Origin of the sequence: Bacillus sp. YBWC18, from assembly GCF_002998775.1 — a bacterium.
Lineage (GTDB): Bacteria > Bacillota > Bacilli > Bacillales > Bacillaceae > Bacillus.
The window spans coordinates 1-461,373 of record NZ_PVRI01000002.1 but is presented as its reverse complement, the minus strand read 5'-3'; the positions used below and the strand labels follow the sequence as shown (position 1 = coordinate 461,373).

The following is a 461,373-nucleotide window of genomic DNA, read 5'->3' as shown; positions in this document are numbered from 1 at the left end:
TTTTTTTGTAGACGTTCACAATTCACATATATCAACTGCTCAGCGCCCCAAACACATACTCATTTCTCATCAATTCCCCATTGAAAAAATTGAATGAAGGATGACAGCGTTTGACAAAAAAAGTACAATAGTTTCGGTACAGTTATGACATGTCCTATAATAGTGGATGTGCGTGTAAAGAAAAAACCCTTCAAAAAGGGAGGTAGTCATTTGTCAATCAAAAATATTTTCAGTAAAAAGAAAAAATATGCATCTGTACCCTCTGAACAGGCAAGCCAAGATGTGCCTGAAGGCATCATGACCAAATGTCCGCAATGTAAAAAAATAATGCTCACCAAAGAATTAGATAAAAATTTACGTGTTTGCATGAATTGCGGCAGACATTTGCAAATGAATGCAAAGCAGCGTATTGATAGCCTTGTAGACGAAGGCACATTTGAAGAATTTAACGGGCACCTGATCTCAGAAAACCCGCTCGGATTCCCAGGCTACGAAGAAAAGCTTGAGAAAGACAGAGAAAAAACGTCTTTGAATGAAGCCATTGTCACAGGTCAAGGTGAAATTGAAGGCCAGCGTGCTGTGATCGCTGTCATGGATGCCACATTCCGTATGGGCAGCATGGGCTCGGTTGTTGGTGAGAAGATCACACTGGCGATTGAGAAAGCAAAAGCGGACAAGGTGCCATTTATCATCTTTACTGCATCGGGCGGAGCGAGAATGCAAGAGGGGATCCTCAGTCTCATGCAGATGGCAAAAACAAGCTCAGCATTAAAACTGTTCAGCGAGGACCAAGGTTTGATTATCTCTGTGATGACCAACCCGACAACTGGCGGTGTATCAGCTAGTTTCGCGTCTCTTGGTGATTACAACTTTGCAGAACCTGGTGCTTTAATTGGGTTTGCAGGCCGTAGAATCATTGAACAAACAATCCGTGAAGACCTGCCAGAGGACTTCCAAACGGCTGAATTTTTAATGAAGCATGGTCAATTGGATGCTGTCATTCATCGTGCAGAGATGAAAGAAACACTAGGCCGAATCTTAGCATTACACAGCACAGGAGGTGAACGAGAGTGGCTGGAGAACTAGAATTTGAAAAACCTGTCATTGAACTTCGAGCGAAAATTGATGAACTGAAAAAGTTCACACAAAACTCAGAAATGGATTTAAGTGCAGAAATTGAGCGCCTTGAAACACGTCTGAGCAAGCTTGAAGCAGACATTTATACAAATTTAAAGCCGTGGGACAGAGTGCAAATTGCTCGTCATGCGATGCGTCCAACAACTCTCGATTACATTCAAGAGCTGTTTGACAACTTTTTCGAATGTCATGGTGACCGTTTCTATGGTGATGATGAAGCCATTGTTGGAGGAATCGCCACGTTTAAAGGGCTTCCTGTCACAGTCATTGGCCATCAGCGCGGAAAAGACACAAAAGAAAACTTGCGCCGTAATTTCGGAATGCCTCATCCAGAAGGCTACCGTAAAGCGCTGCGCTTGATGAAACAAGCAGATAAATTTAATCGCCCGATCATTTGCTTTATTGATACAAAAGGAGCTTATCCTGGGAAAGCAGCTGAAGAACGCGGACAAAGTGAAGCAATTGCGAAAAACCTATTCGAAATGGCAGGACTTCGTGTACCGGTTGTCTGTATTGTCATCGGAGAAGGCGGAAGTGGCGGCGCACTAGGCTTAGGCGTAGGAAACCACCTATACATGCTAGAGAATTCAACGTATTCAGTGATTTCACCTGAAGGTGCAGCAGCACTGCTCTGGAAGGACTCATCACTTGCGAAAAAAGCTGCAGAGACAATGAAAATTACCGCTCCAGACCTAAAAGAATTAGATATTATAGATGATGTTATTAAAGAAGTGCAAGGTGGAGCACATCGAGACGTGAAACAACAAGCAGCCTACATTAAAAAAACATTAAAACAGTCACTTACATCTTTGCTCAAACTAACACCTGAAGAACTAGTCGAACAAAGATATCAAAAATACAAAGCAATCGGGAAAGTATCGGTTGAAAATCAATATATTGGGGTAAACTAAATAAACGTACAGCCTTTTTGGCTGGCGTTTATTTTTTTCATCCTTTTTCATGAAAACCGTCCTCATGTAAGCGCTATTTGAAAATAATTTTCTTTTGTTTTCATAAAATTTGAAACGTCTGAAAACCTTGATATGATAAGCTTTAGAAGGATCGATCTTCCTCGTTTTTGAAAGAATTGCTTTCATGACTTTCTTAACTTTTGTTTAAAAACGGTTTATTTAATTGTATAATAAGTACGGTTTTAGAAATACGTATTGAAAACATCCGGTTTTGCTCATGATTGTTTTCAAGCAGTGGAAATGGTATGTTTAATTCATATATGGTCTCTGAGGTGAAAAAGATGAAGCGTATAGGAGTTTTAACGAGCGGTGGGGATTCCCCAGGAATGAATGCAGCTGTGCGCGCAGTTGTAAGGAAAGCGATTTACCATAATGTTGAAGTTTACGGTATTTATAATGGATATTCAGGTCTAATTAACGGTAAAATTGAGAAACTTGAAATAGGTTCAGTTGGCGATATCATTCATCGTGGAGGAACAAAACTTTACACGGCAAGATGCCCTGAATTCAAGACAGTTGAAGGTCGTGAAAAAGGCATTGAGAACTTAAAAAAATTCGGTATTGAAGGACTTGTTGTGATCGGCGGAGACGGTTCATTCATGGGAGCGAAGAAATTAACTGAGCTTGGTTTTCCATGTGTAGGTGTCCCGGGTACAATCGACAACGATATCCCAGGTACTGATTTCACTATTGGCTTTGATACAGCACTGAATACAGTCATTGACGCCATTGATAAAATTCGTGATACAGCCACATCTCATGAACGTACATACGTAGTGGAAGTAATGGGAAGACATGCTGGTGATATTGCTCTTTGGTCAGGTCTTGCAGGCGGAGCCGAATCTATTTTGATTCCTGAAGCAGACTATGACATGGATGAAATTATTGCGAGGTTAAGAAGAGGGCACGAGCGCGGCAAGAAGCACAGTATCATTATCGTCGCAGAAGGCGTAGGCAGCGGTGTTGAATTTGGTAAGCGGATTGAAGAGGAGACAAGCCTTGAAACCCGTGTATCTGTCTTAGGACATATTCAGCGCGGAGGTTCTCCAAGCGCATTTGACCGAGTACTGGCAAGCCGTTTAGGAGCATACGCAGTAGAACTTCTTCTTGAAGGAAAAGGCGGACGCTGTGTGGGCATTCAAAGCAACGAACTCGTTCACCACGATATTTTAGATATCTTAGATAAAAAACATACAGTCGATCAAAATATGTACCGACTTTCACAAGAGCTCTCTATATAAAACGAGAAGACCTTAGGAGGAACAGTAATGAGAAAGACAAAAATCGTTTGTACAATCGGTCCAGCAAGTGAAACCATTGAAAAGCTGACTGAATTGATTGAAGCAGGAATGAATGTAGCCAGACTAAACTTCTCTCATGGAGATTTTGAAGAGCATGGTGCACGCATTGAAAACATTCGTAAAGCAGGTAAAACATTAGGCAAGGACATTGCGATCCTTCTTGATACAAAAGGTCCAGAGATCCGTACACGTACAGTTGAAAACGGCTCAATTGAGCTAGTCGCTGGTGCAGATCTTATCGTGAGTATGGAAGATATTGTTGGAAATACGGAAAAAATTAGTGTGACGTATGAAGATTTAATTGATGATGTAGAAGTGGGCTCAACGATTCTATTAGATGATGGTCTTATTGGTTTAGAAGTGAAAGAAATTAACATGGACCGCAAAGAAATCGTCACAAAGGTCATGAATACAGGCACGCTCAAAAACAAAAAAGGTGTAAACGTACCAGGTGTAAGTGTGAACCTGCCAGGTATTACAGAAAAGGATGCCAATGATATTCTGTTCGGAATTGAACAAGGCGTCGATTTCATCGCTGCTTCTTTTGTTAGACGAGCTTCTGATGTGCTTGAAATTCGTGAGCTTCTTGAAAAGAATAATGCGGCTGACATTCAAATTATTCCTAAGATTGAAAACCAAGAGGGTGTTGATAACATCGATGAAATCCTTGAGGTATCAGATGGTTTGATGGTTGCGCGTGGAGATCTTGGTGTAGAGATCCCGGCAGAAGAAGTACCGCTTGTTCAAAAAATGCTGATCAAAAAATGCAATCGTTTAGGCAAACCTGTCATCACAGCTACCCAAATGCTTGATAGCATGCAGCGTAATCCTCGTCCAACTCGTGCGGAAGCAAGTGACGTGGCAAATGCCATTTTTGATGGCACAGATGCGATTATGCTTTCTGGTGAAACAGCAGCAGGAACATATCCAGTGGAAGCTGTACAAACGATGCATAACATTGCATCACGTTCAGAAGATGCACTCAACTATAAAGCAATTCTTTCTCGCAGAAGCGAAGAAGTAGAAGTCAGCATTACAGATGCCATCGGTCAATCTGTTGCACATACAGCGATGAAGCTTGACGTGGCAGCGATTGTGACACCTACGGAAAGCGGTCATACAGCGAGAATGATTTCAAAATATAGACCAAAAGCACCAATCGTAGCGGTCACAGCAAACGAATCAGTAGCAAGAAAGCTGTCTCTCGTATTCGGTGTATTTGCAAAGAGCGGATCAAAAACGACGTCTACTGATGAAATGCTTGAGAATGCAGTCGAGAAGTCGATCGAAACGGGCTATGTGAGACATGGCGATTTAATCGTCATTACAGCTGGTGTGCCAGTTGGTGAAACAGGTACAACGAACTTAATGAAAGTATATGTTGTTGGTGACATCATTGCGAAAGGTCAAGGAATTGGCCGTAAATCTGCATTTGGACCGGTTGTCATTGCACAAAGCGGAAAAGAAGCAGACGAAAAAATGTACGATGGGGCGATTCTTGTCGCAAACTGTACAGACCGTGATATGATGGGTGCTTTAGAAAAAGCATCTGCCTTGATCACTGAAGAAGGCGGCTTAACAAGCCATGCAGCAGTCGTTGGACTCAGCCTTGGTATTCCAGTGATTGTGGGTCTTGACAGCGCAACAACACTGCTAAAAGAAGGCGAAGAGATCACAGTAGATCCGGCACGCGGAGCGATCTACAAAGGCCGTGCAAGCGTCCTTTAAATCATACACACGAGGGGAGTTATCTGACTCCTCTCTTTTTTTATGTTACACTAAAAAAAGTAAAACAGCTTTCGATGAAAGATACCCCATGAGGTGATATGGTTGAAAAAATATTTGCTACTATTATTGATTCTGTTCCCTGCAGTGGAAATCAGTTTATTTTTAATATCAAGTAAAATCATTGGCATTTTGCCAACGATGCTGATGATCGTGCTCACAAGTGCATTAGGCGCTTATTTTGCAAGAAAACAAGGAATCGAAGCTTTTCAAAAAGTGCAGAGAGATTTACAATATGGCAAAATGCCAGGGGTAACGATTGTCGATGGTTTTTGCATTCTGATTGGCGGTCTGCTGCTGCTCATTCCCGGCTTCTTATCGGATATCATTGGTGCGCTGCTACTCATTCCGATGACGAGAAAGCAAATCAAGCCGCTCTTTGAACGCTGGCTTAGAAACATGTCTAATCGCAATCGCTATACGATTATTCGCTAAAGAGACCTTGAGCTCAAGGTCTCTTTTACTTTTGCATGCCGTACCGAATGTATTGATAGATATCTCTAAAAACACCTGCATTACGAAATGCCTGCCACACGACAAGGGAAGCAGGACCAATGACAAGTCCAAGAAAACCAAAGCATTTTAACCCGACAAATAATGCCACAAGCGTTGCTAAAGGATTAAGCCCAATGGACTTGCTTAAGACTTTTGGCTCTGAAATTTGTCTTTGAATGAGCACGACAATATACAAAATGCCGAGCCCGATAGCGAGTGAAAGGTTTCCTGTCATAGCGGAGTAAATGATCCAAGGCAGAAAAACAGTACCGCTCCCGATATAAGGAAGTAAATCGACAAACCCAATACATAAAGCAATGACAAAGGCATGCTCGACTTTTAAGATGATCAGACCAATGACGACGAGGCCGATGGTCATAGCAACAAGCAGAAGCTGCGCCTTCATAAAACCGGTAATGGCTTTTTTGATTTCAGATAAAATGGCGCGTGTATGCTGCATCCATTTTGCGGGAAAGATACGAGAGCCATATTTTTTTAACGTAAACCAATCTTTCGTGATAAAAAAAGTCGCCAGTGCAGAAAACAAAAGGGTTGCGGCTGCATCAGGCAAAAGACCTAAAAAAGCCGGGATAAGCTCGAGCGTTTTTGAAAGAAAAGTCCCTATTTTTGCGGCAGCTTCATCGCCTAGCGCTTGGATTTGTCCTAAAATCGATTCCTTTTGACCTGCTTGAAGCGTATTAAATTGGGCGGTGACATCATGGTACAAAGGCAGAATCTTATCTGTAAAAAACCGTTCGACAATACCAATCATTTGATCAAGGTGGCCAGGCAGAACCTTTGCCAAATAAGCACTTCCTGAAATAATTTCTGCTACTAAGAGTGTGATGAAACCGGCTGCTGCCACTAAAAAGAGCAGTAGTACAATGACTACTACAAATCCTCTCGGCATTCCGGTGATCTCTTCTATTTTGCATACGGCAGGATGAATCAGGCAGGATACAATAAGTGCAATCCAAAAAGGATATAAAAAAGGAAAAGACTGATATAAAAAGACAACCGCAAATACAGCAATGCTGATCATCATCAAACTTCGCAGAAAAATGGCCATATAGGTGTGATTCACACAATCCCCTCCAAAAAACAAGCATGTCCGATACTTCATTTTATTCAAAAAGATTAGTAATATGAAAAGGTCGCAATAAAAAGAAAGGAAGGGGCGGCGTATGTTTACTCAAGCAAATTTATTTTTGGTTCTTTTACTCGTTATTGCACTTATTGCAAAGAACAATTCATTAATTTTAGCGGTTTCTGTGCTGATTGCGATTAAGCTGATTGGTTTGGATCAAAAAATTTTCCCGGTTCTCCAATCAAAAGGCATCAATTGGGGTGTCACCGCCATTACAATTGCTGTGCTTGTTCCTATTGCAACAGGTGACATTGGATTTAAGCAGCTTGGAGAAGCCATGAAATCTTCTTATGCTTGGATTGCACTTGGGGCGGGTATATTAGTAGCATTAATCGCAAAAAACGGTATTGTGCTACTCGAAAATGATCCGCATATCACGGCAGCGCTTGTGTTCGGGACAATTTTGGCAGTCAGCTTATTTAAAGGTGTGGCTGTCGGTCCGCTGATCGGAGCAGGAATTGCTTATTTGGCGATGCAGGCTGTGAAATTTTTCAGCGGTTGAAAAGAGAGTGGTTCATGCCACTTTCTTTTTTATTTTTTTCTTGCGTGAGCTTTTGCAAAAAAACATAATTAAATATAATAAAAGAAGCAAAATCCCTTTATTCCATGCCTTATATGGAAGACTGGAAAAAAAAATATCAAAAAAAATTATAGTTAAACATTTAACAAATGTCTGATTATTGTTTATAATGGGAATAGGCTTAATTTTGAACTCATTGATCACACAAGAGATATGAGGCTAAAAGCGCTCTAACCGTATAGGTAAATGTAAGCATTTTCTTTTCTGAACCTGCCGTCTTATTCGGATTGGATAGCGCTTTCAAAAAGCGAGAATTCTGCAACGAAGGGGAATCTTTTTAAAAAGGGGAGATTGAACATGACAGCAACAAGAGGTCTTGAAGGTATTGTGGCAACAACTTCATCCGTAAGCTCAATTATTGATGATACTCTTACTTATGTAGGGTACAATATCGATGATTTAACTGAAAAAGCTACATTCGAAGAAATTGTCTACCTGTTATGGCACTTAAAGCTGCCGAATGAGCAAGAGCTGAGTGAGTTAAAACAGCAGCTCAATGAAAATGCTCACATTCCGCAAGAAATCATTGAGCATTTTAAATCGTATTCGCTGGACGGGGTTCATCCAATGTCTGCGATTCGTACAGCGGTATCCTTACTAGGTTTACTCGATGACGAATCAGAGATTATGGACAAAGAAGCGAATTACAGAAAAGCCATTCGTTTACAGGCGAAAATTTCTGGACTAGTCGCTACGTTTTCACGCATTCGAAAGGGACTTGAGCCTGTACAGCCAAAAGAAGAATACAGCTATGCTGCGAACTTCTTGTATATGCTAAATGGCGAAGAGCCGTCACCAGTAGAAATTGAGGCAATTGATAAGGCACTCATTCTACATGCGGATCATGAATTAAACGCATCGACATTTACAGCACGTGTATGTGTTGCTACACTATCAGATATCTACTCTGGTGTAACAGCGGCTATCGGTGCGCTGAAAGGGCCACTTCATGGCGGAGCCAACGAAGGCGTGATGAAGATGCTTTCAGAAATTGGCGAAGTTGAAAACGTAGATTCCTATCTTCATGGTAAGCTAGAGAAGAAAGAAAAAATTATGGGCTTTGGCCACCGCGTATACCGTCAAGGTGACCCGCGTGCAAAGCATCTAAAAGAAATGAGCCAGCGTTTAACAAACCTCACTGGCGAGCCGAAATGGTATGAAATGTCTGTTCGCGCAGAGGAAATCGTGACATCAGAGAAAAATCTTCCACCAAATGTTGATTTTTATTCTGCATCTGTATATCACAGTCTTGGGATTGATCATGACTTATTTACACCAATTTTCGTGATCAGCCGATTCTCTGGATGGATTGCTCACATTCTAGAGCAGTATGACAACAACCGTCTCATCCGTCCAAGAGCTGACTACATTGGACCTGATCTTCAAACCTTTGTTCCGATCAGTGAAAGAGACTAATGTTTATAGAATAAGCGGGGGCTGATCCTCAGGAAGGCCAATCAGCCTCTATATCAACAAAAAACGAATCACGTGAAAAACTTCTTCGCTTGCTGACATCAAGCCAAGAAGTTTCAAATATTCACTACATAACCTGGGAGGTAATATCATTGTCACAAGGCGAAAAAATTACAGTTACTGGCGGCGTATTGAATGTACCAAATAATCCAATTATCCCGTTTATCGAAGGGGACGGAATCGGTCCTGACATTTGGAAAGCAGCATCAAGAGTACTTGAAGCAGCTGTAGAAAAAGCATATAAAGGTGAAAAGCAAATCACTTGGAAAGAAGTATATGCAGGTGAGAAAGCTTACAATAAAACTGGAGAATGGCTTCCTGAGCAAACACTTGAAGACATTCGTGAATACTTAATCGCGATCAAAGGACCACTGACAACACCAATCGGCGGAGGAATCCGTTCATTAAACGTGGCACTTAGACAAGAGCTTGATCTATTCACATGCTTACGTCCAGTTCGCTGGTTCCAAGGCGTACCGTCTCCTGTGAAACGTCCAGAAGACACAGATATGGTCATCTTCCGTGAGAACACAGAAGATATCTATGCTGGCATCGAGTATGCAAAAGGATCAGACGAAGTGAAGAAGTTAATTGACTTCTTGAAAAACGAATTAGGTGTAAACAAAATCCGTTTCCCAGAAACGTCAGGTATCGGAATCAAGCCAGTTTCTGAAGAAGGAACTTCTCGCCTTGTCAGAGCGGCTATCCAATATGCAATCGACCAAGGCCGTAAGTCTGTGACGCTTGTTCACAAAGGAAACATCATGAAATTTACAGAAGGTGCCTTCAAAAACTGGGGCTACGAAGTGGCTGAAAAAGAGTTTGGCGACAAGGTCTTTACATGGGCACAATATGATCGTATTGTAGAACAAGATGGAAAAGATGCGGCAAACAAAGCGCAAAGTGAAGCAGAAGCTGCTGGCAAAATTATTGTCAAAGACAGCATTGCAGATATTTTCCTTCAACAAATCCTAACTCGTCCAGCTGAGTTCGATGTTGTGGCAACAATGAACTTAAACGGAGATTACATCTCTGATGCTCTTGCAGCACAAGTTGGTGGAATTGGTATCGCACCAGGTGCGAACATCAACTACGAAACAGGACACGCTATTTTTGAAGCGACTCACGGAACAGCACCTAAATATGCTGGTCTTGATAAAGTGAATCCATCTTCTGTTCTTCTATCAGGCGTGCTTTTACTTGAGCACCTTGGCTGGCAGGAAGCAGCTGATCTAGTGATTCAATCTGTTGAAAAAACAATTGCATCAAAAGTCGTCACTTACGATTTTGCTAGATTAATGGATGGCGCAACAGAAGTGAAATGTTCTGAGTTTGCTGACGAGCTCATCAAAAACTTGTCTTGATTCTTAAACTTTAAAGTTAAAGGGGAAAAAGGAAATGGCAAACAAGCGTAAAAAAGTATCTGTCATCGGAGCAGGCTTTACTGGAGCAACTACAGCATTTCTAACGGCTCAAAAAGAATTAGCGGACGTCGTATTAGTCGATATCCCGCAGCTTGAGAACCCAACTAAAGGGAAAGCACTTGATATGCTGGAAGCAAGTCCTGTTCAAGGCTTCGATGCAAACATTACAGGAACTTCTAACTACGAAGATACAGCCGGTTCTGATGTCGTGGTCATTACGGCGGGAATTGCAAGAAAGCCGGGAATGAGCCGTGACGATCTCGTGTCAACAAATGAAAAAATCATGCGCAGTGTGACACGCGAAATCGTTAAATATTCTCCAGAAGCCATCATTGTTGTGTTAACAAACCCTGTTGATGCAATGACGTATGCAGTTTATAAAGAATCAGGATTACCAAAAGAAAAAGTCATTGGACAATCGGGCATTCTTGATACAGCACGTTTCCGTACGTTTGTTGCTCAAGAATTAAACCTATCTGTTAAAGATGTGACGGGCTTTGTACTTGGTGGACATGGCGATGACATGGTTCCTCTTGTTCGTTACTCTTATGCAGGCGGTATCCCGCTTGAAACATTGATTCCAAAAGATCGAATTGATGCAATTGTTGAAAGAACAAGAAAAGGCGGCGGCGAAATCGTGAACCTATTAGGTAACGGTAGTGCATATTATGCTCCTGCTGCTTCACTAGTCGAAATGGTTGAGGCGATCCTTAAAGATCAGCGCCGCGTCATGCCGACGATTGCTTACCTTGAAGGTGAATATGGCTACGAAGGCATTTACCTAGGTGTACCAACAATCGTAGGTGGCAACGGTCTTGAGAAGATCATCGAGCTTGAGCTGACAGAAGAAGAAAGAAGTCAGCTTGACCGTTCTGTTGAATCTGTTAAGAATGTCATGAAAGTATTGTCTTAATATGAATAAAAAAGAAGGCTTCTCTCATGAGGAGTCTTCTTTTTGTTTACAAAACAAATCTTGTCGAAATTTTAAATTGTCCTCTTGTTAAGCTTTCGTTAAAATGAAAGAGAAAGCATGACTTCTCGCTTTTCACATAAGATACAAAAAACGGATGCAGGGGAAATCACTAATTGGAGGCACAACATGAATAAAAAAATATTAGTTGTGGATGATGAAGAATCGATTGTAACACTTCTAAGCTATAACCTTGAAAGAGCGGGCTATGATGTCGTCACAGCAAGAGACGGGGAAGAAGCGCTTGAAAAAGCAGCAAGTGAACAGCCTGATCTCATTGTATTAGATTTAATGCTTCCGAAGATGGACGGCATTGAAGTGTGCAAACAACTGAGAATTCAAAAAATGATGTTCCCTATTTTAATGCTGACAGCAAAGGACGATGAATTTGATAAGGTGCTAGGCCTTGAGCTTGGAGCCGATGATTACATGACAAAGCCATTCAGTCCTAGAGAAGTGGGTGCTCGGGTAAAAGCCATCTTGAGAAGAGCACAGCAATCTCAGCCTGCCCCCACGCAAGAGGAGAAGGAAGAGAACATTGCAGACCAAATCAAAATTGGTGAACTGCGCATTTTACCAGAACACTACGAAGTCTATTTCCAGGAAGAACGTCTAGAGCTCACGCCAAAAGAATTTGAACTGCTGCTTTATTTGGCGAAGCATAAAGGACGTGTCCTCACGCGTGATTTATTGTTAAGTGCCGTTTGGAATTATGACTTTGCAGGTGACACTCGTATTGTGGATGTCCATATTAGCCACTTGCGGGACAAAATTGAAAAGAACACGAAAAAACCAACATACATTAAAACGATTCGCGGCTTAGGCTACAAATTGGAGGAGCCAAAGTCAAATGAGTAAAATTAGAACCCGTCTGTTTTCGGGACTCATTTTTCTCCTTTTTATTGTGTTTGTGGCACTTGGTCTTTTCTTGGACCACATGTTCCATGTTTTCTATGAAACCAAATTAACGGAACGAATGGAAAAGGAATCGAGCTTCCTCCTGTCTTCCATGAATGGTGACGATCTGAAGGCGAAGCAAAACAAGGAGGTCCTCCATCAGGCAAAGCAGCATTTTGATATGAATGCGTCGATTGTGGACCTGAAGGGGAATATCATACATACAACGGGTCAAGCAGAACAAAGGGCCATCATTCGAAACACGCTGAACAATGAACGTTTCCAAACAAAAGGGGTCGTCATTGACGATGAGAAGGATGCGCTGTTTCATTATGCTGTCCCGATCCTGAAACAAAACGAACCAGCGGGTTATTTATTTCTCCATGCGTCATACGAGCCTTTAAATGAAATTGACGGCCAGCTCTGGCTTGCATTAGCCTTTTGTCTTGGCTCGGCGATTATCATCATCGTTTTCTTTGGGTACCGCATGTCGATGAAATATGTGAAACCAATTGATTATGCTACAAAGGTAGCCAAACAGCTGGAACGCGGGAACTATGATACGAATAACTATGAAGAGTTGATGATTGAAACAAGTGAACTGAATACTTCCATGAAGCGTTTGGCAGGAAGTCTTCAAGAAATGACAAGTGCCGGTGAAATGCAGAGAGACCGGCTGCAAACGGTCATTGAAAATATTGGAGCGGGGATTATTTTGATTGATAAGATGGGTTATATCCACCTAGTCAATCGAACCTTCCGCAAGCAGTTTAAAGTCCAAAAGCATATTTACATGCACAAGCTGTATCACGAAGCGTTTACACATGAAGAGATTATCGAATTAATTGACGAAATTTTCATGACAGAAACGAAGGTGCGGAAGTTTTTACGTCTAGCCGTTGACATTGAACGCCGCTACTTCCAAGTGGATGGTGTACCAATTTTAAGTACAGACGATGAATGGAAAGGAATTGTCCTTGTGTTTCATGACGTGACAGAAACAAAGCAGCTGGAGCAGATGCGAAAAGACTTTGTCGCCAATGTGTCTCACGAATTAAAAACACCGATTACGTCGATTAAAGGATTTTCTGAAACCCTTCTTGATGGTGCGATTGATGACAAAGAAGCACTGACAGAATTCCTTTCTATCATTTTAAAAGAGAGTGTCCGTCTAGAAACGCTGATTCAAGACTTACTTGATCTTTCTAAAATTGAGCAGCAGCAATTCAAGCTGAATATTCAAGAAGCCAATGCGACAGAAATCATTCAAGAGATTGAAGTGCTGTTAAAACAAAAGGCCGCAGAAAAAGGCATTCAATTACAAGTGCGTGTCCCGAAAGAACCGGTCTATGTTATGGCAGATCCGCTAAGGTTAAAGCAAATCTTCCTCAATCTCGTCAATAATGCCCTGACCTATACACCAGAGGGAGGAAGTGTTACCATCTCAGCAAGACCGCGGAAAGGTGCCTATGAATTTGATGTAGCAGATACAGGAATCGGCATGAAGAAAAGCGAGATTCCAAGAATATTTGAGAGATTTTATCGAATTGATAAAGATAGAAGCAGGAATTCAGGCGGTACAGGTCTTGGTCTTGCCATTGTCAAACACCTTGTGGAGGCGCATGAAGGAACGATTTCTGTCCACAGCAAACAAGGTAAAGGAACGACTTTTACAGTGAGTCTGAAATCGACATAGAGAAAAAAAGGAAAGTCACGTTAAAATTTACATGATCTTTACAATGAATTCATGTTTTGTTAAACATTCATTGATAGGATGTATAGGAACCCCTTCATCCAAGGAGCCAATTTTGGAAGGACGAAAACACTTGTTGTTTTCGTCCCTTTTTTGTGCAGGCTCGACTATTTTCTTTTCAAAATAAACTTTGATAAAATGAAGATACAATGTGTGAAAGAGACGGCTGAGATGGCTCAGCCGATGGAGGATTAAAACATGACAGACAAAAAGAAATTAGTGTTAGTGGATGGAAACAGCCTCGCATATCGAGCCTTCTTTGCTTTGCCGCTATTATCAAATGATAAAGGCGTACATACAAATGCTATTTATGGCTTTGCGATGATCTTAATGAAGATGCTGGAGGACGAGAAGCCAACCCATATGCTCGTCGCATTTGATGCGGGAAAAACAACATTCCGCCACGAGACATTTAAAGAATATAAAGGCGGAAGACAAAAAACTCCGCCAGAGCTATCAGAACAAATGCCGTTCATCCGTGAACTATTAGATGCCTATCAGGTGAAAAGGTACGAGCTTCCTCAATATGAAGCAGATGATATTATCGGTACATTGGCTGTCGAGGCAGAAAAAGACGGCTTTGAAGTCAAAATCTTCTCAGGAGATAAGGACTTAACACAGCTCTCAACAGATCATACGACAGTGGCTATTACGAAAAAAGGCATCACAGAAGTAGAATATTACACACCTGCTCATATTGAAGAAAAATATGGCCTGCGACCAGATCAAATCATTGATATGAAAGGGCTGATGGGAGATTCCTCAGATAATATCCCAGGCGTCCCAGGTGTAGGCGAAAAAACAGCGATTAAATTGTTAAAGCAGTTTGAAACAGTTGAGAACCTGCTTGAACATATTGATGAAGTGAGCGGGAAAAAGCTAAAAGAAAAACTTGAAGAATATAAAGAACAAGCAGTCATGAGTAAAGAGCTGGCGACGATTCTTGTAGAAGCACCTATTGATGTGTCAAGCAAAGATCTCGCATACGAAGGCCCTCACATGGATCAAGTGATCTCTCTTTATAAAGAACTGGGCTTTCAAACGCTGCTAGAGCGTCTAGGAGAAGCACCAGAAACAGATGAACAGGTCGAAGTAGATGCATTAGAAGTGAAAAAAATGACAGCTGCAGGGGACGACATGCTGACAGATCATGCAGCCCTTGTGGTAGAACAGCTTGGAGATAATTATCACGAAGCGGATTTGATCGGTTTTGCGATCCATAATGAAAATGGTGCGTTTTTTATCACGAAAGAAGATGCGCTTCAATCAGAAGCATTTAAAGAATGGGTACAGGATGAAACGAAGAAAAAATGGGTCTTTGATTCAAAAAGAGCAGTTGTCGCCCTCAGATGGCATGATGTCGATCTAAAAGGTGTCGATAATGATGTTCTGCTCGCTTCCTATGTCGTCAACCCGCAGAAATCATATGAGGACGTCGCGAGTGTAGCGAAGGAATATGGTCTGAATATCGCTCTTTCTGATGAAAAAGTATACGGAAAAGGAGCAAAGCAGGCGATTCCACCTGAAGATGAACTGAAAGAACATCTTGGACGAAAAGCAGCGGCGATCTCAGCCTTGCATGATTTAACACTTGAAGCATTAGAAAAAAATGATCAGCACGAACTGTATGAAGATTTAGAGCTGCCACTTGCTCTCATCTTAGGTGAAATGGAATCTCTTGGAGTAAAGGTAGATATAGAGCGCCTAGAGAAAATGGGTGAAGAATTAACGAAAAAACTCAAAGAATATGAAGAAACCATTCACCGCTTAGCAGGAGAAACGTTTAACATCAATTCTCCTAAACAGCTTGGCGTCATCCTATTTGAAAAATTAGGTCTGCCGATTATCAAGAAGACAAAAACAGGCTACTCGACGTCTGCAGATGTGCTTGAGAAGCTTGAAGATAAGCATGAAATCATTCGGTCTATTCTGCACTACAGGCAAATTGGAAAGCTGCAATCGACCTATGTGGAAGGCTTAATGAAAGTAACGCGCAAGGATACACATAAAGTGCATACAAGATTTAATCAAGCACTCACGCAAACAGGAAGATTAAGCTCAACAGATCCGAATCTTCAAAACATCCCGATTCGTTTAGAAGAAGGACGGAAAATTCGTCAAGCATTCGTTCCTTCAAAAGAAGGCTGGCTCATGTTTGCAGCAGACTATTCACAAATCGAGCTGCGTGTGCTCGCTCATATTTCACAAGATGAGAATTTGATCGAAGCGTTTACGCAAGACATGGACATTCACACGAAAACAGCGATGGACGTGTTCCATGTCTCAGAAGAAGAAGTGACTTCCGCTATGAGAAGACAAGCCAAGGCTGTAAACTTCGGTATTGTATATGGAATCAGCGATTATGGACTTTCTCAAAACCTTGGGATCACAAGAAAAGAAGCAGCCGCTTTTATCGAACGCTATTTAACAAGCTTTAAAGGCGTGAAAACCTATATGGAAGAAATCGTCCAAGAAGCGAAACAAAAAGGCTACGTCACGACGCTTCTCAAACGCAGACGGTATATCCCGGATATCACAAGCCGTAATTTTAATATCAAAAGCTTTGCAGAACGAACAGCCATGAACACACCGATCCAAGGCAGTGCAGCTGATATTATTAAAAAAGCGATGATTGATATGGCGCGAAGGCTCAAAGAAGAAAACCTGCAGGCAAATCTTTTATTACAGGTGCACGATGAATTGATCTTCGAAGCGCCGAAAGAAGAAATCGCCATCCTTGAAAAGATTGTTCCTGAAGTCATGGAAAACGCACTTCAGCTTGATGTGCCGCTAAAAGTTGATTTTGCTTCAGGACCATCTTGGTACGATGCGAAATAAATAATAGAGAGAAAAAGGAGCGAGGAGCATGCCGGAATTACCAGAAGTTGAAACCGTCCGGCGCACTCTCAAGCGGTTAGTCGAAGGAAAAACGATTGAAACGGTCGATATCAAATGGCCAAATATCATCAAACGCCCTGGGGAGCCGGAAGAGTTCGCAAGAAGAATGGTAGGAGAAACCATACAAACCATTGAAAGAAGAGGGAAGTTCCTCCTCTTTCATTTAGACCATTACGTGATGGTCTCCCATTTAAGGATGGAAGGGAAATACCGTGTACATGAAGCGCATGAGCCTTATGATAAACACGTACACGTCGTCTTTACGTTTACAGATGGTACTGAGCTTCGGTACCATGATGTGCGTAAATTTGGCACGATGCATTTATTTCAGCCGGGTGAAGAGGAAAAGGAACTCCCGCTTTCTCAGCTGGGATATGAACCATTTGATGAACAGTTCACTCCTGAGTATTTATGGGAGCAATTGAAAAAAACAACCCGCGTGGTTAAAACAGCACTGCTTGATCAAAAGATTGTCGTAGGACTTGGTAACATTTACGTAGATGAGGTCCTGTTTAAATCAGGTATTCATCCAGAAACGAAAGCGAATCAGCTCAGCCTGAAATCCTGCAAAGTGCTTCACAAACAGATCATCGATACGCTTCAAGTAGCGGTAGATGCGGGAGGAAGCACGATTCGTTCTTATATCAACTCACAAGGAGATATTGGAACATTTCAGCTGCAGCTTCTTGTATATGACCGGCGGGGAGAGCCTTGCCAAACATGCGGAAGCATCATCGAGAAAACAGTGGTCGGAGGGCGCGGCACGCACTTTTGTGTGACCTGCCAAAAACGTCCTCAATAAAGTTTAGCCATGAGCATGCTTCCTTTTTGCTATGCATACGATAAAAAACATTCATTTTTCAGCAAGGTGTAGACTGACACACAGCCCACCTGCTCTTCATATAGTGAAGAAGAGTCTAAGGACGCCTAGAGACTCTTGATCATCGTTGCATGAACAGAAAGGAAGAGTTCAGGTATGATTTCGATTTCGCTCCTGTTTTTAGCTATTGCAGTCAGCATCGACAGCTTTTCTGTAGGCTTTACGTATGGTCTCCGCAAAATGAGGATCCCATTTAAAGCCATCGTCATTATTGCATGCTGCTCAGGGATTGTGCTGCTCATTTCTATGCTGATTGGCAGCCTGCTGACGACATTTCTCCCTGTCTCAGTGACCGATAAACTGGGTGGAGGCATTTTAATTGCCATTGGCCTTTGGGTCCTGTATCAATTTTACAAACCAGCGAAAGAGCGTGATTTGCTTCTTCATGAAAAGACATTGCTCAATGTGGAAGTACAATCGCTTGGGCTTGTCATTCACATTTTAAGAAAGCCGACAAGTGCAGATATTGACCGATCTGGGACGATTAATGGAATGGAAGCGGTACTTCTTGGAATTGCTTTATCCATTGATGCATTTGGCGCAGGGATTGGCGCAGCGATTCTTGGCTTTTCTCCAATTGTTATGAGTATCACGGTGGCAGTGATGAGCTCACTTTTTGTGTGTATCGGGCTGCGTGCCGGTCATTACTTGGCAAATTGGCGCTGGATCAATAAACTCGCATGCTTACCAGGGCTTCTGCTCATATTAATTGGGGTTTGGAAGCTGTAAAAGGAGGAAATCACTTGACGCTTGTCATTGGATTAACAGGCGGGATTGCTAGCGGAAAAAGCACAGTCTCGCAGATGATAAAAGAGAAGGGCATTCGGGTTGTGGACGCAGATGTGATTGCAAAAGAAGCGGTCTCCAAAGGAACATCCGCCCTTCATCATATCGTTCAAACCTTTGGTGAGGGTGTCCTCCTGCCAAATGGAGAGCTGAACCGGCAGGAGCTGGGAGCCATTATTTTTTCTAATGAAGAGAAACGAAAGCAGCTGAATGCGATCGTTCATCCAGAAGTGCGAAAGGAAATGCTCAGGCAGCGAGATGAAGGGATCAACAGCCAAGAAACATTCGTTGTCCTTGATATCCCGCTTTTATTTGAAAGTCAGCTGGAAAGTCTTGTCGACCGGATCATTGTGGTGTATACAACACCTGAATTGCAGCTATCACGACTCATGAATCGAAACGACCTCAGTGAGGAAGAAGCGCTGAATCGGATTCACTCTCAGCAGCCCCTTGAAGAGAAATGTAAAAAAGCAGACCGCGTGATAGAAAACACACAAGATCTCGCTTTTATCAGAAAGCAATTGCAGAACATATTAAATGAATGGGAACATACAGATAAGTAAGAGTACATACACGTACTCTTCTTTTTTTATGCTTTATTCTGATTTCCTTTGAAAAGAACAGCCCTTTTTAGAAAATATACGTTTATATACTGGCAATTACATTCTAATGTGATATACTAATTTCATAAATAAATTTATTGAGTATAACACATAATAGAGGAGTGACCTGTTCATGAAGGTAAAAGCAGCGATCAATGGGTTTGGCAGAATTGGACGCATGGTCTTCAGAAAAGCAATGCTTGATGATCAAATTCAAATTGTAGCGGTGAACGCAAGCTATCCTGCCGAAACGCTAGCACATTTAATTAAATATGACACAAATCATGGACGTTACGAATGCGATGTGACAGCAGAAGATGACGCCCTGATTGTAAATGGGAAAAGAGTGCTTTTGCTCAATGACAGAGACCCAAAGCAGCTTCCATGGGGAGAGCTTGGGATTGATATCGTCATAGAAGCAACAGGGAAATTTAATTCAAAAGAACAAGCGATGGGCCATATAGATGCCGGAGCGAAAAAGGTCGTACTCACAGCTCCAGGTAAAAATGAAGACATTACAATTGTGATGGGTGTCAATGAAGATGATCTTGATCCTGAAAAGCACGTCATTATTTCAAACGCATCTTGTACAACAAACTGTTTAGCACCAGTTGTTAAATTGTTAGATGATGAATTCGGCATCGACAACGGCTTAATGACAACGGTTCATGCGTATACTAATGATCAAAAAAATATCGACAACCCGCATAAGGATTTGCGCCGGGCAAGAGCGTGTGCCCAGTCCATCATTCCAACTACGACGGGTGCCGCTAAAGCGCTTTCTTTAGTGCTGCCGCACATGAAAGGGAAATTGCATGGACTTGCACTGCGCGTGCCAGTTTCCAATGTATCGATGGTTGATCTTGTCGTCGACTTGAAAAAAGATGTCACAGCAGAAGAAGTAAATGCAGCCTTCTCAAATGCATCAAAAACTTCTCTATCCGGTATTTTAGATTACACGGATGAGCCGCTTGTTTCTACAGACTTTAACACGAACCCTTATTCAGCTGTCGTGGATGGACTGACAACGATGGTGATGGAGGATAGAAAAGTCAAAGTTCTTGCATGGTATGACAATGAATGGGGTTATTCATGCAGAGTGGTGGATCTTGTGAAGTTTGTCGGTTCGCAGATGAAAGAGCTTTCTGCTGTTTGAAATGAAGAAGACGAACGTCCCTTTTCAAGAAATGAGAGAAAATCCCATTGAAAACACAGCTTGCAAAATGGGTCTAAACAAAGTATACTATTTTTCGTGAACTTCTTGTTCGCAGACTCATTCGGGTATACTTAAAGGGTTAGGACCTCTTTGGACTAACTTTCCCCCGTGGTATATGTCCGGTCCGGCTGCTTAGAACTTCACTCTTTCATTCTTGTTTAAGGGGGGTCCATGATGGAAACAATCGGACGTCACGTTATCTCCGAGCTATGGGGATGCGACTGTGATAAACTGAACGACATGGATTTTATTGAAAAAACGTTTGTAAATGCAGCTTTGAAATCAGGAGCTGAAGTAAGAGAGGTTGCTTTTCACAAATTTGCACCTCAAGGAGTAAGTGGAGTTGTCATTATTTCTGAATCTCATCTGACAATTCACAGCTTTCCTGAACATGGTTATGCGAGCATAGATGTTTATACTTGCGGCGACCTAGATCCGAATATCGCAGCAGATCATATCGGAGATGAATTAGGTGCCGAAACAAGAGAAAACATCGAAATTCCTCGAGGCATGGGACCTGTACAAGTGAAACAGGCACAAGCCAAAGCACTGTAAACATAAAAAAGATTGCAATGGGAGCTGGCCAAAAGCATTGAAATGCCTTTGTGTTATGCTCCTTTTTATATTTGTTTGATATACAAAATCCAACATCCCCCAACTTGTCTATACTTTTGTTCTAGGAAAACAAAGGTTTTTTTTATAAAATAAAGAAGAGGCATTATGGCAAAGGGGATACGTATATGACTTTAGGACAAAAGTTCAAACGGTTCATGTCAAACCATACAGAAACATCTGACGAGCATCCAGTGTCAGAACTGAAAAGCCATTACTACAAAATGACGAATGCACAAGTTTTTCAAGCGGTGGAAGCCATGCTTTCCCGAAACGATTCCTATCAAGTGACATCTGTTTCAGCAGAACGAGGTGAAATCAGCGCAAACATCAGGATGCCGAAAAAAGCCTTTCTCGTAGCGACTGTCATTTCAATTCGTCCTTTTGAAACAGCTGTCGATTTTAATGTGACAACAGAAACGGTCCTGCCAACAGATTTTGGCTATAGTCAGAAGGCCGTTTTGTCCCTTTATGATGAACTAGACAAACAACTTCCAAGAATAGATCGGAGCTGATGAAATGAAATGTCCCACATGTCAGCACCTTGGCACAAGGGTGCTTGATTCAAGACCAGTAGATGAAGGGAAATCCATCCGTCGTAGAAGAGAGTGCGAAAGCTGCCAGTATCGCTTTACGACGTTTGAGAAATTAGAAGAATTACCACTGATTGTGGTGAAAAAAGAAGGGATTCGAGAAGAATTCAGCCGCGAAAAGATGCTGAGAGGACTCATTAAAGCGTGTGAAAAGCGTCCTGTTGCTTTAAAGCAGCTGGAGGATGTCTGCTTTAATATCGAAAAAGAACTGCGTAATCAAGGCATGTCAGAAGTGAAAAGCGAGCTTGTAGGTGAAATGGTGATGGACGAGCTGGCAAAAATTGATGAAGTGTCTTACGTCAGGTTTGCCTCAGTTTACCGGCAGTTTAAAGATATCAACGTCTTTATTGATGAATTAAAAGATTTATTAAAGAAAGAACGCTAAAAAAGAGCTGAAGATTCTTCACGCTCTTTTTCCTGCGTAAAGCGTAAAACGCAAAAAGGGTGTACAATAGAAACAATTGCAATTCATGGGGAGGATCAGCATATGACAGAGCATTGGAAGGAAGTGCTAGCCGTCGATCCGTATGTCGTCAAAAGCGCTTCATTGCTCGGTGACATCGATAGACAGCTCATTACTCTTTTATATCAGCCGCTTATAGGCATGTCCGCTTTCAGCTTATATATGACGCTGTGGGGAGAGCTGGAACAAAATCGTATGTGGGGGAAACCCGCACCTCATCGGCAGCTCATGGTCATGCTGCAAACGAATTTAAATGATATTTTTGAGGAACGTTTAAAGCTTGAAGCGATCGGTTTACTTCGCACATATGAACAGGAAACGGAAGAAGGCAGACTGTTTACATATGAGCTTGTGCCGCCGCTAAGACCAGATGAGTTTTTCCAGGATGGTATGCTGAATGTCCTGCTGTACCATCGTGTAGAGAAAGCAAAATATATGCAGCTTCGTGATTATTTTTCTTATCCAGGTGTTCCTGCAGAGGCAAAGAACATCTCGCGGTCGTTTGAAGAAGTCTTTCACGTATTGCAGCCAGGTGAACGCAGGATGACAGAAGAAATCAATCGGGCGTCATCACTTGATCAGGGCTATGAATATGTGACCGTTGGATCGAGTCAGCCGGCTCCGCTTTCAGACGAATCCTTTGATTTCGATCTATTGTTAGCGGGCATGTCTGATATGATGATTCCAAGAAAGGCTTTGACAAAGCAGGTGAAAGAAACCATTAAGAAGTTAGCCGTTGTATACGGCATCACTCCGCTTCAAATGCAAAATATTGTAGCAGGTGCCTGCGGTTCGGATCAAATGATCTCAACAGAAGAGCTGAGAAAAGCCGCAAGAGACTGGTACCAAATTGAATACAGAGGCGAGCAGCCAAAACTCATTGATCAAAAACAGCCGAGACACCTGCGTCAAGATGCTTCAAAAGCGCTAGCAGATACGCCAGATGCCAAATTGATTGAAAAACTCGATCATATTTCGCCTAGGGAGCTGCTAAAAGATATGGCAGACGGCATTGAGCCAACGTATGCCGACTTAAGAATTGTCGAAGATATTATGCTCGAGCAGCAGCTAGAGCCAGGTGTCATGAACGTTTTGATCTACTATACATTACTGAAAACAGATATGAAGCTGTCGAAAACATATATGCAAAAAATCGCCGCTCATTGGGTGAGAAAGAAAATTAAAACCGTAGCGGCAGCCATGAAAATTGCCAAAGAAGAGAACAAGCAAATGACAGAGTGGGCGCAGCAGAAAAAGCAGCGCAGCACATATGGATCAGGGAAAGTTGTCCGAGAAGAGAAGCTTCCTGACTGGATGAAAGAAACTGAAACGAAAGAACAGCCGGCAAAAGAACAATTAGACAGTCTGTCGACAGAAGACCTCGAACGAGAAAAAGAAAAACTGTTAAATCAGTTTAAAAATATGAAAAAGTACAATGCACATTAAGGTGAGGTGAGATGGGGATGAAACCGATCGGTCGTTCATTTGAACAGTTAAAAGGACGAGTAGATTTTCGTGTGAGATACAATCAGATTAAAGAGAGTGTGTTATCTGATGAAGATGTAAGGGCCTTTTTACAGGAGCATCAAGAAGAAATACACGAAGACATGATCAATCGTAGTTTGAACCGGCTTTTTGAATATGTGCAGCAGTCGAAGGGTTGTTCATATTGCTTAGATGAAGAGAACGTCAATGCGATTTTAGACGGGTATCACCCGAAGCTTGTGATCAAAGGTCAGAGTATTGATATTGAATATTCCCCCTGCCCAGTCAAGCTGCGGCTCGATAGACAGAAAAAACAGCAAGAGCTTATGAAAAGTATGTACATTCCGCAAAATGTTCTTCAAGCGACGTTCACTGATCTGAACGTTGTGGGAAGACAGGAAGTCATTCAAAAAGTAGGTCAATTCCTGCAAAGCTATGATGAGACGGGCAAAGGGAAGGGCTTATATTTACACGGAAAGTTTGGAGTAGGAAAAACGTATATTCTGGCAGCCATTGCGCAGCAGCTAGCGGAGAAGGAATACCCATCTCTCCTAGTGTACGTGCCTGAATTTGTGAGAGAGTTAAAAAATTCGTTAGCCGATCATACACTGGAAGCAAAGCTGAACATGGTCAAATCCACCCCTATTTTAATGCTTGATGATATTGGGGCAGAGTCGATGACAAGCTGGGTTCGAGATGAACTGCTCGGAACGATCTTACAATACCGTATGGCAGAGCAGCTGCCGACTTTCTTCTCTTCTAATTTCTCACCAAGTGAACTGAAACATCACTTTACGTACTCACAGCGCGGGGAAAAAGAAGAGGTAAAAGCCGCTCGTTTAATGGAACGGATTCTTTATTTAGCAGAGGCAGTCTTGCTCGAAGGAGAAAACCGCCGTCATTTATAAAAGCGTCTATCACCTGAAGGAGGAGCAAATGAAATGAACAAAAGAAAATGGCTGCTTTTTCTCGTGATTGCAGGTCTCGCTGCTTTACTTTGGTGGCTGAACAAACAGCACCTTCAGCTGGCGCCGAAAGATGTGAAGAATTGGGTGCTTCAATTTGGGCTGCTGGCTCCCTTTGTTTTTCTGTTCTTATCTCTTTTTCGCCCGTTTGTTCTCGTCCCACTTACGGTCTTTTCGCTGGCAGCAGGTTTAGCATTCGGCAGTGTTCTTGGGACGATTTATGCCCTCGTTGGTGCTACCGCCGGAGCAACAGGCTCCTTCCTGCTTGCCACAACCTTTCGTGCAAAAAAGGAAGGCAGAGAATCAAGCAGCCGGAAGCTGAGAGCGGTGACATCCCGCATTCAGGAGCATGGGTTTCTTTATATTTTGTTATTGCGTATTGCCCCGATCCATTTTGACTTTGTCAGCTATGCGGCAGCAGTTTCACGTGCGAATTATCGTGCATTCACGGCAGCTACTTTTTTAGGCTTAATACCGGGTACAGTTGCATTAAATGTCCTTGGCTCAAGCTTTGTCAGCGGCAATTATGCCGCTTTAGTGATCGTTTGTTTGATTTATCTGATCTTTATCTCCGTTCCGCTCATTTTAAAAAGAAAGATGCCTGATTTATTTTAGGCGTCTATTTTTTATGTTTCCCCCATATATATGTAACAGATGTCGTTAGGGGGGACAAACATGCTTGAAATAATCTTTGAAGATGAATATGATACCGCCGCTTTTTTACATCTTGCTGAACACTTGGACAGTCGGCATCACATGTCAATTCAACAAGGGAAAGACCGGCTTCTCATAGAGGCGAAGGAATCAGAAGAAGGACTTGAGCCCATTGTGCGGCCATTACTGGTTCACTTTTTTTTGGAATGCAAAGAAAATGAGCGCATGCGCAGCATCCTTGAAAACACCTATTTATTTAAAGATCCTGAAGAGCAGCACCAAATTCTTTCAATCGCCCACAGTATTATGAACGGGGATTTAGATGATATTCCCGGCATTCATCAAGAACCGTCAAGAGAAGCCCTGTTAACAAAGGAGCTTGAGACCATTTCTTTACAGCAAGGTATTTTTTCAATTGGTTCATTTATGACATTTAGACTGTCAGAGTATGACAGGAGGCTGAAGAACTATGTTGAAGTCTCCATTGAAGAATACAAAATGGAACAAGAATATCAAAACTTCATTCAATCCCTTCGAGACTATGTGATGGCAAGAGAACCTAAGCTCGAAAAAGTACATGTTGTGCATCAGGACCGCCTGATGATTTGGGAATTTCGGTACGCTTCTGAGCGTGATCAAAAACAATACATAGACAGACAGTTTGTAAGAGAGCATCCAATGTATATTGATTCGCAGCTGATTGCACCACTCGTATCCATAGCGCCCCAAAAGATTGACCTATTTACAAATGATACGGGTCACTCGATGGTGCAGACCATTCAAAATATTTTTCAAGAAAGGGTCGAGGTATTCCCGGCTCATTCATTTCAAGAACAGAATGTTCAATTTGTACATGACCATTTGGAACAGAAAAGTGAAAAGCTTTCTTGATTTTCACGAAAAAACGTTTTATAATACGGTGTAACTTCATACAGAGACCGTATTGATAAGGACATGAACAAATGAACACCCGCTTAAAGAGAGGGAAGCCGCGGCTGAAAGCTTCCTAGCAGAGGACCATTTGCTTTACCACCTTTGAACATCAGCTGTGAACTTTTTAGTAATGGCTGACGGGAATTCCCGTTATCGAACCACAAGCCGTGTTTGCTTATGAAAACGTAAGCTGCAAATACGGGAAAAAGGGTGGAACCACGATTCCGTTTATTCAACCTCGTCCCTTTCCAGGGGGCGGGGTTTTTATATTGCCAAAAAAAGGAGTGACCAGAGATGTCAGAACAAATTCAACTTACATTTCCAGATGGAGCAGTCAAGGAGTTTGACAAAACAGCTACAACAGAAGACATCGCGGCATCAATTAGCCCGGGCCTAAAGAAAAAAGCGCTTGCCGGTAAATTGAACGGCAAAGAAATAGATCTGCGTACGCCGCTATTAGAAAGTGGAACAATCGAGATCATTACAGATAAAAGTGATGAAGCACTCGACATTATGCGCCACAGCACAGCACATTTGCTAGCACAGGCGATCAAACGTCTTTATGGAAAAGAGCATCATGTCCAGTTTGGCGTAGGTCCTGTGATCGAAAATGGTTTCTACTATGATGTCGACATCGATGTTGCCATCACACCTGAAGACTTACCTAAGATTGAAAAAGAAATGAAAAAAATCATTAACAGCAATTTGCCAATTGAGCGAATTGAAGTAACAAGAGAAGAAGCGAAAAAACGCTTTGAAGCGATTGGTGATCAATTGAAGCTTGAGCTGTTAGAGGCGATTCCAGAAGGTGAAGCCGTGACGATTTATGAGCAGGGTGAATTCTTTGACCTCTGCCGCGGCATTCACTTGCCATCAACAGGGAAAATTAAAGAGTTTAAGCTGTTAAGCCTTGCAGGTGCATACTGGAGAGGTGACAGCAACAATCAAATGCTTCAGCGTATTTACGGTACAGCTTTCTTCAGCAAAGAAGATTTAAATGAGCACTTACGCCTGCTTGAAGAAGCGAAAGAACGCGATCACCGTAAACTAGGAAAAGAGCTGAAACTGTTTGCGAACTCTCAAAAGGTAGGTCAAGGTCTACCGCTTTGGCTGCCAAAAGGCGCAACGATCCGCCGTGTTATTGAGCGTTACATTGTCGATAAAGAAGTACGTCTTGGTTATGAGCATGTGTATACACCAGTTCTTGCGAATGTCGAATTGTATAAAACTTCAGGGCACTGGGCGCATTATCAAGAAGACATGTTCCCTGTGATGGAAATGGACAACGAAGATCTTGTTCTTCGTCCAATGAACTGTCCGCACCATATGATGATTTACAAAAACGAGCCGCATAGCTATCGCGAATTGCCAATTCGTATTGCAGAGCTTGGTACAATGCACCGCTATGAAATGTCAGGTGCTTTATCCGGCCTTCAGCGTGTTCGCGGGATGACATTAAACGATGCACATATCTTTGTTCGTCCAGATCAAATCAAAGAAGAGTTCATTCGTACAGTTCGCTTAATTGAAGAAGTGTATCAAGACTTTGGCTTGAATGACTACACATTCCGCTTATCTTACCGTGATCCAGAAGATACTGAGAAGTATTTCGACGATGATGCGATGTGGAATAAAGCGCAATCGATGCTAAAGGATGCAATGGACGAGCTTGGTCATGATTATTATGAAGCAGAAGGAGAAGCGGCATTTTATGGTCCGAAGCTTGATGTACAGGTCAAGACAGCTCTTGGAAAAGAAGAGACATTGTCTACTGTACAGCTTGACTTCTTACTTCCAGAGCGTTTCGATCTCACTTATATCGGAGAAGATGGCAAGCATCATCGTCCGGTCGTGATTCATAGAGGTGTTGTCTCTACAATGGAGCGTTTTGTTGCCTTTTTAATTGAAGAATACAAAGGAGCCCTTCCAACATGGCTGGCACCTGTACAATTCCAAGTCATCCCGGTTTCACCGTCTGTCCATTTAGACTATGCGAAAAAAGTGCAAGAACGTTTGCAGCTTGAAGGGCTTCGTGTAGAGCTTGACAGCCGTGATGAAAAGATTGGATACAAAATTAGAGAAGCGCAAATGCAAAAGATTCCATACATGCTAGTTGTCGGAGATCAAGAAGCAGAAAATGGCGCTGTCAATGTAAGAAAATACGGAGAGCAAGATTCAGAAACAGTGGATCTTGAAGCCTTTGTGAAACATGCAGTAGCAGAAGCGAAAAAATAATCCTTTCAATGAAGCAGTCAGTGATCTTTCTCTTGAGATCACTGGCTTTTTCTTATGGGAAAAAATTTTCCACTGGTGATCCAGTTTCTTGAATGATACGTTTGGAAAGTACGAAAGTATGGTCAGCAGCGGAACGAGCCGGGCCAAGACAACGGTGTTTACAAATCGCGATCTTGTAAAGCAGGCAAGCGAGGAATTTATGAATGTAGTTAGGAGAAGCAGCCCGCAGCTTAGACAAGCAAGCGCAAAGTCTAGCCGCCATTGTGTAGTTTGAAAACACAAAAACACCCAAACTCGTCAGGAGAAGGGTGTTTTCTCTTTTGTTCTATTTTAATATATCAAACAATTCATGTAAGTCTTTGATTTCGTAATTTGGCGTTACATCTGTTTCATTTTTCTTGCCATGTCGATTGATCCAAACGGTTTGAATACCAACGCGAGATGCCCCAAGAATATCTGTTTTTGGATTGTCTCCAACCATGATCACATCGTCTTTTGTTAGATTTAACAGCTGAAGGCAGTGCTCAAAGATGCCAGGGTCAGGTTTCCCTTTCCCATAATCTCCCGAAATCACAATTTCATTAAAATAAGGTGCAAGCTCAGGAACACCTGCCAGTTTCTCTTTTTGAAGACTAGGATCTCCGTTTGTTAAAAGGAGCAATTCATAGCTGCCTTTCAGGCGGTCTAAAACAGGGTACGTTTCTTCATAGACAAATGGGCGTTTTCTCCGCTCGGCTGCAAAGAAATCAGCCAAATATTGTCCAAATGCCTCATCGTCAATTCCTGCTTCTTTTAAGCCATTTGTCCAAGCGTTCTTGCGGTACTCTGGTGCAAGGGCATTCAGCTTTTGAAAGCCTTCGCTAATCGGTTCACTAAAATTTGACCACAGTCCTTCGAAAGGATTAATTCCGATCATGATAGTATAATCATATGTTTCATAGGAAGAGTACAGCTTTCTTGCTTCTTCACGTACAATCTGTTCAAATGTTGCTGGATTCAGTCCATATTTCTTTTCCGCTTCGCGGCATGTTTCCTGAAAAGTTGTGTGAATGCTTTTTTCATCCCAAAGCAAAGTATCATCTAAATCGAAAAATACGGCTTTCATGATCTTCTCCCTTGTTATGTATGTGTTACCTTCAATTGCAAGTGACGGCTCAAGTTCATTTTACAATAGAAGATGAGGGCAATAAAGAAAAGATTTGAGAGATAATTGAACATTGACCGCACATGATAGAATAGAAAGACAGTAAATAATACATACATCAATTGAGGTGGCAGGTTTGCTTCATTTAATTATTATGATGATCGAGCGTGTCGGGATCATCGTTATTTTAGGGTTTGTGCTTGCCCATGTGAAGGGCTTTCGCAATCTATTGCTTCATAATGAAGGGTTTCGAAAAAAGGCAGTCCTTGTCTTTATTTTTGCTTCTTTTAGTATTATCAGCAATTACACAGGAATTGAAATCCAGCAGCAGATGGTCATGAATCATGAGTTTTCCTATCATCTCGGCTCGTCAAGCTCGATTGCCAATACGAGAATCATGGGGATCGAAATGGGCGGATTGATAGGAGGGCCGTTTGTTGGCATTGGTGCAGGGCTTTTAGCTGGAATTCATCGCTATTCACTCGGAGGGAGCACGGCACTCAGCTGTGCGATTTCTTCGATTTTAGCCGGTGTGATTGCAGGCTATGTCGGCAGCAGGTTTAAACGGAAGAATCGAATGGTGACACCTCGCCAAGCCGCACTTTTTGGTGTGGCAATGGAATCCTTGCAGATGATCATTATCCTTCTATTTGCAAAGCCATTTGCTGATGCTTGGGGGCTTGTGAGTATTATTGCCCTGCCGATGATTTTTGTGAATGGAATTGGCAGCTTTATCTTTTTATCGATTTTACAGTCAGTCATTCGGCAAGAAGAGCAGGCAAAGGCGATGCAGACACACCGCGTATTTTCGATCGCCGATCAAACGCTGCCTTTTTTCCGCCAAGGGTTAAATGAACAGTCATGTAAAAGTGTGGCGGAGATCATTCATCGATTAACAGAAACAGATGCGGTCTCCTTAACCGATACAGAAAAGATTTTAGCGCATGTCGGTGATGGGACGGATCATCATATTCCATCGAAAAGCCTAATTACAGGGCTGTCGAAACAAGTATTGATGAGCGGCAAAATTATGAAGGCGCATTCGAAAGACGAAATCAATTGTTCAGTCACTCATTGCCCGCTTCAAGCAGCGATTGTGCTGCCCCTCACCTCCAATGGTCAAACGATCGGAACATTAAAAATGTATTTCAATTCTCCGGTCGGATTAAGCAGGGTGGAAGAGGAGCTTGCAGAAGGCTTGGCGATGCTGTTCTCCACACAGCTTGAACTTGGAGAGGCAGAAACCCAAAGCCGCCTGCTGAAAGATGCAGAGATCAAAGCGCTTCAAGCGCAAGTGAATCCGCACTTTTTATTTAACGCCATTAATACCATCTCTGTTTTGTGCAGAACGAATGTAGAGATGGCAAGGAAGCTGCTGCTGCAGCTGAGTATTTATTTCCGGTCTAATTTGCAAGGCGCCCGCCAGCTGCTGATTCCGCTGCATAAAGAAATTCAGCATGTAGAGGCATATTTGTCGCTTGAACAAGCGAGGTTTCCAAATAAATACCATGTGGCCTTTCAAATTGAAAAGGAGCTGGAGCAGGTGATGATTCCTCCATTTGTGCTTCAGGTGCTTGTTGAAAACGCAGTGAGACACGCTTTTCCTAAACATCAAACGAGTTGTGAAGTCGTCGTTTCTGCTTTGATGAAAGATGGGCATGTTTATATGAAAGTGACTGATAATGGACAGGGAATCGAGAATGACAAGATGGCTCAGTTATTAAAAGCGCCTGTTGAATCCAAAGAAGGAACAGGTACGGCTCTTTTTAATTTAGATCAGCGGTTAAGAGGGATTTTTGGCAGACAAGCCGCTTTATCCATTCATAGCGGCCAAGGCACTGACATCTCATTTCGCATTCCAATGGACTATGTAAAAAAGGATGATTTTCGTTGATAAACGTATTAATCGTAGATGATGAAGTGTTAGCAAGAGACGAATTAAAATACTTATTACGCAGAACGAAAGAGGATGTTCAAATAGAGGAAGCAGAAAATATAGAATCAGCTTTTGACCGGATGGTGGATCATAAGCCGGACCTGCTCTTTTTAGACATTGATTTATCTGGTGAGAATGGATTTGATATTGCCAAAAGGCTCAACCGGATGTCTGATCCGCCAGCGATTGTATTTGCGACAGCCTTTGATCAATACGCGCTGAAGGCGTTTGAGGTAAGTGCGCTTGATTACTTAACGAAACCATTTGATGAAGAGCGGCTTTTGCAAACGATCCAAAAGTTTAAAAAGTGGAAATCTGTTGAGACGCAAGAGCACCAGCTGTCAGATGAGAAAATACCCCATCAGCAAAAATTAGCCATCTCAGTCGATGACTCAATTGTCATCCTGCAAGTTGAAGAGATCATGTATGTAGGGCTCAGTGAGGGGAAAAAGGTCGTGAAAACAAAGGATCACATGTATGAGGTCACAGAACCGCTTGTGGTCATTGAAAAGAAACTGCCTGAGGCTTACTTTATGAGGGTTCATCGAAGCTATATCGTGAACACCTCTCATATGAAAGAAGTACAGCCGTGGTTTAATTCGACGTATAATCTGCATATGACAGACGGGTCGATCATTCCTGTCAGCCGTACTTACGCCAAAGAACTAAAGAAGTCGCTCCTGCTAGAGTAGGACGGCTTTTTTTGTTTGTATTTCAATACTCGTTTTCTGCATTTCATTCATTGAATCCGGCGAGTTTGATTGTAAACGCTTCATTCATTTATTTCATGCCGTATACTGAGGGCAGTCGAAGAAAGAGGTGAAGGGGCATGAGTGCCACTAAAGTATATGGATTTCTATCTCAAGCATTTATCTTTGCAACCGTAATGTTCGTTTCTAATCTCATTTCAATGTATTTACCAATTCCGATGCCTGCATCTGTGATTGGTCTGGTTCTATTATTTGTTTTGCTGACAACGAAAATCGTCAAACTGGAGCAGGTGGAGCAATTAGGTACATCATTGACAGGGCTCATTAGCTTTCTATTTGTTCCCTCTGGTATCTCGGTTATTCAATCACTAGGTGTCATGCAAGAAGTAGGTGTGCAAGTCGTCGGTGTCATTATCATTGCAACGATTATGTTACTAGCAGCGACAGGGCTATTCTCGCAGCTTCTCATGCAATTATCAGAAAAACCACAGAAACATAAAGAGACAAAGGAGAGCAAATCGACTCCTTCTCATTCTAATAAACCAGCTTCAAGTACGCATTAAAGGAGGAAAGCAAGATGGGTACAAGTACGATGAGTCCTTATTTTGGTATAGTCGTCTCATTAGTCGCCTTTGGAATCGGTACATTCTTATTTAAAAAATCAAAAGGCTTCTTCTTATTCACACCACTTTTTGTGGCCATGGTGTTAGGCATTTTATTTTTAAAAATTGGCGGTTTTTCCTATGCAGATTATAATGAGGGCGGCAAGATTATCAAGTTTTTCTTAGAGCCTGCGACCATTGCTTTCGCTATTCCGCTTTATAAACAGCGTGCATTACTTAAAAAATATTGGTGGCAGATTTTATCCGCTATTTTTGTAGGATCACTTTGTTCCATTACAATTGTGTATGTCGTAGCAAAAGGGATTCATCTTGATACGGCTGTAATGAAAAGTATGCTTCCACAAGCAGCGACGACAGCGATTGCTCTTCCAATTGCAAAGGATATTGGCGGAATCGCAGATATCACAGCCTTTGCGGTCATATTTAATGCAGTCATTGTGTATGCACTAGGTGCTTTCTTCTTAAAATGGTTTCGAATTAAAAATCCAGTGGCAAAAGGGCTTGCACTCGGTACATCAGGACATGCGCTTGGCGTCTCTGTTGGGATTGAGATGGGAGAAGTGGAAGCGGCCATGGCAAGTATCGCCGTTGTGGTCGTAGGAGTTGTGACCGTCATTGTCATCCCAATCTTTATGCAATTCATACTTTGATGGTGTCATTGTTTGAAAAAGCCTTGCCCAATTCGTTTTATCGTGCTAAAATGAAAAAGTTGTTTCAAGAGTTCGGTTACTTGACGGACAAATGAAAATTGTGTAGAATAATTAACGAATTGAATAGATATCACAAGCAGAAGCACCCGCTTCTCACCTGATTGACACGTGTTTGTAGTTGACAGGTTGACCGTACATTTATTTTTTCATGCAAATGTTCGCAGTGTGGGTGTTTTATATGCCCACACTTTTTGTTTGCCTGTAAAACATACAACGAAATGGTCAAAATGAATTGTGAACTCAATTCAAAATCTCATGGAGGTGGCTCACTATTAGCAAAGATCAATTAGTTAATGAAGGTATTCGTGCGCGTGAAGTTCGTTTGATCGGACAAAATGGCGATCAGCTGGGGATTAAAACCCGCCAGGAAGCTCTGGAAATTGCTACGAAAGCCAATCTTGACCTTGTGTTAGTTGCTGCAAATGCAAAACCACCTGTTTGCCGAATCATGGACTACGGTAAGTTCCGATTCGAACAGCAGAAGAAGGAAAAAGAGGCACGTAAGAATCAAAAAATCATTAGCTTAAAAGAAGTTCGGTTGAGCCCGACAATCGATGAACATGATTTTAACACGAAGCTCCGTAATGCAATCAAATTCCTTGAAAAGGGAGATAAAGTGAAAGCTTCTATCCGCTTTAAAGGCCGTGCGATTACGCATAAAGAAATCGGACAGCGCGTGTTAGACCGTTTCTCTGAAGCTTGCGCTGAAGTAGCAACAGTAGAAACAAAACCTAAGATGGACGGACGCAGCATGTTCCTCATGCTTGCACCAAAAGTCGAAAAGTAAAGTAACAGAGGGAGGAAACATCCAATGCCAAAAATGAAAACTCACCGCGGATCTGCTAAACGTTTCAAAAAAACAGGTTCTGGTAAACTTAAACGTTCTCATGCGTACACAAGTCACTTGTTCGCTAACAAATCTACAAAGCAAAAACGTAAATTGCGTAAGAGCGCAATCGTAAGTGCTGGAGATTTCAAACGTATCAAACAACAACTTGCAAACATCAAGTAATCTGGAATAGGAATCATAGGAGGGAATTACAATGCCAAGAGTAAAAGGCGGAACTGTGTCGCGTCAGCGTCGTAAAAAGGTTCTTAAATTAGCAAAAGGTTATTTCGGTTCAAAACATAGATTATACAAAGTAGCAAACCAACAGGTGATGAAATCTGGAAACTACGCTTTCCGTGACCGTCGTCAGAAAAAACGTGACTTCCGTAAACTATGGATCACTCGTATCAATGCTGCAGCTCGTATGAACGGTCTTTCTTACAGCCGTTTAATGCATGGCCTAAAGCTTTCTGGTATCGAAGTAAACCGCAAAATGCTTGCTGACCTTGCTGTGAATGACCTAAGTGCATTCAATCAGCTTGCTGATGCTGCAAAAGCACAACTAGACAAGTAAGTCATATAAAAGATCATTCCGTCGAGGGGTGATCTTTTTTGCTCATCATGTGAGGTGAAATGAATGAATATCGCGCTGATTCTACTGCTGATTTTGGTAAATGGCTATGGTTTTTTTCTCATGGGAGAGGACAAGCGCCGGGCAAAAGCGCATAAATGGAGAATTTCAGAGGCGCACTTATGGAGTGCTGCCGTGCTTTTTGGGGCTGCTGGATCGTATCTAGGGATGCAGTATTTCCGTCATAAAACAAAGCATCCTGCCTTTCAAATGGGCATGCCGGTGTTAATCATGGTGCAGTTGATCATATTAGGATATATAAAGTTCATCTGAAAAAGGAGCAGACGCCATCAAGACGGCGTGTCTGCTCCTTTTTTTTGTTTGATTTTTTTAATGGGCTGATCCCAATCAATTTTTGTTTGAGGATAACGTTCGATAATGTTTTCCTCCAATTTTTCAAAGTCTTCTAATGTAAATTCACTTAGCTTCTCGGGTGACTCCGTCCAAACGTAAATGGAGTGGACAAACAGAGGATGATCCTTAGAAGGAACATGCTTCTCCCCTTCAAACAAGACACCTTTATAGACGAAATTAAAATTTTTGCGCGCATTTTGCTGTTCGTCCATAAAATAAAAGCCTTCTTTTAATTGTGCTTGTTTCAGCTTTCTTCTCGGATTTGAGAAGAATTTTACCGCCATGTAGAAGATGTAGACAAGCAGTGCAACAAGAGCAAGTCTAATGAGGATTACAAACATGACAGGATGCACCTCCAATATACCGTTATCTGATGTACTACGAATGAAAAGCCCAAAAGGTTTCAACTTTTTTTAAAAAAATATTTCGTTAAACGAAAAAATATTCATAAAAAGATCGTATTGAACGAAAGAGGTTTTGTATAATAAGAATGCACCATGAAGATAAAGGAGGATAAATGGAATGACAAAGCTAGATCAAACATTAACTATGCTGAAAGACCTAACGGATGCAAAAGGGATTCCAGGAAATGAACGTGATGTCAAAAAAGTCATGCAGACATACATAGAATCATATGCAGATGAAGTCTCTAGTGACCGCCTTGGCAGCTTAATCGCTAAGAAGGAAGGAAACGCAAACGGACCTAAAATTATGCTCGCTGGTCACTTAGATGAAGTAGGATTCATGGTGACAAAAATTGATGACAAAGGCTACATTCGCTTCCAAACAGTCGGCGGCTGGTGGTCACAGGTCATGCTCGCGCAGCGTGTCACCATTGTAACGAAAAAGGGAGACATCACAGGTGTGATTGGCTCAAAGCCGCCGCACGTCTTGTCACCTGAAGCTCGAAAAAAATCGATTGAGATTACAGATATGTTTATTGATATTGGTGCATCAAGCAAAGAACAGGCAATGGAATGGGGCGTGCTGCCTGGAGATCAAATCGTTCCTTATTTTGAGTTTACAGTGATGAATGATGAAAAAATGCTCCTTGCAAAAGCATGGGACAACCGTATCGGCTGTGCAGTAGCGATTGATGTCATGAAGAACTTACACAATGCTCAGCATGAGAATATTGCTTACAGTGTTGCAACTGTACAAGAGGAGGTTGGCCTGCGTGGTGCCAAAACAGCAGCGGCTACGATCCAGCCTGATATTGGATTTGCCATTGATGTTGGTGTAGCAGGAGACACGCCAGGCATCACTGAAAAAGAAGCAACAAGCAAGCTTGGCAAAGGACCAACGATTGTTGTATTTGATGCTTCGATGGTATCCCATAAAGGGCTTCGGGATTTTGTTGTCCAAACAGCGGATGAATTGAACATTCCTTATCAATATGACTCAATGCCTGGCGGTGGGACAGATGCTGGCGGTATCCATTTAACAGGTCATGGCGTGCCATCACTATCTATCGGTATACCAAGCAGATATATTCATACCCATGCAGCGATGATTCACCGGGATGATTATGAAAATGCAGTGAAGCTTTTAACAGAAGTGATCAAAAGACTTGATCAAAAAACGGTTGAGCAGATCACGTACGGTTCTTAATAGGTAAGCCTTTCCTCAGTATAGGGGAAAGGCTTTTTTATTCCATTGAATTTCCCAGGAAATGAACGTTGTTTTTTGATTACGTCAAAAGAACTGTTTTTAACAGAAGAAGAAAAAATATTCTAGTGAATAAGGCACATGTGATCTGGCTTTTATTTTTGTAAGATGAAAGCAATAAAAAGGACAGAGCCTAAAGAACGCCCTGTCAAAAGAGAGTTTATGGAAGTAGGTGAAGCTAACTTAAGAATAAACATATTATTCTTATTTGTCAACTTGGTTTTAAAAGAAAGAAAAATCAATCAATTTATGTTATATTTGTAACAAATTGTTTGTGCGAAGGGGATGGTTAAATGAATGCGGTTACAATTGTCATAGGATCTATGTGTATTTTAGCGATTGCCTATCGTCTTTATGGCACATTTATGATGGTCAAGGTATTAAAGGTGACAGACGATCATCCTACACCGGCTCACACATTAGAGGACGGGAAAGATTATGTGCCAACCAATAAATGGGTCACATTTGGGCATCACTTTGCTGCGATTGCAGCGGCCGGTCCGTTAGTGGGTCCGATTTTAGCCGCACAATTTGGGTATTTACCGGGTCTCCTTTGGCTGTTAATTGGCGCAGTGATTGGCGGAGCTGTACATGATCTTGTCGTCTTATTTGCGTCGATGCGAAAAAAGGGGAAATCATTATCAGAGGTAGCAAAGGAAGAGCTAGGACCTGTAGCAGGATTTTGTACAGGGCTTGCGATGCTGTTTATCATTACGATCACAATGGCAGGGCTGTCTATGGTTGTGCTTCATGCATTAGAACGTAACCCTTGGGGAACATTTGCAGTCGGAATCACGATTCCAATTGCGATGGGGGTTGGTCTTTATTATAAAAAGACAGGCAATTTAAAACTTGCCACAACTGCGGGATTTATTTTGCTGATGGTTGGTGTATTCCTTGGGCCGAATATTCAAGGAACGGCACTTGGTGATCTTTTAACACTTGATACAAAAACACTTGCTCTTGCCCTGCCGATCTATGCTTTTTTTGCTGCGGCATTGCCGGTTTGGCTGCTGCTCGCACCGAGGGACTATTTAAGTAGCTTTATGAAAATAGGTGTTTTTATCGCACTGATTGCCGGAATCTTTGTCGTCAATCCAACGATTCAATTCCCAGCCTTTACGGAGTTTGTGAATGGAGGAGGCCCGGTTTTAGCTGGTCCTGTCTGGCCTTTTATTTCGATTACCATTGCTTGCGGGGCCATATCTGGTTTCCACGCATTTGTTGGGTCAGGGACTACACCTAAGATGCTTGACCGCTGGAGCGATATGAAGCCTGTCGCTTTTGGCGCAATGCTAGTAGAATGTCTAGTTGGCATTATGGCGTTAATTGCCGCTACGGCTCTTCATCCAGGAGATTATTTTGCGATTAACAGTACGCCAGAAGTGTTCCGAACGCTCGGGGTGAGTGTCGAGAACCTTCCGCAGCTGAGTAAGGAAATTGGCCTTGATTTAGAAGGAAGAACGGGTGGAGCTGTGACATTAGCTGTAGGGATGGCGTATATCTTTACGGGAATTCCGTTCTTTAGTCATTTAGCGTCTTATTTTTTCCAATTCGTCATTATGTTTGAAGCTGTCTTTATTTTAACCGCTATTGATGCTGGAACGCGTGTGGCGCGATATTTGATTCAAGACTTCTTTGGCGAAGCATATAAACCGCTTAAACGAAATGACTGGGTACCTGGGTCGGTGTTTGCAAGTGCGCTTGCTTGTTTTATGTGGGGATACTTGCTTTACTCTGGAGACATCGGGTCTATTTGGGCATTGTTTGGTGTATCGAACCAGTTAATGGCATCAGTCGGCTTAATCATCGGAGCAACCGTTGTATTAAAAATTGCAGATAAAAGGCGGTATATGCTGACTTGTTTAATTCCACTTGCTTACTTATATGTGACAGTGAATTATGCAGGCTATTGGATGGTAGCAAATGTATATCTTAATCCTGAGGCATCAGGTTACAGCGTGCTGAATGCGGTGCTGTCAATTATCATGCTGATCTTAGGATTTGTGATCATTGTGTTTGCGATTAAAAAATGGGTCGAAATTTGGCGTGATCCAGCGCTTCGGATGGAAACACCGATCACTGGCTAAATGAAAAAGCCGGTTTGCTATGATAAGCAAACCGGCTTCTTTTATTGCTGCTGATGAGGCTTTAAGCCTTGCTCTAGTGTCTCGAGGATCTCGTTCTTCTCGTTTTCTGATGCTTCTTGCCATAGCACCTCGAACAACACGCCAAGGCCTGGCAGCATTTTTTCCTCGCCGCTTTGAATGGCATCTAAAATCGTATGTTCAAGCTGCTCTTGATTATGGCCAGTGATGTTTTGAATGACTGCGCCTCTTAAATTAAAATCCATTGCCCACACTCCTTTTTTGATGGTAATAGCCCTATTCTGTCTCAAAGACAGGTTTATTATGTAGTGTGCATGAGATATAATAAATTCATGATATTTAAAGGAGTTAAAATCACTTGAAATATATAGAATCAGCTAAAAACACAAACATTAAACAGTGGAAAAAGCTCCATGCGAAAAAAGAACGTACGAAAACGGGGCTGTTTCTCGTTGAGGGAATACACTTAGTCGAAGAAGCATTGAAGAGCGGAGTTGTGAAAGAATTAATGGTCACATCGCCTGATAAGCTTCCTTCTCATATCGATCCTGACATTGAACTTTATGAACTGAGCGAAGAAGCCTTTTCTGCCATGACCGAAACGGAAACGCCTCAGCACATCGCGGCGGTTTGTACAGTTCCTGTATTTGAAGAAAAGAAGTATGAACGACTTCTTCTGTTAGATGCAGTACAGGATCCAGGAAATTTAGGCACACTCATTCGGACAGCAGATGCCGCTGGTCTTGATGCTGTAATCTTAGGTGATGGAACAGTCGATGCGTTTAACGGAAAAACGCTCCGTTCAGCACAAGGATCACATTTCCACCTGCCAATTTTAAAGCAAACCCTTCAGCAGGCAATACAAGCATGTAAGGAGCAAGGCATACCTGTATACGGAAGCGCCTTGAAAAATGCGAAAGCGTATAGAAGCGTAACGGCAGAAGGTCCTTTTGCATTAATTGTTGGCAATGAAGGAGCAGGTATTGACCAAGAGATTCTGCAAATGACAGACCAGAATTTATATGTGCCGATGTATGGTCAGGCAGAATCATTAAATGTGGCTGTTGCAGCGGCAGTTCTCGTCTATCATTTGCGTGGATAGTGTTGCAACATGCGCTTATTTTCACTATAATGAAAATAATATTTTAAAAACCATGATAGAGGAAGATTGTTTCAAGAAGCGGCCTTAAAGGGAGAATGCATCGTAGACTGAAAGTGCATTTAAGGAATGCTGAAACAGGAATTCACCTCTGGAGTTGTCACCGGGACCGCAAGCTTTGCGTAAAGGTGAACCGGATTCGTTTGATTCCGTTATGTCAATGAAGCTTATTCGCACATGCATTTGTGCTCAACAAGGGTGGTACCGCGACCACAACTCGTCCCTTCTTTTTTAGAGGGACGGGTTTTTTATTGTCTTCAAACGATCAAACAGCCGTTTATCCAGGCGGTTTTGTATATCAAAAGGAGGATTACACTCATGCAAGAAACGTTAAAACAGCTTGAAACAGAGGCGATAGCGAAGGTTGAAGCAGCTAGCTCGCTCAAAGAAGTTAATGATATTCGTGTTCAATATTTAGGGAAAAAAGGCCCGATCACAGAGGTGCTTCGTGGAATGGGCAAGCTCTCCGCAGAAGAAAGACCGAAAATGGGCGCACTCGCAAACGAAGTAAGAGAGCAGATTGCAAATGCTATTGCTGAAAAAAATGAGCAGCTGGAAAAAGAAGAAGTGAAGAAGAAACTTGCGTCTCAAACGATCGATGTTACATTGCCAGCAAGTCCAATCAAAATGGGGGCAAGACATCCATTAACGATTGTTGTCGAAGATATTGAAGATTTATTTATTGGTATGGGCTATACCGTTGAGGAAGGTCCTGAGGTGGAAACGGATTATTATAACTTTGAAGCGCTGAATCTTCCAAAGGAGCATCCAGCACGTGATATGCAGGACAGCTTCTATATTACCGAGGATACACTGATGAGAACACAAACGTCACCAGTTCAAGCACGTACACTCGAAAAATATAAAGGACAAGGTCCTGTGAAGATCATCTGCCCTGGGAAAGTATATAGACGAGACAGTGATGACGCAACTCATTCACATCAATTCATGCAGATTGAAGGGCTTGTTGTCGATCACAATATTAGCATGAGTGATCTAAAAGGAACGCTTGAGACAGTCGCAAGAAAAATGTTTGGTGAAGATCGTGAAATTAGACTCCGTCCAAGCTTTTTCCCATTCACAGAACCATCTGTCGAAGTCGATGTGTCTTGCTTTAAATGCGGCGGAAAGGGTTGTTCAGTATGTAAAGGAACAGGCTGGATTGAGATTTTAGGAGCAGGGATGGTTCATCCAAATGTCCTGAGAATGAGCGGATTTGATCCAGAAACTTACCAAGGCTTTGCTTTTGGAATGGGTGTTGAACGTATTGCGATGCTAAAATACGGCATTGATGATATTCGCCATTTCTACACAAATGATATTAGATTCACAAAGCAATTCAAGCAGGACTAAGAGGAGGAAATCAACATGTTTGTTTCATATAAATGGTTAGAAGACTATGTCGATTTAGAAGGCATTCAGCCGGATGAATTAGCAGAAAAGATCACAAGAAGCGGAATTGAAGTGGAAGCCGTTGAATATAAAGGAGAAGGCATTAAAGGGGTTGTCGTTGGACATGTCATTGAGCGTGAACAGCACCCAAATGCGGATAAATTAAACAAATGTCTTGTTGATATCGGCGAAGACGCTCCAGTGCAAATTATTTGCGGGGCTCCGAATGTGGATAAAGGACAATATGTGGCCGTCGCAACGGTTGGCGCAGTCCTTCCAGGGAACTTTAAAATTAAAAAAGCAAAGCTGCGTGGCGAAGAGTCTCATGGCATGATTTGTTCTCTGCAAGAATTAGGCGTAGAAAGCAAACTCGTACCAAAGGAATATGCAGAAGGCATTTTTGTTTTCCCAAATGACGTCAAACCCGGAGATGATGCTCTTCAGGCACTTCAATTAGACGATGCGGTACTTGAGCTTGGTTTAACACCAAACCGTGCGGATGCCCTGAATATGCTCGGTGTGGCCTATGAGGTTGCAGCCATTTTAGGGAGAGACATCAAACTTCCTGATACAGCACATGACACCTCTTCAGAAAAAGTAGCAGACTATATCTCTGTGAAAATTGAGGATCAAGAAGCAAATCCACTGTATGCAGCGAAGATCATTAAAAATGTAAAGGTTGGACCAGCACCGCTTTGGATTCAAACAAGATTGATGAATGCAGGCATTCGACCAATTAACAACGTCGTCGATATTACAAACTTTGTACTGCTTGAATACGGTCAGCCGCTTCATGCATTTGATTATGACCGCTTTGGTTCAAAGCAGGTGGTCGTACGTAAAGCGTCTGATAGCGAAATCATTCAAACACTGGATGAACAAGAACGTACATTGTCATCAAAGCATCTAGTGATCACTAATGGGACGAAAGCGCACGCTGTAGCAGGCGTCATGGGCGGTTTTGAATCTGAGGTGCGTGATGAGACGACAACGATTCTTTTAGAAGCGGCATATTTCAACGGTCAAACGGTCCGTCAAGCATCTAGAGACTTAGGGCTTCGCAGTGAATCAAGCACACGATTTGAAAAAGGACTTGACCCGCAGCGTACAAAACCTGCAGCCGAAAGAGCAGCGCAATTGATCAGTCTCTATGCAGGTGGTGAAGTGCTAAGCGGGACTGTGGAGGAAAACCACCTTGAAGCAAGTATGAATGTCATCCACGTATCAACTGAGCGTGTGAATAAGGTGCTTGGCATGAGCATTTCAAAAAAAGATATGATGCAAATTTTCAACAAACTTGGTTTTACAGTGGGCGAATCAAATGACGTTCTTGTCGTAACGGTTCCTTCTCGTAGAATGGATATCACGATTGAAGAAGACCTCATTGAAGAAGTTGCCAGATTATACGGCTATGATAATATTCCGTCTACACTGCCTGCGACAGCTGGTACAGTTGGCGGTCTCACGCCGTATCAAGTGAAGCGCAGGAAGGTTAGACGTTTCTTAGAAGGCGCAGGTCTTTCTCAAGCGATCACGTATTCATTGACAAATCAGCATAAGTCTACAGCTTTTGCACTGAATCCAGCTTATAAAACGAGGCTTTCCCTGCCAATGAGTGAAGAACGAAGTGTGCTCAGACAAAGTCTTCTGCCAAACTTACTTGATTCTGTTGCATATAACTTGGCAAGACAAGCTGATTCATTTGGCTTTTATGAAACGGGTTCTGTGTTCTTAGCAGAAGCTGAAGGAGAAAAACCAGTGGAAAAAGAGCATGTCGCTGGAGCGCTGACAGGCTTATGGCACAAAAATCTTTGGCAGGGCGAGAAAAAAGCCGTTGATTTTTATGTAGCGAAAGGAATTGCAGAAGGTCTATTTGAAAAGCTTGGTGTATCAGACCAAATCACATATGTTCAAGCAGAGCGTGAGGGTCTTCATCCAGGTCGTACAGCAGATGTTCATTTAAATGGAAAAGTCATTGGGTTTGTTGCTGCTCTCCATCCAGTCATTGAAAAGGAATTAGATTTAAAAGAAACATATGTCTTCGAGTTTGATTTAACAGATGTGATGACGTCTGAATCGAAGGATATGAAATATACAGCGATTCCGAGATTCCCTGCTGTGACAAGAGATATTGCACTCGTTGTAGATCAGCATATCTCAAGCGGACAGCTGGAGCGGGTCATCTATGAGGCAGGCGGGGATTTATTGACAGACCTATCCGTCTTTGATGTGTATGAGGGTGAACATATGGAAGAAGGCAAAAAATCCGTTGCATTCTCTCTCCAATATTTAAATCCGGAGCAAACATTGACAGAGGAAGAAGTGACGGCTGTTCATACAAAAGTATTGAAAGCATTAGAAGATACGTATCAAGCCGTCTTGCGCGGTTAAAGAAAAAAAGAGCTATGGCCTTATGGGCCTTAGCTCTTTTTTATAACCATTTTTTCGCTTTTTGTGTGTTGGCAAAATGCAGCTTTGTAAATTGACGTAAAGCATCTTCGCCGTGCAGCTTGATGAGCTTCGCTGCCGCCTTGTCCACATGAGGACCGGCTCCTTTTGGAATGTCAAAGCCTGCTGCTTTTGACAACTTATCCATTTCAATTAAAAAGGCGTACCTTGCAATAATGGAAGCCGCAGCAACTGACAAATGAATGCCTTCTGCTTTTGTGCTAAAGTACGTCCGCTCCCGAATGATTTTTTTCCCTGCAAGATGCTTGAAATAAATGCCCGGTTCTGCAAATTGGTCAATCAAAATAGCTTCGGGCTGCTTCCCGTCTAGTTTTTCTAGCACAGAGGTAATGACTTGGTTATGAAGCAGCGCCTTCATTTTTCCTTGACTCATGCCCTTTTCCTGCATCGCATTGTACTTTTCATTTCGGAGCACGAGAAGGCTGAACGGAATGGTTTTGATGAGATCTTTGGCAATATTGATAATCTGCGGGTCCTTTAGACCTTTTGAGTCTTTTACGCCAAGCTCTTTCATGAGAGCAAGCTGGCTGGCATCAACATAGGCGGCACAGACCGTCATTGGTCCAAAATAATCACCTGTTCCTACTTCATCTGAACCGATGACGGACATAGAAGCAATTCCTGACGGCGGACTGTATTTTGTGACAGCAGGTGCTTTTTGACTTTTCGTATCAGCTGCTTTTAAATGGCTGAATTGACTGGCTTCAGCTTCTGCCTTTTGTCCTTGAAACAGCACTTTTCCAGATCGATAGGCTGTAATCGTACAGCCAGGAACCTTTGCTTGAAAAAGGGCGCCTGGTGGTAAAGTATCAGTTAAGTGGTGCGCATACGCGCTCTTCATCTTTTTAAGGTCTTCTGATGTTGCTTTTAAGACGGATTGGGGCACAGTGGATAACTCCTTTTTACCTTGATATCATTGATTTCTAAAGTGTACCATAACAGGGAAGGGCTCGTCTTTCCATTCAATGTCTAAACATGTTATGATAGAGACTAGGATTCTCGTGGAATGGAGGAGAAACGTTGTCTGACGGCGGTAAAACGAAAACAACAGTTGAGATTTACGGACAGTCCTATACGATCATCGGTCAAGAAACGAAGATGCATATGCGACACGTTGCTTCAATTGTTGATGATAAAATGAGAGAAATAAATGAAAAAAATCCATACCTTGATATAAACAAATTAGCTGTACTGACAGCAGTCAATGTCGTCCACGACTACTTGAAATTAAAAGAGCAATACGAAAAACTAGAGATTCAGCTTAAAGAAAAGGAATGAAATTACCGTGATCGATATCATCATTTTGTTTTTGCTTCTTATGGGAACGCTTGTCGGTCTAAAACGTGGGTTTATTCTTCAATTGATTAAATTGATCAGCTTTGTTGTTTCTATCTTAGTGGCTTCCATGTTTTATCAGTCACTTGCACCACAGCTTACGTGGATTCCAGCGCCTAATTTTAGCGGCGGTCAAGCGCAGCTCGCTTTCTTTAGTGGGAATCTAGAAACAGCTTATTATAATACCATTGCGTTTATCATTCTGTTTATCTTGACCAAAATCCTGCTCGCCATCATTGGCGGATTGCTCACAACCATTGCAAGTATACCTGTGATTAAGCAGGTCAACAAACTGCTTGGCGGTGTTTTAGGATTTCTTGAAACCTATCTATTTGTGTTTATTCTCTTGTTTGTCGCTGCATTACTTCCAGTCGATGCACTGCAAACAATGATGAGCAAATCCATATTAGCAGATGTGATCGTAGGCAACACCCCTTATCTGTCCAGTCTTGTCAAAGACTTATGGACGACGTATGGAGTTTAAAAACTTCTCCTTTCTTGGAGAAGTTTTTTCTCATTCCATGACAGAAAGTTGTAGGATGAAGGAAAAGTTTGTATATTTATAAAGGAAGATGCCAAAGCGGCTGGAGGATGAGAGATGAATAAAAAAGATATTATCAAACTTCTTGAAACAATTGCAGTATATATGGAGCTGAAAGGAGATAATCCTTTTAAGATTTCTGCCTTTCGTAAAGCAGCGGCGGCACTGGAACAAGATGACCGCAGCCTTTCTCAAATAGATGATCTATTAGCATTACCCGGCATTGGAAAAGGAACCTTTGCTGTGATCACTGAGTATATTGAAAAAGGACAATCAGAAACACTCGAACAATTAAAAAAGGAAGTGCCTGAAGGACTTGTCCCGCTCTTAAAATTACCAGGACTTGGCGGGAAGAAGATCGCTAAGCTTTACCAAGAGCTTGGCGTCCACGATGCACAGTCGCTAAGAGAAGCATGCGAAGCGGAAAAGGTACAAGCACTTGCTGGCTTTGGCAAAAAAACAGAAGAAAAGATTCTCGCGGCTCTTGAGGAAGCGGGAAAGCAGCCGGAACGACTGCCAATTGGCTTTGCATTAGATGTGGCAGAGCGGATTGATCATGCGCTTGAAGAGACGAAAGGTATCATCCGTTTTTCAAGAGCTGGCAGTTTAAGACGTGCACGTGAAACCGTGAAAGATTTAGATTATATCATTGCGACAGATGATCCTGAGCAAGTCAGAGAGCAGCTCGTTGCACTTGATGATGTGAAAGATGTCATCGCAAGCGGTGATACGAAGGTATCTGTCATTCTTGCCCTTGATTTTGAGATCAGTGTGGACTTTCGGCTTGTGACATCAGACCAATTCGCGACTACGCTGCACCATTTCACTGGATCAAAAGATCACAATATTCGAATGCGTCAGCTTGCGAAGGAACGCGGAGAGCGCATTAGCGAATATGGTGTGGAAACGATTGAAACTGGAGAAGTGAAAACGTTTGAAGACGAGAGCGCTTTTTATGCGCATTTTCAACTTCCGCTCATTCCGCCAGAAATTCGTGAAACCGGAGCGGAGATTGATACGTATAAAGAAAGTATGCAGTTTGTAGAACTGAAAGATATCAAAGGCGACCTTCATATGCACTCGACATGGAGTGACGGAGCATTCTCTATTCGTGAAATGGCGGAAGCATGTATCGCAAAAGGCTATGAATACATGGCCATTACAGACCACTCGCAATATTTAAAAGTAGCCAACGGTTTAACAAAAGAACGTTTGCGTCTGCAAGCTAAAGAAATTGACAAGCTTAATAAGGAATTCGAGCATTTTCACATTTTCAAAGGGGTCGAAATGGATATCCTGCCGGATGGATCGTTAGATTATGATGATGACTTTTTAAAAGACATGGATTTTGTCATTGCGTCTATTCATTCTAGCTTCTCTCAGCCGGAGGAAGTCATTATGGAACGCCTTGAAAATGCCTTGCGAAATCAGCATGTCGATTTAATTGCACATCCAACAGGCCGTTTGATCGGCAGACGGGATGGCTATGCCCTAAATATAGATCAGCTCATAGAGCTTGCGAAGAAAACGGGCACTGCACTTGAGCTCAACAGTAATCCGTCAAGACTTGATTTGAAAACAGAGCATTTAATGAAAGCAAATGAAGCGGGTGTGCACATCATGATCAATACAGATGCGCACAACATCGCCATGCTGGAACATATGGAAGTCGGTGTAACAGCTGCAAGAAAAGGCTGGACACCAAAAGCAAATGTCGTGAATACTTTTACTCTAAACGAGATCAAAAAGTTTTTAACGCGTGACAGGTAGTCGTTAGGAGGCTGGACCATGCTGCAACAAAAAGTGTTAGCATCATTAGAATTTCATAAAGTAAAAGAAAAAGTGATGTCCTATACCGCATCCACATTAGGAAAAGAAAGAGCGCAGGATTTAACACCTCTGACGGATATAGAAACCATTCAGCATTTGCTGGAAGAGGTAGCAGAAGCACAAGATGTGATTCGCTTAAAGGGGTCTGCGCCATTTGGCGGGTTAACGGATATTAGACGCGCAGTTAAACGGGCAGAAATCGGCAGTACATTAAGCCCATCTGAGCTGATGGAAATCGCAGGACTATTATATGCGGTGAAAAATATGAAGCACTTTCTCACGTCCATGTATGAAGATGGAGTAGACATACCGCGCCTTCATACATATGCTGAGACGCTGATATTACTGCCTGAAATCAGAAAAGAAATCGAAAGCTGTATTGGTGATAATGGAGAAGTGCTTGATCATGCAACCCCTGCACTTCGTTCATTGCGCATTCAATTACGCTCACTAGAATCAAAGGTTCGTGATAAATTAGAATCGATGATTCGTTCACAATCGGCTTCGAAAATGCTGTCAGACACAATTGTCACCATTCGTAATGATCGGTTTGTTATTCCGGTGAAACAAGAGTACCGCTCGAATTACGGCGGAATTGTTCATGACCAATCATCATCTGGGGCAACACTTTTTATTGAGCCGCAAGTGGTCGTGGATGTAAATAACACCTTGCAGCAAACCCGTTTAAAAGAGAAGCAAGAGGTTGAAAAGATCCTCCAAATGCTGACAGAGAGCGTGTCAGAGCACATTGGGGAACTGCTTCACAATGTAAAGGAGCTGCAGACGCTAGATTTTATTTTTGCTAAAGCTAAATATGCAAAGGCAGAAAAAGCCACAAAGCCTGCTGTGAATGATCAAGGAGAGATCTATTTAAAACGAGCAAGACATCCTCTATTGCCTCGGGATCAAGTTGTCGCAAATGATATTGAGCTCGGCAAAGATTTTTCAACGATCGTGATTACTGGACCAAATACAGGGGGGAAGACAGTTACTTTAAAAACGCTGGGTCTTCTGACGCTGATGACACAGGCGGGCCTCCATATTCCAGTTGAAGAAGGCTCTGAAGTGGCTGTGTTCGACCAAGTCTTTGCTGATATTGGAGACGAACAGTCCATTGAACAAAGCTTGAGTACGTTCTCATCTCATATGGTCAATATTGTAGATATCTTAAAGCATTTGACATCTAACTCACTCGTGTTATTTGATGAATTAGGGGCAGGAACAGACCCAGCTGAAGGTGCGGCACTTGCGATGAGCATTTTAGATGAAGTGCATCAAACGAATGCACGCGTCATCGCAACGACTCATTATCCCGAGCTGAAGGCATATGGGTATAACCGGGAAGGCGTCACGAATGCAAGCGTGGAGTTTGACATTGAAACTTTATCACCAACGTACCGCCTGCTCATCGGTGTGCCTGGACGAAGTAACGCATTTGAAATTTCCAAACGTCTTGGTTTGCCTGACCACCTCATAGACCGGGCAAAAGCAGATATGCATGCAGAGCATAATGAAGTAGACCAAATGATTGCGTCATTAGAAGATAGCAAGAAACAAGCAGAAGAAGAACTGCATGAGACAGAAGTCTATAGAAAAGAAGCAGAAAAGCTTCATAAAGAATTGCAAAGACAAATTCTTGAATGGAATGAGCAAAAGGACAAACTGCTCGAAGAAGCTGAACATAAAGCGAAAGAGAAAATTGAACAAGCATCAAAAGAAGCAGAAGATATCATTCAAGAGCTGCGTTCGATAAAAAGTGAGCACCGCTCATTCAAAGAGCATGAACTCATCGATGCGAGAAAGCGTCTTGAAGAAGCGGTCCCTGAGTTTGACCGGAAGAAAAAGCCAGAGCCAGCGAAAAAAGCAGTAAGACAGCTGAAGTCAGGCGACGAAGTCAAAGTGCTCACCTTCGGGCAAAAAGGAACGCTGCTTGAACAAACAGGTGACAAAGAATGGAGTGTCCAAATGGGCATTCTGAAAATGAAGGTAAAAGAAAAAGACATGGAATTTATCAAATCAGCACCTGAATTTAAGCAAGAAAAAGCCATCACGGCAGTCAAAGGGAAAGACTATCATGTCTCGCTTGAGCTCGATTTAAGAGGAGAGCGTTATGAAAATGCCTTAAGCAGAGTCGAAAAATATTTAGATGATGCTGTATTAGCTGGTTATCCGCGCGTGTCGATTATTCACGGAAAAGGAACTGGCGCCCTCAGAAAAGGGGTTCAGGAATTACTGAAACAGCACCGAAGTGTGAAAAATGCTCGTTTTGGCGAACAAGGTGAGGGAGGATCAGGCGTCACCATCGTCGAATTAAAGTAAAAAGGAGAAAACGCATGAAAGCCTTTTGGGAAAATGAACTTGTGGAAATTGCCGCCTATTACAGCGTGGCCGTCCTATGTCTCGTCTTATTTCTAACCATTTTTGAACTCGTCACCTCCTATAAAAACTGGGAAGAGATCCAGCGGGGGAACTTAGCTGTTGCTATGGCAACAGGCGGGAAGATCTTTGGGATTGCGAATGTGTTTCAGCATTCCATCGCACAGCACAATTCCCTTCTTCAAATGGTTGGATGGGGCGTATACGGCTTTGTGATGCTGCTTGTCAGCTATTTCATTTTTGAATTTTTAACACCGCGATTTAAAGTAGACAAAGAGATTGAAAATGATAATAGAGCGGTCGGGTTTATTTCACTCATCATTTCAGTTGGGCTGTCTTACGTAGTAGCAGCCGGCATTTAAGGAGACGACATGGAAAAGCTAGCAAAAGTATTAATCGTAGTTGCCTGCACTTTTGCGGTCATTGGTGCCGTTTATCTGTTCCTGTGAAATGAAAAAAACAACGTTAGAAAGCTGTCAGGGAACCCCTTGGCAGCTTTTATCTCATCAAAGGCGGCGAATGACATGAAGCACATTCTGCAAAAAGACGAACTGATCAAGCGCATTGATACTTGTCTTCAAATGACATCCCTTCCAAGAGACATATACGAACCGTATATTGCACGTCCATTTCAAACGTCAGGATTTTTTGATGATTTGAGTCCCTATATTCAGATCGATTCGAGTGGTTATATCCTCATTCAATATGAACGAGGGATGAAAATGCTGCATAAAAGAACAAAAGTGGCGGATGAAGTTATTTACTGGATTTTAGAAGACACCATTTTTCTCACGGTTTACATTGACATGATGAGGAAGCATCAAGTCGACAACATCCAGACGCATTTACCGAATGACCCTAGTATCCATCAACAGATCGTGGAAAGAGTCAACGAGTCATTTCGTGCAATCGGCGGTTTATATGAACAGTGGCATCATGAAGGAAAAAGAGCCTCTATAGAAACACCGGCGAAAAAGTAAACGTGTGCAATTGAACCAAGCTCTATTAGAAAAAAGCAAACTGTCCTAAGGAAAAGTTTGCTATAATAAAATAGTACGAAAGTTCAGGAAGGAGGGTTTTTATGCAGTCAGATAAACGTTGGCTTCTGCATTACCCGAATCAAATTCCCCACGAACTCACCATCCCAAATGAAACATTACAATCTTACTTATTCAGCTCCGCAGAGGCTGCACCTGAGCATACAGCCATTCATTTTCTAGGAAAGAACATCACCTATGAACAGCTGCAAAAAGACGTATTGAAACTAGCCAGTCATCTGATGAAAATTGGCGTAAAAAAAGGCGACAGAGTAGCGATCATGCTGCCGAACTGCCCTCAATCGGTCATTTCTTATTATGCTGTTTTAATAGCAGGCGGCATCGTTGTTCAAACAAACCCGCTTTATACGGAGAAAGAACTGGAATATCAAATGGAGGACAGCGGCGCCAAAGTGCTGATCACGCTAGATCTGTTGTATCCAAAGGCTTATAAAATGAAAGCGCTGACAAGTATAGAACACTTAATCATTACCAAACTACAAGATTATTTACCATTCCCGAAAAACATACTGTTTCCTATTGTGCAAAGAAGAAAAAATAAAATGGTCATCCAAGTGGAGAAAAATGACACCATTCATCACTTCTCGCAGATCACGAAAGAATCGGCAGGTGAACAGCAAATTCCCGCACTTGCCTTTGAGCCGAAAGAGGATGTCGCTGTTTTGCAATATACAGGCGGAACGACCGGTTTACCAAAAGGGGTCATGCTCACACATGAAAATATTTTAGCGAATACTGAAATGTGCGCTTCCTGGATGTACAAAACGACCAGGGGGAAAGAACGCATCCTTGGCATCATTCCGTTTTTTCATGTATACGGAATGACGACCGTCTTAAACCTTGCTGTCAAAGAAGGGCATCAATTGATTCTTCTTCCACGCTTTGATGTCGCAGATACCCTCAAAACCATTGAAAAACAGAAACCGACACTATTTCCAGGCGCACCAACAATGTATATCGCCTTGCTGCATCATCCGAACATTGAAAAGTATGACCTGTCGTCCATCACTGCATGTCTAAGCGGCTCAGCGGCACTTCCTGTAGAAGTCAAACAAAGCTTTGAAAAATTAACAGGAGGACGCTTAGTGGAAGGGTATGGACTTTCAGAAACCTCACCCGTCACCCATGCTAACTTTTTATGGGGAGCGAACAAAACAGGCAGCATTGGCTGTCCGTGGCCTAATACAGATGCCGGTATTTATTGCGAGGAAACTGGAGGCCTAAAAGAACCATATGAGCATGGAGAAATCATTGTCAAAGGGCCGCAGATCATGAAGGGATACTGGAATCAGCCAGAGGAGACAGCGGCTGTATTACGAGATGGCTGGTTTTTCACCGGAGATATAGGGTATATGGATGAGGACGGTTTTTTCTATATCGTCGACCGGAAAAAAGATGTCATCATAGCGAGCGGCTATAATATTTACCCAAGAGAGGTCGAAGAAGCCCTTTATGAGCATGAGCTTGTACAAGAAGTCGTCGTCGCAGGTATTCCAGATCCGTACAGAGGAGAAACAGTGAAAGCATTTATTGTGCCGAAAAAGGATGCCTACTTAACAGAGGACGAACTTGATCGCTTTGTCAGGACGAGAATTGCCTCATTTAAAGTACCACGCGTGTATGAATTTAAAGAATCACTGCCTAAAACAGCCGTCGGGAAGATTTTGCGCAGAGTATTAATTGAAGAAGAAAAAAGAAAGCACGCTTCTTCATCTGAAACGCCTGCCGATCAACCGAAAACATAACGGTCTGCATCATCCGGTCCACCGGCCGGATGATTTGAATGTTGACCGCCTGCTCTGTTATGCTAAAGGTGGAAAAGAAACAAGAAGATCACTTGACAAATCGCCCGTTTCTTTTTAACATGAAGTTATGAATGAATACTCATTCAATTTAGAAAGGGACGAAGCACATTGAAGCAGAAAAGACCGAAGTACATGCAAATTATTGATGCAGCAGTTGTGGTGATTGCAGAGAACGGCTATCATCAATCACAAGTTTCAAAGATTGCGAAACAAGCAGGGGTAGCAGACGGAACCATTTATCTTTATTTCAAAAATAAAGAGGATATTTTGATCTCATTGTTCAAAGAAAAAATGGGACAATTCATCGAACGTATGGAAACAGATATTCAAAAGAAACCGTCGGCGAAAGAAAAGCTTTTACTGCTCATTGAGGAGCATTTTCGTATGCTTGCGCAAAATCATCATTTGGCTCTTGTGACACAGCTCGAACTCAGGCAGTCAAACCTTGAGCTGCGGCAAAAAATCAATGAGGTGCTGAAAGGGTATTTAAATATGCTCGAGTCGATTTTAGCAGAAGGAAAGAAAACAGGAGAATTTAGACAAAATCTAGATGTCCGCTTAGCGAGACAAATGGTATTTGGGACGATTGATGAGACCGCTACAACATGGGTCATGAATGATCAAAAATATGATCTTCCTGCACTCGCAGAAAACGTACGTGATCTACTCTTAAACGGAATACATCAATCTTAAAGACATTTTGAAAAAGGATGATTGACATGGAAAAGATACTCACCTTACATCATGAAGGACAGACAGCACTTATTACGATTCAGCATCCACCAGCAAACGCCTTATCTTCTCAGCTGCTCACCGAGCTAAATGACATGTTTGACCAGCTCGAACAAAATGAAGAAGTAAGAGCCATTGTGATCCACGGAGAAGGAAGATTTTTCTCAGCAGGTGCTGATATTAAGGAATTTACGACGTTACAGGAAGAGTCTGACTATTCAAGCCTTGCAGACAGAGGGCAGCAGGTCTTTGAACGGATAGAGCAATGTCCAAAACCAGTCATTGCCTCGATTCACGGAGCTGCATTAGGCGGGGGCCTTGAGCTTGCAATGTCTTGTGATATCCGAATCGCAACAAAAGATGCGAAGCTTGGACTGCCGGAACTAAACCTCGGCATCATTCCAGGATTCGGCGGCACGCAGCGCCTGCCGCGCTATGTTGGTTCGGCTAAAGCTCTGGAAATGATGGGTACAGCTGAACCGATTACAGGTGAAGAAGCATTCGCCTGCGGACTTGTTTCAAAGCTGGCAGAAACAGAGGAAGAGGCGCTTGAAGAAGCCAAAACACTTGCGGCAAAATTTGCAACGAAAAGCCCAAAATCACTCGAGTATGTGCTGGATTTATTGAACGCAACAAAATTGTATTCATATGATGGCGGAATGAAACTGGAAGCCAAAAAGTTCGGTGAGATTTTCCAATCGAATGATGCCAAAGAAGGTATCCAAGCCTTTATCGAAAAGCGCAAACCGAATTTTAAAGGGGAATAAGGGATTAGAACGACACAAGGGGGAGAAATGGATGAATATATTTGTTTTGATGAAGCGTACGTTTGACACGGAAGAGAAGATTTCCATTCAGTCTGGTGCAATTCAAGAAGATGGAGCAGAGTTCATTATTAATCCTTATGACGAGTACGCCATAGAAGAAGCCATCCAGCTTCGTGACGAGCACGGGGGAGAAGTGACCGTTGTGACAGTTGGCAGTGAGGATGCGGAGAAGCAGCTGAGAACAGCGCTCGCTATGGGCTGCGATCAAGCCGTTTTATTAAATGTGGAAGACGACTTAGAAGAGTGGGATCAATATTCAGCTTCTACGATTCTTTACCACTATTTAAAAGACAAAGAGGCTTCCTTAATTTTAGCAGGGAATGTGGCAATTGACGGGGGCTCTGGACAGGTTGCCCCGCGTCTTGCTGAATTACTTGGCTTTTCATATGTCACAACGATTACAAGTATTCAAATTGACGGAGGCTCTGCTTCGATTGAACGAGATGCGGAAGGTGACGTGGAAGTCATTTCTGCCGAGCTCCCGCTTGTCGTCACTGCCCAGCAAGGACTCAATGAGCCTCGCTATCCATCATTACCAGGCATTATGAAGGCAAAGAAAAAGCCTTTAGAAGAAGTGGAACTTGATGATTTAGATCTTGATGAAGACGATGTGCCATATAAAATCAAAACAATTGAACGTTTCTTACCGGAGAAAAAAGAGGGTGGCAAGGTGCTCAGCGGTGAGCTTCAGGATCAAGTCAAAGAACTGACAGATCTACTAAGAAACGAAGCAAAGGTCATCTAAACATCCGCTTTACGATATCACGAGAACAAGGGGGAACTTGAAAGATGAGTAAAAAAGTTGTTGTACTTGGAGAAAGTCGTGACGGTAAATTAAGAAATGTGACATTTGAAGCCATTGCTGCCGCTCATCAAGTGGCAGATGGCGGTGAAGTCATTGGCGTGTTAATAGGGGAAGACGTCAAAGACCTAGCGAATGAACTGCTTTACTATGGAGCGGATCATGTCATGATTGTGGAGCATCCGCACCTTTCATACTATACATCAGATGGTTTTGCGCAGGCGCTTCAAGCGATATTAGATCAGGTTGACCCAGATGCCGTACTCTTTGGCCATACGTCTATCGGAAAAGACTTGTCGCCGAAAATAGCTGCACGCTTGCAGACTGGCCTAATTTCAGATGCGATTGATGTAAGCGTTACCGGAGAACACCTCGTTTTCACTAGACCGATTTACTCTGGTAAAGCCTTCGAAAAAGTGATTTCAACAGATCGTCTGCTTTTGGCGACCATACGGCCAAACAACGTGGCACCTCTTGAGCGGGATGCCTCACGAAGCGGAGACATTACACCCGTTTCTGTCGATATTCAGAACCTGCGAACGATTGTGAAGGAAGTCATTAAAAAAACGTCAGAAGGTGTAGATTTATCTGAAGCAAAGGTCATCGTCGCCGGGGGACGCGGGGTCAAGAGCAAGGAAGGGTTTGAACCACTGAATGAACTCGCCGAAACGCTGGGCGCAGCAGTCGGTGCCTCGCGTGGCGCCTGTGATGCAGACTACTGTGATTATGCCCTGCAAATTGGGCAAACAGGTAAGGTCGTCACACCTGATCTCTATATTGCGTGCGGGATATCAGGGGCGATTCAGCATTTAGCCGGAATGTCTAACAGTAAAGTCATTGTGGCGATTAACAAAGACCCAGAAGCCGAGATCTTCAAAATTGCCGATTATGGAATCGTCGGTGATTTGTTTGAAGTGGTACCGCTTTTGAATGAAGAGTTAAAAAAGATGAATATCCACTCGTAACGCTCATACACTCAGAATGCCTAGGTATTCTGGGTTTTTTTGTATGTAATCAATAAACAAAGGAGCGGTTGACAAGTGAAGGGGACAGTAAAAGTCAATGACGTGATCGGACGTATTTCTAAACACATCTATGGACACTTTCAAGAGCATTTAGGAAGAGGGATTTATGACGGGATTTGGGTAGGAAAAGATTCAGCGATTGATCATATTGAGGGGATTCGTACGGATGTGCTAAAGGCTCTTCAAGCATTACATATTCCGGTGCTTAGGTGGCCAGGCGGTTGCTTCGCAGACGAGTATCATTGGGCAAATGGTGTAGGTGATCTCAGTGAACGAAAACCGATGGTGAACACTCATTGGGGCGGCACGGTTGAATCCAATGCATTTGGTACGCATGAATTTATGAAATTGTGTGAGCTGCTTGAATGTGAGCCTTATATTTGCGGGAATGTGGGAAGCGGGTCTGTTCAAGAATTAGCAGAATGGGTCGAGTATATTACATTTCCAAAGGGAACACCTATGTCTGATTGGCGTATTCAAAATGGAAAACAAGAACCTTGGAAGCTGACCTATGTTGGTGTAGGCAATGAAAGCTGGGGCTGCGGCGGGAATATGACGCCTGAATACTATGCTGATTTATATAAACGTTATCAAACGTATGTGAGAGAGTTTGCGGGTCAGACGATATACAAAATCGCGTGCGGCGCAAATTCAAATGACGTGAATTGGACAAAAGTATTAATGGAGCGGGCCGCACCTTGGATGGATGGACTCAGTTTGCATTACTACACTGTACCCGGTACATGGGAGAAAAAAGGGTCAGCGACTGAATTTGATGAGGATGAATGGTTTATCACGTTGAAAAAAGCCTATGAGATGGAACGGCTTGTCGTGGATCATGGAGAGATCATGGATCGTTATGATCCAGACAAGCGAATCGGGATGATTATTGATGAATGGGGAACATGGTATGACCCAGAGCCAGGGACAAATCCTGGGTTTTTGTATCAGCAAAACACACTAAGAGACGCCCTTGTTTGTGCTCTGCATTTTCATATATTTCATCGTCATTGCCAGCGGATTCATATGGCGAATATTGCCCAGACGGTCAATGTTCTGCAAGCAATGGTGTTAACGGAAGACGAAAAGATGCTCCTAACGTCTACGTATCATGTGTTTCACATGTTTCAAGTGCATCAAGAGGAAGAAGCACTTGAAGTGGAGTTTGTGTCAACGCCTTATGAACGCAGAGGAGAAAAAATACCTCAGGTTAGTGTGTCAGCTTCGCGTTCGTCAGATAAGATGCATATTAGCTTCTGTCACCTGAATCCGCATGAACAAAACGAAGTATCCCTTGCCATTGAAGGTTTGGATGCTCAAACGAAAGTCACGGGCCGCGTGCTGACAGCGGACCGCATGAATGCGCACAACACATTTGACGATCCTCATGCTGTCCAGCCAGCAGAGTTTCAGCAATTTGCTGTAAAACCCGGTGAATTGACCATAGATCTGCCGCCAATGTCGGTGGTGATGATCACGGTCGATCTGGCTTGATCGCATATTTAGATGTTTGATGAGCAGGATGTTGGGGCATCATACATTGTAAATGAAGCGGAAAGGGAGTTATTTATATGCTTAGAACGATTCTCATGATTATCGGTGCAATTGTTGTCATTGGTGCGATTGTACGGTTTGTTTTTTAATTCATTTCATAAAAAATGATTCGTAAGCATTTCATTCGCAAGTCACATTGGTAGATGCTATACTAAAAAGCATAATTTACATTGGAGGAATGAATAATGGCAATCGTAAAAGCGACTGACGCAACATTTTCACAAGAAACTGCAGAAGGTGTTGTTCTTGCGGACTTTTGGGCACCATGGTGCGGACCATGTAAAATGATTGCTCCAGTTCTTGAAGAACTTGATCAAGAAATGGGCGACAAAATGAAAATTGTAAAAATTGATGTAGACGATAACCAAGAAACTGCTGGTAAATACGGCGTGATGAGTATCCCAACACTTCTTGTTTTAAAAGACGGTGAAGTGGTAGAAACATCTGTTGGTTTCAAACCAAAAGAAGCACTTGCTGAACTTGTCAACAAACATCTATAAACCTGTCTATGCCCGAGCGGCATACTCACTGAAGCGGTTCTCGTAAAGACGAGAGCCGCTTTTCTTTCAACATGGTATAAAACAAATGTTCGTGATACACTAGAAGGAGTGAAAGAGGAAAACAAGGACGGATGAAAATATGAACAAACTGATCAAAGAAAAGCTATCGGTCTTGCCAGATCAACCAGGCTGCTACTTAATGAAAGATCGACAAAATACAGTCATTTATGTGGGAAAGGCAAAGGTCTTAAAAAATAGAGTGCGCTCTTATTTCACGGGATCTCATGACGCCAAAACGCAGCGGCTTGTCAGTGAAATTGAGGACTTTGAATACATTGTCACCTCTTCTAATATCGAGGCACTCATTTTAGAGCTGAATTTAATCAAAAAATACGACCCAAAATACAACGTCATGCTTAAGGATGACAAAACGTATCCTTTTATTAAAATTACGAATGAACGGCATCCTAAGCTGATCGTCACCCGCAATGTGAAAAAGGACAAAGGGAAATATTTCGGACCATACCCGAACGTACAAGCAGCCAGAGAAACGAAGAAGCTACTCGACCGTTTATATCCACTGAGAAAATGTGCAACCCTTCCTGATCGCGTCTGTCTATATTATCATCTTGGACAATGTCTCGCGCCGTGCGTATATGACATTTCTGAAGAAACGAATAAGCAGCTCGTGGACGAAATCACAAGGTTTCTAAACGGAGGGCATCAGCAAATCAAAAAAGAACTAAACGAAAAGATGCAGGAAGCCGCCGAACAATTAGAGTTTGAACGGGCAAAAGAACTGAGAGACCAAATCGCTTACATCGACTCAACGATGGAAAAGCAGAAAATGACGATGAGCGATTTATCAGATCGAGATGTCTTTGCATATGCCTATGACAAGGGCTGGATGTGTGTCCAGGTCTTCTTCATCAGGCAGGGGAAATTGATTGAACGCGATGTCAGCCTATTTCCTATGTATCAAGACCCTGAGGAAGAGTTCCTCACGTTTATGGGGCAATTTTATGCAAAGAACAATCACTTTCTGCCGAAGGAAATTTTGGTGCCAGACAGCGTAGATCAAGAGATGATTGAACAATTGCTCGAGACGAACGTTCATCAGCCGAAAAAAGGAAAGAAAAAGGATTTGCTTTTACTTGCCCATCAAAATGCCAAAATCGCCTTAAAAGAAAAATTTTCGCTCATTGAGCGTGATGAAGAGCGGTCCATTGGTGCGGTGAAGCAGCTTGGGGATGCACTAAATATTTATATGCCGTACCGGATTGAAGCATTTGATAACTCGAATATTCAAGGTGCAGACCCGGTTTCTGCCATGGTCGTCTTTCAGGACGGGAAGCCGTATAAAAAGGAATACCGAAAATACAAAATTAAAACCGTCACAGGGCCAGATGATTATGCATCTATGCGTGAAGTCATTAGAAGGCGATATACCCGCGTGTTAAAGGATGAGCTGCCGCTGCCAGATTTAATTTTAATTGACGGAGGAAAGGGACAGATCAATGCAGCGATAGATGTGCTTGAAAATGAATTGAATCTGTCTGTCCCAGTGGCAGGTCTAGTGAAAGATGAAAAGCACCGGACTTCGAATCTGATGATAGGAGATACACTAGAAATTGTTGCGCTGGAGCGGAATAGCCAGGCCTTCTATTTATTGCAGCGCATTCAAGATGAAGTGCACCGGTTCGCGATTAGCTTTCACAGGCAGCTGCGCGGAAAAAATGCATTTCAATCTATTTTAGACGATGTACCAGGTATCGGAGAAAAGCGTAAAAAACAACTTCTTAAACATTTTGGCTCTGTGAAAAAGATGAAAGAAGCCTCTATCCAAGACTTTCAGGAGGCTGGCATCCCGAAACAGACGGCCGAACTTTTAATGGAAGCATTAAAAAAATAGATTGTACTTTTTCCAAAAGTCTGTTAAGATTGTGACTAAATTTAATAAATGAACGTGTTGTTTGTTGAAGATAGAGGTGCGAACTTCAAGAGTAAGCCTTCAGAGATCGATGGGATCTAGGAAGAGGGCTGAAAGGGGAGCGTCGCCGAAGTGAATAAAATCCACTCATTTTATTCGCTGGCTGTACATTGAAGAAATGTAGGGCTGTCAAGAATGTATTTCTTGGAGGGCTATCTCATTGTTTGCATCGTTTAATGATGATTTTAAAGCAATGGGAGATCTGTTCTCTCATTGCTTTTTTATTTGCAGTGAGCAGGCAGTCTCCAAAGCCGCTTCTTGCCTCTTCTCTCACACGTGATCTTTTGAAAAAGGGTGGTAGACATGGGACTAATTGTACAAAAATTTGGCGGAACGTCCGTTGGATCAACAGAAAAAATTCGCAATGCCGCAGAGAGAGTCATCGCTGAACGCGAGGCCGGACATGATGTGGTTGTGGTTGTGTCGGCAATGGGCAAATCTACGGATGTTCTAGTAGACCTAGCGAAAGAACTCACAGATCATCCAAGCAAAAGAGAAATGGATATGCTGCTCGCAACTGGAGAGCAAGTGACCATTTCCTTATTAACGATGGCGCTGCAAGCAAAAGGCTATGATGCCATTTCCTTTACAGGCTGGCAGGCTGGTATGAAAACAGAGCAAGTACATGGTAACGCAAGAATCGTGGATATTGATGAATCAAGAATAAAAGAGGAATTAAGTGCGGGAAAAGTCGTTGTTGTAGCTGGCTTCCAAGGAATTGCAGATGACTTACATATCACAACACTTGGACGCGGTGGATCAGATACAACGGCTGTGGCACTTGCTGCCGCATTAAAGGCTGATAAATGTGATATTTACACAGATGTACCAGGAGTGTTTACGACAGATCCGCGTTATGTACCATCCGCGCGGAAACTTGCAGGTATTTCATACGATGAGATGCTCGAACTGGCTAATTTAGGAGCTGGCGTCTTGCATCCGAGAGCTGTTGAATTTGCAAAAAATTATCAAGTCCCACTAGAAGTCCGTTCTAGTATTGAAAATGAATCGGGTACGTTAATTGAGGAGGAATCATCCATGGAACAAAATTTAGTCGTCAGAGGCATTGCATTTGAGGATCAGATTACACGCGTGACGGTGTGCGGTCTTTCAAGCGGCCTCACCACATTGTCGACCATCTTTACGACGCTTGCGAAGCAAAATATCAATGTCGATATCATCATTCAGTCCGTCACAAGCACCAATCAGACGTCCATCTCTTTCTCTGTGAAAACGGATGATTTGTCCAAAACAGTTGAAGTATTAGAAGAGTATAAAGGAGCGCTTGGCTACGAGCAGATCGAGACAGAAAGTAAATTAGCCAAAGTATCTATCGTTGGATCTGGTATGGTTTCAAATCCAGGCGTAGCCGCTGAAATGTTCGCTGTGTTAGCGGAAAAAGACATACAAGTGAAAATGGTCAGTACGTCTGAAATCAAAGTCTCAACAGTGGTTGGCCGAGATGATATGGTCAAAGCAGTTGAAGCGCTGCATGATGCGTTTGATTTATCAAAGGTGAGTGCAGCTGCTCACTCTTAAAAAGGCAGGGAGGTGTATCTCATGAAAGAGTGCACCTCTTTTTTAATGGAAAGCGCCGCATACCAGAAAGGAAAACGTGCGTAAACCCATTCACTAAGTATGCTATGATAGAAGAAGACTACAAAAAGGCGTGACCTGAAGTCCGCGCCTTTCATAAAGAGTGTTAGCTAGGGTCTCTTAAATCCCATTTAACGGTTAAAATGACTTTATCAGCACGCTTTTTCACTTGTTCATAAGATTCAGCCACGTGCTCGTTGAGAAGCTGAATTTGTTCAGCAATAAAACCCGCTTCCGTCTGAAAGCATGGCTCCTTTTGATAGGTGAGTCGATTTGATACAAGTGGACCTTCGAGCTCAAACTCAATTTCCTGTTTTTTCGAATGGACCATCGTGAGCGTTCCCCATCCGGCATCATGGAAAAATTCGGGGATCTTCTCCCATGACTCTTGAGGAAATTTACGAGCAAGCAGTTTACCCGCAAAATACATCATAGTTGAATGATCCTGACCCAAAATATCAGGCAGCAGAACTTCGCGTATCAGCTCGTAGGCAAATCCATTGACTTCAATTTCTTTTAGCTGTTCTAAGTTAGATTCGAATTTATTCATTGTACGGCTCCCCTCTTTCAACAATTTATTATAGCTTATGTAAGCATATGATGACAGAGTTTTCCCTGAAGTCTAAGAAATTCTTATTGTAGTAAAACGAATTTTGATTTAAAACTTTTAAATTTCGGAAAATTTTAATTTATGTACGCGGTTTCTTGACGCTTTTTTGACATAGGAGTAAAATGAAATTGTCAATAAATTTGAATAAAGTGCTTACAATTGAAAGAAGCGGGGGTAAGACAATTTTCAGCAATTGCACTTTTTACTAGGGGGTAAAGTAATGTCGGGGAACAAAGAATTTTTTTATCGGAGATTGCATTCTTTGCTTGGCGTCATTCCGGTCGGTCTATTTTTAGTACAGCACTTAGTGATTAACCACTTTGCGACGAATGGACCAGAGGCGTTTAACAAAGCTGCACACTTTATGGAACAGCTTCCATTCAGATATGCACTTGAGCTGTTCGTGATTTTCTTACCACTGATCTATCATGCTGTTTATGGGGTGTACATAGCCTTTACGGCACAAAACAACACGTCTCGCTTCAGTTACTTAAGAAACTGGTTGTTCAGACTGCAAAGGATTTCAGGTATCATCACATTAATTTTTGTCACTTGGCACGTATGGGAAACACGAATTCAAGCTCAGCTTGGAGCTGAAGTGAACTATGACATGATGGCGAATATTTTAAGCTCTCCATTTATGCTAGGCTTCTATATTGTCGGCGTTTTATCTACTATTTTCCACTTTGCTAATGGCTTGTGGTCATTTGCTGTCAGCTGGGGAATTACTGTTTCACCACGCTCACAAAGAATCTCCACATATGTGACATTAGGTATATTTATAGCGCTTTCATATGTAGGGCTAAGAGCAATTTTCGCTTTTGTTTAAGAGGAAATAGATTAGTAGAAGAGGGAGAGGGGCTACAATGAGTAATTCTAGCATCATCGTTGTCGGAGGCGGCTTAGCTGGTCTCATGGCAACTATCAAAGCAGCAGAAGCGGGAACAGCTGTTAAACTATTTTCAATCGTACCTGTGAAACGTTCGCATTCTGTCTGTGCACAGGGCGGAATCAACGGAGCGGTCAATACAAAAGGTGAAGGGGATTCACCTTATGAGCATTTTGATGACACGGTGTATGGCGGAGATTTCTTAGCCAACCAGCCGCCAGTAAAGGCAATGTGTGAAGCAGCGCCGTCCATTATCCACTTACTTGATCGGATGGGTGTCATGTTTAACAGAACACCAGAGGGATTACTGGACTTCCGCCGCTTCGGGGGAACACAGCACCACCGTACAGCATTTGCTGGAGCTACAACAGGTCAGCAGCTATTATATGCACTAGATGAGCAGGTTCGCCGCTATGAAGTAGCAGGGCTTGTCACGAAATATGAAGGCTGGGAATTCCTTGGCGCTGTGTTAGATGACGAGGAAGTATGCCGAGGCATTGTCGCGCAGAACTTGACGACAATGGAAATTGAATCCTTCCGTTCAGATGCAGTGATCATGGCAACTGGTGGTCCTGGAATTGTGTTCGGTAAATCAACGAACTCGATGATCAACACTGGATCTGCTGCATCCATCGTCTATCAGCAAGGTGCTCATTACGCAAATGGAGAATTCATTCAAATTCACCCAACAGCGATCCCTGGAGATGACAAGCTTCGTCTCATGAGTGAATCGGCTCGTGGTGAAGGCGGACGTGTTTGGACATATAAAGACGGGAAGCCTTGGTACTTCCTTGAAGAAAAATACCCAGCATACGGGAACCTTGTACCGCGTGATATCGCAACGCGTGAAATCTTCGACGTATGTGTCGAGCAAAAGCTTGGCATCAACGGAGAGAACATGGTATACCTCGATCTTTCTCATAAAGATCCAAAAGAACTTGATATTAAACTTGGCGGCATCATTGAAATCTATGAAAAATTCATGGGTGATGACCCGCGTAAGCTCCCAATGAAAATTTTCCCTGCTGTTCATTATTCAATGGGCGGATTATGGGTTGATTATGATCAAATGACGAATATCAAAGGTCTATTCGCTGCCGGAGAATGTGATTACTCTATGCACGGCGGAAACAGACTTGGTGCAAACTCACTGCTTTCTGCGATTTACGGCGGGATGGTCGCTGGACCAAATGCGGTCAAGTACATTAGCGGCCTTGAAAAATCTGCGGAAGACCTATCTTCTGCAACATTTGACAGCGCTGTGAAGAAAGAGCAGGAGAAATGGGACAACATCCTCAACATGGACGGAACAGAAAATGCATACGTGCTTCATAAAGAGCTTGGAGAATGGATGACGGATAACGTCACAGTGGTTCGTTACAATGAAAAACTCTTAAAAACAGATCAGAAGATCGAAGAATTAATGGAGCGCTACAAGCAGATTAACATCAACGATACAGCTTCATGGAGCAACCAAGGCGCTGCCTTCACACGTCAGCTTGACAACATGCTTCAGCTGGCAAGAGTCATTACGATTGGGGCATACAACCGGAATGAAAGCCGAGGCGCACACTACAAACCGGATTTCCCAGAAAGAAACGATGAAGAATTCCTAAAAACAACGATGGCTACGTTCAAAGGGAAAAATCAAAAGCCTGCATTCCACTATGAGGACGTCGATGTATCGTTAATTGCACCTCGTAAACGAGATTACTCGAAGAAAAAGGTGGAGAAATAAGATGAGTGAAAAAAACACGATTCAATTCATTATCACACGTCAAGATACAGCAGATGGAAAGCCTTATGATGAAGAATTCGAAATCCCTTACCGCCCAAATATGAACGTCATTTCCGCCCTTATGGAAATAAGACGGAACCCGGTCAATAAACAAGGGGAAAAAACAACAGCGATTAACTGGGATATGAACTGTCTTGAAGAGGTGTGCGGAGCTTGTTCCATGGTCATTAATGGAACACCGCGCCAGTCATGTACAGCACTCATCGATCAGTTAGATCAGCCGATTCGTCTTCAGCCGATGAAGACATTCCCGGTTGTGAGAGACTTGCAGGTTGATAGAAGCCGGATGTTCAATTCCTTGAAAAAGGTGAAAGCATGGGTACCGATCGATGGCACATATGATCTCGGTCCTGGACCAAGAATGCCTGAGAAAAAACGTCAATGGGCGTATGAGCTTTCTAAATGTATGACATGTGGTGTCTGCCTTGAAGCTTGTCCAAACGTGAATGATAAGTCTTCCTTTATGGGCCCTGCACCGCTTTCACAAGTCCGTTTATTTAACGCACATCCGACAGGTGCGATGAATAAGTCTGACCGTCTAGAAGAAATTATGGGGGACGGCGGTCTTGCGAACTGCGGGAACTCCCAAAACTGTGTGCAGGCTTGTCCGAAAGGAATCCCGCTGACAACGTCAATTGCAGCACTTAACCGAGATACAACTTTACAAGCATTCCGTAACTTCTTCGGAAGCGATCACGCAGAATAACATCACATTCAGTCCTCTTTGCCAATCATGATGAGTGTTTAAGAGGCTGGATGCAACATATAAACAAACGCCTCTTCCAATACGGGAGAGGCGTTTTGTTTCCAAATAAGGAGATGATCAAGTGAGATTGCCGTCATATATTGAAGAACCATTTGAAGAGTGGAGGGCATCCTTTCGATTTTATGTCGAAACCACCGTTCGTTTTTCAGAAACGGATATGTTTGGCCATATGAACAATGTCACCCCTTTTGTGTATTTCGAAGAGGCACGAATTGCCTTTTTTCAAAAGACGGGAATTGTTGATAAACGGATGAAACGTGTGAGGGAGACCATTACAGTCGTCGCAAACCTGCAATGTGATTACATCAAGCAGGTAGAGATTGGGGAGAGGCTTCGTGTGTATGTCAAGCCGGAAAAGGTCGGATCAAGCTCACTCATCCTTCATTATTTAGGAGAAAATGAGCAGCAGGAACCTTGCTTTACAGGCTCAGTCACCATGGTGCAAATTAGTAAAGACACAGGCGCATCTGTCCCGTTTACAGAGGAAGAAAAAGAGACGTTTCAGGCGCAGCGAAATGAGTAACATGCTGGCTCATCAACATGCACGCTTCATTTTGTTATAATAAAAGCATCATATCAAGAAGAAACAAGAGGAGAACACATGAAGATTTTTCAATATGACACCATTGATAGTACAAATAATGAAGCGAAAAGGCTCATGCAGCAAGGAGAAAAGCCCTCATTTGCTGTCTATGCACGCCAGCAGACAGCAGGAAGAGGCAGACTCGGCAGGCCGTGGGAAACACCTTTAGGGAATGTGGCGGTCACCATGACAGTCTTACCGCCAGCAGAACTCTCCACCCAGTCAACGATCGCCCCGCTGACAGCACTAGCAATCTATGATGTTCTGAAACCACTCATGAGAGCGGAGGATCGGCTGGCGATCAAATGGCCTAATGATATTCTCATTAATGAAGCAAAGGTATCCGGCACATTAATTGAAGCAGACCGCAGTTCCATTTATATCGGTGTTGGCATCAATGTAGAGACGAAGCCGGAGCATGTCCCGTACAAAACCATTTGCTTATCAGAGCTGACAGAGGTGAAAGCCGATCAGCTAGTGAAAGAACTGGCAGCGGCTTTTGAAAAGTACCATTCACGCTGGCAGAATGAAGGGTTTCAAGCACTCACTGCCCTCTATAACAAACGGTTATATCGTCTCAACAAGCCCCTTCGCATTTCGTTAGATCGTGAAAAACAAACATGGGAAGAAGGCATTTGCTGCGGAGTCAACCGCTACGGTCATCTCCAGTTAAAAGATGAGAAAGGGCAGATAAAAGCTCATTCTGCTGGAGATATTGATGCCCCGCTTCAACATTAAAAAAAGCAGACGATGTTCTCGTCTGCTTTAGGCTTCTCTTTTGATCTGAGGCTGCACGATATAGTCTTGTTTTGTAAAGACAACCCCGTCTAGAATTTCTCTTGCGGTTCGAATGACTTTGACTCTGTTTTGAGAGATGTCAATTTCAGTTTGCATAATCCCAGCAGGATGCCCAATACGAAGTGTGTCGTCATGCCCTTTAAACAGCTGAGCCGGAAGCGTTTCATCCAAGAAACAGCTGGCTGTCACGCAGACAGAGCCGGTAATGGCAAGTGCTTGGTGCGGTCTTTGCATCGATAGCATACGAACGATGATGTCCATATCGGCTACTCTTCTCAAGATTCCATTAGTATCTACATAATCAGCAGGCTCGCTAATGAGCGCAAGCTTTGGAACAGCTGGAGACTGTAATGTCGCCATTTCTTTTGGTGCAAAGTGACACATTTCAGCAGCGATAGAACGAATTTCTTCTAAATCATCCAATAATTCGTCTGTAAACTCTTCAGGCAATTCAGTTCCTTTTAATTGAATATCTTTGGCACGAATAAAGGCAATTGGATTTGCAATGTCAACAATCGAGATGGGAATCTCTCCAAACTTTGTTTGAATCGTATCAATTTTGTTTCCAGTCGGAAAGGTTTTACCTGTGACAGCACCTTCAGGATTTTCAAAAGATAAATAAATGGGAGAACCTGTCCCTTTTACTCCTGGAATTTCTGCCTGTCCCTCAAATTTTACTTCTCCATTTTCGACTTCGACCTCTGCTGTAATGACTTTATTTGTGTTGGTATTGAGGATACGTACAGTCGTAATGGGCTCGACCGCTTGAACAAGTCCTTTAATGATGGCATATGGTCCAACAGCTGATGAGATGTTCCCACAGTTTCCTTTAAAGTCGACAAATCTCTCATTAATGCTGACTTGTGCAAATGTATAGTTCACATCCACATCTGGGCGGGTGGCTTTATCGATAATGGCCACTTTGCTTGTTAAAGAATTACCGCCGCCGATTCCATCGACCTGCAGCCGGTCAGGGCTGCCCATAATGTCTAGTAGAAATGCCTCGAGCTCATCGTGTTCAAATGGTGCATTGTTTGCTTGAATGAATACCCCTTTACTTGTACCGCCTCGCATGATTGTGATTGGAACTTTTCTCATTACTCTCACCCTCAATTTTTTAATGAACTGTTTATCTAATCAAAATGGTAAAGTATAATAAGAAATAAGTTAAATACATTATTTTGAGAATAATCGATAAAAATATTTTATAATTAGTAAAAAAGGAGGGCATAAAATGGATGAAAAAGATTGGCGGTTTCTAAAGGTGCTTTATGAAGAAAAGAACATCACAAAAGCGGCAGAAAAATTATTTGTCTCTCAGCCTGCCTTAAGCTATCGATTGAAACAGCTTGAAGAGGAGTTTGATATGAAGCTTTTCTTTAAAAGAAAACGAGGAATCGAATTTACGTCAGAGGGCGAGTACTTGGCTAAATACGCAAATGACATGCTCAAACAGCTCCAACAAACGAAAGATGGCATGCTGAATATGCAAAAAAAGGTCAAAGGGACAATTCGGTTAGGGGTCTCAAGTAACTTTGCTCAGTATAAGCTGCCAGAAATTTTAAAAGAATTTTCTAAGCAGTATCCACATGTTCAATTTATGGTAAACACAGGCTGGAGCACAAAAGTCATGGATTTATTAGGGACATCAAGTGTACATTTAGGCATTTTAAGAGGGGATTACGACTGGAATGGAGAACGGTTTTTGCTCGATAAAGAGCGGCTTTGTATCATTTCAAAATCAGAAATCCAGCTGAAAGACCTCCCAAATCTGCCGCTCATTGACTATCATACAGATAGTTCATTAAAACGATTGATTAACAGATGGTGGCAGGAAACGTTCACCATGCCTCCACTTGTGACGATGGAGACAGACCGCCAGGATACATCAAAAGAGATGGTCAAGCATGGTTTAGGTTATGCCATTGTCCCAGAAATTTGCCTCAGACCAAGTGATGAGTTATTTGTAAAAGGTCTTTCGTATAAAGATGGACAGCCTGTTTTAAGAGATACATGGCTTATGTACCAGCCAGACTCCCTTCATTTATCTGTTGTGAAAGCGTTCATTGAGTTTTTAAGAAATCAGCAAGGTTAATTATAAAAGAAATTTATTGAATATACGAAAAAATCGATATTTTCATTATAAAAAAAGCTATTATATCCTTGAAATAGAAAGCGCTAACATGTAGGTTGCAAGTGCAAAGGGGCGCTTGCAGATCATGTGAAGAAGAGGATGGAGGGATATGAAGTGCTAGCTATTTTAGGGATCTTGATGGTCTTGACATTTACATTTCTTATTATGACGAAACGTATGCATCCGGTGGTGGCTTTAACCGTTGTACCTATCGTATTTGCATTGATCGGTGGGTTTTACAGTGGATTAGGGGATATGATGCTTGATGGACTCAAAACGGTTGCGCCGTCTGCTGCTTTATTGTTATTTGCTATTTTATTTTTTGGTGTCATGCTGGATGCTGGATTATTTGACCCTCTGATTAAACTCATTTTACGTATTGTGAAAGGTGATCCTGTCAAAATTGCTTTTGGGGTAGCAATTTTGTCTATGCTTGTTGCATTAGATGGTGATGGAACAACAACTTACATGATTACCGTATCAGCTATGCTGCCACTTTTCTTAAGAATTGGGATGAACCCGTTAATTTTAGGAACGATTTCATTATTGTCTTTAGGAATTATGAGCGGAATGACGCCTTGGGGCGGTCCGGCAACCCGTGCCATCGCGGCGCTTGGATTAGATGCTGGTGAATTTTTTATTCCATTACTTCCAACAATGGTTGGAGGCGGTCTTTTTATTCTTTTTACTGCGTATGTGCTTGGAAAAAAAGAGCGGAAACGAATTGGGGTTGCAGAGATTCAGTACAAAGAAGAGGCCTCGATCTCCCCTGAATTGGCAGCGTCAATCGAAGATGGAGTAGAAGACATGAAAAGACCCAACCTCATTTGGGTTAACTTCTTCTTGACGATTGCGGTGATGGCGACACTTGTTTTAGATATCGTACCGATTCCAGTTCTCTTTTTAATTGGATTTGTCATCGCTCTCATGATCAACTATCCAAAGGTTGAAGATCAGCGCGAGCGAATTTTATCGCATGCAGGAAATGCCTTAACGGTCATTACCCTTGTGTTTGCAGCAGGAATTTTCACAGGCATTTTTTCGGGGACAAAAATGGTGGAGTCCATTGCTAATTTGGTCATTTACATGATTCCGGATTCCTACAGCTCATTTTTTCCACTCATTGTCGCTTTAACGAGTATGCCATTTACATTTGTTCTTTCAAATGATGCTTACTATTTCGGAGTGCTGCCAATCTTGGCTGAAGCCGGCGCAGCATACGGAATTGATCCGGTGGAGATTGCACGTGCCTCTATTATAGGACAGCCTGTTCACTTGCTGAGCCCTCTTGTGGCTTCAACGCTGCTTCTTGTCAGTATGCTGAACAAAGATATTGGCGATTTGCAAAAATACGCACTGCTGTGGACTGTGTTAACAGCCCTTTTTACAACATTGATCGCTTTGTTAACAGGAGCCATTTCTATCTTTTAAATACGTGTATGAAAAGGACGATGTCTCGGATAGGAGACTCGTCCTTTTTTGTGCTGATAAAAGCGCACAAATTGGACGCTCATATGCGGGAATTCTCGATTTTAACGTCACCTACCTCGGGCACCCGGCATATGATATCTCGACTATACAGAATCCCATTCTATAGAGACTAGAGCTCTCACCTTAGCAAGGAGGGTTACAATACTTGAAGGAGAAAGAGTTTCAATCCAAGCCGCTATTAACCAAAAGAGAAAGAGAAGTATTCGAATTGCTCGTCCAAGATAAAACAACTAAAGAAATTGCAAGCGAGCTTTTTATTAGCGAAAAGACTGTTCGAAATCATATTTCGAATGCCATGCAAAAGCTAGGAGTCAAAGGTCGTTCACAGGCCGTCGTCGAGCTTCTGCGTATGGGTGAGCTAGAGCTCTAAAGTCAGCCGGTTTTCCTTCCACACTAGGGAGGAACCGGTTATTTCTATATGGTTTCCATGAGTCTCTTCTTGCATTTTCTCTGAAAAACGAGGAAAATAGGAATGTACGTTTTAATCAAAGTGAGATGCTATAGTGAGGTATCAATGAAATGGAAACGAATGAGTTCGACCATGTAGCAGAGATTGAGAAATCATTGCGCCATATTGCTGCAATTATTAAGCAAAAAGGCAGAGAAATCCTGAATCAATATACGATTACACCTCCTCAATTTGTAGGGCTTCAGTGGCTTTATGAATTCGGAGATATGACAATAGGTGAGCTATCACAAAAGATGTATTTGGCTTGCAGTACAACCACCGACTTAATTGATCGAATGGAGAAAAGTGAACTTGTTGAACGAGTAAAAGATCCTTCTGACCGCCGCGTGGTTCGCATTCATTTATTACCTGAAGGCGAGCGGATCATTCAAGAAGTGATTATCAAACGCCAAGAATACGTCAGTGAACTTCTAGGGGCTTTCTCAGAAGAAGAAGCCATCGTTTTCAACCAATCCTTAACGAAACTACAGCAGCAAATGAAAAGAAAATGAGGCGATTTTGTTGGATCAACCAATCGGCGTGATTGATTCCGGCGTCGGCGGTTTAACCGTTGCAAAGGAAATCATGAGACAACTGCCAAAAGAAAAAATCATTTACGTAGGCGATACAAAACGGTGCCCGTATGGCCCTCGGAAAGAAGAAGAGGTTCTTCAATATACTTGGGAAATGGCACACTACTTATTAAGACATCACCATATTAAAATGCTCGTCATCGCATGCAACACAGCGACGGCGATCGCACTAGATGAAATCAAAGCAACGCTTGATATTCCGGTCATTGGCGTGATTCAGCCCGGCGCCCGTACAGCCATCAAGGTGACAAACAATCAGCAGATTGGTGTCATTGGTACAGCCAATACGATCAAAAGCGAGGCATACAAAGAAGCACTGCTATCCCTAAAAGCAGGACTAGCGGTTCAAAGTCTGGCATGTCCGCTGCTTGTCCCATTTGTGGAAAGCGGTACATTTTTAGATCAGACAGCAGATGAAGTCGTGAAAGATTCCCTTGAACCAATGAAAGAAACAGGAATTGATACGCTCATTCTTGGCTGCACGCACTATCCGATTTTAAAAGAGCCGATTCAGCGCTTTATGGGCAGTGATGTGAGCATTATTTCATCAGGGGATGAGACAGCTAGAGAAGCCAGTACGATTCTTTCCTATAAAGGGCTGTTAAACACTTCTCAAGAAGCACCTGTTCATACATTTTATACAACAGGGCAGCAGCAAAATTTTCAAAACATCGCTCGTGACTGGTTTGGCTACCTCCCAGGGAAGGTCGAAACCGTATCACTTGAACAGGTCTATCAGCAATAACCCGCTTCTTCTTGAGGTGGGTTATTTTTTTATGAAAAGGGTCTAATCCACATGAGGAGCTCGTATACATAGTAGTACAAACTACTAGAGGAGGGTAAAGTATGCTGAAAAAAGGATCTACAGCAGCTGTGACGTGTATCGCGTCAGCCATGCTTTTGTCAGGATGCGGATTGTTTCAAACAGACCAAGCGAAAACAGAGATTGACCCGCCACAAAACGTCACATATGTGAAAGAAAATAAAGAAGATAAACAAACAGCCAAAGAAGGAAAAGAAGAGAAGAAGGCAGATACAGTCATGAGAGAATTATATTTAATTGATAAAAACGGGTATGTCGTCTCTCAATCCATTCCGCTGCCGAAAAACGAAGGAAGTGCCAAACAAACCCTTGAATATCTCGTGGACGGAGGACCGATTTCTAACCTCATGCCAAATGGGTTCCGAGCTGTTTTGCCGGCCGACACGAGCGTATCTGTCGACATTAAAGACGGAACGGCCGTAGTGGATTTTTCAAATGAATTTAAAAACTATAAAAAAGAAGACGAACAGCGCATCCTGCAATCTGTCACTTGGACGTTAACGCAGTTTGATTCTGTCGCCAAAGTCAAATTGAAAATGAATGGACATGAACTAAAAGAAATGCCTGTGAACGGTACACCGATCTCCGATGATTTAAGCAGAGAAGACGGTATAAATATTCAGCACGAGGCTGCCGCTGATATGACATCGACAAAGCCGGTGACGGTTTACTACTTAGCTGAATCTGATGAACAGACGTACTATGTTCCTGTGACCAAAAGAGCGCCAAAAGACGAGGATGATCCGATTACAGCAGCCATTGATGAGCTCGTCTCTGGACCAAGCAAAAAAAGCCATTTGCTCACAGACTTTGATCAAGATGTAAAGCTGAATGATGTCCCGAAAGTAAAAGACGGACATGTGACACTTGATTTCAACGAATCCATTTTTGGCAGTGCAGATGAAAAGAAAAAGGTCATTTCACAAAAAGTTCTTGATAGCATTGTGCTCACATTAACAGAGCTGCCGGACGTCAAAAGCGTATCGGTTAAGGTAAACGGCAAGGCTGAGCTTGTGAACGAAAAAGGAGCAGAGCTGACAAAGCCGGTTTCAAGACCAGAACAAGTGAATACAGGTAGTTTTTAACGGCACACATTGATATAATGGAGAAAAAGAGGCATGCATATTCGCTGCCTCTTTTTTATTCCAAGCGATTAGAACGAGCCTAGGTTGTCAAAGTTAGTAGGAGAACCCCGCTGGCACCCGCGCGGAATGTATATCGTAATGGAGGTAAATCATGAGATTAGATGAAAGACAATATGACGAATTAAGAAAAGTTGAAATAGAGGCAGGCTACATTAAGCATCCAGAAGGCTCTGTCTTAATCTCATCGGGAAATACGAAGGTGATTTGTAACGCATCCATCGAAGACCGCGTACCTCCTTTTTTAAGAGGAGAAGGAAAAGGCTGGATTACAGCAGAATATAGCATGCTTCCAAGAGCAACCGCACAAAGAACGATGAGAGAATCTTCTAAAGGAAAAGTGACAGGACGTACAATGGAGATTCAGCGCTTAATTGGACGAGCACTCCGTGCAGTCGTTGACTTAGAAAAGCTTGGCGAACGCACGATTTGGATTGACTGTGATGTCATTCAAGCAGACGGCGGAACACGCACAGCATCCATTACCGGTGCTTTTGTCGCCATGACACTTGCGATTCAAAAGCTTCGAGCAGAAGGAGTTATCAAAGAAAACCCGATCACTGATTATTTAGCGGCGATATCCGTCGGAATTGATTCTCAGCAGGGTCTTCTGTTAGATTTAAATTATGAAGAAGATTCTTCAGCTGAAGTAGATATGAATGTCATCATGACAGGCGCTGGACGCTTTGTTGAACTTCAAGGGACAGGCGAAGAAGCGACATTCTCAAGAGAACAGCTAAACGGACTGCTTGATTTAGCCGAAAAGGGCATCAAAGAATTAATCGAAAAGCAAAAAGCAGTGACAGGAGAAGTCATCGAATAAAAAGAAGGGTTTGATCAGGATGAAAACAGCCATCATTGCAACGCACAATGCGGGCAAAGCGAAAGAATTCAAAGCCATTCTTGAGCCAAAAGGATTCACGGTCAAAACACTAGCAGACATCGGCTTTACTGAAGAGATTGAAGAAACAGGACAAACCTTCGAAGAAAATGCCATCATCAAAGCCGAGGCGATTCAAGCCAAAGCAGGTGAAATGGTCATTGCAGACGATTCCGGTTTGTCGATTGACTATCTTGGCGGAAAACCTGGCGTATATTCAGCGAGATACGCTGGTGAGCATAAAAACGATGCTGAGAATGTGGAAAAAGTGCTGAGCGAACTGCAAGGAATTGAAAAAGAAGACCGCACAGCCAGATTCAGATGTGCCCTGGCTGTCAGCATACCGGGCAAAGAAACAAAGACGGTAGAAGGATCAGTAGAAGGCTTCATCGCAGAGGAACCAATCGGCGAAAACGGCTTCGGATACGACCCCATTTTCATCGTCAAAGACAAAGACCAGACGATGGCCGAGTTATCACCAGAGGAGAAAAACAAGATCAGCCATCGAGCGGTCGCGCTTCAAAAGCTTTCATCACTGCTAGACGCAAATGAATAAGGGGGAATGAAGCCATGAAGATACTCATCATGAGTGACAGTCATGGACTCACAGACGAACTTCAAACCATTGCCAAACGGCACGCGGCTGAAGTCGACATGATGATTCACTGCGGAGATTCAGAACTCGAAACGAACCACCCAGCACTCGAAGGATACAAAGTCGTCAAAGGAAATTGTGACTTTATGGGCGATTTTGAAGAAGAGCTCCTGCTCCCACTTGATGGAGGCGGAAAACTATTTCTCACTCACGGACATCTGCATGGCATCAAACAATCCTTGCTTCAAGTCTACTACCGTGCAGAAGAGCTGGGCGCAGACATTATCTGCTTTGGCCACTCGCACATCCCAGGCAGTGAACTGCTAAGAGGAAAACTGCTCATTAACCCAGGCAGCGTGCACCTGCCAAGAATGCGTAAAGAGCGCAGCTATGCGATACTGACACTAGATGGAAGCGAAGCAAACGTACAGTTTTTCACAGACGAAGGTCTGGTCATACAAGACCTCGAAAACACTGTCACATTGGAAGGTATTTCATAAGGGTGCAGCATTTGCCCCTTATGAAAAAAACTTTCGAAAAACCGTTGACTTTAAAGAACAATAGTAATATAATAAATCTTGTCGGTGAGGTACTCACCAACAGAACACTACATAACAACATGTCCCAGTAGCTCAGCTGGATAGAGCAACGCCCTTCTAAGGCGTCGGTCGGGAGTTCGAATCTCTCCTGGGACGTACTAAATTAAAAGCTTGAAATCCTTGATATGAAAGGATTTCAAGCTTTTTTCGTTTGTTGAAACTTAAGTTCGGTTTTTTGCTTAAAATTAGTTTTTTGGGAGCGGGTTGAGGGCGGATTTTTAACGGCCATTTATCTTCCAACAGTAATGGATTGAGAGGTTACAATCAGTTAGGAACTATAGCTCCCTAAACGTGGAGTTAATTTTTCTTTTTCCTGTAGTCCTTTATTAAGCTTGAAACAACTAAACCCATAACACCGAAAGCCACAATATAAAATAAAACATTTGTTACAGGTGTATCAATTTTCCCTAAGATCATCACAAGGGCAATAATAGCGCTGGGTAAAGTAATTAATAACATTTTGGATGGCTTGATTTGCTGCGTCACTGAATGACCTCCTGGTTAATCCATTATATGTATATTTTGGTTAATTTTAGCATATAGAGATTGTACGAACAACATAAGGTCGGATAGCAATCTACTTTAAGAGCGGAACAAACGAAACTTGTTAATTTTGTGGAAATTATTTCAATTGAATCTTTTGTGTAATAAAATGTATATGATATATACAAAGGGGTGAGGAGGCGGTGAAGCATTTTTTAACGGCAATCGTAGTGGCTATCATTGTTTATGTTGCAGATGATCGGTTGAGCATGTTTCCGTTGATGCTGATTTTAGCGATTGCGATCTATATCGTAAGCAGTATTAGCGAAACATTGATTAAGAAATATTCAAAAGAAATAGTTAATAACATAGCATGACAAGGTGGACATTGCTATGTTTACAACAGGCTTCGGTGACGGGATGTATCCAAGCTTTTGGGGGCTGGATGATGAAAACGGAGAACCTGCTTGCCTTGTGACGGATTTTCTAATAATGGATTGATGAGAAACCCATGAAATCATGGGTTCTTTTTATTGTTCTTTGTATATAGACTCAGGCAATGTTTAATAGAATTTATCTTTTTAAGCGGATTTCTTTAGTAATTTTGATGCCTTTTTACTATTAATTTCTCTTAAAAAGATCAATTATTCTATAAAAATTAAAAAACACTCCGATAATGAAGAAGTAAGATAATGAAAAGGGAGTGTTATTTTTGAAAAAATGGATCGTCATGATATTACTAGTAATCCTTTCATTCACGCAGTCATTTCAAATGGTACATGCGGCGAAGGATGAATGGAATCAATTAGCTGATTTGCCCACAGCTAGAGTGGGAGCTGTAGCTAATGCTGTGGATGGGAAAATTTATGTGATTGGTGGGTTCAATGCGTTTAATGAAACGTTAGAATATGATCCTTCTATCGATAAGTGGACTAAAAAGAAAGATATACCTACTGGTAGAGGAGGAGCAGCATCAGTAGTAGTAGGTTCAAAAATTTATGTCCTTGCTGGAAAACATACGGGTTTTACTTATGATAAGTTCGAAGTGTATGATACAAAAAATGATGAATGGGAAACGCTACCTGATATTCCCTTTGTTAGCAAATCAAAAGGCTCATATAACGTTCAAGCGGGTGTTATTGGAAATAAAATTTATGTATTTGGTGGAAAAGAGTTTTTTAGCTATGACCTTTCTGAGCAAACATGGAAAGAAGAAGCCCCTCTAAATGTTAAAATCAAAGGAGCAATCGGTCTAGTATTAGATGAGAAGTTTTACATCTTTGGCCAAAACGATAACCATGAAGTTTTTGAATTTGACGCTAAAAAAGAAGTTTGGACTGCAAAGAAAAAAGGATTTGTCAATGGTTATTTGAATGGTGTATCTTATAAAAATAACATGGTGTTTCCCGCTAGTTCACCAAGAAATTTAATTGTATATGATACTGAACAAGAAGAATTAGTTAGAATAGATGTGCCTTACCACAATATGCGTATAGGAGCTTCATCAGTAGTTGTTGGGGATATGTTATACCTTTTAGGCGGTCGAGATTATAATTTGAATTATACAGAGACTGCAGACAAAAACTACAAATCTGTTATCTCTTTATCTTTAAAAGACCTAAAATTTCCAAACAACACAGAAACACCCGGTGACAAAGACCCGGATCCAGCAACCCCACCAAAAGATGATTCAACAAATCCAGGCGACAAACACCCAGAACCAACCACACCGCCTAAAGACGATGCAATCGATGAAGACGGAGATGCTCTTCTCATCATCACAATGGTCAATGGTTTGCAAAAAGAGTATGACCTCTCCATGAAAGAAGTCAACGCCTTCCTATCTTGGTACAAAAAGCGTGATGCCGGAGAAGGACCAGGGTTTTATGAAATTGATGAGCATGACAACAACAAAGGTCCCTTTGAAAGTAAAAAGGATTATGTGGTGTTCAAAAACATTCTCATGTTCGAAGTCAATAAATATAAGAAGTAATTGAAATCAAAGCCATCTAGGCAAACTAGGTGGTTTTTGTGTTTATTCGACAGCTTTCACCAATTTTAAGGCAAATTTAAGCTGGAATTTCATTTCAAATACATTAAATCTTTGTTACAATAAGACAGCTTTGCCTAGAGACACGTTTATCGATTAGACATCTTTCTTTCATGATTTCTTAAAATTTTTATGTTTTGATATGAAACTCTTTTAATGATTCATGCGTCTCTATAAGTGTCAAAAGAAAAGAGGTTATCAATATGCTATTCAAAAAACTATCAGAAAATAAGTCTGTAAAATGGATAGGATATACAAGTTTTTACTTACTTATTTTGCTATTATTGTTCTTTATTTACGGATTCCATACAGCAAATACGGGATCATTCATTTACAACGATTTTTAATTGGAGATTAGACTATGAAACTATTACACACGATTCATGAATACCAACAAACGAAACCAACACAGCCAGTATTTGTTTCTCAACATGCTTCGATCACATATGATGAGCTTTGGCATCTATCAGACCAAATGGCTGGTGCGATCGATGCGGTTGCAACAGACAGTGCACCTGTCATTGTATACGGTCATATGGAGCCAGAGATGCTGATTTCTTTCTTAGGCAGTGTGAAATCAGGCAGACCTTATATTCCGGTCGACATCTCAATCCCTGCCGAGCGTATCGTCTCAATTATTGAAAGCTCAAAAGCCAGTCTGTTGATTTGTGCAAATGAGCAGAATGTATTAGATGTAGAAGAACACATTGAAGTGAAAAGTGCGGCATCTCTTTTAGCTCTTGAAAAAGAAGCACCGCCATCCTCGCAGTGGGTTCAACAGGATGATGTCTTTTACATCATTTATACGTCTGGCAGTACCGGAAAACCGAAAGGCGTTCAGGTAACAGCCAATAATTTAGAAAGCTTTACAGAGTGGATGTGCCGAGACTTTCCAATTGGCGGGGGGCGCACGTTCTTAAATCAAGCACCATTTTCTTTTGACTTATCAGTGATGGATTTGTATCCAGCGCTTCAATCAGGCGGCACGCTTTACTGTTTAGTGAAAGATCTAGTGAATAAGCCGAAGGATATGTTTGCAGCACTCGGTCAATCTGACGTTGAAGTGTGGACATCAACACCTTCCTTTGTGCAAATGTGCTTAATGGACCCTTCCTTTACAGGAGAGCTTTTACCAGAGCTGAAAGTTTTCTTGTTCTGCGGAGAGGCACTTCCTGTATCTGTAGCAAGTGCACTCCTTGAGCGTTTTCCAAAAGCGCAGATCTTTAATACGTATGGTCCGACTGAAGCAACTGTTGCGATCACATCGATTGAAGTCACGCAGGCGATTCTTGATCAGCACGATTCTTTACCAGTCGGCTACGCCAAACCGGATACAGATATCGTCATTTTAGATGAAGAAGGCAAGACCCTTCCTGATGGTGAAAAAGGGGAAATTGTCATCGTAGGGCCAAGCGTCACGAGAGGCTACTTAGGTGAACAAGCCTTAACAGATAAAGTGTTCTTTGAATACGAAGGACGCCCTGCTTACCGTACAGGTGATGCAGGTGTGGCGCAGGATGGTTTGATTACGTGCCACGGCCGTCTGGACTATCAAATTAAGCTGCATGGATACCGGATGGAGCTTGAAGAAATTGAATATCATGTGAGCGAGACAACCTATGTCAATGCTTGTGTGATTGTGCCGTTCCAGCCAAACGGTCATGTGGAGTACTTAATTGCAGCCATTGTTCCAGCAGCGCATTCTTTTGAAAAAGAATATCAGCTGACAAGTGCAATTAAGAAAGAAATGGCGGATTCACTGCCTGCGTACATGATTCCAAGAAAGTTTGTCTATCTTGAGCAGCTGTACATGACGCCAAACGGGAAGGTTGATCGTAAAAGAATCGCGAAAGAGGTTCTTCTATGATTCCGTTTAGTTCATTCTTTTTCTTCATTCTAATTGGTGTTCTTCTTTTGCCGACGATCATTCTTGGTCTTCGCGGCAAAAGAATGCAGGGCTACAACATGTTTGCAACGGTTGTGGCGCTCGCGCTTATTTTCTCAAAGGATGCACATGGCGCATTGCTGCTCTTCTTGTTTACAGTGTGGCAAATCTTGATCATCCGCTTGTACCTTTCGTACCGGCTGAAGGCGAATCAAGCGTCTGTCTTCTATATGGCAGTGGTGGCATCTATTTTGCCGCTTGTACTCTCAAAGGTTTTACCGTTCTTTTTAACTCATCAGCCGCATCAACCGCCGCCAATGAACTGGCTGAGCTTTTTAGGAATCTCGTACCTAACATTTAAAGGTGTCCAGTTAATTATCGAGACAAGAGACGGCTTGATTAAGAAGAAAATTCCGATTCATCGTTTGGTCTATTTCATTGTCTTTTTCCCGACGATTTCATCAGGTCCGATTGATCGTTACCGCCGGTTTGAAAAGGATATGGATACGCCGCCTGAAAAGGAAGCGTACAGTGATCTTCTATACGCTGGTATTCATAAAATTTTTATCGGCTTCTTATATAAGTTCATTATTGGTTATCTGATTCACACGTATATTCTCATGAATATTCATCACATTAGCAGCAGTCACTTTGTTCAACAGTTAACGTATATGTATGCGTACAGTATGTATTTGTTCTTTGACTTCGCTGGGTATACAGCATTTGCTGTTGGTGTGAGTTATATGATGGGCATTAAATCACCAGAAAACTTTAACAAACCGTTTATCAGCCGGAACATTAAAGACTTCTGGAATCGCTGGCACATGTCCCTCTCCTTCTGGTTCAGAGACTACGTGTTTATGAGATTTGTGTTCTTTATGACAAAAAAGAAGTGGATCAAGAACCGTATGGCTGTATCAAATATTGGGTACTTTGTCCTCTTTCTATTGATGGGTGCTTGGCATGGTCTAGCACTTCAATATATTATTTACGGACTATATCACGCAGTTGTGATGTCCGGTTACAATTTATTTGAGAAATGGAATAAAAAGCACAAGTGGTGGCCGGATAATAAGGTCACAATGGTTGTGTCGATCATTATTACATTCCATGTGATTTGTTTCGGATTTTATATTTTTTCAGGAAAACCATTTCATCATTAATCATTAAGGGAGTAGAAAATTATGGAATTTAAAAATCAAGTATACGGTATTATTGCAGAGGTTTGTCAGGACGACGTTGTGAAAGAAAATCCAGAGATTGCAATTTTTGAAGAAGGTCTTCTAGATTCATTTGGTACAGTAGAACTGCTTATGGCAATTGAAAGTCAGCTCGGAATTACTGTTCCGATTACAGAGTTCGATCGTGATGTGTGGGATACACCGAATCACATTGCTGAGCAGCTGGCAGAGATGAAGTAATGAAAAAGCGTTTTTTTGGGCCGCTTATTTTAGCGGCTGTTCTATTCATTGGTGTTCTTCTTGTACCAAATGCATGGCTCTCACATCTGATCCCAAAAGACAAATTACAAAAGTCAGCCACAGAATTAGATCCGGGGATGTTCCAGGGGCTTTATTTACAAGATGAAATGCTAAAAGATCCAACTTATTTGCCGATCTATGGATCTTCTGAACTATCACGTTTTGATCCATATCACCCTTCGAATTTCTTTCATGAGAATCCTCAAGGGTTTACACCTTATCTTATTGGAAAAGGTGGATCGCAATCATTAATTCATGCGATGAACTTTGCAGCGCATATGGATGAATTAAAAGGGAAGAAGCTTGTGTTTATCGTGTCCCCGCAGTGGTTTGTGAAATGGGGTTCAGACGAGAATCACTTTGCACCGAACTATTCAGCGCTTCAAGCGCTTAATCTCGCTTATAATAAAGAAATTGATCCAGCTGTGAAAAAAGAGCTGATCAAGAGAATCATGACGTTTAAAGCTGTAAAGAACGACATGGTCATCACAGAACTTTTTAAAGCAGAGCTTTCTGGGAACAAATTCGCTTATGGCGCGATTTCTCCTATTGCAAAAATGTATTATGGCATGCTTCAAAAGAAAGACATGTACTATACAATTGGATCGGGGAAAGAGCGTAAGCTTCATCCGTCTCCTTCTGTCAAAGGAAAAACATGGACTGAGCTTGAAAAAGAATCAAGTGTCTTAGGTGCGGAAAAAGCAGGGAACAACCCGTTTTATATTAATCAAAAACTGTTTGACCGCAAGCTGAAACCGATCATGAAAAAGATGAAGGATTCTCGTGAAGGCCACTCCTATGCGGAATCACCAGAATACAAAGATTTTCAAATCATGCTGGATATTTTAAAGCAGGCAGGGGCGAAGCCTTTGTTTGTGACGATTCCTGTCAACGGGAAATGGTATGATTATACTGGTTTCCCGAAAGAGGGGCGTACAGAGTATTATGAGAAAATCAATCGTCAAATTCGAGATAACGGGTATGAAGTCGCAGATTTGACTAAACATGAATACGATCCTTACTTCTTTAAAGATACAATTCATGTGTCTTATAAAGGATGGGTCTACATCGATAAGGCGATCGAAAAGTTTTACAAAGAGCAGTAGAATGCAGCAGCTTTCTGCTGCTTTTTGTTTGTCGAATTGCCGGATATCTTGTATAACGAAGGGAAAAGGGCTATGCTGTAGAAGGAGGCGATATGATGAACCGTTCTGAGAAAAAAGAACTATTAAAGCGTTCGAAGAAGCATTTTAATGATCATGCCTTTTGGGAAAAGTTAAAAAAGACGGCACAAAAAGCTGGTGTCTCTCTTGTCTATGCTGTGCTATTACTTTACTATACATTGCAAAAACCCGAAGTGCCTGTCAAAGCAAAAACCCTTATTATTGGGGCACTCGGATACTTTATCCTTCCTATTGACCTCATCCCTGATACATTGATTGGTGTGGGCTACACAGATGATTTAGGAGCGATCACATTTGCTCTGCTCCAAGTAGCGATGTACATTGATGATGATGTGAAAGGAAAAGCGAAGGACAGGCTGTCAAAATGGTTCGGTGAAAAAACCGATACGTCTCTTATTGATCAAAAGCTTGAAGATGGCGGGATGCCGTCTGCACGCTGAAAAGAAGACAAAGGGCTAAAATAAAGTTCATTTTAGCCCTTTGTCCAAGCTGAAGCCCCCAAAACGGAGGCTTTTTTCTTTATCCTAAAAATTTCACGCAAACTGGATGAGGAACGGCGATGTCTGATTGTAAGACAGTGAGTCGTCCTGTTTCTTTGTCGCGTTTGTATAACACTAGGTTGCTAGATTCTTGGTTTGAACCGACGAGGAATTCTTCAGTTGGATCAAGCACAAAGTCTCTAGGCCAGTTTCCTTCAGAGGAAGCAATCTCGACAAGACTTAATTGGCCGTCAGCGTCTGCTTTAAAAATCGCAATGCTGTCATGACCGCGATTTCCTGCATAAACAAATTGCCCGTCTGAAGAGACGTGAATGGCACTGCCCTGATTGTTCTCTGTAAAGTCGCTTGGAATGGTTGCGATCGTTTGGATCTCTTCGAAATGACCATCTTCAAAGTAACGAAGCACAATCACCTCTGAGCTTAGCTCTGTCATCACATATGCCACAGGTTTCGTTGGATGGAATGTGATATGGCGAGGACCGGTGCCTGGTTTTGTTTCAAATGTATGAGCGAGCTCGAGTTTGTCGCCCTCTTTCTTATACGTATAAATGCCATCTGTCCCAAGGTCAACAGCCACTGCAAATTGTTCATCTGGTGTCAGACCCATAAAGTGAGTGTGCGGTTTTTCCTGACGGTCTTCGTTTGGTCCAGTTCCTTCATGCTGCGCCTGTGACAGCGTGCGGATGACTGAGCCATTTTCAGCATCGATTTCATACATCTCTGCTGTTCCTTTATGATAGTTTGCTGTAAAAGCTGTTTTTGTTTGATTGTCCACGCTGACGTGGCAAGGAGAAGCGCCATCGGCAAGCTCTTGGTTGATGAAACGAAGTGTGCCGGTTTCTGCATCAATTTGATACGCAGCCACGCCGCCCTGTGACCCTTCTTTCACAACAGAATACACAAATTTTTGAGAATCTGAGACGGTTAAATATGTAGGATTTTCAAGTTCAGCAGCTACTTTTACTTGTTCGATCTGCTGCTTGTCCGTATTTAATGTAAAAGTATAAATGCCTTTACTGTCTCCTTTTGTATACGTTCCGATATAACCTCTGATGTTAGCCATGTATTGCCCTCCTTCTATAAGATGCTCTCATTCTATCATAAATTCATAGGAAAACGCTTTAGAAAGGCATGCCGAAAGAAAATCAAAAGCGTTGAAATCTACCAGTATTCATTAAAAACGATGTGAAAAAATATGACAAACGTTTTCTCAAAAGAAAAGCGTTCAGGTAAAGTAAATAAATTGAAGAAAAAATACAAAAAATTTTAAGTTTTTTCATTCCTTGTCTAGCAAAGGTGTAAGCGTATACATTTAATTTTGATTAGTCTAAATTGTCTAATAATTTTAAAAATGCTGTTGACACTGTATGGAAAGCGGCGTAAGATGGGTTCAACAAAAGCTAAACAAACACGCAGAGCAAGCGTGAGAGGCTTCAATAAAAAGTGTCTGAAAATTCAACTACTTTTTGCTTGAAAGAGAGGGTGCTCACTGAAAATGGAAGACCAAAAGGAACAGTGGATCTTTTTAAACGATGAACTCGTGAAAAAAGAGGATGCAAAAATTTCAGTTTATGATCATGGCTTCTTATATGGTGACGGTGTGTTCGAAGGGATACGCGTGTATAACGGAAATATCTTTCGAATGAAAGAACATTTAGACCGCCTGTATGATTCCGCCAGATCCATTATGCTGAACATTCCATATTCACTTGAGGAACTCACGGAAAAAATGATTCATACAGTTGAAAGGAACGGCCTAAAGGATGCCTATATTCGTCTTGTTGTCTCAAGAGGAGCTGGTGATCTTGGTTTAGATCCAAACAACTGCGGGAGAGCCAACACAGTGATCATTGTAGAGCCGCTGGCCATCTTTCCAAAGCACCTATATGAAACGGGTATTGATATTGTAACGGTACCGACGAGACGAAATCGTCCCGATGTACTGAGCCCAAAAGTGAAATCATTAAATTATTTGAATAACATCCTTGTCCGAATCGAAGCCCATATGGCCGGTGTGAGTGAAGCGCTGATGCTGAATGATCAAGGGTACGTGGCAGAAGGTTCTGCAGACAATGTGTTTATTTATAAAAAAGGTAAGCTTTATACACCGCCAGGTTATATCGGCGCTCTTGAAGGCATCACAAGAAATGCCATCATGGAGATTGCAGAAGACTTAGGCTACGAAGTGAAAGAAGAACCATTCACAAGGCACGATGTGTATACAGCAGAAGAAGTTTTTCTGACAGGAACCGCAGCCGAAGTGATCGCTGTTGTAAAGGTTGACGGCCGTACAATCGGTGAAGGGAAACCTGGGGTCCACACAAACAAACTTCTTGAACAATTCCGCAAGCGAGTGGTTGAAGAAGGAGAAAAAGTCGTATTTACAGATGAAAACATTCACGCAAGCTAAATAGATATCGATAAACGTTGAAGAGGACTAGTAGCTTTAGAGTCAGTATCTACAGAGAGCCGGTGGTAGCTGGAAACCGGTGTTACTTTCTAAAGTGAACTCACCTCTGAGTGTCTGCTTGAAATGATAGTAGGGCAGACCGAGTGACATTGCTCACTCGTTACCAAAATGGATGAAAGATGTCCATGAGACGGCAGCAGATTTTGTCGTGAACAAGGGTGGTACCGCGAAAAACAAAGCTTTTTCGCCCCTTTGACCTAGTGAAAAGTAGTGTCATTGTGGGTGAGAAGGCTTTTTTATATGGTCTAAAATCTCGATCTTGAATAGAAAAGGGTGAAAAGACTTGACTGAAGCAAGACAAAGAGGAGGAAATCAAATGGGGACAAATGTACAAGTGGAGACGGAAACATCTAAAGCACCACAAACGATGAACGGTGCACTCATGTTAATTGAAGCACTCAAAAGAGAAAAAGTAGAAGTCATTTTCGGATATCCAGGCGGAGCGGTTTTACCGATCTACGATAAAATTTATGATTCTGGTTTATTTCATGTCCTGCCAAGGCATGAGCAGGGAGCGATTCACGCAGCAGAAGGATACGCAAGAGTATCTGGCAAACCGGGTGTTGTCATTGCAACATCAGGACCTGGAGCGACAAACCTTGTCACAGGAATTGCAGATGCAATGATTGATTCACTTCCTCTTGTTGTCTTCACAGGACAGGTGGCAACCTCAGTCATTGGATCGGATGCTTTCCAGGAAGCAGATGTGCTCGGCATCACAATGCCAATCACAAAGCACAGCTACCAAGTAAGAAATCTAGAGGAATTACCGGGTGTCATTAAAGAGGCGTTCCACATCGCAACAACAGGCAGACCTGGTCCAGTCTTGATTGATATTCCAAAAGATGTGGCAGGCATTGAAGGAACGTTTGAATACGATCAGCCAATTGATTTACCTGGTTATCAGCCAAAAGTCGAGCCGAACTATTTGCAAATTCGCAAATTAGTAGAAGCTGTAAGCAGAGCGAAGAAACCAGTCATTCTAGCAGGAGCTGGCGTTCTTCATGGCAAAGCATCTGAAGAATTAAGGCAGTATGTAGAGCAGCAGCAAATCCCAGTCGCTCATACACTGCTTGGACTTGGCGGATTCCCAGCAAAGCATCCTCTATTTCTAGGGATGGCTGGTATGCATGGCACATATGCGGCGAATATGGCCCTTCACCAATGTGATCTGCTCATTTCAATCGGTGCAAGATTTGATGACAGGGTAACTGGCAACCTCAATCACTTTGCGAAACATGCGAAGGTAGCACACATTGATATCGACCCGGCGGAAATTGGTAAGAACATTCATACCCATATCCCGGTTGTTGGAGACAGTAAGCTAGTCCTTGAAGAGCTGATCAAGCAAGACGGGAAGCAAGGGGAATCAGACAAATGGAAAAACCAATTAGATGAGTGGAAGGAAGAATATCCGCTCTGGTACGTTGAAAACGAAGCAGAGGGCTTTAAGCCTCAAAAGCTGATTGAATACATTCATCAATTCACAAAAGGTGAAGCCATTGTGGCAACTGATGTCGGACAGCATCAAATGTGGGCAGCTCAGTTCTATCCATTTGAAAATGCAGATAAGTGGGTCACATCTGGCGGCCTTGGTACGATGGGCTTCGGTTTACCGGCAGCCATCGGCGCTCAGCTGGCTGATCAAGAGGCAACGGTTGTGGCGATTTTAGGAGACGGAGGTTTCCAAATGACCTTGCAAGAACTTGCCGTTATCCGTGAGCTGAACCTTCCAGTGAAAGTGATTGTTCTGAATAATCACAGCCTTGGAATGGTAAGACAATGGCAAGAAATTTTCTACGAAGAACGCTACTCATATTCTAAATTTTCAGAGCAGCCAGACTTCGTTAAATTATCTGAAGCTTATGGCATTAAAGGAATCAGAATCTCATCAGACGAAGAGGCGAAAGAAAAGCTTGAAGAAGCGTTAACCTCTAGAGAGCCTGTTTTCATCGATGTCAATGTAGCGAGAGATGAAAAAGTATTCCCGATGGTCGCACCGGGGAAAGGACTTCATGAGATGGTGGGGGTGAAACCTTGAAAAGAATTATTGTGTTGACTGTATTAAATCGATCAGGCGTACTGAACCGAATCACTGGCCTTTTTACCAAAAGACACTACAACATTGAAAGCATTACGGTCGGCCATTCTGAGATTCAAGATGTATCACGCATCACGTTCGTCGTCCATGTAGACCAAGAGAAAGACATCGAACAGCTGACAAAACAGCTGAACAAGCAAATTGATGTTCTCAAAGTAACAGACATTACAAACCAATCAATCGTTCAGCGAGAGCTGGCTTTGATAAAAGTCGTTTCTGCACCGGCATCTAGAATGGAGATCACAGGGGTCATTGAACCGTTTAGAGCTTCTATTGTAGATGTAAGCAGAGAGAGTGTCGTCATTCAGGTGACAGGTGAGTCTTCAAAAATTGAAGCACTCATTGAATTACTTAAGCCATACGGCATTAAAGAAGTCGCCAGAACTGGCACCACGGCCTTTGCGAGAGATAATCAGCAAAAGCCGCAATCAAATAAAACAATTTCAATTGTCTAAACAAAAGGAGAGAGTCAAATGGTAAAAGTATATTATAACGGTGATATTCAAGAAAACGTATTAAATGGTCAAAAGGTTGCTATCATTGGGTATGGATCACAAGGTCATGCACATGCATTGAACTTAAAAGAAAGCGGCGTAGATGTGATCGTCGGCGTGAGAAAAGGCGGATCTTATACAAAAGCACAAGAAGACGGCCATCAAGTATTCACAGTAAAAGAAGCGGCAGCACAAGCAGATGTCGTCATGGTACTACTACCAGATGAGCAGCAAAAGAAAGTATATGACGAAGAAATCAAAGATCAATTAGAAGCAGGCAACTCACTTGTTTTCGCACACGGATTCAACGTTCACTTCCATCAAATTGTTCCTCCAAGTGACGTAGATGTGTATCTTGTGGCTCCAAAAGGTCCAGGACATCTTGTGAGAAGAACATATGAACAAGGCGCTGGTGTACCTGCCCTATTTGCTATCTATCAAGATGTATCTGGCCAAGCGAAAGACAAAGCACTTGCTTATGCAAAAGCAATCGGCGGAGCAAGAGCAGGCGTCCTTGAAACAACATTTAAAGAAGAAACGGAAACGGATCTATTCGGTGAGCAAGCGGTCCTTTGTGGAGGTCTTACTTCACTAGTGAAAGCAGGTTTCGAAACGTTAACAGAAGCTGGTTATCAGCCAGAGCTTGCATACTTCGAGTGTCTGCATGAACTGAAATTAATTGTTGACCTAATGTATGAAGAAGGATTAGAAGGCATGAGATATTCAATCTCTGATACAGCACAATGGGGTGACTTCGTATCAGGACCACGCGTTGTGGATGCAAACGTAAAAGAATCTATGAAAGCCGTCTTGACTGATATCCAAAACGGAACATTTGCAAAAGAATGGATTGTTGAAAACCAAGTGAATCGTCCACGTTTCAATGCGATCAATGCAAATGAAAATGAGCACCAAATTGAAATCGTCGGAAGAAAGCTTCGTGAAATGATGCCTTTCGTCAAACAAGGAAAGAAAAAGGAAGCGGTGAGCGTCGGTGCGGAAAATTAATTTTTTTGACACAACACTTCGAGATGGAGAGCAATCACCAGGAGTGAACTTAAATGCACAAGAAAAGCTAATCATTGCAAAGCAGCTTGAGCGCCTTGGGGTCAATATCATTGAAGCGGGTTTTCCCGCTTCATCCCGAGGGGATTTCTTAGGCGTACAAGAAATTGCTAGAACGATCAAAAACTGTTCAGTTGCTGGTCTTGCACGATGTGTGAAAGGTGACATCGATGCTGCATGGGAAGCGTTAAAAGATGGAGTGGAACCAAGAATTCATATCTTTATCGCTACTTCTGATATTCATCTGAAGCATAAACTAAAGAAAACACGTGAAGAAGTCGTAGAACAGGCTGTCTCAATGGTGAAATACGCGAAAGAACGTTTTCCGGTTGTCCAGTGGTCCGCAGAAGATGCGTGTCGTACAGATCTAGCTTTCTTAGCAGAAATTGTAGAGAAGGTCATTGACGCTGGGGCAAGTGTCATTAACTTGCCAGATACAGTTGGATACTTAGCGCCAAAAGAGTACGGCAATATCTTTAAATATATGAAGGAACACGTTCCAAATATCGACCGCGTCAATTTGTCTGCTCACTGTCATGATGATCTAGGAATGGCTGTAGCAAACTCACTTGCAGCCATTGAAAATGGAGCAAATCAAATTGAAACAGCTGTTAACGGAATTGGAGAACGTGCAGGGAATGCCGCTTTAGAAGAAATTGCAGTCGCTCTTCATATTCGAAAAGACTTCTACCAGGTCGAATCAACGATTCAATTGAATGAAATTAAGCGTACAAGTGATGTAGTGAGCAAATACTCAGGAATGATTGTACCGCGCAATAAAGCAGTCGTTGGCAACAACGCTTTTGCACATGAATCAGGTATTCACCAAGATGGTTTCCTCAAAGAAAAAACAACCTATGAAATCATATCTCCAGAGCTTGTCGGTGTGACAACAGATGTACTTGTCCTTGGGAAACACTCCGGAAGACATGCGTTTAAAGACCGTATGAAAACGCTAGGCTTTAAACTAACAGAAGAAGAAATCAATAAGTTCTTCGAAACCTTCAAGAACTTGACGGAGAAGAAAAAAGAAATCACTGATGATGATTTGATCTCTATTATATTAGAAGAAAAAGTAGCAGACCGAAAAATTGGCTACGAATTTGAAAGTCTTCAAGTGCACTATGGAACAGAACAAATGCCAACAGCAACGGTCTCTCTGAAAAATCAAGAAACGCAGGAAGTCATTCAAGAAGCAGCTACAGGCGCAGGCAGTGTAGAAGCTGTGTACAACACGCTGGAGCGCTGTATGGAGGAAAGAATTCATTTGCTAGACTACCGTATTCAATCGAATGGAAAAGGCAGAGATGCACTAGCGGAAGTATACGTCACTGTTTCAATAGAAGGAAAAGAAACAGCTGGACGCGGTGTGGCGCAAGATGTGCTGGAAGCATCGGCGAAAGCCTACGTCAATGCAGTAAACAGGCATTTAATCTTTAAATCAAATCTCATTGAAATTGAGAAACATCACGCGATTTCATAGGAAAGGAGGTAGGTTCTCATGAAAAAGAAAATTGCACTTTTGCCCGGCGATGGAATCGGACCGGAAGTTGTGACATCAGCGGTCGCTGTCCTCAAAGAGACAGCGGCTCAATTTCAACACGAATTCGAATTCGAAACGGCGCTCATTGGCGGTATCGCAATAGATGAAAAAAACAATCCGCTCCCAAAAGAAACGGTTGATGTATGCAAGAGCGCTGATGCGATTTTATTAGGAGCAGTCGGCGGACCAAAATGGGATCAAAACCCGCCAGAGCTTCGTCCGGAAAAAGGCTTGCTCGCTATTCGTAAACAACTGGACTTATTTGCAAACATTCGTCCTGTCAAAGTGTTCGATAGCTTAAGCGAGGCGTCACCGTTAAAACAGGATCACATTAGCGGAGTCGATTTTGTCATCGTTCGTGAATTAACAGGCGGTCTCTATTTTGGTGAACCAAGCGAGCGTTACACGGATGAAGAAGGAAAAGAAGCTGCGGTTGATACGCTTCTTTATACAAAGCAAGAGATTGTCCGTGTATTAAAAGAAGCATTCGACATGGCCTTAACGAGACGGAAAAAAGTAACGTCTGTGGATAAAGCGAATGTTCTTGCTTCTAGTAAACTATGGCGGGATGCGGTAGAAGAAGTGGCTTCTCAATATCCAGACGTCGAATATGAGCACATGCTCGTTGATAATGCCGCCATGCAGCTGATTTATAAGCCTGCTCAATTTGATGTCATTGTGACAGAGAATATGTTTGGTGACATTTTAAGTGACGAGGCTTCAATGATTACTGGGTCACTCGGTATGCTGCCATCTGCCAGTCTATCAAGCACCGGCCTCCATTTATATGAGCCGATTCATGGTTCAGCACCCGATATTGCGGGGCAAAACGTCGCAAATCCTCTAGCAACCATTTTGTCGGCAGCTAGCTTGCTTAGAACATCTTTTGCGTTAGAAGAAGAAGCGGCTGCAATAGAAGAAGCTGTGGAAGCTGTTCTTGCCTCTGGCAAACGAACAAAGGACTTATCGGCAAAAGAGGGAACGTATCAAACAACTGAAGACATCACTCATGCAGTTGTAGACGCACTCAAGCAGCGCGTGAAAACAATTGTATAAATAGAATCTTGTGGAATTAGGTAGAGGGAGGAAAAGGGTTATGCCTCGAACAATCATCGAAAAAATATGGGATCAGCACGTTGTCAAAAGCGGCGAGGGGAAACCAGACCTTTTATATATTGATCTGCACTTAGTGCATGAAGTGACATCACCTCAAGCATTTGAAGGATTAAGACAAAAAGGACGAAAGGTGAGAAGACCTCAAAACACGTTTGCGACCATGGATCACAATATCCCGACTGTGAATCGATTTGTGATCAAAGATGAGATTGCTAAAAAACAAGTGAGTGCTCTAGAGCGCAACTGTGCTGAATTTGGTGTCCGTCTAGCTGACCTTCACAGTGTAGATCAAGGGATCGTCCATGTTGTTGGACCGGAGCTTGGGTTGACACTGCCAGGGAAAACAATCGTTTGCGGAGATAGTCATACATCAACTCATGGCGCGTTTGGCGCACTTGCTTTTGGAATCGGTACAAGTGAGGTTGAACATGTACTTTCCACACAAACGCTTTGGCAGCAGCGTCCGAAAACATTAGAAATTAGAGTAGACGGAAAGCTGCAAAAAGGGGTAACGGCCAAAGATGTCATTTTAGCAGTCATTGGTGCGCATGGCGTGAAGTTCGGATCAGGTTATGTGATTGAATACACTGGGGAAGTATTCAGAAACATGACGATGGATGAACGCATGACGGTTTGTAATATGTCGATTGAAGCAGGCGCAAGAGCAGGATTGATTGCACCTGATGAAGTCACCTTTGAATATTGCCGCGGCCGCAAATATGCACCGCAGGGAGAAGACTTCGAAGCAGCGATTAAAGAATGGGAAGAACTTAAAACAGATCCAGGTGCAACCTATGATAAAACGATTGTTTTAGATGGGAATGAGATTTCACCAATGGTCACATGGGGAATTAACCCAGGAATGGTGCTGCCTGTAGATGCGTCGATCCCAGGACCTGAGGATTTTGCACAAGAGGATGATCAAAAAGAAGCGATTCGTGCGTACGAATACATGGGTGTTCATCCGCATCAGCGTATTGAAGATATTACGATTGAGCATGTGTTTATCGGCTCATGTACAAACTCAAGAATGACTGATTTACGCCAAGCAGCTTCTATGATAGAAGGACAAAAGGTAGCTGATCATGTCAGAGCGATTGTCGTGCCTGGCTCTCAAAGCGTCAAATTGCAAGCAGAAGAAGAAGGTCTTCATGAAATCTTCCTTGAAGCAGGATTTGAATGGAGAGAATCTGGCTGCAGTATGTGTCTTAGCATGAATAACGATGTGGTACCAGAAGGCGAACGCTGCGCATCCACATCAAACCGTAACTTTGAGGGACGTCAAGGAAAAGGTGCGAGAACGCATCTTGTCAGCCCGGCAATGGCTGCAATGGCTGCAATACATGGCCGATTTGTCGATGTCAGGAAGTTTAATCAAGAGAAAACAGTCGTGTAAGGAGTTGTCATAGATGGAGCCTTTAGTCACACACAAAGGGAAAGCCGCTGTGCTTAACCGTATCAACGTAGATACAGATCAAATTATTCCGAAGCAATTTTTGAAAAGAATTGAACGAACAGGATATGGCCGGTTTGCCTTTTTCGACTGGCGGTATTTAGCCGATGGCAGCCCAAATCCTGATTTCGAGCTGAATCAGCCGATTTATGAAGGAGCATCCATTTTGATCGCAGGAGAAAACTTTGGCTGCGGATCATCAAGGGAACATGCCCCTTGGGCACTTGATGATTATGGTTTCAAAATTGTCATCGCACCATCATTCGCAGATATTTTTCACCAAAACTGCTTTAAAAATGGGATGCTTCCGATTCGTCTTGATTATGATGTGTGGAAAACATTCGCTGCGTCATATGAGAACAAAGGGTATGAGATGACGGTTGATCTGGAAAAACAGCAAATAGAAGATCATGAAGGGAATATCACTCCTTTTGATGTGGATCCTCACTGGAGAGAAATGCTCCTGAATGGCTATGATGAGATCTCATTAACTTTACTACTAGAAGATGACATTCAAGCATTTGAAGATAAGCGCAGCAGCTGGCTGCGTGCGTAAACAACAAGAAGCCGTCCGCCCGAGGTGTGACGGCTTCTTTTTTGCATGAAAACCTCTCGTTACTTGTGTTTACTAACCTTCGTTGGTAAACTGATAAAAAATATGCGCCCGAAAGGAACGTAAGCATGAAACATGACAAGAAGAAAGATAATGTCATTTTGTTTCCTGGTCTGAAAGAAAGACTGATTGAAAAAGGAATGGCAGCATTAAAAGATAAACAGTATCAAGAGGCGCTTCACTTGTTTTCAGAAGCTAAATCTTATGATGACGATGAAGAATCCGATATTCACCTCGGCATGGCGATTTGTTTTCTGGAGCTGGGCGAGCTGCAGGATGCAAAGCGTGTTTGTGAAAAGATGCTGCATGAGGGATATGGTCATTACTTCACCGTGCTTCAAGTGTATATGACGATTTTAATTCAGCTGAAAGAATATGAAGAAGTGAAGCAGACAATTGAGGCAGTACTTGAGGAAAACCACCTTCCAGCAGAAAGCGCGGAGCATTTTTACAAGCTGCTCGAATTTAGTAGAAAAATGATTGAATCGCCTGAACAGATTTTAGATGATGATGAGGAGGACGGCGGCGAAATCAATATAGATGATATGCTTGAGCGGCCAGAAGAGCAGGTGCAGTTCATCCATTCGTTGAAAGACCGGAACATCACACCACACATGGGTCTATTAAATACGATCTTACAAAAGCCTGATGGAAACCCTTTGGTCAAATCATTAATCCTGCAGCTTCTGTCAGATCATGATGTGGCAAAGCCGGTTCATGTGACGAAATTCGGTGATTCTTTAACGCTTGTTCCTTCTGAGGCTGTTAAGCCAGAGCAGATGCCGCTACTTCAGCAAGTCCTTCGTAAGCTCGATGACACACTCGGCAATGAGAACCCAACCCTTTACCAAGGCGTGGAAGAGTTATGGCGCCGGCACTTATTTGTGCTTTATCCATTTCTTCCTAAATACACAGATCCGAATCTTTGGGCAGCAGCACTTCATAAAGTCGGCTATGAAATGCACGGGATTGAGATTGACCTCGAAGAATTGCATCTATTGTATGAATTTAATGAACGAGAGCTGAGAGAAGCTTGCACAATGCTGAAAGATATTGAAGAAATTTCTTATTTGTAATTTGTCGATTTAGTTGAAAGACGGACTTGTTATGTTATAATATAATGGTTGTATTTGTGCATATATCGTGCAGTTGTAGATTCCAACGGTTGAAAGACGATATGTATAATCAAGTCAAATGTTGTATACATAATACCGCTTCTTGAGCGGCGTGCGTGGTTTTTGATTGGACGAAGTCTTTATGATGCTTTAGAATGTAACAACGCACAATCTGAATAGATTTTTGGAGGGAAACACACATGTCAGTAAAATGGGAAAAACAAGAAGGTAACGAAGGCGTCCTAACTGTAGAAGTTGATGCTGAAACATTTAACAAAGCACTTGATGATGCGTTTAAGAAGGTTGTCAAGCAAGTATCGATCCCTGGATTCCGTAAAGGGAAAGTACCACGTGGTCTTTTCGAACAGCGTTTTGGTGTAGAATCTCTTTATCAAGATGCATTAGATATTCTTCTTCCAGTTGAATATCCAAAAGCAATCGACGAAGCTGGTATCGAGCCAGTTGACCGCCCTGAAATCGATGTTGAGAAAATCGAAAAAGGCGAAAGCTTAATCTTCACTGCAAAAGTAACAGTGAAGCCTGAAGTGAAACTTGGTGACTACAAAGGTCTTAACGTAGAAAAAGACGACGCTACTGTCACTGATGAAGATGTACAAGAAGAGTTAAAAGGCATGCAAAACCGTCAAGCTGAGCTTGTTGTCAAAGAAGAAGGCGCAATCGAAAACGGCGATACAGTTGTGCTTGATTTCGAAGGATTCGTTGATGGAGAAGCATTCGAAGGCGGAAAAGCTGAAAACTACTCTCTTGAAGTAGGTTCAGGTTCATTCATCCCTGGTTTCGAAGAGCAGTTAGTTGGTCTTGAAGCAGGCGCTGAAAAAGACGTAGAAGTCACTTTCCCAGAAGAATATCATGCTGAAGACCTTGCAGGTAAACCAGCTGTATTCAAAGTGAAAATTCACGAAATCAAAGCAAAAGAACTTCCAGCACTTGACGATGAGTTCGCGAAAGATGCTGATGAAGAAGTAGAAACTCTTGCTGAACTAACTGAAAAAACGAAGAAACGTCTTGAAGAAGCGAAAGAAAACGAAGCAGAAGGTAAACTTCGTGAAGAGCTAGTGGAGAAAGCTTCAGAAAATGCGGAAGTTGACATCCCTCAAGCGATGGTTGACACAGAGCTAGACCGTATGATGAAAGAATTCGAACAACGCCTTCAAATGCAAGGAATGAACCTTGAGCTTTACTTCCAATTCTCAGGACAAGATGAAAATGCGCTGAAAGAGCAAATGAAAGAAGATGCTGCTAAACGCGTGAAATCTAACCTAACACTTGAAGCAATTGCTGCTGCAGAAAACTTACAAGTGTCTGATGAAGAAGTAGAAGAAGAACTTTCAAAAATGGCTGAAGCATACAACATGCCAATTGAAAATATCAAACAAGCGATCGGATCTACTGACGCAATGAAAGAAGATCTAAAAGTTCGCAAAGCAATTGATTTTCTTGTAGAAAACCGTTAATATGGTGCATAATAATAAAACAGGGCGCGAGTGACTCGTGCCTTGTTTTGTACAATTTTTGACTTATCATCGCTTCTTTTGGAAACGATAGTGTAAGTCGCATCTTTCTGTTATACATATCTCAATGTGCAGTGTTAGAAACACATCATTACCGTCTTTTAGGAAAGTATGGTAAAATGCATACATACTGGACCCAGAAAGGTAGCTGACTGTTAGCTACAGGCAAGTGAAGAAGAATAAGGGGTGAAAGAATGTTTAAATTCAACGAGGAAAAAGGTCAATTAAAATGCTCGTTTTGCGGAAAAACGCAAGATCAAGTGCGTAAACTGGTCGCAGGACCTGGCGTATATATATGTGATGAATGTATCGAGCTTTGCACGGAAATAGTTGAAGAAGAGCTCGGCACTGAGGAAGAAGTTGAATTCAAGGATGTTCCGAAGCCTCATGAAATTCGGGAGATTCTTGATGAATATGTCATCGGACAAGAAAATGCGAAGAAATCCTTAGCTGTAGCGGTGTATAACCACTACAAACGGATCAATTCCAACAGCAAGATTGATGATGTTGAGCTTTCAAAAAGTAATATCTCTATGATTGGGCCAACAGGAAGCGGTAAAACTTTACTTGCTCAAACGCTTGCTCGTATTTTAAATGTGCCATTTGCGATTGCAGATGCAACATCATTAACTGAAGCAGGTTATGTTGGTGAAGACGTAGAGAATATTTTACTAAAGCTGATCCAAGCAGCCGATTATGATGTAGAAAAAGCGGAAAAAGGCATTATCTACATCGATGAAATCGATAAAGTAGCAAGAAAATCAGAAAACCCTTCTATCACTCGTGATGTATCTGGGGAAGGTGTTCAGCAAGCACTATTGAAAATTCTTGAAGGAACTGTCGCTAGTGTACCGCCTCAAGGTGGACGTAAGCATCCTCATCAAGAATTCATTCAAATCGATACAACAAATATCCTCTTTATTTGTGGTGGAGCCTTTGACGGCATTGAGCAAATCATCAAACGCCGCCTAGGTCAAAAAGTCATTGGATTCGGTGCGGAAAATAAAATCGAAGATCTTGAAAAAGAAGTCCTTCTATCAAAAGTACTCCCAGAAGACTTGCTTCGCTTCGGTTTAATCCCGGAATTCATCGGCCGTCTACCGGTTATTGCAAGCTTAGAGCCGTTAGATGAAAAAGCACTTGTAGAGATCTTGACGAAGCCTAAAAATGCGCTCGTTAAGCAGTATACAAAAATGCTTGAGCTTGATGATGTAGAGCTTGAGTTTGAAGAAGATGCTCTTAGCGAAATTGCGAAAAAAGCAATTGAGCGTAAAACAGGGGCTCGTGGTCTACGTTCAATCATTGAAGGCATCATGCTTGATGTGATGTTTGACCTTCCATCACGTGATGATATTGAAAAATGTGTGATCACTGGTGCAACGGTTGCTGATGGCGAGTCGCCGCGTCTTGTGTTAAAGGACGGCACAGTCGTCAATAAAGATACGAAAACATCTGCATAAGAGTAGTCTCACTCCTGAATCTTTTTGATTCAGGAGTTTTTTATTTATCGTGGAAGTTGTGTTTATTCCGTCCAGCTCTAGGAAATACTAGCAGACAGAAACCAATACATACGATAGATGAAGGAGGGAGCACCGATTGAGCTGGACAGGAATCGTATTATTCATACAGCTGTTCTTTGGTATCGTCATCGGGCTGTACTTTTGGAACTTACTGCGAAATCAGCGCACACAAAAGGTGACGATAGACAAAGAGTCAAAGAAAGAAATGGAAGCACTCAGAAAGATGCGGTCAATCAAGCTGAGTGAACCTTTATCAGAGAGAGTCCGGCCAAAGGGGTTTCAAGATATTGTAGGGCAGGAAGACGGCATTCGTGCACTAAAAGCGGCACTATGCGGGCCGAACCCTCAGCATGTCATCGTCTACGGACCACCGGGAGTCGGTAAAACAGCCGCTGCCCGTCTTGTGATGGAAGAAGCGAAGCTTCACGCTGATTCTCCGTTTAAAAAAGATGCGGTCTTTGTAGAGCTCGATGCGACAACCGCGAGATTCGATGAACGAGGCATCGCAGACCCGCTCATTGGTTCTGTGCATGACCCGATTTACCAAGGGGCTGGAGCAATGGGACAGGCAGGCATTCCGCAGCCAAAACAAGGAGCTGTCACACATGCTCATGGCGGTGTTCTGTTTATCGATGAAATTGGCGAGCTGCATCCGATCCAAATGAACAAAATGCTCAAAGTGCTTGAAGATCGGAAAGTCTTTTTAGACAGTGCCTACTACAGTGAAGAAAATACCCAAATCCCAAATCACATTCATGATATTTTCCAAAATGGGCTTCCGGCTGATTTTCGATTGATTGGTGCCACGACAAGAACGCCTGACGAAATTCCACCAGCGATCCGGTCAAGGTGTCTGGAAATTTTCTTTAAGGACCTTGACCAGCATGAACTGAAAATCGTCGCTGCCAAGGCTGTCCAAAAAATTCAAAAGGAATTAAGTGATGAAGGGCTGAACCTTTTAACATCCTATGTGAAAAATGGACGTGAAGCGGTCAACATGGTGCAGATTGCCGCTGGTATGGCTGTCACGGAAAACCGAAAAGACATCACGATCGAAGATGTAGAATGGGTCATTCATTCAAGCCAGCTGACACCAAGATATGAACAAAAAGTACCAGAAAAGCCAAAAGTGGGGGTAGTTAATGGACTGGCCGTTTATGGACCAAACAGCGGCGCCCTGCTTGAGATTGAAGTGAATATCTGTAAGGCGCTTGAAAAAGGCAGTATCAACATTACAGGCATTGCAGAAGAAGAAAGCATTGGCAATCAGTCGAAATCCATTAGACGAAAAAGTATGGCCAAAGGGTCAGTTGAAAATGTATTAACGGTGCTTCGAAATTTAGGCATTCGGACAAATGAATATGACATCCATATTAATTTTCCAGGCGGTGCCCCTATTGATGGACCGTCTGCTGGGATTGCCATGGCGACCGCGATCTTCTCAGCCATACATCAAATCCCGATCGATCATCTGACAGCCATGACGGGTGAAATCGGATTGCAGGGTCAGGTGAAGCCGATCGGCGGTGTGATACCGAAGATTAAGGCAGCGAAACAAGCTGGTGCCACAACCGTCATTATTCCTTATGACAACCAGCAGTCGATCTTAAAAGAGATTGAAGGGGTCACCATTGTGCCTGTGAAGCACTTCCAAGAAGTGCTGGATCATTGTTTGGTCAACCCGCCAGACGAGAAGAAAGATGGACTAGAAGACGAAATGAAAAGAAAATCTGTTTAATCCCCATCACATATGGGGATTTTTTAGTGAAATAGATCTTTTTTTCTTTTTCATGATAAAAAGAAAGGGTATACTACGGTAAGATCAACATTTCTCAAGTCTTTTACATTGTACAAGACTGAAACAGGTATATTATAATGATTCATACTAGTGACGGAGGTGTCAATCAACATGGCAGATGAAATCAAAAAGAATGTTCCGCTCCTTCCATTGCGAGGTTTACTTGTTTATCCAACAATGGTCTTGCATTTGGACGTTGGACGCGAGAAGTCTGTTCAAGCATTAGAACAGGCGATGATGAACGATCATATGATTTTTCTAGCAACACAGCGGGAAATTTCAATAGATGAACCAGGTGAAGAGGAAATTTTCAAAGTCGGCACCTACACAAAAATTAAACAAATGCTGAAGCTGCCAAATGGAACGATTCGTGTACTCGTTGAAGGCTTGAATCGAGCGCAGATCGAATCATACGTAGAGCTGGAGGACTATACGTCCGTCGACATAAAAGAATTGGCAGAAGAAGATTTAAAGGACGCAGAAGCAGAAGCACTCATGCGTACATTGTTAGATCACTTTGATCAATACATAAAAATTTCAAAAAAAATCTCAGCTGAAACATATGCAACAGTGACGGATATTGAGGAACCGGGGAGAATGGCAGATATCGTTGCTTCTCACCTGCCGCTCAAATTAAAGGACAAACAAGAAGTACTGGAAACAGTGGATGTCAAAAAACGGCTGAACCGGGTCATCAGCTTAATTCACAATGAAAAAGAAGTACTCGAGATTGAAAAGAAAATCGGGCAGCGCGTGAAACGTTCAATGGAACGAACGCAAAAAGAATATTATTTGCGTGAACAAATGAAAGCCATTCAAAAGGAGCTTGGAGACAAAGAAGGAAAAACTGGCGAAGTCAGTTCTTTAATGTCTAAAATCGAAGAGTCGAGCATGCCGGATTCTGTTCGTGAAACGGCGCTCAAAGAATTGAATCGTTATGAAAAAATTCCTTCAAGCTCTGCTGAGAGCTCTGTCATTCGAAATTATATTGATTGGCTGATCAATCTTCCATGGGGCATCTATACAGAAGATCGTCTAGATTTAAAGCTTGCAAGTGAAATTTTAGATGATGAGCATCACGGGCTGGAAAAGGTCAAAGAACGGGTGCTTGAATATCTTGCTGTACAGAAGCTGACCAATTCATTAAAAGGACCGATTCTTTGCTTAGCAGGGCCTCCTGGGGTAGGGAAAACGTCACTTGCCAAATCTATTGCCAAATCACTTGACCGAAAGTTTATCCGTATCTCCCTTGGCGGTGTGCGTGATGAGTCTGAGATTCGTGGACATAGAAGAACGTATGTAGGTGCGATGCCTGGCCGTATCATTCGCGGGATGAGCAAGGCAGGAACGATGAATCCGGTGTTCCTTTTAGATGAAATCGATAAGATGTCCTCTGATTTTAGAGGCGATCCATCTTCTGCGATGCTCGAAGTCTTAGACCCAGAGCAAAATCATAACTTTAGCGATCACTATATTGAAGAAACATTTGATTTGTCTCAGGTGCTATTTATTGCCACTGCCAACAATTTAGCAACCATTCCAGGTCCACTTCGTGATAGAATGGAGATTATCACGATTGCAGGGTATACAGAGGTTGAAAAAGCAGAAATTGTGAAAGATCACCTTCTGCCGAAGCAGCTAAAGGAGCACGGATTAAAGAAAGGGAACTTGCAGCTTCGTGAAGCAGCGATTTATGATACGATTCGCTATTACACAAGAGAAGCGGGTGTTCGTGGATTAGAGCGTCAGCTTGCGGCAATATGCCGTAAAGCGGCAAGAGCGATTGTGGCTGAAGACCGCAAACGCATCACGGTGACGGAAAAGAACTTATCTGAATTTCTCGGAAAAAGACTTTACCGTTATGGCCAGGCTGAAACGACAGACCAAGTGGGGGTTGTCACAGGACTTGCGTATACCACTGTTGGCGGAGACACCTTGTCGATTGAGGTATCACTTTCTCCCGGTAAAGGCAAGCTCTTGTTAACAGGTAAGCTTGGTGATGTCATGAGAGAATCTGCACAGGCGGCATTCAGTTATATTCGTTCGAAAGCAGATGAACTGAACATTGATCCTAATTTTAATGAAAAGCATGATATTCATATCCATGTTCCAGAGGGTGCGGTTCCAAAGGACGGGCCATCAGCTGGTATCACCATTGCGACGGCTCTTGTATCAGCCCTCACAGGACGACCTGTGTCAAAAGAGGTTGGTATGACAGGAGAGATTACGTTAAGAGGAAGAGTGCTTCCGATTGGCGGACTAAAAGAAAAAGCATTAGGCGCACATCGCGCAGGACTGAAAACCATTATTCTTCCAAAGGACAACGAGAAGGATATTGATGATATTCCTGAAAGTGTGAGAGAAGGACTAACCTTTATTCCGGTCTCACATTTAGATGAGGTGCTTGAGAAAGCGTTGGTAGGAGAGGGAAGATGAAAGTAACAAAATCAGATATCGTCATTAGTGCGGTAAAACCAGAGCAGTATCCGAGCGGGGGACTGCCTGAAATCGCTCTTGCTGGACGATCAAATGTTGGGAAGTCCTCGTTCATCAACTCATTGATTAATCGTAAAAATTTAGCGCGTACGTCTTCTAAACCAGGTAAGACTCAAACGCTTAATTTCTACATCATCAATGATATGCTCCATTTTGTGGACGTTCCAGGCTACGGCTTTGCTAAAGTATCAAAGACAGAGCGCGAAGCCTGGGGTAGAATGATCGAAACGTATATTACAATGCGTGAAGAATTAAAAGCAGTCGTCCAAATTGTGGACCTGCGTCATAAGCCATCAGTAGATGATGTGAACATGTATGAATTCCTGAAATATTACGGAGTTCCCGTAATCGTCATCGCAACAAAGGCGGACAAAATTCCAAAAGGCAAATGGGAAAAACATGCGAAAGTCGTCAAACAGACACTCGACATTGACCCATCAGATGAACTAGTCCTGTTCTCTTCTGAAACGAAAAAGGGAAAAGACGAAGCCTGGAATGCCATCCTTGCGAAGATTAACAGCTAAAAGAAAAGGCATCTGTCATGGACAGTTGCCTTTTTATTGTATAAGTTATTTCCTTTTTAAAAATAATAAGAGGAGACTGACAGCAATCAGTACATAAGGCCAGTACAATTCAAAACCGGAAGTAGGGATCGAAAGGGAACTTAGCTGTTTTGTAATTTGCTGAAAGAAATAAAGGAACAGACCGAGTGCAATGAGAACAACACTTTCAATACGATATTCTTTTTTCTGAGATGATTTCATAAAGAGTGCAAGTCCAACGATGAATACGATCATCGTAAATGTGTCTGGCCAGTGGTCTAATTTTGGTTGAAGAATAAAGTGTAGCGAAAGGCCCGTCATAAGCATACCGATAAACACATGAGCGCTTTCTTGCTCCTTCTTTCCTTGATATAAGAAAGCGAGGCCAAAAAGCAGTATGAGTGTATACCATTTCTCTTGATCCTTCCAAATGTCAAATTGACCTCCTGAGAGAATGGCATATAGCGCTACAGCCAGCAAAGTGAGCGGCAGCAAAATGGATTTTTTCTTCAAAGATGTCACCTTCTTTTAAGCAGATCATTTGTCCGCACGCGCCAAATCTGGTAAATTGCTTGAAGTGATGATATGGCATAATTAGTGTCGAACATTTTTCTACTATATCACAACATTTTTGAAATCTGTTCACAATTTTCATCCAGTTAAAAATGAATATATGTTATAATCATTATAAATAATAAATTCTATATTGTAATTATTATAAATTAGACAGGGCGTTGGGGGTGCAAGCTGAAGTTATGCATATTCTTGTTGTGGGTTTAGATTATAAAACAGCCCCTGTTGAGATACGGGAACAGCTGAGCTTTGAACCGAGCGAGCTCGGAACAGCGATGTCCAAGCTTAAAGAAGAAAAAAGCATTCTAGAGAATATCGTCATCTCAACATGTAATCGAACAGAGATCTACGCAGTGGTAGATCAGCTTCATACTGGACGGTTTTATATAAAAAGATTTTTAGCCGATTGGTTCGGTTTAGAAAAAGAAGATGTCTCTCCTTATTTGAAGTTCTATGAAAATGATGGAGCGGTTGAGCATTTATTCCGTGTGGCCTGTGGACTTGATTCCATGGTGATTGGCGAAACACAAATACTTGGTCAAGTGCGCTCTAGCTTTAAAGTAGCTCAAGAGGAGAAGACCATTGGTACCGTTTTCAATTATTTATTTAAACAGGCGGTCACCGTTGCAAAACGCTCTCATGCGGAAACAGACATTGCGTCTAATGCCGTGTCTGTCAGCTATGCAGCTGTCGAGCTTGCGAAAAAAATCTTTGGACGTCTTTCTGATAAACATGTCCTGATTCTTGGTGCGGGTAAAATGGGCGAACTAGCGGCTCAAAACCTTCAAGGTCAAGGGATTGGTCAAGTAACGGTCATCAATCGAACGTATGAGAAAGCAAAAGAATTGGCGGGTCGTTTTTCAGGAGAGCCTAAAAGCTTAAACCAATTGGAAAAAACATTATCCGAAGCGGACATTTTAATTAGCTCCACTGGTGCGAAACAATTTGTCATTACAAAGGAAATGGTCGAAAGTGCGAATAAAAAGCGGAAGGGCAGACCTCTATTTATGGTGGATATTGCTGTGCCCCGTGATTTAGATCCAGCCATTTCTGAAGTAGAAGGTGCTTTTTTGTATGACATTGATGACCTTGAGGGCATCGTGGCAGCCAACTTAAAAGAGCGCCGTGCGGTGGCTGAGCAGGTTGAGCTCCTCATTGAAGCAGAAATTGTGGAATTTAAGCAATGGCTGAATACGCTTGGTGTGGTTCCTGTCATTTCTGCACTTAGAGAAAAGGCGCTGACGATTCAAGCGGATACGATGCAGAGTATTGAACGAAAGCTTCCGAACCTCACACACCGTGAAATGAAGCTATTAAATAAACATACGAAAAGCATTATTAATCAAATGCTGAAAGATCCTATCTTAAAGGCAAAAGAAATTGCCGCGGAGCCGAATGCAGAGGAAAAACTTTTACTCTTCAAAGAAATCTTTGATTTACAGGTTGAAGATGAAGAGCAAAAGATGGAGCCTGTACAGGTGGAGCAAGGGTCATTTCAGCTGTTCAAACCAAATATGGCACAAGGCTTTGCTACAGTTGCCAGTGAGTGATTAAGCGATGATGGAATCCATTGTAGCGAGACTAGGCGAAGCGACGACCTTGATCTATGCACTAAGTGTCTTGTTCTATTTCATAGATTTTCTTCAACACAACCGGAAGGCTGGAAAAATGGCTTTCTGGTTGCTTTCTATTGTCTGGCTGCTGCAAACAGTCTACATGTTCTATATTATGATGGAAACAGACCGATTCCCTGTGTTGAATGTAGCAGAGGGTTTATATTTTTATACGTGGGTGCTTGTGACACTTTCACTTGTTCTCACAAAAGTATTGCGTGTTGAATTTATCGTCTTTTTTACAAATGTCATCGGTTTTTCCATGATGGCGATTCACACCTTTACACCATCTGATCTCCACTCAGCAGAACTAACGGGGAAGCTGACGAGTGAACTGCTTGTGATTCATATTACGATGGCGATTTTATCATACGGTGCTTTTTCACTTTCATTTGCTTTCTCCCTTCTCTATCTCTTTCAATATCGTTTGCTGAAAAAGAAAAAATGGGGAAAATGGCTTCTGAGAATTGAAGATTTATCGAAGCTTGATCATATGGCGTACGTATTAAACATTATTGGTGTGCCAATGCTCTTGCTTAGTTTGATTCTTGGCATCATTTGGGCATATATTTCGTATGATACGTTGTACTGGACAGATGCAAAGGTGCTTGGTTCGTTTATTATGCTGTTTTTATACGGCTTTTACTTATATATCAGATTGGTGAGAAATATGCAGGGCAAAATCGTGGCACTGTGGAATGTCGGTTCATTCATTGTGCTGATGATCAATTATTTTCTGCTTGGTAGTTTATCAACCTTTCATTGGTTTCAATAAATAATGATGAGTCTTAAGGGCATTGTCGGGAGGAAGACGTATTGCGTACAATTAAAGTAGGTTCTAGAAGAAGTAAGCTTGCAATTACACAAACAAAATGGGTTATTCAAAAGCTGTCTGAACTAAACCCTTCTTATTCTTTTGAAATAAAAGAGATTGTGACAAAGGGTGATCAAATTTTAGATGTGACCTTATCAAAGGTTGGCGGAAAAGGACTGTTTGTCAAAGAAATTGAACAGGCGATGCTGAATCATGACATCGATATGGCGGTTCACAGTATGAAGGATATGCCGGCTGCTCTTCCTGAAGGTTTAGTCATTGGCTGTATTCCTGAGCGTGAAGATGTAAGGGACGCTCTTATTTCGAAGGATCATCTGCGTCTTCATGAACTGCCGAAGGGTGCTGTTGTGGGAACAAGCAGCTTACGGCGCAGTGCCCAGCTTCTTCAGGAAAGACCAGATCTTGAAATTAAATGGATTCGAGGAAACATTGATACAAGATTGGAAAAGCTGAAAAATGAAGAATATGATGCCATTATTCTAGCGGCTGCTGGGCTGTCCAGAATGGGATGGAGCAAAGAGGTTGTGTCGGAATTTTTATCTCCTGAGACTTGCCTGCCCGCCGTTGGCCAAGGCGCTTTGTCGATTGAGTGCCGCGGGGATGATGAAGAGCTATTGCAGCTCCTCGCTCAATTTACGAATGAATATACGAAGAAAACGGTTCTCGCTGAAAGAGCCTTCCTCAAACAAATGGATGGCAGCTGTCAGGTGCCGATCGCTGGCTATGCAACGATGAATGAGCGTGGTGAAATTGAACTGACGGGTCTTGTGGCATCTGCTGACGGACACACGATTATTCGAGAAACCGTATCAGGCACTGACCCTGAGGCAATTGGGACAGCATGTGCGAAGCAGATGGCTGATAAGGGAGCAAAAGATTTAATCGACAAGGTGAAAAAGGATCTGTCCTCCCAATGACCATAGGCAAATCGCTTCACGGACAGACGGTGCTTGTCACTCGAAATGAACGTCAAGCGGGTGTGTTTCAGCAAAAGATTGAAGAGCTGAACGGCCATGCTGTTTTAACCTCTCTTATTCGGTTTGAGCCTACGCTCACAAAAGAAAAAGCGCAGGCCTTTTTAAAGGACTTAGAAAATAGCCAATGGCTTGTTTTCACGAGTGTGAATGGTGCGTCTTTTTTTCTGAGCTACATAAAGGACCATCATTTACATAAGAGTTTATCGCATTTGAAAGTGGCTGCTGTAGGTGAGAAAACCTCTGCCTATCTTGAGCAGCACGGCTTGAAGGTGGATGTGGTACCAGAACGATTCATAGCGGAAGAGCTCGCAGATGCGTTACTTGACCATGTGCGTCCGGGAGAGCGTGTGTTTGTAGCAAAAGGACACCTGTCTCGAGATGTCGTGAAGAAAACCCTCATTCCGCTTGGCATAGAAGTAAAGGAATGGATTTTATATGAAACCGTCAAGGATGAGGAAGGTATTGCCGCTCTCAAAACGGCGATGACGAAGCAATCATTTGATTTTATTACATTTACGAGCTCATCCACTGTCCATTCATTTATGCATGCCATGGAGGCAGATGCAGCGAAGCTGGCTGCTTCTGGCACCTGTTTTGTGACGATCGGTCCTCTGACAAAAGAGGCACTGCTTCAATACGGGATTTCTTCTGAAACCCCAGATACTTATACGATAGACGGAATGCTTGAATTGATGTGCCGTTTATCTGAAAGGAAGTTGAACCAATGATGAAATTTAACAGACACCGCAGACTGCGGACAAGCGCAGGAATGAGAGAATTAGTCAGAGAAACCTTTTTAAGACCATCTGATTTCATTTATCCGATCTTTTTTGTAGAGGGAGAAAATGTCCGAAAAGAAGTCCCTTCAATGCCGGGTGTTTATCACATTTCAGTGGACCTTATAAAAGAAGAAGTCCAAGAACTTGTCGACCTAGGCATCAAATCAATTATTGTATTTGGTGTTCCAGATCATAAAGACCATGTGGGCAGTGAGGCGTATCACGACCATGGCATTGTTCAAAGAGCGACGCTTGAGATCAAAAAGCATTTCCCAGAACTTGTGGTCATTGCAGACACTTGCTTATGCCAATATACAGATCATGGACATTGCGGCATCGTTGAAGATGGTGAAATTTTAAATGATGAATCTCTTCAGCTTTTAGCGAAAACAGCTGTTAGCCAAGCGCGCGCAGGTGCAGATATCATTGCTCCTTCCAATATGATGGATGGATTTGTTGTGGCCATTCGTGAGGCACTTGATGAAGCTGGCTTTATTCATGTACCTGTCATGTCATATGCTGTGAAATATGCAAGTGCTTTTTACGGCCCGTTTCGTGACGCGGCGCATAGCACACCGCAGTTTGGAGATCGTAAAACATACCAAATGGACCCTGCAAACCGTTTAGAGGCACTCAGAGAAGCGCAGTCTGATGTAGAAGAGGGGGCTGATTTCCTCATTGTCAAACCATCCCTTTCTTATTTAGATATTATGCGTGATGTCAAAAATGAATTTACACTCCCTGTTGTTGCTTACAATGTGAGCGGAGAATATGCAATGGTCAAAGCCGCTGCTCAAAATGGCTGGATTTCTGAAAAAGAGCTTGTTCTTGAAATGCTGACAAGCATGAAACGTGCAGGAGCAGAGCTCATCATTACGTATCATGCAAAAGATGCAGCCAAATGGCTCTCAGAATAAAGAACGGATAGACAGGAGGACGTTGAAATGGGACGTAGCTATGAAAAATCAAAGCAAGCATTTGAAGAAGCGCAGCATTTAATGCCTGGTGGTGTCAACAGCCCTGTGCGTGCATTTAAATCAGTTAACACAGACCCGATTTTTATGGAACGAGGCAAAGGCGCCAAGATATATGATATTGATGGAAATGAATACATCGATTATGTCTTATCATGGGGACCACTTATTTTAGGGCATACGAATGACCGTGTGGTTGAAAGCATTCAACGAGTTGCGGAACAGGGGACAAGCTTTGGAGCTTCCACGTTAGTTGAAAATGAATTAGCTAAGCTTGTATCAGAGCGAGTTCCTTCCATCGAAGTCATTCGTATGGTCAGCTCTGGTACAGAGGCGACCATGAGTGCACTTCGTCTAGCTCGCGGCTTTACAGGCAGAAATAAAATTGTGAAATTTGAAGGCTGCTATCATGGCCACGGCGATTCTTTGCTCATTAAAGCGGGTTCAGGTGTCGCAACGCTAGGGCTTCCAGATAGCCCAGGTGTACCTGAAGGGACTGCAAGCAACACGATCACAGTGCCGTACAATGATTTAGAGAGCATTCAAGTTGCTTTTCAGGAGTTTGGAGACGATATTGCAGGTGTCATTGTCGAGCCGGTTGCAGGAAATATGGGGGTTGTTCCTCCGCAAGAAGGTTTCTTACAAGGGCTGAGAGACATCACGGAGCAATACGGAGCTTTACTCATTTTTGATGAGGTCATGACTGGCTTCCGTGTGGATTATCACTGCGCGCAAGGCTATTTTGGCATCACACCTGATCTGACGTGCCTTGGTAAAGTGATCGGAGGCGGTCTCCCGGTCGGTGCTTATGGCGGAAGAGCGGATATCATGAGACAAATTGCACCAAGCGGTCCAATTTATCAAGCAGGAACGTTATCTGGTAACCCTCTTGCGATGACAGCAGGCTTAGAAACCTTAAAACAGCTGACACCTGAGTCTTATGAAGAGTTTAGACGAAAAGGAGACCGGCTGGAAGAAGGCATTTCAAAAGCGGCGAAAGTACACGGAATTCCATTAACGTTTAACCGTGCGGGTTCGATGATTGGATTCTTCTTTACAAATGAAGAAGTGGTCAATTATGACAAAGCAAAAACCGCTGATCTCGCTTTATTCGCTGAATTTTACAAGGAAATGGCGGATCGCGGCATCTTCCTTCCTCCTTCTCAATTCGAAGGACTGTTCCTGTCAACAGCTCATACAGATGAAGACATCGAATATACGATTGAGACAGTGGAAAAGGTATTTCAAAAACTGCGTCGATAAACGAAAGCCGGTATGGGGACATATCGGCTTTTTTGTGTTGCTGAAAACCAATCATATTTTCACTGCCTCTCACATACATCTGTATTGACATCTAATTTTATTTTGAAGGATTAGATGAAAGGAGGACACCGACTTGTCTCAAAACAATCGATTACAGTTTTCGGTAGAAGAATCCATTTATTTCAAAAGCGGACAGGAAGTCAGTGAGCTGCTGTCAATTTCTCTCGATCCTGACATTCTCGTTCAAGAAGTGAATGATTATGTTTCGATTAGAGGTTCACTCGAGCTAACAGGAGAATACAACATAAATCAAGAGGAGCTATTGGGTGAATTGAGTTCCTATGCATCATATAGGGAAGCTGATGAGGTGAAGGTAAGAGAAGACGGAACGGCGGAGCTTCTGCATCAATTCCCGGTTGATATCACCATCCCTAAGAATAAAATCAGTCATTTAAATGATGTGTTTGTGTTTATTGATGCGTTTGATTACCAGCTGACAGAAAATCGTTTGCTCACCATTCAAGCTGATCTGGCGATTGAGGGTCTATTAGACGAGAAAATGCCTCAAGCGCCTGTAGTGGAGCCGTATGAATTTGTCCATCGTCCTGAAGAAGAATATGGCGATGTGACCTACGATTATCAGCTGCAGCCAGAGCATGAGGAACAAGAAGAGCTGCAAGGCAATGAACGTGAGGTCTATGAGGAACAGGCTGTATTACAGCATGATACACGCGCCGAGCAAGAAGAACAGGAAGAAGAACGGGAAGAAGAAATTGAGATAGAGCTGGTGAGTAGGGAAGAAGAGGGAGAAACCGAAGAACTGGAAGAATCGGAAGAACTGGAGGAAACGGAGAGCCAAGAATATGAGGAACAGGCTGTATTACAGCATGACACACGCGCCGAGAAAGAAGAACAGCAAGAAGAACAGGAAGAAGAAATTGAGATAGAGCTGGTGAGTAGGGAAGAAGAGGGAGAAACCGAAGAACCGGAAGAATCGGAAGAACTGGAGGAAACGGAGAGCCAAGAAGAAGTGGCGCTTGGTTATCGCTCCTTACCTGAAGCTCAGGTGCAAGAACCACCATTTTTTGAACCGCCTAAGCTCTTAGAAGAAGAGAAGCGGGAAGATACGTTCTTTGAGGTGGAAGTGAGAAAAGATCCGGAAGCAGCCGAAGAGCTGGAAGAAACGGTTCAGCCGTATCCAATATTTGAATCACCCACTTACCACGTAGAAGAGGAGCAAGAGGAACAGGAACAGGATGATACGAACCAGCTCGGACGGTTATATGAACGAGAAGCACCAAAAGTATATGAGTCAGCTCAAGAAGAAGAGGAGCCTGAATATGACGAGAGAGAAACGTCTGGCAGTGAGAACTCTCTTTATTTAACAAAGCTATTTGCTAAGCAGGAGGAGGAAGATTTTTCTCGCATGAAAATATGTATAGTTCAGCAAGAAGATACGGTCGATCTTATTTGTGAGCGATATCAGTTGAATGTGCAGCAGCTCCTTCGCACAAACTCATTATCGGTTGATGCGGAGCTTGAAGAAGGGCAGATTCTTTATATTCCTGAATATCAAAAAAGCAATGCATAACAAGCGATGACCGACCGAGAAAATGTGGTGAGTGAACGTGGATGAAATCCAGTCTATCCTATACGAATACGGGCTTGAGGCGGAATACATTGAACCTGTCAGTCCTGCTGTCGTCAAAGTATATACAAAGCAGGGCGTATTTGCCCTAAAGCGAGTAAAAGCCAGTCGACATATGCAGTTTACAGAGCAAATGCTTGAACTAGAATCAAAGGGCTATCGCTCTTTTGTGCCGATTTATCGGACGAAGAGCGGTTCTTTTTTCTCAAGTCATCGAGAAAGCCAGTACGCATACTATCTCATGCCGTGGCTGACGAATGAAAAGAGAGAAGAGCAGGACGATAAACATGAATATTTATTTCAAGAGATTGCAAGACTTCATAAGCGGACTGAAGTGATGATGGATATCACAGAGCAAGAGATAGAAGCGCACTACACACAAATTAAGACCAAATGGGAAACAGAGAAAGACATGTATGAACGATTCATAGAGCGGGCAGAGCAGACTTGGTATATGTCACCATTTGAGCTGGCTGCTGCTATGTATTTTTCAGAGGCGATGTCTGCCAGCGAATTTGCGCTTGAACGATTAGAAGATTGGCATGAAGAAATGAAAGATCAAGAGACAACACGTGTTGTGTTAAATCATGGGCAGCTGTCGATTCATCACTTTTTGTATAATGATGTGGGCACAGGACATTTCACCAATTTTGAGCGGTCTAAAAAAGCCGCCCCCATTTATGACCTTCTGACCTTTTACTTTCGGACATTCAAAACCTATCCCACGTCTTGTCCTGAATGCACTTCCTTGTTTTATACGTACCAAAAAGGAAATCCTCTTCGGGAGGAAGAGCTGCATTTGTTTCTTAGTTACCTTGCTTATCCGCAAGGTCTGTTTGATACAGTAAAAGCCTATGAAGCAGGCGGACAGGATGAAATGGAAAGCTGTCAGCGGCTGTTAAGAGCGTATTGGCAGATGAAAAATTCAGAGCCGATCGTCATGAAGATTCATGAGATTGAGCAGGCTAGACGGCTTGAAGAAGAACAAAGTGCCTCGTCATCAGCGGAATGACGAGGTTATTTTGTGTTCATATTGGCGGGTACATAAGCGCGAGTTTAAAACCAATCAAGGTGAAAGGCGCAGGCGAGAAAAATCAAAATACCTAGGATGAGGACGTCAAATGTCGTGGGGAAAATGATCGTACGAAACCCTTGAAATATCGCAATCGGGAGAACGACTTGGGAGGCCACTGCCCGAATTTGTCTCAGCCAGGGGGGAAGTGTGTAAGGATTGATTTTCTTCAAAGCAAACGCCCTCCTTCTTCATTTTGTTATTATCATATGGGTAATAGGGCAAAGGGTGCCTGCCCAATTTGTATAAAGAAGAAGAAAAGCGGAAAAGATGATTGACGAAAACAAAAGGCATTTAGTAATATAAATAAAAGATGAGTATGTGCTGATGAACGTGATATATCGTAAGCGTGGATCAGGAAGAGTACGAGCAAGACCCTAAAGAGAGGGGGACCATGAGCTGAAAGGTTTCCTAGGATGTACTTGTTTGGAAGGTCGCCTGTGAGCTTAATTTCTTGAATGAACAAGTAGAGAAATTCGGGAGAACCCCGTTATCCTTTAGAGTGTATGGGACACGTCTATGTGTTCCATGAAAAAAGGTGGTACCGCGAAAAAGCTTTTTCGTCCTTTTATAAGGATGGAAAGGCTTTTTTTATGTTTCATCAGCCGAAAAAATGTGGAGGTTACACAAATGGGAACAAATAATCAAGAAATGCCAACAAAGTACGATCCAAATGCGATTGAAAAAGACCGCTATACGTACTGGCTTGAAGGGAAATTCTTCGAAGCACAAAATGACAAAACGAAAGATCCATATACAGTCGTCATTCCTCCACCAAACGTGACAGGAAAACTGCACCTTGGGCATGCATGGGATTCTACACTTCAAGATATTGTGACGCGTATGAAACGGATGCAGGGCTATGATGTTCTATGGCTTCCAGGAATGGACCATGCCGGTATTGCTACCCAAGCAAAGGTAGAGGCAAAGCTTCGCGAAGAAGGCGTGAGCCGTTATGACCTTGGCCGGGAGAAATTTGTGGAAGAAACGTGGAAATGGAAAGAAGAATATGCGGACTTTATTCGCAGCCAGTGGGCGAAAATGGGACTTGGTCTTGATTATTCACGTGAACGTTTTACATTAGATGAAGGTCTGAATAAAGCGGTACGCCAAGTGTTTGTCCAATTGTATGAAAAAGGACTTATCTATCGCGGAGAGTACATCATTAACTGGGATCCAGCGACGAAAACGGCACTTTCTGATATTGAAGTCATTTATAAAGATGTTCAAGGTGCGTTTTATCACTTGAGATACCCGCTTTCAGATGGCACGGGTTCAATTGAAATTGCGACGACAAGACCTGAAACCATGCTTGGGGATACAGCCGTTGCCGTGCACCCTGATGACGAACGCTATCAGCATTTGATTGGAAAAACAGTGGTCTTACCAATTACAGGCCGAGAGATTCCAATCGTTGGTGATGACTATGTCGATATGGAGTTTGGTTCAGGAGCTGTGAAAATTACACCTGCCCATGACCCGAATGACTTTGAGCTTGGAAACCGCCATGAGCTAGAGCGTATTCTTGTTATGAATGAAGATGGCACAATGAATGCAAATGCATTGCAATACAAAGGAATGGACCGCTTCGAATGCCGTCAACAGCTTGTGAAAGATTTACAAGAAGAGGGTATTTTGTTCAAAATTGAGGACCACATGCATTCAGTTGGTCATAGTGAGCGAAGCGGAGCTGTCGTTGAGCCTTATTTATCTACTCAATGGTTTGTAAAAATGCAGCCGCTGGCAGACGAAGCCATCAACCTTCAAAATGGGGACGACCAAGTTCAATTTGTTCCAGACCGCTTTGAAAAGACGTATTTACACTGGATGGAAAATATCCGTGACTGGTGTATTTCTCGTCAGCTATGGTGGGGACACCGCATTCCGGCTTGGTATCATAAAGAAACGAAAGAAGTATATGTTGGACTGGAAGCGCCAGAAGATCTGGAGAACTGGGAACAGGATAACGATGTGCTTGATACATGGTTTAGTTCAGCGCTTTGGCCTTTCTCTACAATGGGCTGGCCGGATGCAGACAGTGAAGACTTCAAGCGCTACTATCCAACAAACCTGCTGGTCACAGGCTATGACATCATTTTCTTCTGGGTCTCTCGCATGATCTTCCAAGGCCTTGAATTTACAGGGGAAAAACCGTTCAAAGACGTTCTGATTCATGGGCTGATCCGTGACGAACAAGGACGTAAAATGAGTAAGTCGCTCGGCAACGGAATTGATCCAATGGAGGTCATTGATCAATACGGTGCAGATTCATTAAGATATTTCTTAGCGACTGGAAGCTCACCAGGTCAGGATCTTCGCTTTAGCTTTGAAAAGGTTGAATCCACTTGGAACTTTGCGAACAAAATTTGGAACGCATCGCGTTTTGCTTTAATGAACATGGATGGCTTAACGTATGATGAACTTGATTTGACTGGAGAAAAATCAGTCGCTGACCAATGGATTTTAACCCGCTTAAATGAAACGATTGAAAGTGTCACACAGCTAGCTGACAAGTATGAATTCGGTGAAGTGGGCAGACATTTATACAACTTCATTTGGGATGATTTCTGTGATTGGTACATTGAGATGGCGAAGCTTCCACTTTATGGTGAAGATGAAGCAGCGAAAAAAACGACTCGTTCGATCCTTGCGTACGTATTAGATCAAACGATGAGACTTCTTCATCCGTTTATGCCGTTCTTAACAGAAGAAATCTGGCAGCATCTTCCGCATGAAGGTGAGTCCATTACTGTAGCAGCTTGGCCTGAGGTGAAGCCGGAGCTTTCAAATGATCAAGCTTCTGCTGACATGAAACTGCTTGTTGAACTCATTCGCTCTGTTCGTAACATTCGCAGTGAAGTAAACACACCAATGAGCAAACAAGTCGAACTTTACATCAAAGCATCCACATCTGATGTACAAGAACGTTTAGAGAAGAATCGTTCATATATTGAGCGCTTCACGAACCCAAGTTTTCTTGAAATTGGCACAGATGTCCCAGCTAGTGATAAAGCGATGACGGCTGTTATTTCTGGAGCAGAGCTCATTCTGCCGCTTGAAGGCTTAATTAACTTAGATGAGGAAATTGCTCGTCTGCAAAAAGAGCTTGATAAGCTGACAAAAGAAGTAGAACGCGTCCAGAAAAAGCTTGGCAACGAAGGCTTTATGAAAAAAGCGCCTGAAAGTGTCGTAGAAGAAGAGCGTGCGAAAGAACGTGATTATGTCGCAAAACGCGAAGCTGTTCAAAAGCGGATTGAAGAGCTGAAAGCATAAAGTTGAAAAGACGGCTCCTAACAAAATGGAGTCGTCTTTTTTGAAAATTTCGTATGAAATGAGAGATGACATTGTTTACAACCTATCATGAAGCCATTGAGTGGATTCACAGTAGATTGGCCTTTGGTGTAAAACCGGGTCTTGAAAGAATGAAGTGGCTGATGAACAGACTAGGCCATCCGGAACAACGCATAAAAGCGGTGCATGTTGCAGGGACAAATGGAAAAGGTTCAACCATTGCGTTTACTCGTTCCGTTTTACAGGCTGCAGGCTATTCGGTCGGAACCTTCACCTCCCCGTTTATTTTAACGTTCAATGAACGAATCAGCGTGAACGGAGCGCCTATACAGGATGAAGAATGGCTGAGTTTGGTGAATAAGGTCAAGCCTTTTGTTGATGAATTAGATCAAACAGAGCTTGGAGCAGCAACAGAATTTGAAATCATTACCGCATGTGCATTTGCTTATTTTGCCGATGTGCACCAAGTAGACTTTGTCCTATTAGAGACAGGGCTTGGCGGAAGACTTGATTCAACAAATGTTGCCGTACCGATCTTAACAGCGATTACGTCGATTGGTCATGATCATATGGCGATTTTAGGTGACACACTTGAACAAATTGCATCTGAAAAAGCGGGCATTATCAAAGAGAATATTCCGATGATCACCGCAGTTCATCAACCGGAAGCACTTGGGGTCATTCAAAACATCGCAAAAGAAAAGAATGCGGAATGCATCTCATTACAGCATACTTGTACCTTCGGTGAGCAGCAGCCAACAGAAACAGGCGAACGGTTTACGTTACACACATCAAAAAGGCAGTATCCGCAGCTTGAAACAGGATTAATTGGAACGCATCAACGGCAAAATGCTTCTCTTGCCGTTCTACTCATTGAATGGCTGGAGCAAGAAGGCTATATCAGCGTGACAGAAGAGCAGATGTATGAAGGCATTCGGCAGGCAGTGTGGGCTGGAAGATTTGAAAAGGTCAAAGATCATCCACCAGTTTATTTAGACGGCGCTCATAATGAAGAAGGAATCGACCGTTTAATTGAAACCGTACAAGCCCATTTTTCTAGTAAACAAGTGCATGTCTGTTTTAGTGCTTTAAAAGATAAGCCGTACAAGCAAATGATTCAAAAGCTTGAAGCTGTTAGTTCATCTATTCATTTTGTTTCGTTTGACTTTCCAAGAGCGGAATCAGCTGAAAAACTTTATGCGTGCAGTCAGTTAGAGGCAAAATCATATGATGATGACCCTCGTGCAGTGCTTGAATGGATTCAGAAAAAGAGTGATGATCCTTTAGCGGTGATCCTTGTGACAGGCTCTCTTTATTTTATTTCAGATATACGAAATCGTATGATCGGGTAACGAAAAGACGCAAATGGCTTTGATGCCTCCTGCGTCTTTTTCTTTTTATATGTAGTAAAGGGGGAAAATCATATTTTCACTAGATGCTTTAGTGGATAGGGTCATGGTAAAATCCGGTCTATCTTATTCCCGGAAGGAGCACCATATATGATTGAGATTTTTCTGTTTATTGCAGGCATCACGATGGGGTCGTTCTTTCATCTCGTTGGCGAAAGGCTGCCGGTGAAGCGGTCTATTCTCTTCCCTCGCTCTCACTGCATAGCCTGTAAACAGCCGCTTTCTCTATACGAAATGATCCCGATAGTTTCGTATGCTTTCTTGAGGGGGGCCTGTAAACATTGCGGCACTCGGTTGTCTAGGTTATATCCAATGGTTGAGCTGCTGTCAGGCGGTCTTTTTTTGTTCATTTATAGAATCGCTGGTTTTTCGTTTGAAGGTCTTTTCCTTGTGATTCTTTGTAGTTTATTCGTGATTGCTGTCGTGAGTGATCTTCTCTATATGAAGGTGCCGAACGAGCTGTTTCTCTTCTTTTTCCCTCTTTTCGTCATATACCGCACGCTGGAACCGCTCCTTATTTGGTGGGAAGGAGCGGCTTCTCTGATTTTTTGCATTCTTTTGTTTTCTAGTCTAGATTATTTTAAGCCAAATAGCATGGGCGGAGCTGATATGAAGCTGTTCAGTTTGCTTGCGTTTTGCTTTGGATTCAAGCCGTTCCTTCTCATGCTTTTTCTCTCATGTATCGCTGGAATGGTCTATGCGAAGGTCTTTTCCTTTCAATTAGACGAGCCATTCCCCTTTGTTCCTGCGATCGCTTTTTCTTTTTGGCTGTATCTCTTTGGTGCTTCTGTCTTGTTTCTATTTGGCTAGTCGAAGGGGTGAAAAAATTGGCGAACACTTTTTTGCCCTGCCGACAAAAGTCTTGTTCTTTTTTTTTACTGCTATGTTAAAGTGTGAAACAGAAAGAAGGACGGGTTAAATTCGCGCTGATTCATTGGACAGAAAGGTCTTTCTTACAAACATGTCAGAAAGCGGGGAATGACAGTGAAAAAGAGGCAGGCAAAAAAACAAGGGCTCAAGGTCAATATTAATGGCAAGGAAGAAATGCTGCATGAAGATGATCATCAGCCGCCAAAACAGCAGGAAGATCAAGTGACGTTTTCGAATTGGGAGGAAAAGAGGCAGTCGGAACAGGAGACAGCGGCTTCTCAGGAAGATTCGTCTAAACCGCAAGAAGAAGATTTCCAGTGGGATGATGCAGCTGATCATATTTATCATTCTGATCCAAAGGTCGTCACGCCTTATCAAAAGAAAAAAGGCTCCTTTGATCAGAAGTTTGGTAAAAACCGCGGCCCCTTCAAGAGAGTGATGACAACGATTGTGTTTGCGGTGGTGCTTGGGACAGGCCTTGGGGTGTTTGCGCTTAGTTTAAGTCAAGATGGTACACCAAGTCCATCAGGTGGAGATATCAGTGTCTCAGCATCTGGATCTGGAAATCAATCATCGATGAAAGCCGGCGGGGATGCGCCGAAAGCAGATACTACGGATGAATCAAAAGAGAACAACGATGAAAAAAGTGCCTCTGGCAGTTTGTCAACCTTTGTTGTACAGGCTGGGAAATTTTCTTCTGAAAAAGGAGCAGATGACTTAGTTGGAAGCTTAAAAGATGCAGGATATGCGGGGAAAAAGGTCTCAATGGATGATGGATATTATGTCATTGCTGGGCTTGCGACAGAGCAGGGAATGACAAGCGCTGTAGGGAAGAAGCTGATCGATCAGCACTTTGAGGCGTGGGGAGGAAAGGAGCTCTCATTTCAAGTACCGGATGAGCTGACTAGTTTAATAGAAAAGGCATCTGTATTATCCTCTAAAGTGATTGCCGGCGATGAAGTGGATCAAAAGGAAGTCACGCAGCTGGTTTCTGAGCTTGAAAGTGCCAAAACAGCGGACGCATCGGCTAAAAGCAGTTTGCTAAAAGCTGTGCAGCTATTAAATGACCCAACTGCTGAAAACGGCTGGAAATCTCAGCAGGCACTGCTTGATCAATTAAATACGTAAAATCATTTTTTTAGAAACGAAACTAGTCAAAAAATGACTAGTTTTTTTCTTTTACATCCAACATAATGATGAAGGTACATGAAAAATGAATTTTCGTAGATTGTCGGTAAGATGTACATTTGCTAGGATGAATGGGTATCTTACTTCTTAGGCTAAACCCTGAAAGGATGAACAAACATGAACCAATTGATTCTCGCATCTCAATCACCTAGAAGAAAAGAATTGCTTGATCTAGCAGGGTTTTCTTATGACATTCAAGCAAGTCATTTAAAAGAAGAAATAAATCGAAACCTTTCTCCTTCTGAGAACGTCCAATGGTTGGCAGAACAAAAAGCAAATGATATTCAAAGATTAAATCCTAAAGCTGTGATCATTGGTGCAGATACAATTGTTGCAATTGACGGCAAATGTCTTGGGAAACCAAAAGATAAGAAAGAAGCGGCTTTCATGCTTCAATTATTATCAGGAAAGACACATCAAGTCTTGACGGGTGTCACGGTTCAGTCAGAGAATAGAAAAGAAACATTTTATGAACAGACAGAAGTGACATTTTGGACGCTGACTCAAAATGAAATAGACCGCTATATCAATACGGGCGAGCCCCTTGATAAAGCGGGAAGTTATGGCATTCAAGGGAAAGGCGCACTGTTTGTTCAAAAAATAGATGGTGATTATTTTTCCGTTGTAGGTCTACCTATTGCGAAAACAGTCAGAGTGCTTGAAACCTTTGGAATCACCCCTTTTTGAAGACAGGAAGGAATTCTAAAAGGAGTGGTCATCCTGAACGATTTCCCTATGCTGCTAAAGCATTTCCCTCATGATGAAAAACCGAGAGAACGTTTTATCAAATATGGGCCCAGCAGTTTGTCAAATCATGAACTTGTTGCGATCCTTCTAAGGACAGGCACAAAAAAAGAATCAGTTCTCCAAATTTCCGCAAGACTTCTGCAAACATTTGGCGGTCTTCGCTCTGTTAAAGAAGCCTCAATTGAAGAAATGTCGAAGATCCGAGGAGTTGGAAAGGCGAAGGCGATTTCTCTTTTAGCTGCTTTAGAACTCGGCACTAGATTACACCATCAAACGACGGATAACCGCTATGTGATCCGCACACCAGAAGACGGAGCGAACTTTGTGATGGAAGATATGAGATTTTTGACACAGGAAAATTTCGTTTGTCTTTATCTCAATACCAAAAATCAAGTTCTTCATAAACATACCGTGTTTATTGGAAGCCTGAATTCATCGATCGTTCACCCGCGTGAAATTTTCAAAGAGGCCTTTAAACGTTCGGCGGCTTCATTTATATGTGTGCACAACCATCCATCTGGAGATCCGACGCCCAGCAGGGAAGATATTGAAGTTACACAGCGACTTTTTGAATGTGGAAAGCTGATTGGAATACAGCTGCTTGATCATCTTGTCATAGGTGATCAAAAATTTGTGAGTTTGAAGGAAAAAGGGTATTTGTAACACTTTTTTTTTCAATGTTTTACGATATAATAGAGTTTATGAGTTTTTCCCTAAAGGGAATTTTGGTTTAAGAAAGGAAGATACATACATATGTTTGGAATCGGTACAAAAGACCTTGGAATAGATCTTGGAACAGCGAATACGCTTGTTTTTATTAAAGGAAAAGGCATTGTTGTAAGAGAACCTTCGGTCGTAGCTTTGGAAACTGATACGAAGTCTATAGTGGCGGTCGGAAATGACGCTAGAAACATGATTGGCCGTACACCTGGTAATGTTGTGGCGCTACGCCCGATGAAAGACGGAGTCATTGCAGATTACGAGACGACAGCAACAATGATGAAATATTACATTAATCAAGCATTAAAAGGCAAAGGGCTTTTTGCTCGTAAACCTTACGTGATGGTATGTGTACCATCTGGTATTACAGCTGTAGAAGAGCGTGCAGTCATTGATGCAACAAGACAAGCTGGTGCACGTGACGCATACCCGATTGAAGAGCCATTTGCTGCGGCGATCGGTGCTAACCTGCCTGTATGGGAGCCAACAGGAAGTATGGTTGTAGACATTGGCGGCGGTACAACAGAGGTAGCCATTATTTCTCTTGGCGGCATTGTGACATCACAATCGATCCGCGTGGCAGGAGATGAAATGGATGATGCGATCAGCAGCTACATCCGTAAAACGTATAACCTGATGATCGGTGACCGTACGTCAGAAGCCATTAAAATGGAAATCGGTTCTGCGCAGCCTGATGTACATGATGAGATGGATATTCGCGGCCGTGACCTTTTAACAGGTCTGCCAAAAACGATCTCTATTACGGCAGATGAGATTGCAAAAGCGCTTCGCGATACGGTGGAAACAATTGTCGATGCGGTGAAAATGACACTTGAAAAAACCCCGCCTGAGCTGGCAGCAGATATTATGGACCGCGGAATCGTTTTAACAGGCGGCGGTGCATTGCTGCGTAATCTTGACAAAGTCATTAGTGATGAAACGAAGATGCCAGTCATTATTGCTGAAGACCCGCTTGACTGTGTGGCAATCGGTACAGGAAAAGCACTAGAGCACATTCATTTGTTCAAAGGAAAATCTAAAGATAATCGATAATCGGGCGTAAATAAAGAGGTGTAAGACATGCCGCAGTTTTTTATGAATAAAAGATTAATGTTGCTCCTTGTCTGTGTCATCGTACTGGTGGCCATGATTGGTTTTTCAGTGAAAAGCGGCAGAGGTGCTTCATGGCCGGAAAAATTAGTGGGGGATACGACAGGCTTTTTTCAAGGTGTCTTTCATAAACCATCACAATTTATTGCCGGTATTTATGGGAACGTACAAGATTTAAAGAACACATATGATGAAAACGAGCGTCTTCGAAAAAAACTTGATGGACAAACTCAATATGAGGCGAAACTTCAAGAGCTAGAAGATGAGAACAAAAAGCTTCGCAAGCAGCTCGGATATGTGAACTCTATTCGTGATTATACGCCAATTCTATCAACGGTTATCGCGAGAAACCCGTCCCTTTGGGATAGCTTTGTGATGATTGATAAAGGGAAAAAACAAGGCGTTGACAAAGATATGGCGGTCACAAATGAGAGTGGTGCGTTAATTGGGAAAATTGAAAGTGATAAGCTCAACAATTTTACTTCAACTGTAAGGTTGCTAAGCTCTACGGACCAAAATAATAGAATTTCAACGAAAATTTTTGCGAAAAAGGGCAAAGAAGAACTCAACGGAATTATTAACAGTTATGACAGTAAGAAAAAAATGCTGACAATGAATATTCTGAAATCTGATGCAGATGGAGATGTCAAAAAAGGAGATCTTGTTGAAACATCTGGAGCAGGGGGCGTATTCCCGCAAGGCTTGACGATTGGTAAGGTGAGTGAAATCGAACCAGATCATTACGGCCTGACAAAAATTATTTATGTAGAACCAGCGGCTGAACTCAACAATTTAGACCGCGTGATTGTGGTGAATCGCAGCTCAAGTACGGCAGATGCATCTGAATTGACGAAGGAGGAAGGCTCGTGAGACGTGTCCTTCTTGCTTTCGTCATGTTGTTTATCTTCGTATTTGACAGTATTTTTGTCGATCTAGTGAAGCTCCCATTTGTTTCAGACAATCAAATTTTAGCTCCTCATTTCATCTTACTCGCACTTGTATTTATGACTGCTTTTGTGAATCAAAAATATGGTGTGATTTTCGGTTTTATCTTTGGACTTTTATATGATATTTCGTATACAGGCATACTTGGTGTTCATATGTTTGGCTTTGGAGCGCTCTGCTATTTGCTAGCGAAAGCCTTTAAAGTTCTGCAAACGAATATGTTAGTGGTCGTCTTTCTGTCGATTATTGCTGTTTCCGTGATGGAGTTTTATGTATACGGCGTTCAAGCGACAATTCAATCAGGGATTATGCCGTTTAATACGTATGTCATCGAACGCTTTATTCCAACGATTCTTTTAAATACTGCTGCGTCTCTCATACTTGTTGTGCCGCTTAGGCTCTTTTTCATCAATATGAAACAAGGACTGATCGACGAATAAAAGCAGGAGTTTGTCCAATTACGGCGAAATGAGTATGTTGTTGAGGTGAGCATCTTGAAAACTCAAAAACAGCAATATGTGACGATAAAAGGTACAAAAAACGGATTAACATTACAGTTAAATGATGACTGTTCGTTTGATGACCTTCTTTCTGGCTTGCGAGAGGTTCTTTTACTTGAGCAATATACAGATGGTAGAGAAGGGCATAAGGTTAATGTGCATATTAAGCTTGGTTTTCGGTATTTAACAGAGGATCAGGAAATGCGTTTGACTGAAGCGGTCTCTGAAAATGAACATCTCGTCATTCACTCAATTGAAAGTGACGTCATGTCAACTGAAGAGGCGAGACGATTAAAAGCAGAGGCCGAAATTACCTCTGTAGCCAAAATTGTGCGCTCTGGACAGGTGCTGTATGTCGAAGGAGATCTCTTATTAATAGGAGATGTCAATCCTGGCGGAACGATTCGTGCAGGGGGAAATATTTTTGTGCTCGGCGCATTAAAAGGCGTAGCACATGCTGGATGTAATGGGAATAAACAAGCTGTCATTGCGGCATCTCGTATGATTCCAACTCAGCTTCGCATCGCACAAGTGTTTAATCGTGCACCAGATCAAAAAGAAGATGGAAACGAAATGGAATGTGCTTATTTAGATATAGATGGCAACATGATCATTGAACGCCTGCAGCAATTGGCTCATATAAGACCTAATCTGACAAGGCTTGAGGGAGGAATGTGAAATTGGGCGAGGCTATTGTGATTACCTCAGGAAAAGGCGGCGTTGGCAAAACAACAACATCAGCAAACTTAGGCACAGCACTAGCAATTCAAGGGAAAAAAGTGTGTCTAGTGGATACCGATATTGGCCTTCGTAATCTAGATGTCGTGATGGGGCTTGAGAACCGCATTATTTATGATCTAGTCGATGTAGTAGAAGGAAGATGTAAAATTCACCAAGCGCTTGTAAAAGATAAGCGTTTCGAGGATCTTTTGTATCTTTTACCCGCTGCTCAAACAAGCGATAAAACGGCTGTAGAGCCGGAGCAGATCAAAGAATTAATTCAATCATTGAAACAAGACTTTGATTATGTCGTCATTGATTGCCCTGCTGGAATCGAGCAAGGCTTTAAAAATGCTGTATCTGGTGCAGATAAGGCAATTGTCGTGACGACGCCTGAGATCTCAGCTGTGAGAGATGCTGACCGTATCATCGGCTTGTTAGAACAAGAAGATATCGAACCACCTCGTTTGATTGTCAACCGTATTCGTACACACATGGCGAAAAGTGGCGATTCAATGGATGTGGATGAAGTTGTACATCACTTATCGATTGATCTTCTTGGCATTGTGGCAGATGATGATGACGTGATTAAGGCTTCAAACAATGGTGAACCGATTGTCATGGATGCTAAAAATAAAGTATCGATTGCGTATCGTAATATCGCCCGCCGTGTACTAGGCGAATCTGTTCCGCTTCAATCATTTGAAGATGAAAACAAAGGAATGTTTGCGAAGCTGAAAGCATTTTTTGGTGTAAGAGCATAAGCATTCAAGTAAGATGAGACCGATTCGATGAGAATCGGTCTTTTTGTTGCATATCAGATGAGGTCGTCACATAAAATGTACAAACTGTTTGTATGTAAAGGGTGATCTCATGAAAAGAGTGGACGAGTACCGAAAGAAAATCGCGCAGCGCCGCAAAACGAAGCAGCCAGCTGCTCCACCTAAGAAGACGACTTTCAAGAAAAAAGAAGATATCCCTCCATGGGTCATGCTGACAGAGGAAGAAAAGCATTCAGGGTCGTCTTCCTTTGAGTCGTCGTCTCACCAGCCGAAGAAATATCGGCATCCGTTATTTAACCCCAATGCTTTTGTGCTTAAATGTTTATTATCTGCGTCCCTTGTGTTGATTGCAGCCATTTCATTTAAAGGTCATGCAGGGCCGTTTCAGCAGCTGAAGCCGATCATTACGCAGACCTTTGAGCAAGATTTTCAATTTGCTGCTGCCAATCACTGGTTTGAGAAAACAGTTGGAAACCCCCTTGCCTTTTTAACCGACAAAAAGGCAGACCAAAAAGATGTACAAGCGAACCAAGAACTGGCTGTACCTGCTTCTGGAAAAGTGCAGGAATCCTTTACGCAAAATGGAGCAGGTGTCAAAGTCGAAACATCGGCTGAAGCCATTGACAGTATGAAAGAAGGCTATGTGGTAGAGGTAAAAAAGAAAAGTGACACAGGGCTTACAGTGGTCGTGCAGCATGCGGATAACAGCTATAGCTGGTACGGTCAGTTAAAGGAAGCCGATGTGGCCTTATACGATTTTGTCGATAAGGGTGAGAAAATTGGCCAGATCTCACTTGATGATCAAGGAAAGGGCACGTATTACTTTGCCATTAAGCAAAATGAACAGTTTATCGATCCTATTCAGGTGATGACCTTTGAATAGATGGCTGGTCATGCTGACGAAAATTCACATTCATCCGCTGCTGTGGATTGTGATGGCGTTTGCGATTCTCTCTGGTCAAATCAAGCCGCTGCTTTGTCTGCTCATCATCGTCTTTGTCCATGAGCTTGGACATGCAGCGGCTGCTTGCTATTATCATTGGCGCATTCGGCGGATTTTTTTACTGCCATTTGGCGGAGCGGTAGAAGTAGAAGAGCATGGGAACCGTCCGCTAAAGGAAGAGCTGGCGGTCATTTTATGCGGGCCGCTCCAGCATGTACCGCTCCAGCTTATGGCATGGCTTTTCATGGAAACTTCTCTTATTTCGCACGACATTTTTACGATGTTCACTTTTTATAATATGGCGATTTTTCTTGTGAATCTTTTGCCTATTTGGCCGCTTGATGGCGGGAAATTATTCTTTTTGCTCTTATCAGCATATTACCCTTTCCAACGTGCACATGCCCTTGCCATAAAAGGCTCACTTGTCTTTTTCGTTCTATTGACTGCAGGGCTGCTTTTGTTTGCGCCGCTGCAATTCAACGGCTGGGTGCTGCTCACTTTTTTAGCCTATTCACTCGTAATGGAACACCGACAGCGGCATTACGTCAGGGTCCGCTTTTTACTAGAACGCTATTACGGTAAAAAAGAGCAAAAGGTAGAAAAGCTTATTCCGCTGAGAGCGAGCGCTGAGGAAAAAGTATATGAAGTCATGGCGCGATTCCAAAGAGGCTGTAAGCATCCGATTATTATTGAAAGAGATGGCGTGAAAATGAGCCAGCTTGACGAAAATGAACTGCTCCATGCGTATTTTTCAGATCGAAGAACCACCTCCTCAATGGAAGAGCTCCTTTTGCCGTACTAGTGATGAAAATACGTTGACATTCTGCGTCTAATTTGATATATTTTTTAATGTTATGGATATGTAGCACCCGTGCTACAACCGCGCGAAGCAGGTGTAAAGAGCCTAAGGCCCCCTGTATTCGGCGAGTCTGAGTTTATTAGGAGGTGCAGAGATGTACGCAATTATCGAAACTGGTGGTAAACAAGTAAAAGTTGAAGAAGGTCAAACTGTTTATGTTGAAAAACTAGCTGCTGAAGCAGGTGAAACAGTAACTTTTGAAAACGTATTGTTTGTCGGCGGAGACACTGTCAAAGTGGGTAACCCTTCAGTTGCTGGAGCAACAGTAACGGCTAAAGTTGAAAAACAAGGTCGCGGTAAGAAAATTACTGTGTTCAAGTACAAACCGAAGAAAAACAACCACAAGAAACAAGGTCATCGTCAACCTTACACTAAAGTTGTTATCGAAAAAATCAACGCTTAAGGCGTGTGAGTGATATGATCAAAGCAACCATTACTCGGTCGGCAGCAGATGAAAGCATTACGTCTTTTCAGATGACTGGACATGCCGAGTTTGCTGAAAAAGGTCAGGATCTCGTTTGTGCAGGTGTATCTGCTGTTGTTTTCGGCTCAGTCAATTCAATTATTGCACTGACAGGATTGGACCCTCTGCTTGATATTGGTGAAGAAGGCGGCTATTTCTCTTTTGAATTGCCGGCTGATACAGAGCCAGTATCCTTTGAAAAAGCCCAGCTGCTTTTAGAAGGCATGGTCGTTTCCTTAGAGACAATCGAACGAGATTATCACGATTATGTGAGAATATCTACAAAAAAATAGGAGGTGAACTTCATGCTTAGATTAGATCTTCAATTTTTCGCATCTAAAAAAGGGGTAGGTTCTACAAAGAACGGACGTGACTCTGAGTCTAAACGTTTAGGCGCTAAACGTGCTGATGGTCAATTCGTAACTGGTGGTTCTATCCTTTATCGTCAACGTGGAACGAAAATCTATCCAGGTGAAAACGTTGGACGCGGAGGCGACGACACTCTTTTCGCTAAAATCGACGGAACGGTTAAATTCGAACGTTTCGGTCGTGACCGTAAAAAAGTGAGCGTATATCCTGCGGCACAATAATTGCTAAAAACTCCGGTCATTGACTGGAGTTTTTTTCACTTTTTACACGTAGTATCGAAGATGATAAAAGAAGATGCACTCCATAAATATCAAAGAACGTTTGCTGACTTTGCCTCATTTTCTCCTATAGATCAGAAAAAACAACCTTTCCTCACATAACTAGTGTTTTTCTATGCTGTCTTCTCTGTTATAATTCAGGGAGACATAGTGATGATAAGACTCCTAAAAGAGAGACCAAACGATTGGGAGTGCGATAATGGAAGAGATACCAAGTAAACAAAACGAAAAATTAACTCACGTTGCATTAACAAATGAATTGATCTATCTGCTCAGTCGTTCAAGACACGATTGGATGAATAAATTGCAGCTGATCAAGGGCAACTTGACATTAGAAAAATATGACCGGGTGTTTGAAATTATAGAAGAAATGGTCATTGAAGCACAGCATGAATCCAAACTCTCAAATTTAAAAATTCCCCAATTGGCCTATTACTTTCTAACATTTAATTGGGAGTCGCATTTTATCACCCTAGAATATGAAGTGCTTGGTGAAACCCGAGACTTATCAGCATATGAATCGCAGCTGCTAACGGTATCACAGGAGTTGTTTTCGATATTCGATCAATCAGTTTGCCAAAAAACTGAAAATCATTTAACGGTCACGTTCCAAACAGATCAAGAAGAGGATGATGTGGTCTTATATTTTGATTTCAAAGGAAAATTAACAAGTTTGGATGCGTTAAATGCGTTTCATGACGCAAACTATCCATGTATGAGTGTAGCTCAATTTCATGTGACAAGTCATGAATCCATGATTGAGCTTTGTTTGAGGCAAGAACGAGATATGTGATGCAGAGAAACGGAGGAAGTTATGTTTGTAGATCAGGTTAAAGTGTATGTTAAAGGCGGTGACGGCGGAAACGGTATGGTGGCGTTCCGTCGTGAAAAATATGTGCCAAAAGGCGGACCAGCTGGCGGCGACGGCGGAAATGGTGCAGATGTTGTATTTGAAGTAGACGAAGGACTCAGAACGTTGATGGACTTTCGTTATAAGCGCCATTTTAAGGCGGATCGCGGCGAGCATGGAATGAGTAAAAACCAGCATGGCCGAAATGCGGAAGAAATGATTGTCAAAGTTCCGCCCGGTACGGTCGTGACAGATGCAGAGACGGAACAAGTACTCGCTGACTTAACAGAGCATGGACAGCGGGCAGTCATTGCAAAAGGCGGACGAGGCGGACGTGGAAATTCACGTTTCGCAACACCGGCAAACCCTGCACCGCAGCTTTCTGAAAACGGTGAGCCGGGAAAAGAACGTGACGTCATCTTAGAACTAAAAGTACTTGCAGATGTTGGACTTGTTGGTTTCCCAAGTGTCGGGAAGTCGACACTGCTTTCAATTGTCTCTTCTGCGAAACCGAAAATTGCGGATTATCATTTCACAACGCTTGTGCCGAACCTAGGAGTTGTCGAAACAGATGATAACCGAAGCTTCGTCATGGCGGATCTGCCAGGACTGATCGAAGGAGCGCACGAAGGTGTTGGCTTAGGTCATCAATTTTTACGCCACATTGAGCGGACACGGGTTATTGTCCATGTCATTGATATGTCAGCACTTGAAGGACGTGAACCGTACGAAGATTATGTGACGATTAATGAAGAGCTTGAGCAATACAATATGAGATTGACTGAGCGTCCACAAATCATTGTAGCGAATAAAATGGACATGCCAGATGCAGCTGACAATCTAGCGGCATTTAAAGAAAAATTAACGGATGACTATAAAGTGTTCCCAATTAGTGCGATCACAAGAGAAGGGCTTCGTGAGCTTTTATTTGAAATCGCCAATCAGCTTGAAACAACACCGGAATTCCCGCTCTATAATGAAGAGGAACTGTCTGATAACCGCGTGATGTACAGGTTTGATGAGGGAGATGCACCATTTGAAATCACAAGAGATCCTGACGGTACGTTTGTCATAACGGGTAAAGCACTTGAGCGACTGTTTAAGATGACAGATTTCTCAAGAGACGAGTCCGTGAAACGATTCTCTAGACAACTGCGCGGAATGGGTGTCGATGATGCCTTGCGTGAGCGTGGTGCAAAAGACGGCGACATCATTCGTCTGCTTGAATTTGAATTTGAATTTATTGATTGATCAAAAGGAGGGTCCAGTCCATGGGCTCTCCCGTTTTTAAAAGGGGAGAAAACAGGTGAAAGAAGAAACGTTCTATTTAGTAAGAGAGGATGTCCTTCCAGATGCGATGCGAAAAACGCTTGAAGTCAAAAAGCTTCTCGATCGCAAAAAAGCGGATTCAGTTGCCGATGCTGTTCAACAAGCGGATTTAAGCCGCAGTGCTTTTTATAAATACAGAGATGCTGTTTTTCCATTTTATACAATGGTGAAAGAGCAGATCATCACATTGTTTTTCCACCTTGAGGATCGGTCTGGGGCTCTGTCAAGGCTGCTTCAAATTGTGGCGGACTCTGGCTGTAATGTGTTATCCATTCACCAAACGATTCCGCTGCAGGGAAGAGCGAATGTCACCCTATCCATTAGCACGGCTGGTATGGCAGATGATATCAATACAGTCATGAATCAATTAAGAAAACTTGAATTTGTCGAAAAAGTTGAAATTCTAGGTTCTGGGGCGTAAAAGGAGAGATCATAGCAGATGAAGCAATTAACTGTAGGTTATTTTGGACCAGAGGCAACATTTACTCATTTGGCCGTATGCTCTTGCTTTCCAACAGATGCAGTGCAGCGTGCCTATGCAACGATTCCGCAATGTATGGATGCTGTGTCAAAAGGCGAAGTAGATTTGGCGGTCGTTCCACTTGAAAATGCACTCGAAGGATCTGTGAACTTAACGATTGATTATTTAATTCATGAGGAAGCGCTGTCCATTGTTGGTGAAATGACAGCACCGATTCGGCAGCATTTGCTTGTCCACCCATCAAGAGCGGAAAGCTGGGAGACATTAGATGTGATCCAATCACATCCGCACGCGATTGCCCAGTGTCATCAATTTCTGAAAAAGCAGTACCCAGATATTCCGCATCGTCCAGTAGAATCAACAGGTTATGCAGCAAAATATATCAGTGAGCATCCGGATGAGGCTGCTGGGGCCATTGCCAATGAAATTGCCGCACAAACGTATGGTTTAACGATTGCAAAAAAAGACATTCATGATTATCCGCACAATCATACACGCTTTGTTATTTTACATAAAGATCCTAAGGCGTCGTTCCCAATGAATGCTGGGTTCTCATCGAAGCCAAAAACGACCATTGTGGTCAGTCTGCCAAAGGATGATCAATCAGGTGCATTGCATCGCGTGTTATCTGCTTTTTCTTGGCGGAATCTCAACTTGTCAAAAATTGAATCTCGTCCGACAAAAACAGGTCTTGGACACTATTTATTTATTATAGATATAGAAAAAGAAATGGATGATGTCCTTGTCCCTGGCGCGATTCAGGAATTAGAAGCGATTGGCTGTGAGGTCAAACTGCTCGGCAGCTACCAAACATATGAACTAACGAATGAAAAATAGTGTCCCTTGCAGGACACTATTTTTTAGTCTTTAATTAAAAAACCAGCGTCATCGAGCGCTTGAATGGCTTGGTCAAGCTGCTTTTGACTGTAAGAAGTGAGTGTATGTAAATGCACGCCGTCTGTTAGTTCTGACAAGTAGGAGGCGCCCGTGTTAGAAATGTGATGAACGAAATCAGCTACTTGCTTGCGAGTACTGACGCGAATAGAGGCCGTTAGTTCACCGTAAACAGGGTGCTCTATGATCACATCTTTCACTGTCACACCAAAGTCTACAATCAAGGTCAGTTCCTCTTCTGTGCGAACAGGATCATGCTTGCAGGCGATGATTTGTTCAATTTCTCTTTCTGGCGCATGCTGCGGTGCCATATACACATAGCCTTGACTTGTAGCAATAATGGGCTCGTTTTTTGCTTTTAATAGTGACATATCTTGTACAATGACTTGTCGAGAGACAGCCGCCTTTTTAGCCAAAAAACTTCCGGTGAGCGGTGTATCTGTTTCTTTCAGCCACTCTAAAATGGCGTTTCTTCTCTCTTCGCCAATGAGTTTCCTCTCTTGCTCCACGTCTTATGCTCCTTTCTTCTCCTTTTGCAATTGTTCAAATGTATGCAAAAGCTGATCGATGTCCTCTTTTGATGACTTCGATCCAAATGATAGTCGAATGAATTGAAGGGCATCACGATCTGATACGTGTAATGCCTTCACAGCCGGGGAAGGATGATGATAACCTGAAGCACATGCGCTTCCAGTCGATATACAAATCCCATGCCGGTTACATGCTAACATTACATATTGTCCTTCAAACCCTTCAAAAAAACAACCAATAATATGAGGCAGCATGCGGCGATTGCCATTGTTTTGAAGTGTACGAACAGGAAGTTGTCTCATTTTCAGCTGCTGAAGAAAATAATCACGAAGCAGCTCATTCTGTTGATGCTGCTCATCTAGCTTAAGCATCAATTGTTCGCTCGCAGCAGCAAAAGCACCGATGCATGGAACGTTCACTGTTCCAAGGCGGAAGCCATTTTCCTGAACTGCACCTGAATATAAAGGCTTCCAAGCAACATGTGCGCCCATATAGACAGCACCAGCTCCTTTAGGTGCATACACTTTATGGCTAGAGATGGACACGGCATCAACCCCAAGCTCCTTGATGGACACACGAATCTTTCCGAATGTTTGCACGGCATCTGTATGAAAAAGAATGTGCCTTTCTTTTAAAAGGGGTGCTAATTCAGCGAGCGGCTGGATAATCCCTGTTTCTGAATTAGCATGCTGAATAGATACTAGTCCTGTTTCAGGCAATAATGCTTCTTTGAGAATGTCCTGAGTGATGATCCCATCTTGATTCGGTTCAATGATTGTGACCTTCACGCCAAGACGCTCTAAGCTACTAACCGCATGATGAACAGAAGGGTGCTCTACAGAAGTTGTGATGACATGCTGCCTGTGTGCTGGCAGACCATTTGCGATCGATTGAATCGCCAGAAGATTGGATTCTGTTCCGCCGCTTGTAAAGTAGATGCCGTCTGGTTCGCCCTCAAGAATGGCAGCGAATGATTGTCTGCTGTAAGTCAGTATGTCATTTGCTCTTCCACCTGCATCATGAAGACTGCTTGCATTCCCGTAGCAATCTTGACTTAGCTGCTGAAAAACATGCAGTGCTTCCTTCGAAACAGGTGTAGAAGCTGCGTAATCTAAATAAACCAATCCATCCATCTCCTATGAGAAAATTTTTTCTTGTATTTATTGTAGTGTTGTGTAATGATATGTGTCAAGACAGGTGTAAATGACAGGAGGGGCGAAGGTGTCATCAATCAAAAAAGTCATTGTGGTGGGATCAGGCATTGCAGCGCTTTCCTTTGCAAAAACCATTTCAGAAAGCTGCCAAGTTATCATGATGACAAAAAAACAATTTTCCTCTAGTAATTCCATGCTTGCGCAAGGAGGAATCGCTGCTGCCTTTTCAGCACAGGATTCAGTTCATCAGCATGTACAAGACACATTAGCTGCCGGCTGTAAACACAATGATGAGAGGGCGGTACAAGAGATCGTAAGTCTTGGAAAGCAATTGGTGGAGCAGCTCGTAGAAGAAGGCTGTCCATTTGATCAAACGGAGACGGGCGAGCCGCAATTAGGTAAAGAGGGGGCACATACGACTCATCGCATTTTGCATGCAGGAGGAGACCAAACAGGCAAAACACTCGTGCAGTATTTAAAAAGTCAGCTTGGCTCACATATTCATTTATACGAATATCACCATGTCATTGATCTATTGGTCCATGAAGGAACCTGCATGGGTGTGGTGTGGAAAGACGAGAAAGGACACGTCCATACCATGACCGCAGATGCAGTTGTTTTATCCACGGGCGGCTGCGGCTCCCTATATGAAACAAACACAAATGACCCTTCTGTAACAGGAGACGGACTGATGATGGCCTATCGAGCCGGGGCACAATTAGCAGATCTTGAATTTGTTCAATTCCACCCCACCCTCTTGACGATCGCTGGAAAAGCAGTCGGTCTCGTTTCAGAGGCAGTCCGGGGAGAGGGAGCCTATTTAGAAGATGAAACAGGCAGGAGGATGATGAAAGGCATTCACCCACAAGCTGATTTAGCGCCTAGAGATGTAGTCGCTAGAGCTATTTTTCATGAGCAGCAATTAGGTCATGATCTGTATCTCAATATCCGCGAGATTCCACATTTTTCAGCTCGTTTTCCAGCAATTAATGCGATGTGTCAGCGGGCAGGTGTCGATATGGCAAGCGGCAGGCTCCCAGTTTCCCCTGGTATGCATTTTTTAATGGGCGGAATCTGCGTGAATGAATATGGAGAAACCACTGTTCCATCTCTTTTTGCTATCGGAGAAGCGGCCTGTACAGGCTTACACGGAGCGAACCGATTAGCGAGTAATTCTCTCTTGGAAGGTCTCGTTTTAGGAAACAAAGCGGCACGGAGAATTGAACAGGTACCTAAACAGAAAAAAACAATCCCATCTTTTTCTATTCAAGAAGTATGGTCCGTCCCAGCGATTTCAGAGGATCAGTTGAGACAATGGATGATGACATATGCCGCAATTGTAAGAGACGAAAAAGGGCTAAAGACCTTGCTTCAAGTATTACAGCAAGTCCCTTATCAGCAAACGAATGTGAAGAATATCACAAGTGAACAGATCGAATTAAGCAATCAATGGGCATTAGCGATTTGCCTTGTGAAGTCTGCATTACTTCGTACAGAAAGCAGAGGCGGCCATTTTCGAATGGATTATCCAAATCGGAATGATGCTTTGTGGCGGGGCATGCAGATTGTCCATGAAAAAGGCCACATTCATATGATGAAAAATGAAAGGATCGGTGCCAAATGGAACGTTTACAGTTAAAACAAATGATGACTCATTTTTTCACAGAAGATATTGGCTTTGGAGATGTATCAGCTGATGCCATTTTTGGAGAAAAGAAAGGAACAGCATACATCATCGCAAAACAATCGGGTGTATTGGCAGGTTCTCAAGTCATTGACATAGGGTACCGCCTGCTGAATGAACAGATTCAAGCTGAGTTGTTTTTTGAGGAAGGTGATTGGATTCATTCAGGCGCTGTGCTGGCGAAAATAAAGGGGCCGGTCAGCGACTTATTAAAAGGAGAAAGGGTCATTTTAAATGTCTTGCAGCGCATGACAGGTATCGCCACATTAACACATGAAGCGGTGCAGCGATTAGCGGATCCGTCGATTACGATTTGTGATACGAGAAAAACGACTCCCGGCTTGCGCATGTTAGAGAAATACGCTGTGAAGACAGGAGGCGGAAAGAATCATCGCTTCGGCTTATCAGATGGAGTGATGATTAAAGATAATCATATTGCCGCATGCGGCTCTATTCGTGAAGCAGTAGAGAAAGCAAGAGCGTATGCCGGTCATATGGTGAAAATTGAAGTGGAAATTGAATCAGAAACGCAGCTAATGGAAGCCATTGATGCAAAAGCTGATGTCATCATGTTTGACAACTGCTCTCCAGACGAAGTAAAACGTTTTAAACAAATGACGCCGGAGATAATTCTGACGGAGGCTTCAGGAGGCATCACATTAGAAACATTGCCAAGTTACAGGGGGACAGGTGTCGACCTTATTTCACTTGGTTTTCTGACACATTCTGCTCCAGCATTTGATTTTAGTATGAATATGGAATTCAGTCATAAAGGGGGAACAACTCATGTCACTGCTTGATGTACTCGCAAATCAACATGCAGCCATGATGCCAAAAGAATATAAACACCGCTCTGTTGATGAGATGAAGCAGCGTGTGTTAGACATTAAACGGGCCTTTGGATCAAAGCTTTTTATACCGGGGCATCATTATCAAAAGGATGAAGTCATCCAATTTGCAGATGCAACAGGAGACTCACTGCAGCTCGCACAAATAGCCGCGGACAATCAGGAGGCTGAGTACATTGTGTTTTGCGGTGTTCACTTCATGGCTGAAACGGCAGATATGCTGTCAAATAAGAATCAAAAGGTCCTATTGCCAGATATGAGAGCAGGCTGTTCAATGGCTGATATGGCGAACATGAAACAAACGGATAGAGCATGGGAGCAGCTCACTGATCTGTTTGGGGATACGATCCTGCCGCTCACGTATGTCAACTCAACAGCGGATATTAAAGCATTTGTCGGCAAGCATGGCGGGGCGACTGTTACATCGTCAAACGCTAAAAAAGTGCTGGAGTGGGCACTCACACAAAAAGAGCGGATTCTGTTTCTCCCTGATCAGCACTTAGGGCGTAATACGGCATTCGATTTAGGCATTTCACTAGAAGAAATGGCTGTCTGGGATCAAATAGAAGAAAAGCTCATCACCGATCAGCCGCTTTCTCGCATCAAGATGATTTTATGGAAAGGCCATTGCTCTGTCCATGAGAAATTTACGGTGCGGAATATTGAAGAAACGAGAAAAAGAGATCGTGACATTCAAATCCTTGTCCATCCAGAATGCACGCATGAAGTCGTCAGGGCTTCTGATCTTGCCGGTTCAACGAAATTTATTATTGATACGATTAAGGAAGCGCCAGCAGGAAGCAAGTGGGCGATTGGAACAGAGATGAATTTAGTCAAGCGGATAATAGATCAGCATCCAGATAAACAAATTGAATCCCTCAATCCGGATATGTGTCCATGTTTGACCATGAATCGGATCGATCTTCCTCATTTGTTATGGTCACTAGAAAGCATTGAGAAAGGTGATCTGGTCGGTTTGATTCAGGTCAATGAAGACATTACCAAAGAGGCTTTACTTGCACTGAATAAAATGCTCGCCATTAAATAATAAATCAGCCCCTCCTATCAGAAAACAAGTTTTTATCATATCGGCTTGTAAATAGGCATAAATTTATGGTGAAACATATTGTACTTCTGACATAACCGTTACGTTCACGTTTTGCATAGGAGGGGAAAACGTTGAAAATTCATATTGTGCAAAAAGGAGACTCCCTTTGGAAAATTTCAAAGAAATACGGAGTCGACTTTCAAGAATTGAAAAAACTAAATTCACAACTCAGTAACCCAGATTTGATCATGCCGGGTATGAAGATCAAGATTCCATCTAGTGGTGTTCCTGTAAAAACAGATCATCACAAAGCAAAAGAAATGCCAAAGCCGAAAGAACATCCGTATGTGAAAGAAAAGCCAAAAGATGTCGTGCAAGTGCAAGATACGAAGCCGAAAGAAAAGCCAAATGAACCGGTACCTTATGTACCGCCAGTGCCAAAGATCGAGCATCCAGTTTTTCCACAAGTCGATGTGAACTATTATCAGACCAATCTCTACCAGCCATTCACGCCTCCTCCCAAAAAAGAACATCATGAGAAAAAAGATTACGTTCATGAAAAGAAAGATCATGTTCATGACAAAAAGGATCACAAAGATCATGTTCATCATGAAAATAAGGACTATAAAGATAACAAAGAACATTTTTATGATGAAAATAAGGACCATAAAGATAACAAGGAACATTTTCATCATGAAAATAAGGACCATAAAAATAACAAGGACCATTTTTATGATGAAAATAAAGGCCATCTAAAAGATGAAGTGGCAAAGGGGTATGATCCGTTTATTCATATTCCGCATCAAAAGGAGGAGGGAAAAGATATGGAGCAAAGCAATTACCCAAACCTTCCTAATTTCCCGCAAATGCCGAATGTTGGAGGCGCAGCGGTAGGAGGAATGGCTGAGAATAAAGAGCATCATCACCATCACCAGCATCATGACTCATATGATCCTTATTATGGTTTTGGTCATGGACATTACATGCCGGCAATGTATCCATATCCGCAACAAATGGTGCCAGCATCGCCAATTTTACCAGGTTCAGGTCTTTGTTATCCTGTCCAGCCATATTATCACCATCACATGATGCCATATCCATACCCAGCTCAGCCGTATTATCCTGCGTATCAAGCGCCAGCTTATTACGGGGAACATTATGAACATCATGCACATCATGCAAACGACGGGCATCACTGGCACCACCATATGCACCCAAATGCCAATGCGAACGTGAATCAAGGCTTTTATCCAAACGTTTCAAATGAAGCTTATGGCAAGGAAGACTGTGGATGTGATGATGGCATGAAGCAGCATCAGCCATGGTCAGGACATTATCCGAATCCTGTTCCTTATGGCCAAATGGGGGGTTATCCAGCTCAGCCTTATATGCAGCCATATCCAGGTCAATCTGTTTTTGCAAGGCCAGAAGAAGACGAAGAAGATTAATGACAGAAGGAACGATCTCAATCGTTCCTTTCAGCGTGTAGACAAACCCTCGCATTCGTTGTCAGGGCTGTGCTCCGGTGCTCACGAATGTCAAATTCGCTCCGCTCCGGTGCTCGCCCTTCCTAGACTGCAAAGGTTTTCTATCACGCTGAAAAAGAGACAAAGGGCTAAAATAAAGATCATTTTAACAATCTGGAAGGAACGATCTCAATCGTTCCTTTTTTTGTTTATAACTGACAGCTTGATTTTTTCCCAAACTGTACATGCTAAAACAGAGCCTGTTTCGCGCTCATGAGATTGAATTTGTACAGGGGGTTTTTCGTTTGAGACAAAAATGGCAAAAAACGATCGCATTAGTGCTTCTTCCTATTGGGTTAACGGCATGTGGTACAAATGATAATGCAGGTGTAGATACACGTCATAATCAATCAGGTCAGCCAGTCGGATATCATTCGAATAACCGTGCGGCTGACAATAATCAAGATCATCAAGGGCCAGTTTCTGAACTCATGGAGGGGATGAACGGTGGGAACACAACGAATGTTGATTATCGCACCCGTCCTCAAGCCGATGATCGAATGCCTCTCGCAGGTGGAGATGGACGCTACAGTCATGGAGATATGAACTATCATAACCAAATGTCGTTCTCTGGCTACGATAAACAAGAGAACGTCCAGCGTTCAAGAAAAATTGCCAACCGTGTCAATAAAATGAACCACGTTGCAGACTCACAGGTGATGGTGACAGATGAAAATGTGTATATTGCCATTAAATCAGATGGACGTCTGACGTCAGAGGGCGTATCACAAGTTGAAGAAGCAGCGACTCGTTATGCGGATGGAAGAGCTGTCCAAGTCATTAAAGACGAGGGTGCTTTCACACGCTTTAGAGATATGAGAAGAACACAATTTGAAACAGGCCAAACAGGCATGACTCGATAGGTTGGAGAATAAGAAAGGCTAAAGTTCCTCAAGAACTTTAGCCTTTTCTTAAAAATAACCCTTGATGCCTGTATAAAATTCGTTAAAGAAATACCAGCCAAATCCAAGTAATAAAATACCAGCAATAATGAAGGTCCCTTTGATCATCGTTCGATTCATCACTTTTCTTGTTAAGGATACATGGGGGAGAAGACCGATGTCATGAAGGAGAATCCCTGCCAAAATACCGCCTGAAGCCAGCATAAATTCAGATGAATCTGTTTTTGTATATGCATCTGCCAGTACAGCACCGAATACTGAAACCCAGAACACAAGGTTTCCAGGGGACACCGCGACAAGCAAGCCGTTTCTGTACGTTTTTGCGAATGATTTATTGACTTTTTCGCCAGCTAAATGGATGTCTTGATCCGAATTATTAAGAATACTGCTCCGATCAGCCAGAGCGGGATTTGGACAAATGGCAGTGATAAAAACTGAGCAAATTCAGCATCCATGAAAGAATCCGTTTTTTAATCCCTGTTTTGTCATTTCAACCGTGATCGCTCCAACTGGCAGAGCAATTGACAATCCTACGACAATAAATGCGAGAAATGTTTGCAATCGACTAGAACTTCATTTGGAAAAATTTGTATAAAAATTCTCAGTTTAGATTAACTATACATAATAGGAGAAAAGGATCAATGATTATTTCATATTTTATCGAAATGAGTGGGAGAGATGATGTATATAAAGGTGCATATCAAGCTTGCTGTATCTCTTTTGTAGTGGAAAGGAACTATTTTCCTAAAACTTCTTTTTTTCATGGCATCTCTATGCTACACTGTTGTGGAAATCAATAAATGTGACTAGGGGTGCCCGCAGTTGGGCTGAGAGAGAAGTGTATGCTTCTTAACCCTTTGGACCTGATCTGGCTCGTACCAGCGTGGGGAAGTTGAAGATGATACATGGGTCATATGAATGACATTCATGTTTATTTCTGTCGACGAAACCAGGTTCTGTTCATAGAGCCTGGTTTTTTTGCTGGTGCTGATTCCATCCTGTCCGGTGACAAGAAGAGAAGGAGAGAACAGCAAATGAAAGAAAAGAAAAATACCCCAACAACTCAATCCTTATTATCAAGCTTTGACGGCAGCCGAAAGGTGTATGAGAAAGGATCAAGACCTGACATTTTAGTGCCAAAAAGGGAGATTGCCCTCTCAAAAACTGTGACACAGGCGGGGAACATTCAAAATGAACCGATTCGTGTGTACGATACGAGTGGACCGTACACCGATGAGAGAGCCCATATTGATGTCACTAAGGGATTAAAACGCCTTAGGGCAGCATGGATCGAAGAAAGAGGGGATACAGAAAGCTATGAAGGGCGCCATGTGAAACCAGAAGATAACGGATATCGTTCTAAGGAAAAAGAGTCCTTTCATCATGTTCATACTGATTTTCATCATGAGCCGCTCCGCGCAAAACAAGGTGCCTGTGTGACGCAAATGCATTATGCAAAAAAAGGTATTGTGACGCCTGAAATGGAGTTTATCGCGTTAAGAGAAGAGCTAAGCCCTGAGTTTGTGAGAGAGGAAGTAGCCAGCGGAAGAGCAGTCATTCCAGCGAATATTAACCATCCTGAAAGTGAACCGATGATTATTGGAAGGCATTTTCACGTCAAAATCAATGCGAATATTGGCAATTCAGCTGTGACATCATCCATTGATGAAGAGGTAGAAAAGATGACATGGGCGATCAGATGGGGTGCAGACACCATGATGGACCTGTCTACAGGAAAGGACATTCATACAACGAGAGAATGGATCATACGGAATTGCCCAGTCCCAGTAGGAACCGTTCCCATTTATCAGGCGCTTGAAAAAGTAAATGGAGTGGCAGAAGATTTGACGTGGGACGTGTACAGAGACACATTAATTGAACAAGCAGAGCAAGGAGTAGACTACTTTACGATTCATGCGGGCGTGAGGTTAAGGTATATTCCGCTGACAGTCGATCGGGTGACCGGAATTGTTTCAAGAGGCGGTGCCATTATGGCAAGGTGGTGTCTTGCCCATCATCAAGAGAATTTCCTCTATACCCACTTCGAAGACATTTGTGAGATTATGAAAACGTATGATATTGCTTTTTCACTTGGAGACGGTCTGAGACCAGGCTCGATTGCTGATGCCAATGATGAGGCACAGTTTGCAGAGCTTGAAACGTTAGGTGAATTGACAGAGATCGCTTGGAAACATGATGTACAGGTGATGATTGAAGGGCCTGGACATGTTCCGATGGATAAAATCAAAGAGAATGTGGACAAGCAAATGGAGATTTGCAAAGAGGCACCATTTTATACGTTAGGGCCTCTTACAACAGATATTGCCCCGGGATATGATCACATTACATCCGCCATCGGTGCGGCCATGATCGGCTGGTATGGAACAGCGATGCTATGCTATGTGACGCCAAAAGAGCATTTAGGTCTGCCGAACAAAGAAGATGTAAGAGAAGGTGTGATTGCCTATAAAATTGCCGCACATGCCGCTGATCTAGCAAAAGGACATCCTGCTGCTCAAAAGCGCGATGATGCTTTATCGAAAGCGAGGTTTGAATTTAGGTGGCGTGACCAATTCCACCTGTCACTTGATCCAGAAAGAGCGATGGCGTTCCATGATGAAACATTGCCTGCGGAAGGCGCTAAGACTGCCCATTTTTGCTCGATGTGCGGACCGAAGTTTTGCAGTATGAAAATTTCACATGATATTCGCAATCAATCAGAAGAAGTGAAAAGAGAGATGGAGAAGAAGGCGAAGGAGTTTATCAGCCAAGGAAGTCAAATTTATTCATCCTAAAAAAAGAACCTCGCACATATGTTGTGCGGGGTTCTATCAGATCGCGGAAAAGGCTTTTCTTAAGATGTGGAAAAATGTCTTTAATGCAATCCCTATCATGTCCAGACTCGGAATGAGGGCATCTGTTAAATGAAAAAAGACGGTTTGTCTTTCGGGAGATGTTCGTTTCTTTTTCCGTTTCATGAAGACAGCCTCCTTTTTAAATAATATACTTCTTTGCAAAGCAGAGGGATAGAGATGTTGTTTGAATTTAAACAAAATTTAAACTTCTTGTGTTTGAAAGGAAAGAAGGAGGGGAAACGAGTTGAATAGAGAATGAATGAAAAGAGCCGATCTATTTGGCCAGCTAACAAGAAAGAGTGGAAGGTGATCTTATGATGAAAGTATTTAAGGTAACATTTCATATGAACAATGGGGAAGTGCTTGATTTCGAGCTAAAACGCCCAGCTACCTATGATGTGTATAAGAAAATTGAAGAAGCCAATCATTGGTTTAAGCTGAATAATGAAATCATTAACTTATTAAATGTGAATAGCATCCACGTAGAAACAGATTAAAACAGAAAGCCGCTCTCTCTGAGCGGCTTTCATTATGCAGAAAAATCATTTCGATTATTAAGCTGACCGCGGGACAGCCAGTTCTTTTTATACAAATAAGCAATCACTTCAAGCCATAGACGCGGTGCTTTTTTAGGGAAAAAAGGTTTTTGATAATAAGCGTAAGCGGCTTTTAAATCATTCCATTGGTGGCATGCTTTTGTTTGTGTGAAACGGGCTACGTCGATGACCCTGACCTGGCCTTCCTTTGTTAAGATCAGATTCCGCAGATGGATATCAGAAGGATTCAATCCTTTCTCGCGTGCTTCTTCTAGCGCATCATCGACTTGTTCAATCATTTGTTTTTTAATAGGAATCCCCTTTGTGAGGCATTCATAGAATGTGTAGCCTTTAATATATTCCATTAAAATATACTGATCCCCAGATTCATAAATCTCAGGGTAGTAAGACGAACCAGAAAGTTTTTCATAAATGGCGGCTTCTTTGCGGGCAATATGTTGATAAGAAGGGAAAAAGACTTTTAGTGCCATTTTCTTGCCGTCTTTTTTGTATGAAAAGACATAGGCACTTCTTCCTTTGCCGCACAGTTCAAGCTCTGCCGGTTTAAAGGCAAGCTTATGAAGACGTTTATCTTCATGATACTGAATCGATTCGGCTAATCTTTTAACATCTGACATTGACTTCACCTTCTTTGGTTTCAGTTTATGCGGCTGAAAAACGAATGATGAAAAAACCGAGTCATTCGATAAAGCAATGGATTGTATAAAACATACCATTTACGAATGAAGGATACAACGAAAGACTCTTCCCATACATTCATGTCATCGATTTGGTTAATGTTTAGAAAAATGGGTCAAACTACATATGTCATGCATCGATCTCATGTTCTAAAGAGGTGTAAATAGTGAAAGTGAAGATGAAATGTTTCGTTACAGGACTTATCATGACAAGTGTGCTTTTTTTCGCTGCGGATATGGAAGGAAAAGAACACTTGCAAAAGCAGTCAAACTCTATCACCGTGCAGCTTGAAAAAGTCTATCTAGACGGAGATGTGAGTATTGAAAGACACCGGGCATCATTAGAAGACAAAGACACATTCTGGGCACAGTATAAAGGCTGGACGCTAGTAGAACAGAGAGAGGATTTTGCGCTTTTTAGAAAGCAAATTGATGATATCTCTCCATTAAGTAAAGCAAATGGATATATCGGGTTATCAGAGGACGGTGTGATTTCTACGTTTCATGGAAGACCTGACGGCTGGGCGGAGCCTATTCATCTCTTTTTTCAAATTGATACGTCCCGTTTAGAAAGTCATGTGGAGGAGCAGCTTGAGCAAGGCATTCCTTTTCGAACAAAGGATGAATTTGAGCATGTGCTTGAAGTCATGAAGCCTTACCGAAATGAAATATCGTTTTAAAGCGTGTAACAGCTTGCTGGTGTGAAGGCCGCAAGCTGTTTTTCGTGGTTTCATCGTAAAAATGCATTGAGCGAACGTATGTTAACTTTTATTGCGGTTTTCTTCTCGATTTATGTTACAATGAAGAACAGTCAAAGAGGTGAAAACGGTGATAGAGTTTGTAAAAGGGACCATTGATTATGTGTGCCCGCAATATGTTGTCATTGAAAACGGCGGAGTGGGATATCAAGTCTATACCCCAAACCCGTTTATCTATCAAGTAAACAAACAAGAAACGATTTATACGTATCATTACATAAAGGAAGACGCTTTTTCGTTATATGGATTTCAAACGCGAGAAGAAAAAGCGCTGTTCACAAAACTGTTAAATGTCACGGGGATTGGGCCGAAGGGGGCTCTAGCGATTCTTGCTTCCGGTGATCCTGGCGCTGTCATTTCAGCGATAGAACGTGAAGATGAAGCGTTCCTGATTAAGTTCCCTGGTGTTGGCAAAAAGACAGCTCGCCAAATCATTCTCGATCTAAAAGGAAAGCTAGCCGATGTCGTACCGGAAATGATTGGCAACCTATTTAATCACGAGGACCATATTCAGGTCGAAACGCAGCAAACGGCATTAGACGAAGCGCTTGAAGCCTTACATGTTCTTGGATACGGTGATCGTGAAATTAAAAAGGTTCTTCCATTATTAAAAGAAGAAAAGAATCTCACAACCGATCAATATGTGAAAAAAGCTTTACAAAAAATGTTGAAATAGGGTGATGTCTCATGGATGAACGGCTCGTCTCAACTGAAGCAGACAACCATGAATCAGCCATTGAGCAAAGTCTGCGGCCACAGACACTTAGCCAATATATCGGTCAGCAAAAAGTAAAAGATAACCTCAGTGTGTTTATTGAAGCTGCCCGCATGAGGCAGGAAACACTCGATCACGTCCTTTTATATGGACCGCCTGGACTCGGGAAAACAACGCTTGCGTCGATTATCGCCAATGAAATGAATGTTCAGCTGCGTACAACATCTGGACCAGCGATTGAACGTCCTGGCGATTTGGCGGCAATCTTAACTTCTCTTGAGCCAGGTGATGTGTTGTTTATAGATGAAATTCATCGCTTGCAGCGCTCAATTGAGGAAGTGCTTTATCCGGCAATGGAGGATTTTTGTTTAGATATCGTCATTGGCAAGGGAGATACAGCGCGCTCTGTACGGCTTGATTTACCGCCATTTACACTTGTAGGTGCCACGACCCGTGTAGGGCTTTTAACAGCACCGCTTCGTGACAGGTTTGGGGTACATGCAAGATTGGAATACTATGAGCAAAGAGATTTGGCTCACATTGTGGCAAGAACAGCCGAGCTGTTTGAGATTGGGATCGATCTTCGCTCAGCCGAAGAGATCGCAAGACGTTCCCGGGGCACGCCAAGGGTTGCCAATCGTCTGCTCAGAAGAGTAAGAGATTTTGCGCAGGTGCTTGGGAATCATGCGATTACCGAGGACATTGCGGAAGATGCCCTTGAGCGCCTTCAAGTCGACAGGCTTGGTCTGGATCATATAGACCATAAGCTGCTTTTAAGTATGATCGAAAAATTTAGAGGCGGTCCTGTAGGGCTTGATACAATCTCAGCGACAATTGGAGAAGAATCACATACGATTGAAGATGTGTACGAACCGTATTTACTGCAAATTGGTTTCCTGCAAAGAACACCAAGAGGACGGGTCGTCACAAGAGAAGCGTATGAACATTTTCAAATGGAGGTTCCGATTCGTGACTGAATTCCCTAAAATATTGATGATTTTAGGTGGTGTCCTTTTTGCCGCAGGATTAGTATTTCAATTGGTTGGTAAGCTTCCAGGTGATATTTTTGTGAAAAAAGGAAATGTGACGTTCTTTTTTCCTGTGATCACATGCATTGCCATTAGCATTGTGCTAACCATATTACTTAATATCTTTGGACGGATGAAATAACGTTAACTAGTTAACTACAGAATAGGTGAAGTAAATGAAGCTAGAACTATTTGATTTTGATTTACCAGAAAGATTGATTGCACAAGTGCCGCTTGAAAAACGAGATGCATCAAGACTGATGGTCTTAAACAAACAAACGGGTGCGATGACACATGATACATTCTCACAAATCACCGATTATTTTCAAACGGGTGATTGTCTCGTTTTAAACAATACACGCGTTCTGCCGGCACGTTTGTTTGGAATGAAAGAGGATACAGGTGCAAAAGTTGAACTTCTTCTATTAAAACAAGAAGAGGGAGACAACTGGGAAACACTTGTAAAACCAGCCAAACGGGTGAAAAAAGGAACGGTTATCACATTTGGTGATGGACGGCTTCAAGCGGTATGTACAGAAGAGATGGAACATGGCGGAAGAAAAGTTAAGTTTCAGTATACCGGCATTTTTTATGAAGTACTTGAATCCCTCGGTGAGATGCCGCTGCCTCCTTATATTAAAGAGCAGCTTGACGATCGTGAACGCTATCAAACGGTGTATTCAAAAGAGGTTGGCTCCGCTGCTGCTCCAACTGCTGGTCTTCACTTTACAAACGAGCTGCTGGATGCGCTGAGAGCAAAAGGTGTGCATATAGCTTTCATTACACTGCACGTGGGGCTTGGTACTTTTCGTCCGGTCAGTGCAGAACGTATTGAAGAACACGAAATGCACGCAGAGTTTTACGAAATGAATGAAGAAACAGCTGAAGAGCTCAATCGCGTTCGCAAGGAAGGCGGACGGATTATTTCAGTTGGGACAACGTCAACGAGAACGCTCGAAACCATTGCAAGTGCGCATGACGGCGAATTCAAAGCGTCAAGCGGCTGGACGTCAATCTTTATTTACCCAGGCTATACATTCAAGGCCATTGATGGCATGATCACGAATTTCCATCTGCCAAAATCCTCGTTAATCATGCTTGTCAGCGCATTAGCTGGACGAGAGCATGTACTAAAAGCGTACAATGAGGCTGTAAAAGAGGAATACCGATTCTTCAGCTTTGGCGATGCCATGCTGATTCAATAACATCATACAACAAAGACAGGAGGGCTCATTTTTGTCGCAATTACCGATACGTTATGAGTTCATTAAAACATGCAAACAAACAGGTGCACGACTAGGACGCGTTCATACACCGCACGGCTCCTTTGAAACACCTGTATTTATGCCGGTAGGTACACTGGCTACAGTCAAAACGATGGCACCTGAAGAACTAAAGGCAATGGATGCAGGCATCATCTTAAGCAATACGTACCACCTATGGCTCCGTCCGGGTCATGACATTGTGAAAGAAGCAGGCGGGCTGCACAAATTTATGAACTGGGATCGAGCGATTCTGACCGATTCAGGCGGATTCCAAGTATTCTCTTTGAGTGAATTTAGAAAAATTGAAGAAGAAGGCGTCCACTTCCGTAATCACTTAAACGGAGACAAGCTGTTCCTTTCTCCTGAAAAGGCCATGGACATCCAAAATGCGCTTGGCTCTGATATTATGATGGCATTTGATGAATGTCCGCCATATCCAGCAGAGTACGACTACATGAAACGTTCTGTGGAGCGGACAAGCAGATGGGCAGAGCGCTGTCTAGAAGCGCACCAGCGTCCAGAGGACCAAGGGCTGTTTGGAATTGTCCAAGGCGGAGAATACGAAGAGCTTCGGAAACAAAGTGCAAAAGATCTGGTTTCACTTGATTTCCCAGGCTACGCCATCGGAGGCTTATCTGTTGGTGAACCAAAAGATGTGATGAACCGTGTACTGGAGTTCACAACGCCATTGTTACCGGCAGACAAGCCAAGGTACTTAATGGGTGTCGGCTCACCAGATTCCTTAATTGACGGTGCCATTCGCGGTGTAGATATGTTTGACTGCGTGCTGCCGACGCGAATTGCAAGAAACGGCACCTTGATGACAAGCGAAGGACGTCTTGTTGTGAAAAATGCAAAATATGAGCGTGATTTCAGACCAATCGATGAAAATTGTGACTGCTACACATGTAAAAACTACACACGCGCCTATATTAGACATTTAATCCGAACAAATGAAACGTTCGGAATTCGATTAACAACTTATCATAATCTTCATTTTCTGTTAAAATTAATGGAGCAAGTGAGAGAAGCTATCCGTGAGGATCGTTTAGGTGATTTTAAAGAAGAGTTTTTTGAGCGTTATGGCTTTAACAAACCGAATGCGAAAAACTTTTAACGCATAAACGAAAGGCTTTATAATGCTTTAGAAAGGGGTGAAATAGAATGGATGGTGGTATGGGTTCAATCATTATGATTGTTGTCATGTTTGCTGTGCTTTACTTCTTGTTAATCCGTCCACAGCAAAAGCAACAAAAAGCTGTGCGTCAGATGCAGCAATCTTTATCAAAAGGCGATAAAATCGTCACAATCGGTGGTTTACACGGTGAAATCGACTACATTGATGAATCAAAAGTGGTCATCAAAACTAGCGAGAACAACCGTTTAACTTTCGATCGACGTGCTATTAGAGAATTAGCTGACAAAGGTTAATCCTCCAATACATAGCCATAAAAAAAGAGCGATATGATCCGCTCTTTTTTTATTTGCCTCGAAGATTGACGCCAATCATTCCGCCCAGCATACAAATCCCTAGAAATGCCCCATGATAGATAAACTGCTCTGGTGAAAAGGTTTCTCCAAACCCTAAATATTGAAATAAGAATACAGTGAGAGAAAAGATCATAGAAGTGATCGCGCCAATGAGCCAGCCGCGCTCCTTTGCTTTTCCTCCAGAAATGATCCCCCCTAATAAAAGTGCCACAAAGGACAAAATCATAATCATCCATTTAAACGATGATTCCTGCATACTTGTGAAGGTAAGCATGAGCGATACAAGTAAGCTTGTGACAATCATCACGATAAAAATGGCCATTAAGCCGGATAAAATCCCTTTTCCGATTTGTTTCGTTTCCTGCATGTGATTCGTCTCCTCTCCAATTGACCGAAGCTTGTCTTTTACTAAAATGTATTCACCGTGAAGAAAAAATAGACATGTTTCTCACGATAAAAACAGAGGCTTTCTTTTCTACATAAATAAAGTGTTTTGACACAAGCTATGGTGGAGAAGGAGGGGTTACATCACATGCAGGACATCTTGATTATCTCCATGAGAACAATCATTTTATATTTTCTTGTTTGGTTTATTTTTCGGTTAATGGGCAAGAGAGAAATTGGCGAATTGAGTATTCTAGATCTTGTCATTTTTATGATGATCGCAGAAATTGCAGTTCTCGCCATAGAAGAAGTCGAAGATCACATGTTACATACGGTATGGCCGATCCTGCTGTTAACCTTCATTCAAATCACACTCGCCTACCTCTCATTGAAATTCCAAGGTGTCCGGCGCTTTCTAGACGGCAAACCGACCCTGCTCATCATCAATGGGAAAATCGATGAGGGTGCGATGAGAAAACAGCGATACAATTTTGATGACCTGCTTATTCAATTAAGAGAAAACAACATCGATAGCATTCAGGACGTCTCTTACGCCATTTTAGAGCCATCCGGAAAGCTTGCGGTCGTTGAAAAAGAAAACAAGCACACACACGGAGCGCTTGAGCTGCCACTTATTGCAGATGGTGTTGTACAGCACGATCATCTGAAGCAAATTAATCAAAATGAACAGTGGCTGAAAGAGGAGCTTGCCAAAAGGGGCTATCATGAAATTGATCAGATTTCCTACTGCAGCTTTAATCAAAAGACATTTTATATTGATTTGAAAGATGAAGTGATCAAGAAGAGATGAGCTAAAGCAGTTTCCCAATGAATGGGATGCGGCGAAGCTCTTCACGCTTCACTAGCCCTAGACAGATTAAAAGAATGACATATAGCATACACGTAACAAAGATCAGCATCACAAGCTCAATAGGGGCAGAAAAGAGCCCGTTTACTTGAGACTTCAGCCAAAGGCTGACAGCCCCGGTGCCGATGATCACAAGAACGCATATCCCATATTCCTTCATTGGTAAATGAATAGGCAGTACTTTACCGACAGTTGCCGCATGAAGCAGCGTGACAAGGACGATGCCGATTAATATCGCGAGTGCTGCCCCCATAATGCCAAAGCCCGGCTGTGAAGCAAGGACAAAAATCATCCCTGTTTTCACAACAGCACCTATCAGACTATTCGTCATCGCCGCACCAGCTAAATTGAGTGCTTGCAGGACAGCTTGAAGCGGCCCTTGAAAATAATATAATAGAAAAAATGGGGCCATGAATTTCACATAGATAGCCGCATGCGATGAACCATACATAAAGAGCGTTAAATCTTCTGCATAAACGAAAAGAATAATACAGGAAATGCCTCCGCTGAGTAGACAAAGACGCATCGCCTGCTTCAGCCGGTATTCGACCGTTTTGCGTTTGTTCTGCTCCATTCCTTCACTGATCGCCGGGACCAATGCAGTGGATAGAGAGTACGTAATAAAGCTAGGCAGTGTCAAAAGGGTCAGCGCAAGACCAGTCAACTCCCCATACTGCCGTGTCGCTTCTACAGCCGCATATCCAGCAATAGCAAGACTTTGCGCGACAACTATCGGCTCTAAAAACCACGAAATATTCCCGATGAAACGGCTGCCTGTTGTTGGCAGGGCAATACTCATCAGCTGCTTAAACGTATCCTTACCGTCATGAATCGCCTTAAAAAATCGTTTTCGAATACGAATGGTCTTTTTATAACGAAAGGCAATCAGTAAATATGCAAGTGAAATCATCTCTCCAATGACAGATGAAATCATCGCACCAGCTGCCGCGTATTCAATCCCATAAGGAAGGAAAGCTGTTGTACATACTGCCACTAGAGAAATTCTTGCGACCTGTTCCAGTACTTGAGATATGGCAAGCGGGCTCATTTGCTGTCTGCCTTGAAAATATCCTCTCAGCACACTGGAAATGGCGATGACTGGGACAACGGGCGTAATAGCAAGAAGTGGATAAACCGTTCTAGGATCTGTCAGCATATTTTCTGCCATGATGGGTGCAAACCATAAAAAGAGCGGCGTGAATATCAGGCTGAGTGTCCCTGTTATCGCAAGGGACATGACCAGAATACGTTTAGTTTTCTGTTTGTCACCCCGGGCTTCTGCTTCTGCGACAAGCTTGCTAATAGCGACAGGCAGTCCAAATTGTGTCAGCGTCACAGCGAGAAAAAAGGTAGGGGCAGCCATCATATAAAGCCCGACTCCTTCTTCGCCAATGAACCTTGCAATCACAATCCGATTGACAAAACCCAATATTCTCGTGATAAAACCTGCTAAAATTAAAATAATCGTGCCCTTTAAAAACGTTTGCTTCGTCAAATCAAAGATCACCTGCCTTCTCAAACGACATAGAATCATATACAATAAGATATGCGTGTATATCGTCCAAGCATGACAAGTCTCTCGATAAAAACTGAAAAGGGGGAGCATCCCATTGACACAACATCCGGCTGCAATTTACAAAGACCATTTAAAGCCTTTTCTGTTCAGTAAGCTTGAAGAATTCATCGTTTTGGGCTATAAAGATGTAGATTTAGAGGAATTATGGTCATACTTAGAGAATAAGAAGTGGAAGAAAAAACAAGAGTATCCGATTCATGAAATGGTTGCAGATATTTTATCTGTGAAAATTGGCGAATTTATGAACTATGCAACCGTTCAGTCGTTTAAAACGTCTGCTTTTTTGGACAGTGAAGATGGCAAGAATATGCTAGATGAACTGTTGAAATAAGCCATCTTAATGGATTCAGGTGTTTAAGGAGGAAATACATAATGAAAAAAGGGCGCATTCTTGCGTTTTTCTTAGTGGTTCTGTTAATCGGAACTGGCGTAGGCTTACTAACAAAGCCTGTTGCGAAAGATATGACGCTAGGGCTGGATTTGCAGGGTGGATTTGAAGTCCTGTATGATGTACATCCAGTGAAAAAAGAGGACAAGATTACAAATAGTGTCCTCGTCAGTACAGTGGAGGCTTTAAACCGAAGAGCCAATGTGCTAGGTGTAAGTGAGCCGAACATCTCGATTGAAGGCAACAATCGTATCCGCGTGCAACTTGCGGGGGTAAAAGATCAAAACAGAGCTAGGGAGATTCTTTCCACTGAAGCACAGCTATCCTTCAGAGATACGAATGATAAAGAACTCCTAAACGGGGCTGACTTGGTCGAAAACAGTGCAAAACAAACATTCAGTCAAACGAATGAGCCAATTGTGACAGTTAAACTAAAGGATGCGAAAAAATTTGGTGACGTCACAAGAAAAGTAGCGGCGATGGCGCCGAATAACCAGCTTGTCATTTGGCTTGATTACCACAAAGGAGATTCCTTCAAAAAAGAAGTCTCAAAATCAAACCACAAGTATGTCTCTGCGCCGAATGTGAATCAAGAAATTAACAGCAGTGACGTGCAAATTGAAGGGAAATTTACTGTCCAAGAGGCAAAAGACCTTGCAAGTATTTTAAATGCTGGGGCATTGCCAGTGAAATTAACCGAAAAGTACTCCACATCAGTGAGTGCGCAATTTGGTGAACAGGCATTAAATGAAACTGTCTTTGCAGGGATTGTGGGAATTGCCCTCATTTTCTTATTCATGCTTTTTTATTACCGAATACCTGGTCTTATTGCTGTCATCACGTTATCAACGTATATCTATATTACCTTACAGGTGTTTGACTGGATGGGTGCTGTTCTGACACTTCCTGGAATTGCGGCACTGATTCTTGGAGTAGGGATGGCGGTTGATGCCAACATCATCACATATGAACGAATCAAAGAGGAGCTTAAGCTCGGTAAATCTGTCCGTTCTGCTTTCAGGTCAGGGAACCGCCGGTCATTTGCGACCATATTTGATGCAAACTTAACGAGTATTATTGCAGGGGGCGTCCTTTTCTTCTTCGGGACAAGTTCTGTAAAAGGGTTTGCGACTATGCTGATCCTTTCCATCTTAACAAGCTTTATTACGGCTGTATTCCTATCAAGATTCCTTCTTGGACTGCTTGTGGAAAGCCGCGCGCTCGATCGCAAGAAAGGCTGGTTTGGTGTCCGTCAAAAAGACATCATCGATATTCATGAAACAACAGAAAATACTGAACCAAAAACACCGTTTGATAAATGGGATTTTGTCAGCAAGCGAAAAGGTTTCATGATTTTCTCAGTAGCCATTACCATTGCGGGGATTATCGTCCTTTCGATTTTCAAACTCAATGCGGGTATTGACTTTGCAAGTGGTACAAGAGTAGACATTCAAAGTGACCATAAGCTGTCAACTGCTCAAATTGAGCAAGACTTTCAAAAATTAGATCTTGATACAGATAGTGTTGTGTTATCTGGTCAAAAAGAAAATCAAGCAGCGGCACGATTTGTTGGTGTGCCAAATAAAGAAAAAATCGCAGAAGTGAAAGATTACTTTAAAGATAAGTATGGAACAGAACCGAATGTCAGCACGGTGTCTCCTACTGTCGGAAAAGAACTTGCACGCAATGCTTTATATGCCATCATCATTGCTTCGATTGGGATCATTATTTATGTTTCCATTCGTTTTGAATATAAAATGGCCATTGCAGCGATTGCTTCCCTTTTATATGATGCATTCTTCATTGTGGCATTCTTTAGTATCACGCGGTTAGAGGTAGATGTGACCTTCATTGCGGCGATCCTCACGGTGATCGGGTATTCGATCAATGACACGATCGTGACGTTCGATAGGGTTCGTGAGCAAATGAAGAAACGTAAACCAAAAACGGTAGAAGATCTATCTTACATCGTCAACTTGAGTTTACAGCAAACCTTTACACGATCTATCAATACGGTACTCACTGTCGTAATTGTTGTGATTGCACTGCTTATCTTCGGATCGGCGTCGATTACAAACTTCTCCATCGCCTTACTTGTCGGTCTGTTAACAGGGGTGTACTCATCTCTATATATCGCAGCACAAATTTGGCTCATGTGGAAAGGCCGTGAGCTGAAAAAGCCGGCGAAGATTGATACTGAGCAAGATATTTAATTGAGAAAGGCTGCCTTTTTGGCAGTCTTTTTTCTATAGATTTCCCGAGAATAAGTCGATTCGAAAAAAACATTTCGGGTATCATTGATCTTGAAATGGTCTTTTGCTATAATGACATACGTTTAGATCAGTATAGAAAGCAAGTGTCCGTTTGAGGCATTTGGCTTTATTCATTGGAGGGGCTGTTATGAAGGTTCGGGAAACTGAACTGCCAGGTATCGGTCACAAAGCCGAAATGATCACAAGAAATAATGAGAAGCTTGCCATCATTACACACGATGACGGCAGAAGAGAAATGTATCATTTTCAAGAGGACGACCATGAAGAATCTATTTCTGGTATTTTGCTAAACGATGAAGAAGCAAGACAAATTGCAGCTATTTTAGGCGGCATGGTATATAAGCCGAAAGCGCTTGAAACTGTAGAGGTAGCCATTGATGAACTGATGATTGAATGGTTTAAGATTGAAAAGAATGCACCAGCTGTTCAGCAGACAATCGGAGACCTCAATGTCCGCCAAAATGATCAAGTAACAGTCATCGCTATCGTGAGAAAATCACATGAGAAGATTTTAAATCCAGGACCTGATACGGTCATTGAAGAAGGGGATACCCTTGTTATTTCTGGAGAAAGACAAGAAATAAAGAACCTCATTAAAGAAAAACTCAGCAGCTAATCATGCCCATGCTGATAGATTTTCTTCCGCTCTTTTCTTTCTGTGTTTAAAAAGGACAAGGAAAAGGGAAGAATAAAAGAAAAAGCTTGGGGGATATGTAGATGAACAAACAACAATGGACCATCATACTCGCATTTATTTTCGTATTAATTGTCTCAGTATTTGCCGTGATCAATGTGCGGCCAGTGCAAGTTGACTACTTATTTGGAACGGCTGAATGGCCGCTGATTCTTGTTATTATTGGTTCTGTGCTAATGGGCGGACTCATTGTGGCTTTCGCAGGGATTTTCCAAATTGTGAAACTAAAACGTGAACTAAAGGCTTTAAAAGCTGAGCGTGCAGCCGCACCTACACCTGCTGTTTCGAATAAAAAGATCGACAAAGACGTTCAAAAGAAACCGAATGTGACGCCTTTAAAAGAACAGCCAGCATCATTTGACCGGAAGGAAAAATAATCTTCCAGCACAATTTCATAAAATAAAAATTGAAACCCCTCAGGCCACTCTAGTATAATAGTGTGGTTGAGGGGTGAATTTATGTTATTATCCAAAATGCGCTGGGAATATGAACATCCAAGCGAAGAAAAAGTGAAATCACTCTCTGAAAATCTGAATATTTCAGCGCTGACTGCATCGCTTCTTGTAAAAAGAGGACTCGAAGAAGTAGAAGAAGCGAGGTCTTTTTTATTTGATCAAAAAGCCGAATTTCATGATCCATTTCTATTAAAAGGAATGAAAGAAGCAGTAGAGCGCATCAACAAAGCGATCGAAGAGCAGGAATCGATTGTGATCTTCGGAGACTATGATGCGGATGGTGTGACAAGTACGTCTGTGCTTTTACATACATTAAAAGAGCGGTCTGCGAAAGTAGACTTTTATATTCCAGATCGATTTAAAGAAGGCTACGGGCCTAATGAACAGGCTTTCCGATATATCAAAGAGCAAGGCGCATCGCTTGTCATCACGGTCGATACAGGCATTGCAGCTGTAAATGAAGCACGTATTGCAAAAGAAATAGGGTTAGACCTGATCATTACAGATCACCATGAACCAAGTGAGGAGCTGCCTGAGGCACTTGCGATTGTCCATCCTAAGCAGCCGGGCTGTGAGTATCCCTTTAAAGAACTTGCCGGTGTAGGCGTAGCGTTTAAAGTGGCGCATGCACTCCTTGGAAAGCTGCCAGCTCAGCTGTTAGATCTTGCGGCAATTGGGACAATAGCGGATCTTGTGCCGCTTCATGATGAGAATAGATGGCTCGCCAAAAAAGGGCTTGTGCAGCTTAGGCAGTCGAATAGACCGGGGCTGAAAGCGTTATTGAAAGAAGCGGGAGCTACTCTTGAAGAAGCAAATGAAGAAACGGTCGGCTTTCAAATTGCGCCAAGGCTGAATGCTGTAGGGCGAATTGAGCAGGCAGATCCAGCTGTTCATCTTCTCATGACAGAGGATAAGGATGAAGCAGAAGAGCTCGCTCGTTTTGTACAAGAACTCAATAAAGAACGTCAAAAAATTGTGAGTACAATCACAGAAGAAGCCATTCAAATGGTTGAAGAGACAGGTGATGACCAGTCTGCGATCGTTGTAGCGAAAGCTGGCTGGAATCCGGGTGTTGTCGGAATTGTTGCCTCTAAATTGACGGATAGATTTTCTCGTCCGGCGATTGTGCTTGGAATAGATGAAGAGACGCAAATGGCAAAAGGATCAGCGCGGAGTATTCCTGGCTTCGATCTATTTTTCCATTTAAGCAAATGCCGTGACATTCTGCCGCATTTCGGCGGGCACCCGATGGCTGCGGGTATGACACTTCGAGCGGATGATGTTCCTTTACTAAGAGAAAGATTAAATCAATATGCGAATGAAACGTTGACAGAAGAAGATTTTATTCCGATTCAGCGGGTCGATGCCGTATGCAAGGTAGACGAATTGACGGTTGAAGCGATTGAAGAAGTGGGGATGCTGTCACCATTTGGCATGCAGAATCCAAAGCCGTTCATCATGATTGAAGATGCGAGGCTTGAAGAGATCCGAACGATTGGGGCAAATCAGAATCATATTAAAATGTCTCTGAAAGACGAAGACAAGCTGCTTGACTGTGTCGGTTTTCATCAAGGTCAATTAAAAGAAGAAATTGTCACAGGTAGCCGCATTTCCGTAATTGGTGAAATGTCCATCAATGAATGGAATAACCGGAAGAAACCTCAGCTTATGCTAAAAGATGCCCGAGTAGATGAATGGCAGCTGTTTGATTTGCGCGGCAAAAAGGATTGGGAAAAGACAATCTCCACGCTTGATCCAGAAAAATATGTGGTGGTCTGTTTTGACGAAGAAACAAAACAGGAAGTCAATATCCCAATTTATCATGTCCATGCAGAAAATGTTTCAACGTTCGATGTAGAGGGCAAGTATATCGTCTTTGCGGATGTTCCTGCAGATGAGCATTTGCTAAGGCAGCTTTTAGAAAACCAAAAGCCAGCTAGAGTTTATACGGTTTTTCAAAGAAAAGAAGATCATTTTATGTCTTCTTTCCCTAGCCGTGATCAATTCAAATGGTTTTATGGATTCTTGTTAAAACGAGGAAGTTTCCCCCTCAAAGAACAAGGAATGGAGCTTGCCAAACATAGAGGCTGGACAAAAGATACAATCATTTTTATGACAAAGGTGTTTTTTGAACTCGGTTTTGTTAAAATAGAGAATGGTGTGCTGTCAATAGTACGTGATGCCCCTAAAAAAGATTTAACGGCATCAGCATCCTATACAGCAAAACAACGATTGATGGAACTCGATCAAACACTAACATATTCCTCAGCCAAAGAGCTGAAGGAATGGCTGAATAGCATGATGAGCGAAGTCTCACCTGTGCTTTGACGTACGAGGAGGAAAAGGAAAAGATGGATTTAAAACAATATGTGACAGTTGTACCTGACTACCCAAAGGAAGGTGTACAATTTAAAGATATTACAACGTTAATGGATAAAGGCGAAGTGTACCGTTATGCAACGGATCAAATCGTTGAATACGCGAAGGAAAGAGACATTGATCTCATTGTTGGACCTGAAGCGCGTGGATTCATTATTGGCTGCCCTGTAGCATACGCACTAGGTGTAGGTTTTGCACCAGTTCGTAAAGAAGGAAAGCTTCCTCGTGAAGTCGTTAAAGTCGATTACGGCTTAGAATATGGTAAAGATGTATTAACGATTCATAAAGATGCGATTCGTCCTGGTCAGCGTGTCCTGATTACAGATGACTTACTTGCGACTGGTGGAACAATTGAAGCATCCATCAAGCTTGTAGAGGAATTAGGCGGTGTTGTGGCAGGAATTGCATTCTTGATTGAGTTGACGTATCTGGATGGCAGAAAGAAGCTTGACGGTTACGACATCTTGACGTTAATGCAATACTAATGGAGTTTTACGCAAAAAGCACTCGGTAAGAAGGGTGCTTTTTTCCTATCAAAAATCTTTTAGCGGACTTCTTCTCTTTACATCTATCGAATTTTTCTTGATAATAAACTACAATACAGTTTTCATTTAAAAAGGTGATTCCATGGCGAACGAACAAGTTTTAACGGCGCAGCAGGTCATTGACAAGGCAAGAGAATACCTGTCCGCTGAACATATTCAATTTATAGAGCAAGCATATGAATATGCTGAAAATGCACACAAGGAGCAATACCGGAAATCTGGTGAGCCTTATATTATCCATCCAATTCAAGTGGCGGGGATTCTTGTTGACCTTGAAATGGACCCATCGACCATTGCAGGCGGTTTCCTGCACGATGTTGTCGAGGATACGGATGTGACATTACAGGATTTAAAAGAGCATTTTAACGAAGAAGTTGCGATGCTTGTTGATGGTGTGACAAAGCTCGGGAAGATTAAATATAAATCACAAGAAGAACAGCAGGCCGAAAACCATCGAAAAATGTTTGTGGCAATGGCGCAGGATATACGCGTCATCTTAATTAAACTGGCAGACCGTCTGCACAATATGAGAACGCTCAAACACCTTCCTCAGGAGAAGCAGCGAAGAATTTCAAATGAAACACTTGAAATCTTTGCACCGCTTGCGCACAGATTAGGGATTTCAAAGATTAAGTGGGAGCTTGAAGATACAGCGCTCCGTTACTTAAATCCGCAGCAATATTACCGGATCGTGAATCTCATGAAGCGCAAACGAGCGGAACGTGAGGAATACTTGGACGAGGTTGTTAATGAAGTGAAAGACCGTGTGTCAGAGGTGAACATCAAGGCTGAATTTTCCGGCAGACCAAAGCATATTTATAGTATTTATCGCAAAATGGTCCTGCAAAATAAGCAGTTTAATGAAATTTATGATCTGCTGGCCGTTCGTATTTTGGTTGACAGCATTAAAGACTGCTATGCCGTGCTCGGGATTATCCATACATGCTGGAAGCCGATGCCAGGCAGGTTTAAGGATTATATTGCGATGCCAAAGCCGAACATGTACCAATCCCTTCATACAACAGTGATTGGGCCAAAAGGTGACCCGCTTGAAGTTCAGATCCGTACAGTGGAAATGCACGAAATTGCAGAGTACGGAATTGCAGCGCACTGGGCATACAAAGAAGGAAAAGAGTCAGCAGAATCAACGGAGGAAGCTGTCTTCCAGAAGAAGCTCTCTTGGTTTAGAGAAATCCTTGAATTCCAAAATGAATCGACAGATGCAGAAGAATTTATGGAATCATTAAAGATCGATCTCTTCTCTGATATGGTGTTTGTGTTTACACCAAAAGGAGATGTCATTGAACTGCCGTCAGGTTCAGTTCCGATTGACTTCTCTTACCGGATTCACTCGGAAATTGGGAATAAAACGATCGGTGCTAAAGTCAACGGTAAGATGGTCACGCTCGATCACAAACTGAAAACAGGTGACATTATTGAAATTCTGACATCTAAGCACAGCTATGGACCAAGTCAGGATTGGGTCAAACTTGCCCAAACCTCCCAAGCGAAGCACAAGATCAGACAGTTTTTCAAAAAACAGCGCCGTGAAGAAAATGTCGAAAAAGGCCGAGAACTCGTGGAGAAAGAAATCAAAAACCTTGAGTTTGATGTCAAAGACATTCTGACAGCTGAAAACCTGCAAAAAGTGGCTGACAAATTTAATTTTTCAAACGAAGAGGACATGTATGCAGCGGTTGGTTATAACGGAATTACTGCACTCCAAGTCGCCAATCGTTTAACAGAAAAAGAAAGAAAACAAAGAGATCAAGAAGAACAAGAGAAGACTGTTCAAGAAGTGACAGTAGAGTCAAAGACGTATCATGGGAAAAAACGAGAAGCAGGCGTAAGAGTCAAAGGGATAGATAACCTGCTTGTCCGCTTATCTAAGTGCTGTAATCCTGTTCCAGGTGATAGCATTGTTGGTTTTATTACGAAAGGCAGGGGCGTATCTGTTCACCGTGATGACTGTCCGAACGTGAAGACAGGAGAAGCGCAGGAACGGTTAATCCCGGTAGAGTGGGAGCATGAACAGCCTGCTCGAAACCGTAAAGAATACAATGTGGAAATTGAAATATTAGGATATGATAGACGCGGCTTACTCAATGAGGTGCTTCAAGCAGTCAATGAAACCAAAACGAACATCTCTTCAGTTTCTGGGAAGTCTGACCGTAACAAAGTGGCGACGATCCATATGGCGATCTTTATCCAAAACATTAACCATTTGCACAAAGTAGTAGAGCGCATTAAACAAATCAAAGACATTTACTCTGTTCGCCGATTCATGAATTAGAAAGGAAGTATATCGTCTATGAGGCTTGTAGTGCAGCGTGTGACAAGTGCATCTGTGAAGGTAGAAGAAGAGATCACAGGTGCCATCAATGAAGGGTATATGGTGCTCGTTGGTGTCACACATGAAGATACAGAAGAAGATGTGCTTTATTTAGCAGAAAAGCTTGCACATTTACGTATTTTTGAAGATGAAAACGGGAAAATGAATCATTCGTTATTGGATGTAAAAGGAAGCGTCCTGTCTGTGTCTCAATTTACCCTTTATGGTGATACGAGAAAGGGCAGACGACCGAATTTTATGAAAGCAGCCAAGCCAGATGCCGCGAACTCCCTTTACGAATGTTTCAATAAAGCCCTTAGAGAAAAAGGCATTCATGTAGAAACTGGCCGCTTTGGCGCGATGATGGATGTGTCATTGACCAATTCAGGGCCCGTCACCATCTGGATGGATAGCAAAGAATAGATTCGCTTTAGACTGTAGATAAACTCATGCAGGAGTTTGTTTAGAGTCTTTTTCTTTTGCGATCAAACAAAAAAGAGGCGCAGAGGCCTCTTTCTTTTTAACGGAAATATTGTTTTAATCCTTCCGTCATTCCTTCTGTGACTCGTTCTTGGTAAGAAGCGCTATAAATGATCGCTTCCTCCTGAGGATTGCTTAAATAGCCGAGTTCATATAAAAGAGAAGGGCGTTTGTTCTCTCTTAAAACAAAATAATCTCCGAATTTGACACCCTTATCAGGGATTTGAGAGCGTTTAGCGACTTCTGTATGGACATTTGTCGCTAATTGCTGGTCTTTTGCTGCTTGATAATAATACGCTGTACTTCCTCTGACACTTGGGTCCATAAAACTATCATAATGAAGACTAATAAATGCATCTGCATTTCTGTAATGAGATGTCGCGACCCTCGATTGAAGGCTGATAAAAGTATCATCACTTCTTGTTAAATAGACATTTGCACCAGAAGCCCTTAATTTGCCTGCAAGTAAATTGGCGGTTTTGATGGTAATGTTCTTTTCAAATGCACCATCTGCGCCAATCGTGCCGCTGTCTTTTCCGCCATGACCAGGATCAAGAACAATCGTTTTTCCTTTTAAAGACCCAGTTCCAGACGATGAATCCTGCTGTGGTCTTGGTGCTTCGCTGCTATTTTTATTCGTTTGAACGACCCAGCTTGCCACATAACCAGTTCCGCCGTTTGATAGTGTCACCTCGTACCAGTCACCTTGCGTGCGAACAATTTGATAGGCAGCGCCTTTTGTGGCTCTTTCTGCAATCCCAGCAGAGGTAGAAGCGCTTTTTCGGATGTTGGTGCCATCGTAGACAATGTACGCTTTCTTTTGGGAAGACGAAGAAGATGAATTCTGTTCACCCGCCGAACTCGCTCCATTGCTTGTGACGATGTAATAGCTTGCAGCCCATCCTTTTACGCCTTTGCCCTCAATTTCATACCAGCCGTTCTGCTCGCGCAAAATGGTGATCTGTGTGTTGCGGGCAAGTGAAGCGACGACTTGTGCATTCGGTGCCGCCGATTGCCTTACATTCAAGCTCGATACGCCAACTGTGCCTGTCTGTTTAGAGAGAGAGGACTCGCCAGAGCTTGATTGAGAAGCTTTTTTGCCGCCTGAAACATAATCAGAGTGAACCCAGCCTACTGCTTGTTTATACGAAATTTTTGTCCATTCGCCGCTTGTTTTCAGCTTTTTAGCGGAAGCGCCTTGCGGGAAAGTTCCGATGACTTGATAGGAAGTCCCAGGGCCTGTCCGTATGCGAAGATCCGAGGCTGTCGATGTAATGGAACTGCTGCCTGATGCGCTCTGATTTTGCGCCTTTGGCTTAGCAGACTTTTGGCTGCCAGATGATGTGGTAATCAGCCATGAGACGACCCAGCCTTTTTGACCGTTCGACAATTGGATCTGCACCCATTCTCCTTGTTTAGTGAGAATGGGATAGCTTTCTCCGCGCTTCACACTAGCTGCGATTCCATAGCTTAAACCAGGGCCCGTTCTCACATTGATTTCATCTGTTGCGACCACAGCTTGATCTGTTTGTGCTGTAGCATGTGTCATAGGCAAAGTACTTGCGATGAGAACAAAACAGGTAAGAAGCATCAACATTTGATTGTGTTTTTTTAGATTCAAAACGGTGTTTTCCCCTCCCTTGTAAAACCGATGAATGTAAATTCGTTATGTAATGGACTAATTCCTTGCAGTTTCCCTAATAAAAATGAATCAATCTGTTTATACTAAATAAAAACGTGATAAAAGGATGTACAAACATGAGATTAAGCAGAAAATTAGGACGAGTGCAATATAATGGACACCGTGATATCGATCGCTGGCAGCACGACGAAATGGATCAACCAGGCTTCCTTGAAGAAACCGCATCTGAATACGGATGTACGTCAAAAGAAGAGCTGGAAAAGAAAAAGAGGCACGGCAAGGGTTGACAGAGTGGCAGCACCGACCTTATTATAATATAAATCAACACACTTGAAAATTTAAAATGTGGAACTGATGATAGAGAATAGTAGGGTAAATTGCGTGAGCAGAGAGGAATCGCCTTAGGCTGAAAGCGAATCCGCATGGCATTTATCACGAAAGAACACTCTGTAGGTTTCCTGCTGAACGCTCTAAAAATGAGTCAATAGGCGGAGAACGTGAATCTGCGTTAAGGATTTGAGCGGGAACATGGCTGGATCATGTTCCAACTAGGGTGGCACCACGGGTATAACTCTCGTCCCTACTATACACATAGTAGAGGCGGGGGTTTTTTATATGTCCACATAAAAAATGAATGATGGTCGTAGGAGGACGAAAAATGAGTTTTAATATTCCAAGAGGTACACAGGATATTTTACCTGGAGAGTCAGAACGCTGGCAGTATGTTGAACAAATTGCAAGAGATACATGTGCAGCCTTTCAATACAAAGAAATCCGTACACCGATTTTTGAGCATACAGAGCTTTTTGCACGGGGAGTAGGCGAATCAACCGATATCGTTCAAAAAGAGATGTATACATTTGAAGATAAAAAGGGACGCAGCATCACCCTTCGTCCAGAGGGAACGGCTTCAACTGTACGTTCTTATGTTGAAAATAAATTATTTGCACAGCCCGCGCAGCCAACAAAGCTGTATTACATTGGACCGATGTTCCGCTATGAACGTCCGCAAACAGGGAGATATCGTCAATTTTATCAATTTGGGATTGAAGCGATCGGTTCAAAGGATCCTGCCATTGATGCAGAAGTCATTTCACTTGCGATGAGTGTTTATGAGAAAGCAGGCCTTTCTAACTTAAAGCTCGTCATTAACAGCCTTGGTGACAAAGAGAGCCGTGCAGACTACCGCAAAGCACTTGTCGAGCACTTTGAGCCAAGAATTGATGAATTCTGTCATGACTGTCAAACCCGTTTACATCAAAATCCGCTGCGAATTCTTGATTGTAAAAAGGATCGTGACCACGAATTGATGGCAACGGCTCCATCCATTCAAGATTACTTAAATGAAGAATCACGGACTTATTTTGAAAAGGTCAAACAATACTTAACAGATATAGGCATTGAATATGTCGTCGATCCGAACTTAGTGCGCGGTCTTGATTACTACAATCACACGGCATTTGAGATCATGAGTAACGCAGAAGGCTTTGGCGCGATTACCACATTAGCCGGCGGCGGCCGTTATGATGGACTTGTTGAAGGAATTGGCGGTCCTGAATCACCAGGAATCGGTTTTGCCATGAGTATTGAGCGTTTCCTATCAGCAATCGATGCTGAAGGGATTGATCTTCCTCTGCAAGATGGCATTGATCTATACATTGCTGCACTCGGTGATGAAGCGAAGGATTACTCTGTTTCATTATTAAATCGTCTGAGAAAAGAAGGCATTTCAAGTGAAATGGACTATACAGGGAAGAAATTAAAAGGGCAATTTAAAGCGGCTGATCGATTAAAAGCCAAGTTTATTGCAGTCCTTGGTGAAGATGAGCTGGCGCAGCGCATTGTGAATGTAAAAGATACGACAACGGGTGAACAAATTGAAGTGAAGCTTGATGAGCTGATTCAAATGATGAAGGCCCACAAGAAGGCGTAAAGAAGGAGTGGAATGTTTGTGTTTGGTAGAACTTTTTATTGTGGAGAAGTAACAGAAGACCAAATCGGTCAAACCGTTGTATTAAAAGGATGGGTTCAAAAAAGACGTGACCTTGGCGGATTAATCTTTATTGATCTGCGCGACCGTACAGGGATTGTACAAGCTGTCTTCAATCCAGACCTATCAAAAGAGGCGCTTGAGACAGCAGAGTCGATTCGTAATGAATATGTCCTTGATATTAAAGGAACGGTTGTCGCAAGAGAAGAAGCAACAATCAACCCAAATTTAAAAACAGGGAAAATTGAAATTCAAGTCGAAACGGTCAGCGTGTTAAATGAAGCGAAGACCCCTCCTTTTATGATTTCAGATCAAGCAGACGAGGTATCAGAAGATGTGCGCTTAAAATACCGTTACTTAGACCTTCGCCGTCCTGCTATGTTTGAAACGATGAAAATGCGACATGAAGTCACAAAAGCATTCCGCCATTTCTTAGATGACAACGGCTTTCTAGATATTGAAACACCGATTTTAACGAAGAGTACGCCAGAGGGTGCACGTGACTATCTTGTTCCAAGCCGTGTACATGAGGGAGAATTCTATGCCTTGCCTCAGTCTCCGCAATTATTTAAACAATTGCTGATGGTCTCAGGGATGGATCGTTACTATCAAATTGCCCGCTGCTTTAGAGATGAAGACTTGCGTGCTGACCGTCAGCCGGAATTCACACAAGTCGATATTGAAATGTCCTTTATGAGTCAAGAGGACATTATGACGCTTGCCGAAGAGATGATGGCAAAGGTGATGAAAGATGTCAAAGGCGTAGACCTGACATTGCCATTACCTCGTATGACATACGATGAAGCAATGAATTCTTATGGATCTGATAAGCCAGATACACGTTTTGAGATGAAGCTTGTCAACATATCAGATACGGTAAAAGATTCCGATTTCAAAGTCTTTAGCGGAGCTGTGAAAAATGGTGGAGCTGTGAAAGCCATCAATGTCAAAGGTGCAGCAGCCAACTACTCAAGAAAAGACATTGATGCCCTTGGTGCATTTGCAGCGAACTACGGTGCAAAAGGTCTAGCTTGGCTAAAAGCAGAAGGGACAGAATTAAAAGGACCGATTGCTAAATTCTTTGATGAAGCAAAGCAGGCAGAATTAAATGAGCAGCTGCAAGTCGAAGAAGGTGACCTGTTACTTTTTGTTGCAGATAAGACGTCTGTTGTCCATGATGCACTTGGTGCCCTTCGCCTAAAACTCGGCAAAGAGCTTGAACTCATTGATGAGTCTCTATTCAACTTCTTATGGGTTGTTGATTGGCCGCTGCTTGAAAAAGATGAAGAAGAAGGCCGCTTCTATGCTGCCCATCATCCTTTCACAATGCCAGTACGTGACGATCTTGAATTAATTGAGACAAGCCCAGAAGACATGAAGGCACAGGCTTACGATCTTGTGCTGAATGGCTATGAGCTTGGCGGAGGTTCGATTCGTATTTTCGAAAAGGATATTCAAGAAAAAATGTTTAGCTTACTTGGTTTTTCAAAAGAAGAGGCATATGAACAATTCGGCTTCCTTCTAGATGCTTTTGAGCACGGTGTTCCTCCGCATGGCGGAATCGCGCTTGGTCTTGACCGCTTAGTGATGCTGCTTGCCGGCCGCTCTAACCTAAGAGATACCATTGCGTTCCCGAAAACGGCAAGTGCGAGCTGTGTGCTAACAGATGCTCCTGGCACTGTAAGCGAAGCGCAGCTTGATGAGCTAAGTTTAGCCATTAAAACAAAGGTAAAACAGTAAAATAGACGCATGGATATGGGCATGTAAACGCTTGAAAAAGCGGCATGCCTATGATATGCTTTCTTCAATCAATAAATAAAGTCCTGATACGTACGGTGGTTACCTAGTTTTGACCGAACATTTTTTTTTACGGGAGCTTGCCTTTCCTTTCTGCATAAATGCCTCTTTAGAGGACTTATAAAGTCAGGAAGAAAGCACCCACCTGCATGGTGCGGGGTTCAAAACGAAGGAAAAGCTGGCGGCGTTGTCGGGACTTTTTTGTGTTTTTTTCTTTTTCAGAAGGATGACGAAGAAGTTTGAATATGATATGATTCTTTCGATTCATTTTAAATAAAGGTGGAGTGAGGCACTTGTTACATCAGTTTTCAAGAAACGAGCTTGCTATAGGCAAGGAAGGCTTAGATATATTAAAAAACAGTACAGTTGCAGTGCTTGGTGTGGGCGGCGTTGGCTCATTTGCAGTTGAGGCACTCACTCGTTCAGGCGTTGGCCGTATTGTTCTTGTTGATAAAGATGATATTGATATTACAAATGTGAACCGTCAGCTGCCAGCATTGCTTTCAACAGTTGGTCAGCCAAAGGTTGACTTAATGCAGGCGAGAATCGCTGATATTAATCCAGAATGTGAAGTTGTTGCGCTTAAGATGTTTTATACAGAGGAAACATATGAGCAATTTTTTGAGTATCCGCTTGATTATGTCATCGATGCGTCAGATACGATTCACTATAAAATTCATTTAATGAAAGAGTGCCTGAAACGCAATGTGAACATTATTTCGAGTATGGGTGCTGCAAACAAAACAGATCCGACCCGCTTCAAAATTGATGACATTTCAAAAACACATACCGATCCAATTGCAAAAGTCGTGAGAACGCGTCTGCGCAAAGAAGGGATTCGTAAAGGAATTGAAGTCATTTTCTCTGATGAAAGTCCGATTGTGATTCGCGAAGATGTCAGAAAAGAAGTTGGAAATGATGAAGCGAAGATTCGCAAGGCACAAATGCCGCCATCATCCAATGCGTTCGTCCCGTCTGTTGCAGGGCTGATCATGGGTGGTCATGTCATTATGAAGCTTTTAAAAGATATTCCGATTACACGTGTGAAGGATAAATAAACAGCCCGCCTGCTAACATGCAGGGGGCTTTTTTTATTTTTGGCGTTTTAAATTCTCATATACCTGTTTCAGTGCGCCTTCAAATTTGCCTGTTTGCTTCGGTTCATAGTATTGCTTGTTTTTCAGCGGATCAGGTAAGTATTGCTGCTTCACCCAGCCGTTTTCATAATCGTGTGGGTATAAGTAATCGACACCTCTGCCGAGTGCTGTAGCTCCTTTGTAGTGAGCATCCTTTAAATGAACAGGGATTTCACCAATTTTCCCTGAGCGAATGTCACCCAGCGCCGCATCAACCGCCTTATATGCTGAGTTGGACTTAGGAGAAAGACACAGTTCAATGACTGCGTTAGCCAGCGGAATTCGTGCTTCCGGGAAGCCGACTCTTTCTGCTGTTTGAACAGCGCTTAACACACGAGGACCTGCCTGCGGACTAGCTAAACCAATATCTTCGTAAGCCATCACGAGTAATCTCCTTGAAATGCTTTCAAGGTCTCCTGCTTCAATCAGTCTGGCAAGGTAATGCAGCGCCGCATCTGCGTCAGATCCTCTAATGGATTTTTGAAAAGCCGAGAGGACATCATAATGAGCATCACCATTCTTATCATGTGAGAAGCTCTTTTTTTGTAAACATTCTTCTGCTGCGGCAAGAGTGATCATAATATGCCCAGCCTCATCTGCTTTTGTCGATAAGACAGCTAGTTCTAGCGCATTTAAAGCAGAGCGTACGTCTCCGCCGCATCCATTGGCAAAATGATTCATCGCTTCATCGTTCACTGTCACCTCATAACCGCCAAGCCCGCGATGTTCATCCTGTAACGCTCTTGTTAACGCAGCCTTGATTTGCTCTGTTTCAAGCGGTTTCAGCTCAAATATTTGTGTCCGGCTTCGGATGGCAGGGTTGATCGCATGATAGGGGTTAGCCGTCGTTGCGCCAATTAAAATGATCATGCCATTTTCTAAATAAGGAAGAAGGAAATCCTGCTTTCCTTTATCAAGCCTGTGAACCTCGTCTAAAATAAGGATGACTTGGCCGCTCATTTTCGCTTCAGCGGCGACAGCTTCCATATCCTTTTTGTTATGAATGACTGCATTCAATGTCCGAAACGCAATGCTTGTACTGCCAGCGATCGCGGTCGCAATCGATGTTTTGCCGATGCCCGGCGGTCCGTATAAAATCATCGAGGATAAATGTTTTGCCTCGACCATTCGTCTAATAATTTGACCTTCTCCAACGAGATGCTCCTGCCCAATGATGTCTTCAATATGACTTGGGCGCATCCGGTACGCTAAAGGTTTCATGATTATCTCTCCTAAAGCAATGTCTTGTTTGTATAGAGTACCGAAATTTCTTCAAATAGAAAAGGGATGCGTCCTCCTAAAGCGCTCAGAACCGGCAAATGAAAGTTGGCTGAAAGTATGATATAATTGCTTTTGGTCTATATATCAGCGTATATGAAATCAGAAAAATAATTGATGACATAGAATAGAAAACGCAGAGGTGTTTAACTTGAAAATTTCAACTAAAGGCAGATATGGTCTGACGATCATGATCGAATTAGCCAAAAAACATGGCGAAGGCCCCACATCATTAAAATCAATCGCTCAAAACAATAATTTGTCTGAGCATTATTTAGAGCAGCTTGTCTCACCACTTCGGAATGCCCGTCTTGTGAAAAGTATTCGCGGTGCATATGGCGGCTATGTTCTTGCACATGAACCAAACGAAATCACAGCCGGTGATATTATTCGTGTATTAGAAGGACCGATTAGTCCTGTCGAAGTCATCGAAAACGAAGAACCAGCAAAGCGTGAACTTTGGATTCGGATTCGTGATGCAGTAAAAGACGTACTAGACAATACAACTCTTGAAGACTTGGCAAGCTACACAGATGACGGAAATCAAGACGCGTATATGTTCTATATTTAGATCAGAGGTGTACCGGAAATGGAACGAATCTATTTAGATCATGCGGCCACAACGCCAATGGATCAGCGTATTGTGGACAAGATGATGCCTTACTTTACAGAGATATTTGGCAATCCCTCTAGTATTCATTCATATGGGCGCGAGGCAAGAAAGTGGCTCGATGAAGCAAGAGAAGTGATTGCAGGAGAATTACACTGTAAACCGCAGGAGATCATCCTCACAAGCGGAGGGACAGAGGCGGACAACCTGGCGATTACAGGTGTGGCCATGGCAAGACAGCATGAAGGAAAACATATCATCACAGCAAAAACAGAGCATCATGCGGTGCTGCACACATGTGAACGCCTAGAGAAGCTAGGATTTGACGTGACATATTTAGATGTGGATGAAACTGGATTGATTCATCTTGAACAACTAAAACAAGCACTGAGAGATGATACGATTCTTGTGACCATCATGTACGGCAATAATGAAACAGGTGTGATTCAGCCAATCAAAGACATTGGCGAGCTTTTACACAATCACACTGCTCATTTTCATACAGACGCCGTGCAGGCGTTTGGAACAATGCCTATTGATGTAGCAGACCTTCATATTGATCTCTTATCTGCTTCTGGCCATAAGCTAAATGGTCCAATGGGAACAGGCTTTTTATATGTAAACGAAGGCGTGAAACTTTCTCCGCAAATATTCGGTGGAGAACAAGAGAGAAAACGCCGTGCTGGCACTGAAAATGTGGCAGGGATCGTTGGACTTGCAGAAGCTGTTCAATTAACGAAGCAAAATAGAAGAGAAAAAGCCATGCATTATGGTAAGCTCAAAGAAATCATGCTGCAAGTATTCGAAGAGGAATCACTTACTTTCTCTGTCAATGGGCACCCGAAAGAGACATTGCCTCACATTTTAAATGTTCATTTCCCGGGCGTTTCCATCGAATCGTTACTTGTGAATTTAGATATGGAAGGAATTGCTGTTTCAAGTGGATCTGCATGTACGGCTGGATCCGTCCTTCCTTCGCACGTGTTAAGCGCCATGTATGGCGAAGAAGCAGACAAGCTGACGTCCTCAGTCAGAATAAGCTTCGGTCTTGGGAATGAAGAGGATCATGTGAAACAGGCGGCACGCAAGATAGCAGCTGTTGTCAAACGCTTAGCCAAATAAACGTTCCTCTTTTGTTCGTGTGTGAAAAATGAAACAGCCAAGCACCTGAAGAACGAAACGCACATGCTGTTTCATTGAAAATGGAGTTGATGAAGATGACAAAAAGACCAGAAGACACAAGAGTTGTGGTCGGTATGTCCGGAGGAGTCGATTCATCAGTTGCTGCTCTTATGTTAAAGGAGCAAGGCTATGATGTAATCGGCATATTTATGAAAAACTGGGATGACACAGATAAAAATGGTGTATGTACAGCAACGGAGGACTATGAGGATGTCATCCGCGTGTGTAACCAAATTGGAATCCCTTATTATGCGGTGAATTTCGAGAAGCAATATTGGGACAAAGTGTTTCAATATTTCCTTGATGAATATAAAGCGGGCAGAACGCCAAACCCAGATGTCATGTGTAACAAAGAGATTAAGTTCAAAGCGTTCCTCGAGCATGCATTGTCACTCGGTGCGGATTATTTAGCAACAGGCCACTATGCGCGCGTCGACAGAACTGGCGATGAAGTCAAAATGCTAAGAGGTCTTGATGCCAACAAAGACCAAACGTATTTCTTGAATCAGCTGACTCAGGAACAGCTTGATAAAGTCATGTTCCCAATCGGAGATTTAGAGAAGAAAAGGGTTCGTGAATTGGCAAAAGAAGCAGAGCTCGCAACAGCAACGAAAAAAGATTCAACGGGTATTTGCTTTATTGGGGAAAGAAACTTTAAAACATTCCTCAGTCAATATTTGCCTGCGCAGCCTGGCGTGATGCAGACAATGGACGGAGAAGTCAAAGGTGAACATGATGGACTGATGTATTACACGATCGGTCAACGCCAAGGTCTTGGCATTGGCGGCAGCGGTGATCCTTGGTTTGTCGTTGGAAAAGACTTGAAACAAAATATCTTGTTTGTTGAACAAGGTTTCCACAATCCACTTTTATATTCTGAAAGCATTTCAGCCGTCAATATCAGCTGGACGCGTCCTCATATTGTCGGCGAAAATGGTGAATTAACATGCACAGCCAAATTCAGATACCGTCAAGAAGATCACCATGTGAAGGTCAAAATGACAGGTGAGCAAGAAGCGATGGTCATCTTTGATGAACCCGTTCGTGCTGTCACACCAGGACAAGCGGTTGTCTTTTATGATGGCGACGAATGTCTTGGCGGCGGAACAATTGACGATGTCTTTAAGGACGGCCAAAAGCTGTCGTATGTGTAACATGTTTTCAAAACCTCAACGTCGCTGTTGAGGTTTTTTAATGAAAGGATGAGAGAGCGAATGAATCATAACGAAATCGGCATAGAAGCCTTAAATCAGGGGAACATCGAAAAAGCAGCTGAAGCTTTTACGAAAGCCATTGAAGAAAGCCCAAAAGACCCGGTTCCATATATTAACTTTGCGAATTTGCTTTCAAGCATCAATGAATTTGAACGTGCGTTAAACTTCTTTCAAAAAGCCATTGAACTTGATCACGCCGCAGCTGCAGCCTATTACGGGGCAGGAAATGTATACACATTAAAAGAAGACTTTATGAAAGCAAAAGACTATTTTGAACAAGCACTACAAGCTGGCATGGAAAATAGTGATTTATTTTATATGCTGGGGCAGACGCTCATCAAATTAGAGCAGCCGAAGCTTGCGATGCCCTATCTTCAGCGTGCCATCGAACTGAATGAAGAAGATAATGAAGCAAGATTTCAATTTGGCATGTGCTTAGCCAATGAACAATTGCTGGAAGAAGCGGTGACAACCTTTACCGAGGTGGTCGCGCGTGATCCGCAGCATGCAGATGCCTTTTATAATTTAGGGGTTGCGTATGCATACTTAGAGAAAAAAGACGAAGCACTTGAGATGCTAGGAAAAGCCATTGACGTGCAGCCTGACCATATGCTGGCACTACATGCGCAAAAGCTGATTCAAGAGGCAGAATAGACGGAAGGAGGGAAGACCTGTGCAGGAACATCCAGATCAAATGAAGCTTGAGGACGAACCGTTTTTAAAGGGGACAGTTCAAGCCGTTATTTTCCATAATGAAAGTAATTTATACTCGGTGTTAAAGGTGAAAGTCATTGAAACATCGGAAAACTTAGAGGAAAAAACAGCATCTGTCACAGGCTACTTCCCAGCACTTCATGAGGAAGAAACTTACACCTTCTATGGCAAAGTCACAAGCCATCCGAAATTTGGTGAACAGTTTCAGGCCACTCATTTTCAAAAGGAAGTACCGACAACGAAGCAAGGAATCATTCATTATCTCTCAAGTGATTTATTTGAGGGGATAGGGAAAAAGACGGCGGAAGAAATTGTGGGGCAGCTTGGCAATCAGACGCTTCATAAAATTATGCGTGACCCAGCTGTTTTGTATGATGTTCCGCGCTTATCAAAAAAGAAGGCAGATAAGCTGGCCGCAGCGCTCCAGGAACATCAAGGATTGGAACAAATCATGATCAGCCTGAATCAATATGGCTTTGGTCCTCAGCTCAGCATGAAGATATACCAAGTGTACGAGAGTGAAACGCTGCAAAAGATTGAGGAAAACCCGTATCAGCTCGTCAAGGATGTCGAAGGGATCGGATTTATTAAGGCGGATGAGCTTGGCGCTAGAACCGGCATCTCAGGAAATGACCCAGAGCGAATCCGTGCAGCCCTGCTTTATACAGTCGAAACAGCAAGTCTTCAGGACGGTCATACGTACATACAAACGAAAGATTTGATCGTTGAAACCCGCAAGCTGCTCAATCAGACAGGCAATGAGTACAAAGTGACGGAAATGGATGTCGCCAATCAGATCATTGCACTTGGCGAAGGGAAAGAGATGATCATTGAAGATGAGCGCTGCTATCATCCGTCCTTATTTTATGCGGAGCAAAGTGTCGCCAAACGGATACAAAAGATCGTCTCCCAAACGGAATATGCAGATCAATTCCCTGAATCGGAATTCCTGCTCGCACTTGGCGAGCTCGAGGAACGGCTGGGAGTCCAGTATGCGCCGACACAAAAGGAAGCGATTCAAAAGGCACTCATGTCCCCGATGCTGCTTTTAACAGGCGGACCTGGGACTGGGAAGACAACGGTCATTAAAGGGATTGTTGAGCTTTACAGCGATCTTCACGGTGTCTCTCTTGATCCGAGTGATTACAAAAAAGATGAATCCTTTCCATTTGTGCTTGCGGCGCCAACTGGACGAGCAGCTAAACGGATGACAGAATCAACAGGGCTTCCAGCTGTGACGATTCACCGTTTGCTCGGCTGGAACGGATCAGAGGGCTTTTCGCATGATGAGGAACAGCCGATTGAAGGAAAGCTTGTCATCATTGATGAATCAAGTATGCTGGATATTTGGCTTGCGAATCACTTGTTTAAAGCGATTCCTGATCATATCCAAGTGATCATGGTAGGAGATGAACATCAGCTTCCATCTGTCGGACCAGGCCAAGTGTTAAGGGATTTACTTGCCTCACAAGCCGTACCAGCTGTTACACTGACAGATATTTACCGGCAGGCAGACGGCTCCAGCATTGTTGAACTTGCACATGATATGAAAAATGGCGTACTGCCAAAAGATATTACCGCACGTTCAAAGGACCGATCCTTCATAAAATGCTCAGCTGATCAAATGAAAGAAGTGATTGAGAAAGTCGTCAGCAATGCTGCTCAAAAAGGCTATTCAGCAAAAGACATTCAAGTGCTTGCGCCAATGTATAAAGGGAAAGCAGGCATTAATGAGCTCAATAAAATGCTGCAGCACATTTTGAATCCTAAAAAACCAAAGGGCAGAGAAATCCCGTTTGGTGATGTGGTGTACCGGACCGGTGATAAAGTGCTTCAGCTTGTGAATCAGCCGGAAAATAATATTTTTAACGGTGATATCGGCGAAATTGTCTCGATTTTTTATGCGAAAGAAAACACGGAAAAAGAAGACATGGCTGTGATCTCCTTTGATGGGAATGAAATCACCTTTACAAAAAAGGATTTTCATCAATTTACACATGCATATTGCTGCTCCATCCACAAATCACAAGGCAGTGAATTCCCAATCGTTGTGCTGCCAGTCGTGAAAAGCTACTACAGAATGCTGCGGCGAAATCTGCTGTACACAGCCATTACACGAAGTAAAAAGTTTTTAATCCTGTGCGGTGAGGAATCAGCGCTGGAGTGGGGCGTGAAAAACAATGAGGATTCGCTCAGACAAACGTCCTTAACGATGCGGCTGATGCAAACTGATGAAGTTATGGATGCGGAGCTTGCAGCGCTCCAAAAAGAGCTTCCGTTTAGCGTACATGACGCAAATATTGGCATGGAGGGAATCACTCCGTTTGATTTTATGCATGAATAAAAGGCTTCCATACGGGAGCCTTTTTAGCGTGAAAAGAAATCCTCATATCCCGTTCATGGAAGCCATTTCTTCGTATGAGTATCGAAGCAAACGCACACGATAAGACTGTTCCGCAAAAGGTGGTTGAGCACATTTTGAGAACATGTCGAGAGCTTGAAGGAATGTCAATCTATACAGGTGAGCTGTCTCATTCACTTGGTTCCATTAAAGATATTTGCTTATTAGCCGGAGGCAGCTGCGGAGGATATGTGTTAGATGGGAAAAAGAAAGACTGTGCACTCATTCCATTCTCTGCTGGTGATCAGCTGACAGACAAAGGCTTATATGTGAGCCGCCAGGAGGGAGTAGGCATGGATTCCTCTGCCCCATCCTTCTTATTTTCGAAATTGAAAAAGAAAATGATGCAGTCGCCTGACGGTGAAAATTTAGGCATTTTGGAAGATGTATACTTTTGCACAAATTCGGGCACAATCGTAGCATATGAACTCTCGGACGGCTTCTTTACAGAGCTATCAGGGATTCGAAAACAGCTGAAGGCTGCCGGAACCTTGATCAACGTTCAAAAGGAAGCACTTGTTCTAAACCGAACGTAAAGAGGTGCTGATTATGCTCATTTGCCCAAATTGCAAATGTAAAGACATCGGAAAAATTGGGGTCAATCAATATTATTGCTGGGGCTGTTTTATTGAATTGACGCTGTCAAAAGGCAAAATATCTACACACCAAGTGGAAGAAGACGGGACACTAAGCAGCTTAGATGATCTGTTTAGTGATGATGAACGTTCAATTCAACTATAAGTGTTAAGGGGGAATTTCGAATGGGCAAAATGACTTCTTCACTATTAACGCTTGGTGCAGGTGCACTCGCATATCACTTTGCAAGTCGATATGATATGCCATCAAAGCGGGATATGAAAAAGCTAAGAAAACGCGTTATGAGAATGATGTAAACAAAAAGGCATCCGCCAAGAGCGGATGTCCTTTTTTATGCCTGCCTGTATTCTAATCGGCGTGCAAGTAGTGATAAGCTGAAATTGACGACAAAATACATCATCGCCGCTAATAGGAAAATGGGCAGTAAGTAAGATTGGCTCTGACCGTTTAATATTTGAGCGTGATGCAATAGTTCTGGAAGTGCAATGACAACAGCAAGCGACGTATCTTTTAAAAGAGAGATGAATTGACTGACAATTGGCGGCACCATTCGGCGTAAAGCCTGCGGCATAATAATCATTTTTAACGTTTGAATATAGGTTAAACCAGAAGACCTGGCTGCTTCGATCTGCCCCTTATCAATTGATTTTAAACCGCTTCGAATAATTTCTGACAGCATCGCTGATTCAAATACGGTTAAAGCTGCAATAGCCGAGGCTGTAATGCTCAGCTTAATGCCGATTTCGGGCAGTGCAAAATACGTAAAAAAGATGATCAATAAGAGCGGCAGGTTTCGAATGGTTTCTACGACGACTGCAAGTATCTTTGATAAAACCGGAATTTGAGCGAACCGCAATGTGCCAATGACTAATCCAATGAGAAAGCTCAAAATGATGGAGATAAAAGCCACTTTTAAGGTGACAGCAAATCCTTCAAGTAAAAAGGCGAGATGATCAGGCTGGTAGGCACCTATAAAATCCATGGTGTTTCCTCCTTTCTAGTGGCTTCTTGCTAATCTTTTTTCTAAATAACCAACGCCTATACTGAGCGGAATCGTTAATAGCAGATAGAACATGGCAACAAAGATGTAGACATCAAATGTCACAAATGTTCTAGAAGCGATGAGGTCTCCTTGATACATGAGATCAAACCCTGCAATGACACCTAAAATAGAGGAGTTTTTGACAAGGTTAATAAATTGATTCCCAAGAGGGGGAATGACAATTTTAATCGCCTGCGGCAGAATGATATACCGCATCGTCCCGCCATAGGATAGACCTGAAGCGCGGGCGGCTTCCATTTGTCCAAGCGGTACAGCTTGTATCCCTGCGCGAATGGCTTCAGCAATAAAGGCAGAGGTATAAATGGCAAGGGCAATTGTGCCAGCGGTGAAGCCATCTGCTACAATACCTAGCACGGGTAAACCAAAGAAGAAAACGAATGTAATCAATAATAACGGAATATTCCGAATAAATTCCACATAAGCCGTTCCTATCCAGTTGAGCGGCCTGAGTGGCGCAATTCTCATAATGGCAATGAGTGTACCGATCAAAAAGCTTCCAATCAAAGCAATGACACTTGCACCAATGGTATATTTAAAGCCTTCTACATAAAGATTGAAGTTTTCAGTGAGAATGGAAAACCGCAGCAATCAGTTCACTTCCTTCCTGATCAACAGGGGAGCCAATGAGCGGCTCACCCTAAGATAATAGGTCTTAACAAGTCAAACGGTTATTCTTTGATCCATTTTTGATGAATCTTGTCATACTCTCCATTGTCTTTTAAGGTTTTTAGGGCTTTATTGATCGCAGTTGTTAATTCCTGATCCCCTTTCTTTACAGCAATGCCATAAGGCTCATCTGTAAAGGTGCCGCCGACGACTTCGTAATTTGAATCCTCATCTGCCATACCAAATAAGATCGCATTATCAGTTGTCAGCACTTGCCCTTGGTTTGATTTTAAAGCTGTAAAAGCTTCCTGATAGTTCTCAAATTCTAATACAGACGCTTCAGGTGCTTTTTCGCGGATATTTTGAGAAGAAGTAGATCCTTTCACTGCAAGCACTTTCGTCCCTTTTTTAAGATCATCAATCGATTGAATGTCGCTTCCTTTTTTCACAAGCAGTGATTGTCCTGCTTCAAAGTAAACATCTGAGAAATTGACTTCTTTTTTACGCTCTTCGGTAATCGTCATGGTTGCGACGATCGCATGAATATCTCCTTTTTGCAGTAAAGGAATTCTCGTTTTCGATGTCACTTCTTTGAATTCTGCTTTTCCTTCATCACCGAGCATTTCCTTTGCGATGGCTTTTGCTATATCGATATCAAATCCTTCGATATCTCCGCTGCTAGGATTTTTTAGACCGAAGAGACGTGTATCATTCTTGACCCCGAATATGATTTTTTTGTCTTTCTGAATGGCTTCTAAAGAGCTTCCTTGCTTTGCATTCGTCGAGCCTTTTTCAGCAGAGCCGCAAGCAGCTAAAGCGGCAATACAGCAAGTCATAAAGAGTAGTAGGCCAAAGCGTTTCATTTTTTTCATCAAATCTTTCCCCCTAGTGATTTAAAATACGGCTTAAAAAGAGCTGAGCGCGTTTCTCACGCGGTTTCTCATAAAATGCAGCCGGTGTTGACTCTTCAAGAACTCTGCCTTCATCAATAAAGACAATGCGGTCGGCCACTTCCCTGGCAAACCCCATCTCATGTGTGACGACTACCATGGTCATTCCTTCTCGGGCGAGCTGCTTCATCACATCTAGTACCTCTCCAATCATCTCTGGGTCGAGTGCCGATGTCGGTTCGTCGAACAGCATGATCTCTGGCTTCATCGCAAGCCCTCTTGCAATGGCAACACGCTGCTGCTGTCCGCCTGAGAGTCTTGAAGGGTAGGCGTCAGCCTTATCAGGAATGCCGACTTTATGTAAATAAAATTCGGCTGTTTCCCTCGCTTCTTCCTTGCTCACCTTTTTCACCTTCATTGGCGCAAGCATAATGTTTTCAAGCACCGTTTTATGAGGATAGAGATGAAAATGCTGAAACACCATCCCGATATTTTGCCTGACAAGATTAATGTTGGTCTTCGGATGCTGAACAGGCACTTGGTTGACGAGTACCTTTCCCTCATCAATGCTTTCAAGACGATTGATGCATCTGAGCATCGTGCTTTTACCTGATCCTGAAGGACCGATGATCACGACCACCTCACCTTTTTGAATATGTAGGTTAATGTCCTTAAGTACATGGAACTGGCCATAATGCTTGTTGACTTCTTCGAATGTGATCATGAAAAACCTCCTCTTGTACATGATGGAATATTCAGTGGAGATATTTTAGTGACTTTTGATGGAGCTGTATGTTTCATGTGTATTCATTTTTAACAAAGTTAGGACAAATTTTATTTACATGGATAATTGCAGAAGAAGGTTAAACAATAAGAAAAGAGGTGAAAAAGGTGAAGAAACGTCCGATCCAATTTCTGATATATGCTGCAGGGGTCCTGCTTGTCCTTGCATCCTTGCTCATTTTACTGCAGCTCGACGAGTTATGGATGCCTATTTTTTTGTTGTTAAAGGCGGTTCTGATTCCGCTTCTCATTGCTATTTTTATTTCTTATCTGCTTTATCCGATAGTGGAAAGATTGCACGCGGGGGGCTTACCAAGGACTGTTAGTCTCTTATTGATTTATGTACTGTTTTTTGGCGGGATTGGGCTTGCGGTTTATAAAGGGGCACCTGTCATGATTAAGCAGTTAAATGAGCTGTCAGAACAAATTCCTGTGCTTGCTGAAACGTATAATGGCGCCTTATCTCATATTCATCGTCATACTAGCCATTGGCCCGACGGACTTCACGACAGGCTGGACCGTTTGATTGTCCAATCGGAGACATATGCAGCTAACGGCGCTGAGCGGATGATTCTTAGCTGTAAAGTATTACTTGATTACGCTTTAGTTGCAGCGCTCATTCCTTTTCTTGTTTTTTATATGGTGAAGGACATGAATACGATGAAGCGGGCTGCATGGTATTTAACGCCGCCCTCATTTCGGAAGAGGGGACATGCGTTTGTGAAAGCAGTTGATGAATCGCTTGGTAATTATATTAGAGGGCAGCTGCTTGTCTGTTCCTTAATCGGCGGTGCAGCAGCCATTGTGCTCTGGCTGTTTCATATTCCGTACCCGCTTGTCCTTGGTATGCTGATTGGCGCAACGAATGTCATTCCGTATTTTGGACCGATTATTGGCGCGATTCCCGCTGTCTTTATTGCGTTTACCATCTCGGTCAAATCGGTTATTATTGTGCTGATCACAGTAGCAGTGCTGCAATTTTTAGAAAGCAACGTCCTCAGTCCGATCATCGTAGGGAGAAGTCTCCATATGCATCCTGTCGTCATTATGCTTGTCTTGCTCGCAGGAGGAGAGCTATTTGGCTTAATTGGGATGATTTTAGCGGTACCTACAGCTGCTATAATCAGGGTGATCATTGTGCAATATATCCTCATGAGACGAAGCGTTCATTGACAAGAGGAGCCGAGTTGTCTATAATAATTTCGATTCATACATACTGAATTCAATGACGGACCCGAGTACGTTAAAAAGCTGTTGCAGAGAGAGGCTTTATTTTGCTGAGAAAAGCCTTATCAGACCTTTAACGGAAGCTAGTCCCGAGTGCAGATAAACACTGCCGCTCTCTTCCGGCGTTATCGGATGTGAAGGTGATAGACGAATAGGTCTATAATCAGGGTGGTACCGCGAGAGCATCTCGTCCCTGTGTAAGTCGTTTTGTGCTTGCATAGGGCGGGATGTTTTTTCGTTTGTGTGGAGATTGATGAATGATAAGGGAGGATTTTTGAATGAAAACTTTAACTTCAGCTCAAGTACGCCAAATGTTTTTAGACTTTTTTAAAGAAAAAGGACATGCTGTAGAACCGAGTGCGTCACTCGTACCGCATGATGATCCGACACTTTTGTGGATCAACAGCGGCGTGGCAACATTAAAGAAATACTTTGATGGCCGCGTCGTACCTGAAAATCCGCGTATTTGCAACGCGCAAAAATCAATTCGTACAAATGATATTGAAAATGTAGGAAAAACGGCACGCCATCATACGTTCTTTGAAATGCTCGGCAACTTCTCTATTGGTGATTATTTTAAAGAAGAAGCGATTGAATGGGCGTGGGAATTCCTCACAAGTGACGAGTGGATTGGCTTTGACCCGAATTTGTTATCTGTAACTGTCCATCCAGAGGACGAAGAGGCGTATGTTCTATGGAGAGATAAAATCGGTGTTCCTGAAGAACGTATTATTCGTCTTGAAGGAAACTTCTGGGATATTGGCGAGGGCCCAAGTGGACCGAATACGGAAATTTTCTATGACCGCGGCGAATCATACGGTGACGACATGAACGATCCAGAATTATATCCTGGCGGAGAAAATGAGCGTTATCTAGAAGTGTGGAACCTTGTGTTCTCTGAATTTAACCATAATCCAGATGGGTCATACACGCCGCTGCCGAAGAAAAACATTGATACAGGGATGGGTCTTGAACGAATGGTATCTGTCATTCAAAACGTACCAACGAACTTTGATACAGATCTATTCATGCCAATTATTCGTGCAGTTGAAACCATCTCTGGAGAAAGCTATGGCGAGACAAAGGAAAAGGATACAGCATTTAAGGTAATTGCTGACCATATCCGGACGGTTGCCTTTGCTGTAAGTGATGGAGCGCTTCCTTCCAATGAAGGCCGCGGGTATGTGTTAAGACGTTTACTTCGCCGTGCAGTGCGTTATGCAAAAACCATTCACATTCACCGCCCGTTTATGTATGACCTAGTCCCAGTGGTTGCGGAAATCATGAAGGATTTCTACCCAGATGTACAAGCAAAAGAAGAATTTATTGCGAAAGTCATCAAAAATGAAGAAGAACGTTTCCATGAAACACTGAACGAAGGGTTAGCCATCTTGTCAGAAGTCATCAAAAAAGAAAGAGACAAAGGCAACACGCAGATTTCAGGTGAAGATGTCTTTAAACTGTATGACACGTATGGATTCCCTGTCGAGCTGACAGAAGAATACGCAGAAGATGAGAACATGACAGTGGATCGAGAAGGCTTCCAGGCTGAGATGGAGAAGCAGCGTGAACGTGCAAGAAATGCGAGACAAGATGTCGGCAGTATGCAGGTTCAAGGCGGCGCTCTAGGAGATATTAAAGTAGAAAGCACATTCGTTGGCTACGAAAATCTAACGGCAGATGCCCATATTGTCGAATTGCTTCAAAATGGTGAAATTGTCACAGAAGCACATGAAGGCGATACGGTACAAATCTTGTTAGATGAAACACCTTTCTATGCGGAAAGCGGCGGACAAGTGGCTGATAAAGGGACATTAAAAAGCGCTGAAGTCATCATCGACATTAAAGATGTGAAAAAGGCGCCAAACGGTCAGCATGTCCATGAGGGAGTTGTTGTAAGCGGTACAGCCAAAAAAGGACTTGAAGTCACTGCAGAAGTGGAATCAGCTCTTCGAAAAGGCATTGTGAAAAACCATACAGCGACACATCTTTTGCATCAGGCGTTAAAAGATGTATTGGGCAGCCACGTGAACCAAGCGGGATCATTGGTGAATGAAAACAGACTTCGCTTTGACTTCTCTCACTTTGGACAAGTGACAAAAGAAGAATTGTCTCAGATTGAAAAAATCGTGAACGAAAAAATCTGGGAAGGCATCTCTGTTGCGATTGACCTGAAGCCGATTGCTGAAGCAAAAGAAATGGGTGCAATGGCGCTCTTTGGCGAGAAGTATGGCGATATTGTCCGCGTGGTCCAGGTAGGCGATTACAGCATCGAGCTATGCGGCGGCTGTCACGTGCAAAACACGGCGGAAATCGGGTTGTTTAAAATTGCGTCTGAATCGGGTATTGGTGCTGGAACACGCCGGATTGAGGCTGTGACTGGTAAAGGTGCATACGAAGAATTAAATGACCAGCTGGCCATTTTAGAACAGGCAGCGAGTGAGCTGAAGTCAAATACGAAAGACGTACCAAAACGTATCGCCGCATTGCAGGCAGATTTAAAAGAGGCTCAAAGAGAAAACGAATCTCTTCTTGCAAAATTAAGCCAGGCTGAAGCAGGCTCTATTTTAGAGAAAGTGACAGAAATCGGCGGAGTGAAAGTGTTAACTGAAAAAGTAAACGCGAAAGACATGAACCATTTAAGAACAATGGTTGATGACTTAAAAGCCAAATTAGGATCAGCTGTCATTGTGCTCGGAGCCGTTCAAAACGGAAAAGTAAACATTTCAGCAGGAGTAACAAAAGACGTCATCGAAAAAGGTCTGCATGCAGGGAAACTTGTGAAGCAGGCAGCTGAAATCTGCGGCGGAGGCGGAGGCGGACGTCCAGACATGGCACAAGCAGGCGGTAAACAACCGGAAAAGCTAGAAGAAGCACTGGCAACTGTCGAAGAATCTGTCAAATCCGTTTTATAATCAGGCGATGTAGTGTAGAATAATGGTATTAGATGAGCGGTTAGAAAAAAGCTTGCTAGTAGAATGTTGGAAGAGAGGTGCAAGAAGCAGTGAGTTCATTTGATAAGACAATGAAGTTTAACTTCTCTGATGATTCAGCTGAAACCAATGTGAATGAAGTGCTCATTACAGTATATGACGCACTCCAAGAAAAAGGATACAACCCGATCAATCAAATTGTCGGATACTTGCTGTCAGGCGACCCTGCTTATATTCCAAGACATCAGGATGCACGCAACCTAATTCGTAAACTAGAACGAGACGAATTAATTGAGGAATTGGTTAAATCGTACTTAGAGACACATAAAGAGGCGTAAAACATGAGAATTTTAGGCTTGGATTTAGGCACGAAAACCCTTGGTGTTGCGATCAGTGATGAAATGGGATGGACAGCGCAAGGGATAGAAACAATTAAAATTGATGAAGCAGGCGGAGACTTCGGTCTCAGCCGCCTGTCTGAGATCGTCGCGCAATACGGAACGGATAAAATCGTACTTGGCTTTCCAAAAAATATGAACGGTACGGTCGGTCCTAGAGGCGAAGCCAGCCAATTATTTGCGAAAGTGTTAGAAAACACGTACAATGTTCCTGTTGTGCTTTGGGACGAGCGTCTGTCGACAATGGCAGCGGAAAAAATGCTCATCTCTGCAGATGTGAGCAGACAAAAGCGTAAAAAAGTCATTGATAAAATGGCGGCTGTTATGATCCTGCAAGGGTATTTAGACAGCTTAAATTAAAATGAGGTGAATCAAATGGAACATGGAGAAAAGCAAATTACAATCGTTGATGATAATGGAAATGAACAGCTTTGCGAAGTACTATTTACTTTTGAAAGCGACCATTTTAACAAATCATATGTTCTTTACTACCCAATTTCTGAGCAAGACAATGAAGAAATTGAAATTCATGCATCAAGCTTCACGCCGAACGAAGACGGTGAAGATGGCGAGCTAGAGCCTATTGAAACGGATGAAGAATGGGATATGATTGAAGAAACATTAAATACGTTCTTAGATCAAGAAGAAGACGAAGAATAGAACGAATAAAAGGCCTGTGAACGGATCTTGGTGATCTTTCTTCACAGGTCTTTTTTTACGATCAATATGTTAACTTTATTTTATTTTATGTTGACATAATAAACTGTACCTTTTACTCTAATTTTAATAACGAATTGAGTGAGGGGCATGAATGTTGAAAATTCAAGATATGATGCAAATGGCGTTAATGACAGCGGTTATCGGAATGTTAGGGTTGATCCCGCCGATTTTACTTACGTTTACACCTGTACCAATCACATTGCAAACGGCAGGTCTTTTGCTTGCTGGGGGGCTGTTAAAACCAAAACAGTCACTGATCAGTTTACTTCTGTTCCTCTTGGTTGTGGCAGCAGGCGCACCTCTTTTGTCTGGTGGGAGAGGCGGAATTGGAGTCTTTTTTGGGCCAAGCGGAGGTTTTTTATTAGCTTATCCAGTGGCTGCTCTTATGATCAGTTTTTGGCTGAACCGACTAAAAAAAGTGACCGCTCTGCGTCTTTTTATGATCTTTGCGGTATGCAGTATTGGGATTTTGTATCTATGCGGCATTCCTTTTCAAGCCATGATGATGGATATAAAGGTCACTCAGGCAGCTCTTCTTAGTCTGATTTATATTCCAGGTGATCTCATCAAAGCGGGCATGTGTGCCGTTCTCACGGTGAAAATCATTGAGGCCATGTCATATCGAAAAAGGGATGTGCATAAAGGGAGGCGTGCGGTTTGAACAGAATAACGGATAGCTATGCATTACATGCAGAAATGAACCCAGATCATATCGCTATCATTGATGGAAAAGAAAGGATCACTTATCAAGATTGGTATGAACGTGTCCAGACATCGGCACAATGGCTGCAACGAACGGCTCATGAGCAAAAAAGAGTCGCTTTTTTATTATCAAATGGTGCTTCTTTCTTGCAAATATTTGCTGGCGCTGCTTGTGCAGGGTGGACAGCTATCCCGCTTGATCCGAGATGGGGCCATGAGGAATGTGTAGAAAAGCTCTTGTTAAGTGAGGCAGCTCTCGTTATTATAGAGGATCGATATATGGAAAGATTTGAAAAACACAGCGTAGACATGCCGGTTTTTTCTTTATCTGAATGGAAGGAAAGAATGAGCCTGATCACACAAGGTCCATATAACAAAAGCGACAGCGAGAACGACCCTGTCTTTTATATGGGATTTACGTCAGGATCAACGGGTTCACCTAAAGCCTTTATCAGGCGTCAGCAGTCATGGATCGAAAGCTTTCGAACGACAGCGGATACATTTGGAATCACTCATCAAGATCATGTTCTTATAGCAGGCACACTCTTATCCTCTCACTTTTTATATGGTGCCATCAGTACCCTATACTTTGGCGGCACAGTGACGCTTTTAGAAAAATTCACGCCAATGAAAGCAAAGAAAGCTTTAGAGACAGGAGACATCACTGTTATGTATACTGTCCCGACAATGACAGAATCGTTACTGCAAATTAATGCTTTTGAGGGAGACAACCCGCTTCTTGTCATATCATCCGGAGCAGATTGGGGCATTTCATCAAAAAAACAACTTGTCACCAACTATCCGCATGTCACTTTTTTTGATTTTTACGGCACATCAGAGTTAAGCTTTGTTTCCTACTTATCTTCAAATGACTTTCTGCAAAAACCTTCTTCTGTCGGACGACCCTTTTCTTCCATTCAAGTCGAAGTGAGGCGGGCCGATCAATCTGTCTGCCAGCCAAATGAGACAGGAAGAATTTATGTGAAGAGCCCAATGTCTTTTTCAGGCTACTTACATGAGGTGAAACCGCCGGAGGAGTGGCTGACAGTTTATGATATGGGCTGGATGGATGAAGACGGCTATTTGTATATGAGCGGCCGTGAGAATGGCATGATCGTCTATGGGGGGCTGAATATTTTTCCGGAGGAAATTGAACGCGTGCTAAATGAACAGCCCGAGGTGAAGCGGTCGATTGTGGTTGGCGTTCCTGACCCATATTGGGGTGAAATTCCTGTTGCCATTATTGAAGAAGGACAGCAGACAAAGACGGTTCGGCAAGCTGTCAAAGAAAAATTGGCTGCCTACAAGATGCCTAAAAAATGGCTTGTCATTGATCAAATGATTGAAACATCTGGGGGGAAATTAGCACGTGCCAGCATGAAAAAGTGGGCGGAGGAGCAGTTGTCATGCAAGCAGTAATCGTACAAGCAAAACGGACACCCTTCGGTGATAAAAACGGGATGCTGAAGGATTATCGTCCAGAGCAATTAGCCGCGCCCCTTATTCAGCATTTGTCTCAAGGGATGACGCCGGACGACGTCATATTAGGCAATGTTGTAGGAGGCGGCGGAAATATGGCCCGTCTGTCCTCATTAGAAGCAGGGCTTTCTTTGCACGTTCCTGGTATGACGATTGATAGGCAGTGTGCCTCTGGTCTTGAAGCAATCCGAACAGCTTGCGTCATGGTTCAATCAGGGGAAGGCTCAATGTATATCGCTGGCGGGACTGAGAGCATTTCCGGATCACCAATGAAAGAAAGAGCCCGCTTTTCACCTGAATGGATAGGAGATCCGGCTATGGGCGAAGCAGCAGAGCTGACCGCCTCGAGATTTTCTGTTACAAGAAAAGAACAAGATGATTATGCGCAATTAAGCTGGGAAAGAAGTATAGACGCAATCAAACGTGGTACATATTCAGAGGAAATTGTTTCGATTAGCGGACTGAGCATTGATGAAGCGGCCGCTAAAATAAGACCGATGAAGAAGCTGATCCAGCGGGCAAAGCCTGTATTTTCACCGGGAAAAGGATCTGTGACTGCCGCCAATAGCTGCAAAGAAGCAGACGGGGCAGCAGCGGTCGTTGTGATGGAAAGAGCGCTAGCGGAGGCAAATGGGTTTCAGCCAATGCTGCGATATGCCGGAAGTGCTGTTGCGGCAATGCATCCCAATTTTCCAGCTGCTGCGCCGATTGATGCGATGAAGAAACTTCTAGATCAAGAGAAAATCAAGGCAGAGGATGTTGCACTGTTTGAAATCAATGAAGCTTTTGCTCTGAAAATAGCGCTGATTGCTCGTACGCTTGGTATTCCTTATGACCAGATCAATAAAAGAGGCGGTGCACTTTGTCTTGGTCATCCATACAGCGCATCGGGAGCTGCTATGATGGTGAGACTATTTTACGAAGCACGCGCTTTACCAAATGGAAGCTATGTCATGGCTGCTATTGGAAGCGGTGGCGGCGTTGGTTTAGCCGTATTATGTCAAGTTCTGTCATGAGATGCATGAGCAAGTAATTGCCGAACTCCGTCGAATCATGTACTATAAAAGCTAGATGTGAGGAGGGCCATGCATGTTTTCAGAACAAAAGAAACGACCATTTTTTAAAAGAAAAATGGGGATCGTCCTGTTATCTGTTCTTGCTGTCATCATCATTGCAGCATTATCAGGCTTTTTATATGTTAAATCAGCACTTGGACCGGTCGATCAAAAAAGCAAACAAACGATTAATATTCATATTCCAAATGGGACATCTGTCCGTGAGATTGCGGGCATTTTAAAAGAAAATGGGCTCATTTCGAATGACACGATTTTCACTTATTATGCAAAATACAAAAATGCGTCCGGATTTAAAGCAGGGTATTTTCATTTAAAACAAACGATGGACGCAGACAAGCTGATTCAAAAGCTGACATCTGGAGGGACAGACTACGCCTTTCAGCTTGTGATTCCAGAAGGAAAACAGCTGTCTGATATTGCGGCGATTATTGCAAACCAGACGCATTTTTCAGCCAAGGAAGTGGAAGCAAAGCTTGATGATCCTGCGTTTATTCAAACGTTAATGAAAAAATATCCGAAAACGGTGACATCACAGGTAAATGGCAAACAGGTGAAACATCCGTTAGAAGGTTATTTATTCCCTGCGACGTATCCATTTTATCGTGAGGATGAATCACTCGAAACGATCATTGAAACAATGATTAAACAAACAGATCAATACGTGAAAACGTATGAAAAAGACATGAAAAAGACAAACATGTCCATACATGATGTGTTAACGATGGCATCACTGATTGAAATGGAAGCGACGGAAAAGACGGATCGAGCAAAAATCTCTAGTGTATTTTATAACCGGTTGAAAAAGGACATGCCGCTTCAAACCGACCCAACCGTTCTTTATGCACTGGGAGAGCATAAATCCCGCGTTTATTACAAAGACCTTAAGGTGAAATCTCCTTATAATACGTATAATAACAAGGGGCTGCCGCCTGGACCTATTGCAAATGCTGGTGAATCTTCATGGAAGGCGGCACTGCATCCAGAGAAAACGGATTATGTGTACTTCCTTGCGAAGAAAAATGGAGAAGTCGTCTTTACGAAAACGTTAAATGAGCACAACAAAGCGAAAGCAAAATACATCACAGGCAGTAATTAATGTACATGTGAATCGAAAAAGACTGTAGACAATACAAGATTGCCTGCAGTTTTTTTCGTTGGAATATCCATTTTATAGGTTCGCAATTACCACTTCTTTGTGGTAAAATATATCGGGTTGTTTTTACTTAGATGAACGAAAGATTGACGAGAAAGAGAGCTGCAATAGGCAGGACTCTTCTTTTTCAGGTCATGAAGGAGCTAGACAAATAATGACTATCGAAGATGATCAAATCAATGATTATATTGAACATTTAATTCACCCAAGTCCTGATGCAATCGCTCAATTAGAGGTATACGCAAAAGAGCATCATGTGCCAATTATGGAAAAGGTGAGCATCGAACTTTTACTGCAGCTGCTGTCGATGAAAAAGCCGAAGAAAATCCTTGAGGTTGGGACAGCGATTGGCTACTCCGCCATTCGAATGGCGACAGCTCTGCCAGATGCTGAGATTTATACGATTGAGCGAAATGCGAAACGCTATGAAGAAGCGACACGGAACATTGAGGAATTAAAGTTAAAAGAAAGAATACACGTGTTCTTTGGTGATGCCATGGAATCGGCTAAAACGGTCCAAACGATGGCGCCCTATGACGTGATCTTTATTGATGCCGCAAAAGGGCAGTACAAACGTTTTTTTGAGCTGTTTGAACCGATGCTTGCTCATGACGGAATGATCATAACAGACAACGTATTATTCAAAGGCTTAGTGGCAACGAACTATGAAGAAGAAATTGAAGATAAACGAAAAAAACAATTAATTGGAAAAATTGATCGATACAATCAATGGCTCATGTCAAACCCTGATTTCCAAACGTGTATTATTCCAGTTGGAGACGGGATCGCCATTAGTACAAAAAGAGGTGACCAATCATGAAAAAACCAGAATTGCTTGTGACGCCAAGCAAGGTGTCAGACGTACTGCCATTAATCGAGGCGGGAGCTGATGCATTCTTCATAGGCGAACAAACATACGGTATTCGTCTTGCAGGCGAGTTTTCAAGAGAAGATGTGAAACAGACGGTTGAGCTGGCACATGCGCATCACAAAAAAGTGTATGTGGCGATGAACGCGATTTTTCATAATGACCGTGTGCAGCTGCTTGGAGATTATTTAACCTTTCTCGATGCATTAAACGTAGATGGCGTCGTCTTTGGAGACCCAGCCGTGATCATGGCCGCAAAGGAAACTGGGGTGAGCCTGAATCTCCACTGGAGTACAGAAACGACTGGGACAAACTATTACACTTGTAACTACTGGGGCAGAAAAGGCGCAACGCGTGCTGTTCTTGCCAAAGAGCTGAACATGGACAGTGTAATCGACATTAAAGAAAATGCTGAGGTGGAAATCGAAATTCAAGTTCATGGCATGACATGTATGTTTCAATCGAAACGTACGCTCATTGGCAACTACTTTGAATACCAAGGCAAACAAATGGACGTTGAAGGCAGAAATATGGAGGAAGGACTATTCCTTCATGACCAGGAACGTCAAAACAAATACCCTATTTTCGAGGATGCAAACGGCACACATATTATGAGTCCTAATGATGTGTGTATGATTGACGAATTAGAAGAATTTGTTGACGCAGGCATTGACTCATTTAAAATTGACGGAATTTTAAAGTCACTTTCTTATATGACAGAGGTGACATCACTATATCGAAAAGCCATTGATTTACTAGTGACTGATAAGGAAGGCTATGAAGATCAGAAAGATGAATGGGTGGAGCGGATTGAAGAGATTCAGCCTGTCAACCGTTCAATCGATACAGGGTTCTTCTTTAAAGAAACGGTTTATTAATATAAGAGGAGGCAGAGGAAATGGCACTATTGAAAGATGGTATTTCTGAAATGATTGATGGAAAACGTGTCATTACAAAAAAACCAGAACTGCTTGCACCAGCAGGAAACTTGGAAAAGCTGAAAATTGCAGTACATTATGGAGCAGATGCTGTCTTTATTGGCGGAAAAGAATTTGGACTTCGCTCAAATGCCGATAACTTTTCAATTGAAGAAATGGCTGAAGGCGTCGCATTTGCAAACAAATACGGTGCACGAATTTATGTGACAACGAATATCTTTGCCCACAACGAAAACATGGACGGACTTGAGGAATACCTTCAAGGGATTGAAGGCGCTGGAGTAGCGGGCATTATTGTGGCTGACCCGCTGATCATTGAAACGTGTAAACGTGTCGCACCGAAGCTTGAAGTCCATTTAAGCACACAGCAATCTCTTTCGAATTGGAAAGCTGTTCAGTTTTGGAAGGAAGAAGGTCTTGAGCGTGTGGTGCTTGCTCGCGAGACAAGTGCGCTGGAAATTAGAGAAATGAAAGAAAAGGTCGATATTGAAATTGAAACGTTCATTCACGGTGCAATGTGTATTGCTTACTCTGGCCGCTGCGTGCTCAGTAACCACATGACGGCAAGAGATTCTAACCGCGGAGGCTGCTGCCAGTCCTGCCGCTGGGATTATGATCTTTATAAACTAGAAGGTTCTGAGGAAGCGCCATTGTTTGGAGAGGAAGACGCACCATTTGCGATGAGTCCAAAAGACTTAAAGCTTGTCGAATCCATTCCTCAAATGATCGAAATGGGAATTGACAGCTTGAAAATCGAAGGGCGAATGAAATCAATTCATTATGTGGCAACTGTCGTGAGTGTATATCGCAAAGTCATTGACGCCTATTGTGCTGACCCAGACAATTTTGTCATTCAGCAGGAATGGTTAGATGAACTAGATAAATGCGCAAACCGTGACACAGCGCCAGCCTTTTTCGAAGGTGTACCAGGAACGGATGAACAAATGTTTGGCATTCATGGAAAGAAAACGACATTTGATTTCGCAGGTCTCGTTCTTCATTATGATGAAAAAGAACAAATCGTCACATTGCAGCAGCGCAACTTCTTTAAAGCTGGCGATGAAGTCGAATTTTTCGGACCAGAAATTGAGAATTTCACATGCAAAATTGAGACGATTTGGGATGAAAAAGGAAATGAACTAGATGCCGCTCGTCATCCGCTGCAAATCGTAAAATTCAAGCTCGATCAAAAAGTATACCCTAGCAACATGATGAGAAAGGGGAAATAACAGGCACATGAGGAGTAAACCAGTTGTCATTGGAATTGCTGGCGGCTCGGGTTCAGGTAAAACGAGCGTCACCAATTCGATCTATGAAAAATTTAAAGGACATTCCATCCTCATGCTTCAGCAAGATTTATATTACAAAAATCAAAGTCATATGCCATTTGAAGAGCGCTTGCTTACGAATTATGATCATCCGCTTGCATTCGACAATGACCTGATGTTTGAGCATTTGGAACAGCTCCTAAGGTACGAATCCATTGAAAAACCAATATATGATTTCAAGCTAAACACACGTTCAGAAGAGACGGTCCATGTTGAACCAAAGGATGTCATCATCGTTGAAGGCATCTTTGCACTAGAAGATGAACGTCTGAGAGACTTAATGGATATTAAACTGTATGTTGATACAGATGCAGACCTTCGCATCATTCGCCGCATTTTACGCGATACAAAAGAAAGAGGCCGTTCAATCGATTCTGTGATTGAACAGTATGTATCTGTTGTCAGACCAATGCATAATCAATTCATTGAACCGACAAAGCGATACGCCGATATCATCATCCCAGAAGGCGGCCAAAACCATGTGGCGATTGACCTAATGGTGACAAAAATTCAAACGATTCTTCAAAACCGAGCAGAGTAAATGGTGGAGAAGAAAAAGACCTTTACATTGTAAAGGTCTTTTCAACATCATGATAAAGAGAATAAATACCAATATTTCACTTGTTTCTATAAGTAGAAGCTGCTTAAATATTTTTAGAAGGAACACCTTGAATGAAAGATTTGGTATGATAGGAAAACAATGATGTGAAATAGATGTAGAAAAATGCCGTTTTCAAGCTGAATATTGAAGTTGTTTCGATTTTGTAATAGTATATTAAAAAAACGACAAACAAATCATCACAAATTTTCAAACAATTCTTGATCAAAAAGCAATTTTGTAATAATATAGCATAGACATATCGTACACTGACCATATTATGTATTGGAAGATGGAGAATGGATAAGCTATTCTTCTACATATGATCGAAATGGCGAACGAGGTACAGGAGCTTCCTGTGCCTTTCCACAGTTTGTGCGATGAAGATAGATCATCTTTAGACCACTGAGAGTGGTTCTGTCTGAAAAAAGGCATAATAGTTGCATCTAAAAGGGACGCCATGTAAGATGGACTTTTACAAATATGGGACAGAAGGAATGAGGGCCTGAAGAAGTCCTCATTCTTGTATATTTCAGTCGTCACTCACGTGCAGAAAGTTTGTATGATGAGGATTAATAGAAGGAGTGAATGATTCATGGCACAAGAGAAAGTATTTCCAATGACAGAAGAAGGAAAACGTAAATTAGAAGAAGAGCTTGAATATTTGAAAACGGTTAAACGTAAAGAGGTTGTAGAGCGTATTAAAATTGCTAGAAGCTTTGGAGACCTCTCTGAGAACTCGGAATATGATTCTGCTAAAGAAGAGCAAGCGTTTGTAGAAGGGCGTATCACAACGCTTGATAATATGATTCGCAATGCCAAAATTATCGAAGATGAAGGAAACTCAAATATTGTCTCACTTGGTAAAACAGTCACATTCGTTGAATTACCAGACGGAGAAGAAGAGTCTTACACTATCGTTGGAAGTGCAGAAGCTGATCCGTTCGAAGGAAAGATTTCAAACGATTCACCAATCGCAAAAAGTCTGTTAGGCAAACAAGTAGACGACAAAGTAACCGTTCAAACACCTGGCGGAGAAATGTTCGTCCAAATTGTAAAAATTTCATAATCACGTTTATACGATAAACACCTCGTCCACAATAGGGACGAGGTGTTTTTATGCGCAAAAAACGTAGAATTCAATGGACAGGTGCTATTATTTTTATGCTGCTTCTCGGTCTTCTCATGAGACTGGCAGAAATTCAACTGTTCTTCACAGAATCTTTTTCAAAGCTTGATATCAATTTAATACAAGAAAGTGTCAAACAGCGTACAGAAGAAGTGGTCATTTCAGATGGCCGCGGTGAATTTTTAGATCGAAACGGCGAAGCGCTTCTCACAAAAGAACAGCCCGCGGTTATCTTATTTCCTTTTCTGCAATATGATCTTCCTCATTTAAAACAAACCGCCTCTATTCTCGAGATGGAAGAAGATGAACTCAAAAAACAGCTGACAGAAACCAAAAAACCTCTGATTCTCAAAGATGACATCACGAAAAAAAAGCTGAAAGACATCAATGATATGAAATATTCAGGTGTTTACGGCGTATATATGAAAGAGAAGGACAAAAAAAGACTTGCCCTCCACACATTAGGCTTCACGAGTGAAAATCCAGAATTGCTCAGAAAGCGTTATCCTGACAAAAAAGAGCTTTCCATCCGTACAGAAATCGGTACTTTTGGGCTAGAAAGTACCTTTGACGAATTTCTATTACCCGAGCAAGACACAAAATTGTTATATCATGTGGACGGAAGGGGAAACCCTTTGTTTGGAATGGACGTCAAATATACAGCAGAGGCTCATTCATTTTATCCTCTTCAGGTTCAAACAACAATTGATGAAAACATGCAAGCTGAAATGGAGAAAGTTCTGAAAGAACAAGGCGTCGAAAAAGGCGGGGCCGTTCTGCTCGACATTGAAAGCAGCAGCGTGTTGGCGATGGCGAGTACGCCAAATGTCACAAGCAAAAACCGGCATGAGGCAAGAAATTATATGCTGACTGCCATGGCACCAGGCTCTGTCTTTAAAACCGCTGTACTTGCCGCAGCAATCGAAAAAAACCTCGACCAGCCACAAACGATGTATGACTGTCGAAAGAATTTATATGGAGAGCCAGAAGGAACGCAGGAAGTGCTGAATCTGTCTGAGAGCTTTTCGCAGAGCTGTAATTATACCTTTGCGACACTTGCTGGCAAGCTTATCCAAACAGATGATCAAATCATCGAAAAGACGGCTGCAAAGCTTGGACTCATTGATCGAGCTGGCTGGGAAGGGGATGTCTATCATAAGCAGCATTTCAAACAGTTTGATCGTGAAGAAACCGGCAGTGTGTGGGGAGATAAAAGAGACAAGCATGTCAAAAAAGCCATTGCCCAAACCGCAATAGGACAAAAAAATGTCAAAACGACTCCTTTGCAAATCGCCAATATGATGGCATCGATTGCGAGAGGCGGAGAACGAAAAGAAGTGAAAATCGCTGAAAAAGTGCTGTATCAAAACGGAACAACGATGCTAACCTTTCAAAACAAACGACCGGAAGGAGACAGTATTGACCGCTATACAGCTCAAAAGCTGCAAAAGTACTTAAGGCAGGTGGTGACGTCTGACAAAGGAACAGGAAGAAGGTTTCAAGATCTTCCATTTGATGTAGCGGGGAAATCAGGCACTGCCCAAACCGGCAGTAAAGATAAAAAGGGGAATCCGCTTTATCATAAGTGGTTTGCTGGGTACTTTCCGGTGGGAAAACCAAAATATGCTCTTGTCGTTGTTCACCTTGATGAGGCAAGTGGCCGGGCTAAGACAAATGATGCGTTTTATGATATTGTAAAAAAGGTCAATGAAATTGAAAAGAAACAGACATAGAACATCCCTTCATGTCATGTTAGAATAGTAACGACTTAGGGAACGAGGCAAAGGAGTGCAGAGATTTTGAGTAGAAATTCTCGATTTGAACATCGTGATAAGCGCAGAAAGGCGAATATGGTGCTTAACATATTAATTGGTATCGTTGTGGTGCTTATTTTGGTTGTCGCATCGAGTTTGTTAATTTTTAATAAACCGAAAGACACAGATGTAGCGGATGCACCATCTAAAACGGCGCCTGCAACAAGTGAAAATAAACAAAAATCAGAAGAAGATGTGAAAGATCAAAAGAAAGACACATCCGATGATGCAGATGCAAAAAAAGAGGACTCATCTGATCAAGACGACGATACGAAGAAGACAGATGATGAAGAAGAGCCTAATAAAGATGCGTTAAAAGACGCCAAAGAAACAGACGGCGGCAAAACGAGTGACGTAGACAAAACATATGAAAGCGATGACTGGGAGCCTGTAGGAACAGAGCAATCCGGTTCACATACAGCAACCTATGATTCTAACTCAAAAGACTGGAAAGAAATGATCAAAGCCATGTCCTATGCGACGGGGATTTCAGAAGATCAAATGACGGTTCTTTGGTTAGGAAATAACGGAGGTCCTCAAGATGCAAAGGGAACCATCCGTGACAAATCATCAGGTGAACGCTACCGCGTGGAAATCACATGGGTAGATGAAAAAGGCTGGAAACCTGTAAAGGTTGAAAAATTAAAATAAACATGAAAAAAAGATAGCAGATATGCTATCTTTTTTATTTAGATATTCGCCTTAAAATGAACAACCGCTGTATACAAAATCCGGTCATCAATCACAGTCGTTTGATGACTGACAGAATGAACAGTCAGCAAGATTGCCTGATTATGTTCAATTTGTTTTTGGATCTTTTGTTCAAGTTCTTTTAAAGACGATGCTTCAAAGAATTCAATTTTATCCTTTAGAAAATCCAACTGAAAATCCATTTGATTCACCCCTCCATGCTCTTCATTCATCTTAATCTCTCTCCTCTAAAAGGGCAAATATTTTTCTACCCCTCCCAGTATTTTTTAGTAGGAAAGAAACAGAAGATGTGGTAGGATAGGAACTGTTCGACGCATTAAAACATACTATACGCATAGGAATAAATAGATAAAGTGGAGGGAAAGAAAATGGGACGTGAGTTTCTTTCTTTATTTGATCATTGGGCTGACTCTTATGACGACACGGTAAGTGGTCATGATGAGCAGTATGAAGAAGTGTTTCGCCGGTATCCGGCCATTTTAAAAGAAATTACTCGCCGTGCAGGTCAATATGTTCTTGAGTTTGGAAGCGGCACGGGGAATCTAACAGTGGCACTGCTCGCAGCTGATAAGAACGTGTTTGGCGTTGAACCATCAGACGCCATGAAGAAAGCGGCTCTTCAAAAGGGAGTACCCGATGTGTTTCATGATGGGGATTTTTTATCATTTCCAGCGCCGCCATTTGAGCCGGATACGATTGTCAGTTCATATGCTTTCCACCATTTAACGGACGAAGAAAAAAAACAAGCCATTCACACCTATAGCAACATCCTTCACTCAGATGGTAAAATAGTCTTTGCTGATACAATGTTTCAAAATCAAGCAGCACATCAAGCTGAAATCGACAAAGCGAAAGCCGCAGGATTCGATCAGCTTGCTGAGGATTTAGAAACGGAATATTATCCATCCATTGATGTGCTAAAGCAAATCTTTGAAGAAGAAGGTTTTAGCACGTCCTTTCATCAAATGAATGATTTTGTTTGGATCGTAGAAGCGAAGAAAAGGGAATGAAAGGATGTTTTTGATTTGAAAATCGCAGTCATAGGTGCAATGGAAGAAGAAGTGACAATATTAAGAGATCAACTAAAGAATGCTACACAAGAAAACATCGCTGGGTGTGAATTCACAACAGGTGTTTATGAAGATAAAGAAGTGATTTTATTAAAATCAGGGATTGGAAAAGTAAATGCAGCGGTCAGCACAACACTTCTGCTTGACCGCTTTCAGCCGGATTATGTGATCAATACAGGATCTGCTGGCGGTTTCCATCACACATTAAATGTAGGGGATATTGTCATTTCTACTGATGTTCGACATCATGATGTGGATGTGACAATCTTTGATTACGAATACGGACAAGTACCAGGGTTGCCAGCTGCTTTCGCTGCAGACGAAAAGCTTGTGAAGCTGGCAGAGGAATCGGCTTTAGAGATCGATCATATTCAAGTGGCAAAAGGAACAATTGCAACAGGAGATTCGTTTATGAATGATCCGGATCGTGTAGCGTTTGTGAGAGAGAAGTTTCCAGAACTATATGCGGTGGAAATGGAAGCCGCAGCTGTTGCACAAGTTTGCCAGCTCTTTGGAACGCCATTTGTTGTCGTTCGAGCGCTATCTGATATTGCAGGGAAAGAATCCAATGTCTCCTTTGATCAATTTCTTGAGCAAGCAGCGATTCACTCAACTGACCTTGTCTTGCGTATGATAAAGCAAACTCAATAAAAGAAGGGGGTTCCCCCTTCTTTTCCATACAAAGGAAGGGAATCATATGGCTGTCATAAAGGATATTACAGAATTAATTGGCCGCACACCGCTTTTAAAGCTGTCAGGGATTGGCATCCCAGATGGTGTAGAGGTGTATGCAAAGCTTGAAATGATGAATCCGGGTGGAAGTATTAAAGATCGTTTAGGTGATATGCTCATAAGAGAAGCATTGGCATCAGGCAAATTGCGTTCAGGCGGAACCATCATTGAAGCAACTGCTGGAAACACAGGAATTGGTCTTGCCCTCAGTGCAAGAAAGCATCAATTGCGTACCATTTTTTGCGTACCAGAACATTTTAGTCAAGAAAAACAACAACTAATGAAGGCGCTCGGTGCAGAGATTATTCATACACCAAGAAAAGAGGGCATGAAGGGTGCGATTGATCGAGCTCTTGAATTAGAGGTAAGCCTTGACAATGCCTATTGCGTTTTACAATTTAAAAACCAAGTAAATCCATTGACTTACTATAAAACGCTTGGCCCAGAGTTATGGTCCGACCTACAAGGAAACATTGATGTATTCGTAGCAGGAGCGGGATCTGGAGGAACTTTTCAAGGGTGTGCTGCCTATTTAAAAGAGCAGCATCCGGCGTTAAAAACAATTGTTGTCGAACCTGAAGGATCGATTTTAAATGGAGGAGATCCGGGCCCGCATAGAACGGAAGGAATCGGCCTTGAATTTATCCCAGATTATATGGAATCTGCTTTATTCGATGAGATTTATACGGTCAGTGATGATGATGCTTTCCAAATGGTGAAAGAAGCTGCTGAAAAAGAAGGCGTTCTCATTGGAAGCTCTTCAGGTGCCGCATTATATGCCGCTTTAGAGGAAGCAAAGAAGGCAGCACCTGGGACAGTCATTGTCACCATTTTTCCTGACAGCAGTGAACGCTATTTAAGTAAAGGAATTTATGAGGGAGGAAAATAGAATGAAACCAAAAACAATGATGATACACAGCGGAACAACTGGTGATGAAAAAACGGGCGCTGTGTCTGTTCCGATATACCAAGTGAGCACTTATAAGCAGCCGAAAGCAGGCGAACATACAGGATATGAATATTCTAGAACAGCGAATCCAACAAGAACGGCACTTGAAACCGTCATTCGTGATCTTGAAGGGGGAGCAAACGGCTACGCATTCGGTTCAGGGATGGCTGCCATTACGGCAGTCATGATGCTGTTTAACAGCGGAGATCATATTGTCCTGACAGATGACGTGTACGGCGGAACTTACCGCGTCATTACAAAGGTACTAAACCGTATTGGCATTCATGCGACCTTTGTGGACACAAGTGATCCTGAAGCGGTGAAAAAAGCAATTTTACCCGAAACAAAAGCGGTTTACATTGAATCACCAACCAATCCTTTACTGAAAATGACTGATCTCAAAGCGATCGGCCAATTGACAAAAGAAGCCAACATCTTAATGATTGTTGATAATACATTTTTTACACCTTATTTCCAAAAACCGATTGAATATGGGGCGGACATTGTCCTCCATAGTGCCACTAAATATTTAGGCGGCCACAGTGATGTCGTAGGCGGGCTTGTTGTAACAGCGACGAAAGAGCTTGGAGAAGAACTTCATTTTGTTCAAAATTCTACAGGTGGAATTCTTGGACCGCAGGATTCATGGCTTCTCATGAGAGGGATCAAAACGCTTGGACTAAGAATGGAAGCACATCAACAAAATGCGCAGAAAATCGCTGAGTTTCTAGAACAACATCCAGCGGTCACACGTGTTTATTACCCAGGTCTTGGTGCTCACCCTGGACATGAACTTGCGAAAACGCAAGCATCAGGCTTCGGCGGAATGATCTCTTTTGATATTGGAAAAGAAGAACATGTCGATGTGTTTTTAAGCCAGCTTAAGCTGTTTACAATCGCAGAAAGCCTTGGAGCGGTTGAAAGCTTAATCTCTGTTCCTGCTCGAATGACTCATGCGTCCATTCCGAAAGACCGCCGGGAGGAGCTTGGCATCACTGATGGTTTAATTCGTATATCCGTTGGGATTGAAGATGTGGATGATTTACTGAATGATATGAAGCAAGGACTAAACGCACTAGTGAATGGATAGATTTACATGCCACTACCTTTCTTTTACTATGTTAAGCTATCAATAGACATGTTAAACAGGAAGGTGATTCAAGTGAAGAAAAAGTGGAGTGGTTTAGTGACAGATTACAAGCAGTACGCTTTTATTTTGCTTGCTGTCAGCACCTTTTTATATATTGGTACGATCATACCGAACCAGCACATCGAAGCATCTCCAAAAATGCTGATGATGGGAATTGATTGTGTTTTCTTATTAGCAGCTTTTCTTTGTGTCAGACGCGCGATCTTTTTTCAAAAGAAACTGCAAGAACTAGATGAAGATTAATTCGAAAAGTCTCCTCATATACGTGAGGGGGCTTTTTTGATTGTATTGGACAAACGGACAAGAATAACTGTAGAAATTTAGTCAAAAACACAAAAATCATCTATATTACTAAAAACAGGTTTACAAAATGGTGCTTGCTGGATATACTTACAAAGTAATTAAAAACGTAAAGGAGGCTGAAGAATATGTTATTCGTATCTACTTGTGATCAATTCAACCAACAATTTCATCATGTCATCAGCCTGTGGAAGAGCTCGTGTCCTTCCTTTACCTTATACGGTGCACGCTTCAAAACTGTTTAAGTAAACGAGGATTTCACGCATCATCCATTGCAGGTAGGAAGACATTGTCTTTTGATCTGCATTTTTGTGTGCCCGCAGGTCAACTGATAAAGAAGATCTGCGGGCTATTTCGCATGCTGCGAACTGAAGGGAGGTGAGCGTATATGACAATCCATTTATTCTTTATTACATTGACGATTCAGCGTAAATACAAAGACATTGAGACCGTTCTTTATGAACAACAAGTCGAAACATTTTATGAAGAAATGAAGCAAAAACAACTAAAGTATATGAACTAAAACAGGAAAAGAAAAAATTGGAAAAGGAGGAGATTGACATGTTTATGATGCTTGCAATGCTTGATTGTTATACTAGGGAGAAGGACCAGGTTTAGACACGCTCCACATTGATCACCTGCACATATGATACCCGTAAAAGGAGATTGTGAGGTGATCAATGAATGTCGATGTCACCATATATGAGGTTTCCGTCAGTGGGGCACGGGTATACGTCCATTCCGCATTCCTTAAAGCACGGGTACGGCAATCCATACCGGATGCAAAGAGAGCAACAAGAAATGCTTAGACGCTATATGTACAATTACAATTATCCAACTTATTGGTATTAAAGAAAAGGAGCAGGAAACAATACGTTTCCTGCTCCTTTTACATTAGTAAATCCAGCTTGCACCGATGATGATCAACAAAATGAACAGTACAACAAGCAATGCGAATCCGCCTGCAAAACCGCCACCGTAACCACCACAGTCTCCAGAATAACCGCCACCAAAGCCCATAATCTAGCACCACCTTTATCTAATCAAGATACATTCATAAAATATGCAGCTCATGCAGAAAACGAAATCAATCTGAGCACAATTAATGAAAACGCCTATTCAGATCAAAATTTTTTAAAGTTCTGCGAAACATTTTCTGAAAAGGTGCCGTCTAATCAATGACAACTAATTAGGACTAGGTCTTAAACTTTGTTAGGCGAGAGCCGATATGAAAAGTAAGAAAATTCGTAAATAGTTTTATTTACTGGTGCAAAGCAGGTGTTAACATTGATTCAAAGCTGGATTGGAAAACAAATGAGGGAACCAAAAGGCTTGTTCTCAAAATGGGTTGCCCGCTATATGGAAAAAAATCATCATAATATCAATGAATGGACGATTCAACTCTTAAATATACAAGAAAACGACCGGATTTTAGAAATCGGGACTGGAAGAGGCATAACATTATCGAAGGTAGCAGAAAAACTTGATCGCGGTAAAGTATATGGATTGGATGCCTCTCGTCATATGATCAAATATGCAAAAAGAAAACATAAGAAGCTTGTGGAACAGGATAAAGCCGTCGTGACTCTTGGTAAAGCTGAGCATTTACCTTTTGAAGACAGATCATTCAATAAATTATTTACGGTGCAGACCATCTATTACTTGAAGGATATTGAACAGGTCATGAAGGAAGTGTACCGCGTCCTTCAAGTGGATGGAGAAGTATTCTTATCTTTCCAACAGCAGGAACTGATGAAGGAACAAAAACGGTCACAGTCTTTTTCATCGTATAGTGAACAAGAAATCAGCCGCCTATTTTCAGCGTATCACTTTAGAGAAGTTTCGGTTTATCACTATGATACATACATCTGTATCAAAGCGTTAAAATGATGAAAATATTTCCCAGGTAATGAACAAGCATTCAAAAAGAGGCTCTTCGTCAGAGGAGCCTCTTTACTTACAATTGTACCCGTGATTGATGGGACGCAAAGTTAAAAAAGACTCTTCATCAGAAGAGTCTTTTCAATGTTATGTAGGCGCCAGCCAGGTGTGTAAGGAATGATAGTATATATAAGGAATTTGTTTGTCGATTAAGGATACCTGTCTGGCTTATTTCTTATATCGACACCGTTCTTCAAAAGTTTAGCTTTTTTTTCAATATTTTCTTTTTTATTTGACTGGAAGATACATTTTTCGCTTTTATTATCCATTGTGCCATTTGAAGCAGGGAATTGCTTCATAAATAGAGAAAATTGTAGAGACTTCATTTTTAAACAAAAAGGGAGGAATGAAAACATGTCGGGAAACAAAGGTGTCGTTTATAAAGGAGCAGGAAATGTAGCAGTTGAGGATATTGGATACCCTGATTTGATTTTAAGAGATGGTCCGGGTGTACCGAAAGCCAATGTGGGGCGCAAATGTGAGCATGGCGTCATTTTAAAAGTAGTGACGACGAATATTTGCGGAAGTGACCAGCACATGGTGAGAGGGCGTACCACTGCGCCTGCAGGACTAGTCCTTGGTCATGAAATTACAGGTGAAGTCGTTGAGGTTGGACGAGATGTGGAGTTTATTCAAAAAGGAGACCTTGTGTCCGTTCCATTTAATATTGCTTGTGGACGCTGCGTCATGTGCAAGGAACAAAAAACTCATGTGTGCTTAAATGTAAACCCGGACCGTCCAGGCTCTGCCTATGGATACGTCGATATGGGCGGATGGGTTGGCGGCCAATCCGAGTACGTCATGGTCCCATATGCAGATTTTCAGCTGCTCAAATTTCCAGACAAAGATCAAGCGATGGAGAAAATACTTGATCTGACGATGCTTTCCGATATTTTCCCGACAGGTTTTCACGGTGCTTATACGGCTGGAGTAAAGCCTGGTTCGACTGTATATATTGCTGGTGCCGGGCCAGTAGGTCTTGCCGCAGCACATTCCGCTCAGCTCCTTGGCGCCTCTGCGGTAATTGTCGGTGATTTGAATGAACAAAGGCTGGAGCAGGCCAGAAGCTTTGGCTGTGAGACGATCAATTTAAGAAAACATGATCGAATCGGCGAACAAATCACGAATATCTTAGGAGAGCCAGAAGTTGACTGTGCCGTCGATTGTGTCGGCTTTGAAGCGTCAGGTCATGGAGATCAAGGAGAAGCACCTGCAACCGTTTTAAATACAATTATGGATATTACCAAAGTTGGCGGTAAGCTCGGAATTCCAGGGCTTTACGTCACAGAAGACCCAGGTGCGGTGGATGCGGATGCAAAAGTTGGATCTCTGAAAGTGCGAATTGGACTTGGCTGGGCAAAAGCCCATACCTTTGTGACAGGTCAAACCCCTGTCATGCAATATCACCGCAGTCTAATGAAATCCATTTTAAGCGGAAGAGCACAAATCGCCAAAGCGGTAAATGCGACCGTCATTAACCTTGATCAAGCTCCTCAAGGATACAGCGACTTTGATTCGGGTGTGGCGAAGAAATTTGTGATTGACCCGCATGGGATGATTTCTAAATAATGATTCAATGAAATTAATCGAAAAAACTTACAGGAGGATTCCTGTAAGTTTTTTTATGTTCTATTTTAAAATGACCTGTACTATTCTCCTGTAATGCATCTCATGTTAAAATATATAAATTGGAAAAATTATTCTATAGTTGAAGACCATACCAGATAATTTATTTGATATTAAATGACTAGGAAGAAGAGGTAAAATACAGGCTTCAATAAGAAGAAAATAGGGGAGAGGTATTGATTGCTAAACGTACACGACATCAAGAAAAATTATGAAGATAAACAGGTATTAAAAGGGATAAACTTTCACTTAGAAAAAGGAGAATCATTTGGATTATTAGGTCCGAATGGTGCAGGGAAATCAACATTGATTGGCATCTTGTCAGGGCTGATCCATGCCACAAGCGGCACCATAATGATTGAAGGTATAGATTTAAAAAAAGAAACAAAAAAAGCGCAGCAAATGATAGGAATTGTTCCGCAAGAGATCGCTTTATATTTACATTTGACAGCAAAAGAAAATTTAATATTTTGGGGGAGAATGTACGGACTCAAAGGAAAAGAGTTAAAAAGCAGAGTACAAGAAACACTTGAGCTAATTGGTCTTGAAGATAGAGCGAATGATCAAGTGAAAGTATTCTCTGGAGGAATGAAAAGAAGAGTGAATATCGGTTGCGCGATATTGCATCAACCGAAACTATTAATCATGGATGAGCCTACTGTAGGCATAGATCCCCAATCTAGAAATCATATATTAGAAACAGTTAAGACATTAAATGGAGAAGGAATGACCATTATATATACTAGTCATTACATGGAAGAAGTCGAATTTTTATGTGAAAGAATGGCCATTATGGATCATGGGTCTATCATCGCTTTAGGGGATCAGCATGAATTAAGTGAGCTTGTCGGAAATCAAAGAGAAATTGTTTTGACCATAAAATGTGAACATGGACAAAATGATATAGACCGGGTGCGTCAATTCATACATGAAGTCGACCCTTTAAAGGAAATCGTGGTTCAAGGAAATCAAATGAAAATATTTGATCAACACCCTCAGCAGTTATTAAGTCATCTCATTCAAGGTGTGACCGCATTAAATATTCAAATTATCTCAGCAGAAATTGTAGAACCAAATTTAGAAAATGTCTTTTTGTATTTAACTAGTAAAAATTTGAGGGATTAGACTGTTTAGAGGTGAGCACATGAGCATTTGGGTTGTACTGAAAGATCTATTATTGTTTTTTAGGGATAAAAAAAGCTTTTTTACACTTTTTTTTATGCCTATCATATTAATTGCTATATTAGGTGCAGCATTTGGAGATAACATGAAGAAAGATAGTGAAATCAGGATCAATTCATTTCGAGTAGGAATAACAGATCAAGATAAGTCCGCTACAAGTAAAATGTTTCTTTCAACATTGTCTAAGAGTGAACTCAGTGACATATTTGATGTGAAGGTCACCTCGAAAAATCAGCTAGAGAGAGATTTAAATAGTAGAGACATTACAATGGGTATAATCATCATGCCGGATTTTGAAAAAAGCTTATTGAATCATGACCATGTGCAATTGAATATCTTGAAAGGACCTAATTCAAACTTACAAGAAATGGTTCTAGAAAATGTGATTTTGCAATTCTTTCAAAATTATCATATGAATCGTATTCTGGTACCGTTGAATCAAGGTAAAGAAGTGGAGATCGTGTCTGATCAACTGAAAAAAGAACTGGTGAACGAGAGGAATATTCATATGAACAGCCAGCCGATCACGTCTTTCCAATACTACGCAGGCGGGATGGGTGTTCTCTTTTTATTAATGACTGTTGTTTTCTTAGTTGGAAGTATGATAGAGGAAAAAGAGGAAGAGGTTTATAAAAGGTTAGTTGTATCGAAATTAAGTAATAATAGTTATATCGTGGGGAAGTTAATAGGTATTCTTTTGATAAGTGTGATTCAGCTTACGATCATTATTTTATTTACTAGTTTTGTCTTTAAAGTGCAATGGGGAGAGCCTTTTACTATTGTCATGATAGGGTGTAGTTTTATATTAAATGCTGCGGGTTTTGGGGTGCTGATCGGTTCTTTTATCAAAAGAGAAAAAACGTTTAACAGTGTTGGGATTTTAGGAACTCAAGTGTTAGCTGCTTTAGGTGGAAGTATGGTTCCCTTATACTTATTTCCACAATGGTTGATCAACATCAGTTATTTCTTGCCTAATTCCCTTGCGCTCCAAATGTTTTTGAAAAGTATGTCAGGTGCTGATTTTAGTGAAATTCAAAGCAGTTTGTTGCTTAGCTGCGGGATGGGACTAGCTTTCTTCATCATTGCTTTAATCAGAATGTCTTTTGAAAGGAAGCATCGTTATGCATAAAATATCAGCCATTATTACTTTAAAGCTAAAAGAAACATTAAAGTCCCCTTTGACCCTTATTTTTTTATTTGTTATGCCAATCGTATTTAGTTTTATTTTTGGAAGTACGGCATCTGATACAAAGAAACCTACAGTTGCTTTTATTCAAGAGCCTAGTGAAGGTAAACTGAATCAAGAAATTTTTCATATCCTTGAAAAGAACACTAAATTTCTTTGGATAAAGACGACTGAAAGCGAAGCAAAAGATTTAGTTTATGATGAAAAGGCAGTTGCGTCAGTTAAAGTCGCAAACCAATTAAAGAGCTATTTAAAAGAAAATAAAGAGATTTTTGATGTGACGATTTATAAAAAGACTGAGGAATATGCCGTTTTATCTCCCTTTTTAAAAGAAACAGCAGCCATCATTTATCAGTTAAATCAAGGTGTAAAGGAGCAGAAGAGCGTTTCTCTCATCAGTGCACTCAACAAATTAAATGAATCTGGCAGCATCTCTTTAATTGAAAAAAAACAAGATGGTCAAACAAGAGAGCAACCAAATTTAACCCCACTTGGATTTACCATCATGTTTATGATGTTTGCGATCTCGAGCTCTGTGTCCTCTATTCATCTGGAATATAAAGATTATACATGGCAAAGATTGCTTTCAAGTCCCATCCATAAAATATCTGTGTTATTGGGATATTTCATAGCTTATTTTCTACTTGGATGGATACAACTTGGTGTCCTTTTGACCGTCTTATCAATATTCTTCAATGTATACTTAGGTAACTTTATGATTTTAGTGTTTGGATCATTCGTTATTGGTCTTGTTGTGAGTTTAAGTTTTATGATTGCAACCTTATCTCATACAAAAAAGCAAGCTGAAGTATTTAGTGCAATTATCATTGTAGGATCATGCATGCTGGGTGGTATTTATTGGCCATTAGATATCGTTCCAGACATTATGAAGAAGATCTCTTTGGCTATACCGCAAACATGGATGATGTCTGGTTTTGGCGAGATCATGAGCGGTACTGTCAATCACTCAATCTTATTATTAGACATAACAGTTTTAGCTGCTTTTACGATTGTTTTTATGGTGATTGGTTTGAAAAATATCCGATCCTATTAATTACTTTTCTTCATTTCATTCTATTAGTTTAAAAAACCCCTCTATTGCTCTCAATTGCGATAGAGGGGTTTTTTATTCATGCGTACTTCTCAAAATGGTATGATAGACGACAACATCTCATGTAGAAAGGATTGAATAAACGATGAACTTTCACAATAAAACCGTCATCATCACAGGCGCAGCCAATGGAATTGGTGAATCGATCGCCTGGGGCTATGCAAAAGGAGGAGCGCGTGTGGTGCTTGCAGATATAGATGAAGAGAAGGGCAAGCGTTTGGAGGAAGAGCTGAAAAAAGAATCGTTAGAAGCTTATTTTAAAAAAACGGACGTGACACAAGAGAAGGATATTCAACACTTAATGTCGTTTGCAGCGGAGCGCTGCAAAACGATTGATATCCTCATCAATAATGCTGGTGTCATGTGCACAGTATCGCCTTATGAATTAACGGTCGATGAGTGGGATCGTGTGTTACATACGAACCTAAGAGGGACTTTTCTATGTGCAAGAGAAGCAGCACGTTATATAAAAGAGAATCCAAAAGGCGGTTCTATTGTGAACATTTCATCCACCCGCGCGACCATGTCAGAGCCTCATACGGAAGCATATGCTGCATCAAAAGGCGGAATATCAGCACTGACTCATGCCTTGGCTGCTTCTTTTAGCCCGGATCACATCACGGTGAATAGCATTTCCCCTGGATGGATTGAAACGAAGGATGAGGAGAATCTTCGAGAGGTCGACCACAAGCAGCATCTTTCCAATCGAGTCGGGACGCCAAAGGATATTGTGAAGGCTTGCTTTTATTTAACAGATGAAGACAATCAATTTGTGACGGGTACAGATTTAGTCGTTGATGGTGGCATGACCAGAAAGATGATCTATGCTGATTAACTTGAAAAAAACATTGACGCTTTGATCGAGGCGCAGTACAATATGTAACAATTCAGCTGAAGATCGTGATGAAATAAAGACACAGCGCAAATAGAGAAGAGTACATCATAGCTGTCCCGCACAGAGAACTCCGTTAAGCTGAGAAGGAGCTGGGAAGCATGATGGAACCAAGCCTCTTAGCTCTGCACCGGATTCCTTCGGATGGTGGTGCAGCGACATTCTCCCGTTACAGAGATGGGTTCATGATGACCTGCTAAGGTTCATCTGGCAACAGATGAATAAACTGAGGTGGCAACGCGGAGTAAATCCCGTCCTCAAGACAGAAATGTCTTGAGGGCGGGATTTTTTTATGACAAATAGGGGGAACAGCTATGAAAAAACATTGGCGGGATATGAGTTTGCTGCTTGGAGCCATCGGAATTGCGAACATAGGAGAATGGATTTATATGATTGCTCTCCATCTGCTCATTTTTCAAGAAACGGGCTCTGTGCTGGCTGTAACAGCCGTCTATATGCTGAGACCGGCTGCAGCTCTTTTGACAAACAGCTGGTCTGGCAGTTTGGTTGACAGGCTGAATCAGCGGAATGTGATGATCAGCTTAGATATCACCCGGGCTATCCTGATCGCATGTGTACCCTTTGCGTTATTTTCAGGACACCTGCTGATCCTGTATGTGATGGTGTTTCTCATTCAAATGGCACAAGCGATGTTTCATCCAGCTTCGATGGTATATATGACAGGATTGATCCCGGCGGATAATCGAAAACGGTTTAATGCCATTCGCTCATTATTACAATCGGGTGGATTTTTACTTGGACCCGCAGCAGCAGGTCTGCTTTTTTTAATCGGTACACCTGTTTTTTCAATTTATATAAATGCGATCTGCTTGTTGATATCTGCTCTGTTAACGATGTGTTTACCGAATTTGCTAAAACAAGATGCTGGCCAAAATGGCTTTTCCCTTTCAATGTTAAAAGAGGATGCGAAGCTTGTTCTTCGGTTTAGTTTGACATCACGCCAGATTATGGCGGTGTATTTATTGTTTAGTGCCGCCATCACGGTGCTTCCTACTGCCATTGACTCTCTTGAAACAGCCTTTGCAAAAGAAGTGCTGCTGCTGACTGATACAGAATATGGTCTTCTTGTCAGTATAGCTGGGGCAGGCATCATCACAGGCGCAGGTCTCAATTCGGTGATTGTGGAGAGGCTGCCTGTTTCGATCATGCTTGGGATTGGCAGTTTGTTTGTTGCATGTGGCTATCTCATTTATGCTTTTTCCAGCACATTGTTTGTAGCCGCTGTTGGTTTTTTTATACTAGCATTCTTTTTAGCATTTGCGAACACAGGTTTTATGACTTTCTATCAAACGAATATCCCGGTAGAGGTCATGGGGAGGGTAGCCAGTTTTTATGCTTTGGTTGAAGCCATTCTGACGATGATGATGACAGGGGTCTCTGGTGGACTTGCACATGTTTTATCAATCCGAACCTCCGTTGTCATCGGGTGTGTATGTATGCTTCTTGTCTGTTTATTGCTATGTTTTGTCATCTTTCGTCCATTGAATGTCAAAAAAATAGTGCATCCTACTTAGAAAATTAAAAAAATTATGTTATGATTATTTAAGTAAGTTAATCAAATTGATGAGAAAAGGAGTCTTACACATGAAAGCACTACGCTGGCACGATCAAAAGGACATTCGACTAGAGGAAATTGACGAACCAACAGTTGCTCCAGGAAAAGTGAAACTAAAAGTAAAATGGTGCGGCATTTGTGGTAGTGATTTACATGAATATTTAGGAGGACCGATTTTCATTCCAGTGAATGAACCTCATCCACTTACAAAAGAAAAAGCACCCGTTACGCTGGGACACGAGTTCTCTGGTGAGGTTGTTGAAGTAGGAGAAGGCGTGAGCAATTACAAAGTAGGCGACCGAGTGGTTGTTGAGCCTATTTTTGCGACTCACGGACACCAAGGTGCTTACAACTTAGATGAAAACATGGGCTTTTTAGGACTTGCCGGAGGCGGCGGTGGATTCTCTGAATATGTATCTGTCGATGAAGAATTACTTCATTTATTACCAGACGAAATCTCATATGAGCAAGGTGCGCTTGTAGAGCCTTCTGCAGTTGCTTTATATGCTGTTCGTTCTAGTAAAGTACAAGCTGGGGATACAGCGGCTGTGTTTGGCTGCGGACCAATTGGCTTACTTGTCATTGAAGCATTAAAAGCAGCTGGTGCTACTGATATTTACGCAGTAGAATTATCTAAAGAACGCCAAGAAAAAGCTAAAGAGCTTGGAGCGATCATTGTTGATCCTTCTCAATATGAAGATGTTGTTCAAGAAATCGCAAGCCGTACAAACGGTGGCGTCGATGTTTCTTTTGAAGTGACAGGTGTACCTGTTGTATTGAAGCAAGCCATCCAATCAACAAGAATTTCAGGTGAAACAGTCATTGTGAGCATTTGGGAAAAAGGCGCAGAAATTCTGCCAAATGACATTGTCATTAAAGAACGTACAGTCAAAGGAATTATCGGCTACAGAGACGTATTCCCATCTGTATTAAACTTAATGAGAAAAGGCTATTTCTCTGCAGATACGCTCGTCACGAAAAAAATCAAGCTGGACGATGTGATCGAGGATGGTTTCCATGCATTAATCAATGAAAAAGATCAAGTGAAAATTTTAGTTAGTGCTGAGTAGGATGACAAAGGGAATGGCAGAGGCCATTCTCTTTTTTTGTGCACATATTCTACTCATTTTCATAAAGAGGCATGTGGTTGAATAGTGATAAGTGAAAAGATGTTTTGATAAGGGAGATGACATCATGTTTTATCACATCAAAGAACTGCAATATGAAGCAAAGCCCTCCAAGCCTGATCCGCTTTACGCGAAAAAGCTGCAAGAAGTATTAGGCGGACAGTATGGAGAAATTAGTGTCATGATGCAATATTTATTTCAAGGCTTTAATTGCCGGGCAGATCAAAAATACAGAGATTTATTGTTTGACATAGGGACAGAGGAAATTGGTCATGTCGAAATGCTGGCGACGATGATCGCGCGTTTACTAGATAAAGCACCGGTTAAAGAACAAGAACAGGCGTATCAAAGTGATCCAGCACTTGCAGCTGTCATGGGTGGAATGAATCCTCAGCATGCAATTGTTGCCGGTTTAGGAGCTATGGCAGCAGATAGTCAAGGGTATCCGTGGAATGCCAAGTATATCATTGCAAGTGGAAATTTAATGGCTGATTTTAGGGCCAACTTAAATGCAGAATCACAAGGGAGGCTTCAGGTTACAAGGCTCTACGAAATGACCGATGATCGCGGCGTGAAGGATATGCTTTCTTTTCTTATTGCTCGTGATACATATCATCAAAATATGTGGCTTGCGGCCATTAAAGAATTAGAAGAACGAGAAGGGGACGTCGTCGTACCAACCACCTTCCCGCGCTCACTAGAAAAACAGCAAGTATCCTACGATTTGTTTAACTTCTCAAGAGGAGAAGCAAGCAAGGAAGGCAGATGGGCACATGGCCGAAGCATGGATGGAAAAGGGGAATTCAGATATATTTCTGCACCAGTCGTGTTCGGTTCCGCACCAAAACTAAAACCCGCACCAAAGGAACTGTTTAACACACCGAAAAAAGGCGAATAAAAAAAGCCGGTCAGGTATTTGAGCCTGATCGGCTTTTTTAACGTCCGAGAGATCTTCCGTACACGCTGACACGTTTCTCTAACAAGGCAAAAACGAGTTCAAAGAAAATGCTCAGCAGCCAATAGATCAAAGCAGAGACGAGGTACGTTTCTAAAAACTGATAGCCGTCATTCGCAATGATTCGGGAAATCCCCATGATTTCAAGTACTCCAATCGTAAACGAAAGAGAGGTGGCTTTTAATAGCTGAATGAGCTGATTGCCTAGGTTCGGTAAGGCGACCACAAAGGCCTGCGGCAAAATAATGCGCATCATCGCCTGGCGCGTCGTCATACCCACAATTTTTGCCGCTTCAAGCTGCCCTTTGTCTACCGCAAGGAGTGCACTCCGAACCACCTCTGTTAAATGGGCGGCTGAATGGAGGCTGAAGGTAATGAGGGCAACAGCTAATGGGGAGACCATATCTGGATGAAAGGTCAGCCCGAATGTACCGCTCACTTTGGTTAGAACAAAAGGGAGTCCATAAAAGAAAGCGAACAGCTGAACAATAAGAGGCGTTCCTCTAAAAAAGGAGACATAGAGTGTCACAAGCTGCCTGAGTACAGGAATGCGAAAGAGACGAATGAAAGCAAAAACAGATCCGAGCAAAAGGCTCACAGCCATGGAAACGAGTGCAATCAATAAAGTAAAAGGAACGCCTTTTAGAATATGAGGTACTTGGTCAATCGCAAATTGAATATCAATGGTTTGCATCAAATCGCCTCCTTAACGTGACAGGCTGGTGCGGCCTTTTACAAATTTCCTTTCAAGCAGCATGGTGATCAGTTCAATGCTCATGCAAATGAGCCAATACACAATCGCAATGATCGCGTACACTTCAAACATGCCGATCCCGTAGTTATTTCCTAAAATGATCTTCACCTGTCCCATGATATCAATGAGTCCGATTGTAAAGGCAATCGCTGTGTCTTTCACGAGATCAATGGTGTAATTTCCGAGGTTTGGCAGTGCAATGAGAAAGGCCTGCGGGATAATAATCCTGATCAAGGCCTGTGTATCTGTCATCCCAACAATGTAGGCGGCCTCCAGCTGGTCCTTCCCAACAGATGAATACGCACTGCGAAAGACTTCAGATAAATAAGCGCCAGTATGTAAAGAAAACGTCATCATCACAAATAACACACGATCCCAATGATTGATTTGCATCCCTGCGACAAGTAAAAGCTGAGGCAGTCCAAAATAAATCAAAAACAACTGAACAATTAAAGGCGTACTTCGTGTAAAAGATAAATAGATAACAGCCAATTGCTTCAGCACTGGGATTTGCTTGATACGAATGAAAGCAAATAGCAACCCGATGATGATAGCAAAAAACAATGACACCGTAATAATGAGAAAAGTGAGTGGCAGGCGTTCAAGCACCTGTAAAAAGATGCGCAGCCAATCTCCAGCTGTAAACGTCATGACGCTTCCTTTCCTTTCTTCATTTTGATCCCCTTGCTCTGAGATGTCATCAATATTTTGAAAGAAATCAACACCAAACCACTTTTTCGCAAGCTGAGGCAGTGTTCCATCATCAATCATTTCTTGTGTGATCCGGTCCAAATCTGCTGCAAGCTGCTTCTCGCTTGGCTGTAAGACAAGATAGATAGGCTCCTTTGACACAATGCCGCCAACTTTGACCTTTAGGTTCAAATGCTTTTGAATGGTATCAAAGGTTGAAATGTTCATAAATGCTGCATCGGACCGTCCGCTTTCAACACGTTTTAAGTTGAGTTCATTTGAAGGACTTTCAATGGTCGTCAGTGGAATATCCGGATCATGCTCTTTATTATATTGATTTAATATCGAACGCAAGCCTCCGCTAGGACTGACAGGAGCCAGTTTTTTAGATGTCATATCATCAAGCGATCGAATCTCCTTGTCTGATTCATTCACAATTAAACCTGTCATCGAATAGCCATACGGGACCTTAGGGTAAAGGAACCGCTTTTCACGTTCAGGGTTACTAAAAAACCAATTAGCCGCCATTTCAAACTTCCCTGCGCCTACGCCGATTAAATTCGATTCTTCCTCGCCAAAAATGTAATCAAAATGTACGTGGGGAAGCCTCTTTTCCACTTCATTTAAATAATCAATGTTATAGCCAATCGGTTCGTTTCGGTCATTTGTTGCTAAAAAGGGTGGATTGACCTCTGCACTCAGTGCGACTTTCACAATTTGTCTGCCGTCATCTGTCGTGGTTTTCACACTGCTGCAGCCAATCAGAGAAAGGAGAAACAGAAGGACACCGGACATCATGAATGCTGTCTTTTGCTTCATTTGTCTTTCTCCGATCCTTGCCACATTCCGCGATGAATCCTTGATAAAAATTGTTTCGTTCGTTCATGCTGTGGTTTCAACAGGACGTCTTCTGGTGAGCCTTTTTCAACAATTTCGCCATCTGCCATAAAGATCACCGTATCCGCCACGTCCTTTGCAAAAGAAATTTCATGTGTCACAATGACCATCGTCATTCCTTGGCTCGCAATATCTTTGATCATTTCAAGAATTTCTCCTACCATCTCTGGGTCCAGTGCCGACGTAGGTTCATCAAACAAAAGCACCGAAGGGTTCATCGCAAGAGCGCGGGCTATGCCAATTCGCTGCTGCTGACCGCCAGATAATTCACTCGGAAATGCATCTTTTTTATGAAGCAGTCCAATCCGCGTTAAAAATTGCTCTCCGACCTTTTCTGCTTCTTTCTTAGACATGTTTTGAGACACAATCAATCCTTCTGTAATATTTTCAAGTGCTCGTTTATTTTGAAACAAGTGATAATGCTGAAACACCATGGAAGATTGCTGCCTGAGTTTTAGAAGATCTTTTTTTTGATATCGTTCAAATTGAATCGTGGCTTCACCAACCGTCAGCTCTCCTTTATCTGGAATGTCGAGGCTGTTTAAACTGCGAAGAAGTGTTGTTTTTCCTGATCCGCTCGGTCCAATAATGGCGACCACTTCACCTTCTTGTACGGTGAAATCAATGCCTTTTAACACATGGGTCTGCCCATAAGATTTATGTAGATTAGTAGCTGAAATCATAAAAGCATCACGTTCCTTTGACATATGTACTTAATATTGATAAAATTTAACACATTAAATCCTATAAGTAAAGTATGTTTTATTTATTCCGATTGGAAAAATCAGATATGATAGATTGTGAGATACAGAGGAGTTGGATACGTTTTGTCTAAAGCATTATTTGTTGATACCGATTTTCAAAAAACATGGCTTCATCAACTAGAATCTCTTCGTGAAACGATCGAACAAACGGCAAAAGAACACGATGAAGGCGCTTATTTTCCTGAAAAAAATATTGAATCATTAATAGAGATGGGCTATACGACGTTGTCTCTTCCTGCTGAATACGGAGGCGGAGGTCAATCTGTGAAGGATATGGTTCTGTTTCAAGAGACGCTCGGCAGTATGGACGGAGCGACTGCCTTATCGATCGGCTGGCACCAAGGGGTTGTAGGCGAAATCTACGAAAAGAAACAATGGAATGAGAAGCAGCTGCAATTCTTCGCGAAAGAAGTGCAGAAGGGCGCCCTTGTCAACCGTGCCGTGAGCGAGGCGCAGACAGGCAGTCCAACAAGAGGGGGCAAGCCTGGGACAACAGCCACTAGATCAGGTAATGAGTGGATCATCAATGGACGTAAAATTTTCACAACGATGTCACCAGCGCTTACATACTTTTTAGTCGGCGTATGGATCGAAGAAAAAGAGGCGATGGGTTTCTTCTTAATTCATCGTGAGACAGAAGGTGTTTCAATAGAAGAAACGTGGAATGTTGTGGGCATGAGAGGAACAGAAAGCCATGATTTAATCTTAGAACAGGTTAAGGTCTCAGATGACATGCTTGTTGAGGTGCAAAAAGGGCCGCGGGGGGGTACGCTAAATCCTTGGATTGCACACATTCCTTCCTGCTATTTAGGGATTGCGCAAGCGGCAAGAGACTATGCTGTTCAGTATGCCATCACCCATTCACCGAACAGTATCAGCGGAACGATTAGTGATCTGCCAAATGTCCAAACACTTATTGGTGAAATTGACTTACTATTAAAGCAAGCACGCCACGTCATCTACTCAACGACCACATTGTATGAAAAGCCGGAGAAAAGAGAGCTGTTAATCAATGAATTCGGCGCTGTGAAACATACAGTCGTCAATCACAGTCTGCAAGTTGTTGATAAAGCCATGCGTTTAGTCGGTGCAAAAAGCTTAAGCCTTGACTGTCCACTGCAGCGTTACTATCGAGATATTCGTGCCGGGCTCCATAACCCGCCAATGGACGATATGACGATTTCAAAAATCGCGAAGCAAGCCATTGAAGAGAAAAAAGAAAGCTAATATACAGCAAAAAGCCGGATGAACCGGCTTTTTTTGTTTGAAAGAAAAGAGGACAAGCGTACCTTATATCTCATCGCTCAACATGCTACAATCAATGGAATCATGGGAAAAGGAGCGATTGTTTTGAAGAAAAAGTATATAAAATGGCTCATTACTGGCATGATGCTGATGTCACTTTGTATAAGCCAGCCTTCATCAACTGAAGGAGCATCACCAGCATGGTCAGTAGATGAATTCATGAAAGACCGGGAAGGCACGTTTGTAATTCAAGAAGTAAAAGAAAAGTCCCCTTGGGTGTATAACAAAAAAAGAGCGAAAGAGCGCTTTGCACCTCAATCGACATTTAAGGTAGCAAATGCCTTAATCGGACTCCAAACAGGCGCAGTGAGAGATGAATACGACATTAAATATTGGGACGGAGTGAAAAGAGAGATTGACCGCTGGAATAGGGATCATACACTAGGATCTGGCATGAGAGATTCAGTCGTCTGGTACTATCAAGCCATGGCCCGTGACATCGGTGAAGAACGCATGAGTCAGTGGGTGAAAGCCATTCATTATGGGAACGAAGACATATCTGGCGGAATCGATCAATTTTGGTTAAGCAGTACGTTACGTATTTCTCCAGTTGAACAAGTTCGTTTCCTCAAACAGCTATATGAAGAGACTCTCCCATTTGACCTAAACGCCATGAGAACGGTCAAACGAATGATGATTCAAGAAGAAGAGAAACACGCCACCCTTTACGGAAAAACAGGCTCCGGCTCAGGCATCGGCTGGTACGTAGGCTTCATCAAACATGAAAACAAAACCTACATCTTCGCCACAAATATCGAAGGCACCGGAATAGAAGCAAAAGAAATCACCTATCGCATTTTGAAAAAATATCATTTGATTGAAGCATCCGTTTAGGATGCTTTTTTATATGAACTTATTATGGTTATCTACAAAACTAATGTTTTATTAATCAAAAAATTTGACTAGTAAGAGAATAGATAATGACCGTTGAATAAAGAGTTGTCATATAAATTAGTGAATAGACAAACATAATTGATGCCCACTTCTCGGAATGCATTCGTTTGTAACCCAAAATACTTAAGCAAATCCATATAAGGCCTAAAAAAAAGGATACAAGCACAAGCCCTATGCTTAAAGAATGGATAAGAAAACTGCTTAAGGTAATTGCTAAGATATAAAGATTCGTTTGTAAGTATGTTCTTTTCATTCCTTTTACAACCGGTAACATGGGAATGTTTGCTGCCTTGTATTCATTTTGTTTTCTAATAGCTATCGAATAAAAATGCGGCATCTGCCAAATAATTGTAATGAAAAACAACCCCATAATAGCTGGGTGTGATATATCTGGTGAAATAGCTGCCCAACCAATGAGAGGAGGCATTGCTCCAGAAATACTACCAATTTCTGTGTTGTATACGGTTTTTCTTTTACTCCATATTGTATAAGGAAAAATATAAAAAAATAAACCAATCAATCCTATAATAGCTGCTAGATAGGTTGTAAATGCTAAAAAGCCTAGTCCTAAAACAGACATTAAAATACTAAGCCATAGAACTTTTTTAGGATTGACTTCTCCTGTTACAGTAGGTCTGTTTTTTGTTCTATTCATCACTGAATCTATGTCCCTATCATACAAATTGTTTAAAGCTCCAGCAGCACCAATTAATAAAATTGAACCTGCAAAAGCCAATAGTATCTCAATAGATTTATGAAGGATGTCAATTTGATATGTGTATAATGCCAAGGTTAAGCCAGCACACATTGGGATCAAATTTGATTTAATAATCCCTGATTTAACTGTTTGAGCGATTATTTCCATTTTCGTTTTGTGAATTTTTTTCCCCATCTGTCGCATTGTTTTTCTCCTTTTCACATTATATACCCTTTTGAATTTATATACTAATTGGTATATTAATTCTATATGGTATGATTGTAAAGAAAAGGAGGTAAAGGAATGATTAGACAAAGAAAGACGCAAAATGAAAGGAAAGAAGAAACAAGAAAATTACTCTTAAATTCTGCAGTTGAGAATTTCGCCAAGTATGGTTTTCATGGGGTCTCCATTGATAAATTGACAGAACATGCGGGATTTAGCAAAGGGGCCTTTTATGCGCATTTTCATTCAAAGGAAGAGATCTTTTTGGCACTATTGAAACAACAAATGCAATTACATGTAGAAAAAATCAATGCTTTAATAGCAGAACAACCTTCTCTTTTACACTTTTCAGAAAAAATGAATCAACAGTCTATTCAAAGTCGTGAAGAAAATCGGACGTGGAGTCTGCTAAACATGGAATTTCTTCTGTATTCAATGAGAAATGAAGAAGTAAGGTGTCAGTGGTCAAATATGATCCTACAATCGGTAAAACAAATATCGCAATCCCTTGAGAATTTGATGAAAAAAGAGAACCTTACATGTGCCCTTTCTTCTGAAGAAATGGCATGGGCAATTCTTTCACTGGAAAATGGTGTAGCAATATTCCACTATATTAGTCAAGACCATATACCAATTGATTTATTAGAAAAATCCCTAAAAAGAATAATTTCATATAAATAAAAATTATGGTCTATCAGTTGAATATGGAAGGTGTTTTAGTCAAGATATGAAAAGTAAAAAAATAGCTCAAACTCAACATGAAATACGATTTATGAATGTGGCGTGCCTTTACCCTAATGGGGAGATGGTGATTCTAGAAAGGAGGTATAAGGAGTGTACTTGAAATACATCCAATTAATGTCAGATGATGACCGTGGGAACTTAGCCAGCCAATCCCTTTGTGTGACAGAAATGTTTTTATGGGAATTAGGGAAAAAATTCAAACGAAAGATTGTGAGGCTATTATTTTTATATGTGGCTCTTTTAAAGATTACAAATTACTGAGTACTTCTAAAAAAGAACCTGACATCTTATTTTTAAAAAATACGTACGAGCTAGAATTACCCTTTAGTTACAGTGAATTTGAAAATGCAACAAATAAGAAAAAGATCTTAGCTGATACTTTGGAAAAAGCGATGCTCTATCTGTGTGAATTAAAAAACTGGGACAGTCAGCTAGTCAAAGCGACATTTCAAAAAATGAAAGAAAAGGAATATAAAGCGGAGATGAAAGGAAAACAAACAAAATTAAGTCCCGATAAAAAAAAGAAAGCATATCCTCTGATCGAATTGGATCTAAAGCAGTTTACTCTCTATCTTGTCATTGAAGACAATAAAAGAAAGATCTTATCAAAAAAATTAATTGCTGAAACCGATACCTATTTAGAAGAGGTTTCTTATCATATGCGAGAGATTAAATGGCTAACTGATCATGAAGTAGCATTATTCAAACATACAAATAAACCTGTTTATACAAGTGTACGGTTATCGTGATAAAGCAAAATGAGAATAGCATAACACTTGTGGAAATCAAGAACGCAACTTACAAAGGAGTGTATGTTTTTAATGGGTTTTTGGGAAGAAGAACAACGCTATGTATTCAATACCATGAAGAAACAAGAAAACGAATCATTGCACTTATACAATAACCTCTTGGACAAACGATGACATGGTTTTTAGATGAAAAAATCCAGAAACAAATCCCTGATTTCGATATCAACCATCTAAAGCAAATCAATGAATTTCACTACTTTAAAGAGTATAATGAACATTACGACTTGATCAACTGTATTGTCCTGCAAATCTCATACGAATCTGCGACCCAACAAGCAGAAATCCATCTAAAATTCACCAATGTATCTTCTGTTCAAATCAAAGATTTGGACTTAACAAACGATTCTAGTCTATATTTAAATATTGAGCCTTTGAATAGAGGCTGGGAAAACATCAATTATTTCGTAGAAGACTATGAAGAAGATTATTTTTCATTTTATTGTCAAACAGTTCAAGTCATACAAGTCGTATCAAATGAATCGTGCTAGTCTATCTACATATGTGCTAATCATGCTTCTTCATCCCAACATAGAAAGGTGCAATGACATTGAAACGAATCACGAAATGGCTCTTATTTGCGGCTGTCATCGCGGGCTTATTGGTATGCGCATTCTTTGTGTTCCGTTTAAACCAGCCTAAGCCGACGACGAACATCCATTATGCAGACACACAAAACAAACAGCAAACACTCGATATGTATATGCCAAAGGGCAAAAATGAAGATAAGAAGAAGCATCCAGTCATGATCTATCTCCATGGCGGCGGCTGGACAGGCGGCGATAAGAATAGAGTTGCTTCGAAGGCTGATTATTTTACCGGTCAAGGGTATGTGTTTGTTTCAATGAATTACAGGCTTCACCCTGATGCCCACTATGAGCAGATGGCAGATGATACGGCAAACGCCATTAAATGGGTCAAGGATCATGCAGGTGAGTATCAAATCGATTCATCAAAAATCAACGTGATGGGACATTCGGCAGGCGGTCATTTAACGGCATTGGTGGCCACAGATTCAACTTATTTAAAACGTGTTGGATTGTCGCCAAAAACGATCAATTCCATCGTGATTCTAGATGGTCCGTTAAACATCAATCAATTTATACAAGCCATACCATCGTACAAAAAGGTGTTTGGCAAACAGGAGAAGAACTGGACAAAGGCATCACCTGTCACTTATATGAATCAAGCGAATGTACCGCCTGTTTATTTGGTCACGGGCTGGGAAAATCCAGAGGTGTACCGATTTGCAGAAAAACTGAATCATGATAAAGGCTCGCGGTTTGTTTTTCTGGTTCATTCGCTGAGCCACAGTGACTTGAATAAATGGTTTGGATCAGACAGGGCGCCAAAAGAAGCGCAAGACATGACAAAAGCTGTTATGGCTTTTGTCAAAAAACAAAATCAATAACGAAGACCGTATGCTAGGCAATCCATTTTGCCGCAGTATATGATAAAGCGTAAATGGTTTGTACCAAAGGAGTGTATGTCGTTGTCATCACGTATGGAAAATAAAGTGTTTAATTGCGAAAAAGAGCTGACGCTGAATATTATCGGCGGTAAGTGGAAAATGCTGATTTTATGGCACCTTGGCAGAGAAGGGACAAAACGGTTTGGCGAGCTAAAATCGTTAATGCCTGGGATTACGCAAAGAATGCTTGTCAATCAGTTAAGAGAATTAGAGGAAGATCACATTGTGCATCGGGAGGTTTATCCTGTCGTTCCGCCAAAAGTTGAATATTCCCTGACAGAACTAGGAGAAAGCTTAATGCCGATTTTAGAGGCGATGTATGATTGGGGAAAACAATATCTCGACAGCAATTTTTTAAAGGATGATAAATAGTAATACTGCAAAAGATACTGGTCGAAAGACAGTATCTTTTTTGTGACCATATGCGAAAAAGTATAGTATGTAAAAAAAAAGTGCGTACTTGGATTGCGTCACTCCTGTTGTTATACTCATTTCATCGTTCAAGAAGCACCATCCGCGAAGCTCTTGAAGATGAGATGAAAAAACGGGAGTGAAAGTGAATGAAATTACAATTAGCATTAGATTTAGTGAATATACCAGAAGCGATTGAGCTGATCAAAGAAGTAGAAGCATTTATTGATGTGGTCGAAATTGGGACACCTGTTGTGATCAATGAAGGCTTGCGTGCTGTAAAAGAAGTCAAACAGGCATTTCCGAATTTACGTGTACTCGCTGATCTGAAAATTATGGATGCGGCCGGTTATGAAGTGCAGCAGGCATCTGAAGCTGGAGCGGATATCGTCACCATTCTTGCAGCGGCAGAAGATATGTCCATTCAAGGAGCGGTGAAAGAAGCGAAAGCAAGAGGGAAACAAATTTTAGTTGATATGATTGGTATCAAAGATATCGCTGGCCGGGCAAAAGAGCTGGATGAGCTTGGAGTCGATTATATTTGTGTGCACACAGGCTATGACCTGCAAGCGGTTGGTCAAAACTCATTTGCTGACCTTATGACCATTAAACAAGTCGTCAAACAAGCGAAAACAGCCATTGCAGGCGGAATTAAGCTTGATACGTTACCTGAAGTCGTGAAGTTAAATCCTGATTTGATCATTGTCGGCGGCGGTATCGCAAGCCAGGACAATAAAGCAGAAGTGGCTGCACAAATGAAGCAGCTGATCGCACAATCATGAAGACCAGTGACTATGTGAAAGCCATTTTGAATGAGCTTTCTGAGCATTCCCCCGCTATTCAAGACGAACAAGCGGAGCGGCTTGTCTCAAGTATTTTAGCTGCAAGAAAGGTCTTTGTGGCAGGGGCTGGCAGATCTGGTTTGATGGGGAAATCATTTGCCATGAGACTCACACATATTGGCGTCAAGGCTTATGTGATCGGTGAGACCAATACTCCTTCCTTTACAGAAGAAGATCTCTTGATTGTGGGGAGCGGCTCTGGTCGAACAGAGACCTTGCTAGTCCTTGCAAAAAAGGCAAAAGCAATTGGCGGAAAAGTGGCAGCATTCACGCTTTCAGTTGACTCACCTCTAGCTGATCTATCGGATGAAGTCATTTTACTGTCAGGTGCGCCGAAGGATCAAAAGGAAGGAAGCCATCATACCATTCAGCCAATGGGCTCGCTATTTGAGCAATCGCTTCTTCTGACATACGATGCGGTCATTTTGCGTTTAATGGAAATAAAAGAGCTCGACACACATACAATGTACGGTCACCATGCAAATTTAGAATAGATATTTTCAAAGCCTTTCCTTTCTTAGAAGGAGAGGCTTTTTTTATCTAAATCAAGAGCAGAATCTTGACATCATCGATTGGATGTAACTATAATTGTTACATCGTTAAAGAAAAAGCGTAAGCTCGGAAGGAAGATGAAGATGAAAGTACAAATCTGGTCAGATATCGCCTGTCCTTTTTGTTATATAGGAAAAAAACAACTAGAAACAGCGCTTGAACAATTCCCTCAAAAGGAACAGGTAGAAATCGAGTTTAAAAGCTTTGAGCTTGATCCACATGCACCTGCTCAGGTCGATTATGATGTCCATGATATGCTCGTCAAAAAATATGGGATGAGCCGCAGCCAGGCCATGGCGATGAATGAGCAGGTGAAGCAGGCCGGCAAAGAGAAGGGAATTGATTTTCAATTTGATCCACTCGTGTTGACAAACACCTTTGATGCCCATCGATTGGCGCAATATGCTGGTCAAATGGGCAAAGGCGATTTCGTCATGGGAGAGCTGTTTCAAGCATATTTTACAGATGGAAAGCATGTTGGTGATCGTCAAACCCTTTTAGATATTGCAGAAAAAGCAGGTCTTGATCTGAAGGAAGTACAGCAAGTTTTAAGCGGCGAAGATTTTGCAGATCATGTACGAAAAGACGAAAAAGAGGCGAGACAGCTTGGTATTTCTGCTGTTCCTTTTTTCTTATTGAATGGCAAATATTCAGTGGCAGGTGCACAGCCAGCCGATACCTTCCTTCGTGCACTTGAAACGGCTTGGACAGAAGAAGCAGCTCAAGCTGAGAAAGCGACTGCCAATTCATTTGAAGCAGCATGTGCAGACGGCGTATGCGCAGTTCCTACCCCTAAAGAAGAGATCTAATCATATAAAAAATGAGCCTCCTCCAAAAAGGGCTCATTTTTTTCTTGCATTCATATGTTTGATCGTTTCACCTGGAACCAATACAGGTTCGTAAAAGGTTTGATGAGGGAGATTCTTTTTTCCTTGAACTTTTTTAATCATCCAGTCTGCCGCATCCCGGCCCATTTGCTCCTGAGGGTGGGTCAATGTTGTCAGCTTCACATGGGCATTTTTCTGGGCAATATACGAATTATCCTGTCCAATAATGGAGAGATCCTCTGGAATGGACAGCCCGATGTCACTGCATACATTGGCAACTTCTAATCCAACCTCGTCGTTATAGCAAACAAGGGCAGTCAGCTCATGCTGATGCTCTAATAAGAAAGTTTTGATATCATCTCCCAAATGCTGCTTCGATTCTGTATCGAAAAAGAGGACGTGCTCAGGCAGAAAGTTAAGCTTGGCTTCACCGAGCGCTTGAATATATCCCTTCATTCGGTACTTTCCCTGTAAGTCATCTGTTTTTGAGATCAGGCCGATTTGCTGATGTCCAGAGGTGATCAGCTCTTTTGTGGCTAAATAGCTGGACTTCACATCATCTAAACAGAGAAATGGAACCTCTAACTGCTCATAATAGGCATTGATCATAATGAGCGGTACATCCTGTTCTTTAAAAGATAGGTAGTACGAGATGTTCGGATTATATAAATTGCTTTTCGTCGGCTCGACAATGAGTCCGTCCACACCAAAGGACAGCATCATTTCTAGCGCTTTTTTCTCCTGTTCCACATCATTATTCGTACTTGCCAGTAACAAAGAATAGTTCTCTTCGTTTAATCGGCTTTCAATGCCTCGAATGATGGAAGGGAAAATGTAATCGGATATGTATGTCGTCATGACGCCAATCGTTTTCATATGCGTATGTCCAGCAGGCTTTGTTTGATATTGATTGGTCACAAATGTGCCTGAACCTTTTTCACTTCGTAAAAACCCTTCGCTCGACAATTCTAAGATGGCCTTTCGAACCGTATGCCTGCTCACTTGATACATCTCCTGCAGGCTTGATTCGGTTGGAATACGTTCCCCGATCCGGTAATCCCCTGTGAGTATTTTGCTTTTTATATCATCGATAATGATCTGGTACTTCTTTTTCATCGTTTCACTTCTTTCTCAGTTGATCATCTACTCGGATTGAGAAGAAATTGTATGGACATATTTTAACATGGTTGTCGAATCAAAAACAGGCGCTTTCCCGTTCTGTCGTGTTAGCTTTAGAAAAGTGAAGGTTTTTGTCACATTGTGTATGTACAACTATATTTAATATTGACATATGTACGTACAAATATTATATTGTGAATGTGCACAGAGAATCAATGAATCTAGAAAATTAAAATTGAAACCGCTATCAATTATGGGGGTGAACGCAGAATGGATCATGAAGAGACGACCAAAGCCTTAAAAGAAGGACGGACATCTTTAGGGATTGAATTTGGTTCAACACGAATTAAAGCTATTTTAATAGATGAAGCGTTTCAGCCAATTGCTCAAGGTACATTTGAATGGGAAAGTTCTCTCCAGGAAGGAATTTGGACGTACAACTTAATTGATATCATTACAGGTCTTCAAGTAGCGTACCGGGAGATGAAAGAGCAAGTCGAGCAAAGGTATGGCGTGACCATTCAAACCATTGGCTCAATTGGAGTATCAGCTATGATGCATGGCTATGTGGCATGTGATCATACAGGAGAGGTCCTCGTTCCATTCCGAACATGGCGGAATGCAACAACCATTGAGGCGAGTCAAAAACTGACGAATGTCTTCCAATTTCATATTCCAGAAAGATGGAGCATTGCCCATCTGTATCAAGCGATATTAGAGGAGGAAAAACATCTTTCCCGTTTAGAATATATGACCACCCTATCAGGGTACATTCACTGGCTGTTAACCGGAAAGCAGGCCATTGGCATTGGTGATGCGTCAGGCATGTTTCCAATTGATGAACAAACGAAGGATTACAATGAAGTAATGCTCCATCAATTTGAAGACTTGATCGTAGAAAAAGGCTACCCGTGGAAGCTGCGTCACCTTCTGCCGCGTGTTTATTTAGCAGGCGAGGAGGCTGGCGTGTTAACGGCAGCAGGAGCAGCCATTTTAGATCAAGGCAAACACTTGAAGCCAGGCATTCCATTTTGCCCCCCGGAAGGTGACGCCGGAACGGGAATGGTGGCAACAAACAGTGTAGAAAAACGGACAGGGAACATTTCAGTTGGGACATCTGTTTTTGCCATGATTGTGCTAGAGCAGGAGCTAAAGGGTGTGTATCCAGAAGTGGATATGGTCACAACGCCAGACGGACTGCCAGTCGCAATGGTTCATGCGAACAACTGTACAAGTGACTTAAATGCTTGGATGAATATATTCAGAGAGGCATTTGAAGCATTGGGTATGCAAGTGGCGTCAGAAAAGGTATACGAAGCCTTATTGAAGCAGGCGTTAGAAGCAGATCGAGATGGCGGCGGACTCTTAAGCTATGGCTATTATTCTGGAGAAAATATTACAAGATTGCCAGAAGGAAGACCTCTTTTTGTCAGATCAGCTGAAAGCCGCTTTAATCTGGCTAATTTCATGCGTACCCATCTTTTTTCTGCTTTTGGTGCAATGAAAATAGGGATGGATCGTTTAAAAGAACATGAACAGGTTGTGATTGATCGGTTACTAGGGCATGGGGGATTATTTAAAACCCCGCTCGTTGGTCAAAAAATGGTGGCCGCAGCGCTTGATACACCTGTATCAGTCGTTTCCACTGCGGGAGAAGGCGGTGCGTTTGGGATGGCTGTCCTTGCTTCCTATATGGTCCATCATCAAAAGCAAACATTGGCTGAATTTCTCACGCATCAAGTGTTTGCCCATACATCAGAAGAACTCATAGAACCCGATCCGCTTGATGTCAAAGGCTTTGACGAATTTTTAAAGCGCTATCAAGAGGGCCTTGCGATTGAAGAAGCGGCAGTAGCACATCTGATGCCAAAGAAAGGAGTGACAACTGTATGCTAGAGCGCTTAAAAGAAGAAGTATTTGAATCGAATTTAGATTTGCCGAAATACGGACTTGTGAAATTTACATGGGGCAATGTCAGTGCGTGTGATCGTGACAGCGGTCTATTTGTTATTAAGCCGAGCGGTATAGCGTATGACCAATTATCAGCAAAAGACATGGTTGTGGTCGACTTTGACGGTGAAGTAGTGGAAGGGGAATTCAGTCCTTCATCAGATACAGCGACACATGCTGTTCTTTACAAACACTTTGAGGAAATTGGCGGTATATCACATAGCCATTCCATGTGGGCAACCGTTTGGGCGCAGGCGGGTCTTGATTTACAGGCAATGGGCACAACGCATGCCGATACATTTTACGGCGCTGTTCCGTGTGCTCGATTTCTGACAGAAGAAGAAGTCAACCGCGGTTATGAGGTAGAAACGGGCCGGCTGATCATCGAAACGTTTGAGGAAAGAAACCTAGATGTGATGGCGGTGCCGGGTGTATTACTTCAAGGTCACGGCCCATTCACGTGGGGAAAAGATGCAAAAAGTGCGGTCACAAACAGTGTGATTTTAGATGAAGTTGCCAAAATGAATCTGTTCGCAAAGCAATTAAACGAATACGCGGAGCCTCTCCCGCAGCGAATTTTAGATAAACATTACTTAAGAAAACACGGAGAACATGCGTATTACGGACAAAAACCTTCAAGATAAAGAAAAGAGGGATTTCTATGTTAACAAGTCAACATAAAGAATGCTGGTTTATTGTTGGATCGCAGCATTTATATGGAGATGAAGCACTGCAGAAAGTAAAAGCAGATGCTCAAAAGATGACGGATGCCTTAAATAAGAGTGGTTTACTTCCTTACCCAGTGATCTTGCAGGAGCTGGCTGTCAGCGCGGATCAAATCACAAAGCTCATGAAAGAAGTCAATTATCGCGATGAGGTTGTCGGCGTGATGACATGGATGCATACATTTTCACCGGCAAAAATGTGGATACGCGGAACCGATCTCTTGCAGAAGCCTCTTTTGCATCTTGTCACACAGTATTATGAGAAGATTCCGTGGGACACGATCGACATGGACTATATGAATCTTCATCAATCTGCCCATGGAGATAGAGAATATGGCTATATCAATGCACGCTTAAATAAACAAAATCAAATTGTCGCCGGTCATTGGTCTAAGCCAGACGTACAGCAGCAAATTGCTGATTGGATGGACGTGGCGGCTGCTTATCATGAAAGCTTTCAGATTAAAGTAGCTAGGTTTGGTGACAACATGCGCCATGTGGCTGTAACAGAAGGCGATAAAATCGAAGCCCAGATTCAACTAGGGTGGACCGTTGATTACTTTGGTATAGGCGATCTCGTCGAATATGTTAATGCAGTAGAAGAAGCAGAGGTAGATGCATTATTTGCGGAGTATTTAACGCAATATGATGTGGATTATGGAACGTATTCAGTTGAAGAGTGGGAAAAAAGTGTTAAGGTGCAAGCGCGTTATGAAATCGCCATCAAACGCTTCTTAGATGAAGGCGGCTACAATGCCTTTACGACAAACTTTGAAGATTTACATGGAATGAAACAGCTGCCAGGACTTGCGGTACAGCGGCTGATGGCAAAGGGATATGGCTTTGCTGGGGAAGGCGATTGGAAAACTGCTGCACTGGACCGATTATTAAAGGTGATGAGTCATCATCAATCCACTGGTTTTATGGAGGACTACACGTATGAAATGACCTCTGGACAGGAAGCGGTGCTGCAATCTCATATGTTAGAAGTAGATCCAGCGCTCGCCCATACGAAACCAGTGATTGTCGTATCTCCACTTGGTATCGGAAACAGGGAAGATCCAGCGCGTCTTGTGTTTGATGGAAAAGCAGGCGAAGGTGTTGTTGTTTCCATTGCTGACTTTGGAACCCATTTCAAATGGCTCATACAAGAAGTCGAAGCCTTTGAGCCGGAGGAAGCAGCACCTCATTTACCGGTTGCACGTGTGCTCTGGAAAATCAAGCCGAATTTTCAGGACGGAGTCAAAGCATGGATTAAGCAAGGCGGGGGTCATCATACAGTCGTATCCCTCAATTTAACGGTTGATCAAATTGTTCATTTTACAAAGCTTGTTCATGCAGAATATGTGGTTTTATAGAAGGGTGAAACGTCTTCTACTGTTTACAGTAGAAGCACCGGGAGAAATGAAAGCGGTTAATTAAGTGAGGGGGTCATCCACTTGGAGAAAAAAGTGTCAAGTAAATTTATCTTCTTTTTCGGGTCCTTTGCAGGCATCTTATTCGGATATGATATTGGAATTATTGCAGGGGCAGAAGGACATATTCAGGAAGAATTTCAGCTCAGCCCATTATGGCTTGGAATTGTCGTCTCTTCATTAATGGGCGGAGCAATCATTGGTTCGATTTTAAGCGGCCTCATGGGGGATAAGTTCGGCCGCAGAAAGCTCATTTTGGTCTCATCGATCATCTTTTTTGTCGGAGCTATAGGGTCAGCCATCGCACCAGAAGAGATTTCATTAACCATTGCTCGTATCTTTTTAGGGACAGCAGTAGGAACAGCCTCATCTTTGGTGCCGGCTTACATGTCTGAAATCGCTCCTGCTAAAATCCGCGGGAAATTGTCTGGGCTCAATCAGCTTATGATTGTGAGCGGACTATTGCTGAGCTATATTGTCGCGTTTGTGTTTGAACCTATTCCAGACAGCTGGCGCTGGATGCTGGGAAGTGCCGCTTTATTTGCTATCGTGCTTTATATTGGTATGCTGAGGCTGCCTGAATCTCCGAGATATTTAATTAAACACGGAATGGCTCATAAAGCACGGGAGGTATTAGGATCACTGCGTTCTTCCCGTGAAGAAATCGAAGCAGAAATGCAGGAAATTTTAGAAGTCGCGAAAGAAGAACGCTCTGGTATTCGTGAATTGTTCCAAAAGAAATTCAGAATGGCTCTTTTCATCGGGGTTGGGATGGCGACCCTTCAGCAAATTCAAGGCGCGAACTCCATTGTGTATTATGCAACGAGTATTGCTCGGAATGTAGGCCTTGCGCCGCAGGTCGCAGCAGGCTTTACAGTCATTGTCGGTGTCATTTTTGTCGTGACAACCGTTATCTTTTTACAATTTGTCGACCGGTTCGACCGCCGAACGATTCTCACCGTAGGAGGCACAGGTATGGCACTTTCCTTCTTTGCACCAGCGGCATTAGGTGCACTTGGCGTTAGTGAAGGGATTTTAAACTGGGTGACATTGATTTCCCTTTGCTGCTTTATCTTGTGCTATGCCTTCTCATGGGCACCGATCACGTGGATCATCATCGGCGAAATCTTCCCACTCTCTGTCAGGGGCATTGGAGCAGGCATTTCATCTGCCTTTAACTGGACGGGATCGTTAGCTGTTGGACTCGTTTTCCCTATCTTAGCTGATAAGTTCAGCTTTGGGGTCATTTTCTCCTCATTTGGGGTTATCTGCTTAATCGGACTATTGTTCACCCGCTTTGTTTTAGTCGAAACAAAAGGAAGAAGCTTAGAGCAAATCGAAACCGATATGGCAGCACGTGTATAAAGAAAACCCTCTATCCCATGTGGATAGAGGGTTTTTTTACTCAAGCGTCTGTTTTAGCTCAGCGGGCAATAAATCAATCAATTGATCATAAGAAGATAAATCCAGCACTTCAAGCAGCGCATAATATTTCGCATAAACCTCACTCAACTGATCAGGATGACTCGTTTCATATTGATTCAAATGCAATTGAGTCAGTTCAAGTGCAATGTCTAGCTTGTTTCGTTCGATTGGTTGTGTCGTATTGATCATATCGTTCACCTCGTATTTGATAAGTGGGAAGGTTATGGGCCACAATTTCTTCTACCACAATATATCATATTGTATAATATGTTAAAATTGCCCTTTTGTAAAGAAAGAGAAAACGAGATGAATAGTGGATTTTTTTAAAAATAGACAAGCATCTAGTCACGAAATGCGCTTCTTACATACGATAGAGTGTAAGTGAAAGACAACTTGAAGGGGTGTTGAGATGAGCCGAAATCGATTAGATGACTTTTTCTTTGGTCCTCGCAGAGGAAACCAAGGAGGAGATGAAACGGTTGTTTTCCCCACACGTCAAATTGTCAACACGACAACGAATGAACAAACCATCAGAAAAATTCAACCAACGCATATCACAAACGTCAATAAAAACATCAAAAGAATTGAAAACTACTACCCTGTCACTCAATCTACTCATAACGAGTACATTGTGGAAGAATACGATTGCGGCAGGGATATCAAAAACCCTTGCTGCCGTCCAGTGAAACGCTGTAAGTGGTAATGTGATCGAGAAAAAGAAGAGAGGCATCCTTTTATGGGATGCCTTTTGTATGTCTAACGTTCCACTTCGTTTAATTGTCCTTGATCCAGCTGGAAGAAACGATTTCCTAATTCTGAATAAAGGTAGCGCTGATGGCTGGTAAATAAAACACATCGATGTGAGAATTCTTTTTTTAATAAAGAAATCGATTGTATCTGTGAGGCCTCATCAAGAGAGGTAAAAGGCTCATCAAGAATGATCAGCTCTGGAGATCTTGCCACCATACAATTAAAGAAAAGTTTATATCTCATGCCCAATGAATACTGTTTGACTGGCATCTTTAGGGCATGCGTTAAATCAAATGCATCACAAAGCGATAGAAAGGTCTCTTTGTATAACTCTTTTTCTGACTTGTTCATTTTCCATAAAGACTGGACAAGCTCCATGTGCTCGAGACCAGTGAGTGCATCATAGACTAAAGGCTTATCTGGGATGTACGCCACCAGACTTTTATATTGAGTGGTCCCGGGGTGAAGCTGTTTGTTGAGTAAAATCGTTTCTGATACAGAAGGAAGCAGACCAGCGATGATCTTTAAAAGAGTCGATTTACCACTGCCGTTCTTTCCAATGATACAAGCTCGATCACTTCCTTTCAGATCAAACGAAACTTGATCGAGAAGGAGAGAGCTTTCTTCTGTTGTTTCATAGCGAAAAGATAGCTGAGACACTTGAAGACTAGCCATTGATGAATCCTCCAATAACAAACACAGTGGTCACCAGCATATACAAGATCACTGTCGCAAGGGCAGCCTTTTTCGACCCTTCTGCATAGTAAATGATGCCATCATAAAGGATGCGCAAAAGATATAAGTTGATGAAGAAGGAAATTGCTTGTATCAAGATAAAATAGTGATCTAATTGTAACACCATCACACAATAGATCGCTGCACTATTCACTAATAAAAGAAATGCATTATAAACCAAAATGACAAGATACATTTTGCGTAAAATAAAAGCTTTATGAAAAAAATACATATAAATAGAAGTGAGAACGGTACTGAGAAAATTTAAAATGAAATACAGCGGGATCGTCAGCAAAAAAATAAAAACAATGCTGGCTACTTGTTTTCCAGCAGATAACGGTTCATCTACTAACAAATCAATAATAAAAAATGTTAAAAAGACAGTCGAAACAAATAATGATAGTAAGACAAGGCCTACAATGGTTTTAATCGATTGATTCTGATTGAAAAATTCCTTAGGTCGTAGAAGTAGCTCCATGGAACCACATTCCCCTTTCTTCTATGGTAGATGTACATGGCTAACGTATTCCTCTAAAAGAGATGCTGCGAATAAGAGAACAATTGCTGCAAAAATCAATTGAAACACAGTCACAGTCAGCTTTTTTAAATCAATTGTTTCTCCTTTTATAAATCGATAAAGATAAATAAAAGGAAAAGAGCTGACAATTGAAAACAGGATGAAACCAAGAATCTCTACGAAAGCATGAGGCAGTAATCCTGTGAATATCTGCTGCACTTCTTGATTGACAATCAAATACTGAACTAGTTTGCCAATAATGTATCCGTTGTAAAAAAGAATGCCAGCAGCCATGATGCCGCCTGTAAAAGCTCCGATCCCTAATATCGCCATCCCAACTTGCAAATTATTTAAGAAAATAGATAGAAAAAACATCTCTTCATCCTTTTTTAAATAAGGAATCTGATCATAAGGAAGAAGGCTACCAATCAGCACTGCTGCAATAAAGATAGCAGCATAAATGTAGCCGAGTCGTAAAATCAGTCTATTCTCCGATAGAAAATATCTTATTTTTTTCAACATACTCAATCCCTTTATAGATGGTCTTGCGGCATAACACCCAGCAGATCAATGAAACGATCACAAAATATAAAGCAAACAGAAAGTTTATGAGACCTGAGGATTGCTGCAAAATAGGTAGAAAAGAGGTCAAGATCATGTAGTACATAAAAGGTAATACAAGAAAGTTTCTTGCAAAAGCCTGCCCTTTATCGATAACTTCTATTTCCTCATTGGTTGTCCCTATTTCATGCTCATGAATAAAATTGAATTTCGTTGTAAATGGAAACAAGTAAAGCTGAATCAAAGGGAAAATGAAAAAACCAATCCCTAATGCCACAAATTGAATGAGCATCTGAATATCAAAAAGCTGATATACACCCATGATTGATAGATTAATGAATAGCAGAAAGAGAGCTGGTATGGAAAATAAACAATAAAATAACTGGATTTTTGATAAGAAAAACTGAATAAGAGATGTTTGAGAAAGCTCAAAAAGCCAAATATTCTTTTTTTCAGCACTTAAAGAAAAAATAGAAGGGGTCAGCATTCTCATCTCATACGTTTGATTTGCTAAAATCATCACATTTAATGTAAAAAGCAGCTGAATCTGCAAAGCCGGATGATCAATAATGGAGATCAAACTAGTCATAACCCCGATATAAAAGAAGGCTTCATATGACATAAACATATAATTAAAAAACTCTTTAGACAGCAGCCATCTTTTTTCTTTTAACACCTTGAGGTCTTTTTGGATCAACATATTCTTTTGAAACAGCGAGCCTTGAATTTTATTAAGTACTTGAAAGTACCAATAAAATAAATCTCGAAAATGTGTTGAGTTTTGATCATGATCTTTCCCAGTTGGAATCCAGCGTACAGGACTCTTCATGACGAGTATAGCTGCTAATATCACCACGAAAAATGTGACAGGTGAAGTGAAAAGCGCTTGAAATTGTAGAAATACAGAATCCTTTGAGAATAAAGCATGATGGATATGCTGAAGATCATTTTGATATAAAGCCACCAAATTGTTGGAAAGTGTAATCCAAAACGAATCCTCTGCAAGCGATGAAATCGACTGAAAAAGTTGTTGGAAGGTGTGATAAAAAGGGAAAATAATGTTCAATATCAGGACTCTTCCAAATAAGAAAAAAAGTAAAGAGATGCTTGCGAAAAAAAGAACACGAATGATCCCGATTTTTTTCACGACAATATTATAGATGTAAGCACCAAATATCTTATTGCTGACGATAAAAAGGAAGAAACCTGTCAACATGACATTGAGATGCTTTAACCAGAATATCCAGTCATGTGTTTGTGCAATGGAATATTGAAACAGAAAATAGATTAAATAAGTACTCAAACTGGTCAACATCAACCAGATCAGTTCTGAAAACAAAAGCGTTTGGAAAAGGTGTCTTGAGGAAACAGGTGCAAGCTGTATCAATTCTTCAAAAGGAAGAATATGAGTTCTTCTATAAGATTCAATCCCTTTGACGATAGAGAAAAGAAACAAAAATATCACAAAAGCACTTTCCCATTCTATTTGATAGATCGGAGAGTAAAGAAATGAAGAAATAACGAATACAATCACACATCCGAATAAAGTATCAAGGATACAAGAAAATAATATGTACTGTTTAGAAGAAAACGATGTGAAAAATGGAACCTTACGTATTATAAACTGAGCTAGATTTGAATATTGTTGTTGAATTCTAATTGATAGAAGTAGTGATAATAATGGATATAACATCTTCTCACCTGCATCAAAATTTAAATAGAAGGAGAACAAAGTCTCCTTCTATTGAGTCATAAAAATGAATTACCAAGCAATAACGGCTTTACGGCCTTTTTTCTTAATTTGGGCTTTAAGGTACTGACGAATGGTCTCTTTACCAGCCGCTGCAATAAGAGAAAGACCACCTGATCCTACAGCAGTTAAAATGGAGACGATTGTTGTAACAGCTCCGCCCGCTTCAACAACGTTCAAAACAACAGCTGCAACACTGCCTGGAATACCAAATTCTTTTGCTAGATCAGCAACTGGCAGCATCTGTAGCGAGAAGGAAAAAAGAGCTAGCATAAGGAAACCTACTGCTAAAGCACCAAAAAGAACATGTAGTTTGATTTCGTTTCTTGTTTCTGTCATATCAAATTCCTCCCTTTTTTGTATTTTTATTACTATTCTATCTTATGATATCTTTTCATTCATAGCAATCCTTTTTTTTCTTTTTTTTCATGAATTAGTTATAGATTAATATAAAAAAGGTGAAAAGATAAGTGAGAAAAGAATCGTTTTTGCTAGGATAAAACGAGTAAACATGATCGGAAATACCTTGTTTTCACAGATGGATAAGCATATCATGTCTAATTGCATGTAGGAAAAGAGATTGGTGCTAAGGGATCAATATCCTTTGATCAAAACCTCCTTTCAAGATAAAATTGGAAGGATCAATCATTCTGTTGGAGGTGGTTGTCTGAATATTCAATTGTTAACGCAGGTGATGCTGAAGAATATACAGCATTAAGACTAGAAGCACTGCGATTACATCCAGAGGGCTTTGCCATGAGCTATGAAGAAGAACAAATAGATACAAAAGACAAATATGCGGCTCGTTTTGCTTCGGCACAATCTATGTGGACCTTTGGCACCTTTTATCAAGGGCAGCTTGTGGGGACGGTCACACTCACCCAAGAAACCTTACAGAAATTAAAGCACCGAGCGAATGTAGCAGCGATGTATGTAACGGCTGGTGCCCGCGGAAAGGGAGTAGGCAAGGCTTGATGACGGAAGCTCTTTCCTTCGCACGAGAACGACAGGACATCGAGCAAATGTATTGATCAGTGCACTAAAATGGACGGATACATATGCAGATGAAGAAAAAATGGGTTTATTTTTATCATCGTTTGGAGGAGATACAAGTGGAACAACAGACCATGCGCATCACATTAGCAACAGGACCAAATAGTGAGCTAGAATCTTTTGCCCTGCGTGCAGCATTTGAGAACTTTGGTGCAAAAGTCGATATGCATTGGATAGGCAGACCCAATGATCTGATTGATGTGTTATCTGGGAGAAATAGAAGGGAGACGGACTACTTTCTTTTATCTTTTCATGGGGAAGAAGGAGCGTTTCTCATGCCGGAGTTAGGGGAAGATGTATACGAAGATGGGGAGCCTAGAGGTGTAACTTTTGGAGCAGATGAAATCAAGCGGTATGCTTCGTTAAAAGGGGTTCACGTCATATCAACCGGCTGCACACTAGGTGAGAAAAAACTTGCAGAAGCCTTTTTAGAAGCAGGTGCTTTGTCCTATACAGCGCCTGATGATTACATTGATGGAGATGCGGCATTTATCTTTGTCCTGACAATGCTGTATGAGCTCATGAACAATACGAAGACGGTTAGAGCGGCTTTTGATCGAGCGAGTTCTATTGATGAAGAAACGAAATTATTTCAACTATATATGCAAAAATAATCAAAGGGCTGAGAGATCAAGCCCTTTTTTTCAACCTCTCTTAATTGTGACGAAAATGTGACAAAAGTGTTTTTTGAAAACTAAATCGGGTTCGCGCAAAGTCTATCCTACAAACACACGTCATCAAGACATGACGCCATCACGAGAGGGGAATCATTGTGTCAATGAAATGGAAAATTAGTCTCGTCCTATGCGGACTTGCAATCATCATCGGAATCGCTGCGTTTTATCATAATCAGCAGGCAAGCGGGACAGAGAAGAAGAAGGTAGAACCAGATTCGAGCTATAAAGAAGTTGAAATTGTCACTCTCGTGAATGACGGGAGATACTTGAGATATGCTGTGAACTATCCAGTGTTTCATCAAAAAAAGCTAGATCAAGAGATGAAAAGATTTGCAGAAACAGCGCTCGACAAATTCAAAACATCATTTAGTGAAGCAAGCGATGTCGATGAAGATCATCGATACGAATTAAACATAGATTACGAGATTACTCATTATGCCAAACAAACTGCTGCGATCAAATTCAATACATATGAATTGAAAGGCGGAGTAAAAGGCGCACATGAAACGAAGATATTCAATTTTGATTTCAAGAAACAGCATTTTTTATCTATAAATGATCTATTTTTATCAAAGAAAGAAAGTCTGCAAAAACTGTCTCAAATGACATTTGAGGAATTAAAAAAAGATCGCACTCTTGCTGAAAATGAGCATTTGCTCAAACAAGGAACGTCTCCTGCGGCAGAGCATTATCAGTATTTTGCCATCAAGGATCGTTTTATAGAATTCTACTTTCCAGCAGGGCAAATCGCATCAGACAAACAAGGACCTCAAGTGCTGGCGATTAAAAAAACACTACTTAAAGGAATGTTAAAGCCTGAATATATTCATAAAGAAAAGAACAAAAATGAGAAAAAAGAACCGATCCCAAAAAGAAAGCTCGTAAAACTGCCAAAACAGGCAACATTCAACCCAAATCAAAAAGCCATTGCCCTGACATTTGACGATGGACCAAATCCATCCACGACCTCAAAAATCTTAAAAGCCTTAAAAGAAAACAAAGGACATGCGACATTTTTTGTATTAGGCAGCAGGGTTCAATATTACCCCGATATGCTGGGTGAGATCAGAAAGGGTGGGAATGAAATCGGAAATCATTCCTATAGCCATCCTTTACTCACAAGACTGCCGTTAAAACAAGCTATCAAACAAGTAGAAGATACGCAGCAAATTATTGAAAAAGCAGGCGGATTCACACCGACTCACTTTAGACCGCCATATGGTGGAACAAATGGGCAGATCAACGAAGCTGTCAACATGAAAGTCACGCTTTGGGACGTAGATCCTGAAGACTGGAAATATCGCAACAGCCAATACGTCGCCAACTACATTCTCACACATGCGTCTAGCGGAGAAACTGTCTTAATGCACGACATCTATGACACCTCGGCAAACGCAGCTGTCACGATTATCAAGGAATTGACCAAACAAGGATATCAATTATTAACAGTTTCAGAGCTTGAGCAGTGGAAGGAAGCGCGCGCGAAGAAAGGTGAATTGAATACGTAATGATCATGCGAATCTTAGTGGATTCGCATCTTTTTTTAAAAGCCAATCATGAAAATAAAGGGAAAATATGTTAAAGTGAATGTAGAAAGGGAGGGCTTCGGATGGTATTGATGAGGTTGATCAGCCTATATATGCTGACAGCGTTTTGTTTGGGTTTTATCGTCAACTATGTACCTGGTTTGATGCTGCCCATCTATATTCTTGCGATGATCGGGCTCATTTTATGTCTCGTTCATATTGCGCTGCATTATATTCGTCGAATCAGATATATGTTGCTTCATGAGAAACGATAAGAATAATTGCTTACTCTAAAAACCTCTCTCTAAAAGGGTGAGGTTTTTATTTTTTCGGTTTTTGATGTTCTAACAGTTGTATGATTTTCTCGTTTGACTCTTTCATTTGTCTTAATAAAGAAACGATATTCCCTGTAAATCCAATGAGGACAATAAGTAAAATGATGATGATCCACATGCTGTGGCCTCCAATCTGCCCACGAATGCTGTTTTGCCCCTTATCCATTATCTTATATCAAGGATACATTATAATGAATGTATTGAAATGAACAGTTCGTGCTATTTATTCGACAATTGATGTAAACAGAGAATGATTGGGGAGATTTCTTTGAAACGAGTAGACGTAGTATCAGCTATTATTTATGATGAGGAAGAAAATATGTTAATGGTCAAAAATGTAAAGGGATATTGGGAACTTCCAGGCGGTACTGTGGAAAAAGGTGAACACCTGCAGCAGGCCGTGGTCCGTGAGGTGAAAGAAGAGACAGGGTATGTTTGCAAAGTAAATGAACTTCATTCGGTTCGAGAAGTATTCTTTCACGATAAAATGCATCATGCACTCATCGTGACCTTCTTTGCGGAAATCATCGGCGGGCAGATGAACATTCTAGATCCGGATCATGATATTGAAGAAGTAAAATGGGTAAGCACTGAAGCTGCTCAAAAGCTAAACCCAAAGCTATTCAGCATGCTAAAATTAAAACAACAGACACATGCATTTTATAAATTTGAAGGAAATAGAACAATTGATTAAGTTGTTGGTGAATAGGTCCGAAGGAGAGACTTTATGTTTTTGTATTATGGCCCCACAGGAGCTCCAGTGGAAAATCCGGGAGAAGTATAATGAAAGATATTATCTTTCAAAAGCGCGAAGATTATTGGAAACAAAGGAATGGCGAATTTTCTATTGAGATTGAAGGAGGCTGTATACAACCGCTGATTGAATGGTAGGATTTCCCCCCTGCCGCAAGAAAAGCTCTAAATACACATATGACTTTGCTTCTGCCATTGTTCCTTTTGAGTGTTGGCAAAAGCAGACCGACCCATAGCGGCATTAGCGATGTCACACAATATTCCACCGTGTAACGTACCCATCGGATTATGAAGTTCTTTTAGAAGCTTTCAACTCAATAACTATTCTACCTTCTACAGCTTCATACTTTAAAACCAGGGATTTGCCTAACTGGAGAGTCAGGTATTTCATCAGTCATCATTTTCTTTAAACCGTCTAAGTGGTGGTTCAATATATTCACCATTCATTCATTAGATTTCAAATCGTTAGTAGTATTAGTCGTTTAATATACTTTCTGTATCACTCAAAATTGTCCTCTCTTCATAGAGCTTTTTATTTGTACGCTCTCAGAGCCGGATAGATTTCAAGTCTAAAATTGAAACCAAGGGTGATCAACCCTTGGTAGATGCATTTATTTCACCTCTGAATTATAAAGGTGGATCTTCAATCATAATTCTTTAACACGATTGCTGAATTATGTCCGCCAAAGCCAAAAGAATTTGATAGTCCATATTTCATTGGAAGATTTCGCGTTTTTGAGACAACATCTAAGTCGCAATCTGGATCTAAATTCTCTACATTAATAGTTGGAGGAATAATTCCTTGTCTCAAACTTTCCACTAAAGCAATTGCTTCTACTCCACCAGCAGCACCAAGCATGTGACCAGTCATTGATTTGTTTGCAGTTGTTGGAATTTTGCGGGAATGTTCACCAAACAATTTCTTAATAGCTAGAATTTCTGAACGATCACCTATTTGTGTACTTGTTGCATGAGCACTAATAACATCAATTTCACCTGTTGATATATTTGCACTTCTCAATGCTTTTTTCATTGCTAAGTAGGCACCCTTACCTTCTGGGTGTGATGCTACCATATGATGAGCATCTGAACTAGCTCCGTATCCCACTACTTCACATAATATCGGCGCATCTCTAAGAATAGCGTTTTCTAATGATTCTAATACTAAAATACCTGCGCCTTCACTCATAACAAAGCCATCTCTATCTGTATCGAACGGACGGCTGGCTCGACTTGGATCTTGGTTTTTTGTAGATAGTGCATGGGCGTTTCCAAAACTAGCCAAAGATAACTGTGTGATTGCAGCTTCTGCTCCACCGGCAAATATAATATCTGCCTCATCATTTCGGATAGCATTGAAAGCTTCACCAATAGAGGTGTTCCCGATTGAACAGGCCGTTACTGGTGATAATGACGGGCCTTGTGCCCCTAATCTAATACTTATTTGAGCCGCAGCTGCATTTGAAATCATCATTGGTACAAGGCTAGGGCTTACTCTTGCGGGACCTCGTTTATTTAATACATTCACATTATCAACAAGTGATTGTATACCTCCGATCCCTGAACCAACGTATACCCCTAAACGTTCAAGATCAACCTTATCTAACTGTAATTGTGATTTTTCTAATGCTTGTTCGGCTGCTGCTAAAGCAAACTGACTAAATCGATCTAATCGTTTGGCTTCTTTCCTCCCAAATATTCCATCTACATCGAAATCACGAACCATTCCAGCTATCTTTGTTTTATAATCAATAGTATCAAAAGAATCAATTAGAGATATTCCCGATTGACCTTTAACTAGTTGATTCCAAAAGCTATTTACATCATTTCCTAGAGGCGAAATAATTCCCATTCCAGTAATGACAACTCTTTTCATAATAATTCCCTCCCTATTTTTTATTAACTTTAACTTTTGTGTTATCCTATTACAAGTTGTTGTTTATCCTAGTATAATTAGCACTATTTAAAAAGGAGATTTTAATGAAACCTGAAACAAGACTTCAAGCTTTATCAGAATTTCTAAAGAATCAACGTTCGAAAATTACTCCTCAAATGGTTGGTTTACCTGTAGGAACCCGCAGAAGAACACCAGGACTAAGAAGAGAGGAAGTGGCTCAACTAGCCGGTGTAAGTCTTACATGGTATACATGGTTAGAACAAGGTAGAGATATAAAAGTGTCTACTTCGGTATTAGATGCTATTTCTCGAGCATTACAATTAAATAACGATGAAAGGAGATATTTGTATGCTCTAGCGTTAGAGGAAGGAGTGAAACAACCCTTTATAAATGAGAAGGAGAAGGAAATCAGTCCGGCTTTAGTGAAAATTTTGCAGGAACTTCGTTATTGTCCAACAATTATATCAGATAGAAGAAGTCAGATTGTTGGGTGGAATCAAGCAGCAGCTAATGTATTTTTGGATTTTGAACAAATCACCCCAGCAGAAAGGAATATCATACGCTTACTATTCGCAAGAAAGGAATTTAAAAGTTTAGCAGTGAATTGGGAGCATTTTGTTAGAGGATATATCGCAATATTTAGAACGTATTATGGACAGTATGTGGCTGATGACTGGTATGAGCAATTTATACAAGAAATGGAACAGGTATATCCTGAGTTTCATAAAATTTGGAATGAAAATGAGATAAGCTCTGCTCCTGAAGTATTAATTGAGTTTCGTCATGCTAAGGTAGGTAAAATGTTGTTTAATCTTACTTCGTTACAAGTGCATGGAGATACTGATTTAAGATGCAGCGTCTATACTCCAGTTGAGAATACTGAAACTGAGCTTAAGTTAAAACGTTTAATTGAAAGCTAACCATATAAAACATATGATGAATTCTAAATTCTTTGCCGATCGTTCTTGAATTTGCTATGCTTGAAACACGTTAGATCTAACTGTTTTGCTACTCAAACGAGAGTGATCATTCTTTATTATTTTAGAATGAGGGAGGGATGAATGCATCAATGATTCTTAGTCCTTTCTCAGAATTAAGAGGTAATACGTTCTAAGGTGGGATTATGTCTAGAAATAAATTTGATAAAAAAGAGCATTAAGAAAACAATGGGGTTTTTCTGGGAACAGGGTTATGAAAAAACATTCATGCAAGACTTGGTGACATATGGGTGTTCATCGCAGAAGTATAATTCTTTACTTATCGTTCTAAAAAGGGTATTATGTAATCATGGTTTGTAATTCATGTGTTTATTTTAGAATGTTCATTCTATAATGGATGATGACTTTTGTTTTTGTTAGTATTGGTTCATGGATTTTTTTAAGGAGAATTAAAATGGCTAGAAGTAAAGAGTTTGACGAAAAAGAAGTATTAAGAAAAGCAATGGAGTTATTTTGGGAACAGGGCTATGAAAAAACATCCATGCAAGATTTGGTGGATCATATGGGGATACACCGTAGGAGTATATATGACACATTTGGCGACAAGCGTTCATTGTTTTTAGCTTCCCTTCATCATTATGAAGAGCTCATCGTTAATGAGATGGAAAGCATAATCAGCAGCACTTCATCCATTAAACAGACGATACGTGATGTTTTTATTTTCGTACTGAATTCCATTAAACAATACCCAAAAGGATGTCTATCAGTAAATGCAGCCATTGAATTATCTTTGTTGGACAAAGAAATTGGGCGCATCGTTACAAAAATGTTTAATCGTACTGAAGATATGTTTAATTCCCTTATAAAACAGGGTCAAACTAATGGAGAGCTATCAAAAGAAATCGATTCTGATAACATATCTCGTTTCTTACACAACAATTTGGTAGGTATAAGAGTACTAATAAAAACTGATTACAGTAAAAAAGAATTAGAAGGCATCATTTCTCTAGCACTTTCAGTGTTGGACTAGCTTTCTTTTTTTACCCTTTTTAGAATGTTCATTCTAAAATAAGCGTGAAACAAACCATCATAATGCATAGTTATAATCCGTTTTTTAATTTCTAAGGAGGAACACAAAAATGAGAAATTTTAAAATACCAACAGAATCAGAATTTATTGAAGCAGAAGGAACTCGTTACGCATATAGGAGATTTGGTACAAAAGATGGTATACCAGTAGTATTTCTTGTTCACTTTAGAGGAACGATGGAAAACTGGGATCCAGACATGCTTGAACCTATTGCAAATAAACGCCCAGTAATCTTATTTGACAATAAAGGGGTTGGAGAGACCGATGGACTAACACCTACTACAATTACTGATATGGCAAAAGATACAGCAACATTTATAAGAGCTCTTGGATTAGAACAAGTTGACATTCTTGGTTTTTCCATTGGTGGCATGGTTGCGCAAGAGTTAGCTTTACAAGAAGGAGATTTAGTAAGAAAAATGATTATGGCAGGTACTTCACCTGAATCTGGTATTAATCCAAATCCAGAGATTCTTGAAAGAATGAATCGTCACGGCGGAACGGAAGAAGATGGAATAAATGATTTTATGTTCTTTTTCTACGAACAAACCGAAACAAGTAAATCAGCAGGAATAGCTTCACTACAAAGAATTTTTAATCAGAAAAAAGTAAATAGTTCGGAACAAGTAAAAGAGGCACAATTACAAGCTATTGCAAAATGGGCTAAACAAAAATCTAATCATGATTATGAATGGTTACAAAACATCAAACACCCTGTACTTGTCACTAATGGTGTTAATGATGTGATGGTACCGACTAAAAACAGTTATATCTTAACAGAGAAATTACCCAAAGCACAGTTGATTATATATCCTGATTCTGGTCACGGGCATCTGTTTCAATTTCCAGAACTATTTGCAGAACACGTAAATTTATTTCTTGATTCTAATTCTTATTAAAAAGGAGTATTCATATGAGCAGATTATTTGAAAAAGTTCGTATCGGAAACATTGACTTAAAAAACCGCATAGGCATGGCTCCGATGACTAGAAATAGAGCTTTACCAGATGGTACGCCGAGCGAATTAGTAGCAGAGTACTATGGTCAGCGTGCTTCAGTCGGTTTAATTATAAGTGAAGGAACCCAACCTTCGGATGATGGGCAAGGTTATACTAATACACCTGGTATTTATACAGAAAATCATATTAGAGGATGGGAAAAAGTCACTTCTAAAGTTCATAGTGAAGGCGGTCATATTTTTATTCAGCTTATGCATGTAGGACGTGTATCACACCCTGATAACACACCTCACCACCGCCAAGCAGTTGCACCGTCAGCTATTGCACCTGGTATAGAAATTTTCACGGCAGAAGGAATGAAAGAAATTCCAACACCAAGAGAACTGAGTGAGCTTGAGATAAAAGATGTTATCAATGAGTTTCGTTTAGCAGCACGTTCAGCAATTGAAGCTGGTGCAGACGGAGTTGAAATTCACGGAGCGAATGGTTATCTGATCCAACAATTCCTTAGTGAAAACTCCAATCATCGTCAAGATGCATACGGTCGTACGATTGAGGGGCGTTCTCGATTCGCTATTGAAGTAGCTAAAGCAGTTGTTGATGAAATAGGAGCAGAAAGAACAGGCATCCGTTTTTCTCCTCAAGGAACACTGCAAGGCATTGATGAGGGGGAGAATAGCCTTGAGATGTATCGCTATTTAATAAGTGAATTAAATAAGCTTAACCTTGCTTATCTGCATTTAATGCACTTTGGAAACGAGCAATTCCTAAAAGATGTTCGTCAACTTTGGGACCAAGCACTTCTTGTTAACCGTCCAGGTCGTCCTCTAGATCAACTTTCGTCTGATGTAGATAATAATCTTGCAGATGTTGTCACAGTAGGCACTTGGGTACTAGCTAATCCAGACTTTGTAGAACGGATTCATTCAGGTGCTCCTCTAAACGAACCTGATAAAAACACGCTCTATGCAGGAGGAAAAGAAGGCTATACAGATTATCCTTTCTTAAAATAATTTAATTAATTATGAATATCCCATCTAGGGATATTCATATCTTTTTTTCTTAGATTCTTTATAAATAGATACATGTGCGTTAATTAAAAATGTGAAGGATTGTCATGAAAGTTTTAGCGATTGAAAACTACGGTGAAAAACCAAATTTTTTTAGACTTCCCTAAGCCCAAAATAAATAATGGCGAGGTCTCAGTTGAGATATATGCGGCAAGTATAAATCCTCTTATACAAAAATTACAATTATCGATAACCTACATCCATAGTAACAACTCGCAGTAAGAAACGCTGTAAAACGTTTTAAAGGTTTAATTAAACTAAAAATGGAGGTGTGCTGTAAAATGAAAAAAACTGTTCTTATCACCGGGGTATCGGGTGGAATTGGCAAAGAGTTGGCGGATCGTTTCGCCAAGGGAGGATATAATTTGATGCTGGTGGCGCGTAGCGAGGGTAAGCTTTTGGAGCTCGCGAAGGAATATAGGAAAAGATATGGCAGTCAAGCGACGGTCATCGCAAAGGATGTGGCTTCACCCGGTGTGCCGAAAGAGATTTTTGCGGAGCTCAAGGAGAAGGGGATCGTCGTCGACTATCTTGTCAATAATGCCGGCTTCGGTTTGTACGGGACGTTCTTGGAGACGCAGTTAGAACAAGAGACGAATATGATTGACGTCAATATCAAGGCTCTGACTGTTATGACGAAACTGTTCTTACCGGATATGGTCAAACGGGGCCAAGGAGGCGTGATGAATGTGGCTTCGTTGGTGGCTTTCTTCCCAGGACCTATGATGTCGGTTTACTACGCAACGAAGGCGTACGTGCTGTCGTTCACTGAGGCTTTGGAGAACGAACTGAGCGGTACAGGGGTGACTGTGACGGCACTATGTCCGGGACTGACGTCAACCGGCTTTGTTGAACGTTCGGGTATTGGGGAATCGAAGTTGTTCCAGAGTGGTGCTATCATGGAGGCCGGGCAGGTGGCTGAGGAAGGGTACCGAGGCTTCTTACGCGGCAAGACGTTCATAATGCCAGGGGCTCGAAACCGGTTCATGGCATTCCTTCCACGACTGATGCCGCGCAAAATGGTGACCCGTATGGTCAGATCCACACAGCAAAGAACAGGGCATTGACCTAATTGAGGGTGACCAGGGGGGAGTGGCAGTTGATTATGATCTGCCATCTAGCCAAGATCTCGTATTGGAATAAATCGTTCACTAAAAAAGTTACAGAGATTTTTATAAAGACGGAAACCTTCTTATTTGATCTACTGAAACATGGTCAAGAACAAGGAGAAATATTTTTAAGGAGAGAATAATATGAAGTACACAGTTATTACAGGAGCAAGCTCAGGTATCGGATATGAGACAGCATTAGCATTTGCTGCTCGTGGCAAAAACTTAATTATTGCAGCTAGAAGATTAGATAAATTAGAAGAACTTAAATCAACCATTCAGAATCTAAATCCTAGTTTAGATGTTATTATTCGGACAAGTGACCTATCTGTCAAAGATCAGGCATATACACTGTATAACAGTTTAAAGGAGTATCAAATTGAGACTTGGATTAATAATGCTGGTCTTGGTGAAACCTCTTCTGTCATAGATCAGAATTTAGATAAAGTAGAAACCATGTTACGCGTGAACATAGAATCCTTGACAATCCTTTCTACACTATTTGTAAGAGAATATGCTGATGTAGAGGGAACTCAATTAATTAACGTATCCTCAGCACTTGGATATGTAATTGCTGTTGGCAGTGTTGCTTACTCTGCTTCTAAATATTATGTTAGTGCCTTCACCGAAGGGCTTGCAAAAGAACTTGAACTGAAAGGTGCGAAAATGAAGGCAAAAGTTTTAGCACCAGCAATGACGGAAACAGAATTCGCAAAACATGCAAATGATATAAAAGAGTTTGATTACAAAGCAAATCTCCCTATGTACCACACAGCTAAGCAAATGGCAGGTTTTATGATGGAGGTTTATGACAAAGATGAAGTGGTTGGGGTTGTAGATGAAAACTATGAATTTAAGTTGAGAAAGCCGATCTTTCCAATACTAGAAAGCCTTTAAATCTAATTTTTATATATATATGGTAACATAATCGTTTAGCGATGGCACAAATGACACGTAGCAGAGCGCAAGAGATAAGTATAACTTATGGCAAATATCAAGGTTCCACAAACAGTTTGGGACTGGGAAGTGACTCTCTATTTTTGTAACAAAAAAAAGGGAATGAAAAGTAGTTTTTAAATTGAACCTGCAAAATGGACAGTAATGCTTAAAAAAGGCATACAACTGAAAAATGCTTGACGCATGAATTGCGCTACACTGGCTGACGTGTACTGCATTCGAACGCTATGGGCTGATGAACTCTAACATCTGTTCTACTGATTGAGTGTGGGAACACCAGCTGTAATAATCTCAAGGAAGGATGCTAATGAAAAAATGAAAACACTCATGAAAGCAGCTCAGATCACCAAGTATTCAAAAAATATCCATGCCAAAGTCAATGACATTCCAATTCCAGAAATCGATGAAAACGAAGTCTTGGTAAAGGTCAAAGCTGCGGCAGTCAATCCACTCGAAATGTTAATTATTACAGGCAGCGTGAAACTGATTCAAGATTATGAATTCCCATTAACGCTTGGTAATGAATTGACAGGAGTTATCGAAAAAATCGGAAAAAATGTGACAGAATTTCACGTAGGAGATGCCATCTATACACGTCTTCCCCTTAAAAAAATTGGTGCTTTTGCGGAATATGCCGCAATTGATGCTGCCGCAATTGCACCCATGCCAAAAAATTTGTCTTACGTGGAAGCCGCTGCTGTACCACTGGCTGGACTCACAGCGTATCAAGGTCTACATGAAGAACTTGAGGCACAGTCAGGTAAATCTGTCTTCATTCCAGGTGGATCAGGCAGCTTTGGTCAAATGGCTGTACCAATAGCAAAGGAAATGGGCCTAAATGTCATTGTTAGTGGCAACTCAGAAGCGCGCGAACGCACTTTGGAAATGGGTGCAGACCAATATTTGGATTATGCAATAGAAAACTATGTTGACTTGTTGTCGAATGTGGATTACGTGATTGATACACTGGGACCTAAAGAATTTGACAGTGAATTGAGTATCATCAAACCGGGCGGAAGATTGCTCTCTCTCCGTACAGGACCAAATAAACGTTTCGGGAAATACCTAAATTCCCCATTGTGGAAACGAATATTATTTTCCCTTGCTGGCGCAAATTATGACCGCAAAGCTAAGAAACAAAACGTGGAATATCATTTTATTTTCGTTCGTTCTGACGGCGCACAACTTAAAGAGATTACCAAAATCATTGAAGAAAACAACATTGTTCCAGCAATTCATCCAATACTATTTACTATAGACAACGTAAATGAAGCGCTAGAACTAGTCGCAAATGGACGACCAAAAGGGAAAGTGATTATTAATTTTTAAGGGGAATATGAAGAAAGCAGTCAAAAAGTTGAGATCATTTATGTAAAGGATTTTGAAAGGATAGAAAAACTTCAGCAAGCCGGAGTTCTGTATCAGTAATTATAAAACATGGAGAACTAGCCATCCAATTTTCCCTATAAAAAAGTTGGATTTAAGACAGGTGGTTACTTTAACAGACATGCCACGACATGGTAATTACTGTCTGTTTATAAAAAACACTATATATAGACTAGAGATTAAAATTCTTAATCAATAAGATGAAAAAGTAAAGAACAATCCTTGTTTTGACTTATCATTTTTAACCATAATTCACATAAACGTATAGAAACGATGGCAAATGAATATAAGGAGTGTAATGGAAATAAGCTCCATAACCAATGATATGGTTTTATTATGTTGAGTGCTTAGTGGAATGAAAAGAAGCCGGAATTTAGACCGGCTTCTTTGATATTATTTCCCCTTCTCCCGCTTCCGTTTCTCCTTCTCCGCCCGGTAAAACTCATGAAACATCTTCATCAGCGCCCGCTTCTCAATACGGGATACATAGCTCCGCGAAATCCCGAGCTCCTTTGCTATTTCCCGCTGCGTTTTTTCTTTCTTTAAATCAAGACCGAACCGGCCGACGATGACTTCTTTTTCTCGGCCGTCGAGAATGTCGATATACTCCTTTACTTTTTCAAGCTCCATGTTGAGCTGAATGGTATCGATCACATCTTCACTTTCTGATTTTAAGACATCAATTAAAGAAATTTCGTTGCCTTCTTTATCCTGACCGATGGGGTCATGTAAGGAGACATCCTTTTTAGTTTTTTTGAGTGCGCGTAAATGCATCAGAATTTCGTTTTCAATACACCTTGCCGCATACGTTGCCAGCTTTGTTCCTTTTCCAGAGGAATAGCTTTCGATGGCTTTAATGAGTCCGATCGTCCCGATGGAGATGAGGTCTTCAGCGTCTTCCCCGGTATTTTCAAATTTCTTGACAATATGGGCGACGAGCCGAAGGTTATGTTCAATCAGCATATTTCTCGCGTGTTCATCGCCCTGTGCCATAAGGGCTAAGTATTTTTTTTCATCATCTCCTGAAAGGGGCTGTGGAAAGGCATTGTTTTTGACATAGGACACTAAGAACACCAATTCTTTGACCATCAATCCCATCGCTGTAAATACTCCTGCCACGATTTTCACCTCCACCATGTTTAGGCCACTGCCTATATCCTCAAATGTATGTGAAGGGGGGATTGTCTGTGTCTGTACGATGAAAAAATCATCTTTTTCGAAAAAAACGGGCTTCTGTTCGTCTGTTTTTGCTGCCCTTCTCATATGTTTGCGGTTTCTTTGCGGTGCTTGGCGGTCAAGAAGCGTGCTAAAATATGTAATATTAGACCGAAAAGGAAGGGGTTTTTTCGGAACATGGGGAAGGTTCTTTCTTCACATGTAGGTATGAAAATTAATGAATGGTATCGAATGATACGGCAGTTCAGTGTTCCAGATGCGGAAATCCTGAAAGCAGAAGTAGAAGCGGAAATTGAACAAATGGAAGAGGACCAGCATTTACTGATTTATTATCAGCTCATGTGTTTTCGGCACCAAATCATGCTTGACTATATACACCCTTCAAAATATCAACCTTTCTCAGTATCTAATCTTGTCGATAAAATCGAAAATTCCAATCATGAGTTATCTGATATGCTGCATTATTACCATGCATTTTTTCGTGGCATGCATGAGTTTAGTCAAAAAGAATATTTAGAAGCCGTCAAATATTATCGAGTGGCAGAAAAACAGCTGTCCATGGTATTTGATGATATTGAGCAGGCTGAGTTTCATTTTAAAGTAGCAGAAGCCTACTATATAATGAAGCAAACGCATGTCTCGATGCATCATATTTTAAAGGCGCTGGAAATATACGATCAGCATGATGCCTACTCTATTCGCATCATTCAGTGCCTTTTTGTTATCTCAGGAAACTATCAAGATCTAAAACGAAAAGACCGGGCACTGCCTCATTTAAAAAAAGCAAAACAGCTCGCATCACAGATTGATCACCCGCGGATATACAGTTCAGCGCTTTATAATTTAGGAAAATGTTATGGGGAGCTGGGCTATAGAGAGGAAGCAGAACGCTATTTAACGGAATCGGCTGATATTGCCTGTAAAGAGCAGCTTCCCACGCTTCCCCATACGCTCTATACGCTGGCAAAACTGCTTTTTAGACAAAATGAACAAGTGGAAGCACGCCGCATATTAGAAGATGGAAAATTAGCTGCAAAGAAGCATGAAGACCAGCTATTTTGTCATATGTTTGAGTATCTGGATGCTTTATATGTTCAAGGAATGAATGAAGAACAACTGCAAAAAACCATTGATTATTTGGAAAAACTTAGCCTATACTCTTATATAGAGGATATCTCACTAGAAATTGCGACAGCCTTAGAAGCCTCTCAACAATACCAGAAGTCCAACCAGTATTATCAGAAATTATTATGGGCTCAAAATCAAATCCAAGAAGGAGAGTGTCTGTATGAATTCTAAGCAACGTTCGACAGTTGAAGAGAGAAACCAAACGTGAAACAAAAAGCGGGCCTGATGGGCCGGCTTTTTTTTATGTCAAAAAAGAAGTCAGAGATGCGGACCGTGACTATGAATGCTGAATGATTCATCAAAAAGCGGGCAATTTAATCTGTAAGAATGTTCTGTGGAGGCGGTCAAATGAGAGGGTTGCATGTCTTGATGTGTATATTGCTGCTATGTGCTTTTGTTCCTAATGAAGTAGAGGCATATACATTAAAACGAGTCGATCTTGAAAAAACGGGACATGCCTTTTGGGACATGAGAGCGGAACGGAAAAAGATTGCGATCACCTTTGATGATGGACCTCATCCAGTTTACACGAATCAAATATTGGATGTGCTGAAGCAGCATCAAGTAAATGCCAGCTTTTTTGTCGTAGGAAGCCGGATTCACGCATATCCAAAGATCGCAGAACGGATTGTGGACGAAGGAAATGAGCTTGGCAATCACACGATGAATCATACGTATTTTGACCTGTTATCCTCAAAAGAGATCAAGCAGGAATTAAAAGAATCAGCGGCTCATATCGCTTCACTTCAGCCTGGCGGACCCTTATTATTTCGCCCCCCTGGCGGCCGCTTGACGATGACATCATTCCGCATTTTGTCAAAGCAAGGATATGATGTGGTTATGTGGTCCTTTACGCAAGATCCGAAGGACTGGTCAAGACCAGGCTCACGCAAAATTGCGAGCCGGATTATTGATCATATTCAAGGCGGCGATATCATTCTTTTGCATGATGGCGGGGGCAATCGGAAGCAGACGGTAGAAGCACTGAAACAAGTGATTCCTGAATTAAAGGATCGAGGCTATGAATTTGTCAAAGTGAGCGAACTGCTGCATCATGACAAAGCGTATGTACCTGTTCACCTGCAATAGGAAGCATTCGTCAAAAACAGTCATTCATTGAAACCAAAAGTCTTGTCGTTTACTATATGAAGAGGGCTTTTGGAGGTGAATGTTGTGAAGAAATGTGTTGTCCTTTTTATCCTGCTTTGTGTCGCTGCTGGGTGCTCAAAGCCAGAACAAGAAAGTGTCATTGCATTTGGCGACAGCAATACAAGGGGATCAAACTGGGACTTTCGAGATTATCCAACATCTGAAAAATGGGTGAATCTCATGAAAAACGTCGAGCGCGGCCAAATTCAAGTGAAGAATGCAGGCATTGGCGGGCAGACAACTGAAGACGCGAAGCTTCGCTTTGAGCAGGATATTTTAAAGCAGAAACCAACTTACGTCCTCATCATGTTCGGTACGAATGATGCGGCGATTTTAGATGGGAAACATCCCCGCGTGACGAAAAAACGATTTAAAGAAAATGTATCCTACTTCATTTCTGAAAGTAGAAAAGAAGGCATTACCCCGATTCTCATGACCTGTGTACCTGTTGTAGAAGGCGGAAAAAAGGGCTTGTATTACTACTCTAGGTATAAGTCATCTTATTTTGCGGAGAGAGGCGGGGCAAGAGCTTGGCAAAATTCCTATAATGACATTACGAGAGAAATAGCCAAGGATCAGCAAGTACCGCTTGTCGATAATTGGAAAGCGTTCATCCGAGAAGCTGGTGAAGATAGTGACAATGCGCTGATTCAATCAGGTTTGATCGACCCTTCTGGCAATCATATGACGCCAAAAGGGGCAAGAATTATTTATAACGAAATCAAAGAGCGTGATGTTATCAAACATTTTTAAATGATGGCCATCTGCCTAAACAAGACCATCCATCCAGCATAGTCTAACAGTATATCTTCCTAGAAGGAGGTAACTGATATGTGGGGATGCCCTTATCCTTACCCTGCGTGTTCACCTTATCCAGCTCAAGGAGCAGGAATCGGTTACGCTTTTCTTGTTGTGTTCCTTGTGGTCATTTTGGTCGTAGGCGGAGGGTTATGGTTTTGGAATGAACAGCCTTGCAAATAAGACACCTCTTCTTTGATGAGAAGGGGTGTTTTTTACGGAAAATAGTAGTAAGCCTATAGCGCAAGTGATATAATATCAGTCACCTGAGTTTAAAAAAGGAGAGTGCTCGGGAGGCATGGTTCCTGCGAAATGGAATTAAGAGGAAACAGAGAGCATATGCCCGAGCGAACGTCTTTTCATTTCTGTCTCAATTAATTCAATGAAGTCGCGATTTAAGTTCATTTCATTTGCTTTATAATACGATTCTATAAGTAAATCATCTGACAGCTTTTTCATACTAGAAACCCATATGATGGGAAAAACACCTCCCCTGAAAAAGTTGGCATAAAACTTAAGGAAAAGACATATCATCATAGGTTGATCGAATGTCTCTGAAGTACCTTTAATCTACCATGAATGGGAAACAAGAACAATCGTTCTGTTATCCACATGGTGAAGTGGATAACTTGTGGGTAGAGTGTTTATAATTGAATGAAAGCGTGATGAAATATAGGTGGATAATGTGTGTAAAATTATCCACACCTGTTGAAGGTCCTCATCATATGTCGAAAACTTTTTCATTGTATTCGATAGACAGACAAATTGTGATTTGATTCGACACAATCGCTGAAAAACCAATGGAAGAAAGGGTGCAAATTGTGCTAAAGAAGTATTTCTTACCGGATGAATTTGTGAAAAGCATTTTCCATATTTCACCGCAAAAACTAAAAGAACGAAATGTAAAAGGAATTATTACCGATTTAGATAACACACTAGTAGAATGGGACCGTCCAAGTGCGACGCCCCGCTTAATTGAATGGTTTCAAGAAATGAAGGATCACGGGATACAAGTGACGATTGTATCGAACAATAATGAAAAAAGGGTCAAGCTTTTTTCTGAACCAGTTCATATCCCGTTTATTTATAAAGCGAAAAAGCCTATGGGAAGAGCCTTTAATAAGGCAGTCTCTGATATGCAATTGAAAAAAGAAGATGTGGTGGTCATTGGGGATCAGCTCATGACCGATGTACTAGGCGGGAATCGTCATGGCTTCCATACGATTTTGGTCGTCCCTGTCGCTGCCTCGGACGGATTTTTCACCAAGTTTAACAGGCAGATTGAACGCAGAATTTTAGGAGCCTTAAAGCGTAAGGGCCACATTCAGTGGGAGGAAGAGTAATAATGGAAAAGGTTGTTTGTATTGGCTGCGGTGTAGCCATTCAGACGGAAGATAAAGATCAATTAGGATATGCGCCGGCAGCATCTCTATTGAAAGAAGATGTGATCTGTCAGCGCTGTTTTAGGTTAAAGAACTACAATGAAATACAAGATGTTTCTTTAACAGAAGACGACTTTTTAAATATATTGCACAGCATTGGAGAGACAGATTCTCTGATTGTAAAGGTCGTTGATATTTTTGACTTTAACGGAAGCTGGATCAATGGGCTGAGTCGTATTGTCGGTGGTAATCCGATTTTACTCGTCGGCAACAAAGTAGATATTTTACCGAAATCCGTGAAAAAAGATCGTCTGATTCATTGGATGAAACGGGAAGCGAAAGAAAACGGATTGAACCCGATCGATGTTTTCTTAATCAGTGCAAGCAGAGGTCAGGGCGTACCTGAGGTGATGGAAGCGATCGATCATTACCGCGAAGGAAGAAATGTCTATGTCGTCGGCTGTACGAATGTTGGAAAATCAACATTTATCAACCGAATCATCAAAGAAGTATCTGGCGAAGAGAACGTGATCACCACATCCCAATATCCAGGTACAACACTTGATGCCATTGAGATCCCGCTTGATGACGGATCTGCTCTATTTGATACGCCGGGCATTATCAACCGTCATCAGATGGCGCACTATGTCAGCAAAAATGACTTGAAGATCTTAGCGCCGAAAAAAGAATTGAAACCGAGAACGTTCCAATTAAATGAAGCACAAACGCTTTATTTTGGCGGCCTTGCTCGATTTGATTATGTAAAAGGCGGCAGAACGTCATTTGTCTGCTATATGCCAAATGAGCTGAACATACACAGAACAAAGTTAGAGAACGCAGATGATTTATATGAAAAACATGCCGGGGAACTGCTATCACCGCCATCAAAAGAGGGGATGGAAGATTTCCCTCCGCTCGTTCCGCATACCTTTACGATTGATCAGCCGAAAATGGACATCGTCTTTTCAGGCTTAGGATGGGTAACGGCAAATGATGCAGGGAAGCAAATCAAAGTCTATGCGCCAAAAGGCGTTCATGTGTTTATGAGACGTTCGTTAATTTAAATGTTCAAAGGGGGAGAGACCTTGAAACCTTTATACGGATTAATCGGTAACCCTGTTGGTCATTCAATGTCTCCGGATATTCATAATGCAGCATTGAAGGATGCTGGGATTGATGGACATTATCATGGCTTTCAAGTAGAAGACGAAGACCTTAAAGATGCCATTCGCGGTATGAAAGCCTTAGGAATAAGCGGCTTTAACGTCACTGTTCCGCACAAGGTAGACATTATGCAGTACCTTGATAAAATTGATGTGACAGCTGAACGCCTGCGTGCAGTCAATACGGTGCGGCTTGAAGGAGGTCAGCTCGTCGGGTACAACACAGATGGAGAGGGCTTTCTTCATTCATTGCTTGAAGCCTTGGATCAGCCTTTAACAGAGCTGTCATTTCTAATGATTGGTGCTGGCGGAGCAGCAAGAGCGATTTATACGACAATCGCTGACTATGCACCGAAAAGCTTTGATATCACCAACCGCACCATTGAAAAAGCTGAGGCTTTAATTGAAAGTGCAGATGGGAACATCACATCTAGTGCCATTACTTTAAAGACAGCAGAAGAACGACTTGGGGAATATGATGTCATCATCCATACGACCTCAATCGGTATGTACCCGAATGTTGAAGAAACCCCGATTTCTTTAGCAAACGCAAAAAAAACAGCGGTCGTTTGTGATATTGTGTATAATCCAATAGAAACAAAGCTGCTCAAAGAAGCAGCCGGGTTAGGTTTGAAAACAGTAGATGGTGTCGGCATGTTTGTTGGACAAGCAGCAAGAGCCTTTGAACTGTGGACAGGCATCACGCCTGACGCCAGAAAAATGAAGTCAATTGTAATAGAGAAATTAGGAGGAACACCATGTTAAAAGGGAAACAAAAACGTTTTTTACGTGCAAAAGCACATCATTTATCACCTATTTTTCAAGTAGGAAAAGGCGGGGTAAATGACAATATGATCAAGCAAATTTCCGAGGCGCTTGAAGTAAGAGAACTGTTAAAGGTCAGCGTATTACAAAACTGCGATGAGGACAAAACGGAAGTTGCGAAAGCACTTGTAAAAGGTGCAAAAGCTGAACTTGTTCAAACGATCGGAAATGTGATTGTCCTTTATAAAGAATCGAAGGAAAATAAACAAATTAAGCTGCCGTAAAGGTGGATGTGATATGAAAAAAATAGGGTTGTTCGGCGGTACGTTTGATCCTCCTCATAATGGTCATTTGCTGATGGCGAATGAAGTGCGTTTTCAAGTGGGGCTTGATGAAATGTGGTTTATCCCAAATCACAAGCCCCCTCATAAAACAGACCGGAAACGAGCAGATAGTCGTCACCGGGTGAAAATGGTGGAAGCGGCGATCCAGTCAAATCCATATTTTCGGCTGGAGCTCATTGAAATGGAGCGAGAGGGTCCATCTTATACAGTGGATACGGTGGAGCTTTTAAAGAAGCGTCATCCTGAAGATGAGTTCTTTTTTATGATTGGAGCGGACATGGTCGAGTATTTGCCAAAATGGCATCGGATTGATGATTTGCTTCAGATGATCACCTTTATTGGGATGAAAAGACCGGGTTATGCCGGAAGTACGGCATATCCTCTTTTATTTGCAGATGTTCCAGCTTTTGATGTATCATCGACATTGATTAGGCAGCGAATAAAGCAGGAAAAACCTGTCGATTATTTGATACCGAAAGCTGTTGAGCGTTATATAAAGGAGCATCATTTATATGAATCGTGAAGAAGCATTGAACTGTGTCAAAGAGCAGTTAACAGAGCATAGATATACACATACACTCGGGGTCATGAGTGCAGCCATTTCATTAGCGGAACGGTTCGGTGCAGATGTGAAAAAAGCAGAGATCGCCGCTATTTTTCATGATTATGCGAAATTTAGACCAAAGGAAGAAATGAAGGGAATTATCCAGAAGGAACAGATGAACCCTCTATTGCTTGAATATTCGCCTGAGCTTTGGCATGCCCCGGTTGGTGCTTATCTGGTTAAAAAGGAAGCAGGCATTGACGATCAAGACATTTTAACTGCCATTGAATTTCATACATCAGGCAGGCCAAACATGACATTACTTGAAAAGGTCATTTATGTCTCTGATTATATCGAACCAGGACGTCATTTCCCTGGTGTTGAAGAAGTAAGAGAGTTAGCAGAGCATGATTTGGATAGCGCGCTGGTTCAGTCACTAAAAAACACCATCAGCTTCTTATTGAAAAAGAATCAGCCAGTCTTTCCAGATACATTGGCTACTTACAACTCGCTTGTGCATAAGAACAATTAAGGAGGAATTTGGATGGATTCATCATCAATTTTAAACGTCGCGGCAGGAGCATGCGATGATAAACGGGCTGAGGATATTATTGCCCTTAATATGCAAGGAATCTCACTTGTTGCCGATTATTTTCTCATTTGTCACGGGAACTCTGATAAACAAGTGCAGGCCATTGCAAGAGAAGTAAAACATCTTGCAGAGGAAAGTGGAATCGAAGTGAAGAAGATGGAAGGCTTTGATGAAGCAAGATGGGTATTGATTGATCTTGGTGATGTCATTGCTCATGTGTTCCACAAAGAAGAAAGAGGATACTACAACCTAGAGAAGCTATGGGGAGATGCGCCGAGAGAAACGCTTTCACTTGGCATTAACTCATGATTTATCAAGGGTTTGCAGGTGTGTATGACGAGCTCATGACACATGCACCTTATGATGAATGGGTTCAGTGGATCCAGCAGAATATCAAACCGAATGCTGCCATTATTGATGTTGGCTGTGGGACTGGAGAAATTTCTCTTCGGTTAGCTGAAAAGGGCCACACAGTCACAGGAATTGACCTCAGTGAAGAAATGCTGGCCTTCGCGCAGCAAAAAGCACAGGCGAAAAAGCAGTCAATTCAATTTTTACACCAAGATATGAGAGAGCTTACGGGTTTTGAGCAAGTCTTTCAAGCAGCGGTTATTTGCTGTGATTCCTTGAATTACTTAAAAAACGAAAATGACGTCAAAAAAACCTTTAAAAACATGTTTCAGCTTTTAGAGGCAGATGGGGTTTTACTCTTTGATGTTCATACACCTTATAAAATGGAAGAGGTATTCCCAGGTTCGACTTATGCCGATCAAGATGAAGAGATCAGCTATATTTGGCAGAGTGATAAAGGGGATGACGTGTATTCGGTCATTCACGATTTAAGCTTTTTTGTAAAGGACGGAGACGTGTATCAGCGTTATGATGAGACACATGAACAGCGTACATTTCCATTTGAGACATATGCGGCGTTCCTTGAGTCCGCTGGCTTTGAACAGATCGAAGTGACCGCTGATTTTACAAATGAAGTCCCTGGGGAATTCGCCGAAAGATATTTCATTTCAGCTAAGAAACCAAAAACCATCGTTTAATGGAACGATGGTTTTTTAAAACCCTTTTTTCGCTTGTTGCAGAGATGATTAATTTCTGCGATCATCAGTAAACACACTTGGCGGGTATTGATGCGCAACCGCTTCAAGGTCTTCATCGAATTTTTCATGGGTGTTTTGAAAGAGGCGGTGAAACATATCTTGAACACCTGCTTCAAGTGCTTTAATCCCTTCACCAGTGACGCCGCCTTTAACACACACTTTGTCTTGCAGTGTCGGAAGGGTATAGACTCTTTTTTCAATCAAACGGCCAAGTCCTACAAGCATATCTTCTGATAAGGTGGTGGCTTCTTCTTTAGAAATATCTGTTTCTTCGACAGCTGCTTCAATCATTTTCTGAACGAGAAAGCTGATAAAGGCAGGACCGCAGCTGACGATATCTGACGCCGCTCTTGTAATCGAATGATGAATCTCAATGGGTGTTGAAATGCAGGAAGCTAACTGTCTTAACGCTGTTTTCGTCGCGACATTGCATGACGATCCAAATGTTAAAAGTGACGCCCCTGATAAAGCGCGGTTCGTAATGCTTGGAATCAGCCGGGCTGTTTGACAAGGAACGATATCCTGAAGCTGTTCAGGATGTACCGGGCTTGTGATGATGACAATGGTTTGGTGCTCTGTTAAAAGAGGGCTCAGCTCTTTTAAAAGTGGATAAATATCAAGCGGTTTGACACAAACAAAGATAAAATCTTTATTCGTGACAGCTCCTGTAAGCTGTTTCGTAACTTCAAGCTCTGGGTGGTTCTTTTTTATATTGAACGCTTTTTCAATGGTCCGGTTTGTGATGGTGATGGATGAGGGATTGACTGCCTTTGATTCAATAAATGCCTCAGTAAGTATGGTACCCATGTTTCCTGTACCGATTATCCCTATATTCAAACGTTCTCCCTCCTTAGACGCATAGGATCTGTTATCTTCTAAACAGTATGTTGAGCAATAGAAAAATATGATTGAAAGAAGCGTGAGCACGTGAAGCGACTCATTCCATTGAAAAAATACAGTCTTTATATCGGAGCTGGGCTCATGGTCGTGATCATCATCACTTTCTTCCTTTTCGCAGGAAATAGGGAGAGCAGCAGAGAGCCAAGTGTATTGAAGGAAGATAAAGACATACAAGTCACATTAGAAGACAAACAAGAAAAGACCGATCATGAATCATCTCCCATTTTTGTAGAGGTCAAAGGAGCTGTGAAAAAACCAGGTGTTTATACGTTTCAATCTGATGCACGGGTAGAAGAAGCGATTCGAAGAGCAGGGGGCTTTACTAGTAAAGCAGACACGATTGAAATCAATCAAGCAGCAAAATTAGAGGACAGTATGATGATTTATGTCCGGAAGCAGGGAGAAGCGGAGAGGCAGACACAAATATCAGCTGCTGACGCTCCATCGGGTAAAGAAAAGAGTCAAGGTGTCAATGTCAATCAGGCTGATGCGGCGGAATTGCAAACCATTAACGGAATAGGGCCAGCTAAAGCAGAAGCCATCATTACGTACAGAGAGGAACACGGGGAATTTCAACAAATTGAAGATTTGCGGAACATTTCAGGTTTTGGGGAGAAGACCATTGAACGGCTGAAAAGTGAATTGACCGTTAAGTAGAATTGACGGTATAGAAGGAAGGCATGTACACTTAATACCAACCATCATTCTGGAGGGATCAGCTCGTGGAAAGAATTTCATGGAATCAATATTTTATGGCACAAAGCCATTTGCTTGCTTTACGAAGCACCTGTGAGCGATTAGCTGTTGGGGCGACCATCGTCAGAGACAAGCGTATCATTGCAGGGGGATATAATGGCTCAATTGCTGGTGATGTCCATTGTGCAGATGTGGGATGCTATGTCATTGATCATCACTGCGTTCGCACCATCCATGCGGAAATGAACGCTATTTTACAATGTGCCAAATTTGGTGCACCTACAGCGGATGCTGAAATATATGTCACGCATTTTCCTTGTTTGCAGTGCTGTAAAGCCATTATTCAAGCGGGTATTCGAACCGTGTACTATGCAAAGGATTATAAAAATCACCCATATGCCGTTGATTTATTTGAGCAGGCAGGTGTGCAAACGGAACAAGTTGAACTGGATGAAATGATCATCGACTTAAAAAATCAAGAAAAATTGGCCTTTGTTGCAGATTTAATTGGCAAGCTAAGTGAATCAGGACTTAGTGAAACAGAAATTCGCGTTATGCATGAGAAGGCGAATCAATTATTTACTTCCTATGTTTAATTATTTGCCGTTTGGGGCAATTTCAGCAGCTGTTGGAATTGCTCTGGCTGCATATCATCTTCATATGTATTTCCTTCTCTTTCTTCTCATCATATTACTTCTCAGCCTACTGAAAAAAATTCCCCGGCTCTTTCTGATGGTCAGCCTATGTGGAGCTGTTTATACTCTTATTTTTATGGTTCATGAGTTTTTTGAAACGGATCAACCTGTACAAGAAAAATTTCTTTCCGGCTCCGTTGTGATTGAAAGTATTCCGAAAACAGATGGCAATCGTTTTTCAGCAACTGTGTCAACAGAACATGAACGGCTAGCCGCTTTCTATACCATTCAAACAGAGCGTGAAAAAGAGGCGCTAAAAGATGTAGAGCCAGGTATGAGCTGTCATATGACAGGTGAAGTTCGGCCGCCTAAACACGCAACCATTCCTAACGGGTTTCAATACGATCAATTTCTAAAATCAAAAGGCATTAGCGCCATTTTCTTACCGCAGTCAATCAAAGGCTGTACAAAAAAAGACAGACCTTCCTATTATCTTCAAGCGATGAGACAAAAGGGCTTAAAATTCTTAGAAGATCATGTGCCAAAAAACTCTGTAGGCATTGTACAGGCCCTTATTTTTGGTGACCGTGAGTTGATTGATCCTGACACATTAAGAGACTATCAAATGCTTGGCATTATTCATCTGTTAGCGATCTCAGGACTGCATGTGCAAACGCTTCTTGCCTGTTTATTTTGGTGTCTGCTTCGTGCCGGTGTGTCAAGAGAGACAGCACGTATTCTTCTATTATGCTTTCTTCCTGTTTATGCTTGTTTGACAGGTGCTGCACCATCGGTTTTAAGAGCTTGTCTCATGGCAGGAATCTATTTAGTGATGACGAGCCTGCCGAAAGAAATGAAACAGCCTTCTGCTGTCGTATTAAGCGCAACGTTTTTACTCTTATTAGCGATTCATCCTCTATATCTATTTGATATCGGATTTCAGCTTTCATTCGTGGTAACGTTCTTTATTTTGTTATCGACCAAAATCTTATCACAAGCGAAAAGTGCAGTGATGCAGTTATTCCTTATATCCTTTGTTGCGCAGCTTGCCTCGCTTCCTGTTCTTTTATATCATTTTCAGCAATTTTCTTTGCTGGGCATCCCATTGAATATGATGTTTGTCCCTTTTTATACGACGGTTGTCCTGCCTCTGTCCTTACTCTTTTTTCTTTTGTCCATCATTTATCTCCCTCTTGGACAAGCATTGTTCCAGCTGCTTGATTCGGTCATCCAGCTAAGTCATCAGTTGTCAGCACATATGGCAGTTTTTGATGGGTTTAACTTGATTTTTATGAAATCTACTTGGTGGCATATTCTTCTGGAAGTGAGTGCCATTGTTTTTCTGCTGTTTGTGATGGAGTGCAAAGCTTCTGTGAAATCCTATTCTGTGCCAATTCTTTTTTTCATTGGTGTTTTGAGTGTACACTTTTTTACTCCGAACTTTCTCCAAAAAGGGGAGGTCACGATGCTGGATGTAGGGCAGGGGGATAGTTTGTTTATTCAACTGCCCTATCGAAAGGGGCATCTGCTTGTGGATACAGGGGGCAGACTTTCTTTTGAAGAGGAACCGTGGAAAAAAAGACGTAAAGTATCTACGATCGGTGATCAAACGCTGATCCCGTTTCTGCATTCTAAAGGTATAGCAAAACTTGATGTGCTGATTCTCACGCATGCGGATCAAGATCACATGGGAGAAGCGGTTCGTTTAATCAACCGAAATAAAGTAAAGCGGCTGGCCATACCAAAAGGCTTTGCCCGAAGTCCAGAGGACGCAAAGCTGCTAAAAGAAGCAGCTAAAAAAGGGATATTTATTGATGAATTAGAAAGAGGAGATCAGCTCCGAGTTGGAGAGCACATATTTGAGGTTCTGCACCCTTTGCAAGACCGAGTGACAAGTAAGAACAATGATTCACTCGTTCTGGCTTTTACTCTTGGCGGAAAACGTTTTCTGTTCACTGGAGACCTTGAACAAGAAGGGGAACGAGACATCATAGAAGCCTATCCCCACCTGCGAGCGGATGTCTTAAAGGTTGGGCATCATGGGAGTAAAGGGTCAACAAGTGAGGAGTGGCTTCGACATCTGGAGCCGTCGCATGCACTCATTTCGGCTGGTGAACGCAATCGTTATCAGCATCCTCATCAGGAAGTTTTGAAAAAACTAAAGGATCATCAAATGGAGGTGTACCGCACAGATCGAGACGGTAGTGTGACCTATGAATTTCTTGAGAAGAAAGGAACGTTTTACACGCAACCTCCATATGATATCTTACAAAATCAATAAAAAAACTGCCTAAACGGCAGTCATTTAGCAATCATGAAGTTAAGATCCAACGAGGTGTATAATTGTTGCCAAAATAAACATTGAGGCGAAAAATCCGAATGTGACGATAAAACCAACGGCTGAGTCGGTCACATCATTCCGCTTGCTTTGAACATTTTTTTCAAATTCATTCATTTTCATCCCTCCTGGCTAATTTTAGTATACTTGAACTCATTTGGAATTGCTAGAAGGTAAAGTAACCGTTTTCCATTTTCATGATCATTTTATGAATATCGTCTGACAGCGAGCTGACCCGGGAGCTTGCACCAGACGTTTACTATAAATGAGGAGGCGGCACTTTCAGCTTCCTCTTTACTAATGTCTTCACACACTTTAGGATAGAGGAGGAAGTGAAAGAGAGGGATTCAATTTATGGTCTTTGAAGTTTGGAACAATTTAAAAAGAGGGGATATCCATCCCGTTTATTGCTTATATGGAAAAGAAACGTATTTACTGCAAGAAACAGCAGCTAAATTAAGACAAGCTGTAGTAGACGAGGAGACGAAGGATTTTAATTACTCCGTCTTTGATATGGAAGAGGTGCCGCTTGAACAGGCTGTGACGGATGCAGAAACCTTTCCGTTTATGGGAGAAAGGCGGCTCGTTGTGATCAAGAATCCTTATTTTCTTACAGCGGAAAAGAAAAAGGAGAAGATTGAGCATGAGCTTTCTGTGTTAGAAGCTTATTTAGAAAAGCCGGCGCCTTATACCATTCTCGTGTTATTAGCACCATATGAAAAGCTGGATGAACGGAAGAAAATCACCAAATTGCTAAAAAAGAAAGCGGCTATGGTTGAGGCAAAAGAGTTAAACCCAAAAGAAACAACGGATTTCACCATTACACTGGTGAAAACAGAAGGAAAGGCGATGACATCTGAAGCGGCTGAGCAGCTTGTGATGCTATGCGGTGGGAGTCTATCCTCATTGTTTCAAGAGGTCAGGAAGCTGAGTACATATATTGGAGAACGAGAAGAAATTGAATTAGCGGATGTCAATCAGCTCGTTGCAAGAAGCTTAGAGCAGAATATTTTCGAATTAATTAACCAAATTGTCAACAGACGCCGCTCTGAGGCCATGCAGATGTTTTATGATTTGCTGAAACAAAATGAGGAACCCATTAAAATATTAGCACTCATATCAACTCAATTTCGATTGATTTTGCAGACGAAGTATTTCGCTCAGCAAGGATATGGGCAAAAACAAATTGCTTCAAATCTAAAAGTCCACCCATTCCGCGTCAAACTTGCTATGGATCAGGCAAGGCTGTTTTCAGAAGAAGAGCTCAAGCAGATTGTCAAAGAGCTATCAACGATCGATTATGAAATGAAAACCGGTAAAAAGGACAAGCAGCTATTGTTAGAATTGTTCCTGCTTCGACTATTGGGCGCTTGAACATAAAAAAACGACCTTCTAAAAAGAGGGTCGTTTTTGTTTAGATGTATAATTGCCAGTCTGTCCTAATGGCTGAGCCGGTCAGGACGGACGTACAGTTAAACAGTTGCCTCATCACTGAGGCGTTGCAAGCATTATGCAGAAAGTCCGTTTACTTGTTTAGCAAGTCTTGACTTGTAACGCGCAGCTGCGTTTTTGTGTACAAGACCAGTTTTAACGGCTTTGTCAATGCGTTTTGCAGCAGAAGAAAGAGCAGCTTTTGCTTGCTCAGCATCGTTGTTAGCTACAGAAACTTCAACTTGTTTAATCGCAGTACGCATCGCAGACTTGATTGTTGCGTTGTGTGCACGGCGTTCGTTATTCGTTTTTGTACGTTTGATCGCTGATTTAATATTTGGCATGTGTTTCACCTCCTAAGATACAACCTAAACACAATTGTCTTAAGGTTAAATCTTCACAATAGAACAAGTTGTATTCTATCAAACACACCTTTAGAATGCAATATAAATGTAAAGTATTTTTCATTGATGAAGCGCTCGAATGTTTCTTTAAAGAGATGGAAAGACTACTGTTAATTACTTGGTGGAAGGAGTCTTTTTATGGAGAAACAGAAACTTGATTTAAGTGCTTATCAAATCCGGACAGACTTGGCTGTTGAAACAAAAGAGATACTAGAACAAGAGAACGATCCGAATGTCGTCAAAAAGGACGGAATTCAAGGGATTGTCGAAAAGGAAAAAGAGGAGCACGGCATCCGTATACGCACAGTGGAGATCACGAAAGAAGGGGAGGAGCTGACCAGCAAAAAGGCAGGAACATACTTGACGCTTGAGGCGCAGGGCATTCGGGAGAAAGATTCTGAGATGCAGGAAAAAGTCGTCGAAGTATTTGCGCGTCATTTTGCTCAGTTTTTAAAAGACCGAGGCATTCAGGCTGATGCGAGCTGTCTTGTAGTAGGACTAGGAAACTGGAATGTCACGCCAGATGCGCTAGGCCCGCTCACGGTTGAAAGCCTGCTTGTGACCCGGCATCTCTTTGAATTGCAGCCGGAAAATGTACAGGAAGGGTATCGCCCAGTGTCCTCTTTATCACCGGGAGTGATGGGACTGACCGGTATTGAAACAAGCGACATTATACAAGGTGTAATCGAGCGGTCCAAACCTGATTTTGTCATTGCAATCGATGCTCTTGCTGCTCGTGCAGTGGAACGGGTGAATACCACGATTCAAATCTCTGATACAGGCATCCATCCCGGTTCAGGTGTAGGGAATAAGCGGAAAGAATTAAGCAAAGAAACGTTGGGGATTCCAGTGATTGCGATTGGCGTTCCAACAGTGGTAGATGCAGTAACCATTGCAAGTGACACAATTGATTATGTCTTAAAGCATTTTGGTAGAGAACTGAAAGATGACCGGCCATCCCGCTCTCTTGTGCCGGCTGGTTTGACTTTTGGGAAGAAAAAAGTGCTAAACGAAGAAGACTTACCAGATGAGGAAACACGTCAATCATTTTTAGGTATCGTAGGAACTCTTCCTGAAGAAGAGAAACGGCAGCTGATCCATGAAGTACTTGCGCCGCTAGGGCAAAATTTAATGGTCACGCCTAAGGAAGTGGATACATTCATTGATGATATGGCAAACGTACTCGCCAATGGATTAAATACAGCACTCCATCAAAAAATCTCTCAAGATAACATGGGTTCTTATAATCATTAATCGGTTCTACTTTCTCTAGCTCGCTCATAGTGTAATTACTAGAAAGCGTGCTGGAGGGAGTAAATCATGAAAAAAAGACCCCGCCGTCCTCGACAGTTGGTCGTTGCGATTAATGGAACAAAAGTAGTGAAAAGCATTTTCTTATTTATAGCCTCGCTTGTTGTGGTGTTTGTGATGTCAGGGGCGTTGACATCTTTAAAGCCAGAGCTGAGGCCGCAAGCCTCGCTATATGGTGTAGCAGATGAGCTTTCCGGAGCGTTCTTCGCTACATTAATGGGTATGGAAAATCAATATTTCGCCTCAGCAGTCCCGAAAGATCAAAAAGGGTTTCATTTCTCTGGACTGTCACTCAAGCTTGCGACTAGTATCAATTTAGAAGACCCGCGTAGTTTTCTAGGGAGAGAACTCCCAGGTTTTGAACATTTTGATACAAAAATCATCTTAGCGGGTGAAGGAACAGACTATACCAACATGCCAATGGAATCGCCGCCGCCAAGTGAAGTCATCCAAGATGAAAAAGAAGCAAATTTGGCAGAGCTGGACAAGCTCGACAAAGATGTGCCGAAAAAGCCTGCGAAAGAGCCGGACCGGTCGACAGGAAAACGAAAAGCCGTGTACATTTACCACACGCATAATACGGAATCATATTTACCATTTTTAAAAGGAGAAACGAATCCAAACAATGCACGGCACTCAAAAGTGAATGTCACCCTTGTCGGCGATATGTTCGGAAAGGCGCTTGATCAGCAAGGCATCGGGAATACGGTCGACAAAACGGAAGTTGAAAAAAGGCTTCTGCAAAAAGGATTAAAGTATCCCCAGTCTTATAATGAATCAAGATTGGTCGTAAAAGAAGCCTTAGCGAAAAATGATGACCTCGAATACTTAATTGATATCCACCGTGACTCAAGAAGAAAGAAAGACACCACTGTCGAGATCAAAGGGAAAAAATATGCGAGAATTGCGTTTGTTGTAGGGAAGAAGAATCAAAGCTATGAGAAAAACCTCAAGCTTGCGACGGAGTTCCACCATTTGATGGAGAAAAAATATAAAGGTCTTAGTGTCGGTGTGTTTGCCAAAGGAGAAATTGGCGATAATGGAATTTATAATCAAGATTTATCCGACAAAGCCCTTCTTTTAGAATTTGGCGGAGTGGATAATAATATGGAAGAATTGAAAAATGCATCCAATGCAGCAGCTGATGTCTTCAGCGACATTTTCTGGGACGCGGAAAAGGTAAACGGCAAAGCAAAGGATGAGAAAAAACGCTCTTAAGGTGGTGACGGTGCATGGGATCATTTATTGGAAAAACCATTATTTTAGGACTAGTCTTGCTATTTGGCGTCTTTTTAGGAATGCAGCAGGCGAATAATGGCATGCTGCAAATGAAGGGTTACCATGACCCGCAATTAAAAGGCGCGTTCTCCATCCAAATGAACGAAGATGAAGAACGAGAAGCCTCTATCTTAGGAACGGCTGTTACAGAAAAGGATCTTGCCGAAAAACAAAAGCAGCTTGAGGAAATAGAGAGCTTTAATGCCTTCTCCAAGGCAGGAAAAGCGCTGTCTGATGGCATGACACATGCAGCCCGTTCTCTTTATGATTGGATGAATGGGAAATAAACAAATCAACACCATATGACTAAAGCCGCTGACCGATGAGCGGCTTTTCTTGATTTCGATTGAATCTTTACAGCCCTATTGATATAATCTAAGCTAGCGCAACCCGCGTTTTATAGTAGGAGTGATAGATTGTGACAGATAAAGAAAAACGATTAGAACGGCAATCAAGAATTCGAAATTTCTCCATTATCGCCCATATTGACCATGGGAAATCCACATTGGCGGACCGTATTTTGGAAAAAACAGCGGCGATTACTCAGCGAGAAATGAAAGAACAATTACTTGATTCCATGGACTTAGAGCGTGAACGCGGCATAACGATTAAATTAAACTCTGTCCAGCTGAAATATAAGGCGAAGGATGGAGAAGAATATATTATGCACCTGATTGATACACCAGGGCATGTCGACTTCACCTATGAGGTATCTCGAAGCCTTGCTGCCTGTGAAGGTGCGATTCTTGTAGTAGATGCAGCACAAGGAATTGAAGCACAGACACTTGCGAACGTTTATTTAGCTCTTGATAACAACTTAGAGATTCTTCCGATTATCAATAAAATCGATCTGCCAAGTGCAGAGCCTGAGCGTGTAAGAGAAGAAATTGAAGATGTCATCGGGTTGGATGCGTCTGAAGCTGTTCTCACCTCTGCTAAGGCGGGTATTGGGATCGAAGATATTTTAGAACAAATCGTCGAAAAGGTGCCGGCACCTGCTGGAGACCCAGAAGCACCGCTTCAAGCTCTTATTTTTGATTCTCTCTACGATGCGTATCGCGGCGTTATTGCGTACATACGAATTGTTGAAGGAACCGTCAGACCAGGTGAGAAAATCAAAATGATGGCGACGGGCAAAGAATTTGAAGTGCTTGAAGTCGGCGTATTCACACCAAAAGCCATGCCGACAGATGAACTCACTGTTGGAGATGTTGGCTACTTAACAGCAGCGATTAAAAATGTCGGTGATACACGTGTGGGGGATACGATCACAAGTGCGGAGAACCCAGCGAAAGAAGCGCTGCCAGGATACAGAAAGCTGAACCCAATGGTGTACTGCGGACTTTATCCGATTGACACAGCGAAATATAATGACTTACGTGAAGCCCTAGAAAAGCTTGAATTAAATGATTCTTCCCTTCAATATGAGGCAGAGACATCCCAAGCACTTGGCTTCGGTTTCCGCTGCGGCTTTCTTGGAATGCTTCATATGGAAATCATCCAAGAACGGATTGAACGTGAATTCAAAATCGATCTTATTACGACAGCACCAAGTGTTATTTACGATGTGTATATGACAGACGGAGAAAAAATCGTCGTAGATAACCCGTCCAATCTGCCTGATCCGCAAAAGATTGAGCGAATTGAAGAACCATACGTGAAAGCAACAATGATGGTGCCGAATGACTATGTAGGCTCTGTCATGGAGCTTTGCCAAGGAAAGCGCGGCAATTTCATTGATATGCAATACCTTGATGCAAACCGAGTGAGCATTGTGTACGAAATTCCTTTGGCGGAGATCGTGTACGAATTCTTTGATCAGCTCAAGTCCAACACAAAAGGCTATGCGTCCTTTGACTATGAGCTGATTGGCTATCGCCCATCTACTCTAGTGAAAATGGATATCATGCTGAATGGCGAAAAAATCGATGCCCTTTCCTTTATTGTTCACCGTGATTACGCATATGAACGAGGCAAGATCATCGTAGAAAAGCTGAAAGAACTCATTCCACGCCAGCATTTTGAAGTACCAGTTCAAGCAGCGATTGGACAAAAAATCGTGGCTCGTTCTACCATTAAAGCGATGCGTAAAAACGTACTTGCTAAATGTTATGGTGGAGACATTTCCCGGAAAAGGAAGCTTCTTGAGAAGCAAAAAGAAGGGAAAAAGCGCATGAAACAAGTGGGCTCTGTTGAAGTCCCGCAAGAAGCATTTATGGCTGTGCTGAAGATGGACGACAGCACACCGAAAAAATAACATCCTCCTCAAGGCAACCTGCTTTACAATGTCAGCCTTGGCGTTTATAGTCGAAAACAAACAAAGGTGCCGCAGCGATAAACTGCGGCTCTTTACCTGTAAAGAAGGTGTCATCAAATGAAAGCAGCATACATTCACATTCCATTTTGTGAGCACATTTGCCACTATTGTGATTTTAATAAATTTTTCATTAAAACGCAGCCAGTCGATGAATACTTAGCGGCTCTTGAAAAAGAGATGCAGCACACGATCGAGCAAAAGGGCGAGCAAGAACTAAAGACGATCTTTATTGGCGGGGGAACGCCGACATCACTGACCGTCAGCCAGCTAGACCAGCTCATGAACAGCATTCACCGAGTGTTAAAACCGGCAAAACATCTGGTTGAATTTGCAGTGGAAGCGAACCCAGATGAATTATCACTCGAGAAATTGCATGTGTTAAAAGAAGCCGGTGTCAATCGGCTAAGCTTTGGCGTCCAAACCTTTGAAGATGATTTACTCAAAAAAATCGGACGAGTTCATCAAAAGAAAGATGTCCTCACGTCTTTTCAGCGAGCAAGAGCCGTTGGATTTGACAACATTAGCCTCGACCTCATGTTTGGATTGCCGCATCAAGAAAAGCATCATGTGATGAATTCACTTGAGACAGCTTTCTCATTAGGGGCAGAGCATTATTCTGTCTACTCACTGATTGTGGAGCCCAAAACAGTTTTTTACAACTTAATGCAAAAAGGCAAACTGCATTTACCGCCGCAAGAACGTGAGGCTGAAATGTATGAGCTTGTGATGGATGAAATGGAGCGACATGGATTAAAGCAATACGAAATTAGCAATTACGCCAAGCCTGGCTTTGAAAGCCAGCATAACCTGACCTATTGGAGCAATGAAGACTACTTCGGTTTCGGTGCAGGAGCACACGGGTATGTAGATGGCATCCGAAATGTGAACGCAGGGCCTGTGAAGCATTACTTGGAACTGATTGAGCAAACTGGGTTCCCGTATAAGGAAACTCATCAGGTCACAAAAGCAGAGCAGATAGAAGAAGAAATGTTCTTAGGCCTTCGAAAGATCGAAGGGGTGAAAAGTGCCGACTTCCAAGCCAAATATGGTGCTGCACCAGAAGCTCTTTTTTCCACTGTTCTTGAAGAATTAGAAGAAAAAGGTCTCATTGTAAAAGGTGACATCGGCATTCGTTTAACAAGAAAAGGGAAATTGTTAGGAAATGAAGTATTTCAAGCGTTTCTCGGTGAGTTATAATTGACATTTTAATTTGAGTTTGGTAATTTTGTTTATACAATTAGCACTCGTTGAAAGAGAGTGCTAACAGGGGTGATGATGATGTTAACAAATCGTCAGCTTTTGATTCTGCAAGTCATCATTAATGACTTTATTCGTTCGGCGCAGCCAGTTGGGTCAAGGACTCTTTCTAAAAAAGAGGACATCACATTCAGCTCTGCGACGATTAGAAACGAAATGGCTGATTTGGAGGAACTTGGTTTTATTGAAAAGACCCATTCTTCATCTGGAAGAATTCCTTCAGAAAAAGGATATCGTTATTATGTAGATCATTTGCTCTCTCCGCGAAAACTGTCGTCTAAAGAGCTTGTGCTCATCCAGTCGGCTTTTCAGGAGAAAATTTTTGAGCTGGAAAAAACAGTTCAAAAATCGGCGGAAATTTTATCAGATCTCACAAACTATACATCGATTGTGCTTGGTCCAAAGCTGAGTGAAAATCGATTAAAGCAAATTCAGCTTGTCCCCGTTCAGCCAAACAAAGCAGTAGCGATCATGATTACAGACAGCGGGCATGTTGAAAACAAAACCATTACCTTCTCTGAGCATCTCGATGTCTCCGATATTGAGAAGCTGATGAATATTTTGAACAGCCGATTAGCTGGCGTTCCAATGGACCAGCTGAAGGACAGGATGTATAAAGAAGTGGTCATGCTTCTGCGCACACATTTAAAAGATTATGATCACATTTTAGATGCGCTGGGCAACACATTTACATCGACACAAAATGAATCAAAACTTTTCTTTGGCGGGAAGATTAATATGTTGAATCAGCCAGAGTTTCATGACATCGACCGTATTCGCTCACTCATGATGCTGATTGAGCAAAAGAATGATGTTATGCAGCTGTTTCATCCAAATCAGCAAGGAATCACCATTAAAATCGGTTCAGAAAACAATTTGGAAGCAATGGAGAACTGCAGTTTGATCACAGCCACTTATTCGATTGATCAAAAATCACTTGGCTCCATTGCCATCATCGGTCCAACCCGCATGGATTACGGGCGAGTCGTTAGTCTTTTGCATCATGTATCAAAAGACTTGTCAAACGCACTTTCCAATTTGTATGATGAGTAGGGTGATAAAAGATAGGGGCATTGCCCCTTCGTATTCTTGAATCTTTTGAGGGAGGTGAACACAATGTCAGAAGAAAAACAGACACCTGAGCAAGAAGCAGAGGTTGAAGCACAAGAAGAAGCAGTTCAAGCAGATACTGAGGAAGTAACACATGATGAACAGTCTGCCTTCCAAGAGAAAATCGATGAATTGCAGCAGCTTCTAGATGAAAAAGAAAACAAAATTCTGCGTGTTCAAGCAGATTTTGAAAACTATAAACGCCGTGCTCGAACTGAAGTGGAGACCGTGCAAAAATATCGTTCTCAACATGTTGTCAGCGATCTTCTCCCAGCTCTTGACAACTTTGAAAGAGCGCTTGGAATTGATCCAGACAATGAGCAGACGAAAAGTTTGTTAGAAGGAATGCAAATGGTTTACCGCCAGCTGGTAGAAGCGTTGAAAAATGAAGGCGTTGAACCGATTGAAGCTGTCGGCAAAGAGTTCGATCCAAACCTTCATCAAGCCGTCATGCAAGTTGAAGATGAAAACGTCGATTCAAATATCGTAGTAGAAGAATTGCAAAAGGGCTATAAACTCAAAGACCGAGTTATTCGTCCATCAATGGTAAAAGTAAATCAATAACTACATAATGGGAGGTCATCGATTATGAGTAAAATCATTGGGATTGACTTAGGAACAACAAACTCATGTGTTGCAGTACTTGAAGGCGGAGAGCCAAAAGTTATTGCAAACGCTGAAGGAGCACGTACAACACCATCTGTTGTCGCTTTTAAAAACGGAGAGCGCCAAGTTGGTGAAGTAGCGAAACGTCAATCAATTACAAACCCGAACACGATCATGTCTGTTAAAAGACATATGGGTACAGATTATAAAGTAGAAGTTGAAGGCAAGAACTATACACCGCAGGAAATCTCTGCAATCATTCTTCAACACCTTAAATCTTATGCTGAAGGCTATCTTGGCGAAGAAGTAACAAAAGCTGTTATCACAGTTCCTGCTTACTTCAACGATGCAGAACGCCAAGCGACAAAAGATGCTGGTAAAATTGCTGGTCTTGAAGTAGAACGTATCATCAACGAACCAACAGCAGCTGCACTTGCGTATGGTTTAGATAAAACAGAAGAAGATCAAACGATTCTTGTATACGACCTTGGCGGCGGTACATTTGACGTATCAATCCTTGAGCTTGGAGACGGGGTCTTTGAAGTACGCTCAACTGCTGGTGACAACCGTCTTGGTGGAGACGATTTTGACCAAGTTATCATTGATCACCTAGTAGCTGAATTCAAAAAAGAAAATGGTATTGACCTTTCTAAAGATAAAATGGCGCTTCAGCGTTTAAAAGATGCTGCTGAAAAAGCGAAAAAAGATCTTTCTGGTGTATCTTCTACACAAATCTCATTGCCATTTATCACAGCTGGAGAAGCAGGTCCTCTTCACCTTGAATTAACGCTGACGCGTGCTAAATTCGAAGAGCTTTCTGCAGATCTTGTAGAGCGTACAATGACACCTGTACGTCAATCATTGAAAGATGCTGGTTTATCTGCTAGCGAGATTGATAAAGTCATCCTTGTTGGTGGATCAACTCGTATTCCTGCAGTACAAGAAGCAATCAAAAAAGAAACAGGCAAAGAGCCTCATAAAGGTGTAAACCCTGATGAAGTGGTTGCTCTTGGTGCGGCGATCCAAGGTGGAGTCATCACAGGAGATGTCAAAGACGTTGTTCTTCTTGACGTAACACCACTTTCTTTAGGAATTGAAACAATGGGCGGCGTATTCACGAAGCTGATTGAACGTAATACAACCATTCCAACAAGTAAATCTCAAGTATTCTCAACGGCTGCTGACAACCAAACAGCGGTAGACATCCATGTCCTGCAAGGTGAGCGCCCAATGGCAGCAGACAACAAAACATTAGGCCGTTTCCAATTGACTGACATCCCGCCAGCACCACGCGGCGTACCACAAATCGAAGTATCTTTTGATATCGATAAAAACGGTATTGTCAACGTACGTGCGAAAGATATGGGTACAGGCAAAGAGCAAAACATCACAATCAAATCTTCTTCAGGTCTTTCTGATGATGAGATCGAAAAAATGGTAAAAGAAGCAGAAGAAAATGCTGAAGCAGATGCGAAGAAAAAAGAAGAAATCGAAGTGCGCAATGAAGCAGATCAATTAGTGTTTACAACTGAAAAAACATTAAAAGATCTAGAAGGCAAAATCGATGAAGAGCAAGTGAAAAAAGCAAACGACGCGAAAGATGCACTAAAAGCTGCGATCGAAAAAGGCGAGCTTGAAGACATCAAAGCGAAAAAAGATGAGCTGCAAACAATCGTTCAAGAACTAACGACAAAGCTCTATGAAGAAGCTGCAAAACAAGCACAAGCTCAGCAAGAAGGCGGCGCTGAAGGTGCTCAAAAAGCAGATGACAATGTAGTGGATGCAGAATACGAAGAAGTAAACGACGATCAAGAGAAAAAATAATCACCTTTACTTTTGAAAAAGACTGCTGAAACGTACTCGTCAGAAAGTCAAAGTCAGGATCTCTTGGCTTTGACTTTTTTTCTTTCCAACGATGAAAGGAATTGAAAAAGGTCAAATCAAAATGATACAATCGTATTTATGTGAGAAAATCGGGAGTGTGAAGAGATGAGTAAGCGTGATTACTATGAAGTGCTTGGCGTGAGTAAGAGCGCCTCAAAAGACGAGATCAAAAAGGCATACCGCAAGCTTTCAAAAAAGTATCACCCTGATATTAATAAAGAAGCTGGCTCAGATGAGAAATTCAAAGAAGTAAAAGAAGCCTATGAAACCCTTTCTGACGATCAAAAACGTTCGCAATATGACCAGTTCGGTCATACCGATCCAAACCAAGGCTTTGGCGGCGGCGGTTTTGGCGGAGGAGGAGACTTTGGCGGCTTCGGCGGCTTTGATGACATTTTCTCTAGTATTTTTGGCGGCGGAGCCAGAAGAAGAGATCCAAATGCACCGCGTCAAGGAGCAGACTTGCAATATACAATGACGCTTTCATTTGAAGAAGCAGCATTTGGGAAAGAAGCAACGATTGAAATCCCTCGCGAGGAATCATGTGAAACATGTCATGGATCAGGGGCAAAGCCTGGGACAGAAGCAAAGACTTGTTCACATTGCGGCGGCTCTGGTCAATTAAATGTTGAGCAGTCAACTCCGTTTGGTAAAGTGGTCAACCGCAGAGTATGTAACTACTGCAGCGGAACAGGAAAACAAATCGATCACAAATGTTCTACATGTGGCGGCTCTGGTAAAGTGCGTAAGCGTAAGAAAATCAATGTAACGATCCCAGCAGGTGTTGACGATGGTCAGCAGCTCAGAGTGTCTGGTCAAGGGGAACCAGGTGTAAATGGAGGGCCTCCAGGCGATCTATTTGTTGTGTTCCATGTGCGTTCGCATGAATTCTTCGAACGTGACGGAGATGACATTTACTGCGAAATGCCGCTAACCTTTGCACAGGCTGCATTAGGTGACGAAATTGAAGTGCCGACATTACACGGTAAAGTAAAATTGAAAGTCCCTGCTGGCACGCAAACTGGCACGAAGTTTAGACTCAAAGGAAAAGGTGTGAAAAATGTACGCGGCTATGGCCAAGGCGATCAGCATATCGTTGTACGAGTCGTCACACCGACAAATTTAACGGACAATCAAAAAGATATCATTAGAAAATTTGCTGAAGTGAGCGGAAATAAACCGGACGAACAAGAAATGAGCTTCTTCGATAAGGTGAAACGCGCATTTAAAGGCGAGTAAGACGGATAAGGAGTTGGTAGTATTGAAGTGGTCAGAAATTAGCGTCCATACAACAAATGAAGCGGTGGAACCGATCACCAATATTTTGCATGAAGCAGGTGCAAGTGGTGTCGTGATTGAGGACCCGCTTGATTTAGTCAAGGAACGTGAAAATGTATACGGTGAGATCTACCAGCTCGATCCGAATGACTATCCTGATGAAGGGGTCATCGTCAAAGCCTATCTTCCAATGAACAGCTTTTTGATGGAAACGGTAGATGAGATCAAAGAAGCCATCAATAATCTTCTTCTATACGATATTGATCTTGGACGAAATACGCTGTCCATTTGTGAAGTAAATGAAGAAGAATGGGCCACCGCATGGAAAAAATACTATCATCCTGTGAAAATCTCTGAAAAATTCACCATCGTTCCAACATGGGAAGAATATACTCCGGTTCATTCTGATGAACTGATTATTGAAATGGACCCAGGAATGGCCTTTGGAACAGGGACGCATCCAACAACCGTTCTTTGTATTCAGGCACTTGAGCGCTATGTGAAGGAAAACGATACGGTGATTGATGTTGGAACAGGCTCCGGGATTTTAAGTGTGGCAGCAGCGATGGTTGGTGCAAAGGACATTCAAGCCTTTGATCTCGACACCGTTGCGGTTGAAAGTGCGAAGCAAAACATCGAGCTAAATGGTGTAAGCGAACAAGTGACGGTCAAGCAAAACAACTTACTTGATGGGATTTCAGGTGAACGTGATGTGATCGTCGCCAACATTCTCGCAGAAGTGATTTTGCGCTTTACAGATCAAGCCTATGACTTATTGAAGAAAGATGGCTATTTCATTACATCAGGCATCATTGGACAAAAGAAATTACAAGTCAAAACAGCACTAGAAGAAGCAGGTTTTGACATTGTTGAAGTGCTGTCAATGGAAGATTGGGTCAGCATTATAGCGAAAAAATAAAGCGAGTAGGTGTCAGGACACGTATGCAACGATATTTTATCGACCTCACGAAAGAAGAAGTGATCGCAAAGGGATCTATCGTCATAAAAGGTGAAGATGTACATCACCTTTCCAACGTCATGCGCATGAAAGCAGGGCAGGAAATCCTTTGCTTAACGACAGACGGCTTTGAAGCGCTCAGTAAAATTGATACAATAACAAAGGAAGAAGTCATTTGTCACGTTGAAGGCTGGACAAATCAGGACAGAGAGCTTCCGGTAAAAGTAACAATTGCGAGCGGTCTCCCAAAAGGAGATAAGCTTGAGCTGATTATCCAAAAAGGCACAGAGCTTGGCGCAAGTGCATTTATCCCGTTTCAAGCGGCTCGTTCCATTACAAAGCTTGACCAAAAGAAGTCACATAAAAAACGAGAACGCTGGGAGAAAATCGCGAAAGAAGCAGCTGAGCAGTCCTACCGGAATATCATTCCTCGTGTTTATCCAGTATCAACGTTTAAAGAGCTGACTCAATTAGCTGGTGAATTCGATAAATGTGTCGTTGCATACGAAGAATCATCGAAAGAAGGAGAGCAAAGCCGCTTTCAAACTGTGCTCCAACAGATGAAAGGCGGACAAACCTTGCTCGTGGTTTTTGGCCCTGAAGGCGGTTTGGCAGAAAAGGAGATTGACGAGCTTGAAACGCTTGGTGCAGTCATTTGCGGGCTCGGACCACGCATTTTAAGAACGGAAACAGCTCCTCTTTACGCGCTTTCTGCTATATCTTATCAAACAGAGTTATTAAGAGGTGAATCATGATGGGAACAGTAGCGTTCCATACACTTGGCTGTAAGGTCAATCACTATGAAACAGAAGCGATCTGGCAGCTGTTTAAAGAAGCAGGCTATGAAAGAAAAGAGTATGAATCAAAAGCAGACGTATATGTCATTAATACATGTACGGTCACGAATACAGGCGATAAGAAAAGCCGCCAAGTTATTAGAAGAGCCATTCGTCATAACCCGGATGGTGTCATTTGTGTAACAGGCTGTTATGCGCAAACATCTCCAGCAGAAATCATGGCGATTCCTGGCGTTGATATTGTCGTGGGAACACAAGACAGACATAAATTACTTGGTTACATTGAAGAATATCGCAGAGAAAGACAGCCGATTAATGGGGTTGGCAATATCATGAAAGCACGTGTGTTTGAAGAACTCGATGTTCCTGCATTTACAGACAGAACACGCGCTTCATTAAAAATCCAAGAAGGCTGTAACAATTTCTGTACATTCTGCATTATTCCTTGGGCTCGCGGACTTCTTCGTTCTCGTAATCCAGAAGAGGTCATCAACCAAGCGCAGCAGCTTGTGGATGCCGGCTATAAAGAAATTGTATTAACAGGTATTCACACAGGCGGATACGGAGAAGACTTAAAGGATTATAACTTTGCAAAGCTTCTGAAAGAATTAGATGAACGTGTCATCGGTTTAAAACGAATCCGTATTTCATCTATCGAAGCAAGCCAAATTACAGATGAAGTGATTGAAGTGCTTGATCAGTCAGATAAGATTGTCAGACACTTGCACATCCCGCTTCAATCTGGCTCTAATACAGTCCTGAAAAGAATGCGCCGTAAATATACGATGGAATTCTTTGCAGAGCGTTTAACAAAGCTGAAAAAAGCATTGCCAGGCCTTGCTGTCACTTCTGATGTGATTGTTGGATTCCCTGGGGAAACAGAGGAAGAGTTTTTGGAAACGTACAATTTTGTCAAAGACCATCAATTCTCTGAACTACACGTATTCCCTTACAGCAAACGTACAGGTACGCCAGCTGCAAGAATGGAAGATCAAGTGGATGAAAATGTGAAAAACGAACGCGTCCACCGCTTGATTGCTCTTTCTGACCAGCTTGCGAAAGAATATGCATCAGCTTATGAAGGAGATGTCCTAGAGATTATTCCGGAAGAATCCTTCAAAGAACAAGAAGGAAAGCACAATCTTTATGTGGGATATACAGATAACTATATGAAGGTTGTTTTTGAAGGAACAGAGGACATGATCGGCCGTTTGGTCAAAGTGAAAATCATGAAAGCGGGTTATCCTTATAACGAAGGACAATTCGTTCGTATCAGTGATGATGTGCAAACAGACAAAGTGAGAATGACCTCATAATCAATAAAAAACCGGCTGCCAAAAGGGCAAGCTGGTTTTTTTATTTTGACTGATTTGGTAAAAGACATAAGATCAATGTGTGAAATGGATGAATGAACGGGAAGAAAAGCAAAGAGCTTGCCACATTAAACAGCAGGCTGAAGTGCGCAATTTGCTGGGCTGGAGCGTTTGCAAGAAGGGCGACGAATTCCGTCATCGTGGCGAGAAATGGGAGACATAAAAGCACGCCGAGCACATTAAACAAAACGTGTGCATAAGCCGTTTGTCGTGCTGCATAGCCGCCAGATATGGCAGCCATTACGGCTGTAATACATGTCCCGATATTTGACCCTAACACAAAGCTGATGCCTTCCTGAAGCCCAACAGTTCCTTCATTCATAAACCCCATTAAAATGCCGATACAGACGGAGCTCGAATGAACAATCGCTGTGAAAATGGTACCCGAAAGCAGCGCCGTCCAGTCAGAATGCTGCATCATTTCAAGAAAGCGCAATGTCTCAGGTTGACTTGTCATCATACCTGCAATTTTAGAAAAGCCTTGAATACAAAAAAAGATCATCCCGAGCCCAAATATACTTTTTCCTGCATGCCTAAAAAATTTTCTGCCAAACATGATGCATATCAGACCAGCTAGGATCAAGACCCACATGAAAACATCCATTTTAATGGCTATAAATTCTGTTGTAAACGTGGAGCCAATATTGGTGCCAAGAATCATTGGAATGGATTTTTTAAAAGAGAGAATGCCTGTACTGACAAAGCCGATCACGATGACCATAAACGCTGAACTGCTTTGAAGAATCCCTGTAAATACGATGCTGACCAAGAATGCTTTTATTGGATGATCTGTAAAGAGAAGAAGTGATTTCTCAATACGAGACGACGCAAGCGCCATTAATCCTTTTCTCAGCAAACCCATTGACCATAAAAAAATGAAAATAAGTGCACAAAAATAAATGATCGCCATCATAGAAAAGTCCTCCTCTTACCAATGAATATATGGACTTGTCTACCTGCTCATGACGAAAATATATTTCCAAATCACTTAGTTGACCTCACACTAGGCTTATATTATAATGTCTAGGTACATGTTTTGCATGTATATCTTTTTTTAATGCAGTCGATTGGTGTATTCGGAGGGAGGGAAAGAGAATGTCAAAAACGGTCGTTAGAAAAAACGAATCGCTTGAAGATGCTCTTCGTCGCTTTAAACGCAGTGTATCCAAAACTGGAACATTGCAAGAAGCAAGAAAGCGTGAATTTTATGAAAAGCCTAGCGTAAAGCGCAAGAAAAAGTCTGAAGCTGCTAGAAAACGTAAATTCTAAAGAGGGTGGATTTTATGAGTCTTCTTGAGCAATTAAATACTGATATGAAGCTTTTTATGAAAAACCGTGAGAAAGACAAGCTTGTTGTCATTCGTATGGTAAAGGCTTCGCTCCAAAATGAAGCAATTAAGCTTAAGAAAGACAGTTTGACCGGCGATGAGGAACTAACCGTCCTTTCCCGCGAGATTAAGCAACGTAAAGACTCCCTCCATGAATTTTCGAAAGCTAATCGCTTAGATTTAGTAGATAAAGTTCAAAAAGAGATTGACATCTTAGACGTTTATTTACCTGAACAGTTTTCTGAAGAAGAACTGCAAACGATCGTGAAAGAAACGATCGCTGAAACAGGTGCTTCATCGAAGGCTGATATGGGTAAAGTCATGAGCGCTATTATGCCAAAAGTAAAAGGTAAAGCTGATGGTGCTGTCATTAACAGACTTGTCAGCGAGCAGCTGTCTCAATAAAAAAGTATCCTTCTATTGTTAGAAGGGTACTTTTTTTATACCTTCATCATTCTGTCATATAAAAATGAAACCTATGATACATTTGTAACGTATGTAAAGGAACGGTAAAATGGAAGATAGAGAGGAGGGATCACCAAATAGATGAAAAAAATAAAAATTTCTATTGCTCTCTTCAGTTGTTTTATAATATGCTTGTTATTAGGGGTTCAATTGACCGCGAAATCAGTAGATCAGAAAGTTCATGTTATCCCAATTGAAGATACAGTAGAAAAAGGACTTTCTAAATTTATTGAACGATCATTTGAGCAGGCAAAGTCCGAACGAGCGAAACATATCATTCTAGACATCAATACACCAGGTGGTGCAGTCGATGCGGCGCTTGAGATTGCAGATACCATTCGTGCGTCTGATATCCCTGTGACAGCATTTGTGAATCATAGAGCGCTTTCAGCCGGGGCATTCCTTGCACTAAATGCCGACGAGATTTATATGACCCCAAATGGAAAGATGGGAGCTGCTGCGATCATTGATGGGGAAGGCAATGCTGCCGATCAAAAATCTGAATCGCTATGGCTTGCTGAAATGAGTGATGCTGCCGAAAAGCAGGGGCGTGATCCGAAATATGCGCTTGCGATGGCTGATCCAGACATAGATGCGAAGGATGCTGGTGCACCAAAAGGAGAACTGCTCACCTTTAATACGGATCGAGCGCTTCAATTTGGTTACGCAGAAGGTGAAGCGAAGAATTTAGATGACTTGCTTCAGAAGCTGAAATTAGCAGACGCTTCTGTTCAATACGATGAAGTGAGCTTTGCTGAAAAGGTTGCGCGCTTTCTCACGCACCCAATCGTCATTCCAATCCTTTTATCCATCGCAAGCTTAGGGTTAATTGTTGAGCTCTATTCTCCAGGCTTTGGGGTTCCAGGCACCATGGGAGTGACAGCGCTTCTTTTATTCTTTTATGGACATCTCGTGGCTGGTTTTGCAGGATATGAGACGTTGTTCCTGTTCTTAGCAGGGATATTGCTCATTATTCTGGAATTGTTTTTGCCGGGGGGAATCGTAGGTGTCATTGGACTGATCTGTGTTGTTGCCAGCTTATTTTTAGCAGCTGGAAGCTTTACAGAAATGGCGATTTCCATCTTGATTGCCACTGCTGTTTCAATCATAGCAGTTATTTTATTGACAAAGGTGTTGGGGAAACGTATGAAATTTTTTAAAAAGTTCATTTTAACCGATTCAACCAATAAAGAAAGCGGTTATGTCTCAAATGAAACAAGAGAGGATCTTGTTGGACAGATCGCTGTTACATTAACAGCGCTTCGCCCATCTGGGACGGCTGTACTCGGAGATGAGCGCATTGACGTTGTGTCAGAAGGTGCGTTTATTGACAAGGATGAACAGGTTAAAATCGTCAAAGCGGAAGGCTCACGCATTGTCGTGAGGAAAGTATAGATAACTGATTTTATAGGAGGAATAAAATGGATCCATCTACTTTACTATTATTTGTGATTATCGCAGCAGGTCTGATCGTTCTATCGATCTTCTTCACCTTTGTACCGGTGATGCTGTGGATTTCTGCCTTAGCGGCTGGCGTAAGAGTGAGCATTTTTACACTTGTAGGAATGAGACTTCGCCGAGTCATTCCAAACCGAGTGGTCAATCCGCTCATCAAAGCACATAAAGCAGGTCTTGATGTGACGATTAACCAATTAGAAAGTCACTACCTGGCAGGTGGTAACGTTGACCGTGTTGTGAACGCATTAATCGCAGCTCAACGTGCGAATATCGAATTGAACTTTGCACGCTGTGCAGCGATCGACCTAGCAGGCCGTGACGTACTTGAAGCTGTACAAATGAGTGTAAATCCTAAAGTCATTGAAACACCATTTATCTCTGGTGTGGCAATGGACGGGATTGAAGTAAAAGCCAAAGCACGTATTACAGTTCGTGCAAACATCGAACGACTTGTCGGTGGTGCAGGGGAAGAAACAATCATTGCTCGTGTAGGTGAAGGAATTGTCTCTACAATCGGTTCATCAAATAATCATAAAAAGGTTCTAGAGAATCCTGATATGATTTCTCAAACGGTTCTAGGAAAAGGATTAGATTCAGGTACTGCATTTGAAATTCTCTCGATTGATATCGCAGATGTGGATATCGGTAAGAACATCGGGGCGATTCTGCAAACGGACCAAGCAGAAGCTGACAAAAACATCGCACAAGCGAAAGCGGAAGAACGCCGCGCAATGGCTGTTGCCCAAGAACAAGAAATGCGTGCAAGAGTTGAAGAAATGCGCGCGAAAGTCGTAGAAGCAGAGGCTGAAGTACCACTTGCAATGGCTGAAGCATTACGCGAAGGTAATATTGGAGTCATGGACTACATGAACATTAAGAATATCGATGCTGATACGGATATGAGAGATTCATTTGGTAAAATGACAAAAGGTCCATCTGATAATGAAAACAAATAAGCATCCTCTCACGCTTTAAGGAGGGAGCCCAATGGACATTCTATTTGAAAATCCGTTACTAATTGCGATTATCATCGGTATCATCTCTGCTGTATTTGGGAAAATCGGCAAACAAGAGGAGAAGGAACAAAACAACCAGCAACATAAGCCGGCTCCTCAGAATAAGCCTATGCCTCAAAAGAAAGCAGAACAAACCAGCCCGAACCCAGTGAAAACAGACCAGTTGGACGATTTCGGCGATGTACATGATCATGGCGGGATGAAGAAACAAGGTTCACAGTCCTTACAGGATCGTTATACCGCTACACTAGCTGAAATGGAAGAAAGAAAAAGCGAGCTGAATAAAGAGTTCAAATCTCTTGAAAGGCAGCTGACTAGACCGAAAGCTTCTGCTGCGGAAATGAAGCCGCACGTCATTGACAGGCTTAACCAAAATACTGTTGTTCAAGGCATGCTTCTTGGAGAAGTATTTGGAGAGCCGCGCGCGAAAAAGCCGCACAGAACGATGAAACGGCCGTATAAAAGATAAAGAAGAAAGTCCCTTTATATAAAGGGGCTTTTTTGTTTTTCCTGATGGAGATTTCTCGCAGTAAAAATGATGAAACGGCTGTTTTGCGGGATTCATTAGCATGATCTGAACCGCTGAGGAATAGGATGATATAGAGGCTTTCTCATCAGTCTCACCATCTTTCAGTTTGATCTCATACACATGGGGCGGGAAGGGGTTCTTATTGAATGGGAAAAAGAAAAAATCGACTTAAAGCATGGCTGACAAGAACACTTGAAATCCCTCCAGACGTCATGATGGATCTTCCCCGTATTACGATGGTTGGCAGACTCCACATTTACATAGAGAACCATAAAGGGCTTTTGCTTTTCAGTGATCAAGAGGTAAGGCTGATGCTCAAACAAGGACAATGCATTATTTCAGGGAAAGATTTTGTGATTAAAACGATTTTGCCAGAAGAGATCTTATTAGAAGGGAAAATCGATGAGGTCCGTTATATTGATTCTTAACTGACGGAGGGGAGAAGTGTGAAGAATAAATGGTTCGCCTATTTTATTGGCAGAGTGGAAGTGGAGATCAAGGGAAACGGCATTGAGCGGCTCATCAATGAGTGCACGAGACAGGGGATCACAATGTTTCAAGTGAGCCGCCGTCAAGACAGCGTGCGCTTATTTATTCGCTTATCAGATGTACATGCCTTCAGAAAAGTACAAAGACATCATGAAGTGACATGTTCATTTCATCAAAAGAAGGGATTTCCGTTTCTTCTCCTATGGTCAAGGAAGAATATTGGGTTTACCCTTGGGATTGTGTGTTTTCTAGCGACGATATTGGCGCTTTCAAACATGGTGTGGAAAATTGATATTAAAGGAGCCAATCCAGAAACTGAACATCAGATGAGAAAGCATTTAGACGAGATTGGAGTGCAAAAAGGCCGTTTTCAGTTTCTAATGGGAACACCTGAGAAAATTCAAAAATCACTGACCGCTAATATTCAAAGCATTACATGGGTCGGCGTTGAACTAAACGGTACAACATTTCAAATGAAAGTTGTGGAAAAAAATGAGCCGGAAGAAGAGAAATATACGAGTCCTCAGCACATCGTTGCCAAGAAGAAGGCTGTCATCACGAGAATGTATGTGGAAAAAGGGGAGCCGCTTGCCGCAGTTGATGAACATGTGAAGAAAGGGCAGATGCTCGTCTCTGGCCTCATCGGCAGCGAAGACCAGCAAAAAACGGTGGGTGCTAGAGCGAAAATTTATGGTGAAACGTGGTACCGTTCTGAAGTTTCTGTCCCTCTTCGAACATCTTTTGATGTCTTTACGGGTAAAATGAAGACAAAGCACAAGCTCTCCGCATTTGGAGGTTCAATGCCATTTTGGGGCATTTCCTTTAAAAAGGATGATTTTAAGCAGCCAAAAACAGAAACAGAAGTTCACCCACTACATTTCTTAAACTTCCAGCTCCCATTTTCCTATGAAAAAGAAATAACACGCGAAAGTGAAAAAATAAATCGGACATACACAAATAAAGAAGCGGTTCAAGCAGGGATTAAAATGGGTAAAAAAGAATTAGAAGAGAAGCTAGGTCAAACAGGAGAGGTGAAAAGTGAAAAAGTTTTGCACGAGACAACAGGGAATGGTAAAGTTAAGTTAATCATCCTTTACCAAGTAATAGAAGATATTGTTCAACCAACACCTATTGTTCAGGGAGACTAGAGAATGACAGAACATTTACTTGAAATTCAACAAAAATTAGATAGCCCAAACGAAGCGATTGCTTTATTTGGAAATCAAGATGCTTATCTGAAACTGATGGAAAACGAGCTGAATGTCTCCATTATTACGCGCGGAGAAAAAGTGTATGTTTCTGGTCAGGAAGCATCAAGAGAAACAGCGAGCCGTCTGATTACATCTCTCTTACATCTCATCCGAAAAGGAATTGAGATTTCTGAACGGGATGTCGTCTATGCCATTAAAATGGCGCAAAAAGACAAGCTCAATTATTTTGAAAATATGTATGAAGATGAAATTACGAAAAATGCTAAAGGGAAGTCAATCAGGGTAAAAACCATTGGCCAGCGGGAATATGCTGCGGCGATGAAAAAAGATGACCTGGTCTTTGGAATTGGACCAGCTGGAACAGGGAAGACGTATTTGGCAGTCGTCAACGCGGTACATGCACTGAAAAATGGACATGTGAAACGGATTATCCTGACAAGACCAGCTGTTGAAGCAGGAGAGAGTCTTGGCTTTTTACCAGGTGATCTAAAGGAAAAAGTAGATCCTTATTTAAGACCACTATATGATGCCTTGCATGATGTGCTTGGCAGTGATCATACGGAACGTTTAATCGAGCGCGGCGTGATTGAAATAGCGCCTCTTGCCTACATGAGAGGGCGGACACTCGATGATGCATTTGTTATTTTAGATGAAGCGCAGAATACAACGCCTGCCCAAATGAAAATGTTTTTGACGAGACTTGGGTTTGGCTCTAAAATGGTCATTACAGGAGATATTACACAGATTGATCTGCCGAAGGGCATGCAGTCTGGTCTTGCAGCTGCAAAGGACATGCTTGCAGAGATCAAGGGCATTTCATTTATTGAGTTAGACCAGACAGATGTGGTCAGACACCCGCTTGTGGCGAAGATCATCGGAGCATACGAAAAGCAAAAATGAACTTAGTGACCCGATCGTCTTCATCGGGTCATTTTGTTTCGATCGTGGTTTAAAGTAAAAAAGGAGGTACTTTCCTTGAGAAAGAATCAGAAAGACAGTCAGCGCAAAAGACTGCTGTCTAAAAAAGAACCTCAGAAAATGGAGCGCTCACGTTATTTAAATGTTTTGCTATACGCTGGTTTAGCAGCCATTCTATTCGTGGTGCTCTTCTTCCATGTAAAGCCTGAATCGCTCGACTTAGATTTATTTTCAGTGAGCGAACAGACCATCTATTCTCCATCAACCGTCGATGATCAAGAAGCGACAGAAGAAAAGAAGCAAGAAGCAACAGATCAAGTAGAGGATCAATATACACTCAAAAAAGCGTATTCTGACAATCGTGTTGACCTCATCTCCTCCCTTTTTGAAGCCATTAAAGAAGAGAAGAAAGCAGCTGATGAAAAAGAGAATCCGCCATCAGATAAAGAAATGGTCAAGCGTGTCAAAGAAAAACTCACATCAGATATGCAGGAGGCTGTTTCAGACCAATCCATCAAAGCACTGCTTCAGGCAAGTGACGAAAATCTCTCTTTTACTAAGGATTCCATCATCACAGTGGTGAATTCACTGATGAGTAAAGAAATCACAGCAGCGAAATTACAAGATGAGAAAAAACAAGTGAAAACAGAGCTTGAAAATAATTCAATTCCATCAAAATACTTAAATGCAGCAAAAGAAATCGGTGAATTTGCGATCATTCCAAACTATGTATTTGATCCAGTGGCTACAGAGAAGAAAAGACAAGAAGCCGCTGATAATATTCAGCCGGTTCAGATTAAGCAAGGGCAAATTTTAGTCGAAGAAGGAGAACTTATCGACCGGGAAGTGTATCGTAAATTAGAACTGACAGGCCTCTTAAACAGCTCCAATTTGATTAAGCCTGTAAGCGGTCTTATGATATTGATTGGTCTGTTTTTAGCAGCGATTATTCATTCACTTGAAACGAGGAAAAAATCGCTTGTTCATAAGAATAAGTCGTTGCTGCTCTACTCGCTTATTTTCACCATTATTTTAGTCATCATGGAAGTATTCAGTCTCTTCCAGGAAACGAAGTATACGACTATAGGTTATGTGGTACCAGTGGCACTTGGCACGATGCTGATCAAGCTGCTTATCAATGAGCGGCTAGCGATCTTCTCTGGCCTTGTATTTGCTCTTTGCGGCAGTATGATGTTTAATCAAGGAGTAACCGGCGTCTTTAACTATGTGATCTGTGCTTATTACCTTGTGAACGGGATGGCGGGCATTTTATTTTTGAGAAAGCATAATGCACGTTCAAAAATATTGCAGGCAGGGCTATGGGTCGCTTTGGTGAATGTCCTTGTGGTTCTAGCCATTACGCTGATCCAAAACTCCTCACCATCAGGGCTTGAAATCGGTGTGAACCTCATGATGGCGTTTGTGTCAGGGTTTGCATCATCTATTTTGGTCATCGGGTTAATGCCTGTGTTTGAGAGTATGTTCGGCATCCTTTCAACAATGAAGCTGATTGAATTATCAAACCCAAATCATCCGCTGCTCAAAAAGATTTTAACAGAGACACCAGGTACATATCATCATAGTGTCATGGTGGCAAATTTAGCGGATGCTGCATGTGAAGCAGTTGGCGCAAACGGTCTTTTAGCAAGGGTCGGCGCTTATTATCATGACATTGGGAAAACGAAAAGACCGCAATACTTTATCGAAAACCAAATGAACATTGATAATCCGCATGACAAGCTTTCTCCTCAGCTAAGTAAAAATATCATTATTGCCCATACGACAGATGGAGCTGATATGCTGAGAGAAAAGAAGTTTCCTGAAGAGCTTGTCGATATTGCAGAACAGCATCACGGGAAGTCACTGTTAAAGTTCTTTTACTATAAGGCAAAAGAGCGTGATGATCAGGTGACAGAGGAAGAATTCCGTTATCCTGGTCCAAAACCGCAATCAAAAGAAGCGGCAATTATTTCTGTAGCGGACAGCGTTGAAGCGGCAGTACGATCGATGCATAATCCAAATCCAGAGCGAATCGAAAAGCTCGTCAAAGGCATTATTTCAGATAAAATGCAGGATGGGCAATTTAGTGAATGTGATCTGACATTTAAAGAATTAAGTATTATTGGTCAAACGATTTGTACAACATTAAAGGGGATTTTTCATTCTCGGATTGAATATCCAGATGCCCCGAAGCAGAAGGTGAAGTAAATGACATTGTTAATCGATTTAATAGATGAAACAGGACAAGTATCAAAAGAGCAGCTTGAAGAAGTGGAAAAGCTTCTTCAGTTCGCTGCAGATGCCCTTGAGGTCAAAGATCAAGCGGAGGTATCAGTGACGATCGTCTCGAATGAAGAGATTCATCAAATCAATAAAGAATACCGCGGGAAAGACGCACCAACGGATGTCATCTCCTTTGCACTTGAGGAAGAAGGAGAAGGGGAAATTGAAATCATTGGTGCTGATGATATTCCGCCTGTACTCGGCGACATCATCATTAGTGTGGACCGTACAAAAGAGCAGGCAGAGGAATATGGACATTCCTTTATGAGAGAGCTTGGATTTCTCACCATTCATGGGTTCCTTCATTTGCTCGGGTTTGATCATATGACAGAGGAAGATGAAAAAGAAATGTTCGCCAAACAGACAAAGATCTTGGATGATTATGGCCTTTCAAGATCTTCGTAAGAAAAGAAGGCCGCTTGCCCGTTTTTTTCGGAGTTTTTATTATGCATTTAGAGGAATATGGCGAACTTTCTTGAATGAACGGAATTTTCGATTTCACACAGTCGCAGCCATCATCGTGGTGATCTGCGGCTTTTGGTTTCACATTGAACCATTCGAATGGATGATCGTTTTGCTTTTATGCGGGGGGATGTTTGCGCTTGAACTTGTCAATACAGCCATTGAACATACAGTGGACCTGATGACAGAAGAGAAGCACCCTCTTGCAGAGAGAGCGAAGGACGCTGCAGCAGGCGCTGTTTGCGTTTACGCCGCGGTTTCGGTTATGATTGGGTTGATCATCTTCTTACCGAAGATCATGCAATAGAACAATATTACTATTTATTAACATTTTTAGAAATGGGCGTGAAAATGTCACGTGAATTATGTAAAATATAAATGTGACAGTGGGTCCATTTCTTCTGAAAGTGGGAACTAGGAATGAACAAACAAGAGTTGATTTCAGAAGCAGTTAAAGCAAGAGATTTTGCATATGTACCCTATTCAAAATTCAAAGTCGGTGCAGCATTATTGTCGAATGATGGAAAAGTGTATGGCGGCTGCAACATTGAAAATGCAGCATATGGCATGTGTAATTGTGCGGAAAGAACAGCACTTTTTAAAGCCTATTCAGAAGGCATCACATCGTTTCAAATGCTAGCGGTAGTGGCTGATACAGACCGGCCTGTTTCGCCGTGCGGCGCATGCAGACAGGTCATTTCAGAGCTATGTGCACCTGATATGCCAGTGATTCTAACGAACTTAAAAGGACATATATACGAAACAACAGTAAACGAACTATTGCCAGGCGCATTTTCACCGGAGGATTTAAATGACTAACGAAAGCTTCAAATCAGGATTTGTATCAATTATTGGAAGACCAAATGTAGGAAAATCAACCTTTCTTAATCGTGTGATTGGACAAAAGATCGCCATCATGAGTGATAAGCCCCAAACGACACGAAACAAAGTGCAAGGTGTCTTGACAACAAACACGTCACAAACGATCTTTATCGATACACCAGGGATTCATAAACCTAAGCATAAGCTTGGTGACTTTATGATGAGAGTGGCTACAAATACACTGAAGGAAGTCGACCTGATCTTGTTTATGATCAATGCACAGGAAGGCTATGGCAAGGGTGATGAATTCATCATTGAACGACTCAAGCAAACATCTACACCGGTATTCCTAGTCGTCAATAAAATCGACCAAATTCACCCAGATGAGCTGTTCCTTTTAATTGATGAATACCGCACACGTTATCCATTTAAGGAAATTGTGCCAATTTCAGCTCTTGAAGGAAACAACATTGACACGCTTCTTCAGCAGATTGAAGGTTATCTTCCTAAGGGCCCTCAATTTTATCCGGCAGATCAAGTAACAGATCATCCAGAGCGGTTTATTATTTCTGAATTAATTCGTGAAAAAGTGCTGCATTTAACGAGAGAAGAGATCCCGCACAGTATTGCAGTTGCGATCGAATCCATTAAGCCAGATGAAAATGGCAAGATCCATGTTGCGGCGACCATTGTCGTAGAACGTGATTCACAAAAAGGGATCGTCATTGGTAAACGAGGCAGCTTATTAAAAGAAGTGGGACAAAAAGCGCGCAGAGATATTGAAGCACTTCTCGGTTCAAAAGTGTATCTGGAGCTTTGGGTAAAGGTTCAGAAGGACTGGCGTAATAAATCCACTCACCTTCGTGACTTCGGATTTAGAGAAGACGAATATTAAAAAATCGCTGTTGTTGTCATAAAATCTGACAATGGTGCGGTTCGATTAGTAAAAATTGTTTATCATGAAATGGAGGTAGCTTGGTCAAGATAAAATTAATATGTTGGATGTAGCGTTGCTGCTTCTAATAAAGAAAGGTGGGGTTTTTATGTTGAATTTTACATGGAACGTATTTTCACAAACAGGAAGCGTTGACACGTATCTGCTTTTCAAAGAGTTAGAAAAGGAGAACCTGGAAAGACCCGATGTACTTGAAGAAGAGATAGCACGATTTGATTTTCCAATCTTATAATTCTTGACCCCCTCCAATGCTCGGAGTGTAGACAAATGCTCATTAAAAGTGAAGGAATCGTCCTTAGAACAACAGATTATGGCGAAACAAACAAAATTGTCACGCTGCTCACTAGAGAACATGGGAAAATTGGCGTGATGGCAAGAGGTGCAAAAAAATCAAACAGCCGCCTGTCAGCCATAAGCCAGCCGTTTTTATACGGAACCTTTCTGATCCAATCATCAACAGGACTTGGAACGCTCCAGCAAGGCGAAATGATTGAAAGTATGCGAACCATTCGGGAGGATTTATTTTTGACCGCATATGCCGCATATATGACAGAGTTACTCGATAAAGGCACAGAAGAAAAAAAGCCAAACCCTTATTTGTTTGAGCTCCTGCTTCAATCTCTGCGTCATCTGAATGAAGGCACAGATGCTGATATTATCTTATTTATCGTAGAGGTCAAAATGTTATCAGTAATGGGAATGAAGCCTGAACTTGATCAATGTGTCCATTGTGGTCAAAAAGAAGGGCAGTTTCATTTCTCTATTAGAGATAACGGCTTCATTTGCCAAAATTGCTTTTCTAAAGATCCGTATAAACTGCCCTTATCCCCAGCAGCTGCAAGGCTGCTCCGTTTATTTCATTATTTTGATTTATCAAGGCTCGGTCAGGTTGATGTGAAACCGCAGACGAAACAAGAAATTCGTCAAGTGCTCGATCACTACTATGAAGAGTATTCAGGCCTTTATTTGAAATCAAAAAAATTCATGAATCAGATGGAATCCATGAAAAAGCTAATGGGCGGGGAAAACAAAAGTTGACATCTCCCATGACTTTTTGTAAGATCATCTAAGATAAAATATGTTGCATTGACAGAAAGAAGTACTTACGCAGAATTCATTAAAAGCGACCTTAGGGCGGTGTGAGCTAAGGATGGAGGCGTAACGAAAGGCATTCTTGAGCAACGTAAAACAAAGCGGCTGGATGCTACGACACCAGCAAATAGGGTGGAACCGCGGGAAAAACTCTCGTCCCTATGTTTGCAAGGAGCCTTGCGAGCATAGAGACGGGAGTTTTTGTGTTCTTTTGCGGGGTTCTCATCCCCACCCGCCATATCATAGCGGATGGTGTAGAAAAGATGGAGGTGCGATCATTGAATATTCAAGACATGATTTTGACGCTGCAAAAGCATTGGTCAAATGAAGGCTGCGTATTAATGCAGGCGTATGACACAGAAAAAGGTGCCGGAACGATGAGTCCATACACGTTCCTGCGAAGCATTGGCCCAGAGCCGTGGAAGGTAGCATATGTAGAGCCTTCAAGACGCCCGGCTGATGGCAGATATGGAGAAAACCCAAATAGATTGTATCAGCATCATCAATTTCAAGTGATCATTAAGCCGTCACCTGACAATATTCAAGAACTGTATCTTGAATCATTGAAAGCACTTGGTATTGACCCGCTGAAACATGATATTCGTTTTGTGGAAGACAACTGGGAAAACCCATCTCTAGGCTGTGCAGGACTTGGCTGGGAAGTATGGCTTGATGGGATGGAAATTACACAATTCACGTATTTCCAGCAAGTCGGCGGCTTAGAATGTAAGCCTGTTTCCGTTGAAATCACATACGGTATTGAACGTCTTGCTTCCTACATCCAGGACAAAGAAAATGTCTTCGATCTTGAATGGACAGAGGGATTTACGGTCAGAGATTTATTCTTAATGGCTGAATATGAGCACTCTGTTTATACATTTGAAACATCTAATACTGACATGCTGTTTGAGTTATTTACGACCTATGAGAAGGAAGCGCATAGCCAAATGGACAAAGGGCTTGTTCACCCAGCATACGATTATGTGCTCAAATGCTCTCATACGTTTAACCTGCTCGATGCAAAGGGCGCAATTTCTGTTACTGAGCGAACTGGATATATCGGAAGAGTGCGCCAGTTAGCAAGAAAAGTAGCCAAAACCTATTATGAAGAACGAGAAAAATTGGGATTCCCTATGCTAAAAGAGGAGGCGGCTTCTCATGAATAAACAAGATGTATTACTCGAAATCGGCTTAGAAGAGATGCCGGCTCGCTTCATGTCAGAAAGCACAAAGCAGCTAGGCGAAAAAGTAAAAACGTGGTTTGAAACGCAAAACATTTCATTTGAAGATGTTACTCTATTTAACTCACCAAGACGTCTTGCTGTACTTATGACAGGTGTCGCAGAAAAACAAGAAGACATCAAAGAAGAAGCAAAAGGTCCGGCTAAAAAGATTGCGCAAGATGCGGAAGGCAACTGGACAAAAGCAGCGGAAGGTTTTGCCCGCGGACAAGGTGCTTCAACAGATGATCTCTATTTTAAAGAGATCAAAGGAGTGGATTATGTCCATGTGCAGAAGTTTGAAGAAGGAAAGCAAGTTAAAGACCTTCTGCCAGCATTAGGTGAGATCGCCACTTCATTAAGTTTTCCAAAGAACATGAGATGGGGAAGCAAAGATTTACGCTACATCCGTCCGATTAAATGGATTGTTTGTTTATTTGGAGAGGAGATTGTACCTGTTGACATTGCTGGGGTGAAAAGCGGCCGTGAGACAAGAGGACACCGTTTCCTTGGTAAGGCAGCCATCATCGACTCGCCTGCTTCTTATGAGCAAACATTGCGCGATCAATTTGTCATTGCAGATTCAGATAAAAGAAAACAAGCCATTACCGAGCAGCTAAATGCTCTAGCTTCAGAAAAAGGATGGGTGATTCCTGTTGATCCTGAGCTTCTAGAAGAGGTCAACAATCTTGTAGAATACCCAACGGTGCTATCGGGTTCCTTTGAAGAAGAATTCCTTGCATTGCCGGAAGAAGTATTGGTAACGACAATGAAAGAGCATCAGCGTTATTTCCCTGTGAAAAATGAGCAAGGGGAATTATTGCCGCACTTTATTACGGTGAGAAATGGAAACAGTGAAGCGCTTGAAAATGTCGCAAGAGGGAACGAAAAAGTACTTCGTGCACGTTTATCAGATGCTGCCTTCTTCTATAAAGAAGACGAAAAACTAGTCATTGAAGACAATATTAAGAAGCTTGATAAGGTCGTATTCCATGAGAAACTTGGCACAATTGGCGATAAGCTAAAGAGAGTGACTGACATTGCGACGCGTTTAGCAGCACATGTCGGTGCAGATGACGAAACGACAGAGCGTGTGGCAAGAGCCGCAAGTATTTCGAAATTTGACCTTGTGACTCAAATGGTCTATGAATTCCCAGAATTACAAGGAATCATGGGCGAGAAATATGCAAAAGCACTTGGCGAACATGAAGAAGTGGCAAAGAGCATCAACGAGCACTATATGCCGCGCTTTGCCGGTGATGAGGCGCCCTCCACTTTGATTGGTGCGATTGTGGCAGTAGCAGATAAGCTGGATTCTATTTGTTCCTTCTTCTCAATTGATGTCATTCCAACAGGCTCTCAAGACCCTTATGGACTGAGAAGACAAGCGAGCGGTATCGTTCAAATCCTGCTCGATCGTCATTGGAATATTTCATTTAAAGAGCTTTTGGCACTTGCTCAAGTAGAAGCAGAACATGAAGCTGCTCTGATTGAATTTTTGACACACCGTTTAAAATATGTCCTCCAAGCAGAGCATATCCGTCATGATGTTGTAGATGCAGTGCTGGATGTTGAAAATATTGAACCTTATGCAGTCGTGAAAAAAGCAGCTGTTCTTGAAGAGAGCGTGAAACAAGAAAGCTTCAAAGAAACGGCAGAAGCATTAGGACGCGTCATTTCAATCAGTAAAAAAGGGGAAGATGCAGAGATTCAGCCTGAGCTGTTTGAAAATGAGCATGAGCAAAAGCTATATGAGGCGTATCAACAAGTAGAGACAGCTGTCAAGGAACATGTAGCAGCAGGGCAATACAGCGCAGCACTTGAGGCGCTAGATACGTTAAAAACACCGATTGTTCATTATTTCGATCACACAATGGTACATGCGGATGATGAAAAGCTGAAGCGAAATCGTTTGGCGCAAATGGTCAAACTAGCCAAAGTCATTCAATCATTTGCGAATATGAACAATTTAATTGTAAAATAAATACCTAAGAACGGTTGCCTTTTTCGAAGGGCAATCGTTTTTTACTCATATAATTCACGGTTTTTGAGTGGATTTTTGTTTCATTCGGACAAAGATGCGCTATAATATGATGAGTTATGAAAATGATATACATAAAGTAAAGATTCGCTCTCTCTATTTAAAGGTGGTGAGTACAATCGAGTTAAATAAACGGCAAGAGCAGATTTTACAGATTGTCAAAGAGAATGGTCCGATCACTGGAGAGCATATCGCCGATCGGCTGAACTTAACTAGGGCGACCCTCAGACCGGATTTAGCCATATTAACGATGTCAGGCTTTTTAGAAGCAAGACCAAGGGTCGGCTACTTTTTCACAGGAAAAACAGGCACGCAGCTTCTAGCAGATAAGCTGAAAAAACTTCAAGTAAAAGATTTTCAATCCATTCCAGTGGTGATACATGAGAATGTTTCAGTTTATGATGCGATTTGTACGATGTTTTTAGAGGATGTGGGCACATTATTCGTTGTGGATGATCACTCTATTTTAACAGGCGTGTTGTCAAGGAAAGACCTCCTTCGCGCAAGTATTGGAAAACAGGAGCTCCCATCTATCCCTGTCCATATTATTATGACAAGAATGCCGAACATCACCGTTTGCCGCAAGGAAGATTTTATTATGGATGTGGCGAAGCACTTGATTGAAAAGCAGATAGATGCACTTCCTGTTATAAAAGATACGGATAAAGGCTTTGAAGTGGTCGGCAGAATTACGAAAACAAACATGACGAAAATACTTGTTAGCTTATCGGAGAATGAAATAATCTAATTACAGAAGACTGCGAGGGGATGTTATGAGTAATCGCGTAATTTTTGTGGTATCAGATTCAGTAGGAGAAACGGCAGAGCTCGTGGTCAAAGCGGCACTTAGCCAATTTGATGGCGGCTCATCAGACCATTCAAATATTAGAAGAATTCCGTATGTAGAGGATGTCGGTACGATTAAAGAAGTCATTTCACTGGCGAAAGCAGATAACGGAATCGTCTGCTTTACTCTTGTTGTGCCAGAAATGCGCCAATTCTTAATTGAAGAGGCAGAAGCAAACGGAGTCGTTTATTATGACATCATCGGACCACTCATCGATAAAATGGAGACTGCTTATGGAAATGAAGCGAAACATGAGCCGGGGCGTGTACGTCAATTAGATGAGGACTATTTTAAAAAGGTTGAAGCCATTGAGTTCGCAGTGAAGTATGATGACGGCAGAGACCCAAGAGGCATTCTAAAGGCTGATATTGTGCTCATCGGTGTATCACGCACATCTAAGACACCATTATCTCAATACTTGGCGCATAAACGGCTGAAGGTAGCGAACGTTCCAATTGTTCCTGAAGTAGATCCGCCAGAGGAGTTATTTTCAGTTGATCCAAAAAAATGCATCGGTCTAAAAATCAGTCCAGACAAACTAAATCATATTCGTAAAGAGCGTTTGAAATCTCTAGGTTTAAATGATCGCGCAATTTATGCGAACATTGAGCGGATTAAAGAAGAACTAGAGTATTTTGAAAAAGTGGTGGACCGCATTAACTGTCAAGTCGTTGATGTATCGAATAAAGCAGTTGAGGAAACGGCAAATGTCATTCATCAAATGCTGACCAAAAGAGGTTCCGAATAAACTCAGGATGCTCCTCCTGGGTTTTTCCTATGGTGGGAAACGGGTAAACAAAAACAATGGCATATTTGCTGCATTTGTATTATAATAAAAAATTGTGATAAAATGATTGATTTTAGGTTTAAGTTAAGTCAAGAACGAATAAACTAATATTGGCAGAAGTCAAGTGATTCTGAACATAACTTTTCGACAAAATGAGTTTTACTGTTGTTTGCTATATGGGGGGAAAGTATGGTCTTTTTGCTTCTCTAAAGCAGGAATAAGGTGGAGGGATGGAGAATTAGTCACCTGAATGAACATAAACAAGAGAGGACGATTTATGTCGATGCAGATGCTTGTCCTGTAAAAGACGAAATCCTTTCTGTCGCATCTCAATTTCAAGTACCTGTGATGTTCATTGCTTCATATGAGCATTTTCAAACCAAAAGATCTCCACTTGAAGATTGGCGGTTTGTAGATACACATAAGGAAGCAGCGGATTTAGTCATTGCGAACTCAGCTGCCGCGCATGATATTGTCGTCACCCAAGACATTGGTCTTGCCTCCTTACTGCTTCCAAGACAGGTCATTGTACTGTCTGAAAGAGGACGGATGTACACAAACGAAACAATTGATTTTGATTTGGAACGCAGACATGTTTCCAGTAAACAGCGAAGAAAAGGTGTATATGGAAAAGGTCCCAAAAAGCTTTTAGAAGAGGATAAAAAGCGATTTATTGCGCAGCTACAAAAAATCCTGTCGAATCATGAAGGATTTTTGAATTAAAAGGCGAATAATGTACGACGGAGTGTTATAGGATGAGCAAACGTATACCAGATGAACTTTTGGAGCAAATCCAAAAAAACGCAGACATTGTCGAAGTGATTGGAGAATACGTACAGCTTAGAAAGCAAGGTCGAAATTACTTCGGTCTTTGTCCATTCCATGGTGAAAATACTCCTTCATTCTCTGTTTCAGCAGATAAGCAAATCTTCCATTGTTTTGGCTGTGGTGCAGGAGGTAATGTATTTTCGTTCCTCAGACAAATGGAAGGCTACTCATTTATTGAAGCCGTTTCACATGTTGCTGATAAGTACCATATTGATTTGCCTGATCATGTAGCAAATGCTCAGGTCAGCTCCTCACAGCAAGAGGACACTGCAGATCATAAAATGATTGAAGCGCATGAGCTTCTTAAGAAATTTTACCACCATTTGCTGGTAAATACAAAGGAAGGTCAAAACGCACTCGATTATTTACGGGCGAGAGGCTTTACGGATGAAACAATTGCCAAGTTTGAGATCGGATATGCTCTTGACTCTTGGGATTTCGTGACCAAGTTTTTAGTAAAACGAGGGTTTGATCCTGTGATGATGGAGAAGGCTGGTCTTTTGATTCAACGTGAAAACGGAACAGGCTTTTTTGACCGCTTTAGGGATCGTGTGATGTTTCCCATTCATGATCATCATGGGACAGTCGTCGCTTTTTCGGGAAGATCGCTTGGTGATCAGCAGCCTAAGTATATGAATAGTCCTGAAACGCCACTTTTTCATAAAAGTAAGCTGCTTTATCACTTTCATGACGCGCGTATGCATATACGAAAACGCGAACGGGCGGTTCTTTTCGAAGGATTTGCTGACGTCATTTCAGCTGTCACATCAGGTGTCGGCGAAAGTGTTGCAACAATGGGTACGTCTCTAACAGAAGAGCACGTAAAACTTCTCAGACGTAACGTAGAAGAGATCATTCTTTGCTATGACTCTGACACGGCCGGTTATGAAGCCACCATGAAAGCATCAGATTTGCTTGGAAAAAGAGGATGTAAAGTTCGCGTTGCCATGATACCAGATGGACTTGATCCAGATGATTACATTCGTAAATATGGCGGCGAGAAATTTAGGAATGACATCATAGATGCAAGTGTGACATTAATGACTTTTAAGATGAACTTTTTCCGTAGGGGAAAGAATTTATCTGACGAAGGAGACCGGCTTACTTATATGAAGCAGGTACTCCGAGAAATTAGCCGGTTAAACGGTTCCTTGGAACAAGAGATTTACATGAAACAGCTTGCTGGAGAGTTCTCGATCTCACTTGATTCATTAAAAGAACAACTGGAGCTGTTTGAAAAACAGCAGCGGCAAGAAGCCAAAAGCACACAGGAAGAAAGCGGGCTTGAAAAACGGCGTGCACATCTGTCAACACAGGTAAGAAGAAAGCGTCTGCGGCCAGCATATGAAAATGCAGAGCGAATGCTGCTTGCTCATATGTTAAAAAGTGATGACGTGATCCGAAAAGTACTTGACAGAGTAGGGATTGAATTTAATATAGATTCTCACAGGGCGCTGGCCACGTACATTTATGCTTTGTATGAAGAAGGCAAAGAACCAACGCCGCAGCATCTGATGAACCGTATAGAAGATGATATTATCAATCAGCTTCTAACGGATATATTCATGATTCAAGTTGGAGACGAACTAAGTGAAGCTGAATTAAGTGATTATGTAAAAAAAGTGTTGAATCATCGGAATTTGTCAATGATAAAGGAAAAAGAACTAGAACGTGCAGAAGCGGAGAGGCAAAAAGATTTCTTCAAAGCGGCAACACTTGCAAAAGAAATTATTCAGTTGAACCGTTCGCTGAAGTAATACGTCTAATATTTATGACAAGACTTACGGCTGGCAATGAATCCTTTACGGGAGGAGCATAAGACCGCAAGCATCTTGCCTTCATCATTATTTATTTTATTCCTATTTGCTCATCTGTTTGATAAAGAGAGAAAAGCAGAGCGAAAGCAAATCGCAAGTTACTTTAGAATTCGTTGCAAGCTTTGGAAGGAGGGATCCATAATGGCTGATAAACAAGCCCACGAAACCGAAACTGAATTAACCTTTGAACAGGTGAGAGATAAGCTCACTGAAACGGGTAAAAAACGGGGCGTTTTAACATACGAAGAAATTGCAGAGCGTATGTCTAGCTTTGAAATTGAATCAGACCAAATGGATGAATACTATGAATACTTAGGCGAACAGGGTGTAGAGCTCATCAGTGAAAACGAAGAGACAGAAGACCCAAATGTTCAGCAGCTGGCTAAAGCAGAAGAGGAATTTGACCTGAATGATTTAAGCGTACCACCAGGTGTCAAAATTAATGATCCTGTTCGTATGTACTTAAAAGAAATCGGACGCGTCAATTTGTTATCTGCTAAAGAAGAAATTACGTATGCTCAAAAGATCGAAGAAGGCGATGAGGAATCAAAAAGAAGATTAGCGGAAGCAAACCTTCGTCTCGTTGTCAGCATCGCGAAACGCTACGTCGGTCGTGGTATGCTGTTCCTTGACTTGATTCAAGAAGGAAACATGGGTCTTATGAAGGCAGTTGAGAAGTTTGATTACCGCAAAGGATACAAATTCTCAACATATGCAACCTGGTGGATTAGACAGGCGATCACGCGTGCGATTGCCGATCAGGCCAGAACAATCAGGATCCCGGTTCATATGGTGGAAACCATTAATAAATTGATCCGTGTTCAAAGACAGCTTCTGCAAGACCTAGGCAGAGAACCAACGCCAGAGGAAATTGCTGAAGACATGGATTTAACTCCAGAAAAGGTAAGAGAAATTCTTAAAATTGCGCAAGAGCCTGTATCTTTAGAAACACCTATTGGTGAAGAAGATGACTCGCATCTTGGTGATTTTATTGAAGACCAAGAGGCGACATCTCCATCTGACCATGCTGCATACGAATTATTAAAAGAGCAGCTTGAAGATGTATTAGACACGCTAACGGACCGTGAAGAAAATGTACTGAGACTACGCTTCGGACTAGATGACGGAAGAACACGTACGTTAGAAGAGGTTGGAAAGGTGTTCGGCGTCACAAGAGAGCGTATCCGCCAAATTGAAGCGAAAGCTCTGCGTAAATTAAGACACCCAAGCAGAAGTAAACGATTAAAAGACTTCTTAGAGTAGAAACTGGACGGATCTTGAAAGAGATCCGTTCTTTCTCATCAAAAATGAAAACGCTTTTTTCAATCTGATTATATTTTACTGAATAACAAATGAATTTGCAACGTTCTTAGAGAAAAGATGTATAAAAAATACATCAAAATGTGCTGAAGGCTTCATTTCTCATCTTGTATCATTTTTGTCTAATCTGTGAACTTGACCAAAGTTTTGTATCATAATTCGTTTACTTTTTGTAAAATTAAAGTAGAATTAGAATTGTTTGCATAGTCTCAAAGGGGTTTTCACAAAGGGGAGGATGAAAGAAATGAAACGGAATCCACTTATACCATTCTTATTGATTGCCATTTTAGGTATTGGACTCACTTTTTTCTTATCAATGAAGGGGTTGAAAGATGAAGACAAAATCGCCTCTGGAGGCGAGGAACAAAAACAAGAAGAGACAGCGAATGCGACGCCGGAAGAATTGTATAAGCAAAACTGTTTGAGCTGTCACGGGGAAAACTATGAAGGCGGCGCAGGTCCTGCATTAAAAGGCGTTGGTGACAAGCTTGAAGTGGCAGACATCAAGAAGAAAATTCAAGAAGGCGGCAACGGGATGCCAGGCGGGCTGATCCCGAATGAAAAGCTCGATGAAATGTCGGAATGGGTATCCAAAATTAAATAATGTTACGCAAAAAGCTCTTTTTCATCAGAAGAGCTTTTTTCATTTGAAAACGACTTTTAAAAAGTCCATAATTTATATAAGATAGACAAGTATGAACATTAAAGAAAAGTAGTGATACGTATGAATGAAATGAATTTATCAAAACGATTAAAAAGAGTCGCAGACTTTTTACCACATGAGGCCGTCTTTGCTGATATCGGCTCAGATCATGCCTATTTGCCATGCTATGCGATTCTGCATCAAAAAGCAGTAGAAGCCATTGCTGGTGAAATTACAGAGGGACCGCTTCAATCGGCGAAGCAGCAAGTACATAGACTTGAATTAGATGACCAGATCTCGGTCAGAAAAGGTAATGGCCTTGAAGTTATTGAAAAGGGCGAAGTGAATGCTATCACGATTGCAGGTATGGGCGGAGCACTCATCGCAAGCATTTTAAATGATGGCAAGCATAAGCTCGCAGGCCATGAGAGGCTCATTCTTCAGCCAAATATCCATGCTCACCACATTCGTTTATGGCTCTATCAAGAGGGGTATGAATTGATGGATGAAGTCATTTTAGAAGAGGATGGCAAAATATACGAAATCATGATCGCAGAAAAAGGCGACAAAGATAAAGCCTATGAAGGGATGTCGATTGAAACAGGCATGCTAGTTGGTCCGTTTCTTGCGAAAGAGCAAAACGACGTCTTCCGGCGCAAGTGGATGCAAGAGCTTCAGCATATGGAGAAAATAGAAAGTCAAATTCAGCAGGCAGCGCGGGCAGAAGAGAATGAGGAGCGCCTTGAAGAGCTGCATGTAAAAATAAAGATTCTAAAGGAGGTTTTGACTGTTGGCTAAAACAGTAAACGGACATGAAATCATCCAATTATTTGAACAATTTTCACCAAAGGCATATGCCGTAGAAGGTGACAAAATCGGTCTCCAGATTGGGACGTTAAATAAAAAGGTAAACAATGTCATGATCACCTTGGATGTATTAGAGAATGTGGTAGATGAGGCGATCGAAAGAAATGTGGATCTCATTATTGCTCACCATCCACCGATCTTCCGTCCGTTAAAACATGTAGCGACAGATCAGCCAGCTGGACGGATCATTGAGAAATGCATCAAACATGATATTGCGGTATATGTGGCACATACGAATTTAGATGTGGCTGATGGAGGAGTCAATGACTTGCTTGCGGAGGCTTTAGAGCTTGAAGAAACAAGTGTGTTAGTCCCGACATATGAAGATCAAATCAAACAGCTTGCCCTGTATGTTCCGCAGGAATTTGAAGAAGCCATCCGTACAGCTTTAGGAAATGCGGGCGCAGGCCATATTGGCAACTACAGCCATTGTGCGTTTTCAAATGAGGGGACAGGCAGCTTTTTGCCATCAGAAGATGCGGATCCGTTCATTGGTGAGAGCGGTCAATTGGAATTTGTCAAAGAAGTGCGGATTGAAACCATTTTCCCGGCAAGTATAGAAAAACAAGTGATTCGTGAAATGATCAAAGCACACCCGTATGAAGAAGTCGCTTATAGTGTACACACGACAGATCTTCCTCCAATTCAAAAAGGCCTTGGCCGTATAGGGGAGCTAAGAGAGCCTATGACCCTTGGAGATTTTACACGATTTGTGAAGACAAAACTGGATGTAAATGGTGCTCGCTTTGTAGGTGATCAGGACGCTGTTGTGAAAAAAGTGGCTGTGCTTGGCGGAGACGGAAATAAATACATTCATCAAGCGAAAAGAATGGGTGCTGATGTGTATGTGACAGGGGATCTTTATTTCCATGTCGCCCATGATGCCATGATGCTCGGGCTGAACGTAGTGGACCCAGGGCATTATGCAGAAAAGATTATGAAAGAGGGCGTAAAGGCGAAGCTTCAATCGCTATGTTCAGATAAAAAGTATGATGTACAGCTCTTTGTTTCTGAATCGAACACAAACCCATTTCAATTTATGTAAACAAAAAAACGTCAGAGCTGCTATGCTCTGACGTTTTCTTTATTTCTTTGTTTTCACGCGCGGTAGTATTTTCGAAAGAGGAACCGACCGTTCAATCTTCCAAGTTGCTTCATCATCCGGCTCGTAGTTTTCTAAGAAACGTATGACTTCCTTTGTAATAGGTGTTGGTGTTGAAGCACCAGCAGTAACGGCAACGGTATTTACGCCTTGCAGCCACTCCAGCTTGAGCTCACTTAGGTCACCAATACGGTAAGCCTGCGTTCCAGCAATCTCCATGGACACTTGTGCCAGACGGTTGGAGTTATTACTTTTTGGATCGCCGACAACAATGGTAAGATCAGCTTGACCAGCTTGCTCGGAAACAGCTTCCTGACGTACCTGTGTCGCAAGACAAATTTCTTGATGGTACTCGACGTGAGGGTATTTCTCTTTAATCAGCTCCATTAGATCGTGAACATCCCACTGAGACATCGTCGTCTGATTGGTGATGAGCAGTTTATCTGATGTTAAATCGAGCGCCTCAATGTCGGCTTCTGTTTCGACAAGATGTACCTTGTCAGGAGCTACTCCGACAGCTCCCTCTGGCTCAGGATGACCCTTTTTCCCAATATAAATAATGTCATATCCATCGGCTGTTTTCTCTGAAATGAGTTCATGTGTTTTCGTTACATCGGGACAGGTTGCATCAATGGTGATAAGGCCTTTTTCTTCTGCAATTTGACGAACCTCAGGTGAAACGCCGTGAGCGGTGAAAATGACTGTTCCGCTTTCAACCTGCTTTAAAATGTCCATGCGGTTTGGTCCGTCCAGTGTGTAGATCCCATCTTCTTCGAAGGCATCTGTCACGTGCTTGTTGTGCACAATCATACCTAATATATAAATTGGGCGTGGCAAGTTTTTATCAAGTGCGGCATTTTTAGCAATGACCATTGCATCCACAACGCCATAGCAATAGCCACGCGGCGAAATTTTAATTACATTCATTTATTCGTCCTCCTGTAGGGAAGTGCTGCTAGAGAAGAACAATATAAAAAGCCGTAAAAAACGGCTTTTTATCATTCTCTAGCTTCCATTATAGCCAAAGTAAGCGCATATATCAAAGATTGTTATACGCAGTGAACACTTCGCCGTTAAAAGATCACTAGACATATAGTTTTGGAACAGAGCTGCCAGGTCTTTTTTTCGGTTTTGCTTCAGGAGCAGGTGATGTGTGAGGAGCTGCTTTTTTGACCAGGATGTCTTCTGGTTCTTCGTTCTCTTCTATTTCATCATCTCGTGCTGCTTTTTCTTGCGGCACTTCTGTTTCCTCGCCGATCTCTTTAGGTTCTTCATCTTCGCCTGTTTCATCATCCGCACTGCCGAGCTGGCTGTACAGCTTAATCATGGCAGGCAGATTTCTTACTAAAGGACCGTATTGCTGAATCATTGGTGTAAATTGCTGCGCCATACCGAGCACTTTTTGTACATTTCCTAACATGCTTGAGAGGGTCGCAGGATTTGTGAAGCTCTGGATTCCTTGTAATCCCGCACCACCTCCAGAGATCCCTGCTCCCCCTGCGCCAGGAAGAAATTTAGCGAGCATGCCTTTCATTCCTGCTCCGCCGCCTAGTGCACGGCTCTCGCCTCCTGGAATTCCGTCCATCCCGCGTATACCGCCTCCCTGTACAGACGGGGAGCGAGGCATCATTTGCTGAAATTGATTGCCTTGCCCTTGAAAAGGCTGTTCGATAGGAGGCTGCTGCCCTCTTTGAAAAATCCCGGGTTGTCCGCCATTTCCAAGATGCCGGCGTGAGGGACGGTGCGGCTGAAAATCGCCCATAGGCCTTTGCCCTAACATACTTGTACCTCCCTTACTGCATTCTCTTTCTCTTCATAGGTTATGCAAGGAAGCATCAATTGGTTTCCTGTAAGAAAAGCGGACATGGTTTTTTTGCTGAAAATCAGCTATAATGAGGAGATGAGCAAAAAGGCATTGCCTTAAGGAGTGAAAACATGAACGAAACAAAATTTACGACATATGAATTAAAGCCTTTTATTATAGATGCTATTCATGAACTGGGCTTTTATGAGCCAACTGATATTCAAAAAAGAATCATCCCTGCTGTGTTAAAAGGAGAAAGCGTGATTGGTCAATCACAAACAGGAACAGGAAAAACTCACGCGTACTTATTGCCGCTTATTCATTCAATTGATCCAAGCAAAGAGCAAGTACAAGTTGTGATTACTGCACCTACAAGAGAATTAGCCAATCAAATTTTCAAAGAAGCCCAAACGATTTTAAAGAATGCCTCTCCAGAAGAAGAGATGAAAGCAAAGCTTTACATTGGCGGAACGGACAAGCAGAAATCCATTCAAAAGCTAAAAACCCAGCCGCATTTGGTTGTCGGTACACCTGGACGTATTGCTGACCTCATTCATGAGCAGGCGCTGAATGTTTACAAAGCGACATCTCTTGTCATTGATGAAGCGGATTTAATGCTGGATATGGGATTTTTAGAAGATGTGGACCGTATTGGTTCACAAATGCCAGAACAGCTGCAAATGCTTGTGTTCTCAGCAACTATTCCAGAAAAACTAAAGCCGTTCCTGAAAAAATATATGGACAATCCCAAATATGCCCATGTTGAACCAAAACGAATTACAGCTGAAAACATTCAGCATATTTTAGTCCCATCTAAACAGCGTGACAAGCTAAAACTGCTTCATGAAATGGTGACGAATGTACAGCCTTATTTAGGCATCATTTTTGCCAATACAAAAACAACCGTTGATGAAATCGCATCATTCCTACAAGAAAAAGGAATGAAAGTTGGAGTGCTTCATGGCGGATTAACGCCGCGCGAACGTAAAAAAGTGATGAAACAAATTGATGATTTAGAGTTCACTTATATTGTGGCATCTGATCTTGCAGCCCGCGGAATTGATATTAAAGGCGTCAGCCACGTGATCAACTATGAACTTCCATCTGATCTTGATTTTTATGTTCACCGTGTTGGTAGAACAGCTCGAGCTGGTTCATCTGGAATTGCAATGACTATTTATGAGCTTGCTGATGAGGATGCACTCATTCAAATCGAGAAAATGGGCGTTGTGTTTGAAAACAAAACCATTGTTCATGGCGAATGGCGAGATGCAGATGACCGCTTGAAGCGTCAAAGACGTAAAAAAGCACCTAATGAAATTGAAGAAAAAGCAAAGCGTCTTGTGAGAAAACCGAAAGCCGTCAAACCTGGATATAAAAAGAAAATGACACGTGAGATGGACAAAATCAAGAGACAGGAACGTAGAAAGTCAAAGCGTAATGGAAAGTAGGGGGAAACATTGTTGAAGATTGGTTCACATGTATCCATGAGCGGAAAACATATGCTTCTTGCAGCGAGTCAAGAAGCTGCCTCTTATGGTTCGAATACGTTTATGATTTATACAGGTGCACCGCAAAATACGCGCCGTAAAAAAATTGAAGACCTCAATATTGAAGCTGGACAAGCGCATATGAAAGAGCATGGTATGACAGATATCGTCGTACATGCACCGTATATTATTAATATTGGGAACACCGTCAATCCAGCGACATTTGAGCTTGGCGTGGACTTCCTTCGCTCTGAGATTGAACGTACAGAAGCGCTAGGTGCAGGGCAGATTGTTCTCCACCCAGGTGCGCATGTCGGAGCAGGACCAGAAGCAGGAATCCAAAAAATCATTGAAGGTTTAAACGAAGTCATCGTAAAAGGGCAAGAGGTTCAAATTGCACTTGAAACAATGGCAGGCAAAGGATCAGAGTGCGGAAGAAGCTTTGAAGAGCTTGCCCAAATTATCGACGGAGTAACACATAACGAAGCACTTTCTGTCTGCTTTGATACATGTCACACACACGATGCTGGTTATCCGATTGTAACTGACTTTGATGGGGTGTTAGAAGAATTTGATCGAATCGTCGGTATTGACCGAATCAAGGTTCTTCATATTAATGACAGTAAAAACGTACAAGGCGCAAGAAAAGACCGACATGAAAATATCGGCTTTGGTGAAATTGGCTTCGATGCACTGAACTATATTGTGCATCACCCGCAGCTTCAAGATGTGCCCAAAATCTTAGAAACGCCTTATGTAGGTGAAGATAAAAAGAACAAAAAACCACCTTACAAATTCGAAATTGCGATGCTGAGAGAAAAGCAATTTGACGAAGGCTTACTAGATAAAATTAAGGGTCAGTAAAAAAGCATACAACATCATGAGGTGCCGCTAAATGCGGCCCTTTTTTGCTTAACTTGTAAACTGATTAAACAGATCATTGACAGTCTGAGCTGTCTGTTTAGAAGTAATCGCTTCCACTTGCTTAAGAAGCCGGTTACGCTCTGCATCATTAAAAATATTGACGTTTTTCCCATTCATGAGTTTGGCCACCTCGGCAGCTTGGTTTGACGTTAAACTGACACCATACTGTTTCGCATACCTTAACAGATCATTTGCTGTGATCTGATTAAGCCGCTGCAGGACAATTTTTTGAATTAAAATCAATTCCATTCCTCCCCTCTGTAACAATGTATGGGCGAAAACGGAAAATGTGCAAAAAATTTTATTTTACCCTGTGAAATGATAAAATAGTAAAGTGAATAAAATGTTCATTGAAAATTTAACATGTGTAGAAGGGAGAACGTATGGCAAATAGTAAACAGCATAGAAAGGAATCAGTGCCTCATTTTATTTTGAGAATTTTCCTGATTCTAGTAGGAGCTGCATGCGCAGCAGTCAGCATTGAATTATTTTTAGTGCCAAACAATATTATTGATGGAGGCATCATCGGCATTTCGCTTATTTTGGATTATCTCTTTACAGATAACCCATTCATCAATTTTGCGACGATTGTTGTCATTTTGAATATTCCATTTATGATATCAGGATACAAACATATTGGGAAAACGTTTCTCATTTCCACTGTGATTGGGATTGTCAGCTTAGCCGTGATTGAATCTTCACTCCATCATGTAGAGGCATTTACAAATCAGCCGATCTTAGCCACTGTATTTGGCGGGCTATTACTTGGTTTTGGTGTTGGACTTGTCATCCGTAATGGAGGCTCAATGGATGGAACAGAGATCTTAGGAATTCTTCTGACGAAAAAAATTCCTTTCTCTGTCGGTGAGTTTGTCATGATCGTCAATGTGTTCATTTTTATTTGGGCAGGCTTTGTCTTCGGACCAGAGCAGGCTATGTATTCTGTCATGACATATTATTTGGCAATGAAAACAATTGATGCTGTCATTCAAGGGCTTGATGAAACAAAAGCTGTCATTATCGTGTCAGATTATTATGATGAAATTTCAGATGCGATTCTTCATCGACTTGGCAGGGGAACGACAAAGCTGAGAGGGAAAGGCGGTTATACAGATGAAGAAAAGGATGTCATCTACGCCGTTGTCACAAGACTTGAAATTACAAAGCTAAAATCCATTGTATTTGAAATTGATGGTCAAGCATTTATTACGATTATGGATACGCATGAAACAAAAGGCGGTAAGTTCAAAACAGCCATTCATTAGCTTTTATTTTACTTTTTAATCTTTCTTTTATATAATGAAATGTATGTATGGACAGAGAAAATGGCAAAAGCCATTTTCTTTTTGTTGTATAAATCGTAATCATTCTTTTTATATTGATTAAAGGTGGAAAGATTCATGGCAAAGCCAATTATTGAAATGAAGGATATTTCGTACTCGTATGGACAGCGAAATGTCATTGATCACATTCATTTAACAGTAGAGGAAGGGAACTTTCTAGCACTTGTTGGACCGAATGGATCTGGTAAAACAACCTTATTAAAATGCCTGCTTGGGCTCATTAAACCACAGCAAGGTGAATTAAAGCTATTTGGCACGCCTGCGTCAAAATTTAGAGACTGGGATCAAATTGGATTTGTTTCTCAAAAGGCGAATAGTTTTAATACGGGTTTCCCTGCTTCTGTTTACGAGGTCGTTGCAAGTGGATTGACGGCGAAAATTGGTTTATTCAAACGAATGAGCAAGCAGGACAAATGGCAAGTTGAGGATGCCATTCGCTCAGTTGGCATACAAGATTTAAAGCACCAAAACATCGGTGAACTTTCAGGTGGTCAGCAGCAACGTGCTTTTATTGCCCGTGCGCTCGTCAGTCAGCCAAAGCTGCTCATTTTAGATGAACCGACGGTTGGGGTAGACCAGCGGACAGTAGAAGGCTTTTATCAGCTGCTTGAAACATTGAACAAAGAAAAAGGAATGTCTTTAATTCTCGTCACACACGACGTTGGCACCGTGTCTGATAAAGTCACCCATGTGGCTTGCTTAAATCAGACACTTCATTTCCACGGGGATGCAGAAACGTTTGATTCAATGGATGATCAAGCGTTATCTCAATTTTACGGACATGACATTCAAGTGATTCATCACGATCATCACCATCATGGGGGACATGAATAATGCTATTTCCATTTTTTCATTATGAATTTTTACAAAATGCGTTTATCGCAGGAATGCTGATCGGCTTTATTGCGCCCTTACTTGGTGTATTTATCGTCGTGAGAAGGCTCTCGCTGATTGCAGATGCCCTCAGTCACGTATCACTTGCCGGTATTGCAGCAAGCTTATTTCTTGATAAAAAGTTTGGCCTCTTTACAGGGGTGAGCCCGCTGTACTTAGGGATGGCGTTTTCTGTTGCCGGTTCATTGTTTATTGAACGTCTGCGCTCCGTGTATAAGCATTATCAGGAGCTTGCGATTCCTATTATTTTATCAGGTGGTATCGGGATTTCCGTCATCTTTATTTCACTAGCGAATGGCTTTAATACCGATTTGTTTAGTTATTTGTTCGGAAGTGTCAGTGCGGTTTCGAGATTAGATCTTTGGATTATTGTTGGGATCTCACTCGTTGTTGTGTTAGTTGTCGTGCTTTTATATAAAGAATTGTTTTTACTTTCTTTTGATGAAGAGCATGCAAAGGCTTCTGGTATTTCAGCGAAATGGATTCATTTTATTTTTATCTTAGTCGTCGCACTTGTCATTGCGGCATCGATGCGTATCGTAGGTACACTGCTTGTCTCTGCGCTTATGACGCTTCCTGTTGCGGCAAGTATCCGCATTGCTAAAGGATTTAAACAGGCGATCTTCCTTTCGATCTTGTTCGGTGAATTGTCTGTATTGGCCGGATTAATCTTAAGCTATTATCTAGATTTAGCGCCAGGCGGAACCATTGTGATGCTGTCCATTTTGATTTTAATCGGATGTATTAGTATTGGAAAATTCAGAAGGGGGAATCATCATGAACGTACAAGAAGCGCTTGATTTATTAAAGGAAAAAGGCTACAAATATACAAGCAAACGTGAAGATATGCTTCAATTGTTTTCTGATTCTGATAAATATTTGACCGCTAAAAATGTGCTGACGGCACTAAGTGAAGACTACCCGGGTCTTAGCTTTGATACGATATATCGAAACTTATCGCTATATGAAGACTTAGGTATATTAGAAACAACGGAATTGTCAGGGGAGAAGCTTTTTCGTTTTAAATGCTCATTTTCTCATCACCACCATCACTTTATTTGTCTTGCATGCGGTAAAACAAAGGAGATCGATGCCTGTCCTATGGACAAGCTAGACGCCGATTTAGAGGATTATCACATTAGCGGACATAAATTCGAAATCTACGGAACGTGTCCTTCCTGCGAACCGAAGGAAGTTCACTCATGAAAAAGCCAGCCGCAGAGCTGGCTTTTTCTTTTGTCTTTTTGAAAACGTTTTACAAAGGGCGGCTGTTTCATTAAAATGAGAACAAGGTACGATGCAGCAATTTGCGTTTTTTGGAGTAAAGGGAGTGGGGTCAAAAGTGGCGTATTATGTCGTGTTCGATGTAGGCGGGACGAGAACAAAACATGGATTAATGGATCAGGATGGGGAGCTGGTCACGAGCGGTGACTATCAAACGAACTGCCGGCAGCTTGAACCGTTTTTAGAAGCTATGGCGGATGTGGTCAAGCAATATCAAAGAACGTCGGATGTCAGCGGAATCGCTATTAGTCTTCCGGGTTTTGTGGACAGTGAAACAGGTTATACAGAATTTGCAGGAGCCATCATCGCCTTAAATGGTCAAAATGTAAAAACACTGCTAGAAGAGAAAACATCTCTTCGTGTTGAAGTTGAAAATGATGCGAATTGTGCAGCTCTTGCAGAAAAATATAGTGGCCATGCGAAAGATTGTGACAGCTTTATTTGTATGACGATTGGGACAGGTGTTGGCGGTGGTCTTTTCGCTGGCGGTCAGCTTGTGCGCGGGGCTTCCTTCCGCGGCGGTGAATTTGGCATGATGCTGACAGAGACAGAAAATGGACAATTTACAACACTCAACAGCAGTGCTTCAACGGCTGGATTAATTCGCAGCTATAAAGAAAAGCAAGGAATTCCGCAAAGAACTCAAATAGACGGTCAAGAAATTTTTGAAAAGGCAAAGCACGATCCGTCCATTGAGAAGCTGGTGGATCAGTGGTATAAGCGAATCGCCATTGGCATTTACAATGTAGCAACTGTTCTTAATCCAGAGAAAATCCTCATTGGCGGCGGCGTAAGTGCAAGACCGGATTTACTATCAAGCATTGAGAAACATTTACATACACTGCATGCATGGAAGAACATTCAGGTGAAGCTGGAAACGTGCTACTACTTGAATCAGGCAGGCATGAAGGGAGCACTGTACCATTTTCTCATGAAAGAAGGTCAGCTTGTTCCATCAAAAAAGCCGATATATTAAAGTATCGGCTTTTCTACATTAATAAGCAGTTTCCAAACGCTGCTCGTATTGTTTGATCCATTGAGATGCTTCCTGCCAGTTGTTGACGCGTATAATCCTGTCGTCAAGGGGCATTTGATTATAAGGGGAGTTAAAAAGAATAACCGGAATGTCAGCCTCTTTTGCAATCATCGTAGCATTCCCATGATGATCCTCGAAAAACACATCAATTTTGTGCTTTTGAACAGCTTCGAGCTTATGATGACCGCCAACCAGCTCAATGTCATCATAGTGCACGTGGTGTTTGTGAAACCACTCGTAGGTGATATCTGCATGATGCTGCCTTCTTGCTGTAATATAAATCAGCCTGTGTTGATGTTTCATTTGATCAAGAATCTCTTTTGCATCCTTAGCAGGCTTTGCCTGTTTATATATAAGAGGCTCATGCTCATTCATCCAGCCCCAAAATTCTTCTTGAGAAATATTTAAAAGCTTCGTCAAATCATATTCTGTCATATCATCTAGTGTCATGGCACATTGAAACGACTTATTTAAATAGGGAACAAAGGTGTCCTGCGCCGTCACTGTGCCATCTATATCAATTCCTAAACGTAACATGCCCACACTCCTCATTTTTATACTCTTAAAGTGTAACATAATCAATTCACAATTCCAGCAAGTTTTAGCAAACATGAAACAGACATTTTTGCTCATACTAAAAAAGCTCCTTTCTATTAACCAAAAGGGGGAATTGATCATGGAAAGAGACGAAGATTTCAGAAGAAATGATCGTGAAATCGACACAAACTTTAGTAATGATGATGGCTATCTAGAGGAAACAGCTGCTGAAATTGCAGAGCCATATCAGGCTTCAAGAGATCGAGTAGATAGACGAGAACGTGACCAAGCAGGTGACGATTCAGGCAGTAAGGGGATAGGCTATACAGCACTCGCAATTGCGATTATCTCACTATTTGTCTTGCCGGTGCTATTAGGAGTAGCGGCAATCGTCGTTGGTTATATTGCAAGAAGAAAAGGAGCACATGCGCTTGGCGCGTGGTCAATCGGGATCGGAATTGTTTCCGTCATCCTTGGCATATTTATCACCCCGTTCTTTTAACAAGAACAGAAAAACGCCTGACAGTGACGTCAGGCGTTTTTTGTTATGCGTTCGCTTTTTCTTTTTCAGCTTCCATTTTTGCATAATGCTCTTCAGCGATTTTATCGATTTCTTTTTTCAGTTCTTCGACCATTGTTTCTTCTGGCACTTTACGAACAATTTCACCTTTACGGAACAATAGGCCTTCGCCTCTAGCGCCGGCGATTCCGATGTCAGCTTCGCGCGCTTCACCTGGACCGTTTACAGCGCAGCCGAGAACAGCTACTTTAATCGGTGCTTTAATCGTGGAGATATATTCTTCGACTTCATTTGCAATGCTTATGAGGTCGATTTCAATTCGGCCACAAGTTGGGCAAGAGATCAGTGTTGCTGCATTTGATGCAAGACCAAATGATTTCAACAGTTCACGTGCTACTTTCACTTCCTCAACTGGATCAGCACTTAATGAGATGCGAAGTGTGTTACCAATCCCCATATTCAAGATAGCGCCAAGACCAGCTGCACTTTTGACTGTACCTGCAAATAATGTACCTGATTCAGTAATCCCAAGGTGAAGAGGGTAGTCAAACGCTTTTGCCGCTTTTTCGTACGCCTCAATTGCTAGGTTAACATCAGATGCTTTCATGCTGACGATGATATCATGAAAATCTAGATCTTCTAGAATTTTAATGTGGTGCAGTGCACTTTCGACCATGCCATCTGCTGTTGGATAGCCGTATTTATCAAGAATTTTTTTCTCTAATGAACCGGCGTTTACCCCAATACGGATTGGAATGCCTTTTTCTTTTGCTGCTTTCACAACAGCTTCGACTTTTTCTCGTCTTCCGATGTTCCCTGGGTTGATTCGAATTTTGTCTGCACCTGCTTCAATGGCTTTCAGTGCAAGCTTGTAGTCAAAATGAATATCGACAACAAGCGGGATGTTGATTCGTTTTTTAATATCCGCAATCGCATTTGCTGCACGCTCGTCTGGGCATGCGACACGCACGATTTGACAGCCTGCTTCTTCAAGACGCTTAATTTCAGCTACTGTCGCTTCGACATCATGTGTTTTGGTTGTTGCCATACTTTGGATGACAACTTCATTATTTCCACCTATAGTTAAAGGTCCCACTTTGACGGGACGCGTTTTAGTACGATGTGTGACTTCACTCACTTGTCAATCGCTCCTTAGTGTACAAGCAATCATTTGCCATGTACGTCTTGTTTTACAGTTCATATTGTAACAGTCTCTTTGTATGAATGACAAGGAATTAACGTTTTATCTCTTATACACCGGAAACTTATATGTGCTGCCTGCCCGAATTTCGTTTGCTTTGACGCCTTGATTCAGCTCTTCAAAATCTTCAATGACTTCATCAAGTGGCTTGCTTGTATGGACGATAGAGACGACGGTTTCACCTTGTTTCACAGTCACATTCTTATATGCTTTTTTCTCAGGTGTTTGAAAGGCATTTGCAGGGACAGCTGGACCTTCTTCAACAGGGATGGTGCCATTTTTTAAATCAAAAAAGATAATAAAAAGGACAAACAAACTGATTAGCAAAAAAATAATACGTCGCATTTCACTCACCGCTTTTAAGAGTTTACTTCAGTCTATGCATGTCCTGAAATGATAGAACCAAAATGAGGAGAAAAGCTGGAAAGCGTGGTTCTAGTTAGTTCTAGTGAGTCTTGTAATGAATTGAAAAAACACTTTGTTTTACGCTTGGCGGTGCTTTTTTCAAGCTTCTATGACCATTATGATAAAATAAAAGAAGGGGGAGTTTATGAAGAAACTAAGTCAGCATATATATGTGAGAACGCTAACAGAAAATGATGCACAATCACTATTCACACTTGAACTTGAGAATCGCTCATATTTTCAGCAATTTACACCTTTGGTCAAAGATAATTTTTTCACGTTATCTCGTCAAATTGAACGAATTCAGCGCAGTGTGGAAAGGTGCGCACAGGATGAAGCTTACATGCATGGTATTTTCTTAAATGAAACAGATGCCTTAATTGGGACGATCTCATTAAGTTCTGTCGTAAGAGGCCCGATAGAAGGAGCTTGGCTGGGGTATGTACTTGATGAAAAGCATGGCGGGAAAGGGTATATGACAGAAGCCATTCGTTTAATCATCGATTATGCCTTTGATGAACTGCACCTTCATCGTATTGAGGCTGGAGTAAAGCCGGGTAATATAGGTTCCATTCGTGTGCTTGAAAAGACAGGTTTTGAAAATGAGGGACTGAATCGTAAAAAAGTAAAGATTAATGGCGTGTGGGAGGATCATTATTTGTTTGCGATGATTCATCCAGATGAATCATAGAGCATGAACATACATAAAAAGCTCCTCCAAGTTGGGGGAGCTTTCATTTACTCATTAATTTTTGACAAGTGGTTTATGTTTAGCGGGTATTTCCTTTACGACAAGATATAAGAAGATAAAGTTAATGACCCAATTTAATAAAAATGAGTTCGCAACAGGTGTGTTTAATGCACTCATGATGGCGAAAAAGACCGTTGTTAATGTGAGTGAATAAGCGGAGAGCTTCCATAGCATTTGGAAAGACAGCTCTTTTTGCTGCATGCGTTTAATAAATGTACCAAGCATCGCAAGGAATGTTGCGCTAATGAACATGAGAGCCGCAGTTGATAGATACAGCAGCACACAGATGACTGGGATAATAATCGCTTGATTCTGATTTGTGACGCGGGCGAGTTCGTCTTTTGTCAGCGTTCCGCCAAGCAGCTGGTACGGGATATCTGTCATTTGGCCATCAATGGCGATCACTGCTTTTTCTTTTAATAAAGCAATGGCCGTTTGCTTTGATTCAAGCTCACTTGCTTTTATTTTTTCAGCAGGATCAAAGATGATCGTAATGCCGTTTTCTTCTTTTTCTATCGGTTCACTTTGATCCGCTTGAAGCTTTCCTTTTTCGATTGAGAAATCAGGTAAATCTTTTTTGATCACATGCTGAAATCCTGACATCGCATTCGAGATCTCTTGACTCATATGATAACCCTGAGGAACTGCTGCGATGATCGAAAGGATAAAAATGAATAAAATCGCTTTGCCAATCCCTGTAAACCGTGCTTTAGCAATATCTTTTGGAGAATAAATGCCTTTTAACAATAGTTTAAATACGTTCAATCAATTCACTTCCTACATTCTTTTCTATTTCTCATATTGTATCAATGTCTATCTATCAAGTACAAGTATGGCCTTCATCGCTGGTTAAGATAGATGGAATGAGGCATAATGTATACAGCATATAAAAAGGAGGCGGCAGTGACTTGGACGTGCTGTATTGGATTCTGGTTATCTGTGCATTTATCATTGCGTTTGTTGGACTTGTTTATCCAATTATCCCTAGCGTGGTCTTTATGGTTCTCGGATTTATTCTATATGGTTTCTTTTTCAGCTTCGAGCCGCTTACACTGACGTTCTGGCTCATTCAAGCCGTGTTTACCGCGGTATTATTTGCGGCAGATTATGTCTCAAACCTCATTGGGGTCAAGCGTTTTGGCGGCAGTCGTGCAGCTATTTGGGGAAGCACCATTGGGTTATTAGTCGGTCCTTTTGTGATTCCCATTGCAGGAATTATCATTGGTCCATTTATCGGAAGTGTCATTGCAGAGCTCCTTGTTCATCAAAAAGATGTGAAGACGAGTGTGAAAGTGGGATTAGGCTCATTAATCGGGTTTATATCAGGTGTATTTGCCAAAGGATTGATTCAAGCGCTGATGCTGGGCATCTTTTTATTTTATGTCCTTCGCTAAATAGAAAAAGGGAGTTTAAAACTTTTTCTAAAGGGCTAAATACAAAATAAACACTGAAATGTTTCAGATCATGAGCAATAACATTGAAACAAGCCAATTCTTTTGATACTCTTTGAGTAGGTTGAATTGCTTGCTTACGACCTAAGGAAGCATTTCAGTACATACATTTCTAAGGAGGAATTTAACCATGGCTTTTAAACTTCCAGAATTACCATATGCTTACGATGCATTAGAACCACATATCGACAAGGAAACAATGACGATTCACCACACAAAACACCACAACACATACGTAACAAACTTAAACAAAGCAATCGAAGGTGTATCAGCTCTTGAAGATCAATCAATCGAAGAGCTAGTGGCTAACCTAAACTCTGTGCCTGAAAACATCCGTACAGCTGTACGTAACAATGGCGGAGGACATGCTAACCACTCATTATTCTGGACGCTTCTTTCACCAAACGGTGGCGGCGCACCAACTGGTGAACTTGCAGATGCAATCGAAAAAGAATTAGGCGGATTTGAAAAATTCAAATCTGATTTCGCTGCAGCAGCTGCAGGGCGCTTTGGTTCTGGTTGGGCATGGCTTGTTGTGAACAATGGCAAACTTGAAATCACAAGCACGCCAAACCAAGATTCTCCTTTAACTGAAGGAAAAACACCAATTCTAGGACTTGACGTTTGGGAGCATGCTTACTACCTAAACTACCAAAACCGTCGTCCTGATTACATTTCAGCTTTCTGGAATGTTGTGAACTGGGATGAAGTGGCTCGCCTTTACAGCGAAGCTAAATAAATCATTCGATTTGAAAAGACCTGCTCTTTAGAGAAGCAGGTCTTTTTATATTTTCCCTCCTTTTTTTACATATCTGCCTTTTGATGAGACAGACTATTGTGTAGAAAAGGAGAATGAAATATATGAGCAGATTAAAGAAAATGTTCGGGGACATGGATGTTACAAGAGATTTAATGCTCCTCCTCACGATTGGCGGATTATATGCACTTGCCATTGCGCTTTCAAATACGTTTGTAAACGTGTATTTATGGAAACAGTCTGGGAAATTCACGGATCTTGCAATTTACAATCTGGCTATTGTTGTGCTTCAGCCCATTACATTTTTATTCGCAGGCCGGCTCGCTAAAAAAATAGACCGGGCGTTTGTTCTTCGTTTCGGCGTTATCTTTTTAGCCGCTTTTTACTTAATTGTCTTAATGGCAGGAGAGCAAGCGGCCGCGCGGCTTGTTTTATTAGGGAGTGTCCTTGGGATCGGCTATGGTTTTTACTGGCTTGCTTTTAACGTACTTACCTTTGAGATCACTGAGCCTGAAACAAGAGATTTCTTTAATGGGTTTCTCGGAGTGCTGTCATCTACTGCTGGCATGATCGGTCCTCTCATTGCGGGGATTGTCATTTCTCAATTAACGGATGATACAGGCTATACGGTGATTTTCACGTTATCGCTTTTTTTGTTTTCACTGGCGGTTGTGATGAGCTTTTTCCTCAAGAGAAGGCAGTCAAAAGGGAAATTTATCATCAAGCAAATATGGAAAGAACGCCATGCCGACGAGAATTGGCGTAAGATTACAACAGCTCACTTTTTTCAAGGGCTTCGTGAAGGGGTCTTTGTCTTCTTAATCAGTGTCTTTGTGTTTATTGCAACAAACAGTGAGCTTGCTCTCGGGACGTTTGGTTTAGTGAACTCCGGTGTTGCCTTTTTCGCTTATTTCTTCGCTACACGTTTGATTAAGAAAAAGTGGCGAAAGAAAGCCATTATGCTTGGCGGGCTGATTTTATACGGCGCCTTGTTCTTAATCGTCTTTCACTTGTCCTATGTATCACTTCTCATGTATGCGGTAGCCATTGCGATAGGATACCCGCTTCTGCTTGTTCCATATGTATCCTTAACATACGATGTCATCGGTCATGCAAGGTATGCAAGGAAAGCGCGAATTGAATATATTGTGGTCAGGGAGCTGTTTTTAAATGCTGGCCGTATTTGTTCCATTTTGTTGTTTCTTCTATCTGTCACCTTACTGGGTGATGAGCTCGGAATTCCTGCTTCTCTTGTTGTGCTTGGAGCGGGACACACACTCATTTATTATTTTGTAAAAGATATTCATTTAAAAGAAAAAACAGCTGATATGAAAGAGACTGACGGTCAAAAGCCAGTTTCTCACACGAACCTTATTAAGGGAGAAAGGTAAAATTTCTTACCAATGGAACATCAAATTTCTAGATAAATAATAGAAAAACCGCTAAAATGATGATGGCACCTTTTATACACAAAAAGGGGTGCCATTTCTTTCTTGATAGAAAAGGTGATGTGATGAGAAACAAGAAAAACAAAAAAGACGCAAAGGAAGGGCGCAAAACACTTCCACTCCGGCTGAATTTACTATTTTTAGCTGCGTTTATTATTTTTACCGGTGTTGTTGTGAGACTCGGATTTGTACAAATTGTCAATGGAGAAGATTATAAAAAGCAGGCAGAAAAACAAGAAGATGTGAATGTCAGCTCATCTGCTCCACGCGGAAAAATTTACGATCGAAACTATAATACGATTGTCAGTAATAAAGCGCTAAATGCCATTACATATACGAGAACCTCGACAACTTCACAAGAAGAGCGGCTCAAAGTGGCTACAAAATTAGCGGATATGATTCATGTGAGTACGAAAAAAAACACAGATCGTGACAAAAAAGATTTCTGGATTTTAACGCATCCGAATGAAGCGAAAAAGCTTGTTCAAAAGGAATCGAAATTAAAGGGTGACGATAAGGTCGCTGATGATAAATTATATGAGCTTCAGCTGAAGCGCATCACGGACAAGGAATTAAATCAACTGACGAAAAAAGACTTACAAGTGCTTGCGATTAAAAGACAGATGGATGCAGGTTATGCACTTACGCCTCAATTCATTAAAAATGATGATGTGAAGCCAAGCGAAATTGCTTACGTCTCTGAGCATTTGGACGAGCTGCCAGGTGTGGATGTCACAACAGACTGGTCACGCAGCTATCCGTATAAAGGACTGCTCCGCAGTATGCTCGGCAGTGTGTCCTCAAGTGATGAAGGACTTCCGCAGTCACTTCTTGAACATTATTTATCGCTCGGCTACAGCCGAAATGATCGTGTAGGAAAAAGCTATCTAGAATATCAATATGAAGATGTCCTGCAAGGCCAAAAGGAAAAAGAACAGAGCACAACTGATAAAGAGGGCAATGTGACAAGCTCTAAAGTGCTAACAGAAGGAAAGAGCGGGAAAGACCTTGTGCTCACCATCGATATTCAGCTGCAAAAAGCGGTTGAAAAAATCGTTGAAAAGAACTTGAGAAGTGCGAAACAAAGAGGCGGCACAGAGCTTCTTGATCGCGCGTTTGTAGTCATGATGGACCCGAGAAATGGAGAAGTTCTCTCAGTTGCGGGGAAACAGATTTCAAATAAAAACGGAAAATACAAATTTGATGACTACGCATTAGGAACGATGACATCATCTTATGCGATGGGCTCAGCCGTAAAAGGGGCAACTGTACTGACGGGATATAAAACAGGCGCGCTGCACATTGGAAGTACCCAGTATGATGAACCGCTGTATATCGCGAAGTCACCGCCAAAGAAATCCTATCAAAATATGGGACTCATTAATGATTTAACGGCACTCGAGCGTTCATCTAACGTGTATATGTTTAAAACAGCGATTGCCGTTGGAAAAGGGGAGTATCGTAAGAACCAGCCGCTCCCAATCGATCCGAAAGCTTTTGATACATTCCGTTATAATTTCAGTAAATTTGGTCTCGGTGTCAAAACAGGGATTGACCTGCCAAACGAAGCGACAGGCTACCGGGGAACGTCTACACAATCTGGTCTCCTGCTTGACTATGCAATTGGACAGTATGATACGTTTACACCGCTGCAAATGGCGCAATACGTTTCAACGGTTGCCAATGGCGGATATCGTTTACGTCCGCAGCTTGTTAAAGAAGTGAGAGAGCCAGATCCGCAGCGCGGCATTGGTGCTGTAACAGAATCCGTCAAACCGGACGTATTGAATAAGCTAGACATGACAAGTGATGAGATCAAGCGTGTTCAGCAAGGCTTCAAGCTTGTTATGCAGAACCCACGAGGGACAGCCTATTCGAACTTTGGCAACAAAAAATACAACCCGGCTGGCAAAACAGGGACCGCTCAATCATTCTATGACGGCCCAATTAAAAGCAAACGCGGCACACCAACGTATAACACCACTCTTGTTGCGTATGCGCCTGCTGATAATCCAGAAGTGGCCATTTCCGTCGTTGTACCGTGGGTGTATCAAGACTACAACCAGCGCTATCCAATTACAAATGATATCGGTGAACAAGTATTAGACAAGTACTTTGAGCTGAAATCAAAACAGGAAAGCAATGATACACAAGCGAAGAACAAAAATAAAATTGAAAATGAAGCAGAAACAAATGACTAGACCTTTTCTAGGTAAAAACGCTCACTTTTTGTGGGCGTTTTTTTACGTTTTCTTCAAATTTTTCGAGATAAATTGACAAAATGCATAAAAAACATCGCAAGATCTCTACAAAACTTCGACATTTACAAAACCTTAACATTCCATTTAAACGAAATTAATAAAGAACCTTTAATGTATTACTCGTAGGACAAATTATTCAGGGGGTATTCTTGAAATGAAAAAGAACAAATTATGGCTGCTTACTTTCCTTACTATCGCATTGTTAGCATTCGTCACAGCATGCGGAAACAGCAGCTCAAGCGGAGATTCAAAAGACAGTAAAGGAAATGCTTCAAACAAAGATGAGGCATCAGGTTCCATTACCATCTCAGGATCATCTGCGATGCAGCCTTTAGTTCTTGCGGCAGCAGAAAAATTCATGGATAAACATCCAAAAGCCGATATTCAAGTACAAGCCGGCGGTTCAGGAACAGGACTTTCTCAAGTTTCAGAAGGATCTGTACAAATTGGTAACTCAGATGTATTCGCAGAAGAGAAAGACGGAATCGACGCAAAAGCTTTAAAAGACCACAAAGTAGCAGTTGTTGGAATGGCAGCAGCTGTAAACCCTGAAGTTGGTGTCAAAGACATCACAAAGGACGAATTGAAAAAAATCTTCACTGGTAAAATCAAAAACTGGAAAGAGCTTGGCGGGAAAGACCAAAAAATCACTCTTGTGAACAGACCTGACTCTTCAGGAACTCGTGCAACATTTGTGAAATATGCACTTGATGGTGCAACACCTGCAGAAGGAATCACAGAAGATTCTTCAAACACAGTGAAAAAACTGATTGCAGAAACACCAGGTGCGATTGGATACCTAGCATTCTCCTATTTAACAGATGACAAAATTACACCGCTTAGCATTGATGGTGTGAAACCGGAAGAAAGCAATGTAGAAAGCGGTAAATATACAATTTGGGCATACGAGCACTCTTATACAAAAGGTGAGCCGGATGGTCTAGCAAAACAATTCTTAGATTACCTCATGAGTGATGAAGTACAAAAAGAAATCGTTAAAGACCAAGGCTACATCTCAGTTTCTAATATGAAAGTAGAAAGAGACGCAACAGGTAAACAAACAGATAAGTAAGAGGTCTTGAATTGCTGATGAAGGAAAAGTGGAGCTTTTCACTTTTCCTTTTATGACATTCATAGGAGTGTAGAAAAAGATGAAGCAGATAGAACATACAGAAGCGAGCGATCGACTGATCAGCTCGAAGAAAAATAGGCAAATGGATGAAGTAAGAGGAAGTATTTTGGTGAGATTCTGCGCATTCTTAATGATTGCTGTATCCATCGCCATCACCATCTTCCTTGGCATTAAGGGTTTACAATCTTTCATCGTAAATGGTGTAAGCCCAATTGAGTTCTTAACCAGTATCAATTGGAACCCAACAGCAGAAAACCCGCAGTACGGTGCATTTCCTTTTATCTTCGGATCAATCGCCGTCACACTCCTATCGGCACTCATTGCAGCGCCGCTAGGCATCGCAGGCGCAATCTTTATGACAGAAATTGCACCTGCTTGGGGACGTAAAATTCTCCAGCCAGTCATTGAATTGCTTGTAGGGATTCCATCCGTTGTTTACGGATTCATAGGTCTTACAGTATTGGTGCCGTTTATCGGACATTTCAAGTCAAGCGGCTCAGGGCATAGCGTGTTAGCAGGAACGATCGTCCTGTCTATTATGATACTGCCAACCGTTACATCCATTGCGACTGATGCAATGGCTTCACTTCCAAAAAGTTTACGTGAGGGATCGTATGCACTAGGCGCAACAAGATGGCAAACGATTAGACGTGTGCTTGTCCCGGCAGCTCTGCCAACATTAATGACAGCGGTCGTGCTCGGCATGGCTAGAGCATTTGGAGAAGCCCTTGCTGTACAGATGGTCATTGGAAACACGCGTAATTTACCAGAGAGCATTATGGATACAGCTGGTACATTAACAACCATTATTACGTTAAACATGGGTCACACAACGTATGGAAGTGTTGAGAACAATACACTTTGGTCAATGGGACTTGTCCTTCTAGTTGTATCATTTATGTTCATACTCATTATCAGATACTTGTCGTCTAGGAGGAAGATTTAATGAATAGCAAAATGACCGATCGTTTTGCCACATTTATATTTGGATTATGTGCTGCCATTATTACGGCGATTCTCGTTGGTTTGTTTTCTTATATCATTTTCAACGGTGCAAAAGAATTAAATTTCGACTTTTTGACAACCCGCTCAAGTGCGATTGGCTCTGGCGGCGGCATCAGGGATCAGCTGTTTAACTCGTTTTATATTTTGTTTATTACGATGCTGATTACAGTCCCGCTTGGCGTCGGCGGCGGAGTGTATATGGCAGAGTATGCACCTCAAAACAAAGTCACAGATTTTATTCGTACATGTATTGAAGTGCTGTCTTCACTTCCGTCTATCGTCATTGGGATGTTTGGTTTACTCATGTTTGTGAATTTAACAGGCTGGGGCTATACGATCATTGGAGGAGCTCTTGCGCTCACTGTGTTTAACCTGCCGGTGATGGTCAGGGTGACAGAAGATGCGCTGCGCTCTGTACCGAAGGATCAAAAGGAAGCATCACTTGCGCTTGGTGTAACGAAGTGGCACACAGTCAAAACGGTCCTTATTCCAGGTGCGCTTCCGTCTATAATCACCGGTGCGATTTTAGCATCAGGAAGAGTCTTTGGTGAGGCGGCTGCTCTTCTTTTTACAGCAGGTCTCTCAACACCGCGCCTTGATTTCACAAACTGGAGTCCTTTTTCTGATACGTCACCGCTGAATGTGTTTAGACCGGCAGAAACATTAGCCGTTCATATATGGAACGTCAATACACAAGGAATCATTCCAGATGCAGAAGCCATTGCAAATGGTGCATCAGCTGTACTTGTGCTTTCAGTCTTATTGTTCAACTTAGCAGCTAGATGGCTTGGTTCATTTATTCATAAAAAGCTTACGTCAAAATAATGTGAGAGAGGTGTGAAGGGGATATGGTTCAAATGCTGGCAGAAAAAAAAGAGATTGCAGCGAAAAAGGCTCCACTTCAAGCGGAACAGATTTTACAGGTGCAGGATTTAAGCATTTATTATGGTGAAAAAAGAGCGGTCAATCACATTTCATTCGAGATCGAGAAGAATGCGATTACCGCATTAATCGGCCCATCTGGCTGCGGTAAGTCTACCTTTTTACGCAGCATTAACCGCATGAACGACTTAATTCCAGGTGCGAGAAGTGAAGGGGCGATCATGTACGAAGGGTTAAATATTTTGGATGACCGCATTAATGTGGTGAATTTAAGAAGAGAAATCGGCATGGTCTTCCAAAAGCCAAATCCATTTCCTAAATCGATCTACAATAACATCACCCATGCGTTAAAGTATGCCGGGGAAAAAAGAAAATCTGTGCTTGATGATGCGGTTGAGGAAAGCTTAACAAAGGCGGCGCTATGGGATGAGGTCAAAGATCGTTTGCACAGATCTGCTTTGTCATTGTCAGGCGGTCAGCAGCAGCGCCTTTGTATTGCACGTACACTTGCGATGAAACCTAGTGTTCTGCTATTAGATGAACCGGCTTCTGCCCTAGACCCCATCTCAAATGCGAAAATTGAAGAACTATTAGGGGAATTGAAAAATGATTATTCAATCGTCATTGTGACACACAACATGCAGCAAGCGCTCCGTGTATCAGATCGTACGGCCTTTTTCTTAAACGGAGATCTAGTGGAATATGATGCCACAGAACGTATCTTTACACGTCCTGCGCAGCAAAAAACAGAAGACTATATCAATGGTCGATTTGGATAAGGCGGGTGGATTTGATGAATGCAGTAGCAACTGAAACAGCAAAAAAAGAAGTGTTTCGTGTGAATGATATGAATCTTTGGTATGGACAGCATCATGCATTGAAGCATATTGACTTAGCTATAAGAGAGCATGAAGTCACAGCGATTATCGGCCCGTCCGGCTGCGGAAAGTCAACCTTTATTAAAACGTTAAATCTCATGGTCAAAACAGTGCCAGGTGTGAAAATCACCGGGGATATGATGTATAACGGTGACAACATTTTAAAAGGCCGTGTCGATTTAGTGGAGCTGCGTAAAAATGTCGGGATGGTGTTTCAAAAAGGGAATCCATTCCCTCAGTCTATCTTTGATAATGTCGTATACGGACCAAGAATTCACGGAGTAAAGAGCAAGCAGCAATTGAAAGAAATCGCTGAAAAAGCGCTTCGAGATGTTGCCCTTTGGGATGAAGTGAAAGATCGATTAAGTGCTCCCGCTCTAGGCCTTTCTGGCGGTCAGCAGCAGCGTCTTTGTATCGCAAGAGCCATTGCCACAAGCCCAGACATCTTATTAATGGATGAACCAACATCAGCGCTTGATCCTGTCTCAACATTAAAGATTGAAGAATTGATTATGAAATTGAAAGAGAAATATACAATTGCCATTGTGACGCATAACATGCAGCAAGCGGCTAGGGTATCAGACCGAACGGCATTCTTCTTAATGGGGGAGCTTGTTGAGGTTAATGATACGAATGTGATGTTTTCTGAGCCAAACGATCAAAGAACGAATGATTATATATCTGGTCGATTTGGATAATAAAAACCCCCTGGAGGTCAGTGCCGCCAGGGGGTTTTTATTGTTATTTTGTTAAGGCTTTGACGATTTGTTTGAACGTCATCCCTGTTTTTAAATTGAACTTGCCTGCACGAATTTCTTTATGGTAGCCGGCGTCAATCACGTAATCATTAAAATCTTTAGACGAGTTGATGATGCCGTCCTTTTCCAGCATGTCTGAAACATCACTTGTACTCATACCGTTTTTAATCACGAATTTGATCGATTTGCCTTTAGGCTTTTGTTTATCACTCTTAGAATCGCCGTCTTCATTTGCCTTCAGCGCTTTTTCTTTATAGTCAAGAAGCTGCTGGTACGTTTCACGGCTGACAGTGACTTCTTTTTTGGAGTCTAAATAGTTTTTCACGTCAGTGTCTGTTACTTTCTGTGCGAGGGTTTCTTTTGTTGTTGTATCAGCTGCTGCCTCGTCTTTCCCAGTGAGAAAAAAGACAATCGCAAGAACCCCAGTTGCAAGAATCATACCTGCTGCAAACGTTTGGATGCTTTTTTTCGTCATACAAGCACCCTCTCGTTGTCTTTAATGATCATGTTGACATCTTCTACAGATACATGCTCAGCGCGCGCAATGGCCTCAGGAGACATGCCATTTTGGTGCTTTGAAATGATCTGTCTTGCGATGGATGGATCAATTTCTGAATGCTTGCGAACGACGATGTTTGTTTCAAGTAATTCTTCTTCAAGCACTTTCATTTTCTTTTTCAGTTTATAGATTTCTTGCATTGCAGATAGTTGAAGTGTTTCAAGTTCCTGCTCGACTTCTTTAATCGGCTCTCTTTGAAAATATGAGAATGCGATCAGTACAATACTGACAACAAGCAATCCGATAATTGCAATTTCCATGTTTCATCACCTTTTATTCATATTTTAATGCTGAAAGCCATAAAAGGCTTTCAAGATTGTTTCAGACAGTTTTCGACCCTTCTTTTTTATACCATAAAAAAGCTAGTTTCAAAAGGAATTGCTGAAGAAAATCACCTTTTTTTCATCTTTTTTCTTTTTATATGTAAAACGGGTATGAAACCTTGCTTCGCTGTCAAAATAAATGAAAGAGGCGGGGAGAAGAGGGGTCTCATGTATACAGTACGACAAAGGATAAGGTTTTATAGGGGAGCAGACGATTTTTCATGACATAACCATGCGATATGTAAGTGAATGCACTCAAAATGAAATTGGTGAAAAAACATTCTAGCATTCCTAAGCTAGAAGTGGTATTATAGTTAGGTCTGAATGTGAATTGATTTTAGTTTGGAGGGAAAAATATGCGCGTAAATATTACTCTAGCTTGCACTGAATGCGGTGAGCGTAACTATATTACTAAAAAGAATAAGCGAAACAATCCAGATCGCGTTGAATTCAAAAAGTATTGCTCACGTGATAAAAAACAAACTTTACATCGTGAAACAAAGTAAGCAGCAGGGAATTTTCCTGCTGTTTTTTTATGATGGGAGATGATCTGTATGAAAAAGGAGCTTCGCCTTCAAACATTAGCCAAGCTGGATCAGATAAGCGCTGAAGAATTTGAGTGCAGCACGGCTTTACTTCATGAGCACTTATTGCAGCTGCCAGCATGGAAACTGGCGAAAACGATCGCTTTGACAATGTCTAGAGGAAAAGAGATACCGACAATGCCTCTGATTGAAAAAGCGTGGGAAGAAGGAAAAACAGTATGTATACCCACCTGTTTTCCGGAAACAAAAGAGATGATGTTTTATGAATATACACCCGAAACAAAGATGACATCCAGCTACTTTGGGCTATTGGAGCCAGACCCACGGGCGTCGGCAGCTGTACATAAAGAAGCCATTGATTTAATCATTGTGCCTGGGGTATGCTTCGATCAAAAAGGCTACCGGATTGGATTTGGTGGCGGCTATTATGACCGCTACTTAGCTGACTACCACGGCGTAACCATTGCCCTTTGTCTGTCGTTACAGCAAATCGAGCATGTGCCGGCTGAAGCACACGACATACCGGTGTCTATGATTGTCAGTGAAAAAGGTACGTTATATCAAAAGTAAAAGTCCGCTGATTGTCCAAAGAACGGGCTTTTTGTGTTGAGATCGTTTCATCAGAGTTGCAGGTACGGTAGGGTGAAATGCAATATGATTTCACATTGATTAAAAACCAGCATGTAATGGCATTTTGCTAGGAGGTCCGTTTTGAAAAAATTTCGTGGAAAGAAAAGATACTTCCGTAATATGTGGGAGGAAGTGAATAATGACGTTTCTTATGATCAATCAGAGTGTGAAGAGGTCTATTATATTCAATCAAAAGAACAAGGGATTAGATTGTGAAAGCCGGCTAATGAAAAGAACCATTGAAAGTGATAAAAATGATGGTTCATGCATAAACAAATCCTATTTAAGCCACGATACGAACATAGGAGGGAATATGATGAATAAAATGATTTGGAGCATTGTGTTCACATTGTTTGCATTCGTTCTCGTGCAAAATCGTTATCGGCTGATGAATTTGATCTTAGGTCAAAATCAAGTGCGTCACTTTTTTATTAAGTGGCTGATGAAAATCCCATATTTTCGGACGAAATTTATTCGCCAAGCATTCTAATCCCGCAGAAGCCGGGATTTTTTTGTTCAGAAATGCGGATAAGAACGATTCTTGTTATAATAATGTAAAAAATGGAGCGCGAATGAATGAATGTCATAGATAGTCTATTTTGGCGAGTTGTTGATGAATTAAGGCAAAAAGGGTACGAGATGATTCAAAGTCCGTATCCAGAAGATGAAATATTTTTTGAAGCACCAAGAAACTCAGGGTATGATCTCATCCGTCTATATAGAAAAGATGTGAATTTTAGACAGGAGATTGTTCGAGATATCGAAGAGCAGACGTATCGGGTGAATCAGCTGAGAGAGGCGATGCGTAAACGGTCTCTTCATCTCTTGCAGCTCCAATTTACAGCTGACGATCCTGTAGATGATTGGGAAGACTTAAACGGTCAGCCGCAGAAAAAACAAAAGGTGACGGTTACACCTGTATTACTGAACGCAGACACTCTTCAGCACGATGTAAACGAGCTGCAAAAATGGCTGAACACCTCGGTAACATTGGATTTAGAAGAGGCGAAGAGAGACACAGCTGAGGATGTCATGCAGCTTAAAATGAATGTACTTCAAGCATTTAATGATCAGGAAAAGCAGCGTGAACGAGAACGGGCCGTTTTTCAAAATGGCAGACCGATTTTCACCTACTTGCTCATCGCTGTTCAAGTGGTGATGTTTCTTTTGCTTGAACTATCTGGCGGAAGTACCAATACGGCAACTTTAACAGCGTTTGGTGCTAAAAATAATGGGCTGATCTTAGATGGAGAATGGTGGCGCCTGATTACACCAATGTTTTTGCACATTGGCTTGACGCACTTACTCTTTAATACATTTGCTCTTTGGTCTGTCGGAGCGGCTGTTGAGAGAATTTATGGCTCATGGAGATTTTTGCTCATCTATTTCATTTCCGGCATTTTTGGCTCCATTGCGAGCTTTGTCTTTAATACGGCCATCGCAGCCGGTGCATCAGGTGCGATCTTTGGCTGCTTAGGTGCGCTATTATATTTAGCAATTTCTAACCGCAAGCTATTCTTTCGAACGATGGGGACAAATATTATTGTGATCATCCTTATCAATTTAGGGATAGGCTTCACCGTATCAGGTATTGATAACGCAGGGCACCTTGGCGGTCTGGTTGGCGGTTTTTTAGCCGCTTTAGCTGTCCGGCTCCCTAAACAGGTGCAGCCTGTCAAAATGTTTCTTGCTAGTGCTGCTCTGCTGTTGATTGGCGGTTTTGGACTGTATACAGGGTTTCATTCAGACGATCAAAAGGAAGCGGCGGCAGTAAGTGAGGCAGCAAGTCTATTTGATGAGAAGAACTATAACGAAGCAAGTAAACGATTAGAGGAATATGTACACCAAAAGGATGCATCAGCTGATGCTCTCCATATATATGCACTATCGGAAGCGCAGCTCGGCCACCTTGACAAAGCGATTGAATTTTTACAAAAGTCGCTTAAAAAAGATCCTGATGATCCAAATAAACTGTATCATTTATCGTTGTTGTACGTAGAAAAAGGAGAGACAGCGAAAGCGGAGGATCTAATCGAGAAAGGGTTAGACCAAGATCCAAAAAATGATCAATTTTTAAAACTGAAACAATATATTGAAAGCACGCAAACACATTGAATGACTTGACTGAAAGCGCATTTATGAATACGCTTATCCTATCTGTTGATGAGAAGAAATGGTGGAAATAATGAAAACGTTATATGATGTACAGCAGCTGCTCATGAGATTTGGAAATTATGTGTATTTCGGAGATCGTGAAGTGGAATTAGAATTTATGGCAGATGAACTGAAGGAAATGTATACATCGGGCATTATTGACCGGACCGAATGGTCAAACGCAATGACTATTCTTCAAATGGAACTAGCCAAATTAAATCGAAAAACAATGTGAAGGTGGAGGGCATATGACAGGGGATTGGTTTGTAGGAGTTGATCTTGGCGGTACGACAATTAAGCTTGCGTTCATTAATCTATATGGTGAAATTCAGCATAAGTGGGAGATTCCTACGGATAAATCAGGGCAGACGATCACAGTCGATATTGCCAAATCAATTGACCACAAACTGGTCGAAATCAGTATGCCAAAATCAGCGCTTATTGGGATTGGAATGGGTGCACCTGGGCCTGTAGATAAAGTATCGGGGATTGTCTATAAAACAACGAATCTCGGCTGGACAAACTATACACTCAAAGATCACCTGGAGGCAGAGACAGGACTTCCATCTGTCATAGAAAATGATGCGAATATTGCAGCACTCGGTGAAATGTGGAAGGGTGCAGGAGATGGCGCAAAAAATATCCTGATGGTCACACTTGGCACGGGTGTTGGCGGCGGTATTATTGTAAATGGTGAAGTTGTTCAAGGTGAGACTGGGGCTGGCGGAGAAATTGGCCATATTTGTGCCGTTCCATTCCAAGGAGCACCGTGTAACTGCGGAAGAACAGGCTGTATTGAAACCATTGCATCTGCGACTGGCATCGTTCGGCTTGCAAAGGATAAATTAGAAAGGGAGCAGCATACATCTTCACTTGGCACGCTCACTTCGCTGTCTGCAAAGGATGTGTTTAGGGCCGCTGAAAGTGGAGATGATCTTGCCATGCGTGTCGTAGAAGAAGTGACGACTCATCTTGGACTTGTCTTAGCGAATCTTGCCAGTGCGTTAAACCCAACAAAAATCGTGATTGGCGGGGGTGTTTCAAAAGCAGGGGAGCTTCTTCGCAGTAAAGTAGAGCGCGTTGTTAAACATCACGCATTTCCGCCTTGCGCTGATGATGTCGAAGTCGTGATTGCTTCACTCGGAAACGATGCTGGAGTCATCGGTGGTGCATGGATGGCAAAAAACAAATGGCTGTCTTAAACAAAAAAGTCATCATGATGTCATTTTTATTAAAAAAAGCGATAGATGGGCATGAAATGAAATGTTTAGCATATTCATAAGTTTGTCATGAGGAAAAAGACATTGATTTTCCAGCACATACAGGATAAGATATAGTTTAGTTATTTTTGAAGAAGCACCAATAATTAGGGTATTCCCTAACTTGAGTGCATGCTTAGAGCATAAGGAGGTTACAATGCGAAAGAAAAGATTAAAGGCGATTTCATTTTTACTGATTGCGACATTGTTAATGTGGGTCAAAACCTATGTTATCTATAAATCTAGCTTTAATATTAAAATAGAAAATTTCATGCAGGAGTTTATCCTGTTTATTAATCCGCTTAGCTTTCTCTTGTTTATCTTCGGTATCGGTTTATTTATGAAAGAAAAAAATCGCAATCGATATATCATCGTGATGAGCTTTATCCTGACATTCATTTTGTTAGCTAACATTGTGTTTTATCGATTCTATAGTGACTTTCTAACCATCCCCGTCCTATTTCAAACAAACAATATGGGTGACCTCGGTTCAAGTATTACCTCTTTAATTGAACCAGTCGATTTTCTGATGTTCGTTGATATTATGATTTTAATGTGGCTCTATAAAAAGCAGCCTTCCTTTAGAACGGATGTCACCATTTCACGAAAAGAACGAGCAGCTTATTATTTATTTGTGGCAGCCACTTTCTTCTTTAACCTTGGTTTGGCTGAAACAGAAAGACCAGAACTGCTCACTCGCTCATTTGACCGTGAGATGCTGGTGAAAAATATTAGCTTATATAATTTCCATATTTATGATGGAGTGTTGCAATCGAAGCAGTCTGCTCAACGAGCCCTTGCTGACAGTAATAGCTTAACGGAAATTGAAAACTATGTAAGCGCAAATCAAACCGACCGTAATGAAAAGACGTTTGGTCAAGCGAAAGGGCGAAATGTCATTCTTGTCTCCCTAGAGTCTACTCAGAGCTTTGTGGTCAATGAAAAATTAAATGGGAAAGAAATTACCCCATTTTTAAACAAACTAATCAAGAAAAGCTACAACTTTACTAATTTCTATCATCAAACAGGTCAAGGGAAAACATCGGACTCAGAGTTTATTGTTGATAACTCTCTCTATCCACTTGGAAGAGGGGCTGTGTTCTTCACAAACCCAAGCAATGAGTATACAGCCACACCTGAGTTGTTAAAGGATGAGGGGTATCACTCTTCTGTTATTCATGCGAATAACAAAAGTTTCTGGAATCGTGACCTGATCTACGATAGCTTTGGCTACGATAAGTTTTTTGATATTAAATCATTTGATGTGAATGAAGAGAACTCAGTTGGCTGGGGCTTGAAAGATGGTCCGTTCTTTGAACAGTCAGCGGAATTGATGAAATCGATCCCGCAGCCTTTCTATACGAGATTGATTACATTAACGAATCACTTTCCATTTGATCTAGATGAAGAAGATAAGCTCATTGATGAATATGATTCTAAGAGCAAAACGTTAAACAAGTTCTTTCCTACAGTGCGTTATCAAGATGAGGCGCTGAAGATTTTCTTTGAAAAGATGAAGGAAACAGGTTTGTACGAAAATTCCATCTTTGTTTTATATGGGGATCACTATGGAATTTCAGAAAACCATAACGAAGCAATGGGACAATTTTTAAATAAAGAGATTACGCCATTTGAAGAAGTGCAGCTTCAAAAAGTCCCGTTTGTTGTACACATTCCAGGGATCACAGATCAACATCCAAAAGAAATTGACACGGTAGGCGGTCAAGTCGATATCCGTCCAACTATACTCAATCTTTTAGGAATTGATACAAGTAAACAGATTCAATTTGGTCATGATCTTTTATCAAAAGATAAGAATGACTTTACCGTGCTTCGTGATGGCAGCTTTATTACGAAGGACAGTGTTTTCACAGATGGAGTTTGCTACAATAAAGAAACGGGTGAGCCAAGAGATGATGAGACCGTTTGTCAGTCTTATGAAGAGAAGGCAAAGCAAGAGCTCCAATTCTCTGATCAAATCATCTACGGTGATCTCCTTAGATTTTATGACCGGAACAGCCCGGACCATTCTCCATCCAAAAAAGAAGATGAAACGAAGCTGAAAAAGGCGTCCTAACATATGAGAAAACCTCTGCTATTTTTAGATGCAGAGGTTTTCTTTTTTTGTCTGCCGGCTCATATAGTATGAGAGGAGGGATGTAAATGAAGACAACGTCGTTTGGGAAAATTGAATGGCAGCTGGATGAAGCGGGAAAGGATAATGTGGCAAAACAGTTAGGGATAGGGAATGCGGCTTTTCATTTATCCAATCAAACAAGCACTGATCACCTTCTTTTACCGGGATATAGACTTCCGGAAGGCATCCATTCATTTTCTTCCATAGGTGAGCTGCAGAAATTTATTGCGCCTTACAGGCTGCAGCAATCCGATGATTGGATCAATGGAACCTTTGAATATGATAGTGCTCAATTAGAAGAAGAGCTGAGCCGCTTGAAAGCCGCATTTCCTTTTCTTCAAATCAGCATAATAGGTCATTCAGTGCTTGATACACCTATTTATGAAATCCGAACAGAGCCTGTTCAGCATTTACATTCTATTCATTTGAATGCCTCTTTTCATGCAAATGAATGGATCACGACGTCTGTTTTAATAAAATGGCTGAAATCGCTGTGTTTAGCCGCATCTGACCCGGTGCAAGCAAGACATCATGAAGCCGTTCATATTCTGCGAACCACAGCTCTCTCCATCGTGCCAATGGTGAATCCAGATGGCGTAGACCTCGTTCGGAATGGACCTGAGTCACTAGGTCTCAGCAGTGAAGAATTCACATCGCTACATGGTGGATATGCTGATTATCAGGAGTGGAAAGCAAATATTCGAGGGGTGGATTTGAACAATCAATTTCCAGCTTATTGGGAGATCGAATACTACCGTCATGAGCCTAAGGCACCGTCCAATCGGGGTTTTCCAGGGCGCGAGCCGTTAACAGAACCTGAAGCGAAAGCGATGGCAAATCTAGCGTTACGAAAACGCTTTGACCGGCTGATCGCTCTCCATACACAAGGAGAAGAGATATACTGGGGCTTTCTTGGCCACGAACCTGCCATCTCAAAAGAAACGGTCAAACGATTCGAGCAAGTAAGCGGCTATAAACCGGTTCAATATCTTGACAGCTATGCAGGCTATCGCGATTGGTTTATTTATCAATTTCACAATGAGGGCTATACAGTCGAGCTTGGATTAGGGAAAAATCCTCTTTCCATGAATCAATTTGATTCCATCTATGAGAAAACAAAGCGGCTGTTATGGGAAGCATGTAAGTGTTAAAAAGCACCTGTCAGGTGCTTTTTACATTTGAACGTGAATCAATTTCTTATTGTCAATAAAAATAATGTTAGAGCAATTGACGGAGGCCGCCTTGTGAGCTATTGTGAAAAGTACGGATGTAAAAAAAAGGATATGTTTTAGGGAGATGTCGAACATTGAGTGCTCAAAGCCTGTGGAAAAGGAATTTCACTTACTTATTTATTTCTAAAATGTGCAAAATAACAGCTGATAGTTTATCTTTCAACACCATCTTGTGGCTTTTAGTACTAGGCGGGAAAGGGGCAATTGGAACAGCTTTTTTTATTGCGGTCAGCTTTGTTCCGCAAGCCATTGTTGGGCCGCTGATTACCCCAATGATGAAGCCGCATCAATTGAAATTTTGGATGTGTTTTGCTGATTTAACAAGAGGAGCGATAATCCTTGTGATCGTGGTCAGTTACTTTTATGATTTCACGCCATTAGCACTTGTGATTGGCTGTATGCTGCTTCATTCGGCGACTGGTGGCTCCTACGAACCGGCGTCCGTATCAATTATTCCAAAGCTTGTCCATGAGGACCTCATACAAAAAGCGAATGCAACCATCCAATCAGCAAGTCATGTGGTCAGGCTTGTGACGGTAACGATTTGTGGTGTCATGATTGCATTTGTAGGGGTAGGATATACAATGCTTGTGATCATTCCTCTTTATCTCTTGTCCGCTTTATTGGTATTAATGATTACATATGAAACAGAAGTCATCATCGATAAAGCCAAAAAAGGGTTATCATACGGCAAAAGATTAATTCGGGGATTTTCACTTGTTAAAAGGCATCATATTTTGTTTCCATTGGCGATTTTTTGTGTCTGTTCAAACTTCGCTGCAGCACCATGGGAAGCATTGTCTGTTATTTATTTAACAGAGGATTTACATAGTGGACCAGTTATCTATTCATTTATTAAAGTCACAACGGCACTAGGTGCCTTCTTGATGGGGTTTGTTTTGACAAAGGTAAAAGTGAACCGGTATGGGCTGCTGTTTATAGGTGCCGGGATCGTTGATGGAATCTCGTTCTTCATCACAGGCATGAACGCATTTTTACCACTTGTGTTTATATCAGCCTTTGCTTTAGGGGCTGCCATCAGTGCAGTCAACGTGCCTGAACATACAATGATTCAATTGTCAGTAAAAGCAGAGGATCAGCCGCAAGTGTATGCGATTATCAACATGATCTCCTTCTTCATGATTCCGTTAGGCGCTCTCATTGGCGGCTATATGGCGACACTATTTGGGTCTGGGTATGTCATTGCGGCTGGCGGCATCATTGAAGCTGTGTCAGGGATATGCCTGCTTCTATTCACAAAGATTGGGAAGGTAGAGAGGGCGGATTTGACGATAGAACGAGACAAACCTTCTTTAAATGCAACGTGAGCATGGCATGATTGATTGTGAATAGGTTACAATGAGGACGAGAAAACATGAGGATTCAATGGAAAGGGGCAAGAAACATGGCCATAGCAGATGTGACCATCATTCCAATAGGTACTGAAACACCAAGTGTCAGTGCTTATGTAGCAGATGTACAAAGAATTTTAGAAGGCTTTCAAAAAGAAGGGAAAATTAATTATCAATTAACACCAATGAATACGTTAATTGAAGGTGAATTATCTGTTTTATTTGAAGTCATTCAGCGCATTCATGAAGCACCTTTTGAAAAGGGATTGCACCGCGTAGCGACCAATATCCGAATTGATGACAGGCGGGATCAAACCACAACGCTTACAAGTAAAATAGAAAGCGTGAATAAGCACTTGAATCAATAAAAAAAGCCTGCTATTTGCAGGCTTTTTAATGTGCGGTTGGATAACCGCTATAGATGATGGTCATGACAGTAAACCATCCAAAAACCAAAAATGTCGCGCCAGCAAAAGCGATGGCAAGTACGTTCACTTTTTTAAGTGAGCGATAGATCCCGAGTGCAGCTAAAATCGTGACTAGACCAAAAATAATGACGAGCATCATGTGAAAGTCCCCCTTTGTCATCAATCCCCTTGATTTCCTTTCTTTTCATTTTAACCGTTTTCATAAAGCTTGTCGAGTAGATTCCAGTTTACGATTGTTTGAATTTTTATTGTGTAGCCTTCATAATAAAAAAGAATGAATAAAGTAGGTGATGAAAATGAATTGGAGAAGAATGCCACTAGGCTATGTACAAGCGAATGCGTATATTTGGAAAAATGAGCACGGAGAATGCTTAATCTTTGATCCAGGCGGTGAAGCACAAAAGCTGATTTCCTATATAAAAGAAAAACAGCTCACACCGCTTGCTGTCTTACTGACACATGCTCATTTTGATCATATCGGTGCGGCAGATGAGGTGCGTGCAGAGTGGGGAGTGCCACTCTATGTACACGAGAATGAAAAGGAATGGCTGACGAACGCTGAATTAAACGGTTCAGCTCGATTGATTGGGAATGGAATTACGGTCAAAGAAGCAGAAAAATTAATTACGTCAGAAGGAACTCTTCAAATTGGATCGTTTACATTAGAGATGTTCCATACACCTGGGCATTCACCAGGCAGTGTGTCTTACTATTCGGCGGAAGAAGGATTTGTGATTTCTGGTGACACGTTATTCGAAGGTGGCATCGGGAGAACAGATTTAATAGGGGGCAGTCAAGAAGTGCTGCTTCAATCGATTCATAACAAATTGTTGTCATTACCAGAATCAACTCTTATTTTAAGTGGACATGGCGGTGAAACCACTGTACTCACAGAGCAGGAGCAAAATCCGTTTATCAATGGTTTTTCTCTTTAAACACAGGTATGAAAAAAGCATCTCTTTTTAAAGAGACGCTTTTTTCAATTAATGTCCGGTACCGGGAACCATGATGAAGATCGAATAATATGTAAATCCGGCAAAGAAAATCGTCAAGTACGCTCCGAAAATGTAAATATACATTCTTTCGGATAAATTCAAGTAGGATAAAAATACAAAAAGAACGGTTTGACCGAAGAACAGCAACGATGCATCTTTCATATGCCCTAAATAGAACATGACAGCAAAAATACCCGTCCAAAAGCCAAGCACGCGGAACATGCGATTCATTTCTTTCCCTCCCCTTAAAAAAACCCCTTTGATTCATATTATAGCTGATCACCACTTGTTATGTAAACATTTACATTTTTGACACCGTGTGAACATTTATTTTACAATTAGAAAAAATTTTTTTGAAAAAGTGATCAAAACGTGTTTATGCCGAAATACATGAGGGTACTTACTCCATAAGAGAAAAGGTTAACGACCTAAGGAGGAAGACTAATGAGTGACATTACTTTTTATTCATACCCGAGCTGCACGTCTTGCCGCAAAACAAAACATTGGCTAAAGGCGAATCAAATTGATTTTAAAGAGCGTCACCTTTTCAGAGAAACGCCAACCCTAGATGAATTAAAAAAGATTCTTTCCTTAACAACAGAAGGAATGGATGAAATTTTAGCCACACGAAGCCAGGCTTTTAAAAGCTTAAATTTAAATATTAATGATTTAAAAGTAAACGAGGTTCTTCAGCTTCTCATTGAAAAACCAAAACTGCTCCGGAGACCAATTATCATTGATGGAAATAAATTGGTAGTAGGCTATAATCCCGGGGAACTCATGAAAATATCAAAAAAGAAAGCGATTCATCAATCGGTTTCCTAATAAAAAACGAAGATCAGCTGAAACATTCTTCAGCCGTCTTCGTTTTTGTGCTGAACTGGGCTAGCTGGGTTCGAACCAACGATCACGGAGTCAAAGTCCATTGCCTTACCACTTGGCTATAGCCCAATATCAAACGTGTAATGATATTGTTCACCATCTGCGGTCATTTATACATAAAAGTTGTATGTCACTAGTTTTAAGTGAAAAAGGAGCGGAAGAAGTAAATGAAAAATGAAAAATCTAAGCAATTATATGAATTTATCCTAAAAGAAGCCCCTGTCATGACCGAAGAATGGCTGAAAACAAGAACAGAAGAAGGCTCATTATATTCCAAACATGCTTCAGAGGAAACGGAAATGAAGCTGAAGGAACAGAACACAGCGTTTATTCAAACCATTGCAGCAACGCTTGTGACGCTGTCAGACAAAGTAGAAAATCATTTAAAAAAATGGTCTGTTGATATTGCACGTGATCGAGCCGTTCACGAGGTGCCTTTATATGAAATCATTGGACAATTTAAGATATTCCGTCAGATTTTCTGTTCGAGAATCGAGAAATTCATACTAGAAACCGAGCTTGAAGTGACGCTCCAAGATGTGTGCGGGTGGAATCAGCATTTTCATTCCACGTTTGATAATATGATCGAGCGTTTATTAGAAGAATACGACCGTGTGACACTGAGTCAGCTAAATGCACAAAGAGAGATGATTCAGGAACTGAGTGCTCCTGTTATTCCAGTTTCAAAGGAAATTGGGATTTTGCCGCTCATCGGAGAGATTGATACGTACCGGGCCAAAATTATTCTAGAATCCGTACTAGAACAGGCTTCAAGACTGCGTCTAACGCATTTGTTTATTGATATATCAGGCGTACCGGTCGTTGATACGATGGTTGCTTATCAGCTCTTTAAAGTGGTGGATAGTGCGAAGCTTCTAGGAATCGAGACGATTATTTCAGGCATCCGCCCAGAAATTGCTCAAACCGTCGTGAAATTGGGCATTGATTTCTCAAAAGTAAATACTGAACACAGCCTTGCAAAAGCTTTAGAAAAAAGAGGATTTCGTATTTTTGAAGAACAGCCGCAAGAAGCCACATGACCAAAAAACCTGCACTTGTAAAAGTCAGGTTTTTTTATATGCTCTTTTTTAAAAAACCACGTTTTCCATCGCAAGCTGATGATTTTTTCGCATGATTAGTCGTTAAAATGATAAAATGCTCTTTTGTCAGACAGGTTCCTCCAACTTACAATATGGTCAGAGAAGGGAGTGAACCATTTGTATGGTATTGAATATTTGGGACAAGAGCTGCTAGAAGAAGCATGCCGCATGAGAGCATCTGATGTGCATATTGTTCCAAAAGAAAAGGAAGCGTCGGTATCTTTCCGCGTAGACTCAGATTTAATTCAGCAGCGAACCATTGATAAAAAAAGCGGCGAGCGGCTCATTGCTCATTTTAAATTTTTATCATCCATGGATATAGGGGAAAAAAGGAGGCCGCAAAATGGGTCACTAGCTGTGATGCTAAGAAGCGGCCAGGTGTTTATTCGGATGTCTACCTTACCAACTGTAAATGATGAGAGCTTAGTGATTAGAATATTGCCGCAGGATCATGTTCCAAAAATAAAACATCTGTCACTATTTCCGAAAGCCTCCACCAGGTTATTATCATTTTTGAATCATTCGCATGGGCTGATTTTATTTACCGGTCCAACAAATTCAGGGAAAACAACAACCCTTTATTCATTAATCCAGTTTGCAAAAAAGAATTTCAACCGAAATATTATTACACTTGAAGATCCTGTGGAAACAAGAAATGAAGAAGTGTTACAGGTTCAAGTGAATGAAAAAGCCGGCATCACATATGCCGCAGGATTACGTGCTATTTTAAGACATGATCCAGATCTGATTGTGCTAGGAGAAATAAGAGATGCCGAAACGGCCCGAACGGCAATTAGAGCAGCACTGACAGGCCATTTAGTGATGAGTACGCTCCATGCGAAAAATGCAAAAGGAGCCCTTTATCGTATGCTTGAATTTGGTGTCACAATGAATGAACTCGAACAAACGATGGTTGCGATTGCTGCGCAGCGATTAATCGAGCTCACCTGTCCTTTTTGCGGAGAAACATGTCAGCTTTACTGTAAATTAAATCGACCGGTCAGACGAACAAATGTATTTGAACTGCTGTTCGGAAAGGAGCTCGGTGAGTGTATCAAGGAGGCTAAAGGAGAATATGCTCACTCGTCATATGAAACACTGCAAAGATTAATTCGTAAAGGAGTGGCACTAGGCTATTTATCGAAAAACACCTATCATCGCTGGGTTTATGAAGAAGCAAGCCTCTAAAGCATGGTCTAAAAAGGACCAAGCGGAATGTCTATCAAAACTTGCTCAATTGATTCAGGCTGGATATACAGTGATTGAGGCATTAACGATGGTGAATATCCAGTTGTCGAATGAGCAGCAGCAGCAATTAACACCGGGCATTCAGTGGCTGCTTGAAGGGGAGCCTTTTTATGTGGTGCTGGAGAGACTCCAATTTCAGCGGGAAGTCATTGCCATATTAAGTTTCTCCGAAAAGCATGGCAGTCTAGCACAAGCACTTGAACAAAGCGCGCGGTTTTTAGAGAAAAAAATCAAACAGGTAGACACGTTTAAACGCATGTTACGTTACCCGATCTTCCTCATCTTTACGGTTTTGGTCGTGCTCATACTCGTTCAGCAAATGATCATTCCTCAATTTTCTCTCTTGTACTCCTCGATGGATACCCGAATGTCATGGCTGATTCAAGGTATGTTTGGACTTTTTCAATTGCTGCATGTTTCTCTCCTCCTCATCGGCTGTGTGTGTATCTGTTTGACCGGATACTATGCTGTCTTTTTTAGGAAAAAGTCCACCCTTGAGAAGCTGAGGGTGATAAGCAGGTTTCCTTTTTTATATAAAGGAATGCGGCTGTTGCATACGTACCTTTTCTCTCTTCAGTTAAGCGGACTGCTTCAAGCTGGATTATCGATGTACGAGAGCTTGCAAGCTTTTAAACAGCAAAGCTACTTACCCTTTCTTCAAGAAATATCAGAACAGATGATTGAAGAGCTAAGAAAAGGAGAAAGCATGGCACATCAAGTAAGTTCGTCTCCTTTTTTCGAGAAACATTTTGCAGCCGTCATCGAGCATGGTGAAGCGAGCGGGATGCTTGCAAGAGAAATGTACACGTACAGCCAATTTCTATTAGAGAATGCAGAGCTGAAAATTGAAAAATGGATTTCGTGGCTGCAGCCGGTTATCTATGGTGTGTCAGCACTTCTTATACTCATTGTGTATCTATCTATTCTTTTACCAATGTATCAACTCATGGAGCAAGTGTAAGAAGGAGGACAAAGACATGAATGATAAAGGATTTACCCTGTTAGAAATGTTAATTGTCATGCTCGTGATTTCGATTCTTTTACTTATTACCATTCCGAATATCACTCGTCACCACCAAACGATTCAAGCAAAGGGCTGTGAAGGGCTTAAATCAATGGTGAGCACACAGGTGATGGCATATGAATTAGAGCATGATGGCAAGACACCATCTTTAGCTGAATTAGAAAAAGAAGGCTATGTCAAAAAGGGATTAACGTGTCCTAATGGAAAAGCGATTGTCATTCAAAACGGCCATGTGAAGCATGAATAAATTGATTTTTCATGAGAAGGGTTTTACCCTCATTGAACAGCTAATGATCTTACTTGTTCTATCGATTCTATTGTCGATCATAGGAGGAAAAATCCCAAATTTAATAGAAGGCGCTGAAGCCAAAAGACAAGTGAACATCATGAAACAAGATTTTCAATTGGCTGCTTATACTGCATTTATCAAAAAAACACGTGTGTATGTTGAATTCCATCCGCCACATGTATCGTATCAGGTAATCGATCAAAAGGATGGCGAAGCCATTGCTTCTTTTCAGCATCAAAAGGGAAGCATTAAGGCTTCTACATTTCCACAAGGTATCTATTTTAATGTAAACGGACATCCAAGCAGCGGCGGGTCTCTCATCATTCAATTTGGCAGTCAAACGTATAAACTCACGATCTATTTAGGAAGCGGGCGAATCCATGTTCAAAAACAATAGAGGGTTTAGTACGATTGAGGCGCTGTTTGCTTGTCATATCTTCCTATTTGCAGCCCTTGTGCTCATGCCAGCCTATGAAAAAATCATGATAGGGAAAAATGAAGTAAGAGCCAAACTTGAAGCTTACCAAATCTTGCATGAACAGATGAATGAATCGTTCATAGATGGTACAAAACCTTCTGTCAAAAAGAAACGAGGCGACGTCACATATGTATTCAATTGGAGTAAAGAGAAGGGGTGTGTATCATACAAAATACAAAAAAAGCAGACCATATGCTTTCACCATGTTGCTGAACGGTGAACAAGGTTTTACCCTTGTCCAGGCTTTGTGGCAATTACAGCTATTTTTGTTCCTTTCTTTTGGCTGTGTACTAATCTTTTCTACAGCTGAGAAAGCCCGTCCTTTTGAAGAGATTAACCGATTTTCACAAATGGAGTGGAAACAGACTGTCCTGCAATTAGATGAGGAATTAAGCCGTGCAACGGCTGTTAGATCGGTGCAAGGAGGTAAAGCGTTAGAGTATGTATCTGATCAAGGGCGAGTGGTAACGATTGAGCCATATCAAGAGATGCTTCGGAAGCGAATGGATCAAGCAGGCCATCTTCCTTTATTGCAAAAGGTGAAAGAATTTCGTGTCAGAACGAATCAATATAGAGCCATCCTGAAAGTCACAGATGAATCTGGTAAGGTGTATGAAGCCGTTTTTTTCATATATAAAGGGGTGGTTCCTACATCGTGAAAAGAGAAGGAGGATTTATCTATCCGCATGTACTGGCTGCGATTCTATTTTTTCTCTTGATCCTAGGATCAATGACGATAGGGTTTCAAAAAGAGCTGAGAAGTGCAGAGCTGACGATTTCTTTTTATAAAAAACAGCAGCTTTTCAGGGTGGGGGCGAGTGAAGCTGCCCGTACATTACATCGTTTGTGTGAAAAGCAGCATACCCATATTGACACTGAAGAAGGCCGCGTGACATTGAAGCAGATGACATGCGATCAAAAGAAAAAGCGTATCCTCATGTTAGTCAGTGTGAAAACAAAGGATGGTTTATCAGATGAGCGGGAACTGGTGCTGGATTGGAAGACCCGTGAAATCATGAAATGGGCAAACCCTGAATAGCCAGTGTATAAAATGATCCTCTTCTAGGTAACACTTGAAGAAAGAAGAGGTGAATGTGTTGAAAACCAATGACTATGTAAAATATATGACGCAGGAAATCATTAAATATATGAATACACCACGTGACGAACGGAAGGAACATAAACAAGAGAAAATGGAAACGAAACCGCCATTTTCACAGCGTTTATTTGGGGTTCTGCCGTTTGGGTTTTCAATGATGTTAAAAAAACGTCAGCGACATCGACGAAAGTAAAAAGCCGCCAGCAGGCGGTTTTTTTATGCCCCTTTAGCTGTATTCTTCCACAACAATCACTTTATTGACCTTGTTTGAGTAAGGGTTATAAGAAATAGTGACAAATACCCCAAATTCTTTGGTGTGGTCTTTTAACGTAATATGATACTGTTTCACAGATTCCTTCTCACGATGACGGTCCCATACTTTTTGTTTGAATAAGACTTGTGCCAGCGGATATCGTTTCTTTGCTTCTTTGACTGCCCGTGTTTCCCATTGATCTGCGGCGGCAGTGAAACCTTTCGCATCAGCAGGATTGGCGTCGTGTATCATAGGGCTCAACAGTAAACTGAGCATGATTATCATCTTTCCATATTTCACTTCACATCACCTCACCTGTTATTATTCTGACCAAATGCTGCACTTTTATGTAAATTTTTAAGAAGTACAAATGTCACACAAAAAATTATTGAATACGGCGAAAGAATGAGAAAATGGAAGAATTTTCTCGTAATGTTTCTTGTTTACGAACAAAATGGACTAATTTGACGTTTTGGGTTTTATAGGTATTTCCTTATACTGTATGTAATCGTTCTTATTAAAGAACAATCGTTCAAGGAGTTGGAGAATGAATGAAACAGTCGCTCTTTGTACTCTTTTGTGCCATTTGTTTGATTTTCACATCTCTTTTGATCTCAACAACGAACGCTTCTTTTAACAATGTTGAGCACTCAAACTTTGTCATGAAAACATGCGAAAATTTTGAACAGACGGATCAGCATTGTCAGCCTACCAAATGGGATAGAAGTCATTTGGAACTCATCGATCAAACGATGAACAAAGGAACAGTCTGCGCGCCTCAAAAGCTGAGCATGACACTAAAAAATAGTGGACAACCTATTGCACACTCTGAATGGAAATGGGAATTACATAAAGTAAAAAGTGAGCAGAAGCCGTTACAAGATGGTCATATTCTTGAAAAAGGCTCTATACAGTCCCTTCTTTCACAAGAAACAACGACTGTCACGACAGATAAAGCAAAAACGAAGGGAATCTATGCATTTAAAATCTATTATCCTAAAGGTTTTGGTGGATCTGAAGAAGCATTCATATGGTCTAAACATATGCAGCTCGCAAAGTGTCAAGAAAAGGCATCCTAAATGGAGCTGTCTTCTAAAGGAAACAATGATAGGCGAAGGGGAGAAGAGGTCATGAAAAAATGGATGAAGATGTCTGGAAGTATTCTTTATGTGGTGGTGTTCACGGTGATGATTGCATGTATTATTGTCGTATTGTCTTCAAGAACTACTGGGGGAGATCCTCAGATTTTCGGTTATCAATTCAAGCAAGTATTATCTGGATCTATGGAACCGGAATTTTCGACTGGCTCACTCATTGTCGTAAAAGAAGTGACTTCACCGGAGGCGCTTAAAAAAGGAGATATTATCACGTTTCAAACGAAGCAGGACCAGTCTTATGTGACCCACCGAATTGTTGGGGTGAAAGGAAAGGGAGCAAATAAAGCCTTTGAGACGAAAGGTGACCACAATATGTATCAGGACGGCACGCTAGTAAAAGCGGATCAGGTGGCTGCGCAGTATACGGGTGTGAACATTCCTTATGCAGGAAAGCTTATTTCGTATGCAGGGACTTCGGCTGGAACTGCGTTGCTGCTCATTATACCAGGTGTGATGCTGCTCGTTTATTCCACTCTTCATTTTGTGGGCGCTGCAAAACACCGAAGACACACGGCTGATTTACATATGTCAGAGGAACAAGCTTAAATTTTCGTTTGTAACCTAATTAGGTTTCAATAAAACAATTTATTAGGGGGTTCATTCATGGCAAAGAAAAGATCAATTCGTTTAGGTGTATTATCAGGGGCTTTAGGCCTTGCATTAATCGGCGGGGGGACATGGGCGGCGTTTAACGATGTAGAAAAGGCAAACGCGGTCTACTCGACAGGAGAGCTGGATTTATCAGCAAAAGAGAACTCCGGCGCCATCAACCTTGCGAACTTAAAACCTGGTGATCGGATCAAGAAAGAATTTCATTTTGAAAATAAAGGATCGCTTGCGATCAATCAAGTGCTGATGAGTCTTGATTACAGCCAGTTTCAAGACGGAGCTTCCGCGAAGAATGGCGGTAAGAATACAGCTGAAGAATTTCTCAGCCAGTTTCAGGTGAGTGTTCTTACGGTTGGAGCCGAAGGTGGAAATGGTTATCCGAAAAATATTATCTTAGACCATGCAAACCTGCTTGACTTGCATCAACTAACGTCAAAACAGGATCAGACCGCATTTGAAAAGCTTCGTCATGCCGTCGATGAGAAGTTTTTACATGAAAGTGGGAAGATTAATGTAGCAACTGTTGATGGAACAGTGGCTCCAGAGTATGACGGCATTCCAAAGAACCCGTTTGATTACGATAAAATGGAAATGATCATTGAATTTGTCAATGACCAGACGAAGGATAAAGCTGGTCACTATATCCAAAATAAATACCAAGGCGATGCGATTCAAATTGATCTTTCCTTCGAAGCGACTCAGTGGAATGGTTTAACGATCAATCCCAAAAAGCATACGGATGAAAAAGGCTACGTGAAAGAAAACGAAAAAGCACACAGCGAAGATAAAAAATAAAGCCAGTCTTTAGACTGATATCAAGCTCTGCATAGCAATTGGAGGAGTATGCGCTAAAATGTGCGCTTTACTCCTCTTCTTGATTTTTTTTCCAGATTTGATAATCTAAAAATTCACGAAATTGCTTTTTCGAAACCCCTGATGTCATTGCATCTCGAACTAGTTTTTCCCATTCACTATCTAATTGACCATCGTATTCGGTTTCATCTTTTTCGTGTAACAGTGTATGAACCGAGACGTCCAGAACAGCGGAGACTTTTTCAAGAAATTGAATGGAGGGGTTTGTTTGCAAGTTTCTTTCTATTGAGCTTAAATAAGACTTCGCTACCCCAGCCTTTTCGGCCAGTTCTGATAGTGAGTAGCCTTTTTCATTGCGGTATTGTTTAATACGCTGGCCAATCAATGTCATCACCTTCCTTTCGATATTATAGCACATTCAGAAAGGTTTGATAGAATGACTTCTTACCAGAGGGTGAGACTCAGAGGACTTTTCACTTGATTTGAGGAATTGACGGACTTCTTCAACTGTTAGCCCTGCTTTACGAGCTTCAAGTAATAATTGAACCCATTCACTGTCTAATATGTTCGTTTTCTTTTCCATACAAATACCCTCCTAAAATACTGAATCATGTATTTCAGGCACTTAACGCATGAAATGGAAAGACACAGGTGGTAAGACCTCATAGTTTGCTTGCGTCATTTTTCCGCCCAATACAAACAGACAAACGTTGCTTTTGGCTGATCGAAAATTGTATGTCACATGAAAGGGAGGGGACCTATGGGTCAACCTCCTCTTTTTTGCTGTAAGTAAAAAAGTCCGCCATTTTCAATCGTAAGACTGATTTTTGGTTCGTATAAAGTTTTGAGTGCTTGTCTTTCTATTTCATATTCTACAGATGTGTCTGAAGTCCCTTCATAAAATTGGTTTAAAAGTTCAGTGTCTTCTTTCCATTTTTGAACAGCTCTCACCGCCCAATTGTCTGGTTCCTCATGGGCGTAACGCTCCATTAGACTATAGAGCCGTTTGACTCCGCTTTCTGGCTTGATCATTGTACTCATTGTAAAGCAATAATCGGGAATTTGAGATGACAGCTCACGGGTTTCCAGCTTTTCTTGAAATTGTTCAACGACTTCTCCGCGTATTAGATGAAGTCCTAGTGATAAAAGCTTATCCTTCTTTCGATCTGCGAGATAAGAAATTTTCACATTGAGACCAAGCCATGGCTCGAGTGCGATCTGGTTGTTCGTGAGCGGAGTGACTCGTTCATAGAGACGGATAAAACGGCCCTGCTGTTTGACAGCTTCAAATATTTGAAATAAACGAGGGGAGCCGAAGTGGATAAATTCACCCTCAATCGTATCATCCACTTTTTTTTGATCGGTGATGAGGGTCAATTGCCGCGGCTCTGGTACACCACCAGTTTTTTCAAGCCAGTGCCAATAAAAAGGGCGGTTCATAATCAATTTATCCATATCGATGGTTAGTTGTACGGTCATATGTCCTGCACTTTCTTCTAGTATGTCGCATTGATTTGCCTGAAAGAAACGGAGAAGAAAGGTATGTATGTCACGCTGCTCCATTGATCAACTCTCCTTTATGAGCCTTGCTGTCTTTTTTCTAAAAGTGGTGTTTTTGCTTCTGATAAATAGGAAGCAAACTGGGTTAATTTCTTTTTCATGTCTCCGTCTGATTCGTGCTGAAAGAGAATCTGATGTAGTTCTGTTTCGGCATCTTTGATATCTATTCGCGTTAAAATATCATCTAGATCGCCAATGACGTTTTCAAACAGCTGAATTTTTTCATATAAAAGCTTTAAGATATGTTCCTCAACGGTTCCGTTTGTTGCCATATTGTAAATGTGGACATCTCGCTCTTGTCCAAGGCGGTGGATACGTCCAATTCGCTGTTCTAGACGCATCGGGTTCCACGGAAGATCGTAGTTGATGATTTGGTTACAAAACTGAAGGTTGATTCCTTCGCCGCCCGCTTCTGTCGCAATTAACACTTGCGCCCGTTCTCTAAATAAATCTTTCATCCAATCTTTTTTGCCCCGCTTAAAGCCGCCTCGAAAAGGAACGGAGCTGATGCCATTTTGCTGAAGAAACCATTGTAAATAAATTTGTGTCGCGCGGTATTCGGTGAAAATAATGACCTTTTCATTTAACTGCTGAATAAGCTTGACGACTTCAAGCGCCTTTGTGTTTTGCTGAACTTGATTGATTTTCTCCATAATTTGCGCTATAGCAGAGGATCCAAGGATATGTTTTTCATCTTCCTGCATTTTTTTAATTGTCATATAGACCGCCTCGCGGCTTGAACAGCATTCTCGTTCCAAGGTCATGATGGAAAACATGTGCTTTGCATAAGACGGGTTCTCTTTCAGCTTGCAGATTTCATCATATAAAGCTTGTTCCGTTGGAGAGAAATCAATGGAAATCGTTTTGACATGCCGTTTTGTCCACTCGATGCCCGTGTCTCGCCTTCGGTTACGAATCATCACTTTATTCACAAGCTGTTTTAATCGGTCGTGGTCTTCAAGCTGTAAATCCTTTTTGGCAAAGACATCTTTAAACTGATGTTCATTCCCGAGGTGGCCTGGCTTCAGAAGGGAAACGAGATTAAATATTTCTCCGATACGGTTTTGGATAGGTGTCGCTGTCAGCAGCAGGCAGAATTTCTTATTTAGATTTCTCACAAATTCATAGTTTTTCGTTTTATTGTTTTTCAGTTTGTGTGCTTCATCAATAATGACCATATCGTAGGCAATTGATAAAATGGTGTCTCGATGCGGCTGTCTTTTGGCTGTATCAATGGAGGAAACCACGACGTCACACTGCTCCCACACGTAGCTCTTTTTTTGTTCAACAGCATCAATGTAAAATTTCGTCCGCAGCTCCTGTACCCATTGAGACACAAGGGAGGCGGGGACAAGTATGAGAATTTTTTTTGCAAGTCCACGAATCATGTATTCTTTGATAATGAGTCCTGCTTCTACGGTTTTTCCAAGTCCCACTTCATCTGCTAAAATGGCTTTTCCATTCATCTCTTCTACGACTCTTCTGGCTACTTCAAGCTGATGTTTTAAAGGCGTGAATGCAGGCAGGTGCGCGGGAGCTTGCAGTCCTTCAAATGAATCAATGGCTGTGACTTTTTGGACCTGCGTCGCTAAACGGTACATTTCCCAGTTCGCCCAGGGGCCGTCTGCTGCAAGCCGCTGCTGAAATTCACTTGCCCATTCCTGATCAAAAATCGTTTGAATATTCAATGTGATCGCCTGCCTTTCTAATAGGTTAATGATAAAATTGTTCTGTATTTAAACGCTTCATTTTTTAAGAGGTCTTTAAAAGACTAGATATATGAATAAAAGCGAACGATAGTGAATGTTTGTTTAAAAAATGTTAATGATTTTTCTGTTGCTCTTCATCCGTTTCTAATGGTAGGATGTTGGTAAGTGATCTAGAAAATAAGTCACCCATTTTGATAGTATGTCCAATAAATGTGAAGAATATGAGCGGATGATGGTATGGGGAGAGACTTGGCGGTTATTTAGCACTGGCAGGCGCCGAAGGAGCAAGCTGAATCGTTTCAGTGAATCTCTCAGGCAAAAGTACTCTTACCGGACGCAACTCTGGAGAGTGTTTGCTCATCGTTTTTTAGCAAACCACCAAAGGGGAAAACGCACAATGATGTTGTGCTGTAAACTTTCAGGTGCAAGGACAGAGACTTCTTTTTGATAAAAGGGAGCGCTCTGTCCTTTTTTGCTGTGATTTTTTTCTGAAAATTCAGCTTGTGATCTGCACTGAAAGAAAAAAGGGGGAAACGATTGATGTTGAAACGAACACCGCTTTTTCATGCGTATGAAACGTTTGGCGCAAAAACCATTGACTTCGGGGGCTGGGAATTACCTGTCCAATTTTCTTCCATTAAAGAAGAACATGAAGCTGTTCGAACAAAAGCAGGGCTTTTTGATGTGTCTCACATGGGTGAGGTGGAAATCAAAGGTCAAGATGCCCTTCCTTTTTTACAAAGGTTATTAACCAATGATGTGTCTAAGCTGACAGACGGTAAGGCACTATATACAGCCATGTGCTATGAAGATGGCGGGACGGTGGATGATCTGCTCGTCTATCAAAAAGAAAAGAACAATTATCTGCTTGTCATTAATGCATCAAATATTGAAAAAGATGTGGATTGGCTGCTTCAGCACCAAGGTGAGAACGACGTATTGATCCAAAATGTCTCTGATCAAATCGCCTTGCTAGCCCTTCAAGGACCTCTTGCTGCTGACATTATGAAAGATGTGGCGGATGAAGAGGTGACATCTCTCAAGCCATTTACATTTTTATCAAAAGCTGAGGTCGCTCAAAAAGAAGTGCTTGTTTCAAGAACGGGCTACACAGGGGAGGACGGCTTTGAAATCTACTGCCAGTCAGAAGATGCAATCCACATTTGGTCGGCTTTATTAGAAGCAGGCGAGCCAAAAGGGTTAATACCGTGCGGGCTCGGTGCACGTGACACCTTAAGATTTGAAGCAAGACTTCCGCTTTATGGCCAGGAGCTGACAAAGGATATCTCTCCATTAGAAGGCGGGATTGGCTTTGCTGTCAAAACGGATAAAGAAGCCAATTTTATTGGCAAAGAAGCGCTCAAAAAGCAAAAAGAAGAGGGAGCGAAGCGAAAGCTTGTCGGCATTGAAATGATCGATAAAGGGATTCCGCGCACAGACTATCCGGTCTTTTCAGGAGAAAAGCAGATTGGGGTTGTCACAACGGGCACACAATCCCCAACACTAAAGAAAAATGTCGGGCTTGCTTTGATCGAATCTTCTCAGGCGCAGCTTCAGGCAGAGGTGGAAGTACAAGTTCGCAAAAAACGTCTAAAAGCTAAAATCGTCTCGACACCATTTTATAAAAGAGCCAAATAATGAGGGGGAATAGAGGATGAAGCACAGGTATCTGCCGCAAACAGAGCAAGATCAAAAAGAAATGCTGGATGTCATCGGCGTTCAGTCGATTGATGAGCTTTTTTCAGATATCCCAGAAAAAGTGAGATTTAAAGGAGCATACAACATTAAACCAGCCGCATCTGAAACAGAGCTCGTAAGGGAATTATCCCGATTAGCTGCAAAGAATAAAGATACGGTTTCCTATGCATCGTTTCTTGGTGCCGGTGTATATGATCATTACCAGCCTGTTATTGTTGATCATGTCATCTCACGTTCTGAATTTTATACAGCATACACACCTTATCAGCCGGAGATTTCGCAAGGTGAATTACAGGCCATTTTTGAATTTCAAACAATGATTGCTGAGCTGACGGGTATGGATCTTGCTAACTCCTCGATGTATGATGGCGGGACGGCATTAGCTGAAGCGGCGATGCTCGCTGCGGGACATACAAAAAAGAAAAAAGTGGTTGTTTCTGAAACAGTTCATCCTGAATCAAGAGCAGTGCTAAAAACATACGCCAAAGGACAGCACATCGAAGTTGTTGAAGTGCCTGCAAAAAAAGGGCAGACGGATCTAGTAGCATTAGAGAAGGCCGTCTGCGACGATACAGCAGCAGTTCTTGTGCAATATCCAAACTTCTTTGGTGTCGTCGAACCGTTAAAAGACATTGAACCTATTGCGCATAAAGGGAAAAGTCTGTTCATTGTCTCAAGCAATCCGCTTGCACTCGGGTTACTGACGCCGCCAGGAAAACTTGGGGCAGACATTGTCGTTGGTGATGCACAGCCGTTTGGCATTCCAGCAGCGTTTGGCGGACCGCATTGCGGATATTTTGCTGTGACGAAAAAGTTGATGCGAAAAGTGCCAGGTCGTTTAGTCGGGCAGACAGAAGACGAAAATGGTGTTCGTGGGTTTGTGCTGACCCTTCAAGCGCGTGAGCAGCATATTCGGAGAGATAAAGCGACGTCCAATATTTGTTCGAATCAGGCATTAAATGCATTAGCCGCTTCCGTTGCCATGACAGCACTCGGAAAAACAGGCATCAAAGACATCGCCTATCAAAACGTGCAAAAAGCCCACTATGCGAAGAAGCAGGCAGAAGCATATGGACTGCTTGCTGATGTAGAAGGGGCCCATTTTAATGAATTTGTGATCAAATTACAAGAGCCTGTGAAAGAAGCCAATAAACGATTGCTTGAAAAAGGAATCATCGGCGGCTATGACTTAGGGATAGACTACCCAGAGCTTCAACATCACATGCTTGTCGCCGTAACAGAGCTAAGAACGAAAGAAGAAATTGATACGTTCATTAAGGAATTGGGGGATCGCCATGAATAAACAAGATCAGCCGCTTATTTTTGAATTATCCAAAGAAGGAAGAATTGGTTATAGCCTGCCTGATTTAGATGTACCTGAACAGGAGATCCCGTCTTTATTTGATGACACGTATATCCGTCATGAGGATGCTGAGCTTCCAGAAGTATCTGAGCTTGATATCATGCGTCATTATACAGCATTATCAAGACGTAATCATGGGGTCGATTCCGGATTTTATCCTCTTGGCTCTTGTACGATGAAATATAATCCGAAGATTAATGAAAAGGTCGCACGCCTTGCAGGCTTCGCGCAAGTCCATCCACTACAGGAGGCAGGCACTGTGCAAGGTGCATTAGAGTTACTCCACGACCTGGGTGCTCATCTTGAAGAAATTACGGGGATGGACGCTGTGACATTACAGCCTGCGGCAGGAGCACACGGGGAATGGACAGGACTCATGATGATCCGTGCGTACCATGAAGCAAGAGGAGACCATAAGCGAACAAAAGTCATTGTGCCTGATTCTGCCCATGGAACGAACCCGGCATCTGCGACAGTGGCCGGATTTGAAACCATTACCGTCGCATCTGATACGAATGGGCTTGTTGATTTAGAGGACCTGCGCCGTGTTGTCAATGAAGAAACAGCTGCTTTAATGCTGACGAATCCGAATACACTCGGTCTATTCGAAGAAAATATTTTAGAAATGGCTGAAATCGTTCATGGAGCTGGCGGTAAGCTTTATTATGACGGAGCCAACTTGAATGCCGTTTTAAGCAGAGCAAGACCGGGGGATATGGGGTTTGACGTCGTTCACTTAAATCTCCATAAAACCTTTACAGGTCCACATGGAGGCGGAGGCCCTGGTTCAGGTCCTGTAGGCGTCAAAAAGGATTTGATCCCATACTTGCCAAAGCCGGTGCTTGTGAAGAAGGAAGGCCGCTTTTACTTTGATGATGATCGACCAGAATCAATTGGCCGCGTGAAGCCGTTCTATGGCAACTTTGGCATTAACGTCAGAGCATATGCGTACATTCGCTCTATGGGTCCAGACGGCTTAAAGGCTGTAACTGATAATGCCGTGTTAAATGCGAACTATATGATGCGCCGCTTAAGTGCTCATTTCGATTTGCCATTTGACCGTCACTGTAAGCATGAATTTGTTCTTTCAGGTAAACGTCAGAAAAAATTAGGTGTGCGGACACTCGATATTGCCAAACGATTACTTGATTTTGGCTATCATCCGCCAACGATCTACTTCCCGCTCAATGTAGAGGAATGTATCATGATTGAACCAACTGAAACAGAATCAAAAGAAACTCTTGATGCCTTTATCGAAGCGATGATTCAGATTGCCAAAGAAGCAGAAGAGAATCCAGAAGTGGTACAGGAAGCGCCGCATACGACGGTCGTCAAACGAATGGACGAAACAAAGGCCGCGCGGAATCCAGTCCTCGTTTTTGAAAGATAAAGAAAAAAAGACTCAGGGGGATCACGCTCCCAGAGTCTTTTTTGTTAGTTCTTCGTTTTGATGCGGCCGCCCCATTTTTTAAAGCCGCCTTTTAAATTATAAATCTCACGACAGCCGTTTTTACGTAAAGTTTGAGCTGCTTTTCCGCTTCTTAAATTGTTTTGGCAATAGAGATAAACAGGCTTGTCAGGACGAATTTCATTTTTGCGCTGCTTTAGCTGGGAAAGGGGGATGTTTCTTGCCCCTAAAATATGTCCGCCTTCAAACTCATTTGGCTCTCTCACATCAATGAGTTGAGCTTTGCGGTAACCTTTAATAAATTCTGCTTCCGTCAGCGTTTTCATAATGCGCTGCTGATAAATGTAGCTGCCGATGGAATAAAGAACGAAAAGTCCACAAAGTGAGAGGACGATATAGTTGAATATTGACAATACAACTCGACTCCTTCTTGAGCATCAGCACAGTAGCCTGTCTGATGGTACGTTTTAGACAAATACTATTATAGTAAAGCAAAAGAAACTTGTCATCATAAATGGTAAGAATTATTTTCAATTCGTTCCCTATTTGATAGACTGATGAAGAGAGAAAACCGGTGGCCATCACCATCATCTAACATTGACTACGTAAAAGAGAAGGGATTTTTATATGCAAAAAGAGAAATGGTGTTTCATTGATACAGGAAATCAAGACCCTGCCTTTAACATGGCAATGGATGAAGCCTTGCTTTATTGGCATAGTGAGAAGCTCATCCCGCCTGTCATCCGTTTTTATGGATGGAATCCGGCGACATTGTCTGTTGGGTATTTTCAGCATGTTGAAAAGGAAATCAACATGGAAGCAGTCGAGCGCTATGGTCTTGGGTTTGTCCGCAGACCAACTGGAGGGCGGGGGGTTCTTCATGATCAGGAGCTGACCTACAGCGTGATTGTGTCAGAGGAACATCCAGAAATGCCAGCGACGGTGACAGAGGCATACCGCGTCATTTCAGAAGGCATTTTAGAGGGCTTTAAAGAACTGGGACTCGATGCATATTTTGCCATTCCTCGTACAGATAAAGAAAAAGAAAGCTTAAAAAATCCAAGATCGTCTGTATGCTTCGATGCTCCTTCCTGGTATGAGCTTGTCGTAGAAGGCAGAAAGGTAGCAGGCAGTGCTCAAACGAGACAAAAAGGAGTGATCCTCCAGCACGGCTCCATCTTAATTGACCTTGATGAGGACAAATTGTTCGATTTATTTCTTTATCCAAACGACCGTGTGAGAGAGCGGATGCAGCGGAGCTTTAAAAACAAAGCGGTCGCCATCAATGAAATCTCAGACCGAACTTGTACAATAGACGATGCGCGTGTTGCGTTTAAACGAGGATTTGAAAAAGGGTTAAATATTGAGCTTGTGCCTTATGAGCTGACAGATGAAGAATTAGCGTTTGTCCATCATCTCGCCAAAACGAAATATGCCTCAGACGAGTGGAATTACAAGCGTTAAGACAGTGGACACTCCTTGTTTTTTAATGGGCGATGGTGTAGAATTGTTATGATTATTAAGTAAAGGTGCATTATGGAGGGGTTTTATGACTACACCTAGTATGGAAGATTACATTGAACAAATATATATGCTGATAGAAGAAAAAGGATATGCCAGAGTCTCTGATATTGCAGAAGCACTCGCTGTCCATCCCTCCTCTGTAACAAAAATGGTTCAGAAGCTAGATAAAGATGAATACCTCATTTATGAGAAGTATCGTGGTCTAATTTTAACCCCGAAAGGCAAAAAAATTGGAAAACGTCTCGTATACAGACATGAACTGCTAGAGCAATTTTTAAGAATCATTGGTGTAGATGAAGAGAAAATTTATGATGATGTAGAAGGCATTGAACATCATCTCAGCTGGAACAGCATTGACCGCATCGGCGATCTCGTTCAATTCTTTGAAGAAAACGACGAGCGATCTGTTCAGCTGAAAGCGATTCAAAAGAAAAACGAACAAACAAATCAAGAATCTTAAGAAAAAGGACACCCTCAGCAAGGGTGTTCTTTCATATTTTAGCCCTTGGTCTTCTTTTTTTTCAGCGTGACTTGAAAACCTTTGCAGTCTAGGAAGGACGAGTACCGGAGCGGAGCGAATTTGACATTCGTGAGCACCGGAGCGCAGACCTGACAACGAATGCGAGGGTTTGTCTACACGCTGAAAGGACACCCTCAGCATGGGTGTCCTTTTTGATTAAAGTTCTAATTGAAAGCATATGCTCTTACACTATTAATAGCGTGATATCAAAGGGGGCTCCTTGATGAAGATAGATGGTGTGTTCTCAGGTGGAGGCATTAAAGGGGCAGCACTTGCGGGTGCCTATGAAGCGCTTGAAGCGAGAGGATATCAATTTGTCCGTCTTGCTGGTACAAGTGCTGGAGCGATCATTGCTTCACTCATCGCAGCAGGTTTTACAAGTCAGGAGATTCGGGAGCTTTTAGATGAAATGGATGAACATCATTTGCTTGATAGGAGATGCCAATTCATTCCGTTTAAAATGCTCAGGTGGGTATCCATTTACTGGCGCCTCGGTCTGTACAAAGGCGACCGGCTGGAAAAATGGCTGACAGATGTGTTGAAACGAAAAGGGGTCACCGTATTTGGAGATCTCAAAAAAGATTCGCTGAAAATTGTTGCCTCTGATTTAACAAATGGGAAAATCCTCGTGCTGCCAGACGACCTTCCTTCATACGGCTTAAATCCAGAGCGCTTTTCCGTTGCAAGGGCGATTCGGATGAGTTGCAGCCTGCCGTATTTTTTCGAGCCTGTCAAACTAAGGTCATCAAAAGGCATTTGTACCATTGTGGATGGAGGAGTGCTTAGCAATTTTCCAATTTGGTTGTTTGCGGAAGAGAAAAAAAGACCGTTCGTCGGTGTCACATTAACCCCAAACGAAAAAGAACGCCCTCAACACTCCATCCGCAATGCGTTTGAACTGTTTGGCGCTCTTTTTGAAACGATGCGTGGTGCTCATGACGAAAGACACATTGCCACAAAACACGAACGTCATGTTATTTTTATTCCTGTAGAACACGTCATTGCCACTGATTTTCATCTGATGACAGAAAAGAAAAAGGCGCTTGTCGATCTAGGCAGACAGAAAGCCGAGCAATTTTTAAAAAGCTGGACATTTTAAAACAAGGCGCGATTTTTCTTTTTGTTTTTCTTGCCTTCAATCACAGTTAACTGTGTTTGGCTTTTCTTTTTGAGAAGGACGGGCTTAGACTTGTGGTCAGTCGGCACGCTTCGCAAATGAGTGACCCGATTTTTCATCTGGCTTTTCGTTTTTGGTTTAGGCTGCTGGTAGCGACGTTTTGATTGTTTGACTGCTTTACGATAAAGATTGCCCTCTGTTCCAGTTCTTCGATTCATCAGCCATCTAAATAGGAAAAATAGAGCCGCTCCAATGATCACAACTGATAGCAGCATTGTAAAAAGTCTGCCTGGATTCGTTGTGAGTAAATACACAAATCCCAAAATACCTAAAGCGAAAATAATGGTAAAAGCAGGATGTACTCGGCGATTCATAACTGTCCACCTCCGAAGGAATTTACCGGATTTATAAGTTAGATCACTTGATGAGCAGAATCTGACGCTTGTTTCTCAGACGCTTCCTCTAAACGAAGAAGTTCATTAAAACTTGCGATGGCTACCTCGACTTGATCGCCAGAGGGTTCTTTTGTTGTGAGCAATTGCAGCCAAAGGCCAGGATAGCCAAGCACTTTAAGCACAGGCACTTCTCGGAGTTTGTTCGTGAGCTGAAGCACTTCAAATGAAATGCCCAGAACAACCGGAATGAGCGCCAAGCGATTCAGAACTCTCACCCATAAAGGATCTGTCGGTACGAGTAAATAGACGAACATTCCGACAATGACAGTGAATAAAATAAAGCTGCTGCCGCATCGATAATGCAGCCGTGATTGTTTTTGGACATTTTCCACTGTGATGTCAAGATTCTGTTCATAGCAGTTTATGACTTTATGTTCTGCGCCATGATATTGAAATACCCTTTTAATTAAAGGGGTCATGGAAATAAAGTAAATGTAGCCTAATAACAGGACCAGTTTAAAGAATGTTTCCACTGCGATTTGTGCGAAATTCCCTGAAAAGACGGGCCGCACCAGTTCAGCTAAAAAGACAGGTACTAGGGTAAAGACAAATTTACTAAAGAGAAGAGAGAGAACTCCGATTACAGCAATGCCGAAAATCATGGATAATTTCGAGCTTTTTTGTTCTTTTTCAAGAGTATGATCTTCTGAAGGATCTAAGTCATAGCGCTCGCTGGAGAAGTTCAAGTGCTTACTGCCATTTGCGCTTGCTTCAACAAGTGCAGCAACACCCCTGACAAAGGGGATTTTCTTGAGAAAGACGGTTCGTTTATTGGAGGTCCGGGGAAGCTTCAAAAACTCAATGGACTGATCCTTTCGCCGAATCGCTGTCACATAGTTCTTTTTACCTCCGAACATGACACCTTCGACAACTGCCTGCCCTCCATATGCTGGACGTTTTGTTTGATTGGACATATTTCATCAACCTGCCTGTTTCCTGTAATTTACATGCATTTCCTTATACCTTTATTGTACAGGAAATGAGGGGAAATCACTAGCGCACAGGTCGATTATCTACTAGAATTCTATCTACCTCTTTTTAGCCAGTATACCCTGTTATAAAAATTTTACACTCACGGATGGAAATCCTTTTTTTTATGGCATTTTGGACATACTACTTGCTGGAGGTGTTCACAAATGAAACGTGATGAAAAGAAAAACCAAGAAGAAAAAAATCAGTCTGTACAAACGTCATCGCTGTTGGCAAGAGCAGCTGCGACAGGCTTTGTTGGCGGTGTTTTTTGGGGCTTTATCGGGTTTCTGACCCATATGTTTCATTTCTCAGAGGTGAGTCCCAATATGCTCCTTCAGCCATTTGTGCTTGGAGAGTGGAAAAAGGGAGGACTTGGCACTTTTATTAGTATTGTGCTTTTAGGGGTTTTATCGATTGGAGCAGCCTTTATTTATTATGGGGTTTTAAAACGAATCAAAGGCTATTGGATGGGGCTGATATATGGCGCGCTTTTATGGCTGCTCGTTTTTTACGTATTTAATCCGATTTTCCCAGATGTAAAGCAAGTCCAAGATTTGCAGCAAAGCACCATCGTCACGACATTTTGCCTTTATATTTTATATGGCATGTTTGTCGGGTACAGTATTTCGTTTGAATATAATGAATTAACGAGTCAGAAGCTTGCAAGGGCACTCGGGAAAAAGACAGAATAAAGTGTAAATCACCTATTCATATGATAAAATATTTTTGGAAACGAAAGGTTTCTAAGGAAAAAGAAACAGATCTCGATATAGATTGAATTAGGGTGAAGGAGTGGTTGTATGCCTCATTTTCTTGTGCTGAATGGGCCCAATTTAAATAGGCTTGGCAAAAGAGAGCCGGCTGTTTACGGAAGTAAGACGCTGACAGATTTAGAAACGGATTTGTTCCAGTTTGCAGAAAGAGCCAATATCCAGTTAACGTTCTTTCAATCGAATCACGAAGGGGATTTGATTGATGCGCTCCACGAGGCAGAAGATCAGTACGATGGAGTCGTGTTTAACCCGGGTGCTTTTACACACTACAGCTATGCGCTGAGAGATGCCATTGCAAGTATTTCTTTATCCGTCGTCGAAGTACATATCTCAAACGTTCATAAGAGAGAGGAATTCCGCCATCATTCTGTACTTGCTCCAGTATGCCAAGGGCAAATCGTTGGTCTTGGTTTAGAAGGGTATAAATTGGCGATTCGTTATTTAGTGAGTGAAGGGGGAGCAGTATCATGAAACTTGAAAAGTTAAGAACACTTTTATCTGAATTAGAGATCGATGGTCTTGTCATTACGAGCAGCTTTAATTTACAGTACATGACCAGCTTTACTGGCTCAGCCGGTCTTGCAGTTGTTTCAAAGGACCAGGCAGCTTTTATCACGGATTTTCGTTATACAGAGCAAGCGAAGGACCAAGTAAAAGGCTACGACATTATTGAACATAAAGGAAACATCGTGGAAACCGCAGCCCAAACGGCAAAGGAATTTGGGATAAAACGCCTTGGGTTTGAACAACATCATATGACATTTGCCACGTACCAGCAGTATGCAGATAAAGCAGGCGATATAGAGCTTGTTCCGGTCTCAGAATCAGTTGAAAAGTTGCGCTTGATTAAGTCTAGTGAAGAGATTAAGATATTAGAGGAAGCTGCGAAGATTGCAGATCACGCCTTTGATCATATTCTCACTTACATCAAGCCGGGCTTGACGGAAATTGCTGTCATGAACGAGCTTGAATTTTTCATGAGAAAAGAAGGCGCTGAAGGATCTTCATTCGATATGATTGTCGCCTCAGGTGTTCGTTCAAGCCTGCCGCACGGAAGAGCGAGTGAAAAGGTGATTGAATCTGGTGATTTAGTCACACTCGATTTTGGTGCTTACTATAAAGGTTATTGTTCTGATATGACAAGAACGATTGCTGTCGGCACACCAAGCGATAAACTAAAGGAAATTTATCATATCGTATTAGAAGCAGAAAACGCTGGTGTGGATAGAATCAAGCCAGGCTTAACAGGAAAAGAAGCTGATCGCATCACACGTGACATCATTGAAAAGTATGGCTATGGTCAATACTTCGGGCATTCAACTGGCCACGGGCTAGGGATGGAAGTACATGAAGCGCCAGGCCTTTCCTCACGATCAGAGGTCGTCTTAGAAGAAGGAATGGTCGTGACAGTTGAGCCGGGAATTTACTTGCCGGATGTCGGCGGCGTGAGAATTGAGGATGATATTGTCCTGACAGCTGACGGCAATAAACGATTGACCCACTCACCGAAAGAACTTATCATATTATGATGGTGAAATGTAGGAGGATGACAAAATGATTTCAGTAAACGATTTTCGTACAGGCCTGACAATTGAAGTGGACGGCGGTATTTGGCGTGTAGTGGATTTCCAACACGTAAAGCCAGGGAAAGGCGCAGCGTTTGTTCGTTCGAAACTGCGTAACCTGCGTACTGGTGCCATTCAAGAAAAAACATTCCGTGCAGGCGAAAAAGTAGCGAAAGCTCAAATTGAAACAAAAACAATGCAGTACTTGTACGCAAATGGCGACCAGCATGTCTTCATGGATACAAGTTCTTATGAGCAGCTTGAACTAAGTGAAACACAAATTAAAGATGAGCTGAAATATTTGCTAGAAAATATGTCAGTTCAAATTGTGATGTACGGTGCTGAAACACTTGGAGTAGAACTTCCAAACACGGTAGAACTAGAAGTAGTAGAAACAGAGCCTGGTATTAAAGGTGACACAACATCAGGCGGCTCAAAACCTGCAAAAACTGAAACTGGTTTAATCGTCAACGTTCCTTTCTTTGTGAACCAAGGAGATAAACTAGTCATTAATACATCAGACGGTTCATACGTGTCAAGAGCGTAATGAACGAAGAAAGACTGTAAACACGAGGTTTACAGTCTTTTTAGATTGTTGACAAAGGGCTAAAATGACGTTTATTTTAGCCCTTTGTCTTCTTTTCAGCGTGATAGAAAACCTTTGAAGTCTAGGAAGGACGAGCACCGAAGCGGAGCGAATTTGCCATTCGTGAGCATCGGCGCGCAGGACTGACACCGAATGCGAGGGTTTGTCTACACGCTTTGACTGTAAACGTCGTGTTTACAGTCTTTTTTTATTGTAAAACATGTAAGACTCCTCAAAAGGCAGACCTTCTCTCAATTCTCTCATTCATCTCTTTTCCTTTCTGAAAAACAAGACTACTTCCATCTAGACAAGCATATAGTGTAAAAAAAGCTGGAGGTTCTATATGAAACCATTTCTTTTCCCAGGCATCCATCCGTCAGTAGCTGCAATGGCCGGCATGAGGTTCTTATCGGCAGCGATTGAACTGACGGCCGCCATCCTCATTTTAGTCACAAATGACGTTCGAAAAGCGGTTGTCATCAATAGTATATTGGCGATCATTGGGCCGCTCATTTTTATTATCACGATGACGATTGGAATCTATCAAATTGCAGGGCAGTTATCCTATGCCAAGCTCGTCTTTATTTTCATTGGTGTCGTGTTTATTCTTGTTGGGATCTATAAGTGAAACGGCTTGGCATAATTAACGGCTCCCATCATACATTTTAGAGAAGAAAAAAAGGAGGGGAATTCGTTGCGGAGTTTGTTGGATATTCTCCCGCACTCGATTGGACAAGAACTTAGACTGCTAAAAGAAGCAGAATGGGATCAAATAGAAGAAATCCGCATTCGCACGGATCGTCCTATTGAATTGATGCAAAGAGGAAAACCGCGCTTTCTTTCTTATCGCACAACAGGAGAAGATGCGTCTCAGCTATTAGGCAGGCTGAGCAATTACAGCATGTACACACTTGAAGAAGAGCTAAAGCAAGGCTACATCACCATATCTGGCGGACACCGGGTGGGAATTGCAGGAAAGGTGATCGTTGAAAACGGCATTGTCAAAGGATTAAGAGATATCTCTTCATTTAATATCCGCATCGCAAAAGAAAAAATCGGGATTGCGCTTCCCTTTCTTCCTTATTTATATGACGAGCACTGGTGCAATACACTCATCATCGGTCCACCGCAAACAGGGAAAACGACATTATTGCGGGATGTAGCAAGACTGGCTAGTACTGGCACAAAAGCAATTCCTCCTAAAAAAACAGGCATTATAGATGAGCGTTCCGAAATCGCTGGGTGTATAAGAGGGGTGCCGCAGCACCAGTTTGGACACCGGGTTGATGTGCTCGATGCGTGTCCAAAGGCTGAAGGTTTGATGATGATGATTCGATCTATGAGTCCAGAGGTCATGATTGTCGATGAAATCGGAAAAAGCGAGGATGTACAGGCACTTTTAGAAGCGATTCATGCCGGAGTCACCATTATCGTCTCAGTTCATGGCTATTCACTTGAAGATGTGTATAAACGTCCATCATTGAAGCCGTTATGGGAGCTTCGAGTATTTGAACGATATGTTGAATTAAATCGCAAGAATGGTCCCGGCACGATTAGGCGGATATATGACCAAGACGGACAAGAGATGAAATGGAGGCGGGGAGTGGACGTATGTTAAAGCTCATTGGCGCTATCTTGATTGTCGCGGCTACGACTTGGGGAGGGTTCGAGTTTGCCAAACGATATAGCGACCGGCCGAAACAAATTCGGCAGCTCCGGTTTGCGCTCCAGTCTCTTGAAGCTGAAATTATGTATGGCCAAACACCTCTAGCGCGGGCTGCAGAGCAAATTGCGTCGCAAGTAGGTCCTCCTGTGAATCGGTTATTTGAACAATTTGCAGAAAAACTCAAAGTCGGAACTTTTTCGGCACGGCATGCATGGAATGAGAGTCTTGAGGATGTTTGGAAAAAAACCGTTTTGAAAAAAGGCGAATATGAGGCACTGAAACACTTTGGAGAAACACTTGGCCAGCATGATGTCACGTCTCAGCAAAAATATATCAAGCTTGCTTTAGGTCATTTGGAATCGGAGGAGAAGGAAGCTGAAATCGCCCAAGCAAAAAATGAAAAAATGATCAGAAGCCTCGGATTTTTAAGCGGATTACTACTGATTCTTTTATTGATGTGAGAGGAAGGGAGTCGAGAGCATGGGCGTTGATGTAAACGTCATTTTTCAAATTGCGGGAGTAGGCATCGTTGTGGCATTCCTCCATACGATTTTAGATCAAATGGGGAAAAAGGAGTACGCTCAGTGGGTCACGCTGCTTGGGTTTATCTACATTTTGTTTATGGTAGCAACCATTGTAGATGATTTGTTTAAAAAGATTAAAGCCGTATTTCTATTTCAAGGATAGGGGAGGGCTTACAAATCGAAATCATACAAATTGTTGGACTTGGTTTAATCGCTACTTTTTTAGCATTAATCGTCAAAGAACAAAAGCCGACCTTCGCCTTTATGCTTGTTGTTTTTACAGGATGTGTGATTTTTCTTTATTTAATTGATCAAATCTATGCCATTATCTCGATGATTGAAAAAATTGCGGCAAGCGCCGGCGTCAATATGAAGTATGTTGAAACCATTTTAAAAATTATTGGCATTGCCTATATTGCAGAATTCGGCGCCCAGCTGACAAAAGATGCTGGACAAGGCGCCATTGCATCAAAAATAGAGCTTGGCGGCAAAATTCTCATCTTGGTCATGGCAGTCCCTATTTTAACAGTCATCATTGAGACCATCTTAGGTATGATCCCGTCCATGACGTAATTGAAAAGAGGTGATGACAATGAAACGGGTGACAGCTGTTATGGGACTGATGCTTTTCTTCTGGTTGATCGCTCCGCATGCAGGTGCAGAAGAGAAAGTACCTTTATCAAATGAAGAACCAGCAGCAGAGGAAGTGGCGAATGGACAGGCTGATGCATTAGAGCTTCAATCCATCAATGACTTTTGGGAAACCATATTGGACGAGTATGGCGGCTTTCTGCCAGAAAGCCAAAAAGGCACAGTGAAGGAAATGATTGATGGCGATAAAGAGCTGTCTCCCCAAACATGGCTGAAAGCCTTTGTTCATTATCTTTTTCACGAGGTCATAGCAAACGGAAAGCTCCTAGGTACACTGATTTTACTCACCATCTTTTGTTCGCTTTTGCAGCTTTTGCAGAATGCGTTTGAGCAAAGCACCGTCAGTAAAGTCGCATACGCTCTTGTTTATATGGTGCTGATCATTATTGCACTCAACAGCTTTCATGTGGCGATTTCTTATGCAACAGAAGCCATTCAAACGATGACCAGTTTTATTCTTGCTCTTATTCCTCTTTTATTAGCACTTATTGCTTCATCAGGCGGGCTTGTCTCAGCCGGATTCTTTCATCCAGTTATTTTATTTTTGATGAATACGAGCGGCGTTTTTATTCAATATGTCGTTCTTCCCCTTATCTTTTTATCTGCGATATTGAGCATTGTCAGTACGCTGACCGAACAATACAAGGTCACCCAGCTTGCCCAGCTGTTAAGAAATGTGGCGATAGGCGGGTTAGCCGTTTTTTTAACTGTCTTTCTTGGCGTCATTTCTGTGCAAGGTGCATCTGCTGCAATTACGGATGGAATCGCTCTTCGTACAGCCAAATTTATTACCGGAAATTTCATCCCTGTCCTTGGCAGAATGTTTACAGATGCGACGGATACCGTGATCAGTGCCTCTGTGTTACTCAAAAATACGGTCGGACTTGTTGGCGTCGCCATTCTCATTTCAATTGCCGCCTTCCCGGCGATTAAAGTGCTCTCACTAGCCCTTATATATAAGCTTGCCGCAGCCATTCTTCAGCCATTAGGAGGCGGACCGATCATCAGCTGTCTTGATGTCATTTCAAAAAGTGTTCTTTATATCTTTGCCGCACTTGCTGTCGTGTCGCTCATGTTTTTTTTAAGCATTACCGTCATTATCACTGCTGGCAACTTGACCATGATGATGAAGTAAGGAGGGACACCTTTTGAGTTTTCTCACGGAATGGATCACAAGTATTATTCTCTTTATCTTATTTGCGATTGTCATTGATCTTCTGCTTCCCAATTCAAGCATGCAAAAGTATGCCAAAATGGTCGTCAGCCTGCTATTGATTGTGGTGATGCTCAATCCGATCTTTGCTTTATTTCGGGCAGACCCTGATCAAATTTTCTCAGAATTGATGAAGGGGAAGGAAGAAGCACAGTCAGAAGAAATAAAAAATCAGATGAATTTAGAAAAAAAAGAAATACAAGCCTCTCAGCGTGCATATATTTTAAAGCAAATGGCTGTCCAACTAGAAAAAAGCGCAAAGGAGCCACTGGAGAAGGAGAGCTATGAAATGAAACACGTAGAAGTGCTGGCAGATGAGGAGCACCTGGATCAGAATATGGAGGCGGATCAATTTCGCATCAAAGCAGTTCTTTCCCCGCTCACAGGTGATGCTGTAGAAACGGTGGCAAAGGTGGACATTGATCTCTCCACGCAAAAGGAGGAAAGCGCTGAATCTTCTAGCAAAGAGATCACGAGGGTGAAAGAGACACTTGCTGATGTTTGGAATACGAGTCCTGAGCACATTGCGCTGAACATTGAGGGAGGTGACGCAGCAGATCATGAATAACAAGGACTGGAAACAAAAGCTGAAATCATTCTTGCAGCCGCCTGAAAAAGGTGAAGGGAAACCAAAATTAACGAAGCACCATTACTTGCTGCTTGTATTCATCATCGGCGTATCTTTCATGTTAGTCAGTCAGATCTTGTCACCGCCATCAAGCAAAGAACAGGCTGCTGTTCCTGCTTCTAAAAAAACATCCTCACAAGAGCAGGAGGTATTCAAACCGGCATCGTCAAGTAAATCAAAGAATTCGATTGAGGATGTGGAGCAAGAATACGAAAATCAGCTGAAAGAAATTTTAGAGACCATCATTGGCGTTGAGGATGTATCGATTGTGGTCAATGTAGACGCAACTTCTTTAAAAGTGTTTGAAAAAAACAAATCCAATAAAAGCACAACGACCGAGGAAACAGATAAAGAAGGCGGCGTGCGAAGTGTCACTGATCAAACAAAAGAAGAAGAAATCGTCATCATCAAAAATGGCAATGAAGAAACACCTGTAGTGGTTCAAACGAAAAAACCAGATATTCGCGGTGTCCTCGTTGTTGCTCAAGGAGTAGACAACGTTCAAATAAAGAAAACCATCATTGAAGCGGTTACACGAGTGCTTGATGTACCGAGCCATAGAGTGGCTGTTGCCCCTAAAAAAATCAAGGAGGATTCGGAATGATGTTAAAAAAACAAACGGTTTGGCTATTAACGATGCTAAGTTTAGTTGTCGTCTTAAGTGTGTACTATATCATGTCTCCACAAGGTGAAAATGCAGTGACAGTAGAAGATATGAAATCAAAAGGAACGGAAGAGAAAAAGACTGAAACAGAAAAAGGGACGGACAAAGGAACGGAAAAAGGCACTGATGAGAAGTCCACTGACAAAGAAACAAATGGCAAACAAGAGGATATCGAAACAAGCGGTGAAGAAGGAAAGGCTGTGTCGGAGCAAACAGACGATGAGCTTTTTACAACATACAGATTAGAGCTTGAAGATAAACGAAGCAAACAGCGCGAAGAGTTCAACGAAATCGTATCCAGTGATGATGCAACAGCACAAGAAAAAAGTGAAGCGTATGATCAAATGACAGCGCTTAGTGAGGCAGAAGGGACGGAGCGTCAGCTCGAAACCTTAATTAAAACAAAAGGATATAAAGATGCGCTAGTGAGTGCAGAGGGAGATAAAGTGAGCATCACGGTTCGTTCTGACAAAAAATCAAAGTCCCAAGCGGCCGATATTATTGATATGGTCACAAAAGAAATGAGAGGTCTTGATAACGTAGCTGTCACTTTTGAGCCCTCCAATCAATAAAAAATGAACAGGCGCCCTTTGCCGAAAAGGGCGTTTTTTGATGCGGTTTGGCGCCCTCTCCAAGGTGCTTTCGCGAGGCGCTTCGCCACAATAGTAGTTGAATTCATTGAAATCCTCCTGTAAGATGGTTATAGTATGTACTTTTAGTACTAGCCTATAAGAAAAAGATAAATCCATACATAGGGGTGCAAATCCATGTTAAAAATTGAAGAAATTCATGAACTGATTAAATTAATTGACGAATCTACAATTGATGAATTTACGTACGAAAACGAAGGTGCAAAAATCAAACTGAAGAAAAATAAAGAAGTCGTTCAGCAAGTTGCGGCACCAGTGGCTCCTGTCCAAGCAGCTCCAGCTCAACAAGCTCCTAAAGCACAAGCTCCAGCTCAGACCGAAGCCCCTGCACAAGAGGCAGCTGCGTCTGAAAATCTGCATAAAATCACATCCCCAATGGTTGGCACATTTTATGCTTCGTCTTCACCAGAAGCAGGTCCATACGTGACAACAGGTTCTAAGGTGAAGGAAAACACAGTTGTGTGCATCGTAGAAGCGATGAAACTGTTTAATGAAATCGAAGCAGAAGTAAAAGGTGAAATCGTCGAAGTATTAGCTGAGAACGGTCAGCTTGTAGAATTCGGACAACCCCTCTTTCTAGTGAAAGCAGAGTAAGGAGTACGATCATGATTAAAAAGCTATTAATTGCAAACAGAGGAGAAATCGCAGTTAGAATTATCCGCGCTTGTAAAGAGCTTGGAATTGAAACAGTTGCGGTATTTTCTGAAGCGGATCGCGATGCGCTTCATGTTCAAATGGCTGATGAAGCATATTGCATCGGACCGACTGCTTCAAAAGATAGTTATTTAAATGTCACGAATATTGTCAGTGTAGCAAAATTAACAGGGACAGATGCCATCCATCCAGGATACGGCTTCCTTGCTGAAAATGCAGACTTTGCAGAGCTTTGCGAGGAATGCAATGTCATCTTTGTTGGGCCAACTGCGTCAGCGATTTCCAAAATGGGAACGAAAGATGTCGCAAGGGAAACAATGAAAGATGCCGGGGTTCCGATTGTTCCTGGTTCTCAAGGAATTGTAAAAGATCTTGATGATGCTGTTTCAACAGCAGCAAGTATTGGGTATCCTGTCATTATTAAAGCAACTGCCGGCGGCGGCGGTAAAGGAATCCGTGTGGCTCGTACCGAAGAAGAGCTCATTAATGGTGTCACCATCACGCAGCAGGAAGCAGCGCAAAACTTTGGTAACCCTGGCGTCTATTTAGAGAAGTTCATTGAAGACTTTAGACACGTGGAAATCCAGGTGCTTGCAGATCAGCATGGCCATACCATTCACTTAGGAGAGCGTGATTGCTCGATCCAAAGAAGAATGCAAAAGCTTCTTGAAGAAACGCCATCACCAGCGCTGAATGCAGACATCCGTGAGCAAATGGGTGAAGCAGCCGTAAAAGCAGCAGAAGCTGTTGAATACACTGGTGCTGGAACAGTCGAATTCATTTATGATTATAATGAAGAGAAATTCTACTTCATGGAAATGAATACCCGTATTCAAGTAGAGCATCCTGTAACAGAAATGGTCACAGGTGTTGACCTGATCAAAGAACAAATTAAAGTTGCATCAGGTGAAAAACTTTCTCTTACACAAGAGGATGTCGTATATGCAGGATGGGCGATCGAATGCCGTATTAATGCAGAGAACCCAGAGAAAAACTTCATGCCATCAGCTGGTGAAATTAAAATGTATCTTCCGCCAGGCGGTCTAGGAGTACGTGTTGATTCAGCCGCTTATCCGGGCTATGTGATTCCGCCATATTACGATAGTATGATTGCAAAGGTGATCACATATGGTAAGACGAGAGAAGAAGCGATTGCGAGAATGAAACGCGCGCTTCAAGAATTCGTCATTGAAGGAGTCTACACAACGATCCCATTCCATCTAAGATTGCTTGAGCATGAAACATTTGTGAGCGGTAATTTTAATACGAAGTTTTTAGAAACATACCAAATCATGAAATAATCATAGCTTTCGGAGGTGAATGATCGTGTCAGAAAACAATTTGCTTGAAATGAACCTTGATGAAGATCAATTGGGAAAAGTGCAAATTGCACCAGAAGTGATTGAGGTCATTGCTGGGATCGCCGCTTCAGAAGTCGAAGGCATTGCCGAAATGCGCGGCAATTTCGCTGCTGATGTAGCAGAACGCTTTGGTAAGAAAAATCACCGTAAAGGTGTGAAAGTAGATGTCTCTGATGAAGGCATCACAATCGATGTATACTGTGTGGTTCAATTTGGCCTATCCATTCCAAAGGTATCCACTGCTGTCCAAGAAAATATCCGTCAAACTCTTTTGAACATGACTGCCTTGACGATTAATGAAATCAATATTCATGTCGTTGGTATTCAATTTGATACTAAAGCATCTGAGGCTGAAGTAGATCAAGAAATGTAAAAAAAGAGTTCAAGTGAAACCAAGGAGGCATTGCCTCTTTGGTTTTTTAAAGCCCATTTTTGGGTCATTTCCGAATAATAATGATCTCACGCGTTGATTGATTCGTTTTTCGTCACAGCTCGCATGGATCTTGGTGCGACCACGGGCAAAATATGTTATGATCTCTGTATGGCTTAACGACAAGCGGATAAAGTGGTTAAAGGAGTAAATAATGAAAAGAAGAACTGCAAGAGAAAAGGCGCTACAAACATTATTTCAAATTGATGTGAGCAATATTGATCCGAAAGAGGCCATTACACATGCGCTGGATGAACAAGAATCAGATCCTTTTTTCGAGGAACTGGTTTTCGGTGTGCTTGAACAAAAGGACAAGCTCGATGACATGATTTCACAGCATCTAGTGAATTGGAAACTCGATCGTATTGCAAACGTAGACAGAGCCATTTTAAGGCTGTCTGTGTACGAGATGGTGTATCAAGAAGATATCCCGCTTAGTGTTTCGATGAATGAAGCGATTGAACTGGCCAAATTATTCGGTGATGATAAAGCACCGAAATTTGTAAATGGTGTACTTTCAAACATTAAAAACGACCTAAAGCAGCAATAGGAGGATTCGACATGACAGCAACAATCATCGATGGGAAAGAAACAGCAAAAGAAAAGCGTGAGCAATTAGCAAAAGAAGTAGAAGAGCTAAAACAAAAAGGTGTCACACCTGGTCTTGCCGTTATTCTAATCGGTGATGATCCGGCTTCACTTTCTTACGTACGCGGGAAGAAGAAAGCAGCAGAAGCAATGGGGATGCATTTCCAGCTTGATCATTTAGAAGCTTCTTTAACAGAAGAAGAATTACTTCAGCTGATTGATCAGTACAATGCGAACGACCAATTCCACGGGATTCTTGTTCAGCTTCCACTGCCAAAACATATTTCTGAAAAAGCCGTTATTGAACGTATTTCACCTGAAAAAGATGTTGATGGTTTCCATCCATTGAATATCGGGAAAATGCTCCTTGGGGAAGACACATTCCTTCCATGTACACCAGCAGGCATTGTTGAATTACTAAACAAAACGGGTGTTAATCTTTCTGGAAAAGAAGTCGTTGTTGTCGGACGCAGCAATATTGTCGGCAAACCAGTAGGACAATTGCTGTTAAACGAAAACGCAACGGTTACTTATTGCCATTCAAGAACAGTGAATATTTCAGAACATACGTTGAAAGCGGACATTTTAGTTGTTGCCGTCGGTCGAGCAAACTTTATTAAAGCTGACCAAATTAAAGAAGGCGCTATTGTTATTGATGTAGGAGTCAATCGTTTAGATACTGGGAAGCTTGTTGGAGATGTTGATTTTGAAGAGGCAAAAGAAAAAGCTTCTTATATCACACCAGTCCCTGGCGGAGTCGGTCCAATGACGATTACGATGCTTGCACACAATACGGTTAAATCAGCAAAACGTACATTAGCATAAGCTTTATCCATTCATCCACCTGCATGCTGCTGGTGGATGAATGTGCGTTTTTGAAGAGGAGGAATACGTCATGAGTGAAAAAGCCTTTGTGACGGTCACAGCCCTTACAAAATACATAAAAAGAAAATTTGATGTTGATCCGCATTTAGAAGATATTTGGATCAAAGGTGAGCTATCCAATGTAAAGATTCATTCAAGAGGACATGTGTACTTCACCTTAAAAGACGAAAACGCACGCATGCAAGCTGTCATGTTCCAGCGCTCTGCGTCTAAGCTGCCTTTCTCTCCTAAGAGCGGAATGAAGGTGTTTGTACGCGGCGGGATTCAAGTATATGAACCAAGCGGCAACTATCAATTATATGCAAAAGAAATGCAGCCTGATGGTGTTGGTGCTCTTCATCTTGCTTATGAAGAGCTGAAGAAAAAGCTGGCAAGTGAAGGCTTATTTGATGCGCGCTATAAAAAACCAATTCCTGAATATCCAGAGGTTGTTGGTGTGATTACATCTCCAACAGGAGCGGCTGTTCGAGATGTCATTACGACCATCAACCGGCGCTATCAGCAGGCGAAAATCATTGTGCTTCCGGCGCTTGTCCAAGGTGAACATGCGACCCGTTCCATCGTAGAGCGGATCAAGGAAGCGAATGAAAAACAGCTCTGTGATGTCTTGATTGTCGGAAGAGGAGGCGGTTCGATTGAAGAGCTTTGGGCTTTTAATGAAGAAGCTGTCGCAAGGGCCATCTTCGCATCAGACATTCCAATCATATCTGCAGTTGGGCACGAAACAGACTTTACGATCAGTGATTTCACTGCAGACATGAGAGCACCCACACCAACAGGAGCAGCCGAACTTGCTGTTCCAAGCACGACCGATTTAATTGAACGAATCAAATCAATCGATATACGGCTAACAAGAGCCGTAAAGAATCAAACCTCACAAGCGAAAGACCGTCTTGTGGCGCTGCAATCCTCGTATGCCTTCCGTTTTCCAAAACGATTACAGGAGCAAAAAGAGCAGCAATTTGATTTGGTATTTGACCGTTTTCAAAAACAGCTGACGAGACAAATTGAGCAAAAACGCAGTCAACTAGACAGACAAACATACAGGCTGAAGCCGCTTCATCCTAAAGAGCAGCTGCTTCAGGCGAAAAAACGCCACGCCAATGAATCAGAACAGCTCATCCGCAGTATGAATGTGCAAATGAAAACAATTCATTCGCAGTTCCAATCGGTTCTTGGTAAACTAAATGCATTAAATCCACTTCAAGTGATGGAAAGAGGCTACAGCTTAGCCTATAAAGAAGAAGAACTGATAAAAAGTGTGAACCAAGTAGAGACGAACGATCAGCTGACTATCACGATGAAAGATGGACGTCTGATTTGTGAGGTTATTGAGAAGGAGGGGCAATCATCATGACAGAATCCAATAAACAAAAAGAAGAACAAATGACATTTGAAGAGGCGATGAAAGGTCTTGAGGAGATTGTGGGAAAGCTCGAGGAAGGAGATGTACCACTTGAGCAGGCCATTCATTATTTCCAAGAAGGCATGACCCTTTCGAAGCTTTGTCATGAAAAATTACAGCATGTTGAAAAGCAAATGGATTTCATTTTAAAAGAGGACGGTGAGCTGGCTCCCTTCTCAGTGAAGGAGGCAGATGCTGGTGACAAGTAATTTAAATGAATTTTTAACAACACGAAAACAGGCCATTGAAGATTATTTATTTACATATGTTCAGGAATTGACGATTCCAGAAGACCTGAAATCTTCTATGCTCTATTCTCTTAAAGCGGGCGGGAAAAGACTTCGACCTGTTCTCGTTCTTGCTCTATTACATGCCTACGGTAAAAACGAAGAAGACGGTATACCTGTCGGCTGTGCAGTCGAGATGATTCATACGTATTCATTGATACATGACGACCTTCCTTGCATGGATGACGATGACCTTCGCAGAGGAAAGCCGACAAATCATAAAGTGTACGGAGAAGCAACAGCGGTTCTCGCAGGTGATGCCCTTTTAACAGAAAGCTTCCGCCTGATTACATCGCAGCTGTCTAGCAGCGTCTCTGCTGACCAAAAGCTCAGAATTGTAGATGAGCTTGTGAAGTCAGCAGGTGCACTAGGAATGGTTGGCGGTCAATTTGATGACATGGAAGCAGAGCAAAAACAAGTATCGCTTACTGAACTAGAATCCATTCACGCCCGTAAAACAGGAAAGCTTCTCACGTTCAGCGTCGCAGCAGGTGCAATGCTGGCAGGAGCATTAGATGACGATATCGAAAAGCTAAGGGAATTCAGCTATCATATTGGCATTGCGTTTCAAATCCGTGATGACATTTTAGATCTCGAAGGAAGCGAAGAAAAAATCGGCAAACGGGTCGGCTCTGATACAGCAAATGAAAAGTCGACATATCCTTCTTTATTAACGCTTTCAGGAGCAAAAAAAAAGCTGCATGAGCACATCACTCGTGCAAAAGAAATTGTCTCAAATCTTCAATTAGAGCAGCAATTGCTGCATGATTTATGTGATCTGATTGCCTCAAGAGATCATTAAAAACAGCCTAGATTTGAGGGTCCTCGAGCAATTGTGGTAAACTGTAAACAGTTTATCATGATGAGACAACTCTTATTCCCCATTGGTTTTCAAAGGAATAAGGCATTATAGATGTATATAGAAATTTTGTTGAAAGCGAGTTGATCCTAATTGGATCTTTTATCAATAAAAAATCCAACGTTTCTAAAAGGAATGTCAAATGCAGAATTAGAGGAGCTTAGCGCTGACATTCGCATGTTTTTAATTGAGTCCTTAGCTAACTCTGGCGGGCATATCGGTCCGAACCTGGGAGTCGTTGAACTGACTGTTGCGCTTCATAAAGTATTTGACAGCCCAAAAGACAAATTCCTCTGGGATGTTGGACATCAGTCTTACGTTCATAAGCTGTTAACGGGAAGAGGGTCGGAGTTTGATACACTTCGTCAATATAAAGGGCTTTGCGGTTTTCCTAAACGAAATGAAAGCGAGCATGATGTTTGGGAGACAGGTCACAGTTCAACCTCGTTATCTGGTGCGATGGGTATGGCGGCAGCGCGTGATATTAAAGGGACAGATGAATATATCCTGCCGATTATCGGAGACGGTGCACTAACCGGAGGGATGGCGCTTGAAGCTTTGAATCATATCGGTGATGAAAAGAAAGATATGATTGTCATATTAAACGACAATGAAATGAGTATTGCACCAAACGTTGGTGCAATTCATACAATGCTTGGCAGATTACGTACAGCAGGCAAATACCAATGGGTAAAGGACGAGCTCGAATATTTATTCAAGCGCATTCCAGCTGTAGGCGGAAAGCTTGCTGCCACAGCAGAGCGTATCAAAGACAGCCTCAAATATTTACTTGTGTCTGGCATGTTTTTTGAGGAAATGGGATTTACTTACTTAGGTCCTGTAGACGGACATTCGTATGAAGATCTTTTTGAAAATCTTGAATATGCAAAGAAAACAAAAGGTCCAGTTCTTCTGCATGTCATCACGAAAAAAGGAAAAGGCTATCAACCGGCAGAATCCGATAAAATCGGGACTTGGCACGGTACTGGTCCATACAAAATCGATACCGGTGATTTTGTAAAACCGGCAGCAGCAGCTCCGTCTTGGAGTGGTCTCGTCAGTGAAACGGTCAGAAAGCTGGCGCGGGAAGATGAGCGGATTGTTGCGATCACGCCTGCGATGCCTGTTGGTTCAAAGCTTGAAGGCTTTGCGAAGGAATTTCCAGAGCGGATGTTTGATGTAGGAATTGCCGAACAGCATGCAGCCACAATGGCAGCTGGGCTTGCGACGCAGGACATGAAGCCATTTTTAGCGATTTATTCAACGTTCCTGCAAAGAGCCTATGACCAAGTGCTGCACGATATTTGCCGTCAGAACCTCAACGTATTTATTGGCATTGATCGTGCGGGACTTGTCGGTGCAGATGGAGAAACCCATCAAGGTGTGTTTGATATTGCTTTTATGCGTCATATGCCGAATATGGTACTTATGATGCCAAAAGATGAAAATGAAGGACAGCACATGGTCAATACAGCCATTCAGTACGATGACGGTCCTATTGCTATGCGTTTCCCGCGCGGTAATGGGCTGGGTGTCAAAATGGATGAACAGCTGAAAACCATTCCGATTGGGTCCTGGGAGGTTCTTCGTCCAGGGAAGGACGCTGTCATTTTAACATTTGGTACTACGATTAAAATGGCGCTTCAAGCAGCAGAAGAACTTCAAAAAGAAGGGAAATCAATTCGTGTCGTCAATGCTCGTTTTATTAAGCCTCTTGATGAAGCGATGTTAAATGACATTCTTTCTGAAGGTATTCCGATTTTAACGATTGAAGAAGCTGTGCTCCAAGGCGGATTTGGCAGCAGCGTCTTAGAATATATACACGATAAGAAAGCATCTCATATCAAAGTAGAGCGTATGGGCATTCCAGATGAATTTATTGAGCATGGAAGTGTTGATGCCCTGCTTGAAGAAATTGGTCTGACGAAAGCACACGTTGCTGACTCTTTACGTGACCTGCTTCCCGCAGCACCAAGAAAAGGAATTGGATCATGACATCAAAGAAAGAACGACTTGACGTTTTATTAGTCGAACAAGGACTAATGGAAACGAGAGAGAAAGCAAAGCGTGCCATCATGGCAGGGATCGTTTACTCAAATGAAAACCGTTTGGATAAACCAGGAGAGAAAATCGCTCGTGATACTCCGCTCACTGTGAAGGGGAACCCTCTGAAATATGTGAGCCGCGGCGGGTTAAAGCTCGAAAAAGCACTCAAAGAATTCGACTTAACCGTTGAAGGGAAATTGCTAATCGATATTGGTTCATCAACAGGCGGATTTACAGATTGTGCTCTTCAAAATGGAGCGGTCAAATCATATGCTGTTGATGTTGGCTACAATCAGCTTGCGTGGAAATTAAGGCAGGATGACAGGGTAATCGTCATGGAGCGCACCAATTTCCGTCACTCCGTCCCAGCAGATTTTACTGAAGGGTTGCCAGAAGTAGCATCAATTGATGTCTCTTTTATTTCACTTAAACTCATCCTGCCGGCTTTAAAGCACATTCTTGTCCCAGGCGGAGACTGTATTGCACTCGTCAAGCCTCAATTTGAAGCAGGCAGAGAGCTTGTTGGGAAAAAAGGCATTGTGCGAGATCCGTCCGTCCACCTCGGTGTACTGGAAGAGATGAATCAGTTTGCTGCAAAAGAAGGCTATGATGTAAAGGATGTATCATTTTCGCCTATTACTGGTGGAGACGGGAATATTGAGTTCCTTCTTCATTTAGTGCTTCATTCCGAACAAGAAGAGAATGCGGCACTTCCGGCTTCAGAGCTTGAAAAGGTCGTCAAGGAAGCCCATTCTGTATTGAAAGAAAAGAAAAACAGCCCTGAGCCGGCTGACACATGAGATCATCGAAACAAAAGGAATAATAGCTCGCTATTATTCCTTTTTACATGGTCAAAAGACGAGAATTGACCGATTCTCACGTAATGCTTGTTTTTTGAACTGTGGTTCATATAACATAGAACGTAAAGACAAACTGAGATCAAACGCCTAGGGGGGTCAAACATGAATAAAGGTCAAAGGCATATTAAGATTAGGGAAATCATTGCGGGCCAAGAGATTGAAACACAGGATGAACTAGTCGATATTTTAAAAGCCGATGGATATAACATCACACAAGCGACCGTTTCAAGAGATATTAAAGAATTACATTTAGTGAAAGTGCCGACGAACAATGGAACATATAAATACAGTCTTCCTGCGGATCAGCGGTTTAACCCGCTGTCTAAACTGAAGCGATCCTTAATGGATGCATTTATCAAAATGGATGCTGCCAGTCATTTAATCGTCCTCAAAACCATGCCCGGTAATGCTCAGGCCATTGGGGCTTTAATGGATAATTTAGATTGGGAAGAAATCATGGGAACCATTTGCGGAGATGATACCATTTTGATCATTTGCCGCACACCAGATGATACGGAGACAGTTTCGAGCAAAATTTTAGAGCTTCTATAAAGAATCAGGTTTACAAAAAGAGGTGTCAAATGAGTGTTAGCAGAACTAACCATTAAAAACTTTGCAATCATTGAAGAGTTAACGGTTTCGTTTGAAAAAGGACTCACAGTCCTAACAGGGGAAACAGGTGCTGGAAAATCCATCATGATTGACGCAGTCTCACTTCTTGTAGGAGGGAGAGGGTCGTCTGAATTTGTTCGTTATGGTGAAAAAAAGGCAGAACTGGAGGGGCTTTTTCTTGTGCCAGCCGATCACCCTGTATTTGCTTTATGCGAAGAGCAGGGAATTGACGCATCGGATGAAATGATGATTCTTCGCCGTGATATTAACAATAACGGAAAAAGCATCTGCCGCATCAATGGCAAACTTGTCACGATCTCACTTTTACGCGAAGTAGGACGCCTTTTGCTCGATATACATGGGCAGCACGATAACCAGTTATTGATGGAGGATGAAAATCATCTGCATTTGCTCGATCAATTTGGAGCAGAAGAAATTGCACCTGCTTTGTCACAATATCAAGAAGCATATGAGCAATATACAAAGACAGCCCAAAAGCTAAAACAGCTCTCTGAGAATGAGCAAGAGATGGTGCACCGGTTAGATTTACTGCAATTTCAGCTAGAGGAGATTGAAGCGGCACAATTAGAGCCGGGAGAAGATGAGAAGCTTCAAGAAGAGCGCCATCAGATCAGCAACTACGAAAAAATCTTTTCCTCACTCCAAAACGCATATAATGCCTTGCGCAATGAGCAGGGAGGACTTGATTGGGTTGGCATGTCATCAAGCGAGCTTGAGCAGGTTTCTGAGATCAACGACGATCTGAAAAAGCTATCCGAACAAGTGTCGAACTCCTATTACTTATTAGAGGATTCGACGTTCCAAATGCGAAGCATGTTGGATCAATTAGAGTTCGACCCAGCACGTCTTGATTTTATTGAATCTAGGCTGAATGAAATGAAGCAGTTAAAACGAAAATATGGGACAACGGTTGAGGAAATTTTGGAGTATGCGGCGAAGATAGAAGAAGAAATAGATCAAATTCAAAATCGAGACAGCCACCTGCAGACGCTTAAAAACAAACTGGATGCAATGAGCCGTGATGCCCTGCTGGAAGCTCTCAACGTTTCGGAGCTTCGTAAAAAATGGGCCACAAAGCTAGCGAAGCAAATTCAAACGGAACTAAAGGATTTGTATATGGAGAAGTCATCGTTTGACACAGCTTTTTCCATTCGGTATGCGCCTTTTGGCAGTACGGACTATCCGCTGTTAGATGGAAAGCCCGTCCAGCTCGGAAAAAACGGAATCGACCAAGCACAATTTGTTATTTCTACAAATACAGGCGAACCGATGAAATCTTTATCAAAAGTAGCCTCGGGTGGAGAAATTTCACGTGTCATGCTCGCCGTGAAAAGTATTTTCTCAGCCAAACAAGAAGTCACGTCCATTATTTTTGATGAGGTGGATACAGGCGTAAGCGGCAGAGTGGCACAGGCGATTGCCGAAAAAATTTACAAAGTAGCAGCTGGCTCACAAGTGCTCTGCATTACGCACCTCCCGCAAGTAGCAGCAATGGCTGACACGCATCTCTTCATTTCTAAACGCTCTAAAGCTGGCAGAACACTGACGAGCGTCAAACCATTAAGTCATGAAGAAAAAGTGAGTGAAATTGGCAGGATGATTGCGGGTGTGGAAGTCACTGAGCTGACAAAACAGCACGCAAAAGAATTGCTGCATCAAGCAAATGATGTCAAAACAACAGGGTAGCTGAAAAACCAGCTGCCTTTTTTATATTGTGTCAAAATCGCTGTATATACCCGCGAAATCGTCTTTTTCTTTTATCAATTTATCCAATCATTTTCTATAGGTGCCGGTTATAAATCCTAGCGAAGAAGGCAAAAGTAAAGATGTAGCCAAAACATGAGTGTTCTGGTGTGGGTAAGGAGCGAGGAGAGTGAAAAATGAATGCCCGAAAAGATGAGAAAAGCCATTGGTGTGATTCTCCTTGTTTCTTTAATAAGTACAGGGTTTATGAGCATAGTGAAGGAATACATCAGCATTCCAACAAATGTTGCTGTATTTGAAAAACAGAAGCACTCAATTGACACATCAATAGAAGCGTCAGCCAATGCTTCTTCACAAGCCTTTAGTCTTTCAGAGAAAAAGAATCAGCTTGAAGTGACAGGACAAAAGGCGGTAAAAGCCGAAATTGTTTATGATTTTAAAGGATTTCCTATTAAGAAAACAAAAGTCGACGTTCTCCCTGAATTAAAAGTCGTTCCTGGAGGACAATCCATTGGCGTCAAGCTCCACTCAGTAGGAGTTCTCGTTGTAGGTTTTCATCAAATCACAACAGCAGACGGCAAAAAATCACCAGGCGAAGCCGCAGGCATTCAATCAGGGGATATGATCATTGAAATCAATGGTCAAAAGATGGAGAAAATGAATGACCTCACCCCATTTATCCAGAAAGCAGGAAAAACAGGTGAAACGCTTCGTTTACTCATAAAAAGAGACCATAAAACCTTTCAAACAACATTAACACCCGCAAAAGATGCAAGTGAAGGCACCTATCGAATTGGTCTTTACATTCGAGATTCCGCAGCAGGAATCGGCACGATGACCTTCTTTGAACCATCTTCTAAAAAATATGGTGCCCTTGGGCATGTGATTTCTGACATGGATACAAAAAAACCAATCGTTGTCAACAATGGTGAAATTGTCAGATCAACCGTGACATCAATTGAAAAAGGCACAGGAGGCAATCCTGGAGAAAAATTGGCGAGATTCTCTTCCGAACGAAAAACGATAGGGGATATCTCCCGCAACAGCCCATTTGGTATCTTTGGTACGTTAACCGAAAAGCTTGAAAATCATGTATCAGACAAACCGCTTCCAGTCGCTTTATCAAATGAAGTAAAAGAAGGTCCAGCAGAAATTTTAACCGTTGTGGATCATGATAAAGTGGAGAAGTTTGATATTAAAATCGTCAGCACGACACCGCAGAAATTCCCGGCAACAAAAGGGATGGTATTGAAGATAACAGATGAACGTCTTTTAAGTAAAACGGGCGGTATCGTCCAAGGCATGAGCGGAAGCCCCATCATCCAAAACGGAAAGGTCATTGGAGCGGTCACACACGTATTTGTCAATGATCCGACAAGCGGGTACGGCGTACACATTGAATGGATGCTGTCAGAAGCAGGAATCGATCTTTATCAAAAAAACAAAAAAGCAAGCTGATCATCAAACTGCCGCGAATCTCCCGGCAGTTTTTTTCTCCCCTTTCTTTCTCTGCCATCATGTTATAAAATAAGGAAAAAGAGATTTTTCGACAAAATGGAAAATAGTATGTTGTCAAATTGCAATAATCGTCGATTCGTTAAGAAAAACGTAGAAAAAGCTAGATAATGCTCTATTATTCGGAAAATTAAAGTTTTTTAAAGGGGATAGCATGGTTTTGTCGAATTGAACACTCAGAAGAGAAATGCAAAAGACTAAAGGAATCGACATTGGGGAGGAAAGAACGTGGAGAAAATTAAAGTGTGTGTAGCTGATGACAATCGAGAGCTTGTTGGCCTTTTGACAGAGTATATTGAGGGACAGGAAGATATGGAAGTACTTGGCGTGGCGTATAATGGCCAGGAATGTCTGACATTATTTAAAGATAAAGAGCCCGACGTTCTCCTCTTAGATATTATCATGCCTCATTTAGACGGTCTTGCTGTACTGGAGCGCCTCCGTGAAAACAATGACATGACCAAACAGCCAAGTGTGATTATGCTAACGGCGTTCGGTCAAGAAGATGTCACGAAAAAAGCAGTTGATTTGGGCGCATCCTATTTCATCTTAAAGCCATTTGATATGGAAAACCTAGTCGGTCATATTCGGCAAGTCAGTGGAAACGGCACACAAGTCACCCATCGATCTTCATCTATCCAAAACAGTGTCCTTCGGAACAAACCTGAACCGAAACGTAAAAACTTAGATGCGAGCATTACGACGATTATTCATGAGATTGGCGTACCCGCTCATATTAAAGGATATTTATACTTAAGAGAAGCGATTTCGATGGTGTACAATGACATTGAGCTTCTCGGAAGCATCACAAAAGTGTTGTACCCAGACATCGCGAAGAAATTTAACACGACTGCCAGCAGGGTAGAACGAGCGATTCGCCATGCGATTGAAGTTGCTTGGAGCAGAGGAAACATCGATTCCATTTCTTCACTCTTTGGTTATACAGTCAGCATGTCTAAAGCGAAACCAACCAATTCTGAATTTATCGCGATGGTAGCTGATCGTCTGCGCTTAGAGCATAGAGCTAGCTAGTTCATTTTCATAAAAAAACGTTTCTTCAAAGAGGCGTTTTTTTATTTTGAAAAAACATTGTCAAAAATTGGTCGTATTGATACAATCATTTGGACAAACTCGGCTTGCTTTATTTTCGGAATAAAATGAAAAATAAAGCATGAAAGAAATGGGTATGTCATAAATTAGTGATAATCAGCTACGCCAATCAATTGTTTGGTCTTCAAATAGAAGAAGAAAAAGCTCATTCGTAAGGAAAAGGATGAGAGGAAAAGGTCTGATGGATTTGGTAAATAAAGCAAATGAGATCGAAAGTTCTATTTCTATTGACCTGATTGGTTGGCGTTTTAAAGTCACTGGCTTCTTAGAGATTGTGCCATTTGAACTGAATATTCCCATTGTCGAATTTAATAATTTTCACATTCTTTTACTATGCTATAATAATGAGAAGAAGAGGGTGAGGTTATGGGAAAGCTGAAAATCCACTCTGCTGAGGTAGCGAACGAAATTAGCAAGTGGACGAGGGTCATTTCTCAGAATGACCTAGAAAAATCTGCTGTCTATAAAGAGAAAATTCAGAATTTGCTAAAAAATACAGATGAAGACCGTGAAGTTCTCCTTTATTATCAGCTTGTTAATGGCAGACATGAAATGTTACTTGGAAATATTGAAAAAGCCAATCACATTATGAAGAGTGTCGGAACGCTTGATGAGAAAGCAGATGACATTATTAATTTTTATTTTTACTTTTACAAAGGCCAATATGCTGCATATGTGAAAAAGTATGATGAAGCCATCAGTTTTTACAAAATTGCAGAACAGCGCCTAAAACGTGTGAATGAAGACCTTGAAGTAGGAACTTTTCACCATAAGGTTGCTTCAATCTATTACGAACTGAAACAAAATTTCATATCCATTAATCATATCAAAAAAGCCATCGATACGTTCAAAGCGCATGAAGAGTATACAGCGCAGGCGATTGACAGTTTGATTTTACATGCAAGTAATTGTATTGATTTGTTTCAATTTGAAGAAGCAGAAGAAAAATACCAAGAAGCACTTGAGAAAAGTAAACGCATTAACAATGAAGTGCTGATTGGGAAATGCTATCACAATTTAGCCGTTCTTTATTATGCGAAGCCTGATTATGAAAAAAGCGCACAATATGCCAAAAAAGGGATGGGCATTCAAATTCACCGTGACAATAGCCATTATTACATCCAATCTTTATATGTTCTGGCAAATGCCTTGGTTCATCTAGGAGATCAAGAGGCGAAGGAATATATTAAAGAGGGTATTCAGTATAGCTGCGATATCCAAAATAATGAATATATAGTAAAATTTGAAATTTTGGATTTGATGTGCGAAAATAGTGGAGCAGCAGACGTATTCTCTGAAAAATTAGACTACATAGAAAAAAATAGATTATATGTGGAGCTTGAGGATTTGTCTGAACAAATATCGAAATACTTCAAGGAACGAAATGACTATCAAAACGCCATTCGTTTTCTTGAAAAGAAATTCGATGCACAAATACTTCAAAAGAAAGTGGAGGTTATCTTATGAAAAAGTTGTTGTTAGGTGTAACCGTCGTTACAGCAGTCGCAGTTGTTTCTTCCCTTTTTGCTCTTGACGCAGAGACGACAGAGCAAGCCATCAGAGCGATTACGTGATCGAATTTACCTGTGAGCCTCTTCGTACTAATCAGAAGAGGTTTTTTTATGTGCTCAAACTGGAAAAACGAAAAGAGACACGTCATAATGAAAGGAAGCATCATACTTAGAGGTGACCTATGACGAAAATTTTTGCACACAGAGGTTTTAAAGGAATCTACCCTGAAAATACCATGATAGCCTTTGAGCAAGCACTCCATTCTGGAGCTGACGGAATTGAGCTCGATGTTCAGCTGACGAAAGATGGCAAGCTTGCTGTCATTCACGATGAGAAGCTGAACAGAACAACGAATATGAAGGGCTTAGTGAAAGACCATACATATGAAGAGTTAAAAGCAGGAGATGCGAGTCATTCTTTCTATGAAGAAACCGGTGCTGTATCCATTCCTCTTTTAGAGGAAGTATTGGAGCTAGTGACGCAGCAATCATCACTCATCATCAATATTGAACTGAAAAATTCCATTTATCGATATCCTGGTATTGAAGAGAAAGTAAAGGAGCAAATTGAACACTTTCAAATAGAAGATCGTGTACTTGTCTCATCGTTTCATCATGGGAGTTTAGCTCTTTTTCACAAGCTGATGCCGCATGTTGAGCTTGCTGTTCTCACAATGGATGTGATTCATCAGCCGGAGATGTACTTAAAAACAGTACCTGCAAGAGGTTATCATCCGAATATAAAGGGCGCAGGGGTGACAAAAGAAGTCGTGTCGGCTCTCCGTGCCGCTCAGCAAGTGATCAGGCCGTTTACGGTAAACAGTGAAAAGCAGATGAAAAGCATGTTTTCCTTAGGTGTCGATGGAATTTTCACTGATTTTCCTGACAGAGCCGTCAAAATAAGAGAAGAAATGAAATAAAGACCTGCTATCAGAAGCGGGTCTTTTTTCATGTCTATCTCTGCTTAAAGCGGGTGGTCACTTTATTGCGTTTGCGGTCTCTATATAAAATAAAGCCAGCGACTACATAAAGACCTCCTCCTAAAAATAATAACCCTGCAATTCCTTGCAGCCATAAAAATGGAAATGGTGCAATGATGATGCCGAAAACCGTGTCACGCAGCAGCTTAATCCCAAGTGCAGCAAGCGCGCCAGGTATTAAAATAATCACTAATGCAAGTATTCTCCCCATCAAATGTCCCCTTAAACGTCATTTACTTCCATTGTCTAATTCAAAAAATATTTTGTCAAGAAAGGAAAACGTGGTAATATAAGAGTTGTGCAATTTTTTGCAACGGAAAAATATGGTGTGCAAATTTTTTCATATAAAGGGGTAACGGGATGCAGAGAGTCTTGATTGTCGGTGCAGGACACGGTGGATCAATATTGCTTGAAACATTGCTGAAAACAAATATGATTCAAATCGTTGCGATCGCCGACCTTGATCTTGGGGCACCGGGGATGGTAGAAGCGAAAAAGAATGGAATCGATACGACAACGGATTGGAAAGAATACATAAAAGATGACATTGATATCATCATTGAAACAACGGGCAGTTCAGCTGTGCTTAAAGAACTGATGAAAGAAAAACGAGAGCATGCTGTCATTGTTCCGAGTTCGATGGCATACGTCATATCAGAATTAATGTCAGAAAAGCATCAGCTCATTCAAATATTAAAGGAACAAACCTATAAACATGACCGCATTTTTAATGCAACGAACGATGGCATGATTTTTATTAATATGGATGAAGAAGTCGTCCTATTTAATCGGTCGGCTGCCAAAATGGTTGGATGTTCGCAAAAAGATGCGATTGGCCGTCACATACGTGAAGTCATTCCAAACACAAAGCTTCCCGATATTTTAAGATCGAGGGAGCCTGAATTTAATCAAAAACAATTTCTGAATCAGCAAATACAAATTGTCACAACGCGTTTGCCAATTATTGATGACGCAGGAAGAATGCTGGGCGCTTTATCGATCTTCAAAGATATTACAGATGCGGTGGAGCTTGCGGAGGAAGTCACAAACCTCAAAGAAGTGCGGACAATGCTTGAGGCCATTATTCAATCATCGGATGAAGCGATATCCGTCGTAGATGAGCAGGGGAAAGGAATTTTAATCAACCGAGCTTACACGAAAATGACGGGGTTAACAGACAAAGAAGTTGTGGGCAAACCAGCAGGTGCGGATATTTCTGAAGGCGAAAGCATGCATTTGAAGGTGCTTGAAACGAGAAGGCCGGTTCGAGGCGTTAGAATGAAAGTCGGACCAAATAAGAAGGATGTGATCGTCAACGTAGCGCCAGTGATCGTTGATGGCATTCTAAAAGGCAGTGTCGGCGTCATTCATGACGTATCAGAAATTCAATCACTCACCAATGAATTGAATAAAGCAAGACAGCTCATCCGGACACTTGAGGCAAAGTACACATTTGAAGACATTATTGGAGAAAGTGAGCAAATGCTTGTGGCACTTGAGCAGGCAAAGCTAGGGGCAAAAACACCAGCCACCATTTTACTCAGGGGAGAATCAGGTACTGGGAAAGAGCTGTTCGCGCACGCTATACACAATGAAAGTGACCGGAAATATAATCGCTTTGTAAGAGTCAACTGTGCGGCCTTATCGGAAACCCTTTTAGAATCAGAGCTTTTTGGCTACGAGGAAGGAGCGTTTTCTGGTGCAAGGCGCGGCGGTAAAAAAGGGCTATTTGAAGAGGCAAATCACGGCAGTATTTTTTTGGATGAAATTGGTGAAATGACGCCAAGTACACAAGCGAAATTATTACGCGTCATGCAGGAGAAAGAAATTGTCAGAGTAGGCGGAACTAAAGCCATCCCTGTTGATGTACGTGTGATCACCGCAACAAATGTCAATATTGAAAAAGCGATGGCGGAAGGAAAATTCAGAGAGGACTTATATTATCGCATGAACAGATATCCGATCTCTATTCCGCCGCTAAGGCAGCGCCTTGAAGATATTGACTCCTTAAGCAAACGTCTCATCCAGAAGATCAATTTAGACTATGGACGAAATGTGAGCGGCTTAACGGAAGGGGCGCTCGATAGACTTCGATCCTACAGTTGGCCTGGAAACGTAAGAGAACTGGAAAATGTCCTTGGACGAGCCATGATCTTTTTGAACCCGCAAGAAGAATGGATCGATGAAGATCATATTTCCTTCATGGAGTCAGAAGAGCAGGAAGAAAAAGAGCAGCAGGAACTGGCTGTCAGTCAATTTGAGGGAGAGACACTTTCTGATGCTGTTGAGGCATTTGAAGCGCAGCTGATTAAACAAACCCTTGAAAAGCATCAATTCAACCGCACGAAAACAGCGAAAACGTTAGGGATTAGCATTCGAAACCTTTACTATAAAATGGATAAATATCAACTTGCAAAAGATAGCATGCAATAAAATGCATGTTACCTGCAGAAAATTGCATGTATTTCATGCGAAATGTCTTATGTCGCTGCATTTCAAGCTGGCACAGAACTTGCATATGAAAACCATGAACCGAGCATAAGGAAAGGTGGACATATATGAAGCTTGACGATCTGATTATGAAAGCCGCCCAGCTGCAAAATAAAACTGCTGCTGTGGCTCATGCAGAAGACGAAGAAGTGCTTCATGCCATCAAGATGGCAATTGAACGAAAGGTCGCTCGCTTCCTGCTGGTTGGGAACAAACGCAACCTGAAGGAGCTGGTGAAACAGCATGAGATCAATGAGGACTGGATAGATATTATTCATTCGGATTCTCCTGAAGAATCAGCCAAAATTGCCGTGCAGGCAGTGAGTGAGAAGCATGCAGATATATTGATGAAGGGGCATGTCCCGACAGCCGTTCTTTTAAAAGCCGTACTGAATAAAGAGTACGGGCTGCGGACAGCGAGTGTCCTATCACATGTCGCGGCATTCGAAGTGCCGGGCTTTGATCGTTTTATTTATGTCACGGATTCTGCGATGAACATCGCGCCCGATTTAAATATGTTCAAAGAGATCACGATCAATGCTGTTCAAGTAGCACAAGCTGTCGGAAACGACATGCCAAAGGTGGCAGTGTTATCTGCGGTAGAGGTCGTGAACCCGGCAATGGATTCAACTTTGACAGCGGCAAGTCTGGCACAAATGAATAGGCGAGGTCAAATTTCTGGCTGCCTCATTGACGGGCCTCTTGCTTTAGACAATGCCATTTCTCAAACGGCAGCTTCTCATAAAAATATTACAAGTGATGTCGCCGGTCATGCAGATATTTTGCTTGTGCCAACGATTGAAGCAGGGAACATTCTTTATAAATCTCTCATCTACTTTGCACATGCAAAGGTGGGAGCTGTGGTGGCAGGAGCGAAGGCGCCGATTGCCTTAACAAGCCGGTCGGATACAGCCGAAAGTAAGCTTTATTCAATTGCACTTGCCATCTGTACATCAAATTAAGCGGAAGTCATAGGAGGAATAAACAATGGAACTTTTTAAATATATGGAACGATACGATTATGAGCAGCTTGTATTTTGTCAGGATGAACAGTCTGGCTTAAAAGCCATTATTGCTATTCATGATACAACACTTGGGCCAGCACTAGGCGGGACGAGAATGTGGACGTATGAAAACGAAGAAGCAGCGATCGAAGATGCGTTACGTCTAGCAAGAGGGATGACTTATAAAAACGCAGCAGCAGGCCTGAATCTTGGCGGCGGGAAAACAGTCATCATCGGTGACCCGAGAAAAGATAAAAATGAAGAAATGTTCCGTGCGTTTGGACGCTACATTCAAGGATTGAATGGCCGCTATATCACAGCGGAGGATGTCGGTACAACGGTAGAAGACATGGATCTTATTCATGAAGAAACAGACTTTGTGACAGGTATTTCTCCTGCATTTGGTTCTTCCGGAAATCCGTCTCCTGTTACGGCTTACGGTGTATATAAAGGGATGAAAGCTGCTGCCAAAGCTGCATTTGGGACCGATTCATTAGAAGGAAAAACAATTGCTGTCCAAGGTGTTGGGAATGTGGCCTACAATCTGTGTAAACACCTGCACGAAGAAGGCGCACAGCTGATTGTCACAGATATCAACAAAGACTCTGTAAAACGAGCTGTAGAAGACTTTGGTGCAAAAGCAGTAGACCCTGACGATATTTATGATCAAGCATGTGATATTTATGCACCATGTGCACTTGGTGCAACGATTAACGATGTAACGATTCCTAAGTTGAAAGCAAAGGTCATCGCAGGTGCAGCCAATAACCAGCTGAGAGAAACGCATCACGGCGATCTTATCCATGAAATGGGCATTGTCTATGCACCTGATTATGTGATCAATGCAGGCGGCGTGATTAACGTTGCTGATGAGCTTTATGGCTATAATGCAGATCGTGCGATGAAAAAAGTGGAAGGTATTTACCAAAATATTGAACGTGTCATTGAAATTTCAAACCGTGATGCCATTCCAACTTATAAAGCGGCAGACCGATTGGCAGAGGAGCGAATTGAAAGAATGCGCAAATCAAGAAGCCAATTCCTGCAAAATGGTCAACATATTTTAAGTCGTCGCTAATTTGAAGAATGAGTTGAAACGGAGGTTTTGTTTTTGCTGACAAAAGAATGGCGTATTCTCACAATCAATCCTGGCTCTACTTCAACAAAAATCGGTGTGTTTCACAATGAACGATCTATTTTTGAAACGACACTCAGACATACAGATGAGGAATTAAAGCAATTCCCACATATCATTGATCAATTTTCATTTCGTAAAGAAACAATCCTGAAAACGCTGCATGAACAAGGGATGAACATCTCAAAGTTTGATGCAGTGTGCGCACGCGGCGGCCTTCTCCGGCCTATCGAAGGAGGCACATATGAAGTCAATGAGCAAATGGTGGAAGACCTGAAAGAAGGATATGCCGGCCAGCATGCATCAAATCTGGGCGGTATCATTGCACGAGAAATTGCACTTGGCCTGAACATCCCAGCTTTTATTGTCGATCCAGTTGTGGTGGATGAACTAAAACCAATTGCTCGTATTTCAGGGCTGCCAACGATTGAAAGAAAAAGCATCTTCCATGCATTAAATCAAAAAGCAGTCGCAAGAAAAACGGCTGCATCCTTTGGGAAGCGTTACGAAGATTTGAACATGATTATTACGCATATGGGCGGCGGCATCACCATTGGTGTACATGAAAAAGGAAAAGTCATTGATGTCAATAACGGACTGCATGGCGAAGGACCTTTCAGCCCGGAGCGAGCGGGGACCCTGCCAACAGGTGACCTCGTCAATCTTTGCTTTTCTGGTGAGTACAGCCAAGAGGAAATGCTGAAACGCATTATTGGTGAAGGCGGACTTGCGGGCTACCTTGGCACGACAGATGCTGTGAAAGTGGAGCGCATGATTGAAGCAGGCGATGAACGGGCGGCGCTGATTTATGAAGCGATGTGCTATCAAATTGCCAAGGAAATCGGTGCGGCTAGTGCTGTCTTAAAAGGAGCAGTTGATGTCATTGTGTTAACAGGTGGACTTGCGTACAGCAAACAAATTACATCAAGTATTAGAGGATACATTGACTGGATTTCAGATGTTGTCGTGTATCCAGGCGAAAATGAACTGCAATCCTTAGCAGAAGGTGCACTTCGTATTTTAAAAGAAGAAGAATCACCGAAAGAATACCCAAATGATCAACGGATGAAGAAAGGAGTGACAAGTCATGGCAACTGAATATGACCTCGTCATTCTTGGTGGAGGCACAGGCGGCTATGTAGCGGCCATTCGTGCCTCACAGCTTGGATTGAAAACAGCAGTTGTAGAAAAAGAAAAGCTTGGCGGAACATGTCTGCATAAAGGATGCATTCCGTCTAAAGCGCTGCTTAGAAGTGCAGAAGTCTATCAAACCGTCAAAGGTGCTGCTGATTTTGGCGTTGAGGCAAACGGCATTGCCTTGCAATTTGCCAATGTGCAGAAAAGAAAAACAGAGATTGTAGAGAAACTAGCAGGCGGCGTCAAACACTTAATGAAACAAGGAAAAATTGATGTCTATGAAGGGATCGGCCGTATCCTTGGTCCATCTATCTTTTCGCCAATGCCAGGAACCATCTCCGTAGAAATGGCAAATGGAGATGAAAATGAAATGCTCATTCCAAAGCAGGTCATTATTGCGACAGGTTCAAGACCGCGGATGCTGCCTGGGCTTGAAGCAGATGGGACGCACATTCTTTCATCAGATGATGCACTTGAACTGCCAGAGCTTCCACAGTCAATGCTCATTGTCGGCGGCGGGGTGATCGGAATTGAGTGGGCTTCCATGCTCAATGATTTTGGTGTGAAGGTGACTGTGATTGAATTTGCAGATCGCATATTGCCAACAGAGGATCATGACATTTCTAAAGAAATGGAAAAGCTTTTATCTAAAAAAGGCATCACCTTTGTGAAAAATGCGAAAGTACTGCCAGATACCGTCAAAAAGCAGGAGAATCTCGTGACGATTCAAGCAGAAAAGGATGGAGACATTCAGACGTTTGAAGCGGAAAAACTTCTTCTTTCAGTCGGCAGAGTACCAAATATTGAAGGCATTGGTCTTGAAAACACGGACATCCAAACAGAAAAACAAGGCATTGTCGTGAATGAACATTATCAAACGAAAGAATCGCATATTTACGCAATAGGAGATGTCATTGGCGGGCTTCAGCTGGCACATGTGGCTTCACACGAAGGCATGATTGCTGTGGAACATATGGCTGGGAAAGATCCAAAGCCGCTCGATGAAACGCTCGTATCTAAATGTGTCTACTCTCACCCAGAAACCGCTAGTGTTGGACTCACTGAACAGGCGGCAAAAGAGCAAGGCTTCGAAGTGAAAATGGGGAAATTTCCATTTATGGCGATCGGTAAAGCGCTTGTGTACGGGGAATCTGATGGATTCGTCAAAATCATTGCCGATCAAAAGACAGATGATATTTTAGGGATTCATATGATTGGTCCTCATGTAACAGATATGATATCTGAAGCTGGATTAGCCAAAGTACTTGATGCAACGCCGTGGGAAGTGGGGCAAACGATCCACCCGCATCCAACCTTATCAGAGGCGATTGGTGAGGCAGCTCTTGCTGTTGACGGGAAGGCGATCCATTTTTAATCAAGGAGGGAAATAGGATGAGTAACATGCGTCATCAGGAATTAGGATTATCAGATGAACAAGCAATTGATATATATAGAACAATGCTTCTAGCAAGGAAAATTGATGAACGGATGTGGCTTTTAAACCGTTCTGGTAAAATTCCATTCGTGATTTCTTGTCAAGGGCAGGAAGCGCAGCAAGTCGGTGCTGCTTTTGCTCTCAATAGAGAAGAGGATTACGTCTTACCTTACTACCGTGATATGGGGGTTGTCCTCGCATTTGGGATGACAGCCAAAGATTTAATGATGTCTGGTTTCGCAAAACAAGACGATCCAAACTCGGGCGGAAGACAGATGCCAGGTCATTTTGGACAAAAATCAAATCGAATTGTGACGGGATCTTCACCTGTCACAACGCAGGTTCCTCATGCAGTGGGGATTGCACTTGCTGGACGTCTGGAGCAGAAAAACTTTGTCAGCTTTGTCACGTTCGGTGAGGGCTCTTCAAACCAAGGTGATTTCCACGAAGGCGCTAACTTCGCTGCTGTGCATAAGCTGCCTGTTATTTTCATGTGTGAAAACAATAAGTACGCGATTTCCGTGCCGTATGACAAACAAGTGGCATGTGAACGCATTTCAGATCGTGCAATTGGGTACGGAATGCCTGGTGTAACCGTTGATGGCAATGATCCGCTTGAAGTATATGCCGCTGTCAAAGAAGCGAGAGACCGTGCGGCAAGAGGCGAAGGGCCAACGTTGATTGAAACGATCTCTTACCGTTTAACTGCGCATTCAAGTGATGATGATGATTCAAGCTATCGAGAAAAAGAAGAAGTGCTCGAAGCGAGAAAGAAAGATCCGCTCATCCAATATGAAACGTATTTAATCGAAGGAAACGTCATGACTTCTGAAATGAAAGAAGAGATGACAAAAGAAATCATGCAAATCGTAAACGAAGCGACTGATGAAGCGGAAAACGCTGCTTATGCTGATGCAGAAAGCGCACTTCGTTACGTGTATGCGGAGTAAGGGGGAAGAAAAATGCCTGTTATGTCATATATAGACGCCATTACACTGGCGATGAAAGAAGAAATGGAACGAGATCCAAAAGTGTTTGTGCTCGGAGAGGATGTCGGGAAAAAGGGCGGCGTATTTAAAGCGACAGCGGGTCTTTATGAGCAATTCGGAGAGGCGCGCGTCATGGATACACCTCTTGCAGAATCAGCCATTGCTGGTGTAGGTATTGGGGCAGCGATGTATGGAATGCGCCCAATTGCGGAGATGCAATTTGCGGATTTCATTATGCCTGCAATCAACCAAATCATTTCAGAGGCTGCGAAAATCAGATACCGCTCAAATAACGATTGGAGCTGTCCAATGGTCATCCGCGCACCTTACGGGGGCGGTGTACACGGGGCGCTTTATCATTCACAATCGGTTGAAGCGATTTTTGCCAATCAGCCTGGTTTGAAGATTGTCATGCCTTCTACACCTTATGATGTAAAAGGTCTTTTAAAGGCTGCGGTGCGTGATCCAGATCCTGTATTGTTCTTTGAACACAAACGTGCCTACCGTCTCATCAAAGGAGAAGTACCTGAGGAGGATTACACACTCCCTATTGGAAAAGCAGATGTGAAACGTGAAGGCGATGATATCACGGTCATTACATATGGCCTCTGTGTCCATTTTGCGCTGCAAGCAGCAGACCGCCTTGCGAAAGACGGCATTTCTGCGCATATTCTCGATTTGAGAACAGTGTACCCGCTCGATCAGGAAGGCATTATTGAAGCGGCATCAAAAACAGGCAAAGTGCTTCTTCTAACGGAAGATACAAAAGAGGGCAGCATCATGAGTGAGGTAGCGGCGATCATATCAGAGCATTGCTTATTTGATTTAGACGCACCAATCAAACGTCTAGCCGGACCAGAAATCCCGGCAATGCCTTATGCGCCGCCAATGGAAAAATTCTTCATGGTCAATCCAGATAAGGTAGAAGCTGAAATGAGAGAGCTAGCGGCGTTTTAAGAAAGAGGAGGGTTTCAAGTGGCAATTGAACAAATGAAAATGCCTCAGCTAGGTGAAAGTGTAACAGAAGGAACCATTAGCAAATGGCTCGTTTCACCTGGCGATCATGTGAATAAATACGATCCGATTGCGGAAGTCATGACGGATAAAGTGAACGCAGAAGTCCCGTCATCTTTTACAGGAACGATTACAAAACTATCGGCTGAAGAAGGCGATACGCTGCAAGTAGGAGAAGTGTTCTGTGAAATTGAAGTAGAGGGCAGCTCGCAGCAGAGTGCGAAAGAAGAAGCGGCACCTGAGCAAAGTGAAGCACCTAAAGCAGATCAAACAAAAGAGAATCAAAGTCAAAAGAAACGCTACTCTCCAGCAGTCCTTCGTTTAGCAGATGAGCACAGTATTGATTTAGCGGCTGTTCAAGGAACCGGAGCAGGCGGACGAATCACAAGAAAAGATTTACTTCAGCTCATTGAAAACGGCGGCGTACAAGAGAAGGCAGCACCTGTTAATGAACAGGCGGCAAAGCCGGAGCCTGCGCAGCCATCAAAACCAAAAGCGGCCCCTTCCGTCTCTACAATGCCTGGTGATGTTGAACTGCCAGTCACGCCAATTAGGCAGGCGATTGCGGCAAATATGCTGAGAAGCAAACATGAAATTCCGCACGCATGGACGATGATGGAAGTCGATGTGACAAACCTTGTGACAAGAAGAAATCAGCTCAAGGACCAATTTAAAGCAAAAGAAGGCTTTAATTTGACGTTCTTTGCGTTCTTTGTCAAAGCAGTGGCTCAGGGCTTAAAGGAATTCCCAGAAATGAACAGCATGTGGGCTGGAGATAAAATTGTGCAAAAGAAAGCAATCAATGTCTCGATTGCTGTTGCGACTGATGACGCTCTTTTTGTTCCAGTCATTAAGGATGCGGATGAAAAAACGATTAAGGGCATCGCCAAAGAAATTCATGAGCTTGCTTCCAAGGTGAGACAAGGAACGCTGAAGCAAAGTGACATGGAAGGCGGCACCTTCACTGTAAACAACACGGGATCATTTGGTTCTATACAATCCATGGGAATCATTAATTACCCGCAAGCGGCGATTTTACAAGTAGAATCGATCGTGAAGCGTCCAATGATTGTAAATGGCATGATTGCAGCAAGAGACATGGTCAACCTTTGTCTCTCATTAGATCACAGAGTACTTGATGGTCTTGTATGCGGCAGATTCCTTCAACGAATAAAACAAATCCTTGAAGGCATTGACGAGCAGACATCTGTTTACTAAAACAAGAATGTCCCCCTCCCGGTATGGAGAGGGGGATTTCTACATAATGAGAAAGGAGCGGTGATATGTCTGGATTAGACTTTTTTGCGTTTTTAACGGTTGGGCTCATGTTTATCACAGCAATTGCGTTCGCTTTTCTTCGATATATTTCTAAATCACGCAATCATCCTGAAAGATTACTACTCATCATATCAATCGTTTCAATGATTCAAATTGTGTATTGCTTGCTGATTGTCGGTGGATTTAAAGGAGCAGCAAATAGTCTCTTAGGAATTTCTCTTCTTGCCGGGACGCTGCTTGGCTATGCACTTGAATATTTATACAGACGCTATATCAAAAAAACGCCCGAAAAAGAATGATTTCGGGCGTTTTCTTTATTCTGCTGGAACAATAAAGGTCAAATGCTGTTTTAACACTTCTAAAGAAGCAGGGGCTGTCATGTACACTTCGCCATCCGTATCGGCATCCATTTCCTCTTTTGTGTGGATCCGAATACTGGACGCTTGAATGAGGGAGAGATCGCCGGTGAAATCCTCCAGTTCTTCCCGGTTCATAGAAAAGATTTCTTTTAGAGCAGAGAAGCTCGTATTTCTGCAAATGAAGATTTCTGCTTTCCCATCATCAATTGCAGCATTGGGCAAATCAATTTTATTTGTCCCGATGAAATGTCCATTCATGACAAGAACGATGACGGCTTCTTCTTCCCAGCTTTCCTCCTCTGTTTCAATTCGTACGTGAAAAGGATCTGTTTGCTGCAAGGTGCGCAGGGCACTTGTGAAGTAGCTGATTTTGCCGAGTACAGCTTTTTCCTTGTCATTAATATTGTTGGATGTGTCTGTAATCAGCCCGATGCCCCAAAAGTTTAACAAGTATCGATCTTCTGCTTTGATTAAGTCGACCTTCTTTTCTATGCCGTCTACAATTATTTGAGCGGCTTTTTGCATTTGTTGCGGAATACCAAGCGTTCGAGAAAAGTCATTGCATGTCCCGCCTGGTAATATCGCTACAGCCGGCCTTTTTTCTAAACCGCCGATGCCATTCATGCATTCATGCACGGTTCCATCTCCGCCTAATATGATAAGCAATTCTATCGTCTCATCAATTGCACGACAGAATTGATAAGCATCATTTGGCTGTTTTGTTGGTTTAAGAATGAGTTCATCAATATGTAGAGAAAGAAGAGGTACTGTTTGACCGAGAATTTTTTCCATGTTTTTTTGTCCAGCATTTCCATTATAAATGAGCATCGCTTTTTTGAATTGTGCCATCACGCAGTTCTCCCTTTCATCTCTTTATCATCACTTTTCCCCAATTTTGCGGCGTATAAACGATGTTCAGAAAAAGTGGGGAATGAAAAGACAACACATTTGCCCGCAGGCGTTTTCCTTGATATGATGTTGTTAAAATGGTTTTGGCATGCTAAAGGAGTGGACGGACAATGAATATTGATTTTAATTTATTTATGAATGATATTGTGAAACAAGCGAGAGAAGAGATCAAACAGGCAGGCTATACTGAGCTTACATCATCTGAAGAGGTAGATGAAGCACTGTCTAAAAAAGGCACAGCACTTGTGATGGTGAATTCAGTATGCGGATGTGCTGGCGGTATTGCAAGACCAGCTGCAGGCTATTCTGTTCATTACGATAAGCGTCCAGATCAATTGCTGACAGTGTTTGCTGGACAAGACAAAGAGGCAACAGCAAGAGCCCGTGAATACTTTGAAGGCTTCCCGCCATCTTCACCATCCTTTGCATTATTAAAAGATGGAAAGATCATTAAAATGGTCGAACGTCATGAAATTGAAGGACACGAGCCAATGGAAGTCGTGTCAAAGCTTCAAGCTGCATTCGATGAGCATTGCGAAGAAATTTAATGTGTGACGTTTGAATGATGAAATAAAAAGCAGTCCGGTCTTTAGATCGGTCTGCTTTTTGTTTTATAAGACCATTGAATCAAAATAATTTTAGCAAAATACTATTGCATCTTAAAAAGAAAGTGTTTAAAATACATTATAGTGAATAAATATTCAAAACAATACATGATTTTAAATATTGGGAGGCATTATCTTATGAAAAAGTGGTTATTATTACTTATGACAGCTGGTCTTGCAGCTGCACTCGCAGCTTGCGGAACTTCTTCTAATAATTCAAACGCATCAGGAGATGACAAAACACTCGTTATGGCGACATCAGCAGATTATCCGCCATTTGAATCAAAAGACGGAGATGAAATTGTCGGTTTTGATGTCGATCTTGCAACAGCACTAGCGAAAAAGAACGGCTACAAGCTAGAAATTCAAGATATGGATTTTGCAAGCCTTGTATCAGCGCTTAAAACAAATAAAGCTGATATCGTCCTTGCAGGCATGACCCCTACAGAAAAACGAAAAAAACAATTAGATTTCTCTGATGTTTATTACAATGCTAAAAACTTAGTTGTCTCAAAGAAATCTAGCGGAATGAAAACAGAGAAAGACTTAAAAGATAAAACAGTCGGCGTTCAATTAGGTTCAATCCAGCAGGATGAAGCAAACGGTTTGCAAAAGAAATATAACTTAAAAGTGGAAGACCGTAATAAAATCTCTGATATCATTCAAGAAATCAAAGCAGGTCGTTTTGATGCAGCCATTATTGAAGATAAAGTAGCTGCTGGTTATTTGAAAAAAGAAAAAGACTTCCAAGCATTTGGATTGAATAGTTCAAACGAAGGTTCAGCCATTGCATTCAAGAAAAATAGCGACTTAACAGCCAAATTTAATCAATCATTAAAAGAAATGCAAGACAATGGCGAACTTGATAAATTAATTAAAAAATGGTTTGCTGATGAAAAATAAGTCAGGAAAAGGATCAGCGTCATTCATGAAAATTCAGTAGAAAGCGCTGAAAAGTTCAACTTATGTTGAACTTTTTTCCTGTTTTATTTTTTGATTTCGTATGAAGGCATAAAAAAGGAGACTGTCATGTTGGATTTTAAAGATGTAATACCTCAGATGCCCTTTATTTTAGAAGGGCTTAAGGTCACACTTTCTATTGTTGTGGTATCACTTTTTCTTGGATTTATCTTAGGAATTTTATTAACGCTTTGCAAAATTAGTGTATTTAAGCCGCTCATTTGGCTTGCAGATTTTTATACATCCATCTTCCGAGGCACGCCGCTTGTGCTTCAATTGCTCATTATTTATTTTGGTCTGCCTCAGCTTCTCGGGTTTCAAATCGATCAATACTGGGCTGCTGTAGCCGCATTTTCACTAAACTCTGCGGCATACGTATCTGAAATTATTCGTGCTGGTATTAATGCGATTGATAAAGGTCAAAAAGAAGCAGCCGTTGCTTTAGGCATCCCTTATGCTAAAATGATGAAGGACTTATTGCTTCCGCAGGCATTTAAAAATATTTCACCTGCACTTGTGAACGAAACGATTACACTGACAAAAGAATCAGCTATTGTGACAGTCATTGGACTGGGAGATGTCATGAGACGAGCTTACCAAGCAGGTGCCGTCACGTATAATTATCTTGAACCGCTTATTTTTGCAGGTCTCATCTATTATGTCATCGTGCTTGTTCTCACCTTTGTCGGCAAATCGGTGGAAAGGAAGTTAAAATCAAATGATTAACATAGAGAAACTCACAAAATCTTTTGGCAAAAATGAAGTATTAAAAGGGATCGACACCACCATTAAAGAAGGGGAAGTTGTGGCAGTCATTGGACCATCTGGTTCAGGAAAATCGACGTTTCTTCGCTGCATCAACTTGCTTGAAAAGCCGACTTCTGGTGTCATTACAATTCAGGATACTGAAATCACAAACCCAAAAACCAATGCACTAAAAGTGCGTGAGAATATCGGAATGGTGTTTCAGCATTTCCACCTGTTCCCGCATAAAACCGTGCTGGAAAATATCACATATGCGCCAATGAATGTGAAGAATCAATCGAAGGAAGACAGCATCAAACAAGCTGAAGATTTGCTGAAAAAGGTAGGGCTTTTAGAGAAAAAAGATGATTTTCCGAACCGTTTGTCAGGCGGTCAAAAGCAGCGTGTGGCAATTGCACGTGCGCTTGCGATGACTCCAGACATCATGCTGTTTGACGAACCAACTTCTGCACTAGATCCAGAAATGGTCAAGGAAGTCCTAGAGGTCATGAAAGAGCTGGCTCAATCTGGAATGACACTTGTGATCGTCACACATGAAATGGGCTTTGCAAAAGAAGTGGCTGACCGCGTGATCTTTATGGATGATGGGAAAATTGTAGAGGATGCAAACCCTGTGCAATTCTTTGAATCGCCGTCGTCACAGCGCGCGCAAGACTTCTTACAAAAAATATTATAAAGAAAAAAGAGAAGGCGACTTAACATCTCCTTCTTTTTTTGATTATAATGGGGAAAGTAAAAAAAGTTCATCATTTCACAATAGTGAATGGAAACAAGACAGAAAAGAGTGAATCACATCATGTTTAAAATCGGCTACCGAACGCTGAAAACAGCACTAGGAACAGCGATCGCCATTTATATTGCACAACTGCTCGGCCTTCAAAATTATTCCGCTGCCGGGATTATTACGATCCTGTGTATTCAGGTGACGAAGAAACGGTCGCTCCTCGCATCAGGCGCCCGCTTTGCAGCTTGCAGTCTTGCCATTTTATTTTCTTATCTATTTTTCGATCTGATTGGGTATCATCCTTTTGTGATTGGTCTGATGCTGCTTGTCTTTATTCCGACAACCGTTTTGCTCCGCATTAAAGAAGGGATTGTCACAAGTTCAGTCATCATTCTCCATTTATACATGTCCGGCGGGATTACCCTTCACCTCATTTGGAATGAGCTGCTGCTGATAACAATTGGTGTTGGCGTAGCACTTATCATGAACTTGTATATGCCAAGTGTCGATAAAAAGCTCAAACGCTACAGCGAACAGATTGAAGCCAACTTTGCAAAAATCTTTGAGGAAATCGAGCAATACTTAATGACAGGGAAACAAGACTGGACAGGAAAAGAAATACCAGAGACACATCAATTGATCAAAGAAGCGAAAGCTCTCGCATATCGTGATGTTGAAAACCATGTCCTAAGACATGAAAACCTGTATTATCATTATTTTAATATGAGGCAAAAGCAATTCGAAATCATTGAGCGTGTGCTTCCGAAAATCACGTCCATTTCCATCACAACAGAGCATGGGCAAATGATTGCCGAATACGTCAGAGACTTACGCGAACATATTCACCCAGGGAACACGGCGCATAAGTTTTTAAGACGTCTCATTGATATGAAAGAAGAGTTCGATAAGCTTCCGCTGCCGCAAACACGAGAAGAGTTTGAGGCAAGAGCTGCACTTTTTCATTTCCTCGGAGAAATGGAACAATATTTAGTATTGAAAAGCTATTTTAAAGGGATGAAAGAATAGAGACGCATGAGTTCCTCCTTCATTGGTCAATCTAATGAAAAAAGGAGGAGCCTATGCGTCTTTTATTTTATACCGTATTGACCATGTCCCTTTCACCTATCTGGCCGCTCGGACAAAACCCGCTTCCAGGAGACCCGTATGTCATTATTAATAAACAAACAAATGAACTTGCCTATATTGATCAAGGACAAATCCAAAAAATATATCCTGCTTCTACAGGGAAAACAGCCGATTTAACACCAGAAGGGGAATTTACCATTATGATCAAAGCGAAAGATCCCTATTACAGAAAAAAGAATATTGAAGGCGGTGCGAAGAATAACCCTCTTGGCCGAAGGTGGATTGGATTTGATGCACGAGGAACAGATGGCAGAACGTACGGAATTCATGGGACGAGTGACGAAACATCGATTGGGAAATTTATCACGGCAGGCTGTGTGAGACTTCATAATCAAGATGTAGAGCTTCTATTTGACCAGCTTCCGATTGGAACAAAAGTATGGATTACAACATCAAGCGATTCATTTGAAAAGCTTGCCAAAGACAAACAGGCCATTCGTTGATTGAACGAATCACCTGCTTGTCTGCTTTTATTGAAACCTTATAAAAAGGTTGCTGCTCCTGCTAAAAGTGAAGAAATTAACAGCAGGCTGATCATGAGCAATACCATGAATTTCATAAATTTCTGAGACATATCGCACCCCTATAACCGAAGATTTTTTGCGACGAACGCACCTTTCTTTATTCTAGCTGGTTTTTTCAAATGCGACAAGTGATCAACAAAGGAAGTGAACGGATGAATCAAATCGATCATATTGCCATTGCGGTCTTTTCTATTAAACAAACATCTCAACTCCTTCATCAGCTGTTTAACTGGCATTTTTCAGACATACAAGAGGTTCCTGAGCAGGAGATTAAAGCGTCCTTCGCTTCACTTGATCATGTGCACATTGAATTAATTGAACCAATGTCAGACAGCAGTAAACTACATACCTTTTTAACAAAAAGAGGAGAGGGGCTCCATCATATTGCGTTAAAGTCAGGTGACATTCATGCAGATCTTAACCATCTTGATCACCTTGGCGTGCAGCTTCTCCAAAAATCAGCACAGAAGGGCGCAAGCGGCAAGCAGATTGCATTTATTTCACCTAAAGAAACGTCTGGTGTGTTATTCGAATTGTGCGAGCCCTTGAAAGGAGAAAAACATGGCAATGAATGAATCGTTCAATGACTTGTCTAAATGGCGGGAAAAAGCGTTAATGGGCGGCGGTGAAAAACGAGCAGCCGCGCACAGAAACAAAGGAAAGCTATCGGTTCGCCAGCGGCTGCATGAACTTCTTGACGTGGGCAGTTTCATGGAAATTCAGAGGTTTGCAACAGGCCGCATGTCAGAGCATGTCGGTGATGGCGTCGTCATTGGAACGGGACTTATTCATGGAAAGCCAGTATGTGTTTATGCACAAGATGCAACAGTGCATGGGGGCTCTTTAGGCGAAATACATGCCAAAAAAATTGCTTCTCTAATGGATCTCGCTGCTAAAAATCAGATGCCGGTCATCGGTCTAAAAGACTCAGGTGGTGCGAGAATTCAAGAGGGTGTGGTATCATTAGAAGGATACGGACAGATTTTTAAACGGAATGTGCTGTACTCTGGTCAAATCCCGCAAATATCCGTTATTTTAGGCTCATGTGCTGGAGGTGCAGTCTATTCTCCTGCTTTGACTGATTTTGTCTTCATGACAGAACAAACAGCTCATATGTTTTTAACAGGTCCGAAAGTAATAGAAAAGGCAACAGGAGAAACGGTCTGTCCTGACCGTCTTGGCGGTGCAAGTGTTCAGCATCAGACAAGCGGGAATGTGCACTATACTGGGAAAGATGAGCAGGACGTGTTAAAGGCGGTTCGAACACTTTTAACGTACATACCAACGACTAAACAGCCTGACATGCACACTGAAGTGCAAAAGCATGACGCCGTTGATCCAGGCAAAATCTTGCCAAAGGATCCATCACGCACCTATGATGTCAAACAAGTGGTGACAGCGATCATCGATCCAGGCTCATTCTTTGAGACCCAGCCTTGTTTCTCAAAAAATATCGTCACAGGGTTTGCCAGATTAAAAGGGGCTCCAATTGGCGTAGTTGCCAATCAGCCAAAGGTGTTGGCAGGAAGCCTTGACCTTGACGCTGCCGATAAAGCGGCCAGGTTTATTCGATTTTGCGATGCGTTTCATATTCCGATCTTAACGCTTGTCGACGTCCCTGGTTTTTTACCAGGGGAGAAAGCCGAGCATGCGGGAATTATCCGTCACGGCGCAAAGCTTTTATATGCGTACGCTGAAGCGACCGTTCCAAAAATCACGGTGATTTTAAGAAAGGCGTTTGGCGGTGCATATGTCGCGATGAATAGCAAGGGCTTAGGCGCTGACTTTGTTTATGCATGGCCAGCGGCAGAAATTGATGTCATGGGGAAAACGTTCGCAGACGAAATCGTTCATCCTGCTTCGCGCGAGGTTGAGACGGAACCAAGTGTATTAAAAGCGGCTCAGGCAGGGCTGATAGACGATATTTTCATGCCGGATGAAACGAGAGAGCGATTGATTCGCTCGTTTGATTTGCTTCGCAGTAAGGAAGAAGATAGACCGTTAAAAAAGCATGGCAACATGCCGCTATAAGAGGAGGAGCATCATCATGATCAATGAAAAACGTTTACTAGACGAATTTTTAGAACTGGTTCAGATCGATTCGGAAACAAAACACGAAGAGAAAATTGTGGAAGTCTTAAAAGAAAAATTCTCGCAGCTTGGTCTTAAAGTGGTGGAAGATGACTCAAAAGCGAAAACTGGCCACGGTGCAGGCAACCTCATCTGTACACTGGAAGGCAATCAAGAGGCTGATACTATCTATTTCACTTCTCATATGGACACAGTTGTTCCCGGCAATGGCGTAAAACCAGTCATTGAAGACGGCTATGTGAAGACAGATGGAACAACCATTCTTGGTGCTGACGATAAAACAGGGCTTGCGGCTATGTTTGAAGCCATCCGCGTGCTGAAAGAGAAGAAATTACCGCATGGAACGATTGAATTTGTCATCACAGCAGGTGAGGAATCAGGACTTGTTGGAGCAAAAGCGTTAGATCCAAAATTGATGACAGCAGCATACGGCTATGCCCTTGATTCAGATGGCAAGGTCGGGACAATTATCGTAGCTGCGCCAACACAGGCGAAAGTACGCGCAACCATTTACGGAAAAACAGCTCACGCAGGTGTGGCACCTGAAAAAGGCGTGTCTGCGATTACCATTGCATCAAAAGCCATTGCCAGCATGCCGCTTGGCCGAATTGATGAAGAAACAACGGCGAATATCGGGCGTTTTGAAGGTGGAACGCAAACGAATATTGTGTGCGATCAAGTCGATATCCTTGCTGAAGCACGCTCTTTAGAACCTGCAAAAATGGAAGCACAAGTAGCGAAGATGAAAGAAGCCTTTGAAAAAACCGCTAAAGAAATGGGCGGAAGTGCCGATGTACAAATTGACATCATGTATCCAGGCTTCAAATTCTCTCACGGCGATCAAGTCGTAGAAGTGGCGAAAAAAGCGGCTGCGAAAATTGGCCGTCAATCAGAACTACAGACGAGCGGCGGAGGCAGTGATGCAAACGTCATTGCAGGAAACGGCGTCCCAACTGTCAACCTAGCTGTTGGATATGAAGATATTCATACGAAAAATGAGAAAATGCCGATTGAAGAATTAGTCAAAACAGCTGAAATGGTTCTCGCCATTATCGAAGAAACGACAAATCTATCGTAAAGGCAGGAGACTCTGTGAGCACGCAAAAGATCATTATTTTCCAAGTGGGGCAAGAGGATTTTGGCATCAGTGTAGAGCATATTCGTTCGATTGAGAAGGTCCCTTATTTACAAGAAGTATCGAACCTTCCAAAAGAAATTAAAGGACTGATGTCATTAAGAGGAGAAGTCATCCCTGTCAGTGACACAGGCGTGATGCTTCACGGAAAGCCTCTTGATGTGAACGAACAGTCCAAGGTGTTGCTATTTGAATTAAACGATCAAATGATTGGCTGTCTTGTCTCAGATGCAAAAGATATTATCGATATCGAGCTAAGCGAGATCAAGCCATTTCATATGAACACGAAAGCCTCCGAATATTTCTTCGGCGTTGTGGAGAGAGAGAACAAAATGATTTTACAAGTGGACCCTAATAAGTTCCTTGGGAGAATTGATGACCTCGATCAACTGCCAGAGCGGTTAAAAGAAGAGTTGGCATAAAGAAAATCCCCCTATCTGATGATAAGGGGATTATTTTTATTCAGCAGCTGGGCTAGCTTGGTCGTTTGCCTCAGCTTTCGATTTTGATTTTTGGTACATGACATTCAAAATAATTGTTTGGATTGTGAGTAGTAATCCGCTTGTCATCCAGTATAAAGGAAGGGCAGCGGGTGCATTGATTGAAATAAACAGCATCATGATTGGGAAAATCATGCCCATGACTTTGGCTTGCTTCAGCGCAGCTTCTGTCTGGGTGCCTGATTGCTTCGCAAATCTTTGCGTAACATAAAATTGCAAGAAATACATGGCGCCTGCAAAGATCGCGACCAATAGATCGGTTTGTCCTAAGTTAAACCATAGGAACGAATGTGTTGCGATCTCAGGTGTTGAGCGGATCGCTGAGTAAAAGCCAAGAACAATTGGAATTTGAATCAGCATAGGCAGACAGCCCATTGCCAGCGGGTTCACATTGTTCTCTTTGTATACTTTCATCATGTCCATTTGTAGTTCTTTTTGTTTTTCAGGTTCTTTCGTTTTCTTCAATTTGCTTTGAATTTGGTCAATTTGAGGCTTCACCAGTGCCATTTTCTCCTGCATGACTCTTTGTTTCTTAAATTGGTTCGCAAAAAGAGGGAAAATCAGCAGGCGGACGATCAAGGTCACGAACATAATCGATAAACCATAATCATCATGGAAGAAGTTCGCAAGCCAAATGATCAGCTCCGAAAAAGGCTGGACAAAATAATGATGGAAAAACCCATCAGAGCTCGCATTCGTTTGCCCACTCGCTGCAAAAGCAGGTGAGGCAATCATCATTAAACATAAAGTCGTACAAATCGTCAATAAACGTTTCAATTCGTTTCCTCCTCATTTTTTAAAAAATTAATTAGAGAGAGGAAGCGAATGGTCTTCATCATCATTTGATGATCGTTTCATTCGAATGACTTTACTAATCCAAGTTGTAATGCGATCATATATGATAAACAGAAAGTCTGTTCGGTTCAATAAAGATGCGTCCAACTCTTCCAAACGATGTCCACCGAGGTGTTCGTTCATACGGCAGTCTTTTAATAAAAACGCAATGCCGATAGCCGTCAGCGCTGGAAGAATAATCGTAAAGAATTCAACAAGGAAAAAGACTTCATTGAATGTATCAATAATCATGATTATCACATCCATTTCATTACTCACAGTGTACTATACACTATATGAAATGTCTATTGGAACAAACATGAAGTAACAAGAGTCAATAAATGTAGGAGGCAGGCAAATGGGTGATTCTCAAAGGAAGGGTCGAATTATTTTTCATATTGATATGAATAGTTTTTATGCATCTGTCGAAATGGCGTATGATCCTTCTTTGAGAGGGAAACCTTTAGCCATTAGCGGAAATGCGAAAGAGCGTAAAGGGATTGTTGTGACGTGCAGCTACGAGGCAAGAGCACTAGGTGTAAAGCCCCCGATGCCGTTATGGGAAGCGAAGCGGCTTTGTCCGGGGCTGATTGTCCGTACACCTAACTTTGACCGGTACCGCAGCTCCTCACAAGAGATGTTTACGATACTAAGAGAATACAGCGATTTAGTCGAACCCGTATCCATTGACGAGGGCTATATTGATTTAACGCATACGCCTTATGCCGAGCACGCGGTGAAAACGGCTCATGATATTCAAACGAGGCTTGTAGAGGAGCTCATGCTTCCTTCAAGTATTGGCATTGCACCGAATAAATTTTTAGCGAAAATGGCGTCTAATTGGAAAAAACCAATGGGCATCACCATTTTACGTAAACGAGATGTGCCCCAAATGCTCTGGCCGCTGCCAGCGGGTGACATGCACGGAGTTGGACAGAAAACGGCAGATAAATTGAAAACGATTGGCATTCATACCATTGAAGATTTAGCGAAAGCAAATGAGTATACGCTAAAGGAATTACTGGGCATCAATGGACCGAGATTAAAGCAAAAGGCGAATGGTGAACATGACAGTATCGTGGACCCAGAAAGGATATACGAATTTAAATCCGTCGGTAATTCGTCAACCCTTCCTCATGATTCTGACGATCCAGATGAACTTGTCACGTTAATTGATAAGCTGTCACAATCTGTGAGTGCAAGATTAAGGAGAAAAGAAGTGATGGCAAATCGGCTTCTCATCATGATACGGTACGCAAGCTGGAAAAATATCACGCGAAGTGTCACACTCACGAATCCAACGGATCGAAAGGAAGACTTATTTGAGGCAGCAAAGCAGTTATTCCTTAAACATTGGAATGACCAGCCCGTGAGGCTCTTAGGTGTGACGGGGACAGACCTTGTAGAACGAAAAGCAGCTGTTAAACAGCTTGATTTATTTTCCTATACAGAAGATGCAAAAGAAGAGCCTCTCCAAACCGTTTTAGAAGGGCTGAAAGAAAAATATGGCAAATCACTCATTCAAAGAGGAATGACTATCAAGGAAAAAGAGAGCAAAACAAGCGGAACAAGTTTTAATAAAGACTTTTTTCAGGACGAAAAAGGAAATGACTAGCCTGAAAACTTGATAAAAGAGGTGGTGTTGTGGTAATTTCAAAGGGTACATCATTTCAGCAGTAATCAATATAGTGTGTTAGAAGGGACGTCAGAATTATGTCAAAACAACAAATCGGTGTGGTTGGACTAGCCGTTATGGGGAAAAACCTTGCCCTTAATATTGAAAGCCGCGGTTTCTCCGTGTCCGTTTATAACAGATCTAGCAGCAAAACGGAAGAGTTTCTCGAAGAATCAAAAGGAAAAAACGTTGTAGGCACATACAGCATTGAAGAATTTGTTCAGTCGCTTGAAACACCGCGTAAAATTCTTTTAATGGTAAAAGCTGGTGCAGCAACGGATGCAACCATTCAATCATTACTTCCTCACCTAGAGAAAGGTGACATCTTAATTGATGGTGGAAATACATATTACAAGGATACGCAAAGACGTAATCAAGAGCTTGCGGAAAGTGGTATCCACTTCATTGGTACAGGTGTTTCTGGCGGTGAAGAAGGTGCACTAAAAGGTCCATCTATCATGCCAGGCGGTCAAAAAGAAGCGCATGAGCTAGTGAAACCAATTTTAGAAGCGATCTCTGCGAAAGTAGATGGCGAGCCATGTACAACGTATATTGGCCCAGATGGAGCAGGACATTATGTCAAAATGGTCCATAACGGCATCGAGTACGGAGACATGCAATTGATCTCTGAATCATACTTTATCTTGAAGCATGTGGCTGGCTTGTCAGCAGAGGAGCTTCATGAAGTATTCTCAGAGTGGAATAAAGGCGAGCTTGACAGCTATTTAATCGAAATTACAGCGGATATTTTCACAAAAGTGGATGAAGAAACAAACCAGCCGCTTGTGGATGTCATCTTAGATAAAGCTGGACAAAAAGGAACTGGAAAATGGACGAGCCAAAGTTCTCTTGATCTAGGTGTCCCGCTTCCAATCATTACTGAGTCTGTTTTTGCGCGCTACATTTCAGCAATGAAAGATGAGCGTGTAGAAGCAAGCCAATTAATCGAAGGTCCTAAGCCAGCGCAATCAGCAGAGAATAAACAAGAGCTGATCGAAGCGGTTAGAAAAGCCCTATTCATGAGTAAAATCTGCTCTTATGCACAAGGTTTTGCGCAAATGAAAGCAGCATCTGATGAGTATAACTGGGATTTAAAATACGGTGAAATTGCGATGATCTTCCGCGGTGGATGTATCATTCGTGCAGCCTTCTTACAACAAATTAAAGAAGCATATGACCGTAACCCTGAACTGAAAAACCTATTGCTAGATCCTTACTTTAAGGATATTGCTCAAAGCTATCAATCATCACTTCGTAAAGTCATTTCACTTGCAGTGGAGCAAGGAGTTCCTGTTCCTTCATTCTCAAGTGCACTTGCTTACTTTGATAGCTATCGCACAGCTGTCCTGCCAGCGAACTTAATTCAAGCGCAGCGTGACTATTTCGGTGCACATACGTATGAGCGCACAGATAAAGAAGGCGTCTTCCATACGGAATGGATGAAATAAAATAGAACGTCAGAAAAACCTTACCATTGGATTGGTAAGGTTTTTTTGTGTTTGCATCTTTTCGGCTAAAAATGCGAAAAAGAGGGATGCTATGTAAAAAAGAAAAGAAAGTAGGGATAGAAGTGGGCATCTTATATGCACTTCTCCCAGCAATATTTTGGGGAAGTATTGTTCTGATCAGTGTCAAACTTGGCGGGAATGCATACCAGCAAACGCTCGGCATTACGCTTGGCGCATTTTTATTTTCAATTGCAGCCTTCTTCATCAAAATGCCAGAGCTGACACCACTTATTTTTGCGGTTTCCGTGATTTCAGGCATCTTTTGGAGCATTGGACAAATGAATCAGCTTTCAAGTGTTGCATTTCTCGGAGTCTCGAAGGCGGTTCCTTTGTCAACGGGCATGCAGCTTGTGAGCACTACTTTATTTGGTGTCATGGTCTTCAAGGAATGGCAAACGATGACAGTCATACTCATTGGTTCATGCGCCATTTTACTGATTATTGCAGGTGTTGTGATGACATCGCTCGGTCAAAAGAAGAATGGCGGCGGGAATGGTGGAGGCAATTTCAAAAAAGGGATCATTATTCTGCTCATCTCAACGGTTGGCTATGTCGGATATGTCGTCATTTTAAGATGGTTTCATATTGATGGGTGGTCTGCCCTCGTTCCGCAATCGGTCGGTATGCTGCTTTCATCCTTGGCGATTAGTCTAAAGCAGAACCCGTTTAGTAAATATACGTTTAAAAATATCATTGCCGGTTTGGTTTGGTCGACAGGAAATCTTGGACTTCTTTTGGCCATTCCGCTCATTGGCGTAGCCGTAAGTTTTTCGATGTCACAGACAGGGATTGTCATCTCAACATTAGGCGGCATTTACTTATTAAAAGAGAAAGCATCCAGAACAAGCTTTGTCATTGCAGGCTGCTTGATGATCATTGCAGGCGGCGTGCTGCTAGGCTTTACAAAATAGGAGGGTAAACGAATGTATCCAGATTTAGAAGGAAAAACAGTCCTGATTACAGGAGCCGGTACAGGAATAGGGCAAGCGATGGCACGCCGATTTGGACAAGAAAAAGCCAATGTGGTGATCAATTATTTCTCAGATCAAGAAAATCCGGATGACACCATTGCGGATATTCAAAAAAATGGCGGCCAGGCTGTGAAAATCAAGGGAGATGTATCAAAGGAAGAGGATATGCGGGCAATGATTGATAAAGCCATTCATACGTACGGCAGCCTTGATGTCATGATCAATAACGCAGGTATTGAAAACGAAGTGCCTTCCACAGAAATGACGCTGGATAATTGGAACAAAGTCATGTCGACCAATTTAACAGGTATGTTTCTCGGCTGCCGTGATGCACTGAAGTATATGACAGATCACGGGATAGAAGGATCGATCATCAATATGTCGTCGGTTCACCAGCAAATCCCTTGGCCTCATTTCGTTCATTATGCAGCAAGTAAAGGGGGCGCCAAGCTGCTGACAGAAACGCTGGCACTAGAATACGCCCCTAAAAAAATCCGTGTAAACAGCATTGCACCAGGCGCCATCGATACCCCGATCAATGCGGAAAAATTCGATGATCCCGCATTGAAAAAAGGCGTGATTGAATTGATCCCCATTGGTTATATTGGAAAGCCGGAAGAAGTGGCAGCATGTGCTGTCTGGCTGGCGTCAAAAGAGGCAAGCTATGTCACAGGCCTGACGCTCTATGTGGACGGCGGCATGACAAAGTATCCTGGCTTCCAGGCAGGAAAAGGATAGGGAGAAAGTCAAAGAGCGTACACACATGACGCTCTTTTTTTATATAAAATACAGACAAATAAAATGAAATGTCTAGACATTTAAAAATAAAAATATATAATATTAAATGGAAGCGCTTTTATTACAACAATGGGGTGAGAGAAATGAAACGTATTTTATTAGCATGCAGTTCAGGAATGTCTACGAGTTTACTAGTTACAAAGATGAAGGCTCATGCCGACTCAATAGGGGACGAGGCAGAAATTTGGGCAGTTGGGCAAGATCAAGCGAGAAAAGAAATGGCGAATGCGGATGTTGTGTTAATTGGACCGCAAATGAGCTTTTTAAAAGGGGATCTTCAAAAAGAAGCAACAAAATACGGGATTGCAGTAGAGGTCATAGATATGCAGGCGTACGGGCTTGCCGATGGACAAAAAGCGTATGAACAAGCCGTTACATTGATGGAGGAATCGTAAAGAATGGAAAAGAAAACACTCGAAGGGCTCACGGAGGAACAAGTCAGTTTTCAATTGATCTTACACAGTGGAAATGCACGCAGCAAATTGCTTCAATCTCTTAAACAATTTCGAGAAGGTCAAGAAGATGAGGCATTTGGTCTCATGAAAGAAGCGGAAGAAGATTTACGTCATGCACATGGTATCCATTTTCAACTCGTGCAGCAAGAGGCAGGCGGGGAGAAAACGCCTTTCTCCTTATTGCTCATGCACGCCGAAGATCACTTAATGTCCACCATTACGATCAAGGAGCTTGTGGGAGAGCTCCTGCCGATTTTCCAATCGCTAAAACAATAAAGGGTGTAAACAAGGGGGGAAACCAATGTTTGATAAAATAAGTGCCATTTTGGTTCCGATTGCTGGGAGATTGAACAACAACCGCTATTTAGGCGTATTACGGGATGCTTTTATGCTTGCGTTCCCGCTCACCATTTTTGGTTCCATTATGGTTGTGCTAATGAATTTGCCATTTTTAGATAAAATCATGAGTCAAACCGCACTGGAAGGCGTCCAGTCTGCACTGAATATCGCGCCAAGTGCGACCATCAGCATTATGAGCGTGTTTGTTGTATTTGGGATTGGCTACTATTTATCGAAAAGCTATGATGTGGAAGCTGTATTTGGCGGCGTGATTGCTTTAGCCTCTTTCTTGCTTCTGACGCCATTTTTACTAGAACAAGAAGGCGGTGCATCTATTGCAGGTGTGATCCCAGTCGATCGTTTAGGAGCAAAGGGGATGTTCCTAGGAATGATCACAGGCTTTTTGTCTGCTGAAATTTATCGTTATTTTGTCCAAAAGAAATTTGTCATCAATATGCCGCAAGGGGTTCCGCCAGCTGTTTCAAAGTCTTTTGCTGCACTGATCCCGGCTACTTTGACACTCACAACCTTTTTACTGATCAATATCATCATTACACAAGGCTTCAAAACAAACATGCATGACCTGATTTATCATGCCATTCAGGCGCCGCTTGTTGGACTTGGAAGCGGTATCATACCGACCTTGATCGCTGTTTTCTTTATACAAATTCTTTGGTTCTTTGGGCTCCACGGCCAAATTATTATCAACTCTGTCATGGACCCGATTTGGAATACATTGTCCATTCAAAATCTAGAGAGCTACACAAAAACTGGTGAGGTTCCGAATATCATCAGCAAGCAGTTTATCGAAATCTATACGGTTGGCATGGGCGGAACCGGTATGACGCTGGCTGTTGTGTTTACGATTTTAATTTTCCTGAAAAGTAAGCAATTAAAACAAGTAGCAAAGCTCGGCTTAGGACCAGGATTATTTAACGTCAATGAACCGATTATTTTCGGTTTACCGATTGTCATGAATCCACTTATTCTCATTCCATGGATTTTGGCGCCAATGGTCATTACATGTATTTCTTATTTTGCGATGGCAACAGGCATTGTACCGCCGCCGACAGGCGTGAATATTCCATGGACGGTGCCGATCTTTATTAGCGGAATAATGGCAACAAATTCACTAGCGGGCGGTCTGCTTCAGCTGTTTAATCTGATGATTGTGTTTGTCATTTGGTTCCCGTTCCTGAAGTTTATTGACCGTATGAATGTGAAGAATGAAAAAATAACCCCAACGGAAAAAACGAAGACAACAAACATCAAAGGCGAAGGAGACTCAATACATGTCGATGGAAAATAACAAGCAATCATATATATTTCCAGAAGGTTTCTGGTGGGGATCTTCTGCCTCAGAAGGCAGTGTCCCTGGAGATGGTAAGGGACCGAATATTTGGGATCATTGGTTTGAACAAGAGCCGACTCGTTTTTTTGATGGTGTAGGCCCAAACGTGACATCCCAATTTTATCGAAAATATAAAGAGGATATCCGTCTGATGAAAGAAATTGGGCACAATTCATTTCGGCTGTCCATTTCATGGTCACGTCTTTTACCTGAAGGGAAAGGTGTGGTCAATGAAGAAGCAGTATCTTTTTACAATGATGTGATCAATGAACTGATTGCACATGATATTGAGCCGTTTGTGAACCTGTACCATTTCGATATGCCAATGGCGCTGCAGGAAAAAGGCGGATGGGTGAACAGACAGGTAGTAGATGATTATGTCAGCTATGCGGAATTGTGCTTTCAATTATTTGGCGACCGGGTGAAAAAATGGTTTACCCATAATGAACCGATAGTTCCTGTAGAGGGCGGGTATATGTATAGCTTTCATTATCCAAACGAAGTCGATTTCCAAAAGGCTGTACAGGTCGGTTTTCATGAACTTTTATCAAATGCTAAGGCGATTGCGGCTTATAAAAAGCTGCAGCAAGGCGGGAAGATTGGCATCATCCTAAATCTAACCCCATCTTATCCGAGAAGCCAGAATCCGTGCGATGTAGAAGCAGCAGAGATGGCTGATGCTTTCTTTAACCGTTCCTTCCTAGATCCTGCGGTGAAGGGACATTTCCCAGAAAAACTAGTAGAGGTCTTAAAGAAAGAAGGCTTTATGCCAAGTATTGAAGAAGGAGACCTTGAGCTCATTCAAGAGAATACCGTCGACCTCCTTGGGATCAACTATTATCAGCCAAGAAGAGTGAAAGCGAAAGAGCATATGCCGCATCCGAAAGCACCATTTATGCCAAATCATTATTTTGATGCGTTTGAAATGCCGGGAAGAAAAATGAATGTGTATCGAGGCTGGGAAATCTATGAAAAAGGTATTTATGATATATTGAAAAAAGTTCAAACAGACTATGATAATATTGAATGCTTTATTTCTGAAAATGGAATGGGTGTCGAAGGAGAAGAGCGGTTTAAGGATGAAGAAGGAATGATTCATGACGATTACCGCATTGACTTTATTTCTGAGCATCTCAAATGGGTGCATCAAGCCATTCAAGAAGGAAGTAATGTAAAAGGCTATCATCTGTGGACGTTTATGGATAACTGGTCATGGTCGAATGCCTATAAAAATCGTTATGGATTTGTCTCAGTTGATCTTCAAGAAGACGGGAAACGAACCATCAAGAAAAGCGGATACTGGTTTCAATCGGTATCAGAGAATAACGGTTTTTAATCAAGATACTTGCTCTTTCTTTGAAAAGGGCAAGTATTTTTCTTATGTGACGGTAAGTGGATGAAACAAAAATGGCTGGTACCTTTTAAGCTTACTAGGCTTAGTGTAGAATGAGAGGAAGCTATGAAAAAACAAGTCAGTTGGTGGTGTGAGATGAAAAAGTACGAACTCATTTCAGAAGAAATCAGAAAACGAATAGGAACAGCATATTATCCAGAAGATCAACCCATTCCAGATGAAAACTCGCTTGCCGCTGAATTTCAATGCAGCCGAATGACGATGAAGCGTGCGCTCGATCTTCTCGTAGCAGAAGGTCTGCTCTTTAGAAAAAGAGGACACGGCACATTTATTGTGAAGGCAGCGTTAAACCAAGGGGCTATCAATGTATCTGGTCATGAAAATAAAGGATTCACGAAAGTCATGGCGGACAAAAACGTCACGAGCCAAATCATTCGCTTTGATGTCCATTTTCCAAGCGAAGAAGTGGCAGCCCACCTATCCATTGACTTAACCACACCCGTTTATGACATCATCCGGCTCCGCCTCGTGGATGAGGAGCCATATGTATTAGAAAAAACGTTTATGCCGGTCAATGTCATTAAGGGCATAGATGAAGAGGTTTTATTGGGATCGATCTATGACTACATATCAAATGAACTCCATTTAAAAGTGGCAGGAGCGCACAAGAAAATTAGAGCGGCTAAATCAGATGAGCTGGACCAGCAATATTTAGGCTGTGACCCAACGGATCCTGTGCTCGAAGTCGAGCAGGTTGCTTATTTAAACACAGGCCGGCCGTTTGAGTACTCCTTTAGTCATCACCGCTATGATAAGTTCGACTTTTCAACGGTTGAAATTACGAAAACAGGACGTTAAAAAAAGAGCAGAACCCCCGAGGGAGACTGCTCTTTTTTTATTTCATTTTATATATTCCACCAATGATATCCGTCTTTTTCTAGAAGCTGATCGGCTTCTTTTGGTCCCATTGAACCAGCAGGATAATTTGGTTTTAATGTTTTGTTTTCTGCCCATTTTTCAGAAATCGGATCAACAAAGTTCCAAGAAAGCGCCACTTCATCCCAGTGAGCAAAGTTCGTTGCATCGCCTAGCAAGCAGTCATGAATCAGCTTTTCATATGCTTCTGGTGTATTCATGATGTCGTTATAGTTTGTTTGGTAGTCGAGCTTAATCGGTTTCGCATACGTACCGCCATCAAGCTTGCGAGCGTTCAGGTGAAGGGTAATGCCTTCATCTGGCTGAATGTGAATGACGAGTAAGTTTGGATGCATGGAATTTCCGTTTCCATAGTACAGGTTCATTGGAATGTCTTTAAATTGAACAACGATTTGAGTAGATTTCTTTTCTAATCGTTTTCCTGTACGAATGTAAAATGGCACCCCGGCCCATCTAAAGTTATCAATGAGCAGCTTCCCTGCAACGAAGGTTTCTGTGTTTGAGTTCGGGTCTACATTTTGCTCTTCAAGATAGGAAGGAACCATGCTGCCATCAACCGTACCAGCATCATACTGTCCGCGGACAAAGAATTGATCGACCTCATCTTTAGAGAAAGGACGAAGAGCGCGTAATGCTTTCCGTTTTTCGCTGCGGATCTCCTCTGTATTCAGCTTAATTGGCGGCTCCATTGCTAAAAGTGCCACCATTTGAAGCATATGGTTTTGGACCATATCTCTTAGTGCACCTGAACTTTCGTAATAGCGAGCCCGGTCTTCAACCCCTAATGATTCACTAGATGTAATTTGAATGTTTGAGATATATCGGTTTGTCCAAAGTGGTTCAAAGATGGCATTCGCAAAACGGATGACCTCAATGTTTTGAACCATTTGTTTACCGAGATAGTGGTCAATACGATAAATTTGATCTTCAGAGAATGCATCTCGAATTTCTTCATTTAATGTTTTGGCACTTGGCAGGTCATGGCCAAATGGTTTTTCAATGACAAGTCTTGACCAGCCGGTTGTTTTTGATACGCCTTCACTTTTTAGGAACTTCGCAATCGTTCCGAAGAATTCCGGTGCCATCGCTAAATAGAACATCCGGTTATTTGGGATACTGTACGTATCTTCAAGGCCTGCTAAAAGTGTGTTAAGCGATTGATAGGAAGCAGGGCTTGATACGTCAAAGTCGTGATAATAAAAATGCGAACTGAATTCCTCTATTTTCGCTTCTGCATCATCAGAAGAAACAGATTCTTTCACCACAGCTCTGAGATCCTCATGAGACCACGGACGGCGTCCAACACCGACGACGGCGAATTGATCACCAAGCTTTCCGCTATGAAAAAGTCTATGTATAGAAGGGTAGAGCTTGCGTTTGGCAAGATCTCCTGTTGCGCCAAAAATGACAATGACTGCTTTTGGATTGTTAGTTTCTGTATTCACGAAAAGTACCTCACTTTATTCGTAGCATTGTTGTAAAAACCGAGATTGTATGTACATTTTCTTTATTTTAAAGGTTCATTGTTCGTAAAGCAAACATTTGATTCGACTTTTTCTGCTCTCGTTTGACTTTTTTCGAAAATTCCGCTGAATTCACATTTACCTTGTCTTCATGTATTCTATATGAATGAAGATATTGTATACCGGCTTTAGGAGGAAAAGTAATGGAACTGCTCTTTTTAGGAACAGGTGCAGGCATTCCTGCAAAAACTAGAAACGTCACTTGCACAGCGCTAAAGCTTTTAGAAGAAAGAAAAGCAGTGTGGCTTTTTGATTGCGGAGAAGCGACGCAGCATCAAATATTACATACAACGATTAAACCGAGAAAGATCGAGAAAATATTTATCACTCATATGCATGGTGATCATGTATACGGTCTCCCAGGACTGCTTGGCAGCAGATCCTTTCAAGGCGGAGAGGATGAACTAACGATCTATGGGCCTAAGGGCATCAAAGCGTTTGTGAACGCAGCACTTTCAGCTACACAAACGCATTTGACATATCCGCTGCATATCATAGAGATAGATGAAGGGATCATATTTGAAGATGATACCTTTCAAGTAGAAGCAAGACGAGTATCTCACGGTATTCCAGCTTACGGCTATCGGGTAGTGGAAAAAGATGTACCAGGTGCATTAAAAGCCGAAGACCTGAAAGAAATCGGTGTAAAACCTGGACCTTTGTATCAGAAGTTAAAAAATGGGGAAACCGTGACACTCGAAGATGGAAGAATCATTGATGGAACCGATTATTTGGAACCCCCTAAAAAAGGGAGAATCGTTGCATTTTCAGGAGATACCCGTTTATGCGAGAATATAACAAGGCTTGCCAAAGATGCGGATGTGTTAGTCCATGAAGCAACATTCGGTAAAGAAGATGCTGATCTAGCCTACAATTATTATCACAGCACGACAGAACAAGCAGCGAAAACGGCGCAGGAAGCAGGCGCAAAAAGATTAATTTTGACCCATATTAGTGCACGTTACCAAGGAGAAGAGGCACTGAAACAACTATTGAAAGAAGCCCGCGATATATTCCCGCTGACAGAAGCTGCACATGATTTCTTTTCTTTTTCCATTGACCGCACGCTGTAAAAATTGGATGAATCGTCAAAAAAAGTTGTGTGATTTTTTTGATATTTATAATGACTCTCTTTTTCAGGTAGTGGTAAAATGGTGAAGAAAAAACAAATGATGAATGAAACTATGAAGAATACGGGAGGCACAATCAAAGATGAGCGGTTTTACAGCGTTAAGTGAAGCAGAATTAAATGACCTATATGCAGCACTACAAAATGAGTACGAAACTTATAAAAGTAAAAACTTACACTTAGACATGTCTAGAGGAAAACCTTCACCAAAACAGCTCGATTTGTCTATGGGCATGCTCGATGTTGTGACATCAAAGGATGCGATGACAGCTGAGGATGGCACAGATGTGCGAAACTATGGCGGCTTGACAGGGCTTCCTGAAACGAAGACATTTTTTGCAGATGTACTCAATCTGAAGCCAGAACAAATCATCATCGGCGGTAATTCCAGCCTTAATATGATGCACGATACCATTGCCCGTGCCATGACTCACGGCGTATATGACAGCAAAACACCTTGGGGAAAGCTGCCAAAAGTAAAATTCCTTGCACCAAGCCCAGGATATGACCGTCACTTTGCCATTTGTGAGCTATTTAACATAGAGATGATCACAGTCGATATGAAGGCTGATGGACCTGATATGGATCAGGTAGAAAAATTGGTCGCAGAAGATGAAGCGATTAAAGGCATTTGGTGTGTACCAAAATATAGCAACCCAGATGGCATTACGTATTCAGATGAGGTTGTTGACCGCCTCGCTTCTATGAAAACAAAAGCAGACGACTTCCGCATTTTTTGGGATGATGCATACGCAGTCCATCATCTAACTGATACGCCTGATACGTTAAAAGATATTTTTCAAGCAGTAGAGGAAGCAGGGCACCCAAATCGTGTGTTTATGTTTGCGTCTACTTCTAAAATTACATTCCCAGGATCAGGTATTGCACTGATGGCGTCTAGCCCGGACAATGTAAGCTTCACTCAAAAGCAATTATCGGTTCAAACGATCGGACCAGACAAAATCAATCAATTAAGACATCTTCGTTTCTTCAAGAATCCAGAAGGCTTGAAGGAACATATGAAAAAACATGCAGCGATCATTAAGCCAAAGTTTGACCTCGTTCTTTCCATTCTTGATGAAACACTTGGCGGGAAAGACATTGCTGAATGGCACAAGCCAAATGGCGGATATTTCATTAGTTTAAATACGCTCGATCATTGTGCAAAAGCTGTTGTGCAAAAGGCAAAAGAAGCAGGTGTTACAATGACAGGTGCAGGCGCGACATATCCTTATGGAAAAGACCCGCTTGATCGTAACATTCGCATTGCGCCAACGTTCCCAACACTTGAAGAACTAGAGCAAGCGATTGACATCTTTACATTATGTGTTCAGCTTGTCAGCATTGAAAAGCTGCTTTCTAAAAAAAGTCAGTCTGCTCCAACGGCATAAAGAAAAGAAAACTCCTTGACTGATAACTAGTCAAGGAGTTTTTGTTTTTAATTGGCTGTTTGATAATAGGAAACAGGTTGTTTGGCTGCGCACCATACATCATAGATCGCAAGCTGCACAATATGCGGTTCATCATGATGAATATAGTGCGAGCTGTTCTGCGCCTGAATCCATCCGCTTTGGGATGACAAAGACAGCATCCGTTTATGAAGTCTGAGCCAAGCTTCATGCGCTGGATGAAACAATCGGCTCTTACCTGATGAAATGACAAGGAGCGGCATCATCCCATAATGGGTTTGCTCCTCTTTCATTGTACTTAGCATTTGCTGAAAGTCCTCATGCGTACATTCTGCTGTGAATTGCGCCATATATGAGGTGCGTTCTTCCTTTGATAAAAGCGGCAGGATGACCTGTTCTTGCTCCTCACTTGCTGGGTCTAACATCACCATGCCAATGACGTCATCTCCTCTGCGGCTTGCCCATAACCGGCTGACAAGAGAGCCAAATGAGTGAGCCACAATGAGAAAGGGCGGCTGAATATTGGCTTCTTCTAGCAGCGCATCTAAATCATCTGCAAGATCATGCAATGTTCTTCCTTCACTGCTGTCACTGCTCTTTCCATTTCCTAATCGATCGTATAAGAAAACCCCAAGCTCAGGATCAATATCGCGGACCATATTCGACCACGTATCACCCGAAATGCCGTAGCCTGCTTCAAAGATAATGGTGGCTTGCCTTTTGCCTTGACGATGTTTTGTATAAAAATGATGTCCATCTATATGATACATTCTTTCAATCATTGCCGAGTTCATTCTTCCATCTCCTCTAAGTGGTTCTTTAGCTAAAAGACGGCACAAAAGGCTGATATGTTTCTCTTAAAAACAAAAAAGATGCCTATTTCAAAAAATAGACACCTTTTTTCTATGAGCTTTTACCAAGCGCGATCATATTGACGCGGGCCTTCGATAGATGTACGAAGTTCTTGAGCAGCTGTTTTTGGAAAGTATGGATCCCGTAAAAATTCTCTGCCTATAAAGATTAAGTCTGCACGCTGATTTCGTAAAATTTCCTCTGCCTGTACACCAGATGTGATCAGGCCGACTGCCCCTGTTTGAATACCGGCACCTTCTTTTATTTTTTCTGCGAAGGTCACTTGGTAGCCAGGGAATGTGTTGATTTTCGCCTGTACGACAGCGCCTGAGCTGACATCGATTAAGTCGACACCTTGTTCCTTCAGCCATGCAGCAATGCCAATGTAATCTGCAATATCAAGTCCTTTTGTCGTGTAATCAGAAGCAGACACACGGACAAATAATGGTCCGTCCCATACTTCATTGACTGCATCGATGACTTCTCTTAAGAAACGATAACGGTTCTCTGGTGAACCGCCATAGTCATCTGTTCGATGATTTGCCAGCGGTGAAAGAAATTCATTGATCAAATAGCCATGCGCCCCATGAATTTCAATGATGTCAAAGCCAGCCTTTTTTGCTCGGACAGCTGCATCCTGAAACGCCTGAACGGTATCTTTGATTTGATCGACAGACATCTCGGCAGGGGTTTTAGACTGTTCATCAAATGGAATGCTTGATGGTGCCAGGATGTCACCACCTAGTTCAGCCTTACGCCCTGCATGAGCCAGCTGGATAGCTGTCTTGGTTCCGTATGCTTTGATTTGTTCGTTTAATGAAGCAAATCCTTCAATGTGCTCATCACTCCAAATACCGAGGTCTTGATCACTAATTCTTCCCTCGGGAGAAACAGCACTTGCCTCCACCATGATCAGGCCAGCCTGACCTTGGGCACGGGAAATATAATGTGTAAAGTGGAAAGGCTGTAATTTCCCATCATGGTCATAGGATGAATACATACACATCGGGGACATCACGATGCGGTTTTTCAGTGTAACACCTTTTAATGTCCAAGGTGAAAAGAGTTTTGTTTTCAAATACCTTCGCCTCCTCATGGAATTGTATAGCCGATTATAACAGCCATTCAAACTTTCGTCATAAAAGGTGCTCAAAGAATATAGCTTTTATACGCGTTTTTGTATAATGGAGAGATAGAGACAACAAAGGGGGAAAAGGGATGAAATGGCAAACAGAGAGTGAACTAAAGGAACTGCTCACAGCTCTTATGCAGTATGAAAGCATATCGGGTACAACTGGAGAAGTTGCGTTAGCTGAATATTTATATTATTTGCTGAGGGAGCGGCCTTATTTCAAGCAGAACCCTGATCATTTGGCTTTGCATCCGATGAAAGATGGCCGGTATTATTTAACGGCGCTTGTAAAGCGCAGCACGCTGCCACGTACCGTTTTGCTGCTTAGTCATTTCGATGTCGTCGATACAGAAGATTACGGTGAATTTCAAAACATGGCATGCAAACCAGAAGAGTTAATGGCGTCATTTTCTCAAAAAAGTGCGCTTCTCCCAAAAAGAGCAAGAGAAGATCTTGCTTCAGGTGACTGGTTGTTTGGAAGAGGTGCCATGGATATGAAAGCAGGTCTTACTGTACAGCTTTCTATGCTGGAAAGAGCGATGACAGAAACCTTTCATGGAAATGTCCTGCTCGTCACAGTCCCTGATGAAGAAGTGAATTCTCAAGGAATGCTTGAAGCTGTTCCGAAACTAAAGGAGCTTAAGGAAAAGCATGACCTTGACTATACCGCGTGCTTAAACAGTGAGCCCATGTTTGAAAAATATCCAGGTGATGAACACAAATATATGTATACAGGCAGTATAGGGAAGGTGCTGGCCGGATTTTTCTGCAAAGGAATTGAAACGCATGTAGGAGAGCCATTCTCAGGCTTAAATGCGAATTTTATGGTATCTGAATTAAACCGGCTGTTAGAGCTGAATAGTGATTATTGTGAGGAAGTAGACGGTGAAGTCACGCCGCCGCCCACCAACTTGATGCAAAAGGACTTAAAAGAAGCCTATTCCGTTCAAACACCTCACACAGCTGTTTCTTTATTTAATGTGCTGATGATGAATCGTTCAAGTGAAGAACTGCACGGGCTTCTCTATGACACTGCGAAACAAGCAGCAGACGAAATCGAGGCCAATCTCAAACAGAAAACAGCTGAGTTTCAGCGCTTTAAACCTTTTACACCGATTGATACGAAGATTACGGTTCTCACGTATCATGAGCTGTATCAAAAAGCTGCAGAACGCTCAGGTAAACAGGAGGTTGAACGCATTGTTAACTATGCGTTCGCCAATCGAGGTGAGCTTGGAGATCGTGATTTTTCAACCAAAATCATCTCTGAGCTGACGACACTTTGTAAGGAAGAAGGGCCGCTGATTGTTCTATTTTATAGTCCGCCATTTTATCCTGCGGTTTCTTCAACGGAAGATCCGCATATCCAAGCAACCTTAAAGAGGATTCAAATAGAGGCAAAAAAGAGTTATGGACTTGAAATAGAAGAAGTGAAATATTTCCCCGGATTGTCTGATTTAAGTTACTTACAGCTCGAAAAACAGGACGTAGGTCATTACACGACCAATATGCCGCTTTATCAAAAAGGCTATTCTTTACCGGAAGGAGAAAAGGGAGCACTTTACGTTCCAGTTATCAACGTGGGGCCATTAGGAAAGGACCCGCACAAATGGACAGAGCGGCTGCACATCCCGTTCTCATTCGGCATTTTGCCAGAATTACTAGAATCAGCGATTCATGCTTTGTTAGAGAAACATTGAGTATGTGTGAAGAGCCCTATCGTGATAGGGCTTTTATTTTTAAATAGACGATCCATCGACTTAGATAGAGTATGATAAAGAATAAGACTTACACTTATTTGAAGGGAGATTGTGAGGATGAAATGGAAACTGGAAAATTAACAAAAACAGACATCATTACATCGCTTCAGGAAAGTATCCGTGAACTAGAAAAGCTAGTGGAAATATGTGATGAGCACACACTAGATCAATCTTTGGGAGAGGGCAAGTGGTCGATCAAGCAAATCGCAGGGCATTTGTATGATACAGAAGAAGTCTGGTCAGAGCGGATAGAGCAGGCGATATCAGATGAACAGACGCCTTTTCAATCGTATGATCCTGAAATATATGTGAAGGAAAGAGGCTATGAAAGGTATAACGAACAGGAGATCAAAGCACTGTTCAAACGATTGAAAGAGAGAAGAAGCAAGACACTTCATCTATTAGAAAAGGATACATGGGAGCAATCGGGTGTGCATCCGGAAGAAGGGGTGATGACAGTGCAGATATTAGCTGAAACCATCGCTTTACATGAACAACATCATCTTGATCAAATCAAAGCCATCATGTCAAAGAGTGAACGATAGCAGTATGTAAAAAAGCACCTGTCATCAAAACAGGTGCTTTTCTCTATCATTTATACGTGCTTGCTGAAAACATTTCGTTTAATTCTGCTGCGCGTTTTGTTGCGGTTTTGACACAATCGACAACGGCTTCTTCAAATTGATAGGCAGCAAGTGTGTTCAGGCCGGCTTCTGTCGTTCCGCCTTCACTTGTGATTTCTTTGCGCAATTCAGCAGGTTCTTTACCGCTGCTTTGAAGCATGTTGGCGGCGCCCGCAATCATCTGGCAAATGAGTAACTTCGCTGTTGCTTGGTCCATCCCGAGTTCCGAGGCGCCTCGCTCCATTCCTTCAATCAAATGATAAATGAAGGCAGGGCCGCTTCCTGCAATAGCTGTAACAGCATTCAGCTGTGATTCATCCAATACCGTCACATGACCGATCGTTTCAAACAGCTCGATTGCTTTATTCTTTTGATCCTCTGTCACTTCTTGACTTACGGCAATGCCTGTTGCTGATTGCTGAATCGCCGCTGATGTATTTGGCATTGCGCGAACCACCGCAGTCTTCTCGCCAGCATAGTGCTGAATCGTTTCGATGGAGATGCCAGCTAAAATCGAAATGATCAACTGTCCTTGTAAATGAGGCCGCACATCAGATATCCCGCTTTCCGCATCTTTCGGTTTTAAAGCAAATACGAGAATATCCGCTTCTTCATAAATAAAAGAACGAGAGAAATCCGTTTTGACCCCATAACGCACCTTTAATTCTTCTAGACGTTTTTCATTCGTTTTGTTTGTGACAATAATATCTTCATTTGACATGATGCCGCTTTTTAATAAACCTTTTATCATCGACTCTGCCATCGAGCCTGCACCAATAAATCCAATTTTACTCATAAGCTGCTCCTCCTTGTAGAAAATAAAAAAACCTCTCGCCTGAAAAGGACGAAAGGTTTTTCGCGGTACCACCCTCAATTAGCATGCAGACATGCATACTCAGCTCTAGTCCCTTAACGCGGGAAACGTTTAGGTTTGCCTAACAGCTCAAAGGGCAGGTTCAGCAAATAAGAGGACGGTGAGGCCTTACAGCCGGCGGACCTCACTCTCTTTCATCATTATTTTGCTTACTAATCCTTGTCATCGCGCATCTTATATTTGTTGTTCATTATGCAACGATGGACAAGTTTGTGTCAATAGGGACAGATAAAAAAATTGACCGCCTAAACCGCATGACAGTCTGCCTTTTGCAAGATACAATGAATAAAGAAGACAGAGTTACAATGAACCATGAGTCAAAAAGCAGGAGATGACATATAAAAGTGAAAGAAGACATCATTCAATTATCCATCCCTACACCGTTTGCTGTTGGGGATGTACATGCATATATATTAAAAGGAGAAGCCGTGACCTTAGTGGACTGCGGGCCGATGACAGAAGAGGCGGAGCACGCCTTTGTCGCGCAATTACAAGAGCATCGTTTATCGATAGACGATATTGATCAAGTGGTGTTGACCCATCATCATGCAGATCATGTCGGTCTTTTAAATCTGATGAAACCTCATGTCCGTGTGATCGGACACGAGTTAAATGAGCCGTATATTAGCCAGGACCCTGTGTTTAAAGAGCGTCAAATTGCTTTTATGGAACGCTTTTTTCAGCAGTTAGGTGTGCCGCTTCGTCAAGGTGAGTGTGAAAGAATCGTGAAGCAATCTTATACATATTCCTGTACTGCACATGTAGATGACGTCATCAAAGAAGGCGATCGGTTGAAAGGGCATGAACACTTCTTCGTGATGGAAACACCGGGACATGCACAATCTCATCTTTCCTTTCTAGATGAAACAACGGGCCATTTCATTGGTGGAGACCTGCTTTTGACGACCATTTCCTCAAACCCGTTAATGGAAGCGCCGTTTGAAGGGGAGGAACGCCAAAAATCGCTGCTTCAATATAAAGCATCACTCAATCGATTATTGCATCTGCCAATCAAGACGATTTATCCAGGACACGGTGAGCTCATTACCTCTCATCATGAATTGATCGAAGAAAGATTTAAGAAACAAGAGAAACGGGCAAATACGATGTATCAGCTGCTTAAACGAAAAGAAATGACTGCCTTTCATCTTTGCCGCAAGCTATTTCCAGTGCTGTATGAAGAGGCCTTATTTTTAACGATGTCGGAGACAGTTGGGCAGCTGGATGTCCTCTTAGAAGCCGGGCAAATTGAAGAAGTGCAAAAAGACGGAATTCTCTATTACAGGGCAAACTAAGGAGTGAAACGCATGGGGCGATTAACAGGAAAGAGGATATGGATTACAGGCGCATCTGGGGGCATTGGTGAAAAAATGGCGTACTTGGCAGCAGAAGAAGGCGCAGAAATCATTATTTCAGCAAGACGAATCGAAAAGCTGACGGGTGTAAAAGAAAAGATTATGAGTGCTGGCGGGGTGTGTCACATCGTGGAGTTAGATGTCAGTCACCTTGAGGACATTGATCGCGCATATCAAGAAGTGGGGGCTGTTGATATTTTGGTTAACAATGCCGGTTTTGGTGCGTTTGATCTCGTTGAAGATGCTTCCATTGAGGAAATGGTGTCGATGTTTGAAGTAAACGTGTTTGGCTTAATCGCCTGCACGAAAAAGGTCATTCCAGAGATGAAACAAAGAGGACAGGGACATATTATCAATATTGCTTCTCAGGCAGGAAAGATTGCCACTCCGAAATCAGCCATTTATTCGGCATCAAAGCATGCCGTCCTTGGATTTTCAAACAGCCTTAGAATGGAGCTGGCAGACCTCGGCATTCACGTCACCACGGTGAATCCAGGACCGATCGCCACTGACTTCTTTACCATCGCCGATCGCAGCGGTGAATATGTGAAGAATGTTGAATTCATGATGCTTAGTGCGACAAGGTGGCTGGGAAGGTCGTATCCGCTATGATGACGAAAAAAAGAGAGATTAATCTGCCCGGATGGATGAACGCTGGCAGTAAATTGTATCAATTATTCCCGTTTTTATTTGAAAAAGCAGCACGCAAAGCGATGATGAAAAAATAACAAAAAAGAAACCGGTCGTGAGCTGGTTTCTTTTTTTGAGATAAGACGCCATTGTGACCGTCTTTTTATCTCCGCCTTGCCGCTTGCTGAAGCGGGTCCCACACACTGTTAAAAGGCGGGGCATAGCTAATATCTAAATCTTCTAGATCTGTTATGGTCAGCTGTTGGTAAAGGGCAGTTGCCATCACATCGATCCGTTTATCTACACCGTTTCTTCCGATGATTTGGGCACCGAGCAAGGTGTAGTCATCACTTCTGTAAATCAGTTTGACTTTCATTTTCTGCGCATCTGGATAATATCCAGCGTGATCCGTACTGTCAATGGTGATGGTGGAATAAGGAATGTCAGCTGCTTGTGCTTCCTTTTCTGATAAGCCCGTTCGTCCCGCTGTCATGCTCATAAATTTCATCACTGCTGTTCCAGTCACGCCTTGAAACGCCCGGTTTGTTCCCGTCATATGAAAACCAGCGATTCTTCCTTGTTTATTCGCCGTTGTGCCGAGCGGAATATAATCTAGTGATTGTTTGATGCGGTGATAAGTTGCTGCGCAATCCCCGGCAGCATAGATGTCTTTTACACTGGTTTGCATGTATTCGTTTACAACAATGGCGCCATTTGGAAGCTGCTTGATTCCTGTTTTGTCTAAAAAGGATGTTTGCGGTGTGACGCCGATGGCCATGATGACCATATCCGTTTTAATGGTTTGTTTGTCTGTTTGAACAGCTGTTACATGTGACTCGCCCTCTAATGTCTGCACGGTTTCCCCGAGTGTCACGTGAATGCCTTGGGCATCCGCCTCTTCTTTCAGGTGCTTTGCCATATCGGGGTCAAAGCCTGGACCTAGTGTTGAACCCCGCTGAATGATATGTACTTTTTTCCCCAGCGCTTTTAAATTCTCAGCCATTTCTAAGCCAATATACCCGCCGCCAATGATGGTGACATGTGTGATGTTTTGTTTTAAATGGTCTAAAATGAAGAGCGCATGCGGAATGGTTTTTAATACGTGTACGCCTTCTAGCGACTGATTGTTTAAATTCAGTGTGACGGGGCTTGCTCCTGTCGCAATTAAGAGGCGGTCATAACTTTCGGTAAATGGTTCTTTTGTTTTCGTATGATGACCTGACACCGTTTTTTGCTTTGGGTCAATGGAGGTCACGTCGTGTAAGCATCTAGCATCAATTCCATATTTGTCGCGAAAGGTTTCAGCGCTGCGTGCAATCAGCTTGCTGTGATGATCAATGAGACCGCCGATCAAGTAGGGAAGGCCGCACTGTCCATATGAGAAAATCTCTCCTTTTTCAAAAGCGACAATATGTGCCTCTGGATCCTCTCTATATATTTGCATAGCACAGCTCATTCCTGCTGCATCTCCGCCAATCATCACATATTTCATTTGGTGTGCTCCCTTCTATCTATCGAACTGAATACTCTTATTTACCCTCATTTTCCTTTTTTTAATGCTTTTTTTCGCAAAAGAAGCAAACTTTAGTTGAAAAATAAAGACAGCGCCTTCATTTTAAGCTACAATCGGATTATCGTCTTTTTGGTTACGAGTTTAGTGAAGATTGGTGGGAAAGACTTTGAGTGACACGCGACTAGATTTTAATACTTTATATACACGCCATACAAGAGAGGCTTGGTCTGCTCTTGGGGAATATATGCCGGTATCTGTTTCAGAAGAGGAAGCGAGAGCACTTCAAGGATTAAATGACTATTTATCGCTTGAAGAAGTTCAAGATATTTACATACCACTTATTCGTTTTCTGACATTGCATGTCTTTGCAGAAAAACAAAAAAATCAGCATGTAAATGCCTTTTTAAACTACCCGCATCATGCGAAAATCCCTTTTTTAATTGGGATTGCTGGAAGTGTGGCTGTCGGGAAAAGTACAACGGCTCGTATCATTGAAGCGCTTTTATCGAGACTTGGAGATGGGCTGAAAGTGAGTCTTGTGACAACAGATGGCTTTTTGTATCCTCAAAAAGAATTAAAGGATCGAGGACTCATGGAAAAGAAAGGCTTCCCGGAAAGCTATGATGTCAAAGCCTTGTTATCTTTTTTAAACGAATTAAAATCAGGCAAACAAACTGTTCATGCCCCGGTATATTCGCATCTGACTTATGACCGGCTTGAAGGGGTGTATGAAACAGTGGAGGATGCCGATATTGTCATCATTGAAGGAATCAATGTGCTGCAATCACCAGCGCTGGATGATCTGAAGGATGAACCGCGTGTGTTTGTATCAGATTTCTTTGATTTTTCAATTTATGTAGATGCTGCTGAAACGCAAATTCAATCATGGTATAAAGAACGGTTCCGTTTGCTAAGGGAAACAGCTTTCCAAGACCCTGAATCCTTCTTTCATCAATACAAAGATTTGACGGATGAAGAGGCAGATCACATGGCAAGCACGATTTGGAATACCGTCAATCGCCCTAATTTATATCAAAATATTTTACCGACAAAATATCGAGCTGATCTCATTTTGAAAAAAGGTGATCAGCATAAGGTGGAAGAGATTGCTATCCGCCGAGTATAAAGAAAAACCGCTCAACGAGAGCGGTTTTTTTAATGATCTCCACTGACTTTAACAGCGACCGCAGCTGCGGATCGCTTTTTCAGGCGGTAGTATCCAATGAGTAAGAACGGGACACCTGCGATGGTGACCATCGACAAGACTGAAAAAATGGAGAAGGGATGGGCTGCGCCAAAATAGTCAATGCACAGTCCGCCGACAAATGGTCCGATGACGCTGCCGAGCTGAGAAAATCCCATCGCACCAAAGTACGATCCCTTTACTTCTGGCTTTGCCACATTGTCTACAAAAAGATCCATCATCGCAAACAGCAGAACCTCTCCAATTGTAAACACGACAATGATGAAAGCAAGCATGCCGAGACTCTGTGAAAAAGCAATGGCAAACAAACTGCCGGCAAGAAGAATATTCCCAGTGGTCAGCGACAATATGGTGGAGTAGCGCTTGGCGATCATGATGAGCGGATATTGTACGACAATGACAACAACTGCATTTAAAGATAAAAGGTATCCAAACAGTTTCGGACCATCCTCAATAATAGGCGAAGCGGATAAATATTGAGGCAGCGTTGAGCTCAAATGCGAATAACCGAACGAACATAAGGTCACGCCGATAAGGATAATGCTAAAGACCGTATCTTTTTGGATAATGGAAAGGGCTTTTTTGACACCAATTTGTTTCGTGCTTTCTGGAGCAGCAACTGGATGTTTCTGAAATTGCCAGACCAGCGTTAATCCGTATAACAAGTAAATGAAGGCAGCAACGAGAAATGGGAACGTTGTTTTCGATGACCCGAGATATAAGCCAAGCAGAGGACCGAAGATGACCCCTATGTTAATGGCTGTATACCGTAAATTAAACACAAACAACCGAATACTTGATGGGGTGACATCAGATAAGAGCGCCTTAGATGTTGGTTCAAACAGTGCCCGGCACAGTCCGTTTAAAGCGTTCATGATAAAGAAGACCCAAATGGCATCTGCAAATGCAAAGCCAACAAAGACAAGTGACCAACCGAAGATCGATAGAAGCATGACCTTTTTTCTGCCGATACGATCAGAAATATATCCGCCGTAAAAACTCGCAACGATCCCAATCAGAGAGCTAACGGCAATGATTAATCCAGCAGAAGACGCTGAGGCGCCTTTGACTTGTGTCAAATAAACGGCCAAAAAAGGAATGCTCATGGACGTCGCCATTCGGCCAAATATGGTGCCGATGATGATCGTCCAACTAAGCGGATGTAACGTACGTAAGTTATTTTTCATGCTGTTTCTCCCCTGAGTTTGTAAGATGTTCCAATCATACATGAAAAATTGTGCAAATTAAATACACAATTTGATGGAGGAGACATCTGCCATATGGCAAAGAAGCAAGATTGGCTCGCCATTTGGAGGTTTGCTTTTTGCTGCCAGTGCTTCTATGTCACTGATTCGCGCGGTCATTTGGCGAAAATTTAATCAAGGTCGATCGCGACGATTTGCTGCAAGGACAGGTTGAGAACATCCTCATCATTGACGATTTTTATGCGCTGCGTTTCATAATGAATGGCTTTTACCCAGCCCCAAAACTGCTCTTTCATACCTGCTGCGGCATATGTCACGTAAATCGCTTGATCCTCGGTAATCGACTGTGTGATCAAAAAATTCATTTCCTCCAGTTGATCGGTGCTCAGCGGGGGAGGGGTGTACTCTTTTTTCTTCCGTTTTTGAGCAAGCAGCTGCTCCCGGTGCTCTGGAAGCATCATTCGGCTTGATTCCCACATGAGGTTGTATCCAGGTGTTAATTTATTGGGATTCATGGCTGTTCGCCTCCGTTATTTGTAATGTCCGCCAATTTTTTCGGCGCGGTGATACGCCTGCCCTGCGCTTGTCAGTGACGAAGCGTGCAGCAGGGCAGCAGGTCCATACTTCATGTGGATCGCATCAAATACTTTGCTGAGTTTGTCTTTTTGAACATGGTGATCAAATAAAGTCAGCTGATATTGGCTGTCAGACTGCAGCTGTGAGAGAGTAATACCCACACTGCGAATGGGCTGGCCATCCCAGTGCTGCTGGCATAGCTGAATGGCTGCGTCTGCAATATCTGTCCCGTACTGTGTAGGTGAATGAAGCTTGATTTGTCTATGAAATCCAGTCGGATGAGAAAAATCAGCGCCTCTCACGCCAACAGACACTGTTTGCCCAAGATAATGCTTAAAGCGTGCACGTCTTGCCACTTCTTCACTCAATTCAAGAAGAGCGACTTTGATATCCTCAAAAGACGCATAATCATGGGGAAGAGTCATATGATGTCCAACCGCTTTTTGCTGATCATGTGTGTGAATGGTGACCGGAGAGGGATCATGCCCTAAAGCTGTTCGCTGCAAAAGCTCTCCGTTGATTCCCCAGCGTTTTTTAAGCCGGTCTAACGGATAAGCAGCAAGCGTCCCAATGGTACTGATGCCCATTCGTTTTAAATGGTGCTCCATTCGTTTGCCGACGCCAAATAATTTTCCAATCGGAAGCGGCCATAAATCAGCCGCAACACTGTCTGTACGAAGTTCATAGATACCAGATGTGTTTTTTTTAGCAAAATGGTCACAGGCCATTTTAGCGAGCACTTTATTAGGACCGATGCCAACACGTGCGTAAATGCCAGTCTGGTTCATAATGGTTGTTTGTATATTTTGAGCGATCTCGCGGGGAGAACCGAGTAGTGTCAGACTGCCTGTAATATCAAGAAATTGTTCATCAATTGAATAGGGTTCGACAAGATCTGTGTATTGTTCGAGCAGCTCTGTTATCATGACAGAGATATCAAGATAGCGCTGCATACGGGGGCGTACGACGACAGCTTCGGGGCATTTCTCCTGCGCTTCCCATAATCTTGATGCATTTTGTACGCCTCGTTTTTTAGCGAGCGGGCAGGCGGCAAGTACGACCCCGCTCCGCCGCTCAGGATCTCCAGAGACGATGAGCGGTACATCCTTCAAGTGGGGAGCCTCCACTTTTTCGACTGACGCATAAAACGATTGCATATCCACAAGCAGAATGGCTCGTTCATTCATTATTTTCACCTCTTAGAACATATGTTCCGTTTTATATTGTAACCGTCAGGAGGCGAAATTGATACTGGTAAATCATTCAAAGAAAAGAGCGTAAATCCATACAAAAAAGACGAAGTGTCTTCCACTTCGTCTCATTTGATGCAACATATTTTAAGCATGTGCCAAGTTGTGGGATGTTTGGAGCGGCTCAGAACGCAAACGATAGGCCGTCAATTTTTTCTTAGGCTTATGTGTAAACTGCCGCACCACATCCACGTGGTCATCGTAATGATACAGATAAAGGGTCACATCATGTTTGCCAAGCTTTGTTTGCATGGTAAGCGGTGCCGGCCCTTCCTGCGGATGAAGAAAACGCTCTTCATCACCAGGATAAATATAATAGCGTTCAATAAAGATCGCATCATTAAAATGTTGAATAATTTCAGATACTTGCTGATCATTGAGCGGACGATCTTCAAACATGATCGTTGTTTGATCACTTGTTACTTTTGCATGCACCGCATAACGACTAAAAAGGCGTTCCACAACACCAGAAGGCAGCGAAGTGACAAGAAGCTTTAAAAGACTAAACACAACAAGTGAAGTAACAATCCAAACCAATATCATCATCTCCAATAAACATTTGTTACATTTCCTATATGAACCATCTTAACATACCAAAAGAATGAAACTTTCGCACAAAAAGTGAACTTTTTGAAATAAGTGTGAAGATTTAAAAGGAGATGACGGCGAAAGAACGAAGAATCAACAAAGCTGAAAGGAAAAAAGGCTGACACGTGATCTTTACAAACAATTAATCGAACAGGTAGACTATTGAAACAACAGTTTTTTTAAAAAAAGAGAGCGGTAAGCCAAAAATGAAAAGGGGCGAGGTCATCATGATACGTCAAGTGAAGCCGTCAGATTTTTACGCCGTCACATCCGTCATCCAAAGCTGGTGGGGAGGCAGAGATTTGCGCGCAAAATTGCCGAAGCTATTTTTTGAACATTTTCAGCAAACAAGTTTTGTCGTCGTTGAAAAAGGTGAACTGATTGGCTTTTTAGTCGGTTTTTTATCGCAATCTCATTCAGATGAAGCGTATATTCATTTTGTAGGTGTACATCCAGACCATCGGAAATTAAAGATAGGAAAAATCCTATATCAAGCCTTTTATGATGTGGCAAAACAGGAAGGAAGAACAACCATTAAAGCGGTAACAGCACCTGTAAATAAAGTATCGATTGCCTATCATGCAAAATTGGGCTTTCAAATTGAAAAAGGGGACAAAACTGTAGAAGGAATCTCCGTGTTTTCAGACTATGATGGAATAAATGAAGATCGTGTTTTATTTGTGAAAAAATTAGAGGCAATGCAATGATTGTCAATTTAGATCAAACAATAAGTGATGTAGCAAAGCAGATCTTACATATTCAACTAGCTGCATACCAACAAGAAGCTGAACAAATTGGCTATGCCGATCTCCCACCATTAAAAGAGACCATTCAAGATGTAATGAAAGCAAAAGAGCAATTTATTGGTTTTGAGCAAAAGGGAATCTTACTAGGCGTTGCCTCTTATGAAGAGCAGAAAGATTATTTGATCATTAGTCGATTGGCTGTACATCCAAAAGCGCTAAAGCAGGGTATTGGAACAAAACTTATGTCCACAATTATGGAGAAAAATGTCCCTATAGAACTGACCACAGGGCAAAAAAATACCCCTGCAAAAAGGCTATACGAAAAGTTAGGATTTCTTGAAACAGATGTGATTCATGTTGCAAAAGAGCTCACCTTATCAAAAATGAAATGGAGACCAAGGCGAAAGGTTGAGGTTGTCGAATTCAAAAAAGAGTGGCATGAAGAATTCCATCAAGAAAAGCAGCAACTCAAGCAAATCATTCAAAAGAACTGGATAGAAGGACATCATATTGGTAGTACGTCAGTTGAAGGGCTTGTTGCCAAACCAATTATTGATATCTTAATAGAAGTAAGTCATATAAAAGAGATCGATAGAAAAAGAGAGAGCTTTGAACATCTTGGATATCAAGCTCTAGGTGAAAATGGCATAAAAGGGAGACGTTTTTTTCAAAAGGGTGGCTTGAATCGTACGCATCATGTCCATGTTTATGAGAGAAATCACCCTGATGTGAAAAGGCATTTATTGTTTCGAGATTACTTAAGGGCACATCCAGAACGAGCTGAAGAGTATGCGTCTGTCAAGGAACAATTAGCAAATCAGTATCCGGAAGATATACAAAGCTATATGGCAGGAAAGAATGAAATCATAAAAGAAATAGAAAATGAGGCATATCACTGGGATAGAGAAGGAAGAGAGGAAGCTCTTAAATAAGCTACCTCTTTTCCTCGTTAATTAGGAAGCTGAACATTGCCTTTTACAATATAGGCCTGTGAAGCAGCAGTAGATGGAAGAGCGGGTAATTTATCCTTTACTATGACCCCGCGAATATCTGTGATTCGAACAGGAAGAGATTTAGACCCCATATTAAATCCAAGGAAATGGTTGTAGTCTGTCTTTTCCATGTTCACCCATTGTCCATCTTTGTAATATTCCATTTTCATAATCGGATATTTATGATTGCGCACTTGAATCGCAGCCCACCACTCACTGCTGCCTTCTTTTATTCTGTAAGCTACATTTCCGCTAATCGGTGCTTTTACAATTTTCCAACTAATTGGGATTTTTCCATCTGCCATATTACCGATTTTGGCAAAGGCATTAGGAGAAAGATCAAGAGCTCCTTTTGCTCCTTCTGGATATTTATCGGTTACATACACAACGGTTTTTCCTTTTGGACCCTTTACTTCAAGGTAAGCACCTGCAAGTGCCGCATTTACCCCTTTATAGTTATAGTCATGAGGATTTAAAGCCGTAATTTTCATGTCAGATGGAATAGGATCTAATAATGCGGAGCCCCCTGAGTAACCAGATCCCGTATAAGTCGCATAGCTTTCTCGTACTTCATCAAGGACAGATGCCGCTTTCATGTTTGGCACAGCGAAACTCAACATAAATATCAGTGCCCCGATGAAGCAGAGAGATAATCTTTTTTTCACGATCTAAAACCTCCTGTTTATTCTTTTAAAATTGGTAGCGTCATAAGTATAATTCTAAAAAACAAGAAGCGAAAAGAGCCAATAGATAGATATAATCCTAGTGAGAAGAGCGTGTATTTCAAAGAATATGACTTTCGGATTTAGTCGTGTGTCATGTTTTATGGTGTTTTATGTGTTACAATGTAAGCATCAATTTAAAAAGGATGTTCGCCATGTATATTCACATCACAGAACTGGCTAAAACATATATAGAAAAACAGCAAATAGGAAACGAAACTAAGGAATTACTGCTTCGCTACGATTCAGAAGGTTGTGGCTGTGCAGTGAGTGGCGTACCAATGCTTTGGTTAACAAGTGAAAGAACAGGTGAATGGGAACAACTGAATAATAGCCAACATTTAAAACTATATATACACATTGCACAGAAGGTATTTTTTGATGAGGAAATGACCATCGATTTTAATGAAAAAGCTAATACATTGATGCTGAAAAGTCCTCAGCAAATACTCAGTCCAAGAATGGGCATACTTGTAAAGTAAGGTGGAAACGTAGTGGATCAGAAGCTTAGAGTGATACAAAACACGGCACAAAATAAAACATGGGTGTCGTTTTTAAATAACAATCATCCCTATACCCTTTTGCACTGGTCAATAGGTGGAATGGATTCGGTGAAAAAGGACGTTTGGCTTCTTCAAGATGAAGTCACATTTGAAACGGAAGAATTTCCAACGCTCGAATTAGCTGTCAATTGGATCAAAGAGAATATGGAACAGGTAACAGATGTATTATAAAAGCCCTTTTTTGACAAAAGGGTTTTTTTCGTGCCTTCATCATCTCATCAAACAGCAGGGATGTCTAATCTGAAAAATGATCTTTTAAAACGCAAAAAAACCGTTTTATAACAACCAATTCGACAAAATGAGAAAAATAGAAATGAAAAAACCGTGGTTATAAATGCCGAAAAATAGGCAATGAAAGCGTTTATTGCGGGATACCGAAAACTTTGCGAAAAATGACATTTCATATTTCTTCCATTCGAGGGAATGTGATAGAATACAACATGTATCGTATATGAGAAGGGAGGTGCTAAAGTGAATTGAAGCTCAAGCTGTCATCGCCTCAGGTTGGAATCAAAATAAACGAATGGTATAGGCAGATTTGCGGATTTCATGTCATGAAAGCAGAGAAGCTGAAGGCCGAGATCGAGCAGGAAATTCTGGAGATGGAACAGGATCAAAACTTGTTGCTGTTTTACCAGCTGATGGATTTTCGCCATAAGGTGATGCTTGAATATTTTGAACCGGCAAAGAAAGCCTCAAATGATGAAGAAATTAAGAACCTGCTAAAAACGATCGAACATTCGCAAACGAAATTAACGGACATGCTTGAATACTATGTTCATTTTTTCACAGGAATGTTTGAGTTTGAACAGCAAAACTATTTAAGTGCCATTGCTTATTACCGTTCAGCAGAAAAAAAGCTCAATCTTATATCAGATGATATAGAAAGAGCAGAATTTTACTTTAAATTAGCTGAAATATACTACCACATGAAACAAACCCACTTTTCGATGCACTATGCCTTGCAAGCGTTAGATACGTACTCTGCCTACAGAACGTACACGCTGAGAATCATCCACTGTGAATTTGTCATCGGTGCAAACTATGATGATTTGAAATGCTATGAACATGCATTACCCTACTTTAAAAATGCTCTAAATCGAGCACGCTCAATTGGAAACCCTCGAGTCATAGGTTCGGCCCTTTTCAACTTAGGTAACTGTTATTACCAAATGAACGATCTTGCGGAAGCAAGCCGTTATCTGAAAGACTCTCTTGAAGTGTTTGAAAAGGAGAATTTAACCCATCTTAATCGCTCTCTAGACCCACTATTTATGCTGACCCAAATCCTGTTTAAACAAAAACAAATAGAAGAGTCGTTAACTCTCTATCAACAAGGTATTATGAAAGCCTGTGAATTAGAAGATGAAATTTACATCTGCAAATTTCAGTTCTTAAAAGCATTATACGTTGATGCAGAAATAACGATCATAGACGATACATTAGACCTGCTCGAGGACAAGCGCTTATACCCAGATATTGAGGAATTGGCACTTGATGCAGCTCATTATTACAATGAGCTTGGACTGTATGAAGCATCTACACGGTTTTACGAAAGGAAGATTCAAGCCATATCAAAAATTCAAAATGGGGGTCATTTATATGAAAACGAGTTTGATAGTTCTTTTATTGGCAGCAACTGCAGGATTATCGGTCATGAGTCAGCAGCAATCGGAAGAGAGTCATATGGAGCTGGCGGGCAGACATCATACAACAGTGGTGACTATCGCATAAGTTAGCTCAAAAAGAGGAGACGAACCGCTGTTCATTCTCCTCTTTTATCTTCATTCGATTCAAATTGTTGAAGAAATCCTTGAACTTCTTGTTCATAAGCTGCCTTATTTTCGCTAAAAGACATCGCATGTGCCCCGTGCGGCGCTATAAATAGCTGTTTATCACCTTTTTTTCGAGCATATAGCTGCTGACTCTGCTCGCATGAAATATAGTCATCATGAAGACTATGGATAAAAAGCACAGGTTCTTTCACCTGATCGATCACATCCAGCGGTGAAACTTGCCGAATGCTGTATCCATCCCGCCATTTTAACACTCGATCACTTAGTGGAAGAATCCATTGCCCTGAAAGACGAAAATCTGTTTTTAATCGATAGAGAAGCTGATCCTCAAAAGAAGCAAAAGGACAGTCAGCTATGTAAAAATTGGCGCTTGCTTCCGGCTTTGCAGCATATAACAAAGTCGTGACTGCACCCATTGATTCTCCATGTATGCCGATAATGGCATTTTCCCCGAGTCTTTGTCTGAGCCACTTCACGACCTGCGCTAAATCTTCTTTTTCGTAGTATCCATAACTCGTGGTTTTCCCGCCGCTCATTCCATGTCTTCTATGATCATAAAGCATCACATTCCATCCGAGCTTTTGGAATAATTTCATATACTTAACGGAATTAATCAAACTGACTGTGACGCCATGACAAAGTACGATGGTGCGTGTTGTATGTGGATGTGGGTGCGGCACAAAATAGCCATGAAGATCATAACCAAATGCTGAAGGAATACACACTTTCTCTTTTTTAAGCTGTTGAAACTCTTCGTGATGATAGTGTCCTTCATCTGATTCTCTTTTGATGAGCTCTTCATCTGTTAATTTTCGAATATACATCATTTTATTGGTGAAAAAAATGCCGATTGCAGCGAGCGGACATAATATCAAGGCAAGTATAGCGATCCATTTCTTCATCCAGCTGATTCTTCCTTTCCGAAGTTTTTCCTATGACGATCATACCACATGTTGGGAGATTGGCGTGACTCTTGCTCAGCAAATAAAACGGATGATACACTTAGGACAAAAGGAGAGAGGCACGATGAAAAAGACCAATCAAGAACAAGCGAAATTAAAGGACGGTATAAACGAGGATCTCAAACAGCAGCTTCTTCAAATGAAGCAGAACCTTGCCGCCCAGACAGAAAAAAGAGAAGAACAAAAACGACAAGACCTCCTTAGGCAGCAGAAAGAAAAAGAAAAAAATAAAAGCTTCTCCGAGCTGCTAGATGAAAGTCATTTGGACTGGAGAAAATATAAAAGCTAAAAAAAGGGAGCTCTGATGCTCCTTTTTTTCATGTCATCATTGAGATTGATCAACACGAAATGAACTTGTTCAAAACATAGGTGATTTGAGAGCAGACTCATCTGACTCCTTCGAATTTCACTTCATTTCAGCTTCGTGAAAATATGATTTAAAACTAAATCCCATCACCTATTTTATACGTGATCAAAATAGAAGAAACGGGAGTATTGATTTATTGAAATTCCTTTTTATTACAAATATAGTAATTAAGACCCTTTTAATAGAGGAGCATTCTTCTTATAATGAAGATGAATTGAAAAATTTGGAAATGGAGATGATTCACATGAAATTGAGAAGAACAATGACTGGAGTTGCTTTATCTTTAGGATTGCTTTTACCTGTTTCTGGACAAGCTCTTGCTACAAATGATTTAACGAATGCGGATTTGCGTACAAAGGCTACTTCAATTGTAGATTGTTCTGTAACTCCTTTTAAAGGCGCAAGTAATCGATTATGTATGTATTCGGATAATGGTTCTTTTGCAAATAGTTTCAGTCGTTTTGGTACGATATTTTATCTTAAAGGTAAATCTGGAAATTATGCATATTATGAAAGTGCAAGATAAGACAACGGGGCTTTTAGTCCCTTCTCTCTTTTTAAGAGAGAAAAAATCCACTTTTTCGGTGAACTGATCGAAGAAATGATAGATACTACAATCAGTTCCAGAAAAAATGTGCATAAACGAAGCTGTGCAGCAAGGCTTCTCCACTGCCTGTTGAACATGAAAAAGAGTTCATACATACGATAAAATAAAAAATTGTAGAAAAACATAAGTTTCTCTACAATCCAAGAGATCACATGATGTGATCTCTTTTTATCTTATTTAAACCGGTGCGCCTCATACACAGATGGTTTTGTATAGTAAGTCAATGCTTTTACTTCTTGGTCACTTAAAGAACGTGCATTTGCCGCTGCAACATTTTCTTTTAACTGTTCCACCGAGCTTGCGCCAAATACAACGGAACTGACCGCAGAATGTTTAAGCAAATATTGAATGGACAGCTCTGTGAGTGATAGGTCATAAGCGACTTTCTTTAAAGAAGGAATGACCTGCTGGAGATCGTCAAATGAATATTGAAGATAGCCGTTTTTTTGAATCGCTGCACTTGCTTGCGAAAGTGGTTTTTCAGTTAAAAGCCCTTTTGCTAAAGGTCCTCTTGCGACGACACTAATGCCTTGTTCTTCAAGAAGAGAGAACCATTCCTCTGGACGGCGGTCGAGTAAACTATATTGCATCATCACACTGACGATGTTCGATTTTTTGGCGTATTCTTTAATGACGTTTGGACGGATAGAAGAGATGCCATAATAGCGAATAACGCCTTCTTCCACTAATTCTTCAAAAGCCTCAATCGTCTCATCGATAGGATCATCTATCGTGCCTCCGTGCAGTTGGTATAAATCAATATAATCTGTTTGCAGCCGCTTGAGGCTTTGTTTCACGGCCTTTTTTATGTACGCCTTTGAAGGGTCCCAGTCCCAGCCAGATTTGCCTTTTTCAAAGCGGTTGCCGCCTTTTGTGGCCAAAATCAAATCTTGCCGCCTGTTTTTAATAGCCTCTCCGACAATTTCTTCATTTGTCCCAAAATCATATAAATCGGCTGTATCCAAATAATTAATTCCAAGGTCTATAGCCTCATCTAATAAAGAGAGCGCTTTTCCTTTTTCCGTTCCAAGGGACATACATCCTAGTGCTGCCTCACTCACCAAAAGATCCGAGGTACCAATTCGTCTTTTTTTCAATTCCATCACACTCCTATCCCTTCACATTAAGTGAAAAAAATCTGGAATTCAAGCTAGGTGATTTCAAGTGGCGCATTGAAGCAAGCGTTCGCATTTCGCTTCTCCTAAATCATCTATGTTAAAATGAATGAAGTAAAAAGTGAAAGTAGAACGAGGAGCTGACAAAATTGAAGGACTTTGAAGAAAAAACATTATCGACTAAAGAATTATATAACGGAAAAATCATTGATTTGGTTCTTGAAGATGTAGAATTGCCAAACGGAAAACAAGGCAAACGCGAAATCATCAAACATCCTGGTGCAGTAGCCGTCATTGCTCGTACAGACGAAAATAAAATCATCTTGGTCAAGCAATACCGTAAAGCACTAGAGAGAGCCATCGTTGAAATTCCGGCTGGAAAATTAGAGCCAGGAGAAGAGCCGGCACATACAGCACTGCGAGAATTAGAAGAAGAAACAGGGTACACCACTCAGCAGCTCCAAAAGCTGACGGCCTTTTATACATCACCTGGTTTCGCAGATGAAATCGTCCACATTTATCTTGCAGATCAGCTGGTTCCGCTTGAAGAAAAAAGAGAGCTGGATGAAGATGAATTTGTTGAAGTGATGGAAGTTTCATTAGAAGAAGCCTTGCACCTCATTGAAAAGCAGCACATTTATGATGCAAAAACAGCCTATGCCATTCAGTACTTACAATTGCAAGAGGTACTTAAGTCAACAAAATGAGGGAGTTTTTTGCAGACATCCATATTCATATTGGCAGAACAAGAACAGGCAGAGCTGTTAAAATTACAGGTGCAAGGTCACTGACAATTGACCAAATTCTCATTGAAGCAACGCAAAGTAAAGGGATGGGGATGATTGGTGTGATTGATGCACAATCTCCAGAAGTCCTAGAAGAATTAATAGAGGGTGTAGAGGAAGGCAAGTACACTGAACTAAATGATGGCGGTCTATCATTTGGACAGACTGTGCTGCTTTTAGGCAGTGAATTAGAAATTAACGATAACCATTCAAAAGGTCCAATTCACGTGCTTGCATTTATGCCCACACTTCACAAAATGTCTGAGTTCTCCGCATGGCTCGCGCTTCATATGAAAAATGTGCATTTGAGTTCACAGCGCCTCTATGTTGATGGGAAAACACTTCAGCGCAAGGTCAAGGAGCTAGGAGGCTTGTTTATTCCTGCTCATATTTTCACGCCGCATAAAAGCTTATTTGGCAAAGGAGTCAACACGTCTTTAACGGAAGTATTCGACCCAGACCTCATTGATGCTGTTGAACTAGGACTTAGCTGCGATACGTCAATGGCGTCCCAGATAAGTGAACTGAATCGTTATCCCTTTTTAACGAATTCAGACGCTCATTCTTTAGGAAAAATTGCGCGAGAATATACAAAAATCCGAATGGATCATGCCTCTTTTGCCGAATTCAAACTAGCCCTTGAAGGGAAAGAGGGCAGAGCCATTACAGGAAATTATGGACTCGCTCCGCGGCTTGGGAAGTACTATCATACAACCTGCGAGAAGTGCGGAGTAAGACCTCGCGCGCTAGATCAAGAAAAGTGCCACGCATGCGGACATACCCGGATGACAAAAGGGGTGAGTGAGCGTTTAAAGGAGCTAGCTGACCAAGAAAGTGACAAAGGAACAAGACCTCCTTATGTTCATCAGCTCCCGCTTCAATTTATTCCGGGTGTCGGAGCCAAAACGCTGGAGAAGCTAAAAGCCGTGTTTCACACAGAGATGAATATCCTTCATCAAGCAACAGAACAAGAACTAAAAGCTGTCCTGCCAGAAAAAACAGCCAATTACATCATCAAAGCAAGAAAAGGTGAAGTCGAACTGATCGCTGGCGGGGGCGGAGTGTACGGTAAGGTGGATATCAATCATGAATCAAGTTAACTGGACATGTCAAACGTTTGACCAATTAACAAAAGAGGATCTTTATCTGATTTTAAAGGAAAGAGTCAATGTGTTTGTTGTCGAACAAACATGCCCTTACCCTGAAATTGATCACCGGGACCAAGAAGCGCTTCATCTGTCTGCTAAAGAGGACGGCACGATTGTGGCTTATTGCCGAATTTTTCAAAGCGGAATCATGTACGAAGTGGCGTCCATTGGCCGCGTTCTTGTGACGCAGGCAGGCCGAAAAAAAGGCTATGGAAAAATGCTGCTCAGCAAGGCTTTGGAAAAGCTGAGTGAATTAGGTGAAACAAGTGTCAAAATTCAGGCGCAGGCCTACTTGAAGTCGTTTTACGAATCATTTGGTTTTAAGGCCGTTTCAGATTGTTATGATGAAGATGGAATTCCGCATCTTGATATGGTGAAAACAGAAAGATAGGCGTGTATACGTCTATCTTTTTTATGTCACATCGTGTATCATAACGTCAACGAAAGGGGTTTTGCCAAATGGGAAAAAGCAATGCAAAGAAAAAACGAGAACATATTGAAAGGCAGCACAGCCGAAACCCGGAACTGTCGAGAGGAAACATGCCGCACTTTAGCACACATGAAAGAAAGACAAAAACAAAACAAGAAGCCTTGCAGCACATGATGAAAAAACATAAAAGAAGGAATGCTTATGACCACTATCAAGAGGATCATAAGCATTTTTATTTTGCTTTTTTGTGACAACTAGTTCAAATAAATGGAAAAATTTTAAAAAATAGGACAAACGGTCGTTTCTTTTTGTCTGAAAATGTAGTTAAATGACAAAAAGATGAAAGGGAGAGTGAGTATTGTGAACGTCAAGTCAATTGGAGCAAGGCTTTGTATGGCAAGTATGATGCTGGCATCGGTCACGTTCGGCGCCTCACATATTTCTGCAAAGGAGCAAGCAAAAAAAGAGTACATGATCGGCTTTTCTTCTTCCGTTCAAGATCATACACAAAAACAGCTTGTCGAAGAAGCTGGTGGGCATGTAAAAGAATCCATAGAGCAAATAGATATGATGAAAGTTTCCTTGAATGAGGCATCGAAAGAGAAACTGAATCAGGTAAAAGAAGTGACCTTCATTGAGGAGGACCAAAAGGCAAAAACAAGCGGTCAAACGATCCCATATGGCATCAAAAGCATCAAAGCACAAAAGGTACATAAACGGGGATACGCCGGACAGAATGTCAAAGTAGCCGTTCTTGACAGCGGCATCGATGGCAAACATGAAGATTTACATGTCACCGGCGGAGTCAGCTTTGTTCCAACAAAGTCAGATCCGCTTGTTGACCCGCATGAACACGGAACGCATGTGGCAGGCACAATTGCAGCGTTAGATAATAAGGTAGGTGTCGTTGGTGTTGCGCCAAAGGCTTCTATCTATGCGGTCAAGGTGGCAGATGAAAATGGTGACGGCTACTATAGCTGGATCATTAAAGGAATTGAATGGGCCATTGAGAATGACATGGATGTCATCAATATTAGTATGGGAGGAGCAAGTGAATCTGAAGCGCTGAAAGAAGCGGTAGATCGAGCATACGACAAAGGGATTCTCATTGTGGCTTCTGCTGGGAATGCAGGAAGTTATGGCTCTCTCAACACGGTTGACTATCCAGCTAAGTACGCCTCAGTGATGGCGGTTGCCTCTGTTGACGAAAGAAAACAAAGAGCCTTTGATTCATCTGTCGGCGAAGAAGTGGAAGTCTCAGCACCGGGCGTTTCAACGCTCAGCACCATTCCTCATAATGAATATGGCTATAAGAGTGGAACATCCATGGCATCACCGCATGTAGCGGGCGCTGCGGCTGTCATTCTATCAAAACATCCGAATTTGACAAACGATGAAGTGCGCGAGAGACTTTCAAAAACGGCTGCAAAGCTTGGAGATCCTTTTTATTATGGTGCCGGGCTTGTGAACGTACAAAAAGCCGCCCGATAAATGATAAGAGAGAGCAGTGTTTAGGCTGCTTTCTCTTTTTTCTTTCAATAAAACTGTCATGTTTCGTAATCTCTCTCATAGAATCTAGTAACCTTTACTATTTGGGAGGAAGACGCATGCGGAAAAAGTCTTGGAAGGAACATCTTCTTCAGCACGTAAAAGACCATCTATCGATTTATTTGTTTGTCTCTGTACTCTTTTTAATGGGCGTGATCTTTGGGGCCATCATCGTTAATAGTATGACAATTAGTCAGAAAGAGGATTTATTCTATTATTTAAATCAATTTTTTGGTCAGCTGACGAATGAGAAAGCAGCAGAATCAAAAGAAATGTTTTTGCAAAGCTTTTTGCATCATATGAAATATTTAGGTCTTATGTGGATACTAGGAATATCTATCATTGGCCTGCCGCTCATCTTTCTCATGATCTTTTTAAAAGGAATTGTCGTTGGGTTTACAGTTGGTTTTCTAGTAAATCAAATGGGGCTAAGTGGTTTTTTCCTTTCGTTCGTATCGGTTCTTCCGCAAAACATATTGCTTATTCCAGCCTATTTAGTGATTGGTACATGTGCGATTGCGTTTTCCATCCGTCTCATTGGGCAGCTGTTCATGAAAAAAACCATCAGTCAAGCACCTGTTCAGTGGTTCGCCCGGTATGCATCTGTTTTGCTGATGATTTTAACGCTTGCTGCACTTTCGTCCTTTTTTGAATCTTACGTATCTTTCATGCTCATGAAAAAGCTGGCAGGTGTTCTTTTTTCATAATTTTATAATCATTATTAAATAATAATCAATTTATTTATCAATTTAAAATGATTATAGTTGGCTCTCAGCACATCATTTGATATAATGATCAAGTAATGTGGCGTAGGAGGGAAAGTCAATGGAAAATCGGATTGATCGAATTAAGAAACAGCTTCATTCTTCCAGCTATAAGCTCACGCCACAGCGTGAAGCAACAGTAAGAGTACTGCTTGAGAATGAAGAAGACCATTTAAGTGCAGAAGATGTATACCTCCTCGTAAAAGAGAAGTCTCCTGAAATTGGTCTTGCTACTGTTTATCGAACGTTAGAATTGCTAACTGAACTGAAAGTTGTTGATAAAATTAACTTTGGAGACGGCGTTTCGCGATATGATCTTCGCAAAGAAGGAGCCGCTCACTTCCATCATCATCTTGTCTGCATGGAATGCGGGACAGTCGATGAGATAGAAGATGATTTATTAGAAGACGTTGAAGAGATTATTGAACGTGACTGGAAATTTAAAATTAAGGATCATAGATTGACATTCCATGGTATTTGCCACCGGTGTCATGATGATGAATCCGGCAAATAATCCGAATTGGAACCTTTTCATTTAAGATGAAGAGGTTTTTTGCATTTTCGCTGTATATTCCTTGTCCCACCTGGCATATGCTGAAGTAATGAGAAGCTTGAGAAAGGACATGAAAATCATGCGAAAATGGCTCAAAACAACAGGTGAAGTGATGAAAGTATTCATCTTGTTCACTGGTTTTACCGTCTTGTTCTATTATGCTATGATATGGATAAATTCAGAATATGAAAGCTACCATCGTTATGATAAACCAGAGGGTGCAGCAATTAAAGTGATGGAAATGGATCAGCCGAATCAAGACAACTGGCAAGACCGATTGATTTATTTTTATCAAAACGGGGAGTAGAAATCATTGAACGATCAATTATCCGACTTTATTCATTTTATGACAGTAGAGAGAGGACTCTCTGAAAATACCATTGTTTCTTATAAACGAGATTTACAGAACTACTTGTCTTTTTTAATGACACATGAGCAGCTGACGGATATCAAAGATGTCACGCGCCTGCATATCATTCATTATTTAAAGCAGCTAAAGGAGGAAGGGAAATCGAGCAAAACGTCAGTGCGGCATCTATCCTCGATCCGTTCCTTCCATCAATTTCTGCTCCGGGAAAAAGTGACAACAGATGATCCGTCGTGGAACATTGAAACGCAAAAAACAGAGCGGAAACTACCGAAAGTTCTATCACTAGGGGAAGTCGAAAAGCTGCTTGATACACCAAATCAGCACACTCCGTTTGACTACCGTGACAAAGCGATGCTCGAGCTCTTATATGCAACAGGCATTCGCGTCAGTGAAATGCTGGATCTGACTCTTGCTGATGTTCACCTCACAATGGGCTTTATCCGTTGTTTTGGAAAAGGAAGAAAAGAGCGGATTGTGCCAATTGGTGAAGCTGCTGCAAGTGCGATTGAAGAATATATCGAAAAGGGAAGAAGCAAGCTGTTAAAAAAACAGCCGGCAGATGCCTTATTTCTCAATCATCACGGAAAAAAAATGTCGCGGCAAGGTTTCTGGAAGAATTTGAAAAAAAGAACCATCGAAGCAGGGATTCAAAAGGAACTCACACCCCATACACTCAGGCATTCATTTGCAACACATCTGCTTGAAAACGGTGCAGACCTAAGAGCCGTGCAGGAGATGCTCGGACATGCCGATATCTCAACAACACAAATTTATACACATGTGACGAAAACAAGACTGAAAGATGTGTATCACAAATTCCATCCAAGGGCATAAGTAAAGCATGACACAGTGAACGTGTGTCATGCTTTTTCATGTTTGCACCGTTTATGGTTGTCAACCGGCTTGTAAACGGTTTATACTTGAGATGTCAGACCTCTCTTTTTGAAAGGTCAAAAGACAAGAATATTGAAGGAGGCGCTTTTTAATGCCTGATTATCAGTATAAACGCATTTTCCTCGTCGTAATGGATTCAGTAGGAATTGGGGAAGCACCCGATGCTGCTGATTTTAATGATGTAGGTGCAGATACACTAGGACATATTGCTGAAAAAATGAACGGGCTTCATATGCCGAATATGGCGAAGCTTGGGCTGAGTCATATTAAAGAAATCAAAGGAATTCCAGCGGATGAAAAACCGCTTGCGTATTATGGAAAAATGCAAGAAGCATCAAATGGTAAAGACACAATGACAGGACACTGGGAAATCATGGGTCTTTACATAGACACACCGTTCAAAGTCTTTCCAGACGGATTCCCAGATGAACTATTAAATGAACTAAAAGAAAAAACAGGCAGAGGCATTATTGGAAATAAACCTGCGTCTGGTACTGAAATTTTAGACGAGCTTGGCGAAGAGCACATGAAAACAGGCGATCTAATCGTCTATACATCTGCGGATTCTGTGCTGCAAATTGCTGCGCACGAAGAAGTGGTGCCATTAGATGAACTTTACCGTATTTGTGAAATTGCACGTGAACTCACATTAGATGAAAAGTATATGGTTGGACGTATTATCGCTCGTCCGTTTGTCGGGGAGCCTGGCGCATTTGTCAGAACACCAAACCGCCATGACTATGCTTTAAAACCATTTGACCGTACAGTGATGAATGAGCTGAAAGATGATGGGCTCGATGTGATTGCGATCGGCAAAATCTCTGATATTTATGATGGCGAAGGAATCACATCTTCTCTTAGAACAAAATCGAACATGGATGGAATGGACAAGCTGGTCGATACACTTAAAACAGACTTTACAGGACTCAGCTTTTTAAACCTTGTTGATTTTGACGCTCTTTACGGACATAGAAGAGATCCAGAGGGCTACGGAAAAGCATTAGAGGAATTTGACGCACGACTTCCTGAAGTGTTTGACCTGTTGAAAGAGGATGATCTCCTTGTGATCACAGCAGATCATGGAAATGACCCTGTTCATCACGGAACAGATCATACAAGAGAATACGTTCCGCTCATTGCTTACAGCAAAAAGCATCAGGGAGCAAATGAACTGCCAACAGCAAAAACCTTTGCTGATCTTGGAGCAACAGTTGCAGACAATTTCAAGTCAGCCATGCCAAAATACGGCACAAGCTTTTTATCTAAACTCAAATAGGGGGAAATCTCGTGGGAGCACAGTTTTCAGAAGCGGCGGCATACATTAAACAAGCATCAACAAACGTACCAACAGTTGGATTGATCTTAGGTTCAGGGCTTGGCATTTTAGCAGATGAGATTGAAAATCCAATCAAATTGAAATATGAAGATATTCCTGGATTCCCTGTTTCAACAGTAGAGGGTCATGCAGGACAGCTCGTCATCGGGACGCTGAAAGGCACTGTCGTATGTGCTATGCAAGGACGTTTTCACTTCTATGAAGGATATGATATGAAGCAAGTGACGTTTCCAGTCCGTGTGATGAAAGAAATTGGCATTGAGACATGCATTGTGACAAATGCAGCCGGCGGTGTGAATACATCCTTCCATCCAGGCGATCTCATGCTGATTACAGATCATATCAATATGATGGGGACCAATCCATTAATTGGACCAAATGACAGTCAAGGTGTTCGTTTCCCTGATATGTCTGCCCCATACGATAAAGATTTGCTGGCACTTGCAAAAGAAACAGCTCAGCGCTTAGGTATATCTGTACAGCATGGTGTTTATGCAGGGATGACAGGTCCTTCATATGAAACACCGGCTGAAGTTCGTTTCCTCAGAACACTTGGAGCAGATGCTGTAGGCATGTCAACTGTTCCAGAGGTGATTGTTGCGCGTCATGCAGGAATCAAAGTGCTTGGTATTTCATGCATTTCTAATGCGGCATCAGGTATTTTAGATCAGCCGCTGTCTCATGATGAAGTCATTGAAGTAACGGAAAAAGTGAAAGCGAGTTTCCTTGATTTAGTAAAAGATATAGTCAAACAACTCTCATAGCATGTTTCAAGAAGCCTTCTGTTTTATCGACAGAAGGTTTTTTTATGGCAATCATACGATCTCTGAATAAAACAGCCTGTATGAGGAAAAAATAGAAAGGATTACGATAATGGAGGTCTGCCACTTGAAACGTCATATATGTGCATTGTTTATTTTAATGATCCTTATCTCAATGGTTTCACCATCAGCGATAGCAAAAGAAAAGATTGAAAAACCAGGAGAAAAACAAACATCAGAATTGGTGCACGAAGCCAAATCAGCGATCTTAATAGAACGTGACACGGGAAAAGTGCTTTACAACAAAAACAGCGATGAAAAGCTTGCACCCGCAAGTATGACCAAAATCATGACGATGCTTCTCATCATGGAAGCCATTGATCAAGGAAAACTGAAAATGACTGACAAGGTTAGAACAAGTGACTATGCAGCATCAATGGGAGGGTCACAAATCTTCCTTGAGCCTGGAGAAGAAATGACCGTGAAAGAAATGATGAAAGGCATTGCGATTGCGTCAGGAAATGATGCTTCAGTTGCCATGGCAGAGCATATTGCAGGGTCTGAAGAACAGTTTGTGGAGCAAATGAACAAAAAGGCAAAAGAACTCGGCCTCACCTCTACGGTCTTTCAAAACCCAACAGGACTTCCTGAAAAAGACCATTACAGTACAGCTCATGATATGGCAAAAATGGCAAAAGAGCTGTTGAAATATGAACAAATCACTAAATTCACAGGGGTCTACGAAGACTATCTCCGTCAAAACACGGATAAAAAATTCTGGCTTGTGAATACGAACCGATTGATTAAATTTTATCCAGGTGTCGATGGGTTGAAAACAGGTTTTACAGGCGAAGCCAAATACTGTTTGACTGCATCCGCTAAAAAAGGCAACATGCGCGTCATTGCAGTTGTCTTCGGCGCAAGTACACCGAAAGACAGAAACGCTCAAGTGGTCAAAATGTTAGACTATGCATTTAGTCAATACACCACTCACCCGCTTTACAAACGAGGACAAGATGTAGCGGAGATCCAGGTAAGCAAAGGGAAAAAGAAAAAAATTCAGCTTGTCACCTCTGAGCCAATCTCCCTTTTAACGAAAAAAGGCGAAAATGTGGATCAGATTAAAAAAGAAATCAAATTGTCTCAGGATGTCACGGCCCCATTCTCAAAAGGAACGGAACTAGGTACAATTGTCTTGAAAAAAGACGGAAAAGTGCTGCATGAAAGCCCTGTAGAAGCTAAAGAAGGAATGGAAAAAGCAGGCGTTTGGACTTTCTTGAAACGAGCGATGGCGGAATTTGTGAAATGGAAATAAAATGTGAAAGGCTGCTGTAATTGGCAGTCTTTTTGCTATGAGTAAGAAGAAAAGAACATCTAAATGTGACGAATGGTCACTAGTTTTGTCATGGTGAAGGATTTACTTGATAAAAAAGAGAAACAATCTTTATCCGAAATTAGAGCAAGGAGGAATAAAAAGATGAGCCTTGAAATTGATTTTCAAGTAAAAGAGAGCGTACTTTGCATTCGGTTAACAGGAGAGCTTGATCATCACTCCGCAGAAACATTGAGACAAAAGGTGACGAATTATTTGGAAACAGAGGACATTCGCCACATCGTGCTGAATTTGGCTGATTTAACGTTTATGGACAGCTCAGGTCTCGGAGTGATTTTAGGAAGATATAAAGAAATTAAGCAGCTTGGCGGAGAAATGGTCGTCTGTGCTATCTCGCCAGCAGTGAACCGATTATTTGATATGTCTGGCTTATTTAAAATCATCCGTATGGAGCCTTCAGAGCAAACGGCATTGCAAACATTGGGGGTGGCATCATGAGGAATGAAATGAACCTGACCTTCTCTGCTTTAAGTCAAAATGAATCCTTTGCGAGGGTGACAGTCGCAGCGTTTATCGCCCAGCTTGATCCGACATTAGATGAATTAACAGAAATCAAAACCGTTGTGTCAGAGGCGGTGACAAACTCCATTATCCATGGCTATGATGGAAATCCAGATGGCAAGGTGCATATCCATGTCACACTTGATGACCATGTTGTGTACCTCACCATCCGTGACGAAGGCATGGGCATTACAGATCTTGAAGAAGCAAGACAGCCGCTATTCACCACAAAACCAGACTTAGAACGCTCTGGAATGGGCTTTACCATCATGGAGAATTTTATGGATGATGTCATGATAGACTCATCTCCAGAAATGGGCACGACCATCCGTTTAACAAAGCATCTATCAAAAAGCAAAGCGCTTTGTAATTAAAGGAGCTGCTCATATGGATGTGGAGGTAAAAAAGCAAGCAAAAAAAGCCCAGCTGTCAAATGATGAAGTCAAAGAGCTCATCAAAAAAAGCCAAGACGGTGATCAGCAAGCAAGAGACCTCCTCGTAGAAAAAAACATGCGTCTTGTTTGGTCCGTTGTTCAGCGCTTTTTAAATAGAGGATATGAACCAGATGATTTGTTTCAGATTGGCTGTATTGGACTGCTGAAATCTGTTGATAAATTTGATTTGTCATATGATGTGAAGTTTTCGACCTACGCTGTTCCAATGATCATTGGTGAAATCCAGCGATTCATTCGTGATGATGGAACAGTCAAAGTGAGCCGGTCACTAAAAGAACTTGGAAATAAAATTCGGCGGGCAAGAGATGAATTGTCTAAGTCTCACGGAAGAATGCCCACTGTCCAGGAAATTGCCGAATATCTTGATATCACACCAGAGGATGTCGTCCTCGCCCAAGAAGCGGTCCGCTCACCGACATCGATTCATGAAACCGTGTATGAAAATGACGGAGACCCGATTACATTGCTTGATCAAATTGCGGATCATTCAGAAGAAAGATGGTTTGATAAAATCGCTCTGAAAGAAGCGATCAAGGAATTAGAAGAACGAGAAAAACTCATTGTGTACTTAAGATATTATAAAGACCAAACACAATCTGAGGTAGCAGAGAGGCTCGGTATTTCACAAGTACAAGTCTCGCGGCTTGAAAAGAAAATTTTAAAACAAATCCAAATGCAAATGGATCAAAAAGACAGCTAGCCAATTAGGCTGGCTTTTTTTGTGTGGTAATTACCGGTAAATCAAGTTCTATCAGTATGAGAACCATTTTTCACCACATACTATTTTTAACCCATCGTATAGGAAGTGACTTGGATGGACGGACAAATCTTTCTTCGGCTGCGCCATCGAATCAAGACCGGTAATGATCAGCTTGTTTATTTAGAAGATATCGCCCAAATCACTGGTGATGAGTTTGCTGTGCAAAAGCTTAGCAAAATGCCGATATATCATGTCAGTAAAAAGGATCGTCACATCGCCGTTCTTGATATCATGCATGTGGTCAAAACGATCAAAAAAACATGGCCAGACATCGACATTCAAACCGTTGGAGGCGCTGAGGCCATTGTCGAAATTGATACAGGCAAACGCCAGCTTTCTCCCGTTTTATTTGTGTTTGTATGGCTCCTGTTATTTGTCGGAGCGGCGCTTGCCATTATGAATTTCCACGAGGATGTCAGTATGCGGCTCGTTCATATCCGCCTATATGAAATGATCACAGGAAAAACGGTTGAGCATCCTTATTTATTGCAAATTCCATATAGCTTCGGACTAGGCTTCGGCATGATTTTATTTTTCAATCATGTATTTAAAAAGCGTTTAAATGAAGAACCAAGTCCGCTTGAAGTGGAAATGTTTAAATATCAGCTCGATCTCGATCATTATGTCGCCCTCAAAGAAAATAAAGAGACAATGAAAGACATTCATGATCGGTAAGTGGCTTTTTGTCGTGCTTGTTGGACTTGGCGGCGGTTTAACGGTAGGAGCAGGGTTTGTGGCATTTCTCACAGTGCTGGGCATCATCCCTCGTTTAATGCAATTAACCAAAACGCAGCGCTTCATACAAGGGTACGAGGCGGCTGTCATCAGCGGGGCGGTCGTTGGCGGCTGGGCAACCTTAAGTCCAATACATTTGCATTTATCCAAATGGCTGGCACTTCCGATCGGTCTTTTAGCGGGCATCTTCGTCGGCATGCTTGCAGCTGCGCTGACTGAAGTATTAAATGTACTTCCTATATTAACGAAAAGAATTGGAATGGACGGGAAAATTGTTTTGCTTCTCATGGCCATTGTCTTAGGAAAGGTATTTGGTTCACTATTTCATTGGCTAATTTATATTTAAGAATTTGGAGGGAACAACACGTGTCGAGTTTAAAAGAGAACTATCCATCTAAGGTGAAAACGTATCAGCCTAAACCTCCTTATGTCCTCAACTGCATCAAGGCTTTTCTTGTTGGTGGATTGATCTGTGCCATAGGCGAGGGGCTGCAAAATTTCTATATTCACTTTTTTGATTTTAATGAAAAGACAGCAGGGAACCCAACCGTAGCGACCCTCATTTTAATTTCTTCTATATTAACTGGTATCGGTATTTACGATAGAATCGGCCAGTTTGCTGGAGCGGGATCCGCTGTCCCGGTGACAGGGTTTGCAAACAGCATGACAAGTGCTGCTCTTGAACATAGAAGTGAAGGGCTTGTGTTAGGTGTAGCCACGAACATGTTTAAGCTTGCTGGGAACGTCATTGTTTTTGGTGTCGTCTCGGCATATGTCGTAGGGATCATTCGATACATCTTGGAAAAGGCGTTTTCGTAGGAGGAATGAAACGTGAAACTAACAGGTAAACAATCTTGGGTATTTGAGCACAAGCTTTATGTCAATGCAGAAGGAACAGCTGCAGGACCGAAAGAAAAAGAAGGCCCGATCGGTCATCTAATTGATAAAACATACGACGAAATGCATTGTTATCAAAAGAACTGGGAAATGGCTGAAAGGCAGCTCATGGATGATGCGATATCAACCGCTTTATCAAAAGCAAATTTGCAAAAAAGCGATGTTGATCTTTTGCTGGCAGGAGACTTACTGAATCAAAACGTCACAGCAAACTATGTGGCAAGAGAACTTAAAATCCCGTTTCTTTGTTTATTTGGAGCATGCTCCACATCAATGGAATCGGTCGCCATTGCTTCGGCATTAGTAGATGGTGGTTTTGCAAAAAGAGCCATTGCTGCGACAAGCAGTCATAATGCGACGGCAGAACGCCAATTTCGTAATCCGACAGAATACGGCGGACAAAAACCAGACACAGCGACAAGTACAGTGACTGGGAGCGGGGCCGTTATTATCAGCCAAGAGCCCTCCCAAATTCAAATTACAAGCGCAACTGTGGGACGAGTTATGGATCTTGGGATTACAGACCCATTTGACATGGGGTCGGCAATGGCACCGGCAGCAGCAGATACCATCAAGCAGCATTTAGAGGATCTAGGGAGAACGGTTGACGATTACGATCTTATTTTAACAGGTGATCTATCTGGCATTGGCTCACCGATCTTAAAGGATCTGCTCAAAGAAGACGGCATTCAGCTCGGCCAAAAGCACGATGATTGCGGATTAATCATCTATACACCCGATCAAAACGTGTTCGCTGGAGGCAGCGGCTGTGCGTGTTCAGCTGTTGTGACATTCAGTCACATCTTTCAAGAAATGAAGGCAGGGAATTTGCAAAGAGTACTGGTTGTCGCAACCGGGGCACTTCTCAGCCCGACGATGGTCCAGCAAAAAGAGACCATTCCAACCATTGCGCACGGTGTCGTATTTGAGCGTGCAGGAGGAGAGAGCTAATGGATTATCTTATCGCTTTTGTTGCAGGCGGACTTATTTGCGTCATTGGCCAGCTTTTACTAGACGTACTCAAACTTACGCCTGCACATGTCATGACCACCTTTGTTGTGGCGGGTACCATATTAGACGGTTTCGGTATTTATGATAAATTTATTGAATTTGCTGGTGCGGGCGCAACCGTACCAATCGTCAGCTTTGGTCATAGCTTGCTTCATGGGGCGATGCATCAGGCAGATGTACACGGGTTCATCGGAATCGGGATCGGTATTTTTGAATTAACTTCTGCTGGAATATCAGCTGCGATTTTATTCTCATTTATTATCGCTCTTATCTTTAAACCGAAAGGATAACCTAATATGGGGCAAAGACGGAAAGTCATTTTAGTGACAGACGGAGATATATATGCTGCCAAAACCATTGAGCTTGCTGCTAAAAAAGTCGGTGGACGATGTATTTCCAGCTCAAAAGGAAATCCAAGCAAACGGACAGGGCCTGAACTTGTACAGATGATTTTAAAAACGCCGTATGATCCAGTGTTTGTCATGTTTGATGACTCTGGCCTGACAGGTGAAGGAACAGGAGAGACAGCGATGAAGCATGTGGCGCGTCACCCTGAAATTGAAGTCATAGGAGCGATCGCCGTTGCATCCAAAACGCATCAAGCTGAATGGACAAAAGTTCATGTTTCCATTGACCGGGAGGGTGAACTGACAGAATACGGTGTCGACAAGCATGGTCTTCCTGAAATGGAGCCTCATAAAATGAGCGGGGATACAGTGTATTGTCTTGACTCGCTCCATCTTCCGTTTGTTGTTGGGATTGGAGATATTGGCAAAATGGGACGTAAAGATGATCTGAGCAAGGGATCTCCGATCACAATGAAAGCAGTTGAATTAATTTTAGAAAGGAGTGGTTTCCATGAAGAAAGACAAGGTAAACGTGTACCGAGACCCGAAGAAAAATGAAGATTACTTCAAGGAAAATGTCGGAATGGGTCTCAGCTTTGACCTTGGCGTGCGGAAAATTTATATACACGATCAGGAAATCCAACTTTACTATGTAAACGGACTGTGTGATACACAGTATGTCATCTACTTATTAAAAGAGCTAATTGAAATCAATGACAACGAACCTGAATCAGATGATCTGGCACGTGTGGTCGAGAACCGTCTAGTCAATCAGCAGGTCTCAAAGGTTGAAACGCTCGATGAAGCGGTAGACCAAGTACTGTCGGGGCTTGTGGCAGTTGTAGTAGAAGGTGAAAACTACGCATTTATCATTGATGTCAGAAGCTATCCTGGCAGAATGCCAGAGGAGCCGGATACAGAAAAGGTTGTCCGGGGCGCAAGAGACGGCTTTGTTGAAAACATTATTGTCAATACAGCGCTCATACGAAGACGGGTGCGAGATGAAAAACTGAGATACAAAATGCTCAAAGTAGGCGAACGTTCGAAAGCGGATGTATGTGTTTGCTACATTGAAGATATTGCGGACCCAGATCTTGTCGATATTATAGAGAAAGAAGTATCAGGAATCAAAGTCGATGGGCTGACGATGTCTGATAAAACGATTGAAGAATTCATTATTAAACAAGGATACAATCCCTTTCCCCTTGTACGCTACACCGAGCGTCCAGATGTCGCCGCTAACCATATACTAGAAGGTCATGTCATCATCATTACGGATACATCTCCTAGTGTCATCATTACGCCAACCACCATTTTTCACCACGTTCAGCACGCAGAAGAATACCGCCAGGCACCTGCAGTTGGTACGTTCCTAAGATGGGTACGCTTTTTAGGCATTTTATGTTCAACGTTTCTTTTACCGATTTGGTTTCTGTTTATCCTCGAACCAAGTCTTCTGCCGGATCATTTAAGCTATATTGGCTTTAATAAACCTTCTCATATCCCGGTCATATTACAAGTATTCCTTGCTGATTTTGGGGTGGAATTTTTAAGGATGGCAGCGATTCATACGCCAACCGCTTTGTCGACCGCCATGGGGCTGATTGCGGCTGTTTTAATTGGACAAATCGCCATTGATGTCGGTTTATTTACGCCAGAGGTCATCTTATACGTCTCACTAGCGGCTATCGGGACATTTACAACGCCAAGCTATGAGCTGAGTGTCGCCAATAAGATTGTACGACTCATCATACTAGCACTCGTGGCGATCTTTAAGCTGAATGGACTCATCATTGGTTTTACGTTGTTAATCATATATTTAACATCCATACGTTCATTGCAGACGCCTTATATGTGGCCCTTTCTTCCTTTTAATGGGAAAGCTTTATGGCAAGTGTTAATTCGGACGTCTGTTCCTGGCTCAAAAGTAAGGCCAAGCATCGTTCACCCTCAAAACAGATCAAAAATTCCGCCAAATTCTTAACGCTCATTGAAAGTGGCTGAAGATTGTGATATTGTATTTTTAACTTTGAGAAACGGCAAAAGGCAGCTCACGCAGCTGTCTTTTTTCAGCCGAGGCGGAGAAAGAGGGAATGACATTGTATTTACACGGCACTTGCAGACAAAATGAACTCGGTCATTTAGAAATTGGTGGTGTTGATGCCGTTTCTTTAGCTGAAACGTATGGGACACCACTTTATGTATATGATGTGGCTTTAATACGGGAGCGTGCAAAAAGCTTTCAAAAAGCATTTATAGAAGAAGAGTTAACAGCGCAGGTAGCATATGCGAGTAAAGCATTTTCCTCCATCGCCATGTTTCAGCTTGCCAAGGAAGAAGGATTATCTCTTGATGTCGTATCAGGAGGGGAGCTTCACACAGCCATTTGCGCCGGGTTTCCGGTAGAAAAAATTCATTTCCATGGCAACAATAAAAGCAGGGAAGAATTGAAAATGGCGTTAGAGCACGAGATCGGCTGTATTGTCGTAGATAATTTCTACGAAATGAAGCTCATTGAAGAGCTTGGTCAAGAGCTGTCAAAACAGGTGAAAGTGCTGCTCCGTATTACACCAGGTGTCGAAGCGCATACACATGATTACATTACAACAGGCCAAGAGGATTCCAAATTTGGCTTTGACCTTCACAATGGACAAGCAGATGAAGCGGTGAAACAAGTGCTTGGATCAGAAGTGATCGAGCTTTTAGGCGTTCATTGCCATATCGGTTCACAAATTTTTGATACGGCTGGTTTTGTCCTTGCAGCAGATAAAATCTTTTTGAAGCTAGATGAATGGAGAGAATCATTTGGTTTTATTTCGACCGTGTTAAACTTAGGCGGCGGCTTTGGTATCCGTTATACAGAAGAAGATGAACCACTTCCTGCGACAGAATACGTCGAGAAAATTATCCAAGCTGTAAAAGAGAACGTAGCCCGCTATGAGTTTGATATGCCGGAAATTTGGATTGAGCCAGGCCGCTCTCTCGTTGGAGATGCAGGGACAACGCTTTATACGATCGGCTCATCAAAACATGTACCTGGCATTCGCGATTATATTGCGGTAGATGGGGGAATGAGTGACAACATTCGTCCAGCTTTATATCAAGCGAAATATGAAGCGGCAAGTGCCAACAAAATGAGCCAAACGCATGATCAAACGGTTTCCATTGCAGGGAAATGCTGTGAAAGCGGAGATATGCTCATTTGGGATATCGATTTGCCAGAGTTATCACAAGGAGATTTATTAGCTGTCTTTTGTACCGGAGCTTACGGCTACAGTATGTCAAACAACTATAACCGCATCCCGCGCCCGGCTGTTGTATTTGTAGAAGACGGGGAAGCGCAGCTTGTCGTTGAACGCGAAACATATGCGGATATTGTCAAACTTGATTTACCGTATCAATCAAAAGTGAAATCATCTACGTAAAAAAGCTGCCTGTACATCAGGCAGCTTTTTATAATGACTTATTTTCCTCCAGTAAATACAGAGACGATTGCGTTCCAAATGGAGACAAAGAAATCCCAAATCTTTTGAAGAAGGTTTTTCCCTTCATCTGATTCTATGAATTTCGTAATCTTGTCTTTTGCTTTATCGATTTGAGATCCTACTTGGTTCCAATCGATATTAATGTTCTTCATTTTATCGAATAGTGAAACAAGCTGATCCTTTTGATCTTGCGTTAGATTTAAGTTTAAATCAGAAGCAGCCTGATCCACTTTTTCTTCGACTTCTTTTGTTGTTTTAGGGACACCATTTTTCGCAATGTCATCCTTGATTTTTGCAATAAGGGCAGAAGCATTGTCTTTCCCGATGGAGTCACCCAATTTAGAAGTTGTCACAAGCTCTTCGTTTGCTACCTGTTTCACATCTTCTGGAATCGCTTTGTCGCTTGACACTTCATAGGCTTTTAATAGACCCGTCAGTGCGGCTGTACCAGAAACTTCAAACGGCGCAGTCACGACAACCTTGGCATCCTTGACACCGGCTGTCATTAAAGCATTTAAATACATCTCATCTGTAATAGTCTTGATGTTATGTGTATCCACAGTCAGACCAGTACCTGATTTTTCAATGGTGATAGATGAAGATGATAATGCTCTCGTCCCGATAGAAGAACGAGGGATATACTTTCCTAAATATTCATGCTCTTCTTTATTGGTTACTTCAATTTTTGTCGCATTTTCAGGTGGATTCAACTCGTCAAGCACCTTCTGGCGATCAGCCGGAGTTAAGTCTTGCCCAAGTGTGACGATGACATCGCCGACAGCTGCATCCGCTAAGCTGACTTTTGGCGCACCAATGAGGAAAAGGAGCGCTGCCATCATACCAAGCATTGATTTTTTTAACATGTTGACCTCCTTCAAGTCGAAAGGGTTCCTCTTTCAAGAGAAACTCATCTTTTGAGCACACGTAAAGAAATGCACTCCATCATATAGACGTAACAAATCGATTCGACGTTTCAATTTTCTTTTTAAGATGTTTTCCTTTTCCAATATAATGAAGACATGTTGCACAGTCTGTCATTAATTTAATAGGAAAAAAGGATCAAGCTCTTCTATTGTATCAATCCTAAGAAAAGAGGTAAATCACAATCAAAGAGCAGGGGATGTTTAACATCACCGAAAATGTGCTATAATGAGCGTTGTTTAACCTGAAAGGAGAATGTGAAAAATGGCGAAAAAAGGATACATACAACTAACGAATGGTAAGAAAATTGAGTTTGAACTATACCCAGAGGCTGCTCCAGGTACAGTAGCAAACTTTGAAAAATTAGCGAATGAAGGCTTCTACGATGGATTGAAATTCCACCGCGTCATCCCAGGCTTCGTAAGCCAAGGCGGCGATCCAAACGGTAATGGAACTGGTGGTCCTGGTTACACAATTAAATGTGAAACAGAAGGGAATCCACATCAACACGAAAGAGGTTCATTATCAATGGCGCATGCTGGTAAAGATACAGGCGGCAGCCAATTCTTTATCGTACATGACCCTCAGCCGCATTTAAACGGTGTTCACACTGTTTTTGGCAAAGTAACATCTGGTATCGAGGCTGTTCTAGATATGGAACAAGGCCAAGGTATGGAAAAAGTCGAAGTTGTCGATGCTTAATCCAAAACACCGCTTAATCGCGGTGTCAGGCTGTCGAGAAAATCTCGACAGCTTTATTTTTTCCTTAAACTTTCCATCTCCTCATTTTATAATAGAGAAAAACCCACTTAAGGAAGGTGTTTTTCTCATGTTCCACACTAGAAATTCTTCTCAGCACGAAGCCGAATTTGTATTGCTAGATCAACTGGTCGAAGAGGATCACCTGCTTCGTAAAATTGATCAGTACATTGATTTTTCATTTATCGT

General features: G+C 41.9%; 487 protein-coding genes, 2 tRNA genes, 1 other RNA gene, 6 pseudogenes, 4 riboswitches and 8 other annotated features. Of the genes and pseudogenes, 412 read left to right on the top strand and 84 right to left on the bottom strand.

Going from position 1 to position 461,373, the window contains the following annotated elements:
* The first annotated feature begins 210 nt into the window (after window positions 1-210).
* The 5 genes from accD to C6348_RS08615 all read left to right on the top strand — a co-directional run bounded on the left by accD (window position 211) and on the right by C6348_RS08615 (window position 5,629).
* Entirely contained in the window at window positions 211-1,086 is an 876-nt protein-coding gene (gene accD, locus C6348_RS08635; RefSeq protein WP_034661853.1) for an acetyl-CoA carboxylase, carboxyltransferase subunit beta, read from the top strand.
* Window positions 1,071-2,048, top strand: a complete 978-nt coding sequence (accA, locus tag C6348_RS08630; protein ID WP_034661852.1) for an acetyl-CoA carboxylase carboxyl transferase subunit alpha — start codon at window positions 1,071-1,073, stop codon at window positions 2,046-2,048. Before accD ends, accA begins: the two co-directional genes overlap by 16 nt.
* A 341-nt stretch (window positions 2,049-2,389) precedes the next feature.
* Window positions 2,390-3,349: a 6-phosphofructokinase gene (pfkA, locus tag C6348_RS08625; RefSeq protein ID WP_012010865.1), complete on the top strand. Its 960-nt coding sequence runs from the start codon at window positions 2,390-2,392 to the stop codon at window positions 3,347-3,349.
* Between the two features lie 27 nt (window positions 3,350-3,376).
* Window positions 3,377-5,137: a pyruvate kinase gene (pyk, locus tag C6348_RS08620; protein WP_034661851.1), complete on the top strand. Its 1,761-nt coding sequence runs from the start codon at window positions 3,377-3,379 to the stop codon at window positions 5,135-5,137.
* A gap of 102 nt (window positions 5,138-5,239) precedes the next feature.
* Window positions 5,240-5,629 (top strand): FxsA family protein, encoded by a 390-nt coding sequence (locus C6348_RS08615; RefSeq protein ID WP_106042632.1) that lies wholly within the window; start codon window positions 5,240-5,242, stop codon window positions 5,627-5,629.
* A 25-nt stretch (window positions 5,630-5,654) separates the two neighbouring features.
* On the opposite strand, the gene ytvI is transcribed toward C6348_RS08615, so the two are convergent.
* Window positions 5,655-6,773: a sporulation integral membrane protein YtvI gene (gene ytvI, locus C6348_RS08610; protein WP_106042630.1), complete on the bottom strand. Its 1,119-nt coding sequence runs from the start codon at window positions 6,771-6,773 to the stop codon at window positions 5,655-5,657.
* 100 nt (window positions 6,774-6,873) lie between these two features.
* Here ytvI and C6348_RS08605 point away from each other — a divergent pair, with 100 nt between their 5' ends.
* The 20 genes and pseudogenes from C6348_RS08605 to C6348_RS08500 all read left to right on the top strand — a co-directional run.
* Window positions 6,874-7,338 carry a DUF441 domain-containing protein gene (locus C6348_RS08605; protein ID WP_106042628.1) on the top strand — a complete coding sequence of 155 codons (465 nt, stop codon included), beginning with the start codon at window positions 6,874-6,876 and terminating at the stop codon, window positions 7,336-7,338.
* 375 nt (window positions 7,339-7,713) lie between these two features.
* Window positions 7,714-8,832 (top strand): citrate synthase, encoded by a 1,119-nt coding sequence (gene citZ, locus C6348_RS08600; protein ID WP_106042626.1) that lies wholly within the window; start codon window positions 7,714-7,716, stop codon window positions 8,830-8,832.
* A 149-nt stretch (window positions 8,833-8,981) separates the two neighbouring features.
* Window positions 8,982-10,253, top strand: a complete 1,272-nt coding sequence (gene icd, locus C6348_RS08595; protein ID WP_008346060.1) for an NADP-dependent isocitrate dehydrogenase — start codon at window positions 8,982-8,984, stop codon at window positions 10,251-10,253.
* Between the two features lie 34 nt (window positions 10,254-10,287).
* Window positions 10,288-11,226: a malate dehydrogenase gene (mdh, locus tag C6348_RS08590; protein ID WP_034661844.1), complete on the top strand. Its 939-nt coding sequence runs from the start codon at window positions 10,288-10,290 to the stop codon at window positions 11,224-11,226.
* Between the two features lie 186 nt (window positions 11,227-11,412).
* The gene (locus C6348_RS08585) at window positions 11,413-12,141 is read left to right on the top strand and encodes a response regulator transcription factor (protein ID WP_034661841.1); all 729 of its coding nucleotides are present in this window, start codon (window positions 11,413-11,415) and stop codon (window positions 12,139-12,141) included.
* On the top strand, window positions 12,134-13,876 hold the full coding sequence (gene pnpS, locus C6348_RS08580; RefSeq protein WP_106042624.1) for a two-component system histidine kinase PnpS: 1,743 nt from the start codon (window positions 12,134-12,136) through the stop codon (window positions 13,874-13,876). The genes C6348_RS08585 and pnpS overlap by 8 nt, the downstream gene beginning before the upstream one ends.
* A 255-nt stretch (window positions 13,877-14,131) precedes the next feature.
* Window positions 14,132-16,771, top strand: a complete 2,640-nt coding sequence (polA, locus tag C6348_RS08570; RefSeq protein ID WP_095285560.1) for a DNA polymerase I — start codon at window positions 14,132-14,134, stop codon at window positions 16,769-16,771.
* Between the two features lie 28 nt (window positions 16,772-16,799).
* Complete coding sequence (gene mutM / locus C6348_RS08565; RefSeq protein WP_034661834.1) at window positions 16,800-17,633, top strand: DNA-formamidopyrimidine glycosylase; 834 nt, start codon at window positions 16,800-16,802, stop codon at window positions 17,631-17,633.
* Window positions 17,634-17,807: 174 nt separating this feature from the next.
* Window positions 17,808-18,440 (top strand): sporulation membrane protein YtaF, encoded by a 633-nt coding sequence (gene ytaF / locus C6348_RS08560; protein WP_034661833.1) that lies wholly within the window; start codon window positions 17,808-17,810, stop codon window positions 18,438-18,440.
* Window positions 18,441-18,454: 14 nt separating this feature from the next.
* Window positions 18,455-19,060, top strand: a complete 606-nt coding sequence (gene coaE / locus C6348_RS08555; protein WP_106042622.1) for a dephospho-CoA kinase — start codon at window positions 18,455-18,457, stop codon at window positions 19,058-19,060.
* 172 nt (window positions 19,061-19,232) lie between these two features.
* Window positions 19,233-20,255, top strand: a complete 1,023-nt coding sequence (locus tag C6348_RS08550; RefSeq protein WP_060596977.1) for a glyceraldehyde-3-phosphate dehydrogenase — start codon at window positions 19,233-19,235, stop codon at window positions 20,253-20,255.
* A gap of 234 nt (window positions 20,256-20,489) precedes the next feature.
* Window positions 20,490-20,870, top strand: a complete 381-nt coding sequence (speD, locus tag C6348_RS08545) for an adenosylmethionine decarboxylase (protein WP_003216492.1) — start codon at window positions 20,490-20,492, stop codon at window positions 20,868-20,870.
* Window positions 20,871-21,055: 185 nt separating this feature from the next.
* Entirely contained in the window at window positions 21,056-21,442 is a 387-nt protein-coding gene (locus C6348_RS08540) for a hypothetical protein (protein WP_060596976.1), read from the top strand.
* A gap of 4 nt (window positions 21,443-21,446) precedes the next feature.
* Window positions 21,447-21,905, top strand: coding sequence for a transcriptional regulator NrdR (gene nrdR / locus C6348_RS08535; RefSeq protein WP_003216720.1), 459 nt, complete (start codon window positions 21,447-21,449; stop codon window positions 21,903-21,905).
* Between the two features lie 102 nt (window positions 21,906-22,007).
* Window positions 22,008-23,429: a replicative helicase loading/DNA remodeling protein DnaB gene (gene dnaB, locus C6348_RS08530; RefSeq protein WP_106042620.1), complete on the top strand. Its 1,422-nt coding sequence runs from the start codon at window positions 22,008-22,010 to the stop codon at window positions 23,427-23,429.
* Between the two features lie 17 nt (window positions 23,430-23,446).
* Entirely contained in the window at window positions 23,447-24,376 is a 930-nt protein-coding gene (dnaI, locus tag C6348_RS08525; protein WP_034662053.1) for a primosomal protein DnaI, read from the top strand.
* A 33-nt stretch (window positions 24,377-24,409) separates the two neighbouring features.
* Window positions 24,410-25,048: a TVP38/TMEM64 family protein gene (locus C6348_RS08520; RefSeq protein ID WP_060596974.1), complete on the top strand. Its 639-nt coding sequence runs from the start codon at window positions 24,410-24,412 to the stop codon at window positions 25,046-25,048.
* Window positions 25,049-25,108: 60 nt separating this feature from the next.
* The gene (gene ytxC / locus C6348_RS08515; RefSeq protein WP_034661819.1) at window positions 25,109-25,978 is read left to right on the top strand and encodes a putative sporulation protein YtxC; all 870 of its coding nucleotides are present in this window, start codon (window positions 25,109-25,111) and stop codon (window positions 25,976-25,978) included.
* Window positions 25,979-26,021: 43 nt separating this feature from the next.
* Window positions 26,022-26,269 (top strand) — a binding site (T-box leader).
* A gap of 45 nt (window positions 26,270-26,314) precedes the next feature.
* A complete protein-coding gene (gene thrS / locus C6348_RS08505; RefSeq protein WP_106042618.1) occupies window positions 26,315-28,255 on the top strand; it encodes a threonine--tRNA ligase in 1,941 nt (646 codons plus the stop codon).
* A 121-nt stretch (window positions 28,256-28,376) separates the two neighbouring features.
* Window positions 28,377-28,524, top strand: a pseudogene (locus C6348_RS08500) (methyl-accepting chemotaxis protein); the annotation flags it as partial.
* Between the two features lie 56 nt (window positions 28,525-28,580).
* Here the strand turns inward: C6348_RS08500 and C6348_RS08495 are convergent.
* Window positions 28,581-29,360, bottom strand: coding sequence for an HAD family hydrolase (locus C6348_RS08495; RefSeq protein WP_106042616.1), 780 nt, complete (start codon window positions 29,358-29,360; stop codon window positions 28,581-28,583).
* 175 nt (window positions 29,361-29,535) lie between these two features.
* Here C6348_RS08495 and C6348_RS08490 point away from each other — a divergent pair, with 175 nt between their 5' ends.
* The 8 genes from C6348_RS08490 to C6348_RS08455 all read left to right on the top strand — a co-directional run bounded on the left by C6348_RS08490 (window position 29,536) and on the right by C6348_RS08455 (window position 35,111).
* The gene (locus C6348_RS08490; protein WP_106042614.1) at window positions 29,536-31,293 is read left to right on the top strand and encodes a sensor histidine kinase; all 1,758 of its coding nucleotides are present in this window, start codon (window positions 29,536-29,538) and stop codon (window positions 31,291-31,293) included.
* A complete protein-coding gene (locus C6348_RS08485) occupies window positions 31,290-32,027 on the top strand; it encodes a LytR/AlgR family response regulator transcription factor (RefSeq protein ID WP_034661809.1) in 738 nt (245 codons plus the stop codon). The genes C6348_RS08490 and C6348_RS08485 overlap by 4 nt, the downstream gene beginning before the upstream one ends.
* 137 nt (window positions 32,028-32,164) lie before the next feature.
* A complete protein-coding gene (lrgA, locus tag C6348_RS08480) occupies window positions 32,165-32,608 on the top strand; it encodes an antiholin-like murein hydrolase modulator LrgA (RefSeq protein WP_060596969.1) in 444 nt (147 codons plus the stop codon).
* Window positions 32,609-32,622: 14 nt separating this feature from the next.
* Window positions 32,623-33,318 carry an antiholin-like protein LrgB gene (lrgB, locus tag C6348_RS08475; RefSeq protein WP_106038054.1) on the top strand — a complete coding sequence of 232 codons (696 nt, stop codon included), beginning with the start codon at window positions 32,623-32,625 and terminating at the stop codon, window positions 33,316-33,318.
* A gap of 128 nt (window positions 33,319-33,446) precedes the next feature.
* Window positions 33,447-33,578: a sequence feature (ribosomal protein L20 leader region), on the top strand.
* Window positions 33,579-33,649: 71 nt separating this feature from the next.
* Complete coding sequence (gene infC / locus C6348_RS08470; RefSeq protein ID WP_024718649.1) at window positions 33,650-34,165, top strand: translation initiation factor IF-3; 516 nt, start codon at window positions 33,650-33,652, stop codon at window positions 34,163-34,165.
* Between the two features lie 24 nt (window positions 34,166-34,189).
* Window positions 34,190-34,390, top strand: a complete 201-nt coding sequence (rpmI, locus tag C6348_RS08465; RefSeq protein ID WP_003216324.1) for a 50S ribosomal protein L35 — start codon at window positions 34,190-34,192, stop codon at window positions 34,388-34,390.
* Between the two features lie 31 nt (window positions 34,391-34,421).
* A complete protein-coding gene (gene rplT / locus C6348_RS08460) occupies window positions 34,422-34,781 on the top strand; it encodes a 50S ribosomal protein L20 (protein WP_003216409.1) in 360 nt (119 codons plus the stop codon).
* A gap of 63 nt (window positions 34,782-34,844) precedes the next feature.
* Window positions 34,845-35,111, top strand: a complete 267-nt coding sequence (locus C6348_RS08455; protein ID WP_034661803.1) for a DUF1294 domain-containing protein — start codon at window positions 34,845-34,847, stop codon at window positions 35,109-35,111.
* Window positions 35,112-35,128: 17 nt separating this feature from the next.
* On the opposite strand, the gene C6348_RS08450 is transcribed toward C6348_RS08455, so the two are convergent.
* Complete coding sequence (locus C6348_RS08450; RefSeq protein WP_003216690.1) at window positions 35,129-35,533, bottom strand: hypothetical protein; 405 nt, start codon at window positions 35,531-35,533, stop codon at window positions 35,129-35,131.
* Window positions 35,534-35,714: 181 nt separating this feature from the next.
* Here C6348_RS08450 and C6348_RS08445 point away from each other — a divergent pair, with 181 nt between their 5' ends.
* Both C6348_RS08445 and cstA read left to right on the top strand, forming a co-directional pair.
* Complete coding sequence (locus tag C6348_RS08445; protein WP_034661800.1) at window positions 35,715-36,803, top strand: M42 family metallopeptidase; 1,089 nt, start codon at window positions 35,715-35,717, stop codon at window positions 36,801-36,803.
* A gap of 350 nt (window positions 36,804-37,153) precedes the next feature.
* The gene (cstA, locus tag C6348_RS08440; RefSeq protein ID WP_034661799.1) at window positions 37,154-38,950 is read left to right on the top strand and encodes a carbon starvation protein CstA; all 1,797 of its coding nucleotides are present in this window, start codon (window positions 37,154-37,156) and stop codon (window positions 38,948-38,950) included.
* A 41-nt stretch (window positions 38,951-38,991) separates the two neighbouring features.
* Here cstA and sspI read toward each other — a convergent pair whose 3' ends face one another.
* The gene (gene sspI, locus C6348_RS08435; RefSeq protein ID WP_003216243.1) at window positions 38,992-39,213 is read right to left on the bottom strand and encodes a small acid-soluble spore protein SspI; all 222 of its coding nucleotides are present in this window, start codon (window positions 39,211-39,213) and stop codon (window positions 38,992-38,994) included.
* Between the two features lie 113 nt (window positions 39,214-39,326).
* On the opposite strand from sspI, the gene C6348_RS08430 reads away from it, so the two are divergent.
* The 3 genes from C6348_RS08430 (at window position 39,327) to pheT (ending at window position 43,910) form a co-directional block, all read left to right on the top strand.
* The gene (locus C6348_RS08430; protein WP_095285553.1) at window positions 39,327-40,070 is read left to right on the top strand and encodes a TrmH family RNA methyltransferase; all 744 of its coding nucleotides are present in this window, start codon (window positions 39,327-39,329) and stop codon (window positions 40,068-40,070) included.
* A 375-nt stretch (window positions 40,071-40,445) separates the two neighbouring features.
* The gene (pheS, locus tag C6348_RS08425; RefSeq protein WP_106038053.1) at window positions 40,446-41,480 is read left to right on the top strand and encodes a phenylalanine--tRNA ligase subunit alpha; all 1,035 of its coding nucleotides are present in this window, start codon (window positions 40,446-40,448) and stop codon (window positions 41,478-41,480) included.
* Between the two features lie 15 nt (window positions 41,481-41,495).
* Window positions 41,496-43,910, top strand: a complete 2,415-nt coding sequence (gene pheT / locus C6348_RS08420) for a phenylalanine--tRNA ligase subunit beta (protein ID WP_106042613.1) — start codon at window positions 41,496-41,498, stop codon at window positions 43,908-43,910.
* A gap of 40 nt (window positions 43,911-43,950) precedes the next feature.
* Here pheT and rnhC read toward each other — a convergent pair whose 3' ends face one another.
* Window positions 43,951-44,829: a ribonuclease HIII gene (gene rnhC, locus C6348_RS08415; RefSeq protein ID WP_045210067.1), complete on the bottom strand. Its 879-nt coding sequence runs from the start codon at window positions 44,827-44,829 to the stop codon at window positions 43,951-43,953.
* Between the two features lie 179 nt (window positions 44,830-45,008).
* On the opposite strand from rnhC, the gene zapA reads away from it, so the two are divergent.
* The 15 genes from zapA to C6348_RS08340 all read left to right on the top strand — a co-directional run bounded on the left by zapA (window position 45,009) and on the right by C6348_RS08340 (window position 61,902).
* Window positions 45,009-45,266, top strand: a complete 258-nt coding sequence (zapA, locus tag C6348_RS08410; protein WP_012010831.1) for a cell division protein ZapA — start codon at window positions 45,009-45,011, stop codon at window positions 45,264-45,266.
* Between the two features lie 7 nt (window positions 45,267-45,273).
* Complete coding sequence (locus C6348_RS08405; RefSeq protein WP_034661786.1) at window positions 45,274-45,807, top strand: CvpA family protein; 534 nt, start codon at window positions 45,274-45,276, stop codon at window positions 45,805-45,807.
* A 114-nt stretch (window positions 45,808-45,921) separates the two neighbouring features.
* Window positions 45,922-47,634 (top strand): DNA polymerase/3'-5' exonuclease PolX, encoded by a 1,713-nt coding sequence (gene polX / locus C6348_RS08400; RefSeq protein WP_106042611.1) that lies wholly within the window; start codon window positions 45,922-45,924, stop codon window positions 47,632-47,634.
* 21 nt (window positions 47,635-47,655) lie between these two features.
* Window positions 47,656-50,013 carry an endonuclease MutS2 gene (locus C6348_RS08395; protein ID WP_034662047.1) on the top strand — a complete coding sequence of 786 codons (2,358 nt, stop codon included), beginning with the start codon at window positions 47,656-47,658 and terminating at the stop codon, window positions 50,011-50,013.
* A gap of 14 nt (window positions 50,014-50,027) precedes the next feature.
* Entirely contained in the window at window positions 50,028-50,432 is a 405-nt protein-coding gene (locus C6348_RS08390; protein WP_007501637.1) for a DUF350 domain-containing protein, read from the top strand.
* Between the two features lie 162 nt (window positions 50,433-50,594).
* Complete coding sequence (locus C6348_RS08385; protein WP_066030575.1) at window positions 50,595-51,050, top strand: immunity 63 family protein; 456 nt, start codon at window positions 50,595-50,597, stop codon at window positions 51,048-51,050.
* Window positions 51,051-51,151: 101 nt separating this feature from the next.
* A complete protein-coding gene (locus C6348_RS08380; RefSeq protein ID WP_106036946.1) occupies window positions 51,152-52,873 on the top strand; it encodes an AMP-binding protein in 1,722 nt (573 codons plus the stop codon).
* Window positions 52,874-53,041: 168 nt separating this feature from the next.
* Window positions 53,042-53,626, top strand: a complete 585-nt coding sequence (fadR, locus tag C6348_RS08375) for a fatty acid metabolism transcriptional regulator FadR (protein WP_003216590.1) — start codon at window positions 53,042-53,044, stop codon at window positions 53,624-53,626.
* A gap of 26 nt (window positions 53,627-53,652) precedes the next feature.
* Window positions 53,653-54,432, top strand: a complete 780-nt coding sequence (locus tag C6348_RS08370) for an enoyl-CoA hydratase (protein ID WP_060596962.1) — start codon at window positions 53,653-53,655, stop codon at window positions 54,430-54,432.
* A gap of 31 nt (window positions 54,433-54,463) precedes the next feature.
* On the top strand, window positions 54,464-55,237 hold the full coding sequence (locus C6348_RS08365) for an electron transfer flavoprotein subunit beta/FixA family protein (RefSeq protein ID WP_060596961.1): 774 nt from the start codon (window positions 54,464-54,466) through the stop codon (window positions 55,235-55,237).
* Between the two features lie 44 nt (window positions 55,238-55,281).
* Window positions 55,282-56,259 carry an electron transfer flavoprotein subunit alpha/FixB family protein gene (locus tag C6348_RS08360; protein ID WP_060596960.1) on the top strand — a complete coding sequence of 326 codons (978 nt, stop codon included), beginning with the start codon at window positions 55,282-55,284 and terminating at the stop codon, window positions 56,257-56,259.
* A gap of 75 nt (window positions 56,260-56,334) precedes the next feature.
* Entirely contained in the window at window positions 56,335-57,813 is a 1,479-nt protein-coding gene (locus tag C6348_RS08355) for an alpha-N-arabinofuranosidase (protein WP_106042609.1), read from the top strand.
* A gap of 245 nt (window positions 57,814-58,058) precedes the next feature.
* Window positions 58,059-58,373 carry a thioredoxin gene (gene trxA, locus C6348_RS08350; RefSeq protein WP_007501629.1) on the top strand — a complete coding sequence of 105 codons (315 nt, stop codon included), beginning with the start codon at window positions 58,059-58,061 and terminating at the stop codon, window positions 58,371-58,373.
* 139 nt (window positions 58,374-58,512) lie between these two features.
* The gene (gene uvrC / locus C6348_RS08345; protein ID WP_066030578.1) at window positions 58,513-60,285 is read left to right on the top strand and encodes an excinuclease ABC subunit UvrC; all 1,773 of its coding nucleotides are present in this window, start codon (window positions 58,513-58,515) and stop codon (window positions 60,283-60,285) included.
* Between the two features lie 63 nt (window positions 60,286-60,348).
* Window positions 60,349-60,526: riboswitch (Lysine riboswitch) on the top strand.
* A gap of 140 nt (window positions 60,527-60,666) precedes the next feature.
* The gene (locus C6348_RS08340) at window positions 60,667-61,902 is read left to right on the top strand and encodes an aspartate kinase (RefSeq protein ID WP_106031208.1); all 1,236 of its coding nucleotides are present in this window, start codon (window positions 60,667-60,669) and stop codon (window positions 61,900-61,902) included.
* A gap of 163 nt (window positions 61,903-62,065) precedes the next feature.
* On the opposite strand, the gene C6348_RS08335 is transcribed toward C6348_RS08340, so the two are convergent.
* Entirely contained in the window at window positions 62,066-62,509 is a 444-nt protein-coding gene (locus C6348_RS08335) for a YslB family protein (RefSeq protein WP_106042607.1), read from the bottom strand.
* A 280-nt stretch (window positions 62,510-62,789) separates the two neighbouring features.
* On the opposite strand from C6348_RS08335, the gene C6348_RS08330 reads away from it, so the two are divergent.
* From C6348_RS08330 to C6348_RS08310, 5 genes are all read left to right on the top strand, one after another.
* Complete coding sequence (locus C6348_RS08330) at window positions 62,790-63,398, top strand: succinate dehydrogenase cytochrome b558 subunit (RefSeq protein ID WP_047945318.1); 609 nt, start codon at window positions 62,790-62,792, stop codon at window positions 63,396-63,398.
* Window positions 63,399-63,435: 37 nt separating this feature from the next.
* Entirely contained in the window at window positions 63,436-65,196 is a 1,761-nt protein-coding gene (gene sdhA / locus C6348_RS08325; protein ID WP_106042605.1) for a succinate dehydrogenase flavoprotein subunit, read from the top strand.
* Between the two features lies 1 nt (window position 65,197).
* Window positions 65,198-65,962 carry a succinate dehydrogenase iron-sulfur subunit gene (gene sdhB / locus C6348_RS08320; protein ID WP_060596956.1) on the top strand — a complete coding sequence of 255 codons (765 nt, stop codon included), beginning with the start codon at window positions 65,198-65,200 and terminating at the stop codon, window positions 65,960-65,962.
* Between the two features lie 121 nt (window positions 65,963-66,083).
* Window positions 66,084-66,545, top strand: a complete 462-nt coding sequence (locus tag C6348_RS08315) for an acyl-CoA thioesterase (protein ID WP_060596955.1) — start codon at window positions 66,084-66,086, stop codon at window positions 66,543-66,545.
* 78 nt (window positions 66,546-66,623) lie between these two features.
* Entirely contained in the window at window positions 66,624-67,343 is a 720-nt protein-coding gene (locus tag C6348_RS08310; RefSeq protein ID WP_106042603.1) for a biotin--[acetyl-CoA-carboxylase] ligase, read from the top strand.
* Between the two features lie 27 nt (window positions 67,344-67,370).
* Here the strand turns inward: C6348_RS08310 and C6348_RS08305 are convergent, their stop codons facing one another.
* Window positions 67,371-68,501 (bottom strand): 2-methylaconitate cis-trans isomerase PrpF family protein, encoded by a 1,131-nt coding sequence (locus C6348_RS08305; RefSeq protein WP_106042601.1) that lies wholly within the window; start codon window positions 68,499-68,501, stop codon window positions 67,371-67,373.
* 136 nt (window positions 68,502-68,637) lie between these two features.
* Here C6348_RS08305 and C6348_RS08300 point away from each other — a divergent pair, with 136 nt between their 5' ends.
* The 10 genes from C6348_RS08300 (at window position 68,638) to C6348_RS08255 (ending at window position 76,204) form a co-directional block, all read left to right on the top strand.
* Window positions 68,638-69,498: a LysR family transcriptional regulator gene (locus C6348_RS08300; protein ID WP_024423208.1), complete on the top strand. Its 861-nt coding sequence runs from the start codon at window positions 68,638-68,640 to the stop codon at window positions 69,496-69,498.
* Between the two features lie 153 nt (window positions 69,499-69,651).
* Window positions 69,652-70,968 (top strand): CitMHS family transporter, encoded by a 1,317-nt coding sequence (locus tag C6348_RS08295; protein WP_106042598.1) that lies wholly within the window; start codon window positions 69,652-69,654, stop codon window positions 70,966-70,968.
* 205 nt (window positions 70,969-71,173) lie between these two features.
* Window positions 71,174-71,398: a spore germination transcription factor GerE gene (gene gerE, locus C6348_RS08290; protein ID WP_003184172.1), complete on the top strand. Its 225-nt coding sequence runs from the start codon at window positions 71,174-71,176 to the stop codon at window positions 71,396-71,398.
* 149 nt (window positions 71,399-71,547) lie between these two features.
* Window positions 71,548-71,988: a MarR family winged helix-turn-helix transcriptional regulator gene (locus C6348_RS08285; RefSeq protein WP_106031211.1), complete on the top strand. Its 441-nt coding sequence runs from the start codon at window positions 71,548-71,550 to the stop codon at window positions 71,986-71,988.
* 7 nt (window positions 71,989-71,995) lie between these two features.
* Complete coding sequence (gene racE / locus C6348_RS08280; protein ID WP_106042597.1) at window positions 71,996-72,814, top strand: glutamate racemase; 819 nt, start codon at window positions 71,996-71,998, stop codon at window positions 72,812-72,814.
* Window positions 72,815-72,915: 101 nt separating this feature from the next.
* Window positions 72,916-73,977, top strand: a complete 1,062-nt coding sequence (locus C6348_RS08275; protein WP_034661739.1) for a GerMN domain-containing protein — start codon at window positions 72,916-72,918, stop codon at window positions 73,975-73,977.
* A 151-nt stretch (window positions 73,978-74,128) separates the two neighbouring features.
* Window positions 74,129-74,857 carry a ribonuclease PH gene (gene rph / locus C6348_RS08270; protein ID WP_060596912.1) on the top strand — a complete coding sequence of 243 codons (729 nt, stop codon included), beginning with the start codon at window positions 74,129-74,131 and terminating at the stop codon, window positions 74,855-74,857.
* A 10-nt stretch (window positions 74,858-74,867) separates the two neighbouring features.
* Window positions 74,868-75,470: an XTP/dITP diphosphatase gene (locus tag C6348_RS08265; RefSeq protein WP_181185471.1), complete on the top strand. Its 603-nt coding sequence runs from the start codon at window positions 74,868-74,870 to the stop codon at window positions 75,468-75,470.
* 14 nt (window positions 75,471-75,484) lie between these two features.
* Entirely contained in the window at window positions 75,485-76,009 is a 525-nt protein-coding gene (locus C6348_RS08260; protein ID WP_106039626.1) for a YfcE family phosphodiesterase, read from the top strand.
* A 121-nt stretch (window positions 76,010-76,130) separates the two neighbouring features.
* Window positions 76,131-76,204 (top strand) — tRNA-Arg (locus tag C6348_RS08255).
* A gap of 201 nt (window positions 76,205-76,405) precedes the next feature.
* On the opposite strand, the gene C6348_RS08250 is transcribed toward C6348_RS08255, so the two are convergent.
* Complete coding sequence (locus C6348_RS08250) at window positions 76,406-76,594, bottom strand: hypothetical protein (RefSeq protein WP_106042595.1); 189 nt, start codon at window positions 76,592-76,594, stop codon at window positions 76,406-76,408.
* A 200-nt stretch (window positions 76,595-76,794) separates the two neighbouring features.
* Here C6348_RS08250 and C6348_RS08245 point away from each other — a divergent pair, with 200 nt between their 5' ends.
* The 9 genes from C6348_RS08245 to C6348_RS08205 all read left to right on the top strand — a co-directional run bounded on the left by C6348_RS08245 (window position 76,795) and on the right by C6348_RS08205 (window position 83,631).
* Window positions 76,795-76,968, top strand: coding sequence for a hypothetical protein (locus C6348_RS08245; protein WP_223251544.1), 174 nt, complete (start codon window positions 76,795-76,797; stop codon window positions 76,966-76,968).
* A 4-nt stretch (window positions 76,969-76,972) separates the two neighbouring features.
* Window positions 76,973-77,092, top strand: a complete 120-nt coding sequence (locus C6348_RS08240; protein WP_316250398.1) for a DUF4241 domain-containing protein — start codon at window positions 76,973-76,975, stop codon at window positions 77,090-77,092.
* Window positions 77,093-77,303: 211 nt separating this feature from the next.
* Window positions 77,304-78,584, top strand: coding sequence for a Kelch repeat-containing protein (locus C6348_RS08235; RefSeq protein ID WP_106042590.1), 1,281 nt, complete (start codon window positions 77,304-77,306; stop codon window positions 78,582-78,584).
* A gap of 254 nt (window positions 78,585-78,838) precedes the next feature.
* Entirely contained in the window at window positions 78,839-78,988 is a 150-nt protein-coding gene (locus tag C6348_RS08230) for a teichoic acid D-Ala incorporation-associated protein DltX (RefSeq protein ID WP_024427820.1), read from the top strand.
* A 14-nt stretch (window positions 78,989-79,002) separates the two neighbouring features.
* On the top strand, window positions 79,003-80,508 hold the full coding sequence (dltA, locus tag C6348_RS08225) for a D-alanine--poly(phosphoribitol) ligase subunit DltA (RefSeq protein ID WP_106042588.1): 1,506 nt from the start codon (window positions 79,003-79,005) through the stop codon (window positions 80,506-80,508).
* On the top strand, window positions 80,505-81,689 hold the full coding sequence (gene dltB / locus C6348_RS08220) for a D-alanyl-lipoteichoic acid biosynthesis protein DltB (protein WP_106031219.1): 1,185 nt from the start codon (window positions 80,505-80,507) through the stop codon (window positions 81,687-81,689). Before dltA ends, dltB begins: the two co-directional genes overlap by 4 nt.
* A gap of 21 nt (window positions 81,690-81,710) precedes the next feature.
* Window positions 81,711-81,947 carry a D-alanine--poly(phosphoribitol) ligase subunit 2 gene (dltC, locus tag C6348_RS08215; protein WP_024423191.1) on the top strand — a complete coding sequence of 79 codons (237 nt, stop codon included), beginning with the start codon at window positions 81,711-81,713 and terminating at the stop codon, window positions 81,945-81,947.
* Window positions 81,947-83,113 carry a D-alanyl-lipoteichoic acid biosynthesis protein DltD gene (dltD, locus tag C6348_RS08210; RefSeq protein ID WP_106042586.1) on the top strand — a complete coding sequence of 389 codons (1,167 nt, stop codon included), beginning with the start codon at window positions 81,947-81,949 and terminating at the stop codon, window positions 83,111-83,113. Before dltC ends, dltD begins: the two co-directional genes overlap by 1 nt.
* A gap of 95 nt (window positions 83,114-83,208) precedes the next feature.
* Window positions 83,209-83,631: a YkvA family protein gene (locus tag C6348_RS08205; protein ID WP_034661711.1), complete on the top strand. Its 423-nt coding sequence runs from the start codon at window positions 83,209-83,211 to the stop codon at window positions 83,629-83,631.
* Window positions 83,632-83,710: 79 nt separating this feature from the next.
* Here the strand turns inward: C6348_RS08205 and C6348_RS08200 are convergent, their stop codons facing one another.
* On the bottom strand, window positions 83,711-84,754 hold the full coding sequence (locus C6348_RS08200; RefSeq protein ID WP_106042584.1) for a lactonase family protein: 1,044 nt from the start codon (window positions 84,752-84,754) through the stop codon (window positions 83,711-83,713).
* A gap of 432 nt (window positions 84,755-85,186) precedes the next feature.
* On the opposite strand from C6348_RS08200, the gene ilvE reads away from it, so the two are divergent.
* The 14 genes from ilvE to yihA all read left to right on the top strand — a co-directional run bounded on the left by ilvE (window position 85,187) and on the right by yihA (window position 103,531).
* On the top strand, window positions 85,187-86,101 hold the full coding sequence (gene ilvE, locus C6348_RS08195; protein WP_003216381.1) for a branched-chain-amino-acid transaminase: 915 nt from the start codon (window positions 85,187-85,189) through the stop codon (window positions 86,099-86,101).
* A gap of 8 nt (window positions 86,102-86,109) precedes the next feature.
* Window positions 86,110-86,356 (top strand) — a binding site (T-box leader).
* 121 nt (window positions 86,357-86,477) lie between these two features.
* Window positions 86,478-88,202, top strand: coding sequence for an acetolactate synthase large subunit (gene ilvB / locus C6348_RS08190; RefSeq protein WP_106042582.1), 1,725 nt, complete (start codon window positions 86,478-86,480; stop codon window positions 88,200-88,202).
* A complete protein-coding gene (gene ilvN / locus C6348_RS08185; protein ID WP_034661705.1) occupies window positions 88,199-88,717 on the top strand; it encodes an acetolactate synthase small subunit in 519 nt (172 codons plus the stop codon). Before ilvB ends, ilvN begins: the two co-directional genes overlap by 4 nt.
* Before the next feature lie 18 nt (window positions 88,718-88,735).
* The gene (gene ilvC, locus C6348_RS08180; protein WP_034661704.1) at window positions 88,736-89,764 is read left to right on the top strand and encodes a ketol-acid reductoisomerase; all 1,029 of its coding nucleotides are present in this window, start codon (window positions 88,736-88,738) and stop codon (window positions 89,762-89,764) included.
* Window positions 89,751-91,304 (top strand): 2-isopropylmalate synthase, encoded by a 1,554-nt coding sequence (locus C6348_RS08175; RefSeq protein ID WP_034661703.1) that lies wholly within the window; start codon window positions 89,751-89,753, stop codon window positions 91,302-91,304. Before ilvC ends, C6348_RS08175 begins: the two co-directional genes overlap by 14 nt.
* Before the next feature lie 18 nt (window positions 91,305-91,322).
* Window positions 91,323-92,420, top strand: coding sequence for a 3-isopropylmalate dehydrogenase (gene leuB, locus C6348_RS08170; protein WP_106031225.1), 1,098 nt, complete (start codon window positions 91,323-91,325; stop codon window positions 92,418-92,420).
* Between the two features lie 40 nt (window positions 92,421-92,460).
* Window positions 92,461-93,876, top strand: a complete 1,416-nt coding sequence (leuC, locus tag C6348_RS08165; RefSeq protein ID WP_034661700.1) for a 3-isopropylmalate dehydratase large subunit — start codon at window positions 92,461-92,463, stop codon at window positions 93,874-93,876.
* A gap of 13 nt (window positions 93,877-93,889) precedes the next feature.
* Window positions 93,890-94,489 (top strand): 3-isopropylmalate dehydratase small subunit, encoded by a 600-nt coding sequence (gene leuD / locus C6348_RS08160; RefSeq protein WP_060596899.1) that lies wholly within the window; start codon window positions 93,890-93,892, stop codon window positions 94,487-94,489.
* Window positions 94,490-94,614: 125 nt separating this feature from the next.
* Window positions 94,615-95,622 carry a DNA damage checkpoint antagonist DdcA gene (ddcA, locus tag C6348_RS08155; RefSeq protein ID WP_106042578.1) on the top strand — a complete coding sequence of 336 codons (1,008 nt, stop codon included), beginning with the start codon at window positions 94,615-94,617 and terminating at the stop codon, window positions 95,620-95,622.
* 239 nt (window positions 95,623-95,861) lie between these two features.
* Window positions 95,862-97,136, top strand: coding sequence for a trigger factor (tig, locus tag C6348_RS08150; RefSeq protein WP_060596897.1), 1,275 nt, complete (start codon window positions 95,862-95,864; stop codon window positions 97,134-97,136).
* A gap of 251 nt (window positions 97,137-97,387) precedes the next feature.
* Window positions 97,388-98,653 (top strand): ATP-dependent protease ATP-binding subunit ClpX, encoded by a 1,266-nt coding sequence (gene clpX / locus C6348_RS08145; RefSeq protein ID WP_012010785.1) that lies wholly within the window; start codon window positions 97,388-97,390, stop codon window positions 98,651-98,653.
* A 136-nt stretch (window positions 98,654-98,789) separates the two neighbouring features.
* The gene (gene lonB / locus C6348_RS08140) at window positions 98,790-100,451 is read left to right on the top strand and encodes an ATP-dependent protease LonB (protein ID WP_106042577.1); all 1,662 of its coding nucleotides are present in this window, start codon (window positions 98,790-98,792) and stop codon (window positions 100,449-100,451) included.
* Window positions 100,452-100,622: 171 nt separating this feature from the next.
* Entirely contained in the window at window positions 100,623-102,947 is a 2,325-nt protein-coding gene (lon, locus tag C6348_RS08135) for an endopeptidase La (RefSeq protein ID WP_060596896.1), read from the top strand.
* Entirely contained in the window at window positions 102,944-103,531 is a 588-nt protein-coding gene (yihA, locus tag C6348_RS08130) for a ribosome biogenesis GTP-binding protein YihA/YsxC (protein ID WP_034661689.1), read from the top strand. Before lon ends, yihA begins: the two co-directional genes overlap by 4 nt.
* A gap of 45 nt (window positions 103,532-103,576) precedes the next feature.
* On the opposite strand, the gene C6348_RS08125 is transcribed toward yihA, so the two are convergent.
* Window positions 103,577-104,062 carry a hypothetical protein gene (locus C6348_RS08125; protein ID WP_060596895.1) on the bottom strand — a complete coding sequence of 162 codons (486 nt, stop codon included), beginning with the start codon at window positions 104,060-104,062 and terminating at the stop codon, window positions 103,577-103,579.
* Between the two features lie 242 nt (window positions 104,063-104,304).
* Between C6348_RS08125 and hemA the strand changes: the two genes are divergently transcribed.
* The 8 genes from hemA (at window position 104,305) to ysxE (ending at window position 113,223) form a co-directional block, all read left to right on the top strand.
* Window positions 104,305-105,672, top strand: coding sequence for a glutamyl-tRNA reductase (hemA, locus tag C6348_RS08120; RefSeq protein ID WP_106042575.1), 1,368 nt, complete (start codon window positions 104,305-104,307; stop codon window positions 105,670-105,672).
* 7 nt (window positions 105,673-105,679) lie between these two features.
* The gene (locus C6348_RS08115) at window positions 105,680-106,510 is read left to right on the top strand and encodes a cytochrome c biogenesis protein (RefSeq protein WP_034661681.1); all 831 of its coding nucleotides are present in this window, start codon (window positions 105,680-105,682) and stop codon (window positions 106,508-106,510) included.
* Window positions 106,511-106,551: 41 nt separating this feature from the next.
* On the top strand, window positions 106,552-107,487 hold the full coding sequence (hemC, locus tag C6348_RS08110; RefSeq protein ID WP_106042573.1) for a hydroxymethylbilane synthase: 936 nt from the start codon (window positions 106,552-106,554) through the stop codon (window positions 107,485-107,487).
* On the top strand, window positions 107,484-108,275 hold the full coding sequence (locus tag C6348_RS08105) for a uroporphyrinogen-III synthase (protein WP_034661676.1): 792 nt from the start codon (window positions 107,484-107,486) through the stop codon (window positions 108,273-108,275). Before hemC ends, C6348_RS08105 begins: the two co-directional genes overlap by 4 nt.
* The gene (gene hemB, locus C6348_RS08100) at window positions 108,272-109,243 is read left to right on the top strand and encodes a porphobilinogen synthase (RefSeq protein WP_106042571.1); all 972 of its coding nucleotides are present in this window, start codon (window positions 108,272-108,274) and stop codon (window positions 109,241-109,243) included. The genes C6348_RS08105 and hemB overlap by 4 nt, the downstream gene beginning before the upstream one ends.
* Before the next feature lie 27 nt (window positions 109,244-109,270).
* Entirely contained in the window at window positions 109,271-110,563 is a 1,293-nt protein-coding gene (gene hemL, locus C6348_RS08095; RefSeq protein WP_034661671.1) for a glutamate-1-semialdehyde 2,1-aminomutase, read from the top strand.
* Between the two features lie 133 nt (window positions 110,564-110,696).
* Window positions 110,697-112,154 carry a LysM peptidoglycan-binding domain-containing protein gene (locus C6348_RS08090; protein ID WP_106042569.1) on the top strand — a complete coding sequence of 486 codons (1,458 nt, stop codon included), beginning with the start codon at window positions 110,697-110,699 and terminating at the stop codon, window positions 112,152-112,154.
* A gap of 37 nt (window positions 112,155-112,191) precedes the next feature.
* A complete protein-coding gene (gene ysxE, locus C6348_RS08085; RefSeq protein WP_095285524.1) occupies window positions 112,192-113,223 on the top strand; it encodes a spore coat protein YsxE in 1,032 nt (343 codons plus the stop codon).
* A gap of 44 nt (window positions 113,224-113,267) precedes the next feature.
* Here the strand turns inward: ysxE and C6348_RS08080 are convergent, their stop codons facing one another.
* Window positions 113,268-113,456 (bottom strand): hypothetical protein, encoded by a 189-nt coding sequence (locus C6348_RS08080; protein WP_003216497.1) that lies wholly within the window; start codon window positions 113,454-113,456, stop codon window positions 113,268-113,270.
* Window positions 113,457-113,624: 168 nt separating this feature from the next.
* Window positions 113,625-113,854: a binding site (T-box leader), on the top strand.
* Window positions 113,855-113,913: 59 nt separating this feature from the next.
* Between C6348_RS08080 and C6348_RS08075 the strand changes: the two genes are divergently transcribed.
* The 20 genes from C6348_RS08075 to pheA all read left to right on the top strand — a co-directional run bounded on the left by C6348_RS08075 (window position 113,914) and on the right by pheA (window position 131,974).
* The gene (locus C6348_RS08075; protein WP_106042567.1) at window positions 113,914-116,556 is read left to right on the top strand and encodes a valine--tRNA ligase; all 2,643 of its coding nucleotides are present in this window, start codon (window positions 113,914-113,916) and stop codon (window positions 116,554-116,556) included.
* 71 nt (window positions 116,557-116,627) lie between these two features.
* Entirely contained in the window at window positions 116,628-117,926 is a 1,299-nt protein-coding gene (locus C6348_RS08070; RefSeq protein WP_317615468.1) for a bifunctional folylpolyglutamate synthase/dihydrofolate synthase, read from the top strand.
* A 147-nt stretch (window positions 117,927-118,073) separates the two neighbouring features.
* On the top strand, window positions 118,074-118,793 hold the full coding sequence (locus C6348_RS08065; protein WP_106042563.1) for a prepilin peptidase: 720 nt from the start codon (window positions 118,074-118,076) through the stop codon (window positions 118,791-118,793).
* 168 nt (window positions 118,794-118,961) lie between these two features.
* The gene (locus tag C6348_RS08060; RefSeq protein ID WP_106042561.1) at window positions 118,962-119,981 is read left to right on the top strand and encodes an SPOR domain-containing protein; all 1,020 of its coding nucleotides are present in this window, start codon (window positions 118,962-118,964) and stop codon (window positions 119,979-119,981) included.
* A gap of 177 nt (window positions 119,982-120,158) precedes the next feature.
* The gene (locus C6348_RS08055; protein ID WP_106042559.1) at window positions 120,159-120,728 is read left to right on the top strand and encodes a Maf family protein; all 570 of its coding nucleotides are present in this window, start codon (window positions 120,159-120,161) and stop codon (window positions 120,726-120,728) included.
* A gap of 48 nt (window positions 120,729-120,776) precedes the next feature.
* The gene (gene radC / locus C6348_RS08050) at window positions 120,777-121,451 is read left to right on the top strand and encodes a RadC family protein (protein ID WP_034662037.1); all 675 of its coding nucleotides are present in this window, start codon (window positions 120,777-120,779) and stop codon (window positions 121,449-121,451) included.
* A gap of 90 nt (window positions 121,452-121,541) precedes the next feature.
* Entirely contained in the window at window positions 121,542-122,561 is a 1,020-nt protein-coding gene (locus tag C6348_RS08045; protein WP_012010766.1) for a rod shape-determining protein, read from the top strand.
* Between the two features lie 27 nt (window positions 122,562-122,588).
* Entirely contained in the window at window positions 122,589-123,488 is a 900-nt protein-coding gene (gene mreC, locus C6348_RS08040) for a rod shape-determining protein MreC (protein ID WP_106042557.1), read from the top strand.
* On the top strand, window positions 123,485-124,003 hold the full coding sequence (mreD, locus tag C6348_RS08035; protein ID WP_106042555.1) for a rod shape-determining protein MreD: 519 nt from the start codon (window positions 123,485-123,487) through the stop codon (window positions 124,001-124,003). Before mreC ends, mreD begins: the two co-directional genes overlap by 4 nt.
* A gap of 54 nt (window positions 124,004-124,057) precedes the next feature.
* A complete protein-coding gene (gene minC, locus C6348_RS08030; RefSeq protein WP_034661644.1) occupies window positions 124,058-124,741 on the top strand; it encodes a septum site-determining protein MinC in 684 nt (227 codons plus the stop codon).
* Window positions 124,742-124,743: 2 nt separating this feature from the next.
* Window positions 124,744-125,547, top strand: a complete 804-nt coding sequence (minD, locus tag C6348_RS08025; RefSeq protein WP_003216504.1) for a septum site-determining protein MinD — start codon at window positions 124,744-124,746, stop codon at window positions 125,545-125,547.
* Between the two features lie 109 nt (window positions 125,548-125,656).
* Window positions 125,657-126,448, top strand: a complete 792-nt coding sequence (locus tag C6348_RS08020) for a M23 family metallopeptidase (protein ID WP_106042553.1) — start codon at window positions 125,657-125,659, stop codon at window positions 126,446-126,448.
* On the top strand, window positions 126,441-127,310 hold the full coding sequence (locus tag C6348_RS08015) for a M50 family metallopeptidase (RefSeq protein ID WP_106042551.1): 870 nt from the start codon (window positions 126,441-126,443) through the stop codon (window positions 127,308-127,310). Before C6348_RS08020 ends, C6348_RS08015 begins: the two co-directional genes overlap by 8 nt.
* Window positions 127,311-127,376: 66 nt before the next feature.
* Window positions 127,377-127,449, top strand: a sequence feature (ribosomal protein L21 leader region).
* A 12-nt stretch (window positions 127,450-127,461) separates the two neighbouring features.
* Window positions 127,462-127,770, top strand: coding sequence for a 50S ribosomal protein L21 (gene rplU / locus C6348_RS08010; RefSeq protein ID WP_003216781.1), 309 nt, complete (start codon window positions 127,462-127,464; stop codon window positions 127,768-127,770).
* Window positions 127,771-127,784: 14 nt separating this feature from the next.
* Window positions 127,785-128,123 (top strand): ribosomal-processing cysteine protease Prp, encoded by a 339-nt coding sequence (locus tag C6348_RS08005; protein WP_106042549.1) that lies wholly within the window; start codon window positions 127,785-127,787, stop codon window positions 128,121-128,123.
* 12 nt (window positions 128,124-128,135) lie between these two features.
* Window positions 128,136-128,420: a 50S ribosomal protein L27 gene (gene rpmA / locus C6348_RS08000; protein WP_003216586.1), complete on the top strand. Its 285-nt coding sequence runs from the start codon at window positions 128,136-128,138 to the stop codon at window positions 128,418-128,420.
* A gap of 256 nt (window positions 128,421-128,676) precedes the next feature.
* Window positions 128,677-129,270: a sporulation initiation phosphotransferase B gene (locus C6348_RS07995; RefSeq protein ID WP_106042547.1), complete on the top strand. Its 594-nt coding sequence runs from the start codon at window positions 128,677-128,679 to the stop codon at window positions 129,268-129,270.
* A gap of 21 nt (window positions 129,271-129,291) precedes the next feature.
* Window positions 129,292-130,578 carry a GTPase ObgE gene (gene obgE, locus C6348_RS07990; RefSeq protein ID WP_106042545.1) on the top strand — a complete coding sequence of 429 codons (1,287 nt, stop codon included), beginning with the start codon at window positions 129,292-129,294 and terminating at the stop codon, window positions 130,576-130,578.
* Between the two features lie 55 nt (window positions 130,579-130,633).
* On the top strand, window positions 130,634-131,077 hold the full coding sequence (locus C6348_RS07985; RefSeq protein WP_003216269.1) for an ACT domain-containing protein: 444 nt from the start codon (window positions 130,634-130,636) through the stop codon (window positions 131,075-131,077).
* 18 nt (window positions 131,078-131,095) lie between these two features.
* Window positions 131,096-131,974 (top strand): prephenate dehydratase, encoded by an 879-nt coding sequence (gene pheA, locus C6348_RS07980; RefSeq protein ID WP_060596885.1) that lies wholly within the window; start codon window positions 131,096-131,098, stop codon window positions 131,972-131,974.
* Window positions 131,975-131,997: 23 nt separating this feature from the next.
* Here pheA and C6348_RS07975 read toward each other — a convergent pair whose 3' ends face one another.
* Window positions 131,998-132,540 carry a transcription repressor NadR gene (locus tag C6348_RS07975; protein ID WP_060596884.1) on the bottom strand — a complete coding sequence of 181 codons (543 nt, stop codon included), beginning with the start codon at window positions 132,538-132,540 and terminating at the stop codon, window positions 131,998-132,000.
* 3 nt (window positions 132,541-132,543) lie between these two features.
* The gene (locus C6348_RS07970) at window positions 132,544-133,686 is read right to left on the bottom strand and encodes an IscS subfamily cysteine desulfurase (protein WP_189293929.1); all 1,143 of its coding nucleotides are present in this window, start codon (window positions 133,684-133,686) and stop codon (window positions 132,544-132,546) included.
* A gap of 97 nt (window positions 133,687-133,783) precedes the next feature.
* On the opposite strand from C6348_RS07970, the gene nadB reads away from it, so the two are divergent.
* The 5 genes from nadB (at window position 133,784) to C6348_RS07945 (ending at window position 139,685) form a co-directional block, all read left to right on the top strand.
* On the top strand, window positions 133,784-135,355 hold the full coding sequence (nadB, locus tag C6348_RS07965) for an L-aspartate oxidase (RefSeq protein ID WP_106042541.1): 1,572 nt from the start codon (window positions 133,784-133,786) through the stop codon (window positions 135,353-135,355).
* Window positions 135,337-136,200, top strand: a complete 864-nt coding sequence (nadC, locus tag C6348_RS07960) for a carboxylating nicotinate-nucleotide diphosphorylase (protein ID WP_106042538.1) — start codon at window positions 135,337-135,339, stop codon at window positions 136,198-136,200. Before nadB ends, nadC begins: the two co-directional genes overlap by 19 nt.
* Window positions 136,187-137,296 (top strand): quinolinate synthase NadA, encoded by a 1,110-nt coding sequence (gene nadA, locus C6348_RS07955; protein WP_106042536.1) that lies wholly within the window; start codon window positions 136,187-136,189, stop codon window positions 137,294-137,296. The genes nadC and nadA overlap by 14 nt, the downstream gene beginning before the upstream one ends.
* A gap of 131 nt (window positions 137,297-137,427) precedes the next feature.
* Window positions 137,428-138,744, top strand: a complete 1,317-nt coding sequence (gene safA, locus C6348_RS07950; RefSeq protein WP_106042534.1) for a SafA/ExsA family spore coat assembly protein — start codon at window positions 137,428-137,430, stop codon at window positions 138,742-138,744.
* Window positions 138,745-139,067: 323 nt separating this feature from the next.
* Window positions 139,068-139,685, top strand: a complete 618-nt coding sequence (locus C6348_RS07945) for a YhcN/YlaJ family sporulation lipoprotein (RefSeq protein WP_060596878.1) — start codon at window positions 139,068-139,070, stop codon at window positions 139,683-139,685.
* Window positions 139,686-139,733: 48 nt separating this feature from the next.
* On the opposite strand, the pseudogene C6348_RS07940 reads toward C6348_RS07945, so the two are convergent.
* Window positions 139,734-140,285 (bottom strand): annotated as a pseudogene (locus tag C6348_RS07940) (LysE family transporter).
* A gap of 237 nt (window positions 140,286-140,522) precedes the next feature.
* Window positions 140,523-140,631, top strand: a riboswitch (TPP riboswitch).
* Window positions 140,632-140,758: 127 nt separating this feature from the next.
* On the opposite strand from C6348_RS07940, the gene thiC reads away from it, so the two are divergent.
* Window positions 140,759-142,519 (top strand): phosphomethylpyrimidine synthase ThiC, encoded by a 1,761-nt coding sequence (thiC, locus tag C6348_RS07935; protein ID WP_034661590.1) that lies wholly within the window; start codon window positions 140,759-140,761, stop codon window positions 142,517-142,519.
* Between the two features lie 36 nt (window positions 142,520-142,555).
* Here thiC and C6348_RS18875 read toward each other — a convergent pair whose 3' ends face one another.
* A complete protein-coding gene (locus C6348_RS18875; RefSeq protein ID WP_162839368.1) occupies window positions 142,556-142,702 on the bottom strand; it encodes a hypothetical protein in 147 nt (48 codons plus the stop codon).
* Window positions 142,703-142,893: 191 nt separating this feature from the next.
* Here C6348_RS18875 and C6348_RS07930 point away from each other — a divergent pair, with 191 nt between their 5' ends.
* Complete coding sequence (locus C6348_RS07930; protein ID WP_003216799.1) at window positions 142,894-143,076, top strand: hypothetical protein; 183 nt, start codon at window positions 142,894-142,896, stop codon at window positions 143,074-143,076.
* A gap of 32 nt (window positions 143,077-143,108) precedes the next feature.
* Here the strand turns inward: C6348_RS07930 and C6348_RS07925 are convergent, their stop codons facing one another.
* Entirely contained in the window at window positions 143,109-143,753 is a 645-nt protein-coding gene (locus tag C6348_RS07925; RefSeq protein ID WP_034661587.1) for a serine/threonine protein kinase, read from the bottom strand.
* A gap of 239 nt (window positions 143,754-143,992) precedes the next feature.
* Between C6348_RS07925 and C6348_RS07920 the strand changes: the two genes are divergently transcribed.
* The 7 genes from C6348_RS07920 to yajC all read left to right on the top strand — a co-directional run bounded on the left by C6348_RS07920 (window position 143,993) and on the right by yajC (window position 149,010).
* Window positions 143,993-144,493 carry an intercompartmental signaling factor BofC gene (locus tag C6348_RS07920; protein ID WP_181185478.1) on the top strand — a complete coding sequence of 167 codons (501 nt, stop codon included), beginning with the start codon at window positions 143,993-143,995 and terminating at the stop codon, window positions 144,491-144,493.
* A gap of 148 nt (window positions 144,494-144,641) precedes the next feature.
* Window positions 144,642-145,247 (top strand): Holliday junction branch migration protein RuvA, encoded by a 606-nt coding sequence (gene ruvA, locus C6348_RS07915; RefSeq protein ID WP_034661580.1) that lies wholly within the window; start codon window positions 144,642-144,644, stop codon window positions 145,245-145,247.
* A gap of 11 nt (window positions 145,248-145,258) precedes the next feature.
* The gene (gene ruvB, locus C6348_RS07910; protein WP_060596875.1) at window positions 145,259-146,263 is read left to right on the top strand and encodes a Holliday junction branch migration DNA helicase RuvB; all 1,005 of its coding nucleotides are present in this window, start codon (window positions 145,259-145,261) and stop codon (window positions 146,261-146,263) included.
* A complete protein-coding gene (locus C6348_RS07905; protein WP_034661574.1) occupies window positions 146,256-146,456 on the top strand; it encodes a DUF2905 domain-containing protein in 201 nt (66 codons plus the stop codon). The genes ruvB and C6348_RS07905 overlap by 8 nt, the downstream gene beginning before the upstream one ends.
* A gap of 34 nt (window positions 146,457-146,490) precedes the next feature.
* Window positions 146,491-147,519: a tRNA preQ1(34) S-adenosylmethionine ribosyltransferase-isomerase QueA gene (gene queA, locus C6348_RS07900; RefSeq protein WP_106042532.1), complete on the top strand. Its 1,029-nt coding sequence runs from the start codon at window positions 146,491-146,493 to the stop codon at window positions 147,517-147,519.
* Between the two features lie 31 nt (window positions 147,520-147,550).
* The gene (tgt, locus tag C6348_RS07895; protein ID WP_034661568.1) at window positions 147,551-148,696 is read left to right on the top strand and encodes a tRNA guanosine(34) transglycosylase Tgt; all 1,146 of its coding nucleotides are present in this window, start codon (window positions 147,551-147,553) and stop codon (window positions 148,694-148,696) included.
* A gap of 47 nt (window positions 148,697-148,743) precedes the next feature.
* Entirely contained in the window at window positions 148,744-149,010 is a 267-nt protein-coding gene (gene yajC, locus C6348_RS07890; protein ID WP_003216659.1) for a preprotein translocase subunit YajC, read from the top strand.
* A gap of 49 nt (window positions 149,011-149,059) precedes the next feature.
* Here the strand turns inward: yajC and C6348_RS07885 are convergent, their stop codons facing one another.
* Complete coding sequence (locus C6348_RS07885; protein ID WP_034661565.1) at window positions 149,060-149,437, bottom strand: TIGR04086 family membrane protein; 378 nt, start codon at window positions 149,435-149,437, stop codon at window positions 149,060-149,062.
* Between the two features lie 165 nt (window positions 149,438-149,602).
* Here C6348_RS07885 and C6348_RS07880 point away from each other — a divergent pair, with 165 nt between their 5' ends.
* Entirely contained in the window at window positions 149,603-150,265 is a 663-nt protein-coding gene (locus C6348_RS07880; RefSeq protein ID WP_106042530.1) for a DUF421 domain-containing protein, read from the top strand.
* A 1-nt stretch (window position 150,266) separates the two neighbouring features.
* Here the strand turns inward: C6348_RS07880 and spoVB are convergent, their stop codons facing one another.
* Window positions 150,267-151,817, bottom strand: a complete 1,551-nt coding sequence (gene spoVB, locus C6348_RS07875; protein WP_034661559.1) for a stage V sporulation protein B — start codon at window positions 151,815-151,817, stop codon at window positions 150,267-150,269.
* A gap of 115 nt (window positions 151,818-151,932) precedes the next feature.
* Between spoVB and C6348_RS07870 the strand changes: the two genes are divergently transcribed.
* From C6348_RS07870 to dtd, 8 genes are all read left to right on the top strand, one after another.
* On the top strand, window positions 151,933-152,229 hold the full coding sequence (locus tag C6348_RS07870) for a post-transcriptional regulator (RefSeq protein WP_003216788.1): 297 nt from the start codon (window positions 151,933-151,935) through the stop codon (window positions 152,227-152,229).
* A 41-nt stretch (window positions 152,230-152,270) separates the two neighbouring features.
* Window positions 152,271-154,499 (top strand): protein translocase subunit SecDF, encoded by a 2,229-nt coding sequence (gene secDF / locus C6348_RS07865; RefSeq protein WP_060596871.1) that lies wholly within the window; start codon window positions 152,271-152,273, stop codon window positions 154,497-154,499.
* 187 nt (window positions 154,500-154,686) lie between these two features.
* The gene (locus tag C6348_RS07860) at window positions 154,687-155,175 is read left to right on the top strand and encodes a cation:proton antiporter regulatory subunit (RefSeq protein ID WP_034661552.1); all 489 of its coding nucleotides are present in this window, start codon (window positions 154,687-154,689) and stop codon (window positions 155,173-155,175) included.
* A gap of 101 nt (window positions 155,176-155,276) precedes the next feature.
* Window positions 155,277-155,630 (top strand): LapA family protein, encoded by a 354-nt coding sequence (locus tag C6348_RS07855; protein WP_106042528.1) that lies wholly within the window; start codon window positions 155,277-155,279, stop codon window positions 155,628-155,630.
* Window positions 155,631-155,711: 81 nt separating this feature from the next.
* On the top strand, window positions 155,712-158,036 hold the full coding sequence (recJ, locus tag C6348_RS07850) for a single-stranded-DNA-specific exonuclease RecJ (protein ID WP_034661546.1): 2,325 nt from the start codon (window positions 155,712-155,714) through the stop codon (window positions 158,034-158,036).
* A gap of 23 nt (window positions 158,037-158,059) precedes the next feature.
* A complete protein-coding gene (locus C6348_RS07845) occupies window positions 158,060-158,572 on the top strand; it encodes an adenine phosphoribosyltransferase (protein ID WP_034661543.1) in 513 nt (170 codons plus the stop codon).
* Window positions 158,573-158,714: 142 nt separating this feature from the next.
* Window positions 158,715-160,925, top strand: a complete 2,211-nt coding sequence (locus C6348_RS07840; protein ID WP_034661540.1) for a RelA/SpoT family protein — start codon at window positions 158,715-158,717, stop codon at window positions 160,923-160,925.
* Between the two features lie 18 nt (window positions 160,926-160,943).
* Complete coding sequence (dtd, locus tag C6348_RS07835; RefSeq protein ID WP_060596866.1) at window positions 160,944-161,387, top strand: D-aminoacyl-tRNA deacylase; 444 nt, start codon at window positions 160,944-160,946, stop codon at window positions 161,385-161,387.
* A gap of 97 nt (window positions 161,388-161,484) precedes the next feature.
* Here the strand turns inward: dtd and C6348_RS07830 are convergent, their stop codons facing one another.
* The gene (locus C6348_RS07830; protein WP_411266105.1) at window positions 161,485-163,041 is read right to left on the bottom strand and encodes an N-acetylmuramoyl-L-alanine amidase family protein; all 1,557 of its coding nucleotides are present in this window, start codon (window positions 163,039-163,041) and stop codon (window positions 161,485-161,487) included.
* 161 nt (window positions 163,042-163,202) lie between these two features.
* On the opposite strand from C6348_RS07830, the gene C6348_RS18870 reads away from it, so the two are divergent.
* From C6348_RS18870 to C6348_RS07810, 5 genes are all read left to right on the top strand, one after another.
* The gene (locus C6348_RS18870; RefSeq protein ID WP_003216250.1) at window positions 163,203-163,373 is read left to right on the top strand and encodes a YrzK family protein; all 171 of its coding nucleotides are present in this window, start codon (window positions 163,203-163,205) and stop codon (window positions 163,371-163,373) included.
* Between the two features lie 58 nt (window positions 163,374-163,431).
* Window positions 163,432-163,671 (top strand) — a binding site (T-box leader).
* 73 nt (window positions 163,672-163,744) lie between these two features.
* Window positions 163,745-165,019 (top strand): histidine--tRNA ligase, encoded by a 1,275-nt coding sequence (gene hisS / locus C6348_RS07825; protein ID WP_060596864.1) that lies wholly within the window; start codon window positions 163,745-163,747, stop codon window positions 165,017-165,019.
* Window positions 165,020-165,037: 18 nt separating this feature from the next.
* On the top strand, window positions 165,038-166,816 hold the full coding sequence (gene aspS, locus C6348_RS07820) for an aspartate--tRNA ligase (protein ID WP_106042765.1): 1,779 nt from the start codon (window positions 165,038-165,040) through the stop codon (window positions 166,814-166,816).
* Window positions 166,817-166,893: 77 nt separating this feature from the next.
* Window positions 166,894-167,074: non-coding RNA, 6S RNA (ssrS, locus tag C6348_RS07815), on the top strand.
* A 92-nt stretch (window positions 167,075-167,166) separates the two neighbouring features.
* Window positions 167,167-167,931 (top strand): tRNA threonylcarbamoyladenosine dehydratase, encoded by a 765-nt coding sequence (locus C6348_RS07810; RefSeq protein WP_106042524.1) that lies wholly within the window; start codon window positions 167,167-167,169, stop codon window positions 167,929-167,931.
* Between the two features lie 33 nt (window positions 167,932-167,964).
* Here the strand turns inward: C6348_RS07810 and C6348_RS07805 are convergent, their stop codons facing one another.
* The gene (locus C6348_RS07805; protein ID WP_034661526.1) at window positions 167,965-169,230 is read right to left on the bottom strand and encodes a replication-associated recombination protein A; all 1,266 of its coding nucleotides are present in this window, start codon (window positions 169,228-169,230) and stop codon (window positions 167,965-167,967) included.
* Window positions 169,231-169,438: 208 nt separating this feature from the next.
* Between C6348_RS07805 and cymR the strand changes: the two genes are divergently transcribed.
* From cymR to C6348_RS07765, 8 genes are all read left to right on the top strand, one after another.
* Window positions 169,439-169,858 carry a cysteine metabolism transcriptional regulator CymR gene (gene cymR / locus C6348_RS07800; protein WP_012010726.1) on the top strand — a complete coding sequence of 140 codons (420 nt, stop codon included), beginning with the start codon at window positions 169,439-169,441 and terminating at the stop codon, window positions 169,856-169,858.
* An 18-nt stretch (window positions 169,859-169,876) separates the two neighbouring features.
* Window positions 169,877-171,019 carry a cysteine desulfurase family protein gene (locus C6348_RS07795; RefSeq protein WP_106042522.1) on the top strand — a complete coding sequence of 381 codons (1,143 nt, stop codon included), beginning with the start codon at window positions 169,877-169,879 and terminating at the stop codon, window positions 171,017-171,019.
* A 95-nt stretch (window positions 171,020-171,114) separates the two neighbouring features.
* Complete coding sequence (gene mnmA, locus C6348_RS07790) at window positions 171,115-172,233, top strand: tRNA 2-thiouridine(34) synthase MnmA (RefSeq protein ID WP_106042520.1); 1,119 nt, start codon at window positions 171,115-171,117, stop codon at window positions 172,231-172,233.
* Window positions 172,234-172,293: 60 nt separating this feature from the next.
* Window positions 172,294-172,947, top strand: a complete 654-nt coding sequence (locus tag C6348_RS07785) for a tetratricopeptide repeat protein (RefSeq protein ID WP_034661516.1) — start codon at window positions 172,294-172,296, stop codon at window positions 172,945-172,947.
* 19 nt (window positions 172,948-172,966) lie between these two features.
* The gene (recD2, locus tag C6348_RS07780; RefSeq protein ID WP_106042518.1) at window positions 172,967-175,351 is read left to right on the top strand and encodes an SF1B family DNA helicase RecD2; all 2,385 of its coding nucleotides are present in this window, start codon (window positions 172,967-172,969) and stop codon (window positions 175,349-175,351) included.
* 74 nt (window positions 175,352-175,425) lie between these two features.
* On the top strand, window positions 175,426-175,944 hold the full coding sequence (locus C6348_RS07775) for a PRC-barrel domain-containing protein (RefSeq protein ID WP_106042515.1): 519 nt from the start codon (window positions 175,426-175,428) through the stop codon (window positions 175,942-175,944).
* A gap of 13 nt (window positions 175,945-175,957) precedes the next feature.
* Entirely contained in the window at window positions 175,958-176,149 is a 192-nt protein-coding gene (locus C6348_RS07770; RefSeq protein ID WP_003216308.1) for a hypothetical protein, read from the top strand.
* Between the two features lie 20 nt (window positions 176,150-176,169).
* Window positions 176,170-176,301, top strand: coding sequence for a YrzQ family protein (locus C6348_RS07765; RefSeq protein WP_003216198.1), 132 nt, complete (start codon window positions 176,170-176,172; stop codon window positions 176,299-176,301).
* A gap of 35 nt (window positions 176,302-176,336) precedes the next feature.
* Here C6348_RS07765 and C6348_RS07760 read toward each other — a convergent pair whose 3' ends face one another.
* The 4 genes from C6348_RS07760 to C6348_RS07745 form a co-directional block, all read right to left on the bottom strand.
* Window positions 176,337-176,987: an amino acid ABC transporter permease gene (locus tag C6348_RS07760; protein WP_060596860.1), complete on the bottom strand. Its 651-nt coding sequence runs from the start codon at window positions 176,985-176,987 to the stop codon at window positions 176,337-176,339.
* A gap of 15 nt (window positions 176,988-177,002) precedes the next feature.
* Entirely contained in the window at window positions 177,003-177,656 is a 654-nt protein-coding gene (locus C6348_RS07755) for an amino acid ABC transporter permease (RefSeq protein ID WP_034661510.1), read from the bottom strand.
* Window positions 177,657-177,736: 80 nt separating this feature from the next.
* Window positions 177,737-178,546: a transporter substrate-binding domain-containing protein gene (locus C6348_RS07750; RefSeq protein ID WP_095285500.1), complete on the bottom strand. Its 810-nt coding sequence runs from the start codon at window positions 178,544-178,546 to the stop codon at window positions 177,737-177,739.
* 13 nt (window positions 178,547-178,559) lie between these two features.
* A complete protein-coding gene (locus C6348_RS07745) occupies window positions 178,560-179,288 on the bottom strand; it encodes an amino acid ABC transporter ATP-binding protein (protein ID WP_106031250.1) in 729 nt (242 codons plus the stop codon).
* Window positions 179,289-179,455: 167 nt separating this feature from the next.
* Here C6348_RS07745 and C6348_RS07740 point away from each other — a divergent pair, with 167 nt between their 5' ends.
* The 16 genes from C6348_RS07740 to C6348_RS07665 all read left to right on the top strand — a co-directional run bounded on the left by C6348_RS07740 (window position 179,456) and on the right by C6348_RS07665 (window position 196,361).
* Entirely contained in the window at window positions 179,456-180,520 is a 1,065-nt protein-coding gene (locus tag C6348_RS07740) for an AI-2E family transporter (RefSeq protein WP_060596856.1), read from the top strand.
* Window positions 180,521-180,563: 43 nt separating this feature from the next.
* Window positions 180,564-180,772 (top strand) — a binding site (T-box leader).
* An 80-nt stretch (window positions 180,773-180,852) separates the two neighbouring features.
* On the top strand, window positions 180,853-183,489 hold the full coding sequence (gene alaS / locus C6348_RS07735; RefSeq protein ID WP_106042513.1) for an alanine--tRNA ligase: 2,637 nt from the start codon (window positions 180,853-180,855) through the stop codon (window positions 183,487-183,489).
* A gap of 89 nt (window positions 183,490-183,578) precedes the next feature.
* A complete protein-coding gene (locus tag C6348_RS07730) occupies window positions 183,579-183,845 on the top strand; it encodes an IreB family regulatory phosphoprotein (protein ID WP_024718370.1) in 267 nt (88 codons plus the stop codon).
* A gap of 3 nt (window positions 183,846-183,848) precedes the next feature.
* Window positions 183,849-184,265 (top strand): Holliday junction resolvase RuvX, encoded by a 417-nt coding sequence (ruvX, locus tag C6348_RS07725; RefSeq protein WP_034661502.1) that lies wholly within the window; start codon window positions 183,849-183,851, stop codon window positions 184,263-184,265.
* A 15-nt stretch (window positions 184,266-184,280) separates the two neighbouring features.
* On the top strand, window positions 184,281-184,565 hold the full coding sequence (locus C6348_RS07720; RefSeq protein WP_034321391.1) for a DUF1292 domain-containing protein: 285 nt from the start codon (window positions 184,281-184,283) through the stop codon (window positions 184,563-184,565).
* A gap of 154 nt (window positions 184,566-184,719) precedes the next feature.
* The gene (locus C6348_RS07715) at window positions 184,720-185,286 is read left to right on the top strand and encodes a biotin transporter BioY (protein WP_106042511.1); all 567 of its coding nucleotides are present in this window, start codon (window positions 184,720-184,722) and stop codon (window positions 185,284-185,286) included.
* Window positions 185,283-186,746: an acyl-CoA synthetase gene (locus C6348_RS07710; RefSeq protein ID WP_106042509.1), complete on the top strand. Its 1,464-nt coding sequence runs from the start codon at window positions 185,283-185,285 to the stop codon at window positions 186,744-186,746. Before C6348_RS07715 ends, C6348_RS07710 begins: the two co-directional genes overlap by 4 nt.
* The gene (locus C6348_RS07705; RefSeq protein WP_106042507.1) at window positions 186,734-187,822 is read left to right on the top strand and encodes an acetyl-CoA C-acyltransferase; all 1,089 of its coding nucleotides are present in this window, start codon (window positions 186,734-186,736) and stop codon (window positions 187,820-187,822) included. The genes C6348_RS07710 and C6348_RS07705 overlap by 13 nt, the downstream gene beginning before the upstream one ends.
* Before the next feature lie 73 nt (window positions 187,823-187,895).
* Window positions 187,896-188,978, top strand: coding sequence for an endolytic transglycosylase MltG (gene mltG / locus C6348_RS07700; RefSeq protein ID WP_106036918.1), 1,083 nt, complete (start codon window positions 187,896-187,898; stop codon window positions 188,976-188,978).
* Between the two features lie 211 nt (window positions 188,979-189,189).
* Window positions 189,190-189,855: an O-methyltransferase gene (locus tag C6348_RS07695; protein ID WP_034661491.1), complete on the top strand. Its 666-nt coding sequence runs from the start codon at window positions 189,190-189,192 to the stop codon at window positions 189,853-189,855.
* Window positions 189,852-190,781 carry a peptidase U32 family protein gene (locus tag C6348_RS07690; RefSeq protein WP_106031255.1) on the top strand — a complete coding sequence of 310 codons (930 nt, stop codon included), beginning with the start codon at window positions 189,852-189,854 and terminating at the stop codon, window positions 190,779-190,781. The genes C6348_RS07695 and C6348_RS07690 overlap by 4 nt, the downstream gene beginning before the upstream one ends.
* Window positions 190,782-190,801: 20 nt before the next feature.
* Window positions 190,802-192,070 carry a peptidase U32 family protein gene (locus C6348_RS07685; protein WP_034661487.1) on the top strand — a complete coding sequence of 423 codons (1,269 nt, stop codon included), beginning with the start codon at window positions 190,802-190,804 and terminating at the stop codon, window positions 192,068-192,070.
* A 7-nt stretch (window positions 192,071-192,077) separates the two neighbouring features.
* Window positions 192,078-192,710: a uridine kinase gene (gene udk, locus C6348_RS07680; protein WP_024423106.1), complete on the top strand. Its 633-nt coding sequence runs from the start codon at window positions 192,078-192,080 to the stop codon at window positions 192,708-192,710.
* Window positions 192,711-193,362: 652 nt separating this feature from the next.
* Entirely contained in the window at window positions 193,363-193,836 is a 474-nt protein-coding gene (greA, locus tag C6348_RS07675; protein ID WP_007501433.1) for a transcription elongation factor GreA, read from the top strand.
* Window positions 193,837-193,886: 50 nt separating this feature from the next.
* Window positions 193,887-195,629 carry a peptidoglycan D,D-transpeptidase FtsI family protein gene (locus tag C6348_RS07670; protein ID WP_106042505.1) on the top strand — a complete coding sequence of 581 codons (1,743 nt, stop codon included), beginning with the start codon at window positions 193,887-193,889 and terminating at the stop codon, window positions 195,627-195,629.
* A gap of 66 nt (window positions 195,630-195,695) precedes the next feature.
* Window positions 195,696-196,361 carry a YrrS family protein gene (locus C6348_RS07665; RefSeq protein ID WP_106042503.1) on the top strand — a complete coding sequence of 222 codons (666 nt, stop codon included), beginning with the start codon at window positions 195,696-195,698 and terminating at the stop codon, window positions 196,359-196,361.
* A gap of 38 nt (window positions 196,362-196,399) precedes the next feature.
* Here the strand turns inward: C6348_RS07665 and C6348_RS07660 are convergent, their stop codons facing one another.
* Window positions 196,400-196,603: a YrzA family protein gene (locus C6348_RS07660; RefSeq protein WP_034620637.1), complete on the bottom strand. Its 204-nt coding sequence runs from the start codon at window positions 196,601-196,603 to the stop codon at window positions 196,400-196,402.
* 186 nt (window positions 196,604-196,789) lie between these two features.
* On the opposite strand from C6348_RS07660, the gene C6348_RS07655 reads away from it, so the two are divergent.
* From C6348_RS07655 to C6348_RS18865, 7 genes are all read left to right on the top strand, one after another.
* Window positions 196,790-197,431, top strand: a complete 642-nt coding sequence (locus tag C6348_RS07655; RefSeq protein ID WP_106036912.1) for a class I SAM-dependent DNA methyltransferase — start codon at window positions 196,790-196,792, stop codon at window positions 197,429-197,431.
* A 15-nt stretch (window positions 197,432-197,446) separates the two neighbouring features.
* A complete protein-coding gene (gene mtnN, locus C6348_RS07650; protein WP_034661478.1) occupies window positions 197,447-198,142 on the top strand; it encodes a 5'-methylthioadenosine/S-adenosylhomocysteine nucleosidase in 696 nt (231 codons plus the stop codon).
* A 46-nt stretch (window positions 198,143-198,188) separates the two neighbouring features.
* The gene (locus C6348_RS07645) at window positions 198,189-199,112 is read left to right on the top strand and encodes a PLP-dependent cysteine synthase family protein (RefSeq protein ID WP_106042501.1); all 924 of its coding nucleotides are present in this window, start codon (window positions 198,189-198,191) and stop codon (window positions 199,110-199,112) included.
* 1 nt (window position 199,113) lies between these two features.
* Window positions 199,114-200,262 carry a bifunctional cystathionine gamma-lyase/homocysteine desulfhydrase gene (locus C6348_RS07640; RefSeq protein WP_034661473.1) on the top strand — a complete coding sequence of 383 codons (1,149 nt, stop codon included), beginning with the start codon at window positions 199,114-199,116 and terminating at the stop codon, window positions 200,260-200,262.
* A 72-nt stretch (window positions 200,263-200,334) separates the two neighbouring features.
* On the top strand, window positions 200,335-200,565 hold the full coding sequence (locus C6348_RS07635; RefSeq protein ID WP_041815772.1) for a YrhC family protein: 231 nt from the start codon (window positions 200,335-200,337) through the stop codon (window positions 200,563-200,565).
* A 445-nt stretch (window positions 200,566-201,010) separates the two neighbouring features.
* Window positions 201,011-201,145: a YrzI family small protein gene (locus C6348_RS07630; RefSeq protein ID WP_008342648.1), complete on the top strand. Its 135-nt coding sequence runs from the start codon at window positions 201,011-201,013 to the stop codon at window positions 201,143-201,145.
* Between the two features lie 167 nt (window positions 201,146-201,312).
* Entirely contained in the window at window positions 201,313-201,474 is a 162-nt protein-coding gene (locus C6348_RS18865; protein WP_212040727.1) for a hypothetical protein, read from the top strand.
* A 42-nt stretch (window positions 201,475-201,516) separates the two neighbouring features.
* Here the strand turns inward: C6348_RS18865 and C6348_RS19035 are convergent.
* A pseudogene (locus tag C6348_RS19035) lies at window positions 201,517-201,600 on the bottom strand (YjcZ family sporulation protein); the annotation flags it as partial.
* Window positions 201,601-201,909: 309 nt separating this feature from the next.
* Between C6348_RS19035 and C6348_RS07620 the strand changes: the two are divergent.
* The 9 genes from C6348_RS07620 to C6348_RS07580 all read left to right on the top strand — a co-directional run bounded on the left by C6348_RS07620 (window position 201,910) and on the right by C6348_RS07580 (window position 212,161).
* Entirely contained in the window at window positions 201,910-202,512 is a 603-nt protein-coding gene (locus C6348_RS07620) for a class I SAM-dependent methyltransferase (RefSeq protein ID WP_060596845.1), read from the top strand.
* Between the two features lie 405 nt (window positions 202,513-202,917).
* A complete protein-coding gene (gene fdhA / locus C6348_RS07615; RefSeq protein WP_106031262.1) occupies window positions 202,918-204,132 on the top strand; it encodes a formaldehyde dehydrogenase, glutathione-independent in 1,215 nt (404 codons plus the stop codon).
* Between the two features lie 237 nt (window positions 204,133-204,369).
* The gene (locus tag C6348_RS07610) at window positions 204,370-205,314 is read left to right on the top strand and encodes an ABC transporter ATP-binding protein (RefSeq protein ID WP_106042499.1); all 945 of its coding nucleotides are present in this window, start codon (window positions 204,370-204,372) and stop codon (window positions 205,312-205,314) included.
* Window positions 205,315-205,333: 19 nt separating this feature from the next.
* Window positions 205,334-206,500 carry an ABC transporter permease gene (locus tag C6348_RS07605; protein WP_106042497.1) on the top strand — a complete coding sequence of 389 codons (1,167 nt, stop codon included), beginning with the start codon at window positions 205,334-205,336 and terminating at the stop codon, window positions 206,498-206,500.
* Window positions 206,493-207,611 (top strand): ABC transporter permease, encoded by a 1,119-nt coding sequence (locus C6348_RS07600; RefSeq protein ID WP_106042495.1) that lies wholly within the window; start codon window positions 206,493-206,495, stop codon window positions 207,609-207,611. Before C6348_RS07605 ends, C6348_RS07600 begins: the two co-directional genes overlap by 8 nt.
* A gap of 142 nt (window positions 207,612-207,753) precedes the next feature.
* Window positions 207,754-208,503, top strand: coding sequence for an SDR family oxidoreductase (locus C6348_RS07595; RefSeq protein WP_106042493.1), 750 nt, complete (start codon window positions 207,754-207,756; stop codon window positions 208,501-208,503).
* Between the two features lie 371 nt (window positions 208,504-208,874).
* Window positions 208,875-210,095, top strand: a complete 1,221-nt coding sequence (locus tag C6348_RS07590; protein ID WP_066030617.1) for an MFS transporter — start codon at window positions 208,875-208,877, stop codon at window positions 210,093-210,095.
* A gap of 70 nt (window positions 210,096-210,165) precedes the next feature.
* Entirely contained in the window at window positions 210,166-211,206 is a 1,041-nt protein-coding gene (locus C6348_RS07585; protein WP_034661461.1) for a 2,3-butanediol dehydrogenase, read from the top strand.
* A gap of 124 nt (window positions 211,207-211,330) precedes the next feature.
* Window positions 211,331-212,161, top strand: coding sequence for a manganese catalase (locus C6348_RS07580; protein ID WP_106042491.1), 831 nt, complete (start codon window positions 211,331-211,333; stop codon window positions 212,159-212,161).
* A gap of 37 nt (window positions 212,162-212,198) precedes the next feature.
* On the opposite strand, the gene C6348_RS07575 is transcribed toward C6348_RS07580, so the two are convergent.
* The 4 genes and pseudogenes from C6348_RS07575 to C6348_RS07560 form a co-directional block, all read right to left on the bottom strand.
* A complete protein-coding gene (locus C6348_RS07575) occupies window positions 212,199-212,912 on the bottom strand; it encodes an amino acid ABC transporter permease (RefSeq protein ID WP_106042489.1) in 714 nt (237 codons plus the stop codon).
* Between the two features lie 12 nt (window positions 212,913-212,924).
* Entirely contained in the window at window positions 212,925-213,623 is a 699-nt protein-coding gene (locus tag C6348_RS07570; protein ID WP_066030620.1) for an amino acid ABC transporter permease, read from the bottom strand.
* A gap of 9 nt (window positions 213,624-213,632) precedes the next feature.
* Window positions 213,633-214,481, bottom strand: a pseudogene (locus tag C6348_RS07565) (amino acid ABC transporter substrate-binding protein); the annotation flags it as partial.
* Window positions 214,478-215,242, bottom strand: coding sequence for an amino acid ABC transporter ATP-binding protein (locus tag C6348_RS07560; RefSeq protein WP_170938403.1), 765 nt, complete (start codon window positions 215,240-215,242; stop codon window positions 214,478-214,480). The pseudogene C6348_RS07565 and the gene C6348_RS07560, both read right to left, overlap by 4 nt.
* Window positions 215,243-215,386: 144 nt before the next feature.
* Between C6348_RS07560 and C6348_RS07555 the strand changes: the two genes are divergently transcribed.
* Entirely contained in the window at window positions 215,387-216,550 is a 1,164-nt protein-coding gene (locus tag C6348_RS07555) for an acyl-CoA dehydrogenase family protein (protein ID WP_106042487.1), read from the top strand.
* Window positions 216,551-216,673: 123 nt separating this feature from the next.
* Window positions 216,674-217,462: a BPU family class D beta-lactamase gene (blaBPU, locus tag C6348_RS07550; RefSeq protein WP_106042763.1), complete on the top strand. Its 789-nt coding sequence runs from the start codon at window positions 216,674-216,676 to the stop codon at window positions 217,460-217,462.
* Window positions 217,463-217,517: 55 nt separating this feature from the next.
* Here blaBPU and cyoE read toward each other — a convergent pair whose 3' ends face one another.
* Window positions 217,518-218,414, bottom strand: a complete 897-nt coding sequence (gene cyoE, locus C6348_RS07545) for a heme o synthase (protein ID WP_411266104.1) — start codon at window positions 218,412-218,414, stop codon at window positions 217,518-217,520.
* Between the two features lie 108 nt (window positions 218,415-218,522).
* Here cyoE and C6348_RS07540 point away from each other — a divergent pair, with 108 nt between their 5' ends.
* From C6348_RS07540 to C6348_RS07505, 8 genes are all read left to right on the top strand, one after another.
* Window positions 218,523-219,125, top strand: coding sequence for a TetR/AcrR family transcriptional regulator (locus tag C6348_RS07540; RefSeq protein ID WP_034661446.1), 603 nt, complete (start codon window positions 218,523-218,525; stop codon window positions 219,123-219,125).
* A 239-nt stretch (window positions 219,126-219,364) separates the two neighbouring features.
* Window positions 219,365-219,937: a hypothetical protein gene (locus C6348_RS07535; RefSeq protein WP_223251542.1), complete on the top strand. Its 573-nt coding sequence runs from the start codon at window positions 219,365-219,367 to the stop codon at window positions 219,935-219,937.
* Between the two features lie 170 nt (window positions 219,938-220,107).
* The gene (locus C6348_RS07530) at window positions 220,108-220,485 is read left to right on the top strand and encodes a hypothetical protein (protein ID WP_106042482.1); all 378 of its coding nucleotides are present in this window, start codon (window positions 220,108-220,110) and stop codon (window positions 220,483-220,485) included.
* A gap of 53 nt (window positions 220,486-220,538) precedes the next feature.
* Window positions 220,539-221,405, top strand: coding sequence for an alpha/beta hydrolase (locus C6348_RS07525; protein ID WP_106042481.1), 867 nt, complete (start codon window positions 220,539-220,541; stop codon window positions 221,403-221,405).
* A gap of 75 nt (window positions 221,406-221,480) precedes the next feature.
* A complete protein-coding gene (gene hxlR / locus C6348_RS07520; RefSeq protein ID WP_012010675.1) occupies window positions 221,481-221,837 on the top strand; it encodes a transcriptional activator HxlR in 357 nt (118 codons plus the stop codon).
* Window positions 221,838-222,025: 188 nt separating this feature from the next.
* Entirely contained in the window at window positions 222,026-222,658 is a 633-nt protein-coding gene (hxlA, locus tag C6348_RS07515) for a 3-hexulose-6-phosphate synthase (RefSeq protein ID WP_034661437.1), read from the top strand.
* Window positions 222,655-223,212: a 6-phospho-3-hexuloisomerase gene (hxlB, locus tag C6348_RS07510; RefSeq protein WP_106042479.1), complete on the top strand. Its 558-nt coding sequence runs from the start codon at window positions 222,655-222,657 to the stop codon at window positions 223,210-223,212. The genes hxlA and hxlB overlap by 4 nt, the downstream gene beginning before the upstream one ends.
* A 141-nt stretch (window positions 223,213-223,353) precedes the next feature.
* Window positions 223,354-224,079 (top strand): DsbA family oxidoreductase, encoded by a 726-nt coding sequence (locus C6348_RS07505; protein ID WP_106042478.1) that lies wholly within the window; start codon window positions 223,354-223,356, stop codon window positions 224,077-224,079.
* A 33-nt stretch (window positions 224,080-224,112) separates the two neighbouring features.
* Here the strand turns inward: C6348_RS07505 and C6348_RS07500 are convergent, their stop codons facing one another.
* Window positions 224,113-225,213 (bottom strand): GntR family transcriptional regulator, encoded by a 1,101-nt coding sequence (locus C6348_RS07500; protein WP_106042477.1) that lies wholly within the window; start codon window positions 225,211-225,213, stop codon window positions 224,113-224,115.
* A 273-nt stretch (window positions 225,214-225,486) separates the two neighbouring features.
* Between C6348_RS07500 and C6348_RS07495 the strand changes: the two genes are divergently transcribed.
* The 4 genes from C6348_RS07495 (at window position 225,487) to C6348_RS07480 (ending at window position 230,671) form a co-directional block, all read left to right on the top strand.
* The gene (locus C6348_RS07495) at window positions 225,487-227,112 is read left to right on the top strand and encodes a xylulokinase (RefSeq protein ID WP_106042475.1); all 1,626 of its coding nucleotides are present in this window, start codon (window positions 225,487-225,489) and stop codon (window positions 227,110-227,112) included.
* Window positions 227,106-227,810, top strand: a complete 705-nt coding sequence (locus tag C6348_RS07490) for an L-ribulose-5-phosphate 4-epimerase (protein ID WP_106042473.1) — start codon at window positions 227,106-227,108, stop codon at window positions 227,808-227,810. The genes C6348_RS07495 and C6348_RS07490 overlap by 7 nt, the downstream gene beginning before the upstream one ends.
* A 17-nt stretch (window positions 227,811-227,827) precedes the next feature.
* Complete coding sequence (gene araA, locus C6348_RS07485; RefSeq protein WP_106042471.1) at window positions 227,828-229,249, top strand: L-arabinose isomerase; 1,422 nt, start codon at window positions 227,828-227,830, stop codon at window positions 229,247-229,249.
* 81 nt (window positions 229,250-229,330) lie between these two features.
* A complete protein-coding gene (locus C6348_RS07480) occupies window positions 229,331-230,671 on the top strand; it encodes a sugar porter family MFS transporter (RefSeq protein ID WP_034661417.1) in 1,341 nt (446 codons plus the stop codon).
* Between the two features lie 36 nt (window positions 230,672-230,707).
* Here C6348_RS07480 and C6348_RS07475 read toward each other — a convergent pair whose 3' ends face one another.
* Window positions 230,708-230,920: a hypothetical protein gene (locus tag C6348_RS07475; protein WP_095285476.1), complete on the bottom strand. Its 213-nt coding sequence runs from the start codon at window positions 230,918-230,920 to the stop codon at window positions 230,708-230,710.
* 220 nt (window positions 230,921-231,140) lie between these two features.
* Between C6348_RS07475 and C6348_RS07470 the strand changes: the two genes are divergently transcribed.
* The gene (locus C6348_RS07470; RefSeq protein ID WP_106042469.1) at window positions 231,141-231,434 is read left to right on the top strand and encodes a CotD family spore coat protein; all 294 of its coding nucleotides are present in this window, start codon (window positions 231,141-231,143) and stop codon (window positions 231,432-231,434) included.
* A 53-nt stretch (window positions 231,435-231,487) separates the two neighbouring features.
* Here C6348_RS07470 and C6348_RS07465 read toward each other — a convergent pair whose 3' ends face one another.
* The 5 genes from C6348_RS07465 to C6348_RS07445 all read right to left on the bottom strand — a co-directional run bounded on the left by C6348_RS07465 (window position 231,488) and on the right by C6348_RS07445 (window position 235,383).
* On the bottom strand, window positions 231,488-232,156 hold the full coding sequence (locus C6348_RS07465; protein ID WP_106042467.1) for an ATP-binding cassette domain-containing protein: 669 nt from the start codon (window positions 232,154-232,156) through the stop codon (window positions 231,488-231,490).
* Entirely contained in the window at window positions 232,149-232,694 is a 546-nt protein-coding gene (locus C6348_RS07460) for a hypothetical protein (RefSeq protein WP_034661406.1), read from the bottom strand. Before C6348_RS07460 ends, C6348_RS07465 begins: the two co-directional genes overlap by 8 nt.
* 21 nt (window positions 232,695-232,715) lie before the next feature.
* Window positions 232,716-233,255, bottom strand: coding sequence for a stage II sporulation protein M (locus tag C6348_RS07455; RefSeq protein WP_223251541.1), 540 nt, complete (start codon window positions 233,253-233,255; stop codon window positions 232,716-232,718).
* Window positions 233,218-234,759: a hypothetical protein gene (locus tag C6348_RS07450; RefSeq protein ID WP_223251540.1), complete on the bottom strand. Its 1,542-nt coding sequence runs from the start codon at window positions 234,757-234,759 to the stop codon at window positions 233,218-233,220. Before C6348_RS07450 ends, C6348_RS07455 begins: the two co-directional genes overlap by 38 nt.
* A gap of 297 nt (window positions 234,760-235,056) precedes the next feature.
* Window positions 235,057-235,383, bottom strand: a complete 327-nt coding sequence (locus C6348_RS07445; RefSeq protein ID WP_034661404.1) for an uberolysin/carnocyclin family circular bacteriocin — start codon at window positions 235,381-235,383, stop codon at window positions 235,057-235,059.
* A 324-nt stretch (window positions 235,384-235,707) separates the two neighbouring features.
* Here C6348_RS07445 and C6348_RS19030 point away from each other — a divergent pair, with 324 nt between their 5' ends.
* From C6348_RS19030 to C6348_RS07425, 4 genes are all read left to right on the top strand, one after another.
* Window positions 235,708-236,019 carry a GNAT family N-acetyltransferase gene (locus C6348_RS19030; protein ID WP_223251539.1) on the top strand — a complete coding sequence of 104 codons (312 nt, stop codon included), beginning with the start codon at window positions 235,708-235,710 and terminating at the stop codon, window positions 236,017-236,019.
* A 137-nt stretch (window positions 236,020-236,156) separates the two neighbouring features.
* Window positions 236,157-236,711, top strand: a complete 555-nt coding sequence (locus tag C6348_RS07435; RefSeq protein ID WP_034661402.1) for a hypothetical protein — start codon at window positions 236,157-236,159, stop codon at window positions 236,709-236,711.
* Between the two features lie 158 nt (window positions 236,712-236,869).
* Window positions 236,870-238,282 carry a polysaccharide deacetylase family protein gene (locus C6348_RS07430; protein WP_106042466.1) on the top strand — a complete coding sequence of 471 codons (1,413 nt, stop codon included), beginning with the start codon at window positions 236,870-236,872 and terminating at the stop codon, window positions 238,280-238,282.
* Window positions 238,283-238,383: 101 nt separating this feature from the next.
* Window positions 238,384-238,575, top strand: a complete 192-nt coding sequence (locus C6348_RS07425; protein ID WP_003217441.1) for a hypothetical protein — start codon at window positions 238,384-238,386, stop codon at window positions 238,573-238,575.
* 46 nt (window positions 238,576-238,621) lie between these two features.
* Here C6348_RS07425 and C6348_RS19170 read toward each other — a convergent pair whose 3' ends face one another.
* Window positions 238,622-238,753: a hypothetical protein gene (locus C6348_RS19170; protein WP_003217310.1), complete on the bottom strand. Its 132-nt coding sequence runs from the start codon at window positions 238,751-238,753 to the stop codon at window positions 238,622-238,624.
* Between the two features lie 150 nt (window positions 238,754-238,903).
* Here C6348_RS19170 and C6348_RS07420 point away from each other — a divergent pair, with 150 nt between their 5' ends.
* Window positions 238,904-239,329, top strand: a complete 426-nt coding sequence (locus tag C6348_RS07420) for an NUDIX hydrolase (RefSeq protein ID WP_106036891.1) — start codon at window positions 238,904-238,906, stop codon at window positions 239,327-239,329.
* Window positions 239,330-240,031: 702 nt separating this feature from the next.
* Here C6348_RS07420 and fabF read toward each other — a convergent pair.
* Window positions 240,032-241,264, bottom strand: coding sequence for a beta-ketoacyl-ACP synthase II (gene fabF / locus C6348_RS07415; RefSeq protein WP_003217365.1), 1,233 nt, complete (start codon window positions 241,262-241,264; stop codon window positions 240,032-240,034).
* A 104-nt stretch (window positions 241,265-241,368) separates the two neighbouring features.
* Between fabF and C6348_RS07410 the strand changes: the two genes are divergently transcribed.
* The 8 genes and pseudogenes from C6348_RS07410 to C6348_RS07375 all read left to right on the top strand — a co-directional run bounded on the left by C6348_RS07410 (window position 241,369) and on the right by C6348_RS07375 (window position 248,736).
* Window positions 241,369-242,205: a helix-turn-helix transcriptional regulator gene (locus tag C6348_RS07410; protein ID WP_106031281.1), complete on the top strand. Its 837-nt coding sequence runs from the start codon at window positions 241,369-241,371 to the stop codon at window positions 242,203-242,205.
* A 203-nt stretch (window positions 242,206-242,408) separates the two neighbouring features.
* Window positions 242,409-242,533, top strand: a pseudogene (locus tag C6348_RS19025) (TetR/AcrR family transcriptional regulator); the annotation flags it as partial.
* A 144-nt stretch (window positions 242,534-242,677) separates the two neighbouring features.
* A complete protein-coding gene (locus C6348_RS07400; protein ID WP_003217451.1) occupies window positions 242,678-243,253 on the top strand; it encodes a TetR/AcrR family transcriptional regulator in 576 nt (191 codons plus the stop codon).
* Between the two features lie 109 nt (window positions 243,254-243,362).
* Window positions 243,363-244,211 (top strand): alpha/beta fold hydrolase, encoded by an 849-nt coding sequence (locus C6348_RS07395; RefSeq protein WP_106042464.1) that lies wholly within the window; start codon window positions 243,363-243,365, stop codon window positions 244,209-244,211.
* Between the two features lie 14 nt (window positions 244,212-244,225).
* On the top strand, window positions 244,226-245,284 hold the full coding sequence (locus C6348_RS07390) for an alkene reductase (protein WP_106042462.1): 1,059 nt from the start codon (window positions 244,226-244,228) through the stop codon (window positions 245,282-245,284).
* A 338-nt stretch (window positions 245,285-245,622) separates the two neighbouring features.
* The gene (locus tag C6348_RS07385) at window positions 245,623-246,408 is read left to right on the top strand and encodes an SDR family NAD(P)-dependent oxidoreductase (RefSeq protein WP_106042460.1); all 786 of its coding nucleotides are present in this window, start codon (window positions 245,623-245,625) and stop codon (window positions 246,406-246,408) included.
* 186 nt (window positions 246,409-246,594) lie between these two features.
* Window positions 246,595-247,347, top strand: a complete 753-nt coding sequence (locus tag C6348_RS07380) for an SDR family NAD(P)-dependent oxidoreductase (RefSeq protein ID WP_106031284.1) — start codon at window positions 246,595-246,597, stop codon at window positions 247,345-247,347.
* Window positions 247,348-247,722: 375 nt separating this feature from the next.
* Window positions 247,723-248,736, top strand: coding sequence for an NADP-dependent oxidoreductase (locus C6348_RS07375; RefSeq protein WP_003217281.1), 1,014 nt, complete (start codon window positions 247,723-247,725; stop codon window positions 248,734-248,736).
* Window positions 248,737-249,186: 450 nt separating this feature from the next.
* Here C6348_RS07375 and sigK read toward each other — a convergent pair whose 3' ends face one another.
* Window positions 249,187-249,912 (bottom strand): RNA polymerase sporulation sigma factor SigK, encoded by a 726-nt coding sequence (sigK, locus tag C6348_RS07370; protein WP_034620857.1) that lies wholly within the window; start codon window positions 249,910-249,912, stop codon window positions 249,187-249,189.
* 234 nt (window positions 249,913-250,146) lie between these two features.
* On the opposite strand from sigK, the gene C6348_RS07365 reads away from it, so the two are divergent.
* The 4 genes from C6348_RS07365 (at window position 250,147) to C6348_RS18860 (ending at window position 253,227) form a co-directional block, all read left to right on the top strand.
* Window positions 250,147-251,268 carry a response regulator aspartate phosphatase gene (locus C6348_RS07365; RefSeq protein ID WP_106042458.1) on the top strand — a complete coding sequence of 374 codons (1,122 nt, stop codon included), beginning with the start codon at window positions 250,147-250,149 and terminating at the stop codon, window positions 251,266-251,268.
* 177 nt (window positions 251,269-251,445) lie between these two features.
* Entirely contained in the window at window positions 251,446-252,186 is a 741-nt protein-coding gene (locus C6348_RS07360; RefSeq protein WP_106036887.1) for a polysaccharide deacetylase family protein, read from the top strand.
* Window positions 252,187-252,270: 84 nt separating this feature from the next.
* Entirely contained in the window at window positions 252,271-252,999 is a 729-nt protein-coding gene (locus C6348_RS07355) for an SGNH/GDSL hydrolase family protein (protein ID WP_223249890.1), read from the top strand.
* Between the two features lie 78 nt (window positions 253,000-253,077).
* A complete protein-coding gene (locus C6348_RS18860) occupies window positions 253,078-253,227 on the top strand; it encodes a hypothetical protein (protein ID WP_003217499.1) in 150 nt (49 codons plus the stop codon).
* 135 nt (window positions 253,228-253,362) lie between these two features.
* Here the strand turns inward: C6348_RS18860 and C6348_RS07350 are convergent, their stop codons facing one another.
* Window positions 253,363-253,503, bottom strand: a complete 141-nt coding sequence (locus C6348_RS07350) for a sporulation histidine kinase inhibitor Sda (protein ID WP_003217327.1) — start codon at window positions 253,501-253,503, stop codon at window positions 253,363-253,365.
* Window positions 253,504-253,865: 362 nt separating this feature from the next.
* Here C6348_RS07350 and C6348_RS07345 point away from each other — a divergent pair, with 362 nt between their 5' ends.
* From C6348_RS07345 to C6348_RS07310, 8 genes are read left to right on the top strand one after another with little or no spacing between them, the layout of a single operon-like run.
* Window positions 253,866-254,387 (top strand): YqeG family HAD IIIA-type phosphatase, encoded by a 522-nt coding sequence (locus C6348_RS07345; RefSeq protein WP_034662006.1) that lies wholly within the window; start codon window positions 253,866-253,868, stop codon window positions 254,385-254,387.
* A 2-nt stretch (window positions 254,388-254,389) separates the two neighbouring features.
* Window positions 254,390-255,490, top strand: a complete 1,101-nt coding sequence (gene yqeH / locus C6348_RS07340) for a ribosome biogenesis GTPase YqeH (protein WP_106031286.1) — start codon at window positions 254,390-254,392, stop codon at window positions 255,488-255,490.
* 21 nt (window positions 255,491-255,511) lie between these two features.
* Window positions 255,512-256,354, top strand: coding sequence for a shikimate dehydrogenase (gene aroE / locus C6348_RS07335; RefSeq protein WP_034661380.1), 843 nt, complete (start codon window positions 255,512-255,514; stop codon window positions 256,352-256,354).
* A complete protein-coding gene (gene yhbY / locus C6348_RS07330; protein ID WP_034661378.1) occupies window positions 256,348-256,638 on the top strand; it encodes a ribosome assembly RNA-binding protein YhbY in 291 nt (96 codons plus the stop codon). The genes aroE and yhbY overlap by 7 nt, the downstream gene beginning before the upstream one ends.
* Before the next feature lie 13 nt (window positions 256,639-256,651).
* Window positions 256,652-257,221: a nicotinate-nucleotide adenylyltransferase gene (locus C6348_RS07325; RefSeq protein ID WP_034661376.1), complete on the top strand. Its 570-nt coding sequence runs from the start codon at window positions 256,652-256,654 to the stop codon at window positions 257,219-257,221.
* The gene (yqeK, locus tag C6348_RS07320; protein WP_106042456.1) at window positions 257,211-257,774 is read left to right on the top strand and encodes a bis(5'-nucleosyl)-tetraphosphatase (symmetrical) YqeK; all 564 of its coding nucleotides are present in this window, start codon (window positions 257,211-257,213) and stop codon (window positions 257,772-257,774) included. The genes C6348_RS07325 and yqeK overlap by 11 nt, the downstream gene beginning before the upstream one ends.
* Window positions 257,775-257,786: 12 nt before the next feature.
* Window positions 257,787-258,143 carry a ribosome silencing factor gene (gene rsfS / locus C6348_RS07315; protein WP_003217467.1) on the top strand — a complete coding sequence of 119 codons (357 nt, stop codon included), beginning with the start codon at window positions 257,787-257,789 and terminating at the stop codon, window positions 258,141-258,143.
* Window positions 258,140-258,883 (top strand): class I SAM-dependent DNA methyltransferase, encoded by a 744-nt coding sequence (locus C6348_RS07310; protein WP_106042454.1) that lies wholly within the window; start codon window positions 258,140-258,142, stop codon window positions 258,881-258,883. The genes rsfS and C6348_RS07310 overlap by 4 nt, the downstream gene beginning before the upstream one ends.
* A gap of 48 nt (window positions 258,884-258,931) precedes the next feature.
* Here the strand turns inward: C6348_RS07310 and comER are convergent, their stop codons facing one another.
* Window positions 258,932-259,780: a late competence protein ComER gene (gene comER, locus C6348_RS07305; protein ID WP_106042452.1), complete on the bottom strand. Its 849-nt coding sequence runs from the start codon at window positions 259,778-259,780 to the stop codon at window positions 258,932-258,934.
* A gap of 90 nt (window positions 259,781-259,870) precedes the next feature.
* On the opposite strand from comER, the gene C6348_RS07300 reads away from it, so the two are divergent.
* From C6348_RS07300 to C6348_RS07290, 3 genes are all read left to right on the top strand, one after another.
* Window positions 259,871-260,500, top strand: a complete 630-nt coding sequence (locus tag C6348_RS07300) for a helix-hairpin-helix domain-containing protein (protein WP_106042450.1) — start codon at window positions 259,871-259,873, stop codon at window positions 260,498-260,500.
* Window positions 260,501-260,565: 65 nt separating this feature from the next.
* Window positions 260,566-261,135 (top strand): ComE operon protein 2, encoded by a 570-nt coding sequence (locus C6348_RS07295; protein ID WP_034661371.1) that lies wholly within the window; start codon window positions 260,566-260,568, stop codon window positions 261,133-261,135.
* On the top strand, window positions 261,128-263,455 hold the full coding sequence (locus tag C6348_RS07290) for a DNA internalization-related competence protein ComEC/Rec2 (RefSeq protein ID WP_106042449.1): 2,328 nt from the start codon (window positions 261,128-261,130) through the stop codon (window positions 263,453-263,455). The genes C6348_RS07295 and C6348_RS07290 overlap by 8 nt, the downstream gene beginning before the upstream one ends.
* Window positions 263,456-263,494: 39 nt before the next feature.
* On the opposite strand, the gene C6348_RS07285 is transcribed toward C6348_RS07290, so the two are convergent.
* Window positions 263,495-263,629 (bottom strand): YqzM family protein, encoded by a 135-nt coding sequence (locus C6348_RS07285; RefSeq protein ID WP_012010638.1) that lies wholly within the window; start codon window positions 263,627-263,629, stop codon window positions 263,495-263,497.
* 237 nt (window positions 263,630-263,866) lie between these two features.
* Here C6348_RS07285 and holA point away from each other — a divergent pair, with 237 nt between their 5' ends.
* Window positions 263,867-264,886 (top strand): DNA polymerase III subunit delta, encoded by a 1,020-nt coding sequence (gene holA / locus C6348_RS07280; protein ID WP_060596647.1) that lies wholly within the window; start codon window positions 263,867-263,869, stop codon window positions 264,884-264,886.
* Between the two features lie 134 nt (window positions 264,887-265,020).
* On the opposite strand, the gene rpsT is transcribed toward holA, so the two are convergent.
* The gene (gene rpsT / locus C6348_RS07275; protein ID WP_008342485.1) at window positions 265,021-265,287 is read right to left on the bottom strand and encodes a 30S ribosomal protein S20; all 267 of its coding nucleotides are present in this window, start codon (window positions 265,285-265,287) and stop codon (window positions 265,021-265,023) included.
* 198 nt (window positions 265,288-265,485) lie between these two features.
* Between rpsT and gpr the strand changes: the two genes are divergently transcribed.
* The 12 genes from gpr to mtaB all read left to right on the top strand — a co-directional run bounded on the left by gpr (window position 265,486) and on the right by mtaB (window position 279,459).
* The gene (gene gpr, locus C6348_RS07270) at window positions 265,486-266,601 is read left to right on the top strand and encodes a GPR endopeptidase (RefSeq protein ID WP_034661368.1); all 1,116 of its coding nucleotides are present in this window, start codon (window positions 265,486-265,488) and stop codon (window positions 266,599-266,601) included.
* 66 nt (window positions 266,602-266,667) lie between these two features.
* Window positions 266,668-267,876: a stage II sporulation protein P gene (locus tag C6348_RS07265; protein ID WP_034661367.1), complete on the top strand. Its 1,209-nt coding sequence runs from the start codon at window positions 266,668-266,670 to the stop codon at window positions 267,874-267,876.
* A 14-nt stretch (window positions 267,877-267,890) separates the two neighbouring features.
* Entirely contained in the window at window positions 267,891-268,223 is a 333-nt protein-coding gene (locus tag C6348_RS07260) for a YqxA family protein (protein WP_060596648.1), read from the top strand.
* A gap of 131 nt (window positions 268,224-268,354) precedes the next feature.
* Window positions 268,355-270,193 (top strand): translation elongation factor 4, encoded by a 1,839-nt coding sequence (gene lepA / locus C6348_RS07255; protein ID WP_075611661.1) that lies wholly within the window; start codon window positions 268,355-268,357, stop codon window positions 270,191-270,193.
* Window positions 270,194-270,310: 117 nt separating this feature from the next.
* On the top strand, window positions 270,311-271,450 hold the full coding sequence (gene hemW, locus C6348_RS07250; RefSeq protein ID WP_106042447.1) for a radical SAM family heme chaperone HemW: 1,140 nt from the start codon (window positions 270,311-270,313) through the stop codon (window positions 271,448-271,450).
* Window positions 271,451-271,531: 81 nt separating this feature from the next.
* Complete coding sequence (hrcA, locus tag C6348_RS07245; protein WP_060596651.1) at window positions 271,532-272,563, top strand: heat-inducible transcriptional repressor HrcA; 1,032 nt, start codon at window positions 271,532-271,534, stop codon at window positions 272,561-272,563.
* 63 nt (window positions 272,564-272,626) lie between these two features.
* Window positions 272,627-273,184, top strand: a complete 558-nt coding sequence (grpE, locus tag C6348_RS07240) for a nucleotide exchange factor GrpE (RefSeq protein WP_034661362.1) — start codon at window positions 272,627-272,629, stop codon at window positions 273,182-273,184.
* 24 nt (window positions 273,185-273,208) lie between these two features.
* Window positions 273,209-275,050 (top strand): molecular chaperone DnaK, encoded by a 1,842-nt coding sequence (dnaK, locus tag C6348_RS07235; RefSeq protein WP_034661361.1) that lies wholly within the window; start codon window positions 273,209-273,211, stop codon window positions 275,048-275,050.
* 165 nt (window positions 275,051-275,215) lie between these two features.
* Window positions 275,216-276,349: a molecular chaperone DnaJ gene (gene dnaJ, locus C6348_RS07230; protein ID WP_003217525.1), complete on the top strand. Its 1,134-nt coding sequence runs from the start codon at window positions 275,216-275,218 to the stop codon at window positions 276,347-276,349.
* A gap of 22 nt (window positions 276,350-276,371) precedes the next feature.
* Entirely contained in the window at window positions 276,372-277,307 is a 936-nt protein-coding gene (gene prmA, locus C6348_RS07225; RefSeq protein WP_060596652.1) for a 50S ribosomal protein L11 methyltransferase, read from the top strand.
* Between the two features lie 23 nt (window positions 277,308-277,330).
* The gene (locus tag C6348_RS07220; protein WP_106042445.1) at window positions 277,331-278,101 is read left to right on the top strand and encodes a 16S rRNA (uracil(1498)-N(3))-methyltransferase; all 771 of its coding nucleotides are present in this window, start codon (window positions 277,331-277,333) and stop codon (window positions 278,099-278,101) included.
* Window positions 278,101-279,459 carry a tRNA (N(6)-L-threonylcarbamoyladenosine(37)-C(2))-methylthiotransferase MtaB gene (mtaB, locus tag C6348_RS07215; RefSeq protein WP_034661359.1) on the top strand — a complete coding sequence of 453 codons (1,359 nt, stop codon included), beginning with the start codon at window positions 278,101-278,103 and terminating at the stop codon, window positions 279,457-279,459. The genes C6348_RS07220 and mtaB overlap by 1 nt, the downstream gene beginning before the upstream one ends.
* 40 nt (window positions 279,460-279,499) lie before the next feature.
* On the opposite strand, the gene C6348_RS07210 is transcribed toward mtaB, so the two are convergent.
* On the bottom strand, window positions 279,500-280,429 hold the full coding sequence (locus C6348_RS07210; RefSeq protein WP_106042444.1) for a Na/Pi symporter: 930 nt from the start codon (window positions 280,427-280,429) through the stop codon (window positions 279,500-279,502).
* A gap of 182 nt (window positions 280,430-280,611) precedes the next feature.
* Here C6348_RS07210 and rpsU point away from each other — a divergent pair, with 182 nt between their 5' ends.
* The 25 genes from rpsU (at window position 280,612) to C6348_RS07085 (ending at window position 303,959) form a co-directional block, all read left to right on the top strand.
* The gene (gene rpsU / locus C6348_RS07205; RefSeq protein ID WP_003152957.1) at window positions 280,612-280,785 is read left to right on the top strand and encodes a 30S ribosomal protein S21; all 174 of its coding nucleotides are present in this window, start codon (window positions 280,612-280,614) and stop codon (window positions 280,783-280,785) included.
* A gap of 14 nt (window positions 280,786-280,799) precedes the next feature.
* Window positions 280,800-281,249, top strand: a complete 450-nt coding sequence (locus C6348_RS07200) for a GatB/YqeY domain-containing protein (protein ID WP_060596656.1) — start codon at window positions 280,800-280,802, stop codon at window positions 281,247-281,249.
* A 141-nt stretch (window positions 281,250-281,390) separates the two neighbouring features.
* On the top strand, window positions 281,391-282,704 hold the full coding sequence (locus C6348_RS07195; protein WP_106036875.1) for an NfeD family protein: 1,314 nt from the start codon (window positions 281,391-281,393) through the stop codon (window positions 282,702-282,704).
* 26 nt (window positions 282,705-282,730) lie between these two features.
* Window positions 282,731-283,723, top strand: a complete 993-nt coding sequence (floA, locus tag C6348_RS07190; protein ID WP_034661354.1) for a flotillin-like protein FloA — start codon at window positions 282,731-282,733, stop codon at window positions 283,721-283,723.
* Between the two features lie 31 nt (window positions 283,724-283,754).
* On the top strand, window positions 283,755-284,252 hold the full coding sequence (locus C6348_RS07185) for a hypothetical protein (protein WP_106042442.1): 498 nt from the start codon (window positions 283,755-283,757) through the stop codon (window positions 284,250-284,252).
* Between the two features lie 206 nt (window positions 284,253-284,458).
* Entirely contained in the window at window positions 284,459-284,740 is a 282-nt protein-coding gene (gene yqfC, locus C6348_RS07180; RefSeq protein ID WP_012010618.1) for a sporulation protein YqfC, read from the top strand.
* Between the two features lie 18 nt (window positions 284,741-284,758).
* Window positions 284,759-285,949 (top strand): sporulation protein YqfD, encoded by a 1,191-nt coding sequence (gene yqfD, locus C6348_RS07175; RefSeq protein ID WP_106042440.1) that lies wholly within the window; start codon window positions 284,759-284,761, stop codon window positions 285,947-285,949.
* Window positions 285,950-285,952: 3 nt separating this feature from the next.
* Entirely contained in the window at window positions 285,953-286,912 is a 960-nt protein-coding gene (locus tag C6348_RS07170) for a PhoH family protein (protein WP_060596660.1), read from the top strand.
* Window positions 286,913-287,026: 114 nt separating this feature from the next.
* A complete protein-coding gene (locus C6348_RS07165) occupies window positions 287,027-289,138 on the top strand; it encodes an HD family phosphohydrolase (protein ID WP_411266103.1) in 2,112 nt (703 codons plus the stop codon).
* Window positions 289,139-289,618: an rRNA maturation RNase YbeY gene (gene ybeY, locus C6348_RS07160; protein WP_012010615.1), complete on the top strand. Its 480-nt coding sequence runs from the start codon at window positions 289,139-289,141 to the stop codon at window positions 289,616-289,618.
* On the top strand, window positions 289,596-289,982 hold the full coding sequence (locus C6348_RS07155; protein ID WP_106042436.1) for a diacylglycerol kinase family protein: 387 nt from the start codon (window positions 289,596-289,598) through the stop codon (window positions 289,980-289,982). The genes ybeY and C6348_RS07155 overlap by 23 nt, the downstream gene beginning before the upstream one ends.
* Before the next feature lie 113 nt (window positions 289,983-290,095).
* Window positions 290,096-290,494 carry a cytidine deaminase gene (locus C6348_RS07150; RefSeq protein ID WP_034661347.1) on the top strand — a complete coding sequence of 133 codons (399 nt, stop codon included), beginning with the start codon at window positions 290,096-290,098 and terminating at the stop codon, window positions 290,492-290,494.
* Window positions 290,487-291,392 carry a GTPase Era gene (era, locus tag C6348_RS07145; RefSeq protein WP_106042434.1) on the top strand — a complete coding sequence of 302 codons (906 nt, stop codon included), beginning with the start codon at window positions 290,487-290,489 and terminating at the stop codon, window positions 291,390-291,392. The genes C6348_RS07150 and era overlap by 8 nt, the downstream gene beginning before the upstream one ends.
* Before the next feature lie 148 nt (window positions 291,393-291,540).
* Window positions 291,541-291,684, top strand: a complete 144-nt coding sequence (locus tag C6348_RS07140; RefSeq protein WP_003217288.1) for a YqzL family protein — start codon at window positions 291,541-291,543, stop codon at window positions 291,682-291,684.
* A 35-nt stretch (window positions 291,685-291,719) separates the two neighbouring features.
* Window positions 291,720-292,490 carry a DNA repair protein RecO gene (gene recO, locus C6348_RS07135; RefSeq protein WP_034661344.1) on the top strand — a complete coding sequence of 257 codons (771 nt, stop codon included), beginning with the start codon at window positions 291,720-291,722 and terminating at the stop codon, window positions 292,488-292,490.
* A gap of 332 nt (window positions 292,491-292,822) precedes the next feature.
* Window positions 292,823-293,710: a glycine--tRNA ligase subunit alpha gene (gene glyQ, locus C6348_RS07130; RefSeq protein WP_106039268.1), complete on the top strand. Its 888-nt coding sequence runs from the start codon at window positions 292,823-292,825 to the stop codon at window positions 293,708-293,710.
* Window positions 293,703-295,748 carry a glycine--tRNA ligase subunit beta gene (glyS, locus tag C6348_RS07125; protein ID WP_106036871.1) on the top strand — a complete coding sequence of 682 codons (2,046 nt, stop codon included), beginning with the start codon at window positions 293,703-293,705 and terminating at the stop codon, window positions 295,746-295,748. Before glyQ ends, glyS begins: the two co-directional genes overlap by 8 nt.
* 166 nt (window positions 295,749-295,914) lie before the next feature.
* Window positions 295,915-296,553 (top strand): transcriptional regulator CcpN, encoded by a 639-nt coding sequence (gene ccpN, locus C6348_RS07120; RefSeq protein ID WP_024423017.1) that lies wholly within the window; start codon window positions 295,915-295,917, stop codon window positions 296,551-296,553.
* 25 nt (window positions 296,554-296,578) lie between these two features.
* Complete coding sequence (locus tag C6348_RS07115; RefSeq protein ID WP_008342399.1) at window positions 296,579-297,400, top strand: pyruvate, water dikinase regulatory protein; 822 nt, start codon at window positions 296,579-296,581, stop codon at window positions 297,398-297,400.
* Window positions 297,401-297,661: 261 nt separating this feature from the next.
* Entirely contained in the window at window positions 297,662-298,162 is a 501-nt protein-coding gene (locus tag C6348_RS07110) for a YaiI/YqxD family protein (protein ID WP_106042432.1), read from the top strand.
* A gap of 32 nt (window positions 298,163-298,194) precedes the next feature.
* Entirely contained in the window at window positions 298,195-300,024 is a 1,830-nt protein-coding gene (gene dnaG / locus C6348_RS07105) for a DNA primase (protein WP_106042430.1), read from the top strand.
* A 201-nt stretch (window positions 300,025-300,225) separates the two neighbouring features.
* Complete coding sequence (gene rpoD, locus C6348_RS07100) at window positions 300,226-301,347, top strand: RNA polymerase sigma factor RpoD (protein ID WP_008342392.1); 1,122 nt, start codon at window positions 300,226-300,228, stop codon at window positions 301,345-301,347.
* A gap of 301 nt (window positions 301,348-301,648) precedes the next feature.
* Window positions 301,649-302,008 (top strand): cytochrome c550, encoded by a 360-nt coding sequence (gene cccA, locus C6348_RS07095; protein ID WP_003217503.1) that lies wholly within the window; start codon window positions 301,649-301,651, stop codon window positions 302,006-302,008.
* Window positions 302,009-302,128: 120 nt separating this feature from the next.
* Window positions 302,129-302,845 (top strand): tRNA (adenine(22)-N(1))-methyltransferase, encoded by a 717-nt coding sequence (locus tag C6348_RS07090; protein WP_106042428.1) that lies wholly within the window; start codon window positions 302,129-302,131, stop codon window positions 302,843-302,845.
* Window positions 302,838-303,959 (top strand): Nif3-like dinuclear metal center hexameric protein, encoded by a 1,122-nt coding sequence (locus C6348_RS07085; RefSeq protein WP_060596667.1) that lies wholly within the window; start codon window positions 302,838-302,840, stop codon window positions 303,957-303,959. The genes C6348_RS07090 and C6348_RS07085 overlap by 8 nt, the downstream gene beginning before the upstream one ends.
* 39 nt (window positions 303,960-303,998) lie before the next feature.
* On the opposite strand, the gene C6348_RS07080 is transcribed toward C6348_RS07085, so the two are convergent.
* Together C6348_RS07080 and vrrA are read right to left on the bottom strand one after the other, a co-directional pair.
* Entirely contained in the window at window positions 303,999-304,943 is a 945-nt protein-coding gene (locus C6348_RS07080) for a 4-hydroxy-3-methylbut-2-enyl diphosphate reductase (protein WP_034661333.1), read from the bottom strand.
* A 157-nt stretch (window positions 304,944-305,100) separates the two neighbouring features.
* A complete protein-coding gene (vrrA, locus tag C6348_RS07075; protein ID WP_106042426.1) occupies window positions 305,101-305,796 on the bottom strand; it encodes a VrrA/YqfQ family protein in 696 nt (231 codons plus the stop codon).
* Window positions 305,797-305,951: 155 nt separating this feature from the next.
* Between vrrA and C6348_RS07070 the strand changes: the two genes are divergently transcribed.
* Both C6348_RS07070 and C6348_RS07065 read left to right on the top strand, forming a co-directional pair.
* Complete coding sequence (locus tag C6348_RS07070) at window positions 305,952-307,271, top strand: DEAD/DEAH box helicase (RefSeq protein ID WP_060596668.1); 1,320 nt, start codon at window positions 305,952-305,954, stop codon at window positions 307,269-307,271.
* Between the two features lie 9 nt (window positions 307,272-307,280).
* Window positions 307,281-308,174 (top strand): deoxyribonuclease IV, encoded by an 894-nt coding sequence (locus C6348_RS07065; RefSeq protein ID WP_106042424.1) that lies wholly within the window; start codon window positions 307,281-307,283, stop codon window positions 308,172-308,174.
* Between the two features lie 48 nt (window positions 308,175-308,222).
* Here C6348_RS07065 and C6348_RS07060 read toward each other — a convergent pair whose 3' ends face one another.
* On the bottom strand, window positions 308,223-308,477 hold the full coding sequence (locus C6348_RS07060; protein ID WP_060596669.1) for a DUF2624 domain-containing protein: 255 nt from the start codon (window positions 308,475-308,477) through the stop codon (window positions 308,223-308,225).
* Between the two features lie 140 nt (window positions 308,478-308,617).
* Between C6348_RS07060 and C6348_RS07055 the strand changes: the two genes are divergently transcribed.
* The 5 genes from C6348_RS07055 to C6348_RS07035 all read left to right on the top strand — a co-directional run bounded on the left by C6348_RS07055 (window position 308,618) and on the right by C6348_RS07035 (window position 312,731).
* Window positions 308,618-309,499 (top strand): YitT family protein, encoded by an 882-nt coding sequence (locus C6348_RS07055; RefSeq protein ID WP_066030651.1) that lies wholly within the window; start codon window positions 308,618-308,620, stop codon window positions 309,497-309,499.
* A 135-nt stretch (window positions 309,500-309,634) separates the two neighbouring features.
* Window positions 309,635-310,411, top strand: coding sequence for a metal ABC transporter ATP-binding protein (locus C6348_RS07050; RefSeq protein ID WP_095285396.1), 777 nt, complete (start codon window positions 309,635-309,637; stop codon window positions 310,409-310,411).
* Window positions 310,411-311,271 (top strand): metal ABC transporter permease, encoded by an 861-nt coding sequence (locus C6348_RS07045; protein WP_106042422.1) that lies wholly within the window; start codon window positions 310,411-310,413, stop codon window positions 311,269-311,271. Before C6348_RS07050 ends, C6348_RS07045 begins: the two co-directional genes overlap by 1 nt.
* Window positions 311,249-311,677, top strand: a complete 429-nt coding sequence (zur, locus tag C6348_RS07040; RefSeq protein ID WP_012010595.1) for a zinc uptake transcriptional repressor Zur — start codon at window positions 311,249-311,251, stop codon at window positions 311,675-311,677. Before C6348_RS07045 ends, zur begins: the two co-directional genes overlap by 23 nt.
* A gap of 136 nt (window positions 311,678-311,813) precedes the next feature.
* Entirely contained in the window at window positions 311,814-312,731 is a 918-nt protein-coding gene (locus C6348_RS07035) for an ROK family protein (RefSeq protein WP_106042757.1), read from the top strand.
* Window positions 312,732-312,749: 18 nt separating this feature from the next.
* Here the strand turns inward: C6348_RS07035 and C6348_RS07030 are convergent, their stop codons facing one another.
* Window positions 312,750-313,328 carry a 5' nucleotidase, NT5C type gene (locus C6348_RS07030; RefSeq protein ID WP_060596673.1) on the bottom strand — a complete coding sequence of 193 codons (579 nt, stop codon included), beginning with the start codon at window positions 313,326-313,328 and terminating at the stop codon, window positions 312,750-312,752.
* Between the two features lie 139 nt (window positions 313,329-313,467).
* Between C6348_RS07030 and C6348_RS07025 the strand changes: the two genes are divergently transcribed.
* The gene (locus tag C6348_RS07025) at window positions 313,468-313,830 is read left to right on the top strand and encodes a DUF308 domain-containing protein (RefSeq protein ID WP_060596674.1); all 363 of its coding nucleotides are present in this window, start codon (window positions 313,468-313,470) and stop codon (window positions 313,828-313,830) included.
* Between the two features lie 43 nt (window positions 313,831-313,873).
* On the opposite strand, the gene ispG is transcribed toward C6348_RS07025, so the two are convergent.
* Together ispG and C6348_RS07015 are read right to left on the bottom strand one after the other, a co-directional pair.
* Window positions 313,874-314,986, bottom strand: coding sequence for a flavodoxin-dependent (E)-4-hydroxy-3-methylbut-2-enyl-diphosphate synthase (gene ispG / locus C6348_RS07020; protein ID WP_106042421.1), 1,113 nt, complete (start codon window positions 314,984-314,986; stop codon window positions 313,874-313,876).
* Window positions 314,987-315,091: 105 nt separating this feature from the next.
* Complete coding sequence (locus C6348_RS07015) at window positions 315,092-315,394, bottom strand: hypothetical protein (protein ID WP_003217371.1); 303 nt, start codon at window positions 315,392-315,394, stop codon at window positions 315,092-315,094.
* A 205-nt stretch (window positions 315,395-315,599) separates the two neighbouring features.
* Here C6348_RS07015 and C6348_RS07010 point away from each other — a divergent pair, with 205 nt between their 5' ends.
* Window positions 315,600-316,145 carry a GNAT family N-acetyltransferase gene (locus tag C6348_RS07010; RefSeq protein ID WP_106042419.1) on the top strand — a complete coding sequence of 182 codons (546 nt, stop codon included), beginning with the start codon at window positions 315,600-315,602 and terminating at the stop codon, window positions 316,143-316,145.
* Window positions 316,146-316,199: 54 nt separating this feature from the next.
* On the opposite strand, the gene C6348_RS07005 is transcribed toward C6348_RS07010, so the two are convergent.
* Window positions 316,200-316,970 carry a DUF1189 domain-containing protein gene (locus tag C6348_RS07005; protein ID WP_003217320.1) on the bottom strand — a complete coding sequence of 257 codons (771 nt, stop codon included), beginning with the start codon at window positions 316,968-316,970 and terminating at the stop codon, window positions 316,200-316,202.
* A gap of 143 nt (window positions 316,971-317,113) precedes the next feature.
* Between C6348_RS07005 and C6348_RS07000 the strand changes: the two genes are divergently transcribed.
* The 9 genes from C6348_RS07000 to pstB (C6348_RS06960) all read left to right on the top strand — a co-directional run bounded on the left by C6348_RS07000 (window position 317,114) and on the right by pstB (C6348_RS06960) (window position 326,717).
* A complete protein-coding gene (locus C6348_RS07000; protein WP_095285394.1) occupies window positions 317,114-317,599 on the top strand; it encodes a DUF456 domain-containing protein in 486 nt (161 codons plus the stop codon).
* Between the two features lie 187 nt (window positions 317,600-317,786).
* Entirely contained in the window at window positions 317,787-318,395 is a 609-nt protein-coding gene (gene sodA / locus C6348_RS06995) for a superoxide dismutase SodA (protein ID WP_007501264.1), read from the top strand.
* A 122-nt stretch (window positions 318,396-318,517) separates the two neighbouring features.
* The gene (locus C6348_RS06990) at window positions 318,518-319,804 is read left to right on the top strand and encodes an MFS transporter (protein WP_106042418.1); all 1,287 of its coding nucleotides are present in this window, start codon (window positions 318,518-318,520) and stop codon (window positions 319,802-319,804) included.
* Between the two features lie 122 nt (window positions 319,805-319,926).
* Complete coding sequence (locus tag C6348_RS06985) at window positions 319,927-322,062, top strand: peptidoglycan D,D-transpeptidase FtsI family protein (protein WP_106042417.1); 2,136 nt, start codon at window positions 319,927-319,929, stop codon at window positions 322,060-322,062.
* 214 nt (window positions 322,063-322,276) lie between these two features.
* Entirely contained in the window at window positions 322,277-323,194 is a 918-nt protein-coding gene (locus C6348_RS06980; RefSeq protein ID WP_007501261.1) for a phosphate ABC transporter substrate-binding protein, read from the top strand.
* A 79-nt stretch (window positions 323,195-323,273) separates the two neighbouring features.
* Window positions 323,274-324,200: a phosphate ABC transporter permease subunit PstC gene (pstC, locus tag C6348_RS06975; RefSeq protein ID WP_060596681.1), complete on the top strand. Its 927-nt coding sequence runs from the start codon at window positions 323,274-323,276 to the stop codon at window positions 324,198-324,200.
* On the top strand, window positions 324,200-325,084 hold the full coding sequence (gene pstA / locus C6348_RS06970) for a phosphate ABC transporter permease PstA (RefSeq protein WP_003217489.1): 885 nt from the start codon (window positions 324,200-324,202) through the stop codon (window positions 325,082-325,084). The genes pstC and pstA overlap by 1 nt, the downstream gene beginning before the upstream one ends.
* A gap of 23 nt (window positions 325,085-325,107) precedes the next feature.
* Window positions 325,108-325,920 carry a phosphate ABC transporter ATP-binding protein PstB gene (gene pstB / locus C6348_RS06965; protein WP_034661308.1) on the top strand — a complete coding sequence of 271 codons (813 nt, stop codon included), beginning with the start codon at window positions 325,108-325,110 and terminating at the stop codon, window positions 325,918-325,920.
* Between the two features lie 14 nt (window positions 325,921-325,934).
* Window positions 325,935-326,717 (top strand): phosphate ABC transporter ATP-binding protein PstB, encoded by a 783-nt coding sequence (gene pstB, locus C6348_RS06960; protein ID WP_066030657.1) that lies wholly within the window; start codon window positions 325,935-325,937, stop codon window positions 326,715-326,717.
* 43 nt (window positions 326,718-326,760) lie between these two features.
* Here pstB (C6348_RS06960) and C6348_RS06955 read toward each other — a convergent pair whose 3' ends face one another.
* Window positions 326,761-327,252, bottom strand: a complete 492-nt coding sequence (locus tag C6348_RS06955) for an endolytic transglycosylase MltG (protein WP_034661306.1) — start codon at window positions 327,250-327,252, stop codon at window positions 326,761-326,763.
* The gene (locus C6348_RS06950) at window positions 327,249-327,596 is read right to left on the bottom strand and encodes a hypothetical protein (protein WP_003217285.1); all 348 of its coding nucleotides are present in this window, start codon (window positions 327,594-327,596) and stop codon (window positions 327,249-327,251) included. The genes C6348_RS06955 and C6348_RS06950 overlap by 4 nt, the downstream gene beginning before the upstream one ends.
* A 419-nt stretch (window positions 327,597-328,015) precedes the next feature.
* On the opposite strand from C6348_RS06950, the gene rpmG reads away from it, so the two are divergent.
* From rpmG to C6348_RS06900, 11 genes are all read left to right on the top strand, one after another.
* Window positions 328,016-328,165: a 50S ribosomal protein L33 gene (rpmG, locus tag C6348_RS06940; RefSeq protein ID WP_008360061.1), complete on the top strand. Its 150-nt coding sequence runs from the start codon at window positions 328,016-328,018 to the stop codon at window positions 328,163-328,165.
* A gap of 48 nt (window positions 328,166-328,213) precedes the next feature.
* Window positions 328,214-328,774 (top strand): 5-formyltetrahydrofolate cyclo-ligase, encoded by a 561-nt coding sequence (locus C6348_RS06935; RefSeq protein WP_106042415.1) that lies wholly within the window; start codon window positions 328,214-328,216, stop codon window positions 328,772-328,774.
* A 141-nt stretch (window positions 328,775-328,915) separates the two neighbouring features.
* Window positions 328,916-329,050, top strand: a complete 135-nt coding sequence (locus C6348_RS19165) for a hypothetical protein (protein WP_258182066.1) — start codon at window positions 328,916-328,918, stop codon at window positions 329,048-329,050.
* Window positions 329,051-329,150: 100 nt separating this feature from the next.
* Window positions 329,151-329,324, top strand: coding sequence for a hypothetical protein (locus C6348_RS18855; RefSeq protein WP_017367602.1), 174 nt, complete (start codon window positions 329,151-329,153; stop codon window positions 329,322-329,324).
* A gap of 86 nt (window positions 329,325-329,410) precedes the next feature.
* Entirely contained in the window at window positions 329,411-330,949 is a 1,539-nt protein-coding gene (locus tag C6348_RS06930; RefSeq protein ID WP_106042414.1) for a rhomboid family protein, read from the top strand.
* Window positions 330,950-331,019: 70 nt separating this feature from the next.
* Window positions 331,020-331,223: a YqgQ family protein gene (locus C6348_RS06925; protein ID WP_008342322.1), complete on the top strand. Its 204-nt coding sequence runs from the start codon at window positions 331,020-331,022 to the stop codon at window positions 331,221-331,223.
* Between the two features lie 13 nt (window positions 331,224-331,236).
* Window positions 331,237-332,190: an ROK family glucokinase gene (locus C6348_RS06920; protein ID WP_106042412.1), complete on the top strand. Its 954-nt coding sequence runs from the start codon at window positions 331,237-331,239 to the stop codon at window positions 332,188-332,190.
* A gap of 214 nt (window positions 332,191-332,404) precedes the next feature.
* Entirely contained in the window at window positions 332,405-334,324 is a 1,920-nt protein-coding gene (locus C6348_RS06915; RefSeq protein WP_106036863.1) for an LTA synthase family protein, read from the top strand.
* Window positions 334,325-334,410: 86 nt separating this feature from the next.
* On the top strand, window positions 334,411-335,535 hold the full coding sequence (locus C6348_RS06910) for a M14 family metallopeptidase (RefSeq protein WP_106042410.1): 1,125 nt from the start codon (window positions 334,411-334,413) through the stop codon (window positions 335,533-335,535).
* 155 nt (window positions 335,536-335,690) lie between these two features.
* Window positions 335,691-336,944: an MFS transporter gene (locus C6348_RS06905; RefSeq protein WP_106042409.1), complete on the top strand. Its 1,254-nt coding sequence runs from the start codon at window positions 335,691-335,693 to the stop codon at window positions 336,942-336,944.
* Window positions 336,945-337,021: 77 nt separating this feature from the next.
* On the top strand, window positions 337,022-337,336 hold the full coding sequence (locus C6348_RS06900) for an MTH1187 family thiamine-binding protein (protein ID WP_034662003.1): 315 nt from the start codon (window positions 337,022-337,024) through the stop codon (window positions 337,334-337,336).
* A 25-nt stretch (window positions 337,337-337,361) separates the two neighbouring features.
* On the opposite strand, the gene C6348_RS06895 is transcribed toward C6348_RS06900, so the two are convergent.
* On the bottom strand, window positions 337,362-337,535 hold the full coding sequence (locus C6348_RS06895; RefSeq protein WP_003217333.1) for a DUF2759 domain-containing protein: 174 nt from the start codon (window positions 337,533-337,535) through the stop codon (window positions 337,362-337,364).
* Between the two features lie 157 nt (window positions 337,536-337,692).
* On the opposite strand from C6348_RS06895, the gene C6348_RS06885 reads away from it, so the two are divergent.
* Window positions 337,693-338,331 (top strand): MBL fold metallo-hydrolase, encoded by a 639-nt coding sequence (locus tag C6348_RS06885; protein WP_106042407.1) that lies wholly within the window; start codon window positions 337,693-337,695, stop codon window positions 338,329-338,331.
* A 48-nt stretch (window positions 338,332-338,379) separates the two neighbouring features.
* Here C6348_RS06885 and C6348_RS06880 read toward each other — a convergent pair whose 3' ends face one another.
* Window positions 338,380-338,622, bottom strand: coding sequence for a DUF2626 domain-containing protein (locus C6348_RS06880; RefSeq protein ID WP_003217440.1), 243 nt, complete (start codon window positions 338,620-338,622; stop codon window positions 338,380-338,382).
* A gap of 213 nt (window positions 338,623-338,835) precedes the next feature.
* Here C6348_RS06880 and C6348_RS06875 point away from each other — a divergent pair, with 213 nt between their 5' ends.
* Window positions 338,836-339,216, top strand: a complete 381-nt coding sequence (locus tag C6348_RS06875) for a Spx/MgsR family RNA polymerase-binding regulatory protein (RefSeq protein WP_007501232.1) — start codon at window positions 338,836-338,838, stop codon at window positions 339,214-339,216.
* Between the two features lie 55 nt (window positions 339,217-339,271).
* Here the strand turns inward: C6348_RS06875 and C6348_RS06870 are convergent.
* Window positions 339,272-339,342, bottom strand: a tRNA-Gln gene (locus tag C6348_RS06870).
* A gap of 98 nt (window positions 339,343-339,440) precedes the next feature.
* Here C6348_RS06870 and C6348_RS06865 point away from each other — a divergent pair.
* The 9 genes from C6348_RS06865 (at window position 339,441) to C6348_RS06825 (ending at window position 344,704) form a co-directional block, all read left to right on the top strand.
* Window positions 339,441-340,313, top strand: coding sequence for an STAS domain-containing protein (locus C6348_RS06865; protein WP_106042405.1), 873 nt, complete (start codon window positions 339,441-339,443; stop codon window positions 340,311-340,313).
* 177 nt (window positions 340,314-340,490) lie between these two features.
* Complete coding sequence (gene comGA / locus C6348_RS06860; protein ID WP_034661296.1) at window positions 340,491-341,561, top strand: competence type IV pilus ATPase ComGA; 1,071 nt, start codon at window positions 340,491-340,493, stop codon at window positions 341,559-341,561.
* Window positions 341,542-342,582, top strand: coding sequence for a competence type IV pilus assembly protein ComGB (gene comGB, locus C6348_RS06855; protein ID WP_106042404.1), 1,041 nt, complete (start codon window positions 341,542-341,544; stop codon window positions 342,580-342,582). Before comGA ends, comGB begins: the two co-directional genes overlap by 20 nt.
* Before the next feature lie 16 nt (window positions 342,583-342,598).
* Window positions 342,599-342,892 carry a competence type IV pilus major pilin ComGC gene (gene comGC / locus C6348_RS06850; protein ID WP_003217322.1) on the top strand — a complete coding sequence of 98 codons (294 nt, stop codon included), beginning with the start codon at window positions 342,599-342,601 and terminating at the stop codon, window positions 342,890-342,892.
* Entirely contained in the window at window positions 342,885-343,331 is a 447-nt protein-coding gene (gene comGD / locus C6348_RS06845) for a competence type IV pilus minor pilin ComGD (RefSeq protein WP_106042402.1), read from the top strand. Before comGC ends, comGD begins: the two co-directional genes overlap by 8 nt.
* Window positions 343,315-343,632, top strand: a complete 318-nt coding sequence (gene comGE / locus C6348_RS06840) for a competence type IV pilus minor pilin ComGE (RefSeq protein WP_034661291.1) — start codon at window positions 343,315-343,317, stop codon at window positions 343,630-343,632. The genes comGD and comGE overlap by 17 nt, the downstream gene beginning before the upstream one ends.
* Window positions 343,571-344,071, top strand: a complete 501-nt coding sequence (gene comGF / locus C6348_RS06835) for a competence type IV pilus minor pilin ComGF (protein ID WP_034661289.1) — start codon at window positions 343,571-343,573, stop codon at window positions 344,069-344,071. Before comGE ends, comGF begins: the two co-directional genes overlap by 62 nt.
* Window positions 344,068-344,451, top strand: coding sequence for a competence type IV pilus minor pilin ComGG (locus C6348_RS06830; protein WP_034661288.1), 384 nt, complete (start codon window positions 344,068-344,070; stop codon window positions 344,449-344,451). The genes comGF and C6348_RS06830 overlap by 4 nt, the downstream gene beginning before the upstream one ends.
* A 58-nt stretch (window positions 344,452-344,509) precedes the next feature.
* Entirely contained in the window at window positions 344,510-344,704 is a 195-nt protein-coding gene (locus C6348_RS06825; RefSeq protein WP_024718846.1) for a YqzE family protein, read from the top strand.
* A gap of 33 nt (window positions 344,705-344,737) precedes the next feature.
* Here C6348_RS06825 and C6348_RS06820 read toward each other — a convergent pair whose 3' ends face one another.
* On the bottom strand, window positions 344,738-345,016 hold the full coding sequence (locus C6348_RS06820) for a DUF3889 domain-containing protein (protein WP_223249903.1): 279 nt from the start codon (window positions 345,014-345,016) through the stop codon (window positions 344,738-344,740).
* 299 nt (window positions 345,017-345,315) lie between these two features.
* Here C6348_RS06820 and tapA point away from each other — a divergent pair, with 299 nt between their 5' ends.
* From tapA to tasA, 3 genes are read left to right on the top strand one after another with little or no spacing between them, the layout of a single operon-like run.
* Window positions 345,316-345,843, top strand: coding sequence for an amyloid fiber anchoring/assembly protein TapA (gene tapA / locus C6348_RS06815; RefSeq protein ID WP_106042400.1), 528 nt, complete (start codon window positions 345,316-345,318; stop codon window positions 345,841-345,843).
* Window positions 345,844-345,894: 51 nt separating this feature from the next.
* Entirely contained in the window at window positions 345,895-346,467 is a 573-nt protein-coding gene (gene sipW, locus C6348_RS06810) for a signal peptidase I SipW (RefSeq protein WP_106042755.1), read from the top strand.
* A gap of 57 nt (window positions 346,468-346,524) precedes the next feature.
* Window positions 346,525-347,325, top strand: coding sequence for a biofilm matrix protein TasA (gene tasA, locus C6348_RS06805; RefSeq protein ID WP_034661283.1), 801 nt, complete (start codon window positions 346,525-346,527; stop codon window positions 347,323-347,325).
* Window positions 347,326-347,392: 67 nt separating this feature from the next.
* Here the strand turns inward: tasA and sinR are convergent, their stop codons facing one another.
* From sinR to C6348_RS06785, 4 genes are all read right to left on the bottom strand, one after another.
* Window positions 347,393-347,728, bottom strand: a complete 336-nt coding sequence (gene sinR / locus C6348_RS06800) for a transcriptional regulator SinR (protein WP_095285385.1) — start codon at window positions 347,726-347,728, stop codon at window positions 347,393-347,395.
* 33 nt (window positions 347,729-347,761) lie between these two features.
* Window positions 347,762-347,926 (bottom strand): anti-repressor SinI family protein, encoded by a 165-nt coding sequence (locus C6348_RS06795; protein WP_003217357.1) that lies wholly within the window; start codon window positions 347,924-347,926, stop codon window positions 347,762-347,764.
* A gap of 182 nt (window positions 347,927-348,108) precedes the next feature.
* Window positions 348,109-348,906 carry a YqhG family protein gene (locus C6348_RS06790; RefSeq protein WP_034661279.1) on the bottom strand — a complete coding sequence of 266 codons (798 nt, stop codon included), beginning with the start codon at window positions 348,904-348,906 and terminating at the stop codon, window positions 348,109-348,111.
* A 14-nt stretch (window positions 348,907-348,920) separates the two neighbouring features.
* Entirely contained in the window at window positions 348,921-350,591 is a 1,671-nt protein-coding gene (locus tag C6348_RS06785) for a DEAD/DEAH box helicase (protein ID WP_106042398.1), read from the bottom strand.
* Between the two features lie 250 nt (window positions 350,592-350,841).
* Window positions 350,842-350,949, top strand: a riboswitch (glycine riboswitch).
* 3 nt (window positions 350,950-350,952) lie between these two features.
* Window positions 350,953-351,048: riboswitch (glycine riboswitch) on the top strand.
* Window positions 351,049-351,152: 104 nt separating this feature from the next.
* Here C6348_RS06785 and gcvT point away from each other — a divergent pair.
* Genes gcvT through gcvPB form a run of 3 tightly spaced genes read left to right on the top strand, consistent with a single transcriptional unit; the run spans window position 351,153 to window position 355,063 of the window.
* Window positions 351,153-352,250 carry a glycine cleavage system aminomethyltransferase GcvT gene (gene gcvT / locus C6348_RS06780; RefSeq protein ID WP_106042396.1) on the top strand — a complete coding sequence of 366 codons (1,098 nt, stop codon included), beginning with the start codon at window positions 351,153-351,155 and terminating at the stop codon, window positions 352,248-352,250.
* A gap of 16 nt (window positions 352,251-352,266) precedes the next feature.
* Window positions 352,267-353,613: an aminomethyl-transferring glycine dehydrogenase subunit GcvPA gene (gcvPA, locus tag C6348_RS06775; protein WP_106042394.1), complete on the top strand. Its 1,347-nt coding sequence runs from the start codon at window positions 352,267-352,269 to the stop codon at window positions 353,611-353,613.
* Complete coding sequence (gcvPB, locus tag C6348_RS06770) at window positions 353,606-355,063, top strand: aminomethyl-transferring glycine dehydrogenase subunit GcvPB (RefSeq protein WP_106042392.1); 1,458 nt, start codon at window positions 353,606-353,608, stop codon at window positions 355,061-355,063. The genes gcvPA and gcvPB overlap by 8 nt, the downstream gene beginning before the upstream one ends.
* Window positions 355,064-355,107: 44 nt before the next feature.
* Here the strand turns inward: gcvPB and C6348_RS06765 are convergent, their stop codons facing one another.
* Window positions 355,108-355,488 carry a rhodanese-like domain-containing protein gene (locus C6348_RS06765; protein WP_024718853.1) on the bottom strand — a complete coding sequence of 127 codons (381 nt, stop codon included), beginning with the start codon at window positions 355,486-355,488 and terminating at the stop codon, window positions 355,108-355,110.
* A gap of 220 nt (window positions 355,489-355,708) precedes the next feature.
* On the opposite strand from C6348_RS06765, the gene C6348_RS06760 reads away from it, so the two are divergent.
* The 3 genes from C6348_RS06760 (at window position 355,709) to C6348_RS06750 (ending at window position 358,224) form a co-directional block, all read left to right on the top strand.
* Window positions 355,709-356,545 (top strand): lipoate--protein ligase family protein, encoded by an 837-nt coding sequence (locus C6348_RS06760; protein ID WP_003216009.1) that lies wholly within the window; start codon window positions 355,709-355,711, stop codon window positions 356,543-356,545.
* 85 nt (window positions 356,546-356,630) lie between these two features.
* Window positions 356,631-357,065 (top strand): transcriptional regulator MntR, encoded by a 435-nt coding sequence (gene mntR / locus C6348_RS06755; RefSeq protein ID WP_003215946.1) that lies wholly within the window; start codon window positions 356,631-356,633, stop codon window positions 357,063-357,065.
* Between the two features lie 283 nt (window positions 357,066-357,348).
* Window positions 357,349-358,224, top strand: a complete 876-nt coding sequence (locus C6348_RS06750) for a patatin-like phospholipase family protein (RefSeq protein WP_034661272.1) — start codon at window positions 357,349-357,351, stop codon at window positions 358,222-358,224.
* On the opposite strand, the gene C6348_RS06745 is transcribed toward C6348_RS06750, so the two are convergent.
* Window positions 358,221-358,616: an SA1362 family protein gene (locus tag C6348_RS06745; RefSeq protein ID WP_034661271.1), complete on the bottom strand. Its 396-nt coding sequence runs from the start codon at window positions 358,614-358,616 to the stop codon at window positions 358,221-358,223. The two genes, C6348_RS06750 and C6348_RS06745, sit on opposite strands and share 4 nt — an antisense overlap.
* A gap of 38 nt (window positions 358,617-358,654) precedes the next feature.
* Complete coding sequence (locus C6348_RS06740; RefSeq protein ID WP_106042390.1) at window positions 358,655-359,611, bottom strand: DUF1385 domain-containing protein; 957 nt, start codon at window positions 359,609-359,611, stop codon at window positions 358,655-358,657.
* 222 nt (window positions 359,612-359,833) lie between these two features.
* Here C6348_RS06740 and C6348_RS06735 point away from each other — a divergent pair, with 222 nt between their 5' ends.
* The 29 genes from C6348_RS06735 (at window position 359,834) to C6348_RS06585 (ending at window position 385,357) form a co-directional block, all read left to right on the top strand.
* Window positions 359,834-360,361 (top strand): YqhR family membrane protein, encoded by a 528-nt coding sequence (locus tag C6348_RS06735; protein WP_034661269.1) that lies wholly within the window; start codon window positions 359,834-359,836, stop codon window positions 360,359-360,361.
* Window positions 360,362-360,469: 108 nt separating this feature from the next.
* A complete protein-coding gene (gene aroQ, locus C6348_RS06730) occupies window positions 360,470-360,913 on the top strand; it encodes a type II 3-dehydroquinate dehydratase (RefSeq protein WP_003215787.1) in 444 nt (147 codons plus the stop codon).
* On the top strand, window positions 360,910-361,971 hold the full coding sequence (locus tag C6348_RS06725; RefSeq protein WP_060596826.1) for a M24 family metallopeptidase: 1,062 nt from the start codon (window positions 360,910-360,912) through the stop codon (window positions 361,969-361,971). The genes aroQ and C6348_RS06725 overlap by 4 nt, the downstream gene beginning before the upstream one ends.
* A 25-nt stretch (window positions 361,972-361,996) precedes the next feature.
* Window positions 361,997-362,554 carry an elongation factor P gene (efp, locus tag C6348_RS06720; protein ID WP_012010541.1) on the top strand — a complete coding sequence of 186 codons (558 nt, stop codon included), beginning with the start codon at window positions 361,997-361,999 and terminating at the stop codon, window positions 362,552-362,554.
* A 382-nt stretch (window positions 362,555-362,936) separates the two neighbouring features.
* Complete coding sequence (locus tag C6348_RS06710; protein ID WP_066030673.1) at window positions 362,937-363,221, top strand: YqhV family protein; 285 nt, start codon at window positions 362,937-362,939, stop codon at window positions 363,219-363,221.
* Between the two features lie 66 nt (window positions 363,222-363,287).
* Window positions 363,288-364,211, top strand: coding sequence for a stage III sporulation protein AA (gene spoIIIAA, locus C6348_RS06705; RefSeq protein ID WP_066030674.1), 924 nt, complete (start codon window positions 363,288-363,290; stop codon window positions 364,209-364,211).
* Window positions 364,205-364,720, top strand: a complete 516-nt coding sequence (spoIIIAB, locus tag C6348_RS06700; RefSeq protein ID WP_106042387.1) for a stage III sporulation protein SpoIIIAB — start codon at window positions 364,205-364,207, stop codon at window positions 364,718-364,720. Before spoIIIAA ends, spoIIIAB begins: the two co-directional genes overlap by 7 nt.
* Window positions 364,721-364,739: 19 nt before the next feature.
* Window positions 364,740-364,946: a stage III sporulation protein AC gene (gene spoIIIAC, locus C6348_RS06695; RefSeq protein ID WP_003153142.1), complete on the top strand. Its 207-nt coding sequence runs from the start codon at window positions 364,740-364,742 to the stop codon at window positions 364,944-364,946.
* Window positions 364,943-365,356, top strand: coding sequence for a stage III sporulation protein AD (gene spoIIIAD, locus C6348_RS06690; RefSeq protein WP_087978339.1), 414 nt, complete (start codon window positions 364,943-364,945; stop codon window positions 365,354-365,356). Before spoIIIAC ends, spoIIIAD begins: the two co-directional genes overlap by 4 nt.
* 19 nt (window positions 365,357-365,375) lie before the next feature.
* Window positions 365,376-366,569, top strand: coding sequence for a stage III sporulation protein AE (gene spoIIIAE, locus C6348_RS06685; RefSeq protein ID WP_034661263.1), 1,194 nt, complete (start codon window positions 365,376-365,378; stop codon window positions 366,567-366,569).
* A 13-nt stretch (window positions 366,570-366,582) separates the two neighbouring features.
* Window positions 366,583-367,215 (top strand): stage III sporulation protein AF, encoded by a 633-nt coding sequence (gene spoIIIAF, locus C6348_RS06680; RefSeq protein WP_034661262.1) that lies wholly within the window; start codon window positions 366,583-366,585, stop codon window positions 367,213-367,215.
* A complete protein-coding gene (gene spoIIIAG, locus C6348_RS06675; protein ID WP_034661260.1) occupies window positions 367,208-367,879 on the top strand; it encodes a stage III sporulation protein AG in 672 nt (223 codons plus the stop codon). Before spoIIIAF ends, spoIIIAG begins: the two co-directional genes overlap by 8 nt.
* Window positions 367,879-368,511, top strand: coding sequence for a SpoIIIAH-like family protein (locus C6348_RS06670; RefSeq protein ID WP_034661997.1), 633 nt, complete (start codon window positions 367,879-367,881; stop codon window positions 368,509-368,511). Before spoIIIAG ends, C6348_RS06670 begins: the two co-directional genes overlap by 1 nt.
* 195 nt (window positions 368,512-368,706) lie before the next feature.
* On the top strand, window positions 368,707-369,183 hold the full coding sequence (gene accB, locus C6348_RS06665; protein ID WP_034661259.1) for an acetyl-CoA carboxylase biotin carboxyl carrier protein: 477 nt from the start codon (window positions 368,707-368,709) through the stop codon (window positions 369,181-369,183).
* Between the two features lie 11 nt (window positions 369,184-369,194).
* Window positions 369,195-370,544, top strand: a complete 1,350-nt coding sequence (accC, locus tag C6348_RS06660; RefSeq protein ID WP_034661258.1) for an acetyl-CoA carboxylase biotin carboxylase subunit — start codon at window positions 369,195-369,197, stop codon at window positions 370,542-370,544.
* A 25-nt stretch (window positions 370,545-370,569) separates the two neighbouring features.
* The gene (locus tag C6348_RS06655) at window positions 370,570-370,977 is read left to right on the top strand and encodes an Asp23/Gls24 family envelope stress response protein (RefSeq protein ID WP_034661256.1); all 408 of its coding nucleotides are present in this window, start codon (window positions 370,570-370,572) and stop codon (window positions 370,975-370,977) included.
* Window positions 370,978-371,188: 211 nt separating this feature from the next.
* Complete coding sequence (nusB, locus tag C6348_RS06650; protein WP_034661255.1) at window positions 371,189-371,584, top strand: transcription antitermination factor NusB; 396 nt, start codon at window positions 371,189-371,191, stop codon at window positions 371,582-371,584.
* A gap of 11 nt (window positions 371,585-371,595) precedes the next feature.
* A complete protein-coding gene (gene folD, locus C6348_RS06645; RefSeq protein ID WP_106042385.1) occupies window positions 371,596-372,447 on the top strand; it encodes a bifunctional methylenetetrahydrofolate dehydrogenase/methenyltetrahydrofolate cyclohydrolase FolD in 852 nt (283 codons plus the stop codon).
* Between the two features lie 70 nt (window positions 372,448-372,517).
* The gene (xseA, locus tag C6348_RS06640) at window positions 372,518-373,864 is read left to right on the top strand and encodes an exodeoxyribonuclease VII large subunit (RefSeq protein WP_106042383.1); all 1,347 of its coding nucleotides are present in this window, start codon (window positions 372,518-372,520) and stop codon (window positions 373,862-373,864) included.
* Window positions 373,861-374,121 (top strand): exodeoxyribonuclease VII small subunit, encoded by a 261-nt coding sequence (locus C6348_RS06635; RefSeq protein WP_003215880.1) that lies wholly within the window; start codon window positions 373,861-373,863, stop codon window positions 374,119-374,121. Before xseA ends, C6348_RS06635 begins: the two co-directional genes overlap by 4 nt.
* The gene (locus C6348_RS06630) at window positions 374,105-375,001 is read left to right on the top strand and encodes a polyprenyl synthetase family protein (RefSeq protein ID WP_249117033.1); all 897 of its coding nucleotides are present in this window, start codon (window positions 374,105-374,107) and stop codon (window positions 374,999-375,001) included. Before C6348_RS06635 ends, C6348_RS06630 begins: the two co-directional genes overlap by 17 nt.
* A gap of 150 nt (window positions 375,002-375,151) precedes the next feature.
* Window positions 375,152-377,053, top strand: coding sequence for a 1-deoxy-D-xylulose-5-phosphate synthase (gene dxs / locus C6348_RS06625; RefSeq protein ID WP_060596820.1), 1,902 nt, complete (start codon window positions 375,152-375,154; stop codon window positions 377,051-377,053).
* The gene (locus C6348_RS06620; RefSeq protein ID WP_066030678.1) at window positions 377,050-377,904 is read left to right on the top strand and encodes a TlyA family RNA methyltransferase; all 855 of its coding nucleotides are present in this window, start codon (window positions 377,050-377,052) and stop codon (window positions 377,902-377,904) included. Before dxs ends, C6348_RS06620 begins: the two co-directional genes overlap by 4 nt.
* 162 nt (window positions 377,905-378,066) lie before the next feature.
* The gene (ahrC, locus tag C6348_RS06615; protein WP_034661246.1) at window positions 378,067-378,516 is read left to right on the top strand and encodes a transcriptional regulator AhrC/ArgR; all 450 of its coding nucleotides are present in this window, start codon (window positions 378,067-378,069) and stop codon (window positions 378,514-378,516) included.
* A gap of 33 nt (window positions 378,517-378,549) precedes the next feature.
* The gene (gene recN, locus C6348_RS06610) at window positions 378,550-380,283 is read left to right on the top strand and encodes a DNA repair protein RecN (RefSeq protein WP_106037972.1); all 1,734 of its coding nucleotides are present in this window, start codon (window positions 378,550-378,552) and stop codon (window positions 380,281-380,283) included.
* A gap of 198 nt (window positions 380,284-380,481) precedes the next feature.
* On the top strand, window positions 380,482-381,759 hold the full coding sequence (gene spoIVB, locus C6348_RS06605) for a SpoIVB peptidase (RefSeq protein ID WP_106042382.1): 1,278 nt from the start codon (window positions 380,482-380,484) through the stop codon (window positions 381,757-381,759).
* Window positions 381,760-382,044: 285 nt separating this feature from the next.
* Window positions 382,045-382,848: a sporulation transcription factor Spo0A gene (gene spo0A, locus C6348_RS06600; protein ID WP_012010520.1), complete on the top strand. Its 804-nt coding sequence runs from the start codon at window positions 382,045-382,047 to the stop codon at window positions 382,846-382,848.
* Between the two features lie 444 nt (window positions 382,849-383,292).
* On the top strand, window positions 383,293-384,393 hold the full coding sequence (locus C6348_RS06590) for a Rap family tetratricopeptide repeat protein (RefSeq protein WP_066030680.1): 1,101 nt from the start codon (window positions 383,293-383,295) through the stop codon (window positions 384,391-384,393).
* Between the two features lie 226 nt (window positions 384,394-384,619).
* The gene (locus C6348_RS06585) at window positions 384,620-385,357 is read left to right on the top strand and encodes a glycerophosphodiester phosphodiesterase (RefSeq protein ID WP_106042381.1); all 738 of its coding nucleotides are present in this window, start codon (window positions 384,620-384,622) and stop codon (window positions 385,355-385,357) included.
* Between the two features lie 34 nt (window positions 385,358-385,391).
* Here the strand turns inward: C6348_RS06585 and C6348_RS06580 are convergent, their stop codons facing one another.
* Window positions 385,392-385,628, bottom strand: a complete 237-nt coding sequence (locus C6348_RS06580) for a DUF2627 domain-containing protein (protein WP_034661240.1) — start codon at window positions 385,626-385,628, stop codon at window positions 385,392-385,394.
* Window positions 385,629-385,777: 149 nt separating this feature from the next.
* Here C6348_RS06580 and C6348_RS06575 point away from each other — a divergent pair, with 149 nt between their 5' ends.
* The 9 genes from C6348_RS06575 (at window position 385,778) to C6348_RS06535 (ending at window position 396,198) form a co-directional block, all read left to right on the top strand.
* Entirely contained in the window at window positions 385,778-387,850 is a 2,073-nt protein-coding gene (locus tag C6348_RS06575; RefSeq protein WP_034661239.1) for a sigma-54 interaction domain-containing protein, read from the top strand.
* A gap of 125 nt (window positions 387,851-387,975) precedes the next feature.
* Entirely contained in the window at window positions 387,976-388,869 is an 894-nt protein-coding gene (gene yqiS / locus C6348_RS06570; protein ID WP_106042379.1) for a phosphate butyryltransferase, read from the top strand.
* Between the two features lie 25 nt (window positions 388,870-388,894).
* Complete coding sequence (gene bcd / locus C6348_RS06565; RefSeq protein WP_003215658.1) at window positions 388,895-389,989, top strand: branched-chain amino acid dehydrogenase; 1,095 nt, start codon at window positions 388,895-388,897, stop codon at window positions 389,987-389,989.
* A 33-nt stretch (window positions 389,990-390,022) separates the two neighbouring features.
* Complete coding sequence (buk, locus tag C6348_RS06560; RefSeq protein ID WP_060596815.1) at window positions 390,023-391,144, top strand: butyrate kinase; 1,122 nt, start codon at window positions 390,023-390,025, stop codon at window positions 391,142-391,144.
* The gene (gene lpdA, locus C6348_RS06555; RefSeq protein WP_106042378.1) at window positions 391,134-392,558 is read left to right on the top strand and encodes a dihydrolipoyl dehydrogenase; all 1,425 of its coding nucleotides are present in this window, start codon (window positions 391,134-391,136) and stop codon (window positions 392,556-392,558) included. Before buk ends, lpdA begins: the two co-directional genes overlap by 11 nt.
* 17 nt (window positions 392,559-392,575) lie before the next feature.
* The gene (locus tag C6348_RS06550) at window positions 392,576-393,568 is read left to right on the top strand and encodes a thiamine pyrophosphate-dependent dehydrogenase E1 component subunit alpha (protein ID WP_060596813.1); all 993 of its coding nucleotides are present in this window, start codon (window positions 392,576-392,578) and stop codon (window positions 393,566-393,568) included.
* 12 nt (window positions 393,569-393,580) lie between these two features.
* Entirely contained in the window at window positions 393,581-394,564 is a 984-nt protein-coding gene (locus C6348_RS06545) for an alpha-ketoacid dehydrogenase subunit beta (protein ID WP_106042377.1), read from the top strand.
* A gap of 18 nt (window positions 394,565-394,582) precedes the next feature.
* Window positions 394,583-395,839 (top strand): dihydrolipoamide acetyltransferase family protein, encoded by a 1,257-nt coding sequence (locus C6348_RS06540; RefSeq protein ID WP_106042375.1) that lies wholly within the window; start codon window positions 394,583-394,585, stop codon window positions 395,837-395,839.
* Window positions 395,840-395,904: 65 nt separating this feature from the next.
* Window positions 395,905-396,198 (top strand): YesK family protein, encoded by a 294-nt coding sequence (locus C6348_RS06535; protein WP_034661226.1) that lies wholly within the window; start codon window positions 395,905-395,907, stop codon window positions 396,196-396,198.
* 15 nt (window positions 396,199-396,213) lie between these two features.
* Here C6348_RS06535 and C6348_RS06530 read toward each other — a convergent pair whose 3' ends face one another.
* The gene (locus tag C6348_RS06530) at window positions 396,214-397,107 is read right to left on the bottom strand and encodes a YegS/Rv2252/BmrU family lipid kinase (RefSeq protein ID WP_106042374.1); all 894 of its coding nucleotides are present in this window, start codon (window positions 397,105-397,107) and stop codon (window positions 396,214-396,216) included.
* Between the two features lie 170 nt (window positions 397,108-397,277).
* Between C6348_RS06530 and C6348_RS06525 the strand changes: the two genes are divergently transcribed.
* The 6 genes from C6348_RS06525 (at window position 397,278) to C6348_RS06500 (ending at window position 401,810) form a co-directional block, all read left to right on the top strand.
* A complete protein-coding gene (locus tag C6348_RS06525; protein WP_034661224.1) occupies window positions 397,278-397,715 on the top strand; it encodes a BrxA/BrxB family bacilliredoxin in 438 nt (145 codons plus the stop codon).
* Window positions 397,716-397,910: 195 nt separating this feature from the next.
* Window positions 397,911-398,675, top strand: coding sequence for a transporter substrate-binding domain-containing protein (locus tag C6348_RS06520; protein WP_095285372.1), 765 nt, complete (start codon window positions 397,911-397,913; stop codon window positions 398,673-398,675).
* A gap of 126 nt (window positions 398,676-398,801) precedes the next feature.
* The gene (gene artQ, locus C6348_RS06515; RefSeq protein WP_003215691.1) at window positions 398,802-399,458 is read left to right on the top strand and encodes an arginine ABC transporter permease ArtQ; all 657 of its coding nucleotides are present in this window, start codon (window positions 398,802-398,804) and stop codon (window positions 399,456-399,458) included.
* Window positions 399,451-400,173, top strand: a complete 723-nt coding sequence (artM, locus tag C6348_RS06510) for an arginine ABC transporter ATP-binding protein ArtM (protein ID WP_034661222.1) — start codon at window positions 399,451-399,453, stop codon at window positions 400,171-400,173. Before artQ ends, artM begins: the two co-directional genes overlap by 8 nt.
* A 120-nt stretch (window positions 400,174-400,293) precedes the next feature.
* Entirely contained in the window at window positions 400,294-401,247 is a 954-nt protein-coding gene (locus tag C6348_RS06505; protein WP_034661221.1) for an aromatic acid exporter family protein, read from the top strand.
* A 53-nt stretch (window positions 401,248-401,300) separates the two neighbouring features.
* Window positions 401,301-401,810, top strand: a complete 510-nt coding sequence (locus C6348_RS06500; RefSeq protein ID WP_034661220.1) for a L,D-transpeptidase — start codon at window positions 401,301-401,303, stop codon at window positions 401,808-401,810.
* A 38-nt stretch (window positions 401,811-401,848) separates the two neighbouring features.
* Here the strand turns inward: C6348_RS06500 and prli42 are convergent, their stop codons facing one another.
* Window positions 401,849-401,941: a stressosome-associated protein Prli42 gene (gene prli42, locus C6348_RS18810; RefSeq protein ID WP_149865350.1), complete on the bottom strand. Its 93-nt coding sequence runs from the start codon at window positions 401,939-401,941 to the stop codon at window positions 401,849-401,851.
* A gap of 102 nt (window positions 401,942-402,043) precedes the next feature.
* On the opposite strand from prli42, the gene mce reads away from it, so the two are divergent.
* From mce to C6348_RS06480, 4 genes are read left to right on the top strand one after another with little or no spacing between them, the layout of a single operon-like run.
* The gene (gene mce / locus C6348_RS06495) at window positions 402,044-402,466 is read left to right on the top strand and encodes a methylmalonyl-CoA epimerase (RefSeq protein WP_034661218.1); all 423 of its coding nucleotides are present in this window, start codon (window positions 402,044-402,046) and stop codon (window positions 402,464-402,466) included.
* Window positions 402,453-403,922 carry an acyl-CoA carboxylase subunit beta gene (locus C6348_RS06490; protein WP_066030688.1) on the top strand — a complete coding sequence of 490 codons (1,470 nt, stop codon included), beginning with the start codon at window positions 402,453-402,455 and terminating at the stop codon, window positions 403,920-403,922. Before mce ends, C6348_RS06490 begins: the two co-directional genes overlap by 14 nt.
* Before the next feature lie 16 nt (window positions 403,923-403,938).
* Window positions 403,939-405,060 carry a M20/M25/M40 family metallo-hydrolase gene (locus C6348_RS06485; protein WP_106042372.1) on the top strand — a complete coding sequence of 374 codons (1,122 nt, stop codon included), beginning with the start codon at window positions 403,939-403,941 and terminating at the stop codon, window positions 405,058-405,060.
* A 14-nt stretch (window positions 405,061-405,074) separates the two neighbouring features.
* Window positions 405,075-405,539 carry a chemotaxis protein CheW gene (locus tag C6348_RS06480; protein WP_034661215.1) on the top strand — a complete coding sequence of 155 codons (465 nt, stop codon included), beginning with the start codon at window positions 405,075-405,077 and terminating at the stop codon, window positions 405,537-405,539.
* Window positions 405,540-405,575: 36 nt separating this feature from the next.
* Here C6348_RS06480 and C6348_RS06475 read toward each other — a convergent pair whose 3' ends face one another.
* Together C6348_RS06475 and C6348_RS06470 are read right to left on the bottom strand one after the other, a co-directional pair.
* On the bottom strand, window positions 405,576-406,394 hold the full coding sequence (locus C6348_RS06475; protein ID WP_066030690.1) for a membrane protein insertase YidC: 819 nt from the start codon (window positions 406,392-406,394) through the stop codon (window positions 405,576-405,578).
* Window positions 406,395-406,421: 27 nt separating this feature from the next.
* Entirely contained in the window at window positions 406,422-406,703 is a 282-nt protein-coding gene (locus C6348_RS06470; RefSeq protein WP_003215677.1) for a hypothetical protein, read from the bottom strand.
* Window positions 406,704-406,809: 106 nt separating this feature from the next.
* Between C6348_RS06470 and C6348_RS06465 the strand changes: the two genes are divergently transcribed.
* The 9 genes from C6348_RS06465 to C6348_RS06425 all read left to right on the top strand — a co-directional run bounded on the left by C6348_RS06465 (window position 406,810) and on the right by C6348_RS06425 (window position 415,760).
* Entirely contained in the window at window positions 406,810-408,066 is a 1,257-nt protein-coding gene (locus C6348_RS06465) for a DNA polymerase IV (protein WP_106042371.1), read from the top strand.
* 98 nt (window positions 408,067-408,164) lie between these two features.
* Complete coding sequence (gndA, locus tag C6348_RS06460) at window positions 408,165-409,574, top strand: NADP-dependent phosphogluconate dehydrogenase (RefSeq protein ID WP_034661210.1); 1,410 nt, start codon at window positions 408,165-408,167, stop codon at window positions 409,572-409,574.
* A gap of 122 nt (window positions 409,575-409,696) precedes the next feature.
* Window positions 409,697-410,545 (top strand): GRP family sugar transporter, encoded by an 849-nt coding sequence (locus C6348_RS06455; RefSeq protein ID WP_034661991.1) that lies wholly within the window; start codon window positions 409,697-409,699, stop codon window positions 410,543-410,545.
* 12 nt (window positions 410,546-410,557) lie between these two features.
* Window positions 410,558-411,343 carry a glucose 1-dehydrogenase gene (locus tag C6348_RS06450; protein ID WP_034661209.1) on the top strand — a complete coding sequence of 262 codons (786 nt, stop codon included), beginning with the start codon at window positions 410,558-410,560 and terminating at the stop codon, window positions 411,341-411,343.
* A gap of 143 nt (window positions 411,344-411,486) precedes the next feature.
* Window positions 411,487-411,798, top strand: coding sequence for a PTS sugar transporter subunit IIB (locus C6348_RS06445; protein WP_003215713.1), 312 nt, complete (start codon window positions 411,487-411,489; stop codon window positions 411,796-411,798).
* A 3-nt stretch (window positions 411,799-411,801) separates the two neighbouring features.
* A complete protein-coding gene (locus C6348_RS06440) occupies window positions 411,802-412,134 on the top strand; it encodes a PTS sugar transporter subunit IIA (protein WP_060596797.1) in 333 nt (110 codons plus the stop codon).
* A 25-nt stretch (window positions 412,135-412,159) separates the two neighbouring features.
* Window positions 412,160-413,506 carry a PTS cellobiose transporter subunit IIC gene (gene celB, locus C6348_RS06435; protein ID WP_034661207.1) on the top strand — a complete coding sequence of 449 codons (1,347 nt, stop codon included), beginning with the start codon at window positions 412,160-412,162 and terminating at the stop codon, window positions 413,504-413,506.
* Window positions 413,490-414,884, top strand: a complete 1,395-nt coding sequence (locus C6348_RS06430; RefSeq protein WP_106042369.1) for a glycoside hydrolase family 1 protein — start codon at window positions 413,490-413,492, stop codon at window positions 414,882-414,884. The genes celB and C6348_RS06430 overlap by 17 nt, the downstream gene beginning before the upstream one ends.
* A gap of 153 nt (window positions 414,885-415,037) precedes the next feature.
* Entirely contained in the window at window positions 415,038-415,760 is a 723-nt protein-coding gene (locus C6348_RS06425) for a GntR family transcriptional regulator (RefSeq protein ID WP_106042367.1), read from the top strand.
* Between the two features lie 47 nt (window positions 415,761-415,807).
* Here the strand turns inward: C6348_RS06425 and zwf are convergent, their stop codons facing one another.
* Window positions 415,808-417,283, bottom strand: coding sequence for a glucose-6-phosphate dehydrogenase (gene zwf, locus C6348_RS06420; protein WP_034661204.1), 1,476 nt, complete (start codon window positions 417,281-417,283; stop codon window positions 415,808-415,810).
* 221 nt (window positions 417,284-417,504) lie between these two features.
* Here zwf and rnz point away from each other — a divergent pair, with 221 nt between their 5' ends.
* Together rnz and C6348_RS06410 are read left to right on the top strand one after the other, a co-directional pair.
* Window positions 417,505-418,434, top strand: a complete 930-nt coding sequence (gene rnz / locus C6348_RS06415; protein ID WP_034661203.1) for a ribonuclease Z — start codon at window positions 417,505-417,507, stop codon at window positions 418,432-418,434.
* 139 nt (window positions 418,435-418,573) lie between these two features.
* Window positions 418,574-419,881, top strand: coding sequence for an aspartate aminotransferase type Ic (locus tag C6348_RS06410; protein WP_066030694.1), 1,308 nt, complete (start codon window positions 418,574-418,576; stop codon window positions 419,879-419,881).
* A gap of 47 nt (window positions 419,882-419,928) precedes the next feature.
* Here C6348_RS06410 and C6348_RS06405 read toward each other — a convergent pair whose 3' ends face one another.
* Entirely contained in the window at window positions 419,929-420,693 is a 765-nt protein-coding gene (locus C6348_RS06405) for an alpha/beta fold hydrolase (protein ID WP_106036845.1), read from the bottom strand.
* A 119-nt stretch (window positions 420,694-420,812) separates the two neighbouring features.
* Window positions 420,813-421,829, bottom strand: coding sequence for an NADPH dehydrogenase NamA (gene namA / locus C6348_RS06400; RefSeq protein ID WP_106042365.1), 1,017 nt, complete (start codon window positions 421,827-421,829; stop codon window positions 420,813-420,815).
* Window positions 421,830-421,969: 140 nt separating this feature from the next.
* On the opposite strand from namA, the gene C6348_RS06395 reads away from it, so the two are divergent.
* Together C6348_RS06395 and C6348_RS06390 are read left to right on the top strand one after the other, a co-directional pair.
* Window positions 421,970-423,583, top strand: coding sequence for a M20/M25/M40 family metallo-hydrolase (locus C6348_RS06395; protein ID WP_106037963.1), 1,614 nt, complete (start codon window positions 421,970-421,972; stop codon window positions 423,581-423,583).
* 122 nt (window positions 423,584-423,705) lie between these two features.
* Window positions 423,706-424,188 carry a DinB family protein gene (locus C6348_RS06390; RefSeq protein ID WP_106042363.1) on the top strand — a complete coding sequence of 161 codons (483 nt, stop codon included), beginning with the start codon at window positions 423,706-423,708 and terminating at the stop codon, window positions 424,186-424,188.
* 46 nt (window positions 424,189-424,234) lie between these two features.
* Here the strand turns inward: C6348_RS06390 and proC are convergent, their stop codons facing one another.
* Window positions 424,235-425,062: a pyrroline-5-carboxylate reductase gene (proC, locus tag C6348_RS06385; protein ID WP_066030697.1), complete on the bottom strand. Its 828-nt coding sequence runs from the start codon at window positions 425,060-425,062 to the stop codon at window positions 424,235-424,237.
* A 41-nt stretch (window positions 425,063-425,103) separates the two neighbouring features.
* Window positions 425,104-425,315 (bottom strand) — a binding site (T-box leader).
* Window positions 425,316-425,484: 169 nt separating this feature from the next.
* Here proC and C6348_RS06380 point away from each other — a divergent pair.
* Both C6348_RS06380 and C6348_RS06375 read left to right on the top strand, forming a co-directional pair.
* Entirely contained in the window at window positions 425,485-426,435 is a 951-nt protein-coding gene (locus C6348_RS06380; RefSeq protein ID WP_034661196.1) for an MBL fold metallo-hydrolase, read from the top strand.
* Window positions 426,436-426,447: 12 nt separating this feature from the next.
* A pseudogene (locus C6348_RS06375) lies at window positions 426,448-427,223 on the top strand (SDR family NAD(P)-dependent oxidoreductase).
* Between the two features lie 65 nt (window positions 427,224-427,288).
* Here the strand turns inward: C6348_RS06375 and C6348_RS06370 are convergent.
* A complete protein-coding gene (locus C6348_RS06370; RefSeq protein ID WP_106042361.1) occupies window positions 427,289-428,617 on the bottom strand; it encodes a CoA-disulfide reductase in 1,329 nt (442 codons plus the stop codon).
* A gap of 187 nt (window positions 428,618-428,804) precedes the next feature.
* On the opposite strand from C6348_RS06370, the gene coaA reads away from it, so the two are divergent.
* Window positions 428,805-429,764, top strand: a complete 960-nt coding sequence (gene coaA / locus C6348_RS06365; protein ID WP_106042359.1) for a type I pantothenate kinase — start codon at window positions 428,805-428,807, stop codon at window positions 429,762-429,764.
* Window positions 429,765-429,793: 29 nt separating this feature from the next.
* Here coaA and C6348_RS06360 read toward each other — a convergent pair whose 3' ends face one another.
* The 4 genes from C6348_RS06360 to C6348_RS06345 form a co-directional block, all read right to left on the bottom strand.
* Entirely contained in the window at window positions 429,794-431,029 is a 1,236-nt protein-coding gene (locus tag C6348_RS06360) for an MDR family MFS transporter (RefSeq protein ID WP_106042358.1), read from the bottom strand.
* 188 nt (window positions 431,030-431,217) lie between these two features.
* The gene (locus C6348_RS06355) at window positions 431,218-431,562 is read right to left on the bottom strand and encodes a YolD-like family protein (RefSeq protein WP_034661189.1); all 345 of its coding nucleotides are present in this window, start codon (window positions 431,560-431,562) and stop codon (window positions 431,218-431,220) included.
* 15 nt (window positions 431,563-431,577) lie between these two features.
* The gene (locus C6348_RS06350; protein ID WP_060596784.1) at window positions 431,578-432,810 is read right to left on the bottom strand and encodes a DNA polymerase IV; all 1,233 of its coding nucleotides are present in this window, start codon (window positions 432,808-432,810) and stop codon (window positions 431,578-431,580) included.
* 150 nt (window positions 432,811-432,960) lie between these two features.
* Window positions 432,961-433,410, bottom strand: coding sequence for a YfmQ family protein (locus C6348_RS06345; protein ID WP_034661187.1), 450 nt, complete (start codon window positions 433,408-433,410; stop codon window positions 432,961-432,963).
* Window positions 433,411-433,688: 278 nt separating this feature from the next.
* Here C6348_RS06345 and C6348_RS06340 point away from each other — a divergent pair, with 278 nt between their 5' ends.
* Both C6348_RS06340 and C6348_RS06335 read left to right on the top strand, forming a co-directional pair.
* The gene (locus C6348_RS06340) at window positions 433,689-434,168 is read left to right on the top strand and encodes a GNAT family N-acetyltransferase (RefSeq protein WP_034661184.1); all 480 of its coding nucleotides are present in this window, start codon (window positions 433,689-433,691) and stop codon (window positions 434,166-434,168) included.
* Window positions 434,165-435,139 (top strand): GNAT family N-acetyltransferase, encoded by a 975-nt coding sequence (locus C6348_RS06335; protein WP_106042356.1) that lies wholly within the window; start codon window positions 434,165-434,167, stop codon window positions 435,137-435,139. Before C6348_RS06340 ends, C6348_RS06335 begins: the two co-directional genes overlap by 4 nt.
* Window positions 435,140-435,156: 17 nt before the next feature.
* Here the strand turns inward: C6348_RS06335 and exlX are convergent, their stop codons facing one another.
* Window positions 435,157-435,819 (bottom strand): expansin ExlX, encoded by a 663-nt coding sequence (gene exlX, locus C6348_RS06330; protein ID WP_223249902.1) that lies wholly within the window; start codon window positions 435,817-435,819, stop codon window positions 435,157-435,159.
* Between the two features lie 257 nt (window positions 435,820-436,076).
* Between exlX and C6348_RS06325 the strand changes: the two genes are divergently transcribed.
* The 3 genes from C6348_RS06325 to C6348_RS06315 all read left to right on the top strand — a co-directional run bounded on the left by C6348_RS06325 (window position 436,077) and on the right by C6348_RS06315 (window position 438,223).
* Complete coding sequence (locus C6348_RS06325; protein ID WP_034661177.1) at window positions 436,077-436,403, top strand: iron-sulfur cluster biosynthesis family protein; 327 nt, start codon at window positions 436,077-436,079, stop codon at window positions 436,401-436,403.
* A gap of 12 nt (window positions 436,404-436,415) precedes the next feature.
* On the top strand, window positions 436,416-436,655 hold the full coding sequence (locus tag C6348_RS06320) for a YqkC family protein (RefSeq protein ID WP_003215790.1): 240 nt from the start codon (window positions 436,416-436,418) through the stop codon (window positions 436,653-436,655).
* 305 nt (window positions 436,656-436,960) lie between these two features.
* Window positions 436,961-438,223: a response regulator aspartate phosphatase gene (locus tag C6348_RS06315; protein ID WP_106042354.1), complete on the top strand. Its 1,263-nt coding sequence runs from the start codon at window positions 436,961-436,963 to the stop codon at window positions 438,221-438,223.
* A 26-nt stretch (window positions 438,224-438,249) separates the two neighbouring features.
* Here C6348_RS06315 and C6348_RS06310 read toward each other — a convergent pair whose 3' ends face one another.
* Window positions 438,250-439,182, bottom strand: a complete 933-nt coding sequence (locus C6348_RS06310) for an alpha/beta hydrolase (protein ID WP_106042352.1) — start codon at window positions 439,180-439,182, stop codon at window positions 438,250-438,252.
* A 124-nt stretch (window positions 439,183-439,306) separates the two neighbouring features.
* Between C6348_RS06310 and C6348_RS06305 the strand changes: the two genes are divergently transcribed.
* Both C6348_RS06305 and C6348_RS06300 read left to right on the top strand, forming a co-directional pair.
* Complete coding sequence (locus C6348_RS06305; protein WP_034661172.1) at window positions 439,307-439,531, top strand: YqkE family protein; 225 nt, start codon at window positions 439,307-439,309, stop codon at window positions 439,529-439,531.
* Window positions 439,532-439,745: 214 nt separating this feature from the next.
* The gene (locus C6348_RS06300) at window positions 439,746-440,135 is read left to right on the top strand and encodes an antimicrobial peptide LCI (protein ID WP_223251535.1); all 390 of its coding nucleotides are present in this window, start codon (window positions 439,746-439,748) and stop codon (window positions 440,133-440,135) included.
* 254 nt (window positions 440,136-440,389) lie between these two features.
* Here the strand turns inward: C6348_RS06300 and C6348_RS06290 are convergent, their stop codons facing one another.
* The gene (locus C6348_RS06290; RefSeq protein ID WP_060596776.1) at window positions 440,390-441,313 is read right to left on the bottom strand and encodes an aldo/keto reductase; all 924 of its coding nucleotides are present in this window, start codon (window positions 441,311-441,313) and stop codon (window positions 440,390-440,392) included.
* 167 nt (window positions 441,314-441,480) lie between these two features.
* Between C6348_RS06290 and C6348_RS06285 the strand changes: the two genes are divergently transcribed.
* The 23 genes from C6348_RS06285 to lysA all read left to right on the top strand — a co-directional run bounded on the left by C6348_RS06285 (window position 441,481) and on the right by lysA (window position 459,444).
* On the top strand, window positions 441,481-442,038 hold the full coding sequence (locus tag C6348_RS06285; protein ID WP_060596775.1) for an NUDIX hydrolase: 558 nt from the start codon (window positions 441,481-441,483) through the stop codon (window positions 442,036-442,038).
* Window positions 442,035-443,216, top strand: a complete 1,182-nt coding sequence (locus tag C6348_RS06280; RefSeq protein ID WP_106042349.1) for a TIGR00375 family protein — start codon at window positions 442,035-442,037, stop codon at window positions 443,214-443,216. Before C6348_RS06285 ends, C6348_RS06280 begins: the two co-directional genes overlap by 4 nt.
* Window positions 443,203-443,655, top strand: coding sequence for a GNAT family N-acetyltransferase (locus tag C6348_RS06275; protein ID WP_106042347.1), 453 nt, complete (start codon window positions 443,203-443,205; stop codon window positions 443,653-443,655). Before C6348_RS06280 ends, C6348_RS06275 begins: the two co-directional genes overlap by 14 nt.
* A gap of 68 nt (window positions 443,656-443,723) precedes the next feature.
* Window positions 443,724-443,945, top strand: coding sequence for a hypothetical protein (locus C6348_RS06270; protein ID WP_003215884.1), 222 nt, complete (start codon window positions 443,724-443,726; stop codon window positions 443,943-443,945).
* A 109-nt stretch (window positions 443,946-444,054) separates the two neighbouring features.
* Window positions 444,055-445,185, top strand: a complete 1,131-nt coding sequence (locus tag C6348_RS06265; protein WP_106042345.1) for a S8 family peptidase — start codon at window positions 444,055-444,057, stop codon at window positions 445,183-445,185.
* Window positions 445,186-445,301: 116 nt separating this feature from the next.
* Complete coding sequence (gene spoIIM, locus C6348_RS06260) at window positions 445,302-445,949, top strand: stage II sporulation protein M (RefSeq protein ID WP_060596772.1); 648 nt, start codon at window positions 445,302-445,304, stop codon at window positions 445,947-445,949.
* Window positions 445,950-446,067: 118 nt separating this feature from the next.
* Entirely contained in the window at window positions 446,068-446,520 is a 453-nt protein-coding gene (gene fur / locus C6348_RS06255) for a ferric iron uptake transcriptional regulator (RefSeq protein ID WP_003215577.1), read from the top strand.
* Between the two features lie 118 nt (window positions 446,521-446,638).
* A complete protein-coding gene (locus C6348_RS06250; RefSeq protein WP_003215798.1) occupies window positions 446,639-446,866 on the top strand; it encodes a YqzK family protein in 228 nt (75 codons plus the stop codon).
* Window positions 446,867-446,872: 6 nt separating this feature from the next.
* Window positions 446,873-447,763, top strand: coding sequence for a site-specific tyrosine recombinase XerD (gene xerD, locus C6348_RS06245; protein ID WP_060596771.1), 891 nt, complete (start codon window positions 446,873-446,875; stop codon window positions 447,761-447,763).
* Window positions 447,764-447,914: 151 nt separating this feature from the next.
* Window positions 447,915-449,099, top strand: coding sequence for a phosphopentomutase (gene deoB, locus C6348_RS06240; RefSeq protein WP_106042344.1), 1,185 nt, complete (start codon window positions 447,915-447,917; stop codon window positions 449,097-449,099).
* 11 nt (window positions 449,100-449,110) lie between these two features.
* Window positions 449,111-449,923: a purine-nucleoside phosphorylase gene (locus tag C6348_RS06235; RefSeq protein WP_106042342.1), complete on the top strand. Its 813-nt coding sequence runs from the start codon at window positions 449,111-449,113 to the stop codon at window positions 449,921-449,923.
* Between the two features lie 157 nt (window positions 449,924-450,080).
* Window positions 450,081-451,235 (top strand): D-alanyl-D-alanine carboxypeptidase family protein, encoded by a 1,155-nt coding sequence (locus tag C6348_RS06230; RefSeq protein WP_411266102.1) that lies wholly within the window; start codon window positions 450,081-450,083, stop codon window positions 451,233-451,235.
* Between the two features lie 162 nt (window positions 451,236-451,397).
* The gene (spoIIAA, locus tag C6348_RS06225; protein WP_034661146.1) at window positions 451,398-451,751 is read left to right on the top strand and encodes an anti-sigma F factor antagonist; all 354 of its coding nucleotides are present in this window, start codon (window positions 451,398-451,400) and stop codon (window positions 451,749-451,751) included.
* Window positions 451,748-452,188 (top strand): anti-sigma F factor, encoded by a 441-nt coding sequence (gene spoIIAB / locus C6348_RS06220; RefSeq protein ID WP_034661145.1) that lies wholly within the window; start codon window positions 451,748-451,750, stop codon window positions 452,186-452,188. The genes spoIIAA and spoIIAB overlap by 4 nt, the downstream gene beginning before the upstream one ends.
* A 13-nt stretch (window positions 452,189-452,201) precedes the next feature.
* The gene (sigF, locus tag C6348_RS06215) at window positions 452,202-452,969 is read left to right on the top strand and encodes an RNA polymerase sporulation sigma factor SigF (RefSeq protein ID WP_060596768.1); all 768 of its coding nucleotides are present in this window, start codon (window positions 452,202-452,204) and stop codon (window positions 452,967-452,969) included.
* Window positions 452,970-453,083: 114 nt separating this feature from the next.
* Window positions 453,084-453,704: a stage V sporulation protein AA gene (locus tag C6348_RS06210; protein WP_060596767.1), complete on the top strand. Its 621-nt coding sequence runs from the start codon at window positions 453,084-453,086 to the stop codon at window positions 453,702-453,704.
* Window positions 453,694-454,110 (top strand): stage V sporulation protein AB, encoded by a 417-nt coding sequence (locus tag C6348_RS06205; RefSeq protein ID WP_034661142.1) that lies wholly within the window; start codon window positions 453,694-453,696, stop codon window positions 454,108-454,110. The genes C6348_RS06210 and C6348_RS06205 overlap by 11 nt, the downstream gene beginning before the upstream one ends.
* Before the next feature lie 20 nt (window positions 454,111-454,130).
* Window positions 454,131-454,583 carry a stage V sporulation protein AC gene (spoVAC, locus tag C6348_RS06200; protein ID WP_034661140.1) on the top strand — a complete coding sequence of 151 codons (453 nt, stop codon included), beginning with the start codon at window positions 454,131-454,133 and terminating at the stop codon, window positions 454,581-454,583.
* A 12-nt stretch (window positions 454,584-454,595) separates the two neighbouring features.
* On the top strand, window positions 454,596-455,612 hold the full coding sequence (spoVAD, locus tag C6348_RS06195; RefSeq protein ID WP_034661138.1) for a stage V sporulation protein AD: 1,017 nt from the start codon (window positions 454,596-454,598) through the stop codon (window positions 455,610-455,612).
* Complete coding sequence (gene spoVAE / locus C6348_RS06190; RefSeq protein WP_007501045.1) at window positions 455,612-455,962, top strand: stage V sporulation protein AE; 351 nt, start codon at window positions 455,612-455,614, stop codon at window positions 455,960-455,962. Before spoVAD ends, spoVAE begins: the two co-directional genes overlap by 1 nt.
* Window positions 455,963-455,968: 6 nt before the next feature.
* Window positions 455,969-456,577, top strand: a complete 609-nt coding sequence (gene spoVAEA / locus C6348_RS06185) for a stage V sporulation protein SpoVABEA (protein ID WP_034661137.1) — start codon at window positions 455,969-455,971, stop codon at window positions 456,575-456,577.
* Window positions 456,531-458,003, top strand: a complete 1,473-nt coding sequence (locus tag C6348_RS06180) for a spore germination protein (RefSeq protein ID WP_034661136.1) — start codon at window positions 456,531-456,533, stop codon at window positions 458,001-458,003. The genes spoVAEA and C6348_RS06180 overlap by 47 nt, the downstream gene beginning before the upstream one ends.
* 115 nt (window positions 458,004-458,118) lie before the next feature.
* Window positions 458,119-459,444 (top strand): diaminopimelate decarboxylase, encoded by a 1,326-nt coding sequence (lysA, locus tag C6348_RS06175; RefSeq protein WP_095285352.1) that lies wholly within the window; start codon window positions 458,119-458,121, stop codon window positions 459,442-459,444.
* 38 nt (window positions 459,445-459,482) lie between these two features.
* On the opposite strand, the gene C6348_RS06170 is transcribed toward lysA, so the two are convergent.
* A complete protein-coding gene (locus C6348_RS06170; RefSeq protein WP_106042339.1) occupies window positions 459,483-460,367 on the bottom strand; it encodes a DUF1002 domain-containing protein in 885 nt (294 codons plus the stop codon).
* 322 nt (window positions 460,368-460,689) lie between these two features.
* Between C6348_RS06170 and C6348_RS06165 the strand changes: the two genes are divergently transcribed.
* Complete coding sequence (locus C6348_RS06165; RefSeq protein WP_008359679.1) at window positions 460,690-461,127, top strand: peptidylprolyl isomerase; 438 nt, start codon at window positions 460,690-460,692, stop codon at window positions 461,125-461,127.
* The last annotated feature ends 246 nt before the right edge of the window (window positions 461,128-461,373 follow it).

What these genes read in the sequence shown, in the direction of transcription:
- C6348_RS18870 (WP_003216250.1), top strand. Translation starts at nt 163,203, where the DNA reads ATGAGATTAAGCAGAAAATTAGGACGAGTGCAATATAATGGACACCGT.
- gcvPB (WP_106042392.1), top strand. Translation starts at nt 353,606, where the DNA reads ATGAATAAACAAGATCAGCCGCTTATTTTTGAATTATCCAAAGAAGGA.
- rph (WP_060596912.1), top strand. Translation starts at nt 74,129, where the DNA reads ATGAGATTAGATGAAAGACAATATGACGAATTAAGAAAAGTTGAAATA.
- citZ (WP_106042626.1), top strand. Translation starts at nt 7,714, where the DNA reads ATGACAGCAACAAGAGGTCTTGAAGGTATTGTGGCAACAACTTCATCC.
- udk (WP_024423106.1), top strand. Translation starts at nt 192,078, where the DNA reads ATGAGGAGTAAACCAGTTGTCATTGGAATTGCTGGCGGCTCGGGTTCA.
- C6348_RS06885 (WP_106042407.1), top strand. Translation starts at nt 337,693, where the DNA reads ATGAATTGGAGAAGAATGCCACTAGGCTATGTACAAGCGAATGCGTAT.
- C6348_RS07140 (WP_003217288.1), top strand. Translation starts at nt 291,541, where the DNA reads ATGTTGAATTTTACATGGAACGTATTTTCACAAACAGGAAGCGTTGAC.
- C6348_RS07745 (WP_106031250.1), bottom strand. Translation starts at nt 179,288, where the DNA reads ATGATCACATTCGAAGAAGTCAACAAGCATTATGGCCAGTTCCATGTA.
- yhbY (WP_034661378.1), top strand. Translation starts at nt 256,348, where the DNA reads ATGTTAAAAGGGAAACAAAAACGTTTTTTACGTGCAAAAGCACATCAT.
- C6348_RS07600 (WP_106042495.1), top strand. Translation starts at nt 206,493, where the DNA reads ATGCATAAAATATCAGCCATTATTACTTTAAAGCTAAAAGAAACATTA.
- grpE (WP_034661362.1), top strand. Translation starts at nt 272,627, where the DNA reads ATGTCAGAAGAAAAACAGACACCTGAGCAAGAAGCAGAGGTTGAAGCA.
- C6348_RS07220 (WP_106042445.1), top strand. Translation starts at nt 277,331, where the DNA reads ATGCAACGATATTTTATCGACCTCACGAAAGAAGAAGTGATCGCAAAG.
- hemB (WP_106042571.1), top strand. Translation starts at nt 108,272, where the DNA reads ATGATGAAATTTAACAGACACCGCAGACTGCGGACAAGCGCAGGAATG.
- C6348_RS07570 (WP_066030620.1), bottom strand. Translation starts at nt 213,623, where the DNA reads ATGACGTTTACAGCTGGAGATTGGCTGCGCATCTTTTTACAGGTGCTT.
- C6348_RS08065 (WP_106042563.1), top strand. Translation starts at nt 118,074, where the DNA reads ATGATTGAGATTTTTCTGTTTATTGCAGGCATCACGATGGGGTCGTTC.
- C6348_RS08380 (WP_106036946.1), top strand. Translation starts at nt 51,152, where the DNA reads ATGCAGTCAGATAAACGTTGGCTTCTGCATTACCCGAATCAAATTCCC.
- C6348_RS07925 (WP_034661587.1), bottom strand. Translation starts at nt 143,753, where the DNA reads ATGTCAGATGTTAAAAGATTAGCCGAATCGATTCAGTATCATGAAGAT.
- recO (WP_034661344.1), top strand. Translation starts at nt 291,720, where the DNA reads ATGCTCATTAAAAGTGAAGGAATCGTCCTTAGAACAACAGATTATGGC.
- pfkA (WP_012010865.1), top strand. Translation starts at nt 2,390, where the DNA reads ATGAAGCGTATAGGAGTTTTAACGAGCGGTGGGGATTCCCCAGGAATG.
- C6348_RS06205 (WP_034661142.1), top strand. Translation starts at nt 453,694, where the DNA reads ATGATCGGTAAGTGGCTTTTTGTCGTGCTTGTTGGACTTGGCGGCGGT.
- C6348_RS06985 (WP_106042417.1), top strand. Translation starts at nt 319,927, where the DNA reads ATGAGAAACAAGAAAAACAAAAAAGACGCAAAGGAAGGGCGCAAAACA.
- C6348_RS07995 (WP_106042547.1), top strand. Translation starts at nt 128,677, where the DNA reads ATGGAAGAGATACCAAGTAAACAAAACGAAAAATTAACTCACGTTGCA.
- dltC (WP_024423191.1), top strand. Translation starts at nt 81,711, where the DNA reads ATGGAATTTAAAAATCAAGTATACGGTATTATTGCAGAGGTTTGTCAG.
- C6348_RS08300 (WP_024423208.1), top strand. Translation starts at nt 68,638, where the DNA reads ATGGATGAAAAAGATTGGCGGTTTCTAAAGGTGCTTTATGAAGAAAAG.
- yihA (WP_034661689.1), top strand. Translation starts at nt 102,944, where the DNA reads ATGAAAGTAACAAAATCAGATATCGTCATTAGTGCGGTAAAACCAGAG.
- C6348_RS18875 (WP_162839368.1), bottom strand. Translation starts at nt 142,702, where the DNA reads ATGAAACGGAAAAAGAAACGAACATCTCCCGAAAGACAAACCGTCTTT.
- C6348_RS06580 (WP_034661240.1), bottom strand. Translation starts at nt 385,628, where the DNA reads ATGGGGAGAATACTTGCATTAGTGATTATTTTAATACCTGGCGCGCTT.
- C6348_RS08550 (WP_060596977.1), top strand. Translation starts at nt 19,233, where the DNA reads ATGAAGGTAAAAGCAGCGATCAATGGGTTTGGCAGAATTGGACGCATG.
- efp (WP_012010541.1), top strand. Translation starts at nt 361,997, where the DNA reads ATGATTTCAGTAAACGATTTTCGTACAGGCCTGACAATTGAAGTGGAC.
- C6348_RS06310 (WP_106042352.1), bottom strand. Translation starts at nt 439,182, where the DNA reads ATGAAGAAATGGATCGCTATACTTGCCTTGATATTATGTCCGCTCGCT.
- pstA (WP_003217489.1), top strand. Translation starts at nt 324,200, where the DNA reads ATGAATAGCAAAATGACCGATCGTTTTGCCACATTTATATTTGGATTA.
- C6348_RS06635 (WP_003215880.1), top strand. Translation starts at nt 373,861, where the DNA reads ATGACAGAATCCAATAAACAAAAAGAAGAACAAATGACATTTGAAGAG.
- nrdR (WP_003216720.1), top strand. Translation starts at nt 21,447, where the DNA reads ATGAAATGTCCCACATGTCAGCACCTTGGCACAAGGGTGCTTGATTCA.
- hxlR (WP_012010675.1), top strand. Translation starts at nt 221,481, where the DNA reads ATGTCGTTGTCATCACGTATGGAAAATAAAGTGTTTAATTGCGAAAAA.
- uvrC (WP_066030578.1), top strand. Translation starts at nt 58,513, where the DNA reads ATGAACAAACTGATCAAAGAAAAGCTATCGGTCTTGCCAGATCAACCA.
- leuB (WP_106031225.1), top strand. Translation starts at nt 91,323, where the DNA reads ATGAAAAAGAAAATTGCACTTTTGCCCGGCGATGGAATCGGACCGGAA.
- C6348_RS07360 (WP_106036887.1), top strand. Translation starts at nt 251,446, where the DNA reads ATGAGAGGGTTGCATGTCTTGATGTGTATATTGCTGCTATGTGCTTTT.
- C6348_RS08390 (WP_007501637.1), top strand. Translation starts at nt 50,028, where the DNA reads ATGAAAGCCTTTTGGGAAAATGAACTTGTGGAAATTGCCGCCTATTAC.
- C6348_RS07720 (WP_034321391.1), top strand. Translation starts at nt 184,281, where the DNA reads ATGGAACATGGAGAAAAGCAAATTACAATCGTTGATGATAATGGAAAT.
- xseA (WP_106042383.1), top strand. Translation starts at nt 372,518, where the DNA reads ATGAGTGAAAAAGCCTTTGTGACGGTCACAGCCCTTACAAAATACATA.
- alaS (WP_106042513.1), top strand. Translation starts at nt 180,853, where the DNA reads ATGAAAACTTTAACTTCAGCTCAAGTACGCCAAATGTTTTTAGACTTT.
- C6348_RS07535 (WP_223251542.1), top strand. Translation starts at nt 219,365, where the DNA reads ATGGGAATTAGGGAAAAAATTCAAACGAAAGATTGTGAGGCTATTATT.
- C6348_RS07375 (WP_003217281.1), top strand. Translation starts at nt 247,723, where the DNA reads ATGAAAACACTCATGAAAGCAGCTCAGATCACCAAGTATTCAAAAAAT.
- thrS (WP_106042618.1), top strand. Translation starts at nt 26,315, where the DNA reads ATGTCAGAACAAATTCAACTTACATTTCCAGATGGAGCAGTCAAGGAG.
- trxA (WP_007501629.1), top strand. Translation starts at nt 58,059, where the DNA reads ATGGCAATCGTAAAAGCGACTGACGCAACATTTTCACAAGAAACTGCA.
- C6348_RS08285 (WP_106031211.1), top strand. Translation starts at nt 71,548, where the DNA reads ATGGAAACGAATGAGTTCGACCATGTAGCAGAGATTGAGAAATCATTG.
- C6348_RS06450 (WP_034661209.1), top strand. Translation starts at nt 410,558, where the DNA reads ATGTATCCAGATTTAGAAGGAAAAACAGTCCTGATTACAGGAGCCGGT.
- accC (WP_034661258.1), top strand. Translation starts at nt 369,195, where the DNA reads ATGATTAAAAAGCTATTAATTGCAAACAGAGGAGAAATCGCAGTTAGA.
- C6348_RS07155 (WP_106042436.1), top strand. Translation starts at nt 289,596, where the DNA reads ATGGCCTTTCAAGATCTTCGTAAGAAAAGAAGGCCGCTTGCCCGTTTT.
- dnaJ (WP_003217525.1), top strand. Translation starts at nt 275,216, where the DNA reads ATGAGTAAGCGTGATTACTATGAAGTGCTTGGCGTGAGTAAGAGCGCC.
- C6348_RS06230 (WP_411266102.1), top strand. Translation starts at nt 450,081, where the DNA reads ATGATCCTTATCTCAATGGTTTCACCATCAGCGATAGCAAAAGAAAAG.
- C6348_RS06950 (WP_003217285.1), bottom strand. Translation starts at nt 327,596, where the DNA reads ATGGAAATTGCAATTATCGGATTGCTTGTTGTCAGTATTGTACTGATC.
- C6348_RS07470 (WP_106042469.1), top strand. Translation starts at nt 231,141, where the DNA reads ATGAGCCGAAATCGATTAGATGACTTTTTCTTTGGTCCTCGCAGAGGA.
- mutM (WP_034661834.1), top strand. Translation starts at nt 16,800, where the DNA reads ATGCCGGAATTACCAGAAGTTGAAACCGTCCGGCGCACTCTCAAGCGG.
- C6348_RS06760 (WP_003216009.1), top strand. Translation starts at nt 355,709, where the DNA reads ATGCAAAAAGAGAAATGGTGTTTCATTGATACAGGAAATCAAGACCCT.
- exlX (WP_223249902.1), bottom strand. Translation starts at nt 435,819, where the DNA reads ATGTTGAGTTTCGCTGTGCCAAACATGAAAGCGGCATCTGTCCTTGAT.
- C6348_RS06980 (WP_007501261.1), top strand. Translation starts at nt 322,277, where the DNA reads ATGAAAAAGAACAAATTATGGCTGCTTACTTTCCTTACTATCGCATTG.
- fabF (WP_003217365.1), bottom strand. Translation starts at nt 241,264, where the DNA reads ATGAAAAGAGTTGTCATTACTGGAATGGGAATTATTTCGCCTCTAGGA.
- C6348_RS06915 (WP_106036863.1), top strand. Translation starts at nt 332,405, where the DNA reads ATGCGAAAGAAAAGATTAAAGGCGATTTCATTTTTACTGATTGCGACA.
- C6348_RS08115 (WP_034661681.1), top strand. Translation starts at nt 105,680, where the DNA reads ATGATGGAATCCATTGTAGCGAGACTAGGCGAAGCGACGACCTTGATC.
- C6348_RS07775 (WP_106042515.1), top strand. Translation starts at nt 175,426, where the DNA reads ATGAGTATCGAAGCAAACGCACACGATAAGACTGTTCCGCAAAAGGTG.
- sodA (WP_007501264.1), top strand. Translation starts at nt 317,787, where the DNA reads ATGGCTTTTAAACTTCCAGAATTACCATATGCTTACGATGCATTAGAA.
- C6348_RS08365 (WP_060596961.1), top strand. Translation starts at nt 54,464, where the DNA reads ATGAATATATTTGTTTTGATGAAGCGTACGTTTGACACGGAAGAGAAG.
- pstB (WP_066030657.1), top strand. Translation starts at nt 325,935, where the DNA reads ATGAATGCAGTAGCAACTGAAACAGCAAAAAAAGAAGTGTTTCGTGTG.
- C6348_RS08495 (WP_106042616.1), bottom strand. Translation starts at nt 29,360, where the DNA reads ATGAAAGCCGTATTTTTCGATTTAGATGATACTTTGCTTTGGGATGAA.
- C6348_RS08370 (WP_060596962.1), top strand. Translation starts at nt 53,653, where the DNA reads ATGGAAAAGATACTCACCTTACATCATGAAGGACAGACAGCACTTATT.
- artM (WP_034661222.1), top strand. Translation starts at nt 399,451, where the DNA reads ATGATTAACATAGAGAAACTCACAAAATCTTTTGGCAAAAATGAAGTA.
- C6348_RS06340 (WP_034661184.1), top strand. Translation starts at nt 433,689, where the DNA reads ATGATACGTCAAGTGAAGCCGTCAGATTTTTACGCCGTCACATCCGTC.
- C6348_RS06465 (WP_106042371.1), top strand. Translation starts at nt 406,810, where the DNA reads ATGGGTGATTCTCAAAGGAAGGGTCGAATTATTTTTCATATTGATATG.
- mdh (WP_034661844.1), top strand. Translation starts at nt 10,288, where the DNA reads ATGGCAAACAAGCGTAAAAAAGTATCTGTCATCGGAGCAGGCTTTACT.
- ytxC (WP_034661819.1), top strand. Translation starts at nt 25,109, where the DNA reads ATGCTTGAAATAATCTTTGAAGATGAATATGATACCGCCGCTTTTTTA.
- C6348_RS08450 (WP_003216690.1), bottom strand. Translation starts at nt 35,533, where the DNA reads ATGTTTGTAATCCTCATTAGACTTGCTCTTGTTGCACTGCTTGTCTAC.
- C6348_RS07015 (WP_003217371.1), bottom strand. Translation starts at nt 315,394, where the DNA reads ATGCGACGTATTATTTTTTTGCTAATCAGTTTGTTTGTCCTTTTTATT.
- C6348_RS07580 (WP_106042491.1), top strand. Translation starts at nt 211,331, where the DNA reads ATGTTTTATCACATCAAAGAACTGCAATATGAAGCAAAGCCCTCCAAG.
- ilvC (WP_034661704.1), top strand. Translation starts at nt 88,736, where the DNA reads ATGGTAAAAGTATATTATAACGGTGATATTCAAGAAAACGTATTAAAT.
- C6348_RS06430 (WP_106042369.1), top strand. Translation starts at nt 413,490, where the DNA reads ATGTCGATGGAAAATAACAAGCAATCATATATATTTCCAGAAGGTTTC.
- C6348_RS08540 (WP_060596976.1), top strand. Translation starts at nt 21,056, where the DNA reads ATGACTTTAGGACAAAAGTTCAAACGGTTCATGTCAAACCATACAGAA.
- C6348_RS07310 (WP_106042454.1), top strand. Translation starts at nt 258,140, where the DNA reads ATGATTTATCAAGGGTTTGCAGGTGTGTATGACGAGCTCATGACACAT.
- C6348_RS06445 (WP_003215713.1), top strand. Translation starts at nt 411,487, where the DNA reads ATGAAACGTATTTTATTAGCATGCAGTTCAGGAATGTCTACGAGTTTA.
- C6348_RS08335 (WP_106042607.1), bottom strand. Translation starts at nt 62,509, where the DNA reads ATGAATAAATTCGAATCTAACTTAGAACAGCTAAAAGAAATTGAAGTC.
- C6348_RS07285 (WP_012010638.1), bottom strand. Translation starts at nt 263,629, where the DNA reads ATGAATGAATTTGAAAAAAATGTTCAAAGCAAGCGGAATGATGTGACC.
- ilvB (WP_106042582.1), top strand. Translation starts at nt 86,478, where the DNA reads ATGGGGACAAATGTACAAGTGGAGACGGAAACATCTAAAGCACCACAA.
- hisS (WP_060596864.1), top strand. Translation starts at nt 163,745, where the DNA reads ATGAGTTTTAATATTCCAAGAGGTACACAGGATATTTTACCTGGAGAG.
- C6348_RS07115 (WP_008342399.1), top strand. Translation starts at nt 296,579, where the DNA reads ATGAGTAATCGCGTAATTTTTGTGGTATCAGATTCAGTAGGAGAAACG.
- C6348_RS06930 (WP_106042414.1), top strand. Translation starts at nt 329,411, where the DNA reads ATGAATGTCATAGATAGTCTATTTTGGCGAGTTGTTGATGAATTAAGG.
- C6348_RS07390 (WP_106042462.1), top strand. Translation starts at nt 244,226, where the DNA reads ATGAGCAGATTATTTGAAAAAGTTCGTATCGGAAACATTGACTTAAAA.
- dnaG (WP_106042430.1), top strand. Translation starts at nt 298,195, where the DNA reads ATGAGCAAACGTATACCAGATGAACTTTTGGAGCAAATCCAAAAAAAC.
- C6348_RS08340 (WP_106031208.1), top strand. Translation starts at nt 60,667, where the DNA reads ATGGGACTAATTGTACAAAAATTTGGCGGAACGTCCGTTGGATCAACA.
- artQ (WP_003215691.1), top strand. Translation starts at nt 398,802, where the DNA reads ATGTTGGATTTTAAAGATGTAATACCTCAGATGCCCTTTATTTTAGAA.
- C6348_RS06910 (WP_106042410.1), top strand. Translation starts at nt 334,411, where the DNA reads ATGAAGACAACGTCGTTTGGGAAAATTGAATGGCAGCTGGATGAAGCG.
- nadC (WP_106042538.1), top strand. Translation starts at nt 135,337, where the DNA reads ATGGAACGTTTACAGTTAAAACAAATGATGACTCATTTTTTCACAGAA.
- mnmA (WP_106042520.1), top strand. Translation starts at nt 171,115, where the DNA reads ATGACAAAAAGACCAGAAGACACAAGAGTTGTGGTCGGTATGTCCGGA.
- C6348_RS07350 (WP_003217327.1), bottom strand. Translation starts at nt 253,503, where the DNA reads ATGAAAAAGCTGTCAGATGATTTACTTATAGAATCGTATTATAAAGCA.
- C6348_RS06795 (WP_003217357.1), bottom strand. Translation starts at nt 347,926, where the DNA reads ATGGAAAAGAAAACGAACATATTAGACAGTGAATGGGTTCAATTATTA.
- hemA (WP_106042575.1), top strand. Translation starts at nt 104,305, where the DNA reads ATGCATATTCTTGTTGTGGGTTTAGATTATAAAACAGCCCCTGTTGAG.
- C6348_RS07380 (WP_106031284.1), top strand. Translation starts at nt 246,595, where the DNA reads ATGAAGTACACAGTTATTACAGGAGCAAGCTCAGGTATCGGATATGAG.
- yqfC (WP_012010618.1), top strand. Translation starts at nt 284,459, where the DNA reads ATGGGAAAAAGAAAAAATCGACTTAAAGCATGGCTGACAAGAACACTT.
- C6348_RS07080 (WP_034661333.1), bottom strand. Translation starts at nt 304,943, where the DNA reads ATGAATGTAATTAAAATTTCGCCGCGTGGCTATTGCTATGGCGTTGTG.
- mltG (WP_106036918.1), top strand. Translation starts at nt 187,896, where the DNA reads ATGTTTTCAGAACAAAAGAAACGACCATTTTTTAAAAGAAAAATGGGG.
- C6348_RS07455 (WP_223251541.1), bottom strand. Translation starts at nt 233,255, where the DNA reads ATGTTGAAAAAAATAAGATATTTTCTATCGGAGAATAGACTGATTTTA.
- C6348_RS07505 (WP_106042478.1), top strand. Translation starts at nt 223,354, where the DNA reads ATGAAAGTACAAATCTGGTCAGATATCGCCTGTCCTTTTTGTTATATA.
- lon (WP_060596896.1), top strand. Translation starts at nt 100,623, where the DNA reads ATGGCAGATGAAATCAAAAAGAATGTTCCGCTCCTTCCATTGCGAGGT.
- bcd (WP_003215658.1), top strand. Translation starts at nt 388,895, where the DNA reads ATGGAACTTTTTAAATATATGGAACGATACGATTATGAGCAGCTTGTA.
- C6348_RS07185 (WP_106042442.1), top strand. Translation starts at nt 283,755, where the DNA reads ATGGACATTCTATTTGAAAATCCGTTACTAATTGCGATTATCATCGGT.
- C6348_RS06470 (WP_003215677.1), bottom strand. Translation starts at nt 406,703, where the DNA reads ATGATTATTGATACATTCAATGAAGTCTTTTTCCTTGTTGAATTCTTT.
- spoVAEA (WP_034661137.1), top strand. Translation starts at nt 455,969, where the DNA reads ATGGGGCAAAGACGGAAAGTCATTTTAGTGACAGACGGAGATATATAT.
- C6348_RS07050 (WP_095285396.1), top strand. Translation starts at nt 309,635, where the DNA reads ATGGCAAAGCCAATTATTGAAATGAAGGATATTTCGTACTCGTATGGA.
- C6348_RS06990 (WP_106042418.1), top strand. Translation starts at nt 318,518, where the DNA reads ATGAGCAGATTAAAGAAAATGTTCGGGGACATGGATGTTACAAGAGAT.
- gcvPA (WP_106042394.1), top strand. Translation starts at nt 352,267, where the DNA reads ATGAAGCACAGGTATCTGCCGCAAACAGAGCAAGATCAAAAAGAAATG.
- obgE (WP_106042545.1), top strand. Translation starts at nt 129,292, where the DNA reads ATGTTTGTAGATCAGGTTAAAGTGTATGTTAAAGGCGGTGACGGCGGA.
- C6348_RS06865 (WP_106042405.1), top strand. Translation starts at nt 339,441, where the DNA reads ATGAAAAATGAAAAATCTAAGCAATTATATGAATTTATCCTAAAAGAA.
- rsfS (WP_003217467.1), top strand. Translation starts at nt 257,787, where the DNA reads ATGGATTCATCATCAATTTTAAACGTCGCGGCAGGAGCATGCGATGAT.
- C6348_RS06750 (WP_034661272.1), top strand. Translation starts at nt 357,349, where the DNA reads ATGAAGATAGATGGTGTGTTCTCAGGTGGAGGCATTAAAGGGGCAGCA.
- spoIIAB (WP_034661145.1), top strand. Translation starts at nt 451,748, where the DNA reads ATGAGGAATGAAATGAACCTGACCTTCTCTGCTTTAAGTCAAAATGAA.
- C6348_RS06875 (WP_007501232.1), top strand. Translation starts at nt 338,836, where the DNA reads ATGAGTGACATTACTTTTTATTCATACCCGAGCTGCACGTCTTGCCGC.
- sdhB (WP_060596956.1), top strand. Translation starts at nt 65,198, where the DNA reads ATGAGTGAAAAAAACACGATTCAATTCATTATCACACGTCAAGATACA.
- C6348_RS07210 (WP_106042444.1), bottom strand. Translation starts at nt 280,429, where the DNA reads ATGATGGCGATCATTTATTTTTGTGCACTTATTTTCATTTTTTTATGG.
- C6348_RS08445 (WP_034661800.1), top strand. Translation starts at nt 35,715, where the DNA reads ATGACAAAGCTAGATCAAACATTAACTATGCTGAAAGACCTAACGGAT.
- pstB (WP_034661308.1), top strand. Translation starts at nt 325,108, where the DNA reads ATGGTTCAAATGCTGGCAGAAAAAAAAGAGATTGCAGCGAAAAAGGCT.
- C6348_RS06725 (WP_060596826.1), top strand. Translation starts at nt 360,910, where the DNA reads ATGAAACTTGAAAAGTTAAGAACACTTTTATCTGAATTAGAGATCGAT.
- mce (WP_034661218.1), top strand. Translation starts at nt 402,044, where the DNA reads ATGAATCAAATCGATCATATTGCCATTGCGGTCTTTTCTATTAAACAA.
- pyk (WP_034661851.1), top strand. Translation starts at nt 3,377, where the DNA reads ATGAGAAAGACAAAAATCGTTTGTACAATCGGTCCAGCAAGTGAAACC.
- prli42 (WP_149865350.1), bottom strand. Translation starts at nt 401,941, where the DNA reads ATGTCTCAGAAATTTATGAAATTCATGGTATTGCTCATGATCAGCCTG.
- C6348_RS07920 (WP_181185478.1), top strand. Translation starts at nt 143,993, where the DNA reads ATGAAATGTTTCGTTACAGGACTTATCATGACAAGTGTGCTTTTTTTC.
- C6348_RS08455 (WP_034661803.1), top strand. Translation starts at nt 34,845, where the DNA reads ATGAATATCGCGCTGATTCTACTGCTGATTTTGGTAAATGGCTATGGT.
- C6348_RS06790 (WP_034661279.1), bottom strand. Translation starts at nt 348,906, where the DNA reads ATGGAGCAGCGTGACATACATACCTTTCTTCTCCGTTTCTTTCAGGCA.
- C6348_RS07365 (WP_106042458.1), top strand. Translation starts at nt 250,147, where the DNA reads ATGGGGAAGGTTCTTTCTTCACATGTAGGTATGAAAATTAATGAATGG.
- proC (WP_066030697.1), bottom strand. Translation starts at nt 425,062, where the DNA reads ATGAGTAAAATTGGATTTATTGGTGCAGGCTCGATGGCAGAGTCGATG.
- spoIIAA (WP_034661146.1), top strand. Translation starts at nt 451,398, where the DNA reads ATGAGCCTTGAAATTGATTTTCAAGTAAAAGAGAGCGTACTTTGCATT.
- C6348_RS06505 (WP_034661221.1), top strand. Translation starts at nt 400,294, where the DNA reads ATGTTTAAAATCGGCTACCGAACGCTGAAAACAGCACTAGGAACAGCG.
- C6348_RS07425 (WP_003217441.1), top strand. Translation starts at nt 238,384, where the DNA reads ATGGTATTGATGAGGTTGATCAGCCTATATATGCTGACAGCGTTTTGT.
- sdhA (WP_106042605.1), top strand. Translation starts at nt 63,436, where the DNA reads ATGAGTAATTCTAGCATCATCGTTGTCGGAGGCGGCTTAGCTGGTCTC.
- rnz (WP_034661203.1), top strand. Translation starts at nt 417,505, where the DNA reads ATGGAACTGCTCTTTTTAGGAACAGGTGCAGGCATTCCTGCAAAAACT.
- ruvX (WP_034661502.1), top strand. Translation starts at nt 183,849, where the DNA reads ATGAGAATTTTAGGCTTGGATTTAGGCACGAAAACCCTTGGTGTTGCG.
- C6348_RS07785 (WP_034661516.1), top strand. Translation starts at nt 172,294, where the DNA reads ATGAATCATAACGAAATCGGCATAGAAGCCTTAAATCAGGGGAACATC.
- C6348_RS07795 (WP_106042522.1), top strand. Translation starts at nt 169,877, where the DNA reads ATGGAACGAATCTATTTAGATCATGCGGCCACAACGCCAATGGATCAG.
- C6348_RS07495 (WP_106042475.1), top strand. Translation starts at nt 225,487, where the DNA reads ATGGATCATGAAGAGACGACCAAAGCCTTAAAAGAAGGACGGACATCT.
- C6348_RS06490 (WP_066030688.1), top strand. Translation starts at nt 402,453, where the DNA reads ATGGCAATGAATGAATCGTTCAATGACTTGTCTAAATGGCGGGAAAAA.
- gndA (WP_034661210.1), top strand. Translation starts at nt 408,165, where the DNA reads ATGTCAAAACAACAAATCGGTGTGGTTGGACTAGCCGTTATGGGGAAA.
- C6348_RS06165 (WP_008359679.1), top strand. Translation starts at nt 460,690, where the DNA reads ATGGCGAAAAAAGGATACATACAACTAACGAATGGTAAGAAAATTGAG.
- pheS (WP_106038053.1), top strand. Translation starts at nt 40,446, where the DNA reads ATGCAAGAAACGTTAAAACAGCTTGAAACAGAGGCGATAGCGAAGGTT.
- comGD (WP_106042402.1), top strand. Translation starts at nt 342,885, where the DNA reads ATGAATAAATTGATTTTTCATGAGAAGGGTTTTACCCTCATTGAACAG.
- C6348_RS07655 (WP_106036912.1), top strand. Translation starts at nt 196,790, where the DNA reads ATGGGACGTGAGTTTCTTTCTTTATTTGATCATTGGGCTGACTCTTAT.
- C6348_RS07265 (WP_034661367.1), top strand. Translation starts at nt 266,668, where the DNA reads ATGAAAAAAAGACCCCGCCGTCCTCGACAGTTGGTCGTTGCGATTAAT.
- C6348_RS07750 (WP_095285500.1), bottom strand. Translation starts at nt 178,546, where the DNA reads ATGAAAAAAATGAAACGCTTTGGCCTACTACTCTTTATGACTTGCTGT.
- ahrC (WP_034661246.1), top strand. Translation starts at nt 378,067, where the DNA reads ATGAATAAAGGTCAAAGGCATATTAAGATTAGGGAAATCATTGCGGGC.
- rpsT (WP_008342485.1), bottom strand. Translation starts at nt 265,287, where the DNA reads ATGCCAAATATTAAATCAGCGATCAAACGTACAAAAACGAATAACGAA.
- C6348_RS07830 (WP_411266105.1), bottom strand. Translation starts at nt 163,041, where the DNA reads ATGTTGATGCTTCTTACCTGTTTTGTTCTCATCGCAAGTACTTTGCCT.
- C6348_RS08005 (WP_106042549.1), top strand. Translation starts at nt 127,785, where the DNA reads ATGATCAAAGCAACCATTACTCGGTCGGCAGCAGATGAAAGCATTACG.
- C6348_RS08385 (WP_066030575.1), top strand. Translation starts at nt 50,595, where the DNA reads ATGAAGCACATTCTGCAAAAAGACGAACTGATCAAGCGCATTGATACT.
- C6348_RS08330 (WP_047945318.1), top strand. Translation starts at nt 62,790, where the DNA reads ATGTCGGGGAACAAAGAATTTTTTTATCGGAGATTGCATTCTTTGCTT.
- dnaI (WP_034662053.1), top strand. Translation starts at nt 23,447, where the DNA reads ATGAAACCGATCGGTCGTTCATTTGAACAGTTAAAAGGACGAGTAGAT.
- C6348_RS07575 (WP_106042489.1), bottom strand. Translation starts at nt 212,912, where the DNA reads ATGCAAACCATTGATATTCAATTTGCGATTGACCAAGTACCTCATATT.
- C6348_RS07880 (WP_106042530.1), top strand. Translation starts at nt 149,603, where the DNA reads ATGCAGGACATCTTGATTATCTCCATGAGAACAATCATTTTATATTTT.
- hemL (WP_034661671.1), top strand. Translation starts at nt 109,271, where the DNA reads ATGGGACGTAGCTATGAAAAATCAAAGCAAGCATTTGAAGAAGCGCAG.
- C6348_RS07010 (WP_106042419.1), top strand. Translation starts at nt 315,600, where the DNA reads ATGAAGAAACTAAGTCAGCATATATATGTGAGAACGCTAACAGAAAAT.
- C6348_RS06425 (WP_106042367.1), top strand. Translation starts at nt 415,038, where the DNA reads ATGAAAAAGTACGAACTCATTTCAGAAGAAATCAGAAAACGAATAGGA.
- C6348_RS06210 (WP_060596767.1), top strand. Translation starts at nt 453,084, where the DNA reads ATGGACGGACAAATCTTTCTTCGGCTGCGCCATCGAATCAAGACCGGT.
- C6348_RS07690 (WP_106031255.1), top strand. Translation starts at nt 189,852, where the DNA reads ATGAAAAAACCAGAATTGCTTGTGACGCCAAGCAAGGTGTCAGACGTA.
- pheT (WP_106042613.1), top strand. Translation starts at nt 41,496, where the DNA reads ATGTTTGTTTCATATAAATGGTTAGAAGACTATGTCGATTTAGAAGGC.
- cyoE (WP_411266104.1), bottom strand. Translation starts at nt 218,414, where the DNA reads ATGGGGAAAAAAATTCACAAAACGAAAATGGAAATAATCGCTCAAACA.
- C6348_RS06545 (WP_106042377.1), top strand. Translation starts at nt 393,581, where the DNA reads ATGCCTGTTATGTCATATATAGACGCCATTACACTGGCGATGAAAGAA.
- C6348_RS06390 (WP_106042363.1), top strand. Translation starts at nt 423,706, where the DNA reads ATGGAAACTGGAAAATTAACAAAAACAGACATCATTACATCGCTTCAG.
- C6348_RS06575 (WP_034661239.1), top strand. Translation starts at nt 385,778, where the DNA reads ATGCAGAGAGTCTTGATTGTCGGTGCAGGACACGGTGGATCAATATTG.
- C6348_RS06410 (WP_066030694.1), top strand. Translation starts at nt 418,574, where the DNA reads ATGAGCGGTTTTACAGCGTTAAGTGAAGCAGAATTAAATGACCTATAT.
- C6348_RS07290 (WP_106042449.1), top strand. Translation starts at nt 261,128, where the DNA reads ATGTTTAATTATTTGCCGTTTGGGGCAATTTCAGCAGCTGTTGGAATT.
- ybeY (WP_012010615.1), top strand. Translation starts at nt 289,139, where the DNA reads ATGACATTGTTAATCGATTTAATAGATGAAACAGGACAAGTATCAAAA.
- C6348_RS07705 (WP_106042507.1), top strand. Translation starts at nt 186,734, where the DNA reads ATGCAAGCAGTAATCGTACAAGCAAAACGGACACCCTTCGGTGATAAA.
- C6348_RS06880 (WP_003217440.1), bottom strand. Translation starts at nt 338,622, where the DNA reads ATGAATCGCATGTTCCGCGTGCTTGGCTTTTGGACGGGTATTTTTGCT.
- C6348_RS07260 (WP_060596648.1), top strand. Translation starts at nt 267,891, where the DNA reads ATGGGATCATTTATTGGAAAAACCATTATTTTAGGACTAGTCTTGCTA.
- C6348_RS06955 (WP_034661306.1), bottom strand. Translation starts at nt 327,252, where the DNA reads ATGACGAAAAAAAGCATCCAAACGTTTGCAGCAGGTATGATTCTTGCA.
- C6348_RS08360 (WP_060596960.1), top strand. Translation starts at nt 55,282, where the DNA reads ATGAGTAAAAAAGTTGTTGTACTTGGAGAAAGTCGTGACGGTAAATTA.
- glyS (WP_106036871.1), top strand. Translation starts at nt 293,703, where the DNA reads ATGAATAAACAAGATGTATTACTCGAAATCGGCTTAGAAGAGATGCCG.
- C6348_RS06920 (WP_106042412.1), top strand. Translation starts at nt 331,237, where the DNA reads ATGACAGGGGATTGGTTTGTAGGAGTTGATCTTGGCGGTACGACAATT.
- spoVAE (WP_007501045.1), top strand. Translation starts at nt 455,612, where the DNA reads ATGGATTATCTTATCGCTTTTGTTGCAGGCGGACTTATTTGCGTCATT.
- rpsU (WP_003152957.1), top strand. Translation starts at nt 280,612, where the DNA reads ATGTCAAAAACGGTCGTTAGAAAAAACGAATCGCTTGAAGATGCTCTT.
- C6348_RS19170 (WP_003217310.1), bottom strand. Translation starts at nt 238,753, where the DNA reads ATGTGGATCATCATCATTTTACTTATTGTCCTCATTGGATTTACAGGG.
- C6348_RS06405 (WP_106036845.1), bottom strand. Translation starts at nt 420,693, where the DNA reads ATGAACTCGGCAATGATTGAAAGAATGTATCATATAGATGGACATCAT.
- C6348_RS07460 (WP_034661406.1), bottom strand. Translation starts at nt 232,694, where the DNA reads ATGGAGCTACTTCTACGACCTAAGGAATTTTTCAATCAGAATCAATCG.
- C6348_RS07325 (WP_034661376.1), top strand. Translation starts at nt 256,652, where the DNA reads ATGAAAAAAATAGGGTTGTTCGGCGGTACGTTTGATCCTCCTCATAAT.
- C6348_RS07645 (WP_106042501.1), top strand. Translation starts at nt 198,189, where the DNA reads ATGGCTGTCATAAAGGATATTACAGAATTAATTGGCCGCACACCGCTT.
- zur (WP_012010595.1), top strand. Translation starts at nt 311,249, where the DNA reads ATGAACGTACAAGAAGCGCTTGATTTATTAAAGGAAAAAGGCTACAAA.
- C6348_RS06335 (WP_106042356.1), top strand. Translation starts at nt 434,165, where the DNA reads ATGATTGTCAATTTAGATCAAACAATAAGTGATGTAGCAAAGCAGATC.
- C6348_RS06525 (WP_034661224.1), top strand. Translation starts at nt 397,278, where the DNA reads ATGAATATTGATTTTAATTTATTTATGAATGATATTGTGAAACAAGCG.
- C6348_RS07630 (WP_008342648.1), top strand. Translation starts at nt 201,011, where the DNA reads ATGACAATCCATTTATTCTTTATTACATTGACGATTCAGCGTAAATAC.
- C6348_RS07500 (WP_106042477.1), bottom strand. Translation starts at nt 225,213, where the DNA reads ATGAAAAAGAAGTACCAGATCATTATCGATGATATAAAAAGCAAAATA.
- yqeH (WP_106031286.1), top strand. Translation starts at nt 254,390, where the DNA reads ATGGAAAAGGTTGTTTGTATTGGCTGCGGTGTAGCCATTCAGACGGAA.
- lrgB (WP_106038054.1), top strand. Translation starts at nt 32,623, where the DNA reads ATGGGTACAAGTACGATGAGTCCTTATTTTGGTATAGTCGTCTCATTA.
- tapA (WP_106042400.1), top strand. Translation starts at nt 345,316, where the DNA reads ATGAAACAGTCGCTCTTTGTACTCTTTTGTGCCATTTGTTTGATTTTC.
- C6348_RS06550 (WP_060596813.1), top strand. Translation starts at nt 392,576, where the DNA reads ATGAGTAACATGCGTCATCAGGAATTAGGATTATCAGATGAACAAGCA.
- holA (WP_060596647.1), top strand. Translation starts at nt 263,867, where the DNA reads ATGGTCTTTGAAGTTTGGAACAATTTAAAAAGAGGGGATATCCATCCC.
- aroQ (WP_003215787.1), top strand. Translation starts at nt 360,470, where the DNA reads ATGCCTCATTTTCTTGTGCTGAATGGGCCCAATTTAAATAGGCTTGGC.
- deoB (WP_106042344.1), top strand. Translation starts at nt 447,915, where the DNA reads ATGCCTGATTATCAGTATAAACGCATTTTCCTCGTCGTAATGGATTCA.
- C6348_RS07590 (WP_066030617.1), top strand. Translation starts at nt 208,875, where the DNA reads ATGAAAAAACATTGGCGGGATATGAGTTTGCTGCTTGGAGCCATCGGA.
- C6348_RS06530 (WP_106042374.1), bottom strand. Translation starts at nt 397,107, where the DNA reads ATGGCACAATTCAAAAAAGCGATGCTCATTTATAATGGAAATGCTGGA.
- C6348_RS07930 (WP_003216799.1), top strand. Translation starts at nt 142,894, where the DNA reads ATGATGAAAGTATTTAAGGTAACATTTCATATGAACAATGGGGAAGTG.
- C6348_RS06325 (WP_034661177.1), top strand. Translation starts at nt 436,077, where the DNA reads ATGTATATTCACATCACAGAACTGGCTAAAACATATATAGAAAAACAG.
- C6348_RS08045 (WP_012010766.1), top strand. Translation starts at nt 121,542, where the DNA reads ATGTTTGGAATCGGTACAAAAGACCTTGGAATAGATCTTGGAACAGCG.
- dltB (WP_106031219.1), top strand. Translation starts at nt 80,505, where the DNA reads ATGATTCCGTTTAGTTCATTCTTTTTCTTCATTCTAATTGGTGTTCTT.
- C6348_RS06350 (WP_060596784.1), bottom strand. Translation starts at nt 432,810, where the DNA reads ATGAATGAACGAGCCATTCTGCTTGTGGATATGCAATCGTTTTATGCG.
- C6348_RS18860 (WP_003217499.1), top strand. Translation starts at nt 253,078, where the DNA reads ATGTGGGGATGCCCTTATCCTTACCCTGCGTGTTCACCTTATCCAGCT.
- C6348_RS06900 (WP_034662003.1), top strand. Translation starts at nt 337,022, where the DNA reads ATGGCCATAGCAGATGTGACCATCATTCCAATAGGTACTGAAACACCA.
- C6348_RS06270 (WP_003215884.1), top strand. Translation starts at nt 443,724, where the DNA reads ATGGGAAAAAGCAATGCAAAGAAAAAACGAGAACATATTGAAAGGCAG.
- C6348_RS06305 (WP_034661172.1), top strand. Translation starts at nt 439,307, where the DNA reads ATGAAAAAGACCAATCAAGAACAAGCGAAATTAAAGGACGGTATAAAC.
- gpr (WP_034661368.1), top strand. Translation starts at nt 265,486, where the DNA reads ATGGAGAAACAGAAACTTGATTTAAGTGCTTATCAAATCCGGACAGAC.
- C6348_RS07385 (WP_106042460.1), top strand. Translation starts at nt 245,623, where the DNA reads ATGAAAAAAACTGTTCTTATCACCGGGGTATCGGGTGGAATTGGCAAA.
- sspI (WP_003216243.1), bottom strand. Translation starts at nt 39,213, where the DNA reads ATGGATTTTAATTTAAGAGGCGCAGTCATTCAAAACATCACTGGCCAT.
- dnaK (WP_034661361.1), top strand. Translation starts at nt 273,209, where the DNA reads ATGAGTAAAATCATTGGGATTGACTTAGGAACAACAAACTCATGTGTT.
- C6348_RS08205 (WP_034661711.1), top strand. Translation starts at nt 83,209, where the DNA reads ATGAACCGTTCTGAGAAAAAAGAACTATTAAAGCGTTCGAAGAAGCAT.
- hemW (WP_106042447.1), top strand. Translation starts at nt 270,311, where the DNA reads ATGAAAGCAGCATACATTCACATTCCATTTTGTGAGCACATTTGCCAC.
- C6348_RS07585 (WP_034661461.1), top strand. Translation starts at nt 210,166, where the DNA reads ATGAAAGCACTACGCTGGCACGATCAAAAGGACATTCGACTAGAGGAA.
- C6348_RS06535 (WP_034661226.1), top strand. Translation starts at nt 395,905, where the DNA reads ATGTCTGGATTAGACTTTTTTGCGTTTTTAACGGTTGGGCTCATGTTT.
- C6348_RS06485 (WP_106042372.1), top strand. Translation starts at nt 403,939, where the DNA reads ATGATCAATGAAAAACGTTTACTAGACGAATTTTTAGAACTGGTTCAG.
- rpoD (WP_008342392.1), top strand. Translation starts at nt 300,226, where the DNA reads ATGGCTGATAAACAAGCCCACGAAACCGAAACTGAATTAACCTTTGAA.
- C6348_RS08605 (WP_106042628.1), top strand. Translation starts at nt 6,874, where the DNA reads ATGTTTACTCAAGCAAATTTATTTTTGGTTCTTTTACTCGTTATTGCA.
- C6348_RS06925 (WP_008342322.1), top strand. Translation starts at nt 331,020, where the DNA reads ATGAAAACGTTATATGATGTACAGCAGCTGCTCATGAGATTTGGAAAT.
- C6348_RS06440 (WP_060596797.1), top strand. Translation starts at nt 411,802, where the DNA reads ATGGAAAAGAAAACACTCGAAGGGCTCACGGAGGAACAAGTCAGTTTT.
- C6348_RS07530 (WP_106042482.1), top strand. Translation starts at nt 220,108, where the DNA reads ATGACATGGTTTTTAGATGAAAAAATCCAGAAACAAATCCCTGATTTC.
- secDF (WP_060596871.1), top strand. Translation starts at nt 152,271, where the DNA reads ATGAAAAAAGGGCGCATTCTTGCGTTTTTCTTAGTGGTTCTGTTAATC.
- C6348_RS08260 (WP_106039626.1), top strand. Translation starts at nt 75,485, where the DNA reads ATGAAGATACTCATCATGAGTGACAGTCATGGACTCACAGACGAACTT.
- yajC (WP_003216659.1), top strand. Translation starts at nt 148,744, where the DNA reads ATGGATGGTGGTATGGGTTCAATCATTATGATTGTTGTCATGTTTGCT.
- hxlB (WP_106042479.1), top strand. Translation starts at nt 222,655, where the DNA reads ATGAAGACCAGTGACTATGTGAAAGCCATTTTGAATGAGCTTTCTGAG.
- C6348_RS06520 (WP_095285372.1), top strand. Translation starts at nt 397,911, where the DNA reads ATGAAAAAGTGGTTATTATTACTTATGACAGCTGGTCTTGCAGCTGCA.
- radC (WP_034662037.1), top strand. Translation starts at nt 120,777, where the DNA reads ATGCTGCTAAAGCATTTCCCTCATGATGAAAAACCGAGAGAACGTTTT.
- pnpS (WP_106042624.1), top strand. Translation starts at nt 12,134, where the DNA reads ATGAGTAAAATTAGAACCCGTCTGTTTTCGGGACTCATTTTTCTCCTT.
- C6348_RS07070 (WP_060596668.1), top strand. Translation starts at nt 305,952, where the DNA reads ATGAACGAAACAAAATTTACGACATATGAATTAAAGCCTTTTATTATA.
- C6348_RS06395 (WP_106037963.1), top strand. Translation starts at nt 421,970, where the DNA reads ATGAAATGGCAAACAGAGAGTGAACTAAAGGAACTGCTCACAGCTCTT.
- lpdA (WP_106042378.1), top strand. Translation starts at nt 391,134, where the DNA reads ATGGCAACTGAATATGACCTCGTCATTCTTGGTGGAGGCACAGGCGGC.
- C6348_RS07055 (WP_066030651.1), top strand. Translation starts at nt 308,618, where the DNA reads ATGGCAAATAGTAAACAGCATAGAAAGGAATCAGTGCCTCATTTTATT.
- rplU (WP_003216781.1), top strand. Translation starts at nt 127,462, where the DNA reads ATGTACGCAATTATCGAAACTGGTGGTAAACAAGTAAAAGTTGAAGAA.
- spoIIIAG (WP_034661260.1), top strand. Translation starts at nt 367,208, where the DNA reads ATGAATAACAAGGACTGGAAACAAAAGCTGAAATCATTCTTGCAGCCG.
- C6348_RS07765 (WP_003216198.1), top strand. Translation starts at nt 176,170, where the DNA reads ATGGGCAAAATGACTTCTTCACTATTAACGCTTGGTGCAGGTGCACTC.
- yqeK (WP_106042456.1), top strand. Translation starts at nt 257,211, where the DNA reads ATGAATCGTGAAGAAGCATTGAACTGTGTCAAAGAGCAGTTAACAGAG.
- C6348_RS06275 (WP_106042347.1), top strand. Translation starts at nt 443,203, where the DNA reads ATGAATCAAGTTAACTGGACATGTCAAACGTTTGACCAATTAACAAAA.
- cccA (WP_003217503.1), top strand. Translation starts at nt 301,649, where the DNA reads ATGAAACGGAATCCACTTATACCATTCTTATTGATTGCCATTTTAGGT.
- rplT (WP_003216409.1), top strand. Translation starts at nt 34,422, where the DNA reads ATGCCAAGAGTAAAAGGCGGAACTGTGTCGCGTCAGCGTCGTAAAAAG.
- polA (WP_095285560.1), top strand. Translation starts at nt 14,132, where the DNA reads ATGACAGACAAAAAGAAATTAGTGTTAGTGGATGGAAACAGCCTCGCA.
- spoIIM (WP_060596772.1), top strand. Translation starts at nt 445,302, where the DNA reads ATGCGGAAAAAGTCTTGGAAGGAACATCTTCTTCAGCACGTAAAAGAC.
- folD (WP_106042385.1), top strand. Translation starts at nt 371,596, where the DNA reads ATGACAGCAACAATCATCGATGGGAAAGAAACAGCAAAAGAAAAGCGT.
- C6348_RS07670 (WP_106042505.1), top strand. Translation starts at nt 193,887, where the DNA reads ATGCGCAAAAAACGTAGAATTCAATGGACAGGTGCTATTATTTTTATG.
- spoIIIAE (WP_034661263.1), top strand. Translation starts at nt 365,376, where the DNA reads ATGAAACGGGTGACAGCTGTTATGGGACTGATGCTTTTCTTCTGGTTG.
- ilvE (WP_003216381.1), top strand. Translation starts at nt 85,187, where the DNA reads ATGGAAGACCAAAAGGAACAGTGGATCTTTTTAAACGATGAACTCGTG.
- C6348_RS08075 (WP_106042567.1), top strand. Translation starts at nt 113,914, where the DNA reads ATGGGAACAAATAATCAAGAAATGCCAACAAAGTACGATCCAAATGCG.
- C6348_RS06820 (WP_223249903.1), bottom strand. Translation starts at nt 345,016, where the DNA reads ATGATACACGACGCCAATCCTGCTGATGCGAAAGGTTTCACTGCCGCC.
- C6348_RS06745 (WP_034661271.1), bottom strand. Translation starts at nt 358,616, where the DNA reads ATGAATCGCCGAGTACATCCTGCTTTTACCATTATTTTCGCTTTAGGT.
- pheA (WP_060596885.1), top strand. Translation starts at nt 131,096, where the DNA reads ATGAAGCAATTAACTGTAGGTTATTTTGGACCAGAGGCAACATTTACT.
- dtd (WP_060596866.1), top strand. Translation starts at nt 160,944, where the DNA reads ATGAGGCTTGTAGTGCAGCGTGTGACAAGTGCATCTGTGAAGGTAGAA.
- C6348_RS07525 (WP_106042481.1), top strand. Translation starts at nt 220,539, where the DNA reads ATGACATTGAAACGAATCACGAAATGGCTCTTATTTGCGGCTGTCATC.
- C6348_RS07860 (WP_034661552.1), top strand. Translation starts at nt 154,687, where the DNA reads ATGAAGGTTCGGGAAACTGAACTGCCAGGTATCGGTCACAAAGCCGAA.
- C6348_RS06935 (WP_106042415.1), top strand. Translation starts at nt 328,214, where the DNA reads ATGAAAAAGGAGCTTCGCCTTCAAACATTAGCCAAGCTGGATCAGATA.
- C6348_RS07560 (WP_170938403.1), bottom strand. Translation starts at nt 215,242, where the DNA reads ATGATTTCAGCTACTAATCTACATAAATCTTATGGGCAGACCCATGTG.
- greA (WP_007501433.1), top strand. Translation starts at nt 193,363, where the DNA reads ATGGCACAAGAGAAAGTATTTCCAATGACAGAAGAAGGAAAACGTAAA.
- C6348_RS06590 (WP_066030680.1), top strand. Translation starts at nt 383,293, where the DNA reads ATGGGAAAGCTGAAAATCCACTCTGCTGAGGTAGCGAACGAAATTAGC.
- recJ (WP_034661546.1), top strand. Translation starts at nt 155,712, where the DNA reads ATGTTATTATCCAAAATGCGCTGGGAATATGAACATCCAAGCGAAGAA.
- queA (WP_106042532.1), top strand. Translation starts at nt 146,491, where the DNA reads ATGAAGCTAGAACTATTTGATTTTGATTTACCAGAAAGATTGATTGCA.
- C6348_RS06620 (WP_066030678.1), top strand. Translation starts at nt 377,050, where the DNA reads ATGACATCAAAGAAAGAACGACTTGACGTTTTATTAGTCGAACAAGGA.
- C6348_RS07410 (WP_106031281.1), top strand. Translation starts at nt 241,369, where the DNA reads ATGAAACCTGAAACAAGACTTCAAGCTTTATCAGAATTTCTAAAGAAT.
- C6348_RS07845 (WP_034661543.1), top strand. Translation starts at nt 158,060, where the DNA reads ATGGATTTAAAACAATATGTGACAGTTGTACCTGACTACCCAAAGGAA.
- rpmI (WP_003216324.1), top strand. Translation starts at nt 34,190, where the DNA reads ATGCCAAAAATGAAAACTCACCGCGGATCTGCTAAACGTTTCAAAAAA.
- C6348_RS07605 (WP_106042497.1), top strand. Translation starts at nt 205,334, where the DNA reads ATGAGCATTTGGGTTGTACTGAAAGATCTATTATTGTTTTTTAGGGAT.
- C6348_RS07170 (WP_060596660.1), top strand. Translation starts at nt 285,953, where the DNA reads ATGACAGAACATTTACTTGAAATTCAACAAAAATTAGATAGCCCAAAC.
- thiC (WP_034661590.1), top strand. Translation starts at nt 140,759, where the DNA reads ATGAAAGAAAAGAAAAATACCCCAACAACTCAATCCTTATTATCAAGC.
- ddcA (WP_106042578.1), top strand. Translation starts at nt 94,615, where the DNA reads ATGAAACATGACAAGAAGAAAGATAATGTCATTTTGTTTCCTGGTCTG.
- mntR (WP_003215946.1), top strand. Translation starts at nt 356,631, where the DNA reads ATGACTACACCTAGTATGGAAGATTACATTGAACAAATATATATGCTG.
- C6348_RS07660 (WP_034620637.1), bottom strand. Translation starts at nt 196,603, where the DNA reads ATGGATTTTCAGTTGGATTTTCTAAAGGATAAAATTGAATTCTTTGAA.
- C6348_RS07885 (WP_034661565.1), bottom strand. Translation starts at nt 149,437, where the DNA reads ATGCAGGAAACGAAACAAATCGGAAAAGGGATTTTATCCGGCTTAATG.
- spoIIIAC (WP_003153142.1), top strand. Translation starts at nt 364,740, where the DNA reads ATGGGCGTTGATGTAAACGTCATTTTTCAAATTGCGGGAGTAGGCATC.
- C6348_RS08520 (WP_060596974.1), top strand. Translation starts at nt 24,410, where the DNA reads ATGAACAAAAGAAAATGGCTGCTTTTTCTCGTGATTGCAGGTCTCGCT.
- C6348_RS08200 (WP_106042584.1), bottom strand. Translation starts at nt 84,754, where the DNA reads ATGGCTAACATCAGAGGTTATATCGGAACGTATACAAAAGGAGACAGT.
- C6348_RS07090 (WP_106042428.1), top strand. Translation starts at nt 302,129, where the DNA reads ATGAATGAAATGAATTTATCAAAACGATTAAAAAGAGTCGCAGACTTT.
- C6348_RS07685 (WP_034661487.1), top strand. Translation starts at nt 190,802, where the DNA reads ATGGCACTATTGAAAGATGGTATTTCTGAAATGATTGATGGAAAACGT.
- polX (WP_106042611.1), top strand. Translation starts at nt 45,922, where the DNA reads ATGAATAAAAAAGATATTATCAAACTTCTTGAAACAATTGCAGTATAT.
- hrcA (WP_060596651.1), top strand. Translation starts at nt 271,532, where the DNA reads ATGTTAACAAATCGTCAGCTTTTGATTCTGCAAGTCATCATTAATGAC.
- leuD (WP_060596899.1), top strand. Translation starts at nt 93,890, where the DNA reads ATGGAGCCTTTAGTCACACACAAAGGGAAAGCCGCTGTGCTTAACCGT.
- leuC (WP_034661700.1), top strand. Translation starts at nt 92,461, where the DNA reads ATGCCTCGAACAATCATCGAAAAAATATGGGATCAGCACGTTGTCAAA.
- vrrA (WP_106042426.1), bottom strand. Translation starts at nt 305,796, where the DNA reads ATGTTAGGGCAAAGGCCTATGGGCGATTTTCAGCCGCACCGTCCCTCA.
- C6348_RS07760 (WP_060596860.1), bottom strand. Translation starts at nt 176,987, where the DNA reads ATGGATTTTATAGGTGCCTACCAGCCTGATCATCTCGCCTTTTTACTT.
- hxlA (WP_034661437.1), top strand. Translation starts at nt 222,026, where the DNA reads ATGAAATTACAATTAGCATTAGATTTAGTGAATATACCAGAAGCGATT.
- C6348_RS08055 (WP_106042559.1), top strand. Translation starts at nt 120,159, where the DNA reads ATGAACCAATTGATTCTCGCATCTCAATCACCTAGAAGAAAAGAATTG.
- C6348_RS08105 (WP_034661676.1), top strand. Translation starts at nt 107,484, where the DNA reads ATGACCATAGGCAAATCGCTTCACGGACAGACGGTGCTTGTCACTCGA.
- comGC (WP_003217322.1), top strand. Translation starts at nt 342,599, where the DNA reads ATGAATGATAAAGGATTTACCCTGTTAGAAATGTTAATTGTCATGCTC.
- fur (WP_003215577.1), top strand. Translation starts at nt 446,068, where the DNA reads ATGGAAAATCGGATTGATCGAATTAAGAAACAGCTTCATTCTTCCAGC.
- era (WP_106042434.1), top strand. Translation starts at nt 290,487, where the DNA reads ATGACTAACGAAAGCTTCAAATCAGGATTTGTATCAATTATTGGAAGA.
- C6348_RS07465 (WP_106042467.1), bottom strand. Translation starts at nt 232,156, where the DNA reads ATGGCTAGTCTTCAAGTGTCTCAGCTATCTTTTCGCTATGAAACAACA.
- C6348_RS06180 (WP_034661136.1), top strand. Translation starts at nt 456,531, where the DNA reads ATGAAGAAAGACAAGGTAAACGTGTACCGAGACCCGAAGAAAAATGAA.
- C6348_RS06735 (WP_034661269.1), top strand. Translation starts at nt 359,834, where the DNA reads ATGAAACGTGATGAAAAGAAAAACCAAGAAGAAAAAAATCAGTCTGTA.
- dltD (WP_106042586.1), top strand. Translation starts at nt 81,947, where the DNA reads ATGAAAAAGCGTTTTTTTGGGCCGCTTATTTTAGCGGCTGTTCTATTC.
- C6348_RS07640 (WP_034661473.1), top strand. Translation starts at nt 199,114, where the DNA reads ATGAAACCAAAAACAATGATGATACACAGCGGAACAACTGGTGATGAA.
- C6348_RS07770 (WP_003216308.1), top strand. Translation starts at nt 175,958, where the DNA reads ATGCTCATTTGCCCAAATTGCAAATGTAAAGACATCGGAAAAATTGGG.
- rpmA (WP_003216586.1), top strand. Translation starts at nt 128,136, where the DNA reads ATGCTTAGATTAGATCTTCAATTTTTCGCATCTAAAAAAGGGGTAGGT.
- C6348_RS07195 (WP_106036875.1), top strand. Translation starts at nt 281,391, where the DNA reads ATGAAAAAAATAAAAATTTCTATTGCTCTCTTCAGTTGTTTTATAATA.
- araA (WP_106042471.1), top strand. Translation starts at nt 227,828, where the DNA reads ATGTTAACAAGTCAACATAAAGAATGCTGGTTTATTGTTGGATCGCAG.
- C6348_RS08275 (WP_034661739.1), top strand. Translation starts at nt 72,916, where the DNA reads ATGCTGAAAAAAGGATCTACAGCAGCTGTGACGTGTATCGCGTCAGCC.
- C6348_RS06250 (WP_003215798.1), top strand. Translation starts at nt 446,639, where the DNA reads ATGCGAAAATGGCTCAAAACAACAGGTGAAGTGATGAAAGTATTCATC.
- ruvB (WP_060596875.1), top strand. Translation starts at nt 145,259, where the DNA reads ATGGATGAACGGCTCGTCTCAACTGAAGCAGACAACCATGAATCAGCC.
- C6348_RS07025 (WP_060596674.1), top strand. Translation starts at nt 313,468, where the DNA reads ATGGAAAGAGACGAAGATTTCAGAAGAAATGATCGTGAAATCGACACA.
- C6348_RS07855 (WP_106042528.1), top strand. Translation starts at nt 155,277, where the DNA reads ATGAACAAACAACAATGGACCATCATACTCGCATTTATTTTCGTATTA.
- comGE (WP_034661291.1), top strand. Translation starts at nt 343,315, where the DNA reads ATGTTCAAAAACAATAGAGGGTTTAGTACGATTGAGGCGCTGTTTGCT.
- C6348_RS07045 (WP_106042422.1), top strand. Translation starts at nt 310,411, where the DNA reads ATGCTATTTCCATTTTTTCATTATGAATTTTTACAAAATGCGTTTATC.
- dltA (WP_106042588.1), top strand. Translation starts at nt 79,003, where the DNA reads ATGAAACTATTACACACGATTCATGAATACCAACAAACGAAACCAACA.
- C6348_RS07445 (WP_034661404.1), bottom strand. Translation starts at nt 235,383, where the DNA reads ATGACAGAAACAAGAAACGAAATCAAACTACATGTTCTTTTTGGTGCT.
- sipW (WP_106042755.1), top strand. Translation starts at nt 345,895, where the DNA reads ATGAAAAAATGGATGAAGATGTCTGGAAGTATTCTTTATGTGGTGGTG.
- tasA (WP_034661283.1), top strand. Translation starts at nt 346,525, where the DNA reads ATGGCAAAGAAAAGATCAATTCGTTTAGGTGTATTATCAGGGGCTTTA.
- C6348_RS07150 (WP_034661347.1), top strand. Translation starts at nt 290,096, where the DNA reads ATGAACAAACAAGAGTTGATTTCAGAAGCAGTTAAAGCAAGAGATTTT.
- C6348_RS18855 (WP_017367602.1), top strand. Translation starts at nt 329,151, where the DNA reads ATGAATAAAATGATTTGGAGCATTGTGTTCACATTGTTTGCATTCGTT.
- C6348_RS08585 (WP_034661841.1), top strand. Translation starts at nt 11,413, where the DNA reads ATGAATAAAAAAATATTAGTTGTGGATGATGAAGAATCGATTGTAACA.
- celB (WP_034661207.1), top strand. Translation starts at nt 412,160, where the DNA reads ATGTTTGATAAAATAAGTGCCATTTTGGTTCCGATTGCTGGGAGATTG.
- comGB (WP_106042404.1), top strand. Translation starts at nt 341,542, where the DNA reads ATGAAGAAGCAAGCCTCTAAAGCATGGTCTAAAAAGGACCAAGCGGAA.
- C6348_RS07805 (WP_034661526.1), bottom strand. Translation starts at nt 169,230, where the DNA reads ATGAAACCTTTAGCGTACCGGATGCGCCCAAGTCATATTGAAGACATC.
- nadA (WP_106042536.1), top strand. Translation starts at nt 136,187, where the DNA reads ATGTCACTGCTTGATGTACTCGCAAATCAACATGCAGCCATGATGCCA.
- C6348_RS06585 (WP_106042381.1), top strand. Translation starts at nt 384,620, where the DNA reads ATGACGAAAATTTTTGCACACAGAGGTTTTAAAGGAATCTACCCTGAA.
- speD (WP_003216492.1), top strand. Translation starts at nt 20,490, where the DNA reads ATGGAAACAATCGGACGTCACGTTATCTCCGAGCTATGGGGATGCGAC.
- spoIVB (WP_106042382.1), top strand. Translation starts at nt 380,482, where the DNA reads ATGCCCGAAAAGATGAGAAAAGCCATTGGTGTGATTCTCCTTGTTTCT.
- C6348_RS07490 (WP_106042473.1), top strand. Translation starts at nt 227,106, where the DNA reads ATGCTAGAGCGCTTAAAAGAAGAAGTATTTGAATCGAATTTAGATTTG.
- mtaB (WP_034661359.1), top strand. Translation starts at nt 278,101, where the DNA reads ATGGGAACAGTAGCGTTCCATACACTTGGCTGTAAGGTCAATCACTAT.
- C6348_RS06170 (WP_106042339.1), bottom strand. Translation starts at nt 460,367, where the DNA reads ATGTTAAAAAAATCAATGCTTGGTATGATGGCAGCGCTCCTTTTCCTC.
- C6348_RS06895 (WP_003217333.1), bottom strand. Translation starts at nt 337,535, where the DNA reads ATGATGCTCGTCATTATTTTTGGTCTAGTCACGATTTTAGCTGCACTC.
- C6348_RS06355 (WP_034661189.1), bottom strand. Translation starts at nt 431,562, where the DNA reads ATGAATCCCAATAAATTAACACCTGGATACAACCTCATGTGGGAATCA.
- lrgA (WP_060596969.1), top strand. Translation starts at nt 32,165, where the DNA reads ATGAGTGCCACTAAAGTATATGGATTTCTATCTCAAGCATTTATCTTT.
- pstC (WP_060596681.1), top strand. Translation starts at nt 323,274, where the DNA reads ATGAAGCAGATAGAACATACAGAAGCGAGCGATCGACTGATCAGCTCG.
- C6348_RS08020 (WP_106042553.1), top strand. Translation starts at nt 125,657, where the DNA reads ATGAAAAGAGTGGACGAGTACCGAAAGAAAATCGCGCAGCGCCGCAAA.
- C6348_RS06630 (WP_249117033.1), top strand. Translation starts at nt 374,105, where the DNA reads ATGCTGGTGACAAGTAATTTAAATGAATTTTTAACAACACGAAAACAG.
- dnaB (WP_106042620.1), top strand. Translation starts at nt 22,008, where the DNA reads ATGACAGAGCATTGGAAGGAAGTGCTAGCCGTCGATCCGTATGTCGTC.
- nusB (WP_034661255.1), top strand. Translation starts at nt 371,189, where the DNA reads ATGAAAAGAAGAACTGCAAGAGAAAAGGCGCTACAAACATTATTTCAA.
- C6348_RS08060 (WP_106042561.1), top strand. Translation starts at nt 118,962, where the DNA reads ATGACAGTGAAAAAGAGGCAGGCAAAAAAACAAGGGCTCAAGGTCAAT.
- C6348_RS18865 (WP_212040727.1), top strand. Translation starts at nt 201,313, where the DNA reads ATGTCACCATATATGAGGTTTCCGTCAGTGGGGCACGGGTATACGTCC.
- C6348_RS06500 (WP_034661220.1), top strand. Translation starts at nt 401,301, where the DNA reads ATGCGTCTTTTATTTTATACCGTATTGACCATGTCCCTTTCACCTATC.
- C6348_RS08310 (WP_106042603.1), top strand. Translation starts at nt 66,624, where the DNA reads ATGAAGATTTTTCAATATGACACCATTGATAGTACAAATAATGAAGCG.
- tig (WP_060596897.1), top strand. Translation starts at nt 95,862, where the DNA reads ATGTCAGTAAAATGGGAAAAACAAGAAGGTAACGAAGGCGTCCTAACT.
- cstA (WP_034661799.1), top strand. Translation starts at nt 37,154, where the DNA reads ATGAATGCGGTTACAATTGTCATAGGATCTATGTGTATTTTAGCGATT.
- C6348_RS07695 (WP_034661491.1), top strand. Translation starts at nt 189,190, where the DNA reads ATGACTATCGAAGATGATCAAATCAATGATTATATTGAACATTTAATT.
- gcvT (WP_106042396.1), top strand. Translation starts at nt 351,153, where the DNA reads ATGTTGAAACGAACACCGCTTTTTCATGCGTATGAAACGTTTGGCGCA.
- C6348_RS06670 (WP_034661997.1), top strand. Translation starts at nt 367,879, where the DNA reads ATGTTAAAAAAACAAACGGTTTGGCTATTAACGATGCTAAGTTTAGTT.
- spoIIIAB (WP_106042387.1), top strand. Translation starts at nt 364,205, where the DNA reads ATGTTAAAGCTCATTGGCGCTATCTTGATTGTCGCGGCTACGACTTGG.
- C6348_RS06360 (WP_106042358.1), bottom strand. Translation starts at nt 431,029, where the DNA reads ATGAAAAATAACTTACGTACGTTACATCCGCTTAGTTGGACGATCATC.
- yqiS (WP_106042379.1), top strand. Translation starts at nt 387,976, where the DNA reads ATGAAGCTTGACGATCTGATTATGAAAGCCGCCCAGCTGCAAAATAAA.
- ytaF (WP_034661833.1), top strand. Translation starts at nt 17,808, where the DNA reads ATGATTTCGATTTCGCTCCTGTTTTTAGCTATTGCAGTCAGCATCGAC.
- C6348_RS07595 (WP_106042493.1), top strand. Translation starts at nt 207,754, where the DNA reads ATGAACTTTCACAATAAAACCGTCATCATCACAGGCGCAGCCAATGGA.
- C6348_RS07400 (WP_003217451.1), top strand. Translation starts at nt 242,678, where the DNA reads ATGGCTAGAAGTAAAGAGTTTGACGAAAAAGAAGTATTAAGAAAAGCA.
- clpX (WP_012010785.1), top strand. Translation starts at nt 97,388, where the DNA reads ATGTTTAAATTCAACGAGGAAAAAGGTCAATTAAAATGCTCGTTTTGC.
- C6348_RS07395 (WP_106042464.1), top strand. Translation starts at nt 243,363, where the DNA reads ATGAGAAATTTTAAAATACCAACAGAATCAGAATTTATTGAAGCAGAA.
- floA (WP_034661354.1), top strand. Translation starts at nt 282,731, where the DNA reads ATGGATCCATCTACTTTACTATTATTTGTGATTATCGCAGCAGGTCTG.
- C6348_RS06280 (WP_106042349.1), top strand. Translation starts at nt 442,035, where the DNA reads ATGAGGGAGTTTTTTGCAGACATCCATATTCATATTGGCAGAACAAGA.
- C6348_RS06740 (WP_106042390.1), bottom strand. Translation starts at nt 359,611, where the DNA reads ATGTCCAATCAAACAAAACGTCCAGCATATGGAGGGCAGGCAGTTGTC.
- C6348_RS07540 (WP_034661446.1), top strand. Translation starts at nt 218,523, where the DNA reads ATGATTAGACAAAGAAAGACGCAAAATGAAAGGAAAGAAGAAACAAGA.
- rnhC (WP_045210067.1), bottom strand. Translation starts at nt 44,829, where the DNA reads ATGAAGAGCGCGTATGCGCACCACTTAACTGATACTTTACCACCAGGC.
- C6348_RS07030 (WP_060596673.1), bottom strand. Translation starts at nt 313,328, where the DNA reads ATGTTACGTTTAGGAATTGATATAGATGGCACAGTGACGGCGCAGGAC.
- accB (WP_034661259.1), top strand. Translation starts at nt 368,707, where the DNA reads ATGTTAAAAATTGAAGAAATTCATGAACTGATTAAATTAATTGACGAA.
- C6348_RS07475 (WP_095285476.1), bottom strand. Translation starts at nt 230,920, where the DNA reads ATGATCAATACGACACAACCAATCGAACGAAACAAGCTAGACATTGCA.
- fdhA (WP_106031262.1), top strand. Translation starts at nt 202,918, where the DNA reads ATGTCGGGAAACAAAGGTGTCGTTTATAAAGGAGCAGGAAATGTAGCA.
- C6348_RS08305 (WP_106042601.1), bottom strand. Translation starts at nt 68,501, where the DNA reads ATGAGAAAAGTTCCAATCACAATCATGCGAGGCGGTACAAGTAAAGGG.
- sigF (WP_060596768.1), top strand. Translation starts at nt 452,202, where the DNA reads ATGGATGTGGAGGTAAAAAAGCAAGCAAAAAAAGCCCAGCTGTCAAAT.
- rpmG (WP_008360061.1), top strand. Translation starts at nt 328,016, where the DNA reads ATGCGCGTAAATATTACTCTAGCTTGCACTGAATGCGGTGAGCGTAAC.
- C6348_RS06710 (WP_066030673.1), top strand. Translation starts at nt 362,937, where the DNA reads ATGAAACCATTTCTTTTCCCAGGCATCCATCCGTCAGTAGCTGCAATG.
- mreC (WP_106042557.1), top strand. Translation starts at nt 122,589, where the DNA reads ATGCCGCAGTTTTTTATGAATAAAAGATTAATGTTGCTCCTTGTCTGT.
- C6348_RS07840 (WP_034661540.1), top strand. Translation starts at nt 158,715, where the DNA reads ATGGCGAACGAACAAGTTTTAACGGCGCAGCAGGTCATTGACAAGGCA.
- C6348_RS06370 (WP_106042361.1), bottom strand. Translation starts at nt 428,617, where the DNA reads ATGAAATATGTGATGATTGGCGGAGATGCAGCAGGAATGAGCTGTGCT.
- C6348_RS07200 (WP_060596656.1), top strand. Translation starts at nt 280,800, where the DNA reads ATGAGTCTTCTTGAGCAATTAAATACTGATATGAAGCTTTTTATGAAA.